Below are 451,139 nucleotides of genomic sequence, written 5' to 3' on the forward strand. Positions count from 1 at the left end.
AGGCCGGAGTACCCCATGTCCCTGATCATCACCGACGATTGCATCAACTGCGACGTCTGCGAACCCGAGTGCCCTAACGCGGCGATTTCCCAAGGCGAAGAGATCTACGTCATCGATCCGAACCTGTGCACCCAGTGCGTCGGCCACTACGACGAGCCGCAGTGCCAGCAGGTGTGCCCGGTGGATTGCATTCCGCTGGACGAAGCCCGCCCGGAAACCGAAGAAGAGTTGATGGCCAAGTACCGGAAGATCACCGGCAAGGCTTGAGTGATATGGCGCCCTTTCGGCTCCCACAAACACCTGTAGGAGCCGGCTTGCCGGCGAAGCTTCTCAGCTCTGGCAACGCGGGCAATAGACACTGGCCCGCTGGCCCAGCTTGATTTCCCGCAGCCCGGTGCCGCAGACCTTGCAGTTCTCCCCGCCACGCCCGTAGACGAACAGTTCCTGCTGGAAGTAGCCCGGCTGGCCATCGCCACCGATAAAGTCGCGCAAGGTGGTGCCGCCGCGCTCGATGGCGGCCGCCAGGATGCGTTTGATCTCGATCGCCAGCTTCAGGTAGCGCGCCCGGGAAATCCCCTTGGCTTCGCGGCGCGGGTCGATGCCCGCGGCGAACAGCGCCTCGGTCGCATAGATATTGCCCACCCCCACCACCACCGCGTTGTCCATGATGAACGGCTTGACCGCCATGGAACGTCCGCGGGACAGCTGATACAGGCGCTCGCCGTCGAACAGGTCGGTCAGCGGCTCGGGCCCCAGGCGCACCAGCAATTCGTGATTCAGCGGGTCGTGGCTCCAGAGCATGGCGCCAAAGCGCCGCGGATCGGTGTAGCGCAGGGCCAGGCCGGACTCCAGCTCGATATCCACATGTTCGTGCTTGGCCGCCGGCAGCCCGACCTCCACCAGACGCAGGTTGCCGGACATTCCCAGGTGGCTGATCAGGGTGCCGACTTCGGCATTGATCAAAAGGTATTTGGCCCGCCGCTCCACCAGCACAATGCGCTGCCCGGACAGGCGCACGTCCAAATCTTCGGGGATCGGCCAGCGCAAGCGCCGGTCACGGACGATGACCCGGCTGACCTTCTGGCCTTCCAGATGCGGCGCGATTCCGCGCCGGGTGGTTTCGACTTCCGGTAATTCAGGCATATGCGCCCCTGGTACTCATCGCGAAATGAACGATCAGTGTGCGCCCAGCTCGCGCACGGTTTCCTTGAGGTTCTCGAAGTCGTAGTCCGACAGGCCGACGTAATCGAGAATCAGGTGGCCGATGCTGTTCCACTCGTGGTCTTCCACCTGGTTGCCCAGCACCCGGTAGGACGCGCAGATGTGCTCGGCCATCTTGAGGATCGCCAGCAGGTTCTTCAGTTGGCTGTTGCGCGAGGATTCGTCGCTGAAGATCGCCAGGGCGTTGTGGTGGTTGGCAATGGCGTTGGTCACGTGCTCCGGCAGGCGCCAGGATTTGGCCGTGTAGTAGCCGACCACCGCGTGGTTGGTATTGAAGGCACGGTTTTCCGTGTCCACCACCCGCTGCTCCGGGCCGGCGCTGCCGTAGGCCTCTTCCAGCACAGTCATGTAGTCGGGGAAGCGCTTGAGCATCAGCGGCACGCCGCAGTCATGGAACAGGCCCAGGGCATAGGCCTCGTCCACGGCCTGGGAGCCGGTGCGCTTGGCCAGGGTCAGGCAGGTCATGGCCACGTCCTGGGCGGTGTCCCAGAAGCGGTTGAGGGTGACGATGGTTTCATCGCTCATCTCGCCCTTGATCGACTGCGCATTGATCAGGTTGATGATCGAACGGCTGCCCAGGAGATTCACCGCCCGCTGGATCGAAGCAATCTTGTTGCTCAGCCCGTAATACGGTGAATTGACGATCTTCAGCAACGCGCCGGACAGGCCCGGGTCCTGGGAGATCAGCTTGGCGATCACCTCCAGATCGGGATCGGGCATGTACTGCTCCATCTGCAAATCCACCATGATTTGCGGTTGGGGCGGCACGCTGATGCCTTGCAGGGCCTGTTGAATCTGTTCGGCTGATAGCTCTTGGGACATAAGTACACGCTCTGGGTGAGCCGGGGATTCTAACCTCTAACACGGGAATGTTGGGCGACCGGACAGGAACTTTACCCAATGGTTGCAGCAAAGGGCTCCCGCCGCAGGTCCATTGGCCATCGCTTGCGCCCCGCGACGGGGTATAATCGCGCCCTTTTTTCCGGAGCGACGTCATGTCCCTGCCAAGCCTGCGCCTCAAAGCCAACGCCGATCGCCGCCTGCGCGCCGGCCACCTGTGGGTCTACAGCAACGAAATCGATGTAGCCGCCACCCCTCTGCACGGCTTCAAGGCAGGCGACCAGGCAGTGCTGGAAGCCGCCGGCGGCAAGCCCCTGGGCGTGGTCGCCATGAGCCCGAACAACCTGATCTGCGCCCGCCTGCTGTCGCGCGATGCCAAGCTGGCCCTGGACAAGTCGCTGCTGGTGCACCGCCTGAACGTGGCCCTGTCCCTGCGCGAGCGCCTGTTCGACAAACCGTTCTACCGCCTGGTGTACGGCGACTCCGACCTGCTGCCGGGCCTGGTGGTCGATCGTTTCGGCGACATCCTGGTGGTACAGATCGCCTCCGCGACCATGGAAACCCACAAGGACGACATCATTGCCGCCCTGACCCAGGTGCTCAAGCCCAGCGGCATCCTGTTCAAGAACGACTCCGCCGCCCGTGACGCCGAAGGCCTGGGACGCTACGTCGAAACCGTGTTCGGCCTGGTGCCGGAGTGGGTCGCCCTGGAAGAGAACGGCGTGAAGTTCGAAGCCCCGGTGATCCAGGGCCAGAAAACCGGCTGGTTCTACGACCACCGCATGAACCGTGCCCGCCTGGCGCCTTATGCCAAGGGCAAGCGCGTGCTGGACCTGTACAGCTACATCGGCGGCTGGGGCGTGCAGGCCGCGGCCTTCGGCGCCAGCGAAGTGTTCTGCGTCGACGCCTCGGCCTTCGCCCTCGACGGCGTGGAGCGCAACGCCGCGCTGAACGGCTTTGCCGAGAAAATGACCTGCATCGAAGGCGACGTCTTCGAAGCCCTGAAGGAACTCAAGGCCAGCGAAGAGCGCTTCGACGTGATCGTTGCCGACCCGCCCGCCTTCATCAAGCGCAAGAAAGACCTGAAGAACGGCGAAGGCGCCTACCGCCGCCTTAACGAGCAAGCCATGCGCCTGCTCAACAAGGACGGCATCCTGGTCAGCGCTTCGTGCTCGATGCACCTGCCCGAGGACGACCTGCAGAACATCCTCCTGACCAGCGCCCGCCACCTGGACCGCAACATCCAGCTGCTGGAGCGCGGCGGCCAGGGCCCGGACCACCCGGTGCACCCGGCCATTCCGGAAACCCGCTACATCAAGAGCATCACCTGCCGCCTGCTGCCCAACAGCTAAGCCACTGCCTGCCCAGGGACGCCACAGCATCCCTGGGCAACCGCTCGAGCGCCTCGCTCCCCTCTCGCTTCTCCCCTCTCGCCGCCCGGGCCATTGGATAACCCAGGGAAACCCGCGCTTATATACCTATGATCCATCAAAGTAACTAGCCAATATCCTACAGTGCTCTAGGCAATCACTTACCTAATAACTACTTGATTCCTCTCTATTGCTGTCTACTCTTCGGAAGTCGCTTAGGAAGCGACATTCATTCAAATCGTTTAGGAGCAATAACAATGAAAGCTATCTCCCTCGAATCGAAAAAGATCGCCAACCTGGCTTGCCTCGCAGCGGCTAAATCCCGCTAAGTAATTGATGAACTGGGGAGTGCCGGCTACCCAGCTTCATCTTTGGTCAAGTTCAGAGTTTTAAAAGAACATGCAAATAAACCCGAACTTTTTCATACTTGCCCGCCCGCCCTTCACTGTTATCTGGAACTATAAAGATCACACTCAGTTCGAACTGGACTCGATCTATTCCACACGCCTCATACAACTTGTCGAAGACCTTTCGCAGTATGACGACAAGAATGAAATAGATAGTGCATTCGCCGCCGCCGGGCTCCTGTCCAACGAGACTTTCGAGCCACTTGAATGGGGGTGGGATGAACTGTCGCGGATCTTCCACATCGGCACCAAGAACCTGCCCTTCGAGCAAGTGCCCCAGGATATTCATGAGTGGTCCGCCCAATACCTCGAGCATTGCGATCAGGTACTGGACACCCCGGCCCCCTCAGCCCGCTTTGCCGAAACCTCCCACGATGGTCTGATCCGCCTGCCCGCGCCGGTACTGGAAACCGCCAGCTCCCTGAACCAGGTGCTGCTGCAGCGCAAGACTTCACGCTCCTTTTCCCAGCAGGCCGTGGCCCTGGAAGAGCTCAGCACCCTGCTCTACCTGTCCCTGGGCTACCTCAAGGAGCGGGAAGCCGACACGGACGAGACCGTCCCCGAAGCCCTGCGGCCAAGGCGCAGCAGCCCTTCCGGCGGTGGCCTGAACGCCTGCGAGGGTTATGTCTATGCCGCCAGGGTCCGCGGCCTGGAGCCGGGCCTCTATTACTACCACCCGGAGCTGTACGCCTTGCGGCCCGTGCACCCGCTTCCAGAAGAACCCCTGGGCCTGCTGCTGGCTGGCCAGCACTTCGTCAACGAACTGCCCCTGGGCCTGTTCCTGACCTGCCGCTTCGACAAGCTGTGGTGGAAATACGAACACTCCCGGGCCTACCGCATGGCCTATGTCGAGGCCGGGCATATCTCGCAAACCTTCCAGCTCGCGGCCACTGCCCTGGGCCTGGACACCTGGCTGACGGGAGCCCTGAGCGACGAGCGCGTGGAGCAATTGCTGGGGCTGCAGGACGCCGCGGAGCAGCCGCTGTTCTTTGTCGGCTGCGGCCAAGGTGATGGCCAGGTGCAATGCAAGGAACTCAAGGCCCTGATCGAACAGCGGGAGCGCGAACAGTAATGCACCCCGCCGCATCGTCCAAAGAGGCCCCGGCAGGCCGGCGTCCCTACTCCCTCGGCGACTGGGACAACCGCTCCGCGGTGCGCTCGCGCAAGAGCAGCTACCAGCTACCGCCCCACAGCGAGCTCGAACAGGAACTGCAGACCCGTGACTGGTTTCCGCCGGCCTTCATCCCCTACTTCGCCGACCCGGCCATCCAGCACGCCGGGAGGATGGTACAGCAGCGCCTGGCGGCCAACCACCTGGTGTACTTCCTGCACTACACGACGATCCTGGAGCACAAGATCGTCAACCGCTCGGTGGAAACCCTGATCCACGGGGAACTGGCGATCGAGCTGCCGGAGACGATGAAAATCGCGGCCCTGCAGTTGTATACCGACGAGGGCTATCACGCCCTGTTCTCCTTCAAGCTGGCGGAGCAGGTGGCGAATGGGTACGCCATGCCAGCCTGGCAGCCACTGCCCAGGCGCATCCGCCTGATGCACGACCTGCTGGCCCGCTGCGCCGATTCTCAACGGCCCCTGGTCTGGTTCCTGCTGGGTTTCGTCTCCGAAACCATCATTGCCAAGGAGTTGCTGAGCATCACCGGTGACGGGCTGGTGTCCACGGTCTACCAGATGTTCAGGGAGCACCTGGAAGACGAGGCCCGGCACAGTCGTTATTTCAGCGAAGTGTTCGACTATGTCTGGGCACGACTGTCGCCGCAGCAGCAGGTTTTTTCCGCCAGCCAACTGATCGATATCATTTTCATCTTCGCTGCCGTGGACCAGGAGTGGCTGAGCGCAAGCCTGAACGAGTCCGGCATTCCCCTCGCCGCGGCACATGCCGCCATCCACAGCCTGATTCAGCCGAGTGCAGAAGTGCTGCGCGCCCGCTCGATCGCCGGCGCCACCCTGCAAGCCATGAAGCGCGCAGGTTTCTTCGAGCACGATGACAACCGCCGACTCTTCACCCAGACAGGACTGATCGATGCCTGAAATCAGGGATGACTCTGCCTCCACGACCAGGAAGGTCGGCGCCATTGTCTTGCTCATGGCCATGGTCATGCTCGGGGTGTTCCCGATCGACGTGCTCTTGCCTTCTTTTCCTGCACTGTCCCAACACTTTGCTACCAGCGCCGCCGACATCGCCCTGTCCGTCAGCCTGTTCGCCATCGGCATCTCGATCTCCCAATTGCTGATCGGCCCGCTGTCGGATGCCCTGGGCCGCAAGACCCTGCTGCTGGCCGGCATGGCCGTATCAGTCGGCGGCGCTCTGGGCTGCGTCTGGGCCAGGGACTACAACTGGTTTCTGGTGTTTCGCGTGGTCCAGGCACTGGGCTGTGGCTGCTTCGTGCTGTCCCAGGCGCTGGTCCAGGACCTGTTCGTCGGCCAGGAGCGCGACCGCCTGCGGATCCTCATGGTCACCGCCAGCGGCCTGTGCATTTCCCTCTCGCCCCTGGCCGGGACCCTGCTGCAAAGCCTGATGGGCTGGCCAGGCAGCTTCTATGTGTTCAGCGCGATTGCCGTCCTGGTGTTTCTCAAGGCGCTGGCCACCCTGGAAAACCCGCCGATCGTCAGGAGCGGCCCGCGCACCGGCATCCTCCAGGCCTACCGACGGGTCTGCAGCAACTTCAGTTTCGTCGCCTACTGGCTGATCTCGGCCATCGTCTTCGCTTGCCACTTCTCGTTCATCGTGGTCTCGCCGCTGATCTTCCTGGAGCAACTGCAGCTCAGCAGCTACGAGTTTTCCCTGACTCTGCTGCTCTACGGCGCGGCCTACGTGATTGGCGGGGTGGTAGCCGGGGTGCTCAACAAATACCTGGAGCCCGGCACCCAGATCATTACCGGGTTGTGCCTGATCTTCCTCGCCGGGCTGGTCATGCTGTTGTTGGCCAGCCAGTTCGGCCTGTCCATCAGCACGGTGCTGGTGCCGATGATCATCTGCACCGCCGGCACCACCATCACCCGGCCCGCCGCCACGTCCAGGGCCATGGAACTGTTCCCGGACAATGCCGGCGCCTCGGCCTCGGCCGGCAACACGCTGATTTTCGTCATGGGCGGGCTGATCAGCGCCGTGATCAACCTCAGCGCCAGCGACCTGCAGACCACCCTGGCCCTGAGTTTCATCGCCCTGAGCAGCGTCGGCCTGCTGGTCAACCAGCGCATCAGCCGCCGCGCCCGGAACCTGCGCCTGGCCTGAAGCCCGGATTGGCCCGGGTCCTGGTGGCCATCAGGCGGTTGTGGCAGCTCCCTCGCTGAAACGGGCCAGCCCGCGGCCAGTCAGGCACAGGCCAAGGGAGAAGGCCAGGGTCGGGCCGGCAAAGAACAGCAGGGACATCCACCCACTCTTGAAAGGGTCGAGATGACGGTAAGCAAGCCACAGCTCGAACAGCTTCAGCACCAGCCAGGGCCATGGCAAAGCCAGCACCAGCCAGAGGACATTGCCCAGCAGGCGCCGGCCCAATCGTGCCCGCCCTTGCACCCGGCTCACCACGGCCACGGCGACCAGCAGCCCGGCCGCCACGCAGTACTCCATCCGCTGGCTGGAGGGTAGCTCGTCATACAGCCGTACCAGCCCCGCCGCCCCCAGGCCCAGCAGCAACATGAGCCCCCAGGTGCGCCACTGGCGCTGCTGCCCGGCCAGCATTTGCAACCCCCCGCCGCCCACCAGTAGCGCAGCGCCCGTTGCGACGATGCCCAGGCCGGACCAATCGCTGTACAACAACAGCCACATCAGCAGCAGCCCCTGCAGCAGGCCGACGCCCAGGCAGAACTTGAAGGATTGCAGAGTCGCGGACATTCCAGCTCCATTGGAAGGTAATCGAAGGGCGGCGAGTCTAAACCAGGATGGCAGCGTCCGGTGATATCCAGGCAATCAATGCCACAGAGCGGCCCCGGCATTCCTTCCTGACGCCAGCGGTGTAGAATCGGCGAATTCATCGCCAGTCATCCCCCGGCGGGTTTATGAGCTCAGGCTGAGGCGCGCGGCGATCCCGCGGCGTCATCGGCAGCTTTCGGACACACGGCCATTTCTGAGTGTTCCCGAGGTCAATAGAAGCTCACTCCCCATTTGTTACCTGATTAGCCGCCCGGAGTGCTCCATGCCTGATTACCGCTCGAAAACATCCACCCATGGCCGCAACATGGCCGGTGCTCGCGCCCTGTGGCGCGCCACGGGGATGAAAGATGACGACTTCAAGAAGCCGATCATCGCCATTGCCAACTCCTTCACCCAGTTCGTCCCGGGGCACGTGCACCTGAAGGACCTGGGCCAGCTGGTGGCTCGCGAGATCGAACGCGCCGGTGGCGTGGCCAAGGAATTCAACACCATCGCCGTGGACGACGGCATCGCCATGGGCCACGACGGCATGCTGTATTCCCTGCCGAGCCGCGAGATCATCGCCGACTCCGTGGAATACATGGTCAACGCCCACTGTGCCGACGCCATCGTGTGCATTTCCAACTGCGACAAGATCACCCCCGGCATGCTGATGGCCGCCCTGCGCCTGAACATCCCGGTGATCTTCGTTTCCGGCGGCCCGATGGAAGCCGGCAAGACCAAGCTCGCCAGCCACGGCCTGGACCTAGTGGACGCCATGGTCATCGCCGCCGACTCCAGCGCTTCTGACGAGAAGGTTGCCGAGTACGAGCGCAGCGCCTGCCCGACCTGCGGTTCGTGCTCCGGCATGTTCACCGCCAACTCCATGAACTGCCTGACCGAAGCCCTGGGGCTCGCCCTGCCGGGCAACGGTTCGACCCTGGCCACCCACAGCGATCGCGAAGAGCTGTTCCTGCGGGCCGGGCGCACCATCGTCGAGCTGTGCCAGCGCTACTACGGCGACAACGACGAGTCGGTCCTGCCGCGCAACATCGCCAACTTCAAGGCGTTCGAGAACGCCATGACCCTGGATATCGCCATGGGCGGTTCCACCAACACCATCCTGCACCTGCTGGCCGCCGCCCAGGAAGCCGAGATCGACTTCGACCTGCGGGACATCGATCGCCTGTCGCGCCACGTGCCGCAGCTGTGCAAAGTGGCGCCGAACATCCAGAAGTACCACATGGAAGACGTGCACCGCGCCGGCGGCATCTTCAGCATCCTCGGCGAACTGGCCCGTGGCGGCCTGCTGCACACCGACCTGCCCACCGTGCACAGCAAGACCATGGCTGAAGGCATCGCCCAGTGGGACATCACCCAGACCAGCGACGAAGCCGTGCATCACTTCTTCAAGGCCGGCCCGGCAGGCATCCCGACCCAGACGGCGTTCAGCCAGTCGACCCGTTGGGACAGCCTCGACGATGACCGTGAAAACGGCTGCATCCGCAGTGTCGAGCATGCCTACTCGAAAGAAGGCGGCCTGGCCGTGCTCTACGGCAACATCGCCCTGGACGGCTGCGTGGTGAAGACCGCCGGTGTCGACGAGTCGATCCATGTCTTCGAAGGCAACGCCAAGATCTTCGAGAGCCAGGACAGCGCGGTGCGCGGCATCCTCGCCGACGAGGTGAAGGAAGGCGACATCGTGATCATCCGTTACGAAGGCCCGAAAGGCGGCCCGGGCATGCAGGAAATGCTCTATCCGACCTCCTACCTGAAGTCCAAGGGCCTGGGCAAAGCCTGCGCCCTGCTCACCGACGGCCGCTTCTCCGGCGGCACCTCGGGCCTGTCCATCGGCCACGCCTCGCCTGAAGCGGCAGCCGGTGGCGCCATCGGCCTGGTGCAGGACGGCGACAAGGTACTGATCGACATTCCCAACCGCTCGATCAACCTGTTGGTCAGCGACGAGGAACTGGCGGCCCGCCGTGTCGAGCAGGACAAGAAAGGCTGGAAACCGGTGGAAGCACGCCCGCGCAAGGTGACCACCGCGCTGAAGGCCTACGCCCTGCTGGCCACCAGCGCCGACAAGGGTGCGGTGCGCAACAAGGCCATGCTCGACGGCCTGTGATCGTAGCCCGCCAATGAAAATGCCCCGCCAAGTGCGGGGCATTTTTTTTGACCTTGCCGGCGCTTGCGCTGGCAGCCTGGCCCCGTAGGAGCCGGCTTGCCGGCGAAGGCAGCGTTGAACCTTGCATCGCCCTCGACCGCGCCTTCGCTGGCAAGCCAGCTGCTACAGCAGCATTCAAGGTGGTGGCGCCGCCGCTGAAGCGGTGCCGGGAGCTCAAGGCATGCGTTCGCCCAACTGCCCGCGCAGGAAGCGATACAAGCCATCGGCGCTCTTGCGATAACCATCGGCGGTCAGGTGGATCAGGTCGTTGCGGGCCAGGTCGCTGCCCTGCCATTTGCTGATGGAGCAGTCCCCCCCCATGAACGCCTGCCAGTCCCAGAACAGGGTGCGACTGTTCTTCGCCACGTCCTTCTGGATCTGGATGATCTGCCGCAACGGCTGGGGCTGGGAGGCCGCGCAACTGCCAGCATTGCGACGCTTGATGGAATCCGGCGGCCCCACCAGCAAAATCACGGTCTTGGGCAGGTTCTTGCGCAACAGCGCGACCTTCTCCTGCAACTGGCTGCGGTACAGCTGCAGATCCAGGTCGTCGTCGAAGGCTTCGTTGGTGCCGTAGGCCAGCACCACCATGTCCGGGCGCAGGGCCTTGAGGGCTTCCAGCCAGCCGGGCTGCCACTTGTCCAGCACGTCCAGGCGTGCACCGTTGATCCCCAGGGCGGAATAGATCACCCCGGCGCTCTTCTGCCCGAGGATGTTCCAGCCGCCCAGGGCCAGGCCCTGGTTATTGGCCACGTTCAGGTCCAGGGGCAGGGTCAGGTTGTTGAACGGCGGGCTGAAGCGCCATTGCCCCCCCGTAGCAGCCAGCATGCGGCTGCTTTTGTTGAGGTTGTCCCGGGCGGTCAGGGTGCTGTTGCTGGACGCCTGGTACAGCGCGGAAATCCGGTACTGCTGGTTGCTCGGCTGGCGTTCGGCGATATGCACCCGCGCGCCTGGGGTCAGGGGCAGCGACAGGTAGCCGCCCAGGGGAAACTGGTTGCTCTGCTGGTTGCGTGCCGATACCAGGGACCACTGGCGCTTGGCGGCACCGAGAATCACCCGCTCATAGCGGGTGCCGGGCACCGGCGTGGCTGCCACGAAACCGATGCCGCCATCGCCGTATTGCGCCTGCAGCAGGCGCCGCACCTCACCGCTGAACAGGTCGGCGGCGGTGTGGGAGTCGCCCAGTTGCACAATGGTGATGGGGGTGCGGTTGGAAGTGCTGAATTTGCGTGCCAGCAGCGCCAGGTTCGGGTCGGTCCCGGTGGTCAGGACTTTTTTCGCCGTCATCCCGGACTTGGCCAGCGCCGAAGCGGGAGTGGCCTGGACCTCGGTGGTCGGGCTGCAACTGCTCAGCAAGGTGATGCCCAGCAACAGCGCAATGCCTTGCAGTCGCCCCATAGTCAGTGCTCCGTCAATTGTTGGCTGGGAAAGTTGATCAGCGAGATCACACGCTCAGCGATCAGCTTCTGCCCAGTGGTGGTGAAATGGATACCGTCGTCGACCCGGGTCTTGACCTTCTTGCCATCGCCGGTGGTGCGGTAATAGGAGAATTCGTCGCTCTGGTAACCGAGAATCTCGTTGGCCGAGACGTAGTGCTGGTGGTACTGCTCGATCTGGCCCTTGTACAGCTGGCTCAGGTAGGCCATGGCTGTAGACAGCTTGGGCTTCTCCATGTTCGGCGGCCCGACCCAGATCACCTGCACATTATGCGCCTGGGCGGTGTCGAGGATCGAATCGATGCGCTGGCGATAGGCTTCTTCCCAGTCCGGGGTCTTGAAGCGCAGGAACGGCTTGCCCTTGACCACCGGCATGTCCCAGGGGTCGTTGGGGCCGAGGAAAATCACCATCAGGCGAATGTTGGGGTTGCTGGCCAGGGTGCTTTCAACCGTCTTGGGCCAGTTGAAGAAGCTCGGGTAGGCAAGGCCGGTGCTCTGCTTGCTGAGGTTCAGGCTCTTGACGTTGTAGCGTTTGCGCAAGGTGTTGGCCATGTGGGGCGCCACGCCCTGCATCAGGGAATCACCGACGAAGAACACTTCATCCCCGGTGGCCAGGCTGGCCATCAGCGGCGTGGTTGCCCCCGGCTCGACCTTGGGCGGATGGCTGACCACCGGAGCCACGGCCACCGGCTGCGGGTGCACTGCAGCCGGCGCCTGCGGAGCGGGATGCACGGGGGCCGGATGCACCGGCGCAGCATGGGCGGTCGCAACCGGCGCAGGTACGGGCGCAGGCTCCTCGGCCAGCGTCGGCAAAGGAGGCAGCTCTTGCTCCGCGGCGGCCTCGGCCACCATCACCTGGCCGGTAAAGCTGCCGACAAAGGCCACCCGGGCATTTTCCAGGGCCTGGTTGAGTTGCGCGCCAAAGCGCCACTGCGGGTTCTGCGACAACCCGGGGACCTCGCAGTCGTCGTGGTACTTCTGCTGGCAGTAGAGGCGGATCGACTGCTGGTTGAACCACACCAGCAGCAGGCTGGTGACCACCAGGGCGTAGAAGACCTTGGCCGCGCTACCGAGGCTGATCGACAAGGGCGAACGGTTAGAAACTGGCATAGATGAACCCCGGCACGCCCGACGGAGAGGCGAAGATGACCACGCAGATAAACAGCCCCAGCGGCACTGGATAGAACAGCCACGGCAAACCGGTGGCGGCATCGAACAGGCGGCGCAGCAGCGCCACGATCCGTGGGTAGAAGGCCACGAACAGCAGGCAGCCCAGCAGGCTGGCGCCGCCGCCGAGCAGGCCGCCCAAGGACAGCTCGCCCAGGCCCTTGAGCATGTCCATGGCATCGGACAGGGTCGCGCAGCGGAAGAAGATCCAGGCGAACGCCACATAGTGGAAGGTCAGCAGCCGCGCCATGAGGTCGGCGCCGATCCAGCTCGGGCCCCGGGCCAGCAGCGGGCTGCACAGCTTGTACAGGGCCAGGCCGATACCGTGCAGCGCGCCCCAGATGATGAAGTTGGCGCTGGCGCCGTGCCACAGGCCGGAAATCAGCATCGCCAGCAGCATGTTCAGGTTGCCGCGCCACACCGGGCCGCGGTTGCCCCCCAGGGGGATGTACACATAGTCACGGATGAAGGTCGACAGGCTGATGTGCCAGCGGCCCCAGAATTCCTTTAGGTTGCGCGCCGCGTAGGGGTAGTTGAAGTTCTGCGGCAGGCGGAAGCCCAGCAGCAGGGCGATGCCCGTCACCAGGTCGGTGTAGCCGCTGAAGTTGAAGTAGATCAGGAACGAATAACCGTAGACCGCACGCAGGATCTGCTCGGCAGAATAGGCCACCGGGCTGTCGAATACCGGGTCGACCCATTCGTTGGCCAGCCAGGAACTGAGGAAGAACAGCTTGACCACCGCCACCGCGATCAGGCCCAGGGCGCGCTGCGGCTCCAGCACCTGGCGCAACTGCGGCGGGTTGATCTGCGCCAGCATGGGAATCGCCCGGTTCACCGGACCGGCGATCAGGCTGGGGAAGAAGGCCAGGTACAGCGCCAGGTCGAAGGGCGAGCCCGGGGTCAGCTCACGGCGGTTGATCGACACCAGGTAACTGACCGAGTGGAAGGCATAGAACGACAGCCCCACCGGCAGCAGCACCTCCAGCAGCGGCAGCGACACCTCGACACCGAACTGGGCGAAGGCGTTCTGCACCGTACTGGTGAAGAAATCCTGGTACTTGAACAGGTAGAACGCCCCGAGCACCAGCAGCAGCATCAGTCCGTTGACCCAGCCGCGCCCGGGGTAACGCTGGCTCAACAGGCCGAGCAGGTACACCAGGGCCGTGTAGCCCAGCAGGATGTAGAGGAAGTTCAGGCTGAAGCTGGCAAGGATCGCGTAACTGGCGACCAGCAGCAGGACGTTCTGCAAGCGCAGGCTGAAGCCCAGGCCCCAGTACAGAACGAAGAACAGGATGAAGCAGAGGCCGAATTCGATCGAGAGATAGCTCACAACGTAGTCCATTACGTGCAGTCGGGGACAAACCCGGCACAAGGGAGAGCAGGCGGGGGGATGGGAAACGGACGCGATTATGGCAGAGGGGGTTTGGCAGTCACAAGTTGAAACATTCTCCGCCTATAGCGGACGCCGGTTCCGCACCGAACGACAGACACCCCTTGCGGGAGCTGGCTTGCCAACGAAGGCGTCCACGAGAGCGACGCTAGACCCAAAGGCCTCTTCGCCGGCAAGCCGGCTCCTACAGAGGGGCGGTGTAGCGGGCAGGCTTACTGGATGTCTTCGGGCTTGACGATCACCCAGTTCTTGTCGGCGGTCACCGGCAACCCTTCCTTGGCCTGGGCCGCGGCGTGCTTGGCGATCATGCCATTGAGCTGGGTCATGTACTTGTCCTTGCGGTTGATCCACAGGTGGATGCCGCCCTTGGCCACGTCAACATCGTGGAACAGCATGTAGCCGTCGCTGGTGGGGGTGTCGCCGCCCACCAGCACCGGTTTCTTCCACTCGTCGATGTAGGTCAGGATCGCCGCATGCTTGCCCGCCATCCAGGTGGCCGGGGTCCACAGGTAGGGGGTCAGTTCAAGGCCGAGGTTGGCCTTCTCGTCATATTTGCCTTCGCTGATCTGCTTGCGCGCGGTGGTCAGGGCGCCAGTCTTGCGATCCTTGAGCAGGGTGGTCACGCCGATGACGTTCTGCGGCTTGACGTTGTAGCCGTACTTGGGATCGGCGGCGACCATGCGCACCAGCTCTTCGGAGGCGGCGGTCATCACATAGACCTCGATACCGTTCTCCATCAGCTTGTTGTACAGCTCGGCCTGGCCGGTGAAGACCTTGGGCGGGTTGACCTCGATGGTCTTGACCACATCACCGTCGTAATAGGTGCTCGGCACCGGCTTGCCGGAAGCCATCAGCTCATCGACATAGCCCTTGAGCTCCTTGAGGGTAAAGCCGGAGAACACCTGGGCGACCCAGGGGTAGCAGACCATGTCGTCGATTTCACAGAGGCGGTAGTAGTAGCTGAACAGGCTTTCCTTGTGCTCGGCGGTGTCCTTGAACGGGATCAGCTTGAGCGACGGGTCAAGTGTGTCGCGGGTAATCAGGCCCTTGTTTTCCATGAAGGGCAGCAGGGATTCTTCCAGGTCGTAGCGGTAACTGGTGTTGTCCATGTCGAACACCGCGTAGTTACCCTTGTTGGCATTGGCCGCGATCATCGCGTCCAGCTGCTTGGCCTGTTCCGCGGGCCAGTGCTTCAACTCGGTGGCCAGGGCCTGGCCGGCGAGGCCCAGGCAGAGTGCGACTGCGAGCAATTTCGGAGCGAGTTTCATCGGCGGTTTTCTCCCTGAGTGAAAGCCTTCGACGCTAACAAATCCCTGTGACAGTTCTCGTCTCCACGCGACCGCTTGCGTCCCGTAAGCGCCAGCCACATGCGCCTGAACGTCAATCGCTTATTCCAAAAACGACAGTTGCCATACGATATCGTTATTAATTCAATAGATTTCAAGCTGTTAGGCTTGCCGGTTCGCAATCGCCCTGAGCCGCGATTGGCACAAGCCTTATCGGAGCCCCAATGAATCTGCCGCTGTTCCTCAACCTGCTGGTGTTCCTGGCCTTGCTGCTGGGCCTGGCACAAACCCGCCATACCACCTGGAGCCTGGCCAAGAAAGTCCTGCTGGCCCTGGTGCTGGGCGTGGTCTTCGGCATCGCCCTGCACAGCCTCTATGGCGCCGGCAACCCGGTGCTCAAGGCCTCCATCGCCTGGTTCGACCTGGTGGGCAACGGCTACGTGCAATTGCTGCAGATGATCGTCATCCCCCTGGTGTTCGCCTCGATCCTCAGCGCCGTGGCCCGCCTGCACAATGCTTCGTCCCTGGGCAAGATCAGCTTCCTGACCATCGGCACCCTGCTGTTCACCACCGCCATCGCCGCGCTGGTGGGCATCGGCCTGACCAACCTGTTCGGCCTGACCGCCGAAGGGCTGGTGGCCGGCACCCAGGAAATGGCCCGCCTGCAAGTGATCCAGAGCGATTACGCAGGCAAGGTGGCCGACCTCAACGTGCCGCAGCTACTGCTGTCGTTCATCCCGCAGAACCCCTTCGCCGACCTGGCCCGGGCCAAGCCGACCTCGATCATCAGCGTGGTGATCTTCGCCGCCTTCCTCGGCGTCGCGGCGCTGCAGCTGCTCAAGGACGATGCCGACAAGGGCCAGAAAGTGCTCAACGCCATCGACACCCTGCAAGCCTGGGTGATGCGCCTGGTGCGCCTGGTGATGAAGCTCACGCCCTACGGTGTGCTGGCGCTGATGACCAAGGTGGTGGCCGGTTCCAACCTGCAGGACATCATCAAGCTGGGCAGTTTCGTGGTGGTGTCCTATATCGGCCTGGGGCTGATGTTCGTGGTCCACGGCCTGCTGGTGGCACTGGCCGGGATCAACCCGCTGCGCTTCTTCCGCAAGGTCTGGCCAGTGCTGACCTTCGCCTTCACCAGCCGCTCCAGCGCCGCCAGCATTCCCCTGAGCATCGAGGCCCAGACCCGGCGCCTGGGCATTCCCCAGTCCATCGCCAGCTTTGCCGCCTCGTTCGGCGCCACCATCGGCCAGAACGGCTGCGCCGGCCTGTACCCGGCCATGCTGGCGGTGATGGTTGCCCCGACCGTGGGCATCAACCCGCTGGACCCGCTGTGGATCGCCACCCTGGTGGCCATCGTCACCCTGAGTTCCGCCGGCGTTGCAGGCGTGGGCGGCGGCGCGACCTTCGCCGCGCTGATCGTGCTGCCGGCCATGGGCCTGCCGGTGTCGCTGGTGGCGCTGCTGATTTCCGTGGAGCCGCTGATCGACATGGGCCGCACCGCGCTCAACGTCAGCGGTTCGATGACCGCAGGCGCGATCACCAGCCAGGTGATGCAGCAAACCGACAAGGCGCTGCTGGACGCCGATGAGCACGAAGAACTGGCTCAGGCCTGATTGATCTCTTCGCCGGCCCGCCGGTTCCTTCGGGAGCCCGGCTGGCTGGCGGAGCGCTCAGCGCTTCTCCCACACCTCGAAGCTGTACGCCGGCTTGTCCCCTTCCGCCGGGTTCGGCACCTCTGACACCCGCTTCCACTGTTGCTCATCGAATTCCGGAAACCAGGCATCGCCTTCCGGGCTCAAGGCTACCCGCGTCAGGTACAGGCGATCCGCCTGCTCCAGCCCCTGGCTGTAAAGCTGTGCGCCACCGATCAGCATCAGCTCGCTGGCGCCCTGCTCCAGTGCCCACTCCTCGGCCCGGGCCACTGCCGCCTCCAGGGAGGGGTAGACCTCGGCACCTTCGAGCACCAGGCCGGTCTGACGACTGACCACGATATTCAACCGCCCCGGCAACGGCCGGCCGAGAGAGTCCCAGGTCTTGCGCCCCATGATGATGGGCTTGCCCAGGGTAGTGGCCTTGAAGAATTTGAAATCCCCCGGCAAATGCCAGGGCATGCTGTTGTCGACGCCGATCACGCGGTTTTGTGCGAGGGCCGCGATCAGGCTGAGAGGGAGAGATTTTTTCATGCCGGCGAGGATACCAGAGGACCAGGACCTGGCAACGTACCCCGATCCGCGCTGCAGCAGTTATGCTCAGCGCACTTTTGAGCGATGGAATGACGCGTGACTGCACTGACTCCCCTGCAACGCCTGTGGCTGACCGAAACCGTGCGCCTGCGCGAGGAACACGCCGGCCCGCTGGAAGATCAGGAAGCCAATCGCCTGGCCCGCAACCAGGGCGGCGACCTGGCGACCCGGATCCAGAACCGCGCCCTGTGGCTGGCCCAGCGTGACGGCCTGCACAGCGCCCTGCTGCACTGGCACCAGGGCGCACGCCTGGCCCTGCTGGCGCTCTCGGTTCTGGCGGTGATCAGCGGTGCCGGCCTGGCATTCAGCGCCCTGGGCAGCACCCAGCAACCGGTGAACGTGTTCTGGGCCCTGGGCAGCCTGCTGGGAATCAACCTGATCCTGCTGCTGAGCTGGCTGGCAGGCCTACTGTTCGCCGGCGAGCACGGCGCCAGCCTGGGCCGCCTGTGGCTGTGGCTCAGCGAGAAATTCTCCCGCGATGCCAAGGCCGCGCAGTTGCCGCCGGCCCTGCTGCTGTTGCTGCAACGGCGCAAGCTCAACCGCTGGGCCCTGGGCAGCCTGATCAACGGCCTGTGGTGCCTGGCCCTGTTCAGCGCCGTGGTCATGTTGCTGTTGCTGCTGACCACCCACCGCTACAGCTTTGTCTGGGAAAGCACCCTGCTGGGCAGCGATGCCTTCGTGGCCATTACCAACACCTTGAGTGCCCTGCCCCGTGGCCTGGGCTTTGGCGCGCCGAGCGTAGCGAGCATCCAGGCCAGCACCCGGGATGTCTACAACACCGAACTGATCCGCCAGTCCTGGGCCATCTGGCTGGTGGTGCTGGTGACGATCTACGGCGTGCTGCCGCGCCTGCTGCTGATGCTGTTCTGCCGCTGGCGCTGGAAACACGGGCAGGCGCGCCTGCAACTGGACCTCAACCTGCCGGGCTACGCCCAATTGCGTGAGCGCCTGATGCCCAGCAGCGAGCGCCTGGGGGTCAACGATGCGGCCCCCGAGCAGTTGCACCGGGTCGAAGGCGGCGTCAGTGCCCAGGACAGCAGCGGCGCCCTGCTGGTGGCCATCGAACTGGACAACCAGCGCCCCTGGCCGCCGCAACTGCCGGAGAGCGTCAAGGACGCCGGCATCCTCGACAGTCGCGAGTCGCGCAGCCGCCTGCTGGAGCAGATGAGTCGTTTCCCCCCGGCGCGCCTGGTGATCGCCTGCGACCCGCGGCGCTCGCCGGACCGAGGCAGCCTGGGGCTGATCGCCGAACTGGCGCGCAACGCCAGCGCCACCCGGGTCTGGCTGCTGCAAGCCCCGCCCGGCCAGGCCCTGGACGCCGATCGCCTGGGCGACTGGCACAGCGCCCTGCACCAGCTGCAACTGCCCTTCGCCGATTGCGCCCCCCTCGACTGGCTGGAGAACGGTCATGACTGATACCCGCCACAAGCCACTGAAACTCGCCGTGGTCGGCCACACCAACGTCGGCAAGACCTCGCTGCTGCGCACCCTGACCCGGGACGTGGGTTTTGGCGAGGTCTCCCATCGCCCCAGCACCACCCGGCACGTGGAAGGCGCCCGCCTTTCGGTGGATGGCCAAGCCCTGCTGGAGCTCTACGACACCCCTGGCCTGGAAGATGCCATCGCCCTGCTGGATTACCTGGAGCGCCTGGAGCGCCCGGGCGAACGCCTGGACGGCCCGGCGCGGATGGCGCGGTTTCTCGACGGTAGCGAGGCTCGCCAGCGCTTCGAACAGGAAGCCAAGGTCCTGCGCCAGCTGCTGGCCTCGGACGCCGGCCTGTATGTGATCGACGCCCGCGAGCCGGTGCTGGCCAAGTACCGCGATGAGCTTGAAGTGCTCACCGGTTGCGGCAAGCCGCTGCTACCAGTGCTGAACTTCGTCAGCAGCGCCGAGCAGCGCGAAGGCGACTGGCGCGATGCCCTGGCCCGCCTGGGGCTGCACGCCCTGGTGCGCTTCGACAGCGTGGCGCCACCGGAGGACGGCGAACGGCGCCTGTATGAAAGCCTGGCGCTGCTGCTGGAGCACGCACGCCCGGCCCTGCAACGCTTGATCGACGACCAAGAGGCCCAGCGCCTGGCCCGCCAGCACAGCGCAGCGCGGCTGATTGCCGAGCTGCTGGTGGACTGCGCCGCCTGCCGCCGCAGCGTAGCCAGCGACGCCCAACAGGAACAACAGGCCATAGGCGAACTGCGCCAGGCCATCCGCCAGCGCGAGCAGCGCTGCGTCGAGGCCTTGCTCAAGCTCTACGCCTTCCGCCCCGAGGACGCGTCGGCCAGCGACCTGCCGCTACTGGACGGGCGCTGGGGCGACGACCTGTTCAACCCGGAAACCCTCAAGCAACTGGGGGTGCGGGTGGGCAGCGGCATCGCCGCCGGAGCCGCGGCCGGCGCAGGGGTGGATTTGCTGGTGGGTGGTTTGACCCTGGGGGCCGCGGCGCTGGCCGGGGCTATTGCCGGCGGCGCCCTGCAAACCGCCCGCAGCTACGGCAGCCGCCTGCTGGGCAAACTCAAGGGCCAGCGCGAGCTGACCGTGGACGACAGCGTGCTGCGCCTGCTGGCCCTGCGTCAGCGCCAGCTGGTGCAGGCCCTGAACCTGCGCGGGCATGCGGCCATGGACAGCATTCGCCTGGCCACGCCGGAGGACAAGAGCTGGCGCGAAAGCAAGTTGCCAGAGGCCCTGAACAAGGCCCGGGCGCACCCGCAGTGGTCATCGCTCAACCCGCAGAAACGCCTGAGCCAGGCCGAGCGCCAGGAGCAGATCGAGGGGCTGGCTCAACATCTGCTGTAGCCGCTGCCGAGCCCGCGAGGCTGCGCAAAGGGCCGCAGGACCTTCAACAACCCCAACAGCGGCGCCTCCTGCGGAGCCGTTCGCAGCCTACGGCAGCGGCTACAAAAACCAAGCCTGTACCCGTTAAAGCAATGCCAGCGCCTTGTCCTTGAGCACCTGCAAATCCATCACCGGCACCCACATTTCCTTGGCCTGCTCGTCCCAGTGGCGCATGCGCAAACTCACCGCCCACAACGGGTCGAGTTCGAAGGCTGCCGCCTCTGCCGCGCTCATCACCCCACCCTGGTACTCCAGGGTGCGCCGGCTGGCTTCGCTCAGCCGCTGGTAATAACCGGGGTTCTTGAAGGTCAGGTAGCGCTTGGCCTGGACGTGGTATTCCACCAGCCGCGCCAGGCGTTCGCTGAAACCCGCCCGGCGCAGGTAGTCCGCCCCCAGGCGCTCATGGCTGACCACGCCGAAGCCGCCCATGTTCTCGGCATCCTGCTGGCAGATATGCCCGATATCGTGGAAGAACGCCGCCAGCACCACCTCGTCGTCATAACCTTCCGCCAGGGCCAACTGCGCGGCCTGGGACATGTGCTCGATCTGCGACACCGGCTCGCCGATGTAGTCGCAGTCGCCGAAACGCTCGTACAGGCCGAAGACCTCGTCGACCACCTGCTGTCGCCGCTCCATCACGCTTCCTCCAGCAGTCGGGCGATATTGCCCTCGGCCATGGCCGGGCCAACGCTCATGCCGACCCCGGTGTGCATCAGGGCCACATGGACCCCGGGGGCCGCCTCCAGGAAGGAGAACGGCGCCGGGCCGCGAGCGCCGTAGACACCCTGCCAGCGCTCCACCACCCGGACCCTGCAACCCAGGGTCTGCTCGGCCAGTTCGAGCAGCCAGTTGTCCACCTGTTCAGCATTGAACGGTGAAGGATCGCTACCGTAATCGTGGGAATCGCCGATGATCAGTTCACCGTAGGGAGTCGGACTGATCAACAGGTGGATACCATGCTCGTGCAGATGGGGCGCCTCGCGCAGAATCTGCGCTTGCACCGCGGCGGCTTCCGGCAGGTCGGCGAAGGCCCCGTAGTGCACGCAACTCAGACCGGTCAGCAAGGCATGTTGCAGGTTGAGATTGGCCTCGGGCCGCGCCCGGAGCATCTGCAAGCGGCAGATCTGCGGCTGCAAGGCAGCGATCTGATCCGCCAGCAGGGTCTGATAATCGTGCCCCGAACACAGCACGATCCGCGGCGCGTGGAAGTTGCCGGCGGTGCTGCGCAACTGGCCCGGCTGGATATCCCGCACCAGGGTCGAGAAGTGAAACTGCACCCCCAGGTCCCGGCGCAGGTAGTCGATCAACTGCGGGATCGCTTCACGGGAATACAGCTGCTGGTCGTCCAGGCCGTGCAAGGCCGCCCGGTGATGGCGGAACTGGCCGCCGTACAGATCATTCAGCGCCGCGCCCTGGAGCAGCTCGACGCGGTAGCCGTGCTCCAGCGCACGCCCGGCGCAGAAGGCTTCGAGCAACTGCTCCTCGGCTTCACTGCGGGCGAACAGGAAAGAGCCGTTGCGCTTGAGTTGCAGGCCCGCCAACTGTTGCCAGTCGGCCCAGATCTCGCGGCTGGCCCTGGCCAGCTCCAGCATGGTGCCCGGCGGCTGGCCGGTGACCAGGGCCTGGCCGAAGTTGCGCACCGAAGCGCCCAGGGGCGTGGCGCTGCGCTCGAAAACGTGCACCCGCAGACCGCGTTTGGCGGCGGCATAGGCATGGGACAGGCCCAGGATGCCGGCGCCGACGATCAGCAGATCGCTGTGATTGGTCATGAGTTGTTTCCTGGATGGGGAGCGCCTTCGCCGGCAAGCCGGCGAAGGCGATTGATCGGCTACTGCTTGGCAACCTTTTCCGACTTGCCGTCATAGCGCTTGCGCCATTCGGCGAGGATCTCGTCGCGATTCTTCGAGGCCCAGGCAAAGTCGTTCTTGATCAGGCGCTGCTCGTAGTCGGCCGGCAGTTCGGTCTGCGGCTTGGCGATGCCCGGCTGGGCCAGCACGGCGAAGTTTTCCTTGTACAGCTCCATGGCCTCGGGGCTGGCGGAGAAGTCGGCGAGTTTCTTCGCCGCCTCTTCATGAGGCGTGCCCTTGATCACCGCGGTGGCTTCGATTTCCCAGCCCAGGCCTTCCTTCGGCAGGACAATGTCCAGCGGCGCGCCCTGGCGCTTGAGCTGCACGGCCGGGTACTCGAAGGAGATGCCAATCGGGAATTCACCGGCGGCGGCCAGCTTGCAGGGCTTGGAACCGGAGTGGACGTACTGGCCGATGTTCTGGTGCAGCTCATCCATGTACTGCCAGCCCTGCTTCTCGCCGAAGGTCTGCAGCCAGGCGCTGACGTCGAGGAAGCCGGTGCCCGAGGAGGCCGGGTTGGGCATGACGATCTTGCCCTTGTACTCGGGCTTGGTCAGGTCCTGCCAGCTCACCGGCTTGGTCAGGCCCTGCTTTTCGGCCTCCACGGTGTTGAAGCAGATGGTGGCGGCCCAGACGTCCATGCCGACCCAGGCCGGTGGGTTGGCGGCGTCGCGGTAGTTCGGGCCGATCTTGCCCAGATCCTTGGGCGCATAGCTTTGCAGCATACCCTGCTGGTCGAGGATCGCCAGGCTGGACGCGGCCAGGCCCCAGACCGCATCGGCCTGCGGGCGGGCTTTTTCCGCCAGCAGTTTGGCGGTGATGATCCCGGTGGAATCACGCACCCACTTGATCTCCACGTCCGGGTTGGCCTTTTCGAAGGCTTGCTTGTAGGACTTCAGTTGCTCGGCTTCAAGGGCGGTGTAGACCGTCAGCTCGGTTTTCGCAGCAAAGGCGTTCAGGCTGAGAGCAGAGAGGACGGCAGCGGCAAGAGCCAGGGGCTTGAACATGGTGCGGTTCCTTAGTAAGTGCAGATCAGAGCGGGGGTGGGTGAAGCGCATCAGTGGCCCGGCGTGCCCTGGCGCCAGGCCTGGGAACGGCGCAGCAGGCCGCGCGAAGCCCAGGCCAGGAGCAGCGAGACGCCGGCGGAGGTGAACAGGATCAGAGTCGACATCGCCGCGGCGCCGCCGACGTTGCCGGCGTCGTCCATGTTCAGCACGGCGACAGCGGCAAGGATGGTGTCCGGGCTGTAGAGGAAGATCGCCGCCGACACCGTGGTCATGGCCGAGACGAACAGGTAGCGCACGATGTCCAGCAGCGCCGGCAGGCAGATCGGCACGGTAACCCGCAGAAAGTGCCGGTACAGCGGCGCCTTGAGGGACAGCGCGGCGGCCTCGAACTCGGCGTCCAGCTGGCGCAGGGCGGTGGTGGCGGTCATCTGTGCGGTGGTCAGGTAGTGGGCGATGGTGCACACCACCAGCAGGGTCATGGTTCCGTAGAACACATGCAGCGGGTTGCCGTTGAGGTTGAAAAAGAACACGTAGCCCAGGCCCAGCACCAAACCGGGCACCGCCATGGGCACGAAACTGAGCATGCGCAGCGCCAGGTTCAAGCCGCGCTGGCCGTCGGTCTTCTCCATCAGGTAGGCGCCAGTGAAGATCACCACGCTGCCGATCAGCGCCGTGCACAGGGCCATGGTCAGGCTGTTGCGGTAGGCCAGCCAGCCACCGCCGGCGGTGTCGTTGAACTGGTAGTGGTTCAGCGACAGCGACAGGTTGTAGGGCCAGAATTTCACCAGCGACGAAAACACCGCCATGCCGAACACCAGCAGCAGGGCCGCGCAGATCAGCAACACAATGGCCAGGTAGCAGCCATCGCGCAGTGGCGACGGCGCTGGCTTGAATACCTGGGCACGGCCGCTCATGGAGTCGCCATGGCGCCGGCGCAGCCAGGCGTCGACACCGAAGCTGAACAGGGCCGGCAACAGCAGGACCATGCCGATCAACGCGCCGCGGCCGAACTGCTGCTGCCCCACCACCGCCTTGTAGGCTTCCAGGGCCAGCACCTGATAGTCGCCACCCACTACCACTGGCACGCCGAAGTCGGTGATGGTCAGGGTGAACACCAGGCAGAAGGCGGCGAACACCGCCTGCCGAGTGGCCGGCCAGGTGATGCTGCGAAAGGCCTTGGCGGGGCTGGCGCCCATGCTCGACGCGGCGTCGAACAGCCGCGCGTCCGCCAGGGACAGCGCCGAGAGCAGGATCATCAGGGCGTGGGGAAAGGTGTAGATCACTTCACCCAGGACAATGCCCCAGAAGCCGTAGATGTTCTCGGCGAACAGGCCACGCAGCATCCCCTGATTGCCAAACAGATAGACCAGGGCAATGCCCGGGAGCATCGACGGCGCCATCAGCGGCAACAGCGACAGGCCGCGCCAGATGCCCTTGCCGGGAATCAGCGTGCGTTGCAGGGCGTAGGCGAACAGGTAGGCCAGGGGCACGACGATAGCGGCCACGCTAAGGGAGACTTTCAGGCTGTTGCCCAGCAACCAGTGGAAGTTTTCGCTGGCCACTAGCTCGCGAGCCGCCAGCCAGCCTCCGCCCTGCCCGGCCTCGGCGCTGAAGCCGCGCCAGAAGATCGCCAACAGGGGCAACAGCACCGCTACACCCAGCAGGACCAGGAGCAGAACCTTGCCACCGACGACAAAAATACGGTCGCCGATCTCGGCACGAGAAACCTGGCGCGCCCGCTTGGCAGGTAGCGGCAGGGACATTGGCACGCTCATCTTAGGCAAACACCTGAAGGCTGCGCGGCGGCAAGGCGACCCAGATGTCCTGGGCGCCCAGACGCGGCATGGCTTCCGGGGCCAGCTCGGCCAGCAGCGCATGCCCCGGCAGCTCGTTGAGTTCGAAGCTCATGCGGCAGCGATTGCCGAGGAAAGTGATCTCGCGGACCTTGGCCGGGAACAGGTTTTCCTCGTGCACCGGCGGATTCACGCTGATGGCTTCCGGACGGCAGAACAGCCGGCCCGAGGCGGTCTTGGCCGAGCCGTCGGCCAGGCGCACATTCATGCCACCAACCTGGGCATGGCTGTCGCTGTTGCGGCTGAAGGGTAGCCAGTTGCCCTGGCCGACGAATTCGGCGACGAACGGCGTGGCCGGACGGTCGTAGATTTCCTGGGGCGTGGCGTACTGCTCGACCTTGCCGTTATTCATCACGGCAATGCGGTCGGCCATCAGCATGGCTTCGTCCTGGTTGTGGGTAACCATCAGGGTGGTGATCCCCAGGCGCCGCTGCAGCTGGCGCAGCTCGGTGCACAGGTGCTCGCGGACTCGGGCATCCAGCGCCGACATCGGCTCGTCCAGCAGCAGCAACGACGGAGCCGGTGCCAAGGCACGGGCCAGGGCCACGCGCTGCTGCTGGCCGCCGGACAGCTGGCCGGGGTACTTCTTCTCGCTGCCGGTCAGCCCCACCAGTTCCAGCATCTGCGCCACGCGCTTGCGCGCTTCTTCGCGGCCACTGCCGGACAGGCCGTAGGCGATGTTGGCTTCTACCGTGAGGTTGGGGAACAGCGCGTAGGACTGGAACAGGATCCCGTAGTCCCGGGCCTGGGGCGCCAGCAGCGACACGTCCCGATCCCCGAGGTACAACTCGCCTTGGTCCTGGCGTTCCAGGCCGGCGATGCAGCGCAGCAAGGTGGTCTTGCCGCAGCCGGACGGCCCCAGCAGGCACACCAGCTCACCGGCAGCGACGTCCAGGGACACGTTATCCAGCGCGGTGAAGGCACCGAAGCGCTTGTGGATACCGCGCACCTTCATCGGTGCACCGGGGTTGCTCAGGGCAGTTGCAGCGGAGTTGTTCATGGACGCACCTCATCTAGCAGATGAGGCAAATCCTAGAGTTGCAATGCGTCGGTCATATGGCAGTAAGGCAAAAACGACCGATAGTGGTATTCAGGGATTTGGGTTCACTTGTAAATCATGTGCTGGCTGATCTGGCGCCTTCGCGAGCAAGCTCGCTCCCCCAGGGGCAATGCATTTCAACGCAGGAGCGAGCTTGCTCGCGAAGGCATCGGCATGGCCGATGCAGATCTTTCAGGCGGGAGCCATTTCCTGGGCCAGGCCGAGAAAGGCGGCGGGCAGGCGCGCGTTCTTGCGCTCCTTGAGGCAATACAGGTACTCGGCGATCTGCGGCGCGTTTTCGATGGTCAGTACCCGCAGTTGCGGGTCGTGGGGCACTTCCTGGCGGGCAATGATGCTGATGCCGATATTGCGCAGCACCGCCTCGCGGATCGATTCACGGCTGCCGATCTCCAGCAGCGGACCAAAACTGACGTTGGCGTTCTTCAGCAGACCTTCGGTGAGGCTGCGGGTGGTGGAGCCGGGTTCGCGCATCAGCAGCGTATGCCCGGCCAGGGCGTTGAGGGGCACGTGATCCAGCGCCGCCAGGGGGTGATTGCGATGCACCGCCAGCACCAGCGGATCGCTGCCCAGCACCCGGCGGACCAAACGCGAATCCTCCAGCAGTTGCGAGGAAGCGGCCACATCCACCCGGTAGTCTTCCAGCGCCTCCAGGACCTGCTGGGAGTTGCCGATTTCCACCGAGACCTCCACCTGGGGCAGGCGCTGGCGGAAAGTCTTCACCAGATCGAGGATGTAGTACGGCGCGGTGGCGGCGATACGCAGCGTGCCCTGCACCTGCCCGCAGTTGCGCAGGAAGAATTCGATGTCCGACTCTTTCTGCAGCAGCTCCTTGACCATCGGCAGCAAGCGCGCGCCCTCATCGCTCAGGCTCAGGCGGCGACCGCCTCGGTAGAACAGCTCCACCGCGTACTGGCTCTCCAGGTTGCGGACCTGGGTAGTCACCGTGGGCTGGCTGAGGCCGAGCTTCTTCGCCGCCTGGGTAATGCTGCCCAGGCGGGCGACCATGTAAAAAGCCTTCAGCTCGGCACTCAGCACAGGGTTCTCTCGTTGCTTATTTGCGCAGCAGGCGCAGACCGTTGAACACCACCAACAGGCTCACGCCCATGTCGGCGAATACTGCCATCCACATGGTGGCCAGCCCGGCAAAGGTTACCCCAAGAAAGATCGCCTTGATGACCAGGGCCAGGACGATATTTTGCTTGAGCACCACCGAGGTCTGGCGCGACAGACGGATAAACGCCGGGATCTTGCGCAGGTCATCGTCCATCAGGGCCACATCCGCGGTCTCGATGGCAGTGTCGGTGCCCGCCGCAGCCATGGCGAAACCGATTTCGGCACGGGCCAGGGCCGGTGCGTCGTTGATCCCGTCGCCCACCATGCCCACCCGGTGGCCCTGGGCGTACAGGTCTTCGATGGCCTGCAGCTTGTCGGTGGGCAGCAGGTCGCCCCGAGCCTGGTCGATACCCACCTGGGCCGCGATGGCCTGGGCGGTATGCGGGTTGTCGCCGGTGAGCATCAGGGTCTTGATCCCCAGCTCATGCAATTGCTGGATGGCTTCGCGGCTGGATTCCTTCACCGTATCGGCCACGGCGAACAGCGCCAGCGGGCCATTGCGGTCCAGCAGCAGGACCACGGTCTTGCCCTGCTTCTCCAGGGCGAAGAGTTTTTCTTCCAAAGCCGGGGAGCACAGGCCCAGCTCTTCCACCAGACGATGGTTGCCCAGGTGGTACAGCTCGCCGTTGATCTCGCCGCGTACGCCTCGGCCGGTCAGGGCCTCGAAGTTATCCACAGGGTGCATGGCCAACTGCTTATCCACAGCCGCCTGGGCAATGGCCAGGGACACCGGGTGGTCGGAACGCCCTGCCAGGCTTGCGGCCAGGGCCGGGGCGGTGTCCTGGGCCAGCGGGTCCAGGGACAGGAAGTCGGTCTGCACCGGCTTGCCGTGGGTGATGGTGCCGGTCTTGTCCAGGGCCAGGTAGTCGAGCTTGTAGCCGCCCTCCAGGTAGACCCCGCCCTTGACCAGGATGCCCTTGCGCGCGGCAGCCGCCAGGCCGCTGACAATGCTCACCGGGGTGGAGATCACCAGGGCGCAGGGGCAAGCCACTACCAGCAGCACCAGGGCGCGGTAGATCCAGTCGAACCAGACGCCGTCCATGAACAGCGGCGGAATCAGCGCCACCGCCAGGGCGAAGGCGAATACCGCCGGGGTGTAGATTTTCGAGAAGCTGTCAACGAAGCGCTGGGTCGGAGCCCGGGCGCCCTGGGCCTGTTCCACAGCGTGGATGATCCGCGCCAGGGTCGAGTTGTTGGCGGCGGCAGTCACTCGGTATTCCAGGGAGCCGGCCTGGTTGATGGTGCCGGCGAAAACCTTGTCGCCCACAGTCTTTTCCACCGGCAGGCTTTCACCGGTGATCGGCGCCTGGTCGATGGTGGAGTTGCCGGACACGACCTCGCCGTCGAGGCCGATGCGCTCGCCGGGGCGTACCCGCACCCGTGCGCCCAGTTCGACGCTTTTCGCTTCCTGTTCGCTCCAGTTGCCGTCTGCCTGCTGCACCGTGACCCGTTCCGGGGTCATCTGCATCAGGCCGCTGATGGCGTTGCGCGCCCGATCCAGGGAACGGGCCTCGATCAATTCCGCCACTGTGAACAGGAACATCACCATCGCCGCTTCCGGCCATTGGCCGATCAGCACGGCGCCGGTCACGGCGATGCTCATCAGGGCATTGATGTTGAGGTTGCGGTTCTTCAGGGCGATCCAGCCCTTCTTGTAGGTGGTCAGGCCACCACTGAGGATCGACACCAGGGCCACCAGGGCAATCACCCAGTCGGGCGCGGCATTGGTGAAATGGATGACCTCGGCAGCCAGCGCGCCGATACCGGACAGGGCCAGCGGCCACCAGGGCTTCTTCACGGGCGCTGCGGCAGGCGCGGCTTGGTCACCCTCCTGTTCCAGGGGTTCGGCGTGCATGCCCAGTGACTTGACCGCCTCGATGATAGGCGCGGTGCTCGGCAGGTCGTGGGTCACCCCCAGCACGCGGTTCATCAGGTTGAACTCCAGCGCATGGACCCCGGCCAGCTTGCCCAGCTTGTTCTGGATCAGGGTCTGTTCGGTGGGGCAGTCCATGGCTTCGATGCGAAAGCTGCTCAAGCGCGCGCCGGCGGCCGGGGTCTCGCTCAGGGTGACCCTGGACGGCGCCAGGTCGGCGGAACCGCAGCAGGATGCGCCGTGGGCGGCATGATCGTGTGCCTTGACCGGCTGCAACTTGCCCGCGGGCGCATGGGAATGGCTGTGGCCAGGGCTGTGATCGTGATCAGCCTGGGGCTGCTGATCCGCGGTTTTGCGCGGGCTGTGGAGAGAATCGCTCATTAGGGTCCCTTCCGAATTAAGGTGCTTGTTGCCAAGTGAACACCCTGTAGCCACTATAGGGTCAAGCACCCATTCGGAGACGACGGCAATGAAGATTGGCGAACTGGCGAAACTCACCGACTGTCAGGTCGAGACCATCCGTTACTACGAGCGCGAAGGGCTGCTGCCGGAACCGGCCCGCAGTGAAGGCAACTATCGCCTCTACACCCAGGCCCACACCGAGCGCCTGACCTTTATCCGCAATTGCCGCAGCCTGGACATGACCCTCGAGGAGATCCGCAGCCTGCTCAACCTGCGCGACAGCCCCCAGGACCAGTGCGCCAGCGTCAACGCCCTGATCGACGAGCATATCCATCACGTCAAGGCGCGCATTGACGGCTTGCTGGCCCTGCAGGAACAACTGCTGGACCTGCGCCAGCGCTGCAGCGAGGGCCCGGACCTTGAGCACTGCGGAATTCTCCAGCGCCTGGAAGTCAGCGGCTCGGTGGCCCCCAATGAGAGCGAGCCCTCCCATGTCGGGCGCAGCCACGGGCACTGAACCCCTGGCGCGGTTTCAGGCGCCGCGCCGAACGCTGGCCGTCAGCCGCAGATAAGCCCCTTCGAGGATTGCCAGCAGCCGCTGGTCCAGTTGCTGCCAGGCCAGCCCCTGGCGCACCAGCCAGGCACTGAGCCCCCCCACCAGGCAGCCACCCAGAATGTCGAAAGGGAAATGCACGCCCAGATAGACCCGTGCCCAACTCACCAGGAGCGCCAGGCCCAGCATCACCAGCCCGGTCTTGCGCAGGCTGGCCAGGATCAGCGCGAAAGCCATGGCGAACATGCCACTGGCGTGGTCGCTGGGGAAGGATGCCCCGGGCGCGTGGGCGAGGAAGTTCTGCCCCAGGCCGATCATGAACGGCCGCGGATGGAACCACAGCTCACGGATCAGCAGGTTGCAGACCAGGGCCAGGACAATGCTCAGGCCGGCGAGCAACACGATCATGCGCTGGCGGCGCTCGCCGAAAACCCAGAACACCACCAGCAGCAGCGGCACGCTGAGTACCACCCATTGCGCGAGAAAACCCGCCAGTGCACGCATCGGCATGGACGCCCCGGCACTGGCGTTGATGGCCAGGAACAGGCTGTGATTGAGTTCTTCCATTCGGGGCTCACGTTGAATGTCACAAGGACCACACCCCGCACCTGGCAGGGCCGCTACTCAGAGCGTAGCTGGCCGCCGGGCACAGCCATGCCCGGAACGGCTCCGGGCACAGGTCGATAAGGGCAACAGGATCAATCGACAAGGGCCGCGCGGCCCTTGCTGCAGTAGCTGGACGCTCAGACCGCCATCGGCGCCGTCATGGGCGCGTGGTGCTCATAGCCTTCCAGGGAGAAGTCGCTCGGCTCGATCAGCTCCAGCCACTCCGGCTGGTAGACGCCGGTCTTGGCGAACTCCGGCACACGCTCGGAAATCACCAGCTTGGGCATCGGGAACGGCTCGCGCTTGAGCTGTTCGTTGAGCATGTCCAGATGGTTTTCATAGACGTGGGCATCACCGATGAAATAGGTGAACCAGCGCGGCGTGTAGCCGGTCAGGCGGCCGATCAGGCTCAGCAGCGCAGCACCCTCGGTGAGGTTGAACGGCGTGCCCAGGCCCAGGTCGTTGGAGCGGATGTAGAGGGTCAGGGAGATTTCCCGGGTCTGGACATTGGGGTGGAACTGGTAAAGCAGGTGGCACGGCGGCAAGGCCATTTCATCCAGCTGGGCGCAGTTCCAGCCGTGGAACAGGATCCGCCGGCTGCCCGGGTCGTTGATGATGGTGTCGACGCACTGGCGCACCTGGTCGATGGCCTTGTACAGCACCACGTAGCCCTGGCCGTCTTCCTCGCCCGCGGCGATCTGCCGGTAGCCCTGGCTCAGAGCCAGGTCGATGGCCGCCTGGTTGCTGGTCTTGATCTGTTTGTAGGCCGGCCACTTGCGCCACTGCACGCCGTAGATCTCGCCCAGGTCGTCGTCGCCCTGGCGGAACGGGTTGGCCAGCCACTGGGCGTTTTCGTTGGCGTTCTGGTCCCAGACCTTGCAGCCCAGCGCACGAAACTCGGCGGCGTTGTTCACCCCGCGCAGGAAGCCGACCATCTCGCCGATGGCCGACTTGAAGGCCATCTTGCGGGTGGTGATGGCCGGGAAACCTTCCTTGAGGTCGTAGCGCAGCATGGCCCCGGGGAAGCTGATGGTGTTCACACCGGTGCGGTTGGCCTGCTTGGTGCCGTTGTTGATGACGTGGGCCACCAGATCAAGATATTGCTTCATGAATTACCTGCATCCTTGAACCCGGGGCACGCCCCGGGGTTCGAATTTATTGCGCCGCGCTCTTGGCCGGAGCGCGATGATAAGCCAGCCAGATCAACCCCAGGCCACCGAGAATCATCGGCACGCACAGGACCTGACCCATGGTCAGCCAGTTCCAGGCCAGGTAGCCCAACTGGGCGTCCGGCACCCGGACGAACTCGACGATGAAACGGAAGATCCCGTAGAACAGGGCGAACATACCGGAAACCGCCATGGTCGGCCGGGGTTTGCGCGAGAACAGCCAGAGGATCAGGAACAGCGCCACGCCTTCCAGGGCGAACTGATACAGCTGCGAGGGATGGCGCGGCAATTGCGCCGGATCGCTGAACGGCGGGAACACCATGGCCCAGGGCAGATCGGTGGGCTTGCCCCACAATTCAGCGTTGATGAAGTTGCCGATGCGCCCGGCGCCCAGGCCGATCGGCACCATCGGCGCGACGAAATCCATCAGCTCGAAGAAGGTCTTGTTGTTGCGCTTGCCGAACCACCAGGCCGCCAGCATCACCCCGATGAAACCACCGTGGAACGACATGCCGCCCTTCCACACCTCGAAGATCAGCGTCGGGTTGGCCAGGTAGGCGCTCAGGTCGTAGAACAGCACATAACCCAGGCGACCACCGACTATCACCCCCATGGACATCCAGAACACCATGTCCGAGAGCTTCTCCTTGCTCCAGGTCGGATCGAAACGGTTCAGGCGGCGCGACGCCAGCAACCAGGCACCGCCAATGCCGATCAGGTACATCAGGCCGTACCAGTGGATTTTCAGCGGGCCGATGGCCAGGGCCACCGGATCAATCTGCGGGTAAGGCAGCATTGCGACTCCTCGTAAGGGTTAGAACTTCAGATTCCCGGGGCAAACTGCCAGCCCAGGATTAAGCCAGGATTGCGTCACCACTCAGAACAGGAAGCTGAGTCCCACGCAGAACAGTAGCGCGGCGAACATGCGTTTCAACAGGCGTGGCGACAGTTTGTGGGCCAGGCGCGCGCCGATGCGGGCGAACACCATGCTGGTCAGGGCAATGCCCAACAGGGCCGGCAAATAAACGAAACCGAGACTATGGGCCGGGAGCAGCGGATCATGCCAGCCCAGAATCATGAAACTTAAGGCACTGGCCAGGGCAATGGGCAAACCGCAGGCCGATGAGGTGGCCACCGCCTGCTGCATGGGCACGCTGCGCCAGGTGAGAAAAGGCACGGTGAGGGAGCCACCGCCGATGCCGAAGATCGCCGAGGCCCAGCCGATCACACCGCCGGCGGCCGTCAGGCCCAGCTTGCCGGGCACCTGGCGGCTGGCCTTGGGCTTGAGCTCCAGGGTCATCTGCAAGGCCACCACGAGGGCAAACACACCGATGATTTTCTGCAGGTGCGGGCCGGAGATCGCCTCGGCGGTCAGTGCGCCGAAACCGGCGCCCAGGAGGATACCCACGGTCATCCAGGCGAAGATCGGCCAGCGTACAGCGCCACGCCGATGGTGCTCGCGCACCGCATTGACCGAGGTAAAGATGATGCTGGCCAGGGAGGTGCCGACCGCCAGGTGGGTCAGCACCGAGACATCGAAGCCTTGCAGGGTGAAGCTGAACACCAGCACCGGGACTATGATGATCCCGCCGCCCACGCCGAACAGCCCGGCCAGCACGCCCGCACAGGCGCCCAGCAGCAGATAGAGCAGAAATTCCATGGGAGCATCCGAAAAATAGATCGGCATGGTAACGGAAGCGCCGCCCCGGACTCCACTGGATGGCGATGGATACCCGCCGGATCTGTGCGTAAAGTGGGCAAAAACACACAGGGGGCCACCTTAATGTGCTTGATCGTTTTCGCCTGGCGGCCGGGTCATGCTCAGCCACTGATCGTCGCGGCCAACCGTGATGAATTCTACGCGCGGCCGAGCCTGCCCCTGGGGCAGTGGCCGGAACTGCCGCAGATCCACGCCGGTCGCGACCTGGAAGCCGGCGGCACCTGGCTCGGGGTCGGCGCCGAGGGCCGCTTTGCCGCCCTGACCAATATCCGCAACCCGCACCAGCCTCCGGCGCGGCGCTCGCGGGGTGAACTGGTGGCGCGCTTTCTCGCCGGCGACGTGCCCCTGGATGATTATTTGCGCGATGTAGTCGGGCGCTCGGTGGAGTACGCCGGGTTCAACCTGCTGCTGGGCAATGCCGAGCAGCTGTGGCACTACAACGCTCGGGACCCGCAGCCGCAACGGCTGGAGCCTGGGGTCTACGGCCTTTCCAATGCCGGGCTGGATACGCCCTGGCCCAAGCTGCTCAAGGCCAGGGCGGCGTTGCAGGAGGTGTTGCATGATCCACAGCCCCAGGCACTGCTGGCGCTGTTGAGCGACCCGCAGACAGCGCCCTTCGCCGACCTGCCGGACACCGGAGTGGGCTTGGCCACCGAAAGCCTGCTGTCCAGCGTGTTCATCGCCAGCCCCAGCTACGGCACACGAGCCAGCACGGCACTGATCGTCCACGCCGATGGCTCGCGGCATCTGCTGGAGCGTAGCTTCGGCCCCTACGGCGGGCATCTGGGAGAGGTCGAACTGAAGGTCTGAAGCGTTCCCCGGCACGCCGACTCCCACGAACGCTTCGGTAGGAGCCGGCTTGCCGGCGAAGAAAACAACCCGGTTACAGGGTCTTGCTCGAAGCCGGATTGATCATCCGCGCCAGCCCGAGTTTCTTCAGCGCCAGTTGCAGCGAACTGTGGATAACTTGCGGGTTGTCGATGGTCATCATTTCCGCCAGCAGTTCCTTGGCCTTGGTCATGCTGACCTGACGCAGCATCCACTTCACCTTCGGCAGGTTGGTGGCGTTCATCGACAGGCTGTCGAAGCCCATCGCCATCAACAGCACCGCCGCCGCCGGATCACCGGCCATCTCGCCGCAGATGCTCACTGGCTTGCCTTCGGCATGGGCATCACGCACCACATTCTGCAGCGCTTGCAGCACCGCCGGGTGCAGGTAGTCGTAGAGATCGGCCACCCGTGGGTTGTTGCGGTCCACCGCCAGCAGGTACTGGGTCAGGTCGTTGGAGCCCACCGAGAGGAAATCCACCTGGCGCGCCAGTTCCTTGGTCTGGTACACCGCGGCGGGGATTTCGATCATCACCCCCACTGGCGGCATCGGTACGTCAGTGCCTTCATCGCGCACTTCGCCCCAGGCCCGGTGGATCAGGTGCAAGGCTTCTTCCAGCTCGTGGATGCCGGAAATCATCGGCAGCAGGATGCGCAAATTGTTCAGGCCTTCGCTGGCCTTGAGCATCGCCCGGGCCTGTACCAGAAAGATCTCCGGGTGGTCGAGGGTCACGCGGATCCCGCGCCAGCCAAGGAAGGGGTTGTCTTCTTTGATCGGGAAGTACGACAGCGACTTGTCGCCGCCGATGTCCAGGCTGCGCATGGTCACCGGTTGCGGATGGAAGGCCGCCAGCTGTTCGCGATAGATCGCCAGCTGTTCCTTCTCGCTGGGGAAGCGCTGGTTGATCATGAACGGCACTTCGGTGCGATACAGGCCCACGCCTTCGGCCCCGCGCTTCTGCGCCCGGGCTACATCGGCCAGCAGGCCGGTGTTGACCCACAGCGGCATGCGATGGCCATCGGGGGTGATGCAGGGCAGGTCGCGCAGGGCATCCAGGCCCTGGGCCAGTTGCCGTTCTTCTTCCACCACATCGGCGAACTGCTTGCGCAGCACGTCGCTGGGGTTGGTGTAGACCTCGCCGTGGTAGCCGTCGACGATCATCTGGATGCCGTCGACCTTGGAGTACGGCAGGTCCACCAGGCCCATCACCGTCGGGATGCCCATGGCCCGGGCCAGGATCGCCACGTGGGAGTTGCCCGAACCCAGCACCGAGACCAGGCCCACCAGCTTGCCTTCCGGCACCTCGCCGAGCATGGCCGGGGTCAGTTCCTCACTGACCAGGATGGTGTTGTCGGGATAGACCAGGGTCTGCTGGCGCTCTTCCTGCAGGTAGGCCAGGAGCCGGCGGCCCAGGTCCTTGACGTCCGAGGCCCGCTCGCGCAGGTAGGCATCGTCCATCAGTTCGAAACGGTTGACGTGATCGGTGACCACCTGGCGCAACGCGCCCTGGGCCCATTGCCCGGTCTTGATCACGGCCTTCACTTCACTGCCCAGGGAGGCGTCGTCGAGCATCATCAGGTAGACGTCGAACAGCGCGCGCTCTTCAGGGCGCAATTGAGTGGCGAGCTTTTCCGACAGCGCGCGCATATCGGCCCGCACCCCTTCCAGGGCGCTCTTGAACAGGGCCAGTTCGGCGTCGATGTCGGTGACGTGCTTGTCCGGCACCACATCCAGGTCGGCCGGCGGCAGCATCACCACCGCGCTGCCCACCGCCGCGCCGGGCGAGCCCGGTACGCCAACGAACTTGGCTTCCTGAATGCCCTTGCCCTGGCGACCCAGGCCACGGATCGAACCGGTGGCCTCGGCATGGGCGATAACCCCGGCCAGTTGGGCGCTCATGGTCACCAGGAAGGCTTCTTCGCCTTCGTCGAACTGGCGCCGCTCCTTTTGCTGGATAACCAGCACGCCCACCACCCGGCGGTGGTGAATGATCGGCGCACCGAGGAACGAGGCGTAACGCTCCTCACCGGTTTCGGCGAAGTAGCGATAGCGCGGGTGGTCGGCGGCGTTTTCCAGGTTGAGGGGTTCTTCGCGAGTGCCCACCAGGCCTACCAGGCCTTCGTTGGGCGCCATGCTGACCTTGCCGATGGAGCGCTTGTTCAAGCCCTCGGTGGCCATCAGGACGAAACGGTTGGTTTCCGGGTCCAGCAGATAGACCGAGCAGACCTGGCTGCCCATGGCCTCTTTGACGCGCAATACAATAATCCCCAACGCCGCCTTGAGATCCTTAGCGGAGTTAACTTCCTGGACGATCTTGCGCAGCGTATTGAGCATGGCTCGGGGTCGAACTCCGTCGTCAGTCGCGCACTAGCAGGCGCGGGGCAAGCTCTTTGAGAGCGCGGCGATACACTTCGCGCTTGAATGTCACCACCTGGCCCAACGGATACCAATAACTGACCCAGCGCCAGCCATCGAATTCCGGTTTACCGGTCAAATCCATCCGCACCCGCTGCTCGTTGGAGATCAGGCGCAGGAGAAACCATTTCTGCTTCTGGCCGATGCACAGCGGTTGGCTGTGGGTCCGGACCAGACGCTGCGGCAAACGATAGCGCAACCAGCCCCGGGTGCAGGCGAGAATTTGCACATCTTCGCGCTCCAGCCCCACTTCTTCGTTCAGCTCGCGATACAAGGCGTCTTCCGGCGTCTCATCGGGGTTGATTCCCCCTTGAGGAAACTGCCAGGCATCTTGATTGATACGGCGAGCCCATAGCACCTGTCCGGCATCATTGGTCAGAATGATCCCGACATTGGGGCGGAAACCATCGGGGTCGATCACGGCTACAACCTCGCAAACGCATGTCGCCGCATTGTTCCACAAAGCTTGGGAATGCAGCAACGAGGCTGCTTAGCTTATGTGCACTCTTGTGAAAAGACCGTATTCTGGGCACCTTTTTCCGCGACTTTTCAGCGAGTAACTGCAATGCGCCTGGCTTTATTCGACTTGGACAACACGCTTTTGGGCGGCGACAGCGACCACGCCTGGGGCGACTATCTGTGCGAGCGGGGCTTCCTCGACGCCGTCGCCTATAAGACCCGCAACGACGAGTTCTATCAGGATTACCTGGCCGGCAAGCTCGACAATGCCGCCTACTTGAACTTCTGCCTGGAAATCCTCGGCCGCACCGACATGGCCGTGCTCGAAGAGTGGCACCGCGACTTCATGCGCGACTGCATCGAGCCAATCCTCCTGCCCAAGGCCCAGGCCCTGCTGGACAAGCATCGAGCTGCCGGCGACAAGCTGGTGATCATCACCGCGACCAACCGTTTCGTGACCGCGCCGATCGCCGAACGCCTGGGCGTGGAAACCCTGATCGCCACCGAATGCGAAATGCAGGATGGCCGCTACACCGGGCGCAGTACCGATGTGCCGTGTTTCCGTGAAGGCAAGGTCACCCGCCTCAACCGCTGGCTAGAAGAGACCGGCCACAGCCTGGAAGACAGCTACTTCTACAGCGATTCGATGAACGACCTGCCCCTGCTGGAGCAAGTGACCACCGCCGTGGCCGTTGACCCGGATCCGAACCTGCGGGCCGAGGCCGAGAAACGTGGCTGGCAGGTCATCAGCCTGCGCGACTAGGCAGCTCGCCGGCGAGCCGGCTGTAGGCGCTGGCTTGCCAGCGAAAAAACCTACGCCGGCTTGGCCACCATCAGATAGAAAATCGCCATGAAGGCCAGGAACGCCGGCCAGCCCAGGGCGAACCACCAGCGCATATAAAGGGTTGCCCGCAGCGGCATCGGCGTCCCGTCCTGCAGGGCCTGCTCGGCCATCTTGTGCACTCGGATCTGCAACCAGACCACCGGCAGCCAGCACAGCCCCGCCACCACATACAGGCCCAGGCTCCACATCAGCCACGCCTGCTGCAGCGACCAGCCTGCCAGGTGCACCAGCCCCAGCCCGCTCAACGGCTGGAATACCGCCGTGGTGGCGGTAAAGGCCCAGTCGGCGAACACCAGGTGCTTGAAGGTCACGGCAATCACTTCCACCCGGCCACTGCGCCAGGCCCGCAGGGCGTAATAGGCCGACCCCGCGCCGAGGCCGAACAGCACGGTGGAGGACAGGATATGCAGGGTTTTCAACAGCAGGTAAGCGCTCATTGGTGGGGTTCGGTCCACAGCAGCCATAGGGTCGCCACCATCAGCACCAGATTCTTGGCGACGGCGGCATAAGGGTCAAACCAGAAGTGCGGCAGGATCAGGCTGATGATCAGGGTGTAGCCGAACATCAGCCCCAACTGCGCCTGCAAGGCTCGCCGGCGCCAGCGCCGCAGCAGCAGGCCGACACCCAGTAGCGCATCGCAGAGTGAACCGCCGATCACCGCCAGGGCCGCCCATACACCCTGCACGCCAGCCTCGGCCATGATCCGCAGGCCCCAGTCGTAACCCGGGCCGATGCACACCAGCGCGGTACCCAGCCAGATCAGCACCATCACTGCCAGCAACAGCGGGCGCAGGGCCAGTTGGGTGCTTTGCGTCGCCTGCGGCCAATCTTGCAAGCGGGCCGCCAGCGGCGCCGCGTGATACCCGCAGACCGAGGCCAGCACCTGCGGATCCGCCAGGTTGTCGTGGCGGGCCATGGCCAGGCTCTGCCGGTTCAAGGCTCGCCAGCCCAGGCGATCGCCAGCAGCGGCCACCAGCCGCAGCAAGACCGCTGGCAGCTTGAAGTAGCGCGCCGGGCCCCAGCCCTGGGCCGACCGCAGGTGATCGAGCAGTTGCGCCATGGTCATGCGTTCCGGGCCGACCAGGGGCAGAACCATGGATTCCTGCGGCCACTGCCTGAGCAGCGCCAGCACCGCGGCACTCAAGTCCTCTATATGCAAGGGCTGCATCTGCGCCTTGGCGGACAGCAAGGGAATCAGCGGCCAGGGCGACAGCCTCGTCAGCCAGCCGCTGCTGGCACCGCCAGCGCCGAGCACCAGCGAGGGCCGCAGCACCACCGCCGGTACCCCCAACTGCAGCAGGTAATCATCCGCCGCCGCCTTGCTGGCAAGGAACGGCACCTGGGGCAGGATCCCGGCCCCCAATGCGGAAATCTGCAGTACCCGCACGCCCCGGGCCGCCGCCAGATCGAACAGCGCGCGGGTACCCAGGTCCTGGGTCAGGCTCAACGCCCGCGCATCAGTGCTCAACAGCCCCGCGGCGTTGATCAGCAGGTCGGTGTCGGCAGGCAGGGCAAAGGGCTGGGGCTCGCGGCCCAGGCGATCGAGATCCAGCTGGCGCCACTCCACCCCAGGCAACCCCTGGGGCTGCGGGCGACGGCTGGTGGCAATCAGCTGATGGCCGGCAGCGTGCAATGCCGCCAGCAGATGACGGCCGACAAACCCTGTGGCCCCCACCAGAACGACCTTCATGGCAATCCTTGAGAGTTAGACCGGCTTGGCGCCCATAAGACCGGCAATGGTCACGAAACATGCGGCGCTGAACACCGCCAGCACCAGGGTGAACGCCAGGCCGCTGGCGACCTTGGCCACCCGCAGGCGGTTGAGGCGCACCATCAGCCACAGCCAGGCCAGGGCCCCCAGGGTGTAGAGCACGCTGGAACCCAGGACCCAGGTCTGCCCCAGCGGCCAACCCACCAGATGCACCAGCCACCAACCGCTGAACGGCAATGTCAGCATGCCCAGCGCCAGCAACAGCCAGCCGAACAGGCCCGGACGGTGCAGCACCCGGCTATAAACCGTGGCATCCCCCTGGCGGCGCAGGCGCCAGACCCAGATCGCCAGCCCCAGCGCACTGCCCAATAGCAGCACGGTGGCCAGTACATGAAGCGTCTTCAGCGTGGTCAGTGTTTCCATGTTTTCGCTTCCTTAAGGCTCCGATCCTCAGCGTAGTCGTTCAGCCGAGGAACAGCTGGTAGGCCGGGTTGTCGCTTTCATCCCAGTACGGATAGCCGATCTGCTCCAGCGCCGCGGGCACCAGGTGACGTTCATCGGCCGGCACTTGCAGGCCGGCGACTACCCGGCCATCCGCCGCACCATGGTTGCGGTAGTGGAACATCGAGATATTCCAGCGCCCGCCCAGCTTGTTGAGAAAGTTGAACAGCGCCCCCGGACGCTCCGGGAACTCGAAACGCAGCACCACTTCGTCGCTGACCTTCTCGGCATGGCCGCCGACCATGTAGCGGATGTGCAGCTTGGCCAGTTCGTTGTCGGTCAGGTCGATCACCGGAAAGCCCTGCTCGGTCAGGCTGGCGATCAGGGCGCTGCGCGGATCGTTTTCCGGGTGGGTCTGCACGCCGACGAAGATGTGCGCCTCGCTGCCGGTGTTGTAGCGGTAGTTGAATTCGGTGATCTGGCGCTTGCCCACCGCCTCGCAGAAGGCCTTGAAGCTGCCGGGCTTCTCGGGGATGGTCACGGCGATGATGGCTTCGCGGCCTTCGCCCAGCTCGGCGCGCTCGGCCACGTGGCGCAGGCGGTCGAAGTTGACGTTGGCCCCAGAGTCGATGGCCACCAGGGTCTGCCCGCTGATACCGCGCTGCTCGACGTACTTCTTGATCCCGGCAACGCCCAGGGCGCCGGCAGGTTCGGTGATCGAACGGGTATCGTCGTAGATATCCTTGATTGCCGCACAGATCTCGTCGGTACTGACGGTAATCACTTCATCCACATAATCCTTGCAGATGTCGAAGGTGTGCTGGCCAATCTGCGCCACCGCCACGCCGTCGGCGAAGATCCCCACGGTCGGCAGCACCACGCGCTCACCGGCGGCCATGGCCGCCTGCAAGCAGTTGGAGTCGTCCGGCTCGACGCCGATGACCTTGATCTCCGGGCGCAGGTACTTCACATAGGCCGCAATGCCGGCGATCAGGCCGCCGCCGCCGACCGGAACGAAGATCGCATCCAGCGGACCGGGGTGCTGGCGCAGAATCTCCATGGCCACCGTGCCCTGCCCGGCAATGGTGTGCGGATCATCGTAGGGATGGATGTAGACGTAGCCCTTCTCGTCCACCAGCTTCAGGGAGTAGGCCAGCGCTTCAGGGAAGGTATCGCCGTGCAGCACCACCTTGCCGCCACGGGAGCGCACGCCCTCGACCTTGATCTCGGGGGTGGTCTTGGGCATCACGATAGTGGCCTTGACCCCCAGCACCTTGGCCGCCAGGGCCAGGCCCTGGGCGTGGTTGCCCGCCGACGCAGTGACCACGCCGCGGGCGCGCTCGGCATCGCTGAGCTGGGTCAGCTTGTTGTAGGCACCACGGATCTTGAACGAGAACACCGGCTGCAAGTCTTCACGCTTGAGCCAGATCTGATTGCCCAGCCGCTCGGAAAGCTGGCGGGCAGTCTGCAATGGGGTTTCTACGGCAACGTCATAAACGCGCGAGGTGAGGATCTTCTTGACGTACTGTTCGAGCATCGGAAAGCATCACTGAGCGGGTTGGGCAGGGCCAGGGAGTCTAACCCAGCGTTTGCCCGGGCGACCACACGAATACAGAGGTTTTAGCCGCCCCCTCGCCTTCTCTGAAGCCCGGCCGATTAGCCAAACGGGCAATGACCTGATCTGCCGCGGCGCCTATAATGCCGGCCTTTGTGCCCCCCCTTGCCCGCTTCGGAGCCCGCATGACCCAGGATCAACTCAAACAGGCCGTCGCCCAGGCCGCCGTCGACCTTATCCTCCCGAAACTCGATGACAAGAGCATCGTCGGGGTCGGCACCGGCTCCACCGCCAACTGCTTCATCGACGCCCTGGCCCTGCACAAGGGCGCCTTCGACGGCGCCGTGGCCAGCTCCGAAGCCACCGCCGCCCGCCTCAAGGGCCACGGGATTCCGGTCTACGAGCTCAACACCGTGAGCGACCTGGAGTTCTACATCGACGGCGCCGACGAAAGCGACGAGCACCTGAACCTGATCAAGGGCGGCGGCGCCGCCCTGACTCGGGAAAAGATCGTCGCCGCCGTGGCCAAGACGTTCATCTGCATCGCCGACGCCAGCAAGCTGGTGCCGGTGCTGGGCAACTTCCCGCTGCCCGTGGAAGTGATCCCCATGGCCCGCAGCCACGTGGCCCGTGAACTGGTGAAACTGGGCGGCGACCCGGTGTACCGCGAAGGCGTGATCACCGACAACGGCAACATCATCCTCGATGTGCACAACATGCAGATCACCAATCCGGTGGAACTGGAAAGCCAGATCAATGCCATTGTCGGCGTGGTCACCAATGGCCTGTTCGCTGCACGCCCCGCTGATGTGTTGCTGCTGGGTACCGCCGAAGGGGTGAAAACCCTCAAGGCCTGAGCCTGCCCCGCGGATAGGAGCCGGCGGGCGGGCGAAGGCGGTTTTGAAGGCCTCTTCGCTGGCAAGCCGGCTCCTACATCGGTTTCTTGAAGACGTAGAACAGGTTCGGTTCGCTCACCAGGTACAGGGTGCCGGCGTCATCCATGGCCATCCCTTCCGCCTGAGGCACCGCCTTGCTCAGGCCCTGGCGCCACTTGCCCAGGGCCAGGGTACTCAGCGGGCGCCCCTCGACATCCAGCTCCACCACCAGCCGCGACTCGTCCGACAGTGCCAGCAGGTGGCCACTGCGCTCGTCGTATTGCAGGCTGGAGAGGTCGCGCACGAACAGGCCGGCATCGCGCTTGGGGTTGTTCACCACATGCATCCCGTAGGACTGCTGCGGATCTTGGTGGGGGAAGCCCTGCACTTCATAGATCAGCATCGGGTCGCGTTCCTTGGCGACGAACAGGCGCTTGCCCTGGGAGTCGTAGGCCAGCCCCTCGAAGCCTTTGTTGCCGGCAAGGTGCACGCCCAGGGTGATCTGCTCGGCTTCTGCCGCATCCACCGCCGTGGTTTCATCGTCCAGCTGGATCTTGATCAGCCGGTGCTGGCGCTCGTCGCTGATCACATAGGTATTGGCACTGATGAACTCCACCGCTTCCGGATCGCCAAAGCCCACCAGAGCGATGCGGCGCAGGATCTGCCCATCCAGGGACAGCTCGATCAGTTCGGAATTCTTGTTGGTCACGGTGAACAGGCTGTTGCGCAGTGGATCGTAGGTCAGCGCCGAGACCTCATCCAGGCCCTCGATGGGCTGTGCCTCCAGCACGACACGGTAATCGCCCAGCCCCAGGGATTGGGGGGCCGCCACCTGCCAGTAGGATTGCCAGTCGAACCAGGCGCGCTGCCACAACCTGTGGTTATGGACAAACACCGCCAACAGCACGGCCATCAGGCAGAGGATCAGGTAAAGGGGTTGCAGGCGGGTGAGGCGATACATGGCGGGCAGGCTCGAAATCAGGACAGGCTGATGAAATATCACAGCCGCCTGAATTCAAGCTTAATGCCCTGAATGGCCCGGCTCGGGTGCCAGGCCGGGACTCACTGTTTCTCGAAGCGATAGAACAGGTTGGGCTCGCTGACCATGTACAGGTTGCCGGCCTCATCCATGGCCACCCCTTCGGCCCGAGGAATGGTTTTTTCCAGGCCATTGAAGCCGCCGAGCAGGGCCATGAAGCTGACCTGCTCACCCTGCTCGTCGAGTTCCAGCAGCAGATGGGAATCAGCCGACAGCACCAGGGTATGGCCGGTGCGCGGGTCGATACCCAGGGCCGAAAGGTTGCGCAAGTCGAGCTCGTCGCTGGCCAGCTTCTGCTTGTTGCCCTTGAGTACCTGGCTACCGTCGCTGCTCCAGGTAAACAACGCCGGCGGGCGCTCCTCCCCCAGCAGCAACTGTTGCTTGCGCGGGTTCCAGGCAATGGCTTCGAACGCCTTGTTCTGGTCTGCCGAAGGGCCCAGGTCGTATTTGGGGAAGTCCGCGACATTCAGCGACTGGGTATTGGCATCGACCTTGACGATCACCAGCGAATGCTCGCGCTCATCGACAACCGCCAGCAGGCCATTCTCCAGGACCGCAACCCCTTCCGGGTTGCTCCAGCCCACCAGAGGCATCTTGCGCAGGACGTCGCCTTGCAGCGACAGCTCCACCAGGAATGGGTGCTTGCCCATAACCGAAAACAGGGTCTTGGTCTGGGGGTTATAGGAAAGATCGGAGGCCTCGTCCCGCTCCATGCCTGGCAGGACCTTGGCATCGATCACCGCCCGGTAGTTGGGCAGCCAGATACTGGAGCTGCGTTCGGCGGTACTGACAAAACCTTCCTGGACCCAGAGCGCCCCACGGTCATCCCAATGCATGAGGCTGGCTACGCCATAGCAGATCACGCCCGCCAACAGCAGCCAGGAATACCAGCGCATGCGCAATCGCAAGCGGCGGATGAGGCGAGGTTTAGGTAGAGGGTGGGCGTCCATCACACAGATTCCAGAAGCGCGGCCAAAGGTAATAGCACAAGGATTTCAGATCCGCGAACCATAAGCTTCGGAATTATCCGGGAAAAATGTGAAAAAACGGTTAAAGCCGGTGATCTCTCTGCGCCGGGCCCTGGATTACCGGGCCCAGCGCAGAAAGATTCGGATCAACGGACGCTGCTGGTGAAACGGCTGGCACCGGGAAGCTCCAGCACCAGCTCATCGCCGACATTCAGCGGCCCAACCCCGACCGGCGTGCCGGTGAGGATCACATCGCCGGCCTGCAGGGAGAAACAACCGGCCATGTACTGGATCATCGGCACTATGGGGTTGAGCATGATGGCGCTGTTGCCGTCCTGGCGTACTTCACCGTTGATGGTCAGGCGGATGCCGATGTCGGTCAGGTCGGCGAAGGTACTGCCCACCACAAAGGGCGCGATCACCGCCGCGCCGTCGAACGACTTGGCGATTTCCCAGGGCAGGCCCTTGGCTTTGAGCTCGGCCTGCTTGTCCCGCAGGGTCAGGTCCAGTGCCGGGGCAAAGCCGGAAATGGCATCCAGCACTTCTTCGCGGCTAGGTTTGGTGGAGAGCGGCTTGCCGATCAACACCGCGATTTCCGCTTCGTAGTGCACCGAACCACGCTCGGTGGGAATGGCGAACCCACCTTCCAGGGGCACCACACAACTGCCCGGCTTGATAAACAGCAGGGGTTCGGTAGGTACCGGGTTGTCCAGCTCCTTGGCGTGCTCGGCGTAGTTGCGACCGATGCACACCACCTTGCCCACCGGAAAATGGATCCGGGTACCGTCGACATACTGGTGCTGATAGCTCATTACCGACTCCTGCTTGTGTGCGTTATCTGGACACTACCCGGCCTCAGATCGCGAAGATCTTGCCCGGGTTCATGATGCCGTTCGGGTCGAACGCGGCCTTGACCGCCTTCATGTACTCGATCTCCACCGGCGAGCGGCTGTAGGTCAGGTAATCACGCTTGGTCATGCCCACGCCGTGTTCCGCGGAAATCGAGCCGTTGTACTTCTCGACCGTTTCGAACACCCACTTGTTGACCGTCGCGCACTTGGCAAAGAACTCGTCCTTGCTCAGGTTGTCCGGCTTGAGGATGTTCAGGTGCAGGTTGCCGTCGCCGATGTGGCCGAACCAGACGATTTCGAAGTCCGGGTAATGCTCGCCGACGATGGCGTCGATTTCCTGAAGGAAAGCCGGGACTTTCGAGACCGTGACCGAAATGTCGTTCTTGTACGGCGTCCAGTGGGAAATGGTCTCGGAGATGTATTCGCGCAGCTTCCACAGGTTGTGCAACTGGGTTTCGCTCTGGCTCATCACGCCGTCCAGCACCCAGCCCTGCTCGACACAGTGCTCGAAGGTTTCCAGGGCGTGGTTGGCCACTTCCTCGGTGGTGGCTTCGAATTCCAGCAGCGCATAGAACGGGCAGTCGGACTCGAACGGCGCCGGTACATCGCCACGGGCCAGGACCTTGGCCAGGGCCTTGTCGGAGAAGAACTCGAAGGCCGTCAGATCCAGCTTGCCCTGGAAGGCGTGCAACACGGGCATGATCGAGTCGAAATCAGGGGTGCCCAGGACCATCGCCGTGAGGTTCTTCGGTGCCCGGTCCAGGCGCATGGTGGCCTCGACCACGAAGCCCAGGGTGCCCTCGGCGCCGATGAACAGTTGGCGCAGGTCATAGCCGGTGGCGTTCTTGATCAGGTCCTTGTTCAACTCCAGCAGGTCGCCCTTGCCGGTGACCACCTTCATGCCAGCCACCCAATTGCGGGTCATGCCGTAGCGAATGACCTTGATTCCGCCGGCATTGGTACCGATATTGCCGCCAATCTGGCTGGAACCTGCAGAAGCGAAATCCACCGGGTAGTACAGGCCGTTTTCTTGCGCCAGGTTCTGCAACTGCTCGGTGACCACGCCCGGCTGGCACACCGCGGTGCGGTCGGTCAGGTTCAGGTCGAGGATCTGGTTCATATAGTCGAAGGACACCACCACCTCGCCGTTGGCTGCCACCGCTGCCGCCGAAAGCCCGGTGCGACCGCCCGAAGGCACCAGCGCAACCTTGTGCTGATTGGCCCAGCGCACAATGGCCTGGACCTGCTCGATGGTTTTCGGAAACACGATGGCTGTCGGGGCCGGGGCGAAATGCTTGGTCCAATCCTTGCCGTAAGCATTCAGGGAGTCAGCGTCGGTCAGCACCTTGCCAGGCTCAACCAGGGTCTTCAGCTCATCAATCAGGGCAGGATTGGTCATCGACAGAACTCTCGAACAATTCATGGTCATCCTGAGAACGCTTCACGTCGCAGGAATGAGTGTTTAGCGGGGCGCGTATGCTAGCATACCGCCCCCGCAGGAGAGTGCCCAAGGGCCTTTCTGCGGTGTCGGCCCAGTGCCGCCCAGGTCAGCTCAAGCTGTCCACTTCCCTGCCATTTTTCTCCGGGACACAGGTTTACGCAGATGAGCAAGACTTCTCTCGATAAGAGCAAGATCAAGTTCCTTCTCCTCGAAGGCGTCCACCAATCCGCTGTCGACGTCCTCAAGGCCGCCGGCTACACCAGCATCGAGTACCTCACCGGTTCTCTGCCGGAAGCCCAGCTCAAGGAAAAGATCGCCGATGCACACTTCATCGGCATTCGCTCCCGCACTCAACTGACCGAAGAGATCTTCGACCACGCGAAGAAACTGGTCGCAGTGGGCTGCTTCTGCATCGGTACCAACCAGGTTGACCTGTCCGCCGCTCGCGAGCGCGGCATCGCGGTGTTCAACGCGCCTTACTCCAATACCCGTTCGGTTGCCGAGCTGGTGCTGGCCGAGGCCATTCTGCTGCTGCGCGGCATCCCCGAGAAAAACGCTTCCTGCCACCGTGGCGGCTGGATCAAGAGCGCGGCCAACTCCTTCGAAATCCGTGGCAAGAAGCTGGGTATCGTCGGCTACGGCTCCATTGGTACGCAGTTGTCGGTCCTGGCCGAAGGCTTAGGCATGCAGGTGTTTTTCTACGACACCGTGACCAAGCTGCCACTGGGCAACGCCACCCAGGTGGGCAACCTGCACGAACTGCTGGGCATGTCCGACATCGTCACCCTGCACGTGCCGGAAACCGCGGCCACCCAGTGGATGATCGGCGAGAAGGAAATCCGCGCCATCAAGAAGGGCGGCATCCTGATCAACGCCGCCCGCGGCACCGTGGTCGAGCTGGACGCCCTGGCGGACGCGATCAAGGACAAGCACCTGATCGGCGCGGCCATCGACGTATTCCCGGTGGAGCCGCGCTCCAACGACGAAGAGTTCGAAAGCCCGCTGCGCGGCCTGGACAACGTGATCCTGACCCCGCACATCGGCGGTTCCACCGCTGAAGCCCAGGCCAACATCGGCCTGGAAGTGGCAGAAAAACTGGTCAAGTACAGCGACAACGGTACCTCGGTGTCCTCGGTCAACTTCCCTGAAGTGGCGCTGCCGGCCCACCCGGGCAAGCACCGTCTGCTGCACATCCACGAGAACATTCCGGGCGTGATGAGCGAGATCAACAAGGTCTTCGCCGAAAACGGCATCAACATCTCCGGTCAGTTCCTGCAGACCAACGAGAAGGTCGGCTACGTGGTGATCGACGTCGACGCCGAGTACTCGGACCTGGCGCAAGAGAAGCTGCAGCACATCAACGGCACCATCCGTTGCCGCGTGCTGTTCTAAGCCTCGATTGCGGCACAAAAAAGGGAGCCCTCTGGGCTCCCTTTTTTATCGTGTTTACGATTATTTCACTGTTACTGTGATTTTCTTGGAAACGATCACCGGGTTGAAAGGCACGTGGTTCTTGTCCCCCAGTTCCAGTTGCAGGGTGTGCTTGCCGGGTGTCAGGGTCACTTCGGTTTCGGTCTGGGCCTTGCCGAAGTGCAGGTGGTTGGCGTCCATCGGGATCGGCAGGTTCTCGGCAGGCAACTGATCGACATCGATCAGCAGGTGATGGTGGCCAGTGTTGGCGGTCTGATCGCCCGCCGGAGCCAGGGCGATGCCTTCAACGCCGAACTTGACCTTGAAGGTCTTGTCCACGGTGGCCCCGTCGGCCGGGGAAACGATAGTCACCTTGGCGCCGGCAGGTGCCTCGGTACGCGGAATTTCCGCTGCACCGGCCAGCATCGAGGTTCCCAGCAACAGACCGGCCAAAGCAGCACGCGACATAAAAATTTTCATTATCTTCTCCAGTTTTTCCGCAAATCTTTTACGGTTATGACAACTTCGTGGCAATTCGTTGTCGAAGGCACTCAACACCTTAGCAAAGCGAGCCTGAACGGCGCATCGCTCATATAAATTCAAGGAGTGACCATGCGTTTCCTGCCTGGCCTGTTACTTTTGCTGCCCCTTGCGAGCACTTGCGCTCAAGCCGAACTGATGGACGATATCAATGACCGCGGCGAGCTGCGCATCGCCCTGGAAGCCGATACACCGCCCTTCAATTTCAAGGACGACGGCAAACTCACCGGTTTCGAGGTGGAGTTGGGGCAACTGCTGGCCAGTGAACTGGACGTACGCGCGGACTTCGTGGTGACCGAGGCCGCCGAACTGCTCCCGGGAGTGGAAAGCGGCAAGTTCGACGTGGCGATCAACCACATAGCAATGACCCCGGAACTCAAGGATCGTTTCGATTTCAGCGAACCCTACAGCTATTCCAGTGCGCAGTTGATTGTGCGCAAGGAAGAGCAGCGTCCGCTGTTTTCCCTGCAGGCCCTGCGCGGCCAGGCGCTGGGGGTGGCCCAGGGCAGCCAGTTCGTCGATCAGGCGCGGACTGTGGAAGGGATCAACCTGCGCAGCTACGCCGATGCCCAGCAGCCGATCAAGGACGTGGCGGACAAGCAGATCGACGCTGCCATCAGCGATCGCCTGCTGATTCCCTACGCCATTCGCGACAGCCGCCTGCCGGTGAAGGAAGGCGCCAAGGTCGGACCGACCCTGAGCCTGGCGATCCCCTTCCAGAAAGGTAACCCGGCGTTTCGCGCGAGCCTGGACAGCGCCTTGCAGCGGATCAAGGCCGACGGGCGCCTGATGGCCCTGTCGGAGAAATGGTTCGGCATGGACGCGAGCAAACCGCCGAAGGCCGAAGCCGGGCAGTAAACGACACAAGCTGCCTGGATTGACCTGTAGCCGCAGCCTGCGAACGGCCCGAAGGGACGCAGGGGCTTCATGGCTGCTAGAGGTCGGCGGGAAATCGTCAAGCAAGGCCCTTAGGGCCTTTTCGCAGCCTCGCTAAAGCTCGGCAGCAGCTACGAGGACAATGCGGCCAGGGCGCTGGCGGCCTCGGGCAGTTGCAGCTCGCTGAAGACTTGCACCCCGTGCTGCTTGAGCAACGCGGCGGTGACGCCCTCCCCCGAAACCTTGACCCCGCTGAAGCTGCCGTCATAGGTCAGCAGGTTGCCGCAGGATGGGCTGTGGGCCTTGAGCACGGCAACGCGGATCCGGTGCTTCTCCACCAGCTCCAGGGCCTGGCGGGCGCCAGCCAGGAACTGGGCGCTGACATCTTCACCTTCGCAGGTCATCACCGGTGCCCGGCCCTCGAGCACATCGACACCCTGCCCGCCGGGGATCTCCGCCGGCGCCCGTGGCGTGGGCAAACCCCCAGCAACCTCCGGACACAAGGCAACCACTCGTCCCTCTTGCTGCCAGGCGGCCAGTTGATCGAACGGGCCGCTGGCACCGCCGTCGTAGCGTACGCGGTGGCCCAACAGGCAGCGGCTGACCAGGATCTTGTGCATATTCAGAACGGCTCGTTACCACGGCGCCGGAACCAGCCGGTCAGGGACAGGCGTTCCCGGGTCGCAGGCATGACTTCATGGGGGACTTCGCCGGAAAGAAACACCACCAGCCGCCCCCCGACAGGGACTACATCGTATTGCCCCCGGTCATTGAGGTACATGCGCAATTGCCCGCCCTGCTCGGGCAGCCACTCCTCATTGAGGTAGACCACCGCCGAGACCATGCGCCGGTCGTCATCGCGAAAGCGATCCACGTGGCGCTTGTAGAAGGCTCCCGGCGGGTACATCGCGAAATGGCATTCGAAATCTTCAAGCCCGAGGAACAGGCCTCGGTTCAGAGCCTCGCGCAGGCTGTCCATCAGTTCCAGGTAGCTATCGCAGGCCTGGGCCTGACCGGGCTCGAGCCACTGGATATGGTCGCCGCGAATACCCTCGCGGATCTCCTGGGCCGGCCCGCGTCCTACCGCCGCCGGCGCCAGTTCACCTTCAGCCGCACGTTTACGGCACTCAGCCGCCAGTTCGAGGGTCAGAGCCTCGGACAGGAAGACATTTTGCTGCGACCAGCCACAGGCGGCCAGGTCGTCGACAATGTTCAACAACAGCGGATGATCAGAGGGTATTTGCATGGCGCGCATAGTATCCAGCCTCAGAAAAATCTGACAGAGCCGCAGAGCGGAGGATGAAGCATTTTTTTCAATGGGCTTACACATCATCGGTTTGCCGAGGGATGCTGATACGAATTCTCGACAACCACCCTCTTGCCCCGGAGAATAGTCGCCTGCTGACAGGAGTCCTTATGCGCCGTTTGCTTTTCTCACTGTTGATCTTCTGCGCCTTGCCTGCCTGGGCAGACAGCCACGACCAGTTGTACCAGGTCGCCGGTTGGGCGCAACAGCGCGCGCATTTCAACGATGCTCTCAGCGCCGCCCAGCAGCGCTACCAGAGCAGCCTGCCGCCGGCGGTCTATCAAGCCCTGGTGGACAACAGCAACCAGCGCTTCGCACCCCAGGCCGTGGACCGTCGCGCCGAGGCCCAACTGCGGCAGAACCTGGCGGACCCCGCACCGGCCCTGGCCTTCTTCCAGTCGCCCCTGGGCCGCAAGATCGTCGCCGCCGAACTGCTGGCGACCCGCCGCGACCAGCTGGCCAAGAACGCCCAGGGCCTGCCGAAGATGCAGGCCAGCGACAACCGCCAGTTGATCATCGGCCACCTGGCCCAGGCCCTGCCGGCCCGGGAAGCGGGTGCAGAGGTGAGCCTGGCGATTGCCGGTGTCGCCGCCGACAGCCTGAGCCAGATGATTCCCGGCCTGCTGGGGGGCGGCCAGGCCCAGGGCATGCTCAACGGCCAGCGCCAGCGGCTGATGCAGCAGATCGGCAACGACCTGAACAACACCTTGCTGTACGTCTATCGGGATCTGTCCGACACGGAGCTGGAAGAGTTCGCCACCTTCGCCGAATCCAGCGAAGGCAAGGCCTACTACCAGGCCGCCCTGGCAGCGATTCGCGCAGGCCTGGCGGTCGGCCAGAGCACTTCCAGCCTCGCCCCCTGACCCGGCAACTCGCCTGTGACCGCAGCCGAGCCCGCAGACCCTTGCCTGGCAATCGCCTGACGAGCCTGCAGTAGCCTTGGGCTCTTGCGTCCCTTAGGGCCGTTCGCAGCCTGCGGCAGCGGCTACACCAATCTCTAGAGGTGCTGGGTCAGAAAGGCGAAGTACTGATCGCGATACAACGGGATCTCATTGGCCAGATGGTGCCGCGCATCGGGCAGCATCAACAGCTCGGGCGCGGCAAACTTGCCACGAATCACCTGCAGATTGTGCTGCCAGTCCACGGTCATGTCCGCATCCCCCTGAACGATCAACGGCTGCCTGGAGCTGCGGGGCGCCGCCTCCAGGCGCTTGATCCAGCGCGACAGCGCTCCCACCCAGGCCGTCGGCAAGCGTTGCGGCTGCAACGGGTCGACCTGCAGGAACGCGAGGAAATCCGGGTCGTTGGAGTTTTCACTGAAGCGCCGGGCAATGCCGGTGACGAAGGGCCGCAGCGCGTAATAACTGAGCATCGACCAGCCCCAGGCCCGCGGCCGCACCAGCGGCGAGAGCAGCATCACCTGGCCCTGGGCCGGGCTCTCGGCGCCCTGGTTGAGCAGGTGGTCCATGATAATCGCGCCACCGGTGCTTTGCCCGAACAGGTGCCAGGGCTCGGGGAGCTCCAGAGACCGGGCCTCGGCGAACAGGCCTTGCAGCACCCGCTGGTACACCGCGAAATCATCGATACTGGCCCGCTCGCCACTGGAAAGGCCGTGCCCGGGCAGGTCGCAGGAAATCACCACGAAACGCCGTTGCAGCGCCCACTCGATCACATGCCGGTACAAGCCCATGTGATCGTAGAAGCCGTGGAACAGAAACAGCGTGGCCCGTGGCTGCTCCGGCCACCAGACCTGGCTCACCACGTCGTAGCCGTCCACCTGGAAACGCCCCAGGCGGCTGCGCGGCACCAGCGCCCGCCCGGCGAAATCCAGCCCATAGAAGCGCTGGTAGGCCTGCCCCTCCACCGACAAAGGCTGCCCGGCGACCAGAGGTTGCAGGCTGGCACGCAGGTGGTCGGGGTCGAAAGTGGCGGGCATAGAGAATTCCAAAGCGGGGGTACCGGCGACAAAACGGGCTTTCTGGGCCTGCGATATTCATCTGTCGCGGCAAGCATGGCAAGCTACGCGACCTTCGAGGACCGATCTTAATGCGCCAGTCTTACCGCACGCCCCTGCTTGCCAGCCTGCTCGTCCTGATCTGCGCCGTGGTGCTGTGGAACGCCTACGAATGGTTCCAGGGCCGCTATCTGCGGGCGTTCAGCGAGCACACCGCGATGTTCTCCGGCGACCCGTTGCAACTGCCCGCCGAACTGGCCGGCCCCGGGGCGATCCGCCTGGTGCATTTCTGGGACCCGGCCTGCCCCTGCAATGTCGGTAACCAGCAGCACCTGGCCGAGCTGATCGAAACCTATGGCCCGCGGGGCGTGGAGTTCTATGCCGTACAGAAGCCCGGCAGCCACGGCCAGCTACCCGCCACCCTGAGCCGCCTGAAGCACCTCGACAGCCTGCCCGGAGCGGAACAGATCCCCGCCAGCCCGGCAGTGGCGATCTGGGACCGCAACGGCAAGCTGGCCTACTTCGGCCCCTACAGCGAAGGTCTGACCTGCAATTCCAGCAACAGCTTCATCGAGCCCATCCTCCAGGCCCTTGAGGACAATCGCCCGGTCAGCGCCACCCACACCCTGGCCATCGGCTGCTACTGCCCCTGGCCGGCCGAACAAGGCATTCGCGACTAATCAAGGACTGCCTCCTGCGCGGGGCCCCTGACTTGTGCTAAATCTCTGCAGCTCTCCCAAGGCGGCATTGAATACAACAACAGCAAGGAGCCCGCATGAAACGCAGCCTGACCGTCGTCGCCGTACTGATCCTCGCCCTGCTGGCAGGGCTTGCCGGCTACCTGTACAGCAAGCAGCCGACGCGTCAGGGCCAGGTCGAGCTCAATGGCCTGCAAGGCTCGGTCACCGTGCGTTACGACGAACGCGGGGTGCCGCACATTCGCGCCGAAAACGAAGCCGACCTGTACCGCGCCCTGGGCTACGTGCACGCCCAGGACCGGCTGTTCCAGATGGAAGTGCTGCGGCGCCTGTCCCGGGGCGAGCTGGCAGAGGTGCTGGGGCCCAAGCTGGTGGACACCGACAAACTGTTCCGCAGCCTGCGGATTCGCGAACGGGCCGACAGCTATATCGCCGGGCTCGACCATCAGTCACCCGCCTGGAAGGCCCTGGAAGCCTATCTGGACGGCATCAACCAGTATCAGGACAGCCACGCCAGCCCCATCGAGTTTGACGTCCTGGGTATCCACAAGCGGCCTTTCACCGCAGAAGACACCGTCAGCGTCGCCGGTTTCATGGCCTACAGCTTTGCCATGGCCTTTCGCACCGAGCCGCTGCTGACCTACATCCGCGACGAGCTGGGCAATGACTACCTGAAGGTGTTCGACCTCGACTGGCAGCCCAAGGGCGTGCTGGCCAAGGGCAAGACCCAACCTTCAGCGCCACTGGCCGCCGTCGACTGGCAGGGCCTGGGCCGAATCGCCCGCCTGAGCCAGCAAGCCCTGGAAGAAGCCGGGCTGCCGCAATTCGAGGGCAGCAATGCCTGGGTGGTTTCCGGCTCGCGGACCAAGAGCGGCCGCGCGCTGCTGGCCGGCGACCCGCATATCCGCTACTCGCTGCCGTCGGTGTGGTACGAGGCCCAGCTCTCGGCCCCTGGCTTTGAACTCTACGGTCATCACCAGGCCCTGGTGCCCTTCGCCTTCCTCGGCCACAACCTGGACTTCGGCTGGAGCCTGACCATGTTCCAGAACGATGACCTCGACCTGATCGCCGAAAAGGTCAACCCGGAGAACCCCAATCAGGTCTGGTTCCACGACAAGTGGGTGGACCTGATCACCAGCGAGCAGCAGATCGCCGTCAAGGGCCAGGCCCCGGTGACCCTGACCCTGCGCCAGTCGCCCCACGGCCCGATCATCAACGACATGCTCGGCACCACCGTGGGCAAGGCGCCGATCGCCATGTGGTGGGGTTTCCTGGAAACCCCGAACCCGATCCTCGACGGCTTCTACCAGCTCAACCGCGCAGACACCCTGGCCAAGGTCCGCGCTGCGGCCGCCAAGGTCCATGCACCGGGCCTGAACATCGTCTGGGCCAACGCCAAGGGCGACATCGGCTGGTGGGCGGCGGCGCTCCTGCCCAAGCGCCCGGCGGGGGCCAAGCCGGCCTTCATCCTCGATGGCAGCACCAGCCTGGCGGACAAGGAAGGCTTCTACCCCTTCAGCGCCAACCCCCAGGAAGAGAACCCGGCCCGGGGCTATATCGTCTCGGCCAACTTCCAGCCGGTATCCCCCACCGGCATGGAGATCCCCGGCTACTACAACCTGGCCGACCGTGGTCAGCAACTGGATCGGCAGCTCAGCGACAAGAGCCAGAAATGGGACCTGGAGAACACCCAGAAACTGCAGTTGGGCACCACCACCGCCTACGGGCCGCGCCTGCTGGCGCCGCTGTTGCCGGTGTTGCGTGAAGTGGTCAGCGACCCCGAGGAACTGAAGTTGGTGGAGCAACTGGCGAAATGGCAGGGCGACTATCCTCTGGAATCCACCAGCGCGACGCTGTTCAACCAGTTCCTGTTCAACCTGGCCGATGCCACTTTCCATGAAAAACTCGGCGACGCCTATTTCGACGCCCTGATCCAGGCCCGGGTGGTGGACGCCGCCCTGCCCCGACTGGCGGCGGACCCCGACTCGCCCTGGTGGGACAACCGCACCACGCCCCAGCGCGAAAGCCGCGCCGACACGGTCAAGCTGGCCTGGCGCGCCAGTATCGACCACCTGCGCCTGACCCTGGGCGCCAACCCGGCGCAATGGCGCTGGGGCCAGGCCCACACGCTGACCCACGGCCACCCGCTGGGCATGCAGAAGCCCCTGGACCGACTGTTCAACGTCGGCCCCCTGGACGCCCCCGGTAGCCACGAGGTGCCGAACAACCTCACCGCCAAGATCGGCCCGGCGCCCTGGTCAGTAGTCTACGGGCCCTCGACCCGGCGCATCATCGACTTCGCCGACCCGGCCCACAGCCTGACCATCAACCCGGTGGGCCAGAGTGGCGTGCTGTTCGACAAGCACTACGACGATCAGGCCGAAGCCTATATCGAAGGGGTCTACCAGCAGGCGCACTTCAGCGACGAGGAAGTCACCGCCAACACCCGCAGCACTCTGAAGCTGCTGCCGGCACGCCCTCGGGTCCCCGCGCCTTGACCAGCGGCGGGTGTAGAAGCGAGCTGGCCAGCGAAGAGGCCAGCAAGCCCTGCACTCCGCTGAAGGACGCCTTCGCCGGCAAGCCGGCTCCTACAAGGGTACGGTGCTGAAGTTCAGGCGGAACTGTTGCGGGGTCAGCCCCAGGCGCCGGTTGAACACGCTGCGCATGTGCTGGGCATCGCGAAAACCGCAGGCGTAGGCCACGGTCTTGAGCGGCGCCGCGCTGCGTTCGAGCATCCCCCGCGCCGCATCCATCCGCGCGCCTTCGACAAATTCCGCCGGAGTCACCCCCGCTTCTCGAACGAACACTCGGGCAAAATTGCGCGGGCTCATGTTCACCGCCCGGGCCAGCTCGGCAATGCTCAGGTCCGCCTGCAACCGGTCCTGCACATGCTGCTGGACCCGAGCCACGGTGGAGGTGGTCTCGGCCTGGGGCAGCAGAAACGGGCTGAACTGCGACTGCCCCCCCGTGCGCTGGGTGAACACCACCAGACGCTTGGCCACGCTCAGGGCCACCCCCGCACCATGATCCTGGGCCAACAGGTACAGCGACAGGTCGATGCCGGCGGTGACCCCCGCCGAAGTGAACAGCCTGCCGTCCTGGACGTACAGTCGATCAGCCTCGACCCGGGTGCCCGGGCACAGCGCAGCCAGCGCCGGTGCATCGCTCCAGTGGGTGGTCACCGTGCGCCCTTCCAGCAACCCGGCCCGGGCCAGGATGAACGCGCCGTTGCAGATCGAGCCGAAGCCCTTGGCCCGGGCGCAGGCCTCGCGCAGCCAGGCGTAGAAGGCCGGGCTGAACTGGCTGCCAGGCACCTGCGGGCCGCCTGCCACCAGCAACAAGTCAAAGGGCTCCAGGGCCTGGGTGAAGGAACAATGGGCCTGCAACAGCAGGCCATTGGAACAGGCCTGCGCCCCAGCCTCGACGCCAATCACCCGCAAGCGGTAATGATCCTCGGCCGGCAGAAACCGGTTGGCTTCGCAAAACACATCCATGGGCCCGGTGACATCGAGGGCCTGGACACCCGGAAAAACCAGCACGGCAACGCTTCTACCCATGGTGCAAACAGCCCTCTATGACCCGCGCCCGGCAACCCCGAGCGGCGGGCAATTGTCGCAAGCAAAGCTCGAGGGAACATAGCACTGGCAGGAAATGCACGCAGGTTGGCCGGGATCGCAGCCCCGGTGCGATTGTGGGCCGAAAGGGCCGGTAACAGACTGAAGGCTCCAGCGCCAGAACGGCGCCCGCCACGAGGAACGCCCCATGAGCTCCACCATCGCCGGGATCCGGATACCCGACAGCGCCCTGGCCCGGGCCACCACCGAGTACATCCGCGATGTCGAATCCGACCTGCTTTATCACCACTCGCGCCGGGTGTTCCTGTTCGGCGCCCTGAGCGGCGAACGCCGGCAGCTGGCTTACGACCCGCAGTTGCTCTACGTCGGCGCCATGTTCCACGACCTGGGGTTGGTGGAGGGCCTGCGCAGCGCCGACCAGCGCTTCGAAGTCGACGGCGCCAACGCCGCACGCGACTTTCTCCAGCCCTACGGCCTCAGCGCCGACGATATCGAGCAGGTCTGGCTGTCCATCGCCTTGCACACCACCCCAGGCATCCCCCAGCACCTGCGCCCTACCGTGGCCCTGGTCACCGCCGGGGTCGAGATGGATGTGCTGGGCATCGACTACGCCGCGTTCCCCGCGGCCCAGCGTGAAGCCGTGGTCCACGCCCACCCGCGCGGTGAAGGCTTCAAGGAATGCATCATCTGCGCCTTCGCCGACGGCCTGCGCCATCGCCCGCAAACCACCTTCGGCAACGTCAAGACCGACGTCCTGGCCGACCAGCAGCCAGGGTTCAAGGCGTTGAATTTCGTCGAGGTGATTCGCCGTTCACCCTGGCAATCCTGACCCATCACCAGCGCTGCAGGAGCTGGCTGGCCAGCGAAGAGACCCGCAAGCCCAATCCCCTTCTGAAGGACGCTTGCCCCGGCAAGGGCCAATAAAAAACCTCGCTCCCGGAAACCGGGGCGAGGTTTTTTGATGACACAACCGCAACTCAGGCGGTTTCCGGCGCCTGGGCCCGACGCACGTCCGGCTGTTTCCAGGAGTCGGCAGCGCTTTCCTCGATGGCCTGCTGGATCGCCCGCTTGCGGGCTTCTTCGGCGCGCCGGCTGAAGAACCAGACCAGGAAGGTCACCAGAGACACCGCCAGCAGGATCAGGCTGGCCACGGCGTTGATCTCAGGCTTCACCCCCAGGCGCACCGCCGAGAACACTTCCATCGGCAAGGTGGTGGAACCCGGGCCGGAGACGAAGCTGGCCAGTACCAGGTCATCCAGGGACAGGGCGAAGGACATCATGCCGCCCGCCGCCAGCGAAGGCGCGATCATCGGGATGGTGATCAGGAAGAACACCTTCCACGGCCGCGCGCCCAGGTCCATGGCCGCCTCTTCGATGGACAGGTCCAGCTCACGCAGGCGGGCCGACACCACCACTGCCACATAGGCGGCGCAGAACGTGGTGTGGGCGATCCAGATGGTGACGATGCCGCGCTCCTGAGGCCAGCCGACCGCCTGGGCCATGGCCACGAACAGCAGCAGTAAGGAAAGACCGGTGATCACTTCCGGCATCACCAACGGCGCGGTGACCAGGCCACCGAACAGGGTACGGCCCTTGAAGCGGGTGATCCGGGTCAGCACGAACGCCGCCAGGGTGCCCAGTGCCACCGCTGCTACAGCGGTGTAGCAGGCGATTTCCAGGGAGCGCATCACCGAGCCCATCAGTTGCTGGTTATCCAGCAGGCCGATGTACCACTTGATTGACCAGCCGCCCCACACCGTCACCAGCTTGGAGGCGTTGAACGAGTAGATCACCAGGATCAGCATCGGCAGGTAGATGAACAACAGGCCGAGCACCAGCATCAGGCTGGAGAAACTGAAGCGCTTCATTCCTTGCCCTCCATTTCCTTGGCCTGACTGCGGTTGAACAGGATGATCGGCACAATCAGGATCGCCAGCATCACCACCGCCAGGGCGGATGCCACCGGCCAGTCACGGTTGTTGAAGAACTCTTGCCACAGCACCTTGCCGATCATCAGGGTTTCCGGACCGCCCAGCAGTTCCGGAATCACGAACTCACCCACCACCGGGATGAACACCAGCATGCAGCCGGCGATGATGCCGTTCTTGGACAGCGGCACGGTGATTTTCCAGAAGCTGTTGAAGGTACTCGAACCCAGGTCGGCCGCGGCCTCCAGCAGGCTGGTGTCGTGTTTCACCAGGTTCGCGTACAGCGGCAGGATCATGAACGGCAGGTAGGAATAGACCACACCGATATACACCGCGATGTTGGTGTTGAGGATCTGCAGCGGCTCGTTGATCCAGCCCATGGACATCAGGAAGCCATTGAGCAGGCCGTTGTTGCTGAGGATGCCCATCCAGGCATAGACGCGGATCAGGATCGCGGTCCAGGTCGGCATCATGATCAGCAGCACCAGCACCGTCTGCAATTCCTTACGGGCACTGGCGATGGCGTAGGCCATCGGGTAGCCGATCAGCAGGCAGAGGATGGTGCTGAAGAACGCCATCTTCAGCGAGCCGAGGTATGCGGCGATATAGAGTTCGTCGTCGCCGAGCATCGCGTAGTTGCCCAGGTTCAGCAGCAACTGCAGCTTCTGGTCGACGTAGCTGTAGATCTCGGTGTACGGCGGAATGGCCACGTCCGCTTCGGCGAAGCTGATCTTCAGGACGATGAAGAACGGCAGCATGAAGAACAGGAACAGCCAGATGAACGGAACCCCGATGACCAGCTGACGGCCACCGGGAATTATTCGATTGAGTCGGCGCTTGAGCTTTCGCATGTTCATGAGCGCAGTACCACGCCGCTGTCGTCTTCCCACCAGACGTAGACCTGGTCACCCCAGGTCGGCCGCGCACCACGGCGCTCGGCGTTGGCGACGAAGGATTGCACCAGTTTGCCGCTCGGCAGCTCGACGTAGAACACCGAGTGGCCGCCCAGGTAGGCAATGTCGTGGACCTTGCCGCTGGACCAGTTGTACTCGCAGGTCGGCATCTCGGCAGTCACCAGGAGCTTCTCCGGGCGGATCGCGTAGGTCACCGATTTGTCCTGCACCGAAGTGCTGATGCCGTGGCCGACATAGATGCTGCGGTCCAGGTCCTTGCAGGTGATCAGCGCGTGGCCCTCGGCATCGTCCACCACTTCACCCTCGAAGATGTTGACGTTGCCGATGAATTCGCAGACCAAGCGGCTGACCGGGGTCTCGTAGATGTCGATCGGGCTGCCGATCTGGGCGATCCAGCCCAGGTGCATGATGGCGATGCGTTCGGCCATGGTCATGGCCTCTTCCTGGTCGTGGGTCACCATTACGCAGGTCACGCCCACGCGCTCGATGATCTCCACCAGCTCCAGTTGCATCTGTGAGCGCAGCTTCTTGTCCAGGGCGCCCATGGGCTCGTCCAGCAAGAGCAGCTTGGGACGCTTGGCCAGGGAACGGGCCAGGGCCACGCGCTGGCGCTGGCCGCCGGAGAGCTGGTGCGGCTTGCGCTTGGCGTACTGGCTCATCTGCACCAGCTTGAGCATCTCTGCCACCCGGGCGTCGATCTCGGCGGCAGGAATCTTGTCCTGCTTGAGGCCGAAGGCTATGTTCTGGGCCACGGTCATGTGGGGGAACAAGGCGTAGGACTGGAACATCATGTTGATCGGCCGCTCGTAGGGCGGCATGTCAGTGATGTCTACACCATCGAGGAAGATTCGCCCCTCCGTTGGCCGTTCGAAGCCGGCCAGCATCCGCAGCAAGGTGGACTTGCCTGAACCCGAACCGCCGAGCAAGGCGAAGATCTCGCCCTTCTTGATTTCCAGGGACACATCGTCCACGGCAACCGTCTCGTCGAACTTCTTCGTGACCCGGTCGATTTTGACCAGCACCTGCTTAGGTGTCTGGTCGCCCTCGAGGGCTTTCTTATAGGCGCCGGAGGCAACTGCCATTTGCGAAACTCCCAACAAAATTTGCAGCCCGCCCCATGCGGGCGGACCTTGGATAGTTTGAGCCTGTGGAACTATTTACCCGTCTTGACCTTGGTCCAGCTGCGGGTCATCAAGCGTTGGATATTGGGTGGCAACTCGGTGGACACGTAGGTCTTGTCGAGCACTTGCTGCGGTGGGTAGACCGCTTCGTCGGTGCGGATGGACTGCTCCATCAGCTTGTCCGACCCGGGGTTGGGGTTGGCATAACCGACATAGTCACTGACCTGAGCGATCACTTCAGGTTGCAGCAAATAGTTGATGAAGGCGTGGGCCTGCTTGACGTTGGTCGAATCCTTGGGGATCGCCAGCATGTCGAACCACAGGGCACCGCCCTCCTTCGGAATCGCATAGGCGATGTTCACACCCTTGCCGGCATCGGCGGCCCGGGCCTTGGCCTGGAACACATCGCCGGAAAACCCGATGGCCACGCAGATATTGCCGTTGGCCAGGTCCGAGATGTACTTGGACGAATGGAAGTAGGTCACGTAAGGACGCACTGCCAGTAACGTGGCCTCGGCCTTCTTGTAGTCCTGGGGGTTGGTGCTGTTGGCGTTCAGGCCCAGGTAGTTGAGGACCGTGGGCATCATCTCGTCGGCGGAGTCGAGGAAGGCCACGCCGCAGCTGTTGAGCTTCTTGATGTTCTCCGGCTCGAACAGCACGCTCCAGGAATCGATCTTGTCCACGCCCAGGGCGGCCTTGACCTTGTCGACGTTGTAGCCGATGCCGTTGGTCCCCCACAGGTACGGCACCGCGTACTGGTTGCCCGGATCGTTCATTTCCAGACGCTTGAGCAGTACCGGGTCAAGGTTCGAATAGTGGGTCAGCAGGCTCTTGTCGAGCTTCTGGAAAGCCCCGGCCTTGATCTGCTTGCCCAGGAAGTGGTTGGACGGCACGACCACGTCATAACCGGTACGGCCGGCCAGCAACTTGCCTTCCAGGGTTTCATTGGAATCGAATACGTCATACACCGGCTTGATACCGGTGGCCTTTTCAAACTCGGCCAGGGTGTTCTGACCGATGTAATCGGACCAGTTATAAATATGCACGGTCGGTGCAGCCTGGACGCCAGCCATCAGCGTCAGGCCGGCGGCGGCCAGCATGGCTTTGCGAAATAAAGAAATAGGCAAGTGGAGGTCCTCTTAAATAGTTGGGCCCAAGTTGCCCCGCGCTACCTGACAGCCTCCAAGCTGCCCAGCAACAAAACCGGCGCGCAACTTACCCTCGATAAACCAATCCAGCAAAACTTTCTGTCATTTAATTGTTTCCTGTTGCCGCCCTCGCCACGACGACGGCAACAGGGAGTGCTGCAAATCGGCTTATTTGCCGGATTTGATCTTGGTCCAGCTGCGGGTCAGGATGCGCTGGGTCGCGGCCGGCAGGTCGGCGATCGCGTAGAGCTTGGCCTGCACCTCAGCTGGCGGGTAGACGCCCGGGTCGCTGGTGATGTCTTTATCGACCAATGGGGTTGCAGCCGCGTTACCGTTGGGGAAACGCACGGCGTTGGTGATTTCGGCCATGACTTCAGGCTTTTGCAGGAAGGTCATGAACTTGTAGGCGCCTTCGACGTTTTCCGCGTCTTTGGGGATGGCCACCATGTCATAGAAGCTGCCAGCACCCTCTTTGGGGATGTTGTAGCTGACCTTGACCTTGTCACCGGCTTCGGCGGCACGGGCCTTGGCCTGGTAGATGTCGCCCGAGTAACCCACGGCGACGCAGATGTTGCCGTTGGCCAGGTCGGAGATGTACTTGGAGGAGTGGAAGTAGGCGATCGAAGGACGGATCTTGAGGAACAGCGCTTCGGCTTCAGCCAGTTGCTTCTTGTCCTGGCTGTCGGTCGGGTAGCCCAGGTAGTGCAGCGCCACCGGAATCATCTCGGTTGGCGAATCGAGGAAGCTGACGCCGCAGGCCTTCAGCTTCTCAGCGTTCTCAGGCTTGAACAGCAGGTCCCAGGAGTTGGTCGGTGCATCGGCACCCAGCGCGGCCTTGACCTTCTCGGCGTTGAAGCCGATACCGATCGAGCCCCACATGTAAGGGAAGGCATGCTTGTTGCCCGGGTCGCTCACCGAAACCGCCTTGAGCAGCGATTCGTTGAGGTTCTTCCAGTTCGGCAACTTGGAGCGGTCCAGTTCCTGGTAGACACCGGCCTTGATCTGCTTGGCCAGGAAGTTGTTGGAAGGCACCACAACGTCATAACCGGACTTGCCGGCGAGCAACTTGGCTTCCAAGGTTTCATTGCTGTCGAACACGTCGTAGACAACCTTGATGCCCGACTCGGCTTCAAACTTCTTGATAGTGTCCGGCGCGATGTAATCGGACCAGTTGTAAACGTGCAGCACTTTATCGTCCGCTTGTGCCGCCGCCGCCATCACGCCCATCAGGGACATGGCGAGGAGGGTCTTGCCAGCTAACTTCATACCTAATGCCTTCATGCGTAATGCTCCAATTATTCTTTTTAACCACTCGCTCAGCGGCCAATATCCGGGCAACCAAAACGGCGGGTAGTCTGGCAAGATCCAAGGCCGGCTTTCAAGAAAAGACCAGGCTTTTACATCTGCTTTGAACGCAGTGCCCGCAAGCACCGCGCTCAAAGCCTAGCACTCAGCCCTCGAGCACACTCAAGGTCAGGTCCAGACACTTGCGCGCCTTGGCCACCAGCTCGTCGATCTCCGCCTCGCTGATCACCAGGGGCGGCGCAATGATCATGGTGTCACCCACCGCGCGCATGATCAGACCGTTGTCGAAGCAGAACTGCCGGCAGATCATGCCCACGCCTCGGCCTTCGTAACGCGCCCGGGTGGCCTTGTCCTTGACCAGTTCGATGGCCCCCAGCAGCCCTACCCCGCGAACCTCGCCCACCAGCGGGTGGTCGCTCAACTCGCGCAGACGTTTCTGCAAATACGGTGCCGCTTTTTCATGGGCGCGCTGGATAATTTTCTCTTCGCGCATGATGCGGATGTTTTCCAGGGCCACGGCAGCGGCCACCGGGTGCCCGGAATAGGTGAAACCGTGGTTGAAGTCGCCGCCCTCGTTGAGCACCGCCACCACTTCGTCGCGCACGATCAGCCCACCCATGGGGATGTAGCCGGAGGTCAGGCCCTTGGCGATGGTCATCATGTCCGGCTTGAGGTCGTAGAAATCGCTACCGAACCACTCACCGGTGCGCCCGAAGCCACAGATCACTTCATCGGCAACGAACAGGATGTCGTACTTGGCAAGGATTTCCTTGATCCGCGGCCAGTAGCTGTCCGGCGGCACGATCACGCCACCGGCGCCCTGGATCGGTTCGGCGATAAAGGCCCCGACATTGTCCACGCCCAGTTCGAGGATCTTCTCTTCGAGCTGGTTGGCGGCCCAGATACCGAACTCTTCGGGGCTCATGTCGCCGCCTTCGGCGAACCAGTAAGGCTGCGGGATGTGGACGATACCCGGGATCGGCAAGTCGCCCTGCTCGTGCATGTAGGTCATGCCGCCGAGGCTGGCACCGGCCACAGTGGAACCGTGGTAGCCATTGACCCGGCTGATGATGGTTTTCTTGTTCGGCTGGCCCTTGATCGCCCAGTAGTGGCGGACCATGCGCAGCATGGTGTCGTTGCCTTCGGAGCCGGAACCGGTGAAGAACACGTGGTTCATGCCTTCTGGCGCGATATCGGCGATCGCCTTGGACAGCTCCAGCACCGGTGGGTGGGCAGTCTGGAAGAACAGGTTGTAATAGGGCAGTTCGCGCATTTGCTTGCTGGCGGCTTCCGCCAGTTCGTCACGGCCATAGCCGATGGCTACGCACCACAGGCCGGCCATGCCGTCGAGAATCTGATTGCCTTCACTGTCCCAGAGGTACACACCCTTGGCATGGGTGATGATCCGCGGGCCCTTTTCCTTCAGTTGCTTGAAGTCACTGAACGGTGCCAGGTGGTGATCACTGCTGAGGGTTTGCCACTCGCGGGTTTGCGGGTTTTTATGAGTCATCAATCTCTCCTTAGTGTCAGTGAAGGCGCCACTGGCGGGCAGTGGCGCCCGGCGGATCAGACGGCGAACAACAGGAACTCCCGCTCCCACGAACTGATCACGCGCTTGAAGTTTTCGTGCTCGGCCCGCTTCACCGCGACATAGCCGGTGATGAACTTCTGGCCCAGGTACTTCTCGATGGTCTTGCTGTTTTCCATGCGCTCCAGCGCGTCTTCGATGGTCAGTGGCAGGCGCAGGTTGCGGCGCTCGTAGCCACGGCCCACCACGGGCGCGCTCGGGTTGTGGCCTTCGACCATGCCGATGTAGCCACACAGCAGGCTGGCGGCGATGGCCAGGTACGGGTTGGCGTCGGCGCCCGGCAGGCGGTTTTCCACGCGACGGTTCTGTGGCCCGGCATCCGGCACCCGCAGGCCCACGGTGCGGTTCTCTTCGCCCCACTCGACGTTCACCGGCGCCGAGGTATCGGGCAGGAAACGACGGAACGAGTTGACGTTGGGGGCGAACAGCGGCAGCAGCTCGGGAATGAACTTCTGCAAACCACCGATGTGGTTGAGGAACAGCTGGCTCATGGTCCCGTCTTCATTGGAGAAGACGTTCTTGCCGGTGTTGATGTCGATGATGCTCTGGTGCAGGTGCATGGCGCTGCCGGGCTCGCCGGTCATGGGCTTGGCCATGAAGGTGGCGGCCACGTCGTGCTTGAGCGCGGCTTCGCGCATGGTGCGCTTGAACACCAGGATCTGGTCGGCCAGGGACAGGGCGTCGCCGTGACGGAAGTTGATCTCCATCTGCGCCGTGCCGTCCTCGTGGATCAGCGTGTCCAGGTCCAGCTCCTGCAGTTCGCACCAGTCATAGACGTCTTCGAACAGCGGGTCGAATTCGTTCGCAGCCTCAATGGAGAACGACTGGCGCCCGGTCTCCGGGCGGCCGGAGCGGCCGATCGGCGGCTGCAACGGGTAGTCCGGATCGTCGCTGCGCTTGGTCAGGTAGAACTCCATCTCCGGCGCCACGATGGGCTGCCAGCCGTGGTCGGCGTAGAGTTTCAGGACCTTCTTCAGGACGTTGCGCGGCGACAGCTCGATGGGGTTGCCCTGCTTGTCGTAGGTGTCATGGATCACCTGGGCAGTAGGCTCGATGGCCCAGGGCACAAGGTACACCGCGTTCTGGTCCGGGCGGCAGACCATGTCGATGTCGGCCGGGTCCAGCAGTTCGTAATAGATGTCGTCTTCGACATAGTCGCCGGTCACGGTCTGCAGCAGCACGCTCTCGGGCAGGCGCATGCCTTTTTCGGCAATGAACTTGTTGGTCGGCGAGATCTTGCCCCGGGTGATCCCGGTCAAATCGCCGATCATGCATTCGACTTCTGTGATCTTGTGGTCTTTCAACCAATCGGTGAGCTGGTCGAGGTTGTTACTCATAAATGCCTCTAGGCTGAGTTTCCTGACTCTCTATTAAGTCAGGCCTTGTGTGACGCTTCGGCGTCGCGTTGTCTTGCCCGCTTGCGGCAGGCATCACCAAAAGCCTGGAAGATGGCCAGGTAGTGAGGGTTGCAGCTTACCTGCCATTCGGGGTGCCATTGCACCCCTAGTGCGAAAGCCTTGCTGGCTTCTACCGAAACCGCCTCTACCAACCCGTCGGGAGCCAGCGCCTCGACCCGCAGCCCCGGGGCCAGACGCTCGACGCCCTGGGCATGGATCGAGTTGACTTGAATCCGCTCCGGCAGGCCCAGCCCCGCCAGAACACCACCTGCCTTGATATGCAGGTCATGGGCGGGCGCGTACCAGGCGTCCAGGGGCTGGCCGGGCTGTTCGGCGTGCCGGTGGTCCATGAAAGGCTGCACCTGCTGCACGTTCTGATGCAGGCTGCCGCCCAGGGCCACGTTCATTTCCTGGAAGCCGCGGCAGATGCCCAGCACCGGAACGCCACTCGCGACGGCGGCGCTCAGCAGCGGCAGGGTGGCAGCATCCCGTGCAGAATCATGAGCAGTGCCCGGCGCGCTGGCAGGACCCTGGTAATGGAAAGGTTCGATATTGGAGGGAGAGCCGGTAAAGAGAATGCCGTCCAGACCGTCCAGAATATCGGACGGGGAAAGCAGTTCCGCCATGGACGGGATAATCACCGGCACGCCCTGGGCTGCGCTGGCTACTGCGTGGACATACTCGTCGCCACTGATGTGATAAGCATGCAGACCGATCTGCCTGGAGCAGGCGGTGACGCCGATTAACGGCAGGCGAGACATGAAACACCCCGGTATTATTGCTGTTATGGGTTTGATTCGAGCTTAGCCTTGTTCATTTTTTTACACAACACCCCCGTAAAAAATACAACACGGCCCGCTCAAGCCTGCGGTACCCAAGGCGGCCGAGCCCCAAAAAACGCCCTGTTTTGCCCCAAAAGAGCCTTGCCAGCCCTTTATTAGGGCATAAAAGGCCTTACTTGACTTCGGCATGCCGTTCGGGTTGACTGAAACCAGAAAAGATCAATGATTGATATTTTTAACAACAAAGGTGTTGCATCATGTCGGTACCCCCGCGTGCCGTTCAGCTCAACGAAGCGAACGCGTTCCTTAAGGAACATCCTGAGGTTCTGTACGTTGACCTTCTGATTGCGGATATGAATGGTGTGGTGCGCGGCAAGCGCATCGAACGCACCAGCCTCCACAAGGTTTACGAGAAAGGCATCAACCTGCCGGCCTCCCTGTTTGCCCTGGATATCAATGGCTCTACGGTGGAAAGCACCGGCCTGGGTCTGGACATCGGCGACGCCGACCGGATCTGCTATCCAATCCCCGATACCCTGTGCAACGAGCCCTGGCAGAAGCGCCCTACCGCGCAATTGCTGATGACCATGCACGAACTCGAAGGCGACCCCTTCTTTGCCGATCCACGGGAAGTCCTGCGCCAGGTGGTGACCAAGTTCGACGAACTGGGCCTGACCATCTGCGCCGCTTTCGAGCTGGAGTTCTACCTGATCGACCAGGAGAACGTGAACGGCCGGCCACAACCACCACGCTCGCCGATTTCCGGCAAGCGCCCGCACTCCACCCAGGTCTATCTGATCGACGACCTCGACGAATACGTCGACTGCCTCCAGGACATCCTGGAAGGTGCCAAGGAACAAGGCATCCCGGCCGACGCCATCGTCAAGGAAAGTGCCCCGGCACAATTCGAAGTCAACCTGCACCACGTGGCCGACCCGATCAAGGCCTGCGACTACGCGGTCCTGCTCAAGCGCCTGATCAAGAACATCGCCTACGACCATGAGATGGACACCACCTTCATGGCCAAGCCTTACCCGGGCCAGGCGGGCAACGGTCTGCACGTTCACATTTCGGTTCTGGACAAAGATGGCAAGAACATCTTCGCCAGCGAGGATCCCGAGCAGAACGCCGCACTGCGTCACGCGATCGGCGGTGTGCTCGAGACCCTACCGGCGCAGATGGCCTTCCTCTGCCCGAACGTCAACTCCTATCGCCGTTTCGGCGCGCAGTTCTATGTGCCGAACTCGCCGAGCTGGGGCCTGGACAACCGTACCGTGGCCATTCGCGTCCCCACCGGCTCGGCCGATGCAGTGCGCATCGAACACCGGGTCGCCGGCGCCGACGCCAACCCCTATCTGCTGATGGCTTCGGTCCTGGCGGGCGTGCACCACGGCCTGACCAACAAGATCGAGCCGGGGGCGCCTACCGAAGGCAACTCCTACGAGCAGAACGAGCAGAGCCTGCCGAACAACCTGCGTGATGCCCTGCGCGAGTTGGACGACAGCGAAGTCATGGCCAAGTACATCGATCCGAAATACATCGATATCTTCGTCGCCTGTAAGGAAAGTGAGCTGGAGGAGTTCGAACACTCCATCTCCGACCTCGAGTACAACTGGTACCTGCACACCGTGTAAGCGCCAGCTGCATTGAAGAACGCCGCCGGGTTTATCCCGGCGGCGTTTTTTTATGCCCGTGATTCGGATGCGCCCAGGCTGCGGCTACAGGGACAACGGCCCACTCGCGTACAATGCCCGCTGCCCTGTAGGAGAGACTGATGACGCGCACCGCCCCGCTTCGCAAACCCCGTGCACGCAGCCAGGCCCGGATCGACTCCATACTCGACGCCGCACGGACCCTGCTGGCGGCCGAGGGCGTGGCCAGCCTGTCGATCTACAGCGTGGCCGACAAGGCGCAGATCCCGCCATCCTCGGTCTATCACTTCTTCGCCAGCGTCCCGGCCCTGCTGGAAGCCCTTACCGCCGATGTCCACGCGGCGTTCCGCGCCTGCCTGCTGGAACCTATCGACCATGAGCGGCTCAGCAACTGGCGCGACCTGTCACGCCTGGTGGAGCAACGCATGCTCGACATCTACGGCGAGGACGCGGCGGCCCGCCAACTGATCCTCGCCCAGCACGGCCTGACCGAAGTCACCCAGGCCGACCGCCAGCACGACATCGAGCTGGGGGACCTGATGCACAAGCTGTTCGATCATCATTTCGAGTTGCCGACGCTACCCGTCGATGTCGACGTGTTCGCCCTGGCCATGGAGCTGGGAGATCGGGTGTATGCCCGCTCCGTGCAGCAGCACGGGCAGATCACCACACGCATGGCCGAGGAAGGCATGCGCGTCTTCGATGCCTACCTGGGCCTGTACCTGCCGCCCTACCTGGCCAAGCGCCCCACCCCGCCCTGAACGCCGGTTCAGGCGTGACGCAGCAGCAACCGGTCGATGCTGTGGTCCGCCGACTTGTGGATGATCAGGTTGGCTCGCTCCCGAGTCGGCAGGATGTTTTCAACCAGGTTCTTCAGGTTGACCCGGTCCCAGGTATCGGAGGCCACTGACAGCGCCTCGGAATCGGACAGGCCCTTGTACTTGTTGAAGTAGGAATCCCCCGACTGGAAGGCAGTGTTCTTCAGGTAGACGAACCGCTCCAGGTACCAGGTCTTGATGGTCGCTTCGGGAGCGTCGACATAGATCGAGAAGTCGATGAAATCCAGGGCGTTCAGGCCCTCGCCCTGCTCACCCTGCAACACATTCAAGCCTTCCAGGATGATGATGTCCGGCGCCTCCACCGACTGCGCCTCATCGGCCAGGATGTCGTAGCGCACATGGGAATAGATGGGAATCCGCGCCGCTTCGCCCCGGCGGCACACCGCCTGGAGAAAATCCAAGAACAGCGGCTTGTCATAGGACTCTGGAAAGCCCTTGCGGTGCAGGATGTTTTTTTCCTGCAGGGTGGCCAGCGGGAACAGGAACGAATCCGTGGTCACCAGGTGCACATTGGGCTTGCCCGGCCAATAGGCCAGCAGCGCCGCCAGGACCCGGGCAAAACTGCTCTTGCCCACCGCCACGCTGCCGGAAACACCGATCACGTAGGGGGCCTTGAAACCTGTCTGCGGCACCTTCAGCGATTGCACCTGCGCCGCATGCAAATGCAGCAGGCGCGACAGCGGCAGGAGGATCTGCCGCACTTCTTCGGACGCCATGGGCTGGGTCGGACTGGTCAGCGTCTCCATCTCGGATGGCGCAAGACTCATCGGCTCACCGGCCCGCAGAGCGGCCCAATGGTCGCGATCGAACTCCAGATACCCCACATTTGGACCCTGCTCTGTTGTCATGTTTACTGTTCAGGTCTTGCCGAAAGCAGGGAAAGTATCAAATCTGACCGGTATTTACAGCGCCCATGAAAAAGCCCCGAAGGGCTCGCACCGTTCGGGGCCGTGATCGGGCGCCGTTCACAACTTGGCGATCGATACCTCGGTGGACTTCACAAAGGCGATCACTTCGCTGCCAATCGACAGCTCCAGCTCTTTCACCGAGCGGGTGGTGATCACCGAAGTGACAATGCCGGAAGCGGTCTGCACGTCGATTTCCGACAGCACGTCGCCTTCGACGATTTCCTTGATGGTGCCCTTGAACTGGTTGCGTACGTTGATGGCCTTGATGGTCATGGTGTTTCTCCTGGGGTCGAAATGAGCGGCTGTTTTAAAGTGCCCAGCGCAGTTGCGTGGGCAAGGGTGAAACGGGTTCCGGTTCCGGCGGCGAGCCGGGCAATGACAGCACGCGGTTGAGGACTTCGGTCTCCAGCGCCGCCAGGCGATGGGAACCCCGTACCCGCGGGCGGGGCAGCTCGACGTGCAGGTCGAGACCGACCTCGCCGTCTTCGATCAGGATCACCCGATCGGCGATCGCCACCGCTTCGCTGACATCGTGGGTGACCAGCAGCACGGTGAAGCCATGCTGCTGCCACAGGCGTTCGATCAACTGCTGCATCTCGATCCGCGTCAGGGCATCCAGCGCCCCCAGCGGCTCGTCCAGCAGCAACAGCCGCGGCTGGTGGATCAGGGCACGGGCCAGGGCCACGCGCTGCTTCTGCCCACCGGACAGGGCCGCCGGCCATTCCTGGGCGCGATCCGCCAGGCCCACGGCTTCCAGAGCCTGCAGGGCTTGGGGGCGCCAGTTGCCCTTGAGCCCGAGCCCGACGTTATCGATGACCTTTTTCCAGGGCAGCAGGCGCGCCTCCTGGAACATCAACCGGGTGTCTTCAATGGCAGCGCTCAAGGGCGCGGAACCGGCCAACAGTTCGCCAGCACTTGGCTGGTCGAGACCGGCCAGCAGGCGCAGCAAGGTACTTTTGCCGCAGCCGCTGCGCCCCACCACCGCCACGAACTGGCCGGCGGGAATGTGCAGGTCGATTTCCCGCAGCACCTGCCGCGAGCCGAAGGTCTTTTGCAGTTTGCGCACCGCCAGGGGAATGCCCTGCAGCAGCCGCGGAGGTTGTTGAGCCGTCATTGGGCACCGCCTTTGGCGACCTGGTAGGCCGGATGCCAGCGCAGCCAGACCCGCTCCAGGCCACGCGCGGCCAGGTCCGCCAGCTTGCCGAGCACCGCGTACAGAACGATCGCCAGCACCACCACGTCGGTCTGCAGGAACTCCCGGGCGTTCATTGCCAGGTAGCCGATGCCGGAGCTGGCGGAAATGGTTTCGGCGACGATCAGGGTCAGCCACATGAAGCCCAGGGCAAAGCGCACCCCCACCAGGATCGAAGGCAGGGCGCCGGGCAGGATCACCTGGCGGAACAGGGCGAAGCCGGACAGGCCGTAGCTGCGCGCCATCTCCACCAATGCCGGGTCGACGTTGCGGATGCCGTGGTAGGTGTTGAGGTAGATCGGGAACAGCGTGCCCAGGGCCACCAGGAAAATCTTCGCCGACTCATCGATGCCGAACCACAGGATCACCAGGGGAATCAGCGCCAGGTGCGGCACGTTGCGGATCATCTGTACCGAGCTGTCCAGCAGCCGCTCACCCCATTTCGACAGGCCGGTGATAAAGCCCAGCGCCAGGCCGATGCCGCCACCAATGACAAAACCCAGGCCGGCGCGCCAGCCGCTGATGGCCAGGTGGGTCCAGATATCGCCACTGCGTACCAGACTGACCCCAGCCTCGATCACCGCGCTGGGGGCCGGCAGGATGCGGGTCGACAGCCAGCCCGCCGACACCGACAGTTGCCACACCGCCAACAACAGCAGCGGCAAGCCCCAGGGCGCCAGACGCTGCACTATGCGTTGTCCGTTCATGGCCGCACCTCAGCTCTGGGACACGGCTTTGGGAATGATGTCGTTGGCGACCATCTCCCCGAACGGGCTGACGTAACCCGCCGCCTCAGGCAGCTTGGGACGTTCGATGTCCAGGTGCGGGAACAGCAGTTCGGCCACCCGGTAGGCCTCTTCCAGGTGCGGATAGCCGGAGAAGATGAAGGTGTCGATGCCCAGGTCCGCATACTCCTGCATGCGGGCCGCCACGGTCGGGCCGTCGCCCACCAGGGCCGTACCGGCACCGCCGCGCACAAGGCCGACCCCGGCCCAGAGGTTGGGGCTGACTTCCAACTGGTCGCGGCGGCCGCCATGCAAGGCGGCCATGCGCTGCTGGCCTACGGAATCGAAGCGCGCCAGGGACGCCTGGGCCCGGGCGATGGTGTCGTCGTCCAGATGGGAAATCAGCCGCTCGGCAGCCTGCCAGGCCTCGGCGTTGGTTTCCCGCACAATCACATGCAGGCGGATGCCGAAGCGTACGGTGCGCCCGAGTTTGGCGGCCTTGTCCCGCACCTGTTGGATCTTCTCGGCCACCGCGGCCGGCGGCTCGCCCCAGGTCAGGACCATCTCCACCTGCTCGGCGGCCAGGTCCTGGGCAGCTTCCGAGGAGCCACCAAAGTACAGCGGCGGACGGGGTTGCTGCAGCGGCGGATAGAGCAGCTTGGCGCCCTTCACGCTGATGTGCTGGCCGTCGTAGTCCACGGTTTCACCTTCCAGCACCCGGCGCCAGATACGGGTGAACTCCACCGAAGCCTGGTAGCGCTCCTCATGGTCGAGGAACAGGCCGTCGCCGGCCAGTTCGTCCGGATCCCCCCCGGTCACCAGGTTGAACAGCGCCCGGCCGCCGGACAACCGGTCCAGGGTCGCTGCCTGGCGCGCCGCTACCGTCGGGGAGATGATCCCCGGGCGCAAGGCCACGAGGAACTTCAGACGCTGGGTCACCGGGATCAGCGACGCCGCCACCAGCCAGGAGTCCTCGCAGGAGCGTCCGGTGGGGATCAGCACGCCGCCGAACCCCAGGCGATCGGCAGCCTGGGCGATCTGCTGCAGGTAAGCATGATCGACGGCGCGAGCGCCTTCGGCGGTGCCAAGGTAATGGCCGTCGCCGTGGGTAGGCAGGAACCAGAAGATATTGAGGCTCATGGAGTTGTCTCCTAAGGGGTCGAATTACGGCGCTTTGGCCACGGCGGCGGTGGGCGTCCAGATCACGTCTTTGATGCTCAACGGCTTGGGAATCAGCTTGAGCTGGTAGAAGCTGTCGGCGATTTTCTGCTGCGCGGCGATCACTTCCGGGGTCAGGAAGCCCGCGCCATAGCCCTGGCGCTTAACCGAAGTGAGGGTGATGTCGGCCGGCAGGCCCAAAAGCGGTGCCACCTGTTGGGTGACCTCCTGCGGATTGCCCTTGGACCACTCGCCCACCGCCCGTACTTCTTCCACCAGGGCGGTAATCACCTCGGGATGCTGTTGCGCGTAGGGTTTGGTGGCCAGGTAGAACTGGTGGTTGTCGACGATGCCCGAGCCGTCACGCAGGGTACGAGCCTGTAGCTGCTGCTCGGCGGCTGCCTGGTAAGGGTCCCAGATGGCCCAGGCATCGACGCTGCCCCGCTCGAATGCGGCGCGGGCATCAGCCGGCGGCAGGAACACGGTCTGGATATCACTGTATTTCAGGCCGGCGTCTTCCAGAGCGCGGACCAGCAGGTAATGGACGTTGGAGCCCTTGTTCAGCACCACCTTCTTGCCCTTGAGGTCCTGCACCGACTGGATCGGCGAACCCTTGGGCACCAGGATCGCTTCGCTATGGGGGGCCGGCGGCTCGTAGGCCACATACAGCAGGTCGGCACCGGCGGCCTGGGCAAAGACTGGCGGGGTCTCGCCGGTCACGCCGAAGTCGATGGACCCGACATTGAGGCCCTCCAGCAACTGTGGGCCTCCGGGAAATTCAGTCCACTGCACCTCGACGCCCTGCTGCGCCAGGCGCTTCTCCAGGGAACCCTTGGCCTTGAGCAGCACCAGGGTGCCGTACTTCTGATAACCGATCCGCAAGGTCTCGGCCTGAGCTTGAACAATGGCGCCGAAGGACACAGCCGCAGCAAACAGAGCGACCAGACCGCGACGCAAAATGACAGGGCGCATGGCGCTCTCCTTTTTGCTGTGGGGTTGTGGCTGCACCTGCTTGCCCGTTGGCGGGCGAGTAAGGCGAGTATTTCAATCGGGGGTGAGGCTCAAATGCTCCAGCGAGCACTCAACAGGCGTTCATTGAGCAGATGCGGATCCAGCGGCTTGGGGCGACGGGCCATGGCGCTGTGGAACTGCTCGAGCGCTTCTTTCAAGCGTTGCTCCAGGGCCTCGGCCAATTGCGGCTGGGCGCTGCCCTCGCCGTAGGCGATCTGGCTGTCCTCGGCAAAGATGCCCTGGAGCATCTCCTGGGCCTTGAGGGCCGAAAGCACCGGCTTCAATGCGTAATCCACCGCCAGCATGTGGGCAATGCTGCCGCCGGTAGCCATGGGCAGCACCACCTTGTGGCTCAGGGCCCGCTCGGGCAGCAGGTCGAGCAGGGTTTTCAGGGCCCCGGAAAACGACGCTTTGTACACCGGCGTCGCAATCAGCAGGCCATCGGCCTGTTCGATCTGTTGCAGCAGGTCGATGACCTTGGGGCTGTCGAAGCGCGCGTGGAGCAGATCCTCGGCCGGGAAGTCCCGTACCTGGTAGCTGACCACTTCCACGCCTTGCTGCTGTAACCAGCGCTTGGCCAACTCCAGCAGCACCCCGGAACGGGAGCGTTGGCTGGGACTGCCACCGAGAGAGACCACCAGCATGCAGAGAATTCCTTGAACGAAGAAAGCGATTCGCGGGATGCGATCTCGCCGAATTGGAGAGACCTTAACAGCCTATTTTTATATCTATAAATCTTATTTATTCATTTGTTTATTCCTTAATAATATATAAGGAAGTATTTTCCGCAGGCAAAAAAATAGGCCGTCGGAACGGCCTTAAACCCCTGCTTTATGGATCTGTTGCTCCTGCGTGCTCCGTAGGAGCGGGCTTGCCCGCGAAAGGGTCCGCGAAACTTGCGCCGGCCTCACGACCGCCTTTGTCGGCAAGCGAGCTCCTACGGCGGTTGGTGTATCAGCGGTTGGGTTGCGGCGTCAGGCGCAGATAGGGCTTCACTGCGCGATAGCCCTTTGGAAAGCGACGCTTGATCTCTTCCTCGTCCTTGAGCGAAGGCACGATCACCACTTCGTCACCGTCCTGCCAGTTGGCCGGGGTGGCCACCTTGTAGTTGTCGGTGAGTTGCAGCGAATCGATTACCCGCAGGATTTCATGGAAGTTGCGCCCGGTACTGGCCGGGTAGGTGATGGTCAGGCGAATCTTCTTGTTCGGGTCGATGACGAACAGCGAGCGTACGGTCAGGGTGTCGTTGGCATTGGGGTGGATCAGGTCATAGAGGTCCGAGACCTTGCGATCGGCATCCGCCAGGATCGGGAAGTTGACCCGGGTGTTCTGGGTCTCGTTGATGTCTTCGATCCACTTGTGATGGGAGTCCACCGGGTCCACCGACAGGGCAATGGCCTTCACCCCGCGCTGAGCGAATTCGTCCTTGAGCTTGGCGGTAAAGCCCAACTCGGTGGTGCACACCGGCGTGAAGTCCGCCGGGTGGGAAAACAGCACGCCCCAGCTATCGCCCAGCCACTCGTGGAAACGAATCTTGCCGGCACTGGAATCCTGTTCGAAGTCGGGGGCGATGTCGCCCAGTCTGAGGCTCATGGGTGCTGCTCCTGTGAGTGCGTGATGAAGCTACTCTGCCTGCACGGGAGACTATTTAAAAAGAATATATATCGATTTATTAATAACTGAATTGAATATTAAAAATCTCTTCACTGGACTCGCGGACGAGCGAAGACCACCCTTCTCAACAAGGTTCGAGAAGGCCTTGAGTAGCTGTAAAAAGAGGGGGATTCAGGAAGGGCTCACGGGGGTGGGCCTGACTTGAAACAACACCTCGCCCGGCATTGCGCCGGGCGAGGCTTCAACCGCAATTACTTCAGCGGGATCGAGTAGCTGACGATCAGGCGGTTTTCGTCCTGGTCGCGCTGGCCCGGAATGTCGTTACGCCACATGGCGTTTTTCCAGGTCAGACCCAGGTTCTTCAGTGGGCCTTGCGGAACCACGTAGGACAGGGTCAGGTCGCGTTCCCACTCGGTGCCACCAGTGCCCAGAGTGGTTTTCTGTGCAGCGCCAACCTTACCGGCTGTGTCGATGTTGTTGCCACGCAGGTAGATGATACCGGCGGTAAGGCCAGGCAGGCCGACCTTGGCGAAGTCATAGGCGTAGCGAGCCTGCCAGGTACGCTCGCCGGCACGGGCGAACTTCTGGATCTGCATGTCGGTGATGGTGCTGTTGGACGAGCCGTCACCCTGGTTCAACCAAGGGAAATCGCTGTCACCGTTGCTGTACTGGTAGCCGCCACCGAAGGTGTGGCCTTCAACCGAGTACAGGGCCAGGTAGCTGTACAGGTTGTTGTCGACCTTGCCTTTGGTGATCGCCGACAGGCCTTTGTCCGGGTAGTAGCCGGTGGTGTAGTAGGCCGCGGTGTCGCCGTTGGAGCCGTTGTCACGGCTGCGGTAGTAGCGCAGGTCACTTTTCAGTACGCCAGGACCGATGGACCAGTTGTGCACCAGGCCCAGGAAGTTCTGCGAGTAGAAGTCCTTCAGCTCGCCGTAGTAGTACGAAGCGGTCAGATCCTTGGTGATCTTGTAGTCAGCACCACCGTAGTAGAACTTGTTGCTGAACTTGCCGGCATCATAGTTGGAGCCGGCGTTGGCGCCAGCAATGGACAGACCTTCGTTGTTGCTCGAGTTACGGCCTTTGGCGTGCTCGATCTGACCGGCAGTCAGGGTCAGGTCCTTGATCTCGTTCGAAGTGATCTGGCCACCCTGGAAGGTTTGTGGCAGCAGACGACCGTCGTTGTACTTGATCACCGGGTTGTTAGGCATCAGGGTGCCGATTTTCAGCTCGGTCTGGGAAACCTTGACCTTGCCGGTCAGACCCAGGCTGGAATAATCGTTCACCGCTTGAGCGTTCTTGCCGCTGGAGGAGTGAGTCGGGAAAACAGTGCCACCGGAAGAAGTGGTGGTCGCGCCGTTGGTGCCGCCACCGGAATCCAGGCGCACGCCCAGCAGGCCGATTGCATCCAGGCCAAAACCTACGGTGCCTTCGGTGTAGCCAGAGGTGAAGTTGAAGATGAAGCCTTGGCCCCATTCTTCCTGCTTGCTCTGAGCCTTCGCGGCTTTGGTATCGCCGTCGCGGTTGTCGGTATTGATGTAGAAGTTACGCAGCCCCAAGGTAGCTTTGCTGTCTTCGACAAAACCGGCGGCGCCTGCCTGCTGCGCCAAAACCCCTACGGCCACAGCCAGGGCCAAGGTGGACTTGTTCATGTATCGCTCCTCTCGTTTCTAATTCTTGTGGTTCCTGGCCCCGGATCGAACGCCCGGGTGCCACAGATGCGCGATTAGCGCCAGACCGTGACTGATAAGTCAATCGTAACGACCTGTGTCTACGACCATGGTCTAATCGCAGTGATTTGGTCCATGCAGGGTAATGAATTACTCATAAACCCAAAAAGAATTGTTTAATTCTTTTTCATACCTTTTAGAAATAAAGCTCGCCATTATCAAACGGCGAATCGCAGCGTAGACGCTCGCAAGCTTATTTCTGAAAAATATTCCCCTGACTCAGCCCCCAAGATCCCCTGCGTGTACAAGCGCAAAACGTCATTCAGGATCAAAAAAGCGACGCAATCATGGCTAAGAGCCTATCCTCCCGTCAATTTGTTACAGTTTTTGTATCGAAATGAAATTTTTCTGACATGTGCAACTGGCCGCCACGGTTCGATCAATTGATCGGGCCGTGGCGGCCAGTTGCGCAAAGAGGCGGGTTCAGAGGGCTTTTTCGAAGATCTTCGAATTGCGCTGGTAGTTGTACAGCGAGGCCCGGGCCGATGGCAGGCGCTCGACACTGCTGGGCACGAAACCACGCTCGCGGAACCAGTGAGCGGTACGAGTGGTGAGGACGAACAGCGTCTTCAAGCCCTGGGCCCGAGCGCGGGTCTCGATCCTTTCCAGCAGCTCGTCGCCACGCTTGCCATGGCGGTACTCGGGGTTCACCGCCAGGCACGCCAGCTCACCGGCATCGGAATCGGCAATCTGGTAGAGGGCCGCGCAGGCGATGATCATGCCCTCGCGCTCCACCACACTGAACTGCTCGATCTCGCGCTCCAGCACCTCGCGGGAACGCCGCACCAGGATGCCCTGCTCTTCCAGCGGGCTGATCAGCTCCAGCAAGCCGCCCACGTCCTCGATCGCCGCCTCGCGCACCCGCTCGAACTGTTCCTGGGCCACCAGGGTGCCGCCGCCGTCGCGGGTGAAGAGTTCGGTCAGCAAGGCGCCGTCCTCGGCATAGCTGACGATATGGCTGCGTCCGACTCCGCCGCGGCACGCCTCGGCGGCGGCATCCAGCAGCTCGGCCTGATAGTTGCCCCCCAGGCGCTGCAAATGCGCCGGCACCTGTTGCGGGCGCAATTCGCGCACCAGCTTGCCGTTTTCATCCAGCAGGCCCGGGTCGGCGCCGAACAGCAGTAGTTTGTCGGCCCCAAGGTCGATGGCGGCGCGAGTGGCCACGTCTTCGCAGGCCAAGTTGAAGGTTTCCCCGGTGGGGGAATACCCCAGGGGCGAGAGCAGGACGATGGAGCGCTCGTCCAGCAGGCGATTGATGCCCTTGCGATCGACCCGGCGCACTTCGCCGGTGTGGTGATAGTCGACGCCTTCCAGCACGCCGATCGGACGGGCAGTCACCAGGTTGCCGCTGGCCACCCGCAACCGCGAGCCCTGCATCGGTGAAGAGGCCATGTCCATGGACAGGCGCGCCTCGATAGCGATGCGCAACTGGCCCACGGCATCGATCACGCACTCCAGGGTTGCCGCGTCGGTGATCCTAAGGCCGTGATGGTAATGGGGCGTCAGGCCACGGGCCGCCAGGCGGGCTTCGATCTGTGGGCGCGAGCCGTGCACCAGCACCAGGCGCACCCCCAGGCTGTGGAGCAGCACCAGGTCGTGGACGATATTGCCGAAGTTGGGGTGTTCAACGCCGTCGCCGGGCAGCATGACCACGAAGGTGCAGTCGCGGTGGGCATTGATATAGGGAGACGCGTGGCGAAGCCAATTGACGTATTCGGGCATGAACCTGAGCCTGTAAATAAAAAGCAGCCTATGAAAGGACGAAACGGAAAACTCACAGCGGGCTGATGGTTATCGTCGGAACAGGCTTGGCAACACGCTTACTCTCCTCATGGGTACGGACAAGGCCACCGGCAATTTACTGAAATTGGGCCGGCGTCAGGCAGTAATGTTCAATCAATTCACGTAATAGATGCACGGTAGGCTGCAAGCGTGACATTTCGAGGTACTCCCCCGGCTGGTGGGCACAGGCGATATCACCCGGGCCGAGCACCAGGGTCTCGCAGCCAAGGCGCTGAAGATAAGGTGCTTCGGTGCCAAACGCTACTGCTTCGGCACGATGCCCGGTCAACCGCTCTGCCACTCGCACCAACTCGGCATCCTCGGGCTGCTCGAAAGGCGGGACCGCGGGGAACAGCGGCGCATAGTCGATCTTCACTTCATGGCGTTCGGCAATCGGCTTGAGCTTCTGCCGGATGGCCTCGCGCAGCACGTCCGGATCCATGCCCGGCAGGGGCCGCAGGTCGAACTCCAGGGAACACTGGCCACAGATGCGGTTGGGGTTGTCGCCGCCATGGATGCAGCCGAAGTTCAGGGTCGGTTGCGGGACGCTGAACTGCGCATTGCGGTACTCGCGCTGCCACAGCAACCGCAGGCCCCGCAGCTCGCCAATGGCATCGTGCATGGCTTCCAGGGCACTGCGACCCAGGCTTGGGTCCGACGAATGACCGCTGCGGCCGAGGATCTCGATGCGCTCCATCATCACCCCCTTGTGCAGGCGAATCGGCTTGAGCCCCGTAGGCTCGCCGATCACCGCCGCGCGCCCCAGGGGCCGGCCGACTTGCGCCAAGGCCCGCGCCCCGGCCATGGAGCTTTCTTCGTCGCAAGTGGCGAGGACCAGCAGCGGCTGCTTGAAAGGCTGATCCAGCAGGGGCCGCACTGCCTCGATGATCAGGGCGAAGAAACCCTTCATGTCGCAACTGCCCAGGCCGACCCAGCGGCCGTCGACTTCGGTCAGCTTCAAGGGGTCGGTCTGCCACAGCGCGCTGTCATAGGGCACGGTGTCGCTGTGCCCGGCCAGTACCAGGCCGCCAGGGCCACTGCCGAAACTGGCCAGCAGGTTGAACTTGCCGGGGCTGACCTGCTGGATGTCACAGGCAAAACCCAGGTCGCCGAGCCAACCGGCCAGCAGGTCGATCACCGCACGGTTGGATTGATCCAGTGCTGCTTGAGTGCAGCTCACCGATGGCGCGGCGATCAGCGCGGCAAACTGATCCTTCATGGACGGCAGGGGCATGAGCTGTCTCCGGGAATCCCAATGTGAGGCCCATCATAGAGGCATCCCGCAAGCGGAAGGAACCGCCGCGGCACCTGCGGGCGCCTTGTCCTGTACACTGCACGGCCTTGGCAGCCAACTCTTCCCCGGCTGCGCTCCCGATCCTGGATTTTCCGGCCATGCAGAAAGAAACCGAAATCAAACTCCGCGTCAGCCGCGAAACCCTCGCCGCCCTGCGCGAGCACCCGCTACTGAAAAAACGCAATAAAAGTGGCTGGGAACGCCGTGAACTGATGAATCAGTACTTCGACACCCCAGAACGCGACCTGGCCCGGGCCAAAGTCGCCCTGCGCCTGCGTCGCGACGGTGACGCGGTGATCCAGACCCTGAAGACCAGCGGCCAGAGCGTCGCCGGCCTGTCCGAACGCAACGAGTACGACTGGCAACTGGCCAAGGCCAAGCTGGACGTGAAAAAGCTCGAAGGCCAATGCTGGCCCGAAGCCCTGGCCGAACTGGACAAGAAGACCCTCAAGCCATTGTTCACCACGGATTTCGTCCGCGAGCGCGCGGAAATCGCCTGGGGCCGCGGCAAGGCCAAGGTGGTGATCGAAGCCGCCCTGGACTTGGGCCAAGTCATCGCCGGCAAGCAAAAGGAAGAAATCTGCGAGCTGGAACTGGAGCTGCGTGAAGGCGAACCGGCTGCCCTGCTGGAGTTGGCAGCGGAGCTGGCCCTGACCCTGCCGCTGATGCCCTGCGACATCAGCAAGGCCGAGCGCGGCTATCGCCTGTTCGACGCCGGCAGCTACTCCCTGAGCCTACCCGCGCCGCAATTGAGCGCCGAGACGCCCCTGGACGAAGCTTTCGCCGCTCTGGCCTGGCACCTGCTGGGCAGCAGCCAGCGCCTGGCCGAGCAGTACCGCTTCAATGGCCACTGGCGCCTGCTGCAGGACTGGGTGGACAACCTTGCCGAGCTGCGAGCCCTGGCCAGCAGCCTGGGCCAGGCCGCACCGCGCCAGTCCACCGCTGAGTTGCGCAGTGCCCTGGACGCCCTGCTGGAAGACTGGCGTCCGCTGGTACAGGCCGGCCTTGATGACGAAGACGTGCGCAAGGCCGCGCCGGAGCAGTTCATCGAAGAGTTGCAGGACGTGCGCTGGGGCCTGTTCTCGCTGAATACCTCGCGCTGGCTGCTGGCCCGGGCCTGGGCCGCTGACCGCAACACCCGGGGCAACCGCCAGGGCGCCGCACAGTTGGGCAGCTGGTTGCCACGCCTGCTGGCCGAGGAAGCCACCTCCCTGCAACTGCCGCGCTATCAGCAGCAACCGGAAGACCTGGCCGAGCAGTTGCCGCGCATTGAACGCATCCAGGCCTGGTTGCACCACGCCCGCTCCGCGCTGGAGATCCCGGAGCTGGACCGTCTCTATGGCGAGTTGAACAAACTGGCCCAGCTGGCCAACGAGCCGATCACCGACGAAGCCCTCGACGCCCGCAAGCAGCAGGCCATCGCGGTGTTCCAGAACCGTGCCTGGAAAACCCTCCTGCGCCTGTAACCCCGCCCCTCAGCGCATGACCGGCAGGCTGGTGGTGGACTTGATCTCCGACAGGGCAACGATCGAGTTCACCTCCTGGATACCCGGCACCATGGACAGCTTCTCGAAGAAGAAGCGTTCATAGGCTTCGATATCCGCGGTCACGATCCGCAGCAGAAAGTCCACCGCGCCCATCAGCACATAGCACTCCAGCACTTCCGGAAAACCGCGGATCGCCTCGGTGAATTCGGTGAAGTTGGAGCGCCCGTGAGCGTTGAGCTTGATCTCGGCGAAGATTTGCGTGTTGAGGCCGATCTTCTTGCGGTCCAGCAGGGTCACCTGGCCGCGGATCACCCCCTCCTCCTTCATCCGCTGGATCCGTCGCCAGCATGGCGACTGGGACAACCCCACCTGCTCGGCGATCTGCGCACTGGAAAGCGAGGCGTCCTCTTGCAGCAGCGCGAGGATGCGGCGGTCATAGGCGTCCAGGTCGCTATGCATAATAAATACCCATAAATATTAAAAATTGAATTGAACAATTCATATTCAAGCAAACAAACCCAATCTTAGATAAGAAATACCCGAAACCGAATGTAAAAATTTCTCCACTGAACTGGAGACCACCATGCACCCTTTCGAGCCAGCCCCCCGCGCCGATGCCTGGAACCTCAACAATGCTCACTGTCGCGTGCACTACCGGATAGTGGCCGACGCCGAGGCCGATGTGCTGTGCCGCATCCTCAACCACTTCGCCCTGCAGTTCCTGGTGCCGCAGCGGGTGTCGATGCAGCAGCAGGACGCCACGCTGTATATGGAGGTGGAACTCGACGACCTGAGCTGGCATCGGGCCCAGGTGATCGGCGCAAAGCTGCGCAACCTGATCAGTGTCTGTGACGTGGAGCTGGAGTTGGCGGAACCTTCGCGCCTGCAGGCCGCGGGTTGATCCCGGCAAAACCCTGCAACCCTTGGCAAGCATTCCCTTGAGGCCCCGGGGACTATTCTTGGCTGTTCGTGGTCAGAGACCCACATCTGGACAACAGCCCCAAGGAATCGCCCATGAACGCCGCGCACCTTCCCCAGGACCGCTGGCTGGACCTCAGCGAACTGCTGCGTGAATTGCTGGCCCAGGGCCGCATCAGCCAGGATGCCGCCGAGCAGGCCATGAGCGTCCGGCATCAGGCAGCCGGTAACCTGCTGCATCCCCTGGAAGTGATCGCCGGCCAGCAATTGCCCGACCTGCAGCACCCCGGCGCACATCTGGACCTGGACAGCCTCACGGCCTGGCTGGCCCGGCAAGCCGGCCAGCCTTACCTGCGTATCGACCCCCTGCGCATCGACGTGGCCAGCATCACGCCGCTGATGTCCTTCGCCTTCGCCCAGCGGCACAAGATCCTTGCCGTGGCCGTGGATGGGCAGAGCGTTACCGTGGCCAGCGCCCAACCTTACGTCAGTGCCTGGGAAGCAGACCTGGCCCATGTTCTCAAGCGCACGGTGCGACGGGTGGTGGCCAGCCCGCTGGACATCCAGCGCCTGACCCTGGAGTTCTATCGCCTGGCCAAGTCGGTCAGCGGCGCCAGCAGCGAACAGAAAGCCAGTGGCCTGGGCAACTTCGAGCAACTGCTGAAACTGGGGGCCAGCGACCAGGAGCCGGATGCCGACGATGCGCACATCGTCAATATCGTCGACTGGCTGTTCCAGTACGCCTTTCAGCAAAGGGCCAGCGACATCCATATCGAACCCCGCCGCGAGCACGGCACCCTGCGCTTTCGCATCGATGGCGTATTGCACAACGTCTACCAGTTCCCGCCCCAGGTCACCCTGGCCATCGTCAGCCGCCTCAAGAGCCTGGGGCGCATGAACGTCGCGGAAAAGCGCAAGCCCCAGGATGGCAGGGTCAAGACGCGCACCCCCGACGGCAGTGAAATCGAGTTGCGACTCTCGACCCTGCCCACGGCGTTCGGTGAAAAGCTGGTGATGCGCATCTTCGATCCCCAGGTCCTGCTCAAGGATTTCGACCAGTTGGGCTTTGGCACCGATGACCTGAGCCGCTGGCAAGCCATGACCACCCAGGCCCACGGCATCATCCTGGTCACCGGGCCCACCGGCTCGGGCAAGACCAGCACCCTCTATACCACCCTGAAGAAGCTCGCGACCCCCGAGGTCAACCTGTGCACCATCGAGGACCCGATCGAGATGATCGAACCGGCGTTCAACCAGATGCAGGTCCAGCACAATATCGACCTGAGTTTTTCCAGCGGCGTGCGCGCACTGATGCGCCAGGACCCCGACATCATCATGATCGGCGAGATCCGTGACCTGGAGACTGCGGAAATGGCCATCCAGGCCGCACTTACCGGGCACCTGGTGCTGTCTACCCTGCACACCAACGACGCCCCCGGCGCCATCAGCCGACTGCTGGAACTGGGCGTGCCCCATTACCTGATCAAGGCCACCCTGATCGGGGTCATGGCCCAGCGCCTGCTGCGCACCCTCTGCCCGTACTGCAAGGTTCCCGCCCAGCTGACGGCGGATGACTGGGAAAGCCTGACCGGAACCCGGCACCTGCCACCCGCTGCCGGCGGCCAGCGCGCGGTGGGCTGCGCCGAATGCCGGGGTACCGGTTACCACGGGCGCACCGGGGTCTACGAAATCATGCCCTTGGGCTCCCCCCTCAAGGCCCTGATCCATCGCGATCTGGATCTTGCCCGCCTGCACCACCAGGCCTGTGCCGACGGCATGCGCAGCCTGCGCCTGGCTGCCGCGCACAAGGTTGCCCAAGGCCTGACCAGCCTTGAGGAAGTGCTACGGGTCACGCCCGGCAACCAGCCCCCATAGCGGCACAGGAGGCGAACCCCAGGCGCTGGACTACGCTTGAGTCACCGCCGAGAAAAGCAGGGAGCCCGGTATGAACATTCGTCAAAACATGCTCGCCACCGGGGTTGTCAGCCTCCTGGCCATTGCCCTGGTGGCCGGGCTGGGTTTATGGGGCCAGTCACGCCTGGCGCGGGCACTGGTGGACAACGAACTCAACGCCAGCGCCCTGCGCAACCACCTGGAGGCCGACATGATGCACGACGCCCTGCGGGCCGATGTGCTGGAGGCCCTGAGCAGCCAGCCCGGCGATGCCGCCGCTGGCGAAGAGGTCCGCAATAGCCTGCGCGAACACGGCGACTGGTTCCGCAAGGCCCTGGCGGAAAACGCCAAGTTGCCCCTGGCACCGGAAATCCGCAACGCCATCACCGAACTGCAGCCGGTGCTGGAAAACTACATTCACGCCGCCGAGAACATCGCCGGGCAGGCCCTCAAGGACCCACAGGCCGCGCGCCTGCAAATGCCGGAGTTCTCCCAGCGCTTCAGCGAAGTGGAGAGCCGCAACGCCGCCCTCAGCAGCCAGATCGAAGCCAGCACCGCCCAAACCCGCGAACTCAGTGAAAGTGCGGTCCGCCAGGCCGCCTGGTGGCTGATCGGCGGCAGCCTGCTGGCCGCCCTGGCACTGGCGCTGTTGACCCGGCAGCTGCTCACCCGGGTGCTCAAACCCCTGGAAAAATCCGTGGCCACCGCCCGGGCCATTGCCCAGGGCAACCTGACCACGCCTATCAGCGTCGACAGGCATGACGAGGCCGGCCAACTGCAACGGGCCCTTGGAGAAATGCAAGACAACCTGCGGCAGATGATCACCACCATCCGCCATGAAAGCGAAGAGTTGCGCGGCCGCTCCCACAGCCTCAGCGACACGTCGCTGAGCATTGCCGACGGCGCCAGCGAACAGGCCGACGGCGCCACCAACATGGCCGCCGCCATGGAGCAGATGATCAGCAATATCGCCCAGGTGGCCGAACACGCGCGCAATGCCCAGGGCATTGCCGCCCAGTCCGAATCCCTGGCCGGTAGCGGCGGCCAGGTAATCCTCGGGGTCGTGGACGGCATGAGCCATATTGCCGAGGCGGTGAACCAGTCTTCCCGCAGCATCACCGCCCTGGGCCAGTCCTCGGAAGAGATTCACTCGATCATCCAGGTGATCAACGGCATCGCCGAGCAGACCAACCTGCTGGCCCTGAACGCCGCCATCGAAGCCGCCCGGGCCGGGGAAGCCGGCCGGGGGTTCGCCGTGGTGGCTGACGAAGTGCGCAATCTGGCAGCCCGCACCGCACAGTCCACCCGGGAAATCACCGGCATGATCGAACGCATCCGGGAAACCACCGAACAAGCCGTGAACAGCATGCAAACCGGGGTCAGCCGGGTCAACGACGGGGTCCAGATGGCCCAGCAGGCGGGCACCTCGATCAATGAGATCCGCCAGGGCGCCCAGCGCTCGGCGGTGATGGTGGAGGAGATTTCCCTCACCATCGGCGAGCAGTCCAAGGCCAGTAGCGAAGTGGCGCAACGGGTGGAGATGATCAGCCTGGTAGCCCGGCGCAACAGCCAGGCCATGCGTGAGCTGACCCAGACCGTGGAGCAGATGGAAAACTCCGTGGCCACCTTGCAGACCTCGGTCACCCGCTTCCAACTGTGAGGCAACGGGCACGCCGGTGATGTGTGTCCTGATGATGCAAGGGCCACGGTATCTCTGCGCGCGACCGGGCGCCGCCTTACACTCGCCCCCTGTGCCCCTTGATCACATCTGAGCAGGAGAATGTTATGCAGATCGGAAGCGTGTTGTTACTTTTCGTCGGCCTCGCCGTGGCCATCGTCTTCATGGGTTTCAAGGTCGTGCCCCAAGGCTACCAATGGACCGTGGAACGCTTCGGCCGCTACACCAACACCCTGAAGCCGGGGTTGAACATCATCATTCCGGTGATGGATCGCATCGGGCGCAAGATCAACGTGATGGAAAGCGTGCTGGATATCCCACCCCAGGAAGTCATCACCGCCGACAACGCCACGGTGCAGATCGACGCCGTGTGTTTCTTCCAGGTGGTCAACACCGCCCAGGCCGCCTATGAGGTCAACAACCTCGAGCACGCCATCCGCAACCTGCTGCAAACCAATATCCGTACGGTGCTCGGTTCCATGGAACTGGACGCCATGCTCAGCCAACGTGACGGCATCAACGAGAAACTCCTGCGAACTGTCGATGAGGCCACCGCCCCCTGGGGGATCAAGATCACCCGGATCGAAATCAAGGACATCAGCCCACCCGCCGACCTGATGGCGGCCATGTCCGGGCAGATGAAGGCCGAGCGGGTCAAGCGTGCGCAGATCCTCGAAGCCGAAGGCCTGCGGGCCGCCGCCATCCTTACCGCAGAAGGCAAGAAGCAGGCACAGATTCTTGAAGCCGAGGGCGAACGCCAGGCGGCATTCCTCGAATCCGAAGCCCGGGAGCGCCAGGCCGAAGCCGAGGCCCGGGCGACCCAAGTGGTGTCCGAGGCGATTGCTACCGGCAACGTCCAGGCGATCAACTACTTCGTCGCGCAGAAATACATCGATGCCCTGGGCAAACTGGCGTCGGCCAACAACAGCAAGGTGATCCTGATGCCCCTGGAAGCCAGCCAGGTCATCGGCGCCGTGGGCGGCATCGGCGAGATCGTCAAGGCCACGTTCGACAGCAAGAAGGTCTGAGGCAGGCTTCATGTTGGCATTTGTGCAAGCTCTATCGTTCTGGGACTGGCTGGCCCTTGGCACCATCCTGCTGATCTTCGAAGTATTCGGGGCCGGCGGCTACCTGCTGTGGATCGGCCTCGCAGCCGCCACAGTCGGGGTCCTGACCTTTCTCATTCCCGGCCTGTCATGGGAGGTGCAGTTCCTCCTGTTCGGCCTGCTGTCGGTGCTCACCGCACTGTACTGGTGGCGCCGCCAGCGCAGCGTGGTACGCCCCAGCGATCAGCCGAACCTCAACCTGCGGGGCCAGGAGCTGATCGGCAAGACCTTTGTGGTGCACCAGGCGATTGTCGACGGCCGCGGGCGGATCAAGGTGGCCGACGGCGTGTGGATCGCCAAGGGGGCCGACGCCCCCGTGGGCGCCCGGGTGCGGGTGGTGGGCCAGGAAGGCGCAATCCTGTTGGTCGAAAACCTTGACTGATGAGTCACGGAACTCCGCGGGGTTATCTAGAATCAAACGATGCAGATACCCCCTTTCGGAGTCACCCATCATGCGTCTGAAAATTGCTGTCGCCACCCTTGCCCTGCTGTCTCTTCCCGTTGGTTCGGCAATGGCCGACACCTTCTGGCGTAACGTCATTTCCTCCGGGGCCACCACCGGCTCCACCTACCTGACCTTCAAGGACCACAAGTTGATCGTCGCCGCCCAGGATGACGCCGGCAGCTTCGTTGCCAGCGATGGCAGCATTCGCGGCCCGTACCTGGAAGCCGCCATGCAGAAAGTCCGCGCCGACAACCCCGGCCTCAAGGCCACCGACATGGAACTGGCCAACGCCATCCTGGCGAAGAACGCTGTCGCTCAGGAGTAACCGTCGCCCAAGGGATGGCCGACAGCAAACGCCGACCCCAGGGTCGGCGTTTTCGTGTGCCCGATCAGCCGGCTAGACCCCAGGTGTGCGGGACACTGCAGCCAGGCCGGCCAGGGCATAACTCATCATGTGCTCGATCAACGCCGGTGGATCCAGCTCCAGGCCGGGCAACACATTGCGCGCCAGCGGCTGATGGGCGATCAGCAGGAACAGGCAGGGCGCAAAAACGCTGACGGCGCTGCGCAGGGTGACCGGGTCCTCAGGCGATAGATCCATGATCTGGCCGAGGATGGTGCGCACGATCTTCGCCTTGGGAAACGCCTGCTCCTCCAGGATCGCCGGCAGCACCGCGGAGGGTGACAACAGTTCGCGGGTCAGGACTTTCAGCGCCCAGCCCTCACGCTGGTTGCCCAGCCCCTCGATGAGCACGGTGATGATCGCCCGCAGCTTGTCCTCGGGGCTGCCCTGGCTTTCACTCAGGCTGATCATGGTCTCGATCCGCACCAGGCGGTCGTGGGCCTCGCGCAGCACCGCCCGATACAGGCCGTCCTTGTTCTCGAAGTGGTAGTTGACCGAGGCGTTGTTGGCCCTGGAGTTCTCGCAGATCTGCTTGCTGGTGGTGTTGGCGTACCCCAGCTCAGCAAAAAGCTGGCCGGCCGTTTCCAGGATCTGTTGGCGGGTAGCCTGGCCATCCTGACGCGGCGTACGGGCCGCAGTTGGCTGCGGGGAAGCGGAAACGGCCATAGGCGCTCTCACTAAGTTAAATTCAAATTTGACTTTTGTTTATGGACTGCTTAGCTACAAAGCGCCAGTTTCTCGTTCAATTCCGTTAAGGGTTGCAGCGAAATGGCGGCTATCTGTCAATTCACGCCAAAGGATATCAGCATGGAAGCGCGCAACATGACTCCCTTCACCTACTTCTCACTGCCCATGCAGAAGCTGTTCCTACGCAATCAGGCGGCGGTCAGGAACAAGCCCTACGCCAAGTATTTCCGGTCGGAAATGCGCGTGCCGCTGTCCGCCGTCCGTAAGATTCAGCAAGGCCCCATGGCCCTGGAAGACACCCTGACCCCGAGCATCGAGGACATCAATCGCCTGCTCGAACCGGACTTTGTCAGCGAGGAATCCGGTTACGCCCTGCTACCGGGCCCGATGGCCTACGTGCAAAGCCGCAAGTTCTTCCCCGGCTGCACCGCGCAGATGTTCAAGTGGTGGTTCATCTGGCACCCCGCGGAATCGGAGCGCTACACCCTGTGGTTCCCCTATGCCCATGTCAGCAACCCATGCGTGCACCACCAGCGCCTGTGCGATGAGTCCCTGAGTTTTGAGGAACGGCTGTATGGCAACACCTTCTGCGCGTCGGAATATGTCGGCGATCGCCTGATGCACCTGCATATCGACTTCCAGCAGCCGGCCAGCCTGGGCCTGAACACCGATCTGTATCGCGAAGCGAAGATCGACGGCAGTGTCAGCGCCCTGATGAGCCTGGCGGATCATCCTGAGGTGCCGGTGTCGTTGATGGTGCATCTGTTCAAGGAAGTACCGGACGGCATGTACCTGAGCAGCCGTTACTGGGTCGGGGCGCACCCGTCGATGGCCCGCTTTCCTGGGGCAGAAAAGGCTGCATCGCTGCTGAAGGAAAATGGCTTTGGCGAGGCCGAACTGGAGACCCTGGCCTACGAGTTCGCGGTGCACGACATGTGCGAGTTCAATCATCTGGCCAGCTTCCTGCCGGACCTGTATCGAGAGTTCGGCACCCCCGCGGCCTGAAACAACAGCCATTAAGCCCGAGAAACTCCAGGGCTTAATGGCTCGAAAGGATCAACGTTGCGTACCAGGACAAACACCGTTGATCAGCAGAGAAGTGAACTCCTCGATGTCCTGTTCCACCGTCAGTTGCTCAGTCAACAGCCGATACCAGCAAAAGCCGAAGATCATATCCAGCAGTAATTCACGGTTGGTGTCCTTGGGCAGCTCGCCGTTGCTGATGGCATTTTCCACCAGTTTTTTCGGCATTTCCCTTCTGCGCTCCATGAACTGATCCTTGAGCTGGGTCAAGGTTGCGGGATCCAGTTGCGCTTCTGCGATCACACAGCGAAAGGCCTCGCCACAAATAGTCTCCCTCCAGACTTTCCAGAGATTTCGCAGCAAAAAGTCGAGATCTGCCTTGAACGAGCCGAGATCAGGAAATTTTCTGACTTGTTCGCTCTCGTTTTCATAAACCTCGGCGATCAACGCCGCCTTGTTCGTCCACCAGCGATAGATAGTTGGCTTGCTGGCCCCCGCCCGACGGGCGACGGACTCGATACTGAGCCCGGAATAGCCGCATTCCTTAAGGATTTCGATGGTGGAAGTGAGAATGGCCTTATGAGTATGGGGACTTCGCAAAGAGCCGATGGAGCTGCGAGAGGGGGTACGAGCCACAATAAAAAATCTCCAGGCAGGGCGCTTGACAAACGCAACGCAGGGTATAGGATTCCCTCGAATCGAAATGAAACGGTCCGTTTCGTTTCATTCTTGAAAGAATCATGAATTTCTTACACCGATCTATCTAGTTTTTAAAATATCGCGTAAGGGTTGAGCAGCTCAGGCCTTGTAACTTGGAGTTCCTCGAATTCGAGGCTTCGGCCCTTTTCCCTTAAGAGATTAGATCGTCTGAAATTATTACTAAACGAAACGTTCCGTATCATATCACAGTGAGGTGAATAAAAACAGCTTTCGAGTGGGTTTTCCCCTATTTGGAGTCTGCTGTTAAACCGCTCTGGCCTGCAGGTTTCACCAGGTGTGGCCAGGAGAAAGGCAGCAAAACTGTTTTCCGTATGTTTCAAGGGTGCTTCTGAGCAGGCACGACCCAGTTTTCTGAAAAGAATGGAATCAAGAGGAAAATGAACGTGAAAAAGATAGGTATTGTCAGCTATGGCGCGGGTATTCCGGTATGCCGCCTGAAAGTCCAGGAAGTGATCAACGTCTGGAAAAACACCGACCTCAAGCTGGTGGAGGAAAACCTCGGCGTCACGGAAAGAGCCGTGCTGCAACCGGATGAAGATGTCATCACCCTCGGGGTGCTGGCGGCGCAACGGGCCCTGGATAAAGTCCCCGGTCATCAGATCGAAGCCCTGTACCTGGGCACCTGCACCAACCCCTATGACTCACGGGCCTCGGCTTCGATCATCCTGGAAATGCTCGGCAGCGGCTACGACGCCTATTGCGCCGACGTGCAGTTCGCCGGCAAGTCCGGAACTTCTGCCCTGCAGATCTGCCAGGCGCTGGTGGCTTCCGGCATGACGGGCAGCGCCCTGGCCATCGGCGCCGACACCATCAACCGCAACACCGCGCCGGGCGACCTGACCGAATCCTATGCCGGGGCCGGAGCCGCTGCGCTGCTGATCGGCAGCCAGGATGTCATCGCCGAATTCGACGCCAGCTTCTCCTGCGCCGCCGATGTCGCCGACAACATCCGCCCCCAGGGTGATCGCTACATTCGTTCGGGCATGGGCCTGGGCTCGGACAAGAACAGCATCGGCCTGGAAGACCAGACCCGCCGCGCCGCCGAAGGCCTGATGGCCAAGCTGCACACCAGCCCCGCCGACTATGACTATGTGGTGTTCCAGCAAAACCTGGTGTCCACGCCCTACTCCCTGGCCAAGCACCTGGGCTTCAACCCCAAGCAGGTGGAACCGGGCATCTATGCCGGCAACGTTGGCGATGCCGGATCGGCCAGCCCGCTGCTCGGCCTGATCAACGTACTGGACCAGGCACGCCCGGGGCAGAAAATTCTTCTGGTGTCCTACGGTTTCGGCGCCGGCAGCGACGCCATCGCCCTGACCGTCACCGACGCCATCGAGCAGTACCAGAAGCACAACAAGCCTCTGCGCGAACTGCTGGAATCCAAGATCTACGTCGACTACGGCACGTCCATCAAGTACGAGTTCAAGTACCTGCGGGCTGACTACGCCCTGACCGCCTATCTCTGATTACGCCTGTCTACGCAAGGAGCATGCACATGTGCGCACGTCGTGTTGCAATCGTTTCGGCCGCCTATACGCCGAAACCCGGAAGTTCACGAGTTCGGCAGACGTTCAAGGAAATGATCGTCGAGTCCGCCTACAAGGCTCTCAAGGACGCCAAGATGCACCCCCGGGAAATCCAGGCCGTGGCCTATGGTTATCACGGTGAAGGCATTTCCGAATATGGCGGCCTGGGCCCGACCATTTCCGACGCCCTGGGCATCAGCCCGGCGCCGACCTTCATGAGCACCGCCAACTGCACCAGCAGCTCGGTGTCGTTCCAGATGGGCCACCAGATGGTGGCGTCCGGGGAGTACGACATCGTCCTGTGCGGCGGCTTCGAGAAGATGACCGATCACTTCAACTACGCCGAATACATCGGCTCCAGCACTGAATGTGAATACGATTATTTCCTCGGTATTTCCCACACCGATGCCTTCGCCCTGGCCACCGCCGAGTACTTCCAGAAGTTCGGCTATGCCGGTCGCGAGGCCGACGTACTGGCCACCTTCGGCCGGCAGATGCGCATCTACGCACAGAACACCCCCACCGCCACTCGTTATGGCCAGCCGATTCCTTCCCTGGAAGCGTTGAAGAACAGCGAGGCCTGCGGCTCAATGCTGGCCTGGGGCGAAGCCAGTGGCTGCGCGATCCTGGTGGCCGAACACCTGGCCCACAAGTACACCGATAAACCGGTGTTCGTACGCGGTTGCGCCTATACCGGGGTCTCCCACTATTTCGGCACGCGCTTTCACAACCCGACCCTGCATCATCCGGGCCTGCCCAAGGATGTGGGCATGGCGGTTTCGGCCAACTCCATCGCCTGTGCGGAAATCGCCTACAAGAAAGCCGGGATCACCGCCAAGGACATCGACGTGGCCCAGGTCTACGACCTGCTCGGCGCCGGGCTGATCCAGATGGAGTCCATGGGCATCTGTGGCAAGGGCCAGGCCGGCGACTTCGTGCTCGAAGGCGGCATCGCCCTGGATGGCCAGCTGCCGCTCAATACCGACGGCGGCAACATCGGCCGCGGCCATGCCTCCGGCTGCGACGGCATCCTGCACATCACCGAGCTGTTCCGGCAGCTGAGGGGTGAATCCGACAACCAGGTCAAGGGCGCGCGCATCGGCGTGTCGCAGAACCTTGGCGGTTACGCGGCGCACAACTCAGTGATTGTCCTCTCGAACGACTAAGGAGCCCGGACCATGTCCATGTACCCAGAACAGATCCACAGAATGACCACCGCCAGCATGCTTCGCGAATGGCGCGAGCATGGCGGCAAGTACCGCCTCGAAGGCAGCCAGTGCGAAGAATGCAACGAAATCTTCTTCCCCCGGCGCACCGTCTGCGGCGCTTGCAACTCCCTGAGTGTGAAGCCGTATCGCTGCGCGCGCAGTGGCAAGATCGAGGTCATGGCCCCGGCCGAGAACCCGATCCTGGCCGCCATGGGCTATGGCGAAACCGTGCCGCGCATCATGGCCATGGTGCGCCTGGACGACGGCCTGGTGATCGCTTCGGAAATCGTCGATGTGTGCGATCAGCAACAGCTGAAAGTCGGTGCGCCGGTGCGCATGGTGATCCGCAAGCATGTGCGCGAAAGCAACCTGGCCTGGCAATACGCTTATAAGTTCGTACTCGATATATAAGTTGTTATTCAAGGTGCCTTTATATAAGGCACCCTGAAGTTAGCCATTAAAATAAAATCCAACTTAAAAGTTACATCAACGGCAACTTCACGCCCCGAAGTTGCCTTAAGGCCCTGATTTCCTTTAGGGCCTACAGATTCCTGTGCCTATAAACGGGGACTATCCCCACCCCTTAACTTGTTGGCTTACTTAAAGCCAAGGACCCATCATGTCTACACTTTGCCTTCCACACGTCATGTTTCCGCAACACAAGATCACCCAGCAACAGATGGTCGATCACCTGGAAAACCTGCACGCCGACCATCCACGCATGGCCCTGGCCAAGCGCATGATCGCCAACACCGAAGTCAACGAGCGCCACCTGGTGTTGCCGATCGACGAACTGGCAGTGCACACCGGTTTCACCCACCGCAGCATCGTCTACGAGCGTGAAGCCCGGCAGATGTCGTCGGCCGCGGCGCGCCAGGCCATCGAGAATGCCGGGCTGCAGATCAGCGACATTCGCATGGTGATCGTCACTTCCTGCACTGGCTTCATGATGCCGTCGCTGACCGCGCACCTGATCAACGACCTGGCCCTGCCAACCTCCACCGTGCAGTTGCCGATCGCCCAGCTGGGCTGCGTGGCCGGTGCCGCGGCCATCAACCGCGCCAACGACTTCGCCCGGCTCGATGCCCGCAACCACGTACTGATCGTGTCCCTGGAATTCTCCTCGCTGTGCTACCAGCCGGACGACACCAAGCTGCACGCCTTCATCTCCGCGGCGCTGTTCGGCGATGCGGTATCCGCCTGCGTGCTGCGCGCCGATGACCAGGCCGGCGGCTTCAAGATCAAGAAGACCGAGTCGTACTTCCTGCCCAAGAGCGAGCACTACATCAAGTACGACGTGAAGGACACCGGCTTTCACTTCACCCTCGACAAGGCGGTGATGAACTCCATCAAGGACGTGGCACCGGTCATGGAGCGGCTGAACTACGAGAGCTTCGAACAGAACTGTGCGCACAACGACTTCTTCATCTTCCACACCGGTGGTCGCAAGATCCTCGACGAGCTGGTGATGCACCTGGACCTGGCATCCAACCGGGTCTCGCAATCGCGCAGCAGCCTGTCGGAAGCCGGCAACATTGCCAGCGTGGTGGTGTTCGACGTGCTCAAGCGGCAGTTCGATTCCAACCTCAATCGCGGCGACATCGGCCTGCTGGCGGCCTTCGGCCCGGGGTTCACCGCGGAAATGGCGGTGGGCGAGTGGACCGCCTGATGTGACTGCCTGTGCCTGTCCCACCTGACGTTGCCGGGCTGCAGGGCAACGTCGGGTGGCCTCCCACGGCGCTTGCGCCGGGTTCATGGTTTCACAAGGAAGCTGAGCGATGAACACTGGAATGCCAACCACGGCTGCCAACAGCCGTTACGAAAGATCCATGGTGCTGTTGCTGTCACTGAGTTTCGGGCTGGTGGGGCTGGATCGCTTCATCATCCTGCCGCTGTTTCCGGTGATCATGCACGACCTGCAACTGGACTATCAGGACCTGGGCTACCTGTCCGCCGCGCTGGCCTTCACCTGGGGGCTGTCCGCCCTGGGCATGGGCAGCGTGATCGAGCGCCTGGGCACCCGCCGCGTGCTGGTGACCTCGATTGCCGTGCTTTCGCTACTGTCCGGTTTTTCCGCGCTGGCCACCGGCGTGCTGGGGCTGGTGATTCTGCGCGGGCTGATGGGCATCTGCGAGGGTGCCTTCACCCCCACCAGCATCATTGTCACCAATGAAGTCTCGCGCCCCGACCGGCGCGGGCTGAACCTGGGTATCCAGCAGGCGCTGTTCCCGATTCTCGGCCTCTGCCTGGGGCCGCTGATCGCCGCTTACCTCCTGCAAATCACTGGCTCGTGGCGTGCGGTGTTCGCCATCATTTCCCTGCCGGGCCTGCTGCTGGCCGGCTACCTGTGGAAAATCTACCGACCGCTGCCGGCGCCCCAGGCCGACCGCACCGCAGGCACCTGGCTGGCGGCTTTCAAGAGCGGCAACGTGAGCCTGAACATCCTGATCATGTTCTGCATACTCACCTGCCAGTTCGTCCTCTGCGCCATGCTGCCCAGCTACCTGACCGACCATATGCACCTGGAAACCCTGTCCATGGCCTTCGTCATCTCGGCCATCGGCGTGGGCGGCTTCATCGGCCAATTGATCATCCCCGGCATGTCCGACCGTCTCGGGCGCAAGCCGGTGGTGTCGGTGTGCTTCATGACCAGCAGCACCCTGGTGGGCCTGCTGATCGTCAGCCCGCCCCTTCCCTGGCTGCTGTTCCTGCTGCTGTTCCTGCTGTCGTTCTTCAACTTCAGCCTGATCTGCATGACGGTCGGCCCGCTGACCAGCGAATCGGTCACTCCGGCCCTGCTGCCGGCGGCGACCGGAATCGTGGTGGGGTTCGGCGAGATCCTGGGTGGCGGGTTGTCACCGGCCGTGGCCGGGTTCGCCGCCAGCCATTTCGGCCTGCCATCGATCCTGTACGTGGCCCTGAGCGGCAGCCTGGCCGGCTTGCTGCTGTCATTCCTGCTCAAGGAACAGGCCCTCGAACCGCGCCGTTCGCGCGTGCGCGAAGCGCTGCCCATCCTCCCCGCCCCCTTGCCCCTGAAGGACTAGAGAATCATGGACGATTACCTGCTGTTGCTGGATGTCTGCCACAAGGACCAGCGCGCCATCGGGCTGTTCGACTTTCACAATGGCCGCAGCGTGCGGGCCTATTCCGAACACGGCGGGCTGTACGAGACCCTGCTGTTCTGCAGCCGTCGCCATCTGGGCTGGAGCGAACACCTGCGCAGCCTCGCGCCCCACCCGCAACTGCCCGCGGACGGTCCCCAGCAAGGCCCGTTGCGCCCACCGCTCAAGCCTCGGGACAACCTGCTGGTGCAGGTCAGCGAAGTCACCCTGAACACTCCGCACACCCGCCAGGGCTGGTTCTACAAGGGCAATGGCAGCCTGCTGAAGACCGACGGCGAGCCGCTGATGATTCCGTACCACGCCCAGAGCATTTCCAGCCAGCCCGGGGTGGTGTGCGTGTACCTGGTGGACCCCTTCGGTCAGTTGCGCTTTGTCGGCTTCAGCCTCGGCCACGACATTCACGACCCGTTGCTGAGCCATCAGGACGCCAGTTCCTGCGCGCAATCGCGTTTGCGCCAGTGCGCCATCGCCCCGGCGCTGATCCTCGGCGAACTGCAGAACAGCCTGTCACTCAATGTCCGGGTCGAACGCCAGGGCACGCCGTTGCCGCAGCGCAGCTATCGCCTCGACCAGCAGAACTGGTGGGCTATTCGCAAATACTCCCAGGCCTTCCTCGAACAGCACGAACAGTTCCTGCAACCGGGCATGGTCCACTATGTGTTCCACAGCGCCAGCCGGCGCGAGAGCGACCTGCAGTTGCAGCACGGTGACTGGCTGGACCTGGACTGCCCGGAGCTGGAACTGGGCCTGAGCAACCAGGTGATCGAGGAAGAGTTGCTGCACCTCTATCCCCTGGAAACCCAACCTGCCCGTGCCAGTAGCCATGGCAGCCAGCCGGCGCGGACGCGCCACCACTACTGAGGCCCGTTCAGCGGTAGTCCGCCAGCGGCACGCAGGCGCAGAACAGGTTGCGGTCGCCATAGACGTTGTCCACCCGGTTCACCGCCGGCCAGTACTTGTGGGCCCGGGTATGGGCGGTGGGCAGCACCGCCTGTTCGATACTGTAGGAGCGCTCCCAGACTCCGGTGATATCCGCCAGGGTATGGGGAGCGCCCTTGAGCGGGTTGTCCTCGGCCGGCCAGTTGCCCTCCTGCACCTGGGCGATCTCGGCGCGGATGCTCAGCATGGCTTCGATAAAACGGTCGAGCTCGGCCTTGGATTCGCTTTCCGTGGGCTCCACCATCAGGGTGCCCGGCACCGGGAAGGACATGGTCGGGGCATGGAAGCCGTAGTCCATCAAGCGCTTGGCCACGTCTTCCTCGCTGATCCCGGTCTGGGCCTTGAGCGGGCGCAGATCGAGGATGCATTCGTGGGCCACCCGGCCGTTGCGGCCGCTGTAGAGCACCGGGAAGGCACCGCTCAATTGCTCGGCCAGATAGTTGGCCGCAAGGATCGCCACCTCGCTGGCATCCGCCAGCTGCGGCCCCATCAGGGCGATGTACATCCAGCTGATGGGCAGGATGCTCGCACTGCCCCAGGGCGCTGCGCTGACGGCGCCGTTCTCCGGTAACGGCCCGTCGATGGGCACCACCGGGTGGTTGGCGACAAACGGCGCCAGGTGCGCGCGCACGCCAATCGGCCCCATGCCCGGGCCACCGCCGCCATGGGGAATGCAGAAGGTCTTGTGCAGGTTCATGTGCGAGACATCGGCGCCAATGTCCGCCGGCCGGGCCAGGCCTACCTGGGCGTTGAGGTTGGCGCCGTCCATGTACACCTGGCCGCCGTGGCTGTGGATAACTTCGCAGATCTGGCTGATGCCCTCTTCGTACACGCCGTGGGTCGAAGGGTAGGTAGCCATCAGGCACGACAGGCGCTCGCCGGCCGCCTGGGCCTTGGCCTTCAAGTCTTCCAGGTCGACGTTGCCGGCCTCGTCGCACTCGACGATCACCACCTGCATCCCGGCCATCTGCGCCGAGGCCGGGTTGGTGCCGTGGGCCGACGCCGGGATCAGGCAGACATGCCGGCCGCCTTGCCGGCGGCTCTCGTGGTAGCGACGAATCGCCAGCAGCCCGGCGTACTCACCCTGGGCCCCGGAGTTGGGCTGCATGCAGATGGCGTCGAAACCGGTGATGGCGCACAGCCAACGCTCCAGCTCCGCGATCAGCAGGCCATAGCCGGCAGCCTGCTCCCGGGGTGCGAAGGGATGCAGGTTGGCGAACTCCGGCCAGGTGATGGGGATCATCTCGCTGCTGGCATTGAGCTTCATGGTGCAGGAGCCCAGGGGAATCATCGACTGGTTGAGCGCCAGGTCCTTGTTCTCCAGCTGCTTGAGGTAGCGCAACATTTCGGTTTCGCTGTGATGGGCACTGAACACCGGGTGGGTCAGGTAGCGCGTGCGTCGCAGCAGCGGGTCGGGAATCCCCGACTCCAGCGCCTCGGCGTCCAGGCTGCTGACATCCAGCCCGTGGTCGGCACCCAGGAACACGTCGAACAAACGGGCCACGGTGCTTTCGTCACAGGTTTCATCCAGGCTCAGCCCCAGCCGGCCACGGCCGAGAATCCGCAGGTTGATCTGCTGCGCCCTGGCGCTTTCGATGATCGCCGTCTGGCTGCCGCCGACCTCCAGGGTCAGGGTGTCGAAGAAGTGCCGGTTGACCCTGGCAATGCCGTGGCGCTCCAGGCCGACCGCGAGGATGCAAGTCAGCCGGTGTACCCGCTGGGCAATGCGCTTGAGCCCGGCCGGGCCGTGATAGACGGCGTAGAAACCCGCGATATTGGCCAGTAGCACCTGGGCGGTGCAGATGTTCGAGTTGGCCTTCTCGCGGCGAATATGCTGCTCGCGAGTCTGCAAGGCCATGCGCAGGGCCACCTGGCCGCGGGCATCCTTGGACACACCGATGATGCGCCCGGGCATCGCGCGCTTGTACTCGTCGCGGCAGGCGAAAAACGCCGCATGGGGGCCACCGTAGCCCATGGGTACGCCGAAGCGCTGGGACGAACCGAGCACCACGTCGGCCCCCAGTTCGCCCGGCGGGGTCAGCAACAACAGGCTGAGCAGGTCGGCCGCGACACAGGCCAGGGCCTGCTGGGCGTGCAACTGGTCGATCAGAGGCCGCAGGTCGCGGATCTCGCCATGGGTGTCCGGGTACTGCAGCAACGCGCCGAACACCTGGTGCCCGGACAATTCGTCGACCCCGCCGACCACCAGCTCGAAACCGAAGCCTTCGGCCCGGGTGCGGACCACGGAAATGGTTTGCGGGTGGCAGTCTTCATCCACAAAGAACAGGTTGCTCGAAGACTTGCTCACACGCTTGGCCAGGGCCATGGCTTCGGCGGCGGCGGTGGCTTCGTCCAGCAACGAGGCGTTGGCCAGGTCCAGGCCGGTGAGGTCGATGGTCATCTGCTGGAAATTCAACAAGGCTTCGAGCCGACCCTGGGCGATTTCCGGCTGGTAGGGGGTATAGGCGGTGTACCAGCCCGGGTTCTCCAGCACGTTGCGCAGGATCACCGCCGGCGTCAGGGTGGCGTGGTAACCCATGCCGATCAGGCTGGTCCAGACCTGGTTCTGCCCGGCATAACCCTTGAGCCTGGCCAGGGCGGCCGCTTCGTCCAGGGCCGGCGGCAGGTCCAGTGCACGGTTGAAGCGGATTCCCGGCGGCACCGTCTGCTCGATCAGTTCGGCCCGGCTGCCCAGCCCGAGGCTGGCGAGCATCGCTTGCTGCTCCTCGGCGTCGGGCCCCAGGTGCCGGTTGAGAAAAGCGTTGGGCTCGCGTAACTGGCTCAAAGATAGCAACTGGGACATGACCGGCTCTCTCCGATAAACGGCGCTCAGCGTCGCTGCAACAGGGTGCCAAGCAGCATAGCAGTCGATTTCCCGCGTCGATGCTCTGGCGTCCCGGGGCAATCGGTACCATCATGCTCGACGTCAACGCGCCAGCCCCGGCGCATCGCAACCTGTGCCCCTATCGTCCGCTTATCGGGTGTCCCATCGTCATGAGCCAACTGCCTTTCCTGCCGTTCTCCAAACCCACCATCGATGAACCCACCATCGCCGCTGTCGGCGAAGTCCTGCGTTCGGGCTGGATCACCAGCGGCCCCAAGGTCCAGGCCTTCGAAGCCCAGCTCTCGGAGTTTTTCGGCGGGCGCACGGTACGCACCTTCAACTCCGGCACCTGCACCATGGAGATCGCCTTGCGCATTGCCGGCATCGGTGCCGGTGATGAAGTCATCACCACGCCGATTTCCTGGGTGGCCACCGCCAACGTCATCCTCGAAGTCGGGGCCACGCCGGTGTTCGCCGATATCGACCCGGTCACCCGCAATATCGACTTGGCCCAGGTCGAAGCCGCCATCACCCCGCGCACCAAGGCCATCATCCCGGTGTACCTGGCCGGGCTGCCGGTGGACATGAGCCGCCTCTACGCCCTGGCCAACAAGCACGGCCTGCGGGTAGTGGAAGATGCCGCCCAGGCCCTGGGCTCCAGCTGGAACGGCCAGCGCATCGGTGCCGGTGGCGACTTCGTGTCCTTCAGCTTCCAGGCCAACAAGAACGTCACCTCGTCCGAGGGCGGCTGCCTGGTGCTCAACACGCCAGAGGAGGTGCGCCTGGCCGAGAAGTACCGCCTGCAGGGCGTGACCCGCAACGGCTTCGACGGCCTGGATGTGGATGTGCTTGGGGGCAAGTTCAACATGACCGACGTGGCGGCCGCCATCGGCCTGGGGCAGTTCGCCCATATCGAGGCGATCACCGCCCATCGCCGTGAATTGGCCCGGCACTACTTCGAATGCTTTGGCAGCGATTTCGAGGCCCGCTATGGCGCCCAGCTACCGCCGGCGGACTTCACCAACAGCAACTGGCACCTGTTCCAGCTGGTACTGCCAGAGCGCAAGGATGGCAAGCCGGCCCGCGCCACCTTCATGGAGCAGATGCAGGAACGCGGGATTGGCATCGGCTATCACTACCCGCCGATTCATTTGCTGAGCCTGTACCGCGAGCGCGGCTTCAAGGAGGGGATGTTCCCGGTAGCGGAACGGGTCGGTCGGCTGATCGTCTCGTTGCCGATGTTCACCGCCATGAGCAAGGCCGACGTGGAACGCGCGGTGGCGACGGTGAAAGAGGTGTTGCAGGCTTAAGAGCCTTCGCCAGCAAGCCCGCCCTGCGCAAACGGGGCGGACGTGCCGGCGAGAACGGCTTACTCGCCGATGGCGGCCTTGTAGCCGGCGGCGTCCAGCAGCTTGTCCAGATCGCCCGGGTTGCTTGGCTTGAGCTTGAAGATCCAGGCACCGTACGGGTCGCTGTTGAGCAGCTCGGGGCTGGCGCTCAGCTCTTCGTTGACCGCAATCACTTCACCGGCCACCGGCGCATAGATGTCGGAAGCGGCTTTCACCGACTCCACCACACCGGCCTGGTCCCCTGCGCCAAACACGTTGCCGACTTCAGTCAGCTCGACGAAAACCACGTCGCCCAGGGCTTCCTGAGCGTGGTCGCTAATACCTACGGTCACGCTGCCGTCGGCTTCCAGGCGGGCCCATTCGTGACTGTCGGCAAAACGCAGGTGGGCAGGGATATCGCTCATGTTCTGTGTCCTCAAGAAGAAGTGTCAGCGGCGCAATGCCTGCTGGAAATAGTTAGATCAGGGTTTTGCCGTGGCGCACGAAGGTGGGTTTGACCACCCGGACCGGGTACCACTTGCCGCGGATTTCCACTTCGGCACGGTCGGCGGTGGCCATCGGCACCCGCGCCAGTGCGATCGACTTGCTCAGCGTAGGGGAGAAACTACCACTGGTGATCTCACCTTCGCCAACATCGGCGATACGAACCACCTGATGAGCGCGTAAAACCCCGCGTTCTTCGAGCACCAGGCCCACCAGTTTCTGCTTCACCCCGGCCGCCCGTTCGGCTTCCAGGGCACTGCGACCGATGAACTGGCGTGACGCCGGTTCCCAGGCAATGCTCCAGGCCATGTTCGCCGCCAGGGGCGAGACATCCTGATGGATGTCCTGGCCATAGAGGTTCATGCCGGCCTCCAGGCGCAGGGTGTCCCGGGCGCCCAGACCGATGGGCGAGATCCCCGCCCCCACCAGGTCGTTGAAGAAGGCCGGGGCCTGGTCGGCAGGGAGGACGATCTCCAGACCGTCCTCGCCGGTGTAGCCGGTCCGGGCAATGAACCAGTCGCCGTCAAAGCCGGCTTCGAATGGCTTGAGCTGCTGGATCAGGGTGCCGCGGGACTGGGTCACCAGCTCGGCAATCTTGTGCCGCGCCTGAGGGCCCTGGATCGCCAGCATCGCCAGCTCCGGGCGCTCGTGCAGCTGCACCTGGAAATCCCCCAGCTGCGCCTGCATCCAGGCCAGGTCCTGATCACGGGTGGCGGCATTGAGCGCCAGGCGATAAGCGTCTTCGAGGCGATAGACGATCATGTCGTCAACGATGCCGCCCCGTTCATTGAGCATGGTGCTGTACAGAGCCTGGCCGGGGTTGTGCAGGCGTTCGACATCATTGGCCAGCAACCGCTGGAGCCAGGCCTTGGCCTGGGTACCGCTGACATCGATCACGGTCATGTGGGATACATCGAACACACCGCAATCACGTCGCACCTGATGGTGCTCCTCGACCTGCGAGCCGTAATGCAAGGGCATATCCCAACCGCCAAAATCGACCATTTTCGCGCCGAGGGCGAGATGCAGGTCATACAGAGGCGTACGCTGTCCCATGGGTTTCTCCTTCCGGGCGTGGCGAGGGTGCGGACTGGCGCTGTTGGTGTGAAAGCCTTGAAATAGATGGCTTTCAGCCGATTTCAGCGTCCCGGCCAAACAACAGGCCGCACCGAATGCCGCGCATTGTAGCTGCAAGGTGCAAGGCTGGCACCTAACCGATTCGATGGGCCGAGCGGCGGATCAGGCCAATCACCGGCAGCAGGCCCACCAGCACCAGGGTCAGTGCCGGCAGCGAGGCCCGGGCCCACTCCCCTTCACTGGTCATCTCGAAGATCCGCACCGCCAGCGTGTCCCAGCCAAACGGGCGCATCAGCAAGGTGGCGGGCATTTCCTTGAGCACATCGACGAACACCAGCAAGGCGGCGCTCAAGGTCCCGGGCAGCAACAACGGCAGATACACTTTGAAAAACAGTCGCGGGCCAGCGACCCCCAGGCTGCGCGCCGCTTCGGGGAGCGACGGGCGGATCCGCTCCAGGCTGTTTTCCAGCGGCCCGTAGGCCACGGCGATAAAACGCACCAGATAGGCCAGCAGCAAGGCGGACAGGCTGCCCAGCAGCAGCGGCTTGCCGGCCCCGCCCAACCAGCCGGACAGCGGGATCACCAGCTCGCGATCCAGGTAACTGAAGGCCAGCATGATCGATACCGCCAGTACCGAGCCGGGCAAGGCGTAGCCCAGGTTGGCCAGGCTGACCCCGGCGCGGATGCCCCGGGTCGGCGCCAGGCGTCGGGCAAAGGCCAGGAGCAGAGCCACACTGACAGTGATCAGCGCCGCCATGCCGCCCAGGTACAGGGTGTGGATGATCAAGCCGGCATACCGCTCATCCAGGTCGAAGCGCCCGCGCTGCCAGAACCACGCCAGCAACTGCAGCAGCGGAATCACGAAGGCACAGGCGAATACCAGCAGGCACCAGCCCGTGGCCGCCAACGCCTTGAGCCCGCGCAAGTGGTACAGCGCCTTGCCCCGGGGCCGTTCGTTACCGGTACGGCTGGCGCCACGGGCGCGGCGCTCGCCGTACAGCACCAGCATCACCGCCAGCAGCAGCAGGCTGGCCAGCTGGGCGGCGCTGGAAAGGCTGAAGAAGCCGTACCAGGTCTTGTAGATAGCGGTGGTGAAGGTATCGAAGTTGAACACCGACACCGCACCGAAATCCGCCAGGGTTTCCATCAGCGCCAGGGCCACCCCGGCGCCGATGGCCGGCCGCGCCATGGGCAGCGCCACCCGCCAGAACGCCTGCCAGGGCGATTGCCCGAGGACCCGCGCTGCCTCCATCAACCCCTTGCCCTGGGCCAGGAAGGCGTTGCGCGCCAGCAGGTAGACATAGGGATAGAACACCAGCACCAGCACCAGGATCACCCCACCGGTGGAACGTACCCGCGGCAGTCGCAGGTCGCTGCCGACCCATTCCCGCAGCAGGCTTTGCACCGGCCCGGAAAAATCCAGCAGGCCGACAAAGACGAAAGCCAGCACATAGGCCGGGATCGCAAAGGGCAGCATCAAGGCCCAGTCCAGCCAGCGCCGTCCGGGAAACTCGCAGAGACTGGTGAGCCAGGCCAGGCTCACGCCCAGCAGCGTGACGCCAACGCCCACCCCAAGCACCAGGGTCAGGGTATTGCCCAACAGCCGCGGCATTTGCGTGTCCCACAGGTGGGACCAGATCTGCTGGTCGACGGCCTGCCAGGACAATAGCAGCACGCTCAGCGGCAAAAGGACCAGGGCCGCTACGGCAAAGACCAGGGGATACCAGCGACGTTGAGCGGGATGGGCCACAAAAAACTCTCGGGCAGGTGGAACAGACAAAAATACTTGCGCAAAACGCGTGGGGCGGGAGAGCCGCACCCGCTGGGCGCCATGGCCGCCCCAACGGCTGCAACCACGTTACGCCAGTTGAATCACGTATTCAGGGCTTGCCACCGCTGCGCGGTGGAACGGGAGCCAGCTCCCTCGCCACTAAAGCCCAGCCGCTAAAGAAAACGCCCCGCAAAAGCGGGGCGCAGTATAACGGCAGGCTCAGTTCCAGCCAGCGCGGTCCATCAGGCGAATGGCTTCGGCCTGGCGCTTGCCGGCGATTTCAACCGGCAGGGTGTCGGCTACGAACTTGCCCCAGCTGGCCACTTCCGCGGAAGGCGCTACCGCCGGGTTGGCCGGGAACTCCTGGTTGACGTCGGCAAAGATCTTCTGCGCCTCAGGCGTGGTCATCCATTCCACCAGGGCCTTGGCCGCTTCCGGGTGCGGTGCGTGTTTGGTCAGGCCGATGCCCGACAGGTTGACGTGCACCCCGCGATCGCCCTGGTTCGGCCAGAACAGCTTCACCGCCAGGTTCGGTTTCTGCTTGTGCAGACGGCCGTAGTAGTAGGTGTTGACGATGCCGACGTCGCATTGCCCGGCGTTGATCGCCTCGAGCACCGCGATGTCGTCGGAGAACACATCGGTAGACAGGTTGTTGACCCACCCCTTGATGATCTCTTCGGTCTTCTCGGCACCGTGGGTCTCGATCAGCGTGGCGGTCAGCGACTGGTTGTAGACCTTCTTCGCCGTGCGCAGGCACAGGCGGCCTTCCCACTGCTTGTCGGCCAGGGCTTCATAGGTGGTCAGTTCTGAAGGTTTGACCCGGTCGGTGGAGTAGGCCAGGGTCCGCGCCCGCAGGCTCAGGCCGGTCCAGGCGTGGTTGGAGGAGCGGTATTGCAGGGGAATGTTGCTGTCGATGACCTTGGAGGTGAACGGCTGCAGGATGCCCATCCGCTCGGCCTGCCAGAGGTTGCCGGCATCCACGGTGAGCAGCAGGTCGGCGGTGGCGTTCTCGCCCTCGGCCTTGATCCGCTGCATCAGCGGCGCTTCCTTGTCGGTGATGAACTTGATCTTCACCCCGGTCTTCTGGGTGTAGGCATCGAACACCGGCTTGATCAGCTCATCGATACGCGAGGAGTAGACCACGACTTCATCGGCGGCGTAGGCGGTGCCACCGATGAGTGTGAGGGCCAGGGCGGTCAGTAGACGCTTCGGTGCCAACATGGGAGCGGTCTCTCGATTTCAAAGTGAGGCGAAATGATAAGGACTCCCATTTGCCATCTCAACCGAACCCGGCGCTGAGGAGTTACCAGATGTTGCGTAGGCTCGTCCTCGCGACGCTTGGCCAGCAAGCCGGCGCCTAGGCTCTGGCCAGTTCCGGCAAGTCGCCGCTCAGGCCCAGGGCCTGGCGCACGAACAGGGCCTTGGCCTCGGGCATCTGGTCGATCACCTTGAGGCCGGTGTTGCGCAGCCAGCGCATGGGCAACGGGTCGGCCTGGAACAGCCGCTCGAAGCCCTCCATGGCCGCCATCAGCGCCAGGTTGTGGGGCATGCGCCGGCGCTCGAAGCGGCTCAGCACCTTGACCTCGGCCAGGCGCTCACCGCGGCTGGCCGCTTGCAGCAGCACTTCGGCCAGCACGGCGGCATCGAGGAAGCCCAGGTTGACCCCCTGCCCCGCCAACGGGTGGATGGTGTGGGCGGCGTCGCCGATCAGCGCCAGGCCTTCGGCCACGTAGCGCTTGGCATGGCGTTGGCGCAACGGCACGCAGAGCCGCGGGTCGGCGCTGATCACCGAACCCAGGCGGCCTTCGAAGGCGCGCTCCAGTTCGGCGCAGAAGCTCTCGTCGTCCAGCGCCATCAGGCGCTCGGCCTCACTCGGGGTGGTCGACCAGACAATCGAACACCAATCATGCTGCCCGTCCCGTACCAGGGGCAGGAAGGCCAGCGGGCCGGTATCGGTGAAGCGCTGCCAGGCGGTCAATTGGTGAGGCTGGCTGCTGCGCACGCTGGTGACGATGGCGTGATGCAAGTAATCCCACTCGCGAGTGGTACAACCGGTGAGCCGGCGCACGGCCGAGTTGGCGCCATCGGCAGCGATCACCAGCGGCGCACGCAGTTGCCGGCCATCCGCCAGGGTCAGCAGCCAGTCGTCGCCGGAGCGGCGCATCTGCTCCAGACGGGCATTGGCCAGCAGGCCGATATCGCATTCATGCAGACGCTCGAGCAAGGCGTCCTGAACCACCCGGTTCTCGACGATATGACCCAGCACCTCGGCATGCACGCTGGACGCCGAGAAGTGGATCTGCCCGGTGCCGCTGCCGTCCCAGACCTGCATGTCGCAGTAGGGGCTGCTACGGCGCCGGGCAATGCCGTCCCAGGCGCCCAGGCGCTCCAGGATGCGCTGGCTGGCCGCCGACAAGGCACTGACCCGAGGCTCGAACGGCGCCTGGTCATCGAAGGGTTTGACACTCAGGGAACCGCCATCGAGCAGCAGCACTTCCAGGCCGCTGCCCTGCAACGCCAACGCCAAGGCACTGCCGACCATTCCGGCTCCGACAATCAGCACATCTGCGCGCATTTCCATGCTTTAGGCCTGTCTCACTGGCGGCTTGAGCCGCACATAAAGGGTTTTATCGACCCGCGCCACCAGGGTGCCGGAGCCGTCATGAATCTCTACCTGCCACTGCGGCAGGTACTTCTCGCCCGTTGCGGTCTGCTGGCGAACATCGTCGAGCAGCGCCTGGTCGATACTGAGCCGGGCAAACACCGGCCCTCTGCCCGGGGCGATGAAATCGATGGTCGCGGCCTTGTCCCAGACGATGTAGTCGGGGCCCAGGTTCTCCATCAGCATCAGCATGAAGAACGGGTCCACCATGGAATACAGGCTGCCGCCGAACTGGGTGCCGACATAGTTGCGGTTGTACCAGCCCAGGCCCATGCAGACCTGGACGTCACGGAAATCCGCACTGATGTGCCGAACCCGCACGCCAGCCCCGAGGTAGGGCAGGTACAGGTTCAACACCCAGCGCAACAGGCGGGCCTTGCCGAACCGCCGGGTCAGCCAGTCACGCATCCGGGCGAGTGCCCAGGCCCATGGCCTGGCGAGCGAACCAGCGTTTGGCCGGTGGCAGCAGGTCCAGGCCGAGCAGGCCCAGGTTGCGCCCCACGGACAGCAGCGGCAGTTTGCTGCCGAACAGCCGGGTGACCTGATCGGAGAAGCCCACGGTCAGGTTCTGGTCCAGGCGCTGACGTTCGCGGTAGGCCTGCAGCACGGCAAAATCCCCCGGCAGCGCTTCGCTGGCCAACAAGGCGTCCGCCAGGGCCTGGGCATCGCGCAGTGACAGGTTGAAGCCCTGGCCGGCGATCGGATGCAGGCTGTGGGCCGCATTGCCCAGCACCACCAGGTGCGGGCGCACCTGTTCCTCGGCTTCCACCAGGGACAGCGGGTAGAGATGGCGGGCGCCGACTTGTTTCAGGGTTCCCAGGCGGTAACCGAACACGCCCTGCAATTCACTGAGGAAGCTGCGCTCGTCCAGGTCGGCCAGACGCTGTGCATCCATGCCCTGGCGGGTCCAGATCAGTGCACAGCGATTATCCGGCAGCGGCAGCAATGCCATTGGGCCATCGTCGGTGAAGCGCTCGAAGGCCATGCCGTTGTGGGCTTCGCTGGGGGTGATGTTGGCAATCAGCGCACTCTGGTTATAGGGGCGGTTCTTGACCCCGATGCCCAGTTGTTCGCGCAGGCCGGAGCGGCCGCCGTCGGCCAGCACGGCGAGATCGCATTCCAGGGTGGTTTCGTCGTTCAGGGTCAGGCGATAGCCGCCTGCCAGGGGCTCCAGACGGGTGACTTCGGCCGGGCAGCGCCAGCTGATCACGTCCTTGTCCAGCCCTTGCCACAGGCATTGGCCGAGCCAGGCGTTTTCCACCACATAGCCCAGGGCCGGCACCCCTTCTTCCATGGCCGACAGGCGCGCGGTGGAGAACCGCCCACGGTCGGACACGTGAATCTGCTTGATCGGCTCGGCACGCCGGGAGATCGCCTGCCACAGCCCCAGCCGCTGGTAGATCTGCCGGGCGCCAAAGGACAGGGCCGAGGAGCGGGCGTCGTAGCTGGGCTGGAAACTGTCGCCCGGGGCGAAGGGCTCGATCAGCACGATCTTCCAGCCCCGGGCCTTGGCCCCGGCCTGCAGCGCCAGGGCCAGGCTCGCGCCTACCAGACCGCCACCGATGATGGCCAGATTGATCCGGCTCATGACGCCTGGGTCCGCGCAGCGGCCATCAAGGCCTCGATCTCGGCCACGCTCTTGGGCACGCCACCTGTCAGAATTTCACAGCCCTGCTTGGTCACTACCACGTCGTCCTCGATGCGCACGCCGATGCCGCGCCACTTCTTCGCTACCTGCTGGTTGTCCGGGGATATGTAGATGCCCGGCTCCACGGTCAGCGCCATGCCAACCTCCAACACCCGCCACTCGCCGCCGACCCGGTACTCGCCGACGTCGTGTACATCCATGCCCAGCCAGTGTCCGGCACGGTGCATGTAGAACGTCTTGTAGGCCTCGCTGGCAATCAGCTGGTCCACATCGCCTTCCAGCAGGCCCAGTTGCACCAGGCCGGCGGTGATCACCTGGACCGTCGCCTCATGAGCCTGGTTCCAGTGCTTGTTCGGGGCGATCTGGGCAAACGCCGCTTCCTGGGAAGCCAGCACCAGTTCGTAGATCGCCTTCTGCTCCGGCGAAAACTTGCCGTTGACCGGCCAGGTGCGGGTGATATCGCTGGCATAGCAGTCGATCTCGCAACCGGCGTCGATCAGCACCAGGTCACCGTCCTTGAGCACGGCGTCATTCTGCTGGTAATGCAGGATGCAGCTGTTGCGGCCCGCCGCGACGATCGAGCCATAGGCCGGCATCTTCGCCCCGCCCTTGCGGAATTCGTAATCCAGCTCGGCTTCCAGGCTGAACTCATGCAACCCGGGACGGCTGGCCTGCATTGCGCGGATATGGGCCTGGGCGGAGATCCGTGCGGCCTCGCGCATCACCTTCACTTCTGCCGCCGATTTATACAGGCGCATGTCGTGCAGCAGATGATCCAGGGCAACGAATTCGTTCGGCGGCTGGGCGCCGAGGTGCGCTTTAGAGCGGATCACGTTGATCCAGTCCATCAGGTGACGATCGAATTCGGGGTTGCTGCCCATGGCCGAGTAAACCCGGTCGCGGCCTTCGATCAGGCCCGGCAGGATGTCGTCGATATCGGTGATGGGAAATGCGTCATCGGCACCGTAGTCGCGAATCGCGCCCTCCTGGCCGGCCCGCAATCCGTCCCAGAGTTCGCGCTCCGGGTTGCGCTCGCGACAGAACAGCACGTACTCGCCGTGCTCCCGGCCGGGGATCAGCACGATCACCGCCTGGGGCTCGGGAAACCCGCTGAGGTACTGGAAATCGCTGTCCTGGCGGTAGACGTGCTCCACATCGCGATTGCGAATGGCCACGGCCGCTGCCGGCAGGATCGCGATGCTGTTGGGCTCCATCTGCGCCATGAGCGCCTTGCGGCGACGGCTGTATTCCGCTTTCGGGATATGAATCATGGGCGGACGCAGTTCCCTGTCAGTCAGTGCAGAGAAGGCTTGGCAGCCGGCGCAACAGTCTTGTTGGTCTCGGTGAACAGCAGCAGAGGCGCAACCCGCAGGTACTCCATCACTTCCATGTAGTCGCTTTCACCGTCATCGGATTCCTCCAGCGCGTCCTGGACCTGAGCAATGGCTGCAAGGTCCTGCAACACTTCCGTGGCCTCGACGCTCAGGGCACTGCTGTCGCGGGAGTTGAGGCCGAAACCGGCGAGGAAGCCCTGGCACCACTGGCCCAGGGCAGCGGCACGCTCGGCCAGGGGGGCGTCGTCGCTGGGCAGCAGCAGGACCACGGTCATGTCATCGCTGGTGAGCTCGCCCTTGACCATCTCCTGCAGGCCGATCAAGGCGCTGCGCACGTTGTCTTGCGGCTCGCCTTCGAGCAGTTCGGCGGCGTCCACCAGCCAGCCGTCGACTTCGAAGCCGGCGCCGGCGCAGCTGCGACCCAGCAACAGGCCGTGCAGCTCGGCAGGAGAAACAGGATGACCGCTGCTGCTGAGCAGGGTGGCGAAGGCGTTGTACGGGGAATTCTGAATGGGCATGGGCAGCTAGGCGCCAAGCGGCGCAATGTCTAGAATGAAGGCCTTGTATCGTAGGGCGTGTCATCATTCATTGCCAGCGCCGCGTTGTGCTTTGCGCCCCGTTACAGTGGCCCGCAGGGCCTCGGGCGACAGACAGATTGCCGACCGGACAACGCCAGATGCGCCACGACTGCTCAGGCCATTGAGGCGCTGCCCAGCCAGTTGCCACTCATCAGACCAACTTCAGTGGGACACAATGGAAGACACCGACCTGCACGCACTGATGGCCAGACTCGAACTGCTTATTACCCGGGTCGAGCAACTAAAGAGTCAAAACGCACTCTTATTAGCTCAGGAAAAGACCTGGCGCGAGGAACGCGCGCACCTCATTGAAAAAAACGAAATCGCCCGGCGTAAGGTCGAATCGATGATTTCGCGCCTCAAGGCCCTGGAGCAAGACTCATGAGTTCAAGCAATAGCGTTACCGTGCAGATCCTCGACAAAGAGTATTCGATCATCTGCCCCCAGGAAGAGCGCAGCAATCTGGTGAGCGCCGCCCGTTACCTGGACGGCAAGATGCGCGAGATCCGCAGCAGCGGCAAAGTCATCGGCGCCGATCGCATCGCGGTCATGGCCGCCCTGAACATCACCCACGACCTGCTGCACCGCCAGGAGCGTCCGGATGTGCAGGCCAGCGCCACCACCCGGGAACAGGTGAGGGATCTGCTGGAGCGTGTTGACCTGGTTCTGGCCACCGATTCGGACACAAGCAAAGCTGATTCCTGACAGCGGTTGCGGTATACTCCCGCCACTCCCTGGGGTGCTTGCCAGTTGGCGATGTCCCTGAGCCGATTCGCACTACCCTGGAAGTTGCACGTTGGGCTGGTGTGCATGTCCGCTAGACGGAAAGCCTTAAAGCCTGCTGCATCTTCCGCCTTGAACTTTCGGGTTCAAGGGCTAAGTCGACAGCGGTTCGCCTGGGGAGCCTGAATTGTCAGCCAATGCCAGTTATCCATGCTGGCATTGGTTTTTCCGGGTAGGCTGTTCTGCCAAATCCGACCTTCTCATAGCCTCTTTCATGACCGAACCTGCGCCGCTTTCCCGCCCGCAACTTCGCCGCATGCTGCGCAAGGCCCGTCGCGCCCTGAGCCCTGCCGAGCAACGCCAGGCAGCCCTTGGCCTGTACCGCCAACTGGCTCAGGACCCGGTGTTTCGTCGGGCACGGCACCTGTCCCTGTATCTGCCCACCGACGGTGAAATCGACCCGCGCCTGCTGCTGCGTGCCGCCCAGCGCCGGGGCAAGGCCACCTACCTGCCGGTGCTCAGCGCCTGGCCCCGGACCAAGATGGTTTTCCAGCGCGTCCTCCCGGGAGAAACGCTGCGGCCCAATCGTTTTCGCATTCTCGAGCCCCGGGTCAATTGCGCGCGGCAACGCAAGGTCTGGGCCCTGGACCTGGTGCTGCTGCCCCTGGTTGGCTTTGATGAAGAAGGTGGACGCCTGGGGATGGGTGGCGGCTTTTATGACCGCAGCCTGGCCTACCTTGCGCGGCGCCAGAACTGGCGCAAGCCGAAGCTGCTGGGGCTGGCCCATGAATGTCAGAAAGTCGGAAAGCTGGACCAGGCCAGTTGGGATGTACCCTTGCACGGTACGGTGACGGATCGGGGATGGTACTTCGCTCGATAGGTGCCGCGTTCGATCAGCGGCACCCGAGCTGGTTCAGCGCTTGAAAGGCTGCGGCTGCTGTTGTGCGATTTCGATGGGAGCATCGGTCTTGCTGGCCCATAAGCTCTGCGCATAACCGGTGGTCACAACGCCCAAACCGAACAAAATAACCAAAATCCATAGTAAATCCGGTTGGCGTTTCATCGATTGCCCCCCCTCAGGCAAATCACACACGCTCCAGGCATGGTTTCCATAACAGGCCATGCAGCAGCGTCAAGCTTAAAATCCCGGCATTCTGCGATAACGTGAACCGACACGCAAATGCTGACGTCAACCGACCGTCGGTTTGTCATAAAATTGCCCGACAACCTACCCAATCACCCTTTGGAGGGTAAGAAAGATGGCCTATTGGCTGATGAAATCCGAGCCCGACGAACTCTCGATCCAGGGTTTGCAGCAACTCGGCCAAGCCCGTTGGGACGGGGTGCGCAATTACCAGGCGCGCAACTTCCTGCGCGCCATGGCGGTAGGCGACGAGTTCTTCTTCTACCACTCCAGCTGCCCGGAACCGGGTATCGCCGGCATCGGCCGGATCATCAAGGCCGCCTACCCGGACCCCACCGCCCTGGAGCCGGACAGCGTCTACTTCGACCCCAAATCCAGTGCCGAAAAGAATGCCTGGAGCGCCATTGACGTGGCCCATGTGGAAACCTTCAACAAGGTGCTGCGCCTGGACTACCTCAAGCAGCAGGCAGCTCTCGCCGAAATGCCTCTGGTGCACAAAGGCAGCCGCCTGTCGGTCATGCCGGTCACCGCCGAACAATGGGCTGCCGTACTCGCCCTGCGCTGACCACCCCGCCCCCCCCTGGCGCCGGGAGTCGGATCTGTCCACGGCGCCAGCCCGAACGTTTTTTTTGCCCCGATCATCATGCAGCCTGCAAACAATAGGTTTAGGCTTGGCCCTTTCATTTGACGGGCATCAAGCCGTAGAAAGCCTTGAGCCGTCAGACTTGGACGCTATTGCCGCAGGACGCAGAACACATGTCGACGAACCACCGTTCCTCCCGCCTTTTTGCTGTTTCCCTGTTGATTCTGTTAATCGCCGCCGGTGCTTTCGGCTACTGGAAATCCCTCCAGGATCGCCTGCCCGAAGGCCTGAGCATGGGCAACGGCCGGCTCGAAGCCACCGAAGTGCAGATCGCCAGCAAGATTCCCGGGCGCCTGGCGGAAGTGCGGGTCAACGAAGGCGACAAGGTGCTTCAAGGCCAGTTGCTGGCACGCATGGACACCCGCACCCTGGAAGCCCAGCGCAATCAGGCCGAGGCCGAAGTGCTGCGCGCCCGAGAGAACCTGTCCGCGGCCGAAGCCAATGTGCAGTTGCGCCAGAGCGAACTGCTGCTGGCCAATCAGGAACTCAGGCGCTCTCAGGAGCTGTTCAAGCGCGGCTTCGCCAGCCAGCAGATCATCGACCAGCAGCAGGCCCGCCTGAACACCGGCAACGCAGCAGTCCTGGCGGCCCAGGCCCAGGTCGCAGCGGTGAAGGCCGCCATCGGCGCCGCCCAGGCCCAGGTTGCCCAGCTCACCAGCGAAATCGACGACAGCAGCCTGCGGGCGCCCATCGACGGCATCATCCAACTGCGCCTGGCCGAACCCGGCGAAGTGCTGGGCGCCGGCGGCCGTGTGCTGCTGCTGATCGACCCCAATGACCAGTACATGAACCTCTACCTGCCGGCTTCGGTCACCGGCCGCCTGACCGTTGGCGACGAGTCGCGGATCCTCCTCGACGCCCTGCCCAACCAGCCCCTGCCGGCGAAGATCAGCTTCGTCGCGGCCAAGTCCCAATTCACCCCCAAAGAGGTGGAAACCCGGGACGAGCGCCAGAAGCTGGTGTTCCGGGTCAAGGTGCGCCTGACTCAACCCGCCGCCGTGCCCCAGGCCAAACCGGGCATGCCCGGCGCCGGTTATGTGCGCACCGCTCCCGTGGACTGGCCGGCCAACCTGCAATGAGCGCCCTGGCGCTGCAAGCGAACGGCATCAGCCATCGCTACGGTTCACAGCAGGCCCTGAGCGACATCAGCTTCAACCTGCCAGCGGGCACCCGCTGCGGTTTGATCGGCCCGGACGGCGCCGGCAAGTCGAGCCTTCTGGGGCTGATCGCCGGGGTCAAGAAACTTCAGCAGGGCGAGCTCGACGTGCTCGGCGGACCGATCTCGCAACGGCGCCACCGCAGCAGCCTCTATCCGCGCATCGCCTTCATGCCCCAGGGCCTGGGGGGCAACCTGTATCCCGAGCTGTCCATCAGCGAGAACATCCGCTTCTTCGCCACCCTGTTCGGCCTGCCCAAGGATGAATGCGAACAGCGCATGCACAGCCTGTTGCTGGCCACCGACCTGCTGCGCTTCGCCGAACGCCCGGCGGGCAAGCTGTCCGGCGGGATGAAGCAGAAGCTTGGCCTGTGCTGTGCGCTGATCCACGAACCGGACCTGCTGATCCTCGACGAACCCACCACCGGGGTCGACCCCCTGTCGCGCCGGCGTTTCTGGGAGTTGGTCGAAGACGTACGCCGGCAACGCCCGCAACTGACCCTGCTGGTGGCAACCGCCTACATGGAGGAGGCCGAACAGTTCGAGCACTGCCTGATGCTCGACCAGGGCAAGTTGATCGCCCAGGGCCTGAGCCAGGAGCTGGCGCAGATCACCGCCAGCGGCAAGCTGGACGACGCCTTCACCCATTTCCAGGGCGACAGCGGTCATGACAACCAGCCCCTGGTGATTCCGCCGCGTTCCGGTGACAACCAGGACATCGCCATCGAGGCCCATGAGCTGACCCTGCGCTTCGGCGACTTCACCGCGGTCAACAAGGTCAGCTTCGCCATCGGCCGCGGGGAGATCTTCGGTTTCCTCGGTTCCAACGGCTGCGGCAAGACCACCACCATGAAGGTCCTCACCGGGCTGATGCCCGCCAGCGAGGGCAGCGCCAAGCTGTTGGGCAACCCGGTGGACGCCAAGGACCTGGCCACCCGCAAGCGGGTCGGTTTCATGTCCCAGAGTTTTTCCCTGTATGGCGAGCTCAGCGTGCGCCAGAACCTGGAACTGCACGCCCGCCTGTTCGACCTGCCGAAAGCCGAAAGCGGCCCGCGCATCGAGGAACTGATCCAGCGCTTCGACCTCGGGGCGATTGCCGAGCAGCAGTCCGGCGCCTTGCCTCTGGGCCTGCGCCAGCGCCTGTCGCTGGCAGTGGCAGTGCTGCACCGCCCGGAAGTGCTGATCCTCGACGAGCCCACTTCCGGGGTCGACCCGGCGGCCCGAGACGACTTCTGGCGCCTGCTGATCGAGCTGTCCCGGGAACAGGGAGTGACCATCTTCCTGTCCACCCACTTCATGAACGAGGCCCAGCGCTGCGACCGCATTTCGCTGATGCACGCCGGCAAGGTGCTGGCCTGCGACACCCCGGCGGCGCTGCAGCAACAGTTTGCCGGCGACACCCTGGAGGCCGCCTTCGTCCGCTGCCTGGAAGAGGCCCAGGGCACGCCGGACACACCTGCGCCATCACCGGAGGCGGCTACCCCCACCGCTGCCGGCACCCTAGCCGCCCCGCGTTCGGGCCTGAGCCTGGCGCGCCTGCTGGCGGTGGCCAGCCGCGAGGGCAAGGAACTGCTGCGGGACAAAGTGCGCCTGGGCTTCGCCCTGCTGGGGGCGATCTTCATGATGGTGATCTTCGGCTATGGCATTTCCCTGGACGTGGAGAAACTGGCCTTCGCCGTCTACGACCAGGATCAGACGCCACAGAGCCGTACCTACCTGGAAGCCTTCCGCAGCTCACGCTACTTCGAGGAGAAACCGACCATCCGCAGCTCCGCCGAACTGCATCGGCGCCTGCAACGCTCGGAGATCAAGCTGGCCCTGGAGATTCCTCCCGGCTTTGGCCGTGACCTCTATGCCGGACGCCAGCCCGCGGTGGCGGCCTGGCTGGATGGCGGCATGCCGTTTCGTGCGGAAACCAGCCGCAACTATGTCGAGGCCGTGCACCAGGCCAACCTCGAGCTGCTGGCGGAACAAAGCAGCCCGGCCCTCAGCACCAGGCCGGCGGCCAAGCTGGAAACGCGCTTTCGCTACAACCAGGACGTGGTCAGCGTGAATGCCATCGGCCCCGGGGTCATGGCGCTGATCCTGGCGTTCATTCCGGCGATGCTCACGGCCCTGGGCATCGTCCGCGAAAAGGAGCTGGGCTCGATCACCAACTTCTACGCCACGCCCCTGACCCGCCTGGAGTTCCTCCTTGGCAAACAGGCGCCCTACCTGGCCGTCAGTCTGATCAACCTGGCCCTGCTGGTGGCCATGAACCGCTGGCTGTTCGGCGTGCCCTTCAAGGGCAGCGGCCTGACCCTCGCCCTGGGCGGCGTGCTCTATGTGCTGGCCACCACCAGCATGGGGCTGCTGATCTCGGCATTCACCCGCACTCAGATCGCAGCGATTCTGGGCACCATGATCATCACCAGCCTGCCCACCATCCAGTTTTCCGGGCTGATCGTGCCGCGCTCGTCCCTGGAAGGCTCGGCGGCGGTCATGGGCCAGCTGTTTCCCGCCGGTTACTTCCTCGACATCGCCGTCGGCACCTTCACCAAGGCCCTGGACCTGCGCGAACTCTGGCCCCAGTGCCTGGCCCTGGTGGGCTTTTTCCTTGGTTTCACCGGGCTCAGCCTGGTCATGCTGAAAAAGCAGGAGGTCTGATGAATCGTCTCGCCCATATCCTGCGCCTGGGCTTGAAGGAGCTCACCAGCCTGCGCCACGACAGCGTGCTGCTGCTGTTCTTGATGTATGCCTTCACCGTGGCCATCTACCTGCCCGCCGCCGGCTCGGTGATCGGCGTGCACAACGCCAGCGTGGCCCTGGTGGACGAAGATCACAGCGCCCTCTCCCGGCAACTGGCCGAAGCGCTGCAACCCCCCGAGTTCCAGGCTCCGGTGCCGCTGCCCTATGACCAGCTGGACTCGGTGATGGACAGCGGCCAGTACACCTTTGTGATCAATGTCCCGGCCAACTTCCAGAGCGACTTGCTGGCCGGGCGCCAGCCTGCGGTACAGGTCAACGTCGATGCCACCGCCATGAGCCAGGCCTTCATGGGCGCCGGCTACATCGGCCGGATCTTCCAGCGCGAGCTGCTCACCTACGCCAACCAGGCGGACGCCACCAGCAAGGCCCCGGCACTGCTGACCACCCGCGCCCTGTTCAATACCAACCTGGAGGGCGGCTGGTTCCTGGCGGTGATCCAGATCGTCAACAACATCACCATCCTGGCCATCGTGCTCACCGGCACCGCGCTGCTGCGCGAACGCGAGCACGGCACTCTCGATCACCTGCTGGTGCTGCCGCTGACAGCGCTGGAGATCATGCTGGCCAAGGTCTGGAGCAACATGCTGGTGGTGGTGCTGTGCACCTGGGTATCGCTGGAGGTGATAGTCAAGGGTGTGCTGGGGGTGCCGCTGGCGGGGTCCATGGCGCTGTTCCTGATGGTTACTGCGCTCTATCTGTTCGCCAGTACCGCCCTGGGGATCTTCCTCGCCACCCTGGCTCGCTCGACCCCGCAGTTCGGCCTGCTGGCGATTCCGGTGATCATCCCGATGCTGCTGCTGTCCGGCGGCAGTACGCCGCTGGACAGCATGCCGCAGTGGCTGCAGTGGGTGATGCAGGGTTCGCCGTCGACGCACTTCGTCAGCCTCAGCGCGGCGATCCTGTTCCGCGATGCGGGAGTCAGTGTGGTCTTGCCCGACCTGCTGGCCCTGGCGACCATCGGCCTGGTGTTCTTCGCCATCGCCCTGGCGCGCTTTCGCAAGAGCCTGGCTTCATGACCCACACCACGTAGGAGCCGGTTTGCCGGCGAAGGGCCGCAGGGACGCCTTCGCTGGCAAGCCAGCCCCTACGCCTGTAGCGGGGGCAGGCTTACTGAATGATCAGGTTGTTGAACAGCAGGTCTTCCACCACCGGCTTGCCGGTTTCGTCGTTCATGACTTGCTGCACCTGCTTGAGGGCTTCCTGGCGCAGCTTTTCCTTGGCTTCGACGTTATTCATGGTGTCGCTGGTCTGCTGGGCGAACAGCGCCACCAACTGGTTGCGGATCAGCGGCTCGTTGGCCTTGACCGCCTGGGCCGAGGCGTCGCCGGTTACCCGCAGGGCCACGTCGGCCTTGTAGACCTTGAGTTTAGGGCCGCCGTCCAGGCCGTAGTTGCCCACGAAGGGTGGGTTCAGGCTGATGTAGCTGACTTTCGGTGCTTCACCTTCTTTGGCCTCTTCGGCCATCGCTGCCATGGGCAGGGAGAGGGCCAGCAGCAACATGATCCACGCTTTCACAATTCGCTCCTTAATCCGGTTTGCGGCCTAGCATAAAGGCCCGCCCGCCTGAGCCCAAGCACAAGCTTATGGCTGGTCATCAGGACCGGGCATGCTCGTTGACCGCCTGATTCACACTCCTACACTTATCGGCCACCACTCCCAAAGGAATAGCCCTGATGAAAGCCGTGCTGTGCAAAGCCTTCGGCCCTGCCGAAACGCTGGTGCTGGAAGAGGTCGCAAGCCCCGTGCCGAAGAAGAACGAGATCCTGCTGGAAGTGCATGCCGCAGGCGTCAACTTCCCGGACACCCTGATCATCGAGGGCAAGTACCAGTTCAAGCCGCCATTCCCCTTCTCCCCGGGGGGCGAAGCGGCCGGCGTAGTCAGCGCAGTGGGTGAGAAGGTCGGCCACCTCAAGGCCGGTGACCGGGTCATGGCCCTGACCGGCTGGGGCAGCTTCGCCGAGCAGGTGGCCGTCCCCGGTTACAACGTGCTGCCGATTCCCGCCGCCATGGACTTCAATACAGCCGCCGCCTTCAGCATGACCTACGGCACCTCGATGCACGCCCTCAAGCAACGCGGCAACCTGCAGCCCGGTGAAACCTTGCTGGTGCTTGGTGCCTCGGGCGGGGTCGGGCTGGCCGCCGTGGAAATCGGCAAGGCCATGGGCGCCCGGGTGATTGCCGCTGCCAGCAGCGCGGAAAAGCTCGCCGTGGCCAAGGCTGCCGGTGCCGATGAGCTGATCAACTACAGCGAAAGCAGCCTGAAGGACGAGATCAAGCGCCTGACCGGCGGCAATGGCGCGGATGTGATCTACGACCCGGTGGGCGGCGACCTGTTCGACCAGGCCATCCGCTCCATCGCCTGGAACGGCCGGCTGCTGGTGGTGGGGTTCGCCAGCGGGCGCATCCCCGAGCTACCGGTGAACCTGGCCCTGCTCAAGGGTGCAGCGGTGGTGGGTGTGTTCTGGGGCTCCTTCGCCCAGCGCCAGCCCCAGGACAATGCGGCGAACTTCCAGCAACTGTTCGACTGGTTCGCCGAGGGCAAGCTCAAGCCGCTGGTCTCCCAGGTCTATCCGCTGACGGAGGCTGCGCGAGCCATCGATGATCTCGGCCAGCGCAGAGCGGTGGGCAAGGTCGTGGTGCAGGTGCGCTAAGACCGGCTACAGGGCCTCAATGGGCGTCCGCCCCCTTGCAGCGCTTGAGCCGCGCCTCCAGGTTGCGATCTGGCATGGCGTGGCTGCGCAGGGCCTGGACCGTCTGTTCGACATAATCGCGGGTGGTGCCATACCGCCCGCAAGCGCTTTCGAACACCTGGTTCAGGACATCGTCCGGCAGATTGCCGGCATAGCTGGGCAGGTGTCGCTCCAGCACAAAGCCCAGGGCCTGAACCTGGCTGCCATCCTCAAGGCGGCAGTTGAGCCAGTGCGGGCGATAGGAGGGATAAGGCATTTCACGCTGCCACAGGGCGTACAGCGAGGCGTCCAGTTGCTCTTCCGGCAGCCGATAGGCGAAGCCGCTGCAGGAGCCGCCACGATCCAGGCCGAACACCAGCCCCGGCAGCTCCGGCGTGCCGCGATGCTCGTGGGACCACAGGTACAGCCCGCGATGATAACCATGCACTCTGCCCCGCTTGCGTTCGACCGCCGAGCATTCCGGCCGCCAGATCAGTGAACCGTAGGCGAACAGCCACACCGGCCCACCCTTGTGCCGGGCCATGGTGGATTGCATGGAACTGCGAAGTTGGTCGTGCGTCAGCTGCGGGCCCAGATCGAGCCGTGGAGGGTAAGCCAGATTCAGATAACTGGATTCAAGGGCTGTCATGGCGAATAGCGTTCGGCTCCCCGCGTAAAAGAAGTTACTTAATAGAACGCTTGGCAGTAACTGCAAGACACATGAGTTTCAAGGCAAGTTAAGTGCCACTAAGCAGTGGCACTTAAATTGGAGGCTTATATATAACCTACCGGCATTTATTTAATTAGATAAATACCGATAGGCTATATACAGAGTTATAACGCGCCGCGCAGGCCCGATGCAGTCAGGGCCGCGGGGCGTAGGCAAACACGTCGGCGCGCATTTGGTGGGCATCCATCCCGGCACTCACCAGCGCATCCAGGGTGGCGTAGATCATCGCCGGCGAGCCGCTGGCGTAAACGTGTACCGCCGACAGGTCGGTAATGTCCTCGCACACCGCTTCATGCAGCATGCCGCAGCGCCCCTCCCAGCCACACAGGTCGCTGACCACCTTGTGCAGGTAGAGGTTGGGCAGTTGCTGCCACTCGTCCCAGTGTTCCAGCTGGTAGAAATCTTCCGGCCGGCGCACGCCCCAATACAGGTGCACCGGATGCTTGAAGCCGGCGGCCCGACAATGCTCGATCAGGCTGTGCATCTGCGCCATGCCGGTACCGGCGGCGATCAGCACCAGCGGCCCATCCGGCAACTCGGCCAGGTGGGTGTCGCCAAAAGGCAACTGCACCCGAGCCATGCGGTTGCGCTGCAGTTGCTCCATCAGGCTTTGCGCACTGTTCTCGCGCACCAGCACATGCAGTTCCAGATCTCGCCCGCTGTGAGGCGCCGATGCCAGGGAAAAGGCCGACTTCTCACCGTTGTCCCGCTCCAGCATCAGGTACTGCCCGGCGTGATAGCGCGGCGGCTTGCCGGCCGGTGCCCGCAGCCTGACCCGCCAGACATCGCCGCCGACCTCCAGGCATTCAGTAAGCTGACACGACAGGCTGCGCACCGGCAATTCTCCCAGCGCAAGGACGCCATCCCACAGCACGATGCAGTCTTCCAGCGGCTCTGCAATGCAAGTGTAGAACTCGCCGTGATCACGCACGTCGCCAGCTTGCTGCACGCTGCCCTCCACCAGCAGCGCCGCACAGACATGACAGTTGCCATTGCGGCAGCTCTGCGGGCATTCATAGCCCAGGCGCCGCGCCGCATCGAGAATCCGCTCGCCGGGCAGCGTCTCAAGCACGGCTCCGGAGGGCTGCAAGGTTACACGCATCAATCTATTCCTAACTGATTCCAGATGGCATCGATCCGGCGGGTGACCGCCTCATCCTTGACGATGACCCGGCCCCACTCTCGGGTGGTTTCTCCAGGCCACTTGTGAGTCGCATCGAGCCCCATCTTCGAACCCAGGCCAGACACCGGCGAGGCGAAGTCGAGGTAGTCGATCGGGGTATTGTCGATCATCACCGTGTCGCGCTTGGGGTCCATGCGCGTGGTGATGGCCCAGATCACATCGTTCCAGTCCCGGGCATTGATATCGTCGTCGGTGACGATAACGAACTTGGTGTACATGAACTGTCGCAAAAACGACCAGACACCCAGCATGACCCGCTTGGCGTGGCCCGGGTACTGCTTCTTCATGGTCACCACCGCCATGCGGTAGGAACAGCCTTCGGGCGGCAGGTAGAAGTCGGTGATTTCCGGAAACTGCTTCTGCAGGATCGGCACGAAGACTTCGTTCAGCGCGACGCCGAGGATCGCCGGCTCATCGGGCGGCCGGCCGGTGTAGGTGCTGTGGTAGATCGGCTTGATGCGGTGGGTGATGCGCTCCACGGTGAACACCGGGAAGCTGTCGACCTCGTTGTAGTAGCCGGTGTGGTCGCCGTACGGGCCTTCATCGGCCATCTCGCCGGGATGGATCACCCCTTCAAGGATGATTTCAGCCGTGGCCGGAACCTGCAGGTCGTTACCGCGGCACTTCACCAGCTCAGTGCGGTTGCCCCGCAGCAGGCCGGCAAAGGCGTATTCGGAAAGGCTGTCCGGCACCGGGGTCACGGCGCCGAGAATGGTCGCCGGGTCCGCGCCCAGCGCCACCGACACCGGGAACGGCTGGCCCGGGTGCTTCTCGCACCACTCGCGGTAATCCAGCGCGCCGCCGCGGTGGCTCAGCCAGCGCATGATCACCTTGTTGCGGCCGATCACCTGCTGACGATAGATACCCAGGTTCTGCCGGTCCTTGTTCGGGCCCTTGGTCACGGTCAGGCCCCAAGTGATCAGCGGGCCGACATCGCCCGGCCAGCAGGTCTGCACCGGCAGCATGCCAAGGTCGACGTCGTCGCCGTCGATCACCACTTCCTGGCACACCGCATCCTTGACCACCTTGGGCGCCATGGAAATGATCTTGCGGAAGATCGGCAGCTTGGACCAGGCGTCCTTGAGCCCCTTGGGCGGCTCCGGCTCCTTGAGGAACGCCAGCAGCTTGCCGATCTCGCGCAGTTCGCTGACCGCTTCGGCGCCCATGCCCAGGGCCACGCGCTCGGGGGTGCCGAACAGGTTGCCGAGCACGGGGATGTCATAACCGGTGGGGTTTTCAAACAGCAGGGCCGGGCCTTTGGCACGCAAGGTGCGATCGCAGACCTCGGTCATTTCCAGCACTGGGGACACCGGAACCTGGATGCGCTTGAGTTCCGAGCGCTGTTCCAGGCCGCTGATAAAGTCGCGCAAGTCGCGATACTGCATGCGTGAGCCTCGTTTTCGCCGTGGCATTCGGGGCAGGCAGTTTAGCGCCGAACCCACAGGTTCAGAATAGAGAATGTCAGATAGCAAAAAGCCGGGTTTCCCCGGCTCTTGCTGGCCTGATCGATTTACTTGCGTTTCATCGACAGGAAGAACTCATCGTTGGTCTTGGTCTGTTTCAACTTGTCGACCAGGAATTCGATGGCAGCGACTTCATCCATGGGATGCAGCAGCTTGCGCAGGATCCACATGCGCTGCAGCTCGTCGTCGGCGGTCAGCAACTCTTCGCGGCGGGTGCCGGAACGGTTGATGTTGATGGCCGGGAAGACGCGCTTTTCAGCGATCTTGCGGTCCAGGGGCAGTTCCATGTTGCCGGTGCCCTTGAACTCTTCGTAGATCACTTCATCCATCTTCGAGCCGGTTTCAACCAGCGCGGTGGCGATGATGGTCAGCGAGCCGCCTTCCTCGATGTTCCGCGCGGCGCCGAAGAAACGCTTCGGTTTCTCCAGGGCGTGGGCATCGACACCACCGGTCAGGACCTTGCCGGAGCTCGGAATCACGGTGTTGTAGGCACGGGCCAGACGGGTGATGGAGTCCAGCAGGATCACCACGTCCTTCTTGTGTTCGACCAGGCGCTTGGCCTTCTCGATCACCATCTCGGCCACTTGCACGTGGCGGGTTGGCGGCTCGTCGAAGGTGGAGGCGACCACTTCGCCGCGCACAGTGCGCTGCATTTCGGTCACTTCTTCCGGACGCTCGTCGATCAGCAGCACGATCAGATGAACTTCAGGGTTGTTGCGCGTGATGTTCGACGCGATGTTCTGCAGCATGATGGTCTTGCCCGCCTTTGGCGGAGCAACGATCAGACCACGCTGGCCTTTACCGATCGGGGCGCACAGATCGATCACACGACCGGTCAGGTCTTCGGTGGAACCGTTGCCGGCTTCCATCTTCATGCGCACGGTCGGGAACAGCGGCGTCAGGTTTTCGAACAGAATCTTGTTCTTGGCGTTCTCTGGGCGGTCGTAGTTGATGGTATCGACCTTGAGCAGCGCGAAGTAACGCTCGCCTTCCTTGGGAGGGCGGATCTTGCCAACGATGGTGTCACCGGTGCGCAAGTTGAAGCGACGGATCTGGCTTGGCGAGACGTAGATATCGTCCGGGCCAGCGAGATAGGAGGCGTCAGCAGAGCGAAGGAAGCCGAAGCCGTCCTGGAGGATCTCCAGCACGCCATCACCGGAGATTTCCTCACCGCTTTTCGCGTGCTTTTTCAGCAGGGAGAAAATCACGTCCTGCTTGCGCGAACGGGCCATATTTTCTATGCCCATCTGTTCGGCCAATTCGAGCAGTTCGGTAATCGGCTTTTGCTTGAGTTCAGTCAGATTCATATAGGAATGACGTAATCATTTATAGAGGGGGGAAATTAAGCTTTTGGCTTAATGAGGCCGCGCCGCAGAGAAGGCGACAGGATCGCGTACTAATTCGAAAAGGAGAGCGTCGGCGACGGCTTGCAGGGGGCAATGGAGAAACCAGTGCGGGGCCGAATGTAACACCTGAGTTTCGGAGCGTCTAGCCCTCAATTACGAAAAAGCCCCGCATTTTGCGGGGCTTTTTCAAGGGTACCGAATCGACGCTTAGATGTTGGCGTCGAGGAAGGCAGCCAGTTGCGACTTCGACAGTGCGCCAACCTTGGTAGCTTCGACGTTGCCGTTCTTGAACAGCATCAGGGTCGGGATACCACGCACGCCATGCTTGGCCGGGGTTTCCTGGTTCTCGTCGATGTTCAGCTTGGCAACGGTCAGCTTGCCCTTGTAGGTTTCAGCAATTTCGTCCAGAACCGGAGCGATCATTTTGCATGGGCCACACCACTCGGCCCAGTAGTCGACCAGTACAGCGCCTTCGGCTTTGAGTACGTCGGCCTCGAAGCTGGCGTCGCTGACGTGTTTGATAAGATCGCTGCTCATGGAATTCTCCAGGTTGTAAGCAAAAAAACGTGGCCCATCATATCTGCCCTTCCCGCGTTCAGGAAGCCGGAGATGATTGACTCTAACTATGGTGCCCCACGAGTTTGGGTATAGCTCAGCTGGGGACGTTGCGCGGGTTGCACAGGCCATTCGGCAACCCCGGCCGGCACCACGCACCTGTTGCAGCAGGGTCTTTGCCTGGCTGCCAAGGAGCGGCTCGCCCGATTGAACGGGATCTTTCCTGGCCACGGGACCGCCGGGCCACCGCCCCGGCGCAGGCTTTTATGCGTTGAATCAACGCATTGGACACTGCGCGTTGGCGCGAGCCGTTGATCGTGGCAGGATGGCGAGGTTATCGACCGAGACCCCCAACCATGCCCCAATCCCAAGCCAAGAATCTGTCCCTGATCGCCGCGATCGATCTGGGCTCCAACAGCTTTCACATGGTCGTGGCCAAGGCCCGGAACGGTGAAATCCGCATTCTCGAGCGGCTCGGAGAAAAGGTTCAACTGGCCGCCGGCATCGACGAAGAACGCCAGCTCAACGAAGAATCCATGCAGCGCGGTCTCGACTGCCTCAAGCGCTTCGCCCAACTGATCAACGGCATGCCCCAGGGCACGGTGCGCATCGTCGGCACCAACGCCCTGCGCGAAGCCCGCAACCGCGGCGAGTTCATTCGCCGTGCCGAGGAAATCCTCGGCCACCCGGTGGAAGTCATCTCCGGCCGTGAAGAAGCCCGCCTGATCTACCTCGGGGTGTCCCACACCCTCGCCGACACCCCGGGCAAGCGCCTGGTGGCCGACATCGGCGGCGGCAGTACCGAATTCATCATCGGCCAGCGCTTCGAACCCCTGCTGCGCGAGAGCCTGCAGATGGGCTGCGTAAGCTTCACCCAGCGCTATTTCCGCGACGGCAAGATCACCCCTGCCCGCTATGCCCAGGCCTACACCGCCGCACGCCTGGAGATCATGAGCATCGAGCATGCCCTGCATCGCCTGACCTGGGACGAAGCCATCGGCTCGTCCGGAACCATTCGCGCCATTGGCCTGGCCCTCAAGGCTGGCGGCCAGGGTAGCGGCGAGGTCAACGCCGAAGGGCTGGCCTGGCTCAAGCGCAAGCTGTTCAAGCTCGGCGACGCCGAGAAGATCGACTTCGAAGGCATCAAGCCCGACCGCCGGGCGATCTTCCCCGCCGGCCTGGCAATTCTCGAAGCGATCTTCGACGCCCTGGAACTGCAACGCATGGATCACTGCGAAGGCGCCCTGCGTGAAGGCGTGCTCTACGATCTGCTGGGCCGCCATCATCACGAAGACGTCCGTGAACGCACCCTCAGCTCGCTGATGGAGCGCTACCACGTCGACCTGGAACAAGCCTCTCGCGTTGAAGGCAAGGCCCTGCGCGCCTTCGACCAGGTGGCCGCGGACTGGGACCTGGAAGACGGCATCTGGCGCGAACTGCTGGGCTGGGCGGCCAAGGTCCATGAAGTGGGGCTGGACATCGCCCACTATCACTACCACAAGCACGGTGCCTACCTGATCGAGCACTCGGACCTGGCGGGTTTCTCCCGGGAAGACCAGCAGATGCTGGCTCTCCTGGTGCGCGGCCACCGCCGCAACATCCCCAAGGAGAAATTCGCCGAGTTCGGCGATGACGGCATCAAGCTGATCCGTCTGTGCGTGCTGCTGCGTTTCGCCATCCTGTTCCACCACATCCGTGGCACCCAGCAGATGCCTCAGGTGAGCCTCAGCGCCGAAGGCGATCAGCTGGATGTGGAGTTCCCGGAAAACTGGCTGGATGAAAACCAGCTGACCCAGGCCGACTTCGCCCTAGAAGCCGAATGGCTGACCCGGGTCGGCATCGTGCTCAACGTCAGCTGACCTGCCACGGACCTGTAGGAGCCGGCTTGCCGGCGAAGAGGCCGCGAAACCTTGCATCGCTCGCAGGGACGTCTTCGCTGGCAAGCCAGCTCCTACAGCTCTTGCAAACCGCACAAAAAAGGCCAGCCCGGTGATCGGGCTGGCCTTTTTCATTGGCGCCTGTCGCGCTTAGCGCACCGGCAACACCGGGCTGCCGAGACGCTCCAGCAGGGTCGCCTGGGCACTGCGCGGGTTCTGATTACCGGTCGGCGTATTGCGGATGTAGCGACCGTCGGACTGCAGGCTCCAGCTGTGGGTGTTATCGGTGAGATAACTTTCCAGCTCTTTCTTGACCCGCAGGATCAGCTTCTTGCCTTCCACCGGGAAGCAGGTCTCGACCCGCTTGTCGAGGTTGCGCTCCATCCAGTCGGCACTGGAAAGGAACATCTGTTCCTCGCCGCCATTGAGGAAGTAGAACACCCGGGTGTGCTCCAGGAAGCGGCCGATGATCGAGCGCACGTGGATGTTGTGCGAGACCCCGGCAATGCCCGGACGCAGGCAGCACATGCCACGCACCACCAGGTCGATGCGCACGCCCGACTGGCTGGCCTTGTACAGCGCGCGAATGATCTTCGGATCGGTCAATGAGTTGAACTTGGCGATGATGTGCGCCGGTTTGCCGTCCAGGGCGAACTGCGTCTCCCGGGCGATCATGTCGAGCATGCCCTTCTTCAGGGTGAACGGCGCATGCAGCAACTTCTTCATGCGCAGGGTCTTGCCCATGCCGATCAGCTGGCTGAACAGCTTGCCCACGTCCTCGCACAAGGCATCGTCGGAGGTCAGCAGACTGTAGTCGGTGTACAGACGGGCGTTGGCCGCGTGGTAGTTGCCGGTGCCCAGGTGCGCATAACGCACGATCTCGCCGGCTTCGCGACGCAGGATCAGCATCATCTTGGCGTGGGTCTTGAACCCCACCACGCCGTAGATCACCACCGCACCGGCCGCCTGCAGACGGCTGGCCATCTGCAGGTTGGACTCTTCGTCAAACCGCGCACGCAATTCGATCACCGCGGTGACCTCCTTGCCGTTGCGCGCCGCGTCCACCAGGGCGTCGACGATCTCCGAGTTGGCACCACTGCGGTACAGGGTCTGGCGCACTGCCAGCACATGCGGGTCCTTGGCAGCCTGGCGCAGCAGGTCGACCACCGGGGTGAAGGATTCGAACGGGTGCAGCAGCAGGATGTCCTGCTTGCTGATGACGCTGAAGATGTTCTCGCTGTTCTGCAGCAGCTTGGGGATCTGCGGAGTGAACGGGGTGTATTGCAGCTCCGGGTGGCTGTCCAGGCCGGTGATGCTGAACAGCCGCGTCAGGTTCACCGGGCCGTTGACCTGGTACAGCTCGGTCTCGTGCAGGTTGAACTGCTTGAGCAGGTAGTCCGACAGGTGCTTGGGGCAGGTGTCGGCCACTTCCAGGCGGACCGCGTCACCGTAGCGACGGGAGAACAGCTCGCCGCGCAGCGCACGGGCCAGGTCTTCGACGTCCTCGGTGTCCACTGCCAGGTCGGCGTTTCGGGTCAGGCGGAACTGATAGCAGCCTTTTACCTTCATGCCCTGGAACAGGTCATCGGCGTGGGCGTGGATCATCGACGAGAGGAACACATAGTTGTCGCCAGGGCCGCCGACTTCTTCCGGCACCTTGATGATCCGCGGCAGCAGGCGCGGCGCGGGGATGATCGCCAGGCCCGAATCGCGCCCGAAGGCGTCGATGCCTTCCAGCTCGACGATGAAGTTCAGGCTCTTGTTCACCAGCAATGGGAACGGGTGCGTCGGGTCCAGGCCGATGGGGGTGATGATCGGCGCGATCTCGTCGCGGAAATAGCGGCGAACCCAGGTCTTGAGCTTGGTGGTCCAGTAGCGGCGACGGATGAAGCGGATCTGATGTTTTTCCAGCTCCGGCAACAGGATGTCGTTGAGAATCGCGTACTGGCGGTCGACATGCCCGTGCACCAGTTCGCTGATGCGCGCCAGCGCCTGGTGCGGCTGCAGGCCGTCGGCACCGGCCTGTTCGCGAGCGAAGGTAATCTGCTTCTTCAGGCCCGCCACACGGATCTCGAAGAACTCGTCCAGGTTGCTGGAGAAGATCAGCAGGAACTTCAGGCGCTCCAGCAACGGATAGGACTCATCCAGTGCCTGCTCCAGCACGCGGATGTTGAATTGCAGCTGCGACAGCTCGCGGTGGATGTACAGGCTGCTGTCATCCAGGTTGGGAATGACGATGGCCGGTGCCGGTTGCGTCTCGGCCACCGCGGCCGGGGCCACTGGCTCCAGTTCCGGCGGGGTCTCCACCACTTGCTCGACCACCGGCTGAGCTTCTTTTACGGCAACTTCTGAGAGTCCTTCAGTATTCATCGCGTGTTCCTGGGAGGGCTATTTTTGCTCTCGTAACAATTGAGCAGCACGAACGGCAAAGTAAGTCAGGATGCCATCGGCACCTGCACGTTTAAAAGCGGTCAGGGATTCAAGAATAACCCCCTCACCCAACCAACCATTCTGGATTGCTGCCATGTGCATGGCGTATTCGCCGCTGACCTGATAGACAAAGGTCGGCACCTTGAATTCATCTTTGACCCGCCAGAGGATGTCCAGGTACGGCATGCCCGGCTTGACCATGACCATGTCCGCGCCTTCGGCGAGGTCCGCCGCCACTTCATGCAGGGCTTCCTGGCCGTTGGCCGGGTCCATCTGGTACGAGGCCTTGTCGGCCTTGCCCAGGTTCAGCGCCGAGCCCACCGCATCGCGGAAGGGGCCGTAGTAGGCGCTGGCGTACTTGGCCGAGTAAGCCATGATGCGCACGTTGGCATGCCCGGCCAGTTCCAGGGCCTCGCGGATCGCCTGGACCCGCCCGTCCATCATGTCCGACGGTGCCACCACCTGGGCGCCGGCCTCGGCATGGGACAGGGCCTGGCGCACCAGGGCGTCGACGGTGATGTCGTTCTGCACATAACCCTGTTCGTCGAGGATGCCGTCCTGGCCATGGGTAGTGAACGGGTCAAGGGCAACGTCGGTGATCACCCCCAGGGCCGGAAAGCGTTCGCGCAGGGCGCGGGTGGCACGCTGGGCGATGCCGTCGGGGTTCCAGGCCTCGGCCGCATCCAGGGACTTGAGCCCGGCCGGCGTCACCGGGAACAGCGCCAGGGCCGGAATCCCCAGATCGACCCAGAGCGCCGCCTCTTCCAGCAACAGGTCGATGGTCAGGCGCTCCACACCCGGCATCGAAGCCACCGCTTCGCGGCGATTCTCACCCTCGAGCACGAACACCGGCAGGATCAGGTCATCCACGCTCAGGCGGTTTTCCCGCACCAGACGGCGGGAAAAGTCATCGCGACGGTTGCGCCGCAGACGAGTGGCTGGAAACAGGCGGTTGGCGGGGGTAAAGCTCACGGCGGACTCCAGGGCTCGCGCTGGCGGACGAGCGGGACAGTTATAAGCGGGCATTATGACGAACAGATGACAGTTGTGCTCAAGCTGTTGACCGGCAGCAACACTCATTGTCATTGGCCGGATTGTTCACGTCGAGACACATTTCGATACTTTCCCGAACGTCGTCGAAGGGGTAGGCTGCGCGTTCATTTCGCCAGCATCCAGACAATGCTCCAACAATTTCTTCAGGATTTCGGCTACTTCGCCCTCTTTCTCGGCACGTTTTTCGAAGGCGAAACCATTCTGGTTCTTGCCGGATTTCTCGCGTTCCGCGGATACATGGATATCAACCTGGTGATGGTGGTTGCCTTCTTCGGCAGCTACGCCGGTGACCAGTTGTGGTACTTCCTGGGGCGCAAGCATGGCCGCAAGCTGCTGGCGCGCAAACCGCGCTGGCAAATGATGGGTGACCGGGCGCTGGAGCATATCCGCAAGCACCCGGATATCTGGGTACTGAGCTTTCGCTTCGTCTACGGGCTGCGCACCGTGATGCCGGTGGCCATCGGCCTGTCCGGCTATCCGCCGGGCCGCTACCTGCTGCTCAACGGTATCGGCGCAGCGATCTGGGCCATAGCCCTGGCCCAGGCGGCCTACCATTTCGGCGCAGTCATGGAAGGCATGCTCGGCAGCATCAAGAAGTACGAGCTGTGGGTGCTGGGCGCCCTGCTGGTCCTGGGCTTCGGCCTGTGGCTGCGCCGGCGCTTCAAGAACGCACGCCTGGCCAAGCAGATCTACGAAGCCGAACAGGCCTCCGCCCGGGAACCTAAGACGCCAGCCGAGTAACACGCGAGCCGCAGCAATACAGCCCGCAGACACTCAGCAGGCTGTAGCTGCCCAGCGCCACCCAGGCCAGGGGGCTGGCCGGCCACAGACCGACCAGCGGCGCCAGCCATACCAGGGGCAGATTCAGCAGCAGCCGCGCCCCTTCCAGTTTCAGGCTCCAGGGCCGATCCTCCAGAGCCGCGCCCAGTACGAACAGACCCAAGGCCATCGCGCCCCCGCCCAGCAGCAGTGCCTGGACCGACAGGCTGCTCTGGGCATTCATCAGGTAGCTGCCCAGGGCTACATACACCGCGAACTGCAGCACCACGTACATCTGACGCCGCACATCCAGGGCCACCTCGAATTTGCGAAACTGGCTCAGCTCCGGCTTGGCCAGGGGATAACGGGCCTGCACATCCGCCGGGCGCCAGCCGGTGCGCATGAACCAGATCCGCAGCTTGTCCCGCACATGCTCGGTGCGCCGGGCATCATTCCAGAGCTGGGCATAGAACTGCAGATTGGCCCACAGCGGGTTCCAACTGGCCAGCGGGGTCGTCACGCCGAACACCACGGGCTCGTTGTCGTCCTCTTCCTGGTAGGTGCCGAACAGCCGGTCCCAGAGAATGAACACCCCGCCGTAGTTGCGATCCATATAAAGAGCGTTCTGCGCGTGATGGGCCCGGTGATTGGAGGGGGTCACGAAGAACCATTCATACCAGCCCAGCTTGCCGATGTGCCGGGTATGCACCCAGAACTGATACAGCAGATTGAGGGCTGCCACCGTGACGAACACCACCAGCGGCACCCCGAGTACCGCCAGGGGCAGGTAGAAGATCCAGCTCAACAGGAAGCCGGTGCTGGTCTGGCGCAGAGCCGTGGAGAGGTTGTAGTCCTCGCTCTGGTGGTGCACCGAGTGAGCGGCCCAGAGGATATTGCGTTCATGACCGCAGCGATGCAGCCAGTAGTAGCAGAAGTCGTACAGGACAAAGGCCCCGATCCATACCCAGAGGCTGTGCGCCGGCAGCTCGAACAGCCCCCAGTGCTGGAGGGCGAAGGTATAAGTGACCAGGCCCAGCCCCTTGGTCAGCAGGCCCGTGGTGGTGGACAACACGCCGGTGCTGATGCTATTGACCGCATCGGCAACCCGGTAGTTATTCACTCCCCGCCAGCGATCGACCAACAATTCAGCAACAATCAACACAAAGAAAAACGGCACCGCATAGAGGATGAGGTTCATGGCGCGACCCGATCGATATCGATAACCAAGATTAGTTCCGACGACTCCATCCCCCTATGGCCAGGTGTGACAAACAGGCGGACATTTAGCGCCATGAATCTGGAGAAAAACCCATGAGCAAAAAAGTTGCAGTGATCCTTTCCGGTTGCGGCGTGTTCGACGGCGCCGAAATCCACGAAAGCGTGATCACCCTGCTGCGCCTCGACCAACGCGGCGCCCAGGTGCAGTGCTTCGCCCCGAACATCCCCCAGATGCATGTGCTCAACCACCTGACCGGCGAAACCATGGCCGAGACCCGTAACGTGCTGGTGGAATCGGCGCGCATCGCCCGGGGTGAGGTCAAGGACCTGCGCGAAGCCCGCGTCGAAGACTTCGATGCGCTGATCATTCCCGGTGGCTTCGGGGCAGCCAAAAACCTCTCCAGCTTCGCCACCGAAGGCGCTGCCTGCACAGTCCAGGCCGACGTCCTGGCCCTGGCCGAAGCCTTTGCCGAAGCCGGCAAGCCGGTGGGCCTGATGTGCATCGCCCCGGCCATGGCCGCGAAGATCTACGGCCCCGGCGTGACCTGCACCATCGGCAACGATGCCGACACCGCAGCCGCCCTGGGCAAGATGGGCGCCACCCACGCCGAATGCGCAGTGGGCGAGATCATCGAAGACAAGGCGCGCAAACTGGTGAGCACCCCCGCCTACATGCTGGCGAAATCCATCAGCGAAGCGGCCTCGGGCATCAACAAGCTGGTGGACCGGGTGCTGGAGCTGACCCACGAAGGCGACAAGTGAGCCTCTAGCGAGCGCCCCTCAGGCCTGGCGCGCCAAGCGCGTCAGGATGCGGTCCAGGGCGTTGGCGAAGGCCTGTTTTTCCCGGTCGCCATAGGGCGCTTGCCCACCACTGACCTGCCCCTGTTCACGCAGGTCGGTAAACAGGTTGCGCACCGCCAGGCGCTCGCCCATGTTCTGTGCGTCGAACTCCTTGCCCCGCGGGTCCAGGGCCGCCACGCCCTTTTTCACCAGGCGGTCGGCCAGCGGCACGTCACTGCAGATCACCAGTTCACCGGGCACTGCGTGCTCCACCAGGTAATCGTCGGCGGCATCCAGGCCGCTGGGCACCACGATCAGCCTGACGCAGGCGAAGGCCGGCTTGATCTGCGCCTGTCCGGCCACCAGCACCACTTCAAACTGGCGCTTCAGGGCGAAGCGCACTACTTGATCCTTGGCCGCCTTGGGGCAGGCATCGGCATCGATCCAGACACGCATTGAATGTTCTCCCTCCAGAATGCAGAACGGGCAAGCCGCCCCTTCAGGAGCGGGCTTGCCCGCAATCAACTACGCCGGCTCAGGAAGCCTGCACGCGGCGCTTCTCACTCATGCGGCTGCGGCTGTAGAGCACCACGATCGCCAGGATCGCCACCGCCTGGGCACCCAGCGAGTAGGCGTCGGCATGAATACCCAGCCAGTCGAAGTCGAAGAACGGCACTGGCCGCGTACCGAAGATACCCGCTTCCTGCAACGCCTTGACGCCGTGCCCGGCGAACACCACCGACAAGGCGCAGAGCAGTGCCGCGTTGATGCCGAAGAACAGCGCCAGGGGCAGCTTGGCCGAGCCCCGCAGGATCACCCAGGCCAGCCCCACCAGCAGCACCAGGGCGGTGGCGCCACCGGCCAGTACCGCGTTGTGCCCGGCAGGGCCGGCCTGCAGCCACAGGGTTTCGTAGAACAGAATCACTTCGAACAGCTCGCGATAGACCGAGAAGAACGCCAGCACCGCAAAGCCGAAACGCCCGCCGCCGCCCACCAGGCTGCTCTTGATGTAGTCCTGCCAGGCCGCCGCATGCCGGCGGTCATGCATCCACACCCCGAGCCACAGCACCATGACACTGGCGAACAGCGCGGTAGCGCCTTCGAGCAGTTCACGCTGGGAACCGCTGACATCGATCACGTAGGCCGCCAAGGCCCAGGTACCCAGGCCGGCCAGCAAGGCCAGGCCCCAGCCGACGTTGACACTGCGCACCGCCGATTGCTGGCCGGTGTTACGCAGGAAGGCGAGGATGGCCGCCAGCACCAGGATCGCTTCCAGGCCTTCGCGCAGCAGGATCAGCAGGCCGGAAATAAAGCTCAGAGACCAGCTCAGGCTGTCGCCGCCCAGAAGCTCGGCGGACTCCTTGAGTTTGGCCTTGGCCGCGTCCAGACGCTGTTCGGCCTGGGCCACCGGCAAACCGTCCTGCAACGACTGCCGGTAGGCCATCAGGGCCTTTTCGGTGTCTTTGCGGACGTTGGCATCGACGTTGTCCAGGGAGCTTTCTACCAGCTCGAAACCTTCCAGGTACGCCGCTACCGACAGATCGTAGGCCTGTTCGTGATCACCGCTGCGATAGGCCGCCAGGCTCTTGTCCAGGGTCGATGCGGTGTAGTCCAGCAACTGCGCCGGCCCCCGCTTGACCTGAGGCGGCTGGGCACGCTGGGCACGGAAAGTCGCGGCTGCCTGCGGTCCCTGGGCGGCCAGTACTTCACCCGGTGTCTGCCGGGCCAGGTCGGCCAGATTGAAGCTCTGCTCGCCCTTGGCGGCCGCAGGGTCGGCGCTGAAACTGGCGATGTAGGTGGCCAGGTCCCAACGCTGGCGATCATCCAGTTGATCAGCGAAGGACGGCATGTCGGTGCCTTCCACGCCCAACCCCAGGGTGTTGTAGATGGCATACAGGCTCAGGCGGTCGAGACGTTCGACATCCCGCAGGTTGGCCGGTGGCGGGGTCATGCCCACGCCCGCCGGACCATCGCCGGCGCCCTGCTCGCCATGGCATACCGAGCAGTGCTGGGCGTACAACGGCGCGCCACGGGTCGGATCCGGGGTGATGATCGGCGCCTGGCTGACCTCATAGGCTACCGCCAGCCGGGCCCCCATCTGCCGCGCCTGGCGAGCTACCTGATTGCCATCGACGCGGTCATCCACCGCTTTGCGCAGGCTGACAACGCCTTGCTCCAGTTCAGCCTTTTCCGGTTTGGCCGGCAGATCGGCGATCAACCCCTGCAGGACGCCGAGAAACTCCACCTGCTCACGGTACTCGGACTCGTCAATGACCTTGCCCCCCTCGACCGTGGCGGGATAGTCCGCGCCAATGTAATCCAGCAGATGCAGGGCCTTGGGCGCGCCGTCGACGGTATCGGCCAGCAGGTTGAAGCTGAAAAGCGCCAGCACCGGCAACACTAGCAACGCCAGTAAACGGGAAGGGGCAATCATGAATAAATCTCAAAGGGAAATAAGAAGTAACATATTGTTCCCTCCCAACGAGTTTCACTCAAGGCTTATCAGCCCCGCTGAAACATCTTCGCTCACAGGCCACCAGCCTCACGCCCAGCTAGCACCCGCTCCCCTGCGTGCGCAAAGTGTCCAAGCCCCTGGGCGAAGACGTCACCCGGCAGTTGGGTCGTGACAGCTGCGAGCAACCGCGCCAAGCGCCGATGCGCAACAACCAGCCGCCGGACACGGCGCCAGTGACCCTGCGCTAAACCGCACGCAAACGAAAAAGGCGACCCGGTGGGTCGCCTTTTCTTGTTCCTGCAAACCTAGGCCGCCGCTTTGCGGATAGTTGCCAGAAAACCCGCGGCGCCGAGGAACAGGCCGGCGAAGGTGCGGTTCATCCGCCGCTGCTGGACCGGGGTGCGCAACAGGCGCAGGACCTTGGACGCCAGCCCCGTATAGCCGGCCATGACGATCAGGTCGACCACGATCATGGTGGCGCCGAGAATCAGGTACTGCTTGACCAGGGGGGCATGGGGATCGATGAACTGCGGCAACACCGCCAGCATGAACACCAGCGCCTTGGGGTTGCTGATGTTTACCAGGAAACCGCGAAACACCAGGGCCAGGGGCTTGCCGATGGGGCGAATGGCGGCGTCATCACTGAGGTCGCTGGGCAGCGCGCGCCACTGCTTGACCGCCAGGTACACCAGGTAGGCCACACCGAACCACTTGATGGCATAGAAGGCCGTGGCAGAGGCCGCGAGAATGGCCCCGACACCGGCCGCGACAATGGCAATCTGCATGGCCAGGCCCAGTTGCAGCCCCAGGGCGTTCCAGTAGCCGCGCCAGAAACCGTATTGCAGGCCGCAGGACATCGACGCAATGGCGCCGGCGCCCGGGGAAAGACTGATTACCCAACTGGCGGCAAAGAACGCCAGCCATGTCTCAAGCACCATCGCACACCTCGGATCGAATTGGTCGTGACTGCCTAAGCTAATCCTCCGCTTGGCGGCTGACCATATTTTTTTCGCCCAAAGGTGATGCAACGGCTACAGAGGAAGGGGTTACTTTTCGCCGCTGCCCACGGGCAGCACATCAGTGCCACGCCAGCGGCGCACCGAGCGCTGGAAGAACAGGCTGTTGGGCACCTGGACCATGGCGCTGCCGGTGCCGGCTTCCTCGGCTTCGATCAGGGTGGTGTACAGCAGGTTGATCGCCACGACCCGGCCCTTGACCCCAGGCTTGTCGACGGTGTCCACCAGCTCCACCACGTCACCCAGGCGGAACGGGCCAACCGTGAAGATCAGGATCGCGCAGAGCAGGTTGGAGAGCACGCTCCACATGGCGAAGAAGGCCACCGCCGCCACGGCGACGAAGCCTGAAAGGGCGGTCCACAGCACCGTGGCGGAAACCCCCAGGCGCTCCAGCACGAAGATCACCGCGCTGCCCATGATCAGCCAGCGCAGGCCGCCCCGCAGGGGCATCAGCAACTGCGGCGGGAACGGGTAGCGCTCGCCCAGGCGGGTCAGGCCACGAGCCACGAAGCGCTGGGCCAGGTAGCCCGCCAGGAGGATCAGCAGGATCTGCACGCCAATCCACAACGGGCCGATCCACTGGGCCGGCAACGGTAATTGCAGCGCCTCCATCAGGACAGCGCCTCCAGCTCGGCCTGCATGCTTTCCAGCAGTTCCAGGGCCTCCATCCAGGCTTCTTCCAGCTCGGACTCACGGGTCTTGAGCTTGGCCTGCTCGGCCAGCAGATCCCGCAACTCATCCTTGCGCGCAGCCTCGTACAAACCGCTGTCGCCCAGGCTGGCCTCGATCTTGGCCAAGCGCTCATGCACCTTGCCCAACTCGGCTTCCAGCTTGTCGGCCTCGCGCTTGTGCGGTGCCAGTTGCTGACGCAACGCCGCGGCGGCCTGGCGCTGGGCCTTCTTGTCGGTCTTGTCCGGGTTCACCGGCGTGTTGCTGACCGGGGCATTGCGCTGGCGGTAATCCACCAGCCAACGGGTGTAGTCGTCCAGGTCGCCGTCGAACTCTTCGACCTTGCCGTCGGCCACCAGGAAGAAGTTGTCGGTGGTGCTCTTGAGCAGATGGCGATCGTGGGAGACCACCAGCACCGCACCACTGAACTCTTGCAGGGCCATGGTCAGGGCCAGGCGCATCTCCAGGTCCAGGTGGTTGGTGGGTTCGTCGAGCAGCAGCAGATTGGGCCGCTCCCAGGCGATCAGCGCCAGGGCCAAACGGGCTTTTTCACCGCCGGAGAAGTTCAGCACCGGCTCGTCGATCCGTGCGCCGCGGAAGTCGAAGCCGCCGAGGAAGTCGCGCAGGGTCTGCTCGCGCTCGGTGGGCGCCAGGCGCTGCAGATGCAGCAAGGGGCTGGCCTTGGAGTCCAGGGAATCGAGCTGATGCTGGGCGAAGTAACCGACAACGGTGTTCTCGCCCCGGGTCAGGCGCCCGGACAGCGGCTGGAGTTCGCCGGAGAGGTTCTTGATCAGGGTCGACTTGCCGGCGCCGTTGGGCCCCAGCAGGCCGATCCGCGCGCCCGGAGTCAGCTGCAGCTTGACCTTCTCCAGGACCGCACGCTCGCCATAGCCCAGGCGGGCATCGGAGAGGTCGATCAGCGGGCTGGAGATCTTCGTCGACTCACGGAAGGTGAAATCGAAGGGCGAATCGACGTGGGCCGCCGACAGCTCCTCCATGCGTTCCAGGGCCTTGATCCGGCTCTGTGCCTGCCGGGCCTTGGTGGCCTGGGCCTTGAAGCGGGCGATGTAGCTTTCCATGTGCGCGCGCTGCGCCTGCTGCTTCTCGTAGGCTTGCTGCTGCTGGGCCAGACGCTCGGCACGGGCGCGTTCGAAGGCGCTGTAGCCACCGCGATAGAGGGTGATCTTGCGCTGGTCGACGTGGGCCACGTGATCGACCACGGCATCGAGGAAGTCCCGGTCGTGGGAGATCAGGAGCAAGGTGCCGGGGTAACCCTTGAGCCACTCTTCGAGCCAGATGATGGCGTCGAGATCCAAGTGGTTGGTAGGTTCGTCGAGCAGCAGCAGGTCCGAGGGACACATCAGCGCCTGCGCCAGGTTCAGGCGCATCCGCCAGCCCCCGGAGAAGTCGCCGACCTGACGGTCCATCTGCTCGTTGGTGAAACCCAGGCCAGCCAGCAGCTTGCGCGCCCGCGCATCGGCGGTGTAACCGTCGGCGCTGTCCAGCTCGGCATGCAAGCGCGCTTGCGCGGCGCCGTCCTGGGCCGCTTCTGCAGCGGCCAGGTCACGCTGCACCTGGCGCAGGCGCAAGTCGCCGTCGAGCACATAGTCCACCGCCAGGCGCTCGAGGGTATCGACCTCCTGGCGCATGTGGGCGATGCGCCAGTCGGCCGGCAGGAAGCAGTCACCCGAGTCCGGGTGCAGCTCACCGCGCAGCAAGGCAAAGAGGCTGGATTTGCCGGCGCCGTTGGCACCGATCAGGCCGGCTTTCTGGCCGGCGTGCAGGGTTAGCTCGGCGTCTTCTAGCAGACGTTGCGGGCCACGCTGTAAAGTCAGGTTCTGAAGTCGAATCATAATGGCGGCGGAGTCTACCAGCTTCGTTAGCAACTGGCGCGAGTAGCAATATGTCCCCTGACCTGTGGAGCTTTGCCCTGAAGACTTACGCCCTGCCCGGTGTGCAGGAGGCCTGCCTGCAACTGCAGGATGGCGGGGCCAATGTCTGTCTGTTGCTCTGTGGCGCCTGGCTTGGCCAAAGGGGGGTCGACTGCGATAAACAGCGCCTGCAAGCGCTCGAAGAGTTGGCTGCGCCCTGGTATCAGGAGGTGGTCGAACCCCTGCGCAAACTGCGGATTGAGTGGCGAGCCGCCGCGGCCAGCGACGTGCAACTGAGCACCTTGCGCGAACAACTCAAGGCCCTGGAACTGGATGCCGAACGGCAGTTGCTGCTGCGTCTGCAGGAAGGGGCACGAAAGTGGCCCGAAGCTCAGGCCCGGAGCCTGAATGACTGGCTGGAAGGACTGGCGGCCGAAGCCGCCGTCCGGAACCGCAATGCGCTGCAGGTACTGCGCATCGCGGTGGCCGGCGCTTAGGAAGCGCTGGAAGGGTTGCTGGCTGGAGCCGACGCAGGAACAGCGGGTGCACTTGCAGCTGGTGCCGGCGAGGCAGCCGGAGCAGGAGTTGCAGGCTTGGCCGCTGCGGGCGCGGGAGCTGCAGGTTTGGCAACTGGAGCAGTTGGCTTGGCTACAGCAGGCTTGGCGGCTGCGGGCTTGGCAGCAGGCTTTTTCGCGGCCGGCTTGGCAGCGGGTTTTGCTGCGGGTTTGGCGGCAGCAGGCTTGGCGGCAGGCTTGGCCGCCGATGCCGCGGCTGGCTTGGCAGCTGCAGGTTTGCTCGCGGGTTTGGCCGGAGCTTTTGTAGCGGCGGGTTTCGCTGCTGGTTTAGCGGCCGGTTTGGCGGCAGCCGGTTTAGCCGCAGCGGTCTTGGTGGCAGCAGGTTTCGCTGCTGGCTTGGCGGCTACGGGCTTAGCGGCAGGTTTAGCAGCTGGCTTGGCCGCAGCGGCTTTGGTCGCAGGCTTCGCAGCGGGCTTGGCGGCTGGCTTGGCAGCTACCGGTTTGGCAGCCGCCGCTTTGCCAGCAACAGGCTTAGTCGCTGGTTTGGCAGCAGGCTTGACGGCTGCGGTTTTGGCCGCGGCGGGCTTGGCTGCACTGGCAGCAACAGGTTTTTTCGCCGCCGGCTTGGCAACAGCTTTGGCCGGTGCCTTGGCAGCAGGCTTGGCCGCTGGTTTTTTAGCTGCTACCGCTGCCGGCTTGGCATCACGAGAGCTCAATGCCTTGCCTACCGCTTCCTTCACACGACCCACGCCTTGAGCCAGTTTCAGGCTCTCCTGGGCATCGCGCTTGAGTTGCAGAATGTAGCTGCGGGTTTGTGCCTGACGCTCTTTCAGGGCGTCCAGCAAGTCTTCGAGTTCCTTGACCGCGGTCTTCGCCTTGGCTTGTGCCTTGGCCTTGCCGGCCGCCGCAGCGTCCTGCAGTTTGGTGCGCGATTTGTGCAGTTTTTCCTGCGCCTTGCCCCGTTGTTTTTCCAGCTTGGCGAGCAGTTTTTCAGCATCAGCCAAGGCTTGGGAACAAGCGTTTTCCAAATGTTCGAGCAAGCTGCCCGACAGCTGTTGGAGCAAATGCAACGGAGTATTTACAGGCTTCTTATTGGCCGACATGGTTTACCTCCTGGCTGACGTGAGTTGCGGCTCATACTAGACCTCTGCTGCTACCGCCGCTAGGGCATGTTGACAGTATCGAAAGCCTGGCGTTGCAGCCGAACGAAAATGTTCTTCGCCCCCATCGAAGTTGCTCACCAACGAGCGCTTTGTCGCTGGCATAATCCACCGCAACTCAGGCCGGAGAGTGCCCATGTCGCGTTACCTGTTTTTATCCTTGAGCCTGTTCTTGCCACTGGCTCAGGCGGCTGCCGAAGCACCATCCAACAACGCTCACGATCTTGCCTACAGCCTGGGGGCAAGCCTCGGTGAGCGCCTGCGCGATGAGGTGCCCGACCTGCAGATCCAGGCCCTGGTCGAAGGCTTGAGGGCCGCCTATCAAGGCAAGCCTCTGGCGCTGAAAAGCGAACGCATCGAACAGATCCTTGCCGAGCACGACGCACAGATCAGCGAACAGTCGGCCAAGTCTCAGACAGAGATCGCGCTGAAAAACGAACAGCGCTTTCTCGATGAAGAAAAGGCCAAGCCCGGGGTCCGCCAACTGGCAGACGGCATCCTGCTGACCGAGTTGAGCCCTGGCAGCGGCAACAAGGCCAGCCCCAACGGCTCGGTCCAGGTGCGCTACACCGGGCGCCTGCCAGACGGCACCGTGTTCGATCAGACCCAGCAGCCGCAATGGTTCCGCCTCGACAGCGTGATCGCCGGCTGGCGTAGCGCACTGTCGCAGATGCCCACTGGAGCCCGGTGGCGCCTGGTAATCCCGTCGAACCAGGCCTATGGCACCGAAGGCGCCGGGGACCTGATCGCGCCCTACACCCCACTGGTGTTCGACATCGAATTGCTCGGTGTCGCTGGCTGAAGCACCACAACGAAAAACGGCACGCCGAGGCGTGCCGTTTTTCCTGGTAGGTTCCTGTGCTCAGGCCTGAGCCACAGCTTCCTGCTTGTGGGCGTTGTGCAGCACTTCGATCAGGCAGTCTTCCAGCTCGAAGCGTTCATGCAGCAGGCCACCGAGTTCCTTGAACTTCTGCGCCACGCACTGGCCGGCGTCGCACAGGTCATTGAACGCCAGGAGCTTTTCGGTGATCACGTCGATGCGTGGGTAGAGGGTGTCGGCCAACTCCAGCCCGCGCTTGTCGCCAAACGCCTTGGCTTCGCTGGTCAGCTGTTCGTAGATTTCAAAATGGCCGGCGGAGACGTAGTCCACCAGGATCCCGCAGAATTCCTGCAGCGGCTTCTTGCTCTCACTCAGTGCCTCGGGCTCCGCGCCCAACGCATCATAGGCTCGAACCAGTTCGTGACGCTCCTGCAACCAGCGGTCGATCAGCAGATGCACTCCACCCCAGCGTTCCTGAGCATTCTGACAACTTTCGAGCATGGTGATCTCTCTTCCCTTATGGGTCATGCCGCTTGTCCGCCGCTCCTTTCTGGAGACTCTGGATCCGGTCAGGCACAACAGCATCGAGCAACATAATTCCAGTGACAGGTGCGGGCCAGATTATGCCCGCTCGACTACAGCATCAAGGTACGCAGGAGATAAAGTTCATACAAGCGTTTAATCCCCGCCCTCCTGCCAAACACTGACTCAGGGCAACGCCACGGCCTTGCGCGCGCCCCGTAGCTGACGCCACAGGCGGTAGCCGCTAAAGATCAGCATGATCACGAAAAACAGCAGGCTCCACTCCGGCAAGCTCATGTCCAGCAGGGTCCAGGTGACCTCAGCGCAATCGGAGGTGCCCATGAAAGTCAGCTTCAACGCCTGCCACCAGGACAACTGGCGGAGCATGAAGGACATGTCCGGCAGGCAGGCCAGCAACTGTTCGGAAGGAATGTTCTGCAACAGCACATGGCGTCCCGCGGTGACCACCCCCAGCAGGCCCAACAGCAGGTTGAGCCCCCAGTAGACCGCCCGCCCCACGCGCCCTGGCCCCTGGATCACGGCCAGCAGATTGACCCCACCCAATGCCAGCAACAGCAGGCGCTGCACGCCCCACAGCGAACAGGACTCGAGGCCGCCACCCGTTTGCAGGTTGAACGCCGCCCACGAGGCCAAAGCCCCCACCAGGAACACCAGGGAGAACAGCAAGCGGGAGCCGGCCAGCGACATGAGATATCCGTAACGGGAGAAACAGGCAGCCACGGTAGAGAAAGCGCTCGCTGCTTTCAAGAAGCGCTATGTCGCAACCGATCGACAACAGCGCCGCAGGTACAGCAGCAAAAGGGCCGGTTGCCTGAAACAGGCAACCGGCCCCGGGACACCTCAGGCCCGCACCGGGACCGGCAGCGGTGAGGCCAGCAGGCGCTCATCGAGCATGCCCAGACCTTCCTGGAACAGCTGGTTACTGCGTTCGGTATCCCCCAGTTGAGCCAGCAGGCGCGCCAGTTCCGCACAGGCTTCGGGGTTGCGTTGCAAGCGCAGGCTGCTTTCCAGATAGTCCCGGGCCTTGCCCCACAAGCTGTTCTGCAGGCACAGGCGGCCCAGGGTCAGCAGCAGGCTCGGATCGTCCGCATGCTCCTTCAGCCAGTGCTCGGCGGTCTGCAACTGGCGCGACGGATCGCTGCCACGCACCAGGCCATAGAGCCGTGCCAGGTGGCTTTCGTACTTACGCTTGATTGCCGTGCGCAGGGCCTCTTCCGCCTCGGCCCCCGCGCCCAGTTGACGCAGTTGTTCGGCATAGGCCAGCACCAACTGCGGCTCCTGGCGCTGTGCCGAGGTCAACTGTTGCCAGGCACGATTGAGAGATTGCAGGCCGGCAACCTCATCTTCTTCATGACGCGCGGCCAGGGACAGGTTTTCACCCCAGGCCCGACGTTCCAGTTCCTGCAGTTCGCTGGCCGGCAGCGCCTTGTCCTTGCGCAACTCGGGCAACAGACGGATCAGGGCCGACCAGTCGCCACGCTGCTGATGCAGGCGCTGCAACTGGCGCAGCACCTGGACACTATGGGGATGGCGCTCATGCATGGCCTGCAGGGTGCTCAGGGCTCCCTCGGTATCGCCGCGATCCGTCTGCAGTTGGGCGTGGCTCAGGGCCACGGCCAGCTCTGCCTGGGGCTGGCGGGTCAGCGCCCGCTCCAGCAACCGGTCGCATTCTTCATAGTGGCCCTGCTCGTTGGCCGCCCGGGCAGCGCCGAGGTAGTAGAGCAGCGGCTGGCGCTCGGCCTCGGCGGCACGCTGCAGGTGCTTTTGCGCGCTGGCCCAGCGCCCTTCGGCGAGGTCCATCTGGCCCTGCTCGATGGCGATCTGCACCCGGCGGCTGCGATTGCGCCGTGACCAGGGATTGACTACACCACCGGACACCATCACCAACTCGATCAGCAGCTTGATGCCCCAGACCACCAGCCAGACCAGCGCCACCAGGGCCAGGGTTGCCCACAGGCTCGATTCGTAACGGAAGTTGCTGTAGGCGATCAGTACGTACCCGGGATGCTCGGCAATGGCCAGACCCAGCAGGCCGATGGCCGCAATGACCAGCAGGACGATCACATAGGTACGCTTCATGGGCTCGTCTCCTGGGCGTTGTTCGCCGCAGGTTTGGCCAGAGGCTTGACCGACTCTTCGACATTCAGGTTACGCCGCTCCAGGTAGGCCTGGACCGTACTCAAGGTCTTGGCCAGGTCCGGGGTGACGACCGTCACCGGCTGCTTGCTCAGCTCGGCCAGGCGCTCGAGCATGATCTTGCTTTGCGGGTTGTCCTGATTGAAGTTGCCGGTGAGCACGTCGCGGGCTTCGGTCAACGCCTGGGTATAGACCGCGGCCTGGCCGTTCAGGGCAGCCCACTGCGCCTGCTCCAGCGCCAGGCTCAGGGCCAGGCGCACTTGGGTCAGGCCCTGACCGGCCAGCAAGGGACGGATGTTCTTGTCGGCGTTGAAGTCGATGCGGAAATAGCGCGAGATCTGATCCCACCACTGGGCCCAGCGGCTGGCGCCGTCACCATCGGCTGTCAGGCCGAGCAGCGATTCACCGCGGTCCTTGTACTCCGGAGCCACGGCGCTCAGTTCCAGCACCTGGTCACGCAAAGCCCCCAGTTGCAGGAACAGCCCGGTGCGGTCCGGCTGCTCGGTGCTGCGCAGGGCCGCCAGACTCTTGGCCAACTGCTCGCGGGCTGCGAAGGCTCCCGGATCGTTTTGTTCCCGCAGGATATCGTCGGCGCCCTGGACCAGGGCCCTAGCGCTGCTGATGTCCTGCAGCGCCGAAAGACGCAGGCTGGCCAGGCGCAACAGGTGCTCGGCTTCCGCCAGGCGCCAGTCCTTGCGGCTGGCGCCCAGTACTGTTTCCAGGCGCTGGTTCAGGCGCTGCTGGTCACCCTGCAACTGGGCCACCAGACGCCGCCGGTCTTCCAGCTCATCGGCCGCGGGCAGTTGTTCCAGGCGTTCGCTCAAGCGCTGTTCGCTGAGCTTGAGACTCTGGGCCTGATCCCCCAGGGCCTGCAACTGACTGAACTGCTGCTGGTTATTGGCTTGCAGGTGGCGCACCTGCCAGATCCCCCAGCCACCAACGGCGACGCCCGCCGCCCCCAGCAGCAGGGCCAGAATTGCCAACCCGTTGCCACGACGCTCAACGGTTGGTTTCGTGGGTTCAGCAGGTGTCTCGGGCACCGGCTGGGCTTCATCTTTAGGCAAGGCTGTTTCGCTCACGTATCCATCCTTTGCGTTTAGAGAACGGGCACGGGTTGCTCCCGTAACGCCGTTAGCAAAGCCGCGGCACTGGCGCCGCGACAATCCACAACTTTTTCCGCCCCTGCGGCGTGCGCCATGTCGGCGACCCGGGGGCTTGGAACAAACAACGGCATCTTCGCCAGTTGCGGCCAGGCGGGCCCCGCCAGCTGCCGCAAGTGGCTGAAACCTTGTCCACTGCTGACCACCAGCCCGTTCAAGCGTTCCACTTCAATCCGCTGGAGCAACGCGCCTTCGGCGTAGTGCGGCAGGCAGCGGCGGTAGAGTTCCAGATAATCGACACTAGCACCTAGGGCGCGCAAGCGCTCAGAGAGCAGCTCGCGCCCCCCCTCCCCGCGCACGATCAACACCCGTGGATCAGGCCGGCGGATAGCCTCGCGCAATTGGGGAAGTTCAAGCAAGGCTTCACTGTCATCGCCCTGCTGGGGATAGGCCACTGGCAAGCCGGCATCCGCAAGGATCTGCGCGGTAGCGGCGCCTACGGTGAACCAGGCCTGGTCTGGTGGTTGCGGCCAATACTGGCGCAACAGCTCCAGGCCAAGATGCGCCGCCGGCTTGCTGACCACAATCACCGCACAGTACTGGTCGAATGCCAGCAGGGTAGCCCGCTGCGAGTCACTGACCGGCAACGCCTGGATTTCCAGCAATGGCAGGCTGCTGCTCAAAATCTCGGACTGCGCCAGGATCGCCGCCAGCGCGGCGCAGTCCTCGGCCGGCCGGGTCAGCAGCAGGCGCCAGCCAGTCACTCCTCGCCCGCCTCGCCGTAGACCGCGCGCAGAATGTCATCGGCGCCCTGGGCCAGCAGGGCATCCGCCACTTGCACACCCAGCTCGGCGGCCGATGCGCGAGGGCCACGAGCTTCGGCGCTGAGCAGCAGGCCGCCGCTAGGCTCGCCCACCAGGCCGCGCAGCCAGATCTGCTCGCCTTCCAGCACCGCATAGCAGGCAATCGGCACCTGGCAACCACCGTTGAGGTGCTTGTTCAGTGCGCGCTCGGCGGTTACCCGGCTGGCCGTGTCGGCGTGATGCAGGGGGCCCAGCAAGGCGTGGATTTCAGTATCGGCACTGCGGCACTCGATGCCGACGGCGCCCTGGCCACCGGCGGGCAGGCTGTCGTCGACACTGATGGAGGAACTGATGCGATCCTCGAATCCGAGGCGGATCAAGCCAGCGGCCGCGAGAATGATGGCGTCGTATTCGCCAGCGTCCAGCTTGGCCAGACGGGTATTGACGTTGCCCCGCAGAAAACGGATCTGCAGGTCGGGGCGACGGGTCAGTAACTGAGCCTGACGGCGCAGGCTGGAGGTGCCCACCACGCTGCCTTCAGGCAACTCGTCGAGGCTGGCGTAGGTGTTGGAAACAAAGGCATCACGCGGGTCTTCGCGCTCGCAGATGCAGAACAGACCCAGGCCTTCCGGGAAGTCCATGGGCACATCTTTCATCGAGTGCACGGCGATATCGGCCTGGTTTTCCAGCAGCGCGGTTTCCAGTTCCTTGACGAACAGACCCTTGCCACCGATTTTCGACAAGGGCGAGTCCAATAGTTTGTCGCCGCGGCTGACCATGGGCACCAGGGTCACGACAAGACCCGGATGGGCCTCTTGCAGACGGGCTTTGACGTATTCGGCCTGCCACAAGGCCAGAGCACTTTTGCGGGTAGCGATGCGGATTTCGCGAGAGGACATGGATCAATCCGTACTGAATAGATACGGCAGATAATAACAGCTCAACCAAATCAGCTTTGACTTGTATCAGAAACCTAGCCTCCTCCCGACGCCAGGCTTCACCCATTGCAGGGGTCAAACCCTGGCCTAGAGCTGTTGCATCATTTTGCGCACGCCCGCCACATGCCGCCGGCTGACAATCAGCGCATCGCCATTGAGGCCCTTGAGGTACAACTGGAAGTGCCCCAACGGTGTGCGCTGCAGACGCTCGATACGCTCGCGGGCCACCAGCGCATTGCGGTGGATACGCACAAAGCGGTCGCCGAATTCATCTTCCAGAGCCTTCAGGGGCTCATCCAGAAGCACCTCGCCGCCCTCGTGGCGCAGGGTCACGTATTTATGGTCGGCGATGAAATACACCACCTGAGCCAGTGGGATGAGCTCGATGCCTTTGCGCGTACGGGCGCTGATATGGCTGCGCGGGCCGTTACCGCTTTCGGCCGCGGGCCGGGTCAGTGCCGCCAGTTGTACACGGTTGGGCTTTTCGGCCTTTTTCAAGGCCTCCAGCAACAGCTCGGAGCGCACTGGCTTGACCAGGTGGACGACGCCGCTGACCTCGAAGGCCTCCAGGGCGAATTCGTCCGGCGCAGCGCAGAACACCAGCGCCGGAGGCGTCTCGCGCTCGCACAGCTTGCCGGCGACCTGCAGACCGTCCAGCCCCGGCATGCGGACGTCGAGCAAGACGATATCCGGCTTCAGGCTGTCGATCAGGCTCAACGCCTCTTCGCCATTGGTGGCGCTAGGCTCCAGGACACTGTATCCCTCGAGCTCACTGACCATCCGGCTCAGGCGCTCGCGGGCTAGGGGTTCGTCATCAACGATCAGGACATTCATATTGCGCTGGATTCCTGCGTGAGTCTCGCACAAGGATAGCGTAGACAGGTGGAGTGACGTCCGTCACCGCGATCCACGCTAAGACTAGTGCGAAGGCCAAAAAGTGCCGCAAGTCGGGCACCAATATTTGCCCGTGCCTGCCCGATACCGCTCAAGGTCGGCTGATGCGCGACGACGTCGCAGGGAATGCTGGTATTCAACACAAAGCCCCCCTCGTGATTGTGGTCGCCGCCCACCCTGCCCGCACCCGTCTCGTTTGGTGGACGGATTGCCTGGCCCTGTGCGGTGTGAACTTGCTGGAGGGGCCCACTGCGAACACGCGAGGGGTGTTACGCAATTGTGCCGGTCCTCCTGTCCAACTGTAGACGGTTGCCAAGACGATATTGCTCAATCGATAAATATCGTTTGACCGATATCAGCTTCCGCACTCAAGGCGCTCACCTCGCAGGAAGCGCCTACGACTGCGCCGACCTCAGTCTCTGCGCCCCCGAGGCCGGCGACAAGCCACCCAGGCGTCCGGCGGAGAAAAAAGCTGCCGACCAGCGCCAGCGACAGCCCGGGCAACCCTGTTATTATCGGCGCCTGTTTTTCACGCCATCTTCCTTCAGCAGATCACGAGCGAATTCATGAGCACTGACAAGACCAATCAGTCCTGGGGCGGCCGCTTCAGTGAACCCGTCGACGCCTTCGTCGCCCGCTTCACCGCCTCTGTCACTTTCGACCAGCGCCTGTATCGCCATGACATCATGGGCTCCATTGCCCACGCCACCATGCTGGCCAAGGTCGGCGTGCTCACCGATGCCGAGCGCGACAGCATCATCGACGGCCTGAAGACCATCCAGGGCGAGATCGAGGCCGGCCATTTCGACTGGCGCGTGGACCTCGAAGACGTGCACATGAACATCGAAGCGCGCCTGACCGACCGCATCGGCATCACCGGCAAGAAACTGCACACCGGCCGCAGCCGCAACGACCAGGTGGCCACCGACATCCGCCTGTGGCTGCGGGACGAGATCGACCTGATCCTCGGTGAAATCACCCGCCTGCAAAAAGGCCTGCTGGAGCTGGCCGAGCGTGAAGCCGAGAGCATCATGCCGGGCTTCACCCACTTGCAGACCGCCCAACCGGTGACCTTCGGCCACCACATGCTGGCCTGGTTCGAGATGCTCAGCCGTGACTACGAGCGCCTGGTGGACTGCCGCAAGCGCACCAACCGCATGCCCCTGGGCAGCGCCGCGCTGGCCGGCACCACCTACCCGATCGACCGCGAGCTGACCTGCCAGTTGCTGGGCTTCGAAGCTGTGGGCGGCAACTCCCTGGACAGCGTTTCGGACCGGGACTTCGCCATTGAATTCTGCGCCGCTGCCAGCGTGGCGATGATGCACCTGTCGCGGTTTTCCGAAGAGCTGGTGCTGTGGACCAGCGCGCAATTCCAGTTCATCGACCTGCCGGACCGATTCTGCACCGGCAGCTCGATCATGCCGCAAAAGAAAAACCCCGACGTGCCGGAACTGGTACGGGGCAAGAGCGGCCGGGTATTCGGCGCGCTGATGGGCCTATTGACCCTGATGAAAGGCCAGCCCCTGGCCTACAACAAGGACAACCAGGAAGACAAGGAACCACTGTTCGACGCCGCCGATACCCTGCGCGATTCGCTGCGGGCCTTCGCCGACATGATCCCGGCCATCAAGCCCAAGCACGCCATCATGCGCGAGGCGGCCCTGCGCGGTTTTTCCACCGCCACCGACCTGGCGGACTACCTGGTACGCCGTGGCCTGCCGTTCCGCGACTGTCACGAAATCGTCGGCCATGCGGTGAAGTACGGCGTGGAAACCGGCAAGGACCTGGCGGAAATGAGCCTGGAAGAGCTGCGCAAGTTCAGCGACCAGATCGAACAGGACGTGTTCGCCGTGCTGACCCTGGAAGGCTCGGTGAATGCCCGTAACCACATCGGCGGCACCGCACCGGCCCAGGTCCGGGCGGCAGTGGCCCGCGGCCAGGCCCTGCTGGCCAGCCGCTAAGCCCTTGCGAGCCTGCCCGCGCCGGCATCCTCTGCCGGTGCGAGCAGGTTCCTAGCGCCCTGACCTTCTGGCGGCCATCAGTGCCGCCTTGTCAGCGGCGATGCGCCGAGCGTTGGGGGTCTGCTCCAGGCGCTCGAGCAAGGCCCGGGCCTCGGGCATCTCGGCCAAAAAATCGATTCCGAACAACTTGTCCCCGACTATCAGGGCAAGGTTCACGCTGTACTGAAAATACAGGTCCGCCACACTCAGGCTGGTGCCCGCCACATAGGGGGCGAACCGGGCATGCCGGCGCAATGCGGCAAAGCCTTGTAGCAATTCGATCCCGGCCTTCTCCTTGATCGCCTCGGGCAGGGTCGCGCCGAAGAACGCTTCGGGGAAACAGGCCCGGGCCGGCAGCTCTATGTACAGTTCGATCTCCTTGGCCAGTGCCAGCACCTGGGCACGTTCGAACGCGTCCTTCGGCAGCAGCGCCGGCGCCGGCCGCACCTGCTCCAGGTAATCGAGAATCGCACTGGTTTCGCTGATGAAGCCCTGCTCCACCTCCAGTACCGGAACCTTGCCCCGAGGGCTGATAGCCAGCGCCTCGGGGCTCTGGCCGGCGTAGAACAGCACCTCTTCGAAAGGCAGCCCCTTCTCCAGCAAGGCCAGCTTGACCATGTTGTAGTAGTTGCTGATGGCGAACCCATAGAGCTTGAACATCCCGTAGCCTCCAGGCCGTGCAGGGGTTGGCAGGGGGTTTTTATAGAAGGTTAATCCCACTCTGGCCAGCAGCATCGAGCCGCTGAATACGAGTAAACTGGCGACCTTTCCTTGAGGAGCCTGCCATGAGCGAGCCAACCGATATCGACACCGACGAAGAAGAGTTCGCCGAAAATACCCTGATCGAAGCGATCGAGAACCAGATCGAAAGCGACAACCCACCAGCGGCCAAGGCCACGTTCAACAAGCTCACCCTGGTGGGCTACGAGCGCGAGGAAATCCTCAATCTGATGGCCCATGTACTGGCGATCGAGATCGACGCGATCCTCGAACAGGACCGCGCCTTCGACACCCAATGGTACGAAGCCGCCCTTCGCGCCCTGCCGGAACTGCCTCCCGAAAAGCAGTGACACCGCGCTGCCGGAGCGCAGGCTCCGGCACTCTTTCCCGCCCGTGCCTCGCGCCCCGACTACACTGCCACCACCCTGCGGCCAAATACCGCTGCACCCGGGGATAAAACTCCTCAGCGAACGCTGGACACGCCGCCTTTCTGCGTTCACCTTAAGAACGCTGACCTCTAATTCCTAGAAAGTCTGGAGTCCTTATGTCGTATACCCCTGAGTTGGTTGCCGAACTGGAAATCCTTGCACTCTTCAACCTGGACAACTCCCAGGAAGGCCTGAAAATCCATCAGACCGCCGCCCCTTCTGCCATCGCTGCCGCCCAACGCCTGTTTGACAAGGAACTGATCACCCAACCCGATGGAGGCTATCTGACCAGCCTCGGGCGGGACGCCGCTGAACATGCCCAGGGCCTGCTGACCATCCTGAACGTCAAAGAAGTCGCCTGAACAACCTGCATCGGCCTGCGGGGTTCCCGTCTGTCGGATTCCGTAGGCGCCTCCTTCTGAATGCGCTAGAAATCTGGCGTCAAAAAATAAAATCAGTTTAAGGCTGAGCCCTGTCTGACGGTAAACTGCTCGCCGTCTTCAATACCGCCACGTTCGAGCTCCGCTTGAAATGCCCCATACCCATGAAATCCGTCCCGATCTGGATGAAGGAATCGATCGCAAGGTTCTCAGCCAACTGCGCGCGCGTTTCCTGAAGCTCAATGAAGGGCGCATGGCCCGGGCAATGGAAGGGCTGTCGACACGCCAGCAGTTAGTCCTCAACCTGTTGCCGCTGTTCTTTCACGTCAATCACCCGTTGTTGCCCGGCTATGTATCCGGAGCCACCCCGGCGGGGCTTTCCTGCTACGAACCCGACCCCCAGGCCCTGGCCGAAGCCCAGCGCCTGACCCGATCGTTTTCCTACAAGCCGCGCCACGGCAACCCGCCACGGCCGATTCATGGCCTGTTTCTCATGGGCAGCCTGGGTACCCTGGCCCAGGCAGACCAGAGCGACATGGACGTGTGGGTGTGCCATGCGCCGGATCTGGGCGAAAACGAGCTGGCCGAGTTGCAGAAGAAGTGCCAATTGCTGGAGACCTGGGCGGCCGGCCAGGGTGCTGAAGCTCATTTTTTCCTGATCGACCCCAATCGCTTTGTCCGCGGGGAGCGGGACACTCAGCTGAGTTCGGACGACTGCGGCACCACCCAGCACTACCTGCTGCTGGACGAGTTCTACCGCACCGCGATCTGGCTGGCCGGGCGCACGCCGTTGTGGTGGCTGGTACCGGTGTACGAAGAACGCCGTTACGAACAGTACATCGACACCCTGCTGTCCAAGCGCTTTGTCCCCGCCGAGGAAAACCTCGACCTGGGCCACATGGCACGCATTCCGCCCGGCGAGTTCATCGGCGCCGGGCTGTGGCAACTGTTCAAGGGCATCGAGTCGCCCTACAAGTCCGTACTCAAGCTGCTGCTGATCGAGGTCTATGCCAGCGAGCATCCCAAGGTCCAGTGCCTGAGCCTGCGCTTCAAGCAAGCGGTGTTTGCCAACCGCCTGGACCTGGATGAGCTGGACCCCTACATCGTGGTCTACCGGCGCATCGAGGAATACCTCAAGGCTCGCGGCGAGCCGGAGCGCCTGGAACTGGTACGGCGCAGCCTGTACCTCAAGGTCAACCGCAAGCTTACCGTCGGCAACGCCACCCGCAGCCCGAACTGGCAGCGCGCTCTACTGGAGCGCCTGGCCAGCGAATGGGGCTGGGACCAACGCCAACTGGCCTTGCTGGACAGCCGCAGCCAGTGGAAGGTGCGCCAGGTCAGCAGCGAGCGCCGGGCCCTGGTCAACGAGCTCAACTACAGCTATCGCTTCCTGACCCAGTTCGCCCGCACCGAGCAGGCCGCCAGCCTGATCAACAAGCGTGACCTGAATGTCCTGGGCCGGCGCCTGTACGCGGCCTTCGAGCGCAAGGCCGGGAAGATCGAGTTCATCAACCCCGGCATCGCCCCGGACCTGGCTGAAGACACCCTGACCCTGGTGCAGTCACCGAACAAGAAGGAACCCGGACAGAACCATTGGGGGCTGTACAACGGCAGCCTGACCGCCCTGGAGTGGGAGCATTTCGCCCCGATCAAGCGCAGTCGCGAGCTGCTGGAACTGCTTACCTGGTGCCATCGCAACGGCGTGATCGACAGCAGTACCCGCCTGGCCCTGCACCCGGGCAGCAGCGACCTGAGCGAATTCGAACTGTTCAACCTGCTGGGCAGCCTGCAGCAGACCGTGCCACTGCCTTTGACGACGGTCAGCGAGGAACAGTTGCTGCACGCCGCCGTGCCCGGCGAAGTGCTGATCCTGGTGAACGTCGGGGTCGACCCCCTCAAGCACCACCGCGACCTGAACATTCTGATGACCACCGAGCGCACCGACTCCCTGAGCTATGCCGGGGTACGCGAGAATCTGGTGTTGACCCTGGATCAGGTCACCCTCAATAGCTGGAACGAGGTAATGGTCGGCCGCTACGACGCCGAGCATGCGCTGCTCGACTGCCTGCGGGACTACCTGAACAATCTGCCGGGCGGCACGCAGCCGCGGCTGCGGGTACGCTGCTTCTGTCACAACCGCGCGCAATTCATTGCCCGCCGGGTGGAAGAACTGTTCGAAACCGCGCACAACCTGTTGCTCAGCCAGCTCAACTACCGCTACCTGATCCAGGTGCAGCAGCACTACCACGTGCTTGAACTGGTGCCCGGGCAGGTTCGGCACCGGGCCATGGCAACCCCTGCCGCATTGCTGGAGTACCTGGGGCAGGAGCAGAGCCGCTACAGCCCACTGCACCTTGACCCGATGGCCCTGGAAGACCACGACCTGGCGCTGATCCTGCCCATGGGCCAGCCGGACTGCATCCAGGTGTTCTATCGGATCATCGACGAGTACGCGGAGCTTTACGTGCTCGATGAGTACAACGCGCTGTGGCAGCAGACCCTGCCCTATCACGACGAACACAGCCTGCTGGTGCCCCTGCAGCGCTTCCTGCAGTCGATTCTCTACCGCCGCGAGGCGCTGCTGCCGATGGACAGCAACCAGCCCGAGAAACCTTTGGACACACTCTACTTGCAGATTCTGCCCTCAGGCACGGGCCGCGCACGTCGGGTAGAGCCGCGGCCAGCCCCACCGACGCCGGTGGACAAAGCCTTCTATGACGTGCAGGCGATCATCGGCAAGGCCGCACCGGGCCAGGTGCAGGTCTCGCTGTACTGCAATCAACGGGAGTTTTCCGATCTGGAATATGGCGATCAACTGTTCGCCGCGGTGGCCCAGGAAATCGTCGGGCAGCGCCATGAAACAGAGCGCTATCGCTGCTACATCACTGACCTGGATCTTTCAGGGCTGCTCGGTGACGTGCAAAGCCCGAGCATCCTGTATCTGCGCTACAAGGCCAGCCTGGAGCGCGCACTGAACGACGCGCTCGAGCAGGTCTAGCCAAGGATCAGAGGTGGTAGTCGCCTGCGGCTTCCGGCTGGTATTCAACTTCCAGCAGGGTCAGCTTCAAGGTCTTGCCACCCGGAGCCGGCCAGTCGATGTACTGGCCTACCTGCAGGCCCAGCAGAGCGCTGCCCACCGGTGCCAGGATGGAAATCTTGCCTTCGTCGGCGTTGGCGTCCTGTGGATATACCAGGGTCAGGTGGTAGTCCTTGCCGCTGCTTTCTTCACGGCAGTGCACACGCGAATTCATGGTTACGACACCGGCCGGTACTTCATCGTGACCCACCAGCGTTTCGGCACGATCCAACTCGGTTTGCAGTGCAATGACACCTGGCAGCGAGTCGTCCAGACTGTCGATCAGGCGCTCCAGACGTTGCACGTCAAGGCGGGTAAGGATGATGGATGGTGCAGTACTCATGATCCTGGCTGACTCCTATTTTTTCTGCACAAAAAAGCAAAACCCCGCCAAATAAGACGGGGTTCTCACCGGCCTCGATGTAGCGAGGCGAAGCTGGACACTATCACAGCACACTGAATAAACAAACCGTACGAGTACGAAGCTAAATCTCGCCTGCCGCCGCACTCTGTTTGCGCTGCAGCGCCTGGGCGCAGATCACTCGCCGGCGCTGATCATCGGCCGAACGCCATTCACGGATGTCCTCCACATGGCGAAAACAGCCGCGACAGACCTTCTCCTCATCGAGGCGACAAAGGCTGATGCACGGTGAACTCACCGCCGGGCTGACGTTGCTGTAGAGCGGCTTGGGCGGTCGGGCCGGGGCGGGCTGGGTCACGGTATCAGAGCCCTTCGAACTCGAGCTTGATGTCGGCCTGCTCCAGGACAATGCGTTCCAGCATTTCCCCCAACTGCTCTTCGCTCTTGTCGCACATCCAGCGCTCGCTTTCCTCGTCGTAGTCGAAGTGGAAACCACCCGAACGCGCGGCCAGCCAGAGTTGGCGCAAAGGCTCCTGGCGACTGAAGATCACCTGGCTGCCGTTGTCGAACTTGACGGTGAGCACCCCGGCCGAGCTTTCCAGGTCGATGTCCAGGTCGCTCTCATCGAAAATATCCTCCAGCGTCTGCTGGGTGGCATCCACCAGGTCGTGAAAACGGGCTTCGGTCAAACTCATTGCGGGAACCTCGAAAAGTGTCTACTCACGCTCAAGCGCCGCAAGATACGGGCGCTCCCCGGCGAATGCAAAGGATACCGAACGAGGAAATAAATGCGACGCCCATTGCACGAGCGCCCGACCAAAGCCACCGGCCGGGCCTTGGCAAAGGCCCGCTGGACGGGAGTTACGCTGCATAGGCAAGCTGCCGGGTGGCCGGTATACTCGGGCGCAATTTACGCATTCTCAAGGATTTCGCCATGAAGCGCCTGATCTCTTCCCTTGCTGCGCTCGTCGCGGTTGCTTGCCTCGTTACCGCCTGCGGCCAGAAAGGCCCGCTGTACCTGCCTGATGACAGCAAATCCCCTGAAGAGCAGGCGAAGTCGCAATCGCAGTCGCACAAGCACGACACCTACTAAGGGCAAACCATGGACGCTTTTAACTACCGCGACGGGGAGCTGTTCGCGGAAGGCGTAGCCCTGTCCGCCATTGCCGAACGTTTCGGTACGCCCACCTACGTCTATTCCCGTGCGCACATCGAAGCCCAGTACCAGGCCTATGCCCAGGCCCTGTCCGGCATGCCGCACCTAGTCTGCTTCGCGGTAAAAGCCAACTCCAACCTGGGCGTACTGAATGTCCTGGCGCGCCTGGGCGCCGGTTTCGACATCGTCTCCCGGGGCGAGCTGGAGCGGGTCCTGGCTGCGGGCGGGCAAGCCGACAAGATTGTCTTCTCCGGCGTTGGCAAGACCCGTGACGACATGCGTCGTGCCCTGGAAGTCGGCGTCCACTGCTTCAACGTCGAGTCCGCCGAAGAGCTGGAGCGCCTGCAGCTGGTAGCGGCCGAGCTGGGCGTTCGTGCACCGGTCTCTCTGCGGGTCAATCCGGACGTGGATGCCGGCACTCACCCCTATATCTCCACCGGGCTCAAGGAAAACAAGTTCGGCATCGACATTGCCACCGCCGAGGATGTGTACATCCGCGCCGCGCAGCTGCCGAACCTGGAAATCGTCGGTGTAGACTGCCATATCGGCTCGCAACTGACCACCCTGGAACCCTTCATCGACGCCCTCGACCGCCTGCTGGACCTGGTGGACCGCCTCGGTGAATGCGGCATCTACCTGCGCCACATCGATCTGGGTGGCGGCCTGGGCGTGCGCTATCGCGACGAAGAGCCACCGCTGGCCGCCGACTACGTCAAGGCCGTGCGCGAGCGCCTGGACGGTCGCGACCTGGCCCTGGTATTCGAACCGGGCCGCTTCATCGTGGCCAACGCCGGCGTCCTGCTGACCCGGGTCGAATACCTCAAGCACACCGAACACAAGGATTTCGCCATCGTCGACGGCGCCATGAACGACCTGATCCGCCCGGCGCTGTACCAGGCCTGGATGGATGTCAGCGCCGTGCGCCCGCGAGATACCGAACCCCGTACCTACGACATCGTCGGCCCGATCTGTGAAACCGGCGATTTCCTCGCCAAGGAACGCACCCTGGCCCTGGCCGAGGGTGACCTGCTGGCGGTGCATTCCGCTGGTGCCTATGGTTTCGTCATGAGCTCGAACTACAACACCCGCGGCCGTGCCGCAGAAGTACTGGTCGATGGTGACCAGGCTGTTGAAGTACGTCGCCGCGAGACGGTAGCCGAGTTATTCGCTGGCGAAAGCCTGCTGCCGGAGTAAGACCATGCTGCTGCGTTTTACCAAGATGCACGGCCTGGGCAATGACTTCATGGTTCTCGACCTGGTCAGCCAGCACGCGCATATTCTGCCCAAGCACGCCAAACAATGGGGTGATCGCAATACCGGGATCGGCTTCGATCAGTTGCTGATCGTCGAGGCCCCGAGCAACCCGGATGTGGATTTCCGCTACCGGATCTTCAACTCCGACGGCTCCGAAGTGGAACAGTGCGGCAATGGTGCACGCTGCTTTGCCCGCTTCGTGCTGGACAAGCGCCTGACCACCAAGCGCCAGATCCGCGTCGAGACCAAGAGCGGCGTGATCGAGCTGGATATCCGCAACGACGGCCAGATCAGCGTCAACATGGGCGCGCCGCGCCTGGTACCGGCGGACATTCCGTTCCAGGCGCCGGCCCAGGCCGACAGCTACACCCTGGACGTCGATGGCCGCCAGGTGCAGTTGGCCGCGGTGTCGATGGGCAACCCCCACGCCGTGTTGCGGGTGGATGACATCAACAGCGCGCCGGTGCACGAGCTGGGTCCGAAGATCGAACACCACCCGCGCTTCCCGGCGCGGGTCAACGTCGGTTTTCTCCAGGTCCTGGACCGCCAGCGCGCGCAACTGCGGGTCTGGGAACGCGGCGCCGGGGAAACCCAGGCCTGCGGCACCGGCGCCTGCGCTGCTGCTGTGGCCGCGATCAGCCAGGGGTGGATGGATTCGCCCCTATTGATCGACCTGCCGGGCGGGCGCTTGTCCATTGAATGGGCAGGCCCTGGCCAACCGGTGATGATGACCGGCCCGGCAGTGCGCGTATACGAAGGACAGGTGCGTCTTTAAGTGAGCGAAATCCATGACTGATCAGCCGCAGGTTCCTGCCGAAACGCCCGACCAATCACCGTCCGAAAACCTGGAGGCGGCAGCCGTCGCCGCCTACCTGGAGGCCCATCCGGACTTCTTCGTCGACCACGATGAACTGCTCCCGGCCTTGCGCATTCCCCATCAGCGCGGCGACACCGTATCGCTGGTGGAGCGGCAGATGAAGATCCTGCGCGAGCGCAACATCGAGATGCGCCATCGCCTGTCGCAGCTGATGGACGTGGCCCGGGACAACGACCGGCTGTTCGACAAGACCCGCCGCCTGATCCTCGCGCTGATGGACGCCACCAGCCTGGAAGAAGTGGTGATGAGCGTCGAAGACAGCCTGCGCCAGGATTTCCAGGTGCCCTTCGTCAGCCTGATCCTGTTCAGCGACAGCGCCATGCCGGTGGGTCGCTGGGTCTCCGCCGCCGAAGCCCAGGGCGCCATCGGCGGCCTGTTGTCCGAAGGCAAGAGCGTCAGCGGCAGCCTGCGCGAACACGAGCTGGATTTCCTTTTCGGCGAAGAGCAGCGCAAGCAGATCGGTTCTACCGCTGTGGTGGCCCTGGCGCATCAGGGCATGCATGGCGTACTGGCGATCGCCAGCCGTGATCCGCAGCACTACAAGAGCTCGGTGGGCACCCTGTTCCTCAACTACATCGCCGAAGTCACCGGCCGCGTTCTGCCGCGCTTCACCCACTCGCTGCGCTCGGTACGCTGACCATGCAACAACAGCTGGACGCCTACTGCGCGCATCTGCGCAGTGAGCGCCAGGTGTCGCCCCACACCCTGCAAGCCTACCGGCGCGACCTCGAGAAGGTGCTGGGGTTCTGCGAGAAAATGCAGGTGCGCAGCTGGACCGACCTGGACATCCAGGGCCTGCGCAGCCTGATTGCCCGCCTGCACCAGCAGGGCCAGTCGTCCCGCAGCCTGGCGCGCCTGCTGTCAGCGGTACGCGGGCTCTACCACTACCTGAACCGCGAAGGCTTGTGCACTCACGACCCGGCCAACGGCCTGGCGCCGCCCAAGGGCGAACGACGCCTGCCCAAGACCCTGGACACCGACCGCACCCTGCAGTTGCTCGATGGCGCCGTGGAAGACGACTTCCTGGCCCACCGCGACCAGGCGATTCTCGAACTTTTCTACTCCTGCGGCCTGCGCCTTTCCGAACTGACCAGCCTCAACCTCGATCAGCTGGACCTGGCGGACGGCCTGGTGCAGGTCCATGGCAAGGGCAGCAAGACCCGGGTCCTGCCGGTGGGCAAGAAGGCTCGGTCAGCCCTCGAGCAATGGCTCCCCCTGCGCGCCCTGAGCAACCCGCCTGATGGTGCCCTGTTCGTCAGCCAGAAGGGCCGGCGCCTGGGGCCGCGGGCCATCCAGCTGCGGGTCAAGGCCGCCGGCGAGCGCGAGCTGGGGCAGAACCTGCACCCGCACATGCTGCGCCATTCCTTTGCCAGCCATTTGCTGGAATCCTCCCAGGACCTGCGCGCCGTGCAGGAGCTGCTGGGGCATTCGGACATCAAGACCACGCAGATCTACACCCACCTGGACTTCCAGCACCTGGCGGCGGTCTACGACAGCGCCCACCCACGGGCCAAACGCAACAAAGGCGGTGAGTAATGACCATCAAGCTGATCACCTTCGACCTCGACGACACCCTGTGGGATACCGCCCCGGTCATCGTCAGTGCCGAAGCCACCCTGCGCCAGTGGCTGACCGAACACGCACCGAATCTCGGAGGCGTGCCGGTGGAGCATCTGTGGGCCATTCGCGAGCGGGTGCTGCTCGCCCAGCCGAGCCTCAAGCACAGGATCAGCGCCCTGCGCCGCCAGGTGCTGTTTCATGCCCTGGAAGAAGCCGGGTATGACCATGCCCAGGCCAACCAGTTGGCCGACCAGAGTTTTGAAGTTTTCCTGCATGCCCGGCATCAGCTGGAGATCTTTCCAGAAGTCCAGCCGACCCTGGAAGCCCTGGCCAATCACTTCGCCCTTGGCGTGGTCACCAACGGCAACGCCGACGTGCGCCGCCTGGGCCTGGCGGACTATTTCAAGTTCGCGCTGTGCGCCGAGGACATCGGCATCGCCAAGCCCGACGCCCGGCTGTTCCACGAAGCCTTGCAGCGTGGCGAAGCGACTGCCGACACCGCCGTGCATATCGGCGACCACCCGGGGGATGACATTGCCGGCGCACAGCAGGCAGGGCTGCGTGCGATCTGGTTCAATCCCAACGGCAAGACCTGGGAAGCCGAACGCGCTCCAGACGCCGAGATCCGCAGCCTGATTGAATTACCCGGGCTGCTTGCCCGCTGGCATCGCGGCGCCTGAACCGGCGCTTTCGCGAGCAAGCTCGCTCCTACAGCAAGCGCCGGCGCTCGGGGCCGTTTCCGAGAAGGGTGCCCATGAAAAAGCCCGCAGCGACGGCGGGCTTTTTCAGCAAGCAAGGTGCAAGGCTCAGATAGGCCGGCTGCCGTACTTGTTATCAGGCTTCTTGGGCGGATCGGCGACCACGTTGGCCTCGACTTCCTGCACTTTGCCGCCACGGGCCAGGAACTCTTCCATGGCACGCGCCAGTGCATCACGCTCCTTGTTCTTGGCTTCTACACTCGGCAGCTCGTCTACCGAGACGGCAGCCTTGGCCTTGCCTTTGGCGGTTGGAGCAGGAACATCACTGCCATCGTCTTCCGCCACATCGTCGGCGGCCGCTTCAAGACCTTCTTCGGTTTCGTCTTCGTCACCTACTTCGAGGTCGTCGTTTTCCAGATCATCGTCGCTCATGTTCTACCTCATGACTTGCGAAAAGCAGATTAGTTATAGCCCAGCTGTGCCGACTGTCGAAGGCCGCTGGAAAAAAATCAACGTCCACTGATACTCAGCGGCTTATGCCTTATCACCGTGCAAGGTGGCAAGGACTTTGCGAGCACCGCCATGATCGCGATGCTCGCCCAGATAAACGCCTTGCCAGATGCCCAACGCCAGACGCCCCGCCGCTACCGGCAAAGTCAGCTGACAGCCTAGCAAACTGGCCTTGAAGTGCGCCGGCAGGTCATCCGCGCCTTCGTCGTTATGTTCGTACCCGGCCATGCCTTGAGGCACCAGGGTGTTGAAGTAACGCTCGAAGTCACGCCGTACCGCCGGATCGGCGTTCTCGTTGATGGTCAACGAGGCCGAGGTATGTTGCAGCCACAGATGCAGCAGACCAACCCGACATGCCTTCAACTCAGGCAGGCCGGCGAGCAACTCGTCCGTCACCAGATGAAAGCCCCGGGGCCTGGCCCGCAGGGTAATCAGGGTCTGTTGCCACATACCGATCTCCACGCTCCGGCGCGCATTCTAGCGCGCTCAGGGAAAAAACAAAGCGCCGAATAATCCTGCTTTAGTGTAAGCATTTGCCCTGCCGGAAATCGTCACGGCAAACACGCCAATGCTTGTCAGAAAATCCTTTCAGCCTTTCTCAATGACAAACATCAGGCAAAAAAATGCCCGGCCGGAGCCGGGCTTTTTTTTCTTGCGCGATTACAGGTTGTAACCACGCTCGTTGTGCTGTGCCAGATCGAGGCCGACCGCCTCTTCTTCCTCGCTCACCCGCAGCCCCATGACCGCGTCCAGAACCTTGAGGATGATGAAGGTGACGATCGCGGTGTAGATCACCGTGAAACCCACGCCCTTGGCCTGGATCCAGACCTGAGCGGCCACATCGGTCACGGTGCCGAAGCCACCCAGGGACGGAGCAGCGAACACACCGGTGAGGATCGCACCGAGAATACCGCCGATGCCGTGCACGCCAAAGGCGTCCAGGGAATCGTCATATCCCAGCTTGCGCTTGAGGCTGGTGGCGCAGAAGAAGCACACCACACCGGCCGCCAGACCGATGATCAGGGCGCCCATCGGGCCAACGGTACCGGCAGCCGGAGTGATTGCCACCAGGCCTGCGACCACACCCGAAGCGATGCCCAGCGCGCTAGGCTTGCCGTGGGTGATCCACTCGGCAAACATCCAGCCCAGGGCGGCGGCAGCCGTCGCGATCTGCGTTACCAGCATGGCCATGCCGGCGGTGCCGTTGGCGGCAGCGGCGGAACCGGCGTTGAAGCCGAACCAGCCGATCCACAGCATGGCTGCGCCCATCAGGGTGTAACCCAGGTTGTGTGGCGCCATCGGCGTGGTCGGGAAACCCTTGCGCTTGCCCAGCACCAGGCAGGCCACCAGGCCCGCGATACCGGCGTTGATGTGCACTACGGTGCCGCCGGCAAAGTCCAGCACGCCCCAGTCGCCCAGCAGCGAGCCCGGACCGCTCCAGACCATATGGGCGATCGGCGCATACACCAGGGTGAACCACACGCCCATGAAGATCAGCATGGCGGAGAATTTCATCCGCTCGGCGAAGGCACCGACGATCAGCGCTGGAGTGATGATGGCGAAGGTCATCTGGAAGGTGACGAACACCGCTTCAGGGAACAGCGCAGCCGGGCCGGTCAGGCTGGCCGGGGTGATGCCCGCCAGGAAGGCCTTGGAGAAGCCGCCCACGAAGGAATTGAGGTTGACCACGCCGGCTTCCATCCCGGTGGTGTCGAACGCCATGCTGTAGCCGTATATGAACCACAGGACAGTGATCAGGCCGGTAATGGCGAAGCACTGCATCATTACCGAAAGAATGTTTTTCGACCGCACCATGCCGCCGTAGAACAGCGCCAGGCCAGGAATGGTCATGAACAGCACCAGGGCTGTGGAGGTCAGCATCCAGGCGGTATCGCCGGAGTTGAGGACTGGAGCCGCCGCTTCGTCTGCCGCCATGGCCAGGCCTGGCATTACGAGGGACAAAAGGGCTCCTAGCCCTGCGAATTTACGCAGAGTCATATTGTTTTCTCCTGGGGCGTTGGGTTTGGCGGCTTAGATTGCGTCGGTATCGGTTTCGCCGGTACGGATGCGAATAGCCTGTTCCAGATTGACCACGAAGATCTTGCCGTCACCGATCTTGCCGGTGTTGGCGGCCTTGGTTATCGCCTCGATAACCCGGTCAAGATCCTTGTCGTCAATGGCGACATCGATCTTCACCTTGGGCAGGAAATCCACCACGTACTCCGCACCGCGATACAGCTCGGTGTGACCCTTCTGCCGGCCGAAGCCTTTGACTTCAGTGACGGTAATGCCCTGCACGCCGATCTCGGACAGCGACTCGCGCACGTCGTCCAACTTGAACGGCTTGATGATGGCAGTGACTAGCTTCATGAAACTCTCTCCCGAATTGGTGGACTTGCCCCAGGAAAACAAACCCGACTCAAGTCTAAGCGCAGTGCCTGGCTTTGTAACGCACCGTCGGCCTTCCTCAGCCCGACCGACGCCAGCTAACCGCTGTCTGACGAAACACTCCCCGCTCCGCCTGCCGCACTGCATTCGTCACAGCGACTGCATCAGTGCATGGGTCACCAGGGTCTAAGCAGAAAGCTTGCCAGCTCGGGAAAAATCAGTGATTTCAGTCCCTTGCCCCGAGCCGGCAGGGAATGCGGGAAAACGGCACCCGGGATACGCACAAAAACGGTGCGCTGGCGCCCGGCCAGATGCGCGAAAAACGTGCAACCCGGGGCCACCTGGAGCGTCGTTGCTGCGTGATACACTGCGGGCCGACTGCAATTCAGGACTCTCCCATGCTCGCGCCCAAAGACCTTCTCGACGCCCTGAGCGGCCACGCCTCGCGGTTGCTCAGCGGTGAAACACCCCTGCCCCGCAATGAAATCGAAAGCCAGCTCAAGGCCCTGCTACAAAGCGGCTTCAGCAAGCTGGACCTGGTCAGCCGGGAAGAATTCGACAGCCAGATGGTGGTCCTGGCCCGCACTCGCGCGCGCCTGGAAAGCCTCGAAGCCAAGGTGGCGGAGCTGGAAGCCCGGCTGAACCCGGCAGCGCAATGATCTGAATCCGGGTTCGCCGGCAGGCCGGCTCCTACAGACCTGTCCTGTAGGAACTGGCTTGCCGGCGAAGGCTCGTGCACCGACGACATATCCTGTGCCCATTCGGGCGCGCCTCTGGCCAGCCCCCTCATCTATCCTTGCAGCACCGCAGGACGCGGTTCCCGCTGTCGCAAGGAAGCTCTCCCCATGTCCCTGGCAATCATCCACAGCCGTGCCCAGGTCGGCGTCCAGGCTCCGGCTGTCAGTGTTGAAGTGCACCTGGCCAACGGCTTGCCGAGCCTGACCCTGGTGGGCCTGCCGGAAGCCGCGGTCAAGGAAAGCAAGGACCGGGTGCGCAGCGCAATCCTCAATGCCGGGTTCAACTTTCCGGCCCGGCGCATCACCCTCAACCTGGCGCCGGCGGACCTGCCCAAGGACGGCGGGCGCTTCGATCTGGCCATCGCCCTGGGCATCCTTGCCGCCAGCGTGCAGGTGCCGGCCCTGGCCCTGGACAACATCGAATGCCTGGGGGAGCTGGCGCTCTCCGGCGCGGTGCGCCCGGTACGCGGCGTACTGCCCGCCGCACTGGCGGCACGCGACGCCGGGCATACCCTGCTGGTGCCCCGGGCCAATGCCGAAGAAGCCTGCCTGGCCAGCGGCCTAAAGGTGATCGCGGTGGATCATCTGCTGGAGGCCGTTGCCCATTTCAACGGCCACGCGCCCATTGCGCCCTATGTCAGCAGCGGCCTGGTGCAGAGCCACTTCCCCTACCCCGACCTCAGCGAAGTGCAAGGCCAGCTCGCCGCCAAGCGCGCCCTGCTGATCGCCGCGGCGGGCGCCCACAACCTGTTGTTCAGCGGCCCGCCAGGCACCGGCAAGACCCTGTTGGCCAGCCGCTTGCCCGGCCTGCTGCCACCGCTGCAGGAAGATGAAGCCCTGGAAGTCGCGGCGATCCAGTCGGTGGCCAGCCACAAGCCCCTGCGCTACTGGCCACAGCGGCCGTTTCGCCAGCCCCACCATTCGGCTTCGGGTGCGGCACTGGTCGGAGGCGGCTCGAAACCCCAGCCCGGGGAAATCACCCTGGCCCATCACGGCGTGCTGTTTCTCGATGAACTGCCGGAGTTCGACCGCAAGGTCCTGGAAGTGCTGCGCGAGCCCATGGAGTCCGGGCAGATCGTCATTGCCCGAGCCCGGGACCGGGTGCAGTTCCCGGCACGCTTCCAATTGGTGGCAGCGATGAACCCCTGCCCCTGTGGATATCTTGGCGAGCCCAGCGGACGCTGCCGTTGCACACCGGAGCAGATCCAGCGCTATCGCAACAAGTTATCCGGGCCGCTGCTGGATCGCATCGACCTGCACCTGACCGTGGCCCGCGAAGCCACCGCCCTCAACCCGGAGCCGCAACCGGGCAATGACAGCGCCGCAGCCGCCACCAGGGTCGCCGGGGCTCGCGAGCTGCAACGCGAGCGCCAGGGCAGCGCCAACGCCTTTCTCGACCTGCCCGGCCTGCGTCGCCACTGCAAATTATCCACAGCCGACGAGCGCTGGCTGGAAGCGGCCTGCGAACGCCTGGGCCTGTCGTTGCGGGCCGCTCACCGTTTGCTCAAGGTGGCGCGTACCCTGGCGGATCTGGAACAGGCCACGCGAATCAGCCGCGAGCACCTGGCCGAAGCCCTGCATTACCGGCCCAGCGCCGATTGAAGGTTCATTCCCGGGACAGGTCTACCAAGGGTGTTGGCCGCACTTCGGTCTGACGCCCATCCTGGATCTGGCTGACACGGCTCAGGGCTTTATCCACCGCGGCTTTATCGGCCAACAGGCTGTAGCGAATCTGGAATTGCCGCTGCTCCTTGGCGCCAATGCTCGGCACTAGATGCAACGGGCGCTGGTAACGGCGGTTGTAGGAAAAGCTGGTGCCCGGTTCCAAACCCGTCACATAACCCTGGCCCTGGGTGTCGGTGTTTTTCCACAGGGAAAACACCGGCAGTTGTCGAGTGTTGAAGCCCAGGGAAACACCCAGGCTCCCGGCCTTGTTATGCAACACCGCCAGGGTTTCGCCCTGAGCGTCGGCGTAGGGCACGAGGTTGTACACGGTTTCGTCGTAGTCGCGGGTCGGGCCGCGATAGGTCTGCCAGTCCGCCAGGTCGGCCCGGGCCTTGTCATTGAACGGCGAAACCTGCTTCACCGGCGCGGCGAACTTCGCCCCCTGCTCCAGGAACGGCGTACTGAAGTTACTGTGGTAGAGCGCCTGGTATTCCTTGGGGTAGTCGCCGTTGTTGGTCAGGGTGTCGTTGAGCGCAAACCGGGTGCTGCCGGGTTCGGTCACCAGTTCGGTGGCGACGCTGAAATCCACTTTCTTGAACGCCTGCTCCTTGAGCTCGCCCCGCAGGTGAATGGCATACGGCGGTTGCTCGTCGATATGCAGCGTGACCTTGCTCGCCGGGATGTTGGCCGCGCGGCCGTGCAGGGTCAGCAGCTCGCCATTATCCAGGCCCGGGTGCCCGACCCACTCATAGCCACAGCGGGCCACCAGTTCGTTGAAGCCCTCCAGCCAGCCCAGGCCGCCGCGGCCGTTAAGCTCGATGAAGGCCGGGTTGACCACCTCCTTGACCGGCGAATCCCAGCCCAGGCGCACATCGCCCACCGAAGCCTGCAGCACGTTCATGCCCCGGGTCGGCACCACCGAGAGCTGCATCACGCCGTTGTCGATGTCGACGATGCTCACCCCCTCCTGGCGTCCGCCATGCAGGGTGCGCAGGGTCACGGAAAACGGCCGCTCGGTCTTGACCCCCAACTGTTCACTGGTCAGGTGCAGGTTGCGGGGAGCCTTGTCGGTATCGAGCAATACATAGTCCCAGGCCATGGCGTGGGAGGTGGCGGCCAGCGCGCCAAGGGTGACCAGCAGTTTCAGCGGAGTCATGCAGGAGTGCCTTTTTTGGAGTTGTGCGGTTTTTATAGCCCTGAAGAATCGTTTCAGCAAGGCCAAAAATCCCAATTAGCCGGACAAACTCCACTCCACTGGCCGTTTCCTGTCAGCCCTCGAATCCCAGCAGCAGGCCAGCCACTTCCATGACTTCCTGCAACGCCGCCTGGGCAGCTTCGGGGGAAGCCCGCAGCAACAGGTCATCGGCGTAACCCATGGTCTGGGCGAACAGTTGCCTTGCCGCGCGCTCGGGGCTGGCGCAGCGGAATACCCCCGTGCGGACCCCATCGGCAATGATCGCCGCCAGCATGTCCCGCCACTGGCCGTTGATCCTCAGGTAGGCCTGCGCCAGCTCGGCGTCATGCATGGCTTCGTCCCAGGCATCGAGCCACAGCGCCCAGCCGGCTTCGGCGGAATCGGGCAGGCAGTCACGGAGAAACCCCAGCAAGGCGTCCATGGGCGCGGCACCGCGCAGGGGCTGGCCCACCGCCTCCAGCTGGTCATCGGCAAACCGCACGAAGGCTTCGCGGCGCAGCCCCTTCCAGTCACTGAAGTAGTGATAGACGTGGCTGCGAGACAGCCCCGCATGCTCGGCCAGGTCACGGGTGGAAACCTCGGCGAAACCCTTGCTGCGGAATAATTCCAGGGCCGCCTGGATGATCTGGTCTTTACGGTCGTTACGCGACATGTGCAATCAGGCCTCTTGGCGCCAGGATGGACGGCGCTTGCATTTTGAGCGTTCGCTCAAAGATAATTGAGCAGTCGCTCAATATTAACCGTTATCACTCTTGTGGTGCACTCATGTCCGCCGTCACCCCACTCATCGCCGTGGATCCAACCCAGAAAATCGGCCAGCAGACCGCCAGCCAGACCCTCAAGGCCATTGCCCGGGCCTATCCGGGCAAGCTGTTCGTCACCTTGTCCCTGGTGGCCCTGGAAAACGCCCTGCTGCTGGCCTACCCGCTGTTCGCCGGCTTCGCCGTGGATTCGATCCTGCGGGGCGACGCTGCCCATGCGCTGATCTATGCCCTGGTGGTGCTGGGCTTCTGGGTAGTGGGTGCGGCGCGGCGTGCGGTGGACACCCGTACCTTCACCCGCATCTACGCGGACCTGGCGGTGCCGGTGATTCTCAACCAGCGCCTGCAACAGCAGGACACCTCCACCGCCGCGGCGCGGGTGGTGCTGGCCCGGGAGTTCGTCGACTTCTTCGAAAAGCACGTGCCGACCATCGCCACGGCCCTGGTGTCGATCGTCGGGGCGGCAGTGATGCTGCTGGTGATCGAACCCTGGATCGGCCTCGCCTGCCTCACGGCGCTGTTGCTGTGCATGACCCTGCTGCCACGTTTTGCCCGGCGCAACCAGCAACTGCACGAACGCCTGAATAACCGACTGGAAAAGGAAATCGGCCTGGTGGCCAGCGTCGGCGCGGTCTCGCTGCAGCGTCACTATCGCCTGCTGTCGCGGCTACGCATCGGGCTCTCGGATCGGGAAGCCGCGGCCTATCTGTTCCTTGGCGCTGTGGCAGCGGTGCTGTTCGTCATTGCCATCAGCCAGTTGGCGCTGTCGCCCGAGATCAAGGCCGGCCATGTGTATGCGGTGATGACCTACCTGTGGACCTTTGTCAGCAGCGTCGATGAAGCACCGACCATGGTCGATCAGCTGGCGCGCCTGCGGGACATCGGCAAGCGCGTGGACCCGGGGCTCGGTGAACCGACCGAACCCCGGTGAAGCTCAGAACGGCCGGATGCGATAGCCGCCGGCGTTCTGCTCGGCGAACTTGTAGTAGGCCGAGAGGTTGACCTTCTCGCTGATGTGCTGGGCGAACGACACCCCGTCATCGCCCCAGACCCGGCCCACATGGCTGTAGGCAAAGGCCTGGGCCGCCCACTTCTTGTCGCCCTTGGACATGTTGTTCATGGCCACGTAGCCGGACGACTGGCCGGACATGCCACTGACCTTGCCGCTGACATCGTTCTGGCCATTGGTCACCGGCGAGATGAACACCTTGGCGCTGGAAGTCCGGGCCTCGGCGTACTGCGAGAGCTTCTGGTTTTCCGAGTGGTTGAGCACCAGCAGGACCTTGCCCTGAAGCTGGCTGGCGGTGGGCCAGGACTTGCCCTTGAGGTTGCCCTGCAAGGCGCCCGCGCTGCTGCCGATGTGCGTGGCCAGGTCCTGGGGGGTATAGAGCTTGCCCTGGAAAACCCGGGTCACCAGCTCATCGAAATCCTTGGGCGTGCGCCCCGAGCTTTCCTTCGACCAGCCCTGCTTCTTGTCGAGGATCACCGTGATGGGAAAGTGCCCGGGGTGGTTGTCGCTCCAGTTCTTGACGTCGTTGAGGCAGGCTTCGAGATCGTTCTTGCCGGTGCCATCGCCCGTGCAATTGTTGTCGTTGCCGGACTGGAACAGGGTGCCGGGGTTGTGCCGCACGAACCAGTGCCGGGGCGAGCCGCCGGTCACCGCATCGCGCTGGTCCCAGAAGTCCAGTTCCAGGGTGCGCACACTGTCGAGCACGCTGCTGAAGGTGCTTGCGTATTGCTTCTCGTAGCAGTTGTGACAGGCCACCTGGGCGATGCCGTTGAACGGGGTATTCCAGGTAGCCGGGGCGATGAACGCCGGGCTTTCCTGGCTGAACGCCGCCGGGCTGAGCAAGAGTGCCGACAGCGCCAGGGCGCGGGGGACGAAACGGGAAAGATGAGTCATGCCAGCTCCTGCTGAAAGGGAGGTCCTTGGGGCAAACCACTGCTCATCTGTTTTAGTCGAATCAAGCCTCATTGCAACTTTCGCCCCCCAACCCGGATTGAGGGGCGAGGCGGCAGCCGTCAGCGGAAGCGATCGACTTCCTGGCGCAGGTCCGCGGCCAGGGTTTCCAGCTCACGGGCAGTGACCGCCAGGTTGGACACCACTTCACGCTGCTCGCTGTTGGCCTGGGCAATGCTCTGCAGATTGCTGCTGAGTACCGTGGCGGTGCTGCTCTGCTCCTGGGTCGCGGTGGTGATGGCGGCAAACTGCTCGCCGGCGCTGCGGCTCTGCTCGTCGATCAGGGCCAGGGCCGAGGCCACGTCGGCGTTGCGCGACAGGCCTTCCTGCATCAGGCGGTTGCCCTGCTCCATGGTCTGGATGGCGTGGCCGGTTTCCTGCTGGATGCTGTTGATCATCTGGGAAATTTCATCCGTGGCTTCACGGGTACGCGAGGCCAGGTTACGTACCTCATCCGCCACCACGGCAAAACCGCGGCCCTGCTCACCGGCCCGGGCGGCCTCGATAGCGGCATTCAGGGCCAGCAGGTTGGTCTGGTCGGCAATCGCGGTGATCACTCCGACAATTCCTCCGATCTCCTGGGAGCGCTGGCCCAGGGTGTTGATCACCGTGGCCGTGCTGTTGAGGGCTCCGGCGATCTGTTCCAGGGAAGACGAGGCCTCTTGCATGGAGGTGCGGCCAATATGGGTCTGCTGGGCGTTTTCCTGGGCCAGGCGCTGGGTACTGCCCATGTTGTCGGCGATGTTCAGCGAGGTGGCGCTGAACTCCTCCACCGCCCCGGCCATGCTGGTGATCTCGCCGGACTGCTGCTCCATGCCTTCATATGCACCGCTGGACAAGCCGGACAGCACCTGGGCCCGGCCATTGACCTCGGCGGCAGAGCGGCGGATGTGCTCGACCATGGTCGACAGGGCTTCGCCCATCTGGTTGAAGCTGCGGGCCAACTGGCCGATTTCGTCATGGCTGGCAACGTTCAGCCGTGCGCTCAGGTCACCGCCGCCCAGGGCCTGGGCCTGGCGCACCAGGTCGCTCAGCGGTGCCAGCTTGCTGCGCAGCAGCCAGACCGTAGCGCCCACCGCCAGCAGCATGGCCAGCAGGCTGCCGATCACCAGCCGAATACCAACGCTCCAGGTCACCGCGCGGATCTCTGCCTTGGGCATGCTCGCCACCACCGACCAGGGGCCACCCTCGAACGGCACTGCCAGGCTGTAGAAGTCTTCGCCCTGATCACTCCAGAAACGCCCCTTGCCCGGCTCCTTGGCCGCTTGCGCCATGACCTGCGCCGCCTGCTCCGGCGCCTGCACGCCGGCCGGTGGCACCAGCCACTTGTTCTGCTCGTCGAGCAGGGCCAGGGAGCCGCTCTGGCCGATGCGGAAGCGCTTGAGGTTGGCGAACTGGGCATTTTGCGCATCGGTGTAATCGAAGCCGACAAACAGCACCGCGATGACCTTGCCGCTGCGGTCCAGCACCGGGGTGTACTGGGTCATGTAAAAGCGTTCGAAGAGCAAGGCCCGGCCCACATAACCCTGGCCCGCCATGAGTTTCTGATAGGCCGGGTGGGCATGGTCGAGCAAGGTGCCGATGGCACGGCTGCCATCCTGCTTGCTCAGGGAGGTACTGACCCGCACGAAGTCATCGCCACTGCGCACGAACAAGGTCGCCACACCGGCGGTCATCTGCTTGAACTGGTCGACTTCGGCGAAGTTGTTGTTCAGCACCACATCCCCCAGGTGCAATCCCGGGGTCTGCACCCCGGCCACGCTCACCGGTTGTTCCGGATGCAGGCTCAGGCCGCTGCTGAAGCGGTTTTCGAACAGGCCGCTGAGGCGCTGGGTGCTCTCGCGCAGGCTGCCGTGGAACGTGTTGAGCTGATCGGCCAGCAGGCGGGCTTCACTGGCCAGGTGTTCCTCTCGGGTGTCGAGGTTCGCCGAGTCCAGCGAACGCAAGGCGAACAGGGTGCTGCCGCTGATCACCAGGGCGAGTATCAAGGCAAGGGCGAGCCCTAGCTGAGAGGCTATGCGGGCACGGGGTTGGGACATGATGGCTCCTTGCCGAGAAGGCGGATCATCCTGATCGGTCAGCACCCTCGGCAGTCATAATTCTAAGATTTTTAATCAGTTAGGACCTTCCTGAACGCTGGTTCCATAACCCATGGATTCGGCGGCACAAGCCAATACTTGAGCGCTTTGCAGGGATATTTGCACGCCCCGCCAGCCGGGTACTGCAACGTTTCAGCCCAGGCGCTCTACGGCGGGCAGTTGCATGGCCTGGACCTCGCCCTGAAGGAAGTCGCTGAGGCGCCGCAAACGCTCGCCTCCGGGCCGGGTCCTGGGCCACACCAGATAGTAGTTCAGGCCACTGGCCACCGCTGTCGGCCAGGGCAGGCTCAAGCGACCCTGGGCCACATCCTCGGCCACCATCAGCAAGTCCCCCATGGACACGCCATAACCCCGCGCGGCGGCAATCATCCCCAGCTCCAGGGTGTCGAACACCTGCCCGCCCTTGAGGGACACCTGGTCGGTCAGGCCCATGTGCTCCAGCCAACTGCGCCAGTCGCGGCGGTCCGGGGTCGGGTGCAACAGCTCGGTGGCGGCCAGGCGCGCCACGTCCCAGGGCTGATCATTGAGCAGGTTCGGCGCGCCCACCGGAATCAGCAGTTCGGGAAACAGGTAGCTGGCCTCCCAGTCCGGGGGGAAGTGGCCATTGCTCAGCAGCACCGCGCAGTCGAAGGGCTCCTGGTTGAAGTCCACCGAGTCCACGTCCATCCAGGCACTGGTGAGCTGCACCTCATTGCCCGGCTGCAAATGGCGGAAGCGGCTGAGTCGCGCCAACAGCCAGCGCATGGTCAGGGTCGAGGGCGCCTTCATGCGCAAGATGTCATCTTCGGCACGCAGGGTATTGCAGGCCCGTTCCAGGGCACCGAAGCCCTCGCGTATCCCCGGCAGCAGCAAGCGCGCCGCCTCGGTCAGTTGCAAGTTGCGCCCGCTGCGCTGGAACAGCCGGCAAGCGAAGTGATCCTCCAGGGTCCGGATATGCCGGCTGACCGCGCTCTGGGTGATCGACAGCTCTTCGGCTGCCCGGGTGAACGAGCTGTGCCGGGCCGCTGCCTCGAAGGCGCGCAGGGCATACAGCGGAGGAAGACGACGGGACATACAGGCACTCCAGGAGGGGACAGGGCCACGCTAGCAGAAAGTGCTTCGCATGAGTTTTAATCATGCCAGCAATCGTTTTTATCCCTTTGTGCTATAGGCCAAGAGCGCCGAGAATCAGCGCTCTCCCGCACTTTCCCCTGATCGAGCCTGATGACCATGCAGCATCCAGCACGTACCGAACTCTGGGCCATCCTGCGGCTGGCGGGGCCGCTGATCGCCTCGCAGCTGGCGCACATGCTGATGGTCCTCACCGACACCCTGATGATGGCCCGCCTGAGCCCCGAGGCCCTGGCCGGCGGCGGCCTGGGTGCGGCCAGCTACTCCTTCGTATCAATCTTCTGCATCGGCGTGATTGCTGCGGTAGGCACGCTGGTAGCGATCCGCCAGGGCGCTGGCGACATCGAGGGCGCCGCGCGCCTGACCCAGGCCGGGCTCTGGCTGGCCTGGCTGATGGCCCTGGTGGCCGGCCTGCTGCTGTGGAACCTCAAGCCGCTGCTGTTGCTGTTCGGCCAGACCGAAAGCAACGTCCACGCCGCCGGCCAGTTCCTGCTGATCCTGCCGTTCGCCCTGCCCGGCTACCTGAGTTTCATGGCCCTGCGCGGCTTCACCAGCGCCATCGGCCGGGCCACGCCGGTGATGGTCATCAGCCTGGGCGGCACCGTGGCCAACTTCCTCCTCAACTACGCGCTGATCACCGGCATGTTCGGCCTGCCGAAGCTCGGCCTGGTGGGCATTGGCCTGGTGACCGCCATCGTCGCAAACTGCATGGCCGCAGCCCTGGCCTGGCACATCAAGCGCCACCCGGCCTACGCCGCCTACCCGCTGCGCCAGGGCCTGTCCCGGCTGAACACCCATTACCTGCGGGAACTGTGGCGCCTGGGCCTGCCCATCGGCGGCACCTACGCGGTGGAAGTCGGGCTGTTTGCCTTCGCCGCCCTGTGCATGGGCACCATGGGCAGCACGCAACTGGCAGCGCACCAGATCGCCCTGCAGATCGTCTCGGTGGCGTTCATGGTGCCGGCGGGGATTTCCTACGCCATCACCATGCGCATCGGCCAGCATTACGGCGCCGGGCAATTGCTCGATGCACGATTGGCCGGGCGCGTGGGCATCGCCTTTGGCGCGGTGGCGATGCTGGGGTTCGCCATGATCTTCTGGCTGCTGCCCAACCAACTGATCGGGCTGTTCCTCGACCACAACGACCCGGCCTTCGCCGAGGTGATCCGGCTGGCCGTGAGCCTGCTGGCGGTGGCCGCCTGGTTCGAGCTGTTCGACGGCACCCAGACCATTGCCATGGGCGCGATCCGTGGCCTCAAGGATGCCAAGACCACCTTCCTGGTGGGTCTGGGCTGCTACTGGCTGATTGGCGCACCTTCGGCCTGGCTGATGGCCTTCACCCTGGGCTGGGGGCCGACCGGTGTCTGGTGGGGCCTGGCACTGGGGCTGGCGTGTGCGGCCATCAGCCTGACCCTGGCATTCGAGTGGCGGATGCGCCGCATGATCCGGCGCGAGCCGCCCGTGCCGGCCATGACTCTCCAGGCCGGCCAGGCGGATTGAGCCCGAACCGACGCCGGTTTAAACCGTCCCTTCCTGCAGCGCCTGCTGGCTGCTGCCGAAGGTCAGATAGTCCATCAGTTCCGCCAGGGGCAGCGGCTTGCTGATCAGATAGCCCTGGGCCTGGTCGCAACCAAAGCCCCGCAGCAAGGCCAGCTGTTCCGCCGTCTCCACGCCTTCGGCCACCACATTCAGGTTCAGGTTATGGGCCAGGTTGATCATGGCGTGGACCAGCTTGCGGTTCTCTTCGCGCTGCTCCATGCCGCCGACAAAGCTCTTGTCCACCTTGAGCAGGGTAATGGGCAGGCTGTTGAGGTGGACGAAGGAAGAGAAGCCGGTACCGAAATCGTCCAGGGAGAAACGCACTCCCAGGCGCCCCAGGGCATCCATGGTCTGCTTCACCAGGTCACTGCGGCGCATCACTGCGGTCTCGGTCAATTCGAATTCCAGCCACTGGGCCTCGACTCCGCGCTCGGCAATCAGGCGGCTCAGGGTCGAGAGCAGTTGGCTGTCCTGGAACTGGCGGAACGACAGGTTCACCGCCATGTGCAACGGCGGCAGGCCGCGTTCGCGCAGGGCCTGCATGTCCCGCAGGGCTCGGGAAATCACCCAGTAGCCCAGGGGCACGATCAGCCCGCTCTGCTCGGCCAGGGGCACGAACTCGCTGGGCGGCAGCAGGCCGCGCTCGCCATGGCGCCAGCGCACCAGGGCTTCGAGGCCCACGATCTTGCCGTCATGCAGGTTCAGCCGGGGCTGGTAGTGCAGCTCCAGTTCGTCGCGGCGCAGGGCCCGGCGCAGTTCGCTTTCCAGGTCGGCCAGGCTGCGAGCGTTGCGATTGATCCGCTCGTTGAAGATATGAAAGGTGCAGCCCTGGGTGCTCTTGGCCTGTTGCATGGCGATGTGTGCATGCCACATAAGCGGGTCGGCGCCGGCATTGGCCCGGGCATGGGCAATCCCCAGGCTGCAGCCGATCAGCAGGCTTTCGCCATCGACCCAATAGGGCTCGGCCATGGCTTCGGTGATGCGCTCGGCCATCCACTCGGCCCGCTGTGGAGCGCGGCGGGTGTCGATGAGCAAGGCAAACTCATCACTGCCCAGGCGGGCCAGTTGATCGCCGGCCTCAAGCTGGCTTTTCAGGCGCGAGACCACCTGCAGGATCAGCCGGTCGCCGGCCTGGTGGCCCAGGGCGTCGTTGGCGTGGCGGAAATTGTCCAGGTCGAGATGGCCCAGGGCCAGGCCACGGCCTTCGTTTTCCGCCAGGCGCGCGGCCAGCAAGGTCTGGAACCCCTGGCGGTTGGCGATGCCGGTCAGGGGGTCCTGCTCTGCCAGGCGCTGCAGGGTGTTTTCCAGCAGGCCGCGCTCACGTACATGGCGCAGGCAACGGCGCAGGGCATCGGTACTCAGGCAGGAACTCACCAGCCAGTCGCTGACGCCTACAGGGGCTACGGGCGGTTCCTGGTCCAGCAGCAACACGGTGGGCAGGCTGCAACGCCCGGGGCCGGGCTGCAAATGAGGAAGGGTCAACAGGACCGCGTTGCGGTCGTCTTCAAACAAACGGCTGACAGACTCCCAGCTGGGAGCACTGATCAATACCACCGAGTCTCCCAACGGAGCGACACACTCGCGCAACAACGCTGTCCACACCGGCTCTTCAGCCAGTAGCAGCAAACGCAAGGGTTCGACAGGCTTAGACAAGCTAGCTCCCTAGACTCTGCAAATTAAGTTGGCGGCGGGCATTATGGCGCGCAAATAAACAATAACAATTGATATTGATTATCATACGCAATTTCTTGTACCGCTCTAACTCGAACATTAGACGCATATTCAGCGCGCATCCTGAGGGAAAGTATCAAAACCGGCAAATTTAGATCGCGTTGTGCGTCACAAGTCGGACAGAGGCAGCAGAATCCGTCCAGCCTGTTAAAATGCCCGCCCTTTTCGTAACCGATCCCTTTTTACCGTCATGTCCCGACTCAATCCCCGGCAGCAAGAAGCCGTGAACTATGTCGGCGGCCCTCTTTTGGTGCTCGCCGGCGCAGGCTCCGGCAAGACCAGCGTGATCACCCGCAAGATCGCGCACCTGATCCAGAATTGCGGCATCCGCGCCCAGTACATTGTCGCCATGACCTTTACCAACAAGGCCGCGCGGGAAATGAAGGAGCGGGTCGGCACCCTGCTGCGCAGTGGCGAAGGCCGTGGCCTGACGGTCTCGACCTTCCACAACCTGGGCCTGAACATCATCCGCAAGGAGCATGTGCGGCTGGGCTACAAGCCGGGCTTCTCGATCTTTGACGAGACTGACGTCAAGGCCCTGATGACCGACATCATGCAGAAGGAGTATTCCGGGGACGACGGCGTCGACGAGATCAAGAACATGATCGGCTCGTGGAAGAACGACCTGATCCTGCCCGCCGAGGCCCTGGAAAACGCCCGCAACCCCAAGGAACAGACCGCCGCCATCGTCTACACCCACTACCAGCGCACGCTCAAGGCGTTCAACGCAGTGGACTTCGACGATCTGATCCTGCTGCCGGTGAAGCTGTTCGAAGAGCACGCCGACATCCTGGAGAAATGGCAGAACAAGGTGCGCTACCTGCTGGTGGACGAATACCAGGACACCAACGCCAGCCAGTACCTGCTGGTGAAGATGCTGATCGGCAAGCGCAACCAGTTCACCGTGGTGGGCGACGATGACCAGTCGATCTACGCCTGGCGCGGCGCACGCCCGGAAAACCTGATGCTGCTCAAGGACGACTACCCGTCCCTGAAAGTGGTGATGCTGGAGCAGAACTACCGCTCCACCAGCCGTATCCTGCGCTGCGCCAACGTGCTGATCTCCAACAACCCCCACGAATTCGAAAAGCAGCTGTGGAGCGAGATGGGCCACGGCGACGAGATCCGCGTGATCCGCTGCCGCAACGAAGATGCCGAGGCCGAACGGGTGGCCATGGAAATCCTCAGCCTGCACCTGCGCACCGACCGCCCCTACAGCGACTTCGCCATTCTTTACCGGGGCAACTACCAGGCCAAGCTGATCGAACTGAAGCTGCAGCACCACCAGGTGCCCTATCGCCTGTCCGGCGGTAACAGCTTCTTCGGACGCCAGGAAGTAAAGGATCTGATGGCCTACTTCCGCCTGATCGTGAACCCGGATGACGACAACGCCTTCCTCCGGGTGATCAACGTGCCGCGCCGGGAAATCGGTTCCACGACCCTGGAAAAACTCGGCAACTACGCCACCGAACGCAAGATCTCGATGTACGCCGCCACCGACGAAATCGGCCTGGGCGAACATCTGGACAGCCGTTTCACCGACCGCCTGGCGCGCTTCAAGCGCTTCATGGACCGGGTCCGCGAACAGTGCGCCGGCGAAGACCCGATTTCCGCCCTGCGCAGCATGGTCATGGACATCGACTACGAGAACTGGCTGCGCACCAACAGCTCCAGCGACAAGGCGGCGGACTACCGGATGGGTAACGTCTGGTTCCTGATCGAGGCCTTGAAGAACACCCTGGAAAAAGACGAAGACGGCGAGATGACCGTCGAAGACGCCATCGGCAAGCTGGTCCTGCGCGACATGCTGGAACGTCAGCAGGAAGAGGAAGACGGCGCCGAGGGCGTGCAGATGATGACCTTGCATGCCTCCAAGGGTCTGGAATTTCCCTACGTGTTCATCATGGGCATGGAAGAGGAAATCCTCCCGCACCGCTCCAGTATCGAAGCCGATACCATCGAGGAAGAACGGCGCCTGGCCTATGTGGGCATTACCCGCGCGCGTCAGACCCTGGCCTTTACCTTTGCGGCCAAGCGCAAGCAGTACGGTGAAATCATCGACTGCGCGCCGAGCCGTTTCCTCGATGAGCTGCCCCCGGACGATCTGGCCTGGGAAGGCAACGACGACACCCCGACCGAAGTGAAGGCCGTTCGCGGCAATAGCGCCTTGGCGGATATACGCGCGATGTTAAAGCGTTAAAATCGACTATTTTTTAACAGACCTTTGGCCCAGACGTGGCCAGTAGAGGAAGCTCCGTGGAAGCACTGCACAAGAAAATTCGCGAAGAAGGCATCGTGCTTTCCGATCAAGTACTGAAGGTCGACGCCTTTCTGAACCATCAGATCGACCCGCACTTGATGAAGTTGATCGGCGACGAATTCGCCACGCTGTTCAAGGATTCGGGCATCACCAAGATCGTCACCATCGAAGCCTCAGGGATAGCCCCGGCGATCATGACCGGTCTGAACCTGGGCGTGCCGGTGATCTTCGCCCGCAAGCACCAGTCCCTGACCCTGACCGAGAACCTGCTGTCGGCCACCGTGTACTCCTTCACCAAGCAGGTGGAAAGCACCGTCGCCATTTCCCCGCGGCACCTGACCAGCAGCGACCGCGTGCTGATCATCGACGACTTCCTGGCCAACGGTAAGGCGTCCCAGGCACTGATCTCGATCATCAAGCAGGCCGGCGCCACCGTGGCCGGCCTGGGCATCGTCATCGAGAAGTCGTTCCAGGGCGGTCGTGCCGAACTGGACTCCCAGGGCTACCGCGTGGAATCCCTGGCCCGGGTCAAATCCCTGGCCGGCGGCGTGGTCACCTTCATCGAGTAACCCCGCCCGCCAGAGCAACAGACTTGTGTAGGAACTGGCTTGCCAGCGAAGACGCCCTTGAGAGCAGCGCAAGACTTGAAGGCCCATTCGCCGGCAAGCCGTCTCCTACGACATGGTGGGGGCCGTGGCCTGCAGACCCGCCAGCAGGAACCGCTGGTACAGGTCTTCACGCAGGCCTTCGGGTTTCTCCAGCCCCATGCGCTCCAAGTGCTCGGCAAATGCCGCGGGCTCCGGTGCGTCGAGTGCCGCCTTGCCCAGCTCGAGGATCTCGCTGAGCTTGAACTTGCTCTTGAGCCAGTTCAGCGCCCGCAGCAGATCGCGCTCCTGGGCGCTGAAATCACTGCCCAGCGGATACTCCGGGAACAGGTGACGATGACGCGCCTGAATGTTCTGCAAACGCTGTGGGCTGTTGTCGGCAAAACGCGGCTCCAGACGAAAGTCCTTCGCCAGCTTGCCGGCTTTCTGTGCCTGCTCGATCAATCCGGCCTGGAAACGTGAATCGCTGATATTGAGCAACGCCTCGATCACCTTGGCGTCCGTCTTGCCCCGCAGATCGGCGATGCCGTACTCGGTGATCACGATGTCCCGCAGGTGCCGGGGGATGGTGCAGTGGCCGTATTCCCAGACAATGTTGGAACTCACCTCCCCCGCCGACTCGCGCCAGCTGCGCAGGATCAGCACCGAGCGGGCATCCGCCAGGGCATGGCCCTGCGCGACGAAGTTGTATTGCCCGCCCACCCCGCTCAGCACGCGCCCGCCCTGCAACTGGTCGGACACCGCCGCCCCCATCAGGGTCATGGTGAAGGCACTGTTGATAAAGCGCGCATCCCGGCGTTGCAGACGCTTGAGCTCCTCATGGCCATACAGCTCGTTGATGTAGCTGATGGCGGTCATGTTGAACTGCGCCAGCCTGCTCTTGGGCAGCTCCCGCAGGCGCTGATAGAAGCTGCGCGGGCCAAGGAAGAAACCGCCATGGATCGAGACCCCGCCGACAGCCGAATCCGGATCCAGGGTGCCGGCATTGGCTTGCTCTTGCAGCGCCACGGTCGGGTACACCTTGCGCCGCACGATGCCCGCGTCGGCCAGGGCCAGCAGGCCGTTGACGAACATTTCGCTGCAGCCGTAGAGCCCCTGGGCAAAGGGCTCGATACCCCCTTCGCGATCGATCAGCGGCTGCCAGTAATCCACCTGTAGGTCCGCCAGCAGTGCGCGGTAGCCCTCGTTGTCCGCCTGCCGTGCGAGCAAGGCCGCGGTCAGCGCATCGCCCATGGAGCCAATGCCGATCTGCAGGGTGCCGCCGTCGCGCACCAAGGTGCTGGCGTGCAGGCCTATGCAATGGTCCTGGATGCCCACGGGCATGTTCGGTGTGGAGAACAACGTACTGCGTTCCTCTTCGTCGATCAGCAGGTCGAGGTCCGCGGCATCGATTTCCGAGTCACCCGGCATATAGGGCAGGTCGCTGTGGACCTGGCCGAGGATCAAGATGGTTTCCCCCTGCGCCCGGCGCTTGGCAATCATCGGCAACATGTCGAGGGTGATGTCCGGGTTGCAGCTCAGGCTCAGGCGTCCCGGGTCTTGCGGGTCCCTGGCCAGCAGTTGCGCCACCAGGTTCAGACCGGCTGCGTTGATGTCCCGGGCGGCATGGCTGTAGTTGCTGCTGACGTAGTCCTGTTGCGCCGGGGCACTGTGCAGGAGGCTGCCGGGCTGCATGAAGAACTGCTCGACGCGAATGTTCGCCGGCAGGCTGTCGCGATGCAGGTCAGCGAGAAAATCCAGCTCCGGGTAGTCACCGAATACCCGTTCGACGAAGGGTTCGAGGAAGCGCTTCTGCAAACCGTCGCCCAGGGCCGGCCGGCCCAGGCTCAAAGCGGTGTAGATGGTCAGCTGGCGTTCCGGCATCCCGGCGATGCGCCGGTACAGGGCATTGGCGAAACGATTGGGTTTACCCAGCCCCAGGGGCATGCCCATGTGAATGTGTTGCGGCAAACGCGCGAGCACTTCATCCACCGCATGCTCGATAGAACAGGATTGCAGCATCTGACCCTCCGGGGACCGTCCATGAATTGAGGTTGGACCGAGCTTGCCGGGAGTTTGCTGCATTGACCAGTACACGGGGGCAAATTACGCCCACAAAAAAGCCGCTCGTAAGCGGCTTTTTCGCTGAAGATGGCGGCTTATTTCAGGCCGGACATCTTCTGGATTGCACCTTTGAGCTCGTCATCGGAGCAATCGGCGCAAGTGCCTTTAGGCGGCATTGCGTTGATCCCGGTGATGGCCTTGGCCAGGATGCCGTCGAGGCCGCCCTGGTGATCGGCGCGCTCTTTCCAGGCTGCGGTGTCACCGATTTTCGGTGCGCCCAACAGGCCGGTGCCGTGGCAAGCGTTGCAGTGCTTGGCGATCACGTCATCCGGGGATTTCGCGCCACCGCCACCGCCCGCAGAGGCGGCCACTTCCATACCCTTGCATTCCTGCCCCTGGACGCAGACCTGGCCGACAGGCTCAAGACGCTTGGCAATATCATCATTAGTCGCAGCTTGAGCGCTGACTGCCCAAAGGGCCAATACGGTTGCTGGTGCGGCCAGCATTTTCATAATTAGGTTCACGCGTACACCCTCAATGGTGGCTAGTCACGCCTGCGGCCACGGTTTCGCAGGCGGGCGAAAGTATAACGGTTAGCCCGCCACACTGAAACAACCCCAAAGTCGAAGGGGTCTTATTCGCGGCAAAATGTCGCTGGGGGCCACTCTGCAAGCCTTGCAGGACGCCTCTTGATCTAGAAGTTCGCCGGAGTGGCTGCGCTGATTAGTCGCGCCGGAACATCGAACGGATTACGGAAACGGTGCGGCTTCGTACTCTCAAAGTAGTAGCTGTCGCCGGCTTCGAGGACAAATGTTTCAAGCCCTACCACCAGTTCCAGGCGCCCCTCGAGGAGAATCCCGGTTTCCTCGCCGTCGTGGGTGAGCATCTCTTCACCGGTATCGGCACCCGGCGGGTAGATCTCGTTGAGGAAGGCAATGGCGCGGCTCGGATGAGCCCGGCCCACCAGCTTCATGGTCACCGCACCATCGGAGATGTCGATCAGTTCGTGGGCCTTGTAGACGATCTGAGAAGGCGTTTCCTGGAGAATTTCCTCGGAAAAGAACTCCACCATGGACATGGGAATGCCGCCCAGCACCTTGCGCAGCGAGCTGATCGAGGGGCTGACGCTGTTCTTTTCGATCATTGAAATGGTGCTATTGGTGACGCCCGCACGCTTGGCGAGTTCACGCTGGGAAAGACCTTTCAGTTTACGGATGGATTGCAGTCGTTCACCGACGTCCAATGCGGCAGCCTCCTAGGCGGGAATCAGGCGTTGTTGTAATTGAGCGTTATCATGGCGACAGCGTTCAGTATTTACAACACTTGCTCCCGATTCCCCCCGGGAAGGCGACTTTCGGTACAGCCCACGGAATCTCAGCCTTCGCAGTACACCAACGGCACCCGGCGCAGGTTGCAGAACAGCTGATAAGGGATGGTATCGGCGGCCTGCGCAACATCGCTGGCGAGGATGTTCTTGCCCCACAACTCCACGGTCGAACCAAGACCGGCCTGGGGCACGTCCGTCAGGTCGACACACAGCATGTCCATGGACACCCGACCCAGCAGGCGGCTGCGCTGGCCGGCCACCAGTACCGGCGTACCAGTAGGCGCATGGCGCGGATAACCGTCGGCATACCCCATGGCCACCACGCCGATGCGCATTGGCCTGTCGGTGATGAACCTGGCGCCGTAGCCCACCGGCTCGCCGGCCGGCAGTTCACGCACGCAGATCACCTTGGACTCCAGGGTCATTACCGGCTGCAAGCGCGCGGCCACCGAGTTGTTTTCTTCGAACGGTGTCGAACCGTAGAGCATGATGCCCGGGCGCACCCAATCGCTGGGTACGCTGGGCCAGCCCATGACCGCCGGCGAATTGCGCAGGCTGATTTCCGCTCCGAGGCCCTGGCGAGCCGCTTCGAATACCGCCACCTGCTCGCTGCTACGCGGGCAGTCCAGTTCATCGGCGCGGGCAAAGTGGCTCATCAGCACGATCTTCTCGACCTTGCCGCTGGCCTGCAGGCGCTGATACGCCGCCTGGTAATCCTTGGGATGCAGGCCGACCCGGTGCATGCCCGAATCCAGCTTGAGCCAGACCGTCAGTGGCTTGGCCACGACCGCCTGCTCGATGGCTTCGAGTTGCCACAGCGAATGCACCACGCACCAGAAATCATGCTCGACGATCAGCGCCAGCTCGGATGCTTCGAAAAAACCTTCCAGCAGCAGCACCGGCGCACGAATGCCCGCGGCGCGCAGCTCCAGGGCTTCTTCGATGCAGGCCACGGCGAAACCGTCGGCCTCGCCTTCCAGTGCCTGGGCGCAGCGCACCGCGCCATGGCCGTAGGCATCGGCCTTGATCACCGCGAGAGCACGAACTCCCGAGGTTTCACGGGCCAGTTGGTAGTTGTGACGCAGGGCTTGGAGATCGATCAGGGCACGGGCAGGGCGCATGGCGGCAGACTTCTAGGCGGTCATGGGGAATAAAAAACCGGTGCTGGATGACGGCGAGCCGCCACCGGCACCGGGAGAGGGATCTTGTCGTTTAAGGCAGAGCGGCCACTACGGACAGCTCGACCAGGATTTCCGGTTCGCACAGCTTGGCTTCGACCGTGGCCCGGGCCGGCGCCACGCCTTTTGGCAGCCACTGGTCCCAGACACTGTTCATGCCAGCGAAGTGGGCATCGATGTCCTTCAGGTAGATGGTCACCGACAGCAGCTTGCTCTTGTCGGTACCGGCCAGGTCCAGCAGGCGTTCGATGTTGGCCAGGGTCTCGCGAGTCTGCTGTTCGATCCCGGCCTGCATGTCATCGCCGACTTGCCCGGACAGATACACCGTACCGCCGTGGACAACAATCTGGCTCATGCGCTCATTGGTGAGCTGGCGCTGGATTGACATGTTTAGCTGACTCCTGAGGGTTACCGTAACGGGAAATATCGAGGCCTTCGGCGCTGATCTGCGGCTTTTTCTTGGCCATCAGGTCCGCCAGCAGGCGACCGGAACCGCAAGCCATGGTCCAGCCGAGCGTACCGTGGCCAGTGTTCAAGAACAGGTTGCGGAACGGCGTGGCGCCCACAATCGGCGTGCCATCCGGGGTGGTAGGACGCAGCCCGGTCCAGAAACTGGCCTGGGACAGGTCGCCGCCCTGAGGATAGAGATCGTTGACGATCATCTCCAGCGTTTCACGCCGGCGCGGATTGAGCGAGAGGTCAAAACCGGCTATCTCAGCCATGCCGCCGACCCGGATCCGGTTGTCGAAACGGGTGATCGCGACCTTGTAGGTTTCGTCGAGGATGGTGGAAGTCGGGGCCATAGCCGGGTTGGTGATCGGCACGGTCAGGGAGTAACCCTTGAGCGGGTACACCGGCGCCTTGATGCCCAGCGGCTTGAGCAATTGCGGCGAGTAGCTGCCCAGGGCCAGCACGTAGCGGTCGGCGGTTTCCAGCTTGCCGTCGATCCACACGCCGTTGATCCGGTCACCGGCAAAGTCGATGCGCTGGATGTCCTGGCCGAAGCGGAACTCCACACCCAGCTTGCTGGCCATTTCCGCCAGGCGCGTGGTGAAGATCTGGCAGTCGCCAGTCTGGTCGTTGGGCAGGCGCAGGGCACCGGCGAGGATGTCAGTGACGTTGGCCAGGGCCGGCTCGACCCGGGCGATGCCTTCGCGGTCCAGCAGTTCGAACGGCACGCCGGACTCCTTGAGCACGGCGATGTCTTTCGCCGCACCGTCCAGCTGCGCCTGGGTGCGGAACAGCTGGGTAGTGCCCAGGCTGCGGCCTTCGTAGGCAATGCCGGTTTCCGCTCGCAACTCGTCGAGGCAGTCACGGCTGTATTCGGACAGGCGCACCATGCGTTCCTTGTTCACCGCATAGCGGCTGGCGGTGCAGTTGCGCAGCATCTGTGCCATCCACAGGTACTGGTCGATGTCGGCCGTGGCCTTGATCGCCAGTGGCGCGTGGCGCTGCAGCAGCCATTTGATGGCTTTGAGCGGTACACCCGGAGCGGCCCAGGGCGACGCATAGCCAGGCGAGACCTGGCCGGCGTTGGCGAAGCTGGTTTCCATGGCGGCGGCCGGCTGACGGTCCACTACGGTCACTTCAAATCCGGCTCGAGCCAGATAATAGGCACTGGTGGTTCCGATAACGCCACTGCCCAAGACCAGAACGCGCATTTTCATATCCTCATCGCGGCTTGACCGCTGACGTTTGTTATTCAGAGCAAAGATGGGCGCAGTGTAAGAAACATTGAGCAGTGATTTTCACTATATAACCGCCTATATTTGGCGAGAATTCTCGGCAATATTGCTTTTCACGGAGGGGCATCCCCTATGCGCACCAACCATCAGACCCGTCGGGCCCTGGACAAGATCGATCGCAATATCTTGCGGATACTCCAGGCCGACGGACGCATTTCCTTCACCGAGCTGGGGGAGCGAGTGGGCCTCTCCACCACCCCCTGCACCGAGCGCGTGCGCCGCCTGGAGCGCGAAGGGATCATCATGGGCTACAACGCGCGGCTCAATCCGCAGCACCTCAAGGGCAGCCTGCTGGTGTTCGTCGAGATCAGCCTGGACTACAAGTCCGGCGATACCTTCGAGGAGTTTCGCCGGGCGGTGCTGAAGCTGCCCCACGTGCTGGAGTGCCACCTGGTGTCCGGCGACTTCGACTATCTGGTCAAGGCGCGGATCTCGGAAATGGCGTCCTACCGCAAGTTGCTGGGGGACATCCTGCTCAAGCTGCCCCACGTGCGCGAGTCCAAGAGCTACATCGTCATGGAAGAAGTGAAGGAGAGCCTGAGCCTGCCGATTCCGGATTGAAGCGAGAGGGTGAAGCCTTCCGGCAAGCCGGGGTGCGCGGGGCTAGACCAGGACCTGGCGAGTGCTGGCCATGTAGTCGTGGATCTGTTTTTCGACCCGGGGGTGGATCATCTCCACCGGGCGCCGGCCGTTGGGGCAAGGCAGGCTCGGCGTGGTGCCGAACAGGCGGCAGATCAGCGGACGCTCGTCATACACGGTGCAACCGTTGGGCCCCAGGTGCACGCAGTTGAGCTCGTCCATGGCAGCTTCCTGCTCGGCAGCGGTCTTGCGCGGCAGGCGGGACATTTCCTCCGGCGAGGTGGTCACCGGGCCGCAGCAGTCGTGGCAGCCGGGAACGCACTCGAAAGAGGGAATCTGCTGACGCAGGCTGCGGACGATTTGACGGTTACAGCTCATGAAAAAGACTACCGGGGCATGAATAGCCGTGAATTCTGCCCTAAATGCCTGGCGGCAGACAGGACCGGGCGTCCTGCGGTTGCCCCGGCGCAAAGGCCCGACTTATGCTCCGCGCATTTTTACCGACACCATCATCAGGACGCATCCCATGCCCGCCAGCCTTCAGCACGCCGCTTCCTACTATGCCGCCAGCAGCCTGCCGCAACCTGACTACCCAGCGTTGGCGGGCGATCTGACAGCCGATGTGTGCGTGGTCGGGGGCGGTTTTTCCGGGCTCAACACCGCGCTGGAACTGGCCGAGCGTGGCCTCAGCGTGGTCCTGCTGGAGGCGCACAAGATCGGCTGGGGCGCCAGCGGGCGCAATGGCGGGCAGTTGATTCGCGGCGTCGGCCACGGCCTCGACCAGTTCACCAAGGTGATAGGCAAGGACGGAGTGCGGCAGATGAAGCTCATGGGGCTGGAGGCGGTGGAGATCGTCCGCCAACGCATCGAGCGTTTCCAGATCCCTTGCGACCTGACCTGGGGCTACTGCGACCTGGCCAACAAGCCGGCCGACCTTGCCGGCTTCGCCGAAGACGCCGAGGAACTGCGCAGCCTCGGCTATCGCCACCAGACCCGGCTGCTGCAGGCCGATGAAATGCACAGCGTGGTGGGTTCCAAGCGCTATGTTGGCGGCTTGATCGACATGGGTTCGGGCCACCTGCACCCGCTGAACCTGGCCCTGGGCGAAGCCCGGGCGGCGCAGCAACTGGGGGTGCAACTGTTCGAGCACTCTGCGGTGACACGCATCGACTACGGCCCCGAGGTCAAGGTCCACAGCAGTCGCGGCACCGTCCGGGCCAAGACCCTGGTACTGGGCTGCAACGCCTACCTCAGCGATCTCAATCCGGAATTGGGGGGCAAGGTGCTTCCGGCCGGCAGCTACATCATCGCCACCGAACCCTTGAGCCCGGCCCTGGCCCAGGAACTGCTGCCGCAGAACATGGCGGTCTGCGACCAGCGCGTGGCCCTGGACTACTACCGCCTTTCGGCTGACCGGCGCCTGCTGTTCGGGGGTGCCTGTCATTATTCGGGGCGTGACCCCAAGGACATCGCCGCCTACATGCGGCCGAAGATGCTGGAAGTGTTCCCGCAACTGGCCGCAGTGAAGATCGACTACCAGTGGGGCGGCATGATCGGCATCGGCGCCAACCGCCTGCCGCAGATCGGCCGGCTCAAGGACCAGCCCAATGTGTATTACGCCCAGGCCTATTCGGGCCACGGCCTGAATGCCACGCACCTGGCGGGCAAGCTGCTGGGCGAGGCCATCAGCGGCCAGCACGGCGGCGGTTTCGATCTGTTCGCCAAGGTGCCGCACATCACCTTCCCGGGCGGCAAGCATCTGCGCTCGCCGCTGCTGGCCCTGGGCATGCTCTGGCACCGCTTGAAGGAACTGCTCTGACCCTCCCCGTGACTGCGCGGCGTCGGCCTACAGCCGCCAGAACGGCTTGAGACCTTCGGCCCGCGCCTCTTCCCGGCTCAGGCCGACATCGCGCAACTGCTCGGCAGTCAGCTCCAGCAACGACTTGCGCGTGCGCAGCCGATGCCAGTACAGACCCAGCGGGCTCAGCCCGGGCGGTGCGGAGCGTGGCAGGCGTGCCGCCAGTGCCTGCTCCTGCTCTGCCTGCAGCTCCTGACTCCGTAACGACAGACGCACATCGCTCAAGCCGTTCATCTGTATTGCTCCTGTTTGCTCAAAGTTGCCATGAGCCAATAGGATGCTTGGTGCGCAAAAACCATTACAGACTCAATACAGCGGTATTAACTCCATACAGTTTTGCCAAAAATCCTGCTGAATCCTGTATTTTTGCCCCATCTGTACCGGTCCTCGCGCCCCCCACTACGAGCCAATGCCATGACCCTCTACGTCAACCTCGCCGAACTCCTGGGCACCCGCATTGAGCAGGGCTTCTACCGCCCCGGCGATCGGCTGCCCTCAGTGCGCGCCCTGAGCGTCGAGCACGGGGTCAGCCTGAGCACCGTGCAGCAGGCCTACCGCCTGCTGGAAGACAACGGCCTGGCGATGCCCAAGCCCAAGTCCGGCTACTTCGTGCCGCCCAGCCGCGAACTGCCCGCCCTGCCCGCCGTTGGCCGCCCGGCCCAGCGACCGGTAGAGATCTCGCAGTGGGACCAGGTGCTGGAACTGATTCGCGCCGTGCCGCGCAAGGACGTGGTGCAACTGGGCCGCGGCATGCCGGACATCACCACACCCACCCTCAAGCCTCTGCTTCGGGCCCTGGCCCGCCTCAGCCGGCGCCAGGACATGCCAGGCCTGCACTACGACAACATCTACGGCGTACTGGAGCTGCGCGAGCAGGTCGCACGACTGATGCTGGATTCCGGCTGCCAACTGGGGGCCGGCGACCTGGTGATCACCACCGGCTGCCACGAGGCGCTGTCCACCAGCATTCGCGCCATCTGCGAACCGGGGGACATCGTCGCCGTGGACTCGCCGAGCTTCCACGGCGCCATGCAGACCCTCAAGGGCCTGGGCATGAAGGCCCTGGAGATCCCCACCGACCCCATTACCGGAATCAGCCTGGAAGCCCTGGAACTGGCTTTGGAACAGTGGCCGATCAAGGCCATACAGTTGACGCCCAACTGCAACAACCCCCTGGGCTACATCATGCCGGAGCCGCGCAAGCGGGCACTGCTGACCCTGGCCCAGCGCTTCGACGTGGCGATCATCGAGGACGATGTGTATGGCGAACTGGCCTACACCTACCCGCGCCCGCGCACCATCAAGTCCTTCGACGATGATGGCCGGGTGCTGCTGTGCAGCTCGTTCTCGAAAACCCTGGCCCCAGGCCTGCGCATCGGCTGGGTGGCGCCCGGCCGCTACCTGGAACGTGTACTGCACATGAAATACATCAGCACCGGCTCCACGGCCCCGCAGCCCCAGGTAGCCATCGCCGAGTTTCTCAAGAGCGGCCACTTCGAGCCGCATCTGCGCAAGATGCGCACCCAGTACCAGCGCAATCGTGACCTGATGCTCGATTGGGTCAGCCGCTACTTCCCCGCCGGCACTCGCGCCAGCCGGCCACAGGGCAGTTTCATGCTGTGGATCGAACTCCCCGAGGGCTTTGATGCTCTGAAGCTCAACCGAGTGCTGCTCGAGCAAGGGGTGCAGATTGCCGTGGGCAGCATCTTTTCCGCCTCGGGCAAGTACCGCAATTGCCTGCGGATGAACTACGCTGCCAAGCCAACCGCGCAGATCGAAGACGCGGTACGCAAGGTCGGCGCTGCAGCCATCAAGCTGCTCAGTGATACCTCGGACTGACCCCGACCCGAAGCAGGAAGCCAGCCGTCCCATGCCAACCCGTGCCGTGATGCGAGATGACCTGACTTGAACCCTATACAGGCCTTCACCTGGCTTCTGCTGCTGAGCCTCGGGCTGGGCGGCTGCGCTACCCGCGAGGTCCCGTACCAACCCAGCCAGGCCCTGCCCGCCCGTGATTCGGGCTTTGCCCAGTCGATCCGGGCCCAGGCCGCGCCCTACCAGGGGCGTTCCGGCTTTCGCCTGCTACCCAACAGCACCGAAGCGTTCATGGCCCGCGCCGAGCTGATCCGCAACGCGCAAAGCAGCCTCGACCTGCAGTACTACATCGTCCACGACGGCATCAGCACCCGCATGCTGGTGGACGAGCTGCTCAAGGCCGCCGACCGTGGCGTGCGGGTACGCATCCTGCTGGACGACACCACCAGCGACGGCCTGGACCAGATCATCGCCACCCTGGCCGCCCATCCGCAGATCCAGATCCGCCTGTTCAACCCTCTGCACCTGGGCCGCAGCACCGGCCTGACCCGGGCCATGGGCCGCCTGTTCAACCTGTCGCAGCAGCATCGGCGGATGCACAACAAGCTCTGGCTGGCAGACAACAGCGTGGCCATCGTCGGCGGGCGCAACCTGGGGGATGAATACTTCGACGCCCAGCCCAACCTGAATTTCACCGACATCGACATGTTCAGCGTGGGTCCGGTGGCCGAGCAACTGGGCCACAGCTTCGACCAGTACTGGAACAGCGCCCTTAGCCGCCCCATCGGCGAGTTCCTGTCCAGCACACCTTCCACCAAGGCGCTGGACAACACCCGGCTGCGCCTCGAGGAATCCTTGCAGGACAGCCGCCGGCAGAACCAGGCGCTGTACCGGCAGTTAATGACCTACCAGACCCAGCCGCGCATGGACATCTGGCGCAAGGAACTGATCTGGGCCTGGAACCAGGCCCTGTGGGACGCTCCGGCCAAGGTCCTGGCCAAGGGTGACCCCGACCCGCACCTGCTGCTCACCACCCAGCTGGCACCGGAACTGAGCGGGGTCGGCAAGGAGCTGATCATGATCTCGGCCTACTTCGTTCCGGGGCAGCCCGGGCTGGTGTACCTGACCGGGCGCGCGGACGCCGGAGTCTCGGTGAGCCTGTTGACCAACTCCCTGGAAGCCACCGACGTGCCAGTGGTGCATGGCGGCTATGCGCCCTATCGCAAGGCATTGCTGGAACATGGAGTGAAGCTCTACGAACTGCGCCGACAACCCGGCGAGCGCGGTGGCAGCGGGCCGCACCTGTTCCACAGCGGCTCCTACAAGGGCTCCGACTCCAGCCTGCACAGCAAGGCGATGATCTTCGACCGACGAAAGAGCTTCATCGGCTCGTTCAACTTCGACCCCCGTTCGGTGCTGTGGAACACCGAGGTCGGGGTGCTGGTGGACAGCCCCGAGCTGGCTGAACATGTCCGCGCCCTGGCCCTGCAGGGGATGGCGCCGGCCCTGAGCTACCAGGTCAAGCTGCTGGACGGCAAGCTGGTCTGGGTGACCGAGGATCAGGGCCAGTTGCACAGCCTGGACCATGAACCCGGCAACTGGTGGCGCCGCTTCAATGCCTGGCTGAGCACCCGCATCGGCCTGGAACGCATGCTCTGAGTGGCTACAACGCAGCCTGGGCTTCGCCAAAGGCCCCCTGGCGCAGCAGCAGGACAAGCAAGCCAAAAGCCCCGGCCGCCACCAGCAGCAACATGGCGTGGCCGCTCACCCACTGGCTGCCGGCCCCTGCCACCAGCGGCCCGATCAGGCAGCCAATGCCCCAGAGCTGCGCCACATGGGCATTGGCCCGCACCAGTGCGTCATCGCGGTAACGCTCGCCGATCAGGATCAGCGACAAGGTGAACAAGCCCCCGGCGCTGGCCCCGAACAACACCCACAGTGGCCAGATCAGCACGGTGCCCAGCAACAGCGGAATGGCCAGGCTGGAACACAGCAGGATCACCGCGCAGCCGGTGAACAGGCCGCGCCGGGAAATCCGATCCGCCAGGGCGCCAATCGGCAGTTGCAAAAGTGCATCCCCCACCACCACGGTGCTGACCATGGCCAGGGCAATGTCTTCGGTGAACCCCTGGCTCAGGCAATACACCGGCAGCAGGGTCAGAATCAGCGCCTCGAAAGTAGCGAACAATGCAACTGCCCAGGCAATCGCCGGCAACTTCCGACAGAAGTGCCACAGGTCAAACAGGGTCACGCTGCACGACTCGGTGCTCGGCGCCCCGCTGCGCCCCAACAACAGGAGCGGTGATACCACCAGCAAACCCACCGCGGTCCAGAAGCCGTAATCATGCTCAGTACCCAGCACGCCCAACAGCAGGGGCCCGGCCAGCTGGCTCAAGGCATAGCTTGCGCCATACAGCGCCACCAGCCGGCCACGCCACTGCTCCACCACCAGTTGATTGATCCAGCTTTCCCCCAGAATGAAGATGATGGTCAGGACCACTCCCAGTATCAGGCGCAGCACCAACCACAACGGATAGCTGGGCAGCAGCGCCAGCAAGGCAATGGAGATCGCCCCGCCCCACAGGCACAGGCGCATCAGGCTGGCGGTGCCGAAGCGCGCCGCCAGGCGGCTGGAGATCTTCGCCCCGAGCAACACGCCAATGGCCGGCATCGCCGCCACCACGCCAATTGCAAAAGGCCCGTAGCCCCAGCTTTCGAGACGAAATGACACCAGGGGCATGGTCACGCCCAGGGCCAGGCCGACACTCAAGACTGCGGCCAAAACGGCGAAATAGGTCGCCCAACGCATTTCCACGCTCCTGTGGATCATTGTTTCGCAAGGCACAGACAACACAGCCGGACTCCCCTTGCGGAAAGTCCGGCTGCGCTATGGATCGACATCAGGCGGGGCACTGCCCCGCCTCAAACGACAAGACTCAGAGCTTGATCCAGGTGGCTTTCAGCTCGGTGTACTTGTCGAACGCATGCAGCGACTTGTCGCGACCGTTGCCCGACTGCTTGAAGCCGCCGAACGGCGCGGTCATGTCGCCGCCGTCGTATTGGTTGACCCAGACGCTGCCGGCACGCAGGGCCTTGGCGGTCTGGTGGGCCTTGGAGATGTTGGCGGTCCACACCGCAGCTGCCAGGCCGTAAGGCGTGTCGTTGGCAATCTGGATCGCCTCTTCCACGCTGTCGAAGGCGATCACCGACAGTACAGGGCCGAAGATCTCTTCCTGGGCGATTTTCATCGCGTTGCTGACACCATCGAAAATGGTCGGCTCGACGTAGGTGCCACCGGTTTCTTCCAGGGTGCGCTTGCCACCGGCCACCAGCTTTGCGCCATCGGCATGCCCGGCTTCGATGTAGGACAGCACGGTGTTCATCTGCTGGGTGTCCACCAGGGCACCGACATTGGTGGCCGGGTCCAGCGGGTTGCCCGGCTTCCAACCCTTGAGGGCCTCGATCACCAGCGGCAGGAATTTGTCCTTGATAGAGCGCTCCACCAGCAGGCGCGAGCCGGCGGTGCAGACTTCGCCCTGGTTGAAGGCAATGGCGCTGGCGGCGGATTCGGCGGCGGCCTGCAGGTCCGGAGCATCGGCGAACACGATGTTCGGGCTCTTGCCGCCGGCTTCCAGCCACACGCGCTTCATGTTGGATTCGCCGGAGTAGACCAGCAACTGCTTGGCGATCTTGGTGGAGCCGGTGAACACCAGGGTGTCCACGTCCATGTGCAGGGCCAGGGCCTTGCCGACGGTGTGGCCGTAGCCTGGCAGTACGTTGAACACGCCCGCCGGAATCCCGGCTTCCACTGCCAGGGCAGCGATGCGGATGGCGGTCAGCGGGGATTTTTCCGAAGGCTTGAGGATCACCGAGTTACCGGTGGACAGCGCCGGGCCCAGTTTCCAGCAAGCCATCATCAGGGGGAAGTTCCACGGCACGATGGCCGCGACCACGCCTACCGGCTCACGGGTGACCAGGCCCAACTGGTCGTGAGGGGTGGCAGCGACTTCATCGTAGATCTTGTCGATCGCCTCGCCGCTCCAGCTCAGGGCCTGGGCGGCGCCGGGAACGTCGATATCCAGGGAGTCGCTGATGGGCTTGCCCATGTCCAGGGTTTCCAGGAGCGCGAGTTCTTCAGCGTGCTGCTTCAACAGGCCGGCAAAGCGGATCATCACCGACTTGCGCTTGGCCGGCGCCAGGCGCGACCAGGCGCCGGAGTTGAAGGTGGCGCGGGCGTTTTCCACGGCGCGCTGGGCATCGGCGGCATCACAGCTGGCGATGGTCGCCAGTACGCGACCGTCTACCGGGCTGATGCATTCGAAGGTGTCGCTGGAAGCCGATGCGGTGTATTCGCCGTTGATGTAGGCACGACCTTCGATTTTCAGGTCGCGGGCACGTTGCTCCCAGTCGGCACGAGTCAGGGTGGTCATACGAGTGTCCTCCTCTTATTTGTATACAAGCGCCATGCGAACTACGCCGGCACTGCTGAAGAATTCTGCCCGGCCAGCCTGTTTTCGGCCAAAGGCACCCGCCACCCTAAACCAGCGACACCTGTACTTTCAATATATTTGACAAAGCCCGGGCAAACGCCATTGCTATGTGCATTTTAATAAACATAGACTTTGGCCTTCATAGCCACTCGCGCCGCAATCACGGGGGAATACAACAATGAGCATCCACAACGTCGTCGACTTCAGCCAGGCCACCACCGAGGGCGAACGCTACCGCCCCGCTGCGGAAAAAATCCTCAAGGGCGACCCAGAGCAGGCGGTGTTCAACCATTACGCCAGCCCGTGCGGCCAGCTCAATGCCGGGATCTGGGAAGGCGCCGTGGGCCAGTGGACGGTGAACTTCACCGAACACGAATACTGCGAGATTCTCCAGGGCGTATCGGTACTGCGTGATCACGACGGCAATGCCAAGACTCTGCGGGTCGGCGACCGCTTCGTGATCCCGGCCGGCTTCAAGGGCACCTGGGAAGTGCTGGAGCCCTGCCGCAAGGTCTATGTGGCCTTCGAACAGAAAGCCTGAATCCCGGGCACAAAAAAACCCGCTTGAAGGCGGGTTTTTTTGTCAGAAGAAAAATCAATTACTTGATTTTGCCTTCCTTGTAGATCACGTGCTTGCGAACAACCGGATCATATTTCTTGATCTCGATTTTGTCCGGAGTAGTACGCTTGTTCTTGTCGGTAGTGTAGAAGTGACCAGTACCGGCGCTCGAGATCAAACGAATCAATTCACGCATGATTAGCTCCCTTAAACCTTGCCGCCATCGCGACGGATTTCGGCCAGCACGACATCAATGCCGCGCTTGTCGATGATACGCATGCCTTTGGCAGATACGCGCAGACGCACAAAACGTTTCTCGGACTCAACCCAGAAGCGGTGATGCTGCAGGTTCGGCAGGAAACGACGACGGGTTTTGTTGTTTGCGTGGGAAATGTTATTCCCAGTCACCGGACCCTTACCGGTAACTTGACAGACTCTAGACATGCCTCAGCCCTCTAAAACCACATGCCCAACCCGGCATGGGTTGGCCGCTTAATCTCTCAGTCATTTGGCGCCAGGCGCCGCGTTTCTTTAGGGTCTTACCGGCTACACCTACAAGCGAAGGAACCGGGCCCCTAGAAAAGAGCGCTGCTTTATACCAGAAAGACCCCAGAGCAACAACAACCGCTGTGCCCAGGATGACGAAAAGTCCTGATTTTCTTGCGCCGGACGCCTGCGGCAAAGGCTACCGCAGAAATCTACCGCTCGTCGCAGAATATATTTCTCCCGAAACCCCAGGCACAAAACCGCCATAGAACGCGGTCATGCCTGCGGAGAATCACGCCTGGAACCCCGGCCGAGCCCGAGGTTTCGTCACTCGATACAAAAGGGATAGTCATTTTACAAAGAGCCCACTAGGGTAAGGCATTTCCAGACTGCACTCGCAGATGGGCTTTCGATCTGCACAAGGAACCCGACCATGCGTCTTGCCGCCCTCCCGCTCCTGCTCGCCCCTCTCCTGAGCCCCCTGGCCCAGGCTGCCGCGCTGAGCGTCTGCACCGAAGCCAGCCCGGAGGGCTTCGACGTGGTGCAGTACAACTCACTGACCACCACCAACGCATCCGCCGACGTGCTGATGAACCGCCTGGTGGAGTTCGACGCCGATAGCGGCAAGGTAGTCCCCAGCCTTGCCGACAGCTGGGAGGTCTCTGCCGACGGCCTGACCTACGTGTTCAAGCTGCACCCCAAGGTCAAGTTCCACCGCACCGAGTATTTCAACCCCAGCCGCGAGCTGACCGCCGAAGACGTCAAGTTCAGCTTCGAGCGCATGCTCGATCCGGCCCATCCGTGGCACAAGATCGCCCAGAGCGGCTTTCCCCACGCCCAATCCCTGCAGTTGCCCAGCCTGATCAAGAAGATCGATGCCCTGGACCCGCTGACCGTACGCTTTACCCTGGACCACGCCGATTCGACCTTCCTCGCCACCCTGAGCATGGGCTTCGCCTCGATCTACTCGGCGGAGTACGCCGAGCAACTGCTCAAGGCCGGCACCCCGGAGAAGCTCAACAGCCAGCCGATCGGCAGCGGCCCGTTCATCTTCGGGCGCTTCCAGAAAGACGCCTCGATCCGCTACAAGGCCAACCGCGACTACTTTGCTGGCAAGCCTGCGGTCGATTCGCTGATCTTTGCCATCACCCCGGACGCCAACGTGCGCCTGCAGAAGCTGCGCCGCAACGAGTGCCAGATCGCGCTGTCGCCCAAGCCCCTGGATGTCCAGGCCGCCAGCGAGGATCCGGCACTGAAGGTCGAGCACACCGCAGCCTTCATGACCGCCTTCGTCGCCATCAACAGCCAGCACCCACCCCTGGACAAACCCGAGGTACGCCAGGCAATCAACCTGGCCTTCGACAAGGGCAGCTACCTCAAGGCGGTCTTTGAAGGCACCGCCGAAGCCGCCAACGGCCCTTACCCGCCCAATACCTGGAGCTACGCCAAGGACCTGCCCGGGTACGCCCACGACCCGGAAAAGGCTCGCCAACTGCTGGCCAAGGCTGGCCTGAAGAACGGCTTCCAGACCACCCTCTGGACCCGCCCTTCTGGCAGCCTGCTCAACCCCAACCCCAGCCTGGGCGCGCAGTTGCTGCAATCGGACCTGGCCCAAGTGGGGATCCAGGCGGAAATCCGCGTGATCGAATGGGGTGAACTGATCCGCCGCGCCAAGGCCGGCGAGCACGACCTGCTGTTCATGGGCTGGGCTGGCGACAACGGCGACCCGGATAACTTCCTCTCGCCACAGTTCACCTGCGCCGCCGTCAAGTCCGGCACCAACTTCGCCCGCTACTGCGACCAGAACCTGGACAAGCTGATCACGGCCGGCAAGACCACCAGCGAACAGGGTGTGCGCAGCAAGCTGTACCAACAGGCCCAGACCCAGATCCAGCAGCAGGCGCTGTGGCTGCCCCTGGCACACCCGACCGCTTTCGCCCTGACTCGCAAGCAGGTCGAGGGCTACCAGGTGAGCCCCTTCGGGCGCCAGGACTATTCGAAAGTCAGCATCAAGTGAACTGCCGGCCGGCTTCAAGGCCCACCCAGGCCTTGAAGCCGGCCGCATTCAGATCCAGCCGTACTCGGCCATCGACAGCGGGTCGCCCTCCCCCACGATGAAGTGGTCCAGCACCCGCACATCGATCAACTCCAGTGCCTCCTGCAAACGTCGGGTCACTACCCGGTCGGCCGGGCTGGGCTCGCAAATGCCTGACGGGTGGTTGTGGCAGAGGATCACCGCCGCTGCATTGTGCGCCAAGGCGCGCTTGATCACCTGCCGCGGGTACACCGTGGTGCTGTCGATGGAGCCCTGAAACAGCACTTCGAAGGTCAGTACACGATGCCGCGTGTCGAGAAACAGGCAACCGAACACTTCATGGGGCTCGTGGCGCAGCATCGACTTCAGGTAATCGCGCACCACCAGCGGGTTCTCCAACGCGGACTGGCGATGCAGTTTCTCCGCCAGATGCCGTCGGGCCATTTCCAGCACCGCCTGCAACAAGGCGTACTTGGCCGGGCCCAGCCCCAGTTGGCGGGTGAAGGTCAGTTGATCGGCCTCCAGCAGCCTGCGCAGGCTGCCAAAGCGCCGCAACAGATGCCGCGCCAGGTCCACCGCGCTTTTACCGGCCACCCCGGTGCGCAGGAAAATAGCCAGTAGCTCGGCGTCGGAAAGGCTGATGGCGCCCTGCTCCAGAAGCCGTTCCCGCGGACGCTCCGCCGCGGGCCAGTCACGAATACTCATCACACCTCCCTGTGCATGGCGCCGCTGTTCGACAGCGGGCGCTGTGCTATCTTAGCCCCCTCTTTTTTGCGTGGTATTTCACCTGGGGAGGGGGCATGCCACGCAGCAATCACTGAACGGAAAGACAGGCCTATGCAGCGGCTGTATCGGAAACGCATCGTGCTCGGCGTCGGCGGCGGCATTGCCGCCTACAAGAGCGCGGAGCTGGTTCGCCGACTCCTCGACCAGGGCGCCGAAGTGCGCGTGGTCATGACCCGGGGCGGCAGTGAATTCATTACCCCGCTGACCATGCAAGCGCTCTCCGGGCACCCGGTCCACCTCGACCTGCTGGACCCGGCTGCCGAAGCCGCCATGGGCCATATCGAGCTGGCCAAGTGGGCCGACCTGGTGCTGATCGCGCCAGCCACCGCGGACCTGATTGCCCGCCTGGCCCAGGGCATTGCCGACGATCTGCTGACCACCCTGGTGCTGGCCACCGATGCCATCGTCGCCATCGCCCCGGCGATGAATCAGGCCATGTGGCGCGACCCTGCCACCCAAGCCAACACCCAACTGCTGCAAAGCCGTGGCCTGAAGGTCTTCGGCCCGGCTTCCGGCAGCCAGGCCTGTGGCGATGTCGGCCTGGGCCGCATGCTGGAGGCCAACGACCTGGCCCAGTGCGCCGCCGATTGCTTCCAGCATCTGGCGCTGACCGGCAAGCACCTGCTGATTACCGCCGGGCCGACCCAGGAAAACATCGATCCGGTGCGCTACATCACCAACCATAGCTCAGGAAAAATGGGCTTCGCCCTGGCCGAGGCCGCGGTTGAAGCCGGTGCCCGGGTGACCCTGATCACCGGGCCGGTACACCTGCCAACCCCCGATAGAGTCACGCGGATCGACGTTGTCAGCGCCCGGGACATGCTCGCGGCCTGTGAGTCGGCGATCCCATGCGACGTTTTCATCGCCTCTGCGGCGGTCGCGGACTACCGACCGGAAGTCGTCGCCCCACAGAAATTAAAGAAAGACCCTACGAAAGGTGACGGCCTGTTGCTGCAGATGGTGCGCAACCCGGACATCCTGGCCACCATTGCCAGCCGTCCGGATCGGCCTTTCAGTGTCGGTTTCGCCGCAGAAACCGAAAACTTGCTCGACTACGCTGCACGCAAATTGAAGGACAAGAACCTCGATCTGATCGTCGCAAACGACGTTGCCAACCCGAGCATTGGCTTCAACAGCGAGGAAAACGCCTGCAGCGTGATTGACCGGGAGTTGCACGCAACTCTCTTCGCCCAGACCAGCAAGGGCAAGATTGCCCGCCAGCTGATCTCTTTTATCGCCGAACGGCTGAACCAGGTTTAACTCGCATGCACGCTTTACAAGCCAAGATCCTCGACCCACGCATCGGCAACGAATTCCCTCTGCCGCAGTACGCCACGCCGGGCTCCGCCGGCCTCGACCTGCGAGCCATGCTCAAGGAAGACACCCTTCTGGAGCCAGGCCAGACGCTGCTGATCCCTACCGGGCTGTCGGTCTACATTGGCGACCCGGGCCTGGCGGCGCTGATCCTGCCGCGCTCTGGCCTGGGCCATAAGCACGGCATCGTGCTGGGCAACCTGGTGGGCCTGATCGACTCGGACTACCAGGGCGAACTGATGGTGTCCTGCTGGAACCGTGGCCAGACCGCCTTCAACATCGCCGTCGGCGAGCGCATCGCCCAACTGGTGCTGGTGCCTGTGGTCCAGGCGCATTTCGAAGTGGTCGAAGCCTTTGATGAAAGCCAGCGTGGCGCAGGTGGCTTCGGCCACTCCGGCAGCCACTGATCTGCCTCTCGGAGTGGGCAGCCTGCCTGCTCCGCCCCCTTGCGAGAGCAATCAAGGACCGAGGACCAGCATTTTTTTGCAGGGCGCCTGGCCCCCGCCAGGCCGGGCTGCTGACCGGTTCCGGAGGGGACGGAGCCCGTCAGATGGCACTTTCGCAGTACGAACTCTATGCTGAAAACGCCGTCATACCCTTCAGTTTGAGCCTGCCGGCCTGTCCTCCCACGGCCGTACTGCACCCCTTCAGATGGAGCACCCTCAGTGATGAGCAACGCAGCTAAAGTCGCCCCGAAATTCCCCGACAGCATCTTCCGCGCCTACGACATCCGCGGCGTTGTACCGCAAACCCTGACCGCTGAAACCGCCTACTGGATCGGCCGCGCCATCGGCTCCCAGAGCCTGGCCCAGGGTGAACCGAACGTCTCCGTGGGCCGCGATGGCCGCCTGTCCGGGCCGGAACTGGTGGCGCAACTGATCCAGGGCCTGCACGACAGCGGCTGCCACGTCAGCGACGTCGGCCTGGTGCCGACCCCGGCCCTGTATTACGCGGCCAACGTACTGGCCGGCAAGTCCGGCGTAATGCTCACCGGCAGCCACAACCCCTCGAACTACAACGGTTTCAAGATCGTCATCGCCGGCGACACCCTGGCCAATGAACAGATCCAGGCCCTGCACGAGCGCCTCAAGAGCAACAACCTGAGCAGCGCCCAGGGCAGCGTCACCCAGGTCGACATCCTGCCGCGCTACGCCGAGGAGATCATCCGTGACGTCAAGCTGGCCCGCCGCCTGAAAGTCGTGGTGGATTGCGGCAACGGCGCCGCCGGGGTGATTGCCCCACAGTTGATCGAAGCCCTGAACTGCGAAGTGATCCCGCTGTTCTGCGAAGTGGACGGCAACTTCCCCAACCACCACCCGGATCCGGGCAAGCCCGAGAACCTCGAGGACCTGATTGCCAAGGTCAAGGAAACCGGCGCCGACCTGGGCCTGGCCTTCGACGGCGACGGCGATCGTGTCGGTGTGGTGACCAACACCGGCAGCATCGTCTTCCCCGACCGCCTGCTGATGCTGTTCGCCAAGGACGTGGTGGCGCGCAACCCGGATGCGGAGATCATCTTCGACGTCAAATGCACCCGACGCCTGATTCCGCTGATCAAGGAATATGGCGGTCGCCCGCTAATGTGGAAGACCGGTCACTCGTTGATCAAAAAGAAAATGAAGCAGACCGGCGCTCTGCTGGCCGGCGAAATGAGCGGCCATGTGTTCTTCAAGGAACGCTGGTTCGGCTTCGACGACGGCATTTATAGCGCCGCACGGTTGCTGGAGATCCTCAGCAAGGAAAAATCCACCGCGGAAGAGCTGTTCGCCACCTTCCCGAACGATATTTCTACGCCGGAAATCAATATCCATGTGACCGAAGAGAGCAAATTCAGCATCATTGACGCCCTGCACGACGCGCAGTGGGGTGCAGGCGCCGACCTGACCACCATTGACGGGGTGCGGGTCGACTATGCCAAGGGCTGGGGCCTGGTTCGCGCCTCCAACACCACCCCTGTGCTGGTGCTGCGCTTCGAGGCTGATGATGCAGCCGAACTGCAGCGCATCAAGGATGTGTTCCACACCCAGCTGAAACGTGTTGCACCTGATCTCCAACTACCGTTTTGATTGTTTGAAGCACCGGAGCCCTGAATGACCATCGAACGCGATGCCGCCGCCAATACCGCCAAGGTCCTATCCGAAGCGCTGCCTTATATTCGCCGCTATGTCGGCAAGACCCTGGTGATCAAGTACGGCGGCAACGCTATGGAAAGCGAGGAGCTGAAAACCGGCTTCGCCCGCGACATCGTGCTGATGAAGGCTGTCGGGATCAACCCGGTGGTGGTGCACGGTGGCGGCCCGCAGATCGGTGACCTGCTCAAGCGCCTTTCCATTGAAAGCCACTTCGTCGATGGCATGCGCGTGACCGATGCGCAAACCATGGACGTGGTGGAGATGGTCCTCGGTGGCCAGGTCAACAAGGACATCGTCAACCTGATCAACCGTCACGGCGGCAGCGCCATCGGCCTGACCGGCAAGGATGCCGAGCTGATCCGGGCGAAAAAACTCACCGTGACCCGCCAGACGCCGGAAATGACCACCCCGGAAATCATCGATATCGGCCATGTGGGCGAAGTGGTCGGGATCAACACCGACCTGCTGAACCTGCTGGTCAAGGGTGATTTCATCCCGGTGATCGCACCGATCGGGGTCGGCGCCAACGGCGAGTCCTACAACATCAACGCCGATCTGGTGGCTGGCAAGGTGGCCGAAGCATTGAAAGCCGAAAAGCTGATGCTGCTGACCAACATCGCCGGCCTGATGGACAAGTCGGGCAAGGTCCTCACCGGCCTGAGCACCCAGCAGGTCGACGAGCTGATCGCCGACGGCACCATCTACGGCGGCATGCTGCCGAAAATCCGCTGCGCGCTGGAAGCCGTGCAAGGCGGGGTCGGCAGTTCGCTGATCATCGACGGTCGCGTACCCAACGCGATTCTGCTGGAGATCTTCACCGATACGGGTGTCGGCACCCTGATCAGCAACCGCAAGCGTCCTTAAGCACCAGGCACAAAAAAGCCCCCGCCCGGGATCCCGGGCGGGGGCTTTTTTATCGACGCAATCTTTGTGGGAGCCGGCTTGCCGGCGAAGGCACTCACGCGGGCAACTCAAGGCCCAAAGGCCTCTTCGCCGGCAAGCCGGCTCCTACAGGTCAGATTCCGTACTGCGCGCGGTAGGCTTCCACCGCCGGCAGATGCTGCTTGAGCGCCGGATCATCCGCCAGGAACTGCAGGACCTGGGTCAGGGAGACAATGCTCACCACCGGAATGCCGAAGTCACGCTCGACCTCCTGGATCGCCGACAACTCGCCGTTGCCGCGTTCCTGACGGTTCAGGGCGATCAGCACCCCGGCCGCCTTGGCGCCGTCCTGGGACTCGATGATCTGCATCACTTCGCGGATCGCCGTGCCGGCGGTGATCACGTCGTCGATGATCAGCACATCGCCGGTCAAGGGAGCCCCCACCAGGCTGCCGCCTTCGCCGTGAGCCTTGGCTTCCTTGCGGTTGAAGCACCAGGGCAGATCGCGCTGGTGATGCTCGGCAAGCGCCACCGCAGTGGCCGCCGCCAGAGGAATGCCTTTATAGGCCGGGCCAAACAGCACATCGAAGGGAATGCCGCTTTCGACGATCGCCGCGGCGTAGAAACGCCCCAGCTGGGCCAGCGCCGAACCGCTGTTGAACAGGCCGGCATTGAAGAAGTAAGGGCTGGTGCGCCCGGACTTCAGGGTGAACTCACCGAAGCGCAAAACCCCGCGATCGATGGCAAAACGAATGAAATCGCGCTGATACGCCTGCATGAAAAAACCCCAGATACCACGGATTTAGCTAATTAGGTAGAGCTCGGGTATCATACACGCACGTGATTTTTGGGGCCATTTATGCGGATCATCAGTGTGAACGTCAATGGTATTCAGGCTGCAGTGGAGCGTGGTTTGCTCAGTTGGCTGCAGGCACAGAATGCCGACGTCATCTGCCTGCAGGACACCCGCGCCTCTGCCTTTGAACTGGACGACCCAGCCTTCCAACTGGATGGCTACTTCCTTTATGCCTGCGATGCCGAAGTCCCTGCCCAAGGCGGTGTGGCTTTGTATTCGCGGTTGCAGCCGAAGGCGGTCATCAGCGGCCTCGGCTTCGAGACAGCCGATCGTTACGGGCGCTACCTGCAAGCCGATTTCGACAAGGTCAGCATCGCGACCTTGCTGCTTCCATCAGGGCAGAACGGCGATGAAGACTTGAACCAGAAGTTCAAGCTAATGGACGATTTCGCCCGTTATCTGGATAAACAGCGGCGCAAACGTCGCGAGTACATTTATTGTGGCTCGCTGTACGTGGCGCAACAGAAGCTGGATATCAAGAACTGGCGCGACAGCCAGCAATCTCCGGGCTTCCTGGCACCTGAGCGTGCCTGGATGGACGAGATCATTGGCAACATGGGTTATGTCGACGCATTGCGTGAAGTCAGCCGTGAAGGCGACCAGTACAGCTGGTGGCCGGACAACGAACAGGCCGAGATGCTGAACCTGGGCTGGCGTTTCGACTACCAGTTGCTGACTCCCGGCCTGCGTCGCTTTGTCCGCAGCGCTCGCCTGCCGCGCCAGCCACGCTTCTCGCAGCACGCACCGCTGATCGTGGACTATGACTGGACGCTGACCATCTAAGCGTCCTTTCACCTTCACAAAAAAGCCGACATCGCTGTCGGCTTTTTTGTGCTTGCTCGAGCTACTTGATCAGGCGCCAGGTGAAGGGGTAGCGATAAGGCACCCCTTCGCCAGCCTTGACTCCGCCGATGATGGTCAGCACCAGGGCTCCGATCGCCAGCAGGCCGAACATGAAGAACCCGATCACCACGATCATCAACAGGAAGCACACCGCCGACGCAATGGCGACGGTCAGCTGGAAGTTCAGTGCTTCCTTGCCCTGGGCATCGATAAAGGGATCGGTTTCGCGCTTCATCTGCCAGAGAATCAACGGTCCGATCAGTGTGCCGAAAGGAACCCAGATCCCCAGCAAGGCGGACAGGTGACAAAACATCGCCCATTGCCGGACTTCGTGACTCGGCGTAGGCAGCGGCAGTTGTTCATCACTCATGGTGCTCTCCTTGCTGAAGACCTGCGCCCATCAATCGGCGAGCGCGGCTTGCTGCAGTTGGAAAATCTCGTTCATGCCTTGCTGGGCCAGGGCCAGCATCGCATTCAGTTCAGCCGGCTGGAACGGCGCACCTTCGGCAGTGCCCTGCACTTCGATGAAACCACCGGTGCTGGTCATCACAACGTTGAGGTCGGTTTCGGCAGCCGAGTCTTCCAGATAATCCAGGTCCAGGACCGGTTCGCCCTGGTACATGCCGACGGATACCGCGGCAATCATCTGCTTCAGCGGATCGCCGCCTTTCAGGCCACCGCGCTTCTTGATCACTTTCAAGGCGTCGACCAGGGCCACCATGGCGCCAGTGATCGATGCGGTACGAGTACCGCCGTCGGCCTGGATCACGTCGCAATCGACATACAGGGTGACGTCGCCCAGCTTGGACATGTCCAGCGCAGCGCGCAGCGAACGGCCGATCAGACGCTGGATCTCCAGGGTCCGACCGCCCTGCTTGCCACGGCTGGCTTCGCGCTGGTTACGCTCGCCGGTAGCCCGCGGCAGCATGCCGTACTCGGCAGTCAGCCAACCCTGGCCCTGGCCCTTGAGGAAGCGCGGCACACCGTTCTCGACGCTGACCGTGCAGATCACTTTGGTATCACCGAACTCGACCAGTACAGATCCCTCGGCGTGTTTGGTGTAGTTGCGGGTGATGCGGATCGAGCGGAGCTGATCGGCGGCGCGACCACTTGGACGTTTCATAGGGGAACACCTGTACGGGGACGGAAAACTGCCGAGCATTATAAAGCCCGCAACCGCGCCAGGGCACGCCTAAAAAGGTCAAAGGAGCATTTACACCGCGGATGAGTCCTGTTGCGACGAGCTGCAATGCATTGGCAGCGCCAGGGTTTGGGGGCTCCGACCGCACTGCGCTACAATCCTGCGCCTTCGCAGCCTGTCGGCTTCAATTCATCTTTATCAGGCCCGCCCAACCCCCTCACGGTTGGTGCCGGCGCTGAATCGGAGGTACCTCCATGGTGCACAGCATGACCGCCTTCGCCCGGGTAGAACGGGCAGGCACTCAGGGCACCCTGAGCTGGGAACTGCGCTCGGTCAACAGCCGCTACCTGGAGCCGCACCTGCGTTTGCCGGAAGCCTTTCGCGACCTTGAAGGCGCGGTCCGCGAAGCCTTGCGCCAGGGCCTGTCCCGCGGCAAGGTCGAGTGCACCTTGCGCTTCATCGAGGAAACCGCCGGCAAACCGCTGCAGGTAGATCGCGAGCGCGCCGCGCAACTGGTCGCCGCCGCCGAGTCCGTCGCCAGCCTGATCAAGCAGCCGGCCGCGCTCAACCCGCTGGAAGTCCTGGCCTGGCCGGGCGTACTGGTAGCCGACGCCACTGACCCGCAAGCCTTGAACAGTGACGCCCTGGCCCTGTTCAACCAGGGCTTGAAGGAACTGAAGAACGGCCGCGAACGGGAAGGCGCCGAACTGGCCAGGCTGATCGACGAACGCCTGTCCTCCATCGAGGAAGACGTGGCGACCCTGCGTGAACTGGTCCCGCAGATGCTCGCGACCCAGCGCCAGAAGATCCTCGACCGCTTCGCCGACATGCAGGCCGAGCTGGATCCGACCCGTCTCGAACAGGAGATGGTACTGCTGGCACAGAAAAGCGACGTCGCCGAAGAACTGGACCGCCTGAGCACTCACATCATTGAAGTACGTCGCGTGCTCAAGTCCGGCGGCGCGGCCGGGCGGCGCCTGGACTTCCTGATGCAGGAACTCAACCGCGAAGCCAACACACTGGGCTCCAAGGCCTTCGACCCGCGCAGCACCCAAGCTGCGGTCAACCTCAAGGTGTTGATCGAGCAGATGCGCGAACAAGTGCAGAATATTGAGTAAGGCAACTGACATGACCCACAGCACCGGCACCCTGTACATCATTTCCGCGCCGTCGGGCGCGGGCAAGAGCAGCCTGGTCAAGGCCCTGACCGACGCCAAACCGGAGATTCGCGTCTCGGTCTCCCACACCACCCGTGCCATGCGCCCCGGTGAGGTGGACGGCGTGAACTATCACTTCGTCTCCCGCGAGACGTTCGTGAAGATGGGTGAGCACGGGGACTTCCTGGAGCGCGCCGAAGTGTTCGGCAACCTCTACGGAACCTCGCAAAGCCACCTGCAGCAAACCCTGGACGCAGGCCACGACCTGATTCTGGAAATCGACTGGCAAGGCGCGGAACAAGTACGCAAGCTGATGCCCCAGGCCCGTTCGATCTTCATCCTGCCACCGTCCTTGCAAGCCCTGCACCAGCGCCTGACCAACCGTGGGCAGGACAGTGACGAGGTCATCGACGGGCGGATGCGCGAAGCCGTCAGCGAAATGAGCCACTACGTCGACTACGACTATCTGATCATCAACGACGATTTCGCCCACGCGCTGGGCGACCTGAAGGCGATTTTCCGCGCCAATCAGCTGCAACAGAAACGCCAGCAGCAGCGTTTCGGCAAATTGCTGGCTGAACTCCTGGGTTAAAACAGCACTTCCCAAAACCGCTGCAAGCGCTTTACATTGGCACTTGCAGCGCGTTGAAGGGCTTGGTTAAAAAATCAGCGCTTCCCTTAACGCTGGTGATTTTTTAAACTGTTGAGTCCGCTCGCCCATCCGGGCAGCGCGCATATTGCATTTGCTACGAGGAAGACCATGGCCCGCGTAACCGTTGAAGACTGCCTAGAACACGTGGATAACCGCTTTGAGCTGGTCATGCTCTCTACCAAGCGTGCCCGTCAACTGGCCACCGGCGGCAAAGAGCCGAAAGTAGCATGGGAAAACGACAAGCCTACCGTTGTCGCCCTGCGCGAAATCGCTGAAGGCCTGATCGACTACGCAGCCATCGCCGAAGCCGAAATCGTTGAAGATGAGCCGCTTTTCGCTGCTTTCGAGGACGAGTCCAACGAGGCCGTCTGAGCCTATGCCTGGTCGACGTAGCACGGCGCGGGATCACAGCTTACGGCAGGAGACATCATGCCGAGCATAGACGCCCTCGCCGATCGCTTATCGACCTATCTCGGCACGGACCAGGTCAATCTGGTCCGCCGAGCGTATTTCTACGCCGAACAAGCCCATGACGGTCAACGCCGTCGCAGCGGCGAGGCGTACGTCACGCACCCACTCGCGGTAGCGAACATTCTTGCCGACATGCACATGGACCATCAGAGCCTGATGGCCGCGATGCTGCATGACGTCATCGAAGACACCGGTATCGCCAAGGAAGCGCTCAGCGCGCAGTTCGGCGAAACCGTGGCCGAATTGGTGGATGGGGTCAGCAAACTGACCCAGATGAACTTCGAAACCAAGGCCGAAGCCCAAGCGGAAAACTTCCAGAAGATGGCCATGGCCATGGCCCGCGACATTCGCGTGATCCTGGTCAAGCTGGCCGACCGCCTGCACAACATGCGCACCCTGGAAGTACTTTCCGGCGAGAAGCGTCGGCGGATCGCCAAGGAAACCCTGGAGATCTACGCCCCCATCGCCAACCGCCTGGGCATGCATGCCATCCGCATCGAATTCGAAGACCTGGGCTTCAAGGCGATGCACCCGATGCGTTCCGCGCGGATCTACCAGGCGGTCAAGCGCGCCCGGGGCAACCGCAAGGAAATCGTCAACAAGATCGAGGAATCCCTCAGCCACTGCCTGGCCATCGACGGCATCCAGGGCGAGGTCAGCGGTCGCCAGAAGCACCTGTACGGCATCTACAAGAAGATGCGCGGGAAGCGTCGGGCCTTCAACGAGATCATGGACGTCTATGCGTTCCGCATCATCGTCGACAAGGTAGACACCTGCTATCGCGTACTCGGCGCTGTACATAATTTGTACAAGCCGCTGCCGGGACGCTTCAAGGACTACATCGCCATTCCCAAGGCCAACGGCTATCAGTCGCTGCATACCACGCTGTTCGGCATGCACGGAGTACCGATCGAGATCCAGATTCGTACCCGGGAAATGGAAGAAATGGCCAATAACGGCATCGCCGCCCACTGGCTGTACAAATCCAGTGGCGACGAACAGCCCAAAGGCACTCACGCCCGCGCCCGCCAATGGGTCAAGGGCGTGCTGGAAATGCAGCAACGCGCCGGCAACTCCCTGGAATTCATCGAGAGCGTGAAGATCGACCTGTTCCCGGACGAGGTCTACGTGTTCACGCCCAAAGGCCGGATCATGGAGCTGCCCAAAGGCTCCACCGCGGTGGACTTCGCCTACGCGGTACACACCGACGTCGGCAACAGCTGCATCGCCTGCCGGATCAATCGTCGCCTGGCGCCGCTGTCCGAACCCCTGCAAAGCGGTTCCACAGTGGAAATCGTCAGCGCCCCGGGCGCGCGCCCGAACCCGGCCTGGCTGAATTTCGTGGTCACCGGCAAGGCCCGCACCCATATCCGCCATGCTCTCAAGCTGCAGCGCCGCTCCGAGTCCATCAGCCTCGGCGAACGCTTGCTGAACAAGGTGCTCAACGGCTTCGACAGCTCCCTGGAAAAGGTCCCGGCCGAACGCATCCAGGCGATTCTCCAGGAATACCGCCTGGAACTGATCGAAGACCTGCTGGAAGACATCGGCCTGGGCAACCGCATGGCCTACGTTGTGGCGCGCCGCCTGCTGGGCGAAGGCGAACAGCTGCCAAGCCCGGAAGGCCCGCTGGCAATCCGCGGCACCGAAGGCCTGGTGCTGAGCTACGCCAAGTGCTGTACGCCGATCCCGGGCGATCCGATCGTCGGCCACCTGTCCGCCGGCAAGGGGATGGTGGTGCACCTGGACAACTGCCGCAATATCAGCGAAATCCGCCACAACCCGGAAAAGTGCATCCAGCTCTCCTGGGCCAAGGATGTCACCGGCGAATTCAACGTCGAACTGCGCGTAGAACTGGAACACCAACGCGGCCTGATCGCGCTGCTGGCCAGCAGCGTCAACGCCGCCGACGGCAACATCGAGAAAATCAGCATGGACGAACGCGATGGTCGCATCAGCGTGGTCCAACTGGTGGTCAGCGTGCACGACCGCGTACACCTGGCCCGCGTGATCAAGAAACTGCGCGCCCTGACCGGGGTCATCCGCATCACCCGCATGCGTGCGTAGCCCGTCCATTACAAGGAGTCATTCATGACCAAGACAGTTATCACCAGCGACAAGGCACCTGCTGCCATCGGCACCTACTCCCAGGCGATCAAGGCTGGCAACACCGTCTACATGTCCGGCCAGATCCCTCTGGACCCCAAGACCATGGAGCTGGTGGAAGGCTTCGAAGCCCAGACCGTCCAGGTGTTCGAAAACCTCAAGTCGGTAGCCGAGGCCGCTGGCGGTTCGTTCAAGGACATCGTCAAGCTGAACATCTTCCTCACCGACCTGAGCCACTTCGCCAAGGTCAACGAGATCATGGGCAAGTATTTCCAACAGCCTTACCCAGCCCGCGCCGCCATTGGCGTGGCCGCCCTGCCAAAGGGTGCACAGGTTGAAATGGATGCCATTCTGGTCATCGAGTAACACCCGCGGCGCAGCCCTCAAGGCTGCGCCGTTTTCGTTCTGAAAGGATTTCGTCATGCGCCAAGCGCTAGCTGTTTCGCTGCTCGCCGTACTGCTCGGCGGTTGTGCCAGCGACCCCGCCAAAAACGATGTGGGCGGCATCTGGATCAATCAGGTAGCGATCGACGCAGCCTCCAAGGGCGGCCCTTTGCGTGAAGCCCTCCAGGCCTACGGCCCGAACCTGGAATGGGAGCTCAATACCAAGGCTGGCCAGGCCCGCTACACCAACGGTTTCGAAACCGTCGAAGGCAAGATCATCGGCGACGGTTCCAGCACTGCAAAAGTCGAGTTCTATGGCAGCGCCGCCACCGACTTGAAGCGCAACGGCAAGCAACTGCTGCAAGTGGCCAACGACAATGAGCCCGAGCAGGTCTTCGACCGCCCCAAAGACCCCGCCCCCGAAGGCGCGCCGCTAGGCGCCAACTTCGAGCGCGCCTTGTACTCGGCGTACCTGGGTGGCAAGTGGAAGATCGTCAACGGACCGGGCCTGGGCAACGAAGTGCAGTTCCAGGCAAACGGCGCCGTCCAGGGCCTACCGGGCGCCGATCGCTACGCCTTGTGCCTGGCTGGCGACTGCGCCTCGATGAGCGGCGGCAACGATAGCATCTGGCTGCAGCTCAACGGCCAGGGCAACTCCTGGATCTTCGTGCGCAAGGATCAACAGCTGGAGATCTTCCAGGCGGTGAATACCGCCCTGGCGGATGAAGTGCCCTCGCTGACGCCGGGCAGCCAGCAGTGGTTGCTGGAAAAGCAGTAACTACCCTGTAGCCGCTGCCGCAGGCTGCGACAAGGTCCACCGGACCTTCGGCCTGTCGGCAGCGACGCCCTCGGGAAGCCGGTCGCAGCCTTCGACCGCGACCCCAAGCTGCTCGGGCAACTTAGCCCTGCGTCGTCAGAATCGCAGCATAACCTTCGCGATAACTCGGATAGCGCGGCACCCAGCCCAGCGCCCTGGCCCGGGCATTGCTGCAACGCTTGCTGCCGGTACGACGCACGCTGGCATCGTCCGCCCATTCGGTGACGCCCAGGTAATCGCGCAGCCAGTCGACGACCTCCGCCAGAGGCGCGGGCGCATCGTCCACGCCGATATAGCAATCATCCAGCGCCGTGCCACTGCGGTCCGCCTTGATCAGGAACGCCAGCAGGCCCGCGGCATCGTCCGCGTGAATACGGTTGCCGTACAACGGCGGCTCGATCGCCACGCGATAACCCCGGCGCACCTGGGTCAGCAGCCACTCGCGACCCGGGCCATAGATGCCGGTCAAGCGCACCACAGTGGCGGGAATATCGCTGCCCAGAGCCACCTGCTCGGCTTCCAGCATCATGCGTCCGGAGTAGGCCTGGGCCTCGGCCACGGAAGTCTCGTCGACCCACTCACCGTCCTTCTGCTCATAAACGCTGCTGCTGGAGACAAACAGCAAACGCTTGGGCGCCTGGCCACGCTGCTTGAGCCAGCCCAGTACATGCTTCAGACCATCGACATAAGCCGCGCGATATCCGGCTTCGTCATGCTCGGTGGCCGCTGCGCAATACACCAGATAGTCCGCCGACTTCTGCGGCCATTGCCCGGGGCATTGCTCGCTGAACAGGTCACCTGCAATGCCCACCACCCCCTGTGGCAAGCGCGATACGTTGCGACGCAGGCCGTAAACCTGCCATTGCTCGGCCAGCAGTTGAGTCGCCAGGCGACTCCCGACATCACCGCAACCGGCGATCAATACAGAGGGGGAGGACATCAGAAAACTCCTTTGGGAAAGGTCAAGACTAGCCCTCGCACTGGACGAACGGCTAGCAATCAAGGAAAAAAAGATACTCTATTACTTCTGTTAACAAGAATTACTTGCAATAATAACCGCCCATTTTGTTCTCGGCCCTGCGAGGCCTAGAAGGACATTTCACCCTTTTCTCCTCTCAGGTCCGGCCAGCATGACAAGCAACCAACTCTCCGTCTCGCCAACCAAACGCCCAAGCCCGCTGCGCGCCATGAGCGCGGTTGCAGCGCTGTTGTGCAGCCTGCTGCTGGCACCGACCGCAGCCTTTGCCGACCAGCACGCCCCAGCCACCGCCGCAGCCCCTGCCGCGACCGCTCCAGCCGCTGAACATACGGCCACCGACCCGACCGCTCCAGCCGCAGCCCCAGTGGCCGGCGAGCCAGTCCAGGCCGAAGGCCAGCCCGCTATCGGCGAAGACGCTCCTGAAGTCCTGGAGGCCGACAACACCCTGGGCATGGCCCATGACCTGTCGCCGTGGGGCATGTACCAGAACGCCGACATCATCGTGAAACTGGTGATGATCGGCCTGGCCATCGCCTCGATCATCACCTGGACCATCTGGATCGCCAAAGGCTTCGAGCTGATGGGTGCCAAGCGCCGCCTGCGCAGTGAAATCGCCGCACTGAAAAAGGCCACCACCCTCAAGGAAGCCAGCGCCACCGCCACCAAGGAGGGCACCCTGGCCAACCTGCTGGTGCACGATGCCCTGGAAGAGATGCGCCTCTCGGCCAACAGCCGCGAGAAGGAAGGCATCAAGGAGCGCGTCAGCTTCCGCCTGGAGCGCCTGGTGGCTGCCTGCGGCCGCAACATGAGCAGCGGCACCGGCGTGCTGGCTACCATCGGTTCCACCGCGCCGTTCGTCGGCCTGTTCGGCACCGTGTGGGGCATCATGAACAGCTTCATCGGCATCGCCAAAACCCAGACCACCAACCTTGCCGTGGTTGCCCCGGGTATCGCCGAAGCCCTGCTGGCCACCGCCCTGGGCCTGGTTGCCGCGATTCCCGCGGTGGTGATCTACAACGTCTTCGCTCGCTCCATCACCGGTTACAAGGCCCAGGTCACCGACGCCTCGGCCGAGGTCCTGCTGCTGGTCAGCCGCGACCTGGATCACCAGCCGAACGAGCGCTCCGCACAACCGCACATGGTGAAAGTGGGGTAATCAGCCATGGGCTTGCATTTGAAAGAAGGCGCAGGCGACGACCTGGCCGAAAACCACGAGATCAACGTCACGCCGTTCATCGACGTGATGCTGGTGCTGCTGATCATCTTCATGGTGGCCGCACCGCTGGCCACCGTGGACATCAAGGTCGACCTGCCCGCCTCCAGCGCCAAACCGGCGCCGCGGCCGGAAAAACCGGTGTTCCTCAGCGTCAAGGCCGACAAGCGCCTGTTCCTCGGCGAAGACGAAGTCAAGGCTGAAACCCTTGGCGCCATCCTCGACGCCCGGACCCAGGGCAAGAAAGACACGACCATCTTCTTCCAGGCCGACAAAGGTGTGGATTACGGCGACCTGATGAGTGTGATGGACACCCTGCGGGCGGCCGGCTACCTGAAAGTCGGCCTGGTCGGACTTGAGACGGCAGCCAAGAAATGATCACGACGCGCCAAAGACTGACGCGTTACAGCGGTAGCCTGGCGGTGGTGTTGGGCGTCCATGGGTTGGCGATCCTGCTCGCCCTCAACTGGTCCAAGCCACAGCCCATGCCCATCCCCCCCCAAGCCATGGTGGTGGAATTGGCACCTGCCCCTGTGCCGCCTCCACCGGCGCCGCCGAAAGTGGTGACCCCACCACAACCGCCGGCCCCCGTGGAAGAACTGCCGTTGCCGAAACTGGCCGAAGCGCCGAAGCCGACCATCTCGGTACCCAAGCCGGTGAAGCAGAAGCCCAAGCCGCAACCGCCAAAGCCGGTGGTCAAGCCTGAGCCGCCCAAGGAAAAGCCTTCCGAGGAAAAGCCCAGCGACGCCCCGGTCACACCGGCTCCGTCCAAGCAGCCCGCTCCTGCGACCCCTGGCCCGTCACCGGCCCAGGCCGCCGCCAAGGCTAACTGGCAGGGGGAATTGCAGGCGCACCTGGCCAAGTACAAGCGCTATCCGAGCGAGGCTCAGCGTCGAGGCAAGGAAGGCACCAACTCCCTGCGCTTCGTCGTCGATGCCGAAGGCAAGGTGCTGTCCTATGAGCTGGTAGGCAGATCGGGCAATGCCGATCTGGACCGTGCCACCCTGGACATGATCCGTCGTGCCCAGCCGCTGCCCAAGCCACCGGCAGACATGCTCAACAACGGCAGCGTGGAAATCACCGCCTCGTACAACTACGAGATCGACCGCAGCCGCGGCCGCCGCTGATCCACCGCAAGGGCACCTTCAAGGTGCCCTTCGCGTTTGTGTCGCCTGGAGCAGGCATTGGCGGGTGTCGCATTCCACCCTCGGTCTGATAACGTGCGTCTATCGATTGCAGCCGTTATGCTTGGCCGCAACCTCACGGACGCCCGCTATGACTCTTACAGAATTGCGCTACATCGTTACCCTCGCCCAAGAGCAGCACTTCGGCCATGCCGCCGAGCGCTGCCATGTCAGCCAGCCCACCCTGTCGGTCGGCGTGAAAAAGCTTGAAGACGAACTCGGCGTGCTGATTTTCGAGCGCAGCAAGAGCGCCGTGCGCCTGACCCCGGTGGGCGAGACCATCGTCGCCCAGGCGCAAAAGGTCCTGGAGCAGGCCCAGGGTATCCGTGAGCTGGCCCAGGCCGGCAAGAACCAGCTGACCGCACCGCTCAAGGTCGGGGCGATCTACACCGTCGGCCCCTACCTGTTCCCGCACCTGATTCCCCAGCTGCACCGGGTCGCCCCGCAGATGCCGCTGTATATAGAAGAGAACTTCACCCACGTACTGCGCGACAAACTGCGCAACGGCGAGCTGGACGCGATCATCATCGCCCTGCCGTTCAACGAGGCCGATGTCCTGACCCTGCCGCTGTACGACGAACCCTTCTATGTGCTGATGCCCAGCGGCCACCCCTGGACCAAGAAGGAAACCATCGACGCCAACCTGCTCAACGACAAGAGCCTGTTGCTGCTGGGCGAAGGCCACTGCTTCCGCGACCAGGTCCTGGAGGCCTGCCCGACCCTGACCAAGGGCAACGACGGCGCCAAGCACACCACCGTGGAATCCAGTTCCCTGGAAACCATCCGCCACATGGTCGCCTCCGGCCTGGGCATCTCGATCCTGCCGCTGTCGGCCGTGGACAGCCATCACTACGCCCCCGGGGTGATCGAAGTCCGCCCCCTGACCCCGCCCGTGCCGTTCCGCACCGTGGCCATCGCCTGGCGCGCCAGCTTCCCGCGGCCCAAGGCCATCGAGATCCTCGCCGACTCGATCCGCCTGTGCTCGGTGGCCAAGCCGCCCGCCGCGAGTTAAGCGCTCGCAATGACTGAGCTGTCGAAAGTGCCGGTCACGGCACTCAAGGGCGTCGGCGAAGCCATGGCCGAGAAGCTGGCCAAGGTCGGCCTGGAAAACCTTCAGGACGTGCTGTTCCACCTGCCCCTGCGCTACCAGGACCGCACCCGCGTGGTGCCGATCGGCGCCCTGCGCCCTGGCCAGGATGCTGTGATCGAAGGCACCGTCAGTGGCGCCGATGTGGTCATGGGCAAGCGCCGCAGCCTGCTGGTGCGCTTGCAGGACGGTACCGGCGGCCTGAGCCTGCGCTTCTACCATTTCAGCAATGCGCAGAAGGACGGCCTGAAGCGCGGCACCCGCGTGCGCTGCTATGGCGAAGCCCGGCCCGGCGCCTCGGGCCTGGAGATCTACCACCCGGAATACCGTGCCATCAGTGGCGACGAGCCGCCGCCGGTGGACCAGACCCTGACACCCATCTACCCCCTGACCGAAGGCCTGACCCAGCAGCGCCTGCGCCTGCTGTGCCAACAGAGCCTGGCCTTGCTGGGCCCGCGCAGCCTGCCCGACTGGCTGCCGGAAGAGCTGGCCCGGGACTATCAGCTGGCGCCCCTGGACGATGCGATCCGCTACCTGCATCACCCGCCGGCGGACGCCGATGTCGACGAACTGGCCCTGGGGCACCACTGGGCCCAGCACCGCCTGGCGTTCGAGGAGTTGCTGACCCACCAGCTGTCCCAGCAGCGTCTGCGCGACAGCCTGCGCTCACAGCGCGCCCCGGTGCTGCCATTGGCCAGGAAACTGCCGGTCAAGTACCTGAAGAACCTGGGCTTCGCTCCCACTGGCGCGCAACAGCGCGTGGGCAACGAGATCGCCTACGACCTGAGCCAGCCCGAGCCCATGCTGCGGCTGATCCAGGGCGACGTGGGCGCCGGCAAGACCGTGGTCGCCGCCCTGGCCGCCCTGCAGGCACTGGAGGCCGGCTACCAGGTGGCACTGATGGCGCCGACGGAAATCCTCGCCGAGCAGCACTTCATCACCTTCAAGCGCTGGCTCGAGCCCCTGGGCCTGGAAGTCGCCTGGCTGGCAGGCAAGCTCAAGGGCAAGGCCCGCAGCGCAGCCCTGGAACAGATTGCCGGTGGCGCACCGATGGTGGTGGGCACCCACGCGCTGTTCCAGGACGAAGTGCAGTTCAAGAACCTGGCCCTGGTGATCATCGACGAACAGCACCGCTTCGGCGTGCAGCAGCGCCTGGCCCTGCGCCAGAAAGGCGTGGGCGGCCGCCTGTGCCCGCACCAGTTGATCATGACCGCCACGCCGATCCCGCGAACGCTGGCCATGAGCGCCTACGCCGACCTGGACACCTCGATCCTCGACGAACTGCCTCCCGGTCGCACCCCGGTGAACACCGTGCTGGTGACCGACAGCCGGCGCATCGAAGTCATCGAGCGGGTACGCGCCGCCTGCGCGGAAGGGCGCCAGGCCTACTGGGTCTGCACCCTGATCGAAGAGTCCGAGGAACTGACCTGCCAGGCCGCGGAAACCACCTTCGAAGACCTTTCCAGCGCCCTCGGCGAATTGCGCGTAGGGCTGATCCACGGCCGCATGAAGGCCCCCGAGAAAGCCGCGGTGATGGCCGAGTTCAAGGCCGGCAACCTGCAACTGCTGGTGGCCACCACGGTGATCGAGGTCGGGGTCGACGTACCCAATGCCAGCCTGATGATCATCGAAAACCCCGAACGCCTGGGCCTGGCCCAGTTGCACCAGCTGCGCGGCCGGGTCGGGCGCGGCAGCGCCGCCAGCCACTGCGTGCTGCTCTACCACCCACCGCTTTCACAGATCGGTCGCCAGCGCCTGGGCATCATGCGTGAAACCAACGACGGTTTCGTCATCGCCGAAAAGGACCTGGAGCTGCGCGGCCCCGGGGAAATGCTCGGCACCCGGCAGACCGGCCTCCTGCAATTCAAGGTCGCCGACCTGATGCGCGACGCCGACCTGCTGCCGGCGGTACGCGATGCCGCCCAGGCCCTGCTGGAGCGCTGGCCGGACCATGTCAGCCCGTTGCTGGAGCGCTGGCTGCGCCACGGACAGCAATACGGCCAAGTGTGAACCAACACTCAGTTAGTGAACCCTCGCCATAACCAAGCTGGTTATACTCGTCAAATTGTAGAAAAACGGATACCAGACCATGACAGAAGTTGCCCTCGACATTGCAACCCCACACGCTCCGTCTGTTATCCGGTTGCTGCTCGGCAAGCTGGCCATCAGCTACAACGAAGTGATCGACCAGCCGGGCCTGCCGGCTGCGCGCAAGGTCCAGGCGGTACTGCTGGACGACGCCGTCGGCGCGCTGATGGTGCTGTTCCCGCAGAGCCAGTTACTGGACCTCAACCGCCTGGCCGAACTCACCGGCCGCCGCCTGACCGCCGTTTCCACCGAACGCCTGGAGCGCATGCTCGGCAAGCACAGCCTGAGCCTGCTGCCCGGCCTGCCGGCGCTCACCAGCTCACCGTGCCTGTACGAAGAAAGCCTGCTGCGCGAGCCCTGCCTGCTGATCAACTCCGGCGAGCCCGGGGTACTGCTGGAGATCACCAGCGAAGCCTTCAAGAGCATGCTCAGCAAAGCCAGCGCCGGCAACTTCGGCGAGCCCCTGAGCAGCATTCGCCCCAACCTCGACCGCCCGGACGATGACCGCGAGGAGATCTCCCAGGCGATGCAGGCCTTCACCGCGCGGCGCATCCAGCAGCGCCTGGAAGCCACCATCGAGATCCCGCCCCTGGCGGAAACCGCACAGAAGATCATCAAGCTGCGGGTCGACCCCAACGCCACCATCGACGACATCACCGGTGTGGTGGAAACCGACCCGGCCCTGGCCGCCCAGGTGGTCAGCTGGGCCGCCTCGCCCTACTACGCCTCGCCCGGCAAGATCCGCTCGGTGGAAGACGCCATCGTCCGCGTGCTGGGCTTCGACCTGGTGATCAACCTGGCACTGGGCCTGGCCCTGGGCAAGACCCTGAGCCTGCCCAAGGACCAGCCGCAGCACGCCACGCCTTACTGGCAGCAGTCGATCTACACCGCCGCGGTGATCGAGGGCCTGACCCGCGCCATGCCCCGTGCCCAGCGCCCGGAAGCCGGCCTGACCTACCTGGCCGGCCTGCTGCACAACTTCGGCTACCTGCTGCTGGCCCACGTGTTCCCGCCGCACTTCTCGTTGATCTGCCGGCATTTGGAGGTCAACCCGCACCTGTGCCACAGCTATGTCGAACAGCACCTGCTGGGTATCAGCCGCGAACAGATCGGCGCCTGGCTGATGCGCTACTGGGACATGCCGGAAGAGCTGTGCACCGCCCTGCGCTTCCAGCACGACCCGAGCTACGACGGCGCCTATGCCGAGTACCCGAACCTGGTGTGCCTGGCCGTGCGCCTGCTGCGCAGCCGGGGCATCGGCTCCGGGCCCCACGAGGATATCCCCGACGCCCTGCTGGAACGCCTGGGCCTGACCCGGGACAAGGCGGACGACGTGGTGAGCAAGGTGCTGGAAGCCGAAGTACTGCTGCGGGAACTGGCTTCGCAGTTCAGCCAGGCCTGAGCCCATTCGCCGGCCAGCCCGCTCCTGCAGGAGGCGGCTTGCCGGCGAAGTTTCCCGGTCAAGCCTTGGGCTTGGCCTTTTTCGGTTTCAGGTACTTGGTCAGCCCCTGGAACCAGATCACCAGGGCCGGGTTGCCCTTGATCTGGATCGACTTGTCCTGAATACCGGTCATGAATGCCAACTGCTTGTTCTTCGCCTGCAGGGTGGCGAAGCCGTAGGCGGCATCCTTGAAGGCGATGGCGAATGCCGGCTCGGGATAGAACCCCGAACGGCTGGTGACGCGCTGGTCCTTGACGAAAAAATGCCGAGCAACCTTGCCGTCGAGCGTCTGCAGCTGGAACACCAGCTCCTTGTCACCCAACTGTTGCTGGAAAGCAGGATTGTTGCGGCTGGCTTTGCCCATCAACAGGCCAAGCACCCAGAGAAGAAAACGGAATTTCATGCACGGCGCCTCAGTGGAATTATTGGATGGCCGGCGCAGTTTAACCTGTAACTCGAAGAGCGCCAGCCGATCTGTTCGATTGCTCGGAGATCGGCTGGCGTTCAACGCTTATCGCGACATCTTGTCAGACAATCGCCAACTCAGACGTTAGGGCAAGGCACCGGTGCCCAGTCACCCAGGTCCGGGTTCTTGCACATGCTGTTGACCTGGGTCTGGCCGGTGGTCGCGACCTTGTTGCTCTCGGCCTGCTTGATCTTGGCATCCTGGATCGACCTCTCGGTGCTCACCGCTTCCTGAGGCACGGTCGGCAGCTTGGGCTGCTTGACCTTCTGTGGCTGTTTTCTCTTGCCACCGGTGGTCACCGTGGTGGTATCGGCGGTAGCGACTTTCACCACGTCGGTACGCTGCACGCCCACTTGCTGCAGATCCTGCTCGTAGGCCTGGTTGTACTTGCTCAGGTCTTCGCTGGCACGGCCGTTCACCGCGGTGATCAGGTCGTTGGACTCTTTCAGGCCGCTGACGATTTCCGCCAGGCGCTTGCGCCCTTCCACGTCATTGATGGTGTTGGCCTTGCGGGAGCTGATCAGGCTGTCGAAGGCGCGCTGGTAGCAGGTCTGGGAAGCGCGGGCATAGGCCGTGCTGCGGTCGATGTCGGCCGCGCTCTTGTTGACGTCGGCAGCGTAGGAAGCGATGCGCTGGTTGTCGTCGGCGATCTGCTTCTGGCGCTCGGTGTAGTAACCGGCTGCGCCACCGGCCAGGGCACCGCCTGCGGCACCGATGGCGGCGTTGCGGCCACGGTGGTCGCCGTCACCGGTCAGGGCACCGAGCAAAGCGCCGCCGGCAGCGCCCAGGGCAGCACCGGTGACCACCGACTTGGTCATGTCCGAATCCGTGGCGCGCAGGTGCTGCACCGGCTCGTAGCAGCTCGGGTAGTACTCGACCTTGGTGGTCGAGGCGACCTTGGACACCGGAGAGGTCGCGCAACCGGTCAATACGGTGCTGAACCCGGCGGCAACCAACAGCAGGTGACGCTTGGACGTTGAAGCAAATGGGTTGCGGGAAAAAAGCATGTTCGTGATCTCGATTAAGTTTGACCAACTCGGCGCGACGCAATGTCGTCCGAGATCCTCCAGGCTCGACAGACAGCGGCCGGTCATGACTTCTGACCGGTCGATGCGAGCAGTTCCTTCAAAATCGTCGCCGGGTCGGCTCGCCGTTGCTGGCGATAATTCCCGACATGGCGAACGAATAACGTAGCGCGCGTCACCAGGCTCTTGCCGAGCACCGGCTTGCGATTGAGCTCTTCCTTGATTCGTTGAAATTGCGCCTGGATCACCGCGTCGGTGTAACGGGTGCCCGTGGCCAGGTTGTCGATGTAGATCGCCACCGCCCCGTCCAGCGCGCTGCGGCCGTTGTCGATGGCTTCGGCGAACAGCTTGGCGCTGGGCTCGTCCTTGGCATCGATGGCCTGCTGCTGGCTCTTCTTCAGGTTGGTCAGGCGGATGTTGTAGTTGTTGATGGTCTCGGCCACCAGGGCCGACGACTGGATCAGGTTGCCGGCCGCCTCCTCGCGCTGCTGGGCGATCAGCGAGACGTTGCGCTTGAGCTCTTCGTTGACCAGCCCCAGCTCCGCCTGCAGGCGCGGGTCGACGCTGGCGGCGATGATGGCGTCCAGGCGCTTGGTGGGGTCCTGGGCGTCGTCGATGGCATCGGTCAGGGACGCCAGGCGGCCTTCCTTCTGCCACTGGGCGAACAGCTCCTTGTAGCGCGAACGGGGCGCCGACAGCGCGCCGATGGCCACCCGGAAACCGGTGGTTTCGTTGCTCTGCTCAGTGCCGTCGGCGCCAAACAGCGGGTACTCGCGGCGCATCCCGGTGAACAGCGTGCCTTCGCCTTCCAGGTAGTTGCCGCCCTTGACCACGAAACCGCCGTAGGTGCCCTGGCGGCGCCCGGCGCGCACCAGCTGGAAGGACTCCTGGACCATCTCGGCGGCGTTGCCGATCACGTCGAACATGCCGATGGGGTTGGGCAGCTTGGTGCCGATGGGCATCAGGCGCGCGGCCTGGCCGGTGCCGCCGGCTACCTGGTTGAACACCGCCCAGTCCGCCAGCGGGCCGTCGTCTTCGCTGCCCTCCACGCGCCGCGGGAACAGGCGGCCTTCCAGCTCCTGGCGGCTGACCGCCTGGCCGCCGCGAGCGGCGTATTCCCACTCCACCTCGGTGGGCAGGCGCACAAAGCCCAGGCCACCGTCTTCCGAGGAACTGCCACGGCCGCTGACCGGCAGCAGGTCGCGGTGGTTCTTCATCAGCCAGGCGCTGTACACCGCGGCAAAGCGCTCGGCCTCGAAGCGCGACAGCTTGACCTTGGGCAGGCGCCCCTGCAGGCCCTCCGGCGCCTCACAGGCCGGGGCCGGATCACCGCTGGCCAGGGACTGGGCCTGGGCCATGACCTGGGCGTACTGGCGGGCAGTGACCTCGTACTTGCCGATGAAATACAGCATTGGCTTGAGGGGCACCCCGGCGCCACTTTTCGGCAGCGCCGGGCCAATGGTCTTGCCCCAGGCGCCAGGCAGGTCCTTGAGGGTGAACTGGCCGTTGATGTAGTCCCGGCGATAGCCGGAAATGAACGACTGCTGGTAACCGCTCTCGCCCTCGCTGAAGGGGTAGCCGAGGTTCACCTCACGGTCGTCCAGGGTGCCCTGGGCCAGCACGTAGACGTAGCGGAACACCATCTCGCCGTCGCAGGGCAGCGGCAGGCTGACGTCGTCCGGCAACGGCTTGGGGTTGTCCATCTTGTTCGCCGGTTCTTCGGCCCACACGGCCCCGGCCAGGGTCATGGCCAGCACGGTGCTGATCAACTTATACATCGCGAATTCCTTCACAGGCTTCTATGCGCGACACCCGCCAGCCGCCCAGCGCGGCGGCCAGGGTACTGACGCCCAGCGTCGCCAACAGGGCCAGCCCGTAATGGGCCGGCAGCAGGTGGCTGGCGTATTCGCCGGGCGCCTGCATGAACAAATGATTCAGCCCGGCCTGGGCCAGGCCATACAGGGCGCCGCTCAACAGCGCGGCAAAACCGGCGCTGTACAGCGCCTGGGCCACCACGAACAGCAGCAGCGCACCGGTGGAAAACCCCAGCAGGCGCAACACCGACAGCTCCCGGCGCTTGCGCTCCACCGCCGCCAGGGCCCCGGCGAAGATCGCCGCGAAGGCACCCGCCAGGGCCAGCCCGGTGATCACCCAGAAGACGATGGCCAGGTTGCGGCTCAAGGACTGCACCTGGGCTATGGTCTGGGCCTGGGTCGACACCAGCAGGCCGCGCTCGGCGAAATACAGACGCAATGGCTCGACATCCCCCAGGTCGCGGGCATACAGGCGAAACGCCGGGTAAACCCGCTGCCCGGCAGTTGCCTGGGCATCGCCGAGCCAGCCCAGGGCCGCCACAGCGCGTCCGTCGCGGTAGTCCTCGGCGGCCTCCAGCAGCGCCAGCGGGGCGAACAGCGCGTCCCGGGCAAAGGCCTCCAGAGGCAGAATGCCCTCCACCTGGACCCGGGTCCGCTGTACCTCGCTGCGCCCCGCCACCTGCCGGCCAAAGGTCGCCTGCAACCAGTCCCCCGGCTGCACCCCAAGCTTCTCGGCGGCGGTACGGCTGAGCAGCACGCCACTCATGCCCCGGGGCGCCGGCAAGCGCCCGAGCAAGGGGTCGCCGGCCGCGGTGGGGAGCATCTCCACGGTCAGGCCGATATCCCCCGTGCCCCGGGACAGGTCCGCGGTGGCGGCGATCTGCCGGGTACGCGGCAAGGCAAAGGCCACGTCCGGACGCTGCCCCAACTGGGCGATGAAGTCGGCGCTGAAGCGCCCGCCGCCCAGGGGAATGATCTCGCGCACCGCCGGGTCCTTTTCCAGGCGCTCGGTGAGGCTGCTCACCAGCCCGAACTTGAGCCCGAACAGCACCAGCAAGGGGGCGATCACCGCCACCAGGGCCAGCACCGAACAGGCCGACAGCCAGCTGTCGGCCCGGTAGTCCTGCCAGGCCAGTGCCGCGGTCAGGGAGGCGCGCATCAGCAGGCCTCCCCAAGTGTGGCAGTGACTCCGCCATCGGCGTCGCGCTGGCAGGCGATGCGTCGTACCTGCAAGCCGTTGGCCCGGGCCAGGGGTTCGTCGTGGGTGGCGATCACACAGCACACCCCCTGGTCCCGCGACTGCTGCACCAGCAGTTGCATCACCCGCTGGGCGTTCAAGGGGTCCAGGGCCGCTGTCGGCTCGTCCGCCAGCAATACCTGAGGGTTGTGGGCCAGGGCCCGGGCGCAGCTGACCCGCTGGCGCTGGCCCACCGACAGCGCGGCGGGTTTCTTGTGCAGCTGGTCGGCGATCTCCAGGCGCTCGGCCAGGCGCCGGGGAATGCCCTCGTCCGCCAGCCCCAGCAACTGCCGGGGCAGGCTGATATTCGCGCGCACGTCGAGAAAGCCCAGCAGGCCGCCGGTCTGCAGCACATAACCCAGGTGCCGGCTGCGCAACTGCGCCAGCGCGCTGTGGCCGTCGCCGCGCCAGATCCCGGCAATGTCGATGGCATCCCTGGCCGGGGAGAACTCGAAGCGCGCCGCCGAATCCGGGGCCAGCACCAGCGCCAGCAGGTCCAGCAGCGTGCTCTTGCCGCAACCGCTGGGGCCGACCACCGCCAATTGATCACCGGCACGCAGTTGCAGCCTGGGGATCACCAGGCTGTAGCGTTGGCGACCCTCGCCGCGGCTCTTGTGCACCTGCGCCAGATTGAGCATCACGGCAGGGTCGACAACGGAACGCGGTACAGGGCATCACCCGGCTCGGCATCACCGAAGCGCACCCAGTTGGCCAGATCGTTATGGAAGGTTTCGTAGAGGCGGATCTTCGAATCCAGCTCGTCGATGAAGTCTTCCTGCTCGGCCACGCTCAGGGACAGCCACAGGTCCTGGGTCATGTTCAGCGACTTGCTGCGGTACGGCAGGCCTTCCAGGTATTCCCCCAGCACGCCGCCGTCGGCCAGGTTGCCGCCCTTGCGCAGGGCCGACGGGTCGCGGCTCATGTAGGCACTGGCGCTGGCGATTTCCTGGAAGAAATCCTTGGGCGAGGTCTGGGTCTTGCGCGCCGCGTCGACGATCAGTTTCAGCGACTGCTGCAAGTCGTTGAGTTGCAGCTTGGTGAGCATCACACAGACCTGGAACGCCGGCAGCGCCGGGTTGGTCAGGTCGCGGTCGGCGGTCCAGGCGCTGACCAGCTGGGGCGCCTGGCTGGCGGACTTGCGGCCGAGGAAATCCATGTGCATGGCGTAGCCGATGGCCGCCGACTTCTGCGCGATGCTCGGCGCCGCCGCCAGCACCGGGACTTCCTGGCTCTGGTTGCTGCGCACCTGATGCACCAGGTCGGCGAACACCGTGCCGATCTCGTCGACCCGCTCGCCAAACTTGCCCACATCGCCGCCGGGCACCGGAATGTACAGGTCGCCGATCTTCGGGTTGGCGTCGGCGGTCAGCACCCGGTACTGGGTTTCCGCCTGGGCGTGGTTCTTCTTGCCGGCATCGGTGCGCAGGTGCAAGGCGTAGATCTTGATCTGCTTGCCCAGGGCTGCCTGGCGCACTTCGGCCTCGTTCATCTGGGTGCGGCTGTAAGGGTCGTTCTTGCGCAGCGCCCCGGCATCGCTGACCAGCAGGATCAGGCGGCCGCCATAGCCCTTCCAGTCCATGCCCTCCACGGCCTGCATCACGCCGGCAAAGGCGTCTTCGTTGAACGAATGGCTGGAGACACTGGTGGCCTTGACCTGGCTCACCAGCTCCTGGAAGCGCTGGGGATCGCGACCCTGGTCCAGGGTCACCAGGGTCTTGGTCACGTACTCCAGGCCCGGGGTCTTGCTGGTGTTGTTGCGAAAGCCCACCAGGCCGAAGCTGACGCTGTCCAGCTCGCCGCGCTGGGCGATCTTGCTTTGCAGCTCGTGCACCACATCGCGCACCTGGTCGATGTAGGGCTGCATCGACACCGAGGTGTCCACCACCAGCACCACCGCAGTGCGGAAGGCATCGCCGGCCGCCGGAGGAGTATTGGCCGGCAGGCGCTTGCCGCTACTGTCACTGATGCTCTGCGGGCTGTTGCCCGGGTCGATGGAAGCCACATTGAGCAACTGCACCGGCTGGCCGTTCTCGTCGAAACTCTCCTTGGAATCGAAGATCGGCAGCAGGTAGAACTGGTCCTGTGGCACCGCGCTGGCGTTGGGTTCCAGGGCCAGCACCTGCTGTTCGTCCTGGGGATTCTTCTGTGCCTTGAGCAGCAGGTTCTTGGCCGCCGCAGGGTCCGCCAACAAACGCTCCAGCTCGCTGGCCTGACGCACGAACATCACCGGTGCACGACCGGAACGCTCGGTGAATTTCAGCACCAGGCTCTGCTTCCAGTCGCTGACCTGTTCGGCCGGCAACCAGCCGGCGCTGCGACCGTCACTGGCGGCCCCCAGGCGCAGCCAGGAGCGGCCGTCGAGGTTCTTGCGCTGATACACGTAGAGCACCGAGAACGCCGGCACCGCCTGGCCCGGCGCAGCCCCAGGCTCGCTGGAGAAACTCGCCCCTGGCTTGCTCAGCACCCGCTGGAACAGGGTTTTCTTGCCCGGCATCAGCAGCGGTCGCTGGCCGCCGTCGACATCCGCGGCCACCGGCTGACTGGCCGGGGGCGCCACCACCGCAGGCGTGGTGCCGGCTGTCGAGGCGGTCTTGGGTTCTGGCGCCGGGCTGTCGCCCGACAGCCACCAGTAACCGGCGCCCGCCACTGCCAGGGCCACCGCCACGGCGACCCCGGCCAGGGCCAGCACTGGGCCGCGCCGCTGTTCGGAAGGCCCGCTGCCGGCTGGCGGCAGATTGGCCGTGCGCGGCGGCGCGGGCGGCTCCTCGGGCGGCTCGCGGCGCGGCGCCGGTCGGGGCGCCTGCTGCGGGATCTCGATGGACACCGGGGTCAGCCCGGCCAGGTCGTTGCTCTGAGGTACAGGCTGCGACGCAGCCTGGGGTGGCAGCGGCAAGGGCTGGATCAGCGTCGCTTCCACCTCGGCTGTGGCGGCCGGCAGGTTGTCCAGGGCCGCCAGCAAGGCGGCGGCATCCGGGTAGCGCTCGGCCGGGTCCTTGGCCAGCAGCTTGCGCAGGATGTGCTGGTAGCGACCGTGGTGCAGCGGCAGCTCCGGCAGCGGCTCGGTCAGGTGGGCCAGGGCCGTGGACAGCGCGTCGGTGCCGTTGTAAGGCAGCTCGCCCACCAGGATTTCATACAGCACCACCCCCAGGGCATAGAGGTCGGCGCGGCCGTCGATGTCCTGGCCACGAGCCTGTTCGGGGCTCATGTAGCTCGGGGTGCCCACGGCAAAACCGGCCTGGGTGAACTGGGTGCGGTCGTCCAGGGACTTGGCGATGCCGAAGTCCGAGAGCACCGCGGTGCCGTCGGCGCGGAACAGGATGTTGGCCGGCTTCACATCGCGGTGTACCAGCCCCTGGGCATGGGCATAGCCCAGGGCCGAGGCGATCTGGCGGATATAGGTCAGGCCCTGCTCCGGGGTCAGCCCGGCGGCGATGCGCTCTTTCAGCGTGCCGTTGGGCAGGTACTCCATGGCCATGTAGTACAGCTCGCCGACATTGCCGATGTCGTGGATGGTCACGGTGTGCGGGTGCGACAGCCGCGCCAGGGTCTTGCCCTCGCGCAGGAAGCGCTCGCAGAAGCTCGGGTCGGCGGCCAGCGCCGCGGCCATCACCTTGAGTGCCACCTTGCGTTCCAGGGAACGCTGGGTCGCCAGGTACACGCTGGCCATGGCGCCTTCGCCAATTTCGCCCTGAATGTCAAAGCCGGGAATCAGAATGTCCATGGTCAGTGTCCTGCGGCCTTGATCACGATGGCGGTGATGTTGTCCGGAGCGCCCCGGGTCAGGCCCAGGTGGATCAGGCTGCGCACCACGTCATTGGGCTCGCTGTGGCTGAGCACGTCACGCAGCTCAAAGTCCTCGGCGGTCTTGTTCAGGCCGTCGCTGCACAGCAGGAAGGTGTCGCCGTCCTGCACCTGCAGGTCAATCTGGGACAGCTCCAGCTGGGCCTCGACGCCAATCGCCCGGGTCACGATGTTGGCCCGCGGGTGCACCCGCGCCTCGGCCTCGCTGAGCAGGCCGCTGTCCTGCAGGTCCTGGACGTAGCTGTGGTCCCGGGAAATGCCTTCCAGCTGTTCGTCCCGCAACCGGTACAGGCGGCTGTCGCCGGCCCACAGGCACACGGCCCGGGCCCCGCGCACCGCCAGCAGCACCACGGTGCTGCCCATCATGGTCACCCCACGGTTGGCGGTTTCCTCGCGCACCGCGGCGTTGACCGCGGCCAGGCCGTTGCGCAGCGCGGCGACATAGTCGTCCAGGCTGTCGGCGGCCGGAACCGCCCGCAGGCTGTCGACGATCAGGCTGCTGACATAGTCCCCGGCGGCGTGCCCGCCCATACCGTCGGCCACCAGCCACAGGCCGGTCTCCGGGGCTTCGAGCCAGGCGTCTTCATTGATTTTCCGCACCATGCCGACATGGCTGTAGCTGGCGGACTGGTAGGACAGTTGCGGCGCTGAACGCATTTAGACGGCACCCTCTTGTCCGAGCAAAAATTGCGCAAATTCACTGGCCGGCGGCAGGCCCTGGCAGCGCAACAGCATTGGGCTGATGTACTGCGAACCGCGCCCCCACCAGGCACTCGATCCCGCGCAGGCCTGGGCCGCGAGTACCGCGCCCCGGGCCTGTGGATCGCTGACGTAAAACCGCTGCAGGCCGGCGTAGTGGCTGCCTTCGATCCGGCTGGCCGGGCTTGGCGCGCCCAGGGCCTGCAAGCCCTCTTCCAGGGCTTCGAAACTGGCGCCCTCTTCCAGGGTCGCCAGCAACAGCTCTTCCACCTGTTCGAACCACTGCTCCGGGCCGCCGACCAACGAAGCCAGGTCAGCCTCGGGCTCCAGCAGCGCAGCCACGGTCAGGGGGAAATAGCGCCCCACCCGGTCGATGCTCGGCATCACCACCCCGACCGCCGCCTGGGGCCCGCAGACCCCGGGGGCCAGGGCGAAGCGCCACAACGGGCTGATCAGGTAGGCGTTCAGCCACTGCTCGCCCAGGGCGTTCTGGCTGGCCAGCAGCCCCGCCGCCAGCCAACTGTCCCAGGGGCCGATGAAACTCTGCGGCAGGCCACGGCTGACAAAATCGCCGCGGCTGGCCAACTTGCCGTACAGGCCGGGCGCCGTCATAGCCGCTCCGGCAGGCTGAAGCCACTGAGCACCCGGCTCTTGAACGGGTTGAAGGCGCTGCTGGCCCGCAGCTCGTAGGAAATGCTCGCACCGTCCACCCGTAGCCGCAGGTTGAAGCGGTCCGGCGAATTGGTGGCGGTCAGGTCCGACTGCTCCAGCAGGCGGAACCAGGCCCAGGGGCCATCCAGGGTGATCCCGGAACGCCCGGTGGCCGAAGGCGGCATGATCGACAGGCGCACCACGCCGATGCTCCCCGGGTTGGGCCATTGCATGGCCACCGGCCGGCTCGGGCCGTGGTCGTAGCTCAGTTGCTGGCCGTCCAGGTCGAGGAGGAACTGGCTGATATTGGCGTCCATCGCCACCGGCTTGAGTTCGAAACGCACGGCCGGCTGGGTACCGCCACTGGAGCGGAAGAAGGCGTCGCGAATGTTCGAAGCGCGCTGGAAGGTCTGCAGCACGCCAGGGGAAATCCCCAGCTTCTGCGCCGCGCCTGGCTGCCAGCTCCAGGTGGTGGTCGAGGTGTTGACGTAGGGCTGCAGGTACTTGCGGAAGTAGTTGTCCATCACCCCGCCGGTGCCGAAGAACTGGCCGAAGTCTTCCAGGGTCGCGTCCCGGGAGCTGCCCGGCGACATCGGGTAACGGCCGCTCAGGGACTGGCGATAGACGTTCACCACTTCGCTGACCCAGGCCGCGTTCAGCTGGTTGCGCACCCCGCCCATCATGGTGTTGGTAGTGGAGCCCACCACCGACTTGACCAGCCCCTGGACCACCGGAGGCTGGCGCTCGGCGGTCAGGCTGACCCGCGCCGCAGCGGCGCTGGCCTGGTTCTTGGCCTCGCCCAGCAGCGCGTCGCCGCTGGCCCCGACCATGGCGCTGACCTGCACGTACAGGGCGTTCATGTCCGCCAGCAGGCCGTCGATGGCCGCCGGCTCACCCTCACCCTTGCTCACCAGGCTGTTGAGTTCGGCGAAGTGCGCGCTCACCGGGTCTTCGCTGCTGGCCACGGCAGCCGGGTTGGCCGACTGTTCCTGGCCCAGCAGGGTACCCAGGCGTTGCTTGAGCTGGTCCACACCGCCCTCGACCTTCTGGCCCTGGGCCGCTAGCAGGCGTTCTTCCTGTTGCAGGTCGGTTTCCTTGGCTACGGCCACCAACAGTTTCTTCAGCGGCGAAGTGGGCCCGGAAAGAATCCGCAGCACGTCGGCGGCCTGGGCCACGCTGGTGATCGGCACGAAGTCGATGTCCGCCAGCAAGGCGTCCCACTGGCGCAGGTAATCCTGGAAGTACAGGCGGCGCACGTCGGCGGCAAGGCTGGCGACGTTCTGCTGGTCGGCCTGATCGCGACCCAGCACCCACTGTTCTTCCGCCAGGGTGCCTGCCTGGTTGAGGCTGGCCAGGAGGAAGCCCTGGCGGTAGCCCTTGGCGGTGAACAGCCCGCTCAGGGGCTCGCTCAACGGCTTGCCGCTCTTGCGGGTGAACACCAGCGCGGCGTCACGGCCACCGGCCTCGCTGAGGCGAAAGTCCGGCACGCCGTCCGGCAGCTTGGCGCGCTTGACCCGGTCATACACCCGCTGGGCCACCGGCAGCTGCTGCAGCTGGCGGCGCAGGTCGTCGATCAGGCGCTGGTCCAGGCGTGCGTTGGGCGGATGCTTCTCGAACAGCGCCTGCAGGTGGCCGGTCAGGGCCTGGCGTTGCTCGGGCGGCAGGTCGCGGGCCAGGGTGTGATCCCAGTCCAGGGTGATCCAGGCCTTGATGAAGTCCGGGTCGTAGTGCTCGCTGTCCGCCAGCATCAGGTAGGCCTTGAGCCCCTCGTAGAGGAAGTCCGAGTTGCCGCCGCTGTGCAGTTGCTCTTCGATGCGGGTCATCAACCGTGGGGCGAACACCGCCACCAGCAGCTTGCGATAGACGCTGGCGGACTCGGCTTCGAGCATGTCGCCCTGGTACAGGCCCAGGCCTTCGGCCCAGCCCGGTGCGTCGCCGGCCAGGTGGCGGGTGGCGTTGAGCAGCGGCAGCACCGCCAGCACATCGCGCTGGGCCGGGCTGAGGTTCTGTACGTCCTGGCGCACCGGGCCGACGCGCTGGTCGACCTGGGCAATGTAGGCCTGGTTGGCCCTGTAGCTGATGATCCACAAGGTGCTGACCACCAGCACCAGGGCTACGGTGCCAGCCAGGGCGCCACGGGCGATCCATTTGCGCCGGCGCTCGACCTTGGGGTTGACCCCCACCAGCCCGCGCTCGGCAAAGGCCACGGCACTGAACAGCTTCTCGATGAAGTAGCTGCGCCCGGTGCCGGTCTGCCGCGCCAGGTGCTGGCGGTCCAGGTTCATGCTCTGGGCCATGGCGCCGATCAGGCGGTCGATCGGGCTGCCTTCCTGGGTGCCGCTGGTGAAGTACACCCCGCGCAGCAGTACCCGCTCTTCGAAGGCATTGGGCTTGAACACCCCTTCCAGGAAGCTCTGCAAGGATTCCTTGAGCGCTGCGAACTGCTGCGGGAAGCCGTAGATCAGGTCGCGCCGCGCCGGGTCGCGTTCCTGCTGCAGGCGTTCCACCAGGCGCTCGTTGAGCCGCTGCTCCAGGGCCGCCAGTTCCGCCGGCAGGTGGGCCAGGGGGCTGTCACCGCTCTTGCCGTCGTCCAGGGCGAAGGTCATGCCCCAGACCTGGGCCCGCTCTTCCTTGCTCAGGGAGTCGAAGAACTCCATGAAACCCGGCACCAGATCGAGCTTGGTGAGCATCAGGTAGATCGGGAAGCGCACTCCCAACTGGGTGTACAGCTCCTGGATCCGCAGGCGGATCGCTGCGGCGTGGGCAGCGCGCTCCGCTTCGCTGCCGAGCAGCAGGTCGGAGAGGCTGATGGCAACGAAGGCGCCATCGATCGGCCGCCGCGAGCGCTGGGTTTTCAGCAGGTCGAGAAAGCCCAGCCAGGCTGCCTTGTCCACCGTGGCATGGCTGTCCTGAGTGGTGTAGCGGCCGGCGGTATCGAGCAGCACGGCCTGGTCGGTGAACCACCAGTCGCAGTTGCGGGTGCCGCCCACGCCGCGTACGGCACCGGCGCCCAACTGGGCGGCCAGGGGGAAATGCAGGCCGGAATTGACCAGCGCGGTGGTCTTGCCGGAACCCGGCGGACCGATGATCACGTACCACGGCAGCTCGTAGAGATTGCGTCGCTCGTCACCGCCGAGCTTGGCCTTCTTCAGCAGCGCCAGGGCTTCGTCCATGCGCTGGCGCAGGGCGGCCAGTTCCTCGGCAGTGGCCACGCTGTCCGGGTCCGGCGGGGTGTCGGCGGCCAGGCTCTGCAAGACCTTGGCCGCATTCCGACGGGCCTGGATGATGCAAAACACCCGGTAGCCGATCCATAGCGCGAAGATGAAAATGATCAGCGCCCAACGCCGGCCTTCCGGTACCAGGAACTCCAGCAACGGGCCAATGAACCAGATGATCAGGCTCAGGGCGATCAGCCCCAGCAGCGGGATCACCCAGCGAATCACAAAACTGAAAAACGCCTTCACTCGACCCCCTCCGCCAATACGCTGATTTCTACCCGACGATTACGTGCCCGCCCTTCGGCGGTGGCATTGGTTGCCAGTGGCTCGGTGTCGCTGCGGCCTTCGGCGCTGAAGCGCTCCGGCTGCCCGGTCTTCGCCGCGAGGATCTGCAACACCGATTCGGCGCGCGCCTGGGACAGCTTCCAGTTCGACGGGAAGCGCAAGGTGGCGATCGGTCGGTTGTCGCTGTGGCCGGTGATCCGTACCTGGCCCTTGACCTTGCGCACGGCGTCGGCGATGCGCAGCATCAGCGGCTGGTAGTCGTCAAGGATGCTGGCGCTGGCCGAGGCGAACAGCTCGTCGCCACGGATGGTCACCACCGAACGGTCGACGGCATCTTCCACCGCCACCCGCCCGGCCTTGATGTCCTCGGCGAGGAAGCCCGCCAGGCGCGGACGCTCGACAATCTTCGGCTGGATCACCGGGCGGTCCAGGGTCTGCACCGGGATCTCGCCCAGGGCATGGATGTTCTTGAACACCGGCTCGGCGTCCGCCGCCAGTTTCAGGCGCAGGCCGAACAGCAGCGCCAGGAGCAAGGCCACGCCGATGGCGATGCCGACCCAGGGCGGCATGAACTGGGCCAGCCGGTCACGGGCCACGGTGACCCCGCGCCAGTGTGGCGACAGCTCGCGCTCGTGCTCGCCACGGGCGCTGCGGATGGTGGCCGCGGTGCGCTCGCGCAGGGCCTCGAGCTGGCTGCGACCATCGATCATCACCCGGTAGCGGCCTTCGAAACCCAGGCACATGCACAGGTACAACAGCTCCAGCAGGTACAGGCGCTCGCGCGGGCTTTGCAGGCAGTGCTCCAGCAGCTGGAAGACCTTCTCGCCGCCCCAGGCCTCGTTGTGCACGGTGATCAGCAGGCTCTGCTTGCCCCAGTCGCTGGTGCTGCCCCAGGGCGTGCTCAGCACGGCTTCATCCAGGGCAGTACAGAGCGCATAGCGCGCCAGCAGCACGTCGTTGCGCGGCACGCCGGCCGCTTCCGCGCGCTCCTCGAACTGGCGCAGGTAGGCCAGCAGTTGCGCCCGCAGGCTGGCCGGCGCCGGGTGCGCCAGGGTGCTGCGCAGCCTTGTGAGCAAGGCCAGCAGTGGGCCCGCGGCGCTTTCCAGGGGGTTCAGGCCACGGGCCTGGCCGGCCGGAAGCGGCGCCGCCGGCATGGCCAGCGACGGCGCGGGCGCAGCAGCCGGGCGCCCGGGCTCGGGAGCACGGCCACCGGGGCGCGGCATGAATTGGGTACGGTCGTTGGGCGGGGACGGCTGCCCTGGCGAATCGTCGAAAGGATGCATCGCGACTTATCCTCGAATGGCCCAGAAGGCCAGGTTCAAGCCCGGGAATTCTCCCGCGACGTGGAACGCGAAGCCGCCGGAGTGAACCAGTTGTTTCCAGTGCTCGCTGCCACGGTCCAGCTCGTAGTAGGTCGAGCCTGCGTGGTACGGCAGTTGCCGCGGCGCCACCGGCAGCGGCAGCAGGCCGATGCCCGGCAGCTGCAGGTTGACCAGGTCGCGGATGTGCTCCACCGAACCCACCTTGCTCTGCTGGGCGAAGCGCCCGCGCAGGGTTTCGCCCGGCACGTCGGCACGCACCACCAGGATGAAGCTGGCGTTCTCCAGCAGGGTGCGGTCGGCCAGCATCGCCACGTGTACGCCGTAGGCTTTCTCGACGATGGGGATCGGCGTTGCCTTGCTGTCGATCAGCATCGACAGCGCTTCACGCAGGGCCTGCATCACCGGGGCGAAACTCATGGCCAGCTCATCGTGCTGGTACTGCGGGTATTGCTCAGGGCGCCGGGCGCTATGGGTGAAGGTCGAGAACTCGCCGGCCAGGCTCACCAGCTCGCTGAACAGGCGCTCGGGGTGCAGCGGGCTGATCTGGCTCAGGTGGTTGACCAGGGGCTGGGCACGGTTCACCAGTTGCAGGAGCATGAAGTCGGCGATTTCCGAAGCGCCCCCCGCGCCCGATGCCACCACACGCCCGGCCAGGGCTTCGCCGCGCTGGTGCAGCAGGCCCAGCAGCTCGCTGCGAAAGGCGCTCAACGGCTTGGACGCGGCCACGTCCAGCACCGGCGGAATGTAGCTGTCGTCCAGCACCAGAGCACGGTCGGCGCGTTTCTCCTTGACCCGCACCACGCCAATGGCGGCGTAGTCGCTGAGGCCGTCCTGGGCGGTGAGCAGGCGCAGGGCCCGAGAGCCCACGGCCACCGGCGCGCGGTTCTCGAACGGTGCGTTGTCGTCACGCACCTCGCGCACCTGGCTCAGGTAGCGGGCACCGCCCAGCTCTTCGCCCTCGTCCACGGTGTCCCGGGCGCCGGCGCGCTTGAGGGGCAGCGCCAGGTACACCAGGCCGTCACGCAGGTTGTCGTCGATGCACAGCGGGCTGGGCGCCAGGTCGTCATGGGGAATGTTGAACGGCGTGCCGTCGGGCAGCAGGCCACGGGCGCTGACGATGGCCAGCTTGCCCTGGGCCAGCAGGCCCTGATCGATACGCAGCTCGGAGAACCCCCAGGCTCCCGTCGACAGCGGGCGGCTGCGGGCGTCGATGAGGTTTTCCAGGTAACGGTCATGCTGCTGGAAGTGCTGGGTTCCAATGAACATGCCTTCCGACCAAACCACGCGATTGTTCCAGGACATGGTTGCTCCGATTGCCTATTGGGCAGGGCTGGATGGGGATGCCACGAGCTCGGCGCTGACCGCGCGGACGTCGAGGACGATCTGATATTGGTTGCTCAGGCGCTGCGCGGTGTTGACCCCGACCCGCCACAGGGCCTGGTCCACTTCGCGATAGCCCACCAGCAGGCCGACCTGACGGGTGGCCGGGTCCAGGGTGCGCTTGAGGGTGAACTGGTCGCCGGGCTTGACCAGCACTTCATCCTGGTCGATCAGGTCCGGGCCGAGGGTAGCCGGCGCCCGCTCCGCCAGGGCGAAGTAGTCGGCGCGCATGAAGGTGGCCGGATTCTTCAGCTCGAAGATCCGTACCCGCACCGGCGTGCTCTGGCCATCAGGCCCGGGGTTGAGCCCGCTGACCGCCTGGAAATGCAGCTCCACAGTCGTGGCGCCGGGCGCTTCCTTGGCCGGTTCGCCGGGAGGTGGTGTGTCCTTGGCACAGGCCGCCAGTACCAGCATGGCAACCAATGTCAGCAATCGTTGAATCATCCTGCGTCCTCAATGACGTATCAGCTGTCCGTGTATCCGTGTTTTTCGGGTGTTCCAGGCGCGCTCAGGAACGGCGCAGCCGGTGGGTGTGTTCTTCATAGGCGCGGCTGAACTCACGACCGAAGAGGTCCTGGAAATCGTCCTGGGCCTCTTGGGAAATCTGTTTGTAGAGTGCAGTGAACTGCTGCCAGTTCTGCGCCTGGCGCGAGCCGCTGAACAGGTTGCCCAGGCCGCCGGGGCGAGCCATGCGGGCTTCCAGTTCAGTGGGCTCGAAGCGCCCCAGCAGGTGCTTGATGGCCGCTTCCACACCGGCCATGACCGCCAGCTGGTGCGCCCGCAGGTCATCGAAACTGTCCTGCACGGCCTGATCCGGAGCCATGAATGCCTGGTTGCTGTGGCGCAGCAGCAGGAGCATGGCCTCGTCCACATTGGGGGCGAACTTCAGCGGGTTGTTTTCCACCGGGCGGATCATCGTCTGCTGCATGCGGAACTCGCCCTTGAGGCTGCTGCGGGCACGCAACACATCGATCAGGCCCTCGACCATCAACCGGTAGCTGCGACCCAGGCTTTCCATCTGGGCCTGGGCCTGCTGCGGCTCGATACGCAGTTGATCGAGCCCGGCCCCGCGCAGGAAGGCCTGGAGCAGATCCCCCTGGGGGGCGACCGGGGCCGGCGCGGGCGTGACAACAGGAGCCAGCTCCACTTCGGAAACCACCGGTGCCACGGGCGCCTGGGCGATCGGCTGCGGCTGCGGCTGCGCGGGTTCTGGCGCGAACGAGGCCTGGTGGGCAATCGGCGCGGCGGCAACCACCGGCGGGGCAACCACGGGCGGCGCACTGGGCACTGGCGCAGGGCTTGCGGGCGTCGAGCCGAACAGGTCCCAGTCCTCCGGAATCATCGCCCCGCCCTGGGGCGCCGATGGCTCTGGTGGTGCCACGGGCTGGGGCACCGCGGTGGGGGTCGGCGGGCGAAAATCGTGCTGCTCGGCCGGCACGTGGTCCGGCTGGGTGGCCGGCGGGGTCGCGCTGGGGGCGAGAAAGTCGAACAGATCGGGAAAGGTGTCCTGGGCCGAGGCACCCTGGAAGTGCGCCACCGGGGCCATGGAAATCGGTTCGATAGGGGTCGGCGACGCCGCCTGACGCCCCATCAGCGCCTCGAAACTATTGGAGCTGTCCCCGGAAAAGGGTTCAGCCCCCGGGCGGTTCAGACTGAAATCGATGCGCGCACTGATTTCATAATCGCCAATGCGAATAACCTCGCCATCTTCCAGAGGCTCGCTGCTACCCCGGCGCATACGAATACCGGCACGGACTAACTCCACACCATTAGTACTGTTATCGGTCAAATAATAACGGCCATCCTTGTATTGGATGACACAGTGCCGCGCGGAAACTAAGCGTTCGGGATCAGGAAGTACCCAGTCATTATCGGAACTGCGGCCAATTGCCATCATTCCCTGGTCCATTAGTTTTTCAGGGCATTGACCAGGGGTAATCTTGTGATAACTAGTGATAGTCAAACACAGCGACATCGCGCCTCCTTGCTGTACTTCCGCGTGCGAACCGGCGAAGGGAAAAAAGTTCCGTGAAAAAATGAAAAGTCCGCAAAAAATCCTTTAAACAGCGCCGTTCACAGCATGATCGCTCAACTTAAACTACACGCATGACAAAAGCCTTTCGTACCGCCCCGATCTGACTCGCCGGTCAAGGAACTAATAAGGCGACATAACACTGTCATGCGGGGCGAATAGCTTACCTTGACAAGGCACAACTACTACACCAAAAATGCACAACTTCTTGAACACGGATGATGGCTCACTAGTATCAACGAGTCCATATAAACCAAGAAATGTGCGCGAGTTCACAAACAAACTAGTGCATTAATTGCCTGACTGTCCTGCAGGCTGATAGGGAGATCAAACCAGGTGGATGTACCGATGTTGCTCGCCGCGGTTTCAGCAACTTCGCCTTGTGGCGAAGACCTGGAATATGACGCGGATTTCTTGCACTTGGAGCGGGCCGCACAGGGCCAGCCCGAGCGCAGCATGGGCGACTCGATCCTGCCGGCCGAGCCGCCGGACTGGCGCAGCATCCAGCAACAGAGCCTGGACCTGCTGGCGCGCAGCAAAGACCTGCGCATCACCCACTTCCTCCTGCAGAGCACCCTGGCCCTCGAAGGCCTGCCGGGCCTGGCCACCAGCCTCGAACTGATCGACGGCCTGCTCCGGGATTACTGGGCGGACCTGCATCCGCGCCTGGACGCCGACGACGACAACGACCCCACGGTGCGTATCAACGCCCTGGCCGGCCTGGCGTCCGACACCACCATCGGCCTGCTCCGCGAAGCCATCCTGACCCGTTCCCGGACCTTCGGCCCGGTGAGCCTGCGAGCCGCGCTGAACGCCGCCGGCCTGCAGCACTTTTCCGGCGAGAGCCTGGGCTCCGACCACCTGGCCGGCGCCCTGCAAGACAGCGACCCCGAGCACCTGGATGCCATTCGCAGCGCCTTGAGCGCAGCCCGCTCGGCGGCCGAAAGCATCGAGAAACAGGTCAGCGAACAAGTAGGTTCGGCCAGCGGTGTAGACCTCACGGCCCTCAAGCAACCCCTGCGCCTGGCGCTGCAGGTGCTGGGCCAGCACGCCCCGCAAGGCGCGCAGAACGCGGTCGAGGAACACGCCGATGGGCCGTCCACCGAAGAGCCCGGTGCGCCCGCAGCGCCAGCCCCGGTACGGATTTCCGGCGAGATCAGCAGCCGCGAAGACGTGCTGCGCAGCCTTGACCGGCTGCTGGCCTACTACAGCCGCCACGAGCCTTCGAGCCCGTTGCCGGTGCTGCTCAACCGGGCCAAGAACCTGGTCAACGCCGACTTCGCGGCCATCGTGCGCAATCTGATTCCCGACGGCATGTCCCAATTTGAAAACCTGCGCGGCCCTGAATCCGACTAACCCCGGAACAACCGAGCAGTATCGTCAGCGGCAACCACCGACCGACGCCAACACCGTCGCAGCAGCGACCAGGAGCACAACGTGGCGAAGCAAAGTTCTCAAAAGTTCATCGCGCGCAACCGCGCGCCCCGGGTGCAGATCGAGTACGACGTCGAACTCTACGGCGCCGAGAAAAAGGTCCAGCTGCCCTTCGTCATGGGCGTGATGGCCGACCTCGCCGGCAAGCCCGTGGAGCCCCTGGCGGCCGTGGCCGATCGCAAGTTCCTGGAAATCGACGTCGATAACTTCGACTCGCGCCTCAAGGCCATGCAGCCTCGGGTGGCCTTCCACGTGCCCAACGAACTGACCGGCGAAGGCAACCTGAGCCTGGACATCACCTTCGAGAGCATGGACGACTTCAGCCCGGCGGCCGTGGCGCGCAAGGTCGATTCGTTGAACCAGTTGCTGGAAGCCCGCACCCAGCTGGCCAACCTGCTGACCTACATGGACGGCAAGACCGGCGCCGAAGAAATCATCATGAAAGCCATCAAGGATCCGGCGTTGCTCCAGGCCCTGGCCAGTGCGCCAAAGCCTGCTGACTCCGAGCCGAACGCGTAAATCAGGACCAACGATCATGACCGAATTGATGCGTGACAATCAGGCGCAACCCGGCGCCACCGAGCAGGCCAGCGAATTCGCATCGCTGCTGCTGCAGGAATTCAAGCCCAAGACCGAGCGTGCTCGCGAAGCCGTGGAAACCGCGGTGCGGACCCTGGCCGAACAGGCCCTGGCGCAGACCGACCTGGTGTCCAACGACGCCATCAAGTCGATCGAGTCGATCATCGCCGCCATCGACGCCAAGCTCACCGCCCAGGTCAACCAGGTGATCCATCACCCGGAATTCCAGAAGCTGGAAAGCGCCTGGCGCGGCCTGCACTACCTGGTGAACAACACCGAGACCGACGAGCAGCTCAAGATCCGCGTGCTCAACATCTCCAAGCCGGAGCTGCACAAGACCCTGAAGAAATTCAAGGGCACGGCCTGGGACCAGAGCCCGCTCTTCAAGAAGATGTACGAAGAGGAATACGGCCAGTTCGGCGGCGAGCCTTACGGCTGCCTGGTGGGCGACTACTACTTCGACCAGTCGCCACCGGATGTCGAGCTGCTGGGCGAGCTGTCCAAGGTTTGCGCCGCCATGCACTCGCCGTTCATCGCCGCGGCTTCGCCGACCGTGATGGGCATGGGCTCGTGGCAGGAACTGTCGAACCCGCGCGACCTGACCAAGATCTTCACCACCCCGGAATACGCCGGCTGGCGCTCGCTGCGTGAATCGGAAGACTCGCGCTACATCGGCCTGACCATGCCGCGCTTCCTGGCGCGCCTGCCATACGGCGCCAAGACCGACCCGGTGGAAGCCTTCGCCTTCGAGGAAAACACCGACGGCGCCGACAGCTCCAAGTACACCTGGGCCAACGCCGCCTACGCCATGGCCGTGAACATCAACCGTTCGTTCAAGCATTTCGGCTGGTGCTCGCGGATCCGCGGCGTGGAGTCCGGTGGCGAGGTGGAAAACCTCCCGGCCCACACCTTCCCCACCGACGACGGTGGCGTGGACATGAAGTGCCCGACCGAGATCGCCATCTCCGACCGTCGTGAAGCGGAACTGGCGAAGAACGGCTTCATGCCACTGCTGCACAAGAAGAACACCGACTTCGCCGCCTTCATCGGCGCCCAGTCGCTGCAGAAGCCGGCCGAATACGACGACCCGGACGCCACCGCCAACGCCAACCTGGCCGCGCGCCTGCCGTACCTGTTCGCCACTTGCCGCTTCGCTCACTACTTGAAGTGCATCGTGCGCGACAAGATCGGCTCCTTCAAAGAGAAGGACGAGATGCAGCGCTGGCTGCAGGACTGGATCCTCAACTACGTCGACGGTGACCCGGCGCACTCCACCGAAACCACCAAGGCCCAGCACCCACTGGCCGCGGCAGAGGTGGTGGTCGAGGAAGTCGAAGGCAACCCCGGCTACTACAACTCGAAGTTCTTCCTGCGCCCGCACTACCAGCTCGAAGGGCTGACCGTGTCGTTGCGCCTGGTATCCAAACTGCCGTCCGCCAAGGGCGCCTAACCCATAACCGACTCAAACCTGCGGCCGCAGCCACAGGCCGCGCGAGGTCCACAGGGCCTCGCGCAGCGGCGACAGAAGCTGAATCAACATCGTGGCAAGTGCCACACAGGGAGAAAACATGGCTGTTGATATTTTCATCAAGATCGGTGACATCAAGGGCGAGTCCATGGACAAAGCCCACAAGGACGAAATCGACGTGTTGAACTGGAGCTGGGGCATGTCCCAGTCCGGCAACATGCACGTTGGCGGTGGCGGCGGCGCGGGCAAGGTGAACATCCAGGACCTGTCGCTGACCAAGTACGTGGACAAGGCATCGCCGAACCTGATGATGCATTGCTCCAGCGGCAAGCACATCGACAAGGTGCGCCTGACCGTGCGCAAGGCCGGCGGCGAAAGCCAGGTCGAGTACATGATCATCGACCTGGAAGAAGTGCTGATCACTTCGCTGAGCACCGGCGGTTCGGGCAGCGATGACCGCCTGACCGAAAACATCACCCTGAACTTCGCTCAGGTGATGGTCGAGTACCAGCCGCAGAAAGCCGACGGCACCAAGGACGGCGGCCCGATCAAGTACGGCTGGAACATCCGCTCCAACACCAAGCGCTGATCCGCTTCGGTCGCCGCCCCGTGGCGGCGACCGGCCCGGCCCTCGCGTTGCGCCTGGCGCAACGCGGGGACGGTTGGCCAGGACCGCGTCCTCGTGAGTCTTTGGTTATGCCCCTTTTCGTGACGTCATGCCTGCGCAATCCGATCCTGGAGCGAACCCCTTGGTAACCGACATCGCCGCCCGCGATCGCTTGCAACCCTCCCTGCTGGATCGTCTGACCGACGATGAACCCGGCAACCTGAAAGAAAGCCCGGACAAACGCGTGCTGTCCCTGAGCCAGCTCAAGGCCTCGGTACTGCGCGACCTGGCATGGCTGCTCAACACCACTTCCCTGCTGGAAGCCGACGCCACCCTGCACACCCCCGCCGGTACTTCGGTGGTCAACTACGGCCTGCCGGCCCTGGCCGGGTACAGCGCTTCGAGCATCGATATCCCGGCCCTGGAGGCACTGATCCACCAGGCCATCGCCACCTTTGAGCCGCGCATCCTGCGCAGCACCCTGCGGGTACGCGCACGCACCGCGCCCGGGGAAATGAACCACAACGCCCTGAGCTTCGAGATCGAAGGCGACCTGTGGGCCCAGCCGATGCCCCTGCGCCTGCTGCTGCAAACCGACATGGACCTGGAATCGGGCCACGTACGAGTGGTGCACGCCGACTCCCGGAGGCGCTCATGAACCCGCGCCTGCTGGAGCTGTACAACCAGGAACTGCACCACGTGCGCGAAAGCGCCGCGGAGTTCGCCAAGGAATTCCCGAAGATCGCCAGCCGCCTGACCCTGTCGGGCATGGACTGCGCCGACCCCTATGTCGAGCGCCTGCTGGAGGGCTTCGCCTACCTGACTGCCCGCGTGCAGCTCAAGCTCGACGCCGAGTACCCGACCTTCACCCACAACCTGCTGGAGATCGCCTACCCGCACTACCTGGCACCGACCCCGTCGATGACGGTGGTGCAGTTGCAGGCCGATCCCGACGAAGGTTCCCTGAGCAGCGGCTTCACCCTGGAGCGCGACACCAGCCTGCGCGCCGCCCTGGGCCGCGATACCCAGACCTGCTGCGAATACCGCACCGCGCACTCGGTGACCCTGTGGCCACTGCAAGTGGCCCAGGCCGAATACTTCGGCAACCCGTCGGCAGTGCTCGGGCGCCTGGCCGCCAGCGAGCCCAGGGCCAAGGCCGGGCTGCGCCTGACCCTGCGCACCGGCGCCGAACTGCCGTTCAACAGCCTGGCCCTGGACGAGTTGCCGCTGTACCTGAACGGCAATGACGAACAGCCGTTCCGCCTCTACGAACAACTGCTGGGCAACGTCTGCGCGGTGTTCGCCCGGGCCCCGGGCGGCGACTGGGTCGAGCGCCTGCCCCCGGACGCCCTGCGCTCGCGCGGTTTCGACGACCGCGACGCGGCGCTGCCGGTGGTGCCCCAGGCCTTCCAGGGCTACCGCCTGCTGCAGGAATACTTCGCCCTGCCCAACCGCTTCCTGTTCGTCGAATTCGCCCAGCTGGGGCGCGCGGTCCAGCGCTGCGCCGGCCAGGAGCTGGAGCTGATCGTGCTCTTCGAGCGCTTCGACCAGAGCCTGGAAGGCAGCGTCGGCACCGCTCAGTTCGTGCCCTTCTGCACCCCGGCGATCAACCTGTTTCCCAAGCGCCTGGACCGTATCCACCTGTCCGACCGGGTCAACGAGCACCATGTGATCGCCGACCGCACCCGACCGATGGATTTCGAGGTCCACTCGCTGACCGCCATCAGCGGCCACGGCACCGGCCCGGAACAGCCGTTCCTGCCGTTCTACGCCGTGCGCGATCCATCCCGCTACGGCCGCGACCAGTCCTACTACATCGTCCGGCGCGAGCCGCGGGTGCTGTCCAGCGACCAGCGTCGCAACGGCCCGCGCTCCACCTACATCGGCAGCGAATCCTTCGTCAGCCTGGTGGACAGCCAGCAGGCGCCCTATCGCCACGACCTGCGCCAGCTCGGGGTCAGCGCGCTGTGCACCAACCGCGACCTGCCACTGTTCATGAACACCGGCAACGGCAAGACCGACTTCACCCTGGCCGACAGCGCCCCGGTACAGGCCATCCGCTGCCTGGCGGGCCCGAGCCGGCCGCGCCCCAGCCATGCCCACGACGGCAAGGCCTGGCGCCTGATCAGCCAGCTGTCGCTGAACTACCTGTCCCTGAGCGAACAGGGCCAGGGCGCGGCGGCCCTGCGCGAACTGCTGCGGTTGTACGGCGACAGCAACGACGCGGCCCTGCAGTTGCAGATCGAGGGCCTGCGGGAAGTCAGCAGCAAGGCGGTGACCCGGCGCCTGCCGATGCCCGGGCCGATCGTCTTCGGCCGGGGCCTGGAGATCACCCTGGAGTTCGATGAAAACGCGTTCCGCGGCACCGGGGTGTTTCTGCTCGGCGCGGTATTCGAGCGCTTCCTGGCACGTTATGTGTCGATCAACAGTTTTACCGAGACGGTGATCCGTACCACCGAACGCGGCGAGATCATGCGATGGAAAGCCAAGCCCGGACGTCGTCCGACTCTTTGAATACGCTGACGGCGATGCACGCCGAGCCCTGGGAGTACGACTTCTTCCAGGCCCTGCGGCGTATCGAATGCCTGTCGCCGCAACTGCCGCGCTTCGGTCACTCCGTGCGCCTGGCGGACGATCCGCTGCGGCTGGGACAGCAGGCCGACTGCAGCTTCGCCCCGGCCACCCTGGCCTCGGTCACCCCCGGCAGCGACGGCGCCGCGACCCGCCTGGAGCAGTTCTTCTTCGGCCTCGGCGGGCCCAACGGGCCGCTGCCGCTGCACATCACCGAATACGTGCGCGAGCGCCAGCGCAACAACGCCGACAGCACCAGCAAGCGCTTTCTCGATGTGTTCCACCACCGCCTGCTGAGCCTGTTCTATCGGGCCTGGGCCGAAGCCCGACCGACGGTGAGCCACGATCGCCCGGACGACGACTACTGGTCGGCGCGGCTGGCGGCGCTGTCGGGCCGGGGCATGCCCAGCCTGCTCAAGCAGGGTCTGATAGCCGACACCGCCAAGCTGCATTACAGCGGCCACCTGGCGGCCCAGACCCGCTACCCGGACGGCTTGCGGGCGATCATCAGCGAGTATTTCGGCCTGCCGGTGCAGATCGAGGAATATGTCGGCCAGTGGCTGGAGTTGCCCGAACGCAGCCGGGTCGGGGTGCAATCCCATCAGCTGGGGGTGGATTTCTGCCTGGGCAGCCACGTCTGGGACCGCCAGCACAAGTTCCGCATCCGCCTCGGCCCGATGAAACTGGACGACTACCTGGGGATGCTGCCCGACGGCCAGCAATTCCAGGAACTGGTGGCCTGGGCCGCCGAATACCTGGGCTTCGAGCTGGACTGGGACCTGAACCTGGTCCTGCTCAAGGACGAAGTACCCAAGCTGCAACTCAACGGCCGCCAGCGCCTGGGTTTCAACACCTGGCTCGGCCAACCCGGCAGCGATGCCAAGGATCTAATACTGGCCCGGCACTACGCCGACCTGGCCACTACCTCACGTACACCAAGGAGCACAGAGCATGGGTGAAATCAGTCGCGCGGCGCTGTTCGGCAAACTCAACAGCGTTGCCTACAAAGCCATCGAAGCCGCCACGGTCTTCTGCAAATTGCGGGGCAACCCCTATGTGGAGCTGGCCCACTGGTTTCACCAGTTGCTGCAACTTACGGACTCGGACCTGCACCGCATCATCCGCCAGTTCAACCTGGAGCCGGCGCGCCTGGCCAAGGACCTGACCGAGGCCCTGGACCGCCTGCCCCGGGGCTCGACCTCGATCACCGACCTGTCGTCCCACGTCGAGGAGGCGGTGGAGCGCGGTTGGGTCTACGGCAGCCTGATGTTCGGCGAAAGCCAGGTGCGCACCGGCTACCTGGTGATCGGCATCCTCAAGACCCCGAGCCTGCGCCATGCGTTGCTGGGGCTGTCCCGCGAGTTCGACAAGATCAAGGTCGAGACCCTGTGCGAGCGCTTTGACGAATACATCGGCGACTCGCCGGAAAACGCCCTGAGCGCCAGCGACGGCTTCAGTGCCGGTGCGGTGCCCGGCGAAGCCAGCGGCGCCATGGCCCCCAGCGCCCTGGGCAAGCAGGAAGCCCTCAAGCGCTTCACCGTCGACCTCACCGAACAGGCCCGCAGCGGCAAGCTCGACCCCATCGTCGGCCGCGACGAAGAGATCCGCCAACTGGTGGACATCCTCATGCGCCGCCGGCAGAACAACCCGATCCTCACCGGTGAAGCCGGGGTGGGCAAGACCGCGGTGGTGGAAGGTTTCGCCCTGCGCATCGTCGCCGGCGACGTGCCGCCGGCGCTCAAGGACGTTGAACTGCGCAGCCTCGACGTCGGCCTGCTGCAGGCCGGCGCCAGCATGAAGGGCGAGTTCGAACAGCGCTTGCGCCAGGTCATCGAGGACGTCCAGGCCTCGCCCAAGCCGATCATCCTGTTCATCGACGAAGCCCACACCCTGGTGGGCGCCGGTGGCGCCGCCGGCACCGGCGACGCGGCCAACCTGCTCAAGCCGGCCCTGGCCCGTGGCACCCTGCGCACCGTGGCCGCCACCACCTGGGCCGAGTACAAGAAGCACATCGAGAAAGACCCGGCCCTGACCCGGCGCTTCCAGGTGGTGCAAGTGGCCGAACCTTCGGAAGACAAGGCGCTGCTGATGATGCGCGGCGTGGCCTCGACCATGGAACAGCACCATCAGGTGCAGATCCTCGACGAAGCCCTGGAGGCCTCGGTCAAACTGTCCCATCGCTACATTCCCGCGCGCCAGTTGCCGGACAAATCCGTCAGCCTGCTGGATACCGCTTGCGCCCGCGTCGCCATCAGCCTGCACGCCGTGCCGGCCGAGGTGGACGATAGCCGCCGGCGCATCGAGGCCCTGGAAACCGAGCTGCAGATCATCGCCCGGGAACAGGCGATCGGCGTTGCCATTGGCAACCGCCAGGTCAACAGCGAGAACCTCCTGACTGCCGAGCGCGAGCGCCTGGCCGAGCTGGAAAGCCGCTGGGCACAAGAGAAGACCCTGGTGGACGAACTGCTGGCAACCCGGGCCCAATTGCGGGAAAACGTCGGCCTGGTGGACAGCGACGTCGGCGACGACAGCCACGGCCTGCGGGAAAAACTGGTGGACCTGCAACAGCGCCTCAGCACCCTGCAAGGCGAGACCCCGCTGATCCTGCCGACCGTGGACTACCAGGCCGTGGCCTCGGTGGTCGCCGACTGGACCGGCATTCCAGTGGGGCGCATGGCCCGCAACGAGCTGGAAACCGTGCTCAACCTGGACCAGCACCTGAAGAAACGCATCATCGGCCAGGACCACGCCCTGCAGATGATCGCCAAGCGCATCCAGACCTCCCGCGCCGGCCTCGACAACCCGAACAAGCCGATCGGCGTGTTCATGCTGGCCGGCACTTCCGGGGTGGGCAAGACCGAAACCGCCCTGGCCCTGGCCGAAGCCATGTATGGCGGTGAGCAGAACGTCATCACCATCAACATGAGCGAGTTCCAGGAAGCCCACACCGTGTCCACCCTCAAGGGCGCCCCGCCGGGCTATGTCGGCTACGGCGAAGGTGGCGTGCTCACCGAAGCGGTACGGCGCAAGCCCTACAGCGTGGTGCTGCTGGACGAAGTGGAAAAGGCCCACCCGGACGTGCACGAGATCTTCTTCCAGGTATTCGACAAGGGCGTCATGGAAGACGGCGAAGGCCGCATGATCGACTTCAAGAACACCCTGATCCTGCTCACCACCAACGCCGGCACCGAGCTGATCGCCAACGTCTGCAAGAACCCGCAGGCGGTGCCCGAGCCGGAGGAAATCGCCAAGGCCCTGCGCCAGCCACTGCTGGAGATCTTCCCGCCGGCACTGCTGGGGCGCCTGGTGACCATTCCCTACTACCCGCTGAGCGACGAGATGCTCAAGGCCATCACCCGCCTGCAACTGGGGCGGATCAAGAAGCGCGTGGAAAGCACCCACAAGGTGGATTTCGATTTCGACGACGAGGTCATCGACCTGATCGTCTCGCGCTGCACCGAGACCGAAAGCGGCGGGCGGATGATCGACGCCATCCTGACCAACAGCCTGCTACCGGACATGAGCCGCGAGTTCCTCAACCGCATGCTCGAAGGCCGCGCCCTGGCCGGGGTGCGCATCAGCCAGCGCGACAACGAACTGCACTACGACTTCAGCGAGCCGGCCTGACCCCACGCCCTGCGCAGGAGCCGGCTTGCCAGCGAAGCGACCGCCACGGTGATGGACCTGGCGCCTTCGCGAGCACGCTCGCTCCTGCAGGGGGCTGACCTGGCACACCACGCATTCAACGAGACTGACGATGTTATTTCAGCAATCCACACGACTGGCACAGGTCAACTGCCCCCTGGGCCCGGACGTCCTGCTGCTCAAGAGCCTGGGCGGCGGCGAGGAGCTGGGGCGGCTGTTCGACTACCAGCTGCAACTGGCCTCCAGTGACGCCAACATCGACCTCAACCAGTTGCTGGGCAAGCCCATGGGCCTCAGCGTACAGCTGGACGGCGGCGGCCAGCGGTACTTCCACGGCATCGTCGCGCGCTGCAGCCAGAACATCGACACCGGCCAGTTCGCCAGCTACGAGGTGACGCTGCGCCCCTGGCTGTGGCTGCTGAGTCGCACCTCCGACTGCCGGATTTTCCAGAACCTGAGCATCCCGCAGATCATCAAGCAGGTGTTCCGCGACCTGGGCTTTTCCGATTTCGAAGACGCCCTGAGCCGCCCCTACCGGGAGTGGGAGTACTGCGTGCAGTACCGCGAGACCAGCTTCGATTTCGTCAGCCGGCTGATGGAACAGGAAGGTATCTACTACTTCTTCCGCCACGAGAAGGACCGCCACGTGGTGGTGCTGGCCGACGCCTATGGCGCTCACAGCAGCGTGCCCGGCTACGCCTCGGTGCCCTACTACCCGCGAGACGAGCAGCAGCGCGAGCGCGACCACATGTTCGACTGGCACCTGGCCCAGGAGGTGCAGCCCGGCTCGCTGGAGCTCAACGACTATGATTTCCAGCGCCCCAGCGCCCGGATCGACGTGCGCTCGGCCATGCCGCGGCCCCACAGCGCCGGCGACTACCCGCTCTACGACTACCCCGGCACCTACGTGCAGAGCAGCGACGGCGAGCACTATGCCCAGACCCGTATCGAGGCCCTGCAAAGCCTGCATGAGCGCATCGAGCTCAGCGGCAACGCCCGGGGGTTGGGGGTGGGCAACCTGTTCAGCCTCACCGGCTTCAGCCGCCAGGACCAGAACCGCGAATACCTGATCGTCAGCATCCGCTACTACCTGGTCCAGGAAAGCCTGGAGAGCGGCGCTGGCGGCGGCTCGGCGCAGTTCGAGAGCCACCTGACCTGCATCGACGCCCAGCAGAGCTTCCGCCCCCTGGCCACCACCCACAAGCCCATGGTCCAGGGCCCGCAGACCGCGCGAGTGGTGGGCCCGGCCGGGGAAGAGATCTGGACCGACCAGTACGGCCGGGTCAAGGTGCACTTCCACTGGGACCGCCACGACCAGTCCAACGAAAACAGCTCGTGCTGGATTCGCGTGTCCCAGGCCTGGGCCGGGAAGAACTGGGGCTCGATGCAGATCCCGCGCATCGGCCAGGAAGTCATCGTCAGCTTCCTGGAAGGCGATCCCGACCGCCCGATCATCACCGGCCGGGTCTACAACGCCGAACAGACCGTGCCCTACGACCTGCCCGCCAACGCCACCCAGAGCGGCATGAAGAGCCGTTCGAGCAAGGGCGGCAGCCCGGCCAACTTCAATGAAATCCGCATGGAAGACAAAAAGGGCGCGGAGCAGCTGTACATCCACGCCGAGCGCAACCAGGACATCGTGGTCGAGGTCAACGAAAGCCATTCGGTGGGCAACAACCGCAACAAGAGCATCGGCCACGACGAGTACGTGACCATCGGCAACAAGCGCACGCGCATCGTCCAGCACGTGGATGAGCTGACGGTCGGCGAGAAGAAGCTCGACAGCGTCGGCCAGAGCTATGTGATCGAGGTCGGCGAGCGCCTGCGCCTGGTATGCGGGGCCAGCATCCTGGAGCTCAACGCCAGCGGCCAGATCAACCTGTGCGGGGTCAACATCAGCGTGCATGCCTCGGCCGATGCCGAGATCAATACCGGTGGCGTGCTGCACCTGAACAACGGCGGCGGCCCGGGCACCACCACCGAGGGCCAGGGTGTGCAGGGCGCCATCAGCGCCAAGGCCAAAGCCCCCTTTTCCGCCCCCAAAGGCTAATGAACGGACGCCCATGCCATGACCTATCGCCTCAATGAATTGCAGTTCCAGCTGCCTGCCGGCGAACTGCAGGACGCCTCGATCAACATCCTCAAGTTCCCGGCCCTGGGCACTTCGCTGATCGTCAGCCGCAGCCTGCTGGGGGACGGCGAAACCCTGGAGAGCAACCTGGCCAGCCAGCTGCAGCGGCTGGAGCAGCAAGTCCAGGACCTGCGCTGCCAGGCTCCGCAACCGGTGCAACTGGGCCCGGCCCAGGACATCCAGGGCCTGGAGCTGCGCAGCCAGTTCAACAAGGGCAAAGAACAGGTTTTCCAGTTCCAGCTGGCCCTGGTGCTGCCCGGCACCCGACAGATGCTCGCCATGAGCTACGTCAAGGCACAGAAGCTCGGCGACGCGGAAGCCGCCCATTGGGCGCAGATCAAGAACACCCTGGTGCTGGGCTGAGGCAGGGCCATGTCTGACGCACTGTGGGCCGCCCGCCTGGGTGACGGGCTGGAACACACCTCGATGATGGCCGACATTCTCGGCGGTGTGCTGGAGGTGGCGGCCAACGTTGCCATCGGCGCCCTGGCGACCATGGCAGTAGCCGCGGCGGCAGGCATCACCGTGGCCACCGGCGGCCTCGGCGCCTGTGTGCTGGGGCTGGTGGTGGGCGTCGTCGTCGGCGTGGTCATGAGCAAGACCGGAGCCGACAAGGGCCTGAGCAATTTATGCGAGGGCATCGCCAACGCCCTGTTCCCGCCCTCGATCCAGGCCACCATCGCCAGCGGCTCGAAAAAGGTCCTGACCAACAACAAGCCGGCGGCCCGCGCGGCCGGCATCGCACCGCCGACACAGATCAGCGGCGACGGCGCCGAAGAAGGCGAAGCCACCGACACCCCGTCGGCAACGCCCGAGGAAGGGCCCGGTTTCCTCGACATGGCCAAGGAGTTTTTCTCGCAGATGTGGCGGCCCACCGTGGCCTCCCCGGCGCCAGGCTCCCAGACCAAGGAACTGGACCTGGTGACCTGCACCAAGCACCCGCCGATGCCGGTGCAGTATCTGGCTGAAGGCTCGGAAAAGGTCAGCATCGACGGCCAGCCGGCAGTACGCAGCGGCGACCGCAGCACCTGCGATGCCAAGGTAGTGTCGGCCGGGCCTATCTCCCCGAACGTGACCATCGGCGGTGGCTCGGTGGTGGTGCGCGAGATCCGTAGCGGCAAGACCCCGGGGGTGGGCCTGGCGGTGACCGTGCTGATGATGCTCAAGGGCGGCAAGGGCAAGTTCCTCAGCAACCTGCCGTGCATGCTGATGGCCGGGGTCAATTCGTTTGTCGTCAGCCAGGCCACTAATGCTTTGACCCAGGCCGTCGTCGCCTCGACCCACCCGGTGCATGCAGCCACCGGGGCCAAGGTGCTCGGAGCCGACGACGATCTGGATTTCACCCTGCCCGGGCTGATGCCCATCGAATGGCAACGCTTCTACAACAGCCGCGACGAACGTCGTGACGGCCTGCTCGGGGCCGGCTGGAGCTTGCCTTACGAGATCAGCGTCCAGATCGAGCCCCACCCCGAAGGTGGCGAGCGCCTGCTCTACATTGATGAGCAAGGACGCCGCATCGACATGGGCTCCATTGCCCTGGGTGCAGGAGCCTTCAGCCCCGGTGAAGGCTTGAGCGTGCGACGCAACGAGAACGGACAGTTGCTGATCGAAAGCAGCGACGGTATCTACCGCCTGTTCGAGCCGCTGCCGGGCGACTCCTCGCGGCTGCGCCTGAGCCAGCTGGGGGACCGCAACGACAACCGTCTGCACCTGGAGTACGACTCGTCCGGACGCCTCTGGCTGCTGCGTGACACCTTTGAACAGGCGCAGCTCGAACTGAGCTACAGCACGCTCTGGCCCGGTCGGATTGCCCAGGTCGAACGGCTGTACCCCGACCAGCAACGGGAAGTGCTGGTCAGCTATGACTACGATGCGGCAGGAGACCTGGCACAGGTGCGCGATAGCGAAGGCCAGGTACAGCGTCGCTTCGCTTATGACGCCGGCCACCGGATGACCGAACATCAATTGGCCACCGGGCTGCGCTGCTTCTATCAATGGACACAATTTGCCGACCAGCAGTGGCGAGTAACCCGTCACTGGACCGACGAAGGCGATAGCTATCAGTACGACTATGATCTGGAGGCGGGAATCACCCAGGTCACCGACAGCCTGCAACGCCTCAGCCGTCGCCGCTGGAACAGCCAGTTGCAGATCGTCGAGTACACCGACAACCTCAACCAGACATGGGCCTTCGAGTGGAACGATGAGCGCCAACTGCTCAGCGCCACCGACCCCTTGGGAGGGCGCTATGCCTATAGCTACGACGAAACCGGCAACCTGATAGCCGAGACCGATCCTCTGGGGCACAGCCATTCGACCTTGTGGCTGGAGCACTGGTCGCTGCCACAGACCCTGACCGATCCCGCCGGAGAAAGCTGGCACCTGCGCTACGATCCCCGGGGCAACTGTATCGCCGAAGTAGACCCGCTGGGCCAGGTGACCCAGTACCGCCATGACGCGCACGGCCAGGTGGTAGAGATCATCGATGCCGCGGGAAGAAGCCGGAAGATGCGCTGGAACTCGTCCGGGCAACTGCTTGAACACCTGGACTGCTCGGGCTATCCAACCCGCTTCGAATACGATCGACGCGGCAACGTGAAAGCCATCATCGATGCCCTTGGCGAGCACACCCGGTTCCATTACGACTGCCAGGGACGGTTGCTGAGCAGCCAACTGGCCGATGGGCGCGCCGAGCATTTTCAACGCAGCAGCAACGGCCAGCTACAGGGCTACACCGACCCTTCCGGCTACACCACGCTCTACCAGTACAACCGGCGCGGGCAGATACGCCAGCGCATCGACGCTCACGGCCGACAGGTCCGGTTCGACTATGACGCGTACGGACGGCTGCTGGCGCTCACCAACGAGAACGGCGAAAGCTATCGCTTTGCCTGGGACGCCGGCAACCGCTTGAGCGAACAGCAGGACCTCGACGGCAGTGCCAAACGCTATGGCTATGACCTGCTGAACAACGTCGTCGAACTCCAGTCCCACCCCGCCCCTTACGGCACCGGGCTGAGCGCCGTGCCCGCGCAACCTATCGCGCCGATCATCCACCGGTTCGAGCGCGATGCCGTGGGGCGGCTGCTGGCCAAAATCACAGACGATGGCCGCAGCCAATACACCTACGACCCCTTGAACCAACTGACCGCCGCCAGCTTTACCGACAACCTCGGCAACCAGCAGGCACTGAGTTTCAGCTACGACGCCCTGGGCCAATTACTCGAAGAACACACCGTGGCCGGCAGCCTGATCCATCGATACGACGAACTGGGCAATTTGACTCAGACCCAGCTACCGGACAAGCGTTGGCTCAACCGGCTCTATTACGGCAGCGGCCATCTGCACCAGATCAATCTCGATGGCCAGGTAGTCAGCGACTTTCAACGTGACCGCCTGCACCGTGAGGTGCTGCGTACCCAGGGTCAGATCAGCACTCGCAGCGAATACGACCGTTGTGGCCGCCTGCGCGCACGCCTGCAGCATTCCAGCCTGCTGGCAAACACCTTGCCAACAGCCCCGGAGCGACACCTGGAGTACGACGATAGCGATAATCTGGTGGGCCTGGCCGAGCGACATGCCACCGGGCAACATCGGCAACTGTTCCATTACGACGCGACCGGGCGAATCATTGCCAGCCAGGACGGCCTGCAGGGCCAGAAAGAAACCTTCGCCTATGACGCCGCCGCCAATTTGCTTGATGGCCCGAAGACGGGCGCCGGGCTGGTGGTGCACAACAAATTGCTGACCTACCAGGACAAGCGCTACCGCTACGATGCCTTCGGGCGAATGATTGAAAAACGCAGTGGTCGGCGAGGCGTGCAACGTTTTGCCTACGACGCCGAACACCGGTTGATCGAAGTGCGCAATCAGACCTCCAGCGGCGAAACCCTGGTCAGGATGCGCTACGACGTCTTGGGTCGCCGCATCAGCAAGAGCGAGTACGACAGCCAGGGCAACCTTCTGGGTGAAACGCGATTCGTCTGGGATGGCCTGCGGCTGCTGCAGGAACAGCGTAATCAACAGACCAGCCTCTATGTCTATGAAGACCTGGGACATGCGCCCCTGGCGCGGGTCGACGGCCTCGGCGCGCAGCAGAAGATCCGCTACTACCACAACGACCTGAATGGCCTGCCTCAACAGCTTTGCGAGCCTGACGGCCATAGCGTCTGGCAGGCCCGCTATCAGGTCTGGGGCAACACTGTCGAAGAAATACGCGAGCCCTACTACATCGAGGAACAGAATCTCAGGTTCCAGGGCCAGTACCTGGACCGCGAGACTGGATTGCACTTCAACACGTTCCGTTTCTACGACCCGGATATCGGGCGCTTCACCACGCCGGACCCCATCGGCCTGGCCGGAGGCTTGAACCTTTATCAGTACGCTCCCAACCCAATCGGTTGGATCGATCCGCTGGGCTGGATCTGCAAATCGGCCTACAGCGGCAGAAGGGGCACTACAAAAGCCAAAGCTGACCTCGAGAGGAACGGTTTCACTGTGGTAGGTGAAGAATTGACCATGAAGGTCAAACACCCTGTCACCCAGAAGTCCTATCGCATCAGGGCAGATATCATCGCCAAGGACAAAGCCGGCAACTACCACGTGTTCGAAGTCAAAAATGGCAGCGGCAAACTGACCAAGAACCAACAGGGATCGGGAATGTTCGACATGAGCAATCCGGCCAATACGAACGGTGGCCTGGGCGGTGGCCTGATCAAACCGTCGGGCGCTACCCAGGGCCAGTTCGAAGTTGCGACCAAAACCGCCAGAGGTACCCAGTTCGGTGGCAATGGCGCACAGCATTCGGCCACCTTCTGGCTTCTTCGCTATTGAACGAGTAATCGAGAAATGAAAGCAGACACCAAGGAATTGCGCAGCAACTTTGAAAAGGCGCTCCAGCTTTTTTTGAAGAGCGAGCTCTCGGGTTACCCCGGAGTAAAAGTCACCAAGAACAAAGTGGTGGTTGCACAGAAAGAATCGGGCGCCGTGGCGACCCTGCATTTCGAATACCTGGCCAACACCCGCGCCTACGAAATCCTCATCTTCGTCGAACACCCGGCCCTGCAGGCCGAGATCGACCAGATAAACCCGCCCTACCCGTCCAACCTGGCCAATCCGAAATTTATCTACAGCTTGTCGACGGTCAGTGAAAAAGCTGCCTGCCCGCTACTGCCCGTGACAGAGCAAGGTATTGAAAATACCTGCCAGGTGATTCTGCGCCAGCTCCAGGATGTTCACCTGCCAATTCTGTTCAACCTCTTCAACGTCAGCCCCGCGCTGGTGAGCGATGTCATAGACAGGCCAAAGTATTACTCCTATCCGGTCCCACTGATTTTCATCGCCTTGAAAACCAACAAAATCAAACCGGACGACGAAACGCTAGCGAAGATCATGAGCGAGCAGACCCTGGGCTACACCGGTCATCAGGACCTGAAAGAGTCGTTCAACAAGCAACTACTGGCAGCACTGAACTGAGCGCCTGCTGGAGGCCGGGTCAAATCGCCGAGCCGCGATTCTTGCCCGGCTTGATGATCAGCAACGCGTCCAGCTCGCGCTTTCTGGCGCGGCTGACGAACGCCAGCGCGGCCTGCAGATCCTGTTCGAACAGTTCGAAGGTCGCGCGCTCGATGGCGTAGTACTCCTCGTAGTCGACCACCCCAAGGCTCACCGGAAAGGTCAGGTAGTACTGGCCGGTGGATTCCTCGATGCCCATCGAGAACATCTCCTCCCGGCTGACGAACAGATCGTTGAACTTCATGTCGGTTCCTAGAGTTCGGCTACCGGGCAATGCGTCTCAGGGCAGGTTGACCGATCAGGCTTTCGAAGGCTGCGGCTTGAGGCTCTGCATGGCCTGTTTCCAGGCCGGCTCATGATGCACCAGGTCGTTGACCGTGGTGGTCAGGGTGGTGATCAGCACGGCCGGCTTACGCTCGATGAAGACCTGGCGCAGCATCAGCTCGCGCCCTTCGCGTTTCCAGCTGTAGTCCAGCAGCACGGCGGCATGGCCCTGCATGTCGAAGTCCCAGCGCTTGATCAGGTTGAAACCTGGCAGTTGCTGCTCGGCAGCATTCAGCTGCGCGGCGACATAATCGGCAAAGGCGGCGTCGCCCTGGCTCGGGTCGCGGCTGATGACGAAGCTGGCTTCCTGGGCACCGCCAACGGCTGGCAGCTTGAAGATATTGATGCTCTGGTCCTGCCAGGCGTCAGGAATATCGAGATCGGCTTCTTGAATGCGGTAGGTGGACAAGAGTTTGGCGTTCCATGCTGAAAGGGTGATTCGGAGAGTGGCAAATATTCAGGCAACGGCCGGCAACAATCAAGGAACCACTCGGCAACTCTGCGCAGCGGCCGTGGCCCCTCAACGCGCTTCCAGGCAGGACGCGTAGGCACGGGCGAAGCCTTGATCGAACTTGAGGGCCTGGGGCTCTTCGGGGTCGATGCTGACGTTCCACAGGGCCTGCTGCGGCACGTCGTAGCGGACCCAGCCGATGGTCCCGCTGCCGGAGGTTTCGTAGAACAGCTGCAGGCTCAGCTGGTCGCCATCGTCGCGGTCGATCAGCAGCTTGAGGTGCTCCGGGGTGGTGAAGTCGCGGTAGGGGAAATCGCTGCTGCGCACCAGTTCGGTGAGGTAGCCGTAGCAACCCTTGCCCGGGTTCGATTCATCCGCCAGGGCGGGCGTGGCCGCGCAGGCGATCAGCAGGCCCAGGCCTGCCAGGTTCAGGTACCGCATGATTGCCCCTTGAGGGTGAGGGTTTCGACCTGGTCGTTCATCTCGATGCGCGCCAGCACCTGGCGGTCGTGAGACTCCTGGTACTCGCTGAAATTGTTGCGCTTGAGGATGTTCAGGGTGACCCGGATATGAGCGCCGGTGTTCTGGTACTCGCTGCGTTCCAGGCCCTGGGCGGCGCCGGTGAGTTCCACCAGCTGGCCGGCGGTCTTGAGGTAAAGAAAGCGCTGGTCCACTTCCACCAGCAGGCGCGGAGCCTTGGGCGCTACGCTGTAGTCCTCGCGGGCCAGGGAATAGCCGCAGAGCCAGGCGCCGGAACTGTCGTATTTCTGGCTGTGGAACCAGCTGAGGGCCTCGCGATAGCCGATCTGCTCCAGTCGCGAGTCGTTGCCGGCAGCGGCCGATGACAGGCCAAGGCTGAACAGGCAGCCCACGATCAGGGCAACTAAACCGGGGCTTGCCAGGCCGTGCAGCAGGGTGTGCCATGAAAGGGGGCTGTCAGTGGGGCGGGTCATCCTTGGCCTTAGATCAAAAATCGAACGATCGCGCATCCTAGCCACGCCAAAGCGGCTTCGCAAGAACATCTGCGGGCAAACGGCAGGCAAAAAAATAGGCACCCGATGCGCTCGGCGTGCCTATTTCCCCTGCGTGCTCCCGCTGCCGGGAGCCCGCTCAATGCTTATGGGTTGACGCTGTCTTTCAGCGACTTGCCCGGTTTGAATGCCACGGTGTTGCTGGCCTTGATCTTTACCGGCTCGCCGGTCTGCGGGTTCTTGCCGGTGCGGGCGCCACGGTGGCGTTGCAGGAAGGTGCCAAAACCAACCAGGGTGACGCTGTCTTTGCGGTGCAGAGCCCCGGTGATCTCTTCAAGAATGGCGTTGAGCACGCGATTGGCCTGCTCTTTGGTCAGGTCCGCTTTTTCAGCAATGGCTGCGGCGAGTTCTGGTTTACGCATAGTGTGAAGCCTCTTTGACGGTTTTTTGTTGTTATGTCCGTGCTGTTCACGGGAACAGCGCCCAAGGCGCCGCAGGCTCTACGCTGCGGCAGACGGGTGTGAGGATGGCACGCGCTTGAGAGTGGCGCCAGTCTCCCCGCGACCTTTGTGAGGGCAAGAACCGGGTTATTCCGACAGAACGACCGGTATTTAAGCCAGCAACGCAGGAAGTTCCTTGTTCAGGGCCAGTTTTTCCATCACCGCGGCCCCGGTCAGGGCGTAGCCCAGCAACTGGCCTTCGGCGTTGCGGCACAGGACCTTGATGTCGGCCCCCTGCCCTTCTGCAGTCCATACGCCTTCGGCGCCACGGGGCGGCGGCGACACCACCAGGGGGCAGACCGGAGTCTTGACGGTGATCGGCATCGGCCCGTAGCTGACCGCCGTCGGCTTGCCCGCCAGGGTCTGCGCCAGCGCCCGGGCGCAGCTCATCAGCGGCATCACGTACAGCAGGTTGAGACCGTCGACCTCGGCGCAATCGCCCAGGGCGTAGATATTGGCGTGGGAGGTTTTCAGCTCGCGGTCCACCACCACTCCGCGATTGACCACCAGCCCGGCGGCAGCCGCCAGGTCGATGCGCGGGCGCAGGCCGATGGCCGAGACCACCAGGTCGCAGGCGATCACCTGGCCATCGGACAGGTGGGCTTCCAGACCGTCGGCGCTGCGCTGCAGGCGGTTGAGCACCGGGCCCAGGTGGAAGCGCGCGCCCAGGCTCTCCAGCCCGGCCTGGACCGCCGCCGCTGCGGCCGGGTGCAGCAGGGTCGGCATCACCTGCTCGCAAGGTGCCACCAGGTCCACGCTGTAGCCGCCGAGGATCAGGTCATTGGCGAACTCGCAGCCGATCAGCCCGGCGCCCAGCAGCAGCACCCGACGCTTGCCGGCCGCGGCGCTGCGAAAGCGCGCGTAGTCTTCCAGGTCATTGATGGGGAAAATCAGTTCGGATGCGTCGCCCTGCACCGGCACCCGCACGGTTTCCGCGCCCCAGGCCAGGATCAGGTCGCGATAGGCCACCGCTTCCTCGCCGATCCACAGACGCTTGTGGCCCGGGTCGATGCCGCTGATGCGGGTGTGGGTGCGGACCTCGGCCTTGAGCTGCTCGGCCATGGCGCCAGGCTCGGCCATGCTCAGGCCGTCGGCGTCCTTGTTCTTGCCGAAGCCGGTGGACAGCATCGGCTTGGAGTAGGAACGGCCATCGTCGGCAGTGATCAACAGCAGCGGTGTCTCGCTGTCGAGCTTGCGAAACTCCCGGGCCAGGTTGTAACCCGCCAGGCCCGTCCCCACGATCACTACCGGTGCGCTCATTCCCTGCTCCTTGTTATTGGTTGTTCAAGCCACAAAAGTCGATCAAGCGATCTCGATCATTTCGAAATCCATCTTGCCCACGCCGCAGTCCGGGCAGAGCCAGTCCGCGGGCACATCTTCCCAACGGGTACCCGGCAAAATACCGTCGTCCGGCCAGCCTTCCGCTTCGTTGTAAATCAGGCCGCAGACCACACATTGCCACTTTTTCATTGATGCATTTCCTCAAGGGTTCAGGCTTCGCCGGTGGGTCGGTCGATGGATCGACTCTAGAAGGCCACGCTGATCAGCGTCCGGCACTGGGGTTTTTTACTGATCACTACCGGCAGATGCAAGCACGTTCGTGCCGCCGGGCGTCCTGGATCAATCAAAACCGGCGATCGCCATGCTAAGCTCGCCGCCTCATTTGCTGCCAATACTGACCCACTGTGCCGCACTCAATGCCCCCCGCCCCGGCCCCCACCTGGCTGGTGCAAAGCCGTTTGTCCCCCTTCCCCGGCGCAGCCGTTGCCAACTGGCTGTTCGATGAAGGGTCGCTGACCCGGCGCCTGACCCGGCTGTCCCACAACGCCTTCAGCGTCACCCCGCTGGTGCAAGAGTGGCAAACCCTGCGCAACGACGAATGCGCCGCCCTGGGCCTGCCCGAACAGAGCGAAGGCTGGGTGCGCGAGGTGTACTTGCGCGGGCACGGCCAGGCCTGGGTGTTCGCCCGTAGCGTCGCCGCCCGCAGTGCCCTGCTCGAAGGCGGCCTGAATATCGACGAACTGGGCAGCCGCTCCCTGGGCGAGTTGCTGTTCTGCGACCAGGCCTTTACCCGCCAGCCCATCGAAGTCTGCCGCTACCCCCGGCACTGGCTGCCCGCCGCCGTTGCCGACAACGGCCTGTGGGGCCGTCGCTCACGCTTTGACCGCGGCCCCCTGAGCCTGCTGGTGGCGGAAATCTTCCTGCCCAGCCTGTGGACCGCCATAGACGCCCGACCGGAGGCCTGCTGATGTACCTGAGCCTGCTCAAATCCCTCAATCGCCTGCACCCGCGGGCCTGGGACTTCCTGCAACTGACGCGCATGGACAAGCCCATCGGCATCTATCTGCTGCTATGGCCAACCCTGGTGGCGCTGTGGATCGCCGCCGAGGGCCAGCCGTCCCTGAGCCATGTGCTGATCTTCACCTTCGGGGTGGTGCTGACCCGCGCCGGCGGCTGCGCCATCAACGACTTCGCCGACCGCAAGGTGGACGGCCAGGTCAAGCGCACCGACCAGCGGCCCCTGGCCACCGGCAAAGTCAGCGCCAAGGAGGCCCTGATACTGTTCGCGGTGCTGATGGGCGCCGCCTTCCTGCTGGTGCTGTGCACCAACGCCACCACGGTCTGGCTGTCGTTCGGCGCCCTGGCCCTAGCCGCCTGCTACCCCTTCATGAAGCGCTACACCTATTACCCGCAGGTGGTACTGGGGGCGGCGTATTCCTGGGGCATCCTGATGACCTTCACCGCGCAGAACGGCGAACTGCCGGCCACCGCGTGGCTGCTGTACATCGCCAACCTGCTGTGGACCGTGGGCTACGACACTTACTACGCCATGACCGATCGTGACGATGACTTGAAAATCGGGGTCAAGTCCACGGCAATCCTGTTCGGCGATGCCGACCGGGTGATCATTCTCACCCTGCAGGGCTTGTCCCTGGGCTGCCTGCTGCTGGCCGGGGCACGGTTCAATCTGGGGGGCTGGTTCCACCTGGGGCTGGCGGTGGCGGCGGCGTGTTTCGCCTGGGAGTTCTGGTACACCCGGGATCGCGACCGGATGAAGTGCTTCAAGGCCTTCCTGCATAACCACTGGGCGGGCCTGGCGATCTTTGTCGGGGTGGTGCTGGATTACGCGTTGCGCTAGACCGTCAAGCAAGGCCCTATGGGCCTTTTCGCAGCTTTGCCAGGGCTCGGCAGCGGCTACAGAGATCGGTGTAGCCGCTGCCGCAAGCTGCCAATGGCCCGGAGGGCGGCGGGAGGTCAGTCGGATTTCGCGACCTTCCAGGCGCCGTCCATCTTGCCTTCGCCGGTCATGTCACCGGCCTTCTTGTCCATCACGAAGCCGTACAGCGGCTTGCCGTCGTAGGCCCACTGCATCTTGCCGTCGTCACGCTTGATCACCGTCCACTTGCCCATGGCCTTGTCACTGCCCTCGGCCATCAGCGGCGGCCAGTTGGCAGCGCATTTGTCATTGCACATGGACTTTCCGTCGGCATCCTTGGCAAAGGTGTAGAGGGTCATGCCCTTGTGGTCCACCAGCACGCCGTCCTTGCTCATTGCCGGGTCGGCGGCCATGGCGAATGTCGGCAGGGCCAGGACAGCGCCTACCAGCAGGACTTTCAACGATTGCTTGAACAGAGTCATGGAAACCTTCTTTTGTGGTTGTCAGGAATCGGACTCAAAGCTTAGTCCACGAAGCAGCACCCCGCCCCGCGACCTGAAATACTGTCACACGACTGCAATAATTCCGTTATCTAATGCGGCGCAAGACAGTTAAATGACAAGAGGTTCAAGCATGGTTGGCAGAAGCATTCTGATCGTTGACGACGAAGCGCCTATTCGCGAAATGATCGCCGTTGCGTTGGAAATGGCCGGCTATGACTGCATGGAGGCAGAGAACTCTCAGCAGGCCCATGCCATCATCGTCGACCGCAAGCCGGACCTGATCCTGCTGGACTGGATGCTGCCCGGCACTTCCGGCATCGAGCTGGCGCGGCGCCTCAAGCGCGACGAGCTGACCGGGGACATCCCGATCATCATGCTCACCGCCAAGGGTGAAGAGGACAACAAGATCCAGGGCCTGGAAGTCGGTGCCGACGACTACATCACCAAGCCGTTCTCCCCCCGCGAACTGGTGGCCCGCCTCAAGGCCGTGCTGCGCCGTGCCGGCCCTACCGATGGCGAGGCGCCAATCGAAGTCGGCGGCCTGCTGCTGGACCCCATCAGCCACCGGGTGACCATCGACGGCAAGCCCGCGGAAATGGGCCCTACCGAATATCGCCTGCTGCAGTTCTTCATGACCCACCAGGAGCGTGCCTACACCCGTGGCCAGCTGCTGGACCAGGTCTGGGGCGGCAATGTGTACGTCGAGGAACGCACCGTGGACGTGCATATCCGCCGGCTGCGCAAGGCCCTGGGCGATGCCTACGAGAATCTGGTACAAACCGTGCGCGGCACCGGCTATCGTTTTTCCACCAAGGCCTGACGGCAGCGGCAAGCGACAAGCGGCACGCCGATGAGTGACCGCTTCAACACTTGCAGCTTGGAGCTGCGCCACCCTCCACGGACGTGTTTCAAGTGAATCAAAACTGGCATGGCACCCTGATTCGCCACATGTTGCTGCTGATCACCGGCTGCCTGCTGGTGGGCCTGATCAGCGGCTACTACGGCTGGAGCCTGGCCGCCGGCCTGGGCATCTACCTGGCCTGGACCCTCAAGCAGTTGCTGCGCCTGCACGAATGGCTGCGCCTGCATCAACCCGACGAAGCGCCCCCCGACGGTTATGGCCTGTGGGGCGAGGTGTTCGACAGCATCTACCACCTGCAACGCCGCGATCAGCGGGTACGCGGGCGCCTGCAGGCGGTGATCGACCGGGTCCAGGAGTCCACCGCGGCCCTTAAGGACGCGGTGATCATGCTCGACAGCGACGGCAACCTGGAATGGTGGAACCGCGCCGCCGAGACCCTGCTGGGGCTCAAGACGCCCCAGGACAGCGGCCAACCGGTGACCAACCTGGTGCGCCATCCGCGCTTCAAGGAATACTTCGAGCAGGACAGCTACGCCGAGCCGCTGGAAATCCCCTCCCCGGCCAACGACCGGGTACGCATCCAGCTCTACATCACCCGCTACGGCAACAACGAGCACCTGATGCTGGTGCGCGACGTGACCCGCATCCACCAGCTGGAACAGATGCGCAAGGACTTCATCGCCAACGTCTCCCACGAGCTGCGCACGCCGCTGACGGTGATCTGCGGCTACCTGGAGACCCTGCTGGACAACGTCGAGGAAGTGAACCCGCGCTGGAGCCGCGCCCTGCAGCAGATGCAGCAGCAAGGCGGGCGCATGCAGACCCTGCTCAACGACCTGCTGTTGCTGGCCAAGCTGGAGGCCACGGACTACCCGTCGGACAACCAGCCGGTGCCCATCGACGTGCTGCTGCAATCGATCAAGAGCGACGCCCAGGCGCTGTCCGGGGAGCGCAACCAGCGCATCACCCTGGAAGCCGACGCGTCGGTGCAACTCAAGGGCAGCGAAGCCGAGCTGCGCAGCGCCTTCTCCAACCTGGTGTTCAACGCGGTGAAATACACCCCGGCCGAAGGCAATATTCGCATTCGCTGGTGGGGCGACGAACAGGGCGCGCACCTGAGCGTGCAGGACTCGGGGATCGGCATCGACAACAAGCACCTGCCGCGCCTCACCGAGCGCTTCTACCGGGTGGATTCGAGCCGCAACTCCAACACCGGCGGCACCGGCCTGGGCCTGGCCATCGTCAAGCATGTGCTGCTGCGCCACCGTGCGCGCCTGGAGATCAGCAGCGTGCTGGGCCACGGCAGCACCTTCACCTGCCATTTCGTTCCGGCCCAAGTGAAGAAAAACCGCACCCAGAGCCTGACCGACCAGCGCTGACAGCCACTCGCCCCTAGGCAATTGCCCTGTCAGCCGCTACATTGCGTAACTTGTGCCTGCCTTTCAGGCACCGCATTTCCTTCCTTTTCGAATACACGGAACCCGCAAAACTCCATCATGGACCCTTCCCCTGGTTTTACCCTCGCGTCTCTTTTCGCCGACTTCGGCATGATTCTTTTTGCTCTGATCCTGGTCCTGCTCAACGGCTTTTTCGTTGCGGCGGAGTTCGCCATGGTCAAGCTGCGCTCGACCCGGGTCGAGGCCATTGCCCACAAGAACGGCTGGCGCGGGCAGATCCTGCGCACTGTGCACAGCCAGCTCGACGCCTACCTCTCGGCCTGCCAACTGGGCATCACCCTGGCCTCCCTGGGCCTGGGCTGGGTCGGTGAGCCGGCCTTCGCCCATCTGCTGGAGCCGCTGCTGGGCGCCCTGGGCGTGAGCTCTCCGGAAGTGATCCGCGGCGTGTCGTTCTTCACCGCGTTCTTCATCATTTCCTACCTGCACATCGTGGTCGGCGAGCTGGCGCCCAAATCCTGGGCGATCCGCAAGCCGGAGCTGCTGTCGCTGTGGACGGCGGTGCCGCTGTACCTGTTCTACTGGCTGATGTACCCGGCCATCTACCTGCTCAACGCCAGCGCCAACACCATCTTGCGCATCGCCGGGCAGGGCGAGCCCGGCCCGCACCACGAACACCACTACAGCCGAGAAGAACTCAAGCTGATCCTGCACTCCAGCCGCGGCCAGGACCCCAGCGACCAGGGCATGCGCGTACTGGCCTCGGCGGTGGAAATGGGCGAACTGGAAGTGGTGGACTGGGCCAATTCCCGGGAAGACCTGATCAGCGTCGAGTTCAACGCGCCGCTCAAGGAAATCCTCGCCCTGTTCCGCCGCCACAAGTTCAGCCGCTATCCGGTCTACGACAGCGAGCGCAACGAATTCGTCGGCCTGCTGCACATCAAGGACCTGCTGCTGGAACTGGCGGCCCTGGACCACATTCCCGAGTCGTTCAACCTGGCCGAGCTGACCCGCCCGCTGGAGCGCGTATCCCGGCACATGCCGCTGTCGCAGTTGCTGGAGCAGTTCCGCAAGGGCGGCTCGCACTTCGCCCTGGTGGAAGAAGCCGACGGCAAGGTCATTGGCTACCTGACCATGGAAGACGTGCTTGAAGTGCTGGTGGGCGATATCCAGGACGAACACCGCAAGACCGAGCGCGGCATCCTGGCCTACCAGCCGGGCAAGCTGCTGGTGCGCGGTGACACCCCGCTGTTCAAGGTCGAGCGCCTGCTGGGCATCGACCTGGACCATATCGAAGCCGAAACCCTCGCCGGGCTGGTGTACGAAACCCTGAAACGGGTGCCGGAAGAGGAAGAAGTGCTGGAAGTCGAAGGCCTGCGCATCATCATCAAGAAGATGAAAGGGCCGAAGATCATCCTGGCCAAGGTGTTGATGCTGGATTGACGGCCCTTTCGCCGCCAAGCCGGCGCCTACGGGCAGGTTATTGGTTGCCCAGGGCAAAATTCGGCAGCTCCCCCAGGGGCTGGTTGAACTGATAGGGAATCGACACCAGCCCCAACCCGGTATTGCGCTGCACCACGAAATGCAGGTGCGGCCCACTGCTGTTGCCGGTGTTGCCCGACAGTCCCAGGGGGCTGCCCACCGCCACTCGCTGGCCCTCCCGCACGCTGACCGAACCCTGCTTGAGGTGCAGGTACACGCCCATGGTGCCGTCGTCGTGCAGCACCCGGACGAAATTGCCCGCCGGGTTATTGCCCCGCCCGTTCTGGGCGTTCTCGGTCTTCACCACCACCCCGCCCCGGGCCGCAATGATCGGCGTCCCCACCGGCATGGCGATATCCATCGCATAGCGGCTCTTGGGGCTGAAATGGCTGTATTGGCCATTGGCGCCCTGGGTCAGGCGAAACGGCCCGCCACGCCAGGGCAGCGGGTAGCGATAGGCCTGGGTGGCGCCTGCCGGATCCCCCAGGGAATAACGGAACCTGGGGGCATAGCTCAGAGGCTGGTCGGCGCGAATCGCCGTGAGCAGCGCCAGGCGCTGCCTGCTGCGGGCCGGCAGCACCTGGCGGATCGGCTGCCCCGGAGCGCCGCTGACATTGCTCAACCCGGCAAAGCTCAACTCCACTTCCACCGGGGCATACAGGTCATTGCGCACATACACCGCATCCACCCCCCTGTGCTTCTGGATATCCAGGCGCACCTGGCGCTCAAGGTGCTCCACCATGCGATCGCGGAACACGAACTCCTGGGCCCCCGGCGAAGGCCGGTCGCTGTAGGAGACCACGCCATTGGCGTCGATGGACTTGTACACAGTCATCGCCGCCAGCGACGTGGCGGCTAAAGACAATCCACAGAAAAACAGCAGGCGCACAAACATTCGGCAGCTTCTTGGCAGAGGGTGGAATCACGCTAGCAGCCTGATATGGAGCTTGTATGAATCAGGCGGGCGCCAAGGGTTCAATGCCGCCAGCGCCGAAGTGGATGTCCACCCCCAGTTGCGCCGCCTCGCAGAGGTTGACCAGCGCATCGAGGGAGAACTTGTTGATCTTGCCGCTGAGCACATCGTTGAGCCGGGGCTGGGTGATATTGAGGCGCCTGGCCGCCTCCTTCTGCGACACCCCCCAGGCCTGCACGGTCTTGCCCAGTTCCAGCATCAGCTTGGCCCGCAGGCGCATGTTGGCGGCCTCCTGGGGAGTGGCTTCAAGGGCATCCCAGACACTGGCAAAGCGCTGGTTGATCGGTTGGTCAGTCATGGCGTGAACCTGTTTCCTGATATCTGGCACGAGCCAGCTCGATATCCCGCGCCTCGGTCTTGCGGGTAGTCTTGCGCACCGCGTGCAACACATAAATGGCCGCGGCCCGCCGGACCACATAGAACAACCGAAACGCCCCTGAATCCTCATGGATCCTGATCTCGAAAACGCCCGGGCCAATGGTTTTCACCGACCTGCAATCGTAGGGCTGTTCACCCTGCTGCAGCAGATCCAGCTGGAAACCGGCGGCCCGACGGGCATCTTCAGGGAACGCCCTGAGATCCCGCAGCGCGCTCCCGACAAACACCACATCCTTGTGCCTGGGCATCGAACCTCTCCTGTTAATGACCAGGAACAAGGCTAATCAACACGGCCAGGACCCGCCGCGCCGGGTTGTTTCAAGGCATGGCCGCGAGGGGTGAGCAATAAAGAGCGCCACCTGAAATCTATATCCAAACAGATATAAATCAAGCGCAAAGAAATTAATCTGACGTACGGCGGAAAGTACCGAGGGGGACGGCGCACGCCTTGTGGCTTGAAGGTTACGACCTATGTTGCGAGTTGCTCGCTCGATAGCGGGATGACGCAGCAGCCCGCCTCGGCGGCCGGCAAAAGCCCGCAGTGGGAAAGTGTTTTCAGCAGATTTCCGCAGCCTCCCATCACCGCAGGAACCGGCTTGCCGGCAAAGAGGCCTTCAAGCCTTGTGCTGCCCTTGCGGGCGCCTTCGCTGGCAAGCCAGCTCCTACACAGCAAGAGGGTGTTCTCGCGGCTTACGCACCTGCCACCGTAGGAGCCGGCTTGCCGGCGAAGAGGCCATCAAGCCTTGTGCTGCCCTTGTGGGCGCATTCGCTGGCAAGCCAGCTCCTACAGCGAGGCGGCCGGCAAGGATCAGGCGCCTGGAACGAAGTGCTTCTGGGCGGTGCCGCGGGCGATCAGGCGGGAGATGTAGTCGAGCTTCTGGGCATCCTGGTCCACGAAGCGGAAAGTCAACTGCAGCCACTCGCTGTCCGGCTTGGGTTCAAAGGCCACCACCGCATGCAGGTAGCCATTGAGCCGCGCCACTTCGGCGTTGTCGCCCTGCTCCAGGTCCAGCACCGCGCTCTCCAGCACCTGGGGCAGGCTGTCGGTGCGCTTCACTACCAGCAAGGCTTCCTTGATGCTCAGGGCCTTGATCACACACTGTTGGTTGCCGCTGGACAGCCGCAGCTGGCCCTGGCCACGACCACCACCGGCCGCTGCCGCAGGCGCCGGGGCCTTGACCGGAGGGCTGTTGAGCAAACCGCGGGCCGGCGCTGCTGCCGCTGGAGCTGGAGCCGGGGCGGCAGCCGCCGGTTTGGCGAACGGATTGACCGGAGCGGAAGCCGCCCCCACCACCGCCGGCTTGCCGCCAGTCAGGGCGCTCAGGGAGTCGTTGCCAAAGGCCGAGTTCATCTTGGTCGGCGCGCTGTTCATCAAGGTGTCGAGCTTGCCGACCTTGTTCAGCGCCTGCTTGACCTTGGTCAGCAGCTGTTCGTTGGTAAAAGGCTTGCTCACATAACCGGAAACCCCGGCCTGGATCGCCTGCACCACGTTTTCCTTGTCGCCCCGGCTGGTGACCATGATGAACGGCATGGCCTTCAGCGCATCTTGCTCGCGGCACCAGGTCAGCAGCTCAAGGCCGGACATTTCCGGCATTTCCCAGTCGCACAGGACCAGGTCGAAGGCTTCACGGGCGAGCATCGCCTGGGCCTTCTTGCCATTGATCGCGTCTTCGATCTTGATGCCAGGGAAGTAGTTGCGCAGGCACTTCTTCACCAGGTCACGAATGAACGAAGCGTCATCCACCACCAACACACTTACCTTACTCATCGACCACCCCTTTAAAAATCCCGGCAAGCATAACGCTGGCTGATGGCACTTTGCCAAAACTCTTCAGTCACGCCGGGACTTTTCGTTCGCGGGTGCTGCTTTTCAATTTCCAGGAGCACAAACAAAAACGCCCGGCCAAAAGGCCGGGCGCTCTTCTCGGGCACTCTTACTTATCGTCAGTTTCATCCGGAACATTAGCGGATTCGCCACTGGTACCTTCAACTTCCTGCTTCATGCGCTTGAGCCCAAGGTGACGAACATCGGTGCCGCGCACCAGATAAATCACCAGCTCGGAAATGTTGCGCGCGTGGTCGCCGATCCGCTCCAGCGAGCGCAGCACCCAGATAATGCTCAGAACCCGCGAGATAGAGCGTGGGTCTTCCATCATGTAGGTGGCCAGCTCACGCAGCGCGGTCTTGTATTCGCGGTCGATGATCTTGTCGTACTGGGCCACCGAAAGTGCCAGGTCGGCATCGAAGCGGGCAAAGGCGTCCAGGGCATCGCGCACCATGTTGCGCACCTGGTCGCCGATATGCCGCACTTCCACGTAGCCACGCGGGGCCTCGCCCTCTTCGCAGAGCTGGATGGCCCGGCGGGCGATCTTGGTGGCTTCGTCGCCGATGCGCTCCAGGTCGATCACCGACTTGGAGATGCTGATGATCAAACGCAGGTCCGAGGCCGCCGGCTGGCGACGGGCGAGAATGCGCAGGCATTCCTCGTCGATATTGCGTTCCATCTGGTTGATCTGGTCGTCGATCTCGCGCACCTGCTGGGCCAGGCCGGAGTCGGCCTCGATCAGCGCTGTGACCGCGTCATTGACTTGCTTCTCCACCAGCCCGCCCATGGCCAGGAGGTGGCTGCGTACTTCTTCCAGCTCGGCATTGAACTGCTGGGAGATGTGATGGGTTAAGCCTTCCTTCGAAATCATCGTGTTCGCTCCGCGAAAGTTGCAAGCTTCAAGCCGCAAGCTTCAAGCAGTTAAATAGTGATCCGGATGTCGCGCACCGCCTCTGTTGCGCCGCGTGAAACCTGCGGCTGGCAGCTGCTTTCTAGCCATAGCGCCCGGTAATGTAGTCTTCGGTCTGCTTCTTCGCCGGGTTGGTGAACAGTGTGTCGGTATCGCCGAACTCCACCAGTTTGCCCATGTACATGAAGGCGGTGTAGTCGGAAACCCGCGCCGCCTGCTGCATGTTGTGGGTCACGATGACGATGGTGAACTTGGACTTGAGCTCATAGATCAGTTCCTCGACCTTCAGGGTCGAGATCGGGTCCAGGGCCGAGCAGGGTTCGTCCAGCAGCAGCACTTCCGGCTCCACGGCGATGGTCCGGGCGATCACCAGACGTTGCTGCTGGCCGCCGGACAGGCCCAGGGCCGAATCATGCAGGCGGTCCTTGACCTCGTCCCACAGCGCCGCGCCCTTGAGGGCCCATTCCACGGCTTCGTCGAGCACGCGCTTCTTGTTGATGCCCTGGATGCGCAGGCCGTAGACCACGTTTTCATAGATGGTCTTGGGGAACGGGTTGGGCTTCTGGAACACCATGCCGACCCGGCGACGCAGCTCGGCCACGTCTTCGCCCTTGCGATAGATGTTGTTGCCGTAGAGGTTGATCGCACCCTCTACGCGGCAGCCGTCCACCAGGTCGTTCATGCGGTTGAAGGTCCGCAGCAGGGTCGACTTGCCGCAACCGGACGGGCCGATGAAGGCGGTCACGCGCTGCTTGGGAATGTTCATGCTGACGTCGAACAGCGCCTGTTTCTCGCCGTAGTACAGGCTCAGGCCGGGCACTTCGATGGCCACGGTTTCCTGTTCCAGGCTCAGGCTCTGCTTGTCGCGGCCCAGGGCGGACATGTTGATGCCATGAGTGTGTGCTTCGTGTTGCATGGGATGCTCCCTGTGCTACCAATTCGTTTGTCGTGAACCGCAGGCATCAGGCCAGCGGCGACATCATTCTGTTTGTAGGAGCCGGCTTGCCGGCGAAGAGGCCTGCAGGCCTTGTGTCGCCCTTGCGGACGCCTTCGCTGGCAAGCCAGCTCCTACGCAAGCCAGCGTCCACACAAGCCAGCTGATCAGCTGTCCAGTGCCTTGTATTTTTCACGCAGGTGGTTACGGATCCACACCGCCGACAGGTTCAGGGTGGCGATCACCAGCACCAGCAGCAGCGCGGTGGCGTACACCAGCGGCCGCGCCGCCTCGACGTTGGGGCTCTGGAAGCCGACGTCGTAGATGTGGAAGCCCAGGTGCATGATCTTCTGGTCCAGGTGCAGGTACGGGTAGTTGCCGTCCAGCGGCAGCGACGGCGCCAGCTTCACCACACCCACCAGCATCAGCGGCGCCACTTCACCGGCAGCGCGGGCGACCGCGAGGATCATCCCGGTCATCATCGCCGGGCTGGCCATGGGCAGAACGATCTTCCACAGGGTCTCGGCCTTGGTCGCACCCAGGGCCAGGGAACCTTCGCGCACGGTGCGGGGAATCCGCGCCAGGCCTTCTTCGGTGGCCACGATCACCACCGGCACCGCCAACAGCGCCAGGGTCAGGGAAGCCCAGAGCAGGCCTGGGGTGCCGAAGGTCGGCGCCGGCAGGGCTTCAGGGAAGAACAGACGGTCCACGGAGCCGCCCAGCACGTAGACGAAGAAGCCCAGGCCGAACACACCGTAGACGATGGCCGGAACCCCCGCCAGGTTGTTCACCGCAATGCGGATCACCCGGGTCAAGGTGTTCTGCTTGGCATATTCACGCAGGTAGACCGCTGCCAGCACGCCGAACGGGGTGACGATCATGGCCATGATCAGGGTCATCATCACGGTGCCGAAAATGGCCGGGAAAATACCGCCCTCGGTGTTGGCTTCGCGCGGGTCATCGCTGAGGAACTCCCAGACCTTGCTGAAGTAGAAACCGATCTTGGTAAAAGTGCCCATGGCGTTCGGCTGGTAGGCGTGTACCACCTTGCCCAGGCCGATCTCCACTTCCTTGCCGTTGGCATCACGGGCGGTCAGGCTGTCGCGGTTGAACTGGGCGTGCAGGTCGCTCAGGCGCGCCTCGATGTCCTGGTAGCGGGCATTGAGTTCGGCGCGCTCGGCATCCATGTCGGCCTGGGCCGCGGCATCCAGCTTGCCGTCCAGCTCCAGCTTGCGGCCGTGCAGGCGGATGCGTTCCAGGCCGGCGTTGATGGCGCCGATGTCGGATTTCTCCAGGGTCTTGAGCTGGGCGGCCAGCTTGTTCACCCGGTCGATCCGCGCTTGCAGCTCGGGCCAGGCGGCTTCGCCTTCGGCGATCACCTTGCCGCTTTCCTTGACGTTGACCAGGTAGCCGTAGAAGTTGCCCCACTCACGGCGCTCGATGGCCATCAGCTCTTTGGGGTAGCTCTGGTTGGTCAGCCACTCGCCAACGATCCAGGTGAAGTCGTTGCCGTTCAGGTCACGGTTGCCGACCTTGATCAGCTCGCGGGTCATGAACTCCGGGCCCTGGTCGGGCACCGGCAGGCCGGCACTCTTCAGGCGCGCCCGGGGCACTTCTTCCTTCTGCACCACTTCACCGATGACCAGGTGATTGGCCTGGCCCGGAACGTCGTAGTTGGCGTGCACCAGGTCGGCTGGCCAGAAGTGGCCGAGGCCACGCACGGCGATCACCGCCAGCAGGCCGATGGTCATGATGACCGCGATGGACACCGCGCCACCGCTGATCCAGACGCCGGGGGCGCCGCTCTTGAACCAGTCTTTTAGGGAGTTCTGTTTCACAGACTTCTACCTTTCTTAAAGCGACGAGTATTTCTTGCGCAGACGCTGACGGATCAGCTCGGCGAGGGTGTTCATGACGAAGGTGAACAGCAGCAGCACCAGCGCCGAGAGGAACAGCACGCGGTAGTGGCTGCCGCCGACTTCCGATTCGGGCATTTCCACCGCGACGTTGGCGGCCAGGGTGCGCAGGCCTTCGAACAGGTTCATTTCCATGACCGGGGTGTTGCCGGTGGCCATCAGCACGATCATGGTCTCGCCCACGGCGCGGCCCATGCCGATCATCAGCGCCGAGAAGATCCCCGGGCTGGCGGTGAGGATCACCACCCGCGTCATGGTCTGCCACGGCGTGGCGCCCAGGGCCAGGGAGCCCAGGGTCAGGCCCCGCGGCACGCTGAACACGGCGTCTTCGGCGATCGAGTAGATGTTCGGGATCACCGCAAAGCCCATGGCCAGGCCCACTACCAGGGCGTTGCGCTGGTCGTAGGTAATCCCCAGATCGTGGGAGATCCACATGCGCATGTCGCCCCCGAAGAACCAGTTCTCCATGAACGGGCTCATGTACAGCGAGAGGAAGCCGACGAAGATGATCACCGGGATCAGGATCGCGCTTTCCCAGCCGTCCGGCACTTTCAGGCGCAGCGACTCGGGCAGGCGGCTCCAGGCGAAACCCGCCACCAGGATGCCGATCGGCAGCAGGAGCAGCAGGCTGAAGATGCCCGGCAAGTGGCCTTCGACATAGGGTGCGAGGAACAGGCCGGCGAAGAAACCGAGGATCACCGTCGGCATCGCTTCCATCAGCTCGATCACCGGCTTGACCTTGCGGCGCATGCCCGGGGCCATGAAGTAGGCGGTGTAGATCGCCGCCGCCACCGCCAATGGCGCCGCCAGCAGCATGGCGTAGAACGCCGCCTTTAGGGTACCGAAGGTCAGGGGCGAGAGGCTCAGCTTGGGTTCGAAATCGGTGTTGGCCGCGGTGGATTGCCAGACGTATTTAGGCTCGTCGTAGTTCTCGTACCAGACCTTGCTCCACAGCGCACTCCAGGACACTTCCGGGTGCGGGTTGTCGAGCACCAGGGGCTGCAGCTTGCCGCCGGCCTCGACGATTACCCGGTTGGCCCGTGGCGACAGGCCGAACAGGCCCTGGCCGTCTACCACCTGGTCCACCAGCAGGGTGCGGTGGGCGGTGCTGTGGAACACCCCGAGCTTGCCGGCGGCGTCCAGGGCAACGAAGCCCTTGCGACGCTCTTCGGCGGTGATTTCAACAATGGGCGCGGTGCCCATCTGGAAGGTGCGGATCTGCTTCAGGCGCAGCTCGCCGTCCGGGTCGCGGGCCATGAACCACTGGGCCAGGCCGCCCTTGGAGGTCCCGATGATCAGCGAGATGCCGCCCACCAGCTGGGTGCTGGCGGTGACTTCGGTATCGGCGTCTTCCAGCAGTTTGTAGCGACCGTTGAGGCTCTTGTCCCGCAGGCTGAAGACGTCGGCCTGGGCGCGCCCGTTGATCACGTACAGCCACTGCTGGCGCGGGTCGATGTACATGGCCTTGACCGGCTCGGTCATCTGCGGCAGCTCGATGCGGCTCTGCTCGCTGGTGACCTCGCCGGTCATCATGTTTTCTTCGCGGGTCAGCTTCAGCACTTGCAACTGCGAAGCGGTAGAACCGGCAACGATCAGCGACGAATCGGTGGCATTGAGGTTGACGTGCTCCAGCGCACCGCCCTGCTCGTTCAGGGTGATGGGGGTTTCGCCGTAGGGGTACTCGATGGCCGGCGAGATGGTCTTCTTGCCGTCCGGGTAGCTGACCTTGTAGGTATGACGGAACACCAGGGCCTGGCCGTTGGACAGGCCGACCACCACCAGCGGGTTGCCGGGCTGGTCCTTGCCGATGGAGGTGACGCTGGCGCCCGCCGGGATCGGCAGGTCGACCTTGCGCAGCTCGGCGCCACTGTCGATGTCGAAGAACAGCGCCTGGCCCTTGTCGGAGACACGCATGCCAACCTGGTTCTGCTCTTCCAGGGAGAACATCAGCGGCTTGCCGGCGTCCTGCATCCAGGCGGGAGTCAGAGGGTCCTTGGCGGTCAGTTCGGCACCCTGGAACAGCGGCGCGACGACATAGGCGAGGAAGAAGAAGATCAGGGTGATAGCACCCAGTACCGCGAGGCCGCCGACAAGGACGTACCAACGGGTCAGGCGGTCTTTGAGCGCGCGGATGCGACGCTTGCGTTGCAGTTCAGGCGTATTGAAGTCAATGCGCTTGGGGGGAGAAGTCGTAGTCATGGTGGAGTTGGCCAGATCATTCATGCGCACACCCTAGCGATCCTGTATGACAGAAAGATGACAATGCAGTGACGCAACAAATCCGCCGCATGGCAGGGCCGGCAGCGGACAGAAAATGAGGTTGCAGGAGCCGGCAGGCCGACGAACCGGCCTTGAGCCTGGGTCGCCATTTCGGGCGCTTTCCCTGGCAAGCGGAACGCGGCCCGGCCAGCTCCTACGAAAACGAGAAGGTCCGGGGAGCCCGGACCTTCGGAGGCGGCTTATGCGCCTTCTTTCAGGCCCAGGTCAGCCAGTGCCTTGGCGGCCACCTTGGCTGGCAGTGGGATGTAGCCGTCTTTGACGACCACTTCCTGGCCTTGCTTGGACAGGACCAGTTTCACGAACTCGGCTTCCAGCGGGGCCAGAGGCTTGTTCGGGGCCTTGTTGACGTAGACGTAGAGGAAGCGCGACAGCGGGTACTTGCCGTTCAGGGCGTTTTCTTCGGTGTCTTCGATGAAGTCGGTGCTGCCTTTCTTGGCCAGGGCCACGGTCTTCACGCTGGCGGTCTTGTAGCCGATGCCCGAGTAGCCGATGCCGTTCAGCGAGGAGCTGATGGATTGCACCACCGACGCCGAACCAGGCTGTTCGTTGACGTTAGGCTTGTAGTCGCCTTTGCACAGGGCTTCTTCCTTGAAGTAGCCGTAGGTGCCGGATACCGAGTTGCGACCGAACAGCTGAACCGGCTTGTTGGCCAGGTCGCCCTTCACGCCCAGGTCGCCCCAGGTCTTCACTTCTTCCTTGGCGCCGCACAGACGAGTCGAGGAGAAGATCGCGTCGACCTGTTCCATGGTCAGGTGCTGGATCGGGTTGTCCTTGTGCACGAACACGGCCAGGGCGTCCACGGCCACCGGGATAGCGGTTGGCTTGTAGCCGTACTTCTGCTCGAAGGCCGCCAGTTCCGTGTCCTTCATCTTGCGGCTCATAGGGCCCAGGTTGGAGGTGCCTTCGGTCAGCGCGGGTGGCGCGGTGGCGGAGCCGGCGGCCTGAATCTGAATGTTGACGTTCGGGTATTCCTTTTTGTAGTTCTCGGCCCACAGGGTCATCAGGTTCGCCAAGGTATCGGAACCGACGCTGGACAGGTTGCCCGACACACCAGTGGTCTTGGTGTAGCTCGGGATAGCAGGGTCAACAGCGGCAACCGCGTGGGCAGTCGCAACGCCAGCGGCGACAAAGGTCATTGCCGCCATCAAACGCTTCAGTTTCATGCCTTACTCCTAGCAGATAGGGTGTGTTAAGTCGGGGCCAAGTATCTGTAGGCCGTGTGAACACTCTATGTCCGGAATATGACAATTAGATGAAAGGCCAGCATTCCTGAACGGAAGCTGGCCTTTCTTTGTTCGGCGATAAAAACCTCTGTAGCCGCTGCCGCAGGCTGCGATCGATCCGCAGGGTCGCGGCGCCCTTCAGCGCACAGCAGGGCCTACGGCAGCGGCTACAGGGTGGTGGTCAGCGGCCCTTGGCCCACAGGTACAACCCCACCAGCAGGCCGATGCCGCAAATAATTGCAACATAATAGGCCGGGCCCATGGGGCTTTCCTTGAGCAGCCAGGTCACCACCATCGGTGTCAGGCCACCGAAGATCGCGTACGCCAGGTTGTAGGAAAACGACAGGCCGCTGAAGCGCACCACTGCCGGGAACGCCTTGACCATCACATAAGGCACCGCACCGATGGTGCCGACGAACAGGCCGGTCAGGGCATACAGCGGAAACAGCCACTGCGGGTTGTCCAGCAGGCCGTGATAAAAGGTCCAGGAAGTGACCAGCAACAAGGCACTGCCGAACACGAATACCTTGCCCGCACCGAATCGGTCCGCCAGGGCACCCGAGGCCACGCAGCCCAGGCTCAGGAAGATAATGGCCAAGCTGTTGGCCTCCAGGGCGGTGATGGCCGGGAATTTATAGACGGTCTGCAGCACGGTGGGGGTCATCAGGATCACCACGATGATCCCGGCGGACAGCAGCCAGGTCAGCAGCATGGAAATCACGATCGCCCCGCGATGATCGCGCAGCACCGTGCGCAGCGGCAGTTCCTCGGCCAGGGCCTTGCGCAGTTGCAGTTCGGCGAACACCGGGGTTTCGTGGAGCAGGCGGCGCAGGTACACCGAGAACAGGCCGAACACCCCACCCAGCAGGAACGGGATCCGCCAGGCGTAATCCGCCACTTCCACCGGGGTATAGATGCTGTTGATCGCAGTGGCCACCAGCGACCCCAGGAGAATCCCGGCAGTCAGGCCCGAGGTCAGGGTGCCGCAGGCATAGCCGATATGCCGCTGGGGCACGTGTTCGGAAACGAACACCCAGGCCCCGGGCACTTCACCACCGATGGCCGCCCCCTGGATCACCCGCATCAGCAACAGCAGGATCGGCGCCCACATGCCGATCTGCGCGTAGGTCGGCAACAGGCCCATGATCAGGGTCGGCACCGCCATCATGAAGATGCTCAGGGTGAACATCTTCTTGCGCCCCAGCAGGTCGCCAAAGTGGGCCATGACGATCCCGCCCAGGGGCCGCGCCAGGTAACCGGCCGCGAAGATCCCGAAGGTCTGCATCAGGCGCAGCCACTCGGGCATGTCCGCCGGGAAGAACAGCTTGCCGACCACGGTGGCAAAGAACACGAAGATGATGAAGTCGTAGAACTCCAGCGCCCCGCCCAGGGCAGACAGGGACAATGTCTTGTAGTCACTACGGGTCAGCGGACGGGCGGGTTGCGCAGGCTGCGCGGCGCTCGAGGGCACAGTGGTCATGGCAAGGGCTTCTCTTATTAGTCGGTTCTGGAAGCCGCAACAGCGCTGGTTGGGGCCTGGCAGGTTCGGCACGATAGCAAATTGTTCGAATGCGTACACAGCGGCGCACAAATGACTCACAAATTTGCGAACTGGACGGGTCGTCGCGGAGTCTATCGACCGATATACTCGCAGACCTCGAAGCGCAAAGCCGCTTCTGGCAAGGGTTGCTGTGCGAAAACGCTGCTGCGCGCCCCTGGCCCTGGCCAGCGCCAGTCGATTTCGCAGAGTTTCCCTTTAGCACGCCTTAGAAAGAACGTGACGAACGTAGTATGTTCGGGCTGAATCGTTTTTCCTGAAGACGGCTATTCACCTGAAGTACCCATGAAGCGTCACGGGTCAGAGGCCCCCCGGCATGATAGAACTCGAACAAGAAGATCCAATCCCGCAAGGCGACCTGGCCTTGCAAATCACCGCACTGCCCCGTGAAACCAACGGCTTTGGCGATATTTTCGGCGGCTGGCTGGTCGCGCAGATGGACCTGGCGGGCACCGCCATGGCCAGCCGCGTGGCCGGCGGCCGGGTGGCCACGGTGGCCATCGACCGCATGGCGTTCCTGGTGCCGGTGGCGGTGGGCGCGCAGCTGTCCTTCTACACCCAGACCCTGGAGATCGGCCGCAGCTCGATCCAGATGATGGTGGAAGTGTGGAGCGACGACCCGCTGTCCAGCGAATGGCGCAAGGTCACCGAGGCGGTGTTCGTATTCGTCGCCATCGATGGCAGTGGCCGCACCCGCTCGGTTCCGCCGCGCGCGCGCTAAACCTGATGACCGTTCTGCGGTCCATAGCAGCCCACACCTTGCGAACGAGAACAGCAGCATGCCTACGCCCCAGGTCGAAACGGTAAAACTGGATGAACTGAACTGCTGGCGCATCCGCCACGGTGACGCCGAACTGCTGGTGGCCCAGCAGGGCGCGCACATCCTCAGTTATCAAGTGGCCGGGCAACAGCCGCTGATCTGGCTCAACGACGAGGCCGTGTTCAAGCGCGGCAAGAGCATCCGCGCCGGGGTGCCGGTGTGCTGGCCCTGGTTCGGCAACTTTGCCCGCAACCCGCAGGCGGTGCAGGCCATGCGCCAAGGCACTGACCCGGCGCCGGCCCACGGCCTGGTGCGGGCCACCGACTGGGAACTGCTGGGCATCGAAAGCCAGGGCGACAGCCTGCTGGTGGAGCTGCGCCTGCCCTGCCCCGCGGGTGGTTTTCCCGGCTGGCCCCATCAAGTGGAACCGCGCCTGAGCATCCGCCTCGACCAGCAACTGCACATCAGCCTCAGCAGCCACAACCTGGGCACTGAAAGCGTGAGCATCAGCCAGGCGCTGCACAGCTACTTCGCGGTCAGCGATGTGCGCCAGGTGCAGGTCGAAGGCGTGGACGGGCTGAGCTACATCGAAACCCTGGAAGACTGGAAGACCAAGGTCCAGAGCGGCAGCCTGCACTTTACCGGCGAGACCGACCGCATCTACCTGAACGCCCCGACGCAGCTGGAGATCGTCGATCCGGACTGGCAACGGCGGATCCGCCTGCGCAGCGAAGGCTCGCGCACCGCGGTGATCTGGAACCCCTGGATCGACCGCGCCGCCCAATTCAGCGACATGGCCGACGACGGCTGGCAGCGCATGCTGTGCATCGAGACCGCCAACGTGATGGACGACATCGTCACCCTGGCCCCGGGCGCCAGCCACACCCTGAGCGTCAGCATCAGCGCCGCCCCGCTCTGACTCCACCTGCCCCGTAGGAGCTGGCTTGCCAGCGAAGAGGCCCTCAAGACCGCGTTCGCCGGCAAGCCGGCTCCTACCGTTCAGCGGCGTTCAAATGCGCCGCTTCAGAGATCCGATTCCTTGACCACCCGCACCTTCGCCGCATCCAGGGCATAGGCGGCATCGGCCAGGTCGTTGCTGACCTTTTCGATCTTCAGGGTGCCGGTCACCCACAGCGGCGTGTAGATGTCGTCCAGCTTCAAGCCCTTGGGAAAGCGCACCAGCACCAGCTGGTTGGGTGGCGGTGGCGGCACGTGGATGCAGGCGCCCGGGTACGGCACCAGGAAGAACAACGTGCTGCGCCCCTTGGCATCGGCTTCCAGCGGCACCGGATAACCGCCGATGCGGATCTGCTTGTCATTCATGGCCGGCACGGTCTTGGTGGAATACATCACCGCCGGCAACCCCTTGCTCTGCTTCAGGCCGCCCTTTTCGGTGAAGGTGCCATTGGCTTCCGGGGAGTTGTGGTCGATTTCCGGCATCTGCTCCAGGGCCTTCTGGTCCGACTTGGGCATCAGCTCCAGCCAATCGGTTTCCGGCAATTCGCCAGCCTGGGCCAGGCCGCAGCCCAGCAGAACAAAGGTCAATAGAAGACGGCGCATGTGAGGGTGGCTCGGTCAAAAGGGAAGGACGGGAAAACCCGGGCATTCTAGTACCCAGACCGTCAGATGCGTTGAAGTTTCCGATGAAGAAAAAGGCTCCCCTCCGCGCGGACGGCAGAGGGGGCTTGTAGCGTGGTTCAGCTCTTCTTGACGAAGCCGTAGATCACCAGCAGGACGATCGCGCCCACCAGTGCACCGATGAAACCGGCGCCCTGGCCAGCCTGGTAGATACCCAGCGCCTGGCCGCCATAAGTGGCCGCCAGCGAACCGCCGATACCCAGCAGGATGGTCATGATCCAGCCCATGCTGTCGTCTCCCGGTTTGAGGAAGCGCGCCAGCAGACCAACGATCAAGCCGATGAAAATGGTTCCAATAATGCCCATGGCTGTTCCTCTGTAAGGGGGGATCAAGCCAAAGCCTAGCCAGCACTTTGGCATCCTGCTATCAGAGAACGGCGGGAAACGAAGGTTCCCGCCAGCCGGAGGATTTGTTACTCGGCGATCAGCGCTTGCACCTTGAGGATTTGCGCTTGCAGGGTCGCCTGATCGGCGCAGCGCAGGTTGGCGTGGCCGACCTTGCGCCCGACCTTGAAGGCCTTGCCGTAGTGATGCAGGTGGCAGTCGTCGATGGCGATGACCTTGTCCACCGGCGGCACTTCGCCGATGAAGTTGATCATGGCGCTCTCACCGACCTTGGCCGTGGAGCCCAGGGGCAGGCCGGCCACCGCCCGCAGGTGGTTTTCGAACTGGCTGCACTCGGCGCCTTCGGTGGTCCAGTGCCCGGAGTTGTGCACCCGCGGAGCGATCTCGTTGGCCTTGAGGCCGCCGTCCACTTCGAAGAACTCGAAAGCCATTACGCCCACGTAATCCAACTGCTTGAGCACGCGGCTGGAGTAGTCCTCGGCCAGGGCCTGCAACGGGTGGTCGCTACTGGCCACCGACAGGCGCAGGATGCCGCTGTCGTGAGTGTTGTGCACCAGCGGGTAGAAACGGGTTTCACCGTCACGGGCGCGCACGGCGATCAGCGAGACTTCACCGGTGAAGGGCACGAAGCCTTCCAGCAGGCAAGGCACGCTGCCCAGTTCGGCGAAGGTGCCTTCGACGTCGGCGGCGCTGCGCAGGACCTTCTGGCCCTTGCCGTCGTAACCCAGGGTGCGGGTCTTGAGCACGGCCGGCAGGCCGATGCGCGCCACGGCGGCGTCGAGATCCGCCTGGGACTGGATGTCGGCGAACTCCGGAGTAGGAATCCCCAGGTCCTTGAACATGCTCTTCTCGAACCAGCGATCGCGGGCGATGCGCAGGGCTTCGGCGCTCGGGTAGACCGGCACGAACTGCGAGAGGAAGGCCACGGTTTCCGCCGGCACGCTCTCGAATTCGAAGGTCACCAGGTCCACTTCATCGGCCAGCTGGCGCAGGTGGTCCTGGTCGCCGTAGTCGGCCCGCAGGTGTTCGCCCAGAGGGGCGGCACAGGCATCCGGCGCCGGGTCGAGGAAAGCGAAGTTCATTCCCAGCGGAGTCCCCGCCAGGGCCAACATGCGGCCCAACTGGCCGCCACCGATTACACCGATCTTCATCGTCAACAACCTCAGGCGACGCGCGGGTCTGGATTGTCCAGGACGCTGTCTGTCTGTTCAGCACGGAATTTTTTCAGCACCGCATGGAACTGCGGGTGCTTGGCGCCCAGGATGCTCGCCGAGAGCAGGGCCGCGTTGATCGCGCCCGCCTTGCCGATGGCCAGGGTGGCCACGGGGATGCCGGCCGGCATCTGCACGATGGACAGCAGCGAATCCACACCCGAGAGCATCGACGACTGCACCGGCACGCCCAGCACCGGCAGGTGGGTCTTGGCCGCGCACATGCCCGGCAGGTGCGCCGCGCCGCCGGCACCGGCGATGATCACCTCGATGCCTCGCGCCTCAGCCTCATCGGCGTACTGGAACAGCAGGTCCGGGGTGCGGTGTGCGGAAACCACCTTCACCTCGTAAGGGATGCCGAGCTTTTCCAGCATATCGGCGGTGTGGCTAAGGGTGGACCAATCGGACTTGGAGCCCATGATCACGCCAACCAGTGCACTCATCGTCGTGCCTCTTCTCTCTGGGCGCCCGCAGGCGCGTCAAAAACAACAAGCCACGCGAAATGCGTGGCTTAAATTGTACGAATTATGGCCAGGCGAACCGGCCGAAGGCCGCGCAGTATACCGAAAAAGGCGCGTTAAACGCACTTTCGCCGACCATCTGCAAAACAAAGTATTTCCGGCGCAAAACCCCGGTTTTATTGACTCCAAGGTCAATCCCGCCCCCCCTCGCAGGCGCTGGCTTGCCAGCGAAGAGGCCAGCCCTGCAATCACCACCCTCCCGGCCGACGCTTTCGCCGGCAAGCCGGCTCCTACGTGGCCGCGGCTTGTGCGGCAGCGCCTTCCAGCTTGCGCCAGAGCAAGCGTACGTTGGCCTTGCGCACCAGGGCGCAGCGGTACAGGCGAATCTCCAGCGGCACATGCCATTGCGCCCCGCCGCAGACCACCAGCTCGCCCCGGGCCAGCTCGGCGCGCACGCTCAGTTGCGGCACCCAGGCAATGCCCAGGCCTTCCAGGGCCATGCTCTTGAGGCTGTCGGCCATGGCGGTTTCATAGACGGTGGTGAAACGCAGGTTGCGCTGGCGCAGCAGCAGGTTCACCGAACGCCCGAGGAAAGCCCCGGCGCTGTACGCCAGCAACGGCACGCTGGCCTCGCCTTCCAGGTCGAACAGCGGCTTGCCCTGGGCATCGGCGGCACACACCGGGAGCATCTCGGTGTGCCCCAGGTGCAGCGAGGGGAAGATTTCCGAGTCCATCTGCAAGGCCGCGTCCGGGTCATAGAAGGCCAGCATCAGGTCGCAACCGCCTTCGCGCAGGGCGTGCACCGCATCACCGACGTTGGTGGCCACCAGCCGCGTGGCGATGTTCAGCCCTTCGTTGCGCAGTTGGGCGATCCAGCGCGGGAAGAAGCCCAGCGCCAGGGAGTGGGCAGCCGCCACCTGCATCACCTCGCCCTGCCCGCCTTCCAGGTGGTGCAGGTGACGCACCACCTCGCCGAGCTGTTCGACCACGGTGCGCGCGGTCACCAGGAACAACTGCCCCGCTGCCGTCAGCTCCACCGGCGTACGCGAGCGGTTGACCAGGGTCAGGCCCAGGGCCGCTTCCAGGCTGCGGATCCGCCGGCTGAAGGCCGGCTGGGTCACGAAACGTCGCTCGGCAGCCTGGGAAAAGCTGCGGGTGGCGGCCAGGGCACTGAAGTCCTCGAGCCATTTGCTTTCCAGATTCATCACGTCCTCCCGGACACGCACCATTTTAGGTCACACGCTCGCCGGCAACCCGGCGTCACACCGGCATTATGCCGAATATGCATAGCCCAGTGTTTAACAGCATTGGCCCAAAAAATCCCTTCGGCCTAGGATTCGCAGCGTTCCCGGCACAGACCGGGTCCCTACCGAGATGATCTCCGTCATGTCCTCCGCTGCATCTTTCCGCACAGAAAAAGACCTGCTTGGCGTACTCGAAGTACCGGCTCAAGCGTATTACGGCATCCAGACCCTGCGAGCGGTGAACAACTTCCGCCTCTCCGGCGTTCCGATTTCGCACTACCCAAAACTGGTCGTGGCCCTGGCAATGGTCAAGCAGGCAGCTGCTGACGCCAACCGCGAACTGGGTCATCTGAGCGAAGCCAAGCATGCAGCCATCAGCGAGGCCTGTGCCCGCCTGATCCGCGGCGACTTCCACGAAGAGTTCGTGGTGGACATGATTCAAGGCGGCGCTGGCACTTCGACCAACATGAATGCCAACGAAGTCATCGCCAACATCGCGCTGGAGGCCATGGGCCACAGCAAGGGCGAATACCAGTACCTGCACCCGAACAACGACGTGAACATGGCGCAGTCCACCAACGACGCCTACCCGACCGCGATCCGCCTGGGTCTGCTGCTGGGTCACGACGCGCTGCTGGCCAGCCTCGACAGCCTGATCCAGGCGTTCGCCGCCAAGGGCCAGGAATTCAGCCACGTCCTGAAAATGGGCCGTACCCAGCTGCAAGACGCCGTGCCGATGACCCTCGGCCAGGAATTCCACGCCTTCGCCACCACCCTGGGTGAAGACCTGGCTCGCCTGAAGACCCTGGCGCCGGAAGTGCTGACCGAAGTCAACCTGGGCGGCACCGCCATCGGCACCGGCATCAACGCCGACCCGCGCTACCAGCACCTGGCCGTACAACGCCTGGCCACCATCAGCGGCCAGCCGCTGGTACCGGCTGCCGACCTGATCGAAGCCACCTCCGACATGGGCGCCTTCGTGCTGTTCTCCGGCATGCTCAAGCGCACCGCGGTCAAGCTGTCGAAGATCTGCAACGACCTGCGCCTGCTGTCCAGCGGCCCACGCACCGGCATCAACGAAATCAACCTGCCAGCGCGTCAGCCCGGCAGCTCGATCATGCCTGGCAAGGTCAACCCGGTCATCCCGGAAGCGGTCAACCAAGTGGCGTTCCAGATCATCGGCAACGACCTGGCTCTGACCATCGCGGCCGAAGGCGGCCAGCTGCAACTGAACGTGATGGAACCGCTGATCGCCTTCAAGATCTTCGACTCGATCCGCCTGCTGCAACGCGCCATGGACATGCTGCGCGAGCACTGCATCACCGGCATCACCGCCAACGAAACCCGTTGCCGTGAACTGGTGGAGCACTCCATCGGCCTGGTCACCGCGCTGAACCCGTACATCGGCTATGAAAACGCCACCCGTATCGCCCGCATCGCCCTGGAAAGTGGCCGTGGCGTACTGGAACTGGTGCGCGAAGAAGGCCTGCTGGACGACGCCATGCTCGACGACATCCTGCGTCCGGAAAACATGATTGCCCCGCGTCTGGTTCCGCTGAAGGCGTAACCGGCGCAACACCGAAACACGCAACACCGCTCACCAGGTTGAGGGACTAGACACCTCTCACCTTTTGAGGGCTTGGAGATACGTCTCCAGGCCCTTTTTTTTGCCTGCGTTTTTTTCTCCTGCCGTTGAAATCGCCGCGCCCGCTTCGCGGCCGATCGCAGCCTGCGACAGCGGCTACACCACCCCACCTGAACTGCGCCCGCGACCTCATTTGTAGCCGCTGCCAAGCCCGCGAGGCTGCGAACGGCACCGCAGGGGCCGCAAAACCTGCCAGCACACTCTGGCTGGCCTACCCCACTCGTACACTCAACAAAGCCCCTATCACCCCCTGCCCATTAGCCGATTGATCAGGGAATGCCGCCCAGCGCTGGAGCCGTTTCGCTTTGTTTTGTAGGGCAAATCCGAGAGAATCCCCCACGCCTTTGAGCGCCTTGTACCCCTTCGAACGATCAGGCAGTCTCCCGGTGCCGCTGCCAAATCAGCGGCCCGGATGTGGAAGTCTGGGATAAAGGACGTGCAGTCGTCTCATTCGAACACCCTTGCCGATGCGGCTAGGGTGAACTCGATTTATGGCGGCTGTGCGTAGGGCACCTTCGGGTGCGCCGGTTCCTTTAGCCCGGTCTTCCACACCTGCGCACGGCTGCCACCCTCTCATGTGGAAGTGAGATCCGGCGGTTTCTTAAATTGCTAAAGGAACCAGTCTCATGAAAAAGCTCGTCCCCGATCCACCCTTGCCCACCGATCATCCGCGCCGCGACCCGGAGCTGGACCGCGCCAACGCCAACCTGCTGGCCGCCTTGCACGGCACCCGCCATCGCCCCTTCGGCCTGCGCGATGGCCAGGGCCACCCACTGTTCGCCGTGCAACCCCAGGTGAATGCCGAAGACGCCCTGATGCACGTTTCCCTACTGCTCAAGTGCGCCGAAGAGGTGTCCGATGAAATCACCGAACGGGCCAGCGGCATCGAGCGTGGGCTGATCTGGTCCATGGTGCATTCCGTGGAAATGGCCCGCGCCGTGGTGGACGCCCTGCTCGACAGCGCCCGCCCCGGCCCCTGACGCCCTGTAGCCGCTGCCGAGCTCGCGAGGCTGCGAAAAGGTCCGCAGGACCTTCAGCGACCTTGAGAACCCCGCGTCCCTTCGGGCCGTTCGCAGCCTGCGGCAGCGGCTACACCACCCAACCTGAACTGCACCCGCGACCTCATTTGTAGCCGCTGCCGAGCCCGCGAGGCTGCGAAAAGGTCCGCAGGACCTTCAGCGACCTTGAGAACCCCGCGGCCCTTCGGGCCGTTCGCAGCCTGCCGGCAGCGGCTACAGGTTTTGCTCGGCGCGGTGGATAATCAGCCTCCCGCCGCAGCCGGCAATGACTATCAAGGCACCCTGTCGATGGACCCGACGCACACCCAGGCCCTGCAACAGCTACGCAAGCTGATCCCCATCGGCCTGCGCCATGCCCAGACCCTGCTCGCCCGCTGCGCCAATAATCCGCAGCAAGCCGCCGAGCTCTACAAAGCCGAACTGCTGCAAGTGCTGGTAGACAAATCCGGCCTGCCCGCCGAGCACGCCCGGGAACAGCTGCACGCCGCCGGTTACGACCTGAACCGCGCCCTGCACGCTATAGAAGAAGCGCGCTTCACCCTGACCCAGCGCATCCTGCGCAAGCATCACCGGGACAAGGGCCAGGCCCTGGACCTGATTGCCCAGGCCATCGAAACCACCAAGCAGCTGCCGCGCCAGTACTGGCTGGATTTCGCAGCGCTGGAGCAACTGGCCCCGGCACCGCGCTGCTTCATGATCCTGCACGAATGGTTGGCCTATGAGGGCTGGGAAGGCTTCGACAGCGCCCTGCACTTTCATCTACCCCAGGCCATCGCCCAATTGCGCCACCTGCAACTCGATACCCTGGCGGACACCCTGGAACAGGCCGACCAGCGCCAACAGCAACTGCGGGCCGCCCATGCCGAGAGCGAAAGCCCCATCGAGCTGGCCCTGCGCATCAATCAGGACCCGCTCTTCAACCGCTACCAGGATCACTTCCAGCAGCAGCGGCAGCCGCTCGCTGAACGCCTGTACCAGTGGGTGGAACGGCATGTAGAGCAGTTCCCCGCCTGAGCAGCGGGTCGGCGTGCGCGCAAGCCGCTGCTCTGCGCATGCCAGAAATCGGTAAACTGCCGCCCTCACCGAACACGGACCTCGGATTCAGCCGCCATGGAATTGCAGTACCGCCTCACCCCGGCCCACACCGAAGCCCGGCTTGCCGAAAAATTGCCCCAGGCGCTGCTTGAGCATGACCAGTTGCAAACGCGGATCTCCAACGCCACCTCACGCTGGCAGGGGCGCCTGCTCGGCCCGCTGATCCTGCTGCTGTGCCTGATCGCCGCGCCCCTGGCGCTGTATTTTCCAGAGCGGCGCTTTACCCCGGAAAAGATCATCGCCCTGGTGCTCTGCGCGCTGATTTTCATCCCGCTGTGGTGGCGCTTTTCCGGGCGCCTGATCCAACGCCTGCAAGCCCGAACTCGCAACCGGACGCCGCTGCGCGGCCTGAACCATCGCCTGATCGAGGCCCGCCTGCGGGCGCCGCTGAAGGCCACCGAAGGCACTTACACCCTGACATTCGACGACCAGGGTTTCACCCTGAGCAAACTCCCACGCGCCAAGAGCAGCCTGACCTGGGAGCAGGTCGTGTACCTGCGTGAAGCGGCCCACTTCTATGACGTGGCCAGCGCCGAGATGCAGCGCAAGGGCCAGGCCTGCCGCATCGCCAAATACAGTGAACTGATGGACGACGAGGCATATCAGCAAGGGCTGCAAGCCTTTCTGAGCCATTGCCCGGTCGCGCCGTCCGCCACCTGATCAAGCCCCCGACGCCCTACAAACGGAATTTGCATGCACACATCAGCGTCCTCCCCCCGCCCGGCCCGTGCGCTGGCCATCCTCGGCACCGGCCACGCCCTGCCGCAGCGGGTGGTCACCAGTGCCGAGCTGGACCGCCAGCTCGGCCTGGAAACCGGCAGCGTGGCGCGCATCAGCGGGGTGCAGCAGCGCCACGTCGCCGATCCTGCGGACACCGCCGCCAGCCTCGGCGCCAGCGCCGCGCGCCAGGCCCTGCAAGCGGCGGGCCTGGCGCTGGATCAGTTGGACCTGATCGTCTGCGCCAGCGGCACCATGGACCAGGGCATGCCCTGCAACGCCGCTCTGCTGCAACGGGAGCTGGGCCTGGGGCAGTCGGGCATTCCGGCCATGGACATCAACGCCAGTTGCCTGGGCTTTATTGCCGCCCTGGACACCCTGTCCTGGCCGATCCAGGCCGGGCATTACCGGCGCGTGCTGCTGGTGTGCGCCGACATCGCCTCCTGCGGCCTGGACTGGCAGCAGGTGGAAGTCTGCGGCATCTTCGGCGACGGTGCGGCAGCGGTGGTGCTGGAAGCGGGCGACGGCGGCCCGAAGATCCTCGCCTCGCGCCTCAGGACCTACGCCGAAGGCGCCGCGCTGTGCCAGATCCCCGCCGGCGGTTCGCGCTTTCATCCGCGGCGCATCCAGGTGCCGTTCGAGCCCCTGACCAGTTTCACCATGCAGGGCAAGGGCGTGTTCCGCCTCGCGGCCAAGCACCTGCCCGAACTGATGGACGATTTGCTGCAGCAAGCCGCGCTGTCCCTTGCGCAGATCGACTGGATCATCCCCCATCAAGCCAGCCAACAGGCCATGCAGCATGCGGCCAAACGCCTGAGCCTGGGGCCGGAGAAAGTCATCAATATCTTTGCCCGGCATGGCAATCAGGTGGCGGCGTCCCTGCCCACCGCTCTGGACATCGCGGTGCGCGACGGGCGCATTCAACGCGGACAAACCCTGATGCTGATCGGCACCGGCGCGGGCCTGTCCCTCGGCGGCATGATCCTGGAGTACTGATGAAGATCCTGGTCACCGGCGGCACCGGTTTTATCGGACGGCATCTAGTCTGGAAGCTGGCCGCCGAAGGCTGCGAGGTGCAGTTCAGCGGGCGCAACCCCGAAGCGGCGGCGCAAGTCATTGCCCACAGCCCGGCGCCCGTGCGCTGGCTGCCCCTGGAGCACGGCAGCCCGCTGGCCAAACGCCTGCTGGCCGATGCCAGCCGCGAGCATGACGCCATCGTGCATTGCGCCGCCTTGTCTTCACCCTGGGGTTCGCCCCAAGCGTTTGCCCGGGCCAACCTCGACTCCACCGCCGAGGTGATCCACGCCTGCGGCAAGAACCGCATCCCGCGGCTGGTGCATATCTCCACCCCCAGCCTGTATTTCAACTTCAGTGATCGCCTGGGCATCCGCGAAGACCAGCCGCTGCCACCACCGGTGAATGACTACGCCCGCAGCAAGGCCCAGGCCGAAACCCTGCTGGCAGACGCCAAGCTGCCCGAATGCGTGATCCTGCGCCCCCGGGCGGTGTTCGGCCCCTGGGACGCAACCCTGATGCCGCGCCTGCTGCGGGTGATGCAACGGGGGGCGATTCCGCTGATGCGCGGCGGCCAGGCGCAGCTGGACCTGACCTGCGTCGACAATCTGGTGCACGCGGTGTGGCTGGCCCTGACCCGGCCCCTGCCGCGCCCGCTGTGCGTGTACAACCTGAGCAACGGCACGCCGCTGGCCTTCAAGGACCTGCTGCAACAGATGGCCGAGCACTTCCGCCTGCCCCTGCGCACCCGTCGCCTGCCCTGGCCCCTGGTGCATGGCCTAGCGCGCCTGCTGGAGCTCAAGGCACGGCTGGGCAACGGCGCCGAACCCCTGATCACCCGCTACGGCGCAGGCGTCCTGGCCTTCAGTCAGACCCTGGACATCAGCGCCATCCAGCGCGAGCTGGGCTATCGCCCGGTGATCAGCCAAGACCAGGGCATCGCCCTGCACGCCCAATGGTGGCTGGCCCAACAGAGGCAACGAGCATGAGCCGCAGCGTGAGCTTGAAGATCCTGCGGGCCGGCTGGTGCCAGCACCTGGAATGCATGGCCGACCGTGGCGGGCGCCTGGCGCCGGTGCAATTTCCGGCACTGTGCGGGCTGATCCAGCACCCGGAGCACGGCTGGATTTTGTACGACACCGGCTACGCCGAGCACTTCTTCCAGGCCACCCGCGCCCTGCCCGAGCGCCTGTACCGCAGCGCAGTGCCGGTGCAGTTGCCGGTGGTCGAGCAGCTGGGGGCGCAGCTGCATGAGCTGGGCATCGGCCCGGGGGATATCCGCCATGTGATCATTTCCCACTTCCACGCCGACCATATCGCCGGGCTGCGGGATTTTGCCAATGCGCGCTTTATCGCCCTGGAAGCCGATTACCGGCATATCGACAGCCTGCGCGGCCAGCGTTGGCGCGCCACCCTTGGCGGCCATCTGCCGAGCTTGCTGCCGGACGACTTCAGCGCCCGCCTGCGCCTGGCCGAAGCCAGTCCCAGCTGTGCGCTGCCAAGCTGGATGGCGCCCTTCGAGCAAGGCCTGGACCTGTTCGGCGATGGCAGCCTGATCGGCGTGCCGCTGCCGGGGCACAGCAAAGGCCAGCTGGGCCTGTTCATCCCCGACGCCCACGGCCGGCCGGTGTTCCTGGTGGCCGACGCCTGCTGGTCGGTGCCGGCCTGCCGCGCCGAGCGCCTGCCCGCTGCACCGGCACTGTGGTTTGCCAGCGCCGACCGTCAGCAATACGTGCGCACCTACAGCGGCCTGGGCCAGCTGATTCGCCGCGAACCGGCGGTGGCGGTGCTGCCGTCCCATTGCACCCAGGCCTGGGAGGCGTTCGCCAATGAACAGTGAGCGCCTGCTGGGTACCCTGCGCAGTATTGGCGCCTTCGTGTTCAGCCGCTACGCCCTGCGCTTTCGCCGCCGCGAGCGGCTGGAAGCCTGGCAGGCCCGGCGCCTGCGGCACTTCATGGCCAAAGTCCTGCCCCGTGGCCAGCGCTTCAACGGGCTGACCCAAGACGGCCTGCACAACTTGCCGCTCATGGACAAAGCCGCCCTGATGAGCGACTTCGCCGCCTTCAACACCCGCGCCCTGAGCCTGGAACAGGTGTTGCCGGTGGCCCTGCAGGCCGAGCGTTCCCGGGACTTCAGCCCGACCCTGGGGGACATCACCGTGGGCCTGTCCAGCGGCACCTCGGGGGCCCAGGGGGTGTTCCTGGTCAGCAGCGTGGAACGCCAGCGCTGGGCCGGCATCCTGCTGGCGCGCACCCTGCCCCGGGCGCTGCTGCCCCGGCTGCTGTGCCCCTGGCTGGCGCCGCTGCGGATCGCCTTCTTCCTGCGGGCCAATAGCCGCCTGTACACCACCCTCGCCAGCCGCCGCATCGACTTCGCCTTTCATGACCTGACCCTGGGCCTGACCGCCTCCCTGCAACGCCTCAACCAGCAGAACCCGGACGTGCTGGTGGCCCCGGCCACGGTGCTGCGGGGGCTGGCCCAGGCGGCCCTGGCCGGGCAGCTGACGATCCGCCCACGGCACATCCTGTCGGTGGCCGAAGTGCTGGAAAGCACCGACGCCGAGCTGGTCCAGCAAGCCTTCGGGCGCAAGCCGCAGCAGATCTATCAGGCCAGCGAAGGCTTCCTCGGCTACACCTGCGAGGCCGGCACCCTGCACCTGAATGAAAGCCACCTGCACATCGAGCCGCAATGGCTGGACCCTGAGCGCACGCGCTTCCAGCCGATCATCACCGACTTTTCCCGGCGTACGCAGCTGATCGTGCGTTATCGCCTCAACGACATCCTGCGGGTGGCCAGCGCGCCCTGCCCCTGTGGCCGTGCGGAGCGGGCCATCGCCGCCGTGGAAGGCCGGGCCGACGAGATCCTCTGGCTGCCGCGGCTCGACGGCCAGCAGCTGGCACCTCTCTACCCTGACGTATTGCGCCGGGCCCTGCTGATGCTGGGGGCGGAACTGGAGGAATACCAGATTCACCAGCGCGGGCTGCTCTGGCAGGCCAACCTGCGTACCTCGGGCGACTACCACGGGCTGTGCCAGCGCTTGGGCGAAGCCCTGGCCGAACTCTGCGCGCAACAAGGGCTGCAGGCGCCGCAGCTGAGCTTCGGCCACTGGCAGGCACCACCGCCACAAACAAAAAGACGCCGTCTGCTGATGCTGCAACTACCCGAGGGACTGCCATGCGTGTATTGATTCTCGGCGCCCGGGCCCCGGCCTGCCTGGAGTGGGCCCGGGCCTTTGGCCAAGCCGGCTGGACGGTGACCGTGGCCGATTCCCTGGCCCAACCCCTGAGCCGTTTCAGCCGCGCCGCCGAGCACTTCGTGCGCCTGCCGGAACCCCGCCACGACCCCGAGGCCTGGATCGAGGCCCTGGCCGGGGTCATCCGCCAACAGGCCATCGACCTGCTGCTGCCCACCTGCGAAGAGGTGTTCTACCTGGCCCACGGCCTGGAGCGCCTGCGCCCGCTGTGCCGGGTGTTCACCAGTGATTTCGACCTGCTGCACCGCCTGCATCACAAGGGCGATTTTGCTGCCATGACCCAGGGCTGGGACGTGGCCGCGCCGCCGACCCGGGTGCTGCATGACCCGGCTGCGGTGCAGGCGCTGGCGGCGGAGCACGACGCCCTGGTATTCAAGCCGGCCTATTCGCGCTTCGCCTCCCAGACCCTGATCCGCCCGAGCCCGGCGCAACTGGCCAAGGTCCGCCCCAGTAGCGATGCGCCCTGGGTGGCCCAGCGTTTTGTCCCCGGCCAGGAGTACTGCAGCTTCAGCGTGCTGGTGGACGGCCAGTTGCGCGCCCACAGCAGCTATCAGCCGCGCTACCGGGTTGGGCGCGGCTCGGGGATCTACTTCCACAGCTGCGCCCCGGCGCCGATCCGTGCGTTTCTGGAGCAGTTCGGCCGGGCCACCGGCTACACCGGGCAAGTGGGTTTTGACTTCATCGAGGACCGCCAGGGCCGCTTCCATGTCCTGGAGTGCAACCCCAGGGCCACCAGCGGCGTGCACCTGTTCGACGACCAGCGCGTGCAATTGGTTGCGGCGCTGGGCAGCGAAGCCGACGCAGCGCTGGAGGCGACCCTGGAACCCCGGATGATCGCCCTGGCCATGCTGCTTCTGGCGGCGCCGCAACGGGCCTTGAGCTGCACGTTCTGGCACGACTACCAACAAGCCCGGGACGTGATCGTCCAGGACGGCGATCGCGGCCCGCTGACCGCCCAGCTGCTGAGCCTGAGCGAGATCATCGGCCGCGCCCTGACCCGCCGTTGCGGGCTGCTGGCCGCCTCCACCGCCGATATCGAGTGGAACGGCCAGCCCCTGGGAGCGCCGCGCCGATGAAACTGTTGCTGCCCGAGCAACTGGCCCTTGAGCCCCCGAGCATTGGCGACAGCCACGCCCGGCAGTACGTGCGCACCTGCGCCGGCGGCGCGCTGATCGGCAATGTCAGCACCGCCCTGGCCCTGCTGGACACCGGCCGCCAGCAGTTCCCGGTGAGCATCAACCACGGCCACGACCCTGTGGATAACTGTTACGTGGTCTCTCCGCAAACCGCCTACAGCGGCTATGCCCGGGAAGAACTCCAACGCCTGAGACGGCCCTGGCTGGCCTGGCCCTTGAAGCTGCTGACCCAGGGCGTGGACCGGTTGCTGAGCGCGGCCAAGGTCGACCGCCTGGTGCAGGTCAACAACTGGCTGCTGTCGACCAACCTCTACCCCGCCGATTGGGATGGTTCGGATTTGTCGGCGATCACCGAACTGCTGCGCCGGCAGTTTCCCGACCACGGCTTTGGCTTTCGCTCGCTCAACGACTTCAGCAACCTCGAACTGCGCAAGCGCCTGCAAGCCCTGGGCTACCTGGCAATTCCCAGCCGTCAGGTGTACCTGTTCGACGGCCGCGAGGGCGAAAATTCAGCCTTCCTGCGCCACCACAACACCCGCCTGGATGCCACCCTGCTGCGCCGCAGCCCTTATACGGTGGTGCCCGGCAGCGAGCTGAGCGAGGCCGACTTCCAGCGCATCGAGCAGCTGTACAACCTGCTCTACCTGGACAAATACAGCCGCCTGAACCCCCACTACAGCGCCCACTGGCTGCAACGCGGGCAGGCCGAAGGCTGGCTGGATGTGCGCGCCCTGCGCAACGCCGAAGGGCGCATTGACGGCGCCCTGGGCTGGTTCGCCAACAGCGCGCTGATCAGCACCCCCATCGTCGGCTACGACACCGCCCTGCCCCAGCGCGCCGGCCTGTACCGGCAACTGACCAGGCTGTGCCTGCAAGAAGCGGTGAACCGTCGTCAGGTGCTCAACTTCAGCTCCGGCGCCGCCGCCTTCAAGCGCCTGCGCGGCGGCCAGCCCGAAATCGAATACAGCCTGATCCACGTCGCCCACCTGCCCTGGTCGCGGCGCCTGGTGTGGCAACTGATGGGCCTGCTGCTGCAACGGATCGGCGTACCGCTGATGAGGAAGCTCAAACTGTGAACAGTCACTCGGGCTGGTGGCCCGTCGCCCTGAGCCGGCAGCTGCACAAGCAGCCCCTGGCCTGCACCCTGCACGGCGTACCGCTGGTGCTGTTTCGCGATGCCGACGGCGCTGCCGCGGTGCTGCCGGACCGCTGCCCCCACCGCTTCGCGCCCCTGAGCGCCGGCCGGGTGCGCGACGGGCAGATCCAGTGCCCCTACCACGGCTGGCGCTTCGACCCCCAGGGCCGTTGCACTCAGTTGCCCGGCCAGGAGCAGCAGCGGTGCAGCCAACCCTTGCTGCAACCCCTGCACAGCTGCGAAACCCAGGGGCTTGTCTGGGCCAGCCTCGCCAGCGAACGGCCGAATGCCCCGCCGGTGGCCGCCGCCGAGCAGGCCCAGGCCCTGGATGTGTTCTGGATCAGCGACCGGGTGCAGTGCAGCTTGCAGGACGCCGCGGAGAACTTCCTCGACGGCTTCCACACCCACTTCGTGCACGCCGGATGGATTCGCCACGACCGCCAGCGCCAGCGCATTCGTGCCTGGGTGCATCAACTGGAAGACGGGGTCGAAGCCCAATACAGCGAAGAAGGCACCCAATCCGGACTGATCTCCCGACTGTTCGAAGGCGAACGCGGCCTCAGCATGGGCCGCTTTCGCCTGCCGGGGTTGGCGGAAATCGAATACCGCGACCGTCAGGGCCGGCTCAACCTGCTGGTCAGCGCCTGGCTGACCCCGACTGCCGAGGGCGAACTGCGCCTGTTCGCGCGCATCGCCACGGCCCGCGGCCGCTTGCCGGGCTGGCTCAAGCGCGCTGTGCTGCAGCCCTTGTTCAAGGTGATCCTCAAACAGGACCGGCAGATCCTGGAAAAAGTCAGCGCCAACCAGCAGCGCTTCGCCCAGGTGCCGCTGCGCTGGCACCGGCCCACGCCTCTGGACAGCTCGCTGGATCTGCTGGGGCCGTGGATCCGGCAATTACTGGAACAAGGTGAACTGAAGGACTTCCAAGAGTGCCGAGAGGAATTCTGGCTGTAATCCCGTAGGAGCCGAATTGCCAGCGAACAGGCGCTCAAGACCGGCGCCGCTCAAACGGGCCCCTTCGCTGGCAAGCCAGCTCCTACGGCTTGGCAGCGTTATCAAAGAGATGATGCGGGCCTCTGTTCGCGGGGTTTTGCGGGGCCTCGCAAGAACCGATTCAGCCCCCCGTACAGCCTGCCGTTCCTCGGCTCGACGCGCTACATGCAGACGGCGAGCCCGCGCACCGGTATAGTGCGCCCCCTCTTCACGTGGACAGCCGTCGGTAACGAGGCTCAAACCCACGGGAAACCCGAACTAATAACAACCCGCGAATAGAGAACCGGGACGAACAATCGCCCCACCGCTTTGCCGTGCGTGCAATCAGCGGTGTAACAGAATGTTTCCGTCTGCTCTGCTTTTGCCTACACAAAAAACAGCGAGGAATAATCCATGCTCGAAGTCATCAACGACTTCCTCTCAGGGAAAGTGCTGATCGTGCTCATTGTCGGGCTCGGCAGCTACTTCACGATCCGCTCGCGTTTCGTTCAATTGCGCCACTTCCTCCACATGTTCGCGGTGTTCCGCGACAGCCTGAAAAGCAGCGGCGGCCAGCTCAGCTCGTTCCAGGCGCTGATGCTCAGCCTCGCCGGCCGGGTCGGCGCGGGCAACATTGCAGGCGTCGGCATCGCCGTGACCCTGGGTGGCCCGGGCGCGGTGTTCTGGATGTGGGTGACCGCGCTGGTCGGCATGTCCAGCAGCTTCTTCGAATGCACCCTGGCCCAGGTCTACAAGCGCGCCGACGGCGACGGCCTGTACCGCGGCGGCCCGGCCTACTACATCGAGCACGGCCTGAAGCGCAAAGGCATGGCGGTGGTGTTCTCCATCCTGCTGCTGGTCACCTACGGCTTCGCCTTCATCGGCCTGCAGTCCTACACCGTGACGCACTCGCTGCAGGATGCCTTTGCCTTCGACCCAAGCCACACCGGCATCGTCCTGGCGGTACTGCTGGCCATTACCTTCATCGGCGGCATCAAGCGCATCGCCGCGGTGTCCGACCTGCTGGTCCCGATCAAGACCCTGGCCTACATCGCCGTGACCCTGTACGTGATCGGCACCCAGATCGAACAAGTGCCGGCCATGCTGGAGACCATCATCAAGAGCGCCTTCGGCCTCGACCCGGCCTTCGGCGGCCTGCTCGGCAGCGCCATCGTCATGGGCGTGAAGCGTGGCGTGTTCGCCAACGAAGCGGGCCTGGGCAGTGCGCCCAACGTCGCCGCCGTGGCCGCCGTGAAGCACCCGGGCGCCCAGGGCGTGGTCCAGGCCTTCAGCGTGTTCCTCGACACCTTCGTGATCTGCACCTGCACCGCGCTGCTGATCCTGCTGTCGGGCTTCTACACCCCGGGCTTCGAAGGCGACGGCATCGTCCTGACCCAGAACTCGCTGGCCGCCGTGGTCGGTGACTGGGGTCGCCTGTTCGTCAGCGTCGCGCTGTCGCTGTTCGTCTTCACCTGCATCCTCTACAACTACTACCTGGGCGAGAACAGCCTGCAGTTCCTCACCCGCAACCGCACCGTGCTGATGCTGTTCCGCGGCCTGGTGCTGGCGCTGGTGGTATGGGGTTCGATGCAGGACCTTTCGACCGTGTTCGCCTTCGCCGACATCACCATGACCTGCCTGGCCTTCGTCAACCTGGTGGCCCTGGCCATGCTGTTCAAGGTCGGCCTGCGGGTGATGCGCGACTACGACGAGCAGCGCCGCGCCGGCGTCGCCCAGCCGGTGTTCGACTCGCGCAAGTTCGCCGATCTGGACCTGGACCTGAAGGCCTGGCCCGCCGAACCCTCGGCCACCGCCGAGGCCGAGCCGCAAGGCGTGCCCGCAGCGCAACGCTGACGGGTGAACGACGGGCGCATCCTCTGCACCCGTCGGTTACAGTGCGATAAATGTGCGAGCGGGCTTGCCCGCTCCCACAGGTACTCACCGTTTCGGAGAATCCCATGACCCCTTCGACCTACCCTGGCGCCCAGCACGTCATGGTGCTCTACACCGGCGGCACCATCGGCATGCAGGCCAGCGCCGACGGCCTGGCCCCGGCCTCGGGTTTCGACGTGCGCATGCGCGCCTACCTCGACAGCCAGCCCGGGCTGGTGCTGCCGGCCTGGCGCTTTCGCGAGATGGCGCCGCTGATCGACAGCGCCAACATGACCCCCGACTACTGGCAGCGCCTGCGTGAAGCGGTGGTCGAAGCCGTGGACCAGGGCTGCGACAGCGTGCTGATCCTCCATGGCACCGATACCCTGGCCTACAGCGCCGCCGCCATGAGCTTCCAGTTGCTGGGCCTGCCGGCGCCCGTGGTGTTCACCGGCTCGATGCTGCCGGCCGGCGTGCCCGACAGCGATGCCTGGGAAAACCTCAGCGGCGCCCTGTCAGCCCTGGGCCAGGGCCTGGCCCCGGGGGTGCACCTGTACTTCCACGGCGAGCTGCTGGCACCGACCCGCTGCGCGAAAATCCGCAGCTTCGGCCGTCACCCGTTCGCCGCCCTGCAACGCAATGGCGGCGGCGCCAAAGCCGAAGCGCTTCCTGCTGCGCTGGATTACCGCCAAGCCAGGCAACTGGCCAAGGTCGGCGTGCTGCCGCTGTTCCCCGGCATCGGCGCCGAGCTGCTGGACGGCGTGCTCGACAGCGGCATCCAGGCCCTGGTGCTGGAATGCTTCGGTAGTGGCACCGGGCCCAGCGACAACCCGGCGTTCCTCGCCAGCCTCAAGCGCGCACAGCAGCAAGGCATCGTGGTGCTGGCCGTGACTCAGTGCCATGAAGGCGGTGTCGAGCTGGACATCTACGAAGCCGGAAGCCGCCTGCGGGGCGTGGGCGTGCTGTCCGGTGGCGGCATGACTCGCGAAGCGGCGTTCGGCAAGCTCAATGCGCTGCTCGGTGCCGGGCTGGAAAGCGCCGAAGTGCGGCGCCTGGTGGAACTCGATCTGTGTGGCGAGTTGAGCTGAAGCTCGCGCTCGGGAGCCGGTGGCTACTGCGGTAGCTGCCGGCTCGACGACGAGCAGGGGTGGCTGTCAGGTTACTTTTTGACCGAGTAATCCTGGCCCCAGACCCGCACCGAACTCGAGCTCTCGATCGGCCCTTCAAACACGAACTTCTGCCGCACTGCCGCCTTGGCCGGGATGGTGACTTCGTCCGGGTTGTCGAGGCTGACAGTCAGGTTGTTGGCGTAACCGTCCTGGTCGATCGCCAGCAGGGCGCCGGTCTGCTTGAGGTTGATCAGCCGCAACTGGCTGTCGCTGCTGTTCTTGAAACCCAGGGTGACGTTGAAGCTGTCGCCGACGGCTTCGGTCTTCAATACCTGGACCTCGACGCGGCCTTTCATTTGCTCACGGGAGGAAATGATCGACGCACCGTCGACGCCTTGCGCCGATTGGCGACCATCGAGCACACCTTCGCTGACGCCGCCCAAGAGGTTCTTGCCTGCCGAGATGGCTGACGAGACGGCTGACTTGGCAGAGTCCTTGATGGTGCTTTCGCTGCCTGGCTCAGCCTCGGCCAGGCACAGCGAACTCAGGAGCAAGCCGGACACCAGAAGCAGGGAACGCGCAGGAATGAGGGTCATACATAGTCCTTTATCGGGGTTGCTGCACCGCCACCTCAGGCGGTGAATGGCAGGCAGGTTGCACCAATCAATGCGCCAAGTCACTAGCCACACAACGCCGGGAATGCCGCATGTCGCTGGCCGGCAAACCGCAGGCCTGATCGCGGGCGGCATGCAACTTGCTCCGGTTAAGGGTCTTTCCCAGGCTGGAATCTGCGCATGCTGCACTCGCACCTCACCACCCTCAATGCGGTTTCCCTGATCCTCAACACCTTCAAGGACCAGGGCCAGGCCGGCGGCGCGCTGTTGGCCGGCAGCGGTATAAACCCCGCCGACCTGAGCCGCGCCGACACTCGCATCACCACCAACCAGGAAATGCTGGTGTGCGCCAACGCCGTGGCCTTGCAACGGGACATCGGCCTGGAACTGGGCCGGCGCATGCACGTTTCCTCCTACGGCATGCTCGGCTACGCCCTGCTCACCAGTGCCACCTTAGGTGACGCTTTGCGCCTGGCGCTGCGCTATCCGGCGCTGATGGGAACACTTTTCGAACTGAGCCTGGAAACCGACGGTTCGCGCATCTGGCTGACCGCCGCCGACTACCGCGAAAGCCCGGCCCTGGCCGCGTTCAATACCGAGTTCTGCCTGGTGTCGCTGAAGGTCATCTGCGACGACCTGCTGGGCCACGCCCTGCCGCTACTGGGCGCACGCTTCGACTACCCGGCCCCGGACTATCAGCAACGCTACCGCGAGCCTTTCGACTGCCCGTTGCAGTTCGACGCCCACAGCAACGCCTTCGCCTTCGACCAGCGCTGGCTGGACCAGCCCCTGCCCCTGGCGGACGTGATCACCCACCAGGCCATGGCCGAACGCTGCCGCAAGCAGAACACCGAGTTCACCGGGCGCCAGGCCTGGCTGGGGCGCATCCGCCAGTTGCTGGCGGCGCAGCTGGACGCCGCACCGGGCCTGGAGGGGCTGGCGGAACAGATGAACTGCTCGGCCCGGACCCTGCGCCGCCACCTGCGGGACCTGGGGTGCAGCTATCAGGAACTGCTGGACGAGCTGCGCTTCGAGCGCGCCAAGCAGATGCTCTGCGAAGACCAGATGCCCATCTACCGCATCGCCGAGGCCCTGGGCTTCAGCGAAACCGCGAGCTTTCGCCATGCTTTCATCCGCTGGAGCGGCGTGGCGCCGAGCCAGTTCCGGCCCTGACAAAAACCCCGGCACAACGCTGGCGATTGCATTACATTGCCGACCTTTCTACCGGCAAGGGACTGCACGCTTGAACCTATTCACAGACGCCATCGGCATTCGCAGGCTTTGCCTGGCACTGGTGCTGCTGGCTGGCGTCCCTGTCGCCCAGGCGTTCGACCTGTCGAAGATCCGCTGGTGGGAGATGCAGAACGGCATCCTCCTGGACGATCCGGAAACCGCCACGCTGCAACTCGAACCCTTCCCCCTGCCCGGGCTGGCCCAAGCGCCAGCCCGAGTGATCCTCAGCCAATACCACGGCCTGTTCTATCTCAACGGCTATGCGGATGGGCAGTACCGGCAGCGGGTCTACAAGTCGCCGCCCCTGCCGTTGTTCAACGCCCAGGAACTACAGGCCTGCGTGCCCGAGCAGCAACCCGTTGGGGCCTCGGACAACTGGCCGTCGAGCAAGCAGCTGGAAGCCGCCCTGAGCCTGACCAAACTGAGTTTCGACTGCCAGAGCCCAGGCTGGGAGTTGAGCAATCGCTATCTGCTGGTGGACAGCCGCGATCCCCAGCGGCCGTTGCTGGCCATCGGTCAGCGCCAGGGCGAGGCACGGATCGACTTCACCCCGCAGCAACCCATCAGCGCCGAGGTCCAGCAGCAATGGCTACAAGCCCTGCAGAAATATCCAAAGTTGCTGGAGCCCTTTGACGCCAGCAGCGGCCAGCTCAGCGTCAAGCCCTATGCGCTGCCGCCCAGCGCGGAGCAGATCTGGACAGAATTTCGCCAACTGCACGCGCAATTGCGCGACGCCAAGGACAAGGCTCCGGGCATATCCCGGGTGCAAGTCTTCTTCACCCGCCATGACTTTCGCGCTATCGCCCCCGAGCGCAGCACCTACCCCGGCCTGCTCAACGACATCGCCTATTGGGCCACCGAGGCCGGCCAGTTGCAGAGCGCTCGGCCCTGGCTGGCCTATGTACTGAGCCGCGACCCCAACCGCATGCCTACCTACCTCAATCTGGCGGACCTGGACTGGCGCCTGTACGAACAGGAGCCAGCGGACACCCGGCACCTGGGCCGGGCCATGGAAAACTATCGGCTGTACTGCGGGCTGCGTCTGCAACGCCAGCTCGGGGTGCCCGCCAGGGTTAGCCATCGTCTGGGCCTGGAGGTTGCCAGCGAGCAGGCCTGCCAGAGCTCCTGGCCACTGGTGACGGCAGTGGACCAGGGTGACCAGGCCGAAGTCCGGCGCCTGCTGCACAATGGCCTGCGCGGCGACGTCATCGCCGCCGATGGGCGCCCGGCGCTGTTGCACGCGCTGGACAAACCCGACCTCGACATTGCCCGGCTGTTGCTGGCCCATGGCGCCCGCCCCCAGGGCCAATACAACGGCCGCACCCAGGTGGTCCTGGCCATGCGCCGCGACCTCAAGGACAACCCGGACCTGAGCCAGGCCAAGCGCCTTCGGTTCCTGTTGCAGGCCGGTGCCGCGATCGATGAGCAGGATGCCCAGGGCGGCACTGCACTTCAGCAAATGGCCAAGGAACGCGACGACATCGAGCGCTTCAACTGGTTGCTGCAACACCCGCAAGACCTCGACAAGCGCAGCGGGCCAGACGGCGAAACCGCACTGTTTCTGGCGCTCAGGGGCGGCAACTACGCCGCTGCCAGAGAACTGATAGAGGCCGGTGCCAACCTCAACCTGAGCTACGGCCGCGATTTCTGCACACAGCAGCCGATTCGCCAAAGCCTGCTGATGATCGTCGCCGAACAGGGCTCGCCCGAGGTCATCAATCCCTGGGTCAGCCAGCAAGAGAGCCTGGACATGTTCACCCTGCTGCTACAACGTGGCGCCGACCCCAACGTCGGCCGCTACTGCAAGAACAACGGCTACACCTGGCTGCTGGAGATCATGGCCCGGCGCAAGCGCGACGACATGCTCAAGGTGCTGCAAGGCTTTGCACCGCCACCGCCGGCGACGGCGTTTCGTCTGTGAGGCGTGGCGCCGAGCCCGCTGCGCTCCAGAAACAAAGCCCGGCACAACGGCGCCGATTGCATTACATTGCCGGGCTTTCTACCGGCAAGGGACTGCACACGTGAACCTATTGACCGCCATCGCCCGGCGCAACGGCATTCGCGGGCTTGGCCTGGCGCTGGCACTGCTGGTTGCCGCCCCCGTGGCCCAGGCCTTCGATGTGGACCTGGCCTGGTTCAAATGGTCGGGAATGCGCCGCAACTTCGTCCTCGACTCCCCGGAAACCGCCACCCTGGAGCTCAAGCCTTTCCCCCTGCCGGGCTTGGCGCGAATGCCGCTGCGGATTGTCCTGAGCCAGTACCGCGGGCTGTTCTACTTCAATGGCTATCAAGACCTGCAGTACCGGCAGCGGGTCTACAAGTCGCCGCCGATGGTCCTGTTCAGCCCTGAAGAGCTGCGGGCCTGTGTGAGCCCGGGCGATGACATCCAGGTCAGCGACATCTGGCCCACGAGCAACAGCCTGGCCCCCGGCATCACCCTGACGCCCCTGAGCTTTCAGTGCAAGGAGCCATCCGAGTGGCAACTTAGCGGGCGCTACCTGCTGATCGACCAGCGCGATCCGCAACATCCGCTGCTGGCCATCAGTCACCGCCAGGACCTTGGCCAGATGGAATTCACCCCGTTGCAACCCATCAGCGAGGAAACCGGGCAGCAGTGGTTGCAGGCCCTGGAGACCTTCCCGCCGTGGTTCCGCCCCTTCACCCAAGGCAGCGGGCCGATCACCGTCAATGCCTTTGTGCCTGCGCCAGCCTCGACCCCGGACAGCCTGTGGAAAGAGTTCCGCGCGCTGCACGAACAACTGCGCACGGCCAAGGACAAACTGCCGGGCATCCGCGAAGTGGAAGACTTCTTCGTCACCCATGACTTTCGCAGCATCGCCACCGAGCGCCGTGAATACGCCGGCCTGCTCAACGACATCGCCTACTGGACCAGCGAAGCCGGGCAGCTGCAAACCGCCCGCCCCTGGCTCAAGGAAGTGCTGCGCCGCGACCCTGGGCGCATGCCGACCTACCTCAACCTGGCGGACCTGGACTGGGCGATCTACCAACAACGCTCGCAGGACAACATCCACCAGGGCCGGGCCATCGAGGGCTACCGGGTGTATTGCGGCCTGCGCCTGAAGCGCCAGATGAGCATCCCGCCCCGGGTGCTGCAGCGCTTGGGCCTGAACGCCGCCACCCCCCGGGACTGCCAGGCCTTCTGGCCGCTGGTGGCCGCCGCGGATGCCGGCGACCTGGGCGAAGTGCAGCGCCTGCTGGCCAGTGGCATCAGCGGCGAGGTCATGGCCGACGATGGCCGCAGCGCGCTGTTGCACGCCCTGGACGCACCGCACCTGGACATCGCCCGGCTGCTGCTGGAGCACGGCGCCCACACCAGCGGCCTGTACAACTGGACCACCCTGGCGACCCTGGCCATGCGCCGCGACCTGGGCGACAGCCCCGACCTGAGCCAGGGCGGGCGCCTGAAGTTCCTCATCGAGGCTGGCGTGGCCATCGACGAACCCGACAGCCAGGGCGTGACGCCACTGATGCAGATGGCCGAGAACAAGCGCAGCCTGCAAGGCTTCAGCTGGCTGCTGCAGTACCCGCAGAACCTCGACCTGCGCAACAAGAATGACGGCGAAACCGCACTGTACCGGGCCTTCTCGGGCAACAACTACGTGGCCATGAAGCAGTTGATAGCGGCCGGCGCCAACCTCAACCTGAGCTACGGCCGTGCCGTCTGCAACAACCAGCCCGTCGGCGAAAGCCTGCTGACCCTGGTCGCCGACAAGACCTCCGCCGACGCCCAGTCGCCCTCCGTCAGCCAGCAGGACACCCTGGAGATGTTCACTCTGCTGCTGGAGAAAGGCGCCGACCCGAATGTCGGCCAGCACTGCGAGAAAAAGGGCTACGTAATATTGCTGGAAGCCATTGCCCGGAAAAAACGCGAGGACATGCTCAAGGTCCTGCAGCGCTACGCCCCTACCCCGCCTGCCAGCTGAAACCGGATGGCGCCCCGCAACGGGGCGCCATGCCTCTTTAAGGGGCGAATTTCGGTCAAACACTTTGGCCAGATCAATCCCCTTTTGGCCGCTCCTGCCGTTCTCCCAAACCCCGCGCCCCGCAAGACTGTAATCCACCGAATCAGCCTGCGGAGAACAAGAAAATGCTGACGATCTACTCGGACGATCACCACCTGCACCACGGCCGTTGCGAACTCATCGACGGGCAACTGATGCCCTGCTTCGAAATGCCTTCCCGGGCCGACCATGTTCTGGACCGGGTGCAACAGCGCAACCTCGGTCCGGTGCAGGCGCCCAAGGATTTCGGCCTGGAGCCTATCGAGCGCATCCACAGCCGGGCCTACCTGGACTTCTTCAAGGGCGCCTGGGCGCGCTGGGCGGCACAGGGCATCGACGGCGACCTGCTGCCCTACACCTGGCCGGCGCGTACCTTGCGCAGCGTGATTCCCACCAGCCTCCACGGCCAGCTCGGCTACTACAGCTTCGACGGCGGCGCGCCGATCACCGCCGGCACTTGGCAGGCGGCCTATAGCGCGGCGCAGGTGGCGCTGACCGCCCAGGCCCATATCCAGAATGGCGCTCACAGTGCCTTCGCCCTGTGCCGGCCACCGGGACACCACGCCGCCGGCGACCTGATGGGCGGCTACTGCTACCTGAACAACGCCGCCATCGCTGCCCAGGCGTTCCTCGATCAGGGCCACAGGAAGGTCGCGATCCTCGACGTCGACTACCACCACGGCAACGGCACCCAGTCGATCTTCTATGAGCGCAGCGACGTGCTCTTTACCTCGATCCACGGCCACCCGGAAGCCGAGTTCCCGTTCTTCCTGGGCTATGCCGACGAATGCGGCGAAGGCGCCGGGGAAGGCTTCAACTTCAACTACCCACTGGCCGCCGGTAGCGGCTGGGATGCGTGGAGCGCGGCCCTGGAACAGGCCTGCAACGAAATCCAGCGCTATGACGCCGACATCATCGTGGTGTCCCTGGGCGTGGACACTTTCAAGGACGACCCGATCTCGCAATTCAAACTCGACAGCCCGGACTACCTGGCCATGGGCAAGCGCATCGCCGCCCTCGGCAAGCCGACGCTGTTCGTCATGGAAGGCGGTTACGCGGTTGAGGAAATCGGCATCAACGCCGTCAACGTTCTCGAAGGCTTCCAAAGCGCCCAGTGAGGGATTCGCATCATGCAAAGACTCAAACGCTTAATGATCCCCGCCCTGTGCGCCAGCCTGCTGGGGACCGCCGCCCACGCCGAAGAACGCACCCTGCGGGTGTACAACTGGTTCGACTACATCACCCCCAAGGCCCTGGAAGACTTCAAGGCCCAGAACAGCCAGGTGAAGCTGGTCTACGACATCTTCGACACCAACGAAGCCCTGGAGGCCAAGCTGCTCACCGGCAATTCCGGGTATGACGTGGTGGTGCCGTCCAACGTGTTCCTGGCCAAGCAGATCGAGGCCGGGGTGTTCCAGCCCCTGGACCGCAGCAAGCTGCCCAACTGGAACCATCTGGACCCCAAGCTGATGAAGCTGATCGAGGCCAACGACCCGGGCAACAAGTTCGCCGTGCCCTACATGTACGGCACCATCCTGATCGGCTTCAACCCGGACAAGGTCAAGGCCGCCCTCGGCGACAAGGCGCCGGTGGACAGCTGGGACCTGATCTTCAAGGAAGAGAACATCAGCAAGCTCAAGCAGTGCGGCGTGGCCCTGCTGGATTCGCCTTCGGAAATCCTGCCCCTGGCCCTGCAGCACCTGGGCCTGGACCCCAACAGCAAGAAGCCGGCGGACTACGAGAAGGCTGAAGCGCTGCTGATGAAGATCCGGCCGTACATCACCTACTTCCACTCCTCCAAGTACATGGCCGACATCGCCAATGGCGATATCTGCGTGGCCGTGGGCTATTCGGGGAGCTTCTCCCAGGCCGCCAACCGCGCCAAGGAAGCCAAGAACGGCGTGACCGTGGACATGCGCCTGCCCAAGGAAGGCGCGCCGATCTGGTTCGACATGCTGGCGGTCCCCAAGGGCGCGAAGAACCCGGAAGATGCCTACACCTTCATCAACTACCTGCTGCAACCCCAGGTGATTGCCCCGGTCAGCGACTTTGTCGGTTATCCCAACCCGAACAAGGACGCGACCGGACTGGTAGACCCTTCGATCCGCAACAACCCCAACCTGTATCCGACAGAAGCGGCCATGAGCACCCTGTACACGCTGCAGCCGTTGCCCCGTGATGCAGAGCGGGCGCGGACCCGGGCCTGGACCAAGATCAAGTCCGGGACCTGATCCGGCGCAAGCACACGGGCGGTGTTCTGGTGGGCGGCGACCGACGAGGACGCGGCGGGTGATAGACCGCGTCGCCGCTGTTCGCCGGCAAGCCGGCTCCTACACAGTGGCGTTTAGCAGCCGGTGAGGCCTTGGGGGCTGCGTTCTTCGGCGAAGAACCAGGGCCGCAGGCGCACGCCCACGCCGTTGCCGATGAAGGCCGCCACCAGCCACAGCCAGCCATGCAGGCTGCCGGAGGCGATGCCGCTGAAGTAGGCGCCGATGTTGCAGCCATAGGCCAGGCGCGAACCGTAGCCCAGCAGCAGGCCGCCGATTACCGCCGCTACCAGGGAACGGGTGGGGATTCTCAGGTTGGGGGCAAAACGTCCCGCCAGCCCAGCCGCCAGCAACGCACCCAGGACGATGCCGATGTCCATGACACTGGTGATGTCCTGCCACACCGGTGCCGCCAGCGCCTTGGCATTCGCCGCGCCCTGCCAGAACACCCAGCTGCCCACGTCCACCCCCAGCCCGCTGGCGACCTTGGCGCCCCACAGGGCGAACGCCGAGGTAATGCCCCATGGGCGCCCCGCCAGGGCCAGGGTGGCAAAGTTCAGCAGAGCCAGGGCTACCGCGCCCCAGACCAGCGGCCAGGGGCCGCGCAGCAGCCGGCGCCAGCCCTGGTGCTCGCTGGTGACCGGAGCTTCAAGGCTGCCATGACGGCGCTTTTCCAGGGTCAGGGTGAGCACCGCGATCAGCGCGAACAGGCACAGGCTCAGGCCCAGCGCCGGGCCTACACCAAAACTCTGGACGATGGAGATTGGCGGCAGCGACGGCAGCGCAAACCACCAGTCGACGTGATGGGTGGCGATCAGCGAACCGCAAATGAAGAACGCCAGGGTCACCAGCATCCTCGCATTGCCGCCGCCAACGGTGAACAGGGTGCCCGAGGCGCAACCGCCGCCCAACTGCATGCCGATGCCGAAGATGAAGGCACCGAAGATCACCGAGACGCCGGCCGGCGCCACCAGCCCCACCACCGGCTGGCCGAACAGGCTGCCCGCCCCCAGCGCGGGGAAGAACAGCAGTACCGCCAGGGCCAGCATGACCATCTGCGCTCGCAGGCCGGCGCCACGCCGGTCGCGGATGAACACCCGCCAGGCCGAGGTGAAGCCGAAGGCCGCGTGGTACAGGGTCAGCCCCAGGGCAGCGCCCAGCAGCAACAGCAGCACCTGGCGGGCACCCACCTGGGCTTGCAGGAACAGAGCACCGGCCACCAGCATCAGCAAGGCGAACAGCGGGGCGCCGAACTTGCGTTCAGGCGCCAGGGAGAGGGTCTGGCTCATGGGGGTTCTCGCGCGGGAAATGCTCGCGAGTATACCGCGTCAGGCCCGCCAGGCCTGGCGCAAACGGCTTACCGCAGCCTGTATATCGGCTTCCGGCACAGCCGCGAAGCCCAGCACCAGCCCGGCCCGCTGGTCCTCGGGCAAGGTGGTTTGCGGCAGCCAGTAGCTGCTCAGGCCGGCGACCTCGACCTCCACACTGGCGGCCTGGGCCAACAGTTCCTGTTCCCGCGCCAGGCTGTCGACCCGCACCGTCAGGTGCAGCCCCGCCGCCACGCCGGGCAGCGGCCCAACGCCGCCGATCGCCTGTGGCCAGGCCGCCAGCAAGGTGTTGCGCCGGCTCAGGGCCGCCCGGCGCATGCGCCGGATATGCCGCTGGAAGTGCCCGGCGGCCATGAACTCGGCCATCACCGCCTGGGTACTGACCTCGGAATGGCGCACGTCCACCGCCCGGCGCTGGGCGAAGGCCTGGAACAGGGTCGGCGGCAGCACCAGGTAGCCCAGGCGCAGGGCCGGAAAGGCGACCTTGCCGAAGGTACCGACGTAGATCACCCGGCCCTGGCGGTCCAACGCCGCCAGGGGGGCCAGGGGCGCACCGCTGTAGCGGTACTCGCCGTCGTAGTCGTCCTCGATGATCCAGCCCTGGCTGCGTTCGGCCCAGGCCAGCAGCTCCAGGCGCCGGGCCAGGCTCATGATCACCCCGGTGGGGTACTGGTGGGACGGCGTGACATAGGCCAGGCGGCAGCTGTCCAGCTGCTCCAGCTGGCGGCAGTCGATGCCCTCCTGGTCCACCGCCACGCCCTGCAACTGCGCACCCGCCAGGGCGAAGGCATGCCCCGCGGCGCGGTAGCCGGGGTTTTCCACAGCCACCTTGTCGCCTGGCTCCACCAGCAGCTGTGCACAAAGGCTGATGCCCTGCTGCGCGCCACTGGTGATCACAATTTGTTCAGCCGTGCAGTTCAGGCCCCGAGCGCTGCGCAGGTAGGCGGCGATCAGGCTGCGCAGCCGCGGATCGCCCGCCGAGTCGCCGTAGCACAATTGCCCGAGGTCGGGCCTGCGCCAGAAAGCCGCATTCAGCTTGGCCCAGACCTCGAACGGGAACAGATCGAAGGCTGGCACGCCAACCCGAAAAGCCCGTGGCGGCCCCTTGGGCGGGGTACTCAAATGATGGGTTTGCAGGCGCTGCCAGCCACTGCTGTGGATAACTTTACTGGATAAATCACCAGCAATTTCTGCCTGTTTTGTGGATAAACCTGTGGGTAAGCCTGTTGAAAACCCTGTGGATACTTTTGTGGATAGTTTTTTGATCGGCAATCGGGTTTCCGGCAATTGCGCCACATAGGTGCCGTCACCGACCCGCCCTTCGATAAAACCCTCGGCGTACAGCTGGTCATAGGCCCGCACTACGCTGTTGCGGGAAATCCCCAGGGCGGCGGCCAGGTCGCGGCTGGCAGGCAGGCGCGTACCACTGGCCAGGCGCCCGTCCAGCACCCGCTGTCGCAAGGCCTGGTACAGCTGGCGACTGAGGCCCTGGCGGCGGTCCAGCTCGATGCCGGCAGGGTTGAAAGACAGCGGAGGCAACGCACTGTTCATCGCGGGATCTCCAGGGAATTGGACCTATGAAATAGACCAGAGATGGCTCTTACAACGAACCATTAGCCTGCCTAGGATGCAGCCACTCGCCAAGGATTTTTTTACATGTACCTACCCCGCGCTTTCGTCGATGAAGACCTCGCCCGCCTGCAGCAACTGATCCTGGGCAGCCGCCTGGCGACCCTGGTGACCTGGGGCACCCTGGGCCTGCAAGCCAGCCACCTGCCCCTGCTGCTGGACCCCGGACAGGGGGCCAATGGCACCCTCTACGGGCACCTGGCCAAGGCCAACCCGCAATGCGCCGAACTGGCCGCTGGCGCCGAGGCGCTGGTGATCTTCACGGGCGAGGATGCCTACGTCAGCCCCTCGTTCTATCCAAGCAAGGCCGAGCACGGCAAAGTGGTGCCGACCTGGAACTACGTGGCAGTGCACGCCTATGGCCAGCCTGAGGTATTCAGCGACCCGGAGCGGCTGCTCAAGGTGGTGGGGGGCCTGACCGAGCGTCACGAAGCCGGCCGCCCCCAACCCTGGCAAGTGACAGATGCCCCCGCCGACTACCTGGAGGGCATGCTCCGGGCAATCGTCGGCTTTGCCTTGCCGATCCAGCGGCTGGAAGGCAAGCGCAAGCTCAGCCAGAACCGCAGCGCCGAGGATATCGCCGGGGTGCGCGAAGGCCTCGCGGCCAGCGCCGACCTGCGCGACCAGCAACTGTCCCGATTGATGAGCTAGGTTTTCGTCCAGAACAATAAAGGAGCTTTCATGCGCCAGATCCAGATCCGCCCCGTTACCGCCGCCGACCACAGCGCCTGGCTGCCCCTGTGGCAGGCCTACCTGCGCTTCTACGAAACCGAGCTGGCGGATGCCGTGACCCAGAGCACCTGGCAGCGCTTTCTCGACCCCAGCGAACCCACCAACGCGGCCCTGGCCTGGGACGGCGAGCGCGCCGTGGGCCTGGTGCATTTCATCTACCACCGCTCCAACTGGAGCATCGAGAATTCCTGCTACCTGCAGGACCTGCTGGTGACCCCGGACCAACGCGGGACCGGCGTGGGCCGCCAGCTGATCGAGTTCGTCTACGCCCAGGCCAAGCAGGACGGCTGTGCCAAGGTGCATTGGCTGACCCACGAAACCAATGCCACGGCCATCCAGTTGTATGAGCGCATCGCCGAGCGCCCGGGTTTCATCCAGTTCCGCAAACCCCTCTGAGTTGCCAAGGAGCCACTGCATGTCGATTTCACTCGCCGATTGGAAAGGCGTTCCCGCCCCATCGGCCACCCTGCTTGATGGGCGCTTCATCCGTTTGGAAAGGCTCGACCCGGCGCGCCATGGCGACGATCTGTTCCAGGTGCTGCAAGGCCCGGGCGCCGATCCGGTGCTGTGGAACTACCTGCCTTACGGCCCCTTCCCCGAGCGCGCGGCGTTCGATGCCTGGCTCAGTGGCCATGCCGCCGCCAGCGACCCGTATTTCTTTACCGTGATCGACCGCGCCAGCGGCCAGGCCCAGGGCATCATCAGCCTGATGTCCATCGTCCCGGCCCAGGGCCGCATCGAGATCGGCCACGTGACCTTCGGTTCCCCCATGCAGCGTTCGCCAAAAAGCACGGAAGCGGTGTACCTGCTGGCCAAGGAAGCTTTCGCCCTGGGTTACCGGCGGCTGGAGTGGAAGTGCAACAACGCCAATGAGCGCTCGCGCTATGCCGCACAACGCTTGGGTTTCAGCTTCGAAGGGGTGTTTCGCCAGCACATGGTGGCCAAGGGGCAGAACCGCGATACCGCGTGGTTCTCGATCCTGGATGGGGAATGGCCGGTGATTGCCAAGGGTTTCGAGCAATGGCTCAGCGATGAGAACCAGAGCGGCTCGGGGCAGCTCAAGTCGCTGGCGGAGTGTCGCGGGTAAGCGGGATTTTCGCCGGCAAGCCGGCTCCTACAGGCCTGTGTAGGAGCCGGCTTGCCGGCGAAGGACTCAACCGAGCTTCTGCGCCAACACCGCAATATGCTCCGGCCCAATGCCGCAGCAACCGCCCACATGGCTGGCACCGCGCTGGTGCCAGTCCGCTACCCAGTGCAGATAACCCGGCGGGTCCAGGTCTTCACGCAGCGGGCACAGGCCATCGTTGGCGGTGGCATCCTCGGGCTGCGGCGGAAAGGCATTGGCATACACGCCAATGTGAATCTGCACGCCCAGGCGCTCGAAGGTCTCGCGAGCCGCATCCACCGCAGCCCCAATCACTTCCGGCTGGCTGCAGTTGAACAGCAGGGTCTGCACGCCCAACTGCGCCGCCGCTGCCGCCGCTTCTGCCACCGGTTCGCCGGAACGCAGGCGTGGCACTTCATCGACGTCTTCATCCTTCAGGGTGAAGGACAGCCAGAACGGCTTGCCGTCCTTGGGCAATCCGGCGTGGATGGCCCGCGCCTCGGCGATGGAGCTTTGGGTTTCTGCGAGCCACAGGTCCACGAAAGGCGACAGGCCCTTGACCAGCGGGCTCAGCACTTCCTCGACCCGGGACGCATCGAACAGGTCCGGGCGATAGGAACCGAACAGCGGCGGCAACGAACCCGCGACCCGCACCGGCTTGCCGGAGGCCTCTACTGCGCGGCGCGCCAGCTCACCGGCCAGAGCCGCCAGGGCTTGGCCTTCAGCGGCAAAACGTTCCTCGCCGATATGAAACGGCACCACCGCGTAGCTGTTGCTGGTGATCACGTTGGCACCGCTGTCGATATAGGCCGCGTGCACCGCCTCCACCGCCCGGGGGTCTTCGCTCAATGCCAGTGCCGACCACTCGGGTTGCCGGAACGGCGCACCACGGCGCTGTAACTCGCGACCCATACCGCCATCCAGAATTACCGTGCTACCTGCGCCCATATGCTTTTCACTCATATGCTTATGAAAATAACTCACTATCAGAGTCGTTCTTATAACTATTTAATACGCACCATTCAGTTAATAACAACTCTTTTTCAGTCAGGTTTTCGATGAATTTCAAACCGCTGCTGGCCCTCGGCCTGACCGTTCTCGCCGCCTCCTCCCAAGCCTTCGCCGGCACCACCCTGGAACGTATCGAGCAGAAAAAGGAGCTGGTCGGGGTGCTGATGGAAAGCTACCCGCCCTTCTCCTTCCTCAACGAGCAGAACCAGCTGGACGGCTTCGACGTCGACGTGGCCAAGGCCGTAGCCGACAAGCTCGGGGTCAGGCTGCGCCTGGAAACCCCGTCCTGGGATGTGATCGCCGCCGGACGCTGGAGCGGGCGCTACGACATCTGCATCTGCTCCATGACCCCGAGCAAGGCCCGCGCCGAGGTCTTCGACTTCCCGGTGCAGTACTACGCCTCGCCGGCGGTGATCGTGGTCAACGCCAAGGATGAACGGATCCACGGCGCCCAGGACCTGAGCGACAAGAAGGTCGGCCTCACCGCCGCCTCCAGCTACGAGGGCTACCTGAACAAGAACCTGGTGATCGAAGGCGCCGAGGACACCCACCTGCAATACCCCTTCGAGAATGTGCAGATCGCCCCCTACGACACCGACAACGTGGCCTTCCAGGACCTCGGCCTGGGCCCGGGTGTACGCCTGGATGCGATCCTCACCAACCTGGTCACCGCCCAGCCGCGCCTGACCCAGGACTCGCGCTTCAAGCTGGCCGGCGAGCCGCTGTACGCCGAGCCCAACTCGGTGGCCATCGAGAAAGGCGATGCCCAGTGGAATGCCAAGGTGCGTGAAGTCTTCGCCCAGCTGAAGCAGGACGGCACCCTGAGCAAGCTGTCGCAGAAATGGATCGGCGCCGACATCAGCCAATGACCGCCTACACGCCACCGCCGCAGCCACCACAATCGGTGGCTGCACCGCTGCTCAAGCGCCTGCTGGGCTTTCGCACCCGCCTGTACCTGACCTGGGCCGCGTTGCTGGTGCTGTTCGCCAGCTTCTTCCTGAGCTTCGAGCTGAAGTTCTCGATCATCCTCGACAAGCTGCCGAACCTGCTGGGCCTGCACCTGTCCCCCAGTGGTTTCCTCCAGGGCGCGGCGCTGACCCTGTTCCTTTGCGCCTGCGCCATCGTCGCCTCGTCGCTGCTGGGCTTTGTCACCGCCCTGGCGCGGCTGTCCTCGAGCGCCGTGGCGTTCGGCATCGCCAGCTTCTACGCCTCGTTCTTTCGCGGCACTCCGCTGCTGATCCAGATCCTGCTGATCTACCTCGGCCTGCCGCAACTGGGGGTGGTGCCGGGCGCCATTACCGCCGGGATCATCGCCCTGTCGCTGAACTACGGCGCCTACCTCAGCGAGATCTTCCGCGCCGGCATCCTCGGCGTGCCCCATGGCCAGCGCCAGGCCGCCCTGGCCCTGGGCATGAGCGACAGCGTGATCTTCTGGCAGGTGACCCTGCCCCAGGCCATGCGCACCATCATTCCGCCGGCCACCAACCAGTTCATCTCGATGCTCAAGGACTCGTCGCTGATCTCGGTAATGGGGGTCTGGGAAGTGATGTTCCTGGCCCAGTCCTACGGCCGTTCCAGCTACCGCTACATCGAAATGCTCAGCACCGCGGCGCTGATCTACTGGCTGCTGTCCATCGGCCTGGAACTGATCCAGGCGCGGATGGAAAGGCATTACGGCAAGGGTTACGTTCAGCGCGGGTGAAGCTCAAGGGCGCAGGGAAACCACGCCCATCTGCAGGCCGAAAGGCTTGAACACCGCGTTCAGCGACTTGAGGGTCGGGTTGCCGTCGCCGTGTTCGATATGGATCAGGGTACGCAGGGAAATCCGGCACATCCTGGCGAACTGGCTCTGATGCAACCCGGTGACTTCAGTGCGCAGGCGCTTGACCGCATCACCAACCGACAAACGCCCAGCGGCCAGTTCCTGGCGGATGTTATCGATCAGCAGGCCGCGCTGTTCCAGGGTTGTAGTCATCGCAAACCCCACTCCTGCAGGCGTCGATCCAGGTCACGCAGGTAAATGCGCGGGTGATTCAGGGTGGCCTCGGGCAAGCCCCCGGCACTCAGCAGGTCCGGCAGGGCCCGTAGCCGTTCGGCATCTTCGCGCAGGCGCGTCAGCGCAGCATCGGGATCGATCAGCGGCTTGAGGCTGGCACACACCTGGCGCCAGTCGATATCTCCCGCCACTTCCATCCGGCCGGGCCATTTGGTGCTGCGGGTAATGCCCTTGTCATCCATCACTCGCGGCGCCAGATCGTGGATCGGCGCCAACTGCACCTGGCCCTCGTGACGGATGATCCAGGTATTGCGCCCATGGTTGGCCGAGTTGCCAAGGATCTTGTTGAGCAGGTCCCGACGCAGGTAGTCGGCCACCAGCTCCGGGATCGCCGAGGCCTGCCCGGCGGTTCGCCAGAGTTCGGCCAGCAGCCCCAGGACCTTGGTGTGCCGCATGCCCAGGCTCTGGCCGGGCAACCCCGCCAGGGAATAGATGGACTCCAGCGCCAGCCGTTCCACACCCTGCCCGTGCAGGCGACGATCAAAGCGTCGCATCCACAGGCTCGGCTGCCGCTCCTCTTCCAGGGCCAGGCCTTGGGCGGGAACCGTATCGATGCCCAGCTGCTGCAGCGCCCGGTAGTAGTGGAACTCGCTTCTGAGCATGTCGCAGTCATTTGGCGTCGCCTGCTCTGGCGGGCATTTCACCAGCCAGTGGCACGCCGCCAACCTGTCTTCCAACAGCGCATCGGGGTACAGCAACCCGTCACGCCCCTGGGTCAGCAGCAGCTTCGTCGCCTCGCCAACGGCACCGGTGGCCCCGCTCATTGCCGCTCCCTGTTCATGGGCGTATTCAAGAAAGCGGTTGTCGCGGGCGCTCACCTCGGCCCGGGAGAACCCCAGCAGCGGCCGTTCATTCATGGCGGCAAGGGACTCCTTGATCCGCAGATTGCCCATGGGGGCCGCGCTGGATCGGGCCAGCAGGAACAAGTCGGGGGCAATGCCGGCGGGGCGCGCGCCCACCGAGCGCTCGGCCAAAAAACGCTGCATGGTGAGCGTCGGCGCAATGTCATACAGGAACGCCGGGGCGCCCGGACTGCGCAGCAGTTCCCAGGTCAGCGGCAGACGCACACTCACCGATCCCGCCAGCGGCGTGGCAAAGGCTTCCAGATTGCCTGCCAGGTACGACTGCTCATAACCCAGACGGCAAGGGCTGGTGAAGCCCTGCTCGGGATGCTCGAAAATCAGGATCATCGCATCGCTCCACGTCCCGGCGCGATGGACCTGTAAAGTCAGCTGTAGCATTCATTACCTGCAATTTAATGCACTTTTTGTGCGTCATTACCTCTTCGAAATGCATTGTAATGCAGATACAGCCGATTTTTGCAGATAATAAATGCACTAAAATGCACTCAGGCAAATCGTGGACAAAAAAAGGGAGGCCGTAGCCTCCCCGAGGTAAAGCGTTGCAGATGAAGGCCTGAACTCAGCCTTCGATCTCGATCAGGATCTCGCCCGGGTTGACCCGGTCGCCCTTGGCCACATGGATCGCCACGACCTTGCCGGCAACCGCTGCCTGGACTTCGGTCTCCATCTTCATGGCTTCGGTGATCAGTACCGCCTGGCCGGCCTTGACCGTGTCGCCTTCCTTGACCAGCACATCGACGATGTTGCCCGGCATGGTGGTGCTGACATGGCCCGGGGCGCTCGCCTGCTTGCGCTTGCTACCACCACCGCCGACGAATTCGTTGAGAGGTTCGAACACCACCTCTTCCGGCATGCCGTCGATGGACAGGTAGAAGTGGCGCTTGCCTTCGGCCTTGACCCCGACGCCGGTGATGTCGACGCGGTAGGTCTCGCCGTGGACGTCGATGACGAACTCGGTGGGCACGCCTTCACCGCCCGGCTTGCTCACGCCGCCCGCTTCAGGAATCGGCAGCAGCACTTCCGGAACCAGGGTGCCGGCCTCACGCTCTTCGAGGAACTTGCGCCCGATGTCCGGGAACATGGCGTAGGTCAGCACGTCTTCTTCGGAATGCGCCAGGGCGCCGATTTCGCCACGCAGCTTGGTCATTTCCGGCTTCAGCAGGTCGGCGGGACGTACATCGATCACCTCCTCGCTGCCGATGGCCTGGCGCCGCAGTTTCTCGTCGACTTCCCCCGGAGCCTTGCCGTACCCGCCTTGCAGGTAGAGCTTCACTTCGTTGGTGATGGTCTTGTAGCGCTCGCCAGCCAGGACGTTGAAGAACGCCTGGGTACCGACGATCTGCGAAGTCGGGGTCACCAGCGGCGGGTAGCCCAGGTCGTGACGGACCCGTGGAATCTCGGCCAGCACTTCGTTCATGCGGTTCAGGGCGCCCTGCTCTTTGAGCTGGTTGGCCAGGTTGGAAATCATCCCGCCCGGCACCTGGTTGACCTGCACCCGGGTATCGACCGCGGTGAATTCGCTTTCGAACTGGTGGTACTTCTTGCGCACGGCGTAGAAGTACAGGCCGATTTCCTGCAGCAGTTCCAGGTCCAGGCCGGTGTCGAACTCGCTGCCTTTGAGGGCTGCGACCATGGACTCGGTACCCGGGTGGCTGGTGCCCCAGGCGAAGCTGGAGATGGCGGTGTCGATATGATCGGCGCCGTTCTCGATGGCCTTGAGCTGGCACATCGCGGCCAGGCCCGCGGTGTCATGGGAGTGGATGAACACCGGCAGCGACAGCTCGGCCTTCAGCGCCTTGACCAGCTCGCCGGTGGCGTAAGGGGTCAACAGGCCGGCCATGTCCTTGATCGCGATGGAGTCGCAGCCCATGGCTTCCATCTGCTTGCCCTGGGCCACGAAGGCCTCGATGGTGTGCACCGGGCTGGTGGTGTAGGCGATGGTGCCCTGGGCGTGCTTGCCGGCGGCTTTCACCGCTTCGATGGCGACCCGCAGGTTACGCACGTCGTTCATGGCGTCGAAGATGCGGAACACGTCGATGCCATTGACCGCCGCCTTGGCCACGAAGGCCTTGACCACGTCATCGCTGTAATGGCGGTAGCCCAGCAGGTTCTGGCCGCGCAGGAGCATCTGCAAGCGGGTGTTGGGCAGCGCGGCGCGCAGTTTGCGCAGGCGCTCCCAGGGGTCTTCCTTGAGGAAGCGCACGCAGGCATCGAAGGTGGCGCCGCCCCAGACTTCCAGGGACCAGTAGCCGACTTTGTCGAGCTTGTCGCAGATCGGCAGCATGTCGTCGGTGCGCATGCGGGTCGCCAGCAGCGATTGGTGGGCGTCGCGCAGGATGGTGTCGGTTACATGAATCTTCTTGGACATTGTTTTATTCCTCACAGGCCTGCGTGGGCGGCAATGGCGGCGGCGATGGCCAGGGCCAGCTCTTCGGGTTTGCGCTTGATCGAGTAGTTGGTCAGTTCCGGGTGGCTCTCAACGAAGCTGGTGTTGAACTGACCGCTGCGGAATTCCGGGTTACGCAGGATTTCCTGGTAATAGGCGGCGGTGGTCTTGACCCCTTGCAGGCGCATGTCGTCCAGGGCGCGCAGGCCACGGTCCATCGCTTCTTCCCAGGTCAGGGCCCAGACCACGAGTTTCAGGCACATGGAGTCGTAGAACGGCGGAATGGTGTAGCCGGTGTAGATCGCCGTGTCGGTGCGCACGCCCGGGCCGCCGGGGGCGTAGTAGCGGGTGATCTTGCCGAAGCTGGGCAGGAAGTTGTTCTTCGGGTCCTCGGCATTGATCCGGAACTGCAGGGCAAAGCCGCGGTGCTGGATGTCTTCCTGTTTCACCGAGAGTGGCAGGCCGGAAGCAATGCGGATCTGCTCGCGGACGATATCGATGCCGGTGATTTCTTCGGTGATGGTGTGTTCCACCTGCACCCGGGTGTTCATCTCCATGAAGTACACCTCGCCCTCGGCGAGCAGGAACTCCACGGTGCCGGCGTTCTCGTAGCCCACGGCCTTGGCCGCGCGCACCGACAGGTCGCCGATGTAGGCACGCTGTTCCGGGGTCAGCTGCGGGCTCGGGGCGATCTCGATGAGCTTCTGGTTGCGGCGCTGGATCGAGCAGTCGCGCTCGAACAGGTGCACCACGTTGCCAAAGCTGTCACCGAGGATCTGCGCTTCGATGTGCTTGGGATTGACGATGCACTTTTCCAGGAACACTTCCGCCGAACCGAAGGCCTTGGTGGCTTCGGAAATGACCCGGGGGAAAGCCTGCTCCAGCTCTTCACGGCTGTTGCAACGACGGATGCCGCGCCCGCCACCACCGGAGGTGGCCTTGAGCATCACCGGGTAGCCGATGCGGTCGCCTTCGGACAGGGCTTCGTGGATATCGGCCACGTTGCCTTCGGTGCCCGGAGTCACCGGCACGCCCGCCTTGATCATGCTGCGGCGGGCTTCGGTCTTGTCGCCCATGCGGCGGATCACTTCCGCCGACGGGCCAATGAACTTGATTCCACGTTCGGCGCAGATGTCCGCCAGTTCGGCGTTTTCCGAAAGAAACCCATAGCCGGGATGCAGCGCATCACAGCCGGTTTCCACCGCCAGGTTCACCAGTTTGCGTGGGTTCAGGTAGCCGGCCAGCGGCTCGGCGCCAATGCTGTGGGCCTCATCCGCGCGCTTTACATGCAAGGCATGGCGATCGGCGTCGGAGAAGATCGCTACCGAACGGATGCCCATTTCCGCGCAGGCACGCACGATTCGTACGGCAATCTCACCACGGTTGGCGATCAGGATCTTTTTTATCACTTGGAGGTTCCCTTGAGCCGTTGAAACAGACGACCCGCTAGACCGAGTCGGCGCGTGACCAAATGTTTCAAGTCAGTCGCAGCGACACACTAGCTCTGCAGAGGGATTAACAAAAATCAATAATTATTGGGTTGGCCATAAGTAAAGACTTATAGTCATGCCACCAGCCCTTGGCGCGAGCCCTCAAGAAATGCGCAAGTCCTTGATGAGACTGACATTGCGTCAGTTGCAGATTTTCAATGAAGTCTGCGATCTACGCTCCTACAGCCGCGCCGCCGATGAAATGTCCCTCACCCAGCCCGCGGTCAGCCTGCAGATTCGCCAGTTGGAGGAGCTGATCGGCCAGCCTCTGTTCGACTATGTGGGCAAGAAGCTCTACATGACCGAAGCCGCCGAAGCGCTGCAACGGGCCAGCCGGGACATCTTCGGGCGCCTGGAGAACCTCGACATGCAGCTCTCCGACATGCAGGGTTCGCTGCAGGGCCAGCTCAAGCTGGCCATCGAATCCAGCGCCAAGTACTTCGTGCCGCACCTGTTCGCCGCCTTCAAGCGCCAGCACCCGGAAGTGCACCTGCAACTGACGGTGGTCAACCGCTCCCAGGTGATCCGCCGGCTCTCGGACAATCGCGACGACCTGGTGATCATGTCCATGGTGCCCCAGGACATGGAGCTGGAGTTCCTGCCCTTCCTCAACAACCCGATCGTCGCGGTGGCCCCGCCGGAGCACCCCCTGAGCCACATGGGCCCGCTGCGCCTGCAGGACCTGGAGCCCTACACGCTGGTACTGCGCGAACAGGGTTCAGGCACACGCCTGGCGTGCGAGGAGTATTTCAAGGAGAAGCGCGTGCACTTCACCCAGATCCTCGAAGTGTCGTCGGCCGAGGCTCAGCGCGAATGCGTGCGGGCAGGTCTGGGCGTGGCCTTGTTGACGCGCCACGCCCTGAACCTTGAGTTGGCGACCGGCGGGTTGGTCGAGTTGCCGGTCGAAGAGCTGCCATTGCTGCGCAGCTGGTGCCTGGTGCAGGCCAAAGCCAAGCGCCTGTCACCGGTAGCGCATGCGTTCCTGGGATTCATCCGCAGCGAACGGGTGCAGATCAGCGGCTTGGTTGAACGCTTCGACGGGAAGCTGCGGGCGCCGCCTGCCAGTAATTGACGGCGTCCAGCTCGGGGTAATCGTTGATTTGCTGCTGTAACTGACGCAGCTCGAAGCGGTGTTCGATCGCACGACGAAATTCCATGCGGCGCTGGTCTTCCTGCTGACGACGGGTCTTGACTGCGCTGTTGCTCTCTTCGTAAGGCCGGGCCATTTCGAGTCTCCCAATGCGAGTACGGAAGCTTCACGATGCGCCACCCCGATGACAGTTGTACGTCAGCGGGGTAACAGAACGATGAAGCTTGGCACGCACGACGAACGGCAGCCCGGGAATGCTCAATGGGTCCGCTGCGAATCGTCCCGGTAACGCTCCGGACTCAAGGCACTCAAGATCAGTCTCTTGCGGGCCTGCGGCAAGCGGTAGTACGTATGCAGGTGCGGGTTCAGCTGGAAGTACAGCTTGCGGCTGCCGAACAGCGTCTGCGCATACAGGTGTTCATCGCGCAAGACTTCATAAGGCGTGGCGCTGTGCATGCTCAACACCGAGCGTACCCGGTCCTTGCCCTTGATGGCCTTGCAGATCAGCTTGCCGAACCAGGCCTCATCGCTTCCCGATGCTAGTGCGTTAAAGAACTCTCCCATGAATCCATTGAGCTTTTTCAACGGGTTGCAGTAGATCTCCTGGGAAATTCGCGCCAGTTCCAACATATCTCGGTTGAACTCTCTGATCGAGGAGAACACCGCCTGCACCGGGGCCGGCCACTCAGGCGGCATGTTGTATGGGGTGAAGACCGTAGGGAACGCCACGTACAGTTCAGCGACCTGCGGCTCCGATTCGATCCTGTAGCTGATCAGCGGGTTCTGGCTTCCATGTGGCAGAGGCATTTCCTGCATCACTTCCAAGGCAATGGCATAGGAAGCGGCATAGAACCCCAAATGCCCCAGTTGCTGTTTTTCCGAGTACGGCAGGACGTTCCGATAAAACCCCAGGGATCGGGCAGTCTCGCCATCCTCCAGTGCCAGGGCGGCACGAGCCTGCCACGCGAAGGCCTCGAACAGCCGGTAATCCGGATCCTGCTCCAGCTTCGAGAAGGCCTGTTCGATCACCACGGGGTCCCGGAACTCCTCTTCGGTGGCCAGCAGAAGTTGGTACAAGGGCTCGAACGCCTCCACTGACCTTGCGTCGACTTGTCGGGAAAAGAGCGTGAACAGGTACTCAAGATGCTCATTTTCACGGGCATCCAGCGATCTCGAAACAATGAAGCCATCAAATAGACCGGCATGCGCAGTAGCCAGTCGATCAGGCTTGCGGCGCCCGCAGACTGCTTCGTAGTGATAACGAAAACGTTCTACCAGGGTGGCTTTCGAATCCATCCGAGCAGCTTCGTACATGGCCGAAAAACGACTCAGCGCAGTCGCTGCCGTATAACCGCAACGAACGGCGTCCAGCAGTGCTAGTTGCTCTGCTGCAGTCAGTTTGCTGGATGAAATCTCCGCGCTCAGACCTTCGATCTCGGCATTGATCGTGGAGAGTTTCTTGTGGGACTTGTCACTGACCTTATCCAGAGCGTAGAAAAAATCCGGAGTTTCGATACCCGCCGGGACCAGGCTCTTCACGTACCCCCTCAGCGAAGCAGCCTGCATGTCGCTGGCCTGATGACTGACCAGCAGTGCCTCGAAATGATAGAGCGTGTTTCGAGAAGAAAGCTTGGCGTGCACTCGATGCAGAAGTACGGCCAGTTGTGGCAGGACCCAAGTATCCAGGAACCGGACTATTCCAGTGTCGTAATTCTGGTAAGTGATGACCGGACGTGACCTCACTATCGAGAAGACATGCTCGTATTGACCCAGACAGTGCTGGAGCGTAGCGGCCAGCGCCTTGTCGTCCTCTACCAGATACCTGAGCAGGTCGGGCAGCAGCCCCTGCTCCACGTCGTTGGTTTTCCTGAAGTACAGCTTCTGCTTGGCCTCATAGGACCTAAGTTCGGAAAAACCATCGGCAGTGGCAGTCACCAGCCCTAGCCCCCAGCACAGCACTTCGAAGACCTCAAAATACGCTGGAATCCTGACCATCGACTGTCGCTCCTTGAAAAATGGACACCGCCTCCACGGATTTCCGGTCAACCGGAAAATGCCCGCTCTCTATTATCGCCCTCGCAACACCCTGCAGGACAAACCCATCCCTGTACCTTTTTTAGAGACCGTCACCATGATCACACCCGCACACGAAAAAGCCCCCGGCGAAGCACCTGCTGAGCAACCCACGATCTTCGACCAAGGCAAAGACGACGCCCTGGCCGCGCTCGCCGCCAGTCGGAACCAGGAGCCGGCCCCTGACGCTGCGGCTGCCCCCGATGAAGTCGATGAAGTCGATGAAATCATCGATGAGATTGCCGGGCACCAGGATCTGCTAGAAAGAATCCATGCCAACCTGAGCGCCAAACAGCGGCGCATCGACGACCTGTCGGATGACGACACTTGCTACGAAGGCTATGGCGAGGAGCTGGTACGGCTTGAGGAGGCCAACGAACAATTGTTGGCCGCCGAAAGGTTGCTGGATTTCAAGCCGGACACTGCGGCAGTGCGCCAGGCGCGTAGCCTCAGCGAAGACGCGGCAGGCACTCTGGCGGAAGTGAAGCCTAACGATCTCGATGACCAGGACGAGACCTCGTTGTTCTAATCGGGAAGCTGCCGACTCAGTCGTCCAGGGCTTTCACCGACTTGGGCGACAGGCGCAGGCTGCGAAGGCTGCGCTTGACGCTCTTGAGGTGGTTCACCAGGCTCGGCCCGCGAGCCATGGCCACGCCCATCGCCAGCACGTCGATCACCACCAGGTGGGCGATACGCGAGGTCAGCGGGGTGTAGATCTCGGTGTCTTCGTGCACGTCGATCGCCAGGTTGACCGTGGACAGCTCGGCCAACGGCGTCTGGCTCGGGCACAGGGTGATCAGCGAGGCGCCGCTTTCACGTACCAGGTTGGCGGTGATCAGCAGGTCCTTTGAACGACCGGACTGGGAAATGCAGATGGCGACATCGGTAGGCTTCAAGGTCACCGCCGACATCGCCTGCATGTGCGGGTCGGAATAGGCCGCCGCGGTCAGCAGCAAGCGGAAGAACTTGTGCTGGGCATCCGCCGCTACCGCACCCGAGGCACCAAAGCCGTAGAACTCCACGCGCTGGGCCTGGGACATGGCGGTCACCGCCTGCTGCAGGGCCACCGGGTCGAGCTTCTCGCGGACCTCCATCAGGGTATGCAGGGTGGTGTCGAAGATCTTCAGGCTGTAGTCGGCGACTGAATCGTCTTCATGGATCGCGAACTGGCCGAAGCTGGCCCCGGCGGCAAGGCTCTGCGCCAGCTTGAGCTTGAGGTCCTGGAAGCCGGAGCAGCCGATGGCCCGGCAGAAGCGCACGATGGTCGGTTCACTGATGCCCACGCTGTGGGCCAGGTCCGCCATGGAACTGTGCATCACGGCCGCAGGATCAAGGAGCACGTGATCGGCGACCTTGAGTTCCGATTTGCGTAACAAATGACGTGACTGGGCGATGTGCTGCAACAGGTTCAAAGGGCTGGACTCATTGTTATTGGCTGACGCCGGGGATGTAGCAAGCTTGTAGTTATACTACAGGAATCGGCTTTTTGCCCGCCCAATGCATCACGAAGTTGCCTGCCTGCCCCCCATTTTCAGCCGGGTACGACTTATGTAGCCGTTGTGGCAGGCAGCCCTGGCGGCTACCGGCTCTGGGCCTGCAACAGCAGCGCGAGGCCTTCGGCGGCCACCGGGCGGCTGATCAGGTAGCCCTGCACCTCGTCGCAGTGTTCCGCCTTGAGGAAGGCCAGTTGCGCCGGGTCTTCCACCCCTTCGGCCACCACTTTCAACGACAGCCCATGAGCCATGGCGATGATCGCCCGGGTGATCGCCGCGTCCTCACCGCCCTCGGCCAGGCCGCGAATGAAGGCCTGGTCGATCTTCACGTAATCCACCGGGATCCGTTTCAGGTAACTCAGGGACGAATAGCCAGTGCCGAAGTCGTCGATGGCCAGCTTGACCCCCAGGCCCCGCAGTTGCTGGAAGGTCGCGATGATGTGCTCGACGCTGTCCAGCAGTTGGCTTTCGGTCAGTTCCAGTTCGAGAAAATGCGGCTCCAGGCCGGTTTCTTCCAGCACCTGGCGCACCAGGCTCACCAGCTTGCCCTGGCGCAACTGATACACCGACAGGTTGACCGACACGCGAATCGGCTCCAGGCCCTGGCGTTGCCATTCGCAGGCTTGGCGGCACGCCTGGCGCAACACGAACTCGCCAATGGGGCCGATCAATCCGGTCTCTTCCGCCAGGCCGATGAAATCTCCCGGGGGCACCCGGCCCATGACGGGGTGATCCCAGCGCACCAGGGCCTCGGCGGCATTCAGACGGCCGCTGGCCAGGCACAGCTTGGGTTGGTAGAAGACCGTTAACTGGCCCTCCTCAATGGCCTTGCGCAGCTGGTTTTCCAGCTGCAGGCGCTCCAGGGTGCTGGCTTGCAGGCTCTCGGTATAGAACTGGAAATTGTTGCCGCCCAGGTGCTTGGCATGAGCCATGGCCATGTTCGCTTGGCTGATCAGGGCTGCGATCTCCCGGGCGCTGTCGGGCAGCATACTGATGCCCATGGAAGCGCTGACTACCAGTTCATGGCCCTCGACGGTGATCGGCAGGCGCAGCTTGCTCAGCAGCCGGGTAGCGACCCGGGTCAGGCTCGACAGGCTGCCGTAAGCGTCGAACAGCACGGCGAATTCGTCCCCGGAAAGCCGGGCGATGGTGTCGGCTTCCGGCAAGGCATTGACCAGCCGCCGGGCCATCTTTTGCAGCAGCTGGTCGGCCACTTCATGGCCAAGGCTGTCGTTGAGTAGCTTGAAACGGTCCAGGTTGATGTGCAGCAAGGCCAGGCTGCGGCCGCCCTGGCGCACCCGCTGATGGGCCTCGCGCAGGCGCTCGCGGAACAGCGAACGGTTGGCCAGCCCCGTGAGTTCGTCGTAATGGGTGAGGTAGCGCATGCGCTCCTCGGATTCGCGCCGTGCCGAAAGATCGGCGAAGAAGCCCACGATATGCCGGACTTTTCCTCGTTTATCACGCACTACATTCAATTGCAGCCATTGTGGGTAGAGCTCGCCGTTCTTGCGTGTCTCCACCAACTCGCCCTGCCAGCTGCCGTACTGTTCCAGGGCCTGGTGGATCAACGGGTAGTGCCGGCGCGCATCGCGGCTGCACGACAGCTCCACTACATTGCGCCCGAGCATGTCTTCGATCTGGTAGCCGGTGACCTGGCTGAAGGCCTGATTGGCGGCGATCAAGGCGTAATCGGGGTCGAGGATGACGATGCCTTCGCTGGCCGCCTCGAACACCGTGGCCGCCAGGTTGCGCTGGACCTCCAGCTCCTTGTCGGCACTGATGTCGCGACGGGTGCCGGCCATGCGCAGCACCCGGCCACTGGGGCTGCGCTCCACGGCCCGGCCACGGTCCTCGATCCACACCCAGTGGCCGGCGCCGTGGCGTACCCGGTACTCCACCTGGTAATCGTCGCTGCGGCCCTTGAGGTGCTCCACCAGGGCGCGCTTGAGCAGGGGCAGGTCTTCCGGATGCAGGCGTGGCTTGAGATGGCTGAGCATGGCCGTGACATCTTCCGGCTCCAGGCCGAACAGCTCCTTGATCTGGGTGTGATGGACCTCGTCGGTCTGCAGGTTCCAGTCCCACAGCCCCAGCTCGCTGGCGTTCAGGGCCAGGGCCAGGCGCGCCTCGCTCTTGCTCAGGGCCTGGTTGGCGGCGTCCAGCTCCAGGCTGCGCTGGGCCACTCGCTGTTCCAGCCCGGTCTGGGCTTCGCGCAGTTGCTCCTCGGCACGGCGGCGCTGCTCCACTTCCCGGGCCAGCTCGCGGTTGAGCTGATCGCTGCGGCCCTGGGCATTCTGCAGGTGCTCGATCAGGGCCTGGTTCTGAAAGCGCCGCAGCAGGCCGCGCTGCATCAGGCGGTTGACCTGCCAGGCCACCACACTCAGGGACACCAGCAGGATCAGCCCGAGCCAGCCCCAGCCACGCTGCTGGTCGTCGCCGCCCCAGAACAGGTAGGCGGTGGCCGGCAACAGACACGGCAAGGTGAATGAAAGGAAGGCCTGCAGGCTCACCGCGTAGGCTACGCTGGCCGACAGGATGGCCGCACCGATGAGGCCGAAGACCCAGGCCTGCTGCAGGAAATTGTCGGTGGGCACCAGGGCGATGCCGGCGCAGGCCAGGGTCAGGCCACTGACCGCCGAGCCCAGGAGAAACATGCGTTGCCACACCGGCTGTGCCTGGCGGCTGGGAATCGCCGAATCGAAGGCCGCCACCTGGATCACCCGCAAAGCCACCAGGGCCAGCAGCCAGACCATCCACACACTGAGCAACAGATAGCGCGCCGGGCTCCATAGCAGCCAGGTGCACACCAGGCCGTTGAGCAACATGAACAAGGTAGGCAGCAACGAGCCCTGGTACAGCAGGCGCGTACGCTCCACTGCCATCTCCACGGCGTAGTGCTGGCGGATGACCCGGGGCTCCACAAAGGGCCCGGACAGGTCGGGGTTAAGTGTCATAGGCAGTGTTCTTATAATGGTTGAGCCCGAAACGTCGCCGGAGCATACACAAGCAAAGCCCCGAGCCAAACTGCTCCAGGTCATAAAATCGATAAAACCGGATGGCCCGGCTTGCACCCTGAAAGCGTCCGGGCGAGAAGCGCCAATGGCTGGGGCCTGTGACCAACCGGTCGTCATCGGCGGCTGTTTTATCGGCTAATGCAAAGCCGGGTTTGCCCGGGGTGGCGCCGCCCCCTAGAATGCCCCGATGCGCGATGATCTCTCCCTCCTGTTGAACTCCCTCAACGACGCCCAACGCCAGGCCGTAGCCGCCTCCGTGGGTCGTCAGTTGGTCCTGGCCGGTGCTGGCTCCGGCAAAACCCGTGTGCTGGTGCACCGTATCGCCTGGTTGATCCAGGTCGAGAACGCCTCACCCCACTCGATCCTGTCGGTGACCTTCACCAACAAGGCCGCAGCCGAGATGCGCCACCGCATCGAACAACTGCTGGGCATCAACCCGGCAGGCATGTGGGTCGGCACCTTCCACGGCCTGGCCCACCGCCTGCTGCGGGCCCACTGGCAGGAAGCGGGGCTGAGCCAGACCTTCCAGATCCTCGACAGCGACGACCAGCAACGCCTGGTCAAGCGGGTGATCCGCGAGCTGGGACTGGACGAACAGCGCTGGCCGGCCCGCCAGGCCCAGTGGTTCATCAACGGGCAGAAGGACGAAGGCCTGCGCCCGCAACATATCCAGGCCAGCGGCGACCTGTTCCTGGCCACCATGCGCGGCATCTATGAGGCCTACGAGGCCGCCTGCCAGCGTGCCGGGGTCATCGACTTCTCCGAACTGCTGCTGCGCGCCCTGGACCTGTGGCGCGACCACCCGGGTTTGCTGGCGCACTACCAGAAGCGTTTCCGCCACGTGCTGGTGGACGAATTCCAGGACACCAACGCCGTGCAATACGCCTGGCTGCGGTTGCTGGCCCAGGGTGGCGACAGCCTGATGGTGGTGGGCGACGACGACCAGTCGATCTATGGCTGGCGCGGGGCGAAAATCGAGAACATCCACCAGTACTCCGCCGACTTCCCGGACACCGAAGTGATCCGCCTGGAGCAGAACTACCGCTCTACTGCCGGCATCCTCAAGGCTGCCAACGCCCTGATCGCCAATAACACCGGGCGCCTGGGCAAGGAGCTGTGGACCGACGGCGGCGACGGTGAAGCCATCAACCTGTATGCCGCCTTCAACGAGCACGATGAAGCCCGCTATGTAGTGGAAACCATCGAGAGCGCGCTGAAGACCGGCCTGGCCCGCAGCGACATCGCCATTCTCTACCGCTCCAACGCCCAGTCCCGGGTGCTGGAAGAAGCCTTGCTGCGCGAACGCATTCCGTACCGCATCTATGGCGGCCAGCGCTTCTTCGAGCGGGCGGAAATCAAGAACGCCATGGCTTACCTGCGCCTCCTGGAAGGCCGTGGCAACGACGCAGCCCTGGAGCGGGTGATCAACGTGCCAGCCCGGGGCATCGGCGAGAAGACCGTCGAAGCCATCCGCGAGCATGCGCGCCACAGCGATGTATCGATGTGGGAAGCCATGCGCCAGCTGGTGGCCAATAAAGGCCTGACCGGGCGCGCTGCAGGTGCGCTGGGGGCCTTTATCGAACTGATCGAAAACCTCGCCGCCAAGACCCTGGAAATGCCCCTGCACCTGATGACCCAGACCGTCATCGAGCAGTCGGGGCTGATTGCCTACCACGAAGCGGAAAAAGGCGAAAAAGGCCAGGCCCGGGTGGAAAACCTCGAGGAACTGGTGAGCGCCGCGCGCAACTTCGAGAACACCGAAGAGGATGAAGACCTGACGCCCCTGGCGGCATTCCTCGGCCACGCTTCCCTGGAAGCCGGCGATACCCAGGCCGACGAGCATGAAGACAGCGTGCAACTGATGACCCTGCACAGCGCCAAGGGTCTGGAGTTCCCCTACGTGTTCCTGGTGGGCATGGAAGAAGGCCTGTTCCCCCACAAGATGAGCCTGGAAGAACCCGGCCGCCTTGAGGAAGAACGCCGGCTGGCGTATGTGGGCATTACCCGGGCCATGCAAAACCTGGTGATGACCTACGCGGAAACCCGACGCCTGTACGGCAGCGAAACCTACAACAAGGTGTCGCGTTTCGTGCGCGAGGTGCCCAAGGGGCTGATTCAGGAAGTGCGGCTGTCCAACAGCGTCAGCCGGCCTTTCGGCGGCGGCCAGTCACAAAGTACCAGCAGCCTGTTCGGCGGCAGCGAAATCCCGGACACCGGCCTGAGCCTCGGCCAGGCGGTACGGCACTCGGTGTTCGGCGACGGGGTGATCCTCAATTTCGAGGGCGCCGGCGCCCAGGCCCGGGTCCAGGTCAACTTCAGCGAAGGCAGCAAGTGGCTGATGCTCGGCTATGCCAAGCTGGAAGCCATCTAACCTCACCCGACCGTAGGAGCCGGCTTGCCGGCGAATCTCACTGGCGAAGCACCGCTTCGCCGGCAAGCCGGCTCCTACAGGTCGGTGCAGAAAAGGCAGCGCGAACATGGGCACAGGCTTTTTTTCCTCGTGGACATTCTGGGCCCTGTTGTCGGCAATTTTCGCTGCCTTGACGGCGATCTTCGCCAAAGTGGGGATAGAAAACGTCAATTCAGACTTCGCCACCCTGCTGCGCACCGTGGTGGTACTGGTCAGCCTGGCCTTGATTTTGTATGCAACGGGCCAATATCAGTCCCTGGGATCGATTTCTCCCAAAAGCTACCTGTTCCTGCTGCTGTCCGGGCTGGCCACGGGCGCATCCTGGCTGTGCTATTTCCGCGCCTTGAAACTCGGCCCCGCTTCATTGGTGGCACCGGTGGACAAGCTCAGCGTGGTGTTCGTCGCGATCATCGGCGTGTGCCTGCTGGGAGAGAAGCTCGACCTGCGGCAGTGGAGCGGAATCGGCTTGATCACCGCAGGTGTGGTGCTACTGGCACTGCGCCGCTAACGGCTTTCGGGTTGAACCAGAGCCAGGTCTGCGGGGACCAAAAACCTATCGGCGAGCATGACGCCTGGCGAAGCTGAACCGAGGCTGTCAGGCAAAAGCCCGAAACATTATGCCGCTCGCCACTGACACTTCACCTGTGCAATATGGCGCGCGTGCCATCCACAAATGGGAACCCCCTTTATGAAACGTTTTCTTAGCATCGCCATGGCGCTGTGCATCGGCCTGACGATGAGCCTCGACGCCAACGCCAAGCGCTTTGGTGGCGGCAAAAGCGTCGGCGCTGCCCCGACCCACCAAACCCGCCAGGCGGCGCCAACCGCTCCGGGCGCTCCCGCCGCTGCAGCCACTGCGGGCGCAGCCGGTGCCGCGGGCGCTGCTGCCAAGGCCGGCGGTGCTTCGCGCTGGCTCGGCCCTCTGGCCGGCATCGCTGCCGGTGGCCTGCTGGCCTCCATGTTCATGGGCGGCGGCTTCCAGGGCATGCAGATCTTCGACATCCTGATCATGGCGGTCATCGCCTTCGTGATCTTCCGCTTCATCGCCGCTCGTCGCCGCAAGCAGCAGGAGCAATACGCTCCAGCCGGCCACGCGCCGATGCAGCGCGAAGCCTTCGAGCCCCAGCAGCCTGCCGGCGGTTCGATCTTCGGTGGTTCGCCAGCGCCTGCCGCGCGTCCGGTAATCAACGCACCGGCCTGGTTCAATGAAGAGCGCTTCATTGAAGCGGCGCGCAGCCACTTCCAGTCCCTGCAGCAACACTGGGACGCCAACGAAATGGACAAGATCGCCGAGTTCGTGACCCCACAGATGCTGCAGTTCCTGAAACAGGAACGTGCCGATCTGGGCGACGGCTTCCAGTCGACCTACATCGACAACCTGCAAGTGCAGCTCGAAGGTGTGGATGACCGTGCCGACAAGACCATCGCCACCCTGACCTTCAGCGGTGTGTCGAAGACCTCGCGCTTCGACCAGGGCGAAGTGTTCAGCGAAAGCTGGAACATGGAACGCGCCCAGGGCGACAACCAGCCATGGCTGGTAGCAGGTATCCGCCAGAACGGCTGATTCATTCTGCTGTCACAGCTGTAAGGCAAAACCCCGACTCAGGTCGGGGTTTTGCATTTCACGATTGCACTTATAGCGAGCTACTGTATAAACCGCCGTCAAACAACCGCGCCATAGAGCTAAGAGGACCCAGGCCGTGGAAGAAGTCATCGAACAACTCCGGGAAGCCAACGAACCGGTACCCGTCCCCCTGGAACTGCCGGACGAAGACCAACTGGTGGAAATTGAAGAACAGCTGTTCATCAATATCCCGTTCGTCTTCAAGGAGTTCCTGTTGACGGTCAGCGACGTGGTTTACGGCAGCCTGGAACCTGTGACCGTCACCGATCCGCAATCCCACACCTACCTGCCGGAAGTGGCCGCGACCGCCTGGGACATGGGCGTGCCGCGCGAGCTGATCCCGATCTGCCAGGACGGCGACGATTACTACTGCGTCGAGGAAGACGGCACCGTGGTGCTGTGGTCCGGCGAGGAAGAGCTGATCACCGAAGAATCCTGGGAATCGGTGTGGCACTGGGCGCGGGACGTCTGGCTGGAAAGCTGAGACGCCGCCGCGGCTGCGTGCATCGCGGCGACTGAAACAGCTCGCCGGCGCCCTGCCGGCGAGCGGCAAGGTCAATGCCCACTGTTGTCCTTGCTGTGGTCGAAGGTTTCGATCAGCGCCACCTGCATCCGCGTATGCACACGGATGAACCAGCGCCACAGGACCGCGGCCACCGCCGCCGCCACTACGGCGATCAACACCAGCAGTTCCAGGGTCGGCAGGATGCTCGACGAGAGCGCCGCCAGCAGCAGGAAAATCACCAGCAGCGACAGGATCGGGATCACCTCGGCGATCACCCGACGCACTCGCTGGGTATGGCGCCCGGCCATTTCCGGCTTGACCCCCATCTCCGCCAGCAACATCGACAGTGCCTTGAGCTTGCGATAGGCAGCAATCAGGAACGGCAGCGAAAGCAGCAGCGCCCCGCCCCAGATCAAGGCTTTCTGCCAGCTCGGCTCACTGACCCAATCTTCCAGGTAGGTGCCAATGCGCTTGGCGAAATAGCCACCGGAAAAGAAGATCGCCACCACCAGCGCCAGGTTCACCCCCACTTGCAGCAGGATCTTGCGGATCATCGTCGCCAGCAGCGCACCCTCGCCCTGGGGCTGGATGCTGCGCAACCACTCGCCATACATGCCCAGTACCCGGCTCAGGCGCTTGGGCAGGACCCCTGCCAGCTTCAGCGATAGCGGGTCCGCGGCACGGATCAGGTAGGGCGTGAGCAAGGTGGTGATGGCGGACACCGCCACCGCTACCGGGTAGAGGAAGTCGCTGGTGACCTGCAGGGTCATGCCCAGTGCGGCGATGATGAAGGAAAATTCGCCAATCTGTGACAGGCCCATGCCTACCCGCAGTGAGGTGCGTCCATCATTGCCGGCGATAAAGGCCCCCATGCCGCAGGACAGCATCTTGCCCAGCACCACCGCCACCGTGATCACGGCAATCGGCCAGGCGTATTGCAGGAGGATCTGCGGGTCGATCATCAGGCCGATGGCGACGAAGAAGATTGCGCTGAACAGGTCGCGAACCGGTTCGATCAACCGCTCGATCTTCAGCAACTGGCGGGACTCGGCCATGATCGCACCGATCAGGAAGGCCCCCAGGACCATGCTGTACTCCAGTTTGACCACCAGCAGGCAGAAGCCGAAACACAGCCCCAGCACGGTGATCAGCAGCATCTCGTTGCTGTCGAACCTGGCCACGTAGGCCAGCAGGCGCGGCACCAGCAGGATGCCGATCACCAGCGCCACGATCATGAACAGCGAAAGCTTGCCGACGGTGGAGAACACCTCGCCGGAACTCACCGTACCGCTGACCGCGATGCTCGACAGCAAGGCGATGATGCCGATGCCGAGGATGTCCTCGACGATCAGTACGCCGAAGATCAGCTGGGCGAAGCGCTCGTTCTTCATCTTCAGGTCATTGAGCGCCTTGACGATGATGGTGGTGGAGGAAATGGCCAGGATCGCCCCGAGGAACAGCGAATCCATGGTGCTCCAGCCGAACCAGCGGCCGATCTCGTAGCCGATCCAGATCATCAGGACGATTTCCAGGAACGCCGCGATAAAGGCCGTGGCCCCGACCTTGAACAGCTTGCGCAGGCTGAATTCCAGCCCCAGGCAGAACATCAGGAAAATCACCCCCAGCTCGGCCAGGGTCTTGATGGTCTGTTCGTCGTGGATCAGCCCGAAAGGCGGAGTGTGAGGGCCGATGATGAAGCCGGCGACTATGTAGCCCAGCACGACAGGCTGCTTGAGGCGATGGAAGAGGATGGTCACCACGCCTGCGACCAGCATGATCACGGCCAGGTCCTGAATGAAGCTGATGGCATGCATGGCCGGGGCTCTCCTTGGAATGCTGGGCGGGGGTGATCGCCTAAAAAGAATGTTCTGATCAGTAGAAGGAAATATCCAAAATAGAAGCGGAAAATGCCCTGGAACGGGTGTTTTGCAGGTTAACACCGCGACTTCCGGCAGGAAGGCGGTGCAATATTAGGAAACAGATCCACCAGGGCGTGACGACGTGGCCCGGCCCGGCGTCCCGTTATCGATGGTTTGAAAACCCTTTGGAGCCAGCACCCGCAGAGGTGCTCCAGCAACCCCTGCCCAGAACCGTGAGCGTGCTATGGAACCCGGAAACGCCCAACTGTCGATGACGGTATTGATGACCCCTGACATGGCCAATTTCTCTGGCAATGTCCACGGCGGCACCTTGCTCAAGTACCTCGATGAAGTCGCCTATGCCTGCGCCAGCCGTTACGCCGGCCGCTACGTGGTGACCCTGTCGGTGGACCAGGTGATCTTCCGCGAGCCGATCCATGTCGGCGAGCTGGTGACCTTCCTGGCCTCGGTCAACTACACCGGCAACACCTCCATGGAGGTGGGCATCAAGGTGGTCACCGAGAATATCCGCGAGCGTTCGGTGCGCCACACCAACAGCTGCTTCTTCACCATGGTGGCGGTGGACGACCAGCGCAAGCCGGCCCAGGTGCCGCCGCTGCAGCCGGAAACCGCCGACGGCAAGCGACGCTTTATCCAGGCCCGGCAGCGCCGGCAGATCCGCCAGGAACTGGAGCAGCGCTACCGGGAAATCAAGGCCGACGGCCCTTGATGCTCAAGCTGCACCGCTGATTCAGCAGGGCCACGGACGGTCCTCCCCCCTCCAGAGCTTCCAGCGCTCCGCCGCCACACTCCAACACCCGCCAGCAGGCTTCTGCGGTCATCCCGAATGGCCAGATCCATCCCTTTTTGACCACATCGAGAGTTATGCCCCCAGGGCACCGCTGCCAGAATCGAAGGGCAAGGCACAAACGCACTCCCCGCCCGGGGAGCCTTCGAGCCAACGAACGCGTGAGAACAATAAAAATGCCCAGCGCCAATGCTCTCTCCAGCAGCCCCCCTGCGTCCGCCCATAACGCCAGCCTCGATGGCGGCTTCACCCACAGTGCCCAGGGCACCTCGCTGCGGCGCATCCTCGGCCTGCCGGCCCTGGTGTTCTTCGGCCTGGTGTACATGGTCCCGCTGACCGTCTTCACCACCTACGGCGTGGTCACCCAACTCACCGGCGGGCGCACCGCCGCAGCCTATGTGATCACCCTGCTGGCGATGATCTTCACCGCCCTCTCCTACAGCGTAATGGTCAAGAAATACCCCATTGCCGGCTCAGCCTATTCCTACGCCAGCCTCAGTTTCGGCCCGGGCATCGGCTTTCTTGCCGGCTGGTCGCTGCTGCTGGATTACCTGTTCCTGCCGATGATCAATTACCTGGTGATCGGCCTGTTCCTCAACCTGGCCTTCCCCGCCGTGCCCGCCTGGGTCTTCGTGGTGGCGACCATCAGCCTGGTGACGCTGCTGAACATCCGCGGCATCGGCTCGGTATCGAGCATGAGCAACCTGATCGTCTGCGCGCAGATGGTCTTCGTGGTGGTGTTCGTGGCCCTGGTGGTCCGCCAGTTGGCAGGGGCCGAGAGCCTGGACCTGAGCGCACCCTGGGTCGGCGATGGCAGCCAGGACGGGCTGTTGCCGCTGATGGCCGGGGCCGCGGTGCTGTGCCTGTCGTTCCTGGGCTTTGACGCGGTGTCGACCCTGGCCGAGGAAACCCGCGACCCGCGCCGGGACATCCCCCGGGCAATCGTCATCACCACCCTGGGCGCCGGCCTGCTGTTCATCCTGCTGGCCATGACCAGCCAGCTGGCGTTCCCCGGCAGCAGTTTCAAGGACGCCGACTCGGCGGCCAGCGAGGTCATGCTGCACGCCGGCGGACGCTTCCTGGAGATGTTCTTCACCGCCACCTATGTCGCCGGCGCCGCCGGTTCGGCCCTGGCATCCCAGGCCTCGGTATCGCGCATTCTGTTCAGCATGGGCCGTGACGGCATCCTGCCACGTCGGGTGTTCGGTACCCTGTCCGAGCGCTACAAGACCCCGGTGGTGGCCATTGTCCTGGTGTCGCTGGTGTCATTGCTGGCGGTGGTCATCGACCTCACCACCCTGGCGTCGATGATCAGCTTCGGTGCACTGGTGGCGTTCTCGGTGGTCAACCTGGCGGTGATCAAGAGTCACCTGGGCCAGGGCCAGCCGCGCAGCACCGCACGGCTGTTGCAGTACGGCCTGCTGCCGTTGATCGGCTTTGCCCTGATCGCCTGGCTGTGGACCAGCCTTTCGGCCCTGACCCTGGGCATCGGCCTGGCCTGGTTCGCCCTGGGCCTGCTGTACCTGGGCATACACACCCGGGGCTTTCGCCAGCCCGCGCCGACCGTGCAGTTTTCCGAGCAGGCCTGAGCCCGCCTCAGAAGCCGATCGGCGTGGCCTCGAAGCGCACCCGTGGGTGGGCGATGCGGTCCTGGGCGCGCACCAGCTCCAGCTCGTAACTGGCGCAGGCCTGGGTTTCCAGCAGTACTTCATGCACCGCCGCGGCGGTGAATTCGAAGGCCGCCACCAGGCTGTCCCCCAACAATACCCGGGCCAGGAACAAGCCTGAGGTCAGGTCGCCCACCCCCACCGGCTGGCGCGGGAACGCCAGTAATGGACGGCGCAGGTGCCAGCTGCCGTCAGCGGTCACCAGCAGCATCTCGAAACCGTCCACCAGCTTGCCCGGGTAGTCCAGGTGCTTGACCAGCACCGCCCGGGGGCCCTTGTCCAGCAGCGACCGGGCCATGCCCAGGCAGTCGAACAGCGATTGCGGCTTGCGCCCGCAAAAGCTGTCCAGCTCCAGCTGGTTGGGGCAGAGAAAATCCGCCATGGCCACGGCCTCGTCCAGCAGGAAGTCGCTGACTTCAGCCGGCACGCTGCAGCCCTTCTCCGGGTGGCCCATCACCGGGTCACACAAGTACAGGGCCTTGGGATTGACTGCCTTGATCCGCACCACACCGCTGAGGATCGCCCGGCCCTGGGCCGCGCTGCCCAGGTAGCCGGACAGCACCGCGTCGCAGTTGCCCAGCTCGCCGATGGCGGCAATGCCTTCCACCAGCTCGGGAATCTGCTGTGGCGCCAGCACTTCCCCGGCCCACTGACCATACTGAGTGTGGTTGGAGAACTGCACCGTATTCAGCGGCCAGACATTCACCCCGACCCGCTGCATGGGGAATACCGCGGCACTGTTGCCGGCGTGGCCGAAAACCACATGGGACTGGATCGCAAGCAGGTGGGGCGTACGTTTCATGCAGGATTTTCCATAAAACCGGTGGAATTCAAGCCGCGCAGTATGCGACTAAACGCAGCCTGTACGACAGACCGGAGTCGCAGTTAAGCTGACGCCACTTCGTTGGAGCAAACCTTCATGCTGACCCTTGGAAACATCTTTGTGCTGATGCTGCTGGCAACCGCTGCTGCCTGGCTGTGGCACAACCACGGCCTGCGCGAACGGGCCCTGGAGCGGGTCAAGCAGCACTGCGCGCGGCTCGACATCGAGTTGCTGGACGGTAACGTGGCGCTCAAGCGCATCGGTTTCGTCAAGGATGGCAATGGCCGGCGGCGCCTGGCGCGGGTCTACAACTTCGAGTTCACCGTGACCGGGGAAACCCGTCATGCCGGGACCATCACCCAGTTCGGCGCCCACAGCGCCCATATCGAGCTGGCGCCCTACCCGTTCGAAGCCAAGGAGCCCCTGCCCAGTGCCGAGGTGATCGAGCTGAGCCAGTGGCGCGAGGAACATCGCAAGTTCAAGCCGTAAGAGTGGCGTGCACGCCGTTTCCTACAGGCGACAGGCATCGAGACTGGCCTGCAGAACGGCAATGTCCTGAGGGCTACTGAAGATCAGTTCCAGGCGCGAATCCCGGCGCCATTCGCTGGGCAGCCAGTTCAGCGGTGAATTATCCAGCCCGTTGCCCGACCGCCAGCCTTGATCACTGTGGAGCACCAGCTTGGCCCGGCGCCAGTCGAGGTTCTGCAGCCAGTGCTCGACCCGGACCAGATCGAACTGCTGGCTGGGGTGCCAGCGCCAGCCGATGCTCCAGCCGTCCTCCTGGGACTGGCTGAGGCAGATCGGCAGCGCCGGATCACTCCACACGGCCGGCAACTGGGCCAGGCCCAGGGGAATGTCCGACTGCTCCAGGGCCGCTTCGGCGCTGGCTCCCAGGCCCGGCAGCTCGGCCAGGGGCAAGGCGGCATGGCGGGTCCAGAACAAGGGAAGGTCCGGCAATTGCTCCAGCACCCGCAACCTGTCGCTGTCGCTGAGCAGTTCGTCCTTGTTCAGTACCAGCAGGCCGGCGCTGGACAGCGCATCCTGCTGTGCCCGAGGCAACGACTTGCCAGCGGCCAGCGCCTGGGCATCCAGGACCAGCACGCAGGGTTGTACCGCCAGCACGCCCTTCCAGGGCGCTTCATTCAACTGCTTGAGCAATTGCGCCGGGTGGCCGAGGCCCGAGGGCTCGATAAACAGCCGGTCCGGCCGGGCCTTGCGCAACAGGCGGCCCAGGCCCACCTGGAACGGTGCACCGTTGACGCAGCACAGGCAGCCGCCGGCCACTTCGCCCAGGGCGATGCCATCATCGTCGCGGGTCAGCAAGGCCGCGTCCAGGCCGATCTGGCCAAACTCGTTGATCAGCACTGCCCAGCGCTCAGCGGCCGGGCGCTGGCTCAGCAGATGGCGAATCAGGCTGGTCTTGCCGGCGCCCAGGGGGCCGGCGATCACGTGGGTGGGGATGTTCTGCAGCATGGGAAGGGGTCCGGAAAACCTGTGAGGTGATGCTACGCCCTTCCCGCCCTGGGCGAAAATCCGCTCGATTCGACGCCGCTCTTGGGAGCGCTGAAGGTCCTGCGGACCTCTGCCCAGGCTCGGCAAGCGGCTACACGGGCCTAGGTCAACCCAGCCAATCGAGGGTGAGGATCAGCCGGCGCTCCCCTGGCGCTGGCTGCGGCGAGCGGTGGATCAGGCCAAAGCCTTCGTTGCCGTGCCATTTCTCGCCCTTGAACAGCGCCACGTCGCCGCTGGCGATTTGCTGGATCTGTGCCGGGTCCCGTGGTTCGCCCTCGGCCTGCCCCAGTTTCCTGCGGTCCATGGCGCCTTCGCGCAGCCATTGGCTGCCGGCTCCGGCGTAGGTGGTAATCAGCCGCACCGGTACATGGTCCACGTGAAACCGCGGGCACATGGCCTTGTCCAGGACCCGCAGGCGCAGCCCGACGCGCCTGGCCCCGAGCAGGCAGGCAAAAGCGCTGACCAGCCAGGCAACATCGGCGATAAAGCCTTCATAACCCTGCAGATCACTGAACCCCGAAGCCAGGCCGCGCAGATGGGGTTGCGCGTCTTCGTCGGGCAGCTCCAGGGACAGGGATTCGGCCAGCGGCTGGTCCAGGGACAGCAGCAACTCGGCGAAGTCGGCGATGTGGGCCGGCAACTGGCGCTGCCAGAGGCCGAGATTGACCTCATCCTCCAGCACCTGGGCGAGCACCGCCGGGGTGCTGCCGATGGCCTGGCGGCGAGAGACCGGCGCGGTCACGCTCGGCAGCAGCAGCCATCTGGGCGGATTGGCCAGTGGAGTCACCGGCAAGTTCAGGGTCAGCATCAGGCCGCTTCCTCGTCATGCCAGGGGCCAAAGGGATCGTTCAGCAGGCTCCAGCCCTCGACGCCGAGGGCCATTTCATCGTCATCCAGCAGGCACAGGTCGAGCTCCGCGCAAAGCCGGGTGAAGTCGATGTTCTGGCCGATGAACACCAGTTCCTGGCGGCAATCGCCGGTGGCCGCGGTCCAGTTGTGCATGATCGCCGCGGTGCCTTCTTCGTCCTGGGGCCAGTGCTGCTTGGGCACGAAGCGCCACCAGCGCCCGGCAAAGCCATGGCGCATCAGGCCACCGGCCTGGGACCAGCTGCCGGCTTCCTGGTACTTGCTGGCCAGCCAGAAGAAGCCCTTGGAGCGCAGCAGCTTGCCGTTGACCCAGGGCCGGTTGATGAAGTCGAAGAAGCGCTGGGGATGGAACGGCCGCCGCGCCCGGTAGGCGGTGGAAGCGATGCCGTACTCCTCGGTTTCCGGCACATGCTCGCCGCGCAACTCCCGCAGCCAGCCCGGAGCCTGGGCCGCGCGCTCGAAATCGAAGCGCCCGGTGTTAAGGATCTTCGCCAGCGGCACCTGGCCCATGACCATGGGCACGATCTCGGCCTGGGCATTGAGGCTCTTGAGGATGGCCAGCAGTTCCTGGCGCTGGTCGCTGCTGATCAGGTCGATCTTGCTGACCAGGATCACGTCGGCGAACTCCACCTGTTCGATCAGCAGGTCGCTGATGGAACGTTCATCGTCTTCGCCCAGGGTTTCGCCCCGGGAAGCCAGGCTGTGCGCGGCCTGGTAGTCCAGCAGGAAATTCATGCCGTCGACCACCGTGACCATGGTGTCGAGCCGGGCGATATCCGCCAGGCTCTGGCCGGATTCATCGCGAAAGGTGAAGGTTTCCGCCACCGGCAGCGGCTCGGAAATCCCGGTGGATTCGATCAGCAGGTAGTCGAAGCGCCCGTCGCGGGCCAGCTTGCCCACTTCCTCCAGCAGGTCTTCGCGCAGGGTGCAGCAGATGCAGCCGTTGCTCATTTCCACCAGTTTTTCTTCGGCGCGATTGAGGCTGACATCGCGCTGCACTTCGCTGCCATCGATGTTGATTTCGCTCATGTCGTTGACGATCACCGCCACCCGCAGGTGGTCGCGGTTGCGCAGGATGTGATTGAGCAAGGTGCTTTTGCCGGCGCCGAGAAAGCCGGACAGCACGGTAACGGGGAGACGGTCGGTCATGGGTTGTTCCTCATCAGGATCGCGGCTGGGTCAAAGCGCCCGTTGATGGCGTTCGCGCAGCTCTTGGCGTTCTTTGGCTTCGATACACAGGGTGGCGGTGGGCCGCAGCAGCAGGCGCTTGAGGCCGATGGGCTCGCCGGTGTCGCGGCACCAGCCGTATTCGCCACGGGCCAGGCGCTCCAGGGCTTCGTCGATCTTGTCCAGGAGCTTCTTTTCCCGCTCCAGCAGGCGCAGTTGCCACTGGCGCTGCTCTTCGGCACTGCCGATGTCGGCGGGGTCGCTGTGGGGTTCCTGCTCGCGCAGCTGGTCGAACTCGCCGGCAATGCGCTCCTGCAGATCACTGCGCTGGGCCAGCAGCAGCTGGCGAAAGAAGCCCTGCTGGGCTTCGTTCATGTAGTGCGTCTCGGGTTGGGCGAGAAGGTCTTGTTCGGTCATGGCGAGTCACGGGTCAGGCTGTGTTTTTATGTTATATTATAACAACACAAATTAGCCAACCTTCCCTTGCCGCCCACGACGAAGGGCGCGATGCTGCGCCCCTGTCGTCATGAGAATCGCCATGCGCCCTGTCCTGCCCACCCTGCTTTCAGGCCTGTTGCTGCTGGCTGGTCACGCCAGCGCGGCGGTGCCCAGTACCCTGGCCACCTGCACCCGCAGCGCCACCCTGCTGGCCTGCGTCGACCCGCTGGGCAACGCCTACAGCGTCGCCACGGCCGGCAGCACCACCTACCTGCGCGGCTTCGAGGTGATCGGCAAGCGCTATTGGGCGCAGACCAACAGCCGCTACGGGCAGCTGACGTTCTTCACCGGCCTGGCCTCCGACGGCGAGGCCTGGGTGGGCTACAGCCAGCGCGTGGGCTGGACCACACGCAACCGCTTTTCCAGCTCCGGCGGCAGCCGCGGGCAGTTCACCTGCAGCCGCATCAGCGGCTGCTAGCGCCCTTTCCCGTACCGCCTGCGTAGGAGCTGGCTTGCCAGCGAAGACATCCTCAGCCACCCCATTCACCGGCCTCTTCGCCGGCAAGCCGGCTCCTGCAGGTCGGCGTTCAGGCGGGGCGGTTGTTCTTGGTTTCCTGGAGCCAGGCCATGTAGCTGTTAACCGGTGGGTTTTTCTCGAAGTAGCGCTGCAGGCCGTTGAACAGGCCATCGGCAATCGCCTGCTGGTGGCGCGCGGTGACCAGGCGCTGGCTGTCGCGGCTGTTGGAGATGAAGCCGGTTTCCACCAGGATCGACGGCACGTCCGGTGACTTGAGCACCGCAAAACCGGCCTGTTCCACACGCTTCTGATGCAGGGTGGTAATGCCCGACAGGCTCTGCAGCACAGTCCCGCCCAATTGCAGGCTGGCGGCGATGGTGGCGTTCATCGACATGTCGACAATCACCCCCGCCAGCATCGGATCCTTGTCCTTGAGGTTGAGCAGCGTCGTCGCCCCCAGCAGGTCGGCGCCGTTTTCCCGCTGGGCCATCAAGCGCGCGGTGGCCGAGGTGGCGCCACCTTCGGACAGGGCGTACACCGATGCGCCGGATGCGGTAAGCCGCGGCGCGGCATCGGCATGCACCGAGATGAACATGTCGGCCTGGTGCTTGCGGGCAATCTCCACGCGTTTGCGCAGCGGCACGAAAAAATCATCGTTGCGCACCAGCTTCACGTCGAAACCCTTCTCGCGCTTGAGCCGCTTGGCCAGCAGGCGGGCGATGGCCAGCACCACATCCTTCTCCCGTTCGCCCCTGGCCCCCACGGCGCCCGGGTCCTTGCCGCCATGGCCGGGGTCTACTACCACGATGATGTCGCGCTTGGGATGGGGCTTGCCTGTCGTGGCCTCGGGCTTGGCCAGCGGCGCGGCGGCCGCAGCGATCGGCAGGGGCGGCCTGGTGGCCTTGGACAGATCCAGCACCAGCCGATGGCCCTGGCCATCCTGGGGCGGCAGGAGAAAACTGTGGAGCTGCACCGGCTCGCGCAGGTCGAGGACGATCCGCGTATCGCCCTGGCCGAAGTGCCCGGAGCGAATGGCGCGGATCACCGTGTTGGCCAGGGCCAGCTGGCTGAAATCACCGCTCAGGCGCGCGCCGTTCAAGTCGATGATCAAGCGCTCCGGGGCACTCAAGCTGAAGGTCTTGTATTGCACCGGGTCGCTCAGATCGAGCACCAGCCGCAACTTTTCTGCGTCCTTCCACAATCGTGCGTTGCGGATCTGCGCGGCGCAGACACTCCAGGGAAACATCAGGGCCGTACCGGCCAACAGCAGGTTGAGCAATTGACGTCTGTGCATGGCAAATACCGCGAAAAAAGGAGCGTCCCTACTCACAAGACAAGATGAACAACCGTCGAGGAAAAATTTCCCATCGAACGTATTGTTATAATATAACATGTGAAATCACTTCCCACGACGGACCTGTTCATGAACGCGCTGACTCTGCCGGATATCGCCGCGCAGGCCTCACGCCAAGCCTTGCCCCTGGAATGGGTGGGCATGTGCGGCATTGCCTTACCTGTAGTGATCAACAACCAGCCAAGCGCAGCCAAGGCCGATGCCGGTGTCAGCCTCGACGATGGCGAGGCCCGGGGCATTCACATGTCACGCCTGTATCTGGCCCTGGAAATGCTGGAACAGGAGAACCTCACCCCCGCTCTGCTCCGGCGGATCTTGCAGCGTTTTCTCGATAGCCATGAAGGCCTGGCCCACAGCGCCTACCTGCGCATTCAGTTGGATCTGCTGTTGAAACGCCCGGCCTTGGTCAGCCCGTTGGCCGGCTGGAAAAGCTACCCGCTGAGTATCGAAGCGCGGCTGAAAAACGCGATGTTCCACGTGGAACTAAAAATCGACGTGCCTTATTCCTCCACTTGCCCCTGTTCGGCGGCGCTGGCGCGGCAGTTGATCCAGCAGCAGTTCATCGAAGATTTTGCCAACCGGCCGTTGCAACACGCCGACGTCCTGGCCTGGCTGGGCTCGCCCCAAGGCATCGTCGCGACGCCCCATAGCCAGCGCAGCAACGCGGCATTGCATCTGCGCCTGGATGATTTCATCGACGAACTGCCGTTGATTGCCCTGATCAACGATGCGGAAAACGCCCTGGGCACCGCCGTGCAAACCGCGGTCAAGCGTGCCGACGAGCAGGCCTTCGCCCTGGCCAACGGGCAGAACCTGATGTTTTGCGAAGACGCCGCCCGCCGCTTGAACCTAGCCCTGCGCCGTTCCCCCGGAATCAACGCCTTTCAATTGCGGGTCGTGCACGCCGAAAGCCTGCATGCCCATGACGCCGTGGCCGAAAGCCGCTGGAACTGGGAGGCCTGATGATCCGCTGCGAACACCTGCGTTGGGGCGCTCCGGGGCAACCCCTGACTCCAGCCCTGGATCTGCACCTGCCCAGGGCCAGCCTGAGCGCGATCATTGGCGCCAACGGGTCGGGCAAGAGCAGCTTGTTGAAAGTCATCGCCGGGCTGCAGAAACCACTCGCGGGCAAGATCCACCTCGGCACTGCCCGAGGCGGCTTGTCCTTCTTACCGCAGCAGCAACACCTGGATCGACAGTTCCCCATCAGCCTGGAAGAACTGGTGGCCGGCGGCTTCTGGGGCAAGCGTGAAGCGGCCAGGGTCAGGGCAGAAAAGCTGCGCACGGTCCTCGAAGACTGGTGCCTGAGCGGCCTGGAAAAGCGCCCGTTGATGGCCCTTTCCGGTGGTGAATTGCAACGCGCCCTGCTCGCCCGATTGAGCCTGACCGAAGCCCCCTTGCTGCTGTTGGACGAGCCCCACGCCGCCCTCGACGAAACCGGCCAGGCCTTGCTCTGGCGTCACTTGTACAACTGGCACGCTCAGGGCCGGACCCTGGTGGTGGTCTGCCATGACCTGGCCGCCGTGCGCCAGCACATCCCCCAGACCCTGCTGGTAAAAAGCAGTGGCTGCGTATTCGGCCCCAGCCTGGAGCTGATCGCCCCACAATCCTGCGCGCAGGTGGCTTGATGCACTTCGCCGCACATTTCTGGCAGCCGTTCAGCGAATTCCTGTTCATGCGCCGGGCCCTGCTCGGCGGCCTGCTGCTGGCCTGCAGCACCGCGCCCCTGGGGGTGTTCCTGATCTTGCGGCGCATGAGCCTGATCGGTGACGCCGTGGCCCACGGCATTCTCCCGGGCGCCGCCCTGGGCTTCTGGTTCGCCGGGCTCAGCCTGCCGGCGCTGACCCTGGGCGGCCTCGGTGCCGGGTTGGGCATGGCCGGGCTGGCCGCCTGGATCACCCGGCGCACCGGCCTGCGGGAAGACGCCAGCATCGCCGCCATCTACCCCATTTCCCTGGCCAGCGGCGTGCTGATCCTCGGGCTGGCGGGCAAGCGCCTGGACCTCTTGCACCTGCTGTTCGGCTCGGCCCTGGCGGTGGATGGCCCGACCCTGAACGGCATGCTGCTGGTCTCGCTCTTCAGCCTGCTGGCCATGGCGCTGATCTACAAAGCCCTGCTGCTGGACACCCTCGACCCGCTGTTCCTGCACAGCGTCAGCCGCCTCGGCCCCCTGGCCCACGGCCTGTTCCTGACCCTGGTGGTGCTCAACCTGGTGATAGGTTTCCAGGCCATCGGCGCGCTGATGGTGGTGGGCCTGATGATGCTGCCGGCCGCCGCCTCGCGTTTCTGGAGCCGACGCCTGCCCGCCCTGATCGGCATCGCCGCGCTGTTTGGCTGCCTTTCGGTGTGGCTCGGCCTGCTGCTGTCGTTCCACTACTCGCTGCCCAGCGGCCCGGCCATCGTGCTGGTGGCCGGCGGCCTGTACCTGCTGTCCGTGGTGTTCGGTCCGGTGCACGGCTTGCTGCACCGCCCACCTTTGCTCACATCCCCATGAGGTGTTTCCCGATGCGCGCTCTACTCGTGCTGTTCAGCCTGCTGTTGCCCTTGTCGCTGCCTACTGCCCAGGCGGCGGACAAGCTGGCGGTGGTCACCAGCTTCAGCATCCTCGCCGACATGACCCGCCAGGTCGGCGGTGAGCATGTGCACATCACCAACCTGGTGGGTGCCGACGAGGATGCCCACACCTACGAGCCGAGCCCGGATGACGCCAAGGCCCTGCTCAAGGCCCGGCTGATCATCAAGAATGGCCTGGGTTTCGAACCCTGGCTGGACCGCCTGGTGGCCAGCACCGCCACCCAGGCCCAGGTCGTCACTGCCAGCCGCGGGGTTATTCCACGCACCCTGGAGGAAGACGGCGAAAGCGTTCCCGACCCTCATGCCTGGCACAACCTGGCCAACAGCGAGCTCTATGTGAGCAACATCACCAAGGCGCTGATCGCTGCCGACCCGGCCCACCAGGCCGACTACCAGCGCAACAGCCAGGCCTACCTGAAACAGATCTATCGCCTGCTGGCCGAGGCCAAGGCCAAGCTCGGTTCCCTGCCCCCGGGCAACCGCAAGATCGTCACCTCCCACGACGCCTTCGGCTACCTGGGCCAGGCCTACGGTATCGACTTCATGGCGCCCCAGGGCCTGTCCACCGAGCGTGAACCTTCCGCCGCCGAAGTGGCTGCGCTGATTACCCAGATCCGCAACGCCAAGGTCAAGGCAGTGTTCATGGAGAACATCAAGGACGCCCGCCTGCTCAAGCAGATCGCCGACGAAAGCGGCGCCCATATCGGCGGCATCCTGTACTCCGATGCGCTCTCGGCCAGCGGTCCGGCCAGTACCTTCACCGGCCTGTTCGAGTACAACCTCGACACCCTGTACCAGGCCCTGAGCCGACCATGATCCGCCGCCCACCGCTGTCGCTGCTGGATCTGGAAGCCGCGCCCCAGGGCAGCCGCTGGGCCTTGACCGCAGTGCTCGACGCCCTGCCCTGGAACAGCGACGGCCTGATCGCCGCCATTGCCCAGCAGCACGACAGTGGCGAGGTACTGATGCTGGCCTGGATGAACCGCCAGGCCCTGGGCGAAACCCTGGCCAGCGGCCAGGCCTGCTACTGGTCGCGCTCGCGTCGGTGCCTGTGGCGCAAGGGCGAAAGCTCCGGGCATCGCCAGCGCCTGATCGAAGCGCGCCTGGACTGCGACGGCGATGCCGTGCTGCTGCTAGTGGATCAGCAAGGACCGGCCTGCCACACCGGGCGCCCCAACTGTTTCTACAACGCCATTCGCGATGGCGCGGTGGAAGTCATCAGTTCCCCCTTGAAGGACTCGCGCCATGATTCGTAAAAACCCCTCCGGCGATCTGCCCGTGATCGCCGAATCCGCCTACGTCGACAAGACGGCCATCATCTGCGGCAAGGTGGTGATCGGCGACAACGTCTTCGTCGGCCCCTACGCGGTGATCCGCGCCGACGAAGTGGACGCCAGCGGCCAGATGCAAGCCATCACCATCGGCGCCAACTCGAACATCCAGGATGGCGTGGTGATCCACTCCAAATCCGGCGCGGCGGTGACCATCGGCCAGCACACTTCCATCGCCCACCGCTCCATCGTCCATGGCCCCTGCGTGGTCGGCGACCGAGTGTTCATCGGTTTCAACAGCGTGCTGTTCAACTGCGAAGTGGGCGACGGCAGCGTGGTTCGACACAACTCCGTGGTGGATGGCCGCGACCTGCCGCCGGGTTTCTACGTGCCCTCCACCACCCGCATCGGGCCCAAGACCGACCTGGCGCAGTTCCCTCCCGTGAGTGTCAGCGCTTCGGAGTTTTCCGAAGACGTGGCGCGCACCAACGTCGACCTGGTGCGTGGCTACAAGGCCCTGCAGAACGAGTTTTGAGCATGAGCCGAATCCTCATCCGCAACGCCCGCCTGGTGAACGAAGGGCGCGAATTCGACGCCGACGTGCTGGTGGCGCACGGGCGCATCGACACCATCGGCAGTCTGGACCACCTCAGCGCCGAGATCGAAATCGACGCCCGCGGCCAGTGGCTGCTGCCGGGCATGATCGACGACCAGGTGCACTTTCGCGACCCCGGCGCGCCGGACAAGGGCAGCCTGTACAGCGAGTCGCGGGCGGCGGTGGCCGGTGGCATCACCAGCTTCATGGACATGCCCAACACCTCGCCGGCGACCCTGGATCTTGCCGCCCTGAACGACAAGAAGCGCCGCGCAGCGAGCGTTTCGGTGGCCAACTATGGCTTTCACTTCGGGGTCAGCAACGACAACCTCGACCTCGTCGCCGCCCTGGACCCCACGGAGGTGGCCGGGGTCAAGGTGTTCATGGGGGCCTCCACCGGCAACATGCTGGTGGACGATCCCGAGGTGCTGGACCGGCTGTTCCGCCAGGTGCCGACCCTGCTCCTGGCCCACTGCGAACACACCCCCAGCATCCAGGCCCGGCAACAGCGCTGGCTGCAACTCTATGGCGAGCAGATTCCCGCCGCCGCCCACCCGCACATCCGCGATGCCGAGGTCTGCTTTCGCTCCTCATCCCTGGCGGTGGAACTGGCGAAGAAACACGGCACTCGCCTGCACGTACTGCACCTGACCAGCGCCCGGGAGCTGACGCTGTTCGAGGACCGGCCCCTGGCGCAAAAGCGCATCACCGCCGAGGTCTGCGTGCATCACCTGCTGTTCGATGACCGCGACTACTCGCGCCTCGGCCACCTGATCAAATGCAACCCGGCGATCAAGACCCAGGCCGATCGCGATGCCCTGCGCCAGGCCCTGAACAGCCAGCGCCTGGATGTCATCGGCACCGACCACGCGCCCCATACCTGGGAGCAGAAACAGCTGCCTTACAGCCGCGCGCCCTCCGGCCTGCCGCTGGTGCAGCATGCATTGCCAGCGCTGCTGGAACTGGTGGCCGACCGGGTGCTGCCCCTGGCCACCCTGGTGGAAAAAACCAGCCACCGAGTCGCCGACCTGTTCGCCATTCCCGATCGCGGCTACCTGCGCGAAGGCTACTGGGCCGACCTGGTGCTGGTCCGCGCCGAGCCCACAGGCCTGGCCGTGGACAGCCAGCCGATCCTCGCCCACTGCGGCTGGACGCCCTTTGCCGGCCAGCGCTTTCGCCACAGCGTCAGCAGCACCCTGGTGTCGGGCCAGCTCGCTTGGCACCAGGGCCGCCTGTACCACGACTGTCAGGGCCTGCCCCTGCGCTTCACCCGTTAATAGCCCGACACCAAGGACCACCGAAGATGATCCGCATCACCCTGCCTGATGGCGCGTGGCGTGAGTACGACCAGCCGTTGTCCGTTTTCGAGGTGGCCGCCAGCATCGGCAGCGGCCTGGCCAAGGCCGCCGTGGCCGGGCGAGTGAACGGCCAACTGGTGGACTGTGACTACCTGTTGCACAGCGACGCCCGCTTGAGCATCGTCACCGCCCGCGACCCCGAGGGCCTGGAAGTACTGCGCCACTCCTGCGCGCACCTGCTGGCGATGGCGGTGAAACAGCTGTTCCCTTCGGCGCAGGTGGCCATCGGCCCGGTGATCGAGGATGGCTTCTTCTACGACTTCGCCCACGAGCGCCCCTTCACCCCAGAGGACCTGGAACTGATCGAGGCGCGCATGCATAGCCTGGCCGCCACCAATCATTCGGTGCGCCGCCGGGAATTGTCCCGGGAGCAGGCCCTGCAGCATTTCGCCGACCAGGGCGAGCACTACAAGGTCGAGCTGATCCGCGACTTGCCGCCAGATGCCGTGCTTTCGCTGTACCGTCAGGGGGATTTCGAAGATTTGTGCCGTGGGCCACACCTGCGTTCCACTGGCCAACTGCGCGCCTTCAAGCTGACCAAGGTGGCCGGTGCCTACTGGCGTGGCGACGCCCGCAACGCACCGCTGCAGCGGATCTACGGCACCTGCTGGGGCACCCGCCCGGAACTGGAGGCCTACCTGTTGCGCCTGGAACAGGCGCAACAGCGCGACCACCGCAAGCTCGGCCAGCAGCTGGATCTGTTCCATTTCGACGACTGCGCGCCGGGCTCGGTGTTCTGGCACGCCAAGGGCTGGACCCTGTTCCAGGAACTGATCGGCTACATGCGCAGGCGCCAGGAACAGGCCGGCTACCAGGAAGTGAACACCCCCGACGTGATGGACCGCGGCCTCTGGGAAACCTCCGGGCACTGGCAGAACTACCGCGACCACATGTTCACCACCACCACGCAAGACCAGCGCACCTTCGCCCTCAAGCCGATGAACTGCCCCGGCGCGGTGGCGATCTTCGGTCATGGCCGCAAGAGTTACCGCGACCTGCCACTGCGCATCGCCGAGTTCGGCAAAGTCCACCGCTACGAACCTTCAGGGGCCCTGCACGGCCTGTTGCGAGTGCGCCATTTCACCCAGGACGACGCCCACATCTTCTGCACCCCGCAACAGATGCAAAGCGAATGCGCCGCCACCATTGCCCTGGTATACGACATCTACAAGGAGTTCGGTTTCGACCAGGTGGCGGTGAAGCTCTCGACCCGCCCCGACCACCGCATCGGCAGCGATGAGGTCTGGGACCAGCTGGAAGAGGCCCTGGTCGGTGCCTTGCAGAGCATGCACATCGACTACCGGATCAACCCCGGGGAAGGTGCCTTCTACGGCCCCAAGCTGGAGTTCGTGCTGCGCGACGCCATCGGTCGCGACTGGCAGTGCGGCACCCTGCAGGTGGACCTCAACCTGCCCGAGCGCTTCGCCATCAGCTACATCGACGAGCGCGGCGAACGCTGCCAGCCGGTGATGCTGCACCGGGCGCTGTTTGGTTCCCTGGAACGCTTTATCGGCATTCTCCTGGAACACCATGGCGGCGCCCTGCCCCTGTGGCTGGCACCGCAACAAGCGGTGGTGCTGAACATCAGCGAAGCCCAGGCCGACTACGCCCGGGCCATCAGCGACAGCTTGCGCCGTCACGGGCTGCGGGCCAGCGCCGACCTGCGCAACGAAAAGATCGGCTACAAGATTCGCGAACACAGCCTGCAGAAAGTGCCTTACCTGCTAGTGGTCGGGGAAAAGGAAAAGGCCGGAGGCTACGTCAGCCTGCGCAGCCGAAATGGCGAAGACCTGGGCCGCCTGAGCCTGGAGCAGGCCCTGGCCCGGATGCGCTAGGCGCTGCCCGGGGCACGGGCAGCGTCAGCGTCAGCCAAAAGTCAGGAGGCGCGGGGTTTGACCGTGCCGCAGTCCTGGCCCAGCCACACGGCGCGGGTGTCCATGCTGCCCTTCTGCTGCAGGCCGGTGGCGTTGAAGGTGCCGGCCACGTTGGTGGTGAACTCACGATCGCTGATGAACGTGGCCACTCCATTGCCCTGGGCCTTGGGGCAACTGAAGCGGAACTTCCATTGATTGCCACTGCGTTCGGTCACCTGCTGCTGGCAACCCGACTGCGGGTCCTGCAGCGGGATGGTGTCCGACTGCACCTGGGCCGGTGTCAGGCACACCCGAATCCCCTTGCCGCCCATGGTCACACCCTGCTTCTCCAGCATCGCCCGCTGTTGCGGGGTCATCTGCTGCTGCAACTGGCCGAGGATCAGCGACAGGTCCGGCATGTTCTGGTCGTCGATCTTCATGTTGCTGCTGGTCAGCTCCCACAACCCCGGCTGCAGCATCTGCGCCTGCGCCACCACCGGAAGCGCCAACCCCGCCGCCAAGGCCCAACCCAGTAAACGAAGTTTCATCGAATGACTCCTAGACAATAGTGGCCGTTAGACTTCAGCCGGGGCACGGTGTTGCATGCAGAATAAAATAGCGACATTCACCGTGGAACATGGTCTGTTAGGCATTGAATCTTCAGGAGCAAGGCTGCCCCATGGATTATTTTGGCCCGCACATCTTCGGCTATCTCATCGCACTGCTGCATTTTCTCGGGTTGATCGCCGCGATCCACGCGGTACTCACCGTCAGGACCGCCCAGGGCGCCATCGCCTGGGCCCTGTCGCTGCTGTTCATGCCCTACCTGACCCTGATTCCCTACCTGGTGTTTGGTCGCAGTACCTTCGACGCCTATATCCAGGCCCGGCGTCAGGCCAACGTGGAAATGCACAAGGCCATCAATGAGCTGAACTGGCGTCCCTGGGTGGAAGAAGCCCTCACCGCCCGCGCCTCCAAGGCCTACGCCTCGCTGCGGGCCATGCCCAAGCTGGGGCGCATGCCGTGCCTGGCCAACAATCAGGTGCGCCTTCTGGTCAACGGCGACGCCACCTTCGAAGCGATCTTCAACGCCATCCGCCGCTCCCACAAGGCGGTGCTGATCCAGTTCTTCATCATCCACGACGATGACCTGGGCCGGCGCCTGCAACGCCTGCTGCTGGAAAAGGCCGCCGAGGGCGTGTCAATCCACCTGCTCTACGACCGCATCGGCAGCCACTCCCTGCCCGCCAGCTACGTACAGACCCTGCGCGACGCCGGGGTCCAGGTGCACGCCTTCGCCACCCGCAGTGGCTGGCTCAACCGCTTCCAGGTGAACTTCCGCAATCACCGCAAGATCGTGGTGGTGGACGGCATGCTGGGGTTCGTCGGCGGGCATAACGTCGGCGACGAATACCTGGGCAAGAAGCCGCCCCTGGCGCCCTGGCGTGATACCCACGTGCAGGTCAGCGGCCCGGTGGTGGCCTGCCTGCAGGAGTCCTTTGCCGAAGACTGGTTCTGGGCCGCCCGGGAACTGCCGCCGCTGATCCTCCCGGACACCTACCCGGACGACGGCGTGCTCTGCCAACTGCTGGCCAGCGGCCCGGCCGATGCCTACGAAACCTGCTCGCTGTTCTTTGTCGAGGCCATCCACGCGGCCACCGAGCGGGTGTGGATCACCAGCCCGTACTTCATTCCCGATGAGGCGGTGTTCGCTGCCCTGCGCCTGGCGGTGCTGCGGGACGTGGATGTGCGCATCCTGCTGCCCGCCCGCCCGGACCACCGCATCGTCTATGCCGCCTCCAGCCTGTACGCCTTCGAAGCGGTGCGCGCCGGGGTGCGGGTATTCCGCTATCAGCCGGGCTTCCTGCACCAGAAGGTGGTGCTGATCGACAACGAAATCAGCGCCATTGGCAGCGCCAACCTGGACAACCGTTCGTTCCGCCTGAATTTCGAAGTGATGCTGCTGACGGTGGACGACGACTTCGCCACCGAAGTGGAACACATGCTGGAAGCCGACTTCGCCAAGGCCCGGGAAATCGCCAAGGAAGAAAGCCGCCAGACCCACCGCCTGCAACAACTGGGCATGCGGGTCGCGCGGCTGATTTCTCCGATCCTTTAAGGGCCAGGCTTATGGATGGTAGAGGTCATCCCGGGTCCAGGGCAGTTCATGGCTGCCATCGGCATGGGGCTTGACCGCAAGGATCTGGTGCAGGTTGATCCAGCCCTTGGCAAAGGCATAGGCGCAGCCCGCCAGGTACAGCCGCCAGATCCGTAGCGCCTGCTCCGGAACCTGCCTGGCGGCGGCTTCCAGATTGTCTTCCAGGCGTTCGCTCCAGTGATCCAGTGTCCGCGCGTAATGCATGCGCAGGCTCTCGACATCGACAATTTCCAGCCCCGCCTCGCTGATGAACGCCGAGATCATTGCCAGGTGCGGCAGCTCGCCATTGGGAAACACATAGCGCTCGATGAAGTCCCCGGCCCCGCGGCCTACCGGGCGGCCGTCGGTGTGCTTGGCGGTGATGCCGTGGTTCATCACCAACCCGCCCTCGCGCACGGCCCTGAACAGGGTCTGGCAGTACTCCGGCAAGTTGGCGTGGCCGACGTGCTCGAACATGCCGACACTGACCACCTTGTCGAAGCGGCCATCCTGGGGCAGGTCGCGGTAATCCAGCAGTTGCAGGTCCACCAGGTCGTCCAGGCCTTCGGCGGTCACTCGCTCGCGGGCCAGGGCCAGCTGTTCCTTGCTCAAGGTGATGCCGAACACCTTGGCGCCGAACTCACGGGCGGCGTAGCGGGCCAGCCCGCCCCAGCCGCACCCGACATCCAGCAGGTAGTCCCCCGGTTGCAGGCGCAGCTTGCGGCACAGATGGCGGAATTTGGCTTGCTGGGCCTGTTCCAGAGACTCGCTTCCGGTCTCGAAATAGGCGCAGGAATAGGCCATGTCGCTGTCGAGCCACAGTTGGTAGAAGGCGTTGGAAAGGTCGTAGTGATAGGAAATCGCGGCAGCGTCGGTCGCCTTGTCGTGCAGCGAGCGCACCGGCTGGTTGCCGTCGTCATCGTCGAGCAAGGCCTGGCTCAGTTCGTCGCAGACCCGGATGACTTCGCTGATGGAACCTTCCAGTTCCAGTTTGCCCTCGACAAAGGCGCCCCCCAAGGCGTCCAGGCTAGGGTGAGTCAGCTGCGCCACCAATTGCGGGTCCTTGACCACGATCGTGACGTTGGGATCCGGCCCCAGATTGAATTCATGGCCGTCCCAGAGCCGCAGGCGTAAAGGCAAATGCAGATTCTGTAAGGCCGGTGGAAGTTGCGCGAGCATGGAAAATCCCCCCTTGTTTCAGACGTCTGAAATGAGGGTAGACCATCCTAGAAAATAGCAGGCTATCGATTTGATAGTGGTTTTCTATGATTCGCTGCGCATCACCAGGCCATCTTCGACCCACTGTTTCAACCAGGTAACCGCCTGCAGCGGGGCCCCCTCGGCATAAGTGACGGCCAGCCCGGCGCAGAGTTCCGCAAAATTCCACCGTTGCTCGATCATGCCCCGCAGCGCTGTGGCCTCTTCGGCTGGCAGGCTGCGATAACGGCAGACCCGGTCCGCTCGCCAGACCAGGCACAGCTGCTGCTGATCGAGTAAAGCACTGCGGGGGAAATCCGCCTGCTCCTTGACCGCACGCCACTGGGCCACGCTGTTGTAGCGGCAGTCGAGCCATTGCACACAGGGCGCCAGGCGCAGTTGCAGCTGCGGCCATTGCTCGACATCCAGCCCGGCCATGGCCGCCACCGTCAGCACTTGGGCTTCGGCTGCGTCGAAGGCCAGGGTGAAGGCCCACTCCAGACGCGCCAGTTCCGCCAGGGGGGCGCCCTGCTCCGGCACCAGATGGCCCAGGATGAATTCGGCAAAGCCCTGCCCCAGCCAGCGCAGGCTGAAATGCCGGGACGGGCACTGGCGAATGTAGGCCTGCGTCAGGGCCTGGAATTCTGCATCCCCCAACCAGTGCCGGATGGCCGGGAAGTCGCTGCCCATGACCTCCTGCAACCGGGCCATGTAGGCGTTGTGATAGATCGCCAGGCCGGTCTCGACATCCAGGGTCGGGCCACCGATCAGGCTGTCTTGCAGGACGGCGCGGGCCTGGGCCTGTTCACCCAACAGATAGGCTTCAAAAGCCAGTTGCCAGTCGTTCAGGCGCATTGCTGCCTCCCGGCCAGGGTCTGTTGCCCGAGATCTCGGGCCTTGTGCAGTTCGCTGAGCAGCTCTTCCAGGGGCGGAAAATGATCGTCGCGCTCCAGCAAGGTGGCCACCGGCCCCAGGTGTTCAAGGGTGCGTTGATACAGCGCCCAGACGGGATCGCAGACCGGGTGGTCGTGGGTGTCGATCACGTAGTCGCCATAATCCTGATGCCCGGCCAGATGCAGTTGTCGCACGCGCTGCGCCGGCAGCGCCTGGATGAAGTGCCAGGGATCGAAACCATGGTTGCGCGAACTGACGTAGACGTTGTTCACATCCAGCAGCAGTTCGCAGCCGCTGAGCTGGCTCAAGGCGGCGAGAAACTCCCACTCGCTGAACTCGTCGGCCGCCGCCCGCACATAACTGGAGACGTTCTCCAGCACCAGGGGGCGCTCCAGAATGTCCTGCACCTGACGCACTCGCCCTGCCACGTAGTGCAGGCTCTCCTCGGTGTAGGGCAGCGGCAGCAGGTCGTGCAGTTGATGGGCGTTGCCCCGGCTCCAGCACAGGTGATCGGAGATCCACGCCGGGTTTGCCCGGCTGGCCAGTTGCCTGAGCCGCAGCAGGTAATCCCGGTCCAGGGCATGGGGGCCGCCGATGGACAGCGACACCCCGTGCATCACGATGGGGTAGCGCTCGGCAATCGCATCCAGGTAATACAGCGCCTTGCCGCCCTGCACCATGAAGTTCTCGGACACCACTTCAAACCAGTCGACGTTGGGCGCCTCGTCGAGAATCTGCTGGTAGTAGGCACTGCGCAAACCCAGGCCATAGCCCAGGCTGGAAGAAAATTCAGACATCGCCAACTCCTTGCCAAGTGGCCGCAGTGGTTGCCAACCCCACTGCGGCAGCACTCGAACGCCGCTTACTCGCCGACTTTTCCGCCTGCTTTGTCACACGCGGCCTGGGTCATGGCCTTGAAGCCCTGGCCTTTGCAGGCGCCCATGCCCTTGCAGGCGTGGTCCTTGGTCTTGCAGTCGTTCTGCCCTTTGCAGGCGTTGACGCCGTAGCAGTGCACCTGGGCATCGGCAGCAGACGCTTGAGTCACGACACCGGCAAACAGAGTGGCGGCAGCAAAGGCCAGGGCAGCGCCGGCGGCGGTTTTCTTCATGTTCATTTTTGTTTCCTCAATAGTCGCAGGGGATCGGCGGGTGCTTGTGCAATCCCGTCATAGCACTAGAGAGAGGAAGCATCCCGGCGTTACAGCCGGGATGAAAAAAACTGCGCGGCGGCGTCTACAGCTTCAACAGCGGCTCCTGGAAACGCAGCAGGCGACCGGCATTGCCCAGCACCAGCAAGGTGCTCAGGTTGTGCAGCACCGCAGCGATCATCGCCCCCGCCGCCCCCAGCCAGCCGAACGCGGCAAAGGCGACGATGGCCAGGGTCCAGCCCAGGCCGATGATCACGTTGACCTGCAAGGTCCGCCGGCATTCACGGCTCAGGCGCACGCAGGTGCCCAGGCGTCGCAGGTCGCTGCCGATCAGCACCACATCCGCCGAAGCCAGGGCGATGTCCGCACCACCGGCGCCCATGGCCACCCCCACCACCCCGGCCTTGAGAGCCAGGGAGTCGTTGATGCCGTCGCCGACCACCATCGGCCGGAAGCCCTTGTCGATCTCCTCCAGTACCCGCTCAAGCTTGTCTTGCGGCAGGGCCTGGGCCTCGACGTCGGCGATTCCCACTTCCAGCGCCAGGCTGTCGGCCACACTCTGGCGGTCGCCGGTGAGCAGCAACTGCCGGCCCAACCCCAGTTCGCGCAACTCGCCCAGGGCATGCCGGGCCTCGGGTTTGACGCTGTCGGCCAGCAACAGCCAACCGAGAAATTCGCCATCAAGCGCCAGGCCGGCAATCGGCCCGTCGTGCCCCGGCACCGGGCTGGTGTCGATACCCAACTGGCGGAACAGCTCCGGGCGGCCAAGGGCCGCTTCGCCCTCCTCGGTACGGGCCACCACCCCCAGGCCCTGGCGTTCATGAATGTCCCCCAGTGGCCATTGCTCTTCCTGGGGCACCAGCCCTGCCAGGGCCCGGCTGACCGGGTGGCTGCTGGCCGAGCCGAGGCTGGCGGCCAGAGTGAGCAGGCTTCGCTGGTCTTCCCGGGGGCTGTCGATGGCCTGCAAACGCAAGGTGCCGTACGTCAGGGTGCCGGTCTTGTCCACGACCAGGGAGGTCAGGTCCGCCAGCTCCTCGAGAAAGGCCGAACTGCGAATCAGGATGCCGTGGCGCGCGGCCACAGCGATCCCGGCGATGGCGGTGGCCGGCGCCGACAGCACCAACGCGCAGGGACAGGCCGCCACCAGCACCGCGAGCATGGCTTGGGCATCGTTGGTGATGAACCAGGTCACCGCCGCCAACAGCAACACCAGCACCATGTAACTGCCGGCATAGCGCTCCAGCAAACGGGTGATGGGCGGCTTGGCGCGCTCGGCGCTTTGCATCAGGGCAATCACCTTGCCCAAGGTCGACTCCTCGCCGGTACGGGTGACCTGCACACGCAACAGCCCATCGAGATTGATTGCGCCGCCAAATATCTGCATGCCCTGAACCGCTTCCAGGGGGACCGATTCGCCAGTGATCGGCGCGGTATCCAGGCTCGCCTGGCCGGACACCACCAGACCATCGGCGGGCACCCGATCGCCGGCGCGTACTTCCACCAGGTCGCCGGCCTTGAGGCTGGCGTTGTCCACTTCCACGACGCTGCCATCGGCCCGTACCTGTCGCGCCAGGCTGCGGGTCAAGCGGCCCAGGGCGTCGATGGCTTCCTGGGAGCCGATCACACTGCGCTCTTCCAGTACGTGGCCGAAGATCATGATGATCGGCAACAGGGCCGCGGTCAGCAGGTCGCCAGTGGCCCAGGCGCCGAGCATCGCCAGGGCGATCAGTTGGTCGGTAATGCCGTGCAGGCTCGGGTAACGCAGGCTGAACCAGGCCGAGCGCATCACCGGCACCGCCACCAGCAGCGAGGCGACACCCAACAGCAACTGGCTGACGCCCACCTGGCCTGGGGCCAGCCAACGCCAGACCAGGCCAAGGGCCAGAAGCCCCAGGGCGAGCATAGCCAGGGTCAGCTGGCGGGCGGCGCTGCGTTGCTCGGCCGAGGTCAGCATGCTGGCGGGGGGCGCGGCATGGGTGGTGGCAGTCATTGTTCGGCTCCCTGAATGATCAGGCGTGAATCGTCTTGGGGATTGACCGTGGTCACCGAACCGGCCTGCCCGAGAATCTTCGGCAGGCGTTCACGGTAGATACGCAGCAGCATTTCCGGGTCGGTGCCGTTGCGCTGCGCCTGGGCCAGGCTCTGCACCGTGGCAGTCTGGGCCCGGGCCAGGGCCAGCCGTTCGCTGGCCTGGGCATGGGCCACTTGCAAGCTGCGGTCCGCCTGCTGGTTGGCGCCCTGGGTCAGTTTTTCCGCTTCGGTGCGGGCGTTGGCGACCGCCTTGTCGGCTTGCTGACTGGCAGTGAGCACCGCGTTGAAGGCGCTGACCGCCGGGCCGGGCAGGCTCGATTGCACATCCACCCGCGTTGCCTCGACGCCAATGCCCTGGCCGCTGGTGGTCAACTGCGCCAGGCGCTGGTTGATGCTTTGCAGCAGATCGCCCCGCAGCCGCTCACGACGCTCGGCGGCCTGGTTGTCGCTGCCGATCAGTTCCGGGCGCGCCACCAGGATGGTGTCCAGGTCACGGGCGGCGGTCAGGGCCACGGCACTGCGGGTCACCAGCCGATCCAGGGCCGGCAGCACGTGGTCAGCCTGGAGCACATAGGCGTAGGGATCGCTGACCTTGTAGAACACCCGCACGTCCAGCTGTACCACACCGGCATCGCCAGTCAGCAGGTAACCGGACCCGGCCAGGGTGTCGTTCAAAGGCGTGGCCAGGGTGGCAACCCGGTCCCCTTCCAGAGCCGCCTCGGAACGCAGCAAACCCTCCACCCGCCGCTCCAGTACCCGGTCGGCGGCGGGCAGCAGCACCACCTGCTCAAAAGGCTGGGGCCAGGCCAAGAGCAATCCGGCACTCTGCACCCTTTCCAATTTGCCAAAGTGCAAGACCATGGCCCGGTTCTGCGGGTCGATCTGCCGCACATTGGAGAAGGCCCAGGCCAGCGCCGCCAGTACTGTCACCCCGTACAAGGCGATGAATGCCAGACGCCCGGCCTGGATCCACGGGCTGCTCAACTCATTTGTTCCACGTGGAACCTTATTCATGGTTGCGAACCAGCGGCTTTGCCCGGCAGGTTTGGCGGGCCATCCACCAGCACCCGGAAAGGCGCCGCGTCGGTGCGCAGGATCAACTTGGTGCCCGGAGTCACCACAGTACCCAGGGTGTCCAGTGAACGCAGCAAGTTGTACAGCTGCGGGGAACTGGCGTAGGCGCGGCCATAAATCTGCGCCGCTTCAACCCGGGATTGCGCCTCGATATCCGCGGCCTTCACCGTGGCATCGGCCTGGACGATCCGCGCATCGCGTTCGGCGCCAGAGCGGATTTGCGCCGCTTCGCGCTTGCCGATGGCGGTGCGTTCCGTGGCGATGGTTTCACGCTCGGCGCGCATGCGGTCCACGGTGGCGGTCAGGGTCACCGAGGGCAGGGTCAGACGCTCCACTCCCACCTGCACCACTCGCACTCCATAAGTGGAAAGCAATTGCTGTTCGATCTGCTGGCGCAGTTGCGCTTCGAAATCAGCGATGCGCACCTGGCTGGCATCGGTGTTCACCAGGTTGGCCAGATCGAAGCTGCTGGCGGTGGTTTCCAGGGCCGAACCGACAAAGGTGCGGATCTGCCGCGCCGCTTCGTCCGGCTGGTTCTGCACCGCCCGCATGAAACGCTGCACATTGTCCGCGTCGCCCTGGACCCGCCAGGCCACGTAGGCCTGGACGATAATCCGCAAACCGTCGCGGGTGCCCACATCCTGCAAGCCACTGGACGTGGTGCGCAGGCGCAGGTCCACCGGGATCGCCGCTTCAAAGGGTGCCGGCCAGCACCAGTTCAGGCCCGGCTCCAGCAGCACCCGCGCCGGGTTGCCGAAGCGGGTGATTACCGTGGCTTCGCCGGAGCGCACTTGCACCAGGCTCGCCGCGGCCACGGCAAACAGCACCAGTAGCACGGCCCAGCCCATGCGCCGCCAGGGGAAAGGCCCGGCCTCGGCCGGCGCCCCATGATGATGGTGGTGATGCCCGTGATGGTGGTGATGGCCGTGCCCGTGGTCGTGGCCGGCGTGATCGTGGGAATGGGAGGACTGGCTCAATGGACGGCTCCTGGCTGAGCGGCTTTACGCGGCGCCGAAGGGTCGGCCGGCAAGGTGAACGTACGCAGGTCGAGGGTCGGCGCGCTGTCGCCCCCCAGACGATGATCAAGAATCAGCAGCTTGGCCTGGCTCAGGCCCTGGCTCAGCTGGCTCAGGTACTGCTCGAGGACGAAGGCCTGCCCCGCACTGGCGAAGGCTTTCTGTTCGGCGGCAAAGCGCAGGTCGGCAGCCTGGGCCGCCGCCTGCACTTCGCGCGCATCGGCCTGGGCCTGGTCGCGGGCCACGCTGGCTTGCAACTGCGCCTGGTTGGTCTGCTCGGCAGCCGCTCCACGTTCCCGGGAAATCAGCGCCTGGGCGCCAATCTGCGCCGCTTGCACACCGTGGTAGGCATTGGCCGCGCCAGCCGGTGGATGGATGGCTTCGACTACCGTGGCGAGAATCTCCACCCCGCTGTCGAGCCGATCCAGATCGCCCTGCACGGCCCTGCCGATGTCATCGGCCAGCCCGGTGCGGTCCTGGCCCAGCAGGCCGTCGAGGGTGCGCGAGGCAAAGTCGTGCACCAGCACGCGGCTGGCGGTGCTGCGGATCAGCGTCGGCACATCGCTGCTGTTGTAAGTGGCGGCCAGCGCCGCAGCGTCGCCCAGGCCGATGCGGTAGACGAAGCGCACGTCCATGTTGACGATCTGAAAACTCTGTTGCTGGGCATTGCCGCTGGCGATCACCTGGGATTTGTCATTCACGTGGCTGGCATCCCACAGGCGGTTGGCAATGGCGGGGGCCGGGCCTTCGGCAGGGGCCGCTTGAAACGGCTGCGAGCTTTCGCCCACGCTGGTGGCCAGTTCATGGACCACGCCGTTTTCCACCGTCAGTACCCGCCCCAGGGGCCAGGGCAGGCCCAGATGCAGGCCCGGGCCAAAGACCTGTACCGGCTTGCCGAAACGCTCGTAAATACCGCGATTTTGCATGGAAAGTTCATGAACGCCGGTCAACAGCCAACCTACCGCCAACACCACCAGCAATACCGGTACAAAGGCCCGGCGCATATAGGCGAAGGCCCAGATCTGCCGCAGATCGATGCCAAAACGGTTGTGCAATTCATGCTGCAGGCTGAGCAGGGGTTGGGGCGGCCAACGCAGCATGTCGGCAACAAAACTGTGGGCCAGAAGCCGTGGCTCCAGCTGTTCGCGCTGTGGGCTGAACAGCGACAGCACCGCGCGCAACAACAACTCGCCGGCCAACAATGCCGGCAGCAGCCCCGTCAGCACCGCCAGCCGTACTGGCCACAAGGCCGTGTCGCTGCTGAACAACAGGCACAGGGCGCTCACCAGCAAACAGATAATCGCCACCCGCAGCAGCTGCGCCAGGGCGCCGGCTTCCGGCCATTCCCCTGGGTGCTCCTGGGCCAGTTGGCGTTCCAGCACCAGCAGGGCAAACGCCAGCAGCAGAGCCAGCACCGCCACCACGCTGGCACCCAGGCCCAGGGCGGTGGCGGGCAACGACAGGTTGAACACCTGCACCACGCTATACAGGATCAGCAGCGACCAGCCACCAAGCCACAGGGTAGGCGCGCCGATCTGCTGCAACAGGCGCCGCCCGCGCAGGGTCAGGGCAGCCGCCAGCCGGCCCTGTGGCTGCCGATCCTCCGTGGCCTCGGGCGTGACAACCGGCGCCGGGGCGATCACCTCTTCGCGCCAGCGGCTGACCCAGCACGCCGATTGCAGCCCGGCCACCACCACCAGCAAGGCACACGAAAGGTTCACCAGCAGTGCCGGCCAGATGGTCAGCGCCGCAAACAGATCGACAAACACCGCCGCCACCAGCCCCAGCACCGCCAGGCCCAGCAAAGCGGCGCCCCAGCGCTGCAAACGCGCCGCATGGGACGCCGCCTGCTGAAACCGTGGCAAGGCAGCCACCTTGCCACCTTGCGCCTCAAGATCGACTTGCATACCACCCCGCCGCTCTGGTCCGGCCCTGTGGATAAACCCACGGACCGAAGAAATTCGAAACAATTCGTTACTATATAACGAGCCGAGTGAAATTTTTGTCCCCCGCCATGCCTTTTCATCTATTGCGTACGTCGTAGACACAGAGACAGCTGTTTGCTCATGACAAAACTTCTGATGTCAGCCCCCTGGCATTTAAGGCAATAATCCAGCCCTGCTCACCGCGTGCGACAAGGAACCGTCCCATCATGCTCTCGATTTACCAGCTCAAACCGCGCTTTCAGAACCTGCTGCGGCCGTTGGTGCAGCGCCTGTACGACAACGGCACCACGGCCAACCAGATCACTGTCCTGGCCGCCGTCATCTCGGTCCTGGTCGGCACCGTCATCGCCCTGTTCCCCGGCCATGCCTGGCTGTTCGCCCTGATTCCCCTGTGGATGATCCTGCGCATGGCGCTCAATGCCATCGACGGCATGCTGGCGCGGGAATTCGGCCAGCAATCGCGCCTGGGGGCCTACCTCAACGAACTCTGCGACGTGGTCGCCGACAGCGCCCTGATCCTGCCTTTCGCCCTGTTGCCCGGGGCCAGCCTGCTGCTGGTGCTGGCCGTGACCCTGCTGGCGCTGTTCAGTGAATACGCCGGGGTGCTCGGGCCCATGGTCGGGGCCTCGCGGCGCTACGACGGGCCCATGGGCAAGAGCGACCGCGCCTTCATCCTCGGCGTGCTGGCCACCGGTATCGCCCTGGGCTGGCTCAGCGCCCTGTGGATAAACGGCGTGCTGGCACTGGTCGCCGCACTGCTGGTCTACACCCTGATCAATCGGGTCCGCCAGGGCCTCAAAGAAGTTCAGCACAATGCTCCCTCTGCATAAGGAAATGGCTATGCGCGACGCTCAACACCAGACGTTCCGAACCCATGACGGTGTCGAACTGTTCTACCGCCACTGGCCAGCCACTGAAGTGGCCCCTGGCGAACCGCGGCAAGCGGTGATGCTGTTCCACCGCGGTCACGAACACTCCGGGCGCATTGCCCACCTGGTGGAAGAGCTGAACCTGCCCCAGTTCGATTTCTTCGCCTGGGATGCCCGTGGCCATGGCCAGTCGCCGGGCGCCCGTGGCGACAGCCCGAGCTTCGCTACCAGCGTGCGCGACGTGCAGACCTTCTGTGATCACCTGGGCAGCGCTCATGGGATCGCCGAGGAAAACATCGCCGTGGTGGCCCAGAGCGTGGGCGCGGTGATCGCGTCCACCTGGGTCCACGACTACGCGCCGCGCATCCGCTCCCTGGTGCTGGCCTCGCCGGCGTTCAAGGTCAAGCTGTACGTGCCCTTCGCCCGGCCCGGCCTGGCCCTGATGCGGCGCTTTCGTGGCAACTTCTTCGTCAACAGCTACGTCAAGGCGCGCTTCCTGAGCCACGACCCGGAGCGGGTCCGCAGCTATGACAGCGACCCGCTGATCACCAAGGCGATCTCGGTGAATGTACTGCTGGGCCTGTATGAAGCGGCAGACCGGGTGGTAGCCGACGCCCAGGCGATCCAGGTGCCGACCCAGTTGCTGATCTCCGGCTCCGACTTCGTGGTGCATCGCAAGCCCCAGGAGCAGTTCTTCGAGCGCCTGGGCAGCCTGCACAAGGAAAAGCACATCCTCCCGGGCTTCTTCCACGACACCCTGGGGGAAAAGAACCGGGCGCCGGCCATGGCCAGCATCCGTCGCTTCATCCTGCAGAATTTCGAGCGCCCGCTGAACCGCCCTGCCCTGCTGGACGCCGACCGCCTGGGCGTTACCTGCGCCGAGTCCGAAGCCCTGGCCGCGCCGCTGCCGCACAATTCCCTGCGCGACCTGTACTGGCGCGCCACCCGTGCCAGCATGCGCCTGGGCAGCCAGCTGTCGGCGGGGGTCAAGCTGGGCTTCGACACCGGTTTCGACTCCGGCAGCACCCTGGACTACGTCTACCGCAACCGCCCCACCGGGCATTCCGCACTGGGCCGGATGATCGACCAGAACTACCTGAACTCCATCGGCTGGCGCGGCATCCGCCAGCGCAAGCTGCATGTGGAAGAACTGCTGCGCCTGGCCATGGAAAAACTCCGTGAGCAAAACAGCGAAGTGCGCATCGTCGATATCGCCGCCGGCCACGGCCGCTACATCCTCGAAGCCCTGCAAGGGGTCAGCCCGCTGCCGGAGTCGATCCTGCTGCGCGATTACAGCGATATCAACGTGCGCGACGGCAGTGCGCTGATCCAGGAGAAAGGCCTGGGGGACATCGCCCGCTTCGTCAAAGGCAACGCCTTCGACCGCGAGGACCTCGCAGCCCTGGACCCGAAACCCACCCTGGCGGTGGTCTCCGGGCTCTATGAGCTGTTCGCCGACAACCAGATGGTCGGCGGCTCCCTGGCGGGCCTGGCCAGTGCCGTGGAGCCCGGCGGCTACCTGGTGTACACCGGCCAGCCGTGGCACCCGCAGCTGGAACTGATCGCCCGCGCCCTGACCAGCCACCGCGAAGGCCAGGCCTGGGTCATGCGCCGCCGCACCCAGGCGGAGATGGACCAACTGGTGGAGGCCGCCGGCTTTCGCAAGGTCACCATGCGTGTGGATGAATGGGGGATCTTCAGCGTATCCCTGGCGCAACGGGTGCAATGATGGCCGCAGGCGCCTTGCCGGCCCGGGAGCCGGGCCTGCTGAAACCCGCGGTGCTCTGGCTGCTGTTGCTGGCACCGCTGTTCTTCAGCACCTACGGCTTCGCCACCTGGGTCACCGCCCAGCGCGACGACGTCGGCAGCATGGTCTTCGACTGGGAACGGCACATGCCGTTCTGGGCCTGGACCATCGTGCCCTACTGGTCCATCGACCTGCTCTACGGCTTCTCCCTGCTGTTGCCAGGCAGCCGTGACGAGCTCAAGCGCCACGCCCTGCGCCTGCTCACCGCCCAGGTGATCGCGGTCAGTTGCTTCCTGCTCTGGCCGCTGAGCTTTACCTTCTCCCGGCCGGAACTGGACGGGGTTTTCGGCTGGCTGTTCGCGGTGCTGGCCGGCTTCGACAAGCCCTTCAACCAGGCGCCGTCGCTGCACATCGCCCTGCTGGTGGTGCTCTGGGTCTGCTACGCACGGCATACCCAGGGCTTCTGGCGCTGGCTGGTGCATGGCTGGTTCGCGCTGATCGGGGTCTCGGTGCTGAGCACTTATCAACACCACTTCATCGATGTACCCACAGGCGCCCTGGCCGGCTGGCTGTGTGTCTGGCTATGGCCGCTGGACCGTCCCAGCCCGCTGTTCAGTGCCCGTGCGGCCCAGGACCCGAAGCGCCGCCAGCTGGCCCTGCGCTATGGCCTGGGTGCGGCGCTGTTCGCCGGGGCAGCCTTTGCCTGGGGCGGCGCCGCGCTGTGGCTGATCTGGCCCGCCGTGGCGCTGTTGCTGGTGGCCCTGAACTACGCCCTGCTGGGTGCCGAGGGTTTCCAGAAGCGCCAGGACGGCAGCCTCAGCCCCGCTGCACGCTGGTTACTGGCGCCTTACCTGGCGGCGGCCTGGATCAACTCGCGGCTGTGGACAAAAAAACATCCACAGCCGGACCCGGTTGTGGATAACGTCTGGCTCGGGCGCCTGCCGACACCGGCCGAGCTCAAGGACAGCCCGTTCGACGCCGTGCTCGACCTGTGCGCCGAGCTGTCCCTGGACAGCCGCGGGCTGCGGGCCTACCAGAGCCTGCCGGTGCTGGACCTGTGCGCCCCCAGTGCCGAGCAGTGCCTGGCCGCCGCCCACGCCATCGAACGCCTGCGCCAGCAAGGGCCGCTGCTGGTGTGCTGCGCCCTGGGTTATTCGCGCAGCGCCACGGCGATTGCCGCCTGGCTGCTGCACAGCGGCCGGGCAGCCACGGTGGATGCCGCCATCGTGCAGATCCAGCGAGCCCGCCCGCAGATCGTCCTGCACCCCGCCCACCGCCAGGCGCTGCAAGCCCTGAGCAGCGCCGGGAGAACGGCCCATGTCCACTGAAATGCAGCTCTACAGCGTGGCCAGCCTGCTGCGCCGGGGCCGCGCCCTGGATCAGTTATCCACAGGCCTGACCCTGCTCGGCGCGCTGTATGGCCTGGGCCAGTACCTGCTGACCAGCGTCACCCTGGGCGGGCTGCTGGTCAGCCTGGCCCTGGTGCTGCTGGGGCTTGTGGAAAAGTACCTGGCGCTGCGGGTAGCCTTCGACGCCGACCTGTTTCAACGCGTGGCCGACGCCCCAACTACCCTGGAACACAGTACCCAGGCCCTGGACCAGGCCCTGAGCGCCCTCGGCCTGCAACCCGCGCAGCGCGGCGGCCGGCCCTGGGACCAACGCAGCCGCGGGGCCCTGGGCCTGCTGCGCCGCCAGGCATTACTGCTGGCAGCACAAGTGCTGGTGATACTGAGCGTGATCCTGGTCAGCCCCTGGCTGACCTTTGCCGGATAAGGAATGCCCATGTTCGAACCCCTGGTCGCCAATCTCATCACCTCCGCCGCCCGCAGCATCACCGGCGCCCGCAGCCTGTGGCTGGGCTCGGCACCGCGCGCGGTGCAGCGGATCTACTTCGCCAACCACAGCAGCCACGGCGACTTCGTACTGCTCTGGGCCTCCCTGCCGCCGGCCCTGCGCAAACTGACGCGGCCCGTGGCCGGCGCCGACTACTGGCAGAAAAGCAACCTGCGCCGCTACATCATCAATCGGGTGTTCAACGGCGTGCTGATCGACCGCGAGCGCAAGGAGGCTGTGGATAACAACCCCCTGCAACCCATGATCGATGCCCTGGAGAACGGCGACTCGCTGATCATCTTTCCGGAAGGCACGCGCAACCCCGAAGACGGCCTGCTGCCGTTCAAGAGCGGGATCTACCACCTGGCCAAACGTTATCCACAGGTTGAGGTGATTCCGGTGTGGATCGCCAACCTCAACCGGGTCATGCCCAAGGGCCGCTTCCTGCCCCTGCCGCTGCTGTGCACCACCAGTTTCGGCGCCCCCCTGACCCTGGAAGAAGACGAAACCAAGGAACACTTCCTCGAACGCAGCCGCGCCGCGCTGCTGGCCCTGGCCCCGGAGCACGCCTGAGATGGATAAGCAGACCCTGATGTTATTCGGCGGCATCGGCGCCATTCTGGTGCTGGCCTCGCTGATCGGTTTCATCCTCCAGTGGCGCACCCGTGGCGCGCCCAACCCGGTGATCGACAACCTCAATGCGCGGATCAATGCCTGGTGGGTGATGGTGCTGGTGATCGGTATCGCCTTCTGGCTCGGCACCGCGGCGGTGATCCTGCTGTTCTATGCGGTGTCGTTCTACGCCCTGCGCGAGTTCCTCACCCTGACCCCGACCCGGCGCAGCGACTATCCGGCCCTGGTGGCGGCCTTCTACCTGGCCCTGCCCCTGCAATACCTGCTGATCTACTCCGACTGGTACGGGCTGTTCTCGATCTTCATTCCGGTCTACGTGTTCCTGCTGCTGCCGATCCTCGCGTCGCTCGGTGGCGACAGCACGCACTTCCTGGAGCGTGCCTCCAAGGTCCAGTGGGGGCTGATGATCGCGGTGTTCTGCGTGTCCTTCGTGCCCGCCCTGCTGACCCTGGACATCGCCGGCTATGAAGGCCGCAACCTGCTGCTGATCGCTTACCTGGTGATCGTGGTGCAGCTCTCGGACGTGCTGCAGTACGTCTGTGGAAAACTCTTCGGCAAGCGCAAGATCGCCCCCAACCTGTCGCCGTCCAAGACCGTGGAAGGCTTTGTCGGCGGCATCCTGCTGGCTTCGATGATCGGCGGGGCGCTGTTCTGGATCACCCCGTTCAATGTCTGGCAGTCATTCCTCATCGCCCTGCTGATCAACCTGCTGGGCTTTGCCGGCGGCATCGTCATGTCGGCGATCAAGCGCGATCGCGGGGTCAAGGACTGGGGGCACATGATCGAGGGCCACGGCGGCATGCTCGATCGCCTGGATTCGGTGTGTTTCGCCGCGCCGATCTTCTTCCACCTGGTGCGCTACTGGTGGACCTGAACCCTTCAGCCCGGTAGATGCCCCAATGGCAGGGGCCCCGGGGTTTTCACCGTGTGAATCGCGAAGTTGCTGCGGATGTCGCTGACCCCGGGGATCTTCAGCAAGTGGCCGGTCAGGAAGCGGTCATAGCCACGCAGGTCCGGGACCACCACTTGCAGCAGGAAATCCGATTCACCCGATACCAGGAACGCCGAGATCACCTCCGGCAACTGCAATACCGCCTGGCGGAAGGCTTCGGCCTCGGCATCGTTGTGTCGCTCCACCTTGACCCCGACGAACACGGTCAGCCCCAGGCCCACCTCGTCGCGGTCCAGGGTGGCCTGGTAGCCACGGATCACCCCGGCCTCTTCCAGCATGCGCACCCGGCGCAGGCAGGGTGACGGCGACAGACCGATCTCTTCGGCCAGCTGCACGTTGCTCAGGCGACCATCGCGCTGCAGCGCGGCGAGGATCTTGCGGTCATAGGCATCAAGTTTCATGTTTGGCATATCCAGATGGTGATTCCGTTCATTAGTGGAACATTATGCCAATTTCAGCTTTTCCGTTGGTTGATTACGCAAGCACCTGCCCTGCCCTGTGGCCCTAAACTGGGCGCACCGACTCGACAACGAAGGGGGTGCAAGGTGGCGCAACTGTGGATGTATTTCCTGGCTCTGGCGGTGGTCTACCTGCTGCCCGGCCCCGACATGATCCTGCTGCTGCAAACCGGCGCCCGCCAGGGCAAGGCCCAGGCTCTGGCCACCGCGCTGGGCCTGGCCCTGTCCCGCGGCTGCCATGTGGCCCTGGCCGCACTGGGCCTGGCGGCGCTGTTCAAGGCCGCGCCCTGGACCTTCGACCTGGTACGCCTGGCGGGCGCCGCCTACCTGCTGTGGATTGGTATCCAGTGCCTGCGGGCGAACCTGTTGCCCAACCTTGAGCCCGGCACCGCCGCAGCCACGCCCCTGCGCTGGCGCGAGGCGATCCAGCGCGGCCTGTTGACCAACCTGCTGAACCCCAAGGCATTGCTGTTCTGTTCGGTACTGCTGCCGCAGTTCGTCGATCCCCAGGCCGGTGCGGTGGTCCCGCAATTCATGACCCTGGGGGTGCTGCTGGTGGCCGTGGGCGGCCTGTTCGACTGCTGCTACGCCCTGGCCGGTGCCGGGCTGGGCCGCTGGATGCAGCGCAGCCCGTCGGCGCAACGAGTGCAGCAATGGCTGTTCGGCAGCCTGCTGATCGGCTTCGCCCTGCGCCTGACGTTCGTCCAGCAGGCCTGACGGCACCTGTAGCCGCTGCCGAGCCTCGGCGAAGCTGCGCGAAGGTCCGCAGGACCTTGCCTGGCGATCCCCGGCAAAATATTCGCCCCAGAGATCGCCGCGACCGCTGCGTCGGAGTGCCGCCCAGCTCGTACGCAGCCTGCGGCAGCGGCTACAGGATCCTGGGCACGCCTTTATGTCGCCTTGTGCGAGGACACCGCGCGGCGGCGTCGGAACAGGTAGGCCGCCCCCAACAGCAGCACGCCGGCACCGGCGCCGGCACCGGCGCCGGCAGCCAGCCTGTGCTCGGCCACCGCGGAACGGGATGCGTCCAGCCACTGGGTCAGGTAGCGCTTGTTGGCGCTGCCGAAGTCCGGTTCCTCACAGTTCATGCCGAAGTTGCCGGCCCACTCCACAAAGGGACCGTTCTGCACATAACGCCGGTAGTACTCGATCTCGGCATCGCTGCCCCGGGTCCAGCGCGCCGCCTTGCACAGCACCGCGGCATAGGCCTGGCTGGTGTGGGGCAGGAAGTCCGCCGCCTGGTTGCCCAGCTCGCCGGCCACGTAGCGATAGTGGTAGCGCACATCGGGTTCGGCAGTGGTGGCCTGCTGGCGCTGCACTTCGTCGGCGCTGATCAGCGGGCCAGCCTGTACCGGCGGGATTTCCAGGCTGTAGCTGCCCCACAGGCTGTGGTAGTCCGGACCCATCTCGTAGCCGAGGATCTCCATCCCCGACGCCCGTGCCAGCTTGCCCGCCTGGTAATAGGCCTCGGCTCGCCGGGTTGGCAGCCAGGCCGACTCGGCGCTGCGCCGGTACTCGCCGTAGGCCTTGGCGATCGCCTGGCGCTCGGGGGTGTAGAAGTAGCCCCAGCCCTCTTCGTAGCGGCCCTCGCGCAACAGCCGCCGGCCCAGCAGTTCGCGCACCTGGGCGGCAATCGGCAGGCTCTCGTAGTAGGCATCGGGCTGCTGGGGGACGAGCGGCGGCGCCGGAACCTGGGCGTCGACGAAATGCTTGAGTTCATCCAGGGTCAGCACTCGCTCAGCCACGGTTGCCGCGTCGTGCCAGTAAATGTCGCCACTGCGGTAGAGCAGCTCGAACGCCTGCACATAGTCGCCACGGTCCAGGGCCAGCACGGCGCTTTCGCCTTCTACCCGGCAGCCCGGCTTGAGGTCTTCATAGTTGCCGTCGTAGTCGCCGCGAAAGCCCCAGCTCTCGTCCCGGGGGAAAGCCGCGGCGGCCTTGGCGTAAGCGGCTGCGGCCGCAGCCTTGTCGCCGTCGCGCACGGCCAGCTTGGCCCGCAGCCACCAGGCCAGGCCACCGTCGCCGGCATGCTCGAGCAGCAACCGGGTGGTGGCGAAATCGCCGTTCTGGTAATTCAGCGCCGCCAGGCGATCGGCGTTGTCGAAGGTGCCGGCGGTGCCCTGGCTCAGCAGCTTGATCAGTTTTTGCTCGGCCTCCGGCTTTTCACCGAAGGACCAGCCCTGGTGCGAAACCAGTGAAGCCGTGAGCAAGCGCGCCACCGAGGGCTGCTTGAGCTGCTCCAGCAATTGCGCGTCCGACAGGCCGCCCAACTCGCCCACCACCTGCTTCAGCGAGCTGTAGCCGACCTCCGACCCCAGCAGGTTCTGGCTGGCATACAGATCGATGGCCTCGCTCCAGTGGTTCTGGTTCTTCAGAATGCGCGCCTCTTCTCCCAGGCTGGCGATGCCCAGCTCCAGGGGGTCGCTGAAGCCGTCGATGCTCAGTTGGCGGGTCTGGACGAAGGCCTGGCGCGCCGCCAGCAAGGTGTCGCTGCGCCCCTGGTCGTCCAGCTCGTTGGCTTCTTCACTGATGGCTTGCAGGGCCCGGCCCAGGGAGTAGGCGGCCCAGGTACTGCGCAGCGCCCGCTGCTCGGCGGGCAGCGCCAGCACCTTGCGGAAATACTCCGCCGCCAGCTCATGATCCCCGGCGCCGAAGGCCACTGCGCCCGCGGTGTAGAGGTTGATCTGCGGCGGCAGGCTGGCCCCTTGCTGCTCCGCCACGCGCCCGTCATTGAGCGTGCGCAACTGCCCGACCAGGGCTTTCTGGGCGTCGTCCAGCCCTTGCTGTTCCGCCCAGTTGCGCGCCTGCACCTCGTAGCTGTCAGGCAGGTTGTAATCGCGGCTGAAGGCATCCTTGACCACTGGCTTGAGCCCGACGATGGGCTTGCCCAGGCGGGACACTTCGAACTGGAAGCTGCCTTCCGGCAACTGCGCCAGGGTCTGCGGGCGATCCTCCAGCAGGCGCATGGGGAAGGTCGGACCGCAGGCCAGGGCCGGGGCCAAGGGCAGGCACAGGCTCAGGCACAGCAGGTAGCGGGATCTAGGGACGAACATGTGCAGCTCCTTGGTCAATTTTTGTACAGCGGGCCCAGCCCACGGCCCGGGTGCCGCCCGCCGCCAGACGGCCGGCCTGCTGGCGGGTCAATAGCAGCTGGCCGTCACGCAGCTCGGCGGAATAACCGCCCAGCCCGTCGAATCCGTCGCATTGGGCAACGGCCAGGGTCAGTTGTTCAGGCAAAGGGCGGTCGAGATTGCCCGGGTTGTCCAAGCGGATATCGAAGAGACCGTCCTGCTCCTGCAGGCTGATGCCCATGCGGCTGTCCAGCACGTCTCCACGGGCCACCGCGCGCAGGGTATCCAGGCTCCAGGCGCGGACATCGCCCTTGAGCGGCAGGCGAAACCAGATCAGCCCGGCCAGATGGGCCGGCGGATCATTGCGCAGGATCTTGGCCAGTTGGCTCAGTTGCTCGGGGTCGGCCATCAGCTCCCGGCGCTGGCCCCGGCGCGCAATGGGCGCCTCGCTTTCCACCACTGGAGCCTGGGCGGTGCCGGGCAGCAAGGCCACGCCGTAGGCAGGCAGGGCCAGGTAGAACGGCTTGTCGCTGACCCCAGCCCAGCGCCTGGCCCATTGTTCAGCCTGGTGCGGGTCGAACAGCCCGCGCCGGGGGTCGCTGACCGCATGTACCTGGAGCACGCTGCTGTCGACCTGAGCCAGCAGCCCGGGCAACTCGCGGCTGTCGAGCCAGGCGGGCAGCGCGGTGATGCTCAGGGCCAGCTGCTGCGGCAGCACCTCGCGCAGCCGCCGCAGGAGCCCGGCATAGGCCGGCAGCCGGGCGCTGCCGGCATCGTGGTCGATCTCCAGGCCGGCCAGGGTCAGGCCCTGCCCTTGCCAGTCGGCCAGCAGTTGCTGCACCTGCTGGAGGATGTCGTCCTGGTTCAGGGACGGCAGTTGGCCATCCAGGCGCACCACCGCAATCAGCGGGCGACCGTCTTGCTTGAGCAAGGCGGCGTCGATCCGCGCCCGGCTCCAGCCGGCCTGTGGAAAAGCCTGCAGGGCCAGCACTCGGACGGTGGAAAAGTCCGCCCGCGAGCCTGCCAGGGCGTCGGCGTGGGCCGGGGTCCACTGGCGTTGCCAGATATAGAGTTGCTGATCCAGCGGCGGCCCCTCTTCATGACGACAGGCATTGAGCAGCAGCCCGCAGACCAGCACGGCGCAAAGACGGAGCAAAACCCGGGGGAGCATGAATCGTTGATTCCCTTTAACGCAAAAGCCCCGGAATACCGGGCGCCATACACCTGATCGACATCGCCTGTAGCCGCTGCCGGGCCCGCGAGGCAGCGAAAAGAACCGCAGGGCCTTCACCTCTCACTTACAACCCGCAACTACCGCGACAAAGCAGCCGCCAGCCTACGCAGCAGTGCGGTTGGCAGCAATCGCCGCAAGGAGTTTTTTCCCGCTTCTACAGGTCCAGCACCAACGCTGGCACCAGGTTATCCACAGCCGCCGGCACCGCGCAGCAGATCAGCACCTGCCCCGGTTCCGGTAACTGTGCAGGCACCTGTGGATAATTCACCTGGCCGCTGATCAACCGGGTCTGGCAAGTGCCGCAGGAGCCGCCACGGCAACTGAATGGCGGATGCAGGCCGGCGCTCTCCGCCAGTTGCAGCAGGCTGCCGCTGGCCGGCTCCCAGGACAGCTCCCGGCCGGCCTGCTGGAACCGCACCGCCACGGCCCGGGTGGCGGCAGGCTGTTGGGCAAAGGGCACGGCCTCGGGGTCCGGCCGGCGGCGCAGGGTCGAAGGGCCGAAGGTTTCGGCATGGATCTGCCGGTCGTCGATATCCAGGTCCCGCAGGCTGTCGTACAGGCCCTGGGTAAAGGCCCCGGGGCCGCAGAGCACGAAGTCTGCGCGGTCAAGATCCAGGTCCGGTTGCGCCAGCAGCAGTTGCACATCGATGCGCCCGCAATGATCGAAGCCAGCACCCGGCCGGACCCCGGCTTCCGGCTGGCTGAGCAGGCGCAGCAGCCGCACTGAATCCCCAGCCTGCGCCAGCAGGGTTTGCAGCTCCTTGGCAAAGGGTTGCTCGGCAAGCGTGCGCGAACCCTGGATCAACCAGGTGGGCCGGGTATGCCGGGTGCGCAGGCCCTGGTACAGCACCTCCCGCAGCATCGACAGCAACGGTGTGATGCCGACCCCGGCCGCCAGCAGCACCAGTGGCTGTGACGACAGCGCATCGGCAGTGAAACGCCCCTGTGGGGCGCGGGCCTGCAGCAAGTCGCCGACCTTGAGTGCCTGATGCAGGTGGCGGGAAACCTGGCCCTCGCGCTTGACGCTGATACGCAGAAAGTCATCGGAAGGCGCGCTGGACAGGCTGTAGGTGCGAATCAGCGGCTGGCCGTCGAGCACGACCTGCACGGGCAGGTGCTGGCCGGGCACAAAGCTCGGGGAGCCGGCTGCATCCGCCGGTTCCAGGTAGAAGGAGCGAATGCTGCTGCTTTCGTCCTCGATCCGGGTCACCCGCAATGGCCGCCACTGCTGGCCCAGGGCCGTGGCGCGCAGCCGAGCCTCGGCTTGCGGCCAACTGCCGGTCAGCAGGCTGTTGGGGGAAAAACCCTGCAACTGCCAACGCAGGGACAGCGCCGCCGGGCGCCGTACCAGCCGCTCCACGGTAAAGCGCCACAACCGCTCGGCGCCCTGGAAGGCCTTGACCAGCGGCCCGTCGTGGATGATTTCGGTGCGGCCACTGAGCTGCAGCAGCTCACCGCTGGGAAAGTCGATGAACAACAAGCCGGCCCGGGGGTTGAGCAGCAGGTTGCCCAGGGTGTTGAAGTGCAGGTTGCCGGCAAAATCCGGGATGGTCAGGCAATTGCCCTCGACCCGGACGAACCCGACCTGGCCGCCACGGTGGGACACATCCACCGAGCGCTGGCCGTCCAGGTCGACGTAGCTGGCGACAAAGAAAGTGTCGGCGCCACCGATCAGGGCCCGAGCCTCAGGATCCAGGCCGTCGCGATACTGTGCCGGCCGGCTGGCGGGGTCGCTCAAGGGCACCTGCTGCAGCTCGCGCTGCTGGATGTATTGCGGGCAATTGCCGAACGCCTGTTGCACCGCCACGCTGAAGCCGTGGCGGTCCACAGCACTGACCCGGCCATTGAGGCGGTTGCGCCGCCGGGTGTGCAGTTCAATGCCCAGCAAGCCCAGGGCCGCACCTTCCTGCAACTGCACGGGGTCGTCGGCGGCCGGCAGGCTGCCCAGGCGCAGCCGGGTCGCCTCGGGGGCCTGGGCGAAACCGGGCGGGCCTTCGAGAATGCTCGCCCAGGGGTTGCCCTGGGCATCCACCGCGCCCACCAGGATGAACGGCAACTGCCCGTAGAACTGCCGGTGCTGATCCGGCATCGCCTGGCGGATCACCTTGGTGCCAAAGGCCTCCATGCGCTCGGCCACTCCGGCCCGGGCCTGCAACTGCCGCTCGCCGGCATGCCAGGGGGAACTGCTGCTCATGGTGCTGCCTCCGCAGGTGCGCCTCAGGCGCTTTTGAGCCCCGCCGCCGTGGACGGCATGGGCACGAAGCCCGGCAAGGCCTCGATCCGCGCCAGCCAGGCCCGCACGTTGGGATAATCGGCCAGGGACACGTTGCCCTCCGGCGCGTGGGCGATATAGCTGTAGCCGGCGACGTCGGCGATGGTCGCCTGTTCACCCACCAGGAACGGCCGGTTCGCCAGTTCCTGGTCCATCACCTTGAGCAGGCCGTGGGCGCGGGCAATGACCTCCTCGGCATTGAAGGTGGCGCCGAACACCGTGATCAGTCGCGCCGCCGCCGGACCGAAGGCGATCGGCCCCGCCGCCACCGACAACCAGCGCTGTACCTGCGCCGCGCCCACCGGGTCGGTGGGCAACCAGCGGCCGCGGCCATAGCGTTGCGCCAGGTACACCAGGATCGCGTTGGAGTCCGCCAGCACCGTGCCCTGGTCATCGATCACCGGTACTTGGCCAAAGGCGTTGAGGGCCAGGAATTCGGGCTGCTTGTGGGCACCCTGGGCCAGGTCGACAAAGATGGTTTCGGTAGGCAGGTCCAGCAGCGACAGCATCAGCTCGACGCGGTGAGCGTGGCCGGACCGGGGAAAGTTGTAGAACTTGATGGGAAGCAGGGACATGCTCGACTCCGCAGGCTGGGACGCGGTCGAAGGGCCGCGCTGGCAGGGCCATCTTGGTCCATGACGCAAAACAACAGAATCACCAGAAATCGCAATCCGGCATTTCAGCCAGCGCAATAAAGCTGATCAAGTATTGAGCGATGGATGCTCGCGCAGGGCCTGCACGGCGAAATCGACAAAGCTGCGTACCCGCGCCGGCGCCTTGCGACCGCCCTGGTACACCACGTGGATCGGCAAGGGCGGCAGCTCGAAATCCGCCAGCACGATCTGCAACTGGCCGGCAGCGACCTGATCGGCCACCTGATAGGACAGCACCCGGGTCAGGCCCAGCCCCAGGCAGGCGGCACTGATGGCGGCCTGGTTGGCGCTCACCAGCAGCCGCGGTTCCGGGCGCAGGCTCAGAGCGCGCCCAGCGTCGTTGAATTGCCAGTGGCGCGCCTGGCCGGTGGAGGATGGCGCAATCAGCGGAGCCTGGCGCAGGTCATCGGGGTGCTGGGGGCAACCATGGGCCGCCAGGAATCCGGGGGCTGCACAGACCACCCGGCGCACCTGGCCTACTCGGATGCTGTGCTGGCCGCTGTCCGGCAATTCGCCGATGCGCACCGCCACATCGATGCCTTCATCCACCATGTTCGCCACTCGGTCCACCAGCAAGGCGTTGACGCTGACCTGTGGATAACGTTGCAGATAGCGCACCAGCAGCGGGGTGACGAACAGATCGCCGAACAGCACCGGCGCAGTCAGGCTCAGTTGCCCCCGTGGCTGGGCGTGGATGCCGGCGGCCGAGGCCTCGGCATCCTGGACCTCGGCGAGAATGCGTCGGCAGTCCTCCAGATAACGTTGCCCGGCTTCGCTCAGGTGCACCTTGCGGGTGGTGCGCACCAGCAACTGGGTGCCGATGCGCTGTTCGAGGGCTGCCACGGCCCGGGTGACGCTGGCCGCCGACAGGTTAAGGCGCCGCGCAGCCGCGGCGAACCCCTGCTCCTGGGCGACACAGACGAACACCTGCATTTCCTGAAACCTGTCCATGTCTTATCTCACCTGGCAGCGCCCGCCCGACAGGCGCCCCGCACGCGCAGCATAATCCACGGCCACGACGTCAGGGAGCGCACCAGGTCTGCACCTCGTGCTTGTCAAATCCGGGGCAACGGTTGGTTTTGGCAATCAACCGGTAAGGTTGGTCTTGGGCGTAGGAAAAATAGAAGTAGTACTGCTGATCTTCACCGTATAGCCAATAGGAAGAGGAACCCTGGTTGATCAGGGTCGGTTCAAAGGTCCAGATGGACGATTCAGCAGGAATGAAATTGGTTCGGTCCATCAGCAGCAAGAGGCTGTTGGAGAGCACTGGGGTCAGGACTCCCAGGCCCAGGACAGCCACCATCAGAACGATCATCCATCCATGAATCAGGCGAAGTGTCATTGGTTTTCCATTAGCGCTAAAAAAATTCCGGCCTGTGCACAAGTCGGGATTCGCCGGGGCGTCCACTGGCACTCGCAGTGGATTCGCAGAACCAAAACTGTCGCACAAAAATAACGCTCTGATTTCAATTGTTTTTCGAAGATCCAACGCGGACAGGCGAGCAAGGACAAGGGTGCACCCCAGCCGGTTGGTTCCTTCCCGCCGGCGGCGTGAAGCGCGAGTGGTCCCCTGTGACGACAGACTGCCTTCCAGCTCTTGCCGCGCCCCCGGTTACTCTTTGATAATCCGCCGCTCGGGCCACCCACTGGCCCCAGGGAAGATGCGTATCGCATCGCAGGCGGAGTCTCAGCATGGATGTACAGGCCGCAGCGCGGTTGGGCGACGACATCGCCCATGGATTCGGAGTTGCTGCCATGCTCGCCGGCGCGGTCGCAGGCGCTCTCATTGGCGCGGCCATCATTGCGGCGACCGCGGCAACAGGCGGCCTGGCGGTGGTGATCCTGGCGGGTTCGGTCGCCGCCGGTGGCCTGTCGATGTTCCAGCTGGTGAAGGGGCTGTCGACCATCTTCGATCTGCCCGAGCCAACCACCGGTGAACTCATAAGGGGCAGTCCCAACGTATTCGTCAACTTGCGCAATGCCATGCGTGCCGGCGAGGACGTGTCCAGTTCCTGTACCGGCTTTCCTGTGGCGCATCCCCCCTGGCCCTTCCCGGTCACCATCGCCGAAGGCAGCGCTACCGTGTATATCAACGGCAAGCCGGCGGCGCGACTGAGCAGCAAGATGACCTGCGGCGCGCATATCAAGTCCGGTAGCCCGAACACCTTCATCGGCGGTCCGACGCTGCAGGTGGAATTCGTGCTGGATATCGAGGGCTGGCTGCATACCGGCCTGGAGGCGCTGGGCCTGGTCGCCGCCGCCGGCGCGCTGGTGCTGGCCGCCATGGCCGGCCTCGCGGCCCTGCTGACCACCGTGGCGGTGGGGGCCGCGATCTATGGGGGCATGGAGTTGCTGGGCCAGCTCGGCGACCGGCTCGGCCCGGGCTACCGTGACCTGCTGCAAGGTATCGCCGGCCTGGCGCTGCTCGGCGCCGGGCCGAAAATGGCCAAGTTGAGCGCCGAACGCAATGCCGCGCGACTGGCCAACCAGTCGCAGGTGCTCGAGGTGCGCACGGCCGCCCAGGTCAACGAGGCGATGGTCGCCGAGGGCAACTTGCCGGCTTGGCTGGAAGGCACCCAGGTCAAGACCGAAATAGTGCCACCGGGAAGGCAATACCAGATGGTCGTCGCCAAGGGCCAGGCCGAAGCCATCATGCAGGGCAAGCCAGCCTTCGGAGGTTTCGCCGCCCCCGAGCCGATTCCCAGCCAGGCCTATGCTCGGGATAAACTGGTGATCCTCGATCGATTCAAGACAGACGTATCCCATGTGATCACCGTCGAAACCACCGCACCGCAAAAGATTCACAGTGGTATCACCGGCCCGCTGGAGAACTACAAGGGCGGCGTGCAGCAGGTGGAGTTCGTCGGTGACAGGAATCTGAAAATTGTCGGCACGCCTGGTGTGCTGCCTGTGGAGTGAAAGTTGTGATTAGTGATTTCGAGCGGATCCGCGAAGACGGCAAGGTCATCGACGAAAACATGACGGTGGACCAGATGATCGCCCTGGGGTGGTCTCCTTGCCGGGTCGTCGAGGCTCGCTGGCGCTGGCAGGAACAGCTCCTGAGCGTGGTCAACAGCCGCGGCCTGCTGGCGATCGTGGTGCCGGATCGGCAACACCTGGCCATCCTGTGGAACGATGACGATACGGGCGTGGCCGCAACCCTCTACGTGGTCTCCGGCGACCGCCAGCAACAGATCAGGATTGCCGACCAGTTACTGATCAATGGCCAGCTCGAAGCAGGTATCTACAGCTGGTTCGAGCAGTTCCCGCAGGTTTCGCCCAGCATCTTTACCTGCATGTTCAGCCGTCAGCGTGACCAGGCAATGTTCAGGGTGGATATCGACGCGTCGACTGGCGACATTGTTTCGATACAGCATTCGCGCTGAGCGCTGTTCAGCACCGCCACGCCTGAGCGACGAGCGCTGCAGGCAGGCAAAGGGAAATAACAAAGAGGGGAGCCCGGCTGGGCTCCCCTCTTGCTGTGTCAGCTTCGATGATCCAGGACCATCACTTGAGTGATAGTGAAGATTAAAGACTGTCTCGCCAGCCCAAGGAAATATCGCCCCGAATGCTGTCGCGGAATTGTTTCCTACTGATGCTGGCAGCGGCATGGCGCTGAGATGGGCTTGCCAATTTGGCAACCCATCACAGTAGAGAGAGGCCTGATATGCCCACTTTGAATCCTGCAATCACGCTGGTCGGCAACCTTGACCAATTCAACCATGATGGTTTCGAGATCGAAGCCATGAACTTCCTCTTCGATCGCCTTGATCGTGGCAACCTGACGGTGGATGGCGAGCCCCTGTACATTGGCAATCAAGCTGTCCATCACTACACCTGGCGCGACAAACAACGTAACCGCACCTGCTCAATGTTCTACACGTATGGCAATACCCCGAGCAGTCATCTTTCGGTTTATGGCCTAGGCAAACACGTTGGTGACAGCGACAAGGAATACGCGCTCTACACCTGGATCGACAAGAAAGAACAGCTGTACACCCTGGCCCCAACCCGCAGCGATTCACGCTTTCGCTCGCTGCTAGCGCCCAACTGAGTCGGCGCCATGTGAAGCAGCCCCCTGCAACAAGGCGCTCATCTGGAGCGCCTTGTTGCAAGAGCGAGCACCTGGGCGGTCACTGTGGATAACTCACTCCACGGTCACCGACTTGGCGAGGTTGCGCGGCTGGTCGACGTCGGTGCCCTTGAGCACGGCCACGTAGTAGGACAGCAGCTGCAGCGGGATGGTGTAGAGGATCGGCGAGAGGATGTCGTGGATGTGCGGCATCTGGATCACGTGGGTGCCTTCGCCATTGGTCATGCCGGCCTGCTCGTCGGCGAACACGATCAGCTCGCCGCCACGGGCGCGCACTTCCTGCAGGTTGGACTTGAGCTTTTCCAGCAGCTCGTTGTTCGGTGCCACGGTAACCACCGGCATGTCGTTATCCACAAGCGCCAGGGGGCCGTGCTTGAGCTCGCCGGCCGGATAGGCTTCGGCGTGGATGTAGGAAATCTCCTTGAGCTTGAGCGAGCCTTCCATCGCCACCGGGTACTGGGCACCACGGCCGAGGAACAGGGTGTGGTGCTTGTCGGCAAACAGCTCGGCCGTTTTTTCCACCACGCCATCCATGGCCAGGGCTTCGCCCAGGCGGATCGGCAGGCGACGCAGCTCTTCCACCAGCTCGGCTTCCACGCCGGCGGCCAGGGTGCCACGTACCTGGCCCAGGGACAGGGTCAGCAGCAGCAGGCCCACCAACTGGGTGGTGAAGGCCTTGGTGGAGGCCACGCCGATCTCGCGACCGGCCTGGGTCAGCAGGGTCAGGTCCGATTCACGCACCAGGGAGCTGATGCCGACGTTGCAGATCGCCAGGCTGGCGAGGAAGCCCAGCTCCTTGGCATTGCGCAGAGCGGCCAAAGTGTCGGCGGTTTCGCCGGACTGGGAGATGGTCACGAACAGGGTATCGGGCTGCACCACCACCTTGCGGTAGCGGAACTCGCTGGCCACTTCCACCTGGCAGGGGATGCCGGCCAGTTCTTCCAGCCAGTAACGGGCGACCATGCCGGCATGGTAGCTGGTGCCGCAGGCGACGATCTGCACATTGCGCACCTTGGCGAACAGCTCGGCGGCTTGCGGACCGAAGGCCTGGACCAATACCTGGTTGGCGCTCAGGCGGCCTTCCAGGGTGCGCTGCACCACGGATGGCTGCTCGTGGATTTCCTTGAGCATGAAGTGGCGGAACTCGCCCTTCTCTGCCGCTTCGGCGCCATCGCGGTACTGCACCGCTTCGCGTTCCACGGCCTTGCCGTTGATGTCCCAGATCTGCACGCTGTCGCGGCGGATTTCGGCGATATCCCCTTCTTCCAGGTACATGAAGCGGTCGGTGACCTGGCGCAGGGCCAACTGGTCGGAGGCGAGGAAGTTTTCCCCCAGGCCCAGGCCGATCACCAGCGGGCTGCCGCTGCGGGCCGCAACCAGGCGGTCCGGCTGGCTGGCGCTGATCACGGCCAGGCCGTAGGCACCATGCAGCTCCTTGACGGTGGCCTTGAGGGCCTTGGTGAGGTCTCCCAGGTCCTTGAGCTTGTGGTTCAGCAAGTGGGCGATGACTTCGGTGTCGGTGTCCGAAGTGAACTCGTAACCCAGGGCGCCGAGCTGAGCGCGCAAGGCTTCGTGGTTCTCGATGATGCCGTTGTGCACGATCGCCAGGTCGCCGGAGAAATGCGGGTGGGCATTACGTTCGCATGGCGCACCGTGGGTGGCCCAGCGGGTGTGGGCGATGCCCAGGCGGCCGACCAGCGGCTCACTGGCCAGGGCCTGCTCCAGTTCGCTGACCTTGCCCGGGCGCCGCATGCGCTCCAGCTTGCCGGCATTGGTATAGACCGCCACACCGGCGCTGTCGTAGCCGCGGTATTCGAGGCGCTTGAGGCCTTCCAGCAAAATGGCGGTGATATTGCGTTCAGCAACGGCGCCAACAATTCCACACATGGTTTCTCTCCTAGCTGACAGCCGCGCAAATCAGAGTTATGCCGCGGGCCTGGATCTGGTCGCGGACCTCTAAGGGCAGGCGATCATCGGTAATAAGGGTATGGACGCTGCTCCACGGCAGCTCCAGGTTGGGAATCTTGCGGCCGATCTTGTCGGATTCGACCATCACCACCACTTCCCGGGCCACTTCAGCCATGACCCGGCTCAAACCCAGCAGTTCGTTGAAAGTGGTAGTGCCACGGGCCAGATCGATGCCATCGGCACCGATAAACAGCTGGTCGAAGTCATATGAGCGTAGAACCTGCTCGGCCACCTGGCCCTGGAAGGACTCGGAATGCGGGTCCCAGGTGCCACCGGTCATCAACAGCACCGGTTCGTGCTCCAGCTCGCTCAGGGCGTTGGCCACATTCAACGAGTTGGTCATGACCACCAGGCCAGGCTGCAGGCCCAGCTCGGGGATCATCGCGGCGGTGGTGCTGCCACTGTCGATGATGATCCGGGCATGCTCACGGATACGCTGCACCGCAGCGCGGGCAATGGCCTGCTTGTAGAGGGATACGGGCTGGCCAATATCGCTGACCAGTTCCTGGGGCATGGTGATCGCTCCACCGTAACGGCGCAGCAGCAAGCCATTGCTCTCCAGAGCGGCCAGGTCCTTTCGAATCGTAACTTCAGAGGTTTCGAAACGCTTGGCCAACTCGTCAACGCTCACTTCGCCCTGTTCATTGAGCAAGGCGAGGATATTGTGGCGACGTTGAGGTGTGTTGCGTTTTGACATGATGGCTTTAAGTTTCGATTCGAAAGATAACGGAAGCAATAAAAACCCAAGATCGAAACTTCGTCAAGCGCGCAGGTGAAAAAAATCGCCGGCAAGCCGGCTCCTACAGATGGGTGTAAGAGCCAGCTTGCCGGCGAACAGGGTTCCGCGGTTGTGGATAACCTCAGTCCTTCTTGATCTTCTCCGGCCGTTTCCAGCCATCGATGTTCTTCTGCCGGGCGCGGCCGACCGCCAGTTGAGCCGGGGCCACATCCTGGGTGATGGTGGAACCGGCAGCCGTGGTGGCGCCGGAGGAGATATCCACAGGTGCTACCAACGAGTTGTTGGAGCCGATGAACACGTCTTCGCCCATGATCGTCTTGTGCTTGTTCACCCCATCGTAGTTGCAGGTGATGGTGCCGGCGCCAATGTTGGTGCGCGCACCGATCACCGCGTCGCCCAGGTAGGTCAGGTGGCCGGCCTTGGCACCCTGGCCCAGGTGGGCATTCTTCAGTTCGACGAAGTTACCCACATGAGCCCTGGCTTCCAGCACGGTACCGGGACGCAGCCGGGCGAACGGACCGGCATCGCTGCCCTCGCCCATCACCGCGCCATCGAGGTGGCTGTTGGCCTTGATCACCGCGCCCTTGCGCAGGGTGCTGTCCTTGATCACGCAGTTGGGGCCGATCACCACGTCGTCCTCGATCACTACCCGGCCTTCGAGAATCACGTTGATGTCGATCAGCACATCACGGCCAACAATGACTTCGCCACGCACATCAAAACGTGCCGGGTCGCGCAAGGTCACGCCCTGGGCCATCAACCGGCGGCCGGCCCGCAGCTGGTAGTGCCGCTCCAGCTCGGCCAGTTGCTTGCGGTCGTTGGCGCCCTGCACTTCCATGGCGTCGTGGGGCTGCTCGGTGGCGACGATCAGGCCGTCGCTGACCGCCATGGCGATCACGTCGGTGAGGTAGTACTCGCCCTGGGCGTTGTTGTTGGACAGCCGGCCGGTCCAGTCGCCCAGGCGCTTGCCGGGCACTGCGAGAATGCCGGTGTTGCCTTCGGTGATGGCGCGGGTGGCTTCGTCAGCATCCTTCTGCTCGACAATGGCGACGACTTTGCCGTCGGCATCACGAACGATGCGCCCGTAGCCGGTAGGGTCGTCCAGCTCGACGGTAAGCAGGCCCAGTTGCTCCGGCCCCACCTGCTTGAGCAGGCGCTGCAGGGTCTCGACTTCGATCAGCGGCACGTCGCCGTAGAGGATCAGCACCGTGTCAGCAGTGATAAAAGGCACGGCCTGGGCCACCGCATGGCCGGTGCCCAGTTGCTTGTCCTGCAGCACGAAATTCAGGTCGTCGGCGTCCAGCCGCTCGCGCACCGCATCGGCACCGTGGCCGATCACCACATGGATACGCTGTGGGTCGAGTTGCCGGGCGCTGTGGATAACATGCCCGAGCATGGAGTTGCCGGCGACCGGGTGAAGAACCTTGGGCAGCGCCGAACGCATGCGGGTGCCCTGGCCTGCGGCGAGGATAACGATTTCGAGAGACATGACTGGCTACCAATCCTGGAAGGTCAGACTGCGACCAAGAGGGGGGTGAATGGCGGAAAATAAAAAGGGTAGCCGAGGCTACCCTTTTTAATCAATCACACAGAAAGCCTGCGACTTAGCCGCCGAACTTCTTGCGGATCTGCTGGACGGTACGCAGCTGAGCTGCGGCCTCGGCCAGACGTGCAGCAGCAGAACCGTAGTCGAAATCTGCGCCTTTTTCATTCAGGGCCTTCTCAGCAGCCTTGACGGCTTCCTGAGCGGAGGCTTCGTCCAGGTCGGCAGCACGTTGCACGGTGTCGGCAAGAACCTTGACCATGTTCGGCTGAACCTCGAGGAAACCACCGGAGATGTAGAACACCTCGGCTTCCCCGCCCTGCTTGATCAAGCGGATCGGACCTGGCTTCAGGTTGGTGATCAGCGGTGCGTGACCCAGAGCGATACCAAGATCACCCAGTTCACCGTGCGCAACCACCATCTCCACCAGACCGGAGAAGATTTCCCCTTCCGCGCTGACGATATCGCAATGGACTGTCATAGCCATCTGCTTGCCTCAACCTAAATTAGCGCCCGTTGCCGGGCGCCGGGATTACAGTTTCTTGGCTTTCTCGATCGCTTCGTCGATGCCGCCGACCATGTAGAACGCTTGTTCTGGCAGGTGGTCGTAGTCACCGTTGAGGATGCCTTTGAAGCCAGCGATGGTGTCTTTCAGGGAAACGTATTTGCCTGGAGAACCAGTGAAGACTTCAGCCACGAAGAACGGCTGCGACAAGAAGCGCTGGATCTTACGAGCGCGGGATACCAACTGCTTGTCGGTTTCCGACAGCTCGTCCATACCCAGGATCGCAATGATGTCCTTCAGCTCTTTGTAACGCTGCAGTACATACTGAACGCCGCGAGCGGTTTCGTAGTGCTCGTTGCCGATCACGTTCGGGTCCAGCTGACGGGAAGTCGAGTCCAGTGGGTCTACCGCTGGGTAGATACCCAGGGAAGCGATGTCACGGGACAGAACGACGGTGGCGTCCAAGTGGGCGAAGGTGGTCGCTGGCGACGGGTCGGTCAAGTCGTCCGCAGGTACGTATACCGCTTGGATCGAGGTGATCGAGCCTTGCTTGGTCGAAGTGATACGTTCTTGCAGAACGCCCATCTCTTCAGCCAGGGTCGGCTGGTAGCCTACTGCGGAAGGCATACGGCCCAGCAGTGCGGATACTTCGGTACCGGCCAGGGTGTAACGGTAGATGTTGTCGACGAACAGCAGAACGTCGTTACCTTCGTCACGGAACTTCTCGGCCATGGTCAGGCCGGTCAGGGCTACGCGCAGACGGTTTCCCGGCGGCTCGTTCATCTGGCCGTAGACCAGTGCCACTTTGTCCAGAACGTTGGAGTCCTTCATCTCGTGGTAGAAGTCGTTACCCTCACGAGTACGCTCACCCACACCGGCGAACACGGAATAACCGCTGTGCTCGATGGCGATGTTACGGATCAGTTCCATCATGTTTACGGTCTTGCCTACACCGGCACCACCGAACAGACCGACTTTACCGCCCTTGGCGAACGGGCAAACCAGGTCAATTACCTTGATCCCGGTTTCCAGCAGGTCGTTGCCGCCTGCCTGTTCTGCAAAGGAAGGTGCTGGACGGTGGATGCCCCAACGCTCTTCTTCACCGATAGGACCGGCTTCGTCGATTGGGTTGCCCAGTACGTCCATGATCCGGCCCAGGGTCGCTTTACCGACCGGTACGGAGATGGCTGCGCCAGTGTTGTTGACGTCCAGACCGCGCTTCAAGCCTTCGGTGGAGCCCATCGCAATGGTACGCACCACGCCGTCGCCCAGCTGCTGCTGAACTTCCAGAGTGGTTTCGGCGCCTTGAACCTTCAAGGCGTCGTAGATGCTCGGTACGCTGTCGCGTGGAAATTCCACGTCGATAACGGCGCCGATGATTTGAACGATACGTCCGCTACTCATAGCTGGATCCTCTGAATATTTGAACCGTTAAACCGCGGCAGCGCCGCCGACGATTTCCGAGATCTCTTGGGTGATCGCAGCCTGACGCGCCTTGTTGTAGATCAGCTGCAAATCGCTGATCAAATCACCGGCGTTGTCGGTAGCGTTCTTCATTGCGATCATCCGCGCCGCTTGTTCAGCTGCGTTGTTCTCGACCACCGCCTGGTAGACCTGCGACTCCACGTAACGGACCATCAAGCCGTCCAGCAGCTCCTTGGCATCCGGTTCGTAGAGGTAGTCCCAGTGGTGCTTGAGTTCTTGATCCGGGGTTGCCTCCAGTGGAATCAACTGCTCCACGGTCGGCTGCTGGGTCATGGTGTTGATGAACTTGTTGGATACCACGGACAGGCGGTCAATCCGGCCTTCCAGGTACGCATCCAGCATCACCTTGACGCTGCCGATCAGATCATTGATCGACGGCTCTTCACCCAGATGGCTGATAGCTGCAACGACGTTACCGCCGAAGTTGCGGAAGAAGGCCGCACCCTTGCTACCGACCACACACAGATCGATCTCGACGCCTTGTTCGCGGTTTACCGCCATGTCCTTGACCAGGGCCTTGAACAGGTTGGTGTTCAAGCCACCACACAGACCACGGTCACTGCTCACCACAACGTAACCGACGCGCTTGATAGCACGGTCGATCATGAACGGGTGACGATATTCCGGGTTGGCGTTGGCCAGATGACCAATAACCTGGCGGATGCGCTCCGCATAAGGACGGCTAGCAGCCATGCGCATTTGTGCCTTGCGCATTTTGCTGACCGCCACTTTTTCCATGGCGCTGGTAATTTTTTGCGTGCTTTTGATGCTCGCAATCTTACTGCGAATCTCTTTTGCGCCTGCCATGTAACACCTATCAGGTTAGCAAGCGGGAGCCTTGCGGCTCCCGCTGCGGCTTACCAGGTTTGGGTGGCTTTGAACTTCTCGATACCGGCTTTCAGGCCAGCGTCGATTTCGTCATTGAAGTCACCCTTCACGTTGATCTTCGCCATCAGGTCGGCGTGATCGCGGTTGAAGTAAGCAATCATGGCCTGTTCGAAGCTACCAACTTTGGCAATCTCGACGTCCGTCAGGAAGCCACGTTCAGCGGCATACAGGGACAAGGACATGTCGGCGATGGACATCGGCGCATATTGCTTCTGCTTCATCAGCTCGGTAACGCGCTGACCATGCTCAAGTTGCTTACGGGTCGCTTCGTCCAGGTCAGAAGCGAACTGGGCGAATGCCGCCAGTTCACGGTACTGAGCCAGAGCGGTACGGATACCACCGGACAGCTTCTTGATGATCTTGGTCTGAGCGGCACCACCCACACGGGATACCGAAACACCGGCGTTCACAGCAGGACGGATCCCGGAGTTGAACATGGCCGATTCCAGGAAGATCTGACCGTCGGTGATGGAGATCACGTTGGTCGGAACGAACGCGGAAACGTCGCCAGCCTGGGTTTCGATGATCGGCAGAGCGGTCAGGGAACCGGTCTTGCCAGTCACTGCACCGTTGGTGAACTTCTCTACGTACTCTTCGGAAACGCGGGATGCGCGCTCCAGCAGACGGGAGTGGAGATAGAACACGTCACCTGGGTAGGCTTCACGGCCTGGTGGACGGCGCAGCAGCAGGGAAATCTGGCGGTAGGCCACTGCTTGCTTGGACAGATCGTCATAAACGATCAGCGCGTCTTCACCGCGGTCACGGAAGTATTCGCCCATGGTGCAACCGGAGTACGGAGCCAGGAACTGCAGTGCTGCAGATTCCGAAGCGCTCGCTGCAACGATGATGGTGTTAGCCAGTGCACCGTTTTCTTCGAGCTTGCGAACCACGTTGGCGATGGTCGATTGCTTCTGACCGATAGCCACGTAGACGCAGAAAATGCCGCTGTCTTTCTGGTTGATGATCGCGTCGATCGCCAGAGCGGTCTTACCGATCTGACGGTCACCGATGATCAGCTCACGCTGGCCACGGCCGACTGGGATCATGGCATCGACAGCCTTGTAGCCAGTCTGTACAGGCTGGTCTACCGACTTACGCCAGATCACGCCTGGAGCAACTTTCTCGACCGCGTCGGTCTCGGTGTTGTTCAGCGGACCTTTGCCGTCAACTGGGTTACCCAGTGCGTCGACTACGCGACCCAGCAGTTCCTTACCAACCGGAACCTCCAGGATGCGGCCAGTGCACTTGGCGCTCATGCCTTCAGCCAGACTGGTGTACGCGCCCAATACAACGGCACCTACGGAGTCTTGCTCCAGGTTGAGGGCCATACCGTAGACGCCGCCCGGAAACTCGATCATCTCGCCGTACATAACGTCGGCCAGACCGTGAATCCGCACGATGCCGTCAGATACGCTGACGACAGTGCCTTCGTTACGGGCTTGGGAGGTCACATCGAGCTTTTCGATGCGGCCCTTGATAATTTCACTTATTTCGGAAGGATTGAGTTGCTGCATTGCTCTGCTGCCCCTTCAAACTCAAGATTTCAATGCTTCGGCAAGGTTCGCGAGTTTGCCGCGAATCGAGCCATCGATAACCAGGTCGCCGGCGCGGATTACGACGCCACCAATAAGGCTGGCATCCTCCGCAGCGTGCAGTCGCACTTCCCGGCCGAGCCGTGCACTGAGAACCTTGGCGAGTTTGTCTTGCTGTTCTTGGTTCAATGCGAACGCACTGGTCACATCCACATCCACCGATTTCTCTTGCTCGGCCTTGTACAGGTCGAACAGAGCGGAGATCTCCGGCAACAGCAGGAGACGGTCGTTTTCGGCGGCAACGTGAATGAAATTCTGTGCCTGTGCATCAAACTTGTCGCCACACACTTCGATAAAAGTGCTGGCCTTTTCTGCGCTCGTCAGTCGCGGGGCCTTAAGCACGCGCTGCATGGTGTCATCTTGTGACACCGCTGCAGCCAGGCCGAGCATGGCTGACCAAGAGGCCAGCTGCTGGTGGGCCTGAGCGTGCTCGAAGGCCGCCTTAGCGTAAGGTCGGGCCAACGTGGTCAGTTCTGCCATGATCGCCCTCGCTTAAATTTCAGCAGCCAGTTTGTTAACCAGCTCTGCGTGCGCGTTTTGATCGATTGTGGCACCCAGGATCTTCTCTGCGCCGTTGACTGCCAGGCTGCCCAGTTGGGCGCGCAGCGCGTCTTTGACGCCGTTCAGTTCCTGTTCGATCTCGGCCTGAGCCTGAGCCTTCACACGTTCAGCTTCGACACGAGCCTGTTCACGGGCTTCGTCGACGATCTGAGAACCGCGCTTCTTGGCTTGCTCAATGATTTCAGCTGCCTGAGCTTTAGCTTCGCGCAGTTGCTGACCCGCTTTATCTTGGGCCAGTTCCAGGTCACGAGCTGCTCGGCTGGCAGCGTCCAGTCCATCCGCGATCTTCTTTTGACGTTCGTGCAGAGCTGCAATGACCGGAGGCCAAATGAACTTCATGCAGAACAATACAAAAATTAAGAACGCAACGGACTGGCCAATCAGGGTTGCATTAATGTTCACGCCAACACCTCGCTCGTTCGTTGTCCGTCACACCAATCAACTCGAAGAATCGAGTGATTAGCCAGCGAGTTGACCAACGAAGGGGTTTGCGAAGGTGAAGAACAGAGCGATACCAACACCGATCATGGTTACGGCGTCGAGCAGACCGGCAACGATGAACATTTTAACTTGCAGCATTGGAACCATTTCTGGCTGACGCGCTGCGCCTTCCAGGAACTTGCCGCCCAGCAGGCCGAAGCCAATTGCGGTACCCAGTGCGCCCAGGCCGATCAACAGTGCAACAGCGATAGCGGTTAGACCAACTACAGTTTCCATCTTTCCTCCCGACTTTTACGTCGTATGGTTTAGGTTTTTTAGATTAAAGCGGTAAAACAAATCGTTTCATTGACCCGAGACGGGCCCCCTCTCGCCGCAACGAGAGGGACATCAGACTAGTCGAGACTGGTCTTAATGGTTCTCTTCGTGCGCCATCGACAGGTAGACGATGGTCAGCATCATGAAGATAAAGGCCTGCAGGGTGATGATCAGGATGTGGAACACAGCCCACGCCCATTGCAGAACCACACCCATGCCGCTGAGCCACAGCAGGCCGCTGCCGAACATCACAGCGATCAGGATGAACACCAGTTCGCCGGCATACATGTTGCCGAACAGACGCAGTGCCAACGAGATCGGCTTGGCAACCAGGGTCACGAATTCAAGCAGGAAGTTCACCGGAATCAGCAGCGCCTGAACCAGGATGTTCTTGCTGCCGAACGGGTGCAGGGTCAGTTCGCCGATGAAGCCGCCGATGCCCTTGACCTTGATGCTGTAGAAAATGATCAGCGCAAACACCGACAGGGCCATGCCCAGGGTGGCGTTCGGGTCAGTGGTGGATACGGCACGGAACGGAATGTGCTGGTCGCCGGAGATCAACATGGCCAGTTGTGGAATCCAGTCCACCGGTACCAGGTCGATGGCGTTCATCAGGAACACCCAGACGAAAATGGTCAGTGCCAACGGTGCGATCACCGGGCTGCGGCCGTGGAAACTGTCCTTCACGCTGCCATCGACGAAGCCAACCATGACTTCAACGAAATTCTGCAAAGCGCCCGGCACGCCGGAAGTCGCCTTCTTGGCCGCCATGCGGAACAGAAGAATGAAGATCACACCCAGTGCGACAGACCAGCCGAGGGTATCGACGTGGAATGCCCAGAAGCCCATTTCCTTGGCTTCTGCTGCGGAGTGGGCAAAGCCCCAGCTCCCATTGGGTAGCTGACCGAAGGTCAGGTTCTGCAAGTGGTGCTGGATATAGCCCGAAGCGGTTGTTTCTGCTGACATGGTTGCCTCAAACGCCCTAAGGTCTCGAAAGTCTTGTTCTCATTAGCAGGGGAGCGAACCAGCTGACCAGTTGGGTCAGCACGAAGACGCCGAATACAGCCAGCGGCGCCAATGGCTTCACACCTGCAAACGTCAGTGCAAACAGCACCGCCGTCAAAATCAGTTTGCCCGCCTCACCGGCATAAAAAGACCGGACGATGGCTTGGGCCGCTCGGGCGCCGGAAAACCGAAATGCCCTGTGAGCGAAATACACATTGGGTAGCAAGGCTATCAGTCCTCCGCAAAGGCCTGAGTATCCGGCTACGACTCCACGCCATTGCCAGAGCGCCAGAGCGGCTATCAGTAAAATGATCAACTGAGCCAGTAAAACCGGAAAAACCGCCAAGCGATGAAACGGCAAGCGGTTTGGCGTGCGGGTTTCCATCGCTCTTGCTCCTCAAGGGTCGGCTGCCAGAATTCATTAACTTGGCATAATTTGTGCCGACAAAATGCGCGCAGAGTATAGGGGCGGTTCAGCCCCTATTCAACTGCCGGGTAGTGATTTCCGACTGCGCGCTACATAAGGAAATGTTTCAGCGGATGTGAGCGAGGACGCCTTGCAGCTCATCCAGGGAGTTGTAGCCGATCACCAGCTGACCTTTACCCTTCTTGCCGTGGCGAATCTGCACCGCAGAGCCCAGGCGCTCGGCCAGACGCTGCTCGAGACGGGCGATATCCGGGTCTGGCTTGACCGGTTCAGCAGGTTCCTGTTTGCCGCTCAGCCACTGGCGAACCAGGGCCTCGGTCTGGCGCACGGTGAGGCCTCGTGCGACAACGTGTCGCGCCCCTTCAACCTGTTGATTTTCCGGCAATCCGAGCAATGCACGGGCATGACCCATTTCCAGGTCGCCGTGGGACAGCATGGTCTTGATCACCTCAGGCAAGGCGATCAGGCGCAGCAGGTTGGCCACGCTGACGCGGGACTTGCCCACGGCTTCGGCGACCTGTTGCTGAGTCAGCTGGAATTCCTGCTGCAGGCGCTGCAGGGCCACCGCCTCCTCGATGGGGTTGAGATCTTCACGCTGGATGTTCTCGATCAGAGCCATGGCGATAGCGGTTTCATCCGGCACATCGCGGACCATCGCCGGGATGGTTTCCTGGCCGGCCTGCTGGCTGGCCCGCCAGCGGCGCTCACCGGCAATGATCTCGAAACGACCACCACCGATGGGCCGGACCACGATCGGCTGCATCACGCCCTGGCTCTTGATCGAATTCGCCAGTTCTTCCAGCGCTTGCGGGTCCATGTCCCGACGCGGCTGGTACTTGCCGCGCTGGATCAGGTCCAGGGGCAGGTGTTGCAGCTCACGCTGGTCGGCCTGCACCGCTTGTTCTTCCAGTGCGCTGACAGTCGGACCACTCAACAGTGCATCCAGTCCACGTCCGAGACCTCTTTTCTTGACGGCCATGGGGATTCCTTAAGTTGGCTGGGCGGCTGCGACGCGCGATTGTTTACGTTGCCGGCGAACCATCTCGCCCGCCAGGGCCAGGTAGGCCAGCGCGCCACGGGATTGTTTGTCGTACGCCAACGCCGGCATACCGTAGCTCGGCGCTTCGGCCAAACGGATGTTGCGCGGAATCACGGTGTCATACAGCTGATCGCCGAAGTGTTCCTTGAGCTGCGCGGAAACATCGTTCATCAGGCTCAGGCGCGGGTCGAACATGGTGCGTAGCAAGCCTTCGATCTTCAGCTCCGGGTTGAGCAGTTCGGCGATGCGCTTGATGTTATCCACAAGGTCGCTCAAACCTTCCAATGCGTAGTACTCGCACTGCATGGGGATAATGACCCCATCGGCGGCGACCAGGGCGTTGAGGGTGAGCATCGACAGCGACGGCGGGCAGTCGATCAGGATGTAGTCGTAGTTTTCACGGATTGGCGCCAGGGCGCTGCGCAGACGGCTTTCCTTCATCTGCATTTCCAGCAGCACCACCTCCGCGGCCGTCAGGTCGCGGTTGGCCGGCAGCAACTGGTAACCGCCGTGCTCGGAGAAATGCATCGCCTGGGCCAGGTCGCACTCACCGATCAGCAGGTCATAGACCGAGTTTTCCAAACCGTGTTTATCCACACCGCTACCCATGGTGGCGTTGCCCTGTGGATCAAGATCGATCAACAGCACCCGGCGCTTGGTCGCTACCAGGGATGCTGCGAGGTTGATGCAGGTGGTGGTCTTGCCCACGCCACCTTTCTGGTTCGCTATCGCGAATACCTTAGCCATTCTTGCTTGTGTTCCCAATCATGCCGTGCGGCGCAGTATCAGCAGATGGCGTTGGCCTTGGCAACCGGGTACGGCCAAGGCGTGTTCGCTATCGAGGTGGAAGTCTGCCGGCAATGCTAACAGCTCATCCGAGGGATGGACGCCCTTCATTGCCAGCCAGCGTGTATCGCGGTCGCCCAGGTGGCGGGTCCAGCTGGTGAAGTTCTCCATGCTGCTGAACGCCCGGGAAATGATCCCGTTGAAAGGCTGCTCAGGGGTGAAGGCTTCGACCCGACTGTGGATAACTTGCAGGTTTTCGAGCTTGAGTTCGAGTTTGACCTGGGTCAGGAAGCGGGTTTTCTTGCCGTTGCTGTCCAGACAGGTGACTTGCGACTCGGGAAACAGGATCGCCAGCGGGATGCCGGGCATGCCGCCACCGCTGCCGACGTCCAGCCAGCGGCCGTTTTCGATGAACGACATCACGCTCAGGCTATCGAGCAGATGGCGGGAGACCATTTCATCGGGATCGCGCACCGCAGTGAGGTTGTAGGCCTTGTTCCACTTGATCAACAGGGCCAGGTAACCCAGCAGCAATTGGTGCTGGGTCGGGCTCAGCTCGACGCCGAGCTGGCGAGCGCCTGTGGATAACTCATCCGCGTGTTGTGGGGTGACCATAGAACTCAAGCGCTTTGCTCCAACTGACGGCCCGCGCCGCGTTTTTTCAAGTGAATCATCAACAGGGAGATCGCTGCCGGGGTTACACCGGGAATCCGCGAGGCCTGGCCCAGGGTTTCCGGGCGGGTCGCGCCGAGCTTGCTCTGGATTTCCTTCGACAGGCCGGAAATACCGCTGTAATCGATATCCACAGGCAATTTGGTGTCTTCACTGGCGCGCAGGCGAGCAATTTCGTCCTGCTGGCGATCGATGTAGCCGGCGTACTTGGTCTTGATCTCGACCTGTTCGGCGACCTGCGGATCTTCAGCGCCCTGCCCGGTCACTTCGACCAGACCAGCGTAGTCGATTTCCGGACGGCTCAGCAGGTTCAGCAGGTTGTATTCGTGGGTCAGCGGCGTGCCGAATTTTTGTGCAATGGCATCACCCTGCTCGGTACCCGGACGAACCCAGGTGGACTTCAAACGTTGTTCTTCCTGGGCAATGCCTTCGCGTTTCTTGCAGAAAGCGGCCCAGCGCACGTCATCCACCAGCCCCAGTTCGCGACCTTTTTCGGTCAGACGCAGGTCGGCGTTGTCTTCACGCAGGATCAAGCGGTATTCCGCCCGGGACGTGAACATCCGGTACGGTTCCTGGGTGCCCAGGGTAATCAGGTCATCCACCAGTACGCCGATATAGGCCTCGTCGCGACGCGGGCACCAGCTGTCCTTGCCCTGAGCACGCAGTGCCGCGTTGGCCCCGGCCAGCAAACCTTGGGCACCGGCTTCTTCATAGCCGGTGGTGCCATTGATCTGGCCTGCGAAGAACAGGCCACCGATGACTTTGGTTTCCAGGCTGTACTTCAAGTCCCGCGGGTCGAAGTAGTCGTACTCGATGGCATAGCCCGGGCGCACGATATGGGCGTTTTCCATGCCGCGAATCGACTGCACGATCTGCAGTTGCACGTCGAATGGCAGGGAGGTGGATATCCCGTTCGGGTACAGCTCGTGGGTAGTCAGGCCTTCGGGCTCGATGAAGACCTGGTGGCTTTCCTTGTCGGCAAAGCGATGGATCTTGTCTTCGATCGACGGGCAGTAACGCGGGCCAATACCTTCGATCACCCCGGAATACATCGGCGAACGGTCGAGGTTCGAAGCAATGATTTCGTGGGTGCGGGCGTTGGTGTGGGTAATCCAGCAACTGACTTGCGGTGGATGCTGCTCTTTCGAACCCAGGAACGACATCACCGGAATCGGGGTATCGCCGGGTTGCTCGGTCATTACCGAGAAATCCACAGAACGGCCATCAATACGCGGCGGTGTGCCGGTTTTCAGGCGGCCGACACGCAGAGGCAGTTCCCGAAGTCGTTGCGCCAGGGCAATCGAGGGCGGATCACCTGCACGACCGCCGGAGTAGTTCTGCATACCGATGTGGATAAGTCCGCCGAGGAAGGTACCGGTGGTCAACACCACGGATTCGGCGAAGAAACGCAGGCCCATCTGGGTCACAACACCACGGACCTGATCCTGTTCAACGATCAGGTCGTCAGCCGCCTGTTGAAATATCCACAGGTTGGGTTGGTTTTCCAGAATCTCGCGAACAGCTGCCTTATACAGAATGCGGTCGGCCTGGGCGCGGGTAGCGCGCACGGCTGGGCCTTTGCGGCTGTTCAACACGCGAAACTGGATGCCGCCCTTATCTGTAGCCATGGCCATCGCGCCGCCCAGGGCATCGATTTCCTTGACCAGGTGGCTCTTGCCAATGCCGCCGATAGCGGGATTGCAGCTCATGGCACCGAGGGTTTCCACGTTATGCGTCAGCAACAGGGTTTTTGCCCCCATGCGTGCTGATGCAAGTGCTGCCTCGGTACCGGCATGACCGCCGCCGATGACGATCACTTCAAAACGGGAAGGGAAATCCACCACGCACCTCGTGCCTGCTTCAAGTAGGAGTAATTAGGAGTAGTTGTCGGGTTGGTTTTTGGACCAAGGCGGCAAGTATAGGGACTTCGACCTTTCTAAAGAACCCTTTGCACAAAATTTAACCAGCTGTGGATGACTGGCGGACAATAGAAATTAAAAGAGAGAGATTTATTAAAACCTTGTTTTTATGTTTATTCTTATACGGCACCCTATCTGTGGATAGATCGCTGTATCCCTTTATTTACAATGTGTACAGAGATTTTAAAGTCTGTGGTTAGGTGGCAATGAGGCCCTTGGATAACCGGTTTAAGCCTGTGGATGAATGGGGTGGTTATCCACAGGGGTGGTTTTCCTCAGTTTTGGAGCCCGGTTATCAACTGAGCTGAAGGGCAGTTATTCACAGGGCTTAATCCACAGAAAAACCTGCTTTCCACTGATAGACGCCCACAGCTACCCCCCTTCGCCCAGGGCAAAGAACGAAAATGGAAGCTGGATAACGCGAAAAGACAGGCCGCGAGCGCGACCTGCCGGTGGATAAATGACCGTTCAGGCCCGGTCGCGAGGCCACAAGCGTGGAAACAGCTCATGTTCCAGAGCGGCGCCGGCGGCCAACTGTTCGACCAGGCCGGGGAATTCCGGTGAGGTTCGCCATGGTCTCGGGGCATGGCGCATGTCTTCTCCGAGAAAACGCAGGGAAAATGCCCGCCGTCGTCTATTTCCGCCTACACCGCCGGCCCCATGCAGGGTCAGCATGTGGAAAAACACCGCGTCGCCGGGCTGCAGTTCCCAGCCCAGAATGTTCCATGCTGAACGATCGGCCTCGATGTCCGGAAGATCAGCCAGGCTGCCCTCGGGGAACCACCTGGCCTGGTTGTCGAGAAAGGTTCGCGGCATCAGCCAGGGCCCCAGGTGCGAGCCGGCAATGAACTCCAGGGTCGATTCCCGGGCCACCGGGTCCACCGGCATCCACATGCTGCAGTTCTGACGGCCTTCGACGTTGTAGTACGGCTGGTCCTGGTGCCAGGGCGTGCGTTGCCGGGTATTGGGTTCCTTGACCAGCAGGTGGTCGTGATACAGGCGAGCCTGATCGCTGCCCATCAGTTGCGCAGCCACATGGCCAACCCGGCTCTGGAAGATGAACTGCCGATAGGCCGGGTTCTCTTGCCAGTTGCAGAAGTCCTCGAAGAACCAGCCAGGGTCGTCCGGACGGCTGGCGACCTTGGCCCGTTCGCTGGGAAACGCCAGGTTGTGCTCGATCCCCCGCTCCAGCAGGCCGACTTCATCGCTGCTGAACAGTTGGCGAATGCACACAGCGCCATCGCGCTGAAAGGCTTCAATGGTTGTAGGCGGCAACTCGAACGATCCCATGGGTTATCCCTTTTCCTGAGTTCCGATACCGGGCTCGGCGGCGGCCGAGCCGGTGGTATCCGGCTTGATCCATCTCCAATAGGCCAGCGACAGCAGCGCCAACCAGCCCAGCCCCACATACAGAGCCAGGCGCGTATCGGCAAATGCGCCCAGCACACCGAAGATGAACAACATGAAAACCACGGCACAGGCCTGACCCGCAGTGCCCAGGGGCACCGGGAACTTCAGTTCGTGGATTTCCCTGGCACTCATGCCACGACGCATGGCCATTTGTGACAGCAGGATCATCAGCCAGACCCAGACCACGGAAAAGGTCACCAGTGAGGCAAAGATCAGGAACAGTTCCTGCGGGATCCAGTAGTTGAGCAGCACCCCCAGCAGCAACGCCACCGACATGACCAACACCGTCATCCAGGGCACGCCGAAGCGGGAGGTCCTGGCGAACACTGCCGGCGCCTGCCCGATCGCCGCCATGCCATACATCATTCGCCCGGCACTGAAGATATCGCTGTTGATGGCCGAGACCACGGCGGAAATCACTACGATATTCAGCACCGTGGCCGCCGAACTGATCCCCAGGCTGCTGAAGATCTGCACGAACGGGCTGCCATGGCTACCGATGCTCGACCAGGGAGCCAGGGTCAACAGAATCAGCAAGGTCAGTACGTAGAAGATCAGGATCCGCAGCGGTACCGAGTTGATGGCCTTGGGGATCATGCGCTGCGGGTCCTTGGCCTCGCCGGCGGTGATGCCGATGACTTCGATTCCACCAAAGGCGAACATGACGATGGTGAAGGAGGCGATCATGCCCTCCACGCCATTAGGGAAAAAGCCGCCGTATTCCCAGAGATTGGCCAGCCCTCCCCGGCTTTGTTCCTCCCCAAGCTGGATGCCGAAGAACAGCAGGGTAAAGCCGCCGACGATCATGGCCACAATGGCGCCAACCTTGAGCAGAGACAGCCAGAACTCCAGCTCGCCGAACACCTTTACGCTGCACAGGTTCAAGGCGCCAATGCCCAGGACAATGCTCAGCACCCAGATCCAGCGGGGAGTATCGGGAAACCACAGGCCCATGTAGACGCCAAATGCGGTGACGTCAGCCAGGCACACCATGAGCATGGAAAAGGCGTAGCTCCAGCCGGTGAGAAACCCCGCAAAACGTCCCAGATAACTGCTGGCGTAATGTCCGAAAGAGCCTGAAACAGGGGTCCTGACTGCCATCTCTCCCAGGGCGCGCATGGTCAGGTAGATGGCTGCGCCGCCAATCAGATAGGCCAGCAGGACCGAAGGCCCCGCCCGTTGAATGGCGGCCGCCGAACCGTAGAACAAGCCTGTGCCGATGGCAGAGCCCAGGGCGATGAAGCGGATGTGCCGGGTGCTCAGGCCACGCTGTAGAACAGTGCCCGCGTCAGCCATTTCAGCTCCTTGAATGCAGGTTCATGAAGACCAGCCGGCTTCCAACCGTCGGCCCAGGCGACGCATGCCGGGGAATTTCCCGAGATGTATAAACCTGTACAAAAAATGGATGCAAATAGGGAACCAAGTCGGCGTTTATGCGAACTTCTGCGATATGACGGTTATTGGCTGATTAACCAGGGGATAAAGCAGTTATTTTCAGGCGGGCGCTGTTACTCAATGTCGCAGCGGGCTTGGATGGGGGATAAAGGTAACGCCCGCAGACGGTATCCCAGAGGGAGTTGTCCACAGGCGCTTGCTCGGAAGGATGATTACTTGCCGATGCAGAAGCTGGAGAAGATCCGCCCCAGCAGGTCATCGGAACTGAAGGCCCCGGTGATTTCCCCCAGCGATTGCTGGGCCTGGCGCAAGTCCTCGGCCAGCAGTTCGCCGGCACCTGCCAGGGTCAACTGTGCCCGGCCATGTTCCAGGGCGGCACTGGCGTAGCGCAATGCCTCCAAGTGCCGGCGGCGCGCACTGAAGCTGCTTTCGGATGTCTGTTCATAGCCCATGCAGGCTTTCAGGTGGTCCCGCAGCAGTTCCAGCCCGCTACCCGCGGCCATGGCACTGAGGCTGATGGTGACATGGCCATCGTCACAGGTTTCCAGGGCAATGGGTTCACCGGTCAGATCGGCCTTGTTGCGAATCAGCGTGACCTTGGCCGGGTCTGGCCGCTGTTCGAGAAACTCCGGCCACAGGGCGAAGGGGTCCGCTGCTTCCGCTGCGGTGGCGTCCACCACCAGCAACACCCGGTCGGCCTCGCTGATGGCCTTGAGGGCCCGTTCGACACCGATCTTTTCCACCTGGTCCTCGGTGTCCCGCAGCCCTGCGGTGTCCACCACGTGCAACGGCATGCCGTCGATGTGGATATGTTCGCGCAGGATGTCCCGAGTGGTGCCGGCGATATCGGTGACGATGGCAGCCTCGCGCCCGGCCAGGGCGTTGAGCAGGCTGGATTTTCCGGCATTTGGGCGCCCGGCGATCACCACGGTCATGCCATCGCGCAGCAAGGCGCCCTGCCCGGCTTCACGCAGTACTGTGGATAACTCGTCACGCACTGCATCGAGCATGCTCAGCACATGGCCATCGGCAAGGAAGTCGATTTCTTCCTCGGGAAAATCGATCGCCGCTTCGACATAGATCCGCAGGGCGATCAGTTGCTCGGTCAAGTTATGCACACGTTGGGAGAACGCCCCTTGCAGCGAACGCAGGGCATTGCGCGCAGCCTGTGCCGAACTGGCCTCGATCAGGTCGGCAATGGCTTCGGCCTGGGCCAGGTCGAGTTTGTCGTTGAGGAACGCACGCTCGCTGAATTCTCCCGGCCGAGCCAGGCGGCAGCCCAGCTCCAGGCAGCGCTGCAGGAGCATGTCGAGAACAATCGGGCCGCCGTGGCCCTGCAGTTCCAGCACGTCTTCACCGGTGAAGGAGTTCGGCCCGGGGAAATACAGGGCAATGCCCTCATCCAGGACTTCTTCTTGCTCACTGAGAAACGGCCCGTAATGGGCAAACCGCGGCTTCAGCTCACGGCTGCTGATGGCTTTGGCTGCCGCGCCCGCCAGGGGCCCGGAAATCCGTACGATACCCACGCCGCCGCGGCCCTGGGCGGTAGCAATGGCAGCGATGGTTTCACGAGGGACATTCATAACCCGACATCCAGACAAAAGTGACAGATAGCAAAACGCCCCACTAGGGGGCGTCTTGTGTGGTTATCCACAGCGTAGGTCAGGCAGCTGCTTTCTTGGTAGCCGCTTCGATCTTACGAGTGATGTACCACTGTTGAGCGATCGACAGGCAGTTGTTCACTACCCAGTACAGCACCAGACCAGCCGGGAACCACAGGAAGAAGAAGGTGAAGATGATCGGCATCATTTTCATCACCTTGGCCTGCATCGGATCCGGAGGCGTCGGGTTCAGCTGCTGCTGGATGAACATGGTGGCGCCCATGATGATCGGCAGGATGAAGAACGGATCCTTGATCGACAGGTCGGTAATCCACAGCATGAACGGTGCCTGGCGCATTTCCACGCTTTCCAGGAGTACCCAGTACAGGGACAGGAAGACCGGCATCTGCACCAGGATCGGCAAGCAGCCGCCCAGCGGATTGATCTTCTCTTTCTTGTACAGCTCCATCATCGCCTGGGACATTTTCTGACGATCGTCGCCGAATTTTTCCTTCAGCGCGGCCAGTTTCGGAGCCACTGCACGCATGCGTGCCATGGACTTGTAGCTGGCAGCCGACAGTGGGAAGAAGATCCCCTTGATCAGCATGGTCAGGAAGATGATCGACCAGCCCCAGTTACCCACCAGGCTGTGGATATGTTGCAGCAGCCAGAAGATCGGCTGGGCAATGAACCACAGGAACCCGTAGTCCACGGTCAGTTCCAGTCCTGGGGACAACTCTTTCAGCACGGCCTGGCTTTTCGGGCCGGCGTACAGAATGGCGCTGGTTTCAGCCTTGGCACCCGGAGCAACGGTCATCGAAGGGCCGGTGTAGCCGATGATGTAGTTGCCTTTGCTGTCTTTACGCGCCAGAACCTGGTTGTTCTCGCCTTTTGGCGGAATCCAGGCGGTCACGAAGTAGTGCTGCAGCCAGGCAACCCAACCACCCTGAACATTTTCAGTGATGGGTGCCTTGGATTTGTCCTCGTTCACCTTGTCCATGTCTTTCATGGACACTTTTTTGTACGGCTCGGAACTTGTCCACAGGGCGGCGCCCAAGTAAGTCGCGGTGCCGGTGGCGGTGCTGGAGGATGGATCGGAACTGGCGTCGCGCTTGAGCTGGGCGAACATCGCACCGGTCCAGGGCTGCGCGCTTTCGTTGTCGATCAGGTAGGAAACGGTGATGTCATACAGGCCACGCTTCAGGGTGAAGCGCTTGATGTAGTTGACGCCGTCCTTGCTGAACTTCAGGTCGACCACCAATTGGTCCTGACCGTCAGCCAGTTGATAACTTTTCTTCTCGGCCGAGTAGATCGGGCGACCGGCCGGGCTTGCGTCCGGGCCGTTGCTGCCAATCAGGCCACTTTGTGCCAGATAAGTCCGCTCGTTGCCGTTATCGAACAGCTGGAACGGGATTTCCGGGTGGTCCTGACGACGTGGATACAGTGGCAAACGCAGTTGCGCGATATCCCCACCTTGTGGATCGACAGCCAGGTCGAGCACATCCGTTTTGATCTGAATGAGATCTTTGCTTGCCGCTACAGGCGCTTCAGCGGGTGCGGTGGTGTCGCTTGCCGCGCGCGGAATGTCGTCGTTGGCAGCGGAAGTGCCTGTTGGCGCATCCGGCAAGCCCGGGGCGGTCGTGCTGGAAGCAACATTCTGAGTCGGCAGGGCAGCTTGGCCATAATCCTGGTTCCATTTAAGAACCATGACATAGGACACGATTGCCAGGGCGACGATCAGGATCGTGCGTTTGATATCCATGATTACTCGGCCATCGAAGAAGAACGGGAGGTAGGGATAGGTGGAACCGGGTCATAACCACCGGGATTCCACGGATGACAGCGACCTAAACGACGAAAGGTCAGCCAGCCACCGCGCAGAAGGCCATGATTTTCGATGGCTTCCAACGCGTAGCAGGAACAACTGGGGTAGAAACGACAGTGATTGGCCATCAGAGGACTAATGGCATAGCGGTAAAACTGGATCGGAACGAGTGCCAGTTTACGCATCGGGACTGTCTACCCCTACAGTTTCGGAGTTGGCTGCTGGTACCGGCTTGTTGCGTGCCAGGCGTTTCCAGAGTTTGCCGAAATGCTGAATCAATTCGGGGTTTTCTACATCGCCCAAACCTTTGCGCGCGACGATAACGATATCCCATCCGACCAGTGAGTCCTGGTGGAGACGAAACGATTCGCGCATCAGACGCTTGAGGCGATTGCGCTCAACGGAGAGTTTTACGCTCTTTTTCCCGATCACGAGCCCCAGACGGGGATGATCAAGATCGTTGTTGCGCGCAAGGAGCAGGAGATTTTTCCCCGGAACCTTGCCGGTAGGGGAGTCAAAGACCGCCTTGAAGTGCCGGGGAGTAAGCAGACGCTTTTCCCGACTGAAGTCCTGACTCACCTCCAGTGCCGGATTATCAAACTGCCAGACGCGCACGACCTTTGGCGCGACGACGCGACAGGACGGCACGACCGTTCTTGGTAGCCATGCGAGCACGGAAACCGTGGGTACGAGCGCGTTTGATAGTGCTTGGTTGGAAAGTACGTTTCATGTCGTGTTACCTGGTTCGTCCACAACGGGCCGGAATGGCCCCCGTTTTAAGAGATCGGCGATTCTAGAGAAAGCAAGCCTCTAGGTCAATTTCCAACCAGCTTTTCCTTTATCTATGTATGTCCGGGTACGGGGTTGTGAGCCAGGGTCGGCTAGATATAAAAATAAAGAAGGAAAGTATTTAAAGCTTTTCTGTAAAGCTTATAAAGACTAGGAACGGCCTCATCTGTGGATAACTGACTCAAGCCCTTCTAGTCCGTACTGTACAGAGAATGACAACACGGTTGAGAAACGGTGTCCTGCCTGTGCTGCGCCATCGGAAAACCTGTGTGTGGAACCGTCGGTTATCCACAGGCGAGTTACCCACAGAGTTTCGCCCCGAGTTGTGCAATGGCCTCAAGTGGGGTTATCCACAGAGCTTATGCACATACCGCTGGTCGTGTTTATTCGGGGTAAGGCGTTGATTCTTAGTGTCCTGAGGACACGCTACATGTGGATAAGTGGGCGGCTGATCGCTACAATGGCCGCTTGTTTTTGCCTCACCGGCTTTCAACTTAGGGGATATCCGTGTCAGTGGAACTTTGGCAGCAGTGCGTGGAGCTTCTGCGTGATGAGCTGCCTGCCCAGCAATTCAACACTTGGATCCGTCCGCTACAGGTCGAAGCCGAAGGCGACGAGTTGCGTGTATACGCACCGAATCGTTTTGTTCTCGATTGGGTCAATGAAAAGTACCTGGGGCGCGTGCTCGAGCTGCTGGATGAACACGGCAACGGCATGGCACCGGTTCTTTCCTTATTAATAGGCAGCAAACGCAGTTCGGCGCCTCGCGCCGCACCTAACGCGCCACTGGCCGCTGCCGCTTCGCAAGCCCTGCAAGCCGCAGCAGCCAATGCTGCCCCGGCTGCTGCTCCCGCGCCCGCTCCGGCACCCACTTCTGCCCCGGCCAAGAAAGCCGCCGCGCAGAAGGCTGCCGAAGTCAGCGAAGAACCCTCTCGTGACAGCTTCGACCCGATGGCGGGCGCCAGCTCGCAGCAGGCACCGGTACGCGCCGAACAGCGTACTGTCCAGGTAGAGGGCGCGCTCAAGCACACCAGCTACCTGAACCGCACTTTCACCTTTGAGAATTTCGTCGAGGGTAAATCCAACCAGCTGGCCCGCGCGGCGGCCTGGCAGGTGGCGGACAACCCCAAGCATGGCTACAACCCGCTGTTCCTTTATGGCGGCGTCGGCCTGGGTAAGACCCACTTGATGCACGCTGTGGGTAACCACCTATTAAAGAAGAACCCGAATGCCAAGGTCGTGTACCTGCATTCCGAGCGCTTCGTGGCGGACATGGTCAAGGCGTTGCAGCTCAACGCCATCAACGAATTCAAGCGTTTCTACCGTTCGGTCGATGCGCTGCTGATCGATGACATTCAATTCTTCGCCCGCAAGGAACGTTCCCAGGAAGAGTTCTTCCACACCTTCAACGCCCTCCTCGAAGGCGGCCAGCAGGTGATTCTCACCAGCGACCGCTACCCGAAGGAGATCGAAGGCCTGGAAGAGCGCCTCAAGTCGCGCTTCGGCTGGGGCCTGACGGTGGCCGTCGAACCGCCTGAGCTGGAAACCCGGGTGGCGATCCTGATGAAGAAGGCCGACCAGGCCAAGGTCGAGCTGCCTCATGATGCAGCGTTCTTCATTGCCCAGCGCATTCGCTCCAACGTCCGTGAACTGGAAGGTGCCCTGAAACGGGTCATCGCCCACTCGCACTTCATGGGCCGCGATATCACCATCGAGCTGATTCGCGAATCCTTGAAGGACCTGCTGGCGCTGCAGGACAAGCTGGTGTCTGTGGATAACATCCAGCGCACCGTCGCCGAGTACTACAAGATCAAGATTTCCGATCTGCTGTCCAAGCGGCGTTCCCGTTCGGTGGCCCGCCCGCGTCAGGTGGCCATGGCCCTGTCCAAGGAACTGACCAACCACAGCCTGCCGGAAATCGGCGATGTGTTCGGCGGTCGCGACCACACCACGGTTCTGCACGCCTGCCGCAAGATCAATGAACTTAAGGAATCCGACGCGGACATCCGCGAGGACTACAAGAACCTGCTGCGTACTCTGACCACTTGATGACTCCAACGCAGCTTATTAAGGCAAGGGACTAGACCATGCATTTCACCATTCAACGCGAAGCCCTGTTGAAACCCCTGCAACTGGTCGCCGGCGTCGTCGAACGCCGCCAGACCTTGCCGGTGCTTTCTAACGTGCTGCTGGTTGTCGAAGGCCAGCAACTGTCGCTGACCGGTACCGACCTGGAAGTCGAGCTGGTCGGTCGTGTGCAACTTGAAGAGCCAGCCGAGCCGGGGGAAATCACCGTTCCCGCGCGCAAGCTGATGGACATCTGCAAGAGCCTGCCCAACGATGCCCTGATCGACATCAAGGTCGACGAGCAGAAGCTGGTGGTGAAGGCCGGGCGTAGCCGCTTCACCCTGTCGACCCTGCCGGCCAACGACTTCCCGACCGTGGAAGAAGGCCCGGGCTCGCTGACCTGCCAGCTGGAGCAGAGCCGACTGCGCCGCCTGATCGAACGCACCAGCTTCGCCATGGCCCAGCAGGATGTGCGCTACTACCTCAATGGCATGCTGCTGGAAGTGTCCGCCGGGATCATCCGCGCCGTGGCCACCGACGGTCACCGTCTGGCCATGTGCTCGATGCAGGCGGACATCGGTCAGCCGGATCGCCACCAGGTGATCGTGCCGCGCAAAGGCATCCTGGAACTGGCGCGCCTGCTCACCGAGCCCGATGGCAACGTCAGCATTGTCCTGGGCCAGCACCACATTCGTGCCACCACCGGCGAATTCACCTTCACCTCCAAGCTGGTGGACGGCAAGTTCCCGGACTACGAGCGCGTGCTGCCAAAAGGCGGTGACAAGCTGGTACTGGGTGATCGCCAGGCGCTGCGCGAAGCCTTCAGCCGTACCGCGATCCTGTCCAACGAGAAGTACCGCGGCATCCGTCTGCAACTGGCCAATGGTCAGCTGAAGATCCAGGCCAACAACCCGGAGCAGGAAGAAGCGGAAGAAGAAGTGGGCGTGGAATACAACGGCGGTTCCCTGGAAATCGGCTTCAACGTCAGCTACCTGCTGGACGTTCTGGGCGTGATGACCACCGAACAGGTTCGCCTGATCCTGTCCGATTCCAACAGCAGTGCGCTGGTGCAGGAATCCGACAACGACGACTCGGCTTACGTTGTCATGCCGATGCGCCTGTAATCATGCTCAGCAGAAGCTAGATGTCCCTCAGTCGCGTCTCGGTCACCGCGGTGCGCAATCTGCACCCGGTGACCTTCTCCCCCTCCCCCCGCATCAACCTTCTCTACGGCGCCAACGGCAGTGGCAAGACCAGTGTGCTGGAAGCCATCCACCTGCTGGGGCTTGCCCGCTCGTTCCGCAGTGCCCGCCTGTTGCCGGTGATCCAGTACGAGCAGCTGGCTTGCACGGTGTTCGGCCAGGTGGAGTTGGCCCAGGGCGGCCATAGCAGCCTGGGGATATCCCGTGATCGCCAGGGGGAATTCCAGATCCGCATCGACGGTCAGAATGCCCGCAGCGCGGCGCAGTTAGCCGAGATCCTGCCGCTGCAGTTGATCAACCCGGACAGCTTCCGCCTGCTGGAGGGCGCACCGAAGATCCGTCGGCAGTTCCTGGATTGGGGAGTGTTCCATGTGGAACCACGCTTCATGTCCACCTGGCAGCGCTTGCAGAAGGCCCTGCGGCAGCGGAACTCATGGCTGCGGCATGGTACACTTGACGCCGCTTCGCAAGCGGCCTGGGACCGGGAACTGTGTCAGGCCAGCGCTGAAATCGATGAATACCGCCGCGCTTATATCAAAGCCTTGAAACCAGTCTTTGAGCGGACCTTGGGCGAACTGTTGCAGCTCGAGGGCCTGACGCTTAGCTATTACCGTGGTTGGGACAAGGACCGGGAACTCAGTGAAGTGCTCGCGACCGCCCTCCACCGTGACCAGCAAATGGGTCATACCCAGGCCGGCCCACAACGTGCTGATTTGCGTCTGCGCTTAGGCGGACACAACGCCGCGGACATCTTGTCCCGTGGCCAGCAGAAGTTGGTGGTCTGTGCCTTGCGCATTGCCCAGGGGCACCTGGTGAGCCAGGCTCGCCGCGGTCAGTGTATTTATCTGGTGGATGACTTGCCGTCCGAGCTGGACGAGCAGCATCGCCGCGCACTTTGTCGCTTGTTGGAAGACTTACGCTGCCAGGTGTTTATCACCTGTGTAGACCACGAATTATTGAGGGAAGGCTGGCAGACGGAAACGCCAGTCGCTTTGTTCCACGTGGAACAAGGCCGTATCACCCAGACCCACGACCATCGGGAGTGAAGGCATGAGCGAAGAAAATACGTACGACTCGACCAGCATCAAGGTGCTGAAAGGTTTGGATGCCGTACGCAAACGTCCCGGTATGTACATTGGCGACACCGATGACGGCAGCGGTCTGCACCACATGGTGTTCGAGGTGGTCGATAACTCCATCGACGAAGCGCTGGCCGGCCATTGCGACGACATCAGCATCATCATCCACCCGGATGAATCCATCACCGTGCGCGACAACGGTCGCGGCATCCCGGTAGATGTGCATAAAGAAGAAGGCGTTTCGGCGGCAGAGGTCATCATGACCGTGCTCCACGCCGGCGGTAAGTTCGACGACAACTCCTACAAGGTCTCCGGCGGTCTGCACGGCGTAGGTGTGTCGGTAGTGAACGCCCTGTCCGAAGAGCTGATCCTCACTGTGCGCCGTAGCGGCAAAATCTGGGAACAGACCTATGTCCACGGTGTTCCGCAAGAGCGGATGAAGATCGTTGGTGACAGCGAAACCACCGGTACCCAGATCCACTTCAAGCCTTCGGCTGAAACCTTCAAGAACATCCACTTCAGCTGGGACGTCCTGGCCAAGCGGATCCGTGAATTGTCCTTCCTCAACTCCGGTGTCGGCATCGTCCTCAAGGACGAGCGCAGCGGCAAGGAAGAGCTGTTCAAGTACGAAGGCGGCCTGCGGGCATTCGTTGAATACCTGAACACCAACAAGACTGCGGTCAACCAGGTGTTCCACTTCAACATCCAGCGTGAAGACGGCATCGGCGTGGAAATCGCCTTGCAGTGGAACGACAGCTTCAACGAGAACCTGTTGTGCTTCACCAACAACATTCCTCAGCGCGACGGCGGTACCCACCTGGTGGGCTTCCGTTCGGCCCTGACGCGCAACCTGAACAACTACATCGAGCAGGAAGGCCTGGCCAAGAAACACAAGGTCGCCACCACTGGTGACGACGCTCGTGAAGGCCTGACCGCGATCATCTCGGTGAAAGTGCCGGATCCGAAGTTCAGCTCCCAGACCAAGGACAAGCTGGTTTCTTCCGAAGTGAAGACCGCGGTCGAACAGGAAATGGGCAAGTACTTCTCCGACTTCCTGCTGGAAAACCCCAACGAAGCCAAGTTGGTGGTGGGCAAGATGATCGACGCTGCCCGCGCTCGTGAAGCGGCGCGTAAAGCCCGTGAAATGACTCGCCGCAAAGGCGCGCTGGATATCGCCGGCCTGCCGGGCAAACTGGCGGACTGCCAGGAAAAGGACCCGGCGCTGTCCGAACTCTACCTGGTGGAAGGTGACTCTGCTGGCGGTTCCGCCAAGCAGGGCCGCAACCGCAAGACCCAGGCGATCCTGCCGCTCAAGGGCAAGATCCTCAACGTCGAGAAGGCACGCTTCGACAAGATGATCTCCTCGCAAGAGGTGGGCACCCTGATCACCGCGCTGGGCTGCGGCATCGGCCGTGAAGAGTACAACATCGACAAGCTGCGTTATCACAACATCATCATCATGACCGATGCTGACGTTGACGGTTCGCACATCCGTACCCTGCTGCTGACCTTCTTCTTCCGTCAGTTGCCGGAGCTGATCGAGCGCGGCTACATCTACATCGCCCAGCCGCCGCTGTACAAGGTCAAGAAAGGCAAGCAAGAGCAATACATCAAAGACGACGACGCCATGGAAGACTACATGACCCAGTCGGCTCTGGAAGATGCCAGCCTGCACTTGAACGAAGAAGCCCCCGGGATCTCCGGCGAGGCGCTGGAGCGCCTGGTCAACGACTTCCGCATGGTGATGAAGACCCTCAAGCGCCTGTCGCGCCTGTACCCGCAGGAGCTGACCGAGCACTTCATCTACCTGCCGGCCGTGACCATGGAGCAACTGTCCGACCACGCCGCCATGCAGGATTGGCTGGCCAAGTACGACGCCCGCCTGCGCACTTCCGAGAAGTCCGGCCTGGTCTACAAGGCCAGCCTGCGCGAAGACCGTGAACGCAATGTGTGGCTGCCAGAGGTCGAGCTGATCTCCCACGGCCTGTCCAACTACGTCACCTTCAACCGCGACTTCTTTGGCAGCAACGACTACAAGACCGTCGTCTCCCTCGGCGCTCAACTGAGCACCCTGCTGGACGAAGGCGCGTATGTTCAGCGCGGCGAACGCAAGAAAGCCGTCACCGAGTTCAAGGAGGCCCTGGACTGGCTGATGGCGGAAAGCACCAAGCGCCACACCATCCAGCGATACAAAGGTCTGGGCGAGATGAACCCTGACCAGCTGTGGGAAACCACCATGGACCCAAGCATGCGCCGCATGCTCAAGGTGACCATTGAAGACGCCATCGGCGCCGACCAGATCTTCAACACCCTGATGGGTGATGCGGTCGAGCCTCGTCGCGACTTCATCGAAAGCAACGCCCTGGCGGTGTCCAACCTGGACTTCTGATCCGGGGGCACAGCTGGAAATAAAAAGGCCGACGCTTAGCGTTGGCCTTTTTATTGGATGGAGTAAATAAGGATGTTGACCTTCGCGGGTACAAACAGCCACCTATTCGATGAAGCACCCTACCCCATCGCCTGGCGTTTCAACGCCGTGGACTGTGGCCTGAGTGCTGACGACAAACAGCAAGTCGTACTGTTTGATCAGGTAGCGTCAAAGGCGCTATGGGACTGGTTCATTCCAGTGCCCAGCCTTATCACAGCGCAGAGGTCATATTTTCCTTCGAGGAAAACTTCTTTTACGTGCAGTTTATGAGGCCCATGGCGGCGCCTCGGTGAGATGGAATGGATACCTCGACAGCACAGTTTCACAAGATCATTTTCAAGCTCACCGTCGACGCCGACGGTTATCCACCGGTGGAGTATGAGTCGATGTGGGGCATTCAACGGGGGGCAGATGTCTACCAGTTGGATAACACGCCCTACTATCTCTATGGCGTGAGCAAGGGGGACTGGGTGCTGACTCGCGCTGAGGCCCATGAGCGGATCGCGACTGGCGTGGTGCGGCAATCCGGGCACTCGACGTTGCGGGTTTTTGCCGAGCGCGAGTCAGAGCGCTCGGAGATTGTGCAGCACCTGCGCAGCCTTGGCGCCCGGTGCACGGTTACCCGGGGCCTGTCGCTGTTCACTGTGGATATCGCGCCCGAGGTCAGTTTTTGCGCAATCGACCAATACCTGGCCTCCATCACCGACGACCAACATGTCGCCTATGAAGATGCCTGTTTACAGCACGAGGCCATTGAGCCTGCGCGCCTGAGCGAGTGCTCTTCACTGGCCTCACTTGAGTGCGTCACCTGGAGGGATCACTAGGTGCTGTGCTGGCACCTGAGCTGCGAGACGCTCCGGCCATCGAACAGGCGCGTTCGAGATGTGTTTATCGATCAGTTGACCCCGCTACGCGGCTGGGCCGGTTCGGCTCATTTCACCCTTTGTAGAAACAGCAATCGCACGGAAATGGGTTATGGATGATGAAAACCAGGAAATATCGATTCGGGTTGTTGCGGGGCAGAACAGCCGTGGCCCGGTCTATGAGCCGCTGCATGTCCGGCGCATTGATGAGGACAGTTACGAGATTCTCTATTCACCAGGGCTGGCGCTGAACCTGGCCAAGGGCGACATCATTTCGATCAAGGATCCGCAGGCCCCCGCCGTGGTGCTCAAGCGTGGCGGCAACTTCTGTATCCATATCTATTCGGATCACATCCCTGAAGAACACATCATGGCCCTGGCGGCGGATGTGGCGAGCGAATTGGGTGGCATGCTCGACGGGCGCTACAAGGGCAATCTGACATTGTCGGTGCCGGCGCGAAACGGCATGGACAACATCGCCCTGTTCTTCAACCGCTTTCGCGAGACCACGGGCAGCGAGTGGTACTACGCCAACATCTATAAAAACCTCGATGACACCGATGACGAGACCCTGCTCGATTGGTGGCTGGCCCTATGAACGAAAGACAGCAGCTTATCTGTGAACGCTACGACCTTGCTCCCCAGGCCCCGGAGCCGATGATTGCGCTGGCCATAGGCTCCCTTGCGCAGTCGCCCATCTATGGCACCCGGGTCGAGTTGCCGGAAAACGGCACGGTCAGTTGGTTTATCCACTGCGGCGAACATTCCACTGCGGTGGATTTCTACCAGCCTCTGTGTGCCGGGCATCTGCTCGAGCTGTTGCCGGAAGTGATCGATTACTTGTACCTGCCGAGCGGGACGCGTTTCATCATCGACCGCGCCGGCTATGAAGATGTCTGGCGGGACCCGGAATGATATCAAGCCGCTTTTGAAGGCAAGCAGTCAGCTGCCCTGTTCTTCAGGCGACGCGACACTTTCCAGGCGGTAGCCATAGCCGTAGATCGTCAACAGTTGCCAGCCGCGATCCGCGGTCAGCCCGAGTTTGTTGCGCAAGCGGTAGATGTGGGTATCCAGGGGCCGTGAGGAAACGATTTCCTCATGGGTCCAGAACCGTTCGTACAGGTATTCCCGGGACAGCGGCCGGCCCAGGTTGGCGAACAGGCAGCGGGCCAGGCGGTACTCGCGCTCGGTAAGGCTGATGGGAGCGCCGGCGCGGGTGACGGTCAGTTCCGCATCATCGAAGCTCAGGTCGTTGAAACTCTGCACTTCTTCGCTGTGGTTGCGCTGCAAGCCATGGCGGCGCAGTACCGCGTTGACCCGGGCCTTGAGTTCGTTGGGACGAAACGGCTTGCTCAGGTAGTCGTCGGCACCGGTGTTCAGGGCCTGGACGATATCGCTCTCGGCATCGCGGCTGGTGAGCATGATGGCCGCGGGCGGCGAATCCATGTGTTCCCGGGTCCAGCGCAACAGGGACAGGCCGCTGAGGTCCGGCACTTGCCAGTCGAGGATCAGCAGGTCGAAGGTTTCCCGGCGCAACTGGCGCAGCAGGTCTTCTCCGCGCTCGAAGCTGTGCAAGGTCCAGGGCTGTTCGCCGGGGCCGGGAATCTCTCGCAGTGTCTGTTCCACCCGCGCCAGTTCCGCAGGTTCGTCATCCAGTATCGCGACACGCATGCGAGGCAGTTCCTTATGGTTCCAAGAGCGCCCGGGGCCGTGGCTGCCGGGCTCGGACTGAGGGGAAGTTTAGGCACCTGGCCTGAATCTGAACAATTGTGGCGAATTGCTCTTGAGCCCCGGGTCCCTCGGTACGCTGATATCAAATAGCCGGTAAGGCGCCCGGAGCACGGGCCGTCGGGCTATTGAGCAGCACGATACCGGCTCGTACAAACAAGGAAAAGAACCATGGGGAACCTGCTCAGGAAAGGCCAGGTCGCGCTTGTCAGAATATTCAGCGGCGATGATCCGGTGCGTCTTCTCAGTTTGATGCTGGCGGCTTATCTGGGAATCAGTGCCTGTACCGTGCCAGCGTCCACAGCGGGCTGCTGTCAGCCCTCCGGCATCGGGCAATACCCGGCGTCTGCCCTGCCCGCTGGCAGTGACTCCAACCTGACCCTGGACGCCGAGCCCGTGATCGGTCGGACAGCGCTACCCACGAACCTGCAGCCACCGGCCCCGCGCTGGGTGTTCTAGAGGCCGCGGCAATGATTCTGAACAAATATTGCAAATCCGTCGCAGCTTTGCGGCCAGCGTTACATTGCTTCCCGCTGAGTGGCACACGGGGGCACCTGGAAGTGCTCCGACACAGGGAGTGTCAACCGCCAGGCTGGCGGGACAACGCGCGCTCGCGTGCGTCGTTGAAGGGGAATACAGGGAGTGCCTCCTCAGGACTTTGGGCCGGGCGACCTGTCGCTCCGGTTCCGACACAGGGACGTGTCACTTTCTTCTCGCCCTGTCCTGTTTCCGCCCTCGCCCGACCGGGTTCCTGTCTTTGGGCGACATCCCGCAGCGTTCGGCTTTCTGCCAACGATCTGCCTCAGGTATGGTGCGTAGGATTTCGCCGCGGTTTTCCCAAAGGCTCTAAGCACATCCATGAATGACCTCTGCCCTTTTCCGTCCACCGGCCGGCCTCAGGTCGCGCGTGTCGCCCTGCTGCTGGCCGGGTTGATTCTGCCGCTGTGTGCGGCACAGGCGGCAGCGCCACGGCTGCCCTATATCGATGACAACCAGCAGTGCCGTGGCCAGCCCCTGCCGGCGACGGTGGAACACCTGACCGGCGAAGCCTGGAAACTGGACGCCAAGGGACGCGAGGTGCTCCTGCAGGAAGGCATGAGCATCGATGAGAAGGAAGGGGTCAGGACCTCGCCGTCGGCCTTCGTCAGCCTGTCCCTGGGAGACGGTTCGCGGGTGGTGCTGCCTTCCAGTTCCCAGGTCACCCTGCAACTCAATAACCAGTACTCCATCCCTCAGGTTGTGCTGGAGCAGGGCCAGATCGAGTCCTACGTGATCAAGCGCACCAGTGATCACGACCGTTTCCAGATCGTTACGCCGGTGGGCGTGCTGGGGGTTCGCGGTACTCACTTCCGGGTACGCAATGACGATCAGCAATCCCTGGTGGAGGTGCTCAATGGCCAGGTGGCGGTGAATCGCGAAGAGGACGCGCCGCAGCCGGCACCGCGGCGTACGCGTCAGCGCCCTGTGGATAAACCGGCAGGCCCGGTGCCGGGTGAAGTCCAGGTCATGGCGCGCCAGGGGCTGCGGATCCAGAAACAGGGCGAGCTCAAGCCGGTGGAACTGCTGGCCGCACCGAGGCTGCTGGGGCAGGCTGGGCAGACCGGTGCCCTGCCCGTCTGGCAACTGATCCTGCAACCTTTGCCCGGGGCCAGCCGCTACCGGGCCCAGGTCGCCACCGACAAGGACTTCCTGAACATCAAGCAGGAGCAGTTCTCCAGCACCCCGCAGGTCAACTTCACCGGCTTGCAGGCATTTTTTTATCACGTGCGTCTTTCGGCGTTCGATGAGCACGGCCTGGAAGGCGAAACCGGGGTCTATGACATCTTTTATTACCCCAGGACCACCCGTGTTGAATAACGCTCCGGTGGGCCGTCCATGAGCGTGTGGCGCCGTCGGGCCGAAGGCCGTGAACCGACCCAGGCTCAGCGCCTGTTCCGCGGGCTGGTGCGGGAGTGGCTGTGGGTCAGCCTGATTCTTCTGCCGCTGACTGCGGTGTTGTCCCTGAGCCACGGCCTGGCCCTGAACAATCTCTTCTACGACAACCTGCGGCGCTTCACCCCGCTACCGGTGGACCCGCGCATCCTGCTGGTGACCATCGACGACTACAGCTTGCAGCAACTGGGACGCTGGCCCTGGCCGCGGGCCATTCATGGCCAACTGCTGGACCGGCTGAGCGCGGCCGAGGCCAAAGGGGTGCTGTTCGATGTGATCCTCAGTGAACCCGGCAGCACGGTGGAAAACGACACCCGCCTGGCTGCCGCCCTGTGCCGGGCCGGCAATGTGTTCCTGCCGGTGCTGCGCCAGGGCGTTGCCCGCTATGGCCAGGACATTGAGGAAATCCCGCCGGTGCCGCTGCTGCGCAATTGCGCCCGCGGCCTGGGCCATATCAATGCCGAAGCGGATGCCGATGGCACGGTGCGCAGCGTGTACCTGCGCGAAGGCCCGGTGCTGGCTCCCCGGGCGCAACTGACGTGGCTGCTGTACCAACTGACCGAAGCCGAGCCGGCATTCCCCCATATGCCCGGGCCCGGTAAACCTCGCGTGGCCCAGGGGTGGCTGCGGTCCAACCCGGTGCGCATTCCCTTTATCAGCACCGACGCCGGCTTTCCCAGCGTGCCCTATGTCAGCGTGCTGCGGGGCGAAGTGCCGCCGGAGCTGCTGCGCGACCGGCTGATCCTGGTGGGCTCCACGGCCCCGGGGCTGGGGGACCGCTACGTGACCCCGCAATCCGGCAGCCAGGGCACCACCCCGGGGGTGGAGATCCAGGCCAACCTGCTCAACGGCCTGCTCCAGCATCGCAGCGTGGTTGCCCTGGGCCAGTGGTCGGGGATGCTGCTGTCCATGGCCCTGACCGCTGTGTTGCTGGGCCTGTTGCTGTGGCGGCCGCGCCACGCGCTGTGGATAACCCTGGGTTGCATGGGGCTGGGCCTGGCGGGCTCGGTATTGATGCTGCGGCTGGGCTACTGGTGGTCGCCGGTGGCCAGCCTGCTGGGCATGCTGCTGGCCTACCTGATCTGGAACTGGCGCCGGCTGAGCGTGATCCTGGCCTACTTCGGCTGGGAACTAGCGCGCCTGGACAGCGAGCCCAAGGTGTTGCCGGAACGCCGGCGCAGCCAGGCCCCGGCCGGGGATGTGCTGCAGGGGCAGATCGTCGCTCTGGAGCAGGCCCTGAGCCGCACCCGGGACACCCGGCGTTTTATCGCCGATGGCCTGGAGTACCTGCCGGTGGCGACCCTGATCAGCGACCCCGACGGCAAGATCCTGCTGGCCAACCGCAATGCACGGGAAGTGTTTGCCCATTCCCTGGTGGGTGAAGGGCTGATTGCCCAGTTGGCCGCCCTGGGTTACCCGGGCCTGACGGAACCGGCCTTGTACCCCCGGCTGGAACAACTGCCGGCGGTGGAGTTCCGTGATGTTCAGCAGCGCAGCCTGCGCATGGAACTGGCGCCGCTGCTGCCGGTGGACAGCGATACCGCCATTGGCTGGCTGCTGAGCCTCACCGACCTCAGCGTCGAGCGCGACGCCGAACAGCAACGCAGCGTGCTGTTGCGCTTTCTGTCCCATGATCTGCGCGCGCCCCATTCGGCGATCCTGGCCTTGCTGGATGTGCAGCGCCATCAGCCGGCGACGCCCCGGCAGGTGTATGGCCAGATCGAACAGCAGGTACGCCGGGCCCTGGCTCTGACCGAGGCCTTCGTGCAGTTGGCCAAGGCCGAGTCGGAGGCCTACCAGTTCGAACCGAGCATGTTCGCCATGCTGGTGCTGGACGCCTTCGATCAGGCCACGACCCTGGCCCAGTTGAAGGACATTCACCTGGAGCATGACCTGGACGACGAGGGCGAAGGCCTGGTGCTGGCGGACCAGTCGCTACTGACCCGGGCGCTGTTCAACCTGCTGGAAAACGCCATCAAGTACAGCCCGGTGGAGTCCAGGGTGAGTGTGCGGGTCAGTTGTACCCCAGGCTGGCTGCGCTGCGAGATCAGCGATGAAGGCCGGGGTATCGATGCCGCGGATCTGCCCCAGCTGTTCGGCCAGTACCAGCGTTTTGCTTCGGCCAAGGGCATTGATGGCCTGGGCCTGGGCTTGTCCATGGTCAAGGCGGTGGTGGACCGACATCAGGGCCGTATCAGTTGCCAGAGCGTGGTGGGTCGGGGCTCTTGCTTCATCCTCGAACTGCCTTTGCTGGAGGAATGAAGGGCCGGGAATATCCCAGGTGAAAAAAACCGGCTCCAAGGCCGGTTTTTTTGTCTGCTGAAAAACTTATGCACGTTTTTCCACATTTTATGAGCTTGGGAAATATATATATAAATCAGTGATTTATAATTCGATTTCAAGCCTTGTAGGAAAAGTCGTACACAGGTTATCCACAGAAGCTCATACAGCAACCTTATCCGTAGAAGTGGCCAATGGTGGCAATGAGCCCATATCCCGTTGAGCCTGTTCATTCCAGGCCGCCACCCGGTCATTGAGCTCGGCGATGGCCCGCGGGCCGCTGCCTTCGGCATACATCGGCGCGCCGATGGTCACGGTGATGGTGCCGGGGCGCTTGGCCCAGCCGGTCTTCGGCCAGAACTTGCCCGCGTTGTGGGCCACCGGCAGCACCGGCAGGTCGGCATTCACCGCCAGGGCGCTGCCGCTGCGGGAAAACTTGCCGATCTGGCCGTAAGGCACGCGGGTGCCTTCAGGGAAGATCAGTACCCAGACATTGTCCTTGAGCAACTCGTCGCCCTTGCTCGCCACCTGCTTGAGGGCAGCCTTGGGGTTGTCCCGGTCAATGGCGATGGGCCGCAGCATGGCCATGGCCCAGCCGAAGAACGGCACATACAGCAGCTCGCGCTTGAGCACCTGGCTCAGGGGCTCGAAGTAGGCCGAGAGAAAGAAGGTTTCCCAGGTGCTCTGGTGATTGGAAACGATCACGCAAGGCCGCTCGGGGACGTTTTCCGCGCCCTTCACTTCCACGCGGATATTGAGGAATACCTTGGTCAGCCACAGCGCGCAGCGACACCAGTAGACGTTGATAAAGCGATAGCGCGCCTTGAATGGGAGGAACGGCGCGATAAAAAAGCTCAGGGAGCACCACAGCAAGGAACTGGTGCCCAGTAGCAGGTAAAAGAAAAAGGTTCTGATGGCCTGCAGGATCGACATAGCGGCATTTACCATTGCGGGCATTGCCCGCCTGTTAAAAAGCGCTCTCCCGAACAGTCCTTGGTCAGGATGCCAGAAGGGGCCTAATTGTGGATAAGTTCAGCGGCAACGGCCGCCAGGTCGTCAAAAATCAAGGTGCCTACCGGCAGGGTTTTCCCCAGAGTCTTTTCGCCTTTCCCGGTCTTTACCAATACTGGCTGAGAGTCGACGGCTTTTGCGGCTTCCAGGTCACCGAGACTGTCACCGACAAACCATAGACCTGTCAGTTCTGCCTGGTAATGCTCGGCAATGGTTCGCAGCATGCCCGGTTTCGGTTTGCGGCAGGCGCACCCTTCGTCGGGCCCATGGGGGCAATAGACGATCAGCCCGACTTCGCCGCCCTGCTCCGCCACCAGTTCGCGCAGGCGCGCGTGCATGGCATCAAGGGTGGCCAGGTCGTAGTAGCCGCGAGCGATGCCGGACTGGTTGGTGGCGATCGCCACCGTCCAGCCGGCCTTGCTCAACTGCGCAATGGCTTCGATCGCGCCGGGGAGCGGAATCCACTCCTGCACCGATTTGATGTAGGCATCGGAGTCGTGATTGATCACGCCGTCACGATCGAGTATCAGCAGTTTCACAGCAGTTCCCTACCTGATCAGCTCAGTACCGAAATGTCGGCCACGCCCAGGAACAGGCCCCGCAGCCGCGCCAGCAGCGCGTAGCGGTTGGCCCGTACATTGGCGTCCTCGGCATTGACCATCACCGCCTCGAAGAAGGCGTCCACCGGCTCGCGCAGGGCAGCCAGGCGGGCCAGGGTCTCGCTGTACTGGCGGGCAGCGGCCATGGGCTGTACAGCCTGGTCCGCTTGCTGGATCGCCGAGTACAGGGAGAACTCGTTGGCGTTGTCGAAGTACTTGGCTTCGATGGTGGTCGGCACATTGCCTTCGATCTTGCTCAGCAGGTTCGACACGCGCTTGTTCACCGCAGCCAGGGCGGCGGCTTCCGGCAGCTTGCGGAAGGCCTGCACGGCTTGCACGCGCTGGTCGAAGTCCAGGGCCGAACCCGGCTTCAGGGCACGCACCGAGAGGTAGGTGGCTACATCCACGCCTTCGTCTTCGTAACGGGCACGCAGGCGGTCGAAGATGAACTCCAGCACCTGGTCGGCCAGGCCGGCGGCCTTGACCTTGCTGCCGAAGGCGCTGACGGCGAAGGCCACGGCGTCGTTCAGGTCGAGGTCGAACTTCTTCTCGATCAGGATCCGCAGCACGCCCAGTGCCGCGCGACGCAGGGCGTAGGGGTCCTTGCTGCCGGTGGGCAGCATGCCGATGCCGAAGATCCCCACCAGGGTGTCCAGCTTGTCGGCGATGGCCACGGCGGCACCGGTCACGGTGCTGGGCAGCTCGGCGCCGGCGCCACGTGGCATGTACTGCTCGTTCAGGGCCAGGGCGACATCTTCCGGCTCGCCGTCATTGAGAGCGTAGTAGTAGCCGGCGATACCTTGCATCTCCGGGAACTCGCCGACCATCTCGGTGGCCAGGTCGCACTTGGACAGCAGGCCGGCACGGGCGGCGCGCTGGGCGTCGCCGCCGATGCGCGGGGCAATGAAGGCGGCCAGCTTGGAGATCCGCTCGGCCTTGTCGTAGACGCTGCCGAGTTTTTCCTGGAAGACCACGTTCTGCAGGCGCAGGTTGAAGTCTTCGAGCTTCTGCTTCTTGTCCTGCTTGAAGAAGAACTCGGCGTCGGTCAGGCGTGGGCGCACGACTTTCTCGTTGCCCTCGATGATCTGGCGCGGGTCCTTGCTCTCGATGTTGGCCACGGTGATGAAGCGCGGCAGCAGCTTGCCGTCCACGTCCAGCAGGCAGAAGTACTTCTGGTTGTCCTGCATGGTGGTGATCAGGGCTTCCTGGGGCACTTCGAGGAAGCGTTCCTCGAACGAGCACACCAGTGGCACCGGCCATTCGACCAGGGCAGTCACTTCGTCCAGCAGGTCCGCCGGGACGATCGCCGTGCCTTCCTGCAGGGTCGCCAGTTCCGCGGTGCGCTTGCTGATCAGCTCGCGACGCTCGTTGGCGTCGGCCAGCACGTAGGCGGCACGCAGGTCGGCCAGGTAGTTGGCCGGCGCGGTGATGCGCACGCTTTGCGGGTGGTGGAAGCGGTGGCCGCGGGAGTCGCGACCGGCCTTCTGGGCGAGGATGGTGCAGTCGATGACCTCATCGCCCAGCAGCATCACCAGCCATTGAGTCGGGCGCACGAACTCTTCTTTGCGCGCGGCCCAGCGCATGCGCTTGGGAATCGGCAGGTCGTTCAGCGAATCTTCGACGATGGTCGGCAGCAGGCTGGCGGTCGGCTTGCCCTTGATGCTCTGGCTGTAGCGCAGTTTCGGGCCGCTCTGGTCGATCTCGCTGAGTTCGACGCCGCACTTCTTGGCAAAGCCCAGGGCCGCCTGGGTCGGGTTGCCTTCAGCGTCGAAGGCTGCCTGGCGTGGCGGGCCGTCGAGGTTGATGCTGCGATCCGGCTGCTGGGTGGCCAGTTGGGTGATCAGCACCGCCAGGCGCCGTGGCGCGGCGTATACGTGCTTGGCCTGGAAGCTCAGGCCGGCGCTCTGCAGGCCTTTTTCGATGCCGGCCAGAAAGGCTTCGGCCAGGGTGTTCAGGGCTTTGGGTGGCAGTTCTTCAGTGCCCAGTTCAACCAGAAAATCTTGCGCACTCATTGTGCCGCCTCCAACTTAGCCAACACTTCATCACGCAGGTCCGGGGTTGCCATCGGGAAGCCCAGCTTGGCACGGGCCAGCAGGTAGGCTTGCGCAACGGAACGCGCCAGGGTGCGCACACGCAGGATGTACTGCTGGCGTGCGGTGACCGAGATTGCCCGGCGTGCATCCAGCAGGTTGAAGGTGTGCGAGGCCTTGAGGACCATTTCATAGCTCGGCAGCGGCAGTGGCTGATCCAGCTCGATCAGGCGCTTGGCTTCGCTTTCGTAGAAATCGAACAGTTCGAACAGCTTCTCGACGTTGGCGTGTTCGAAGTTGTAGGTCGACTGCTCCACTTCGTTCTGGTGGAACACATCGCCATAGGTGACCTTGCCGAACGGGCCGTCGGCCCAGACCAGGTCGTATACCGAATCCACGCCCTGCAGGTACATGGCCAGGCGTTCCAGGCCATAGGTGATTTCACCGGTCACCGGGTAGCACTCGATGCCACCGGCTTGCTGGAAGTAGGTGAACTGAGTCACTTCCATGCCGTTGAGCCAGACTTCCCAGCCCAGGCCCCAGGCGCCCAGGGTCGGCGATTCCCAGTTGTCCTCGACGAAGCGGATGTCGTGCACCAGCGGGTCCAGGCCCACGTGCTTCAGGGAACCCAGGTACAGCTCCTGGAAGTTCTCCGGGTTGGGCTTCAAGACCACCTGGAACTGATAGTAGTGCTGCAGGCGGTTGGGGTTTTCGCCGTAGCGGCCGTCAGTCGGGCGACGACTGGGCTGCACATAAGCGGCGTTCCAGGTTTCCGGGCCGATGGCCCGCAGGAAGGTAGCGGTGTGGAAAGTGCCGGCGCCTACTTCCATATCGTAGGGCTGAAGTACCACACAACCTTGCTCGGCCCAGTACTGCTGGAGGGCGAGGATCAAGTCTTGGAAGGTACGCACGGCTGGCGTAGGCTGGCTCACGAAATTCACCTGTTACTTGGGCTGCGATTTAAGGAGCGGGAGTATACCCGATTCAGTCCTGCGCACGCCCCCTGGAGCCTTATGCCACGCTGCTTTTGGTGTTCCGAAGATCCGCTGTACATGGCTTATCACGATCAGGAGTGGGGCGTGCCGCTGCGCGATGGGCAGCGCTTGTTCGAGTTGTTATTGCTCGAAGGGTTCCAGGCCGGGCTGTCATGGATCACCGTGCTGAAGAAGCGCGAGCACTATCGCCAGGTGCTGTTCGGCTTCGATGTGCAGCGCGTGGCGCAGATGAGCGATGCCGAGATCGACGACCTGATGCAGGACCCGGGCATCATCCGCAACCGCCTCAAGCTCAACGCCGCGCGGCGCAATGCCCAGGCCTGGCTGGAGCTGGAAGACCCGGTGGCCTTTCTCTGGGCCTTCGTCGGTGGTGTGCCGAAGATCAACCATTTCAAGGACCGCAGCGAAGTGCCGGCGGTGACGCCGGAGGCCGAAGCCATGAGCCGCGGCCTGCGCAAGGCCGGCTTCACTTTCGTCGGCCCGACCATCTGTTATGCGCTGATGCAGGCCTCGGGGATGGTCATGGACCACACCCTGGACTGTGATCGGTACGCCATCCTGGCCGATGCGCGGTTAGAATAGCCGGCTGGCGACACGCTTCATGACCAAGATCAGGAGTCATTTGTGGATAAGTTCAAAGGCGCCCTGCTGGTGGGTGCTCTGCGGTTGTTTGCCCTGCTGCCCTGGCGCGCGGTGCAGGCGGTCGGCGCAGCCATCGGCTGGATCATGTGGAAGACGCCCAATCGTTCCCGCGAGGTGGTGCGTATCAACCTGGCCAAGTGTTTTCCACAGATGGACCCGGCGGAACGCGAGCGCCTGGTAGGCCAGAGCCTGAAGGACATCGGCAAGTCCCTGACTGAAAGCGCCTGCGCCTGGATCTGGCCGGCCGAGCGTTCCATTGCCCTGGTGCGTGAAGTCGAGGGCCTGGAAGTGCTCAAGGACGCCCTGGCCTCGGGCAAGGGCGTGGTTGGCATTACCAGCCACCTGGGCAACTGGGAAGTGCTCAACCACTTCTATTGCAGCCAGTGCAAACCGATCATTTTCTACCGTCCGCCCAAGCTCAAGGCGGTGGACGAACTGCTGCGCAAGCAGCGGGTGCAACTGGGCAACCGCGTGGCGGCTTCCACCAAGGAAGGCATCCTCAGCGTCATCAAGGAAGTGCGCAAAGGGGGGGCAGTGGGCATCCCCGCCGACCCGGAACCGGCCGAATCCGCCGGGATCTTCGTGCCCTTCTTCGCCACCCAGGCCCTGACCAGCAAGTTCGTGCCGAACATGCTGGCCGGCGGCAAGGCGGTCGGCGTGTTCCTCCATGCCCTGCGCCTGCCCGACGGCTCGGGCTACAAGGTGATCCTCGAAGCGGCGCCGGAAGACATGTACAGCACCGATACCGAAACCTCCTGCGCGGCCATGAGCAAGGTGGTCGAGCGTTATGTGGGGGCCTATCCGAGCCAGTACATGTGGAGCATGAAACGCTTCAAGAAGCGCCCGCCTGGCGAGGCGCGCTGGTACTGAGGGAGCTGGCACGATCTGTGGATAACCCCGCATCGGGAGTTATCCACAGCACACCGAACAAGGGCGCAGAAGATGTCCGATCATCGCAAGTCGTTCCGCATCAAGATTTCCCACGAAAGCATCGGCGAATGCCTGGGGCAGACCCGCAACCTGTCCGCCAGCGGCGTCTATGTACAGAGCCCGGCCCTGGCAAGACTGCCCAAGGGCGCGGTGGTCTACGGCCAGGTCCAGGGCCTGCCGGTGACGGCGCCGCGGGTGCGCATGGAAGTGGTGCAAGTGGACGCGGAAGGGATCGCCCTGCGCTACCTGTGAAATAGCCCTGTAGCCGTTGCCGAGCCCGCGAGGCTGCGAAAAGGACCGAAGGGCCTTGCTTGGCGCTCTCTTGTCGAGCCTGTGCGGGTCTTCAGAGCTAGCGAGCAGTGCATCGGAGTGCCGCCCAGCTCGTTCGCAGCCTGCAGCAGCGGCTACCGAGGAGGGGTGGGGTCAGCCTTGAGACTGGCGGTCGAGTTTTTTCAGGAACACCGTCATTTCCTTTTCCGCCTGCTTGTCGCCGTGGCCCCGGGCCGCTTCCAGGCCCTGTTCCCAGGCCTGGCGCGCTGCCGGCAGGTCGCCCTGCCCCTGGCAGGCCTTGCCCAGCAACTTCCACGCCGCGGAATACTTGGGGTCGAAGGCCACGCAACGTTGCAGGTGCTCGGCGGCCTTGGCGAAATCGCCCTGATCCAGGTAACCCTTGCCCAGGCCAAAGCGCAGCAGGGCGTTATCCACACCCTTGGCGAGCATTTTTTCCAGGGATTCAAGCATCGTTGTCACTCCTGTGGGCTCATGTAGCCGCCGCAGGTTGCGATCAGGCCCGCAGGGCCTTCGCAAGGGCAGCGCCTGCTGCGCAGTCGATCGCAGCCTTCGGCAGCGGCTACAGAGTTGTTGATCAGAAGAAGCTCAGGCCGACGTGGAACAGTTTCTCCACGTCGCGGATGTGTTTTTTATCCACAAGGAACAGGATCACGTGGTCGCCGGCTTCGATCACCGTGTCGTCGTGGGCGATCAGCACTTCTTCGTCGCGAATGATCGCGCCGATGGTGGTTCCCGGCGGCAGGCCGATGTTCTCGATGGCACGGCCGATCACCTTGCTCGACTTGGCGTCGCCGTGGGCGATGGCCTCGATGGCTTCCGCCGCGCCCCGGCGCAGGGAGTGCACGCTGACGATATCGCCGCGGCGCACGTGGGCCAGCAGCGTGCCGATGGTGGCCAGCTGCGGGCTGATGGCGATGTCGATGTCGCCACCCTGGATCAGGTCGACGTAGGCCGGGTTGTTGATGATGGTCATCACCTTCTTCGCTCCCAGGCGCTTGGCCAGCAGCGAGGACATGATGTTGGCTTCGTCGTCGTTGGTCAGGGCCAGGAAGATATCGGCGTCGGCGATGTTCTCTTCCAGCAGCAGGTCGCGGTCCGAGGCGCTGCCCTGCAGCACCACGGTGCTGTCCAGGGTGTCGGAGAGGTAGCGGCAGCGGGCCGGGTTCATCTCGATGATCTTCACCTGGTAGCGGCTTTCGATGGCCTCGGCCAGGCGCTCGCCGATCTGCCCGCCACCGGCGATGACGATGCGCTTGTAGGATTCCTCCAGGCGGCGCATCTCGCTCATCACCGCACGGATGTGGGCCTTGGCGGCGATGAAGAACACTTCGTCGTCGGCCTCGATCACCGTATCGCCCTTGGGCATGATCGGCCGGTCGCGACGGAAGATCGCCGCCACCCGGGTGTCGACGTTGGGCATGTGCTCGCGCAGCTGGCGCAGTTGCTGGCCCACCAGCGGGCCACCGTAGTAGGCCTTGACCGCCACCAGTTGCGCCTTGCCTTCGGCGAAGTCGATCACCTGCAGCGCACCGGGGTGCTCGATCAGGCGCTTGATGTAGTTGGTCACCACCTGCTCGGGGCTGATCAGCACGTCCACCGGGATCGCATCGTTGTCGAACAGCCCGGCGCGGGTCAGGTAGGCGGCTTCGCGCACCCGGGCGATCTTGGTCGGGGTGTGGAACAGGGTGTGGGCCACCTGGCAGGCGACCATGTTGGTCTCGTCGCTGTTGGTTACCGCCACCAGCATGTCGGCGTCGTCGGCGCCGGCCTGGCGCAGCACCGTCGGGAACGAGGCGCGGCCCTGCACGGTGCGGATGTCCAGGCGGTCGCCGAGGTCGCGCAGGCGTTCGCCGTCGGTGTCGACCACGGTGATATCGTTGGCTTCGCTGGCCAGGTGTTCCGCCAGCGTGCCACCCACTTGCCCGGCGCCGAGGATGATGATCTTCATCCAGTCACTCCCTTAAAACCGTTTAACCGCGTGCGGCGGCAATCTTGATCAGCTTGGCGTAGTAGAAGCCGTCGTGGCCGCCTTCTTGCGCCAGCAACTGGCGCCCGTGGGGCTGCTTGAGGCCGGCCGCAGGCTGCCCCAGTTGGCCGCCGATGTCCAATTCACGAGCACCCGGGGTGCGGGCCAGGAAGGCCTCGATGACCTCGGTGTTCTCGGTGGGCAGGGTCGAGCAGGTGGCGTAGAGCAGGATGCCGCCCACTTCCAGGGCCTGCCACATGGCATCCAGCAGTTCGCCTTGCAGTTGCGCCAGGGCGGCGATGTCTTCGGGCTGGCGGGTCAGCTTGATATCCGGATGGCGGCGGATCACCCCGGTGGCCGAGCATGGCGCGTCCAGCAGGATCCGCTGGAACGGCTTGCCGTCCCACCAGGCCTGGGTGTCGCGGCCATCGGCGGCGATCAATTGGGCGTCGAGCCCCAGGCGGTCGAGGTTTTCCCGTACCCGCACCAGGCGCTTGGCCTCCAGGTCCACCGCCACTACGCCGGCCAGGGCCGGTTGCACTTCGAGGATGTGGCAGGTCTTGCCGCCCGGGGCACAGCAGGCGTCCAGCACCCGTTGCCCCGGCGCCAGTTCCAGCAGCTCGGCGGCCAGTTGCGCGGCCTCGTCCTGCACACTGATCCAGCCTTCGGCAAAGCCCGGCAGGCTGCGTACATCCAAGGCTTCGTCGAGGACGATGCCGTCCTGGCTATAGACGCAAGCCTTGGCCGCAACTCCCGCTTCGCTCAACAGCTTCAGGTAGGCATCGCGGGAATGATGCCGGCGGTTGACCCGCAGGATCATCGGCGGGTGGGCGTTGTTGGCGGCGCAGATGGCTTCCCACTGCTCGGGCCAGAACGCCTTGAGGGATTTCTGCAACCAGCGCGGGTGCGCGGTGCGCACCACCGGGTCGTGCTCCAACTCGGCCAGCAGCGTTTCGCTTTCGCGTTGGGCACGGCGCAGCACGGCATTGAGCAGAGCCTTGGCCCAGGGCTTTTTCAGCTTGTCGGCGCAGCCCACGGTTTCACCGATGGCGGCGTGGGCCGGAACCCGGGTGTAGAGCAACTGATAGAGGCCCACCAGCAGCAATGCTTCGACATCGGCGTCGGCTGCCTTGAACGGCTTCTGCAGCAGCTTGGCCGCCAGCGCCGACAGCCGCGGCTGCCAGCGTGCGGTGCCGAAGGCCAGGTCCTGGGTGAAGCCGCGATCACGGGCCTCGACCTTGTCCAGCTGGATCGGCAGCGAGCTGTTGAGCGAGGCCTTGCCGTTGAGCACGGCAGTCAGCGCCTTTGCGGCGGCCAGGCGCGGGTTCATTGGGCGTCCGCCGTCTGGCCGAGGACGGTGCCGATGGCGAATTTCTCGCGGCGGCTGTTGAACAGGTCGCTGAAGTTCAGCGCCTTGCCCCCGGGCAGTTGCAGGCGGGTCAGGCACAGCGCCTGCTCACCGCAGGCAACGATCAGGCCGTCCTTGCTGGCGCCGAGGATTTCCCCCGGCGCGCCCTTGCCTTCGGCCAGGGTGGCGGCCAGCACTTTCAGCGCTTCGCCATTCAAGCTGCTGTGGCAGATCGGCCAGGGGTTGAAGGCCCGCACCAGGCGCTCCAGTTCCACGGCCGGGCGGCTCCAGTCGATGCGCGCCTCGTCCTTGTTCAGCTTGTGGGCGTAAGTGGCCAGGCTGTCGTCCTGGACTTCGCCTTCCAGGGTGCCGGCGGCCAGGCCTTCGATGGCTTGCAGCACTGCGGGCGGGCCCATCTCGGCCAGGCGGTCGTGGAGGCTGCCGCCGGTATCTTCGGCGCTGATCGGGGTGCTGACCTTGAGTAGCATCGGCCCGGTATCCAGGCCGGCTTCCATGCGCATCACAGTCACCCCGCTTTGCGCGTCACCGGCTTGCACCGCACGCTGGATCGGCGCGGCACCGCGCCAGCGTGGCAACAGCGAAGCGTGGCTGTTGATGCAACCCAGGCGCGGAATATCCAGCACCGCCTGGGGCAGGATCAGGCCGTAGGCCACCACCACCATCAGGTCCGGCTTGAGCGCTGCCAGTTCGGCTTGAGCCTCGGCATTGCGCAAGGTCGGCGGTTGCAGCACGGGGATGTCGTTTTCCAGAGCAAGCTGCTTGACCGGACTGGGCATCAGCTTCTGCCCGCGCCCCGCCGGACGGTCCGGCTGGGTGTAGACCGCAACGATCTGGTAAGGGCTGTCGAGCAGGGCCTTGAGGTGTTCGGCGGCGAATTCGGGGGTGCCGGCAAAGACGATGCGCAGTGGCTCAGTCATGGGAATTCTCGATGTTAAACATGCGGAAAAGAAAAAGGCTTGCCGTAGCAAGCCTTTGCAAGACGGTCATCAAGCCTGCTGGCGATGCTGCTTTTCCAGCTTCTTCTTGATCCGGTCACGCTTGAGCGTGGACAGGTAGTCGACGAACAACTTGCCGTTCAGGTGGTCGCATTCGTGCTGGATGCACACGGCGAGCAAACCTTCGGCGATCAGTTCGTAGGGCTGGCCGTCGCGGTCCAGGGCCTTGATCTTGACCCGTTGCGGGCGGTCGACGTTTTCGTAGAAGCCCGGTACCGAAAGGCAGCCTTCCTGGTACTGGTCCATCTCGTCGGTCAGGGCTTCGAACTCGGGGTTGATGAACACCCGTGGTTCGCTGCGGTCTTCGGACAGGTCCATGACCACCACGCGTTTGTGCACGTTGACCTGGGTCGCCGCCAGACCGATGCCTGGGGCCTCATACATTGTTTCAAACATGTCGTCGACCAACTGACGCACTTCGTCGTCCACTACGGCCACTGGTTTGGCGATAGTGCGCAGGCGCGGATCAGGGAATTCGAGGATGTTTAAAATGGCCATAAGCGCAATTGCTACACGTGTGAAGTAAGGGCGGAGTCGGCGTCCGCGCAGGTTCTGGACCTGGGCCGCCGGTGCAAAACGTGCTCTGGGATGGAGCGAGCCGTGCAGGCTCTGGCGTTTCACGCGAACGCACATAATAAAGGGATTCAGCCCATGAGGAAATCACTGTTCGCCCTGCTGCTGGCGGGCTGGACCGCCATCGGCCAGGCCCAGGTGCAACTGCGGGACAGTTATCCACAGCACTATCGGGTGCAGCCGGGCGATACCCTGTGGAGCGTCGCCAGCCTGTACCTGCAGCAGCCCTGGCAATGGCGCGAGCTCTGGCCGGCGGGCTTCGCCGGGCAGATCTTCCCCGGTGACCGCCTGCAACTGGTGCGCAATGACGGCCCGCCACGCCTGCAGCTGGAGCGACCAGCGGCGCCGCCGACGGTCAAGCTCGCGCCCCAGGCCCGGCGCCTGCCCCCTGCCCCGATTCCGAGTATTCCCCTGCAAGCGATCAGCAGCTTCTTGCTGGACAACCGCATCGTCGATCAGCCCGGGGCCCTGGAGCAGGCGCCGTATATCGTGGCCGGCGAGGGCGAGCGGGTGCTGGGTGGCATGGGCGACCGGCTTTTCGCCCGTGGCCGGCTGGACCCTGAGCAGCCGGTCTATGAGCTGTTCCGCCAGGGCAAGGTCTACCGCGACCCCCTGAGCCAGGAACTGCTGGGGGTCAACGCCGACGCCATCGGCAGCGCCCGGGTGGTGGCGAGCGAAGGTGACCTGGCCACCCTCGCCTTGCAGAGCAGCAACCAGGAAGTGCGCCTGGGTGATCGCTTGCTGGCCGCCGATACCTCGGGGTTGCCGGGCTCCTTCAACCCCAGTGCCCCGCAACGGCCGGTGGAAGGGCTGATCATCGACGTGCCCCGAGGGGTCACCCAGATCGGCGCCCTGGATGTGGTGACCCTCAACCGCGGGCGCCGCGACGGCCTGCTGGAGGGCAACGTACTGGCGGTGATCAAGACCGGTGAAACCGTGCGCGACCGGCAAACCGGCGAGCCGCTGAAAATCCCCGACGAGGCGGCCGGCTGGCTGATGGTGTTCCGCAGCTACGACAGGCTCAGCTACGGATTGGTACTCAAGGCCACGCGTTCGCTGGCGGTGCTGGACAAGGTCCGCAACCCCTGAGGGAGATCTTTCCTCAACAAGTTACCAACAGAGTTATCCACAGCTTGTTCCAGCTCAGGCTGGAGCCCTGACGATCAAGGATGATCCATGTCGAACTCGATGAGCGGCAGCATTTCCCCGGCAGAACTGGAAGCTCGATTGCGCTTGCACGTCCTGCCCGAACTCGGGCCGATGCGTTTTCAGCGCCTGCTTCAGGCATTCGGTTGCGCGTCTAAAGCACTCAGTGCCCCGGCCAGTGCCTGGCGTTCCCTGGACCTGCCGCCGGCCTGCAGCGAGGCCCGGCGCAGCCCCCAGGTGCGCGACGGCGCCCGTCGCGCATTGGCCTGGATAGATAGCCAGGCCCAGCATTTGCTGATGTGGGACCAGCCCGGCTACCCGCCCTTGCTGGCGCAACTCGAGGATGCGCCGCCGCTGCTGTTCGTGGCCGGCGACCCCTCGATTCTCGAACGGCCGCAGTTGGCGATGGTGGGCAGCCGTCGCGCATCGCGACCGGGGCTGGACACCGCCGGGGCCTTTTCCCGCAGCCTGGCCCGCGCCGGTTTTGTCATCACCAGCGGTCTGGCCCTGGGCGTCGATGGCGCTGCCCATCAGGCGGCCCTGGATGTTGGCGGGCGCACCGTGGGCGTGCTGGGCACTGGCCTGGAAAATTTTTATCCACAGCGGCACCGGGCCCTGGCCAGGGCCATGATCGACCAGGGCAGCGCGGTGGTTTCCGAGTTCCCTCTGGATACCCCGGCGCGTGCGGAACACTTCCCCCGGCGCAATCGAATCATCAGTGGCCTGGCCTTGGGCGTGCTGGTGGTGGAGGCCAGCGTCGCCAGCGGTTCGCTGATTACCGCGCGGCTGGCGGCGGAGCAAGGCCGCGAGGTGTATGCCATCCCCGGTTCTATCCACCACCCCGGTGCCCGGGGCTGCCACCAGTTGATCCGCGACGGCGCGGTGCTGGTGGAAAGCGTGCAGCACATCCTGGAGACCCTGGCCGGCTGGCAGAACCTGCCGCCCAGCGCCTCGCTGCCGACAGCGGCCTGTACCCACCCGTTGCTGGCCTTGCTGCATGCGGCGCCCCACAGCAGCGAAGCCTTGGCCAGCGCCAGCGGCTGGCCCCTGCCCCGGGTGCTGGCGGCCCTGACCGAGCTGGAGATCGAAGGCCGTGCGGTCCATGAAAATGGGCGTTGGTATGCGCGTCTGAGCTAGGTTTTATAAGCAGGATCGGTAAACTGCGCACAGCTTTTATCTGGAGAGTCGGCAATGGTCAGCAGTTGGCGCGTGCAGCAAGCCGCACGAGAGATTCGCGCAGGGGCGGTGATTGCCTATCCAACCGAAGCGGTCTGGGGCCTGGGGTGCGATCCGTGGAATGAAGAGGCGGTGGATCGCCTGCTGGCAATCAAGTCACGGTCGGTGGACAAGGGCCTGATCCTGATCGCTGACAACATCCATCAGTTCGATTTCCTCTTCGAGGACTTCCCGGACACCTGGATCGATCGCATGTCCAGCACCTGGCCGGGGCCCAATACCTGGCTGGTGCCCCATCAGAACCTGTTGCCCGAGTGGGTCACCGGGGTCCATGACACGGTGGCGCTGCGGGTCAGCGACCATCCGCTGGTGCGTGAATTGTGCTCCCTGGTGGGCCCGCTGATTTCCACCTCGGCCAACCCCCAGGGGCGCCCGGCGGCGCGCACGCGGCTGCGCATCGAGCAGTATTTCCGTGGGCAACTGGATCTGGTCCTCAGTGGCAGCCTGGGCGGGCGCAAGAACCCGAGCCTGATCCGTGACCTGGCTACCGGCAAGGTAGTTCGGCCCTCCTGAAGCGCTTCGCCGGCAAGTCGGCTCCTACGATACTCGGTAGGAACCGGCTTGCCGGCGAAGGCGTTCAAGGCAGCAGCACAGTCGAGCCAGTCGTGCGTCGCGCCGACAGTTCGATATGGGCCTTGGCCGCATCCGCCAGGGCGAAGCGCTGGCCAATCTCGATCTTCAGCTTGCCGCTGGCAATCATGCCGAACAGGTCGTCGGCCATGCGCTGCAGGTTCTCGGCATTGTTGGCGTAGCTGGCCAGGGTCGGCCGGGTCACGTACAGCGAGCCCTTGGCCGAGAGAATCCCCAGGTTGACCCCGTCCACTGCGCCAGAGGCGTTGCCGAAGCTGACCATCAGCCCGCGTGGGGCCAGGCAATCCAGGGAGGTCAGCCAGGTGTCCTTGCCCACGCCGTCGTAGACCACCGGGCACTTCTTCCCGCCGGTCAGTTCCAGCACTCGCCGGGCCACGTCTTCATGGCTGTAGTCGATGGTTTCCCAGGCGCCCAGAGCCTTGGCGATGGCGGCCTTTTCCGGCGAGCTGACGGTGCCGATCAGCTTTACCCCGAGGGCCTTGGCCCACTGGCAGGCCAGGGAGCCGACACCGCCGGCAGCGGCGTGGAACAGCACGGTTTCGCCGCCCTGGAGTTCATAGGTCTGGCGCAGCAGGTACTGCACGGTCAGGCCCTTGAGCATGACCCCGGCGGCCTGTTCGAAGCTGATGGCGTCCGGCAGGCGCACCAGGTTGGCTTCGGGCAGCACATGCACATCGCTGTAGGCCCCCAGTGGGCCGCTGCCGTAAGCCACGCGGTCGCCGACCTTGAAACGGGTCACGGCACTGCCTACGGCGTCGACCACGCCCGCGCCTTCGGCCCCCAGGCCCGAAGGCAGGGCGGGCGGTGCGTAGAGACCGCTGCGGAAATAGGTGTCGATGAAGTTCAGGCCGATGGCCTTGTTGCTGACGCGAACCTGTTGCGGGCCCGGTTCCGCCGGTTGGTAATCCACATATTCGAGCACTTCGGGGCCGCCATGGGCGCGGAACTGGATACGTTTGGCCATCTGCATTCTCTCCTCGGACGTGTCGTGAAAGTGCTCTATCGGACTCCTCTGCTTGACCTTCGTCAACTGCGGAGCGCCCCGGCGCGGTGTTATGCTACGCGCCCATTTGCGCCGGCCCGTGCTCCATCCCTAGCGCCGCGTAGCTTTGCCCGATTCAAGGTGATGCCATGACTACCCGCACCGAGGCCGTGAAAGCCTACCTGCTCGACCTGCAAGACCGCATTTGCGCTGCACTGGAAACCGAAGACGGTGGCGCACGCTTCATCGAGGACGCCTGGACCCGGCCTGCCGGTGGTGGCGGGCGTACCCGGGTGATCGGCGACGGTGCAGTGATCGAAAAGGGTGGGGTGAACTTCTCCCATGTATTCGGCAGCGGCCTGCCGCCATCGGCCAGTGCCCACCGGCCCGAGCTGGCCGGCCGTGGCTTCGAGGCCCTGGGCGTGTCCCTGGTGATCCACCCGCACAACCCCCATGTGCCGACTTCTCACGCCAACGTGCGGTTCTTCATCGCCGAGAAGGAAGGCGAAGAGCCGGTCTGGTGGTTCGGCGGCGGTTTCGACCTGACCCCCTACTACGGCAACATCGATGACTGCGTGCACTGGCACCGGGTTGCCGAGCGGGCCTGCGCGCCCTTCGGTGCCGACGTCTACCCGCGCTACAAGGCCTGGTGCGACAGCTATTTCCACATCAAGCACCGCAATGAACCGCGGGGCATCGGCGGCCTGTTCTTCGACGATCTGAACGAATGGGACTTCGACACCAGTTTCGCCTTCATGCGCGCCATTGGCGACGCCTACATCGAGGCCTACCTGCCCATCGTCCAGCGCCGCAAGGCCGCGGCCTACACCGCGCAGCAGCGGGAATTCCAGGAATTCCGCCGGGGCCGCTACGTGGAGTTCAACCTGGTCTACGACCGTGGCACTCTGTTCGGCCTGCAATCGGGTGGACGCACCGAGTCGATCCTCATGTCGCTGCCGCCACAAGTGCGCTGGGGCTATGACTGGAAGGCCGAGCCGGGCAGCGAAGAAGCGCGCCTGACCGAATACTTCCTGCAGGATCGCGACTGGCTGGCAGCCAGCAACTAAACCGCACACCACTGTGTAGAAGCCGGCTTGCCGGCGAAAAGGCCTTCAGGCGGATGCGGTTCCTACCCCTGTGTTGAGCAAATGGGATGAGAGATGGATCAGTACGTTGTCTTTGGTAACCCGATCGGCCACAGCAAGTCGCCGCTGATCCATCGGCTGTTCGCCCAGCAGACCGGCCAGCAGCTGGAGTACAACACCCTGCTGGCGCCCCTGGATGATTTCACCGGCACCGCTCGCAGTTTCTTCGCCCACGGGCGTGGGGCCAATGTCACGGTGCCGTTCAAGGAAGAGGCCTATCGCCTGTGCGACAGCCTGACCGAACGGGCCCAGCGCGCCGGCGCGGTGAACACCCTGAGCAAGCAGGCCGACGGCCGCCTGCTGGGGGACAACACCGACGGCGCCGGGCTGGTGCGCGACCTGAAGGTGAACGCCGGGGTCAGCCTCAAGGGCAAGCGCATCCTTGTGCTGGGGGCTGGCGGCGCGGTCCGTGGTGCCCTGGAGCCGTTGCTGGCCGAGCAGCCGGAGGCCTTGGTAATCGCCAATCGCACCGTGGAAAAGGCTGAGCTGCTGGCGGAGTTGTTCGCCGACCTGGGGCCGGTATCGGCCAGCGGCTTCGACTGGCTGCAGGAGTCGGTGGACCTGATCATCAATGCCACCTCCGCCAGCCTTTCGGGCGAGCTGCCGCCGATTGCCGGCAGCCTGATCGAGGCGGGCAAGACCGTGTGCTACGACATGATGTACGCCAAGGAGCCGACACCGTTCTGCCGCTGGGCCAGTGAACAGGGCGCGGCCCTGGTGCTGGATGGCCTGGGCATGCTGGCCGAGCAAGCGGCGGAAGCCTTCTACCTATGGCGCGGCGTGCGCCCCGACAGTGCCCCGGTGCTGGCTGAACTGCGTCGCCAGCTGGCCCTGTAACCCCTCCCTCCTCGTAGGAGCTGGCTTGCCAGCGAAGGCGGCCTCAAGACTGGCGCCAGGTCCAAGGGCCTCTTCGCCGGCAAGCCGGCTCCTACGGATGGGGGTTCAGTCTTCGAAGTGGATCGGGCAGCGTTCCGGGCCTTCGAGCTTGATCAACTCTTCTTTCACCGCCTGCCGTGCCCGGCGCAGGATCAGGCTACGGTCCTGGCGTTTCAGCCGGCGCGCCTCTTGGTGCAGCATTTCCACCCCTGAGTAGTCGATAAAGTTGATCTGCCGTGCGTCGATCACCAGCCTGGGCGCGTGGCAGCGCTGCATGCGCACCTGCAGGTAATGGCTGGCGCCGAAGAAAATCGAACCGCCGACCCGCAGGATGTCTTCATCGCCTTCGCTGGACTGCTGCACCCGCGGTTGCGAAGTGCGCTTGAGGTAGAAGAACAGCGACGCCAGGACCCCGGCATAGATCGCGGTCTGCAACTCCAGGAGCAGGGTGGCGACGCAGGTCAGGCTCATCACCACGAACTCGGCGCGGCTGACCCGGAACAGCGCGCGAATGCCCCGATGGTCCACCAGCCCCCAGCAGATCAGCAGGATGCTGCCGGCCATGGCCGGGATCGGGATATGGGCGATCAGCCCGGCGCCGGCCACGGCGAACAGCGCCACCCACAGCGCCGAGAACACCCCGGCCAGGGGCGAGCAGGCGCCGGCCTCGTAGCTCAACCCGGAGCGGGTGAAGGAGCCCGAGGACAGGTAGCCGGAGAAAAACGCCCCGACCATGTTCGACAGGCCCTGGGCGCGGACTTCCTGGTTGGCGTCCAGCAACTGTTCCGAACGTGCTGACAGCGAGCGGGCAATCGACAGGCTGGTGACCAGCCCGAGCATGCCCACCGCCACTGCGCTGGGCAGCAACCGCAGGATCAGTTCCAGGTCCAGGGGCAATGGGCTAAACGGCGGCAGCCGGCCGGCGAAGGCGCTGACCAGTTGCACATGGCCAAACACCCCTGGCAGCAGCCATACCACCAGGGCACTGAACACCAGGCTCAGCAGCAGGCCGGGCCAGCGCGGCGCCAGCAGCTTGAAGGCGACCCCCAGCGCCAGGGTGCCCAGCCCCAGCAGCAGCGAAGGCCGGTCCACCTCGCCCAGGTGCTGCAGCAACTGGCTGAGGCTGTTGAGGGCGGTGGCCTGGTTCGGCAGTTCCAGCCCCAGCAGGTTGGGCAACTGGCCCAGGGCGATGACCACCGCCGCGCCGAGGGTGAAGCCCAGCACCACCGAGTGCGAGACGAAGTTCACCAGGGCGCCGAAGCGCAGCATTCCCAGCAGCCACTGGAAGACCCCGGCCAACAGCGTCAGGAGCAGGATCAGGGTGATGTAGTCCTCGGAGGCCGGCACTGCCAGGGGGCTGACGCTGGCATAGAGAACGATGGAAATCGCCGCCGTGGGGCCGCAGATCAGGTGCCACGATGAACCCCACAGGCAGGCGATCAGCACCGGGACTATGGCCGCGTACAGCCCGTACTCCGGGGGCAGGCCGGCGATCAGGGCATAGGCGATGGATTGCGGCAGAGCGAGGATCGCGCCGCTCAGGCCCACCAGCAGGTCACGGCCGACGCTGGCCCGGGTCTGGCGCGGCAGCCAGCTCAGCAAAGGCAGGAGAGATTGGCGGTCGGGCCAGGCCATGGTTCCTCACGGGTGGGTTGATTCGGTGGGCCAGGGTAAAGCATTGCCAGGCTTTGGGTGCAGGAGCCGGCTTGCCGGCGAATGGCCGGCGCACCTCGGGCTACAACCTGCTCTTCACCGCTGCCAGGGCCTCTTTGTCATCAATGGTTCGCACTCCCTCCAGCCATTGCTCCAGCACTGCCGGGTGGGCCTTGATCCAGGCCTTGGCGGCCTCGGTGTTGCTGAGTTTGCTGTTGACCACCGCGGCCATGATGCTGTTCTCCATCTCCTGGGTGAACCGCAGGTTGCCCAGCAGTTTGCCGACGTTCGGGCAAGCCTGTGCATAACCCTTGCGGGTCAGGGTGTAGACGCTGCCGCTGGCGCCGAAGTACTTTTCGCCACCGGTCAGGTAGCGCATCTTCAACTGCACGTTCATCGGGTGTGGGGTCCAGCCGAGGAAGGTGATGAAGCGCTGCTTTTTCGTGGCCCGGGACACTTCGGCGAGCATTGCCTGTTCACTGGACTCGATCAGCTTCCACTGGCCCAGGTTGAACTGGTTGCTCTTGATGATTTCCTGCAGCGACAGGTTGGCCGGCGCGCCGGAGCCGATGCCGTAGAGCTTTTTGTCGAACTTGTCGGCGAACTTGTCCAGGTCGGCAAAATCATGCACTCCGGCCTCCCACACATAGTCCGGCACCGCCAGCGTGAACTCGGTCCCTTCCAGGTTCTTGGCCAGCTGGGTGACGTCGCCATTGGCCACGAACTTGTCATGGAAGCCTTGCTGCGCCGGCATCCAGTTACCCAGGAATACATCCACCCGGCCATCCTTCAGACCACCGAAGGTGATGGGCACGGCCAGGGTGTCGATCTTCGCCTTGTAGCCCATGCCGTCCAGCAGGAAGCCGGTGATGGCATTGGTGGCGGCGATATCGCTCCACCCCGGGTCGGCCATCTTCACGGTCTCGCACGAGTCGGCCCAAGCGGATGCGCTGCCCAGGGCCAGAAGCCCGAGCGTCAGTGCTGTGGATAACCTTTGCATGCTTTTCCCCTTACGTTTTATTGGTTTTGGCAGGGTTGTGGATAACGGGCCTTGCGCTCCAGGTCATCGAGGTCGATGTGGTTGCGCATGTACTGCTGGCTGGCGTCTACCAGCGGCTGGTGGTCCCAGCTCTTGAGTTTGCCCCGGCTCAGCGCCTCGGCCACCAGCCGGCGGCGGCGCTGGCTGGCCAGGACCTGTTGGTGAATGCGCGGAATGTCCCACTTGGCCCGGGCCTCTGCCAGGAACGCGGCGAACAGCGGCCGATGCTCGGGCGACTGGCCAAGGTCGAAGCGCTCTTGCGGGTCGTGGTGCAGGTCGAAGAGTAGGCAGGGGTCGTCTTCGCTGTAGATGAACTTGTAGGCACCGCGGCGAATCATCATCAGCGGGCCGATGGTGCCTTCGGCCATGTATTCGCCGAACACCTCGTCGTGCCCGCCCTGCCCTTGCAAGTGCGGGACCAGGGAGCGGCCATCCAGCGGCAGGTCGGGCTCGACCCGGCCGCCGGCCAGCTCCACCAGGGTCGGCAGCAGGTCGGCGGTGGAGACAGCGGCGCTGACCCGGCCGGCAGTGAACTGCCCCGGTGCACAGATCAGCAGCGGTACCCGGGCGGCCATTTCAAACCAGTGCATTTTGTACCAGAGGCCGCGCTCGCCGAGCATGTCGCCGTGGTCGCCGGAAAACACGATCAGCGTGTCGTCCGCCAGCCCGGTGTCTTCCAGGGTCTGCAGCAGCTTGCCGACGTTGCTGTCGATGTAGCTGCAGGCGCCGAAGTAGGCGCGGCGCGCGTCGCGGATCTTATCCACAGGCAAGGGCTTGTCCCACAGGTCGTAGACCTTGAGCAGGCGCTGGGAATGCGGATCCAGCTCGCTTTGGGGCGGGGTCTGCGGCAGTGGAATCTGGTCGTCGCGGTACAGGTCCCAGAAGGCCCTGGGAATGGTGTACGGATCGTGGGGGTGGGTCATGGAGACGGTGAGGCAGAACGGCTGGTCGCCGGCCTCGCGCACATGGTCGAACAGGTATTGCTGGGCCTTGAACACCACCTCCTCGTCGAAATCCAGCTGGTTGGTGCGTACACAGGGGCCGGCCTGCAGTACCGAGGACATGTTGTGGTACCAGCTGGGGCGCACATCGGGCTGGTCCCAGTTCACCGCCCAGCCATAGTCGGCGGGGTAGATATCGCTGGTCAGGCGCTCTTCATAACCGTGCAACTGGTCCGGGCCGCAGAAGTGCATCTTGCCCGAGAGCGCAGTGCGGTAGCCCAGGCGCCGCAGGTAGTGGGCGTAGGTAGGCACGTCGGCGGGGAAGTCCGCGGCGTTGTCGTAGGCGCCGATCCGGCTGGGCAACTGGCCGCTGACCAAAGTGAAGCGCGAGGGTGCGCACAAGGGGCTGTTGCAGTAGGCGGCGTCGAAGACCACGCCCTGGGCGGCCAGCCGGCTGAGGTGAGGCAGCTTGATCGGCGAGGGTCCGTAGAACGGCAGCAAGGGTGCGGCCATCTGATCGGCCATGATGAAAAGAATGTTCTTGCGCTTCATGGATTCGCGGCATTCCATAGTCGATGGTTATGCGAAAGTGCTGCAATCGAGCATGGATCCCATGCCTTTGGTGGTAAAGCCCATGTACAGCAATGACTAGGATAAGCACAGCTTATGTATGAAGCCCTTGGCGACCTGTCCCTGGACCTGCTCCGGGTGTTCGAAGCAGCCGCGCGCCTGCGCAGCTTCACCGCCGCGGCGGTGGAACTGGGCACCACCCAGCCGGCTATCAGTCAGCAGATCAAGCGCCTGGAGGAGCAGCTGGGGGTGCGCCTGTTCGACCGCATCTACCGGGGCATAGAGCTGACCGAGTCTGCAGCCTTGTTGCTGGATCAGGTCCAGGCCGGCCTGCAGAGCATCGATGCCGGCCTCAGCGCCCTCAGCCAGCAGCATCAGCATGAGGTGTTGCAGGTGGCCACGGATTTCGCTTTCGCCGCCTATTGGCTGATGCCCCGCCTGCATCGCTTTCATGAGGCCAACCCCCAGGTGGATGTGAGCCTGGTCACCAGCGAGCGCAGCCACAGCATGCTGCGCAGCGATATCGACGTGGCGGTGCTGTTCGGCGACGGGCGCTTCAGGCAGGGGGAAAGCCACTGGCTGTTCAGCGAAGAAGTGTTTCCGGTGTGCAGCCCGCTGCTGCTCAAGGACCGTGCTGCACCGCTGCCCGCCCCTTCCCTGCTGGAACTGCCGCTGCTGCACCTGCGGGGTGAAGGCAGCAACCACTGGTTCGACTGGAGCGGGGTATTTCGCGAGCTGGGCCTTGCGGGTGCGCCGGCCCCAGGGCAATTGCGCTTCGACAATTACACCCTGCTGATCCAGGCGGCCATCGGCGGCCAGGGCGTGGCCATCGGCTGGCGTCACCTGGTGGATGACCTGCTGGAGCAGGGCCTGCTGTGCCGGCCCATCGCCGAGAGCGCGCTGTCCGCCTACGGCTATTACGTGGTGCTGCCCCAGCGCAAGCGCCGCGGCCCGCTGATCCAGCGTTTCGTCGACTGGCTGATGAGCGAGCAGGCCGGCAGCGCCCAGAGCCTCAAGGGGCTGGCGCTGCCGTCCATTGCCCGCTAGGTGGCGGCCTGGGGTTGGGTGGCGATGAAACTCACATGCTCGCGCAGGTGCAGATTCAGGCGCAGCTCGTCGCTGATGCCGATTGCCACGCCGTTGAGCCGTCGCAGCGGCTCGGCAAGCCCCGGCTCGAGGCTGTCGCCAACCTGGTTGAAATGCTCGATACCCAGCCCGGCCACGCCCCGCGGCGCGTTGATCAGGGTCCAGTCCAGCGCGCTGCTGCGCAGTGCATCGAGGATTTCCTGCGCGGCATGGTGAGGCAGGCTGGTGCTGGAGGGCGGGTTGTCGAGAACGCTGAACTCCCCCACCAGCATCAACCTACGGATGCCGGCCCCCTGCATGCCTTCGATCAGGGCATCCACCGCCCGTACCTGGTTCACCGGGTCGGGGGCCTGGCCGGGCGTGGTGCTGCCGGGCAGGTCGGGGGCATCCAGCAGGCAGATCACCGCCGAGCTACCGGCTACGCTCTGCTTGACCCGGTCCGGGTCGAACAGGTCGCCGCCCTTGGCGCGCAGGCCTGGGCGCGGGGCCAGCGCGGTGAGGTCGTCGAGAATGGCGATCACCTCATGCTGGCGCCTCAGGCTCTCTGCCATCAACGCACTGCCCAGGCTGCTCATGGCACCATAGAGCACCAGTTTGACCACCGGAGTTTCGGCATTTTTCATGGCCTGGCTTCCTTATTTTCCACAGGTACCGGTTGTGACCTGTGGCGAGCCTTGAGGGTTCGTCTTGATTGCGAGGGTTTGCATGCAACGGATCAAGGGCTACCACGCCCATGTCTACTTTGACGCCAGCACCATCGACCAGGCCCGGGCCTTGTGCGAGCGGGCGGCGCAGCTGTTCGAACTGAAAATGGGCCGGGTCCACGAGCGGCCGGTGGGGCCGCATCCGGACTGGAGCTGCCAGTTGGCGTTCGGCCCCGAGGTGTTTGCCCAGGTGGTGCCGTGGCTGGCCCTCAATCGCCAGGGGCTGGTGGTGTTCCTGCATCCGGATACCGGTGATGACCTGCTGGACCACACCGACCATGCGATCTGGATGGGGGCTATGCGGCCACTGGACCTGAGGGGGTTCTGAGGGCGACGGACCGCCGGCAAGCCGGCTCCTGCAGGGGCCGGCCGGTCGGGTGAGGTCAATAGAGCACGCCGTCGAGGATCTCGTAGACGATGCCGGTGCCCACGGCGATCAGCACGATGTCGCCCCCCATGCGTCGCCATTCGTACCCCGGGTACACCGGCAGACGCGACAGGGCCCGGGGCTCCAGGCGTTCGCCGTAGTAGCCGCGCGGCAGTGGCTGGCCGCGTACCAGGTGGATGCCGGGAGGCGGCGGCGCGCCCCGGACGAAGTAGCCGTGGTTGTCGCGGATGGTCTGGCGCACCGGGCCGAAATCCCGTGGCGGGCCGCCGCGCCGATCATCCCCCGGGCCACGGTGCTCGTTGCCACGGTTGTCCCAATGGTCCTGTTGTGGCCCGCCACGATCATAGCCGCCGCGCTCGTCGGCCATGACCTGCAGCAACGGGCTGGCGCTGAGCATCAGCACCGCGGCACCGGCAATCAGACGTTTGGGCATTTTCATCAGGTATTCCTCGCAACACACACAGCAAAAAGGGATTCGCCACCTTGGTCGCGAACCCCCGGGTCTTGCTGTTTAGTCTGTGTCTCGAGGCGCTAATTCCTCTGTATCAGGAACTTTACCCTCAGCTGACGCGGGCCTTACGTACGCCCTCGGACAGCGCCGCACACAGGCTCAGCACCCCATCCACCGCCTGCTCGGCAGACTCGGCGCTGGCGATGTGGTCGATCAGCGCCGAGCCCACTACCACGCCGTCGGCCAGGCGAGCGATGGCGGCTGCCTGCTCCGGAGTACGGATGCCGAAACCGATGCTGATGGGCAGGTCGGTGTGGCGACGCAGGCGGGCCACGGCTTCTTCCACGTGTTCCAGGGTGGCGGCACCGGCACCGGTGACCCCGGCCACGGAAACGTAGTAGACGAAACCGGAGCTGCCGTTGAGCACCTTGGGCAGGCGGGCGTCGTCGGTGGTCGGTGTGGTCAGGCGGATGAAGTCGATGCCGGCGGCCTGGGCCGGGTCGCACAGTTCGCTGTTATGTTCCGGCGGCATGTCCACCACGATCAGGCCATCGACACCGGCCGCCTTGGCGTCGGCGATGAAGCGCGGCACGCCGTAGTGGTGGATCGGGTTGAAGTAGCCCATGAGCACCAGCGGGGTGTCGCTGTTGCCTTCGCGGAACTCGCGAACCATCTGCAGGGTTTTCGCCAGGTTTTGCTTGGCCCCCAGGGCACGGATGTTGGCCAGCTGGATCGCCGGGCCGTCGGCCATCGGGTCGGTGAAGGGCATGCCCAGTTCGATCACGTCGGCGCCCGCTGCGGGCAGGCCCTTGAGGATCGCCAGGGAGGTGTCGTAGTTCGGGTCGCCGGCGGTGACGAAGGTCACCAGGGCGGCGCGGTTTGCTTCCTTCAGCTCGGCAAAACAGGTTTGCAGGCGGCTCATCAGTGTTTCTCCTGCTGGGACTGTTGCATGTGGTGCATCACGGTTTGCATGTCTTTGTCGCCACGGCCCGAGAGGTTGACCACCATCAGGTGATCCTTGGGCAGGTTCGGTGCGCGCTTGAAGACTTCGGCCAGGGCATGGGCGCTTTCCAGGGCCGGGATGATGCCTTCCAGGCGGCAGCACTGGTGGAACGCGGCCAGGGCTTCGTCGTCGGTCACCGAGGTGTATTCGACGCGGCCGATATCGTGCAACCAGGCGTGTTCCGGGCCGATGCCGGGGTAGTCGAGGCCGGCGGAAATCGAGTGGGCGTCGATGATCTGGCCATCGTCGTCCTGCAGCAGGAAGGTGCGGTTGCCGTGCAGTACGCCGGGTACGCCGCCGTTGAGGCTGGCGGCGTGCTTGCCGGTCTCGATGCCGTAGCCGGCGGCTTCGACGCCGATGATCTCGACGCTCTTGTCGTCAAGGAACGGGTGGAACAGGCCCATGGCGTTGGAACCGCCACCGATGCACGCCACCAGGCTGTCCGGCAGGCGGCCTTCCTGGGCTTGCATCTGCTCGCGGGTCTCCTTGCCGATGACCGCCTGGAAGTCGCGGACCATGGCCGGGTACGGGTGCGGGCCGGCGACGGTGCCGATCAGGTAGAAGGTGCTGTCGACGTTGGTCACCCAGTCACGCAGGGCTTCGTTCATCGCGTCCTTCAGGGTGCCGGTGCCGGCCACCACCGGGATCACTTCGGCGCCCAGCAGCTTCATGCGAAATACGTTGGCCTGTTGGCGCTCGATGTCGGTGGTGCCCATGTAGATCACGCAATCCAGGCCAAAACGCGCGGCCACGGTGGCGGTGGCCACGCCATGCATGCCGGCGCCGGTCTCGGCGATGATGCGTTTCTTGCCCATGCGCCGCGCCAGCAGGATCTGGCCGATGCAGTTGTTGATCTTGTGCGCGCCGGTGTGGTTCAGCTCTTCACGCTTGAGGTAGATCTTGGCGCCGCCGCAGTGCTCGGTCAGGCGTTCGGCGAAGTACAGCGGGCTGGGGCGGCCCACGTAATCGCGCTGGAAGTAGGCCAGCTCCTTGAGGAATTCGGGATCCTCCTTGGCCTTTTCGTATTCGCGGGCCAGGTCGAGGATCAGCGGCATCAGGGTTTCGGCCACGTAACGGCCGCCGAATGCGCCGAACAGGCCGTTGTCGTCAGGGCCATTGCGTAATTGGGACTGGGTCATTGCAGCGCTCCCGGGGGAAGTTTGGAGAAAGAAGGCCTGGTGGAAAGACCGCTTCGTAGAAACACAATGGAGCCCACTCTACCCCTGACATCCGATGCTGAAAACCGATAAGATCGCCGCAACCTGTCAGGAAAACTCACAGATAAAATGAGCCGCGACCTGCCTCCCCTGAATGCCCTGCGGGCCTTCGAAGCCACTGCCCGGCTCAATAGCGTCAGCCAGGCGGCCGAACAGCTGCACGTCACCCACGGCGCGGTCAGCCGGCAGTTGAAGGTGCTTGAAGAACACCTGGGGCTGAGCCTTTTCGTCAAGGAAGGCCGTGGCCTTAAACTCACAGATGCCGGCATTCGCCTGCGCGATGCCAGCAGCGAGGCCTTCGAGCGCCTGCGGGATGTCTGCGCCGAGCTGACCCAGGGCAGCGCCGATGCGCCCTTTGTCCTGGGCTGTTCCGGAAGCCTGCTGGCGCGCTGGCTGATCCCGCGCCTGGGGCGCCTGAACGCCGACCTGCCGGACCTGCGCTTGCACCTTTCGGCCGGTGAAGGCGACCTCGACCCCCGGCGCCCGGGCCTGGATGCCTTGCTGGTCTTTGCCGAGCCGCCCTGGCCGGCGGACATGCAGGTCTATGAACTGGCCAGCGAACGCATCGGCCCGGTGCTCAGCCCGCGCTATGCCGGTTATCCACGCCTGCGGCAGGCGCCGGCTGGCGTCCTGGCCAGCGAGGCCCTGCTGCACACCACTTCCCGCCCCCAGGCCTGGCCCAGTTGGGCGCGGCGCAACGACCTGAATCCCGAAACGTTGAAGTACGGGCAGGGTTTCGAGCATCTGTATTATTTGCTGGAGGCGGCCGTGGCGGGCCTGGGGGTGGCAATTGCCCCGCAGCCGCTGGTGGCCGAGGACTTGCTGGCGGGCAGGCTGGTTGCGCCCTGGGGTTTTTCCGACACCCCGGGGCAACTGGCGCTGTGGTTACCCAAGCGCGCCGCGGATGGGCGCGCCCGGCAATTGGCGCAGTGGCTGGAAAACGAACTGCGCCAGCAGCTTTAGTCGCCGCGCTTGCACAGCAGATAGGCGGCCAGCAGGCCGATGGCACCCACGGCGACCCCGGCGGTGGTCCAGGGGTGTTCCTGGGCATAGTCGCGGGTCGCGATCCCGGTTTCACGGGTTTTCACTTTGACTTCTTCATAGGCATCGCTGAGCAGGCTGCGCGAATGCTTCAGCGCGCTTTCGGCATTGCTCTTGAGCGCCTTGAGGGTCTTGCGCGACTCGTCGGACGCATCGTCCTTCAGGCTTTCCAGCGATTTGAGCAGGCTGGAGATCTCGGCTTCCATACTTTCCAGTGAGGCTTTGCGTAACGAGGTGTTGGCCATGTCGGCTCTCCTGCAGGGTGGTGAATGGGCTGTGTAGGTTCCGACTGCGGCGTGTTGGGAAAGTGCAGAAAATCTGAACTTAGCCTTGGGCGCAGGCGCCACAAGTAATAAGAAAAATCACTGCTAGGCTGTAATTCACAGCTAAAAAGGAGAGCGCCATGACTGATCATCACACTTACAAGAAAGTCGAACTGGTGGGTTCGTCGCCGAACAGCATCGAAGATGCGATCAACAACGCGCTGGCGGAAGCGCACAAGAGCATCAAGCACCTGGAATGGTTCGAAGTGACTGAAACCAGGGGCCATATCAAGGACGGCAAAGCGGCGCATTTTCAGGTCACGCTCAAGGTGGGCTTCCGAATTGCCAATAGTTGAAGGCTTGAGCTAGGCTCTGGAACTTGTGCGCTGGCCGAGTGCCATAGGAAATGGCAAAGCGCTACAAGTGTCTTGAGCCTCTGTCAGGCAGGCGTCAATGCCGCCTCTTTTGATCCGACCAGGGAATGTGACCGATGAAAAAACTAGTATTAGCTGCTGCTTTGTTGAGTCTTGCGGGAACAGCCCTTGCCGCTGGCAAGCCGTGCGAAGAACTCAAGAGCGAGATTGCCGCCAAGATCGACGCCAACGGCGCCAAGCACTACTCGCTGGAAGTGGTGGACAAGGGCGCGGCGGCGGATGGCAAGGTAGTCGGCTCCTGCGAAGCCGGTACCAAGGAAATTGTCTACAAGCGCGGTTGAGCCTTGTGGATGGTCAAAAAAAAGCCGACGCAGAACGTCGGCTTTTTCATGCCTGTCGTTTCAGCCTTTCATCACCTGTGACAGCAGCTCGTAGGAGTGCAGCCGATCGGCGTGTTCGTACAGATCGCAGGTGAAGATCAGCTCATCGGCTCCGGTCTGCTCGATCAGCACCTGCAGCTTGGCGCGGATTTTCGCCGGGCTGCCGACCATCGCCAGGCCGAGGAAGCTGGCAACCGCTTCCTTCTCATGGGGCAGCCACAGGCCGTCCATGCTTTGCACCGGTTTGCGCTGGACCAGGCTCTGGCCACGCATCAGCGCCAGGATGCGCTGGTACACCGAAGTCGCCAGGTAATCGGCCTGTTCGTCGGTGTCGGCTGCCACCAGCGGCACGCCAAGCATCACATAAGGCTTGTCGAGCACCGCCGAAGGCTTGAAGTGGTTGCGGTAGACGCGAATCGCCTCGTGCATGTAGCGCGGTGCGAAATGCGAGGCGAAGGCGTAAGGCAAGCCCCGTTCCCCGGCCAGTTGTGCACTGAACAGGCTGGAGCCCAGCAGCCATACCGGCACGTTGGTGCCGGTGCCCGGCATGGCGATCACCCGTTGTTCGGGGGTACGTGGGCCCAGGTAGGCCATCAGTTCGGCCACGTCCTCAGGGAAATCGTCGGCGCTGCCGGAACGTTCCCGGCGCAGGGCGCGGGCGGTCATCTGGTCGGAACCCGGGGCGCGGCCCAGTCCCAGGTCGATGCGCCCCGGGTACAGGCTTTCCAGGGTGCCGAACTGTTCGGCGATCACCAGGGGCGCGTGGTTGGGCAGCATGACCCCGCCGGAACCGACACGAATGGTCGAAGTACCGCCCGCCAGGTAGCCGATCAGCACCGAGGTAGCGGAACTGGCGATACCGTCCATGTTGTGGTGCTCGGCGACCCAGAAGCGCGTGTAACCGAGCTTCTCCACATGCTGCGCCAGGTCCAGGGAGTTGCGCAGGGACTGCCCCGGGCTGCCGTTTTCACGCACGGGCACCAGGTCGAGGGTCGAGTATTTAACAGCGGACAGCGGTTTCATAAGCCTGCTTCTCCTTGGGGTGCGCAGGCTTTTGTCATGAGCCAAAACCTGCCGAAGTCTGTAAGTCAGATCTATGCAATGTGGGCATATACCCGAGTTTCAATAGCCTGAGTGAATTTGTCGGGTAAACGGGCATCGGCGATAACGGCTGAACTTTGCCATCGGATCTATCCTCAGAACCCTTAGGCAACAAAAAACATCAGGGTGCGAACTTTCGCACCGGTTCTTGAGGAGAAAGCGATGAGCATCAAAAAGAAAGCCTCGGCGCATTGGGAAGGTGACCTGAAAACCGGCATTGGCTCGATCTCGACCGAAACCGGCGTGTTGTGTGAGGCGCCCTACGGTTTCAAGGCGCGTTTCGAAGGTGGCAAGGGCACCAACCCGGAGGAACTGATTGGCGCGGCCCACGCGGGCTGTTTCTCCATGGCCTTTTCCATGATCCTTGGTGAGGCCGGGCTCAAGGCGGACAGCATCGACACCCAGGCAGAAGTGACCCTGGACCAGGTCGATGGCGGCTTTGCCATTACCGCGGTGCACCTGATCCTCAAGGCGAAGATCCCCGGTGCCAGCCAGCAGCAGTTCGATGAGCTGAGCAAGAAGGCCAAGGAAGGGTGCCCGGTGTCCAAGGTGCTCAACGCCAAGATCAGCCTGGATGCGACGCTGCTGAGTTGAGGCAACTGCTTGGCCGGCAAGCCGGCTCCTGCACCGGTCCGTAGGAGCGGGCTTGCCGGCGAATGCGCCTGTGCGGCGGACAAGCACCTGTGGTCGAATACGCGACTGCGGCTTCAGCGCACCCCCGTGTGCACCGCAGCAAGGGAGCTTTAGATCATGAAACGTTTTGCCTTGGCGGTTGTTAGTTGTGCGCTGGCCACATCGGCCCTGGCCGCGCCCAAGCCCTGCGAGGAACTCAAGGCCGAGATCGAAGCCAAGATCCAGGCCCAGGGCGTACCTTCCTACACCCTGGAAATCGTCACCAACGATGAAGTCCACGACAACAACATGGTGGTCGGCAGCTGTGAAAACGGCACCAGGAAGATCATCTATCAGAAGAACGATCGCTGACCCGACTCAGGGCACGCAGTTGATCATGCGCTCCTCGGCGACTATTTCGCGCTGGGCGTTGTACAGCCGGGCGCTGGGGGTGAACCCCAGGTTGCGCGCCTCCAGGCGATAGCGCTGGCCGGCCTGGAAATGGTCGTAGCGCAGGCTCAGGTAGCACAGGCGCTCCTGGGGATCGTTGTTCATGCCCATGCCGCCGGCGAACACTTCGAAATCGAAGCGCACCATCAATTCGTGGCTGCCGGGGCTGACCTGGAAGAAGCGCCCGTCGTCCAGGCGCTGGTTGTCCAGGCGTTCGGCCATGACCAGCTTGCCCCCGGGCGTCGGGGTGGCCAGGTCGATCCAGGCCTGTTGCGGATCGACGCCCGGCAGGGGCGTAGTGCAGGCGCTGAGGGTGCCAAGGGCGAGAAACAGTAGAAATGGACGCATGACTGGGGCCGAGTGAGCGAGAGGCCCTCAGCATAGCGCCGTTCAACTGCGCTGGCAGCCTGCCGGCCGGGCTTTGTCGAGCAGGGTGTGCTGCTCGTCGTAGAGCCTGGCCCAGGGGTGGAAACCGATGTTCCCGGCCTGTACCTGGTAGCGCTGGCCGGCACCGAAATCCTTGAATTTCACGTTCAGCTGGCAATCGCGCCACAGCGGCTCGGCGTCTGGCCCGATGTTGCTGGGTTGCACGGCGAACTGGTAGCGCAGGGTCAGTTCATGGCTGCCGGGCTGGACCTGGAAATAGCGCGGATCATCGATGTTCTTGGCGTCCACCTCCAATGCCTGCAGGTGGGTGTCCCGGGGCGGAGCCAGGTCGACCCAGGCCTGGGCCGGGTCGGGGTCGGGCAGGCCGGCGCAACCGCCGAGGGTCAGCAGGCCGGTGGTCAACAGCAACACGCGCATGGCGAAACTCCAGGCTGGCGAGATAGTCTTGCGGACAGACTCTCTGTGGATGATTCGATTTGACTAGGCCGTGTTCAAGCCATGGGTTACTTGATCCTCTTTTACGGCTTTTGTTTCCGGCACTGATGCTTTTGCTGCTCAACGGTTGCAGCAGCGTCGGTTATTACAGCCAACTGGCCAGTGGCCAATTGCAGCTGCTGCGAGCCCGTGTGCCGGTGGCGCAAGTCGTCGCCGACCCGAGCCGCGATGCGAGCCTGCGTGCCCATCTGGCCCAGTCGCAGCAGGCACGCCGCTTTGCCAGCGAGCACCTGCACCTGCCGGACAACCGCAGCTATCGGCTGTACGTCGACATCGGGCGGCCCTATGTGGTGTGGAACGTGTTCGCCACCCCGGAGTTTTCCCTGAACCCGCAAACCCACTGCTTTCCCATTGCCGGGTGCGTGGCTTACCGCGGCTATTACAGCCAGGGCGCGGCCCGGGGCGAGGCGGCGTTGCAGCAGTTGAAGGGCATGGACGTGGCGATCGGCGGGGTCGAGGCGTATTCCACCCTGGGCTGGTTCGACGACCCGATCATCAGTTCGATGATGCACTGGGGCGACGAGCGCCTGGCGACCCTGATCTTCCACGAGCTGGCGCACCAGCGCTTCTATGTGAAGGACGACACCGAGTTCAACGAGTCCTACGCCACCTTCGTCGAGCAGGAAGGCACCCGCCAGTGGCGCGCCTATCGCGGGCTGGCGCCATTGAGCGACGGCGAGTTGCGCCAGCGTGACCAGTTCACCCAGCTGGTGCTCGATACCCGCAAGCGCCTGGAGCAGCTGTATGCCCTGCCTTTGCCCGCCGAGCAGATGCGCCAGCGCAAGGCCGCAGAGTTCGAGCGCATGCGCAGCGAGTATCGGCAGTTGCGCGACAGTCAGTGGGCCGGTTCCAAACGCTATGACGCCTGGATCAACACCCCGCTGAACAACGCCCGGCTGCTGCCCTTCGGCCTGTATGACCAATGGGTGCCGGCGTTTGCCGCCTTGTTCAGGCAGGTGAAGGGGGACTGGCCGGCATTCTTCGCCGCCGTGGAGACGCTGGGGCGTTTGCCGGCCGAGGAGCGCAAGGCGGCCCTGATCCGGTTGCAGGACACCGTCGCCCTGGCGCCGGCTCCTGCTTCGGGCCTGTAGCAGCCGGCTTGCCGGCGAAGCCTCTGCCCTAACGCGGCAAAAACGCCTGGTGCAGCTCGCCCAGGGTCTGGAAGTGATAGGCCGGGGCTTCGGCAGTCAATTCCTCATGGCTGCCAAAGCCATAACCCACCGCCGCCGCATCCAGCCCGTTGCGCCTGGCGCCGATCAGGTCGTGCTTGCGGTCGCCGATCATCAATGTGCTGGCAGGGTCGAGTTGCTCCTGCTCCAGCAGATGGGCGATCAGCTCCACCTTGTCGGTGCGGGTGCCGTCCAGTTCGCTGCCGTAGATCACCTTGAAGTGCTTGGCGAAGTCGAAGTGACGGGCGATCTCCCGGGCGAAGACCCAGGGCTTGGAGGTCGCGATGTACAGTTGCCGCCCTTGCCCGCCGAGGGTTTCCAGCAGCGGCGTGACGCCATCGAAGACGCGGTTTTCATACAGGCCGGTGACCTTGAAGCGTTCGCGATAGAAGTTCACCGCTTCCCAGGCCCGGGCCTCGTCGAAGCCGTAGAACTGCATGAAGGCCTGCAACAGCGGCGGGCCGATGAAGTGCTCCAGTTTGCTCAGGTCCGGCTCGTCGATGCCCAGTTTGCCCAGGGCGAACTGGATCGAACGGGTGATGCCCTCGCGAGGGTCGGTGAGGGTGCCGTCGAGGTCGAACAGTACGGTTTGGTAATGCATGGGGATTCCTGGGCTGTGCGAGGGGGGTCAGGGCCGGTCGTAGCCTTCGGCCAGGTGCAGGTCCTTGAGCTTCACGTAGTTGGCGGCGCTGTAGGTGAAGAAGGCGCGCTCCTTGTCGGTCAGCGGGCGCGTCTGTTTCACCGGGCTGCCCACATAGAGAAAGCCGCTTTCCAGGCGCTTGCCCGGCGGCACCAGGCTGCCGGCGCCGACTATCACATCGTCCTCCACCACCGCGCCGTCCATGACAATGCTGCCCATGCCGATCAGCACCCGGCTGCCGATGCTGCAACCGTGGAGCATGACCTTGTGGGCGATGGTCACGTCGTCGCCGATCAGCAGCGGGAAGCCGTCGGGGTTGAACGGGCCGGCGTGGGTGATGTGCAGCACGCTGGCGTCCTGCACGCTGGTGCGTGCGCCGATGCGGATGTGGTGCATGTCGCCGCGGATCACGGTCAGCGGCCAGACCGAGCTGTCGGCGCCGATTTCCACGTCGCCGATGACCACGGCCGAGTGGTCGACAAAGGCCCGCTCGCCCAGGTTCGGGGTGTGGTTCTGGTAGCTGCGAATGGCCAAGTGCGAATGCCTCTCTGAGATTTATTAATGGGGGCTATAGCTGCGGTGGGCGTCGATTGTAATTAAGATGGCTCAATGTTTCTTCCAGCCAAGGTGCCCACCGTGAGTGTGAACAACCCTCTTCTGCAGCCCTACGACCTGCCGCCGTTCTCGGCGATCCGCGCCGAGCATGTGCAACCGGCCATCGAACAGATCCTGGCTGACAACCGCGCCGCCATCGCTGACATCCTCAAGACCCAAGCCACCCAGCCGACCTGGGCTGGCCTGGTGCTGGCCATGGACGAGCTCAATGATCGCCTGGGCGCTGCCTGGAGCCCGGTCAGCCACCTCAACGCAGTGTGCAACAGCGCCGAACTGCGTGAAGCTTACGAGGCCTGCCTGCCGGCCCTGAGCGCCTATTCCACGGAAATGGGCCAGAACCGCGAGCTGTTCCAGGCCTTCGACGCCCTGGCCAAGAGCCCGGAAGCCGCCGGTTTCGACGTGGCGCAGAAGACTATCCTCGAACACTCCCTGCGGGACTTCCGCCTGTCGGGCATCGACCTGCCGCCCGAGCAGCAAAAGCGTTATGCCGAGGTGCAGAGCAAGCTTTCCGAGCTGGGCAGCCGGTTCTCCAACCAGCTGCTGGATGCCACCCAGGCCTGGACCAAGCACATCACCGACGAAGCCGCCCTGGCCGGCCTGACCGACTCGGCCAAGGCGCAAATGGCTGCCGCCGCCCAGGCCAAGGACCTGGAAGGCTGGCTGATCACCCTGGAATTCCCCAGCTACTACGCAGTGATGACCTACGCCCAGGACCGTGCCCTGCGCGAAGAAGTCTATGCCGCCTACAGCACCCGCGCGTCGGACCAGGGCCCTAACGCCGGTCAGAACGACAACGGTCCGGTGATGGAAGAAATCCTCGACCTGCGTCAGGAGTTGGCCAAGCTTCTGGGTTTCGCCAGCTTCTCCGAGTTGAGCCTGGCCACCAAGATGGCCGAGTCCAGCGACCAGGTGCTGAGCTTCCTGCGGGACCTGGCCAAGCGCAGCAAGCCGTTTGCCGCCCAGGACCTGGAGCAGCTCAAGGCCTACGCCGCCGAACAGGGTTGCCCCGACCTGCAAAGCTGGGACAGCGGTTTCTACGGCGAGAAGCTGCGTGAGCAGCGCTACAGCGTTTCCCAGGAAGCCCTGCGCGCCTATTTCCCCATCGACAAGGTGCTGAGCGGGCTGTTCGCCATTGTCCAGCGCCTGTACGGCATCGAGATCGCCGAGCAGAAAGGTTTCGATACCTGGCACCCGGACGTGCGCCTGTTCGAGATCAAGGAAAACGGCCAGCACGTCGGCCGCTTCTTCTTCGACCTCTATGCCCGCGCCAACAAGCGCGGCGGTGCCTGGATGGACGGTGCCCGCGATCGCCGTCGCACGCTGGACGGGGTATTGCAAAGCCCGGTAGCCAACCTGGTGTGCAACTTCACCCCGGCGGTCAGCGGCAAGCCGGCCTTG

Annotated in this window: 424 protein-coding genes, 1 other RNA gene and 2 pseudogenes (1 of these 427 cut by a window edge); 189 read left to right on the forward strand and 238 right to left on the reverse strand. The window is 63.7% G+C overall.

Going from position 1 to position 451,139, the window contains the following annotated elements:
• Window positions 1–15: 15 nt before the first annotated feature.
• Window positions 16–267, forward strand: coding sequence for a YfhL family 4Fe-4S dicluster ferredoxin (locus AC1RCO_RS14285; RefSeq protein WP_011064042.1), 252 nt, complete (start codon window positions 16–18; stop codon window positions 265–267).
• A 63-nt stretch (window positions 268–330) separates the two neighbouring features.
• Here the strand turns inward: AC1RCO_RS14285 and mutM are convergent, their stop codons facing one another.
• The gene (gene mutM, locus AC1RCO_RS14290) at window positions 331–1,143 is read right to left on the reverse strand and encodes a bifunctional DNA-formamidopyrimidine glycosylase/DNA-(apurinic or apyrimidinic site) lyase (protein ID WP_011064043.1); all 813 of its coding nucleotides are present in this window, start codon (window positions 1,141–1,143) and stop codon (window positions 331–333) included.
• 33 nt (window positions 1,144–1,176) lie between these two features.
• Window positions 1,177–1,989 carry an HDOD domain-containing protein gene (locus AC1RCO_RS14295; protein ID WP_162865006.1) on the reverse strand — a complete coding sequence of 271 codons (813 nt, stop codon included), beginning with the start codon at window positions 1,987–1,989 and terminating at the stop codon, window positions 1,177–1,179.
• Between the two features lie 227 nt (window positions 1,990–2,216).
• Here AC1RCO_RS14295 and AC1RCO_RS14300 point away from each other — a divergent pair, with 227 nt between their 5' ends.
• The 4 genes from AC1RCO_RS14300 (at window position 2,217) to AC1RCO_RS14315 (ending at window position 7,091) form a co-directional block, all read left to right on the forward strand.
• Window positions 2,217–3,413: a class I SAM-dependent rRNA methyltransferase gene (locus AC1RCO_RS14300; RefSeq protein ID WP_011064045.1), complete on the forward strand. Its 1,197-nt coding sequence runs from the start codon at window positions 2,217–2,219 to the stop codon at window positions 3,411–3,413.
• Between the two features lie 417 nt (window positions 3,414–3,830).
• Entirely contained in the window at window positions 3,831–4,910 is a 1,080-nt protein-coding gene (locus AC1RCO_RS14305) for a SagB family peptide dehydrogenase (protein ID WP_492617814.1), read from the forward strand.
• Entirely contained in the window at window positions 4,910–5,887 is a 978-nt protein-coding gene (locus tag AC1RCO_RS14310) for a diiron oxygenase (protein WP_492617815.1), read from the forward strand. The genes AC1RCO_RS14305 and AC1RCO_RS14310 overlap by 1 nt, the downstream gene beginning before the upstream one ends.
• On the forward strand, window positions 5,880–7,091 hold the full coding sequence (locus AC1RCO_RS14315; protein WP_015637383.1) for a multidrug effflux MFS transporter: 1,212 nt from the start codon (window positions 5,880–5,882) through the stop codon (window positions 7,089–7,091). Before AC1RCO_RS14310 ends, AC1RCO_RS14315 begins: the two co-directional genes overlap by 8 nt.
• A gap of 30 nt (window positions 7,092–7,121) precedes the next feature.
• On the opposite strand, the gene AC1RCO_RS14320 is transcribed toward AC1RCO_RS14315, so the two are convergent.
• Window positions 7,122–7,691 carry a hypothetical protein gene (locus tag AC1RCO_RS14320; protein ID WP_492617816.1) on the reverse strand — a complete coding sequence of 190 codons (570 nt, stop codon included), beginning with the start codon at window positions 7,689–7,691 and terminating at the stop codon, window positions 7,122–7,124.
• Between the two features lie 301 nt (window positions 7,692–7,992).
• Between AC1RCO_RS14320 and ilvD the strand changes: the two genes are divergently transcribed.
• The gene (gene ilvD / locus AC1RCO_RS14325) at window positions 7,993–9,834 is read left to right on the forward strand and encodes a dihydroxy-acid dehydratase (RefSeq protein ID WP_015637385.1); all 1,842 of its coding nucleotides are present in this window, start codon (window positions 7,993–7,995) and stop codon (window positions 9,832–9,834) included.
• 213 nt (window positions 9,835–10,047) lie between these two features.
• Here the strand turns inward: ilvD and AC1RCO_RS14330 are convergent, their stop codons facing one another.
• The 4 genes from AC1RCO_RS14330 to AC1RCO_RS14345 form a co-directional block, all read right to left on the reverse strand.
• Window positions 10,048–11,271 carry an SGNH/GDSL hydrolase family protein gene (locus AC1RCO_RS14330; protein ID WP_011064051.1) on the reverse strand — a complete coding sequence of 408 codons (1,224 nt, stop codon included), beginning with the start codon at window positions 11,269–11,271 and terminating at the stop codon, window positions 10,048–10,050.
• Window positions 11,272–11,273: 2 nt separating this feature from the next.
• Window positions 11,274–12,419, reverse strand: a complete 1,146-nt coding sequence (locus AC1RCO_RS14335) for an SGNH/GDSL hydrolase family protein (protein WP_053154373.1) — start codon at window positions 12,417–12,419, stop codon at window positions 11,274–11,276.
• On the reverse strand, window positions 12,406–13,806 hold the full coding sequence (locus AC1RCO_RS14340; RefSeq protein WP_026020235.1) for an MBOAT family O-acyltransferase: 1,401 nt from the start codon (window positions 13,804–13,806) through the stop codon (window positions 12,406–12,408). Before AC1RCO_RS14340 ends, AC1RCO_RS14335 begins: the two co-directional genes overlap by 14 nt.
• Window positions 13,807–14,078: 272 nt before the next feature.
• Complete coding sequence (locus tag AC1RCO_RS14345; protein WP_011064054.1) at window positions 14,079–15,134, reverse strand: HAD family hydrolase; 1,056 nt, start codon at window positions 15,132–15,134, stop codon at window positions 14,079–14,081.
• A 242-nt stretch (window positions 15,135–15,376) separates the two neighbouring features.
• Between AC1RCO_RS14345 and AC1RCO_RS14350 the strand changes: the two genes are divergently transcribed.
• Window positions 15,377–16,768, forward strand: coding sequence for an L-cystine transporter (locus AC1RCO_RS14350; protein WP_011064055.1), 1,392 nt, complete (start codon window positions 15,377–15,379; stop codon window positions 16,766–16,768).
• A 57-nt stretch (window positions 16,769–16,825) separates the two neighbouring features.
• Here AC1RCO_RS14350 and AC1RCO_RS14355 read toward each other — a convergent pair whose 3' ends face one another.
• Window positions 16,826–17,338, reverse strand: coding sequence for a dihydrofolate reductase (locus tag AC1RCO_RS14355; RefSeq protein WP_015637388.1), 513 nt, complete (start codon window positions 17,336–17,338; stop codon window positions 16,826–16,828).
• Between the two features lie 96 nt (window positions 17,339–17,434).
• Here AC1RCO_RS14355 and AC1RCO_RS14360 point away from each other — a divergent pair, with 96 nt between their 5' ends.
• The gene (locus tag AC1RCO_RS14360; protein WP_041120280.1) at window positions 17,435–18,814 is read left to right on the forward strand and encodes a DUF2868 domain-containing protein; all 1,380 of its coding nucleotides are present in this window, start codon (window positions 17,435–17,437) and stop codon (window positions 18,812–18,814) included.
• Window positions 18,807–20,186 (forward strand): GTPase/DUF3482 domain-containing protein, encoded by a 1,380-nt coding sequence (locus AC1RCO_RS14365; protein ID WP_220223414.1) that lies wholly within the window; start codon window positions 18,807–18,809, stop codon window positions 20,184–20,186. The genes AC1RCO_RS14360 and AC1RCO_RS14365 overlap by 8 nt, the downstream gene beginning before the upstream one ends.
• A 123-nt stretch (window positions 20,187–20,309) precedes the next feature.
• Here the strand turns inward: AC1RCO_RS14365 and AC1RCO_RS14370 are convergent, their stop codons facing one another.
• The 7 genes from AC1RCO_RS14370 to AC1RCO_RS14400 all read right to left on the reverse strand — a co-directional run bounded on the left by AC1RCO_RS14370 (window position 20,310) and on the right by AC1RCO_RS14400 (window position 29,359).
• Window positions 20,310–20,861: a phosphonate degradation HD-domain oxygenase gene (locus AC1RCO_RS14370; RefSeq protein WP_011064059.1), complete on the reverse strand. Its 552-nt coding sequence runs from the start codon at window positions 20,859–20,861 to the stop codon at window positions 20,310–20,312.
• Window positions 20,861–21,994, reverse strand: coding sequence for a TIGR03364 family FAD-dependent oxidoreductase (locus AC1RCO_RS14375; RefSeq protein ID WP_011064060.1), 1,134 nt, complete (start codon window positions 21,992–21,994; stop codon window positions 20,861–20,863). Before AC1RCO_RS14375 ends, AC1RCO_RS14370 begins: the two co-directional genes overlap by 1 nt.
• A 59-nt stretch (window positions 21,995–22,053) precedes the next feature.
• On the reverse strand, window positions 22,054–23,079 hold the full coding sequence (locus AC1RCO_RS14380; protein WP_492617817.1) for a putative 2-aminoethylphosphonate ABC transporter substrate-binding protein: 1,026 nt from the start codon (window positions 23,077–23,079) through the stop codon (window positions 22,054–22,056).
• Window positions 23,080–23,129: 50 nt separating this feature from the next.
• Window positions 23,130–24,854: a putative 2-aminoethylphosphonate ABC transporter permease subunit gene (locus tag AC1RCO_RS14385; protein ID WP_492617818.1), complete on the reverse strand. Its 1,725-nt coding sequence runs from the start codon at window positions 24,852–24,854 to the stop codon at window positions 23,130–23,132.
• 1 nt (window position 24,855) lies between these two features.
• Entirely contained in the window at window positions 24,856–25,932 is a 1,077-nt protein-coding gene (locus AC1RCO_RS14390) for a putative 2-aminoethylphosphonate ABC transporter ATP-binding protein (protein ID WP_125062295.1), read from the reverse strand.
• 231 nt (window positions 25,933–26,163) lie between these two features.
• On the reverse strand, window positions 26,164–27,027 hold the full coding sequence (locus AC1RCO_RS14395) for a LysR family transcriptional regulator (protein ID WP_011064064.1): 864 nt from the start codon (window positions 27,025–27,027) through the stop codon (window positions 26,164–26,166).
• 16 nt (window positions 27,028–27,043) lie between these two features.
• Window positions 27,044–29,359 (reverse strand): heavy metal translocating P-type ATPase, encoded by a 2,316-nt coding sequence (locus AC1RCO_RS14400; RefSeq protein WP_492617819.1) that lies wholly within the window; start codon window positions 29,357–29,359, stop codon window positions 27,044–27,046.
• An 88-nt stretch (window positions 29,360–29,447) separates the two neighbouring features.
• Here AC1RCO_RS14400 and cadR point away from each other — a divergent pair, with 88 nt between their 5' ends.
• Window positions 29,448–29,897: a Cd(II)/Pb(II)-responsive transcriptional regulator gene (gene cadR / locus AC1RCO_RS14405; protein ID WP_011064066.1), complete on the forward strand. Its 450-nt coding sequence runs from the start codon at window positions 29,448–29,450 to the stop codon at window positions 29,895–29,897.
• Window positions 29,898–29,912: 15 nt separating this feature from the next.
• Here cadR and AC1RCO_RS14410 read toward each other — a convergent pair whose 3' ends face one another.
• The 4 genes from AC1RCO_RS14410 to AC1RCO_RS14425 all read right to left on the reverse strand — a co-directional run bounded on the left by AC1RCO_RS14410 (window position 29,913) and on the right by AC1RCO_RS14425 (window position 33,368).
• A complete protein-coding gene (locus AC1RCO_RS14410) occupies window positions 29,913–30,500 on the reverse strand; it encodes an undecaprenyl-diphosphatase (RefSeq protein WP_169892457.1) in 588 nt (195 codons plus the stop codon).
• Window positions 30,501–30,676: 176 nt separating this feature from the next.
• Window positions 30,677–31,648: a thymidylate synthase gene (locus AC1RCO_RS14415; protein ID WP_011064068.1), complete on the reverse strand. Its 972-nt coding sequence runs from the start codon at window positions 31,646–31,648 to the stop codon at window positions 30,677–30,679.
• Window positions 31,649–31,694: 46 nt separating this feature from the next.
• Window positions 31,695–32,504: a prolipoprotein diacylglyceryl transferase gene (gene lgt, locus AC1RCO_RS14420; RefSeq protein WP_011064069.1), complete on the reverse strand. Its 810-nt coding sequence runs from the start codon at window positions 32,502–32,504 to the stop codon at window positions 31,695–31,697.
• Window positions 32,505–32,585: 81 nt separating this feature from the next.
• Window positions 32,586–33,368, reverse strand: a complete 783-nt coding sequence (locus AC1RCO_RS14425) for a sulfite exporter TauE/SafE family protein (protein ID WP_026020005.1) — start codon at window positions 33,366–33,368, stop codon at window positions 32,586–32,588.
• 123 nt (window positions 33,369–33,491) lie between these two features.
• Here AC1RCO_RS14425 and AC1RCO_RS14430 point away from each other — a divergent pair, with 123 nt between their 5' ends.
• Window positions 33,492–34,238 carry an NRDE family protein gene (locus AC1RCO_RS14430; RefSeq protein ID WP_011064071.1) on the forward strand — a complete coding sequence of 249 codons (747 nt, stop codon included), beginning with the start codon at window positions 33,492–33,494 and terminating at the stop codon, window positions 34,236–34,238.
• A 73-nt stretch (window positions 34,239–34,311) separates the two neighbouring features.
• On the opposite strand, the gene ptsP is transcribed toward AC1RCO_RS14430, so the two are convergent.
• A complete protein-coding gene (ptsP, locus tag AC1RCO_RS14435) occupies window positions 34,312–36,591 on the reverse strand; it encodes a phosphoenolpyruvate--protein phosphotransferase (RefSeq protein ID WP_011064072.1) in 2,280 nt (759 codons plus the stop codon).
• A gap of 22 nt (window positions 36,592–36,613) precedes the next feature.
• Complete coding sequence (locus AC1RCO_RS14440; protein WP_011064073.1) at window positions 36,614–37,093, reverse strand: RNA pyrophosphohydrolase; 480 nt, start codon at window positions 37,091–37,093, stop codon at window positions 36,614–36,616.
• Between the two features lie 144 nt (window positions 37,094–37,237).
• On the opposite strand from AC1RCO_RS14440, the gene AC1RCO_RS14445 reads away from it, so the two are divergent.
• Complete coding sequence (locus AC1RCO_RS14445) at window positions 37,238–37,894, forward strand: histidinol-phosphatase (protein ID WP_019093432.1); 657 nt, start codon at window positions 37,238–37,240, stop codon at window positions 37,892–37,894.
• Window positions 37,895–37,944: 50 nt separating this feature from the next.
• Here the strand turns inward: AC1RCO_RS14445 and AC1RCO_RS14450 are convergent, their stop codons facing one another.
• Genes AC1RCO_RS14450 through ilvA form a run of 4 tightly spaced genes read right to left on the reverse strand, consistent with a single transcriptional unit; the run spans window position 37,945 to window position 41,664 of the window.
• Window positions 37,945–38,412, reverse strand: coding sequence for a DUF2269 family protein (locus tag AC1RCO_RS14450; RefSeq protein WP_011064075.1), 468 nt, complete (start codon window positions 38,410–38,412; stop codon window positions 37,945–37,947).
• Window positions 38,409–39,665: an SDR family oxidoreductase gene (locus AC1RCO_RS14455; protein ID WP_492617820.1), complete on the reverse strand. Its 1,257-nt coding sequence runs from the start codon at window positions 39,663–39,665 to the stop codon at window positions 38,409–38,411. Before AC1RCO_RS14455 ends, AC1RCO_RS14450 begins: the two co-directional genes overlap by 4 nt.
• A 15-nt stretch (window positions 39,666–39,680) precedes the next feature.
• A complete protein-coding gene (locus tag AC1RCO_RS14460; RefSeq protein ID WP_011064077.1) occupies window positions 39,681–40,109 on the reverse strand; it encodes a DUF2269 family protein in 429 nt (142 codons plus the stop codon).
• Between the two features lie 40 nt (window positions 40,110–40,149).
• Window positions 40,150–41,664, reverse strand: coding sequence for a threonine ammonia-lyase, biosynthetic (ilvA, locus tag AC1RCO_RS14465; protein ID WP_011064078.1), 1,515 nt, complete (start codon window positions 41,662–41,664; stop codon window positions 40,150–40,152).
• Window positions 41,665–41,867: 203 nt separating this feature from the next.
• Between ilvA and rpiA the strand changes: the two genes are divergently transcribed.
• Complete coding sequence (gene rpiA, locus AC1RCO_RS14470; protein WP_016963479.1) at window positions 41,868–42,539, forward strand: ribose-5-phosphate isomerase RpiA; 672 nt, start codon at window positions 41,868–41,870, stop codon at window positions 42,537–42,539.
• 73 nt (window positions 42,540–42,612) lie between these two features.
• Here the strand turns inward: rpiA and AC1RCO_RS14475 are convergent, their stop codons facing one another.
• The 4 genes from AC1RCO_RS14475 to AC1RCO_RS14490 all read right to left on the reverse strand — a co-directional run bounded on the left by AC1RCO_RS14475 (window position 42,613) and on the right by AC1RCO_RS14490 (window position 46,814).
• A complete protein-coding gene (locus tag AC1RCO_RS14475) occupies window positions 42,613–43,518 on the reverse strand; it encodes an SdiA-regulated domain-containing protein (RefSeq protein ID WP_492617821.1) in 906 nt (301 codons plus the stop codon).
• A gap of 101 nt (window positions 43,519–43,619) precedes the next feature.
• Window positions 43,620–44,546 (reverse strand): SdiA-regulated domain-containing protein, encoded by a 927-nt coding sequence (locus AC1RCO_RS14480; RefSeq protein ID WP_492617822.1) that lies wholly within the window; start codon window positions 44,544–44,546, stop codon window positions 43,620–43,622.
• Window positions 44,547–44,710: 164 nt separating this feature from the next.
• Window positions 44,711–45,376 carry a fumarylacetoacetate hydrolase family protein gene (locus tag AC1RCO_RS14485; protein WP_011064082.1) on the reverse strand — a complete coding sequence of 222 codons (666 nt, stop codon included), beginning with the start codon at window positions 45,374–45,376 and terminating at the stop codon, window positions 44,711–44,713.
• Window positions 45,377–45,419: 43 nt separating this feature from the next.
• Window positions 45,420–46,814: an FAD-binding oxidoreductase gene (locus AC1RCO_RS14490; RefSeq protein WP_220223418.1), complete on the reverse strand. Its 1,395-nt coding sequence runs from the start codon at window positions 46,812–46,814 to the stop codon at window positions 45,420–45,422.
• Between the two features lie 204 nt (window positions 46,815–47,018).
• Here AC1RCO_RS14490 and serA point away from each other — a divergent pair, with 204 nt between their 5' ends.
• Window positions 47,019–48,248, forward strand: a complete 1,230-nt coding sequence (serA, locus tag AC1RCO_RS14495; RefSeq protein WP_011064084.1) for a phosphoglycerate dehydrogenase — start codon at window positions 47,019–47,021, stop codon at window positions 48,246–48,248.
• A gap of 60 nt (window positions 48,249–48,308) precedes the next feature.
• Here the strand turns inward: serA and AC1RCO_RS14500 are convergent, their stop codons facing one another.
• Window positions 48,309–48,746: a DUF4399 domain-containing protein gene (locus tag AC1RCO_RS14500; RefSeq protein ID WP_011064085.1), complete on the reverse strand. Its 438-nt coding sequence runs from the start codon at window positions 48,744–48,746 to the stop codon at window positions 48,309–48,311.
• Between the two features lie 132 nt (window positions 48,747–48,878).
• Between AC1RCO_RS14500 and AC1RCO_RS14505 the strand changes: the two genes are divergently transcribed.
• On the forward strand, window positions 48,879–49,664 hold the full coding sequence (locus AC1RCO_RS14505; protein ID WP_011064086.1) for a transporter substrate-binding domain-containing protein: 786 nt from the start codon (window positions 48,879–48,881) through the stop codon (window positions 49,662–49,664).
• Between the two features lie 149 nt (window positions 49,665–49,813).
• On the opposite strand, the gene AC1RCO_RS14510 is transcribed toward AC1RCO_RS14505, so the two are convergent.
• Both AC1RCO_RS14510 and AC1RCO_RS14515 read right to left on the reverse strand, forming a co-directional pair.
• Window positions 49,814–50,302, reverse strand: a complete 489-nt coding sequence (locus AC1RCO_RS14510; RefSeq protein WP_011064087.1) for a 2-thiouracil desulfurase family protein — start codon at window positions 50,300–50,302, stop codon at window positions 49,814–49,816.
• A 2-nt stretch (window positions 50,303–50,304) separates the two neighbouring features.
• On the reverse strand, window positions 50,305–50,937 hold the full coding sequence (locus AC1RCO_RS14515) for a 2OG-Fe(II) oxygenase (RefSeq protein ID WP_011064088.1): 633 nt from the start codon (window positions 50,935–50,937) through the stop codon (window positions 50,305–50,307).
• A gap of 161 nt (window positions 50,938–51,098) precedes the next feature.
• Here AC1RCO_RS14515 and AC1RCO_RS14520 point away from each other — a divergent pair, with 161 nt between their 5' ends.
• Window positions 51,099–51,851, forward strand: coding sequence for a DUF2059 domain-containing protein (locus tag AC1RCO_RS14520; RefSeq protein ID WP_011064089.1), 753 nt, complete (start codon window positions 51,099–51,101; stop codon window positions 51,849–51,851).
• 134 nt (window positions 51,852–51,985) lie between these two features.
• Here the strand turns inward: AC1RCO_RS14520 and bipL are convergent, their stop codons facing one another.
• A complete protein-coding gene (bipL, locus tag AC1RCO_RS14525) occupies window positions 51,986–52,924 on the reverse strand; it encodes a phospholipase BipL (RefSeq protein ID WP_072443523.1) in 939 nt (312 codons plus the stop codon).
• Window positions 52,925–53,034: 110 nt separating this feature from the next.
• Between bipL and AC1RCO_RS14530 the strand changes: the two genes are divergently transcribed.
• Together AC1RCO_RS14530 and AC1RCO_RS14535 are read left to right on the forward strand one after the other, a co-directional pair.
• A complete protein-coding gene (locus AC1RCO_RS14530) occupies window positions 53,035–53,622 on the forward strand; it encodes a DUF6436 domain-containing protein (RefSeq protein WP_019093425.1) in 588 nt (195 codons plus the stop codon).
• A gap of 95 nt (window positions 53,623–53,717) precedes the next feature.
• Window positions 53,718–56,138, forward strand: coding sequence for a penicillin acylase family protein (locus AC1RCO_RS14535; protein WP_210457904.1), 2,421 nt, complete (start codon window positions 53,718–53,720; stop codon window positions 56,136–56,138).
• 90 nt (window positions 56,139–56,228) lie between these two features.
• Here AC1RCO_RS14535 and AC1RCO_RS14540 read toward each other — a convergent pair whose 3' ends face one another.
• Complete coding sequence (locus AC1RCO_RS14540) at window positions 56,229–57,197, reverse strand: GlxA family transcriptional regulator (protein WP_019093423.1); 969 nt, start codon at window positions 57,195–57,197, stop codon at window positions 56,229–56,231.
• 205 nt (window positions 57,198–57,402) lie between these two features.
• Here AC1RCO_RS14540 and AC1RCO_RS14545 point away from each other — a divergent pair, with 205 nt between their 5' ends.
• Window positions 57,403–58,044 (forward strand): HD domain-containing protein, encoded by a 642-nt coding sequence (locus AC1RCO_RS14545; RefSeq protein WP_011064094.1) that lies wholly within the window; start codon window positions 57,403–57,405, stop codon window positions 58,042–58,044.
• Window positions 58,045–58,192: 148 nt separating this feature from the next.
• On the opposite strand, the gene AC1RCO_RS14550 is transcribed toward AC1RCO_RS14545, so the two are convergent.
• From AC1RCO_RS14550 to AC1RCO_RS14585, 8 genes are all read right to left on the reverse strand, one after another.
• Window positions 58,193–59,083 carry an ABC transporter permease subunit gene (locus tag AC1RCO_RS14550; protein WP_011064095.1) on the reverse strand — a complete coding sequence of 297 codons (891 nt, stop codon included), beginning with the start codon at window positions 59,081–59,083 and terminating at the stop codon, window positions 58,193–58,195.
• Window positions 59,080–59,961 (reverse strand): ABC transporter permease subunit, encoded by an 882-nt coding sequence (locus AC1RCO_RS14555; protein WP_169892555.1) that lies wholly within the window; start codon window positions 59,959–59,961, stop codon window positions 59,080–59,082. The genes AC1RCO_RS14550 and AC1RCO_RS14555 overlap by 4 nt, the downstream gene beginning before the upstream one ends.
• A 35-nt stretch (window positions 59,962–59,996) precedes the next feature.
• Window positions 59,997–61,139 (reverse strand): ABC transporter ATP-binding protein, encoded by a 1,143-nt coding sequence (locus AC1RCO_RS14560; protein WP_041120308.1) that lies wholly within the window; start codon window positions 61,137–61,139, stop codon window positions 59,997–59,999.
• 71 nt (window positions 61,140–61,210) lie between these two features.
• Window positions 61,211–62,305, reverse strand: coding sequence for a polyamine ABC transporter substrate-binding protein (locus AC1RCO_RS14565; protein WP_342402057.1), 1,095 nt, complete (start codon window positions 62,303–62,305; stop codon window positions 61,211–61,213).
• Between the two features lie 189 nt (window positions 62,306–62,494).
• Window positions 62,495–63,592, reverse strand: a complete 1,098-nt coding sequence (locus AC1RCO_RS14570) for a polyamine ABC transporter substrate-binding protein (protein ID WP_026020018.1) — start codon at window positions 63,590–63,592, stop codon at window positions 62,495–62,497.
• A 184-nt stretch (window positions 63,593–63,776) separates the two neighbouring features.
• Window positions 63,777–65,141, reverse strand: coding sequence for an aspartate aminotransferase family protein (locus AC1RCO_RS14575; RefSeq protein ID WP_011064100.1), 1,365 nt, complete (start codon window positions 65,139–65,141; stop codon window positions 63,777–63,779).
• A 56-nt stretch (window positions 65,142–65,197) separates the two neighbouring features.
• Entirely contained in the window at window positions 65,198–66,556 is a 1,359-nt protein-coding gene (locus AC1RCO_RS14580) for a glutamine synthetase family protein (protein ID WP_011064101.1), read from the reverse strand.
• A gap of 38 nt (window positions 66,557–66,594) precedes the next feature.
• Window positions 66,595–67,377 carry a gamma-glutamyl-gamma-aminobutyrate hydrolase family protein gene (locus AC1RCO_RS14585; RefSeq protein ID WP_011064102.1) on the reverse strand — a complete coding sequence of 261 codons (783 nt, stop codon included), beginning with the start codon at window positions 67,375–67,377 and terminating at the stop codon, window positions 66,595–66,597.
• A 278-nt stretch (window positions 67,378–67,655) separates the two neighbouring features.
• Between AC1RCO_RS14585 and AC1RCO_RS14590 the strand changes: the two genes are divergently transcribed.
• Both AC1RCO_RS14590 and AC1RCO_RS14595 read left to right on the forward strand, forming a co-directional pair.
• A complete protein-coding gene (locus AC1RCO_RS14590; protein ID WP_011064103.1) occupies window positions 67,656–69,032 on the forward strand; it encodes a glutamine synthetase family protein in 1,377 nt (458 codons plus the stop codon).
• Window positions 69,033–69,172: 140 nt separating this feature from the next.
• Window positions 69,173–69,811 carry a TetR/AcrR family transcriptional regulator gene (locus AC1RCO_RS14595; protein WP_262213691.1) on the forward strand — a complete coding sequence of 213 codons (639 nt, stop codon included), beginning with the start codon at window positions 69,173–69,175 and terminating at the stop codon, window positions 69,809–69,811.
• 8 nt (window positions 69,812–69,819) lie between these two features.
• Here the strand turns inward: AC1RCO_RS14595 and coaA are convergent, their stop codons facing one another.
• From coaA to argE, 11 genes are all read right to left on the reverse strand, one after another.
• The gene (gene coaA / locus AC1RCO_RS14600) at window positions 69,820–70,737 is read right to left on the reverse strand and encodes a type I pantothenate kinase (protein ID WP_342402043.1); all 918 of its coding nucleotides are present in this window, start codon (window positions 70,735–70,737) and stop codon (window positions 69,820–69,822) included.
• A 117-nt stretch (window positions 70,738–70,854) separates the two neighbouring features.
• Window positions 70,855–71,070 (reverse strand): TOBE domain-containing protein, encoded by a 216-nt coding sequence (locus AC1RCO_RS14605; protein WP_011064106.1) that lies wholly within the window; start codon window positions 71,068–71,070, stop codon window positions 70,855–70,857.
• A 34-nt stretch (window positions 71,071–71,104) separates the two neighbouring features.
• On the reverse strand, window positions 71,105–71,911 hold the full coding sequence (ssuB, locus tag AC1RCO_RS14610) for an aliphatic sulfonates ABC transporter ATP-binding protein (protein ID WP_011064107.1): 807 nt from the start codon (window positions 71,909–71,911) through the stop codon (window positions 71,105–71,107).
• Window positions 71,908–72,696: an aliphatic sulfonate ABC transporter permease SsuC gene (gene ssuC, locus AC1RCO_RS14615; protein WP_011064108.1), complete on the reverse strand. Its 789-nt coding sequence runs from the start codon at window positions 72,694–72,696 to the stop codon at window positions 71,908–71,910. The genes ssuB and ssuC overlap by 4 nt, the downstream gene beginning before the upstream one ends.
• 9 nt (window positions 72,697–72,705) lie before the next feature.
• Window positions 72,706–73,854 (reverse strand): FMNH2-dependent alkanesulfonate monooxygenase, encoded by a 1,149-nt coding sequence (gene ssuD / locus AC1RCO_RS14620; RefSeq protein ID WP_015637415.1) that lies wholly within the window; start codon window positions 73,852–73,854, stop codon window positions 72,706–72,708.
• 24 nt (window positions 73,855–73,878) lie between these two features.
• The gene (locus tag AC1RCO_RS14625) at window positions 73,879–74,844 is read right to left on the reverse strand and encodes a sulfonate ABC transporter substrate-binding protein (protein WP_011064110.1); all 966 of its coding nucleotides are present in this window, start codon (window positions 74,842–74,844) and stop codon (window positions 73,879–73,881) included.
• Between the two features lie 89 nt (window positions 74,845–74,933).
• Window positions 74,934–75,527 carry an NADPH-dependent FMN reductase gene (gene ssuE / locus AC1RCO_RS14630; protein WP_011064111.1) on the reverse strand — a complete coding sequence of 198 codons (594 nt, stop codon included), beginning with the start codon at window positions 75,525–75,527 and terminating at the stop codon, window positions 74,934–74,936.
• Between the two features lie 310 nt (window positions 75,528–75,837).
• The gene (locus tag AC1RCO_RS14635; protein WP_011064112.1) at window positions 75,838–76,476 is read right to left on the reverse strand and encodes a peroxiredoxin; all 639 of its coding nucleotides are present in this window, start codon (window positions 76,474–76,476) and stop codon (window positions 75,838–75,840) included.
• A 272-nt stretch (window positions 76,477–76,748) separates the two neighbouring features.
• The gene (locus tag AC1RCO_RS14640) at window positions 76,749–78,146 is read right to left on the reverse strand and encodes an OprD family porin (protein WP_065365060.1); all 1,398 of its coding nucleotides are present in this window, start codon (window positions 78,144–78,146) and stop codon (window positions 76,749–76,751) included.
• Between the two features lie 501 nt (window positions 78,147–78,647).
• Complete coding sequence (gene argA / locus AC1RCO_RS14645; RefSeq protein ID WP_011064114.1) at window positions 78,648–79,946, reverse strand: amino-acid N-acetyltransferase; 1,299 nt, start codon at window positions 79,944–79,946, stop codon at window positions 78,648–78,650.
• Window positions 79,947–80,082: 136 nt separating this feature from the next.
• Window positions 80,083–81,240: an acetylornithine deacetylase gene (argE, locus tag AC1RCO_RS14650; RefSeq protein WP_492617823.1), complete on the reverse strand. Its 1,158-nt coding sequence runs from the start codon at window positions 81,238–81,240 to the stop codon at window positions 80,083–80,085.
• 158 nt (window positions 81,241–81,398) lie between these two features.
• Here argE and AC1RCO_RS14655 point away from each other — a divergent pair, with 158 nt between their 5' ends.
• The gene (locus tag AC1RCO_RS14655) at window positions 81,399–82,766 is read left to right on the forward strand and encodes a CYTH domain-containing protein (protein WP_019093576.1); all 1,368 of its coding nucleotides are present in this window, start codon (window positions 81,399–81,401) and stop codon (window positions 82,764–82,766) included.
• Window positions 82,767–82,775: 9 nt separating this feature from the next.
• Here AC1RCO_RS14655 and AC1RCO_RS14660 read toward each other — a convergent pair whose 3' ends face one another.
• A complete protein-coding gene (locus AC1RCO_RS14660; protein WP_011064117.1) occupies window positions 82,776–83,246 on the reverse strand; it encodes an Lrp/AsnC family transcriptional regulator in 471 nt (156 codons plus the stop codon).
• 124 nt (window positions 83,247–83,370) lie between these two features.
• Here AC1RCO_RS14660 and AC1RCO_RS14665 point away from each other — a divergent pair, with 124 nt between their 5' ends.
• From AC1RCO_RS14665 to AC1RCO_RS14695, 7 genes and pseudogenes are all read left to right on the forward strand, one after another.
• Window positions 83,371–83,688 (forward strand): ACT-like domain-containing protein, encoded by a 318-nt coding sequence (locus tag AC1RCO_RS14665; protein ID WP_492617824.1) that lies wholly within the window; start codon window positions 83,371–83,373, stop codon window positions 83,686–83,688.
• A 113-nt stretch (window positions 83,689–83,801) separates the two neighbouring features.
• On the forward strand, window positions 83,802–85,580 hold the full coding sequence (gene tfpB / locus AC1RCO_RS14670; protein WP_103407451.1) for a type IV pilus assembly ATPase TfpB: 1,779 nt from the start codon (window positions 83,802–83,804) through the stop codon (window positions 85,578–85,580).
• A gap of 496 nt (window positions 85,581–86,076) precedes the next feature.
• Window positions 86,077–86,403, forward strand: a pseudogene (locus AC1RCO_RS14675) (HAMP domain-containing protein); the annotation flags it as partial.
• Between the two features lie 141 nt (window positions 86,404–86,544).
• Entirely contained in the window at window positions 86,545–87,258 is a 714-nt protein-coding gene (locus AC1RCO_RS14680) for a methyl-accepting chemotaxis protein (RefSeq protein WP_370059455.1), read from the forward strand.
• Between the two features lie 125 nt (window positions 87,259–87,383).
• Window positions 87,384–88,304: an SPFH domain-containing protein gene (locus AC1RCO_RS14685; RefSeq protein WP_011064121.1), complete on the forward strand. Its 921-nt coding sequence runs from the start codon at window positions 87,384–87,386 to the stop codon at window positions 88,302–88,304.
• Window positions 88,305–88,314: 10 nt separating this feature from the next.
• On the forward strand, window positions 88,315–88,764 hold the full coding sequence (locus AC1RCO_RS14690) for an NfeD family protein (RefSeq protein WP_065365057.1): 450 nt from the start codon (window positions 88,315–88,317) through the stop codon (window positions 88,762–88,764).
• A gap of 70 nt (window positions 88,765–88,834) precedes the next feature.
• On the forward strand, window positions 88,835–89,152 hold the full coding sequence (locus tag AC1RCO_RS14695) for a DUF2388 domain-containing protein (RefSeq protein WP_011064123.1): 318 nt from the start codon (window positions 88,835–88,837) through the stop codon (window positions 89,150–89,152).
• Between the two features lie 72 nt (window positions 89,153–89,224).
• On the opposite strand, the gene AC1RCO_RS14700 is transcribed toward AC1RCO_RS14695, so the two are convergent.
• Window positions 89,225–89,896 (reverse strand): TetR/AcrR family transcriptional regulator, encoded by a 672-nt coding sequence (locus AC1RCO_RS14700; protein WP_011064124.1) that lies wholly within the window; start codon window positions 89,894–89,896, stop codon window positions 89,225–89,227.
• 141 nt (window positions 89,897–90,037) lie between these two features.
• Here AC1RCO_RS14700 and phlG point away from each other — a divergent pair, with 141 nt between their 5' ends.
• Window positions 90,038–90,922: a 2,4-diacetylphloroglucinol hydrolase gene (gene phlG, locus AC1RCO_RS14705; protein WP_492617825.1), complete on the forward strand. Its 885-nt coding sequence runs from the start codon at window positions 90,038–90,040 to the stop codon at window positions 90,920–90,922.
• A gap of 51 nt (window positions 90,923–90,973) precedes the next feature.
• Here phlG and AC1RCO_RS14710 read toward each other — a convergent pair whose 3' ends face one another.
• Window positions 90,974–91,576, reverse strand: coding sequence for a TetR/AcrR family transcriptional regulator (locus tag AC1RCO_RS14710; RefSeq protein WP_011064126.1), 603 nt, complete (start codon window positions 91,574–91,576; stop codon window positions 90,974–90,976).
• 461 nt (window positions 91,577–92,037) lie between these two features.
• On the opposite strand from AC1RCO_RS14710, the gene AC1RCO_RS14715 reads away from it, so the two are divergent.
• The 6 genes from AC1RCO_RS14715 to AC1RCO_RS14740 all read left to right on the forward strand — a co-directional run bounded on the left by AC1RCO_RS14715 (window position 92,038) and on the right by AC1RCO_RS14740 (window position 98,377).
• The gene (locus AC1RCO_RS14715; protein ID WP_015637422.1) at window positions 92,038–93,126 is read left to right on the forward strand and encodes a hydroxymethylglutaryl-CoA synthase; all 1,089 of its coding nucleotides are present in this window, start codon (window positions 92,038–92,040) and stop codon (window positions 93,124–93,126) included.
• A 29-nt stretch (window positions 93,127–93,155) separates the two neighbouring features.
• Window positions 93,156–94,352 carry a thiolase family protein gene (locus AC1RCO_RS14720; protein ID WP_047338090.1) on the forward strand — a complete coding sequence of 399 codons (1,197 nt, stop codon included), beginning with the start codon at window positions 93,156–93,158 and terminating at the stop codon, window positions 94,350–94,352.
• Window positions 94,353–94,364: 12 nt separating this feature from the next.
• Complete coding sequence (locus AC1RCO_RS14725) at window positions 94,365–94,805, forward strand: Zn-ribbon domain-containing OB-fold protein (RefSeq protein ID WP_011064129.1); 441 nt, start codon at window positions 94,365–94,367, stop codon at window positions 94,803–94,805.
• A 208-nt stretch (window positions 94,806–95,013) separates the two neighbouring features.
• Complete coding sequence (locus AC1RCO_RS14730) at window positions 95,014–96,063, forward strand: type III polyketide synthase (RefSeq protein ID WP_011064130.1); 1,050 nt, start codon at window positions 95,014–95,016, stop codon at window positions 96,061–96,063.
• 109 nt (window positions 96,064–96,172) lie between these two features.
• On the forward strand, window positions 96,173–97,438 hold the full coding sequence (locus AC1RCO_RS14735; protein ID WP_015637423.1) for an MFS transporter: 1,266 nt from the start codon (window positions 96,173–96,175) through the stop codon (window positions 97,436–97,438).
• A gap of 6 nt (window positions 97,439–97,444) precedes the next feature.
• Window positions 97,445–98,377, forward strand: coding sequence for a PhlI (locus AC1RCO_RS14740; protein ID WP_015637424.1), 933 nt, complete (start codon window positions 97,445–97,447; stop codon window positions 98,375–98,377).
• Between the two features lie 7 nt (window positions 98,378–98,384).
• On the opposite strand, the gene gcvP is transcribed toward AC1RCO_RS14740, so the two are convergent.
• Window positions 98,385–101,258 (reverse strand): aminomethyl-transferring glycine dehydrogenase, encoded by a 2,874-nt coding sequence (gcvP, locus tag AC1RCO_RS14745; RefSeq protein WP_492617826.1) that lies wholly within the window; start codon window positions 101,256–101,258, stop codon window positions 98,385–98,387.
• Between the two features lie 191 nt (window positions 101,259–101,449).
• On the opposite strand from gcvP, the gene AC1RCO_RS14750 reads away from it, so the two are divergent.
• On the forward strand, window positions 101,450–102,589 hold the full coding sequence (locus tag AC1RCO_RS14750) for a DegT/DnrJ/EryC1/StrS family aminotransferase (RefSeq protein WP_065365153.1): 1,140 nt from the start codon (window positions 101,450–101,452) through the stop codon (window positions 102,587–102,589).
• 59 nt (window positions 102,590–102,648) lie between these two features.
• Here AC1RCO_RS14750 and gcvH read toward each other — a convergent pair whose 3' ends face one another.
• The 9 genes from gcvH to AC1RCO_RS14795 form a co-directional block, all read right to left on the reverse strand.
• Complete coding sequence (gene gcvH / locus AC1RCO_RS14755) at window positions 102,649–103,032, reverse strand: glycine cleavage system protein GcvH (protein WP_011064135.1); 384 nt, start codon at window positions 103,030–103,032, stop codon at window positions 102,649–102,651.
• A 52-nt stretch (window positions 103,033–103,084) separates the two neighbouring features.
• A complete protein-coding gene (gene gcvT, locus AC1RCO_RS14760; RefSeq protein ID WP_011064136.1) occupies window positions 103,085–104,167 on the reverse strand; it encodes a glycine cleavage system aminomethyltransferase GcvT in 1,083 nt (360 codons plus the stop codon).
• A gap of 154 nt (window positions 104,168–104,321) precedes the next feature.
• Window positions 104,322–105,938: an ABC transporter permease gene (locus tag AC1RCO_RS14765; protein ID WP_401401687.1), complete on the reverse strand. Its 1,617-nt coding sequence runs from the start codon at window positions 105,936–105,938 to the stop codon at window positions 104,322–104,324.
• Window positions 105,939–106,178: 240 nt separating this feature from the next.
• Window positions 106,179–107,180, reverse strand: coding sequence for an extracellular solute-binding protein (locus AC1RCO_RS14770; protein ID WP_401401684.1), 1,002 nt, complete (start codon window positions 107,178–107,180; stop codon window positions 106,179–106,181).
• Window positions 107,181–107,316: 136 nt separating this feature from the next.
• A complete protein-coding gene (locus tag AC1RCO_RS14775) occupies window positions 107,317–108,534 on the reverse strand; it encodes a 2-octaprenyl-3-methyl-6-methoxy-1,4-benzoquinol hydroxylase (RefSeq protein ID WP_019095409.1) in 1,218 nt (405 codons plus the stop codon).
• Between the two features lie 9 nt (window positions 108,535–108,543).
• Entirely contained in the window at window positions 108,544–109,029 is a 486-nt protein-coding gene (locus AC1RCO_RS14780; protein WP_077934938.1) for a DUF4442 domain-containing protein, read from the reverse strand.
• Window positions 109,022–110,209, reverse strand: a complete 1,188-nt coding sequence (gene ubiH, locus AC1RCO_RS14785) for a 2-octaprenyl-6-methoxyphenyl hydroxylase (RefSeq protein WP_492617827.1) — start codon at window positions 110,207–110,209, stop codon at window positions 109,022–109,024. Before ubiH ends, AC1RCO_RS14780 begins: the two co-directional genes overlap by 8 nt.
• Window positions 110,206–111,540: a Xaa-Pro aminopeptidase gene (gene pepP / locus AC1RCO_RS14790; RefSeq protein WP_015637430.1), complete on the reverse strand. Its 1,335-nt coding sequence runs from the start codon at window positions 111,538–111,540 to the stop codon at window positions 110,206–110,208. Before pepP ends, ubiH begins: the two co-directional genes overlap by 4 nt.
• 23 nt (window positions 111,541–111,563) lie before the next feature.
• The gene (locus AC1RCO_RS14795; protein ID WP_011064143.1) at window positions 111,564–112,121 is read right to left on the reverse strand and encodes a YecA/YgfB family protein; all 558 of its coding nucleotides are present in this window, start codon (window positions 112,119–112,121) and stop codon (window positions 111,564–111,566) included.
• Between the two features lie 235 nt (window positions 112,122–112,356).
• Between AC1RCO_RS14795 and AC1RCO_RS14800 the strand changes: the two genes are divergently transcribed.
• The 4 genes from AC1RCO_RS14800 to AC1RCO_RS14815 all read left to right on the forward strand — a co-directional run bounded on the left by AC1RCO_RS14800 (window position 112,357) and on the right by AC1RCO_RS14815 (window position 113,784).
• Window positions 112,357–112,566: a TIGR02449 family protein gene (locus tag AC1RCO_RS14800; RefSeq protein WP_011064144.1), complete on the forward strand. Its 210-nt coding sequence runs from the start codon at window positions 112,357–112,359 to the stop codon at window positions 112,564–112,566.
• Window positions 112,563–112,886 carry a cell division protein ZapA gene (locus AC1RCO_RS14805; RefSeq protein WP_011064145.1) on the forward strand — a complete coding sequence of 108 codons (324 nt, stop codon included), beginning with the start codon at window positions 112,563–112,565 and terminating at the stop codon, window positions 112,884–112,886. The genes AC1RCO_RS14800 and AC1RCO_RS14805 overlap by 4 nt, the downstream gene beginning before the upstream one ends.
• A 23-nt stretch (window positions 112,887–112,909) precedes the next feature.
• A non-coding RNA gene (gene ssrS / locus AC1RCO_RS14810) (6S RNA) lies at window positions 112,910–113,088 on the forward strand.
• Window positions 113,089–113,178: 90 nt separating this feature from the next.
• A complete protein-coding gene (locus tag AC1RCO_RS14815; RefSeq protein ID WP_011064146.1) occupies window positions 113,179–113,784 on the forward strand; it encodes a 5-formyltetrahydrofolate cyclo-ligase in 606 nt (201 codons plus the stop codon).
• A gap of 33 nt (window positions 113,785–113,817) precedes the next feature.
• Here the strand turns inward: AC1RCO_RS14815 and AC1RCO_RS14820 are convergent, their stop codons facing one another.
• Entirely contained in the window at window positions 113,818–113,967 is a 150-nt protein-coding gene (locus AC1RCO_RS14820; protein WP_015637431.1) for a hypothetical protein, read from the reverse strand.
• 196 nt (window positions 113,968–114,163) lie between these two features.
• On the opposite strand from AC1RCO_RS14820, the gene AC1RCO_RS14825 reads away from it, so the two are divergent.
• The 4 genes from AC1RCO_RS14825 to AC1RCO_RS14840 all read left to right on the forward strand — a co-directional run bounded on the left by AC1RCO_RS14825 (window position 114,164) and on the right by AC1RCO_RS14840 (window position 119,611).
• Window positions 114,164–114,613 carry an EVE domain-containing protein gene (locus tag AC1RCO_RS14825; RefSeq protein ID WP_011064147.1) on the forward strand — a complete coding sequence of 150 codons (450 nt, stop codon included), beginning with the start codon at window positions 114,164–114,166 and terminating at the stop codon, window positions 114,611–114,613.
• A 191-nt stretch (window positions 114,614–114,804) separates the two neighbouring features.
• Complete coding sequence (locus AC1RCO_RS14830; protein WP_011064148.1) at window positions 114,805–115,770, forward strand: HlyD family secretion protein; 966 nt, start codon at window positions 114,805–114,807, stop codon at window positions 115,768–115,770.
• Window positions 115,767–118,493 carry a ribosome-associated ATPase/putative transporter RbbA gene (gene rbbA, locus AC1RCO_RS14835; RefSeq protein WP_015637434.1) on the forward strand — a complete coding sequence of 909 codons (2,727 nt, stop codon included), beginning with the start codon at window positions 115,767–115,769 and terminating at the stop codon, window positions 118,491–118,493. Before AC1RCO_RS14830 ends, rbbA begins: the two co-directional genes overlap by 4 nt.
• Window positions 118,493–119,611: an ABC transporter permease gene (locus tag AC1RCO_RS14840; protein WP_492617828.1), complete on the forward strand. Its 1,119-nt coding sequence runs from the start codon at window positions 118,493–118,495 to the stop codon at window positions 119,609–119,611. Before rbbA ends, AC1RCO_RS14840 begins: the two co-directional genes overlap by 1 nt.
• Window positions 119,612–119,702: 91 nt before the next feature.
• Here the strand turns inward: AC1RCO_RS14840 and AC1RCO_RS14845 are convergent, their stop codons facing one another.
• Window positions 119,703–120,110: a flagellar basal body-associated protein FliL gene (locus tag AC1RCO_RS14845; RefSeq protein ID WP_011064151.1), complete on the reverse strand. Its 408-nt coding sequence runs from the start codon at window positions 120,108–120,110 to the stop codon at window positions 119,703–119,705.
• A gap of 158 nt (window positions 120,111–120,268) precedes the next feature.
• Between AC1RCO_RS14845 and AC1RCO_RS14850 the strand changes: the two genes are divergently transcribed.
• Window positions 120,269–121,246 (forward strand): NADPH:quinone oxidoreductase family protein, encoded by a 978-nt coding sequence (locus tag AC1RCO_RS14850; RefSeq protein WP_492617829.1) that lies wholly within the window; start codon window positions 120,269–120,271, stop codon window positions 121,244–121,246.
• 16 nt (window positions 121,247–121,262) lie between these two features.
• Here AC1RCO_RS14850 and AC1RCO_RS14855 read toward each other — a convergent pair whose 3' ends face one another.
• The 5 genes from AC1RCO_RS14855 to trxA form a co-directional block, all read right to left on the reverse strand.
• Complete coding sequence (locus AC1RCO_RS14855) at window positions 121,263–121,913, reverse strand: gamma-glutamylcyclotransferase (protein WP_011064153.1); 651 nt, start codon at window positions 121,911–121,913, stop codon at window positions 121,263–121,265.
• A 214-nt stretch (window positions 121,914–122,127) separates the two neighbouring features.
• The gene (locus AC1RCO_RS14860) at window positions 122,128–123,096 is read right to left on the reverse strand and encodes a CDP-6-deoxy-delta-3,4-glucoseen reductase (protein ID WP_011064154.1); all 969 of its coding nucleotides are present in this window, start codon (window positions 123,094–123,096) and stop codon (window positions 122,128–122,130) included.
• Window positions 123,096–124,562, reverse strand: a complete 1,467-nt coding sequence (ubiD, locus tag AC1RCO_RS14865) for a 4-hydroxy-3-polyprenylbenzoate decarboxylase (protein WP_492617830.1) — start codon at window positions 124,560–124,562, stop codon at window positions 123,096–123,098. Before ubiD ends, AC1RCO_RS14860 begins: the two co-directional genes overlap by 1 nt.
• A 125-nt stretch (window positions 124,563–124,687) precedes the next feature.
• Window positions 124,688–125,947 carry a transcription termination factor Rho gene (gene rho / locus AC1RCO_RS14870; RefSeq protein WP_011064156.1) on the reverse strand — a complete coding sequence of 420 codons (1,260 nt, stop codon included), beginning with the start codon at window positions 125,945–125,947 and terminating at the stop codon, window positions 124,688–124,690.
• Window positions 125,948–126,193: 246 nt separating this feature from the next.
• Entirely contained in the window at window positions 126,194–126,523 is a 330-nt protein-coding gene (gene trxA, locus AC1RCO_RS14875; protein ID WP_003206727.1) for a thioredoxin TrxA, read from the reverse strand.
• A gap of 374 nt (window positions 126,524–126,897) precedes the next feature.
• Here trxA and ppx point away from each other — a divergent pair, with 374 nt between their 5' ends.
• Complete coding sequence (gene ppx, locus AC1RCO_RS14880; RefSeq protein ID WP_065365051.1) at window positions 126,898–128,400, forward strand: exopolyphosphatase; 1,503 nt, start codon at window positions 126,898–126,900, stop codon at window positions 128,398–128,400.
• Window positions 128,401–128,568: 168 nt separating this feature from the next.
• Here ppx and ppk1 read toward each other — a convergent pair whose 3' ends face one another.
• Window positions 128,569–130,788: a polyphosphate kinase 1 gene (gene ppk1, locus AC1RCO_RS14885; RefSeq protein WP_015637439.1), complete on the reverse strand. Its 2,220-nt coding sequence runs from the start codon at window positions 130,786–130,788 to the stop codon at window positions 128,569–128,571.
• Window positions 130,789–130,806: 18 nt separating this feature from the next.
• Window positions 130,807–131,820 carry a porphobilinogen synthase gene (gene hemB, locus AC1RCO_RS14890; RefSeq protein WP_072451840.1) on the reverse strand — a complete coding sequence of 338 codons (1,014 nt, stop codon included), beginning with the start codon at window positions 131,818–131,820 and terminating at the stop codon, window positions 130,807–130,809.
• Between the two features lie 207 nt (window positions 131,821–132,027).
• Here hemB and AC1RCO_RS14895 point away from each other — a divergent pair, with 207 nt between their 5' ends.
• Window positions 132,028–132,642 carry a DedA family protein gene (locus AC1RCO_RS14895; RefSeq protein ID WP_011064160.1) on the forward strand — a complete coding sequence of 205 codons (615 nt, stop codon included), beginning with the start codon at window positions 132,028–132,030 and terminating at the stop codon, window positions 132,640–132,642.
• On the opposite strand, the gene AC1RCO_RS14900 is transcribed toward AC1RCO_RS14895, so the two are convergent.
• A complete protein-coding gene (locus AC1RCO_RS14900; protein WP_220223432.1) occupies window positions 132,623–133,858 on the reverse strand; it encodes a sterol desaturase family protein in 1,236 nt (411 codons plus the stop codon). The genes AC1RCO_RS14895 and AC1RCO_RS14900 overlap by 20 nt on opposite strands.
• Before the next feature lie 113 nt (window positions 133,859–133,971).
• Between AC1RCO_RS14900 and elbB the strand changes: the two genes are divergently transcribed.
• Entirely contained in the window at window positions 133,972–134,640 is a 669-nt protein-coding gene (gene elbB, locus AC1RCO_RS14905) for an isoprenoid biosynthesis glyoxalase ElbB (protein ID WP_015637442.1), read from the forward strand.
• A gap of 18 nt (window positions 134,641–134,658) precedes the next feature.
• Here the strand turns inward: elbB and AC1RCO_RS14910 are convergent, their stop codons facing one another.
• Both AC1RCO_RS14910 and AC1RCO_RS14915 read right to left on the reverse strand, forming a co-directional pair.
• Window positions 134,659–135,114, reverse strand: coding sequence for a YaiI/YqxD family protein (locus AC1RCO_RS14910; RefSeq protein ID WP_220223433.1), 456 nt, complete (start codon window positions 135,112–135,114; stop codon window positions 134,659–134,661).
• A 79-nt stretch (window positions 135,115–135,193) separates the two neighbouring features.
• A complete protein-coding gene (locus AC1RCO_RS14915; RefSeq protein WP_011064163.1) occupies window positions 135,194–137,092 on the reverse strand; it encodes a cytochrome c/FTR1 family iron permease in 1,899 nt (632 codons plus the stop codon).
• Window positions 137,093–137,238: 146 nt separating this feature from the next.
• Between AC1RCO_RS14915 and AC1RCO_RS14920 the strand changes: the two genes are divergently transcribed.
• The gene (locus AC1RCO_RS14920) at window positions 137,239–137,361 is read left to right on the forward strand and encodes a hypothetical protein (protein ID WP_370505706.1); all 123 of its coding nucleotides are present in this window, start codon (window positions 137,239–137,241) and stop codon (window positions 137,359–137,361) included.
• A 57-nt stretch (window positions 137,362–137,418) separates the two neighbouring features.
• Here AC1RCO_RS14920 and AC1RCO_RS14925 read toward each other — a convergent pair whose 3' ends face one another.
• The 3 genes from AC1RCO_RS14925 to AC1RCO_RS14935 all read right to left on the reverse strand — a co-directional run bounded on the left by AC1RCO_RS14925 (window position 137,419) and on the right by AC1RCO_RS14935 (window position 140,651).
• Window positions 137,419–138,051, reverse strand: a complete 633-nt coding sequence (locus AC1RCO_RS14925; RefSeq protein ID WP_011064164.1) for a LysE family transporter — start codon at window positions 138,049–138,051, stop codon at window positions 137,419–137,421.
• Window positions 138,052–138,159: 108 nt separating this feature from the next.
• Window positions 138,160–138,741, reverse strand: coding sequence for a mechanosensitive ion channel family protein (locus AC1RCO_RS14930; protein WP_011064165.1), 582 nt, complete (start codon window positions 138,739–138,741; stop codon window positions 138,160–138,162).
• Complete coding sequence (locus AC1RCO_RS14935) at window positions 138,741–140,651, reverse strand: ATP-binding cassette domain-containing protein (protein WP_011064166.1); 1,911 nt, start codon at window positions 140,649–140,651, stop codon at window positions 138,741–138,743. The genes AC1RCO_RS14930 and AC1RCO_RS14935 overlap by 1 nt, the downstream gene beginning before the upstream one ends.
• Before the next feature lie 50 nt (window positions 140,652–140,701).
• On the opposite strand from AC1RCO_RS14935, the gene AC1RCO_RS14940 reads away from it, so the two are divergent.
• The gene (locus AC1RCO_RS14940) at window positions 140,702–141,166 is read left to right on the forward strand and encodes a TIGR02444 family protein (protein WP_011064167.1); all 465 of its coding nucleotides are present in this window, start codon (window positions 140,702–140,704) and stop codon (window positions 141,164–141,166) included.
• On the opposite strand, the gene AC1RCO_RS14945 is transcribed toward AC1RCO_RS14940, so the two are convergent.
• On the reverse strand, window positions 141,163–142,287 hold the full coding sequence (locus tag AC1RCO_RS14945) for an AlgP family protein (protein ID WP_073698912.1): 1,125 nt from the start codon (window positions 142,285–142,287) through the stop codon (window positions 141,163–141,165). The genes AC1RCO_RS14940 and AC1RCO_RS14945 overlap by 4 nt on opposite strands.
• A 193-nt stretch (window positions 142,288–142,480) precedes the next feature.
• On the opposite strand from AC1RCO_RS14945, the gene AC1RCO_RS14950 reads away from it, so the two are divergent.
• Window positions 142,481–143,146, forward strand: a complete 666-nt coding sequence (locus AC1RCO_RS14950; protein ID WP_015637447.1) for an FKBP-type peptidyl-prolyl cis-trans isomerase — start codon at window positions 142,481–142,483, stop codon at window positions 143,144–143,146.
• Between the two features lie 60 nt (window positions 143,147–143,206).
• Here AC1RCO_RS14950 and AC1RCO_RS14955 read toward each other — a convergent pair whose 3' ends face one another.
• The 7 genes from AC1RCO_RS14955 to AC1RCO_RS14985 all read right to left on the reverse strand — a co-directional run bounded on the left by AC1RCO_RS14955 (window position 143,207) and on the right by AC1RCO_RS14985 (window position 149,518).
• Entirely contained in the window at window positions 143,207–143,665 is a 459-nt protein-coding gene (locus AC1RCO_RS14955) for an Rsd/AlgQ family anti-sigma factor (RefSeq protein WP_011064170.1), read from the reverse strand.
• Between the two features lie 207 nt (window positions 143,666–143,872).
• Window positions 143,873–144,394, reverse strand: coding sequence for a disulfide bond formation protein B (locus AC1RCO_RS14960; protein WP_053160388.1), 522 nt, complete (start codon window positions 144,392–144,394; stop codon window positions 143,873–143,875).
• Between the two features lie 153 nt (window positions 144,395–144,547).
• A complete protein-coding gene (locus AC1RCO_RS14965) occupies window positions 144,548–145,786 on the reverse strand; it encodes a heme biosynthesis protein HemY (protein ID WP_065365044.1) in 1,239 nt (412 codons plus the stop codon).
• Window positions 145,783–146,922: a uroporphyrinogen-III C-methyltransferase gene (locus AC1RCO_RS14970; protein WP_011064173.1), complete on the reverse strand. Its 1,140-nt coding sequence runs from the start codon at window positions 146,920–146,922 to the stop codon at window positions 145,783–145,785. The genes AC1RCO_RS14965 and AC1RCO_RS14970 overlap by 4 nt, the downstream gene beginning before the upstream one ends.
• A 17-nt stretch (window positions 146,923–146,939) precedes the next feature.
• The gene (locus tag AC1RCO_RS14975) at window positions 146,940–147,707 is read right to left on the reverse strand and encodes a uroporphyrinogen-III synthase (protein WP_011064174.1); all 768 of its coding nucleotides are present in this window, start codon (window positions 147,705–147,707) and stop codon (window positions 146,940–146,942) included.
• Entirely contained in the window at window positions 147,704–148,645 is a 942-nt protein-coding gene (gene hemC / locus AC1RCO_RS14980; protein ID WP_019095788.1) for a hydroxymethylbilane synthase, read from the reverse strand. The genes AC1RCO_RS14975 and hemC overlap by 4 nt, the downstream gene beginning before the upstream one ends.
• A 126-nt stretch (window positions 148,646–148,771) precedes the next feature.
• On the reverse strand, window positions 148,772–149,518 hold the full coding sequence (locus tag AC1RCO_RS14985) for a LytR/AlgR family response regulator transcription factor (RefSeq protein WP_492617831.1): 747 nt from the start codon (window positions 149,516–149,518) through the stop codon (window positions 148,772–148,774).
• A gap of 626 nt (window positions 149,519–150,144) precedes the next feature.
• Between AC1RCO_RS14985 and argH the strand changes: the two genes are divergently transcribed.
• A complete protein-coding gene (gene argH / locus AC1RCO_RS14990) occupies window positions 150,145–151,539 on the forward strand; it encodes an argininosuccinate lyase (protein ID WP_041120368.1) in 1,395 nt (464 codons plus the stop codon).
• A 51-nt stretch (window positions 151,540–151,590) separates the two neighbouring features.
• Here the strand turns inward: argH and AC1RCO_RS14995 are convergent, their stop codons facing one another.
• Window positions 151,591–152,238, reverse strand: coding sequence for a glutathione S-transferase (locus tag AC1RCO_RS14995; protein ID WP_065365043.1), 648 nt, complete (start codon window positions 152,236–152,238; stop codon window positions 151,591–151,593).
• Between the two features lie 125 nt (window positions 152,239–152,363).
• Here AC1RCO_RS14995 and AC1RCO_RS15000 point away from each other — a divergent pair, with 125 nt between their 5' ends.
• The 3 genes from AC1RCO_RS15000 to AC1RCO_RS15010 all read left to right on the forward strand — a co-directional run bounded on the left by AC1RCO_RS15000 (window position 152,364) and on the right by AC1RCO_RS15010 (window position 156,104).
• Window positions 152,364–152,648, forward strand: a complete 285-nt coding sequence (locus AC1RCO_RS15000; protein ID WP_011064179.1) for a hypothetical protein — start codon at window positions 152,364–152,366, stop codon at window positions 152,646–152,648.
• Window positions 152,649–152,842: 194 nt separating this feature from the next.
• A complete protein-coding gene (locus AC1RCO_RS15005) occupies window positions 152,843–153,088 on the forward strand; it encodes a TIGR02647 family protein (RefSeq protein WP_011064180.1) in 246 nt (81 codons plus the stop codon).
• A 169-nt stretch (window positions 153,089–153,257) separates the two neighbouring features.
• Window positions 153,258–156,104 (forward strand): class I adenylate cyclase, encoded by a 2,847-nt coding sequence (locus AC1RCO_RS15010; protein WP_103290810.1) that lies wholly within the window; start codon window positions 153,258–153,260, stop codon window positions 156,102–156,104.
• Between the two features lie 7 nt (window positions 156,105–156,111).
• Here AC1RCO_RS15010 and rnk read toward each other — a convergent pair whose 3' ends face one another.
• The 3 genes from rnk to cyaY all read right to left on the reverse strand — a co-directional run bounded on the left by rnk (window position 156,112) and on the right by cyaY (window position 157,238).
• Entirely contained in the window at window positions 156,112–156,525 is a 414-nt protein-coding gene (gene rnk / locus AC1RCO_RS15015; protein ID WP_011064182.1) for a nucleoside diphosphate kinase regulator, read from the reverse strand.
• A 142-nt stretch (window positions 156,526–156,667) separates the two neighbouring features.
• Window positions 156,668–156,901, reverse strand: a complete 234-nt coding sequence (locus AC1RCO_RS15020) for a DUF1289 domain-containing protein (RefSeq protein ID WP_015637452.1) — start codon at window positions 156,899–156,901, stop codon at window positions 156,668–156,670.
• A 4-nt stretch (window positions 156,902–156,905) separates the two neighbouring features.
• Window positions 156,906–157,238 (reverse strand): iron donor protein CyaY, encoded by a 333-nt coding sequence (gene cyaY, locus AC1RCO_RS15025; RefSeq protein WP_011064183.1) that lies wholly within the window; start codon window positions 157,236–157,238, stop codon window positions 156,906–156,908.
• A 239-nt stretch (window positions 157,239–157,477) separates the two neighbouring features.
• On the opposite strand from cyaY, the gene lptM reads away from it, so the two are divergent.
• The 6 genes from lptM to AC1RCO_RS15055 are packed head-to-tail and all read left to right on the forward strand — an operon-like array spanning window position 157,478 to window position 162,070.
• Window positions 157,478–157,636, forward strand: a complete 159-nt coding sequence (lptM, locus tag AC1RCO_RS15030; RefSeq protein ID WP_011064184.1) for an LPS translocon maturation chaperone LptM — start codon at window positions 157,478–157,480, stop codon at window positions 157,634–157,636.
• A gap of 9 nt (window positions 157,637–157,645) precedes the next feature.
• Window positions 157,646–158,893 (forward strand): diaminopimelate decarboxylase, encoded by a 1,248-nt coding sequence (gene lysA, locus AC1RCO_RS15035; protein WP_015637453.1) that lies wholly within the window; start codon window positions 157,646–157,648, stop codon window positions 158,891–158,893.
• A gap of 4 nt (window positions 158,894–158,897) precedes the next feature.
• Entirely contained in the window at window positions 158,898–159,728 is an 831-nt protein-coding gene (dapF, locus tag AC1RCO_RS15040) for a diaminopimelate epimerase (RefSeq protein WP_011064186.1), read from the forward strand.
• Between the two features lie 13 nt (window positions 159,729–159,741).
• On the forward strand, window positions 159,742–160,467 hold the full coding sequence (locus AC1RCO_RS15045; protein ID WP_011064187.1) for a DUF484 family protein: 726 nt from the start codon (window positions 159,742–159,744) through the stop codon (window positions 160,465–160,467).
• Window positions 160,468–160,469: 2 nt separating this feature from the next.
• Window positions 160,470–161,366, forward strand: coding sequence for a tyrosine recombinase XerC (gene xerC, locus AC1RCO_RS15050; protein ID WP_011064188.1), 897 nt, complete (start codon window positions 160,470–160,472; stop codon window positions 161,364–161,366).
• Entirely contained in the window at window positions 161,366–162,070 is a 705-nt protein-coding gene (locus AC1RCO_RS15055) for an HAD family hydrolase (RefSeq protein ID WP_492617832.1), read from the forward strand. Before xerC ends, AC1RCO_RS15055 begins: the two co-directional genes overlap by 1 nt.
• A gap of 126 nt (window positions 162,071–162,196) precedes the next feature.
• Here the strand turns inward: AC1RCO_RS15055 and sutA are convergent, their stop codons facing one another.
• From sutA to glnK, 4 genes are all read right to left on the reverse strand, one after another.
• Window positions 162,197–162,520 carry a dormancy-specific transcriptional regulator SutA gene (gene sutA / locus AC1RCO_RS15060; RefSeq protein ID WP_007926654.1) on the reverse strand — a complete coding sequence of 108 codons (324 nt, stop codon included), beginning with the start codon at window positions 162,518–162,520 and terminating at the stop codon, window positions 162,197–162,199.
• A 102-nt stretch (window positions 162,521–162,622) separates the two neighbouring features.
• A complete protein-coding gene (locus AC1RCO_RS15065; protein ID WP_011064190.1) occupies window positions 162,623–163,048 on the reverse strand; it encodes a secondary thiamine-phosphate synthase enzyme YjbQ in 426 nt (141 codons plus the stop codon).
• Window positions 163,049–163,258: 210 nt separating this feature from the next.
• Entirely contained in the window at window positions 163,259–164,596 is a 1,338-nt protein-coding gene (locus AC1RCO_RS15070; RefSeq protein ID WP_011064191.1) for an ammonium transporter, read from the reverse strand.
• Between the two features lie 33 nt (window positions 164,597–164,629).
• Window positions 164,630–164,968 carry a P-II family nitrogen regulator gene (glnK, locus tag AC1RCO_RS15075; protein ID WP_002555808.1) on the reverse strand — a complete coding sequence of 113 codons (339 nt, stop codon included), beginning with the start codon at window positions 164,966–164,968 and terminating at the stop codon, window positions 164,630–164,632.
• A 416-nt stretch (window positions 164,969–165,384) separates the two neighbouring features.
• On the opposite strand from glnK, the gene AC1RCO_RS15080 reads away from it, so the two are divergent.
• Together AC1RCO_RS15080 and AC1RCO_RS15085 are read left to right on the forward strand one after the other, a co-directional pair.
• Window positions 165,385–165,645 (forward strand): accessory factor UbiK family protein, encoded by a 261-nt coding sequence (locus AC1RCO_RS15080; RefSeq protein ID WP_011064192.1) that lies wholly within the window; start codon window positions 165,385–165,387, stop codon window positions 165,643–165,645.
• Between the two features lie 186 nt (window positions 165,646–165,831).
• The gene (locus AC1RCO_RS15085) at window positions 165,832–167,325 is read left to right on the forward strand and encodes a YifB family Mg chelatase-like AAA ATPase (protein WP_492617833.1); all 1,494 of its coding nucleotides are present in this window, start codon (window positions 165,832–165,834) and stop codon (window positions 167,323–167,325) included.
• Window positions 167,326–167,329: 4 nt separating this feature from the next.
• Here AC1RCO_RS15085 and AC1RCO_RS15090 read toward each other — a convergent pair whose 3' ends face one another.
• Together AC1RCO_RS15090 and AC1RCO_RS15095 are read right to left on the reverse strand one after the other, a co-directional pair.
• Complete coding sequence (locus AC1RCO_RS15090; protein ID WP_026019972.1) at window positions 167,330–168,544, reverse strand: aldose 1-epimerase family protein; 1,215 nt, start codon at window positions 168,542–168,544, stop codon at window positions 167,330–167,332.
• Window positions 168,545–168,656: 112 nt separating this feature from the next.
• Entirely contained in the window at window positions 168,657–169,235 is a 579-nt protein-coding gene (locus tag AC1RCO_RS15095) for a TetR/AcrR family transcriptional regulator (protein ID WP_015637458.1), read from the reverse strand.
• Window positions 169,236–169,348: 113 nt separating this feature from the next.
• Here AC1RCO_RS15095 and AC1RCO_RS15100 point away from each other — a divergent pair, with 113 nt between their 5' ends.
• Window positions 169,349–170,275 carry an ABC transporter six-transmembrane domain-containing protein gene (locus AC1RCO_RS15100; RefSeq protein WP_401019096.1) on the forward strand — a complete coding sequence of 309 codons (927 nt, stop codon included), beginning with the start codon at window positions 169,349–169,351 and terminating at the stop codon, window positions 170,273–170,275.
• Between the two features lie 3 nt (window positions 170,276–170,278).
• On the opposite strand, the gene AC1RCO_RS15105 is transcribed toward AC1RCO_RS15100, so the two are convergent.
• The 3 genes from AC1RCO_RS15105 to AC1RCO_RS15115 all read right to left on the reverse strand — a co-directional run bounded on the left by AC1RCO_RS15105 (window position 170,279) and on the right by AC1RCO_RS15115 (window position 174,456).
• Window positions 170,279–171,247, reverse strand: coding sequence for a Ca2+-dependent phosphoinositide-specific phospholipase C (locus tag AC1RCO_RS15105; RefSeq protein ID WP_015637460.1), 969 nt, complete (start codon window positions 171,245–171,247; stop codon window positions 170,279–170,281).
• Window positions 171,248–171,366: 119 nt separating this feature from the next.
• Window positions 171,367–173,343: a methyl-accepting chemotaxis protein gene (locus tag AC1RCO_RS15110; protein WP_072443471.1), complete on the reverse strand. Its 1,977-nt coding sequence runs from the start codon at window positions 173,341–173,343 to the stop codon at window positions 171,367–171,369.
• A 192-nt stretch (window positions 173,344–173,535) separates the two neighbouring features.
• A complete protein-coding gene (locus AC1RCO_RS15115) occupies window positions 173,536–174,456 on the reverse strand; it encodes a LysR substrate-binding domain-containing protein (RefSeq protein ID WP_011064199.1) in 921 nt (306 codons plus the stop codon).
• Window positions 174,457–174,606: 150 nt separating this feature from the next.
• Between AC1RCO_RS15115 and AC1RCO_RS15120 the strand changes: the two genes are divergently transcribed.
• Entirely contained in the window at window positions 174,607–176,013 is a 1,407-nt protein-coding gene (locus tag AC1RCO_RS15120) for a NorM family multidrug efflux MATE transporter (RefSeq protein WP_492617834.1), read from the forward strand.
• A gap of 18 nt (window positions 176,014–176,031) precedes the next feature.
• Here AC1RCO_RS15120 and AC1RCO_RS15125 read toward each other — a convergent pair whose 3' ends face one another.
• Window positions 176,032–177,705, reverse strand: coding sequence for a putative bifunctional diguanylate cyclase/phosphodiesterase (locus AC1RCO_RS15125; protein ID WP_011064201.1), 1,674 nt, complete (start codon window positions 177,703–177,705; stop codon window positions 176,032–176,034).
• A gap of 268 nt (window positions 177,706–177,973) precedes the next feature.
• Between AC1RCO_RS15125 and rep the strand changes: the two genes are divergently transcribed.
• Entirely contained in the window at window positions 177,974–179,983 is a 2,010-nt protein-coding gene (gene rep, locus AC1RCO_RS15130; RefSeq protein ID WP_011064202.1) for a DNA helicase Rep, read from the forward strand.
• Window positions 179,984–180,039: 56 nt separating this feature from the next.
• Window positions 180,040–180,612, forward strand: a complete 573-nt coding sequence (locus AC1RCO_RS15135; protein WP_492617835.1) for a xanthine phosphoribosyltransferase — start codon at window positions 180,040–180,042, stop codon at window positions 180,610–180,612.
• Between the two features lie 105 nt (window positions 180,613–180,717).
• Here the strand turns inward: AC1RCO_RS15135 and AC1RCO_RS15140 are convergent, their stop codons facing one another.
• From AC1RCO_RS15140 to dadA, 6 genes are all read right to left on the reverse strand, one after another.
• Window positions 180,718–182,649, reverse strand: coding sequence for an acetyl-CoA hydrolase/transferase C-terminal domain-containing protein (locus AC1RCO_RS15140; RefSeq protein WP_053154536.1), 1,932 nt, complete (start codon window positions 182,647–182,649; stop codon window positions 180,718–180,720).
• Window positions 182,650–182,786: 137 nt separating this feature from the next.
• On the reverse strand, window positions 182,787–183,203 hold the full coding sequence (locus AC1RCO_RS15145) for a c-type cytochrome (RefSeq protein WP_011064205.1): 417 nt from the start codon (window positions 183,201–183,203) through the stop codon (window positions 182,787–182,789).
• A 182-nt stretch (window positions 183,204–183,385) separates the two neighbouring features.
• Window positions 183,386–183,934 carry a cupin domain-containing protein gene (locus AC1RCO_RS15150; protein WP_015637462.1) on the reverse strand — a complete coding sequence of 183 codons (549 nt, stop codon included), beginning with the start codon at window positions 183,932–183,934 and terminating at the stop codon, window positions 183,386–183,388.
• A 131-nt stretch (window positions 183,935–184,065) separates the two neighbouring features.
• Window positions 184,066–185,139 (reverse strand): alanine racemase, encoded by a 1,074-nt coding sequence (gene alr, locus AC1RCO_RS15155; protein ID WP_401019099.1) that lies wholly within the window; start codon window positions 185,137–185,139, stop codon window positions 184,066–184,068.
• Between the two features lie 91 nt (window positions 185,140–185,230).
• Window positions 185,231–185,584: a RidA family protein gene (locus tag AC1RCO_RS15160; RefSeq protein ID WP_011064208.1), complete on the reverse strand. Its 354-nt coding sequence runs from the start codon at window positions 185,582–185,584 to the stop codon at window positions 185,231–185,233.
• Window positions 185,556–186,857, reverse strand: coding sequence for a D-amino acid dehydrogenase (dadA, locus tag AC1RCO_RS15165; protein WP_011064209.1), 1,302 nt, complete (start codon window positions 186,855–186,857; stop codon window positions 185,556–185,558). Before dadA ends, AC1RCO_RS15160 begins: the two co-directional genes overlap by 29 nt.
• A gap of 156 nt (window positions 186,858–187,013) precedes the next feature.
• On the opposite strand from dadA, the gene AC1RCO_RS15170 reads away from it, so the two are divergent.
• Window positions 187,014–187,502: an Lrp/AsnC ligand binding domain-containing protein gene (locus AC1RCO_RS15170; RefSeq protein WP_011064210.1), complete on the forward strand. Its 489-nt coding sequence runs from the start codon at window positions 187,014–187,016 to the stop codon at window positions 187,500–187,502.
• Window positions 187,503–187,544: 42 nt separating this feature from the next.
• Here AC1RCO_RS15170 and AC1RCO_RS15175 read toward each other — a convergent pair whose 3' ends face one another.
• Window positions 187,545–187,898 carry a YkgJ family cysteine cluster protein gene (locus tag AC1RCO_RS15175; protein ID WP_011064211.1) on the reverse strand — a complete coding sequence of 118 codons (354 nt, stop codon included), beginning with the start codon at window positions 187,896–187,898 and terminating at the stop codon, window positions 187,545–187,547.
• Window positions 187,899–188,046: 148 nt separating this feature from the next.
• Between AC1RCO_RS15175 and AC1RCO_RS15180 the strand changes: the two genes are divergently transcribed.
• Window positions 188,047–189,339, forward strand: coding sequence for an NAD(P)/FAD-dependent oxidoreductase (locus AC1RCO_RS15180; protein WP_492617836.1), 1,293 nt, complete (start codon window positions 188,047–188,049; stop codon window positions 189,337–189,339).
• 27 nt (window positions 189,340–189,366) lie between these two features.
• Here AC1RCO_RS15180 and AC1RCO_RS15185 read toward each other — a convergent pair whose 3' ends face one another.
• The gene (locus tag AC1RCO_RS15185; protein WP_065365034.1) at window positions 189,367–189,612 is read right to left on the reverse strand and encodes a DUF1127 domain-containing protein; all 246 of its coding nucleotides are present in this window, start codon (window positions 189,610–189,612) and stop codon (window positions 189,367–189,369) included.
• Window positions 189,613–189,792: 180 nt separating this feature from the next.
• On the opposite strand from AC1RCO_RS15185, the gene AC1RCO_RS15190 reads away from it, so the two are divergent.
• Both AC1RCO_RS15190 and AC1RCO_RS15195 read left to right on the forward strand, forming a co-directional pair.
• A complete protein-coding gene (locus AC1RCO_RS15190) occupies window positions 189,793–191,217 on the forward strand; it encodes an aminotransferase-like domain-containing protein (protein WP_019093687.1) in 1,425 nt (474 codons plus the stop codon).
• Window positions 191,218–191,283: 66 nt separating this feature from the next.
• Window positions 191,284–192,852 carry a phospholipase D family protein gene (locus AC1RCO_RS15195; RefSeq protein ID WP_183001230.1) on the forward strand — a complete coding sequence of 523 codons (1,569 nt, stop codon included), beginning with the start codon at window positions 191,284–191,286 and terminating at the stop codon, window positions 192,850–192,852.
• Window positions 192,853–192,856: 4 nt separating this feature from the next.
• Here AC1RCO_RS15195 and AC1RCO_RS15200 read toward each other — a convergent pair whose 3' ends face one another.
• On the reverse strand, window positions 192,857–194,002 hold the full coding sequence (locus AC1RCO_RS15200) for an MFS transporter (RefSeq protein ID WP_404674078.1): 1,146 nt from the start codon (window positions 194,000–194,002) through the stop codon (window positions 192,857–192,859).
• A gap of 127 nt (window positions 194,003–194,129) precedes the next feature.
• Entirely contained in the window at window positions 194,130–195,623 is a 1,494-nt protein-coding gene (locus AC1RCO_RS15205) for an aldehyde dehydrogenase (protein WP_011064217.1), read from the reverse strand.
• A 238-nt stretch (window positions 195,624–195,861) separates the two neighbouring features.
• On the opposite strand from AC1RCO_RS15205, the gene AC1RCO_RS15210 reads away from it, so the two are divergent.
• Window positions 195,862–196,224 carry a cupin domain-containing protein gene (locus AC1RCO_RS15210; RefSeq protein WP_015637468.1) on the forward strand — a complete coding sequence of 121 codons (363 nt, stop codon included), beginning with the start codon at window positions 195,862–195,864 and terminating at the stop codon, window positions 196,222–196,224.
• A gap of 58 nt (window positions 196,225–196,282) precedes the next feature.
• Here the strand turns inward: AC1RCO_RS15210 and rpmG are convergent, their stop codons facing one another.
• Together rpmG and rpmB are read right to left on the reverse strand one after the other, a co-directional pair.
• Entirely contained in the window at window positions 196,283–196,438 is a 156-nt protein-coding gene (gene rpmG / locus AC1RCO_RS15215) for a 50S ribosomal protein L33 (RefSeq protein ID WP_003177274.1), read from the reverse strand.
• An 11-nt stretch (window positions 196,439–196,449) separates the two neighbouring features.
• Complete coding sequence (rpmB, locus tag AC1RCO_RS15220) at window positions 196,450–196,686, reverse strand: 50S ribosomal protein L28 (RefSeq protein ID WP_011064219.1); 237 nt, start codon at window positions 196,684–196,686, stop codon at window positions 196,450–196,452.
• 475 nt (window positions 196,687–197,161) lie between these two features.
• Between rpmB and AC1RCO_RS15225 the strand changes: the two genes are divergently transcribed.
• Entirely contained in the window at window positions 197,162–198,745 is a 1,584-nt protein-coding gene (locus AC1RCO_RS15225) for an ABC transporter substrate-binding protein (RefSeq protein ID WP_015637469.1), read from the forward strand.
• Between the two features lie 48 nt (window positions 198,746–198,793).
• On the opposite strand, the gene radC is transcribed toward AC1RCO_RS15225, so the two are convergent.
• A complete protein-coding gene (gene radC, locus AC1RCO_RS15230) occupies window positions 198,794–199,468 on the reverse strand; it encodes a RadC family protein (protein WP_011064221.1) in 675 nt (224 codons plus the stop codon).
• Between the two features lie 132 nt (window positions 199,469–199,600).
• Here radC and coaBC point away from each other — a divergent pair, with 132 nt between their 5' ends.
• The 4 genes and pseudogenes from coaBC to argB all read left to right on the forward strand — a co-directional run bounded on the left by coaBC (window position 199,601) and on the right by argB (window position 203,859).
• The gene (gene coaBC, locus AC1RCO_RS15235) at window positions 199,601–200,809 is read left to right on the forward strand and encodes a bifunctional phosphopantothenoylcysteine decarboxylase/phosphopantothenate--cysteine ligase CoaBC (RefSeq protein WP_011064222.1); all 1,209 of its coding nucleotides are present in this window, start codon (window positions 199,601–199,603) and stop codon (window positions 200,807–200,809) included.
• A 5-nt stretch (window positions 200,810–200,814) separates the two neighbouring features.
• Window positions 200,815–201,270 (forward strand): dUTP diphosphatase, encoded by a 456-nt coding sequence (gene dut, locus AC1RCO_RS15240; protein WP_011064223.1) that lies wholly within the window; start codon window positions 200,815–200,817, stop codon window positions 201,268–201,270.
• A gap of 258 nt (window positions 201,271–201,528) precedes the next feature.
• Window positions 201,529–202,929 (forward strand): annotated as a pseudogene (locus tag AC1RCO_RS15245) (phosphomannomutase/phosphoglucomutase); the annotation flags it as partial.
• A gap of 24 nt (window positions 202,930–202,953) precedes the next feature.
• A complete protein-coding gene (gene argB, locus AC1RCO_RS15250) occupies window positions 202,954–203,859 on the forward strand; it encodes an acetylglutamate kinase (RefSeq protein WP_011064225.1) in 906 nt (301 codons plus the stop codon).
• 151 nt (window positions 203,860–204,010) lie between these two features.
• On the opposite strand, the gene pyrE is transcribed toward argB, so the two are convergent.
• Window positions 204,011–204,655: an orotate phosphoribosyltransferase gene (pyrE, locus tag AC1RCO_RS15255; RefSeq protein WP_011064226.1), complete on the reverse strand. Its 645-nt coding sequence runs from the start codon at window positions 204,653–204,655 to the stop codon at window positions 204,011–204,013.
• 81 nt (window positions 204,656–204,736) lie between these two features.
• On the opposite strand from pyrE, the gene crc reads away from it, so the two are divergent.
• Window positions 204,737–205,516, forward strand: coding sequence for a catabolite repression control protein Crc (crc, locus tag AC1RCO_RS15260; protein WP_011064227.1), 780 nt, complete (start codon window positions 204,737–204,739; stop codon window positions 205,514–205,516).
• A gap of 61 nt (window positions 205,517–205,577) precedes the next feature.
• Here the strand turns inward: crc and AC1RCO_RS15265 are convergent, their stop codons facing one another.
• The gene (locus AC1RCO_RS15265; protein WP_011064228.1) at window positions 205,578–205,946 is read right to left on the reverse strand and encodes a DUF4870 domain-containing protein; all 369 of its coding nucleotides are present in this window, start codon (window positions 205,944–205,946) and stop codon (window positions 205,578–205,580) included.
• Window positions 205,947–205,976: 30 nt separating this feature from the next.
• Window positions 205,977–206,699, reverse strand: coding sequence for a ribonuclease PH (gene rph, locus AC1RCO_RS15270; protein ID WP_011064229.1), 723 nt, complete (start codon window positions 206,697–206,699; stop codon window positions 205,977–205,979).
• Window positions 206,700–206,971: 272 nt separating this feature from the next.
• Between rph and AC1RCO_RS15275 the strand changes: the two genes are divergently transcribed.
• From AC1RCO_RS15275 to AC1RCO_RS15300, 6 genes are all read left to right on the forward strand, one after another.
• Window positions 206,972–207,835 carry a YicC/YloC family endoribonuclease gene (locus tag AC1RCO_RS15275; RefSeq protein ID WP_015637471.1) on the forward strand — a complete coding sequence of 288 codons (864 nt, stop codon included), beginning with the start codon at window positions 206,972–206,974 and terminating at the stop codon, window positions 207,833–207,835.
• A 10-nt stretch (window positions 207,836–207,845) separates the two neighbouring features.
• Window positions 207,846–208,466: a guanylate kinase gene (gene gmk / locus AC1RCO_RS15280; RefSeq protein WP_011064231.1), complete on the forward strand. Its 621-nt coding sequence runs from the start codon at window positions 207,846–207,848 to the stop codon at window positions 208,464–208,466.
• A 168-nt stretch (window positions 208,467–208,634) separates the two neighbouring features.
• A complete protein-coding gene (rpoZ, locus tag AC1RCO_RS15285; protein ID WP_007921129.1) occupies window positions 208,635–208,898 on the forward strand; it encodes a DNA-directed RNA polymerase subunit omega in 264 nt (87 codons plus the stop codon).
• A 57-nt stretch (window positions 208,899–208,955) separates the two neighbouring features.
• On the forward strand, window positions 208,956–211,061 hold the full coding sequence (spoT, locus tag AC1RCO_RS15290) for a bifunctional GTP diphosphokinase/guanosine-3',5'-bis pyrophosphate 3'-pyrophosphohydrolase (RefSeq protein ID WP_011064232.1): 2,106 nt from the start codon (window positions 208,956–208,958) through the stop codon (window positions 211,059–211,061).
• A 24-nt stretch (window positions 211,062–211,085) separates the two neighbouring features.
• Window positions 211,086–211,466, forward strand: coding sequence for a RidA family protein (locus AC1RCO_RS15295; protein WP_007921133.1), 381 nt, complete (start codon window positions 211,086–211,088; stop codon window positions 211,464–211,466).
• 55 nt (window positions 211,467–211,521) lie between these two features.
• Window positions 211,522–212,262, forward strand: a complete 741-nt coding sequence (locus AC1RCO_RS15300; RefSeq protein ID WP_011064233.1) for a hypothetical protein — start codon at window positions 211,522–211,524, stop codon at window positions 212,260–212,262.
• Between the two features lie 121 nt (window positions 212,263–212,383).
• Here the strand turns inward: AC1RCO_RS15300 and AC1RCO_RS15305 are convergent, their stop codons facing one another.
• Window positions 212,384–213,241, reverse strand: a complete 858-nt coding sequence (locus AC1RCO_RS15305; RefSeq protein WP_492617837.1) for an SDR family oxidoreductase — start codon at window positions 213,239–213,241, stop codon at window positions 212,384–212,386.
• Between the two features lie 190 nt (window positions 213,242–213,431).
• Here AC1RCO_RS15305 and exbB point away from each other — a divergent pair, with 190 nt between their 5' ends.
• The 6 genes from exbB to AC1RCO_RS15335 all read left to right on the forward strand — a co-directional run bounded on the left by exbB (window position 213,432) and on the right by AC1RCO_RS15335 (window position 220,254).
• Window positions 213,432–214,436, forward strand: a complete 1,005-nt coding sequence (exbB, locus tag AC1RCO_RS15310; RefSeq protein WP_011064235.1) for a tonB-system energizer ExbB — start codon at window positions 213,432–213,434, stop codon at window positions 214,434–214,436.
• Between the two features lie 6 nt (window positions 214,437–214,442).
• Entirely contained in the window at window positions 214,443–214,871 is a 429-nt protein-coding gene (gene exbD / locus AC1RCO_RS15315; protein ID WP_011064236.1) for a TonB system transport protein ExbD, read from the forward strand.
• Entirely contained in the window at window positions 214,868–215,620 is a 753-nt protein-coding gene (locus AC1RCO_RS15320) for an energy transducer TonB family protein (RefSeq protein WP_011064237.1), read from the forward strand. The genes exbD and AC1RCO_RS15320 overlap by 4 nt, the downstream gene beginning before the upstream one ends.
• A 148-nt stretch (window positions 215,621–215,768) precedes the next feature.
• Window positions 215,769–216,689, forward strand: coding sequence for a hydrogen peroxide-inducible genes activator (locus tag AC1RCO_RS15325; protein ID WP_011064238.1), 921 nt, complete (start codon window positions 215,769–215,771; stop codon window positions 216,687–216,689).
• Between the two features lie 9 nt (window positions 216,690–216,698).
• Window positions 216,699–218,774: an ATP-dependent DNA helicase RecG gene (recG, locus tag AC1RCO_RS15330; RefSeq protein ID WP_015637474.1), complete on the forward strand. Its 2,076-nt coding sequence runs from the start codon at window positions 216,699–216,701 to the stop codon at window positions 218,772–218,774.
• Window positions 218,775–218,853: 79 nt separating this feature from the next.
• Window positions 218,854–220,254, forward strand: coding sequence for an aminoacyl-tRNA deacylase and HDOD domain-containing protein (locus tag AC1RCO_RS15335; RefSeq protein ID WP_011064240.1), 1,401 nt, complete (start codon window positions 218,854–218,856; stop codon window positions 220,252–220,254).
• 58 nt (window positions 220,255–220,312) lie between these two features.
• On the opposite strand, the gene AC1RCO_RS15340 is transcribed toward AC1RCO_RS15335, so the two are convergent.
• From AC1RCO_RS15340 to tagH, 13 genes are all read right to left on the reverse strand, one after another.
• Entirely contained in the window at window positions 220,313–220,696 is a 384-nt protein-coding gene (locus AC1RCO_RS15340) for a hypothetical protein (protein ID WP_015637475.1), read from the reverse strand.
• 140 nt (window positions 220,697–220,836) lie between these two features.
• Window positions 220,837–221,766, reverse strand: a complete 930-nt coding sequence (gene tagQ / locus AC1RCO_RS15345; protein ID WP_011064242.1) for a type VI secretion system-associated lipoprotein TagQ — start codon at window positions 221,764–221,766, stop codon at window positions 220,837–220,839.
• An 83-nt stretch (window positions 221,767–221,849) separates the two neighbouring features.
• Window positions 221,850–223,532 (reverse strand): formylglycine-generating enzyme family protein, encoded by a 1,683-nt coding sequence (locus AC1RCO_RS15350; RefSeq protein WP_230493612.1) that lies wholly within the window; start codon window positions 223,530–223,532, stop codon window positions 221,850–221,852.
• Between the two features lie 22 nt (window positions 223,533–223,554).
• Window positions 223,555–224,757, reverse strand: a complete 1,203-nt coding sequence (locus AC1RCO_RS15355; RefSeq protein WP_492617838.1) for an ABC transporter permease — start codon at window positions 224,755–224,757, stop codon at window positions 223,555–223,557.
• The gene (locus tag AC1RCO_RS15360; protein WP_011064245.1) at window positions 224,757–225,473 is read right to left on the reverse strand and encodes an ABC transporter ATP-binding protein; all 717 of its coding nucleotides are present in this window, start codon (window positions 225,471–225,473) and stop codon (window positions 224,757–224,759) included. The genes AC1RCO_RS15355 and AC1RCO_RS15360 overlap by 1 nt, the downstream gene beginning before the upstream one ends.
• Entirely contained in the window at window positions 225,473–228,556 is a 3,084-nt protein-coding gene (locus tag AC1RCO_RS15365) for a serine/threonine-protein kinase (protein ID WP_492617839.1), read from the reverse strand. The genes AC1RCO_RS15360 and AC1RCO_RS15365 overlap by 1 nt, the downstream gene beginning before the upstream one ends.
• Before the next feature lie 2 nt (window positions 228,557–228,558).
• Complete coding sequence (locus tag AC1RCO_RS15370) at window positions 228,559–229,293, reverse strand: PP2C family protein-serine/threonine phosphatase (protein ID WP_011064247.1); 735 nt, start codon at window positions 229,291–229,293, stop codon at window positions 228,559–228,561.
• Window positions 229,294–229,947: a type VI secretion system-associated protein TagF gene (gene tagF, locus AC1RCO_RS15375; protein ID WP_011064248.1), complete on the reverse strand. Its 654-nt coding sequence runs from the start codon at window positions 229,945–229,947 to the stop codon at window positions 229,294–229,296. It lies immediately after the preceding gene.
• Window positions 229,944–233,450, reverse strand: coding sequence for a type VI secretion system membrane subunit TssM (gene tssM, locus AC1RCO_RS15380; protein WP_053160448.1), 3,507 nt, complete (start codon window positions 233,448–233,450; stop codon window positions 229,944–229,946). The genes tagF and tssM overlap by 4 nt, the downstream gene beginning before the upstream one ends.
• Entirely contained in the window at window positions 233,447–234,772 is a 1,326-nt protein-coding gene (locus tag AC1RCO_RS15385; protein WP_011064250.1) for a DotU family type VI secretion system protein, read from the reverse strand. Before AC1RCO_RS15385 ends, tssM begins: the two co-directional genes overlap by 4 nt.
• 6 nt (window positions 234,773–234,778) lie before the next feature.
• Window positions 234,779–236,113, reverse strand: a complete 1,335-nt coding sequence (gene tssK, locus AC1RCO_RS15390; protein ID WP_011064251.1) for a type VI secretion system baseplate subunit TssK — start codon at window positions 236,111–236,113, stop codon at window positions 234,779–234,781.
• 15 nt (window positions 236,114–236,128) lie between these two features.
• Window positions 236,129–236,635, reverse strand: coding sequence for a type VI secretion system lipoprotein TssJ (gene tssJ, locus AC1RCO_RS15395; RefSeq protein ID WP_011064252.1), 507 nt, complete (start codon window positions 236,633–236,635; stop codon window positions 236,129–236,131).
• Between the two features lie 64 nt (window positions 236,636–236,699).
• Complete coding sequence (tagH, locus tag AC1RCO_RS15400; protein WP_123397704.1) at window positions 236,700–238,166, reverse strand: type VI secretion system-associated FHA domain protein TagH; 1,467 nt, start codon at window positions 238,164–238,166, stop codon at window positions 236,700–236,702.
• A gap of 393 nt (window positions 238,167–238,559) precedes the next feature.
• On the opposite strand from tagH, the gene tssA reads away from it, so the two are divergent.
• From tssA to AC1RCO_RS15460, 12 genes are all read left to right on the forward strand, one after another.
• On the forward strand, window positions 238,560–239,579 hold the full coding sequence (gene tssA / locus AC1RCO_RS15405) for a type VI secretion system protein TssA (protein WP_194237625.1): 1,020 nt from the start codon (window positions 238,560–238,562) through the stop codon (window positions 239,577–239,579).
• Between the two features lie 81 nt (window positions 239,580–239,660).
• A complete protein-coding gene (gene tssB / locus AC1RCO_RS15410; protein WP_011064255.1) occupies window positions 239,661–240,176 on the forward strand; it encodes a type VI secretion system contractile sheath small subunit in 516 nt (171 codons plus the stop codon).
• A 16-nt stretch (window positions 240,177–240,192) separates the two neighbouring features.
• Window positions 240,193–241,686, forward strand: a complete 1,494-nt coding sequence (gene tssC / locus AC1RCO_RS15415) for a type VI secretion system contractile sheath large subunit (RefSeq protein WP_011064256.1) — start codon at window positions 240,193–240,195, stop codon at window positions 241,684–241,686.
• A gap of 118 nt (window positions 241,687–241,804) precedes the next feature.
• A complete protein-coding gene (locus AC1RCO_RS15420; RefSeq protein ID WP_011064257.1) occupies window positions 241,805–242,293 on the forward strand; it encodes an Hcp family type VI secretion system effector in 489 nt (162 codons plus the stop codon).
• A gap of 160 nt (window positions 242,294–242,453) precedes the next feature.
• Window positions 242,454–242,969: a type VI secretion system baseplate subunit TssE gene (gene tssE / locus AC1RCO_RS15425; protein WP_011064258.1), complete on the forward strand. Its 516-nt coding sequence runs from the start codon at window positions 242,454–242,456 to the stop codon at window positions 242,967–242,969.
• Complete coding sequence (tssF, locus tag AC1RCO_RS15430) at window positions 242,966–244,825, forward strand: type VI secretion system baseplate subunit TssF (protein WP_011064259.1); 1,860 nt, start codon at window positions 242,966–242,968, stop codon at window positions 244,823–244,825. Before tssE ends, tssF begins: the two co-directional genes overlap by 4 nt.
• Window positions 244,789–245,841, forward strand: coding sequence for a type VI secretion system baseplate subunit TssG (tssG, locus tag AC1RCO_RS15435; RefSeq protein WP_011064260.1), 1,053 nt, complete (start codon window positions 244,789–244,791; stop codon window positions 245,839–245,841). Before tssF ends, tssG begins: the two co-directional genes overlap by 37 nt.
• Entirely contained in the window at window positions 245,834–248,509 is a 2,676-nt protein-coding gene (tssH, locus tag AC1RCO_RS15440) for a type VI secretion system ATPase TssH (protein ID WP_011064261.1), read from the forward strand. Before tssG ends, tssH begins: the two co-directional genes overlap by 8 nt.
• 130 nt (window positions 248,510–248,639) lie before the next feature.
• Window positions 248,640–250,577, forward strand: coding sequence for a type VI secretion system Vgr family protein (locus tag AC1RCO_RS15445; protein WP_065365024.1), 1,938 nt, complete (start codon window positions 248,640–248,642; stop codon window positions 250,575–250,577).
• Between the two features lie 18 nt (window positions 250,578–250,595).
• Window positions 250,596–251,021 carry a DcrB-related protein gene (locus AC1RCO_RS15450; protein ID WP_011064263.1) on the forward strand — a complete coding sequence of 142 codons (426 nt, stop codon included), beginning with the start codon at window positions 250,596–250,598 and terminating at the stop codon, window positions 251,019–251,021.
• A gap of 9 nt (window positions 251,022–251,030) precedes the next feature.
• On the forward strand, window positions 251,031–255,491 hold the full coding sequence (locus tag AC1RCO_RS15455) for an RHS repeat-associated core domain-containing protein (protein ID WP_401333154.1): 4,461 nt from the start codon (window positions 251,031–251,033) through the stop codon (window positions 255,489–255,491).
• Between the two features lie 15 nt (window positions 255,492–255,506).
• A complete protein-coding gene (locus tag AC1RCO_RS15460) occupies window positions 255,507–256,133 on the forward strand; it encodes a hypothetical protein (RefSeq protein ID WP_019093145.1) in 627 nt (208 codons plus the stop codon).
• A gap of 19 nt (window positions 256,134–256,152) precedes the next feature.
• Here the strand turns inward: AC1RCO_RS15460 and AC1RCO_RS15465 are convergent, their stop codons facing one another.
• From AC1RCO_RS15465 to AC1RCO_RS15495, 7 genes are all read right to left on the reverse strand, one after another.
• Window positions 256,153–256,416, reverse strand: coding sequence for a hypothetical protein (locus AC1RCO_RS15465; protein WP_041120412.1), 264 nt, complete (start codon window positions 256,414–256,416; stop codon window positions 256,153–256,155).
• Window positions 256,417–256,470: 54 nt separating this feature from the next.
• Window positions 256,471–256,905, reverse strand: coding sequence for a DcrB-related protein (locus AC1RCO_RS15470; RefSeq protein WP_011064267.1), 435 nt, complete (start codon window positions 256,903–256,905; stop codon window positions 256,471–256,473).
• Between the two features lie 111 nt (window positions 256,906–257,016).
• Window positions 257,017–257,388: a hypothetical protein gene (locus AC1RCO_RS15475; protein WP_015637490.1), complete on the reverse strand. Its 372-nt coding sequence runs from the start codon at window positions 257,386–257,388 to the stop codon at window positions 257,017–257,019.
• Window positions 257,376–257,900, reverse strand: a complete 525-nt coding sequence (locus tag AC1RCO_RS15480) for a hypothetical protein (RefSeq protein ID WP_401155177.1) — start codon at window positions 257,898–257,900, stop codon at window positions 257,376–257,378. Before AC1RCO_RS15480 ends, AC1RCO_RS15475 begins: the two co-directional genes overlap by 13 nt.
• Window positions 257,901–258,064: 164 nt before the next feature.
• Complete coding sequence (locus tag AC1RCO_RS15485; RefSeq protein WP_011064269.1) at window positions 258,065–258,340, reverse strand: HU family DNA-binding protein; 276 nt, start codon at window positions 258,338–258,340, stop codon at window positions 258,065–258,067.
• Window positions 258,341–258,529: 189 nt separating this feature from the next.
• Window positions 258,530–259,678: an NAD(P)/FAD-dependent oxidoreductase gene (locus tag AC1RCO_RS15490; protein WP_053154601.1), complete on the reverse strand. Its 1,149-nt coding sequence runs from the start codon at window positions 259,676–259,678 to the stop codon at window positions 258,530–258,532.
• Between the two features lie 42 nt (window positions 259,679–259,720).
• Window positions 259,721–259,888 carry a rubredoxin gene (locus AC1RCO_RS15495; RefSeq protein WP_011064271.1) on the reverse strand — a complete coding sequence of 56 codons (168 nt, stop codon included), beginning with the start codon at window positions 259,886–259,888 and terminating at the stop codon, window positions 259,721–259,723.
• A 215-nt stretch (window positions 259,889–260,103) separates the two neighbouring features.
• On the opposite strand from AC1RCO_RS15495, the gene AC1RCO_RS15500 reads away from it, so the two are divergent.
• Together AC1RCO_RS15500 and ubiA are read left to right on the forward strand one after the other, a co-directional pair.
• Complete coding sequence (locus tag AC1RCO_RS15500) at window positions 260,104–260,667, forward strand: chorismate--pyruvate lyase family protein (RefSeq protein ID WP_041120419.1); 564 nt, start codon at window positions 260,104–260,106, stop codon at window positions 260,665–260,667.
• Window positions 260,667–261,557, forward strand: a complete 891-nt coding sequence (gene ubiA, locus AC1RCO_RS15505; protein ID WP_065365021.1) for a 4-hydroxybenzoate octaprenyltransferase — start codon at window positions 260,667–260,669, stop codon at window positions 261,555–261,557. The genes AC1RCO_RS15500 and ubiA overlap by 1 nt, the downstream gene beginning before the upstream one ends.
• Window positions 261,558–261,673: 116 nt before the next feature.
• Here the strand turns inward: ubiA and AC1RCO_RS15510 are convergent, their stop codons facing one another.
• Window positions 261,674–262,057, reverse strand: coding sequence for a COG4315 family predicted lipoprotein (locus AC1RCO_RS15510; protein ID WP_011064274.1), 384 nt, complete (start codon window positions 262,055–262,057; stop codon window positions 261,674–261,676).
• Window positions 262,058–262,208: 151 nt separating this feature from the next.
• Between AC1RCO_RS15510 and phoB the strand changes: the two genes are divergently transcribed.
• The 3 genes from phoB to AC1RCO_RS15525 all read left to right on the forward strand — a co-directional run bounded on the left by phoB (window position 262,209) and on the right by AC1RCO_RS15525 (window position 265,777).
• Window positions 262,209–262,898, forward strand: coding sequence for a phosphate regulon transcriptional regulator PhoB (phoB, locus tag AC1RCO_RS15515; protein ID WP_003177195.1), 690 nt, complete (start codon window positions 262,209–262,211; stop codon window positions 262,896–262,898).
• Between the two features lie 128 nt (window positions 262,899–263,026).
• On the forward strand, window positions 263,027–264,319 hold the full coding sequence (gene phoR / locus AC1RCO_RS15520) for a phosphate regulon sensor histidine kinase PhoR (protein ID WP_186355251.1): 1,293 nt from the start codon (window positions 263,027–263,029) through the stop codon (window positions 264,317–264,319).
• 117 nt (window positions 264,320–264,436) lie between these two features.
• On the forward strand, window positions 264,437–265,777 hold the full coding sequence (locus AC1RCO_RS15525; RefSeq protein WP_011064276.1) for a hemolysin family protein: 1,341 nt from the start codon (window positions 264,437–264,439) through the stop codon (window positions 265,775–265,777).
• Window positions 265,778–265,814: 37 nt separating this feature from the next.
• On the opposite strand, the gene AC1RCO_RS15530 is transcribed toward AC1RCO_RS15525, so the two are convergent.
• From AC1RCO_RS15530 to AC1RCO_RS15575, 10 genes are all read right to left on the reverse strand, one after another.
• On the reverse strand, window positions 265,815–266,711 hold the full coding sequence (locus AC1RCO_RS15530) for a peptidoglycan DD-metalloendopeptidase family protein (RefSeq protein WP_492617840.1): 897 nt from the start codon (window positions 266,709–266,711) through the stop codon (window positions 265,815–265,817).
• A 61-nt stretch (window positions 266,712–266,772) separates the two neighbouring features.
• Window positions 266,773–267,087 carry a helix-turn-helix domain-containing protein gene (locus AC1RCO_RS15535; protein WP_019093930.1) on the reverse strand — a complete coding sequence of 105 codons (315 nt, stop codon included), beginning with the start codon at window positions 267,085–267,087 and terminating at the stop codon, window positions 266,773–266,775.
• Window positions 267,080–267,415, reverse strand: coding sequence for a type II toxin-antitoxin system RelE/ParE family toxin (locus AC1RCO_RS15540; RefSeq protein WP_011064279.1), 336 nt, complete (start codon window positions 267,413–267,415; stop codon window positions 267,080–267,082). Before AC1RCO_RS15540 ends, AC1RCO_RS15535 begins: the two co-directional genes overlap by 8 nt.
• Before the next feature lie 560 nt (window positions 267,416–267,975).
• Entirely contained in the window at window positions 267,976–268,935 is a 960-nt protein-coding gene (locus AC1RCO_RS15545) for a response regulator (RefSeq protein WP_019093932.1), read from the reverse strand.
• A gap of 166 nt (window positions 268,936–269,101) precedes the next feature.
• Window positions 269,102–269,863: a phosphate signaling complex protein PhoU gene (phoU, locus tag AC1RCO_RS15550; protein WP_011064281.1), complete on the reverse strand. Its 762-nt coding sequence runs from the start codon at window positions 269,861–269,863 to the stop codon at window positions 269,102–269,104.
• A 121-nt stretch (window positions 269,864–269,984) separates the two neighbouring features.
• Window positions 269,985–270,818, reverse strand: coding sequence for a phosphate ABC transporter ATP-binding protein PstB (gene pstB / locus AC1RCO_RS15555; protein WP_011064282.1), 834 nt, complete (start codon window positions 270,816–270,818; stop codon window positions 269,985–269,987).
• 185 nt (window positions 270,819–271,003) lie between these two features.
• Window positions 271,004–272,674 carry a phosphate ABC transporter permease PstA gene (pstA, locus tag AC1RCO_RS15560; protein WP_011064283.1) on the reverse strand — a complete coding sequence of 557 codons (1,671 nt, stop codon included), beginning with the start codon at window positions 272,672–272,674 and terminating at the stop codon, window positions 271,004–271,006.
• A gap of 15 nt (window positions 272,675–272,689) precedes the next feature.
• Window positions 272,690–274,723, reverse strand: a complete 2,034-nt coding sequence (locus AC1RCO_RS15565) for an ABC transporter permease subunit (RefSeq protein ID WP_169892551.1) — start codon at window positions 274,721–274,723, stop codon at window positions 272,690–272,692.
• A gap of 488 nt (window positions 274,724–275,211) precedes the next feature.
• Window positions 275,212–276,195 carry a phosphate ABC transporter substrate-binding protein PstS gene (locus AC1RCO_RS15570; RefSeq protein ID WP_011064285.1) on the reverse strand — a complete coding sequence of 328 codons (984 nt, stop codon included), beginning with the start codon at window positions 276,193–276,195 and terminating at the stop codon, window positions 275,212–275,214.
• 241 nt (window positions 276,196–276,436) lie between these two features.
• Complete coding sequence (locus AC1RCO_RS15575) at window positions 276,437–277,735, reverse strand: MFS transporter (RefSeq protein ID WP_019094638.1); 1,299 nt, start codon at window positions 277,733–277,735, stop codon at window positions 276,437–276,439.
• Between the two features lie 394 nt (window positions 277,736–278,129).
• Between AC1RCO_RS15575 and AC1RCO_RS15580 the strand changes: the two genes are divergently transcribed.
• Entirely contained in the window at window positions 278,130–278,534 is a 405-nt protein-coding gene (locus AC1RCO_RS15580; RefSeq protein WP_003229628.1) for an acyl-CoA thioesterase, read from the forward strand.
• 58 nt (window positions 278,535–278,592) lie between these two features.
• Window positions 278,593–279,492: a D-hexose-6-phosphate mutarotase gene (locus tag AC1RCO_RS15585; RefSeq protein WP_011064287.1), complete on the forward strand. Its 900-nt coding sequence runs from the start codon at window positions 278,593–278,595 to the stop codon at window positions 279,490–279,492.
• Window positions 279,493–279,596: 104 nt separating this feature from the next.
• Here the strand turns inward: AC1RCO_RS15585 and AC1RCO_RS15590 are convergent, their stop codons facing one another.
• The 5 genes from AC1RCO_RS15590 to AC1RCO_RS15610 form a co-directional block, all read right to left on the reverse strand.
• Window positions 279,597–280,133, reverse strand: coding sequence for a DUF3299 domain-containing protein (locus tag AC1RCO_RS15590; protein ID WP_011064288.1), 537 nt, complete (start codon window positions 280,131–280,133; stop codon window positions 279,597–279,599).
• A 137-nt stretch (window positions 280,134–280,270) separates the two neighbouring features.
• Entirely contained in the window at window positions 280,271–280,516 is a 246-nt protein-coding gene (locus tag AC1RCO_RS15595) for a GlsB/YeaQ/YmgE family stress response membrane protein (protein WP_011064289.1), read from the reverse strand.
• A gap of 107 nt (window positions 280,517–280,623) precedes the next feature.
• On the reverse strand, window positions 280,624–281,706 hold the full coding sequence (locus AC1RCO_RS15600; protein ID WP_077934962.1) for a 5-(carboxyamino)imidazole ribonucleotide synthase: 1,083 nt from the start codon (window positions 281,704–281,706) through the stop codon (window positions 280,624–280,626).
• An 11-nt stretch (window positions 281,707–281,717) separates the two neighbouring features.
• Window positions 281,718–282,209 (reverse strand): 5-(carboxyamino)imidazole ribonucleotide mutase, encoded by a 492-nt coding sequence (gene purE / locus AC1RCO_RS15605; protein ID WP_011064291.1) that lies wholly within the window; start codon window positions 282,207–282,209, stop codon window positions 281,718–281,720.
• 308 nt (window positions 282,210–282,517) lie between these two features.
• Entirely contained in the window at window positions 282,518–283,432 is a 915-nt protein-coding gene (locus tag AC1RCO_RS15610; protein WP_011064292.1) for a LysR substrate-binding domain-containing protein, read from the reverse strand.
• A 181-nt stretch (window positions 283,433–283,613) separates the two neighbouring features.
• Here AC1RCO_RS15610 and aspA point away from each other — a divergent pair, with 181 nt between their 5' ends.
• The 13 genes from aspA (at window position 283,614) to AC1RCO_RS15675 (ending at window position 298,418) form a co-directional block, all read left to right on the forward strand.
• Window positions 283,614–285,038: an aspartate ammonia-lyase gene (gene aspA, locus AC1RCO_RS15615; protein WP_041120431.1), complete on the forward strand. Its 1,425-nt coding sequence runs from the start codon at window positions 283,614–283,616 to the stop codon at window positions 285,036–285,038.
• A 704-nt stretch (window positions 285,039–285,742) separates the two neighbouring features.
• The gene (locus tag AC1RCO_RS15620) at window positions 285,743–286,096 is read left to right on the forward strand and encodes a DUF6124 family protein (RefSeq protein WP_492617841.1); all 354 of its coding nucleotides are present in this window, start codon (window positions 285,743–285,745) and stop codon (window positions 286,094–286,096) included.
• A gap of 327 nt (window positions 286,097–286,423) precedes the next feature.
• Window positions 286,424–287,149: a hypothetical protein gene (locus AC1RCO_RS15625; protein ID WP_492617842.1), complete on the forward strand. Its 726-nt coding sequence runs from the start codon at window positions 286,424–286,426 to the stop codon at window positions 287,147–287,149.
• Window positions 287,150–287,245: 96 nt separating this feature from the next.
• On the forward strand, window positions 287,246–287,890 hold the full coding sequence (locus AC1RCO_RS15630; RefSeq protein WP_492617843.1) for a hypothetical protein: 645 nt from the start codon (window positions 287,246–287,248) through the stop codon (window positions 287,888–287,890).
• Window positions 287,891–287,923: 33 nt separating this feature from the next.
• Window positions 287,924–288,943: a beta-ketoacyl-ACP synthase 3 gene (locus tag AC1RCO_RS15635; RefSeq protein ID WP_492617844.1), complete on the forward strand. Its 1,020-nt coding sequence runs from the start codon at window positions 287,924–287,926 to the stop codon at window positions 288,941–288,943.
• Entirely contained in the window at window positions 288,943–289,950 is a 1,008-nt protein-coding gene (locus tag AC1RCO_RS15640) for an NAD-dependent epimerase/dehydratase family protein (RefSeq protein ID WP_072443422.1), read from the forward strand. The genes AC1RCO_RS15635 and AC1RCO_RS15640 overlap by 1 nt, the downstream gene beginning before the upstream one ends.
• On the forward strand, window positions 289,947–290,801 hold the full coding sequence (locus AC1RCO_RS15645; RefSeq protein WP_492617845.1) for an MBL fold metallo-hydrolase: 855 nt from the start codon (window positions 289,947–289,949) through the stop codon (window positions 290,799–290,801). Before AC1RCO_RS15640 ends, AC1RCO_RS15645 begins: the two co-directional genes overlap by 4 nt.
• Window positions 290,791–292,149 (forward strand): F390 synthetase-related protein, encoded by a 1,359-nt coding sequence (locus AC1RCO_RS15650; protein WP_492617846.1) that lies wholly within the window; start codon window positions 290,791–290,793, stop codon window positions 292,147–292,149. The genes AC1RCO_RS15645 and AC1RCO_RS15650 overlap by 11 nt, the downstream gene beginning before the upstream one ends.
• Window positions 292,137–293,291 (forward strand): ATP-grasp domain-containing protein, encoded by a 1,155-nt coding sequence (locus AC1RCO_RS15655; RefSeq protein ID WP_492617847.1) that lies wholly within the window; start codon window positions 292,137–292,139, stop codon window positions 293,289–293,291. Before AC1RCO_RS15650 ends, AC1RCO_RS15655 begins: the two co-directional genes overlap by 13 nt.
• Window positions 293,288–294,427: a hypothetical protein gene (locus AC1RCO_RS15660; RefSeq protein ID WP_492617848.1), complete on the forward strand. Its 1,140-nt coding sequence runs from the start codon at window positions 293,288–293,290 to the stop codon at window positions 294,425–294,427. Before AC1RCO_RS15655 ends, AC1RCO_RS15660 begins: the two co-directional genes overlap by 4 nt.
• A complete protein-coding gene (locus AC1RCO_RS15665) occupies window positions 294,424–295,440 on the forward strand; it encodes a Rieske 2Fe-2S domain-containing protein (protein ID WP_492617849.1) in 1,017 nt (338 codons plus the stop codon). The genes AC1RCO_RS15660 and AC1RCO_RS15665 overlap by 4 nt, the downstream gene beginning before the upstream one ends.
• A 432-nt stretch (window positions 295,441–295,872) precedes the next feature.
• Window positions 295,873–297,312, forward strand: coding sequence for an alanine/glycine:cation symporter family protein (locus AC1RCO_RS15670; protein WP_011064304.1), 1,440 nt, complete (start codon window positions 295,873–295,875; stop codon window positions 297,310–297,312).
• Window positions 297,313–297,416: 104 nt separating this feature from the next.
• The gene (locus AC1RCO_RS15675; protein WP_194237634.1) at window positions 297,417–298,418 is read left to right on the forward strand and encodes an asparaginase; all 1,002 of its coding nucleotides are present in this window, start codon (window positions 297,417–297,419) and stop codon (window positions 298,416–298,418) included.
• 71 nt (window positions 298,419–298,489) lie between these two features.
• On the opposite strand, the gene AC1RCO_RS15680 is transcribed toward AC1RCO_RS15675, so the two are convergent.
• The gene (locus AC1RCO_RS15680; protein WP_026020147.1) at window positions 298,490–299,035 is read right to left on the reverse strand and encodes a hypothetical protein; all 546 of its coding nucleotides are present in this window, start codon (window positions 299,033–299,035) and stop codon (window positions 298,490–298,492) included.
• Between the two features lie 198 nt (window positions 299,036–299,233).
• Between AC1RCO_RS15680 and AC1RCO_RS15685 the strand changes: the two genes are divergently transcribed.
• The 5 genes from AC1RCO_RS15685 (at window position 299,234) to AC1RCO_RS15705 (ending at window position 306,539) form a co-directional block, all read left to right on the forward strand.
• Window positions 299,234–300,226, forward strand: coding sequence for an AraC family transcriptional regulator (locus tag AC1RCO_RS15685; RefSeq protein ID WP_011064307.1), 993 nt, complete (start codon window positions 299,234–299,236; stop codon window positions 300,224–300,226).
• Between the two features lie 70 nt (window positions 300,227–300,296).
• Window positions 300,297–302,207 (forward strand): ankyrin repeat domain-containing protein, encoded by a 1,911-nt coding sequence (locus tag AC1RCO_RS15690; RefSeq protein ID WP_492617850.1) that lies wholly within the window; start codon window positions 300,297–300,299, stop codon window positions 302,205–302,207.
• A gap of 100 nt (window positions 302,208–302,307) precedes the next feature.
• On the forward strand, window positions 302,308–304,230 hold the full coding sequence (locus tag AC1RCO_RS15695; RefSeq protein ID WP_492617851.1) for an ankyrin repeat domain-containing protein: 1,923 nt from the start codon (window positions 302,308–302,310) through the stop codon (window positions 304,228–304,230).
• 164 nt (window positions 304,231–304,394) lie between these two features.
• The gene (locus AC1RCO_RS15700) at window positions 304,395–305,426 is read left to right on the forward strand and encodes a histone deacetylase family protein (RefSeq protein ID WP_220223457.1); all 1,032 of its coding nucleotides are present in this window, start codon (window positions 304,395–304,397) and stop codon (window positions 305,424–305,426) included.
• Between the two features lie 12 nt (window positions 305,427–305,438).
• Window positions 305,439–306,539: a polyamine ABC transporter substrate-binding protein gene (locus tag AC1RCO_RS15705; protein ID WP_053160490.1), complete on the forward strand. Its 1,101-nt coding sequence runs from the start codon at window positions 305,439–305,441 to the stop codon at window positions 306,537–306,539.
• A 113-nt stretch (window positions 306,540–306,652) separates the two neighbouring features.
• Here the strand turns inward: AC1RCO_RS15705 and AC1RCO_RS15710 are convergent, their stop codons facing one another.
• Together AC1RCO_RS15710 and pdxR are read right to left on the reverse strand one after the other, a co-directional pair.
• A complete protein-coding gene (locus tag AC1RCO_RS15710) occupies window positions 306,653–307,864 on the reverse strand; it encodes a YeeE/YedE family protein (RefSeq protein ID WP_015637524.1) in 1,212 nt (403 codons plus the stop codon).
• Between the two features lie 39 nt (window positions 307,865–307,903).
• A complete protein-coding gene (gene pdxR, locus AC1RCO_RS15715; RefSeq protein ID WP_220223458.1) occupies window positions 307,904–309,454 on the reverse strand; it encodes a MocR-like pyridoxine biosynthesis transcription factor PdxR in 1,551 nt (516 codons plus the stop codon).
• A gap of 105 nt (window positions 309,455–309,559) precedes the next feature.
• Here pdxR and AC1RCO_RS15720 point away from each other — a divergent pair, with 105 nt between their 5' ends.
• From AC1RCO_RS15720 to AC1RCO_RS15730, 3 genes are read left to right on the forward strand one after another with little or no spacing between them, the layout of a single operon-like run.
• Window positions 309,560–310,183: an FMN-binding negative transcriptional regulator gene (locus tag AC1RCO_RS15720; protein WP_220223459.1), complete on the forward strand. Its 624-nt coding sequence runs from the start codon at window positions 309,560–309,562 to the stop codon at window positions 310,181–310,183.
• Between the two features lie 30 nt (window positions 310,184–310,213).
• A complete protein-coding gene (locus AC1RCO_RS15725) occupies window positions 310,214–310,660 on the forward strand; it encodes a GNAT family N-acetyltransferase (protein WP_065365003.1) in 447 nt (148 codons plus the stop codon).
• Window positions 310,661–310,679: 19 nt separating this feature from the next.
• Window positions 310,680–311,351 carry a GNAT family N-acetyltransferase gene (locus tag AC1RCO_RS15730; RefSeq protein WP_019093468.1) on the forward strand — a complete coding sequence of 224 codons (672 nt, stop codon included), beginning with the start codon at window positions 310,680–310,682 and terminating at the stop codon, window positions 311,349–311,351.
• A gap of 66 nt (window positions 311,352–311,417) precedes the next feature.
• Here the strand turns inward: AC1RCO_RS15730 and AC1RCO_RS15735 are convergent, their stop codons facing one another.
• Complete coding sequence (locus AC1RCO_RS15735; protein ID WP_103291485.1) at window positions 311,418–312,317, reverse strand: homocysteine S-methyltransferase family protein; 900 nt, start codon at window positions 312,315–312,317, stop codon at window positions 311,418–311,420.
• A gap of 110 nt (window positions 312,318–312,427) precedes the next feature.
• On the opposite strand from AC1RCO_RS15735, the gene AC1RCO_RS15740 reads away from it, so the two are divergent.
• Window positions 312,428–313,249 carry an ABC transporter substrate-binding protein gene (locus tag AC1RCO_RS15740; RefSeq protein WP_492617852.1) on the forward strand — a complete coding sequence of 274 codons (822 nt, stop codon included), beginning with the start codon at window positions 312,428–312,430 and terminating at the stop codon, window positions 313,247–313,249.
• A complete protein-coding gene (locus tag AC1RCO_RS15745; RefSeq protein WP_065365000.1) occupies window positions 313,246–314,082 on the forward strand; it encodes an amino acid ABC transporter permease in 837 nt (278 codons plus the stop codon). The genes AC1RCO_RS15740 and AC1RCO_RS15745 overlap by 4 nt, the downstream gene beginning before the upstream one ends.
• A 3-nt stretch (window positions 314,083–314,085) precedes the next feature.
• Here the strand turns inward: AC1RCO_RS15745 and AC1RCO_RS15750 are convergent, their stop codons facing one another.
• From AC1RCO_RS15750 to AC1RCO_RS15765, 4 genes are all read right to left on the reverse strand, one after another.
• Window positions 314,086–314,355 (reverse strand): helix-turn-helix domain-containing protein, encoded by a 270-nt coding sequence (locus AC1RCO_RS15750; RefSeq protein WP_011064320.1) that lies wholly within the window; start codon window positions 314,353–314,355, stop codon window positions 314,086–314,088.
• The gene (locus AC1RCO_RS15755) at window positions 314,352–315,626 is read right to left on the reverse strand and encodes a type II toxin-antitoxin system HipA family toxin (RefSeq protein ID WP_401333203.1); all 1,275 of its coding nucleotides are present in this window, start codon (window positions 315,624–315,626) and stop codon (window positions 314,352–314,354) included. Before AC1RCO_RS15755 ends, AC1RCO_RS15750 begins: the two co-directional genes overlap by 4 nt.
• Window positions 315,627–315,858: 232 nt before the next feature.
• Window positions 315,859–317,667 carry a sodium-extruding oxaloacetate decarboxylase subunit alpha gene (oadA, locus tag AC1RCO_RS15760; RefSeq protein WP_011064322.1) on the reverse strand — a complete coding sequence of 603 codons (1,809 nt, stop codon included), beginning with the start codon at window positions 317,665–317,667 and terminating at the stop codon, window positions 315,859–315,861.
• A gap of 11 nt (window positions 317,668–317,678) precedes the next feature.
• Complete coding sequence (locus AC1RCO_RS15765; protein ID WP_015637534.1) at window positions 317,679–319,094, reverse strand: acetyl-CoA carboxylase biotin carboxylase subunit; 1,416 nt, start codon at window positions 319,092–319,094, stop codon at window positions 317,679–317,681.
• A 190-nt stretch (window positions 319,095–319,284) separates the two neighbouring features.
• Here AC1RCO_RS15765 and AC1RCO_RS15770 point away from each other — a divergent pair, with 190 nt between their 5' ends.
• The gene (locus AC1RCO_RS15770; protein WP_015637535.1) at window positions 319,285–320,247 is read left to right on the forward strand and encodes a LysR family transcriptional regulator; all 963 of its coding nucleotides are present in this window, start codon (window positions 319,285–319,287) and stop codon (window positions 320,245–320,247) included.
• Here AC1RCO_RS15770 and AC1RCO_RS15775 read toward each other — a convergent pair.
• Together AC1RCO_RS15775 and AC1RCO_RS15780 are read right to left on the reverse strand one after the other, a co-directional pair.
• Complete coding sequence (locus AC1RCO_RS15775) at window positions 320,189–320,401, reverse strand: PA3496 family putative envelope integrity protein (protein WP_072451902.1); 213 nt, start codon at window positions 320,399–320,401, stop codon at window positions 320,189–320,191. The two genes, AC1RCO_RS15770 and AC1RCO_RS15775, sit on opposite strands and share 59 nt — an antisense overlap.
• Before the next feature lie 122 nt (window positions 320,402–320,523).
• Window positions 320,524–322,260, reverse strand: a complete 1,737-nt coding sequence (locus AC1RCO_RS15780) for a hypothetical protein (RefSeq protein ID WP_492617853.1) — start codon at window positions 322,258–322,260, stop codon at window positions 320,524–320,526.
• Window positions 322,261–322,318: 58 nt separating this feature from the next.
• Between AC1RCO_RS15780 and AC1RCO_RS15785 the strand changes: the two genes are divergently transcribed.
• A complete protein-coding gene (locus tag AC1RCO_RS15785) occupies window positions 322,319–322,867 on the forward strand; it encodes a hypothetical protein (RefSeq protein ID WP_492617854.1) in 549 nt (182 codons plus the stop codon).
• Window positions 322,868–322,883: 16 nt separating this feature from the next.
• Here AC1RCO_RS15785 and hexR read toward each other — a convergent pair whose 3' ends face one another.
• Together hexR and AC1RCO_RS15795 are read right to left on the reverse strand one after the other, a co-directional pair.
• Window positions 322,884–323,750, reverse strand: a complete 867-nt coding sequence (gene hexR / locus AC1RCO_RS15790) for a transcriptional regulator HexR (RefSeq protein ID WP_011064325.1) — start codon at window positions 323,748–323,750, stop codon at window positions 322,884–322,886.
• A 167-nt stretch (window positions 323,751–323,917) separates the two neighbouring features.
• Complete coding sequence (locus tag AC1RCO_RS15795; protein WP_220223464.1) at window positions 323,918–326,782, reverse strand: putative bifunctional diguanylate cyclase/phosphodiesterase; 2,865 nt, start codon at window positions 326,780–326,782, stop codon at window positions 323,918–323,920.
• Window positions 326,783–327,029: 247 nt separating this feature from the next.
• Between AC1RCO_RS15795 and uvrD the strand changes: the two genes are divergently transcribed.
• The 4 genes from uvrD (at window position 327,030) to AC1RCO_RS15815 (ending at window position 331,360) form a co-directional block, all read left to right on the forward strand.
• Window positions 327,030–329,213, forward strand: a complete 2,184-nt coding sequence (uvrD, locus tag AC1RCO_RS15800) for a DNA helicase II (protein WP_011064327.1) — start codon at window positions 327,030–327,032, stop codon at window positions 329,211–329,213.
• Window positions 329,214–329,319: 106 nt separating this feature from the next.
• Window positions 329,320–329,760 (forward strand): EamA family transporter, encoded by a 441-nt coding sequence (locus AC1RCO_RS15805; RefSeq protein WP_011064328.1) that lies wholly within the window; start codon window positions 329,320–329,322, stop codon window positions 329,758–329,760.
• A 180-nt stretch (window positions 329,761–329,940) separates the two neighbouring features.
• Window positions 329,941–330,816, forward strand: coding sequence for a Tim44 domain-containing protein (locus AC1RCO_RS15810; RefSeq protein WP_011064329.1), 876 nt, complete (start codon window positions 329,941–329,943; stop codon window positions 330,814–330,816).
• Window positions 330,817–330,952: 136 nt separating this feature from the next.
• Window positions 330,953–331,360: an SMI1/KNR4 family protein gene (locus AC1RCO_RS15815; protein ID WP_011064330.1), complete on the forward strand. Its 408-nt coding sequence runs from the start codon at window positions 330,953–330,955 to the stop codon at window positions 331,358–331,360.
• Window positions 331,361–331,431: 71 nt separating this feature from the next.
• Here the strand turns inward: AC1RCO_RS15815 and AC1RCO_RS15820 are convergent, their stop codons facing one another.
• Window positions 331,432–333,195 (reverse strand): cation:proton antiporter, encoded by a 1,764-nt coding sequence (locus AC1RCO_RS15820; protein ID WP_011064331.1) that lies wholly within the window; start codon window positions 333,193–333,195, stop codon window positions 331,432–331,434.
• Window positions 333,196–333,484: 289 nt separating this feature from the next.
• On the opposite strand from AC1RCO_RS15820, the gene AC1RCO_RS15825 reads away from it, so the two are divergent.
• A complete protein-coding gene (locus AC1RCO_RS15825) occupies window positions 333,485–333,970 on the forward strand; it encodes an acyl-CoA thioesterase (protein ID WP_011064332.1) in 486 nt (161 codons plus the stop codon).
• Between the two features lie 254 nt (window positions 333,971–334,224).
• Window positions 334,225–335,637: an APC family permease gene (locus AC1RCO_RS15830; RefSeq protein WP_015637538.1), complete on the forward strand. Its 1,413-nt coding sequence runs from the start codon at window positions 334,225–334,227 to the stop codon at window positions 335,635–335,637.
• A gap of 7 nt (window positions 335,638–335,644) precedes the next feature.
• Here the strand turns inward: AC1RCO_RS15830 and pdxY are convergent, their stop codons facing one another.
• Complete coding sequence (gene pdxY / locus AC1RCO_RS15835) at window positions 335,645–336,517, reverse strand: pyridoxal kinase PdxY (protein WP_492617855.1); 873 nt, start codon at window positions 336,515–336,517, stop codon at window positions 335,645–335,647.
• A gap of 117 nt (window positions 336,518–336,634) precedes the next feature.
• Here pdxY and AC1RCO_RS15840 point away from each other — a divergent pair, with 117 nt between their 5' ends.
• Window positions 336,635–337,027 carry a DUF3301 domain-containing protein gene (locus AC1RCO_RS15840; RefSeq protein ID WP_015637540.1) on the forward strand — a complete coding sequence of 131 codons (393 nt, stop codon included), beginning with the start codon at window positions 336,635–336,637 and terminating at the stop codon, window positions 337,025–337,027.
• Window positions 337,028–337,048: 21 nt separating this feature from the next.
• Here the strand turns inward: AC1RCO_RS15840 and AC1RCO_RS15845 are convergent, their stop codons facing one another.
• The 4 genes from AC1RCO_RS15845 to dksA all read right to left on the reverse strand — a co-directional run bounded on the left by AC1RCO_RS15845 (window position 337,049) and on the right by dksA (window position 340,501).
• Entirely contained in the window at window positions 337,049–338,011 is a 963-nt protein-coding gene (locus tag AC1RCO_RS15845) for a CobW family GTP-binding protein (RefSeq protein WP_492617856.1), read from the reverse strand.
• A gap of 145 nt (window positions 338,012–338,156) precedes the next feature.
• The gene (locus AC1RCO_RS15850; RefSeq protein WP_041120475.1) at window positions 338,157–338,858 is read right to left on the reverse strand and encodes a DUF1826 domain-containing protein; all 702 of its coding nucleotides are present in this window, start codon (window positions 338,856–338,858) and stop codon (window positions 338,157–338,159) included.
• Window positions 338,858–340,066, reverse strand: a complete 1,209-nt coding sequence (gene zigA, locus AC1RCO_RS15855) for a zinc metallochaperone GTPase ZigA (RefSeq protein WP_041120476.1) — start codon at window positions 340,064–340,066, stop codon at window positions 338,858–338,860. Before zigA ends, AC1RCO_RS15850 begins: the two co-directional genes overlap by 1 nt.
• Before the next feature lie 30 nt (window positions 340,067–340,096).
• The gene (dksA, locus tag AC1RCO_RS15860) at window positions 340,097–340,501 is read right to left on the reverse strand and encodes an RNA polymerase-binding protein DksA (protein ID WP_011064339.1); all 405 of its coding nucleotides are present in this window, start codon (window positions 340,499–340,501) and stop codon (window positions 340,097–340,099) included.
• A gap of 121 nt (window positions 340,502–340,622) precedes the next feature.
• On the opposite strand from dksA, the gene AC1RCO_RS15865 reads away from it, so the two are divergent.
• Window positions 340,623–341,000 carry a hypothetical protein gene (locus tag AC1RCO_RS15865; RefSeq protein WP_015637544.1) on the forward strand — a complete coding sequence of 126 codons (378 nt, stop codon included), beginning with the start codon at window positions 340,623–340,625 and terminating at the stop codon, window positions 340,998–341,000.
• Between the two features lie 109 nt (window positions 341,001–341,109).
• Here the strand turns inward: AC1RCO_RS15865 and AC1RCO_RS15870 are convergent, their stop codons facing one another.
• Window positions 341,110–342,333 carry an N-acetylmuramoyl-L-alanine amidase gene (locus tag AC1RCO_RS15870; protein WP_210482954.1) on the reverse strand — a complete coding sequence of 408 codons (1,224 nt, stop codon included), beginning with the start codon at window positions 342,331–342,333 and terminating at the stop codon, window positions 341,110–341,112.
• 129 nt (window positions 342,334–342,462) lie between these two features.
• Between AC1RCO_RS15870 and folE2 the strand changes: the two genes are divergently transcribed.
• From folE2 to thrS, 8 genes are read left to right on the forward strand one after another with little or no spacing between them, the layout of a single operon-like run.
• Window positions 342,463–343,356 (forward strand): GTP cyclohydrolase FolE2, encoded by an 894-nt coding sequence (gene folE2, locus AC1RCO_RS15875; protein ID WP_015637546.1) that lies wholly within the window; start codon window positions 342,463–342,465, stop codon window positions 343,354–343,356.
• The gene (locus AC1RCO_RS15880; RefSeq protein WP_011064343.1) at window positions 343,356–344,021 is read left to right on the forward strand and encodes a metal ABC transporter ATP-binding protein; all 666 of its coding nucleotides are present in this window, start codon (window positions 343,356–343,358) and stop codon (window positions 344,019–344,021) included. Before folE2 ends, AC1RCO_RS15880 begins: the two co-directional genes overlap by 1 nt.
• Entirely contained in the window at window positions 344,021–344,887 is an 867-nt protein-coding gene (locus AC1RCO_RS15885) for a metal ABC transporter permease (protein ID WP_011064344.1), read from the forward strand. Before AC1RCO_RS15880 ends, AC1RCO_RS15885 begins: the two co-directional genes overlap by 1 nt.
• A gap of 11 nt (window positions 344,888–344,898) precedes the next feature.
• Entirely contained in the window at window positions 344,899–345,783 is an 885-nt protein-coding gene (locus tag AC1RCO_RS15890; RefSeq protein WP_346625159.1) for a metal ABC transporter substrate-binding protein, read from the forward strand.
• Complete coding sequence (gene hisI, locus AC1RCO_RS15895) at window positions 345,780–346,223, forward strand: phosphoribosyl-AMP cyclohydrolase (protein WP_019093405.1); 444 nt, start codon at window positions 345,780–345,782, stop codon at window positions 346,221–346,223. The genes AC1RCO_RS15890 and hisI overlap by 4 nt, the downstream gene beginning before the upstream one ends.
• Window positions 346,213–346,773 carry a gamma carbonic anhydrase family protein gene (locus tag AC1RCO_RS15900; protein ID WP_011064347.1) on the forward strand — a complete coding sequence of 187 codons (561 nt, stop codon included), beginning with the start codon at window positions 346,213–346,215 and terminating at the stop codon, window positions 346,771–346,773. The genes hisI and AC1RCO_RS15900 overlap by 11 nt, the downstream gene beginning before the upstream one ends.
• 2 nt (window positions 346,774–346,775) lie before the next feature.
• A complete protein-coding gene (locus AC1RCO_RS15905; RefSeq protein ID WP_492617857.1) occupies window positions 346,776–348,110 on the forward strand; it encodes a dihydroorotase in 1,335 nt (444 codons plus the stop codon).
• 26 nt (window positions 348,111–348,136) lie between these two features.
• Window positions 348,137–350,026 (forward strand): threonine--tRNA ligase, encoded by a 1,890-nt coding sequence (gene thrS / locus AC1RCO_RS15910; protein ID WP_492617858.1) that lies wholly within the window; start codon window positions 348,137–348,139, stop codon window positions 350,024–350,026.
• Between the two features lie 41 nt (window positions 350,027–350,067).
• Here thrS and AC1RCO_RS15915 read toward each other — a convergent pair whose 3' ends face one another.
• The gene (locus AC1RCO_RS15915) at window positions 350,068–350,592 is read right to left on the reverse strand and encodes a DUF3617 domain-containing protein (RefSeq protein ID WP_011064350.1); all 525 of its coding nucleotides are present in this window, start codon (window positions 350,590–350,592) and stop codon (window positions 350,068–350,070) included.
• Between the two features lie 131 nt (window positions 350,593–350,723).
• On the opposite strand from AC1RCO_RS15915, the gene cls reads away from it, so the two are divergent.
• A complete protein-coding gene (gene cls / locus AC1RCO_RS15920) occupies window positions 350,724–352,163 on the forward strand; it encodes a cardiolipin synthase (protein ID WP_011064351.1) in 1,440 nt (479 codons plus the stop codon).
• 9 nt (window positions 352,164–352,172) lie between these two features.
• On the opposite strand, the gene cfaB is transcribed toward cls, so the two are convergent.
• The 8 genes from cfaB to hflK (AC1RCO_RS15960) all read right to left on the reverse strand — a co-directional run bounded on the left by cfaB (window position 352,173) and on the right by hflK (AC1RCO_RS15960) (window position 361,447).
• Window positions 352,173–353,360 carry a C17 cyclopropane fatty acid synthase CfaB gene (gene cfaB / locus AC1RCO_RS15925; protein ID WP_015637554.1) on the reverse strand — a complete coding sequence of 396 codons (1,188 nt, stop codon included), beginning with the start codon at window positions 353,358–353,360 and terminating at the stop codon, window positions 352,173–352,175.
• Between the two features lie 84 nt (window positions 353,361–353,444).
• Window positions 353,445–354,233: an HvfC/BufC N-terminal domain-containing protein gene (locus AC1RCO_RS15930; protein WP_262214158.1), complete on the reverse strand. Its 789-nt coding sequence runs from the start codon at window positions 354,231–354,233 to the stop codon at window positions 353,445–353,447.
• Complete coding sequence (gene bufB / locus AC1RCO_RS15935; RefSeq protein ID WP_125062489.1) at window positions 354,224–355,069, reverse strand: MNIO family bufferin maturase; 846 nt, start codon at window positions 355,067–355,069, stop codon at window positions 354,224–354,226. The genes AC1RCO_RS15930 and bufB overlap by 10 nt, the downstream gene beginning before the upstream one ends.
• Window positions 355,070–355,134: 65 nt before the next feature.
• On the reverse strand, window positions 355,135–355,386 hold the full coding sequence (gene bufA2, locus AC1RCO_RS15940; protein ID WP_011064355.1) for a BufA2 family periplasmic bufferin-type metallophore: 252 nt from the start codon (window positions 355,384–355,386) through the stop codon (window positions 355,135–355,137).
• Window positions 355,387–355,504: 118 nt separating this feature from the next.
• The gene (locus AC1RCO_RS15945) at window positions 355,505–357,409 is read right to left on the reverse strand and encodes a cation-translocating P-type ATPase (RefSeq protein ID WP_015637557.1); all 1,905 of its coding nucleotides are present in this window, start codon (window positions 357,407–357,409) and stop codon (window positions 355,505–355,507) included.
• Window positions 357,406–358,464, reverse strand: coding sequence for a protease modulator HflK (gene hflK / locus AC1RCO_RS15950; RefSeq protein WP_065364990.1), 1,059 nt, complete (start codon window positions 358,462–358,464; stop codon window positions 357,406–357,408). The genes AC1RCO_RS15945 and hflK (AC1RCO_RS15950) overlap by 4 nt, the downstream gene beginning before the upstream one ends.
• Window positions 358,461–359,501, reverse strand: coding sequence for a protease modulator HflC (gene hflC / locus AC1RCO_RS15955; protein ID WP_065364989.1), 1,041 nt, complete (start codon window positions 359,499–359,501; stop codon window positions 358,461–358,463). The genes hflK (AC1RCO_RS15950) and hflC overlap by 4 nt, the downstream gene beginning before the upstream one ends.
• On the reverse strand, window positions 359,498–361,447 hold the full coding sequence (gene hflK / locus AC1RCO_RS15960) for a protease modulator HflK (RefSeq protein ID WP_492617859.1): 1,950 nt from the start codon (window positions 361,445–361,447) through the stop codon (window positions 359,498–359,500). Before hflK (AC1RCO_RS15960) ends, hflC begins: the two co-directional genes overlap by 4 nt.
• A gap of 245 nt (window positions 361,448–361,692) precedes the next feature.
• Here hflK (AC1RCO_RS15960) and AC1RCO_RS15965 point away from each other — a divergent pair, with 245 nt between their 5' ends.
• Genes AC1RCO_RS15965 through AC1RCO_RS15990 form a run of 6 tightly spaced genes read left to right on the forward strand, consistent with a single transcriptional unit; the run spans window position 361,693 to window position 367,442 of the window.
• The gene (locus AC1RCO_RS15965; protein ID WP_011064360.1) at window positions 361,693–362,316 is read left to right on the forward strand and encodes a CDP-alcohol phosphatidyltransferase family protein; all 624 of its coding nucleotides are present in this window, start codon (window positions 361,693–361,695) and stop codon (window positions 362,314–362,316) included.
• 10 nt (window positions 362,317–362,326) lie between these two features.
• Complete coding sequence (locus AC1RCO_RS15970; RefSeq protein WP_011064361.1) at window positions 362,327–364,084, forward strand: bifunctional alpha/beta hydrolase/class I SAM-dependent methyltransferase; 1,758 nt, start codon at window positions 362,327–362,329, stop codon at window positions 364,082–364,084.
• Entirely contained in the window at window positions 364,084–365,430 is a 1,347-nt protein-coding gene (locus AC1RCO_RS15975) for a phosphatase PAP2/dual specificity phosphatase family protein (protein ID WP_492617860.1), read from the forward strand. The genes AC1RCO_RS15970 and AC1RCO_RS15975 overlap by 1 nt, the downstream gene beginning before the upstream one ends.
• Window positions 365,420–365,875 (forward strand): hypothetical protein, encoded by a 456-nt coding sequence (locus AC1RCO_RS15980; protein WP_015637562.1) that lies wholly within the window; start codon window positions 365,420–365,422, stop codon window positions 365,873–365,875. Before AC1RCO_RS15975 ends, AC1RCO_RS15980 begins: the two co-directional genes overlap by 11 nt.
• A 9-nt stretch (window positions 365,876–365,884) precedes the next feature.
• Window positions 365,885–366,508, forward strand: a complete 624-nt coding sequence (locus tag AC1RCO_RS15985; protein WP_011064364.1) for a lysophospholipid acyltransferase family protein — start codon at window positions 365,885–365,887, stop codon at window positions 366,506–366,508.
• 1 nt (window position 366,509) lies between these two features.
• Window positions 366,510–367,442 (forward strand): phosphatidate cytidylyltransferase, encoded by a 933-nt coding sequence (locus AC1RCO_RS15990; RefSeq protein WP_011064365.1) that lies wholly within the window; start codon window positions 366,510–366,512, stop codon window positions 367,440–367,442.
• A 5-nt stretch (window positions 367,443–367,447) separates the two neighbouring features.
• On the opposite strand, the gene AC1RCO_RS15995 is transcribed toward AC1RCO_RS15990, so the two are convergent.
• Window positions 367,448–367,921, reverse strand: coding sequence for an Lrp/AsnC family transcriptional regulator (locus tag AC1RCO_RS15995; protein WP_011064366.1), 474 nt, complete (start codon window positions 367,919–367,921; stop codon window positions 367,448–367,450).
• Between the two features lie 159 nt (window positions 367,922–368,080).
• Between AC1RCO_RS15995 and AC1RCO_RS16000 the strand changes: the two genes are divergently transcribed.
• The gene (locus tag AC1RCO_RS16000) at window positions 368,081–368,695 is read left to right on the forward strand and encodes a LysE family translocator (RefSeq protein WP_015637564.1); all 615 of its coding nucleotides are present in this window, start codon (window positions 368,081–368,083) and stop codon (window positions 368,693–368,695) included.
• 173 nt (window positions 368,696–368,868) lie between these two features.
• Here the strand turns inward: AC1RCO_RS16000 and AC1RCO_RS16005 are convergent, their stop codons facing one another.
• The 6 genes from AC1RCO_RS16005 to AC1RCO_RS16030 form a co-directional block, all read right to left on the reverse strand.
• Window positions 368,869–371,031 (reverse strand): hypothetical protein, encoded by a 2,163-nt coding sequence (locus AC1RCO_RS16005; protein WP_492617861.1) that lies wholly within the window; start codon window positions 371,029–371,031, stop codon window positions 368,869–368,871.
• Window positions 371,018–372,220 (reverse strand): DUF3142 domain-containing protein, encoded by a 1,203-nt coding sequence (locus tag AC1RCO_RS16010; protein WP_492617862.1) that lies wholly within the window; start codon window positions 372,218–372,220, stop codon window positions 371,018–371,020. The genes AC1RCO_RS16005 and AC1RCO_RS16010 overlap by 14 nt, the downstream gene beginning before the upstream one ends.
• A gap of 217 nt (window positions 372,221–372,437) precedes the next feature.
• A complete protein-coding gene (locus tag AC1RCO_RS16015) occupies window positions 372,438–374,477 on the reverse strand; it encodes a pyridoxamine 5'-phosphate oxidase family protein (protein ID WP_492617863.1) in 2,040 nt (679 codons plus the stop codon).
• A 23-nt stretch (window positions 374,478–374,500) separates the two neighbouring features.
• Window positions 374,501–375,130, reverse strand: coding sequence for a glutathione S-transferase family protein (locus tag AC1RCO_RS16020; RefSeq protein ID WP_011064371.1), 630 nt, complete (start codon window positions 375,128–375,130; stop codon window positions 374,501–374,503).
• Window positions 375,131–375,256: 126 nt separating this feature from the next.
• Window positions 375,257–376,159 carry a LysR family transcriptional regulator gene (locus tag AC1RCO_RS16025; protein WP_072451919.1) on the reverse strand — a complete coding sequence of 301 codons (903 nt, stop codon included), beginning with the start codon at window positions 376,157–376,159 and terminating at the stop codon, window positions 375,257–375,259.
• 70 nt (window positions 376,160–376,229) lie between these two features.
• A complete protein-coding gene (locus tag AC1RCO_RS16030; protein ID WP_011064373.1) occupies window positions 376,230–376,550 on the reverse strand; it encodes a hypothetical protein in 321 nt (106 codons plus the stop codon).
• A 350-nt stretch (window positions 376,551–376,900) separates the two neighbouring features.
• Here AC1RCO_RS16030 and AC1RCO_RS16035 point away from each other — a divergent pair, with 350 nt between their 5' ends.
• The 3 genes from AC1RCO_RS16035 to AC1RCO_RS16045 all read left to right on the forward strand — a co-directional run bounded on the left by AC1RCO_RS16035 (window position 376,901) and on the right by AC1RCO_RS16045 (window position 379,262).
• On the forward strand, window positions 376,901–378,127 hold the full coding sequence (locus tag AC1RCO_RS16035) for a PAAR domain-containing protein (protein ID WP_015637569.1): 1,227 nt from the start codon (window positions 376,901–376,903) through the stop codon (window positions 378,125–378,127).
• A gap of 5 nt (window positions 378,128–378,132) precedes the next feature.
• Complete coding sequence (locus tag AC1RCO_RS16040) at window positions 378,133–378,594, forward strand: hypothetical protein (protein ID WP_011064375.1); 462 nt, start codon at window positions 378,133–378,135, stop codon at window positions 378,592–378,594.
• Between the two features lie 281 nt (window positions 378,595–378,875).
• The gene (locus AC1RCO_RS16045) at window positions 378,876–379,262 is read left to right on the forward strand and encodes a hypothetical protein (RefSeq protein WP_015637570.1); all 387 of its coding nucleotides are present in this window, start codon (window positions 378,876–378,878) and stop codon (window positions 379,260–379,262) included.
• A 93-nt stretch (window positions 379,263–379,355) separates the two neighbouring features.
• On the opposite strand, the gene glmS is transcribed toward AC1RCO_RS16045, so the two are convergent.
• From glmS to rpmH, 23 genes are all read right to left on the reverse strand, one after another.
• A complete protein-coding gene (glmS, locus tag AC1RCO_RS16050; protein ID WP_019095991.1) occupies window positions 379,356–381,188 on the reverse strand; it encodes a glutamine--fructose-6-phosphate transaminase (isomerizing) in 1,833 nt (610 codons plus the stop codon).
• A 10-nt stretch (window positions 381,189–381,198) separates the two neighbouring features.
• Window positions 381,199–381,969, reverse strand: a complete 771-nt coding sequence (locus AC1RCO_RS16055) for a DeoR/GlpR family DNA-binding transcription regulator (protein ID WP_169892547.1) — start codon at window positions 381,967–381,969, stop codon at window positions 381,199–381,201.
• Window positions 381,970–382,129: 160 nt separating this feature from the next.
• Window positions 382,130–383,497: a bifunctional UDP-N-acetylglucosamine diphosphorylase/glucosamine-1-phosphate N-acetyltransferase GlmU gene (gene glmU, locus AC1RCO_RS16060; protein WP_258718080.1), complete on the reverse strand. Its 1,368-nt coding sequence runs from the start codon at window positions 383,495–383,497 to the stop codon at window positions 382,130–382,132.
• Between the two features lie 115 nt (window positions 383,498–383,612).
• On the reverse strand, window positions 383,613–384,038 hold the full coding sequence (locus AC1RCO_RS16065; protein ID WP_011064380.1) for a F0F1 ATP synthase subunit epsilon: 426 nt from the start codon (window positions 384,036–384,038) through the stop codon (window positions 383,613–383,615).
• Between the two features lie 45 nt (window positions 384,039–384,083).
• The gene (gene atpD / locus AC1RCO_RS16070) at window positions 384,084–385,460 is read right to left on the reverse strand and encodes a F0F1 ATP synthase subunit beta (RefSeq protein ID WP_011064381.1); all 1,377 of its coding nucleotides are present in this window, start codon (window positions 385,458–385,460) and stop codon (window positions 384,084–384,086) included.
• 27 nt (window positions 385,461–385,487) lie between these two features.
• Window positions 385,488–386,348 carry a F0F1 ATP synthase subunit gamma gene (gene atpG, locus AC1RCO_RS16075; RefSeq protein WP_011064382.1) on the reverse strand — a complete coding sequence of 287 codons (861 nt, stop codon included), beginning with the start codon at window positions 386,346–386,348 and terminating at the stop codon, window positions 385,488–385,490.
• A gap of 50 nt (window positions 386,349–386,398) precedes the next feature.
• Window positions 386,399–387,943, reverse strand: a complete 1,545-nt coding sequence (gene atpA / locus AC1RCO_RS16080; RefSeq protein WP_011064383.1) for a F0F1 ATP synthase subunit alpha — start codon at window positions 387,941–387,943, stop codon at window positions 386,399–386,401.
• Between the two features lie 21 nt (window positions 387,944–387,964).
• On the reverse strand, window positions 387,965–388,501 hold the full coding sequence (locus AC1RCO_RS16085; RefSeq protein WP_011064384.1) for a F0F1 ATP synthase subunit delta: 537 nt from the start codon (window positions 388,499–388,501) through the stop codon (window positions 387,965–387,967).
• Between the two features lie 12 nt (window positions 388,502–388,513).
• The gene (locus AC1RCO_RS16090; RefSeq protein WP_011064385.1) at window positions 388,514–388,984 is read right to left on the reverse strand and encodes a F0F1 ATP synthase subunit B; all 471 of its coding nucleotides are present in this window, start codon (window positions 388,982–388,984) and stop codon (window positions 388,514–388,516) included.
• A gap of 57 nt (window positions 388,985–389,041) precedes the next feature.
• Window positions 389,042–389,299, reverse strand: coding sequence for a F0F1 ATP synthase subunit C (gene atpE / locus AC1RCO_RS16095; protein ID WP_002555987.1), 258 nt, complete (start codon window positions 389,297–389,299; stop codon window positions 389,042–389,044).
• 132 nt (window positions 389,300–389,431) lie between these two features.
• Window positions 389,432–390,304 carry a F0F1 ATP synthase subunit A gene (gene atpB / locus AC1RCO_RS16100; RefSeq protein ID WP_011064386.1) on the reverse strand — a complete coding sequence of 291 codons (873 nt, stop codon included), beginning with the start codon at window positions 390,302–390,304 and terminating at the stop codon, window positions 389,432–389,434.
• A gap of 16 nt (window positions 390,305–390,320) precedes the next feature.
• On the reverse strand, window positions 390,321–390,728 hold the full coding sequence (locus AC1RCO_RS16105; RefSeq protein ID WP_015637573.1) for a F0F1 ATP synthase subunit I: 408 nt from the start codon (window positions 390,726–390,728) through the stop codon (window positions 390,321–390,323).
• Between the two features lie 148 nt (window positions 390,729–390,876).
• Entirely contained in the window at window positions 390,877–391,749 is an 873-nt protein-coding gene (locus AC1RCO_RS16110; RefSeq protein ID WP_011064387.1) for a ParB/RepB/Spo0J family partition protein, read from the reverse strand.
• 9 nt (window positions 391,750–391,758) lie between these two features.
• A complete protein-coding gene (locus AC1RCO_RS16115; RefSeq protein WP_011064388.1) occupies window positions 391,759–392,556 on the reverse strand; it encodes a ParA family protein in 798 nt (265 codons plus the stop codon).
• An 18-nt stretch (window positions 392,557–392,574) separates the two neighbouring features.
• The gene (gene rsmG / locus AC1RCO_RS16120) at window positions 392,575–393,210 is read right to left on the reverse strand and encodes a 16S rRNA (guanine(527)-N(7))-methyltransferase RsmG (RefSeq protein WP_015637574.1); all 636 of its coding nucleotides are present in this window, start codon (window positions 393,208–393,210) and stop codon (window positions 392,575–392,577) included.
• 5 nt (window positions 393,211–393,215) lie between these two features.
• Entirely contained in the window at window positions 393,216–395,108 is a 1,893-nt protein-coding gene (mnmG, locus tag AC1RCO_RS16125) for a tRNA uridine-5-carboxymethylaminomethyl(34) synthesis enzyme MnmG (protein WP_011064390.1), read from the reverse strand.
• Window positions 395,109–395,654: 546 nt separating this feature from the next.
• Entirely contained in the window at window positions 395,655–396,476 is an 822-nt protein-coding gene (locus tag AC1RCO_RS16130; protein ID WP_492617864.1) for a phytanoyl-CoA dioxygenase family protein, read from the reverse strand.
• Between the two features lie 3 nt (window positions 396,477–396,479).
• Complete coding sequence (locus AC1RCO_RS16135; RefSeq protein WP_492617865.1) at window positions 396,480–397,892, reverse strand: amino acid permease; 1,413 nt, start codon at window positions 397,890–397,892, stop codon at window positions 396,480–396,482.
• Window positions 397,893–398,203: 311 nt separating this feature from the next.
• On the reverse strand, window positions 398,204–399,574 hold the full coding sequence (gene mnmE / locus AC1RCO_RS16140; protein WP_492617866.1) for a tRNA uridine-5-carboxymethylaminomethyl(34) synthesis GTPase MnmE: 1,371 nt from the start codon (window positions 399,572–399,574) through the stop codon (window positions 398,204–398,206).
• Window positions 399,575–399,653: 79 nt separating this feature from the next.
• Window positions 399,654–401,354 carry a membrane protein insertase YidC gene (yidC, locus tag AC1RCO_RS16145; protein WP_011064394.1) on the reverse strand — a complete coding sequence of 567 codons (1,701 nt, stop codon included), beginning with the start codon at window positions 401,352–401,354 and terminating at the stop codon, window positions 399,654–399,656.
• Window positions 401,355–401,356: 2 nt separating this feature from the next.
• Window positions 401,357–401,602, reverse strand: a complete 246-nt coding sequence (yidD, locus tag AC1RCO_RS16150) for a membrane protein insertion efficiency factor YidD (protein WP_003213574.1) — start codon at window positions 401,600–401,602, stop codon at window positions 401,357–401,359.
• A complete protein-coding gene (gene rnpA / locus AC1RCO_RS16155; RefSeq protein ID WP_026020269.1) occupies window positions 401,595–401,996 on the reverse strand; it encodes a ribonuclease P protein component in 402 nt (133 codons plus the stop codon). Before rnpA ends, yidD begins: the two co-directional genes overlap by 8 nt.
• A 16-nt stretch (window positions 401,997–402,012) precedes the next feature.
• Window positions 402,013–402,147 carry a 50S ribosomal protein L34 gene (gene rpmH, locus AC1RCO_RS16160; protein WP_003213577.1) on the reverse strand — a complete coding sequence of 45 codons (135 nt, stop codon included), beginning with the start codon at window positions 402,145–402,147 and terminating at the stop codon, window positions 402,013–402,015.
• Window positions 402,148–402,713: 566 nt separating this feature from the next.
• On the opposite strand from rpmH, the gene dnaA reads away from it, so the two are divergent.
• The 7 genes from dnaA (at window position 402,714) to AC1RCO_RS16195 (ending at window position 410,760) form a co-directional block, all read left to right on the forward strand.
• Window positions 402,714–404,255 carry a chromosomal replication initiator protein DnaA gene (gene dnaA / locus AC1RCO_RS16165; protein ID WP_011058391.1) on the forward strand — a complete coding sequence of 514 codons (1,542 nt, stop codon included), beginning with the start codon at window positions 402,714–402,716 and terminating at the stop codon, window positions 404,253–404,255.
• Between the two features lie 38 nt (window positions 404,256–404,293).
• Window positions 404,294–405,397 (forward strand): DNA polymerase III subunit beta, encoded by a 1,104-nt coding sequence (dnaN, locus tag AC1RCO_RS16170; RefSeq protein WP_011058392.1) that lies wholly within the window; start codon window positions 404,294–404,296, stop codon window positions 405,395–405,397.
• Between the two features lie 20 nt (window positions 405,398–405,417).
• Window positions 405,418–406,521: a DNA replication/repair protein RecF gene (gene recF, locus AC1RCO_RS16175; RefSeq protein ID WP_011058393.1), complete on the forward strand. Its 1,104-nt coding sequence runs from the start codon at window positions 405,418–405,420 to the stop codon at window positions 406,519–406,521.
• Between the two features lie 4 nt (window positions 406,522–406,525).
• Window positions 406,526–408,943: a DNA topoisomerase (ATP-hydrolyzing) subunit B gene (gene gyrB / locus AC1RCO_RS16180; protein WP_011058394.1), complete on the forward strand. Its 2,418-nt coding sequence runs from the start codon at window positions 406,526–406,528 to the stop codon at window positions 408,941–408,943.
• Window positions 408,944–409,281: 338 nt separating this feature from the next.
• The gene (locus AC1RCO_RS16185; RefSeq protein WP_220223483.1) at window positions 409,282–409,806 is read left to right on the forward strand and encodes a DUF4265 domain-containing protein; all 525 of its coding nucleotides are present in this window, start codon (window positions 409,282–409,284) and stop codon (window positions 409,804–409,806) included.
• A 151-nt stretch (window positions 409,807–409,957) separates the two neighbouring features.
• Window positions 409,958–410,443 carry a DUF4265 domain-containing protein gene (locus AC1RCO_RS16190; protein ID WP_053160549.1) on the forward strand — a complete coding sequence of 162 codons (486 nt, stop codon included), beginning with the start codon at window positions 409,958–409,960 and terminating at the stop codon, window positions 410,441–410,443.
• Window positions 410,440–410,760, forward strand: coding sequence for an immunity protein Imm33 domain-containing protein (locus AC1RCO_RS16195; RefSeq protein WP_210693346.1), 321 nt, complete (start codon window positions 410,440–410,442; stop codon window positions 410,758–410,760). Before AC1RCO_RS16190 ends, AC1RCO_RS16195 begins: the two co-directional genes overlap by 4 nt.
• Window positions 410,761–410,787: 27 nt before the next feature.
• Here AC1RCO_RS16195 and AC1RCO_RS16200 read toward each other — a convergent pair whose 3' ends face one another.
• Window positions 410,788–411,516 carry a response regulator transcription factor gene (locus AC1RCO_RS16200; RefSeq protein ID WP_011058398.1) on the reverse strand — a complete coding sequence of 243 codons (729 nt, stop codon included), beginning with the start codon at window positions 411,514–411,516 and terminating at the stop codon, window positions 410,788–410,790.
• 228 nt (window positions 411,517–411,744) lie between these two features.
• Between AC1RCO_RS16200 and AC1RCO_RS16205 the strand changes: the two genes are divergently transcribed.
• The 3 genes from AC1RCO_RS16205 to AC1RCO_RS16215 all read left to right on the forward strand — a co-directional run bounded on the left by AC1RCO_RS16205 (window position 411,745) and on the right by AC1RCO_RS16215 (window position 415,767).
• The gene (locus tag AC1RCO_RS16205; protein WP_041114921.1) at window positions 411,745–412,032 is read left to right on the forward strand and encodes a hypothetical protein; all 288 of its coding nucleotides are present in this window, start codon (window positions 411,745–411,747) and stop codon (window positions 412,030–412,032) included.
• 399 nt (window positions 412,033–412,431) lie between these two features.
• Window positions 412,432–413,430, forward strand: a complete 999-nt coding sequence (locus AC1RCO_RS16210) for a FecR family protein (RefSeq protein ID WP_350403941.1) — start codon at window positions 412,432–412,434, stop codon at window positions 413,428–413,430.
• Window positions 413,431–413,448: 18 nt separating this feature from the next.
• Entirely contained in the window at window positions 413,449–415,767 is a 2,319-nt protein-coding gene (locus tag AC1RCO_RS16215; protein WP_492617867.1) for a CHASE2 domain-containing protein, read from the forward strand.
• Window positions 415,768–415,947: 180 nt separating this feature from the next.
• On the opposite strand, the gene AC1RCO_RS16220 is transcribed toward AC1RCO_RS16215, so the two are convergent.
• From AC1RCO_RS16220 to glyQ, 4 genes are all read right to left on the reverse strand, one after another.
• On the reverse strand, window positions 415,948–416,718 hold the full coding sequence (locus tag AC1RCO_RS16220; RefSeq protein ID WP_041114926.1) for a lysophospholipid acyltransferase family protein: 771 nt from the start codon (window positions 416,716–416,718) through the stop codon (window positions 415,948–415,950).
• 83 nt (window positions 416,719–416,801) lie between these two features.
• Window positions 416,802–417,335: a D-glycero-beta-D-manno-heptose 1,7-bisphosphate 7-phosphatase gene (gene gmhB, locus AC1RCO_RS16225; RefSeq protein WP_011058402.1), complete on the reverse strand. Its 534-nt coding sequence runs from the start codon at window positions 417,333–417,335 to the stop codon at window positions 416,802–416,804.
• Window positions 417,336–417,352: 17 nt separating this feature from the next.
• The gene (gene glyS, locus AC1RCO_RS16230) at window positions 417,353–419,407 is read right to left on the reverse strand and encodes a glycine--tRNA ligase subunit beta (RefSeq protein ID WP_015633612.1); all 2,055 of its coding nucleotides are present in this window, start codon (window positions 419,405–419,407) and stop codon (window positions 417,353–417,355) included.
• The gene (gene glyQ, locus AC1RCO_RS16235; protein ID WP_003177094.1) at window positions 419,404–420,357 is read right to left on the reverse strand and encodes a glycine--tRNA ligase subunit alpha; all 954 of its coding nucleotides are present in this window, start codon (window positions 420,355–420,357) and stop codon (window positions 419,404–419,406) included. The genes glyS and glyQ overlap by 4 nt, the downstream gene beginning before the upstream one ends.
• Window positions 420,358–420,438: 81 nt before the next feature.
• Here glyQ and AC1RCO_RS16240 point away from each other — a divergent pair, with 81 nt between their 5' ends.
• From AC1RCO_RS16240 to AC1RCO_RS16250, 3 genes are all read left to right on the forward strand, one after another.
• The gene (locus tag AC1RCO_RS16240; RefSeq protein WP_047290171.1) at window positions 420,439–421,002 is read left to right on the forward strand and encodes a DNA-3-methyladenine glycosylase I; all 564 of its coding nucleotides are present in this window, start codon (window positions 420,439–420,441) and stop codon (window positions 421,000–421,002) included.
• Window positions 421,003–421,044: 42 nt separating this feature from the next.
• Entirely contained in the window at window positions 421,045–421,932 is an 888-nt protein-coding gene (locus AC1RCO_RS16245) for a lysophospholipid acyltransferase (protein ID WP_011058405.1), read from the forward strand.
• Window positions 421,933–422,004: 72 nt separating this feature from the next.
• The gene (locus AC1RCO_RS16250) at window positions 422,005–422,244 is read left to right on the forward strand and encodes a PilZ domain-containing protein (protein WP_011058406.1); all 240 of its coding nucleotides are present in this window, start codon (window positions 422,005–422,007) and stop codon (window positions 422,242–422,244) included.
• A 171-nt stretch (window positions 422,245–422,415) separates the two neighbouring features.
• On the opposite strand, the gene AC1RCO_RS16255 is transcribed toward AC1RCO_RS16250, so the two are convergent.
• The 5 genes from AC1RCO_RS16255 to def all read right to left on the reverse strand — a co-directional run bounded on the left by AC1RCO_RS16255 (window position 422,416) and on the right by def (window position 427,111).
• The gene (locus AC1RCO_RS16255; protein WP_011058407.1) at window positions 422,416–422,733 is read right to left on the reverse strand and encodes a tetratricopeptide repeat protein; all 318 of its coding nucleotides are present in this window, start codon (window positions 422,731–422,733) and stop codon (window positions 422,416–422,418) included.
• A 124-nt stretch (window positions 422,734–422,857) separates the two neighbouring features.
• Window positions 422,858–424,231 carry a Trk system potassium transporter TrkA gene (trkA, locus tag AC1RCO_RS16260; protein WP_011058408.1) on the reverse strand — a complete coding sequence of 458 codons (1,374 nt, stop codon included), beginning with the start codon at window positions 424,229–424,231 and terminating at the stop codon, window positions 422,858–422,860.
• Window positions 424,232–424,253: 22 nt separating this feature from the next.
• On the reverse strand, window positions 424,254–425,579 hold the full coding sequence (gene rsmB, locus AC1RCO_RS16265) for a 16S rRNA (cytosine(967)-C(5))-methyltransferase RsmB (protein ID WP_072443358.1): 1,326 nt from the start codon (window positions 425,577–425,579) through the stop codon (window positions 424,254–424,256).
• Complete coding sequence (fmt, locus tag AC1RCO_RS16270; RefSeq protein WP_011058410.1) at window positions 425,576–426,535, reverse strand: methionyl-tRNA formyltransferase; 960 nt, start codon at window positions 426,533–426,535, stop codon at window positions 425,576–425,578. Before fmt ends, rsmB begins: the two co-directional genes overlap by 4 nt.
• Before the next feature lie 69 nt (window positions 426,536–426,604).
• Window positions 426,605–427,111: a peptide deformylase gene (gene def, locus AC1RCO_RS16275; protein ID WP_011058411.1), complete on the reverse strand. Its 507-nt coding sequence runs from the start codon at window positions 427,109–427,111 to the stop codon at window positions 426,605–426,607.
• Between the two features lie 153 nt (window positions 427,112–427,264).
• Here def and AC1RCO_RS16280 point away from each other — a divergent pair, with 153 nt between their 5' ends.
• The 3 genes from AC1RCO_RS16280 to tsaC all read left to right on the forward strand — a co-directional run bounded on the left by AC1RCO_RS16280 (window position 427,265) and on the right by tsaC (window position 430,081).
• Complete coding sequence (locus tag AC1RCO_RS16280; protein ID WP_015633617.1) at window positions 427,265–428,275, forward strand: LysM peptidoglycan-binding domain-containing protein; 1,011 nt, start codon at window positions 427,265–427,267, stop codon at window positions 428,273–428,275.
• Between the two features lie 87 nt (window positions 428,276–428,362).
• Entirely contained in the window at window positions 428,363–429,469 is a 1,107-nt protein-coding gene (dprA, locus tag AC1RCO_RS16285) for a DNA-processing protein DprA (RefSeq protein WP_103290868.1), read from the forward strand.
• Window positions 429,470–429,523: 54 nt separating this feature from the next.
• Window positions 429,524–430,081: an L-threonylcarbamoyladenylate synthase type 1 TsaC gene (tsaC, locus tag AC1RCO_RS16290; protein WP_011058414.1), complete on the forward strand. Its 558-nt coding sequence runs from the start codon at window positions 429,524–429,526 to the stop codon at window positions 430,079–430,081.
• 64 nt (window positions 430,082–430,145) lie between these two features.
• Here the strand turns inward: tsaC and AC1RCO_RS16295 are convergent, their stop codons facing one another.
• Complete coding sequence (locus AC1RCO_RS16295) at window positions 430,146–431,123, reverse strand: NADPH:quinone reductase (protein ID WP_492617868.1); 978 nt, start codon at window positions 431,121–431,123, stop codon at window positions 430,146–430,148.
• 167 nt (window positions 431,124–431,290) lie between these two features.
• On the opposite strand from AC1RCO_RS16295, the gene hemF reads away from it, so the two are divergent.
• Together hemF and aroE are read left to right on the forward strand one after the other, a co-directional pair.
• The gene (gene hemF, locus AC1RCO_RS16300) at window positions 431,291–432,208 is read left to right on the forward strand and encodes an oxygen-dependent coproporphyrinogen oxidase (RefSeq protein ID WP_011058416.1); all 918 of its coding nucleotides are present in this window, start codon (window positions 431,291–431,293) and stop codon (window positions 432,206–432,208) included.
• 93 nt (window positions 432,209–432,301) lie between these two features.
• Window positions 432,302–433,123, forward strand: coding sequence for a shikimate dehydrogenase (aroE, locus tag AC1RCO_RS16305; protein WP_492617869.1), 822 nt, complete (start codon window positions 432,302–432,304; stop codon window positions 433,121–433,123).
• A gap of 105 nt (window positions 433,124–433,228) precedes the next feature.
• Here aroE and AC1RCO_RS16310 read toward each other — a convergent pair whose 3' ends face one another.
• The 3 genes from AC1RCO_RS16310 to betC all read right to left on the reverse strand — a co-directional run bounded on the left by AC1RCO_RS16310 (window position 433,229) and on the right by betC (window position 437,347).
• The gene (locus AC1RCO_RS16310) at window positions 433,229–434,797 is read right to left on the reverse strand and encodes a SulP family inorganic anion transporter (protein ID WP_262214125.1); all 1,569 of its coding nucleotides are present in this window, start codon (window positions 434,795–434,797) and stop codon (window positions 433,229–433,231) included.
• Window positions 434,798–434,897: 100 nt separating this feature from the next.
• Complete coding sequence (gene choX, locus AC1RCO_RS16315; RefSeq protein ID WP_011058419.1) at window positions 434,898–435,815, reverse strand: choline ABC transporter substrate-binding protein; 918 nt, start codon at window positions 435,813–435,815, stop codon at window positions 434,898–434,900.
• 17 nt (window positions 435,816–435,832) lie between these two features.
• Window positions 435,833–437,347, reverse strand: a complete 1,515-nt coding sequence (gene betC, locus AC1RCO_RS16320) for a choline-sulfatase (protein WP_072443349.1) — start codon at window positions 437,345–437,347, stop codon at window positions 435,833–435,835.
• A gap of 114 nt (window positions 437,348–437,461) precedes the next feature.
• Here betC and AC1RCO_RS16325 point away from each other — a divergent pair, with 114 nt between their 5' ends.
• Window positions 437,462–438,412, forward strand: coding sequence for a choline sulfate utilization transcriptional regulator (locus AC1RCO_RS16325; RefSeq protein WP_183001281.1), 951 nt, complete (start codon window positions 437,462–437,464; stop codon window positions 438,410–438,412).
• On the opposite strand, the gene AC1RCO_RS16330 is transcribed toward AC1RCO_RS16325, so the two are convergent.
• Entirely contained in the window at window positions 438,409–439,074 is a 666-nt protein-coding gene (locus AC1RCO_RS16330; protein WP_041774015.1) for an NAD(P)-dependent oxidoreductase, read from the reverse strand. The two genes, AC1RCO_RS16325 and AC1RCO_RS16330, sit on opposite strands and share 4 nt — an antisense overlap.
• A gap of 82 nt (window positions 439,075–439,156) precedes the next feature.
• On the opposite strand from AC1RCO_RS16330, the gene AC1RCO_RS16335 reads away from it, so the two are divergent.
• Window positions 439,157–439,483, forward strand: coding sequence for a DOPA 4,5-dioxygenase family protein (locus tag AC1RCO_RS16335; RefSeq protein ID WP_011058423.1), 327 nt, complete (start codon window positions 439,157–439,159; stop codon window positions 439,481–439,483).
• Window positions 439,484–439,538: 55 nt separating this feature from the next.
• On the opposite strand, the gene AC1RCO_RS16340 is transcribed toward AC1RCO_RS16335, so the two are convergent.
• The 3 genes from AC1RCO_RS16340 to trpB all read right to left on the reverse strand — a co-directional run bounded on the left by AC1RCO_RS16340 (window position 439,539) and on the right by trpB (window position 442,136).
• Complete coding sequence (locus AC1RCO_RS16340) at window positions 439,539–439,982, reverse strand: anti-virulence regulator CigR family protein (protein WP_401022581.1); 444 nt, start codon at window positions 439,980–439,982, stop codon at window positions 439,539–439,541.
• A gap of 121 nt (window positions 439,983–440,103) precedes the next feature.
• Window positions 440,104–440,916, reverse strand: coding sequence for a tryptophan synthase subunit alpha (trpA, locus tag AC1RCO_RS16345; RefSeq protein ID WP_492617870.1), 813 nt, complete (start codon window positions 440,914–440,916; stop codon window positions 440,104–440,106).
• Entirely contained in the window at window positions 440,916–442,136 is a 1,221-nt protein-coding gene (gene trpB / locus AC1RCO_RS16350) for a tryptophan synthase subunit beta (protein ID WP_011058426.1), read from the reverse strand. Before trpB ends, trpA begins: the two co-directional genes overlap by 1 nt.
• 147 nt (window positions 442,137–442,283) lie before the next feature.
• On the opposite strand from trpB, the gene AC1RCO_RS16355 reads away from it, so the two are divergent.
• Window positions 442,284–443,177, forward strand: a complete 894-nt coding sequence (locus AC1RCO_RS16355) for a LysR family transcriptional regulator (RefSeq protein WP_011058427.1) — start codon at window positions 442,284–442,286, stop codon at window positions 443,175–443,177.
• Here AC1RCO_RS16355 and AC1RCO_RS16360 read toward each other — a convergent pair.
• Window positions 443,174–443,500: an ElaB/YgaM/YqjD family protein gene (locus AC1RCO_RS16360; RefSeq protein WP_011058428.1), complete on the reverse strand. Its 327-nt coding sequence runs from the start codon at window positions 443,498–443,500 to the stop codon at window positions 443,174–443,176. The genes AC1RCO_RS16355 and AC1RCO_RS16360 overlap by 4 nt on opposite strands.
• Before the next feature lie 158 nt (window positions 443,501–443,658).
• Between AC1RCO_RS16360 and AC1RCO_RS16365 the strand changes: the two genes are divergently transcribed.
• Window positions 443,659–443,874: a dodecin gene (locus tag AC1RCO_RS16365; RefSeq protein WP_011058429.1), complete on the forward strand. Its 216-nt coding sequence runs from the start codon at window positions 443,659–443,661 to the stop codon at window positions 443,872–443,874.
• A gap of 134 nt (window positions 443,875–444,008) precedes the next feature.
• Window positions 444,009–444,233: a DUF1161 domain-containing protein gene (locus tag AC1RCO_RS16370; RefSeq protein ID WP_041114958.1), complete on the forward strand. Its 225-nt coding sequence runs from the start codon at window positions 444,009–444,011 to the stop codon at window positions 444,231–444,233.
• 60 nt (window positions 444,234–444,293) lie between these two features.
• Here AC1RCO_RS16370 and AC1RCO_RS16375 read toward each other — a convergent pair whose 3' ends face one another.
• Window positions 444,294–445,295: an LLM class flavin-dependent oxidoreductase gene (locus tag AC1RCO_RS16375; RefSeq protein ID WP_011058431.1), complete on the reverse strand. Its 1,002-nt coding sequence runs from the start codon at window positions 445,293–445,295 to the stop codon at window positions 444,294–444,296.
• 240 nt (window positions 445,296–445,535) lie between these two features.
• Between AC1RCO_RS16375 and AC1RCO_RS16380 the strand changes: the two genes are divergently transcribed.
• On the forward strand, window positions 445,536–445,967 hold the full coding sequence (locus AC1RCO_RS16380) for an OsmC family protein (protein WP_492617871.1): 432 nt from the start codon (window positions 445,536–445,538) through the stop codon (window positions 445,965–445,967).
• Window positions 445,968–446,123: 156 nt separating this feature from the next.
• Window positions 446,124–446,357 carry a DUF1161 domain-containing protein gene (locus tag AC1RCO_RS16385; protein WP_011058433.1) on the forward strand — a complete coding sequence of 78 codons (234 nt, stop codon included), beginning with the start codon at window positions 446,124–446,126 and terminating at the stop codon, window positions 446,355–446,357.
• A 6-nt stretch (window positions 446,358–446,363) separates the two neighbouring features.
• On the opposite strand, the gene AC1RCO_RS16390 is transcribed toward AC1RCO_RS16385, so the two are convergent.
• Window positions 446,364–446,783 carry a PA0061/PA0062 family lipoprotein gene (locus AC1RCO_RS16390; protein ID WP_011058434.1) on the reverse strand — a complete coding sequence of 140 codons (420 nt, stop codon included), beginning with the start codon at window positions 446,781–446,783 and terminating at the stop codon, window positions 446,364–446,366.
• Window positions 446,784–446,825: 42 nt separating this feature from the next.
• Window positions 446,826–447,239, reverse strand: a complete 414-nt coding sequence (locus AC1RCO_RS16395) for a PA0061/PA0062 family lipoprotein (protein WP_011058435.1) — start codon at window positions 447,237–447,239, stop codon at window positions 446,826–446,828.
• A gap of 59 nt (window positions 447,240–447,298) precedes the next feature.
• On the opposite strand from AC1RCO_RS16395, the gene AC1RCO_RS16400 reads away from it, so the two are divergent.
• On the forward strand, window positions 447,299–448,408 hold the full coding sequence (locus AC1RCO_RS16400; protein WP_210693334.1) for an aminopeptidase: 1,110 nt from the start codon (window positions 447,299–447,301) through the stop codon (window positions 448,406–448,408).
• A gap of 28 nt (window positions 448,409–448,436) precedes the next feature.
• On the opposite strand, the gene AC1RCO_RS16405 is transcribed toward AC1RCO_RS16400, so the two are convergent.
• Both AC1RCO_RS16405 and AC1RCO_RS16410 read right to left on the reverse strand, forming a co-directional pair.
• Window positions 448,437–449,087: an HAD family hydrolase gene (locus tag AC1RCO_RS16405; RefSeq protein ID WP_011058437.1), complete on the reverse strand. Its 651-nt coding sequence runs from the start codon at window positions 449,085–449,087 to the stop codon at window positions 448,437–448,439.
• A gap of 27 nt (window positions 449,088–449,114) precedes the next feature.
• Window positions 449,115–449,660 carry a gamma carbonic anhydrase family protein gene (locus AC1RCO_RS16410; protein ID WP_492617872.1) on the reverse strand — a complete coding sequence of 182 codons (546 nt, stop codon included), beginning with the start codon at window positions 449,658–449,660 and terminating at the stop codon, window positions 449,115–449,117.
• Between the two features lie 75 nt (window positions 449,661–449,735).
• Between AC1RCO_RS16410 and prlC the strand changes: the two genes are divergently transcribed.
• Window positions 449,736–451,139, forward strand: partial view of an oligopeptidase A gene (prlC, locus tag AC1RCO_RS16415; RefSeq protein WP_019095604.1) — the 5' portion only. 675 nt of this gene lie beyond the right edge of the window; the window shows 1,404 of its 2,079 coding nt (coding positions 1–1,404); its start codon is at window positions 449,736–449,738; its stop codon lies beyond the right edge, outside the window.

The organism is Pseudomonas sp. GW823-FHT03E05, from assembly GCF_058796855.1.

Coding starts and splice junctions, on each gene's coding strand:
- AC1RCO_RS14285 (WP_011064042.1), top strand. CDS start 16: ATGTCCCTGATCATCACCGACGATTGCATCAACTGCGACGTCTGCGAA.
- mutM (WP_011064043.1), bottom strand. CDS start 1,143: ATGCCTGAATTACCGGAAGTCGAAACCACCCGGCGCGGAATCGCGCCG.
- AC1RCO_RS14300 (WP_011064045.1), top strand. CDS start 2,217: ATGTCCCTGCCAAGCCTGCGCCTCAAAGCCAACGCCGATCGCCGCCTG.
- AC1RCO_RS14305 (WP_492617814.1), top strand. CDS start 3,831: ATGCAAATAAACCCGAACTTTTTCATACTTGCCCGCCCGCCCTTCACT.
- AC1RCO_RS14310 (WP_492617815.1), top strand. CDS start 4,910: ATGCACCCCGCCGCATCGTCCAAAGAGGCCCCGGCAGGCCGGCGTCCC.
- AC1RCO_RS14315 (WP_015637383.1), top strand. CDS start 5,880: ATGCCTGAAATCAGGGATGACTCTGCCTCCACGACCAGGAAGGTCGGC.
- AC1RCO_RS14320 (WP_492617816.1), bottom strand. CDS start 7,691: ATGTCCGCGACTCTGCAATCCTTCAAGTTCTGCCTGGGCGTCGGCCTG.
- ilvD (WP_015637385.1), top strand. CDS start 7,993: ATGCCTGATTACCGCTCGAAAACATCCACCCATGGCCGCAACATGGCC.
- AC1RCO_RS14330 (WP_011064051.1), bottom strand. CDS start 11,271: ATGGGGCGACTGCAAGGCATTGCGCTGTTGCTGGGCATCACCTTGCTG.
- AC1RCO_RS14335 (WP_053154373.1), bottom strand. CDS start 12,419: ATGCCAGTTTCTAACCGTTCGCCCTTGTCGATCAGCCTCGGTAGCGCG.
- AC1RCO_RS14345 (WP_011064054.1), bottom strand. CDS start 15,134: ATGAAACTCGCTCCGAAATTGCTCGCAGTCGCACTCTGCCTGGGCCTC.
- AC1RCO_RS14350 (WP_011064055.1), top strand. CDS start 15,377: ATGAATCTGCCGCTGTTCCTCAACCTGCTGGTGTTCCTGGCCTTGCTG.
- AC1RCO_RS14355 (WP_015637388.1), bottom strand. CDS start 17,338: ATGAAAAAATCTCTCCCTCTCAGCCTGATCGCGGCCCTCGCACAAAAC.
- AC1RCO_RS14365 (WP_220223414.1), top strand. CDS start 18,807: ATGACTGATACCCGCCACAAGCCACTGAAACTCGCCGTGGTCGGCCAC.
- AC1RCO_RS14370 (WP_011064059.1), bottom strand. CDS start 20,861: ATGGAGCGGCGACAGCAGGTGGTCGACGAGGTCTTCGGCCTGTACGAG.
- AC1RCO_RS14375 (WP_011064060.1), bottom strand. CDS start 21,994: ATGACCAATCACAGCGATCTGCTGATCGTCGGCGCCGGCATCCTGGGC.
- AC1RCO_RS14380 (WP_492617817.1), bottom strand. CDS start 23,079: ATGTTCAAGCCCCTGGCTCTTGCCGCTGCCGTCCTCTCTGCTCTCAGC.
- AC1RCO_RS14385 (WP_492617818.1), bottom strand. CDS start 24,854: ATGAGCGTGCCAATGTCCCTGCCGCTACCTGCCAAGCGGGCGCGCCAG.
- AC1RCO_RS14390 (WP_125062295.1), bottom strand. CDS start 25,932: ATGAACAACTCCGCTGCAACTGCCCTGAGCAACCCCGGTGCACCGATG.
- AC1RCO_RS14400 (WP_492617819.1), bottom strand. CDS start 29,359: ATGAGCGATTCTCTCCACAGCCCGCGCAAAACCGCGGATCAGCAGCCC.
- cadR (WP_011064066.1), top strand. CDS start 29,448: ATGAAGATTGGCGAACTGGCGAAACTCACCGACTGTCAGGTCGAGACC.
- AC1RCO_RS14410 (WP_169892457.1), bottom strand. CDS start 30,500: ATGGAAGAACTCAATCACAGCCTGTTCCTGGCCATCAACGCCAGTGCC.
- AC1RCO_RS14415 (WP_011064068.1), bottom strand. CDS start 31,648: ATGAAGCAATATCTTGATCTGGTGGCCCACGTCATCAACAACGGCACC.
- lgt (WP_011064069.1), bottom strand. CDS start 32,504: ATGCTGCCTTACCCGCAGATTGATCCGGTGGCCCTGGCCATCGGCCCG.
- AC1RCO_RS14425 (WP_026020005.1), bottom strand. CDS start 33,368: ATGGAATTTCTGCTCTATCTGCTGCTGGGCGCCTGTGCGGGCGTGCTG.
- AC1RCO_RS14430 (WP_011064071.1), top strand. CDS start 33,492: ATGTGCTTGATCGTTTTCGCCTGGCGGCCGGGTCATGCTCAGCCACTG.
- ptsP (WP_011064072.1), bottom strand. CDS start 36,591: ATGCTCAATACGCTGCGCAAGATCGTCCAGGAAGTTAACTCCGCTAAG.
- AC1RCO_RS14445 (WP_019093432.1), top strand. CDS start 37,238: ATGCGCCTGGCTTTATTCGACTTGGACAACACGCTTTTGGGCGGCGAC.
- AC1RCO_RS14450 (WP_011064075.1), bottom strand. CDS start 38,412: ATGAGCGCTTACCTGCTGTTGAAAACCCTGCATATCCTGTCCTCCACC.
- AC1RCO_RS14455 (WP_492617820.1), bottom strand. CDS start 39,665: ATGAAGGTCGTTCTGGTGGGGGCCACAGGGTTTGTCGGCCGTCATCTG.
- AC1RCO_RS14460 (WP_011064077.1), bottom strand. CDS start 40,109: ATGGAAACACTGACCACGCTGAAGACGCTTCATGTACTGGCCACCGTG.
- ilvA (WP_011064078.1), bottom strand. CDS start 41,664: ATGCTCGAACAGTACGTCAAGAAGATCCTCACCTCGCGCGTTTATGAC.
- rpiA (WP_016963479.1), top strand. CDS start 41,868: ATGACCCAGGATCAACTCAAACAGGCCGTCGCCCAGGCCGCCGTCGAC.
- AC1RCO_RS14475 (WP_492617821.1), bottom strand. CDS start 43,518: ATGTATCGCCTCACCCGCCTGCAACCCCTTTACCTGATCCTCTGCCTG.
- AC1RCO_RS14480 (WP_492617822.1), bottom strand. CDS start 44,546: ATGGACGCCCACCCTCTACCTAAACCTCGCCTCATCCGCCGCTTGCGA.
- AC1RCO_RS14485 (WP_011064082.1), bottom strand. CDS start 45,376: ATGAGCTATCAGCACCAGTATGTCGACGGTACCCGGATCCATTTTCCG.
- AC1RCO_RS14490 (WP_220223418.1), bottom strand. CDS start 46,814: ATGACCAATCCTGCCCTGATTGATGAGCTGAAGACCCTGGTTGAGCCT.
- serA (WP_011064084.1), top strand. CDS start 47,019: ATGAGCAAGACTTCTCTCGATAAGAGCAAGATCAAGTTCCTTCTCCTC.
- AC1RCO_RS14500 (WP_011064085.1), bottom strand. CDS start 48,746: ATGAAAATTTTTATGTCGCGTGCTGCTTTGGCCGGTCTGTTGCTGGGA.
- AC1RCO_RS14505 (WP_011064086.1), top strand. CDS start 48,879: ATGCGTTTCCTGCCTGGCCTGTTACTTTTGCTGCCCCTTGCGAGCACT.
- AC1RCO_RS14510 (WP_011064087.1), bottom strand. CDS start 50,302: ATGCACAAGATCCTGGTCAGCCGCTGCCTGTTGGGCCACCGCGTACGC.
- AC1RCO_RS14515 (WP_011064088.1), bottom strand. CDS start 50,937: ATGCGCGCCATGCAAATACCCTCTGATCATCCGCTGTTGTTGAACATT.
- AC1RCO_RS14520 (WP_011064089.1), top strand. CDS start 51,099: ATGCGCCGTTTGCTTTTCTCACTGTTGATCTTCTGCGCCTTGCCTGCC.
- bipL (WP_072443523.1), bottom strand. CDS start 52,924: ATGCCCGCCACTTTCGACCCCGACCACCTGCGTGCCAGCCTGCAACCT.
- AC1RCO_RS14530 (WP_019093425.1), top strand. CDS start 53,035: ATGCGCCAGTCTTACCGCACGCCCCTGCTTGCCAGCCTGCTCGTCCTG.
- AC1RCO_RS14535 (WP_210457904.1), top strand. CDS start 53,718: ATGAAACGCAGCCTGACCGTCGTCGCCGTACTGATCCTCGCCCTGCTG.
- AC1RCO_RS14540 (WP_019093423.1), bottom strand. CDS start 57,197: ATGGGTAGAAGCGTTGCCGTGCTGGTTTTTCCGGGTGTCCAGGCCCTC.
- AC1RCO_RS14545 (WP_011064094.1), top strand. CDS start 57,403: ATGAGCTCCACCATCGCCGGGATCCGGATACCCGACAGCGCCCTGGCC.
- AC1RCO_RS14550 (WP_011064095.1), bottom strand. CDS start 59,083: ATGAAGCGCTTCAGTTTCTCCAGCCTGATGCTGGTGCTCGGCCTGTTG.
- AC1RCO_RS14560 (WP_041120308.1), bottom strand. CDS start 61,139: ATGGCAGTTGCCTCCGGCGCCTATAAGAAAGCCCTCGAGGGCGACCAG.
- AC1RCO_RS14570 (WP_026020018.1), bottom strand. CDS start 63,592: ATGAAGTTAGCTGGCAAGACCCTCCTCGCCATGTCCCTGATGGGCGTG.
- AC1RCO_RS14575 (WP_011064100.1), bottom strand. CDS start 65,141: ATGACTCATAAAAACCCGCAAACCCGCGAGTGGCAAACCCTCAGCAGT.
- AC1RCO_RS14580 (WP_011064101.1), bottom strand. CDS start 66,556: ATGAGTAACAACCTCGACCAGCTCACCGATTGGTTGAAAGACCACAAG.
- AC1RCO_RS14585 (WP_011064102.1), bottom strand. CDS start 67,377: ATGTCTCGCCTGCCGTTAATCGGCGTCACCGCCTGCTCCAGGCAGATC.
- AC1RCO_RS14590 (WP_011064103.1), top strand. CDS start 67,656: ATGTCGGTACCCCCGCGTGCCGTTCAGCTCAACGAAGCGAACGCGTTC.
- AC1RCO_RS14595 (WP_262213691.1), top strand. CDS start 69,173: ATGACGCGCACCGCCCCGCTTCGCAAACCCCGTGCACGCAGCCAGGCC.
- coaA (WP_342402043.1), bottom strand. CDS start 70,737: ATGACAACAGAGCAGGGTCCAAATGTGGGGTATCTGGAGTTCGATCGC.
- AC1RCO_RS14605 (WP_011064106.1), bottom strand. CDS start 71,070: ATGACCATCAAGGCCATCAACGTACGCAACCAGTTCAAGGGCACCATC.
- ssuB (WP_011064107.1), bottom strand. CDS start 71,911: ATGACGGCTCAACAACCTCCGCGGCTGCTGCAGGGCATTCCCCTGGCG.
- ssuC (WP_011064108.1), bottom strand. CDS start 72,696: ATGAACGGACAACGCATAGTGCAGCGTCTGGCGCCCTGGGGCTTGCCG.
- ssuD (WP_015637415.1), bottom strand. CDS start 73,854: ATGAGCCTCAATATCTTCTGGTTCCTGCCTACCCACGGCGACGGCCAT.
- AC1RCO_RS14625 (WP_011064110.1), bottom strand. CDS start 74,844: ATGCGCCCTGTCATTTTGCGTCGCGGTCTGGTCGCTCTGTTTGCTGCG.
- ssuE (WP_011064111.1), bottom strand. CDS start 75,527: ATGCTGGTGGTCTCTCTCGGTGGCAGTCCCAGCCAACGCTCCCGTTCC.
- AC1RCO_RS14635 (WP_011064112.1), bottom strand. CDS start 76,476: ATGAGCCTCAGACTGGGCGACATCGCCCCCGACTTCGAACAGGATTCC.
- AC1RCO_RS14640 (WP_065365060.1), bottom strand. CDS start 78,146: ATGAACAAGTCCACCTTGGCCCTGGCTGTGGCCGTAGGGGTTTTGGCG.
- argA (WP_011064114.1), bottom strand. CDS start 79,946: ATGCCCGAATACGTCAATTGGCTTCGCCACGCGTCTCCCTATATCAAT.
- argE (WP_492617823.1), bottom strand. CDS start 81,240: ATGCCCCTGCCGTCCATGAAGGATCAGTTTGCCGCGCTGATCGCCGCG.
- AC1RCO_RS14655 (WP_019093576.1), top strand. CDS start 81,399: ATGCAGAAAGAAACCGAAATCAAACTCCGCGTCAGCCGCGAAACCCTC.
- AC1RCO_RS14660 (WP_011064117.1), bottom strand. CDS start 83,246: ATGCATAGCGACCTGGACGCCTATGACCGCCGCATCCTCGCGCTGCTG.
- AC1RCO_RS14665 (WP_492617824.1), top strand. CDS start 83,371: ATGCACCCTTTCGAGCCAGCCCCCCGCGCCGATGCCTGGAACCTCAAC.
- tfpB (WP_103407451.1), top strand. CDS start 83,802: ATGAACGCCGCGCACCTTCCCCAGGACCGCTGGCTGGACCTCAGCGAA.
- AC1RCO_RS14680 (WP_370059455.1), top strand. CDS start 86,545: ATGGAGCAGATGATCAGCAATATCGCCCAGGTGGCCGAACACGCGCGC.
- AC1RCO_RS14685 (WP_011064121.1), top strand. CDS start 87,384: ATGCAGATCGGAAGCGTGTTGTTACTTTTCGTCGGCCTCGCCGTGGCC.
- AC1RCO_RS14690 (WP_065365057.1), top strand. CDS start 88,315: ATGTTGGCATTTGTGCAAGCTCTATCGTTCTGGGACTGGCTGGCCCTT.
- AC1RCO_RS14695 (WP_011064123.1), top strand. CDS start 88,835: ATGCGTCTGAAAATTGCTGTCGCCACCCTTGCCCTGCTGTCTCTTCCC.
- AC1RCO_RS14700 (WP_011064124.1), bottom strand. CDS start 89,896: ATGGCCGTTTCCGCTTCCCCGCAGCCAACTGCGGCCCGTACGCCGCGT.
- phlG (WP_492617825.1), top strand. CDS start 90,038: ATGGAAGCGCGCAACATGACTCCCTTCACCTACTTCTCACTGCCCATG.
- AC1RCO_RS14715 (WP_015637422.1), top strand. CDS start 92,038: ATGAACGTGAAAAAGATAGGTATTGTCAGCTATGGCGCGGGTATTCCG.
- AC1RCO_RS14720 (WP_047338090.1), top strand. CDS start 93,156: ATGTGCGCACGTCGTGTTGCAATCGTTTCGGCCGCCTATACGCCGAAA.
- AC1RCO_RS14725 (WP_011064129.1), top strand. CDS start 94,365: ATGTCCATGTACCCAGAACAGATCCACAGAATGACCACCGCCAGCATG.
- AC1RCO_RS14730 (WP_011064130.1), top strand. CDS start 95,014: ATGTCTACACTTTGCCTTCCACACGTCATGTTTCCGCAACACAAGATC.
- AC1RCO_RS14735 (WP_015637423.1), top strand. CDS start 96,173: ATGAACACTGGAATGCCAACCACGGCTGCCAACAGCCGTTACGAAAGA.
- AC1RCO_RS14740 (WP_015637424.1), top strand. CDS start 97,445: ATGGACGATTACCTGCTGTTGCTGGATGTCTGCCACAAGGACCAGCGC.
- gcvP (WP_492617826.1), bottom strand. CDS start 101,258: ATGTCCCAGTTGCTATCTTTGAGCCAGTTACGCGAGCCCAACGCTTTT.
- AC1RCO_RS14750 (WP_065365153.1), top strand. CDS start 101,450: ATGAGCCAACTGCCTTTCCTGCCGTTCTCCAAACCCACCATCGATGAA.
- gcvH (WP_011064135.1), bottom strand. CDS start 103,032: ATGAGCGATATCCCTGCCCACCTGCGTTTTGCCGACAGTCACGAATGG.
- gcvT (WP_011064136.1), bottom strand. CDS start 104,167: ATGGGACAGCGTACGCCTCTGTATGACCTGCATCTCGCCCTCGGCGCG.
- AC1RCO_RS14770 (WP_401401684.1), bottom strand. CDS start 107,180: ATGTTGGCACCGAAGCGTCTACTGACCGCCCTGGCCCTCACACTCATC.
- AC1RCO_RS14775 (WP_019095409.1), bottom strand. CDS start 108,534: ATGCGCGCAGATGTGCTGATTGTCGGAGCCGGAATGGTCGGCAGTGCC.
- AC1RCO_RS14780 (WP_077934938.1), bottom strand. CDS start 109,029: ATGCGTGACTGGCTGACCCGGCGGTTCGGCAAGGCCCGCCTGTTGCGC.
- ubiH (WP_492617827.1), bottom strand. CDS start 110,209: ATGAGCCGGATCAATCTGGCCATCATCGGTGGCGGTCTGGTAGGCGCG.
- pepP (WP_015637430.1), bottom strand. CDS start 111,540: ATGATTCATATCCCGAAAGCGGAATACAGCCGTCGCCGCAAGGCGCTC.
- AC1RCO_RS14795 (WP_011064143.1), bottom strand. CDS start 112,121: ATGCCCATTCAGAATTCCCCGTACAACGCCTTCGCCACCCTGCTCAGC.
- AC1RCO_RS14800 (WP_011064144.1), top strand. CDS start 112,357: ATGGAAGACACCGACCTGCACGCACTGATGGCCAGACTCGAACTGCTT.
- AC1RCO_RS14805 (WP_011064145.1), top strand. CDS start 112,563: ATGAGTTCAAGCAATAGCGTTACCGTGCAGATCCTCGACAAAGAGTAT.
- AC1RCO_RS14815 (WP_011064146.1), top strand. CDS start 113,179: ATGACCGAACCTGCGCCGCTTTCCCGCCCGCAACTTCGCCGCATGCTG.
- AC1RCO_RS14820 (WP_015637431.1), bottom strand. CDS start 113,967: ATGAAACGCCAACCGGATTTACTATGGATTTTGGTTATTTTGTTCGGT.
- AC1RCO_RS14825 (WP_011064147.1), top strand. CDS start 114,164: ATGGCCTATTGGCTGATGAAATCCGAGCCCGACGAACTCTCGATCCAG.
- AC1RCO_RS14830 (WP_011064148.1), top strand. CDS start 114,805: ATGTCGACGAACCACCGTTCCTCCCGCCTTTTTGCTGTTTCCCTGTTG.
- rbbA (WP_015637434.1), top strand. CDS start 115,767: ATGAGCGCCCTGGCGCTGCAAGCGAACGGCATCAGCCATCGCTACGGT.
- AC1RCO_RS14840 (WP_492617828.1), top strand. CDS start 118,493: ATGAATCGTCTCGCCCATATCCTGCGCCTGGGCTTGAAGGAGCTCACC.
- AC1RCO_RS14850 (WP_492617829.1), top strand. CDS start 120,269: ATGAAAGCCGTGCTGTGCAAAGCCTTCGGCCCTGCCGAAACGCTGGTG.
- AC1RCO_RS14855 (WP_011064153.1), bottom strand. CDS start 121,913: ATGACAGCCCTTGAATCCAGTTATCTGAATCTGGCTTACCCTCCACGG.
- AC1RCO_RS14860 (WP_011064154.1), bottom strand. CDS start 123,096: ATGCGTGTAACCTTGCAGCCCTCCGGAGCCGTGCTTGAGACGCTGCCC.
- ubiD (WP_492617830.1), bottom strand. CDS start 124,562: ATGCAGTATCGCGACTTGCGCGACTTTATCAGCGGCCTGGAACAGCGC.
- rho (WP_011064156.1), bottom strand. CDS start 125,947: ATGAATCTGACTGAACTCAAGCAAAAGCCGATTACCGAACTGCTCGAA.
- trxA (WP_003206727.1), bottom strand. CDS start 126,523: ATGAGCAGCGATCTTATCAAACACGTCAGCGACGCCAGCTTCGAGGCC.
- ppx (WP_065365051.1), top strand. CDS start 126,898: ATGCCCCAATCCCAAGCCAAGAATCTGTCCCTGATCGCCGCGATCGAT.
- ppk1 (WP_015637439.1), bottom strand. CDS start 130,788: ATGAATACTGAAGGACTCTCAGAAGTTGCCGTAAAAGAAGCTCAGCCG.
- AC1RCO_RS14895 (WP_011064160.1), top strand. CDS start 132,028: ATGCTCCAACAATTTCTTCAGGATTTCGGCTACTTCGCCCTCTTTCTC.
- AC1RCO_RS14900 (WP_220223432.1), bottom strand. CDS start 133,858: ATGAACCTCATCCTCTATGCGGTGCCGTTTTTCTTTGTGTTGATTGTT.
- elbB (WP_015637442.1), top strand. CDS start 133,972: ATGAGCAAAAAAGTTGCAGTGATCCTTTCCGGTTGCGGCGTGTTCGAC.
- AC1RCO_RS14910 (WP_220223433.1), bottom strand. CDS start 135,114: ATGCGTGTCTGGATCGATGCCGATGCCTGCCCCAAGGCGGCCAAGGAT.
- AC1RCO_RS14915 (WP_011064163.1), bottom strand. CDS start 137,092: ATGATTGCCCCTTCCCGTTTACTGGCGTTGCTAGTGTTGCCGGTGCTG.
- AC1RCO_RS14925 (WP_011064164.1), bottom strand. CDS start 138,051: ATGGTGCTTGAGACATGGCTGGCGTTCTTTGCCGCCAGTTGGGTAATC.
- AC1RCO_RS14930 (WP_011064165.1), bottom strand. CDS start 138,741: ATGGAGGCGCTGCAATTACCGTTGCCGGCCCAGTGGATCGGCCCGTTG.
- AC1RCO_RS14935 (WP_011064166.1), bottom strand. CDS start 140,651: ATGATTCGACTTCAGAACCTGACTTTACAGCGTGGCCCGCAACGTCTG.
- AC1RCO_RS14940 (WP_011064167.1), top strand. CDS start 140,702: ATGTCCCCTGACCTGTGGAGCTTTGCCCTGAAGACTTACGCCCTGCCC.
- AC1RCO_RS14945 (WP_073698912.1), bottom strand. CDS start 142,287: ATGTCGGCCAATAAGAAGCCTGTAAATACTCCGTTGCATTTGCTCCAA.
- AC1RCO_RS14950 (WP_015637447.1), top strand. CDS start 142,481: ATGTCGCGTTACCTGTTTTTATCCTTGAGCCTGTTCTTGCCACTGGCT.
- AC1RCO_RS14955 (WP_011064170.1), bottom strand. CDS start 143,665: ATGCTCGAAAGTTGTCAGAATGCTCAGGAACGCTGGGGTGGAGTGCAT.
- AC1RCO_RS14960 (WP_053160388.1), bottom strand. CDS start 144,394: ATGTCGCTGGCCGGCTCCCGCTTGCTGTTCTCCCTGGTGTTCCTGGTG.
- AC1RCO_RS14965 (WP_065365044.1), bottom strand. CDS start 145,786: ATGAAGCGTACCTATGTGATCGTCCTGCTGGTCATTGCGGCCATCGGC.
- hemC (WP_019095788.1), bottom strand. CDS start 148,645: ATGTCCTCTCGCGAAATCCGCATCGCTACCCGCAAAAGTGCTCTGGCC.
- AC1RCO_RS14985 (WP_492617831.1), bottom strand. CDS start 149,518: ATGAATGTCCTGATCGTTGATGACGAACCCCTAGCCCGCGAGCGCCTG.
- argH (WP_041120368.1), top strand. CDS start 150,145: ATGAGCACTGACAAGACCAATCAGTCCTGGGGCGGCCGCTTCAGTGAA.
- AC1RCO_RS14995 (WP_065365043.1), bottom strand. CDS start 152,238: ATGTTCAAGCTCTATGGGTTCGCCATCAGCAACTACTACAACATGGTC.
- AC1RCO_RS15000 (WP_011064179.1), top strand. CDS start 152,364: ATGAGCGAGCCAACCGATATCGACACCGACGAAGAAGAGTTCGCCGAA.
- AC1RCO_RS15005 (WP_011064180.1), top strand. CDS start 152,843: ATGTCGTATACCCCTGAGTTGGTTGCCGAACTGGAAATCCTTGCACTC.
- AC1RCO_RS15010 (WP_103290810.1), top strand. CDS start 153,258: ATGCCCCATACCCATGAAATCCGTCCCGATCTGGATGAAGGAATCGAT.
- rnk (WP_011064182.1), bottom strand. CDS start 156,525: ATGAGTACTGCACCATCCATCATCCTTACCCGCCTTGACGTGCAACGT.
- cyaY (WP_011064183.1), bottom strand. CDS start 157,238: ATGAGTTTGACCGAAGCCCGTTTTCACGACCTGGTGGATGCCACCCAG.
- lptM (WP_011064184.1), top strand. CDS start 157,478: ATGAAGCGCCTGATCTCTTCCCTTGCTGCGCTCGTCGCGGTTGCTTGC.
- lysA (WP_015637453.1), top strand. CDS start 157,646: ATGGACGCTTTTAACTACCGCGACGGGGAGCTGTTCGCGGAAGGCGTA.
- dapF (WP_011064186.1), top strand. CDS start 158,898: ATGCTGCTGCGTTTTACCAAGATGCACGGCCTGGGCAATGACTTCATG.
- AC1RCO_RS15045 (WP_011064187.1), top strand. CDS start 159,742: ATGACTGATCAGCCGCAGGTTCCTGCCGAAACGCCCGACCAATCACCG.
- xerC (WP_011064188.1), top strand. CDS start 160,470: ATGCAACAACAGCTGGACGCCTACTGCGCGCATCTGCGCAGTGAGCGC.
- AC1RCO_RS15055 (WP_492617832.1), top strand. CDS start 161,366: ATGACCATCAAGCTGATCACCTTCGACCTCGACGACACCCTGTGGGAT.
- sutA (WP_007926654.1), bottom strand. CDS start 162,520: ATGAGCGACGATGATCTGGAAAACGACGACCTCGAAGTAGGTGACGAA.
- AC1RCO_RS15065 (WP_011064190.1), bottom strand. CDS start 163,048: ATGTGGCAACAGACCCTGATTACCCTGCGGGCCAGGCCCCGGGGCTTT.
- AC1RCO_RS15070 (WP_011064191.1), bottom strand. CDS start 164,596: ATGACTCTGCGTAAATTCGCAGGGCTAGGAGCCCTTTTGTCCCTCGTA.
- glnK (WP_002555808.1), bottom strand. CDS start 164,968: ATGAAGCTAGTCACTGCCATCATCAAGCCGTTCAAGTTGGACGACGTG.
- AC1RCO_RS15080 (WP_011064192.1), top strand. CDS start 165,385: ATGCTCGCGCCCAAAGACCTTCTCGACGCCCTGAGCGGCCACGCCTCG.
- AC1RCO_RS15085 (WP_492617833.1), top strand. CDS start 165,832: ATGTCCCTGGCAATCATCCACAGCCGTGCCCAGGTCGGCGTCCAGGCT.
- AC1RCO_RS15090 (WP_026019972.1), bottom strand. CDS start 168,544: ATGACTCCGCTGAAACTGCTGGTCACCCTTGGCGCGCTGGCCGCCACC.
- AC1RCO_RS15095 (WP_015637458.1), bottom strand. CDS start 169,235: ATGTCGCGTAACGACCGTAAAGACCAGATCATCCAGGCGGCCCTGGAA.
- AC1RCO_RS15100 (WP_401019096.1), top strand. CDS start 169,349: ATGTCCGCCGTCACCCCACTCATCGCCGTGGATCCAACCCAGAAAATC.
- AC1RCO_RS15105 (WP_015637460.1), bottom strand. CDS start 171,247: ATGACTCATCTTTCCCGTTTCGTCCCCCGCGCCCTGGCGCTGTCGGCA.
- AC1RCO_RS15110 (WP_072443471.1), bottom strand. CDS start 173,343: ATGTCCCAACCCCGTGCCCGCATAGCCTCTCAGCTAGGGCTCGCCCTT.
- AC1RCO_RS15115 (WP_011064199.1), bottom strand. CDS start 174,456: ATGTCCCGTCGTCTTCCTCCGCTGTATGCCCTGCGCGCCTTCGAGGCA.
- AC1RCO_RS15120 (WP_492617834.1), top strand. CDS start 174,607: ATGACCATGCAGCATCCAGCACGTACCGAACTCTGGGCCATCCTGCGG.
- rep (WP_011064202.1), top strand. CDS start 177,974: ATGTCCCGACTCAATCCCCGGCAGCAAGAAGCCGTGAACTATGTCGGC.
- AC1RCO_RS15140 (WP_053154536.1), bottom strand. CDS start 182,649: ATGCTGCAATCCTGTTCTATCGAGCATGCGGTGGATGAAGTGCTCGCG.
- AC1RCO_RS15145 (WP_011064205.1), bottom strand. CDS start 183,203: ATGAAAATGCTGGCCGCACCAGCAACCGTATTGGCCCTTTGGGCAGTC.
- alr (WP_401019099.1), bottom strand. CDS start 185,139: ATGCGCCCTGCCCGTGCCCTGATCGATCTCCAAGCCCTGCGTCACAAC.
- AC1RCO_RS15160 (WP_011064208.1), bottom strand. CDS start 185,584: ATGTCAATCCAGCGCCAGCTCACCAATGAGCGCATGAGCCAGATTGTT.
- dadA (WP_011064209.1), bottom strand. CDS start 186,857: ATGCGCGTTCTGGTCTTGGGCAGTGGCGTTATCGGAACCACCAGTGCC.
- AC1RCO_RS15170 (WP_011064210.1), top strand. CDS start 187,014: ATGCGCACCAACCATCAGACCCGTCGGGCCCTGGACAAGATCGATCGC.
- AC1RCO_RS15175 (WP_011064211.1), bottom strand. CDS start 187,898: ATGAGCTGTAACCGTCAAATCGTCCGCAGCCTGCGTCAGCAGATTCCC.
- AC1RCO_RS15180 (WP_492617836.1), top strand. CDS start 188,047: ATGCCCGCCAGCCTTCAGCACGCCGCTTCCTACTATGCCGCCAGCAGC.
- AC1RCO_RS15185 (WP_065365034.1), bottom strand. CDS start 189,612: ATGAACGGCTTGAGCGATGTGCGTCTGTCGTTACGGAGTCAGGAGCTG.
- AC1RCO_RS15190 (WP_019093687.1), top strand. CDS start 189,793: ATGACCCTCTACGTCAACCTCGCCGAACTCCTGGGCACCCGCATTGAG.
- AC1RCO_RS15200 (WP_404674078.1), bottom strand. CDS start 194,002: ATGCGTTGGGCGACCTATTTCGCCGTTTTGGCCGCAGTCTTGAGTGTC.
- AC1RCO_RS15205 (WP_011064217.1), bottom strand. CDS start 195,623: ATGACCACCCTGACTCGTGCCGACTGGGAGCAACGTGCCCGCGACCTG.
- AC1RCO_RS15210 (WP_015637468.1), top strand. CDS start 195,862: ATGAGCATCCACAACGTCGTCGACTTCAGCCAGGCCACCACCGAGGGC.
- rpmG (WP_003177274.1), bottom strand. CDS start 196,438: ATGCGTGAATTGATTCGTTTGATCTCGAGCGCCGGTACTGGTCACTTC.
- rpmB (WP_011064219.1), bottom strand. CDS start 196,686: ATGTCTAGAGTCTGTCAAGTTACCGGTAAGGGTCCGGTGACTGGGAAT.
- AC1RCO_RS15225 (WP_015637469.1), top strand. CDS start 197,162: ATGCGTCTTGCCGCCCTCCCGCTCCTGCTCGCCCCTCTCCTGAGCCCC.
- radC (WP_011064221.1), bottom strand. CDS start 199,468: ATGAGTATTCGTGACTGGCCCGCGGCGGAGCGTCCGCGGGAACGGCTT.
- coaBC (WP_011064222.1), top strand. CDS start 199,601: ATGCAGCGGCTGTATCGGAAACGCATCGTGCTCGGCGTCGGCGGCGGC.
- dut (WP_011064223.1), top strand. CDS start 200,815: ATGCACGCTTTACAAGCCAAGATCCTCGACCCACGCATCGGCAACGAA.
- argB (WP_011064225.1), top strand. CDS start 202,954: ATGACCATCGAACGCGATGCCGCCGCCAATACCGCCAAGGTCCTATCC.
- pyrE (WP_011064226.1), bottom strand. CDS start 204,655: ATGCAGGCGTATCAGCGCGATTTCATTCGTTTTGCCATCGATCGCGGG.
- crc (WP_011064227.1), top strand. CDS start 204,737: ATGCGGATCATCAGTGTGAACGTCAATGGTATTCAGGCTGCAGTGGAG.
- AC1RCO_RS15265 (WP_011064228.1), bottom strand. CDS start 205,946: ATGAGTGATGAACAACTGCCGCTGCCTACGCCGAGTCACGAAGTCCGG.
- rph (WP_011064229.1), bottom strand. CDS start 206,699: ATGAAACGTCCAAGTGGTCGCGCCGCCGATCAGCTCCGCTCGATCCGC.
- AC1RCO_RS15275 (WP_015637471.1), top strand. CDS start 206,972: ATGGTGCACAGCATGACCGCCTTCGCCCGGGTAGAACGGGCAGGCACT.
- gmk (WP_011064231.1), top strand. CDS start 207,846: ATGACCCACAGCACCGGCACCCTGTACATCATTTCCGCGCCGTCGGGC.
- rpoZ (WP_007921129.1), top strand. CDS start 208,635: ATGGCCCGCGTAACCGTTGAAGACTGCCTAGAACACGTGGATAACCGC.
- spoT (WP_011064232.1), top strand. CDS start 208,956: ATGCCGAGCATAGACGCCCTCGCCGATCGCTTATCGACCTATCTCGGC.
- AC1RCO_RS15295 (WP_007921133.1), top strand. CDS start 211,086: ATGACCAAGACAGTTATCACCAGCGACAAGGCACCTGCTGCCATCGGC.
- AC1RCO_RS15300 (WP_011064233.1), top strand. CDS start 211,522: ATGCGCCAAGCGCTAGCTGTTTCGCTGCTCGCCGTACTGCTCGGCGGT.
- AC1RCO_RS15305 (WP_492617837.1), bottom strand. CDS start 213,241: ATGTCCTCCCCCTCTGTATTGATCGCCGGTTGCGGTGATGTCGGGAGT.
- exbB (WP_011064235.1), top strand. CDS start 213,432: ATGACAAGCAACCAACTCTCCGTCTCGCCAACCAAACGCCCAAGCCCG.
- exbD (WP_011064236.1), top strand. CDS start 214,443: ATGGGCTTGCATTTGAAAGAAGGCGCAGGCGACGACCTGGCCGAAAAC.
- AC1RCO_RS15320 (WP_011064237.1), top strand. CDS start 214,868: ATGATCACGACGCGCCAAAGACTGACGCGTTACAGCGGTAGCCTGGCG.
- AC1RCO_RS15325 (WP_011064238.1), top strand. CDS start 215,769: ATGACTCTTACAGAATTGCGCTACATCGTTACCCTCGCCCAAGAGCAG.
- recG (WP_015637474.1), top strand. CDS start 216,699: ATGACTGAGCTGTCGAAAGTGCCGGTCACGGCACTCAAGGGCGTCGGC.
- AC1RCO_RS15335 (WP_011064240.1), top strand. CDS start 218,854: ATGACAGAAGTTGCCCTCGACATTGCAACCCCACACGCTCCGTCTGTT.
- AC1RCO_RS15340 (WP_015637475.1), bottom strand. CDS start 220,696: ATGAAATTCCGTTTTCTTCTCTGGGTGCTTGGCCTGTTGATGGGCAAA.
- tagQ (WP_011064242.1), bottom strand. CDS start 221,766: ATGCTTTTTTCCCGCAACCCATTTGCTTCAACGTCCAAGCGTCACCTG.
- AC1RCO_RS15350 (WP_230493612.1), bottom strand. CDS start 223,532: ATGACCCTGGCCGGGGCCGTGTGGGCCGAAGAACCGGCGAACAAGATG.
- AC1RCO_RS15355 (WP_492617838.1), bottom strand. CDS start 224,757: ATGCGCGCCTCCCTGACCGCGGCACTGGCCTGGCAGGACTACCGGGCC.
- AC1RCO_RS15360 (WP_011064245.1), bottom strand. CDS start 225,473: ATGCTCAATCTGGCGCAGGTGCACAAGAGCCGCGGCGAGGGTCGCCAA.
- AC1RCO_RS15365 (WP_492617839.1), bottom strand. CDS start 228,556: ATGGACATTCTGATTCCCGGCTTTGACATTCAGGGCGAAATTGGCGAA.
- AC1RCO_RS15370 (WP_011064247.1), bottom strand. CDS start 229,293: ATGCGTTCAGCGCCGCAACTGTCCTACCAGTCCGCCAGCTACAGCCAT.
- tagF (WP_011064248.1), bottom strand. CDS start 229,947: ATGACGGCGCCCGGCCTGTACGGCAAGTTGGCCAGCCGCGGCGATTTT.
- AC1RCO_RS15385 (WP_011064250.1), bottom strand. CDS start 234,772: ATGCATCCTTTCGACGATTCGCCAGGGCAGCCGTCCCCGCCCAACGAC.
- tssK (WP_011064251.1), bottom strand. CDS start 236,113: ATGTCCTGGAACAATCGCGTGGTTTGGTCGGAAGGCATGTTCATTGGA.
- tssJ (WP_011064252.1), bottom strand. CDS start 236,635: ATGATTCAACGATTGCTGACATTGGTTGCCATGCTGGTACTGGCGGCC.
- tagH (WP_123397704.1), bottom strand. CDS start 238,166: ATGTCGCTGTGTTTGACTATCACTAGTTATCACAAGATTACCCCTGGT.
- tssC (WP_011064256.1), top strand. CDS start 240,193: ATGACCGAATTGATGCGTGACAATCAGGCGCAACCCGGCGCCACCGAG.
- AC1RCO_RS15420 (WP_011064257.1), top strand. CDS start 241,805: ATGGCTGTTGATATTTTCATCAAGATCGGTGACATCAAGGGCGAGTCC.
- tssF (WP_011064259.1), top strand. CDS start 242,966: ATGAACCCGCGCCTGCTGGAGCTGTACAACCAGGAACTGCACCACGTG.
- tssG (WP_011064260.1), top strand. CDS start 244,789: ATGGAAAGCCAAGCCCGGACGTCGTCCGACTCTTTGAATACGCTGACG.
- tssH (WP_011064261.1), top strand. CDS start 245,834: ATGGGTGAAATCAGTCGCGCGGCGCTGTTCGGCAAACTCAACAGCGTT.
- AC1RCO_RS15445 (WP_065365024.1), top strand. CDS start 248,640: ATGTTATTTCAGCAATCCACACGACTGGCACAGGTCAACTGCCCCCTG.
- AC1RCO_RS15450 (WP_011064263.1), top strand. CDS start 250,596: ATGACCTATCGCCTCAATGAATTGCAGTTCCAGCTGCCTGCCGGCGAA.
- AC1RCO_RS15455 (WP_401333154.1), top strand. CDS start 251,031: ATGTCTGACGCACTGTGGGCCGCCCGCCTGGGTGACGGGCTGGAACAC.
- AC1RCO_RS15460 (WP_019093145.1), top strand. CDS start 255,507: ATGAAAGCAGACACCAAGGAATTGCGCAGCAACTTTGAAAAGGCGCTC.
- AC1RCO_RS15465 (WP_041120412.1), bottom strand. CDS start 256,416: ATGAAGTTCAACGATCTGTTCGTCAGCCGGGAGGAGATGTTCTCGATG.
- AC1RCO_RS15475 (WP_015637490.1), bottom strand. CDS start 257,388: ATGCGGTACCTGAACCTGGCAGGCCTGGGCCTGCTGATCGCCTGCGCG.
- AC1RCO_RS15480 (WP_401155177.1), bottom strand. CDS start 257,900: ATGACCCGCCCCACTGACAGCCCCCTTTCATGGCACACCCTGCTGCAC.
- AC1RCO_RS15485 (WP_011064269.1), bottom strand. CDS start 258,340: ATGCGTAAACCAGAACTCGCCGCAGCCATTGCTGAAAAAGCGGACCTG.
- AC1RCO_RS15490 (WP_053154601.1), bottom strand. CDS start 259,678: ATGAGCGCACCGGTAGTGATCGTGGGGACGGGCCTGGCGGGTTACAAC.
- AC1RCO_RS15495 (WP_011064271.1), bottom strand. CDS start 259,888: ATGAAAAAGTGGCAATGTGTGGTCTGCGGCCTGATTTACAACGAAGCG.
- ubiA (WP_065365021.1), top strand. CDS start 260,667: ATGTACCTGAGCCTGCTCAAATCCCTCAATCGCCTGCACCCGCGGGCC.
- AC1RCO_RS15510 (WP_011064274.1), bottom strand. CDS start 262,057: ATGACTCTGTTCAAGCAATCGTTGAAAGTCCTGCTGGTAGGCGCTGTC.
- phoB (WP_003177195.1), top strand. CDS start 262,209: ATGGTTGGCAGAAGCATTCTGATCGTTGACGACGAAGCGCCTATTCGC.
- phoR (WP_186355251.1), top strand. CDS start 263,027: ATGTTGCTGCTGATCACCGGCTGCCTGCTGGTGGGCCTGATCAGCGGC.
- AC1RCO_RS15525 (WP_011064276.1), top strand. CDS start 264,437: ATGGACCCTTCCCCTGGTTTTACCCTCGCGTCTCTTTTCGCCGACTTC.
- AC1RCO_RS15530 (WP_492617840.1), bottom strand. CDS start 266,711: ATGTTTGTGCGCCTGCTGTTTTTCTGTGGATTGTCTTTAGCCGCCACG.
- AC1RCO_RS15535 (WP_019093930.1), bottom strand. CDS start 267,087: ATGACTGACCAACCGATCAACCAGCGCTTTGCCAGTGTCTGGGATGCC.
- AC1RCO_RS15540 (WP_011064279.1), bottom strand. CDS start 267,415: ATGCCCAGGCACAAGGATGTGGTGTTTGTCGGGAGCGCGCTGCGGGAT.
- AC1RCO_RS15545 (WP_019093932.1), bottom strand. CDS start 268,935: ATGAGTAAGGTAAGTGTGTTGGTGGTGGATGACGCTTCGTTCATTCGT.
- phoU (WP_011064281.1), bottom strand. CDS start 269,863: ATGATTTCGAAGGAAGGCTTAACCCATCACATCTCCCAGCAGTTCAAT.
- pstB (WP_011064282.1), bottom strand. CDS start 270,818: ATGCAACACGAAGCACACACTCATGGCATCAACATGTCCGCCCTGGGC.
- AC1RCO_RS15565 (WP_169892551.1), bottom strand. CDS start 274,723: ATGCAGGACGCCGGCAAGCCGCTGATGTTCTCCCTGGAAGAGCAGAAC.
- AC1RCO_RS15570 (WP_011064285.1), bottom strand. CDS start 276,195: ATGAAACTGAAGCGTTTGATGGCGGCAATGACCTTTGTCGCCGCTGGC.
- AC1RCO_RS15575 (WP_019094638.1), bottom strand. CDS start 277,735: ATGACCACTGTGCCCTCGAGCGCCGCGCAGCCTGCGCAACCCGCCCGT.
- AC1RCO_RS15580 (WP_003229628.1), top strand. CDS start 278,130: ATGATAGAACTCGAACAAGAAGATCCAATCCCGCAAGGCGACCTGGCC.
- AC1RCO_RS15585 (WP_011064287.1), top strand. CDS start 278,593: ATGCCTACGCCCCAGGTCGAAACGGTAAAACTGGATGAACTGAACTGC.
- AC1RCO_RS15590 (WP_011064288.1), bottom strand. CDS start 280,133: ATGCGCCGTCTTCTATTGACCTTTGTTCTGCTGGGCTGCGGCCTGGCC.
- AC1RCO_RS15595 (WP_011064289.1), bottom strand. CDS start 280,516: ATGGGCATTATTGGAACCATTTTCATCGGCTTGATCGTTGGTCTGCTG.
- AC1RCO_RS15600 (WP_077934962.1), bottom strand. CDS start 281,706: ATGAAGATCGGTGTAATCGGTGGCGGCCAGTTGGGCCGCATGTTGGCC.
- purE (WP_011064291.1), bottom strand. CDS start 282,209: ATGAGTGCACTGGTTGGCGTGATCATGGGCTCCAAGTCCGATTGGTCC.
- AC1RCO_RS15610 (WP_011064292.1), bottom strand. CDS start 283,432: ATGAATCTGGAAAGCAAATGGCTCGAGGACTTCAGTGCCCTGGCCGCC.
- aspA (WP_041120431.1), top strand. CDS start 283,614: ATGTCCTCCGCTGCATCTTTCCGCACAGAAAAAGACCTGCTTGGCGTA.
- AC1RCO_RS15620 (WP_492617841.1), top strand. CDS start 285,743: ATGAAAAAGCTCGTCCCCGATCCACCCTTGCCCACCGATCATCCGCGC.
- AC1RCO_RS15625 (WP_492617842.1), top strand. CDS start 286,424: ATGGACCCGACGCACACCCAGGCCCTGCAACAGCTACGCAAGCTGATC.
- AC1RCO_RS15630 (WP_492617843.1), top strand. CDS start 287,246: ATGGAATTGCAGTACCGCCTCACCCCGGCCCACACCGAAGCCCGGCTT.
- AC1RCO_RS15635 (WP_492617844.1), top strand. CDS start 287,924: ATGCACACATCAGCGTCCTCCCCCCGCCCGGCCCGTGCGCTGGCCATC.
- AC1RCO_RS15640 (WP_072443422.1), top strand. CDS start 288,943: ATGAAGATCCTGGTCACCGGCGGCACCGGTTTTATCGGACGGCATCTA.
- AC1RCO_RS15645 (WP_492617845.1), top strand. CDS start 289,947: ATGAGCCGCAGCGTGAGCTTGAAGATCCTGCGGGCCGGCTGGTGCCAG.
- AC1RCO_RS15650 (WP_492617846.1), top strand. CDS start 290,791: ATGAACAGTGAGCGCCTGCTGGGTACCCTGCGCAGTATTGGCGCCTTC.
- AC1RCO_RS15655 (WP_492617847.1), top strand. CDS start 292,137: ATGCGTGTATTGATTCTCGGCGCCCGGGCCCCGGCCTGCCTGGAGTGG.
- AC1RCO_RS15660 (WP_492617848.1), top strand. CDS start 293,288: ATGAAACTGTTGCTGCCCGAGCAACTGGCCCTTGAGCCCCCGAGCATT.
- AC1RCO_RS15670 (WP_011064304.1), top strand. CDS start 295,873: ATGCTCGAAGTCATCAACGACTTCCTCTCAGGGAAAGTGCTGATCGTG.
- AC1RCO_RS15675 (WP_194237634.1), top strand. CDS start 297,417: ATGACCCCTTCGACCTACCCTGGCGCCCAGCACGTCATGGTGCTCTAC.
- AC1RCO_RS15680 (WP_026020147.1), bottom strand. CDS start 299,035: ATGACCCTCATTCCTGCGCGTTCCCTGCTTCTGGTGTCCGGCTTGCTC.
- AC1RCO_RS15685 (WP_011064307.1), top strand. CDS start 299,234: ATGCTGCACTCGCACCTCACCACCCTCAATGCGGTTTCCCTGATCCTC.
- AC1RCO_RS15700 (WP_220223457.1), top strand. CDS start 304,395: ATGCTGACGATCTACTCGGACGATCACCACCTGCACCACGGCCGTTGC.
- AC1RCO_RS15705 (WP_053160490.1), top strand. CDS start 305,439: ATGCAAAGACTCAAACGCTTAATGATCCCCGCCCTGTGCGCCAGCCTG.
- AC1RCO_RS15710 (WP_015637524.1), bottom strand. CDS start 307,864: ATGAGCCAGACCCTCTCCCTGGCGCCTGAACGCAAGTTCGGCGCCCCG.
- pdxR (WP_220223458.1), bottom strand. CDS start 309,454: ATGAACAGTGCGTTGCCTCCGCTGTCTTTCAACCCTGCCGGCATCGAG.
- AC1RCO_RS15720 (WP_220223459.1), top strand. CDS start 309,560: ATGTACCTACCCCGCGCTTTCGTCGATGAAGACCTCGCCCGCCTGCAG.
- AC1RCO_RS15725 (WP_065365003.1), top strand. CDS start 310,214: ATGCGCCAGATCCAGATCCGCCCCGTTACCGCCGCCGACCACAGCGCC.
- AC1RCO_RS15730 (WP_019093468.1), top strand. CDS start 310,680: ATGTCGATTTCACTCGCCGATTGGAAAGGCGTTCCCGCCCCATCGGCC.
- AC1RCO_RS15735 (WP_103291485.1), bottom strand. CDS start 312,317: ATGGGCGCAGGTAGCACGGTAATTCTGGATGGCGGTATGGGTCGCGAG.
- AC1RCO_RS15740 (WP_492617852.1), top strand. CDS start 312,428: ATGAATTTCAAACCGCTGCTGGCCCTCGGCCTGACCGTTCTCGCCGCC.
- AC1RCO_RS15745 (WP_065365000.1), top strand. CDS start 313,246: ATGACCGCCTACACGCCACCGCCGCAGCCACCACAATCGGTGGCTGCA.
- AC1RCO_RS15750 (WP_011064320.1), bottom strand. CDS start 314,355: ATGACTACAACCCTGGAACAGCGCGGCCTGCTGATCGATAACATCCGC.
- AC1RCO_RS15755 (WP_401333203.1), bottom strand. CDS start 315,626: ATGATCCTGATTTTCGAGCATCCCGAGCAGGGCTTCACCAGCCCTTGC.
- oadA (WP_011064322.1), bottom strand. CDS start 317,667: ATGTCCAAGAAGATTCATGTAACCGACACCATCCTGCGCGACGCCCAC.
- AC1RCO_RS15770 (WP_015637535.1), top strand. CDS start 319,285: ATGCGCAAGTCCTTGATGAGACTGACATTGCGTCAGTTGCAGATTTTC.
- AC1RCO_RS15775 (WP_072451902.1), bottom strand. CDS start 320,401: ATGGCCCGGCCTTACGAAGAGAGCAACAGCGCAGTCAAGACCCGTCGT.
- AC1RCO_RS15780 (WP_492617853.1), bottom strand. CDS start 322,260: ATGGTCAGGATTCCAGCGTATTTTGAGGTCTTCGAAGTGCTGTGCTGG.
- AC1RCO_RS15785 (WP_492617854.1), top strand. CDS start 322,319: ATGCCCGCTCTCTATTATCGCCCTCGCAACACCCTGCAGGACAAACCC.
- AC1RCO_RS15795 (WP_220223464.1), bottom strand. CDS start 326,782: ATGACACTTAACCCCGACCTGTCCGGGCCCTTTGTGGAGCCCCGGGTC.
- uvrD (WP_011064327.1), top strand. CDS start 327,030: ATGCGCGATGATCTCTCCCTCCTGTTGAACTCCCTCAACGACGCCCAA.
- AC1RCO_RS15805 (WP_011064328.1), top strand. CDS start 329,320: ATGGGCACAGGCTTTTTTTCCTCGTGGACATTCTGGGCCCTGTTGTCG.
- AC1RCO_RS15810 (WP_011064329.1), top strand. CDS start 329,941: ATGAAACGTTTTCTTAGCATCGCCATGGCGCTGTGCATCGGCCTGACG.
- AC1RCO_RS15820 (WP_011064331.1), bottom strand. CDS start 333,195: ATGCATGCCATCAGCTTCATTCAGGACCTGGCCGTGATCATGCTGGTC.
- AC1RCO_RS15825 (WP_011064332.1), top strand. CDS start 333,485: ATGGAACCCGGAAACGCCCAACTGTCGATGACGGTATTGATGACCCCT.
- AC1RCO_RS15830 (WP_015637538.1), top strand. CDS start 334,225: ATGCCCAGCGCCAATGCTCTCTCCAGCAGCCCCCCTGCGTCCGCCCAT.
- pdxY (WP_492617855.1), bottom strand. CDS start 336,517: ATGAAACGTACGCCCCACCTGCTTGCGATCCAGTCCCATGTGGTTTTC.
- AC1RCO_RS15840 (WP_015637540.1), top strand. CDS start 336,635: ATGCTGACCCTTGGAAACATCTTTGTGCTGATGCTGCTGGCAACCGCT.
- AC1RCO_RS15845 (WP_492617856.1), bottom strand. CDS start 338,011: ATGCTGCAGAACATCCCCACCCACGTGATCGCCGGCCCCCTGGGCGCC.
- AC1RCO_RS15850 (WP_041120475.1), bottom strand. CDS start 338,858: ATGCTGACCCTGAACTTGCCGGTGACTCCACTGGCCAATCCGCCCAGA.
- zigA (WP_041120476.1), bottom strand. CDS start 340,066: ATGACCGACCGTCTCCCCGTTACCGTGCTGTCCGGCTTTCTCGGCGCC.
- dksA (WP_011064339.1), bottom strand. CDS start 340,501: ATGACCGAACAAGACCTTCTCGCCCAACCCGAGACGCACTACATGAAC.
- AC1RCO_RS15865 (WP_015637544.1), top strand. CDS start 340,623: ATGCGCCCTGTCCTGCCCACCCTGCTTTCAGGCCTGTTGCTGCTGGCT.
- AC1RCO_RS15870 (WP_210482954.1), bottom strand. CDS start 342,333: ATGCACAGACGTCAATTGCTCAACCTGCTGTTGGCCGGTACGGCCCTG.
- folE2 (WP_015637546.1), top strand. CDS start 342,463: ATGAACGCGCTGACTCTGCCGGATATCGCCGCGCAGGCCTCACGCCAA.
- AC1RCO_RS15880 (WP_011064343.1), top strand. CDS start 343,356: ATGATCCGCTGCGAACACCTGCGTTGGGGCGCTCCGGGGCAACCCCTG.
- AC1RCO_RS15885 (WP_011064344.1), top strand. CDS start 344,021: ATGCACTTCGCCGCACATTTCTGGCAGCCGTTCAGCGAATTCCTGTTC.
- AC1RCO_RS15890 (WP_346625159.1), top strand. CDS start 344,899: ATGCGCGCTCTACTCGTGCTGTTCAGCCTGCTGTTGCCCTTGTCGCTG.
- hisI (WP_019093405.1), top strand. CDS start 345,780: ATGATCCGCCGCCCACCGCTGTCGCTGCTGGATCTGGAAGCCGCGCCC.
- AC1RCO_RS15900 (WP_011064347.1), top strand. CDS start 346,213: ATGATTCGTAAAAACCCCTCCGGCGATCTGCCCGTGATCGCCGAATCC.
- AC1RCO_RS15905 (WP_492617857.1), top strand. CDS start 346,776: ATGAGCCGAATCCTCATCCGCAACGCCCGCCTGGTGAACGAAGGGCGC.
- thrS (WP_492617858.1), top strand. CDS start 348,137: ATGATCCGCATCACCCTGCCTGATGGCGCGTGGCGTGAGTACGACCAG.
- AC1RCO_RS15915 (WP_011064350.1), bottom strand. CDS start 350,592: ATGAAACTTCGTTTACTGGGTTGGGCCTTGGCGGCGGGGTTGGCGCTT.
- cls (WP_011064351.1), top strand. CDS start 350,724: ATGGATTATTTTGGCCCGCACATCTTCGGCTATCTCATCGCACTGCTG.
- cfaB (WP_015637554.1), bottom strand. CDS start 353,360: ATGCTCGCGCAACTTCCACCGGCCTTACAGAATCTGCATTTGCCTTTA.
- AC1RCO_RS15930 (WP_262214158.1), bottom strand. CDS start 354,233: ATGCGCCTGAACGACTGGCAACTGGCTTTTGAAGCCTATCTGTTGGGT.
- bufB (WP_125062489.1), bottom strand. CDS start 355,069: ATGTCTGAATTTTCTTCCAGCCTGGGCTATGGCCTGGGTTTGCGCAGT.
- bufA2 (WP_011064355.1), bottom strand. CDS start 355,386: ATGAACATGAAGAAAACCGCCGCCGGCGCTGCCCTGGCCTTTGCTGCC.
- AC1RCO_RS15945 (WP_015637557.1), bottom strand. CDS start 357,409: ATGACTGCCACCACCCATGCCGCGCCCCCCGCCAGCATGCTGACCTCG.
- hflK (WP_065364990.1), bottom strand. CDS start 358,464: ATGAATAAGGTTCCACGTGGAACAAATGAGTTGAGCAGCCCGTGGATC.
- hflK (WP_492617859.1), bottom strand. CDS start 361,447: ATGCAAGTCGATCTTGAGGCGCAAGGTGGCAAGGTGGCTGCCTTGCCA.
- AC1RCO_RS15965 (WP_011064360.1), top strand. CDS start 361,693: ATGCTCTCGATTTACCAGCTCAAACCGCGCTTTCAGAACCTGCTGCGG.
- AC1RCO_RS15970 (WP_011064361.1), top strand. CDS start 362,327: ATGCGCGACGCTCAACACCAGACGTTCCGAACCCATGACGGTGTCGAA.
- AC1RCO_RS15975 (WP_492617860.1), top strand. CDS start 364,084: ATGGCCGCAGGCGCCTTGCCGGCCCGGGAGCCGGGCCTGCTGAAACCC.
- AC1RCO_RS15980 (WP_015637562.1), top strand. CDS start 365,420: ATGTCCACTGAAATGCAGCTCTACAGCGTGGCCAGCCTGCTGCGCCGG.
- AC1RCO_RS15985 (WP_011064364.1), top strand. CDS start 365,885: ATGTTCGAACCCCTGGTCGCCAATCTCATCACCTCCGCCGCCCGCAGC.
- AC1RCO_RS15990 (WP_011064365.1), top strand. CDS start 366,510: ATGGATAAGCAGACCCTGATGTTATTCGGCGGCATCGGCGCCATTCTG.
- AC1RCO_RS15995 (WP_011064366.1), bottom strand. CDS start 367,921: ATGAAACTTGATGCCTATGACCGCAAGATCCTCGCCGCGCTGCAGCGC.
- AC1RCO_RS16000 (WP_015637564.1), top strand. CDS start 368,081: ATGTATTTCCTGGCTCTGGCGGTGGTCTACCTGCTGCCCGGCCCCGAC.
- AC1RCO_RS16005 (WP_492617861.1), bottom strand. CDS start 371,031: ATGTTCGTCCCTAGATCCCGCTACCTGCTGTGCCTGAGCCTGTGCCTG.
- AC1RCO_RS16010 (WP_492617862.1), bottom strand. CDS start 372,220: ATGCTCCCCCGGGTTTTGCTCCGTCTTTGCGCCGTGCTGGTCTGCGGG.
- AC1RCO_RS16015 (WP_492617863.1), bottom strand. CDS start 374,477: ATGAGCAGCAGTTCCCCCTGGCATGCCGGCGAGCGGCAGTTGCAGGCC.
- AC1RCO_RS16020 (WP_011064371.1), bottom strand. CDS start 375,130: ATGTCCCTGCTTCCCATCAAGTTCTACAACTTTCCCCGGTCCGGCCAC.
- AC1RCO_RS16025 (WP_072451919.1), bottom strand. CDS start 376,159: ATGGACAGGTTTCAGGAAATGCAGGTGTTCGTCTGTGTCGCCCAGGAG.
- AC1RCO_RS16030 (WP_011064373.1), bottom strand. CDS start 376,550: ATGACACTTCGCCTGATTCATGGATGGATGATCGTTCTGATGGTGGCT.
- AC1RCO_RS16035 (WP_015637569.1), top strand. CDS start 376,901: ATGGATGTACAGGCCGCAGCGCGGTTGGGCGACGACATCGCCCATGGA.
- AC1RCO_RS16045 (WP_015637570.1), top strand. CDS start 378,876: ATGCCCACTTTGAATCCTGCAATCACGCTGGTCGGCAACCTTGACCAA.
- glmS (WP_019095991.1), bottom strand. CDS start 381,188: ATGTGTGGAATTGTTGGCGCCGTTGCTGAACGCAATATCACCGCCATT.
- glmU (WP_258718080.1), bottom strand. CDS start 383,497: ATGTCTCTCGAAATCGTTATCCTCGCCGCAGGCCAGGGCACCCGCATG.
- AC1RCO_RS16065 (WP_011064380.1), bottom strand. CDS start 384,038: ATGGCTATGACAGTCCATTGCGATATCGTCAGCGCGGAAGGGGAAATC.
- atpD (WP_011064381.1), bottom strand. CDS start 385,460: ATGAGTAGCGGACGTATCGTTCAAATCATCGGCGCCGTTATCGACGTG.
- atpG (WP_011064382.1), bottom strand. CDS start 386,348: ATGGCAGGCGCAAAAGAGATTCGCAGTAAGATTGCGAGCATCAAAAGC.
- atpA (WP_011064383.1), bottom strand. CDS start 387,943: ATGCAGCAACTCAATCCTTCCGAAATAAGTGAAATTATCAAGGGCCGC.
- AC1RCO_RS16085 (WP_011064384.1), bottom strand. CDS start 388,501: ATGGCAGAACTGACCACGTTGGCCCGACCTTACGCTAAGGCGGCCTTC.
- atpE (WP_002555987.1), bottom strand. CDS start 389,299: ATGGAAACTGTAGTTGGTCTAACCGCTATCGCTGTTGCACTGTTGATC.
- atpB (WP_011064386.1), bottom strand. CDS start 390,304: ATGTCAGCAGAAACAACCGCTTCGGGCTATATCCAGCACCACTTGCAG.
- AC1RCO_RS16105 (WP_015637573.1), bottom strand. CDS start 390,728: ATGGAAACCCGCACGCCAAACCGCTTGCCGTTTCATCGCTTGGCGGTT.
- AC1RCO_RS16110 (WP_011064387.1), bottom strand. CDS start 391,749: ATGGCCGTCAAGAAAAGAGGTCTCGGACGTGGACTGGATGCACTGTTG.
- AC1RCO_RS16115 (WP_011064388.1), bottom strand. CDS start 392,556: ATGGCTAAGGTATTCGCGATAGCGAACCAGAAAGGTGGCGTGGGCAAG.
- rsmG (WP_015637574.1), bottom strand. CDS start 393,210: ATGGTCACCCCACAACACGCGGATGAGTTATCCACAGGCGCTCGCCAG.
- AC1RCO_RS16130 (WP_492617864.1), bottom strand. CDS start 396,476: ATGGGATCGTTCGAGTTGCCGCCTACAACCATTGAAGCCTTTCAGCGC.
- AC1RCO_RS16135 (WP_492617865.1), bottom strand. CDS start 397,892: ATGGCTGACGCGGGCACTGTTCTACAGCGTGGCCTGAGCACCCGGCAC.
- mnmE (WP_492617866.1), bottom strand. CDS start 399,574: ATGAATGTCCCTCGTGAAACCATCGCTGCCATTGCTACCGCCCAGGGC.
- yidC (WP_011064394.1), bottom strand. CDS start 401,354: ATGGATATCAAACGCACGATCCTGATCGTCGCCCTGGCAATCGTGTCC.
- yidD (WP_003213574.1), bottom strand. CDS start 401,602: ATGCGTAAACTGGCACTCGTTCCGATCCAGTTTTACCGCTATGCCATT.
- rpmH (WP_003213577.1), bottom strand. CDS start 402,147: ATGAAACGTACTTTCCAACCAAGCACTATCAAACGCGCTCGTACCCAC.
- dnaN (WP_011058392.1), top strand. CDS start 404,294: ATGCATTTCACCATTCAACGCGAAGCCCTGTTGAAACCCCTGCAACTG.
- recF (WP_011058393.1), top strand. CDS start 405,418: ATGTCCCTCAGTCGCGTCTCGGTCACCGCGGTGCGCAATCTGCACCCG.
- gyrB (WP_011058394.1), top strand. CDS start 406,526: ATGAGCGAAGAAAATACGTACGACTCGACCAGCATCAAGGTGCTGAAA.
- AC1RCO_RS16185 (WP_220223483.1), top strand. CDS start 409,282: ATGGATACCTCGACAGCACAGTTTCACAAGATCATTTTCAAGCTCACC.
- AC1RCO_RS16190 (WP_053160549.1), top strand. CDS start 409,958: ATGGATGATGAAAACCAGGAAATATCGATTCGGGTTGTTGCGGGGCAG.
- AC1RCO_RS16195 (WP_210693346.1), top strand. CDS start 410,440: ATGAACGAAAGACAGCAGCTTATCTGTGAACGCTACGACCTTGCTCCC.
- AC1RCO_RS16200 (WP_011058398.1), bottom strand. CDS start 411,516: ATGCGTGTCGCGATACTGGATGACGAACCTGCGGAACTGGCGCGGGTG.
- AC1RCO_RS16205 (WP_041114921.1), top strand. CDS start 411,745: ATGGGGAACCTGCTCAGGAAAGGCCAGGTCGCGCTTGTCAGAATATTC.
- AC1RCO_RS16210 (WP_350403941.1), top strand. CDS start 412,432: ATGAATGACCTCTGCCCTTTTCCGTCCACCGGCCGGCCTCAGGTCGCG.
- AC1RCO_RS16215 (WP_492617867.1), top strand. CDS start 413,449: ATGAGCGTGTGGCGCCGTCGGGCCGAAGGCCGTGAACCGACCCAGGCT.
- AC1RCO_RS16220 (WP_041114926.1), bottom strand. CDS start 416,718: ATGTCGATCCTGCAGGCCATCAGAACCTTTTTCTTTTACCTGCTACTG.
- glyS (WP_015633612.1), bottom strand. CDS start 419,407: ATGAGTGCGCAAGATTTTCTGGTTGAACTGGGCACTGAAGAACTGCCA.
- AC1RCO_RS16240 (WP_047290171.1), top strand. CDS start 420,439: ATGCCACGCTGCTTTTGGTGTTCCGAAGATCCGCTGTACATGGCTTAT.
- AC1RCO_RS16250 (WP_011058406.1), top strand. CDS start 422,005: ATGTCCGATCATCGCAAGTCGTTCCGCATCAAGATTTCCCACGAAAGC.
- AC1RCO_RS16255 (WP_011058407.1), bottom strand. CDS start 422,733: ATGCTTGAATCCCTGGAAAAAATGCTCGCCAAGGGTGTGGATAACGCC.
- trkA (WP_011058408.1), bottom strand. CDS start 424,231: ATGAAGATCATCATCCTCGGCGCCGGGCAAGTGGGTGGCACGCTGGCG.
- rsmB (WP_072443358.1), bottom strand. CDS start 425,579: ATGAACCCGCGCCTGGCCGCCGCAAAGGCGCTGACTGCCGTGCTCAAC.
- fmt (WP_011058410.1), bottom strand. CDS start 426,535: ATGACTGAGCCACTGCGCATCGTCTTTGCCGGCACCCCCGAATTCGCC.
- def (WP_011058411.1), bottom strand. CDS start 427,111: ATGGCCATTTTAAACATCCTCGAATTCCCTGATCCGCGCCTGCGCACT.
- AC1RCO_RS16280 (WP_015633617.1), top strand. CDS start 427,265: ATGAGGAAATCACTGTTCGCCCTGCTGCTGGCGGGCTGGACCGCCATC.
- dprA (WP_103290868.1), top strand. CDS start 428,363: ATGTCGAACTCGATGAGCGGCAGCATTTCCCCGGCAGAACTGGAAGCT.
- tsaC (WP_011058414.1), top strand. CDS start 429,524: ATGGTCAGCAGTTGGCGCGTGCAGCAAGCCGCACGAGAGATTCGCGCA.
- AC1RCO_RS16295 (WP_492617868.1), bottom strand. CDS start 431,123: ATGGCCAAACGTATCCAGTTCCGCGCCCATGGCGGCCCCGAAGTGCTC.
- hemF (WP_011058416.1), top strand. CDS start 431,291: ATGACTACCCGCACCGAGGCCGTGAAAGCCTACCTGCTCGACCTGCAA.
- aroE (WP_492617869.1), top strand. CDS start 432,302: ATGGATCAGTACGTTGTCTTTGGTAACCCGATCGGCCACAGCAAGTCG.
- AC1RCO_RS16310 (WP_262214125.1), bottom strand. CDS start 434,797: ATGGCCTGGCCCGACCGCCAATCTCTCCTGCCTTTGCTGAGCTGGCTG.
- choX (WP_011058419.1), bottom strand. CDS start 435,815: ATGCAAAGGTTATCCACAGCACTGACGCTCGGGCTTCTGGCCCTGGGC.
- betC (WP_072443349.1), bottom strand. CDS start 437,347: ATGAAGCGCAAGAACATTCTTTTCATCATGGCCGATCAGATGGCCGCA.
- AC1RCO_RS16325 (WP_183001281.1), top strand. CDS start 437,462: ATGTATGAAGCCCTTGGCGACCTGTCCCTGGACCTGCTCCGGGTGTTC.
- AC1RCO_RS16330 (WP_041774015.1), bottom strand. CDS start 439,074: ATGAAAAATGCCGAAACTCCGGTGGTCAAACTGGTGCTCTATGGTGCC.
- AC1RCO_RS16335 (WP_011058423.1), top strand. CDS start 439,157: ATGCAACGGATCAAGGGCTACCACGCCCATGTCTACTTTGACGCCAGC.
- AC1RCO_RS16340 (WP_401022581.1), bottom strand. CDS start 439,982: ATGAAAATGCCCAAACGTCTGATTGCCGGTGCCGCGGTGCTGATGCTC.
- trpA (WP_492617870.1), bottom strand. CDS start 440,916: ATGAGCCGCCTGCAAACCTGTTTTGCCGAGCTGAAGGAAGCAAACCGC.
- trpB (WP_011058426.1), bottom strand. CDS start 442,136: ATGACCCAGTCCCAATTACGCAATGGCCCTGACGACAACGGCCTGTTC.
- AC1RCO_RS16355 (WP_011058427.1), top strand. CDS start 442,284: ATGAGCCGCGACCTGCCTCCCCTGAATGCCCTGCGGGCCTTCGAAGCC.
- AC1RCO_RS16360 (WP_011058428.1), bottom strand. CDS start 443,500: ATGGCCAACACCTCGTTACGCAAAGCCTCACTGGAAAGTATGGAAGCC.
- AC1RCO_RS16365 (WP_011058429.1), top strand. CDS start 443,659: ATGACTGATCATCACACTTACAAGAAAGTCGAACTGGTGGGTTCGTCG.
- AC1RCO_RS16370 (WP_041114958.1), top strand. CDS start 444,009: ATGAAAAAACTAGTATTAGCTGCTGCTTTGTTGAGTCTTGCGGGAACA.
- AC1RCO_RS16375 (WP_011058431.1), bottom strand. CDS start 445,295: ATGAAACCGCTGTCCGCTGTTAAATACTCGACCCTCGACCTGGTGCCC.
- AC1RCO_RS16380 (WP_492617871.1), top strand. CDS start 445,536: ATGAGCATCAAAAAGAAAGCCTCGGCGCATTGGGAAGGTGACCTGAAA.
- AC1RCO_RS16385 (WP_011058433.1), top strand. CDS start 446,124: ATGAAACGTTTTGCCTTGGCGGTTGTTAGTTGTGCGCTGGCCACATCG.
- AC1RCO_RS16390 (WP_011058434.1), bottom strand. CDS start 446,783: ATGCGTCCATTTCTACTGTTTCTCGCCCTTGGCACCCTCAGCGCCTGC.
- AC1RCO_RS16395 (WP_011058435.1), bottom strand. CDS start 447,239: ATGCGCGTGTTGCTGTTGACCACCGGCCTGCTGACCCTCGGCGGTTGC.
- AC1RCO_RS16405 (WP_011058437.1), bottom strand. CDS start 449,087: ATGCATTACCAAACCGTACTGTTCGACCTCGACGGCACCCTCACCGAC.